Genomic DNA, 461,373 nt, shown 5'->3' on the forward strand with positions numbered 1-461,373 from the left:
GGGAGCGCGGCTACGGCGACTTCGCGATGGTGCCGGACTTCGGCACGTTGCGCCGCACACCCTGGCAGCCCGGCTCCGCGATGCTGCTGGCCGACCTCACCTGGCTCGACGGAACGGGCGACGTGGTCGCCTCGCCCCGGCAGATCCTGCGCCGGCAGTTGGACCGGCTGGCCGAGCACGGGCTGACCGCGTACGCCGGCACCGAGTTGGAGTTCGTGCTGTTCCGCGACTCGTACGAGGACGCCTGGCGGCGCGGCTACCGCGATCTCACCCCGGCCAACCAGTACAACGTCGACTACTCCCTGCTCGGCACCGCCCGGGTGGAGCCGCTGCTGCGCCGGATCCGCACCGAGATGGCCGCTGCCGGGCTCACCCCGGAGAGCGCCAAGGGCGAGTGCAACCTCGGCCAGCACGAGATCGCCTTCCGCTACGACGAGGCGGTCGCCTGCGCCGACCACCACGTGATCTACAAGAACGGCGCCAAGGAGATCGCCGCCCAGGAGGGCATGTCGATCACCTTCATGGCCAAGCCGAACGAGCGGGAGGGCAACTCCTGCCACATCCACTTCTCCCTGCGGGACAGCACCGGTGGCTCGGCGATGCTCGGCGACGGCCCGGCGCACCTGTCGCAGACCGGGCAGCGGGTGCTCGCCGGGCTGCTGGCGACCATGCGGGAGTTCAGCCTGCTCTTCGCCCCGAACATCAACTCCTACAAGCGCTACCAGCCCGGATCGTTCGCCCCAACGGCACTGCGGTGGGGGGTGGACAACCGCACCTGCGCGCTGCGGGTGGTCGGGCACGGGCAGGGCATGCGGGTGGAGAACCGGGTGCCCGGCGCCGACGTCAACCCGTACCTGGCGATCGCCGGCCTGGTCGCCGGCGCGCTGCACGGCATCGACAGTGAGCTGGAGTTGGGCGACGAGTGCACCGGCAACGCGTACGACGACCCGGAGGCCGAGCGGGTCCCCGGCACCCTGCGCGACGCCCTGACCCTCTGGGAGGGCTCCACTGTCGCCCGGGAGGCGTTCGGCGACGAGGTGGTGGCCCACTACGCCAACCAGGCGAGGGTCGAGCTGGCCGCCTTCGACGCGGCGGTGACGGACTGGGAGCTGACCCGTGGCTTCGAACGCCTGTAACGCGCCCCGCCGCGCCCAAGCGCCCCGCCGCGCCGATCATGGACTTGTGGTGCCCGGAGTGCGCCAGATTGCGGCTTTTGCGAGGCACCACAACTCCATGATCGACAACGAGGGGCGGGTGGGGCTGTGACTCTGGTTGTGGATCCGGCTAACGGGGTGGGGTTTCGGGAAGTGGCCGGGGCCTCGGTGGCGGAGGTGGACGGGGCGATCTCGCGGGCCGCCACCGCGTTCGAGGCGTGGCGGAGGGTGGCTCCCGGGGACCGGGCACGCCTGCTGCGGCGGTTCGCCTCCGTGGTCGATGCGCACCTGGAGGAGTTGGCCGCGCTGGAGGTCCGCAACTCCGGCCACACCATTGGCAACGCCCGGTGGGAAGCCGGCAACGTGCGGGACGTCCTGGACTACTACGCCGGGGCGCCCGAGCGGTTGACCGGGCGGCAGATCCCGGTGCCGGGCGGGCTGGACGTCACCTTCCACGAGCCGCTCGGCGTGGTCGGCGTGATCGTCCCGTGGAACTTCCCGATGCCGATCGCGGCCTGGGGGTTCGTCCCGGCCCTCGCCGCCGGCAACACAGTGGTGCTCAAACCCGCCGAGCTGACCCCGCTGACCGCGCTGCGGCTGGCCGAGCTGGCCCGCGAGGCAGGCCTGCCCGACGACGTGTTCATCGTCGTACCGGGCGAGGGCGCGGTGGTGGGGGAGCGGTTCGTCAGCCACCCGGCGGTCCGCAAGATCTGCTTCACCGGCTCCACCGAGGTCGGCACCCGGATCATGGCCGGCTGTGCGGCCCAGGTGAAGCGACTCACCCTGGAGCTGGGCGGCAAGAGCGCGAACATCGTGTTCGCCGACGCCGACCTGGAGCGCGCCGCCGCGACCGCGCCGGGCGCGGTCTTCGACAACGCCGGCCAGGACTGCTGCGCACGGTCGCGGATCCTGGTCCAGCGCCCGGTGTACGACAGGTTCCTGGCACTGCTCGAACCAGCGGTACGCGCAGTGCGGGTCCAGGACCCGTCCCGGGACACCGCCGAGATGGGTCCGCTGATCTCCGCGGCCCAGCGCGACCGGGTTGCCGGCTACCTGACCGGTGCGACTGTCGCCTTCACCGGCTCCTGCCCCGACAGCCCCGGGTTCTGGCACGCCCCCACAGTGCTGCTGGCCGACTCGCCAGCCGACCGGCACTGGCGGGAGGAGATCTTCGGCCCGGTGGTCTCGGTGCTGCCGTTCGACGACGAGGCCGACGCGGTCCGGCTCGCCAACGACACCGAGTACGGGCTCTCCGGCTCGATCTGGACCCGGGACGTGGGTCGGGCCCTGCGCCTGGCCCGCGCCGTCGAGTCGGGCAACCTGAGCGTCAACTCGCACTCCTCGGTGCGCTACTGGACCCCGTTCGGCGGGATGAAGCGTTCCGGGCTCGGCCGTGAGCTGGGCCCGGACGCGCTGCACTCCTTCACCGACGTCAAGAACGTGTTCATCGCGACAGAGGAGTGACGCCAGTGCAGGGTCGATTGCAGGACCGGGTGGCCGTTATCACCGGAGCGGGCAGCGGCATCGGGTTGGCCACCGTCCGGCGGTTCACCGCCGAGGGGGCCCGGGTGGTCTGCGTGGACATCGACGTGGCGGCCGGCGAGAAGGCCGCCGAGGAGTGCGGCGGCGAGTTCGTCTGCGCCGACGTCGCCGACGAGCCGGCGGTACGCGACCTTTTCGACGGGGTGGTCGACCGGCACGGCCGGGTGGACATCGCGTTCAACAACGCCGGCATCTCGCCGCCCGACGACGACTCCATCCTGGACACCGGCCTCGACGCGTGGGAGCGGGTGCTGCGGGTCAACACCACCAGCGTCTACCTCTGCTGCAAGTACGCGATTCCGCACATGCGCCGACAGGGCAAGGGGTCGATCATCAACACGGCCTCGTTCGTGGCGCTGATAGGCGCGGCGACGTCGCAGATCGCGTACACCGCGAGCAAGGGCGGCGTGCTGGCGATGACCCGGGAGTTGGGTGTGCAGTTCGCCCGCGAGGGCATCCGGGTCAACGCGCTCTGCCCCGGCCCGGTGGCCACCCCGTTGTTGCTGGAGTTGTTCGCCGCCGACCCGGAGCGGGCCGCCCGTCGGCTGGTGCACGTGCCGATGGGCCGCTTCGGGCAACCCGAGGAGATCGCCGCCGCGGTGGCGTTCCTGGCCAGTGACGACGCCTCGTTCATGACCGCCGCGCAGTTCGTGGTCGACGGCGGCATCACGGGCGCCTACGTCACCCCACTGTGAGCGCGAGGAGTGAGCCGGGTTTTGCGAGCCCCGCAGTCGCGATCGGTGCCGGCCCTGTGAGCGCGAGGAGTGAGCCGGTCTTGCGAGCCCCGCAGTCGCGAACCTTGGCAGCCCTGTGAGCGCGAGGAGTGAGCCGGTCTTGCGAGCCCCGCAGTCGCGAACCTTGGCAGCCCTGTGAGCGCGAGGAGTGAGCCGGGTTTTGCGAGCCCCGCAGTCGCGAACTCTGGCAGCCCTGTGAGCGCGAGGCCGCTGATCGGGATCAGCGCGTACGTCGAACCGGCCGACTGGGCGGTCTGGAGGGGCGTGCCGGCCGTGCTGGTGCCGGCGGCTTACGTGCGGGCGGTGACGGCGGCGGGCGGCCGGGCGGTGGTGCTGCCCCCGGACGACGTGGACGGCGAGGTGGTGGCCGTCCTGGACGGGCTGCTGCTGGCTGGTGGCGCCGATGTGGGTCCGGGGCGGTACGGCCAGCGGCCCGACCCGCGTACCGAGGACCGGCCGGACCGGGACGCCGGTGAGTTGACCCTGCTGACCGCCGCCCTCGCCGCCGAGCTGCCGGTGTTGGGGGTGTGCCGGGGGATGCAACTGCTCGCCGTGGCCTACGGCGGGACACTGCACCAGCATCTGCCCGATGTGGTCTGTCACGAGGCACACCGTCCGGCGCCCGGTGTGTATGGCAGCCATCCGGTGCGGTTCGCGCCGGGCAGTCTGGCCGCGACGGTGTTGGCCGGGGTGGGCCGGGTCAACTCGTACCACCATCAGGCGGTCGCCGACCCGGGCCGGTTGTCGGTGACGGGTTGGGCGGAGGACGGTGTGGTCGAGGTGGTGGAGGACCCGGCCCGGCCGTTCGTGCTGGGGGTGCAGTGGCACCCGGAGAACGAGCCGGACCCTCGTCCGATCACCGCCCTGGTCGGGGCCGCTGGCCAGCGGATCGGCGGTGGGTGTGACGGACATCGCCCCCGCGCGCTGGTGCCGCCGGTGGGAGGATCAGCGTATGGGCAAGGTCTATCCGGAGATCGACGCTCGACTGCGTGACTTCGTCGCGGCCCAGGCGGTCTTCTTCGTGGCCACCGCTCCGTCCGGCGCGGAGGGCCATGTCAACGTCTCGCCGAAGGGCATGCGGGGCACGTTCGTGATCCTCGGGGCGCACCGGGTGGCCTACCTCGATTACCACGGCAGCGGGGCGGAGACCATCGCCCACCTGCGGGACAACGGCCGGATCACGCTGATGTTCTGTGCCTTCGACGGGCCGCCGAAGATCGTCCGGTTGCACGGTCGGGGCAGCAGCGTCGCCGTGACCGAGGACGCCTTCGCCGACCGGCTCGCCGAGTTTCCCGCACCGCCGGACGTGCATGCCGTCCGGGCGGTGATCACGGTCGAGGTGGAGCGGGTCAGCGACTCCTGCGGCTACGCGGTGCCATTGATGGACTTCCGCGCCGAACGTGATCTGTTGCTCACCTCACACTCGCGTCGTACGGCCGATGACCTGGTGGTCTACCGGGCCAGCAGGAACGCGGCGAGCATCGACGGGCTGCCTGTCTTCTGACGTGTCGGGGCGCTGCGGCGACCGCCGTCCGACGCCGCCTCGGGCCCGCACTGTCCGGTGCCCGACCGCTCAGGCGTAGGTAAACAGCGTCCGCCTGTCGTGATGCGTTACGTTGCTGGTCCGCTTGGGTACAAGTCGAGGCACGGCGGGTGAAGATCAACGGTCGAGGGGTACGGCCGAAGCGGGAGGCTGCATGAGCTCGGCTCAGGGGGGCGCGGACGTCGGGCATCCCGTCGTGTCCGGCCGCGAAATACCCCCCATGCTGGCAGCGGCGTTCGCGTCTGGTGGCGAGATGGGCGAGCGGCTGAGCAGCTTCGACTGGTCCACCAGCTCGCTCGGCGAGCCCGGTCACTGGCCGTTGGCGCTCTCCAACGCGGTCGGCATGATGCTCGCCTCCAGCGCGCAGATCGTCATGTTCTGGGGCGACGAGCAGTCCGCCTTCTACAACGACGCCTACCGGCCGACCATCGGTGCCAAGCACCCCCAGGTGATCGGCCAGCCGGCCCGCCAGCACTGGGCGGAGACCTGGTCGGTGCTCGGCCCACTGCTCGACGGCGTCCGGAGCACCGGGCGTTCCTACCGTGGCGAGGATCACCCCTTCCTCCTGGACCGGTACGGCTTCGTCGAGCAGACCTACTTCAACGTCTCGTACGACCCGATCCTGGGTGGCGACGGCTCAGTCAGTGGCGTCTACTGCATCGTCAACGAGACCACCGGGCGTGTGCTCGGCGAGCGTCGGCTGCGGGCGCTCGCCGAACTGGGTGCCGAGCTGAACGACAGCGGCAGCACCGCGGAACTCGGCCGGACCGCCGCCACGGTGCTCGGCCGGCACCGGGCGGACCTGCCGTTCGCCCTGATCTACCTGGCCGACGACAGCGGCCAGCTAGCCCTGTCTGGCGCCACCGGCACCGCCCCGCCCGCCGTCGACGTCACGTCTCAGCTGCTCGCCCGGGTGATCGCCGATGGGGCGCCCGCCACGGTCGAGGTGACCGATCTGCTCGATGCACCGCCGGCCGACGCCGCCGGTCAGGCCCTCGTGCTGCCGCTCACGGCGACCAACCAGACGGTCGGTGCAATGGTCGTCGGCGTGGCCCGTCAGCTGCCGCTCAATGACGACTACCGCGACTTCCTCGACCTGGTCGCCGCTCAGATCTCCCGGGCGGCGGGCATTCAACGGGCGTACGAGCAGGAACGGGCTCGCGCCGCCGAGCTGGCGGCACTGGATCGGGCGAAGACCAACTTCTTCGCCAACGTCAGCCACGAGTTCCGCACCCCACTGACCCTCGTGCTCGGCCCGCTGGAGGACATGCTGGCCGACCCGGCGCTGCCCGCCGCCGACACCGAGCGGCTCACCATGATGCACCGCAACGCGCTGCGCCTACTCAAGCTGGTCAACACCGTGCTGGACTTCTCCCGACTGGAGTCCGGCCGGCTCGCCGCCCGCTATCAGCCCACCGACCTCGCCGGCTACACCGCCCGGCTGGCCAGCACCTTCCGCTCGGCCACCGAGCGGGCCGGGCTGCGGCTGGTGGTGGACTGTCCGCCGCTGCCGGCACCGGTCTTCGTCGACCGGGACATGTGGGAGAAGATCGTCCTCAACCTGGTGTCCAACGCCGTCAAGTTCACCTTCGACGGCGAGATCCGGGTGCGGGTCCGGGCCGTGGACGGCGTGGCCCGGCTGGACGTGACAGACAGCGGCATCGGCATCGTGCCGGAAGAGTTGCCGCACGTCTTCGAGCGGTTCCACCGGGTGCCGGGGGTGCGTGCACGCACCCATGAGGGCACCGGGATCGGTCTGGCACTGGTCCGGGAGCTGGTCGAGATGCACGGCGGTGAGGTCGGGCTGACCAGCGAGGTCGACCGGGGCAGCACCTTCACGGTGACCGTGCCGTTCGGGTCGGCCCACCTGCCCGCGGACCATGTGGCGGCGTTCCGCCCGCTGCCCGCGGGTGAGCCCGAGCAGGCCCGGCTCTATGTGGCGGAGACCGCGCTGTGGACCGGCGTCGAGCCGGCAGCCGAGTTCGGCAGCCGACCGACGGCGGCCGCTCCGGCCGGTCGGATCCTGGTCGTCGACGACAATGTGGACCTGCGCGAACACGTCACCCGGCTGCTCTCGCCCACCTGGGAGGTGGTCACCGCGAGCGACGGGCTGGCCGGCCTGCAGCTGGCCCGCGGGGGCGGGTTCGACCTGGTGCTCACCGACGTGATGATGCCCCGGCTGGACGGGTTCGGGCTGGTGAGCGCGCTGCGCGCGGACCCGCGTACCCGACATGTGCCGATCGTGCTGCTCTCCGCCCGGGCCGGCTCCGCGGAGGCCGTCGCCGGTCTGTCCGTCGGTGCCGACGACTACCTCACCAAGCCGTTCACCGGCCAGGAGTTGATCGCCCGGGTCCGGGCCAACGTCGAGCTGGGTCAGCTCCGTGGGCAGATCATCCGTCGGCTCCGGGCGTTGGCCGACGCGGCGGTGGATGTCAACACCGCCCGCTCGACCGGCGACGTGCTCCAGGTGGCCGCCGGGCACGCGCTCAGCCTCGCCGAGGCCGCCCGGGTGGTGGTCACCGCGACCGGCGCCCGTGGCGAGGCGGACACCGGCGGCGCCACCGCCACCGACCCGTCCTTCGTGGCCGAGCTGACCGGCACCACCAGCAAGCCGCTCGGCGAGCTGCGGGTCTGGGGGCCGGCCGCTGACGACACGCAGGCCGACGAGGCCGCGTTGACCCAGCTGGCCCGCCTGGTCGGGGTGCGGTTGGAAAACGCCCAGCTCTACGAGGCCGAGCACCGCATCGCCAGCACGTTGCAGCACAGTCTGCTGCCCCGGTCGCTGCCTCGGCTGCCGGGAGCGGTCGTGGCCAGCCGTTACCTCCCCGGCAGCGCCGACGTCGAGGTCGGCGGCGACTGGTACGACGCGATCGCCCTCGAAGAGGACGAACTGGTGCTGGTCATCGGCGACGTGGTGGGCAAGGGTGTCCAGGCCGCTGCGGCCATGGGACAACTACGCAACGCGCTGCGGGCGTACCTGTTGGAGGGCTACGACCCGGGGGAGTCGCTGACCCGCCTCAACCGGCTGGTCGTGTCCACCGAACGCCGATCCTTCGCCACGGTGGTGTGTCTGCTGTTCAACCCGCGCACCGGCCGTCTGCGATACGCGAGCGCCGGCCACCCATCGCCGCTGCTGATCACGGGAGGCGACGTGACGTTCCTGCACGACCGGGCGCTCGGACCACCGGTCGGCGCCATCCCCGGCGCGACGTACGAGGCGGTCGAGGGGGAGTTGGCGCCCGGCAGCCGGCTGCTGCTCTACACCGACGGGCTGATCGAGGACCGCCAGATCGACATCGACGCCGCGCTGGCCCAGCTGCGCGTCGACGCGGCGGCCCCCAGCGAGCACATGGCGGACCTGATCGACGCGGTGGTGAAGCGGGTCGCCGGTCGGCCGCGCCGCGACGACGTGGCGGTCCTCGCACTGGAGGCGGTGGAGCTGAACCGTTTCGCGTTGCGACTGCCGGCGGACCCGACCCGGCTGAGTGTGCTGCGTAAGCGTCTGGAGGACTTCCTGGTCGCGCACGCCGTCAACGAGACGGACGTGTTCGACCTGACCGTCGCGGTCTCCGAGGCCGCCGCCAACGCCATCGAGCACCCGATCCACCCCGCCGAGGCCATGATCAGCGTGGAGGTGGCCATCGAGGACCGGACGGTGACCGCCACCGTGCGCGACAGCGGGCAGTGGCGCGAGTCGACCGACTCCGGTTTCCGGGGGCGCGGCCTGTCCCTGATCAGGGCGCTGGGCGACCTCACTGTGCGGCGTACCGATGAGGGCACCGAGGTGACGCTGCGCCGGCAGCTGCGGGACTGACAGTGCGCCCGGCGGCGTCTCTCAGGCCGGGTCGAGCCAGGTCTGCTCACCCAGGCCGGAGATCTCCAGCACCCGGCGGACCTGCCGGGACGGCAGGACGGTGAGCGCGCCCGGAAACTGCTGGGCGAGCCGGACCAGAGCATGGATGGCGGCCGAGTCGAAGAAGGTGACAGCGCTCAGGTCCAGGGTGATCTGCCCGGCGGGTTCGCGCAGCGCGGTCTGGAGCATGGTGTCGGCGGTGGCCATGTCGACCTCACCAGCCACCACCACGTGGAGGTGGTCACCATCGATCTCCGCGCTGGCGGAGAAGACTGGCGGTGCTCCACCTTGATCCACGCTGACACCATGGCACAGCCGACCAGGCTGGGCAACAACCACTCCCGGGCGGCCGTGGCGCGGGTCACCAGCCGCCCCGGCGATAGGCTTGTCGCATGACCGTTCGCCCGCCGCTGACACCAGGCACGCTCTCCCCGCTGCGACCGGTGCCATCCCAGATCGCCCGACCGGAGTACGTGGGCAAGAAGCGCCCGCAGGAGTGGCGCGGTTCGCACGTGCAGACGCCGGAGACCATCGAGAAGATGCGGATCGCCAGCCGGCTCGCCGCCCAGGCGACCCAGCTCGCGGGCGAGCACTGCAAGCCGGGCGTGACCACCGACGAGATTGACAAGGTGGTGCACGAGTTCCTCTGCGACCACGGCGCGTACCCGTCGACGCTTGGCTACAAGGGCTTCCCGAAGTCCTGCTGCACCAGCCTCAATGAGGTCATCTGCCACGGCATCCCCGACTCCACCGTCCTTCAGGACGGCGACATCATCAACGTCGACGTGACCGCGTACATCGGCGGGGTGCACGGCGACACCGACGCCACCTTCTGCGTCGGTGAGGTCAGCGAGGAAGCCCGACTGCTGGTCGAGCGCACCCACGAAGCCATGATGCGCGGCATCCGCGCCGTCGCCCCGGGCCGCCAGATCAACGTGGTGGGCCGGGTCATCGAGTCGTACGCCAAGCGGTTCGGCTACGGCGTCGTCCGCGACTTCACCGGCCACGGCATCGGCGAGTCCTTCCACAGCGGGCTCTACGTTCCGCACTACGACAGCCCGCGCCCCACGGACATCATGGAACCGGGAATGACGTTCACCATCGAGCCGATGATCACGCTCGGCACCTACCAGTACGACATGTGGGACGACGGGTGGACCGTGGTCACCAAGGACCGCAGGTGGACGGCCCAGTTCGAGCACACCATCGTGGTGACCGACAGCGGTCACGAGATCCTGACCCTGCCGTGAGCGGGAGGAACGCAGCGAAGCGAAGTCCCGCAGTCGCGAACGAAGGGCAGGCGCCGTGACCGACGCCCCGGCAGCCCTGCGCGAGGCGCACCACGCGGACGTCTCCGGCGGTTGGCTGCGCCCGGCCGTCTTCGGCGCGATGGACGGCCTGGTCACCAACATCGCCCTGATCGCCGGCGTCGGCGGCGGCGGGGTGTCGTCGCGCAGCATCGTGCTCACCGGCTCCGCCGGCCTGGTCGCCGGTGCGATCTCGATGGGGCTCGGCGAGTACACCAGCGTGCGCTCCGCCAACGAACAGGTCGCCGCCGAGGTGGCCAAGGAGCGGCGGGAGCTGGAACGGCACCCCGAGGCCGAGGCCCGGGAGCTGGCCGACGCGTGGGTGGCCCGCGGCCTTCCCCGTGATCTCGCCACCCAGGTCGCCGAAGCCGTGCGGCGCGACCCGGAGGAGGCGCTGCGGGTGCACGTCCGCGAGGAGCTGGGCGTCGACCCCGACGACCAGCCCAGCCCGTGGGCCGCGGCGATCTCGTCGTTCCTGTTCTTCTCGTTGGGCGCACTGGTCCCGCTACTGACCTACCTGTTCGGCGCCACCGAGCTGTGGCTCGCACTGGCCGTCGGCGGGCTCGGGCTGTTCGTCGCGGGCGCGGTGGTGGCCCGCTTCACCAACCGGCCCTGGTGGACCAGCGGCCTGCGCCAACTGCTGCTGGGTGCCGCCGCAGCCGGCGCCACCTACCTCATCGGCTCGCTGATCGGCGTGCAGGGCGGGCTGTGACACCGGTCAACCGGTGAGCAGCTCGTCGATAGTGCCGTCCACCCCACGACCACGGGCGGCCAGCTCCTCGGCCTGCCGGGCCAGCACCACACCCACCTCGGTCATGTCCGCGCCGGCCAACCCGGTGCGTCGCACCGCGTCCCCGGGATCACGGAAGTAGGTGCGACTCAGCAGACCGGTCACCGTGGCCGCCGCCAACCGGGCTTCACCCAGCATCAGCAGGGCCTGGTCGGTCTCGTACCACTCGGCCAGTCGGGCGGCCCGGGCGTGCGCCGCGCTGCCCCTGTACCAGGCCTGCCGTGCCGCGGTGCTGAACTCCGCCGGCCGGGCCCTCGCCAACCGGCCGAGGTGCTCGTCGCGCAGCGTCCGCAACCAGCCCGTCGGGTCGTGCAACGCCTGCGTGGTGACGTACCGGTCGGCGGTCAACGGCCACAGTGGGGAAAGCACCCGGGCCTGCGCCAGGTAGTCCTCGGCGGCGGCCACGGTCAGGTCGACCAGCACCCCGTCCACCCGCCGGGTCGCGGGCGGTGGACCCGCGCCGGACCGGTAGGTGACCACCAGCATCCCCGCCTCGCGGTCCCCACCGCCGTCGTCGTCGCCGTGCGCCAGGGGCCCGTGCACCGCGACCGCGAGCACGTCCGCCGGAAACCGCCGTCGGACCGCCTCGGCGACCCGCTCCGCGACCGTCCACCGTCGATCATCGAGGTCCCGGCCGCCAGCCTGCTCACTCCTCGCGCTCACGGGGTCGCCTTTGTTCGCGACTGCGGGGCTCGCAAGCCCGGCTCACTCCTCGCGCTCACGGGGCCGCCTTTGTTCGCGACTGCGGGGCTCGCAAGCCCGGCTCACTCCTCGCGCTCACGGGACCACCTCGCCTCGGCTACCGAGCGTCAGCCTAGCCAGCCGGCGGCGGGCCGGCCGGTGCGCCGCGCCCGGTCGGCACCAGCCGGAAGATGCGGATCTCCCGGCCGCCGGCCCGCTGCACGTAGGTGCGGTACGCGGGCCACTCGGTGACCAGCAGTTGCCACAGCCGGTCGCGTTCGGCCCCGGACGCCAGGTCGGCCCGCACCGGGACCCGCAGGCCCTTCACGTCCACCTCGGCGGTCGGACTGGCGAGCAGGTTCATCGCCCAGCCGGGCTGCTGCGTCTGCCCCCAGTTGGAACCGATCACCACGTACGCGTCGCCGTCGGGCACGTAGAGCAGCGGGTTGCTGCGTGGCTTTCCGGAGCGGCGGCCGGTCGTGGTGATGACCAGGGAGGGGATCAGGCCGAGTGCCACCACCCGACCCCGGGTGAGCCGACCGACCACCCGGTCGGCGGGCACCAGCAGGCGTGCGGCGGCACCGAACCAGCGATGGTGACCGACTCGACGGGTGAGAGTTCCCAGCACTGACACGCGGATCAGTCTGCCCGCTGCCGGGCTCCGGCGGCACCCCCCGTACGCGCCCGGATCGCCGACCGGCCGGCCACTGGGCGGCGGTCAGTCCATCTGCCGCTCGATCGGCAGTCGGGCGCGGGTGAACAGCCCGGCCCCGAGCATCGCCACCACGGGCACCAGCACCAGGACCCCGAGCGCGGGCCACGGCACCAGGATCGGGTACGGGTCGGCGAACGGCCAGTCGTCCGCGTACTGCCGGTTGACCGAGAACAGCACGATCGCGGCGGTGCCGAGCCCGGCCACGATGCCGAGCACCGAACCGAGCCCGGCGATGACCCCGGCCTGGCAGATCGCCAGCAGCCGGCGTAACGCGGGTGCCGCGCCGACGGCCGCGAGGGTGGTCATCTCGGCGCGCCCCTCGGCGGCGGCGAGCGCGGTGGCGATCCCCGCCGCCCCCACCGTGATCACACCGGCCGCCGCCGCGAGGAGCAGCAGCAGCGGTGACACGTCGCGGGGTGCACCGCCATACTCCACGCTCAGCGAGACCGTCCCGAAGGACCGCAGGGCGGCGGCGAAGCGCTTCCGATGGTCCTCGTCGGGCGCACTGGTGGTGCCGATCACCCAGCCGGCCGGTGACCAGCTCAGGCCGAGTTCTCGGGCCGCGGCCCCGGACAGCAGCAGGCGGGGCGGCCCGACCGCCCGGGGCAGCGCGTACCCCGGGAGGTCGCGGACACCGGCCGGCTGGTCCGGTCCGGCCTCCACCTCGTTGACGCGTACGGTCACCAGGCCGTCGTGCAGGTAGCGCGGGTCGGTCACCACCACGCCACCGGCGCGCAGCACCACCGCGGCGGCGGCGGTCGTCGCTGGGTCCGCGCCGGTGAGCAGTGGCAGAGCGGTCCCGTCGTCCACCCCGGTCTGCACGTACCCGCCGAAGTAGTCCGTCTCACGGATGCGACAGCGGGGGTCGGCGCGGGCCTGCCGGCGGTCGGACTCGGGAAGGCCGTCCCGGGGCTGCCACGGGCAGGCCTGCTCCACCGGGAGCACGGGCGTGACCTCGCAGTAACCGGTGCTCGCCGGCCCGCAGCCCAGGCTGTGCAGCGGGGCGACAGCGCCGGTGCCCAACTGTTCCCGGGCTGCGGCGGCGACCTGGGTCAGCGTGGGCTGCCGGGTCGACTCGATCGGGTCGACCCGCACGTGGCCGACCGGCAGCGCCGCCTGGTAGGCGCGCGCGTCGCGCTCGCCGTCACTGGCGAGGTACGCGCCGAGAGCGACGCTGCTGGCGACGGCGGCCATCACTGCACAGATGGCCGGGGCCGCGGCGGCCCGGTTGCGGCTGGCGTCGCGCAACGCGATCCGTGGGGCCAGTGGCAACACCCGACCGAGGCGGGCGAGCGCCCCGATCAGCGTGGGCGTGCAGCAGACCAGGCCCAGTTCGCCGAGGATCAGGCCGGTGAGGATCACCGCCGGTGAGGTCCGGGCGGCCCCGAACGCCGCCAGTCCGGCCCCGCCGGCCACCAGTCCCAGGCCGAGGGCCAGCCAGCGGGCCTGGGACACCGGTGGGGTACGCCGACCGGTCAGGCCGGCGCTGACGTCCTGCCGGGCGGCCGACCAGGCCGGTGCCAGCGCGGCGAGCACCCCGGCCAGGACCGCGACCCCACCGAGCAGCACCAGCGCCGCGGGCCAGCAGCGGTACCCGCCGAAGCGCGCGCCGAACACGTACTGCTCCACCAGGGGACGACCCGCGAACGCCGCGAGGACACCGACGAGCAGGCCGGCGGCGGCGCCCAGCACACCCAGCACCACTCCGTCGGCCAGCACGACCCGGCGGAGCTGGGCGGCGTCCCCGCCGGCCACCGCGACCAGCGCCAGATCCCGCCGACGGCGACGGACGCCGACGGCGAACGCCGGCCCGACCAGGAGTACGACCTCCAGCAGCCCGAGGCCGGCGATCAGCACGCCGGTGCTGAGGTCGTTGGTGTCGCCCAGGTTGATCGAGCCGAGCCACGACCGGTCCGGTTGGGTCGGGGGACGTGGGGTGACCACCACCCCCCGGTCGTTGAGCCGGGACACCAGGGCGGCGTCGACGGCTCCGGGTATGTCCGCCAGCCACACGCTGTCCGTCTCGGGACCGGTCGGCGGCGCGGCTCCCGGGTGCAACGCCACCAACGGGCCGAGATCGTCGGGGAACTCGACCACCCCGACAACGGTGTACGCCCTGCTTCCGTCGGCCACGGCGACGGCACGGCCGAGGTGGAGGTCCAGGCGACGCAGCGCCGCCGGGCTGACCGCGACCTCGCCGGGCTGCTGCGGCGCCCGGCCGGCCCGGAACCGCACCAGCGCGCGGGCCAACGGGTCGTCGAGGTCCAGCGCCCGCCCGGTCACCTCCTCGTCGCGGTGTGGGCCCCGCAGCGTCAGGGTGATGTACGTGCGTACCTCGGTGACCCGGCTTCCGGGCCCGAGCAGCGCGGTCAACTGGGCCGCGGTGGCCTTCGCGGGAGGCAGGTACGTGTCGTCCCGCGTGAACCAGCCCTCACCCCGCTCGTCCTGTCCCACCGGGTTGTCGGCGATCCAGCGCAACTCCGCGTCGGCCACGCCGAGCCGGCGGTCGACGCGTTCCTGCGGAGTCAGCTCGGCCATGTCGTAGCTCGCCGCCAGGAACGCCAGCGCCGCCACCGGCAGGGCGATCATCGCGAGCACCAGGGCGGTCCGTCGTCGGGCCCGACGGGACTCCCGCCGGGCGATGCGCAGCGCCGTCCGCCAGGAGCCGGTCAGCTCGGCGATCCGCCGCCGGCCGACGAGGGCGGGTGGTTCGACGGGCTCCGCCGTGGGGGCGTCCACCCGGCCAGGGGCGTGCCTGGTCCGGCGGATGGTCACCGGTCGCTGCCGGACAGCAGTTGCTCCACGCTGCCCAACGGTGCCGTGGTGTCGACCAGCACCCCGTCGCGGAGGAACACCACCCGGTCGGCCCAGCCGGCATGTCGCGCCTCGTGGGTGACCAGCACGCCGGCGGCGCCCGCGTCGATCCGGCGGCGCAGCAGGTGGAGGACCGCCTCACCGGTCTGCGAGTCCAGTGCCCCGGTGGGCTCGTCGGCGAGCACCAGTCGGCGTTCTCCCACCAGTGCGCGGGCGATGGCCACCCGCTGCTGCTGGCCGCCGGAGAGCTGGTCCGGGAAGCGGTCACCCAGTGCGGGCAGACCCACCTCGGTGAGAGCCGCCATGGCCAGCGCCCGGGCCCGGCGGCCGCTGGTGCCGTCGAGTTCCAGCGGGAGCGCCACGTTCTCCAGTGCGCTCAGGCTGCCGAGCAGGTTGAGCTGCTGGAAGATGTAGCCGATCCGGCGGCGACGCAGTTGGGCGAGCCCGCAGCGGTCCAGTGCCCCCAGCGGTTGTCCCTCGACCCGGACCTCGCCGCCGGTCGGGCGGTCCAGCCCTCCGGCGAGGGCCAGCAACGTCGACTTGCCGGAACCGGATGGCCCCATCACGGCGACCAGCTCACCGGGCCGGACGGCCAGGCTGACGCCGCGCAGCGCGTGCACCGCCGCCGGTCCGGCCCCGTGGGTGCGGTGGACGGCGCGGAGTTCCAGCACCGCGTCGTCCGACCCGCTCACCGTCGCGCCTCCTCGCCGGCCCATCTGGCAGCGGCACGTGCGTCGGCGTCACCCGGTCGGGGAGGTGCGGGTGCCTGATCACTGGGCTGGTGCCGGACCAGGCTCGTCTCGCAGTGGTCCAGCCAGCGCACCTCGGCCTCGGCCTGGAACACCATCGAGTCCAGCACGAGGCGCCAGGGGAGGTCCTCCGGTCGGTTGCTGCCGTACTTCAACCGGGTCAACTCCTGCAGGGCCCGCATGGTCGCGCTGCGCTGGGCCTGCACCACGGAGCGGACGTCGACACCGGGGGTGGTCAGCGCCAACGCCAGCTTGATCGCCAGCTCGTCGCGGGGCCGGTCGGTTCGGCTGACCGGGGTCGCGAACCACAGCGCCAGGTCCGCCCGGCCGGCGTCGGTGATCTCGTACGGGCGCTGCCCGGCCTCGCTCTCCGGCAGCGGGCGCACCAGACCGTCGCGCTCCAGCCGGGACAGCGTGGTGTAGACCTGCCCGATGTTCAGCGGCCAGGTCGAGCCGGTCGACTCCTCGAACGCGGCGCGCAGCTGGTAGCCGTACATCTGGCCGCGTTCGAGCAGGGCGAGCAACCCGTGACGGATGGACATGGCAACGGAGTATGCATACCTGGTATGCGCACCGCAACCGGAGCGGACCCGATCAGGCCGGACGTCCGGGAAACGGGACAGTGAGCGGGCTCGACCCGGCCGTCTTACGCCACCGGGTGGCGCGCACGGCGTACTCGACCAGGGCCGCCAACGCCTGGTCCCGGTCGGCGCCGGTGGTGGACGCCAGAGCCGCCCGCCAGTGCGCTGCCGTGCGTTCCTCGACCTCGGCGGCGAGCCGCAGGGCGCTCGCCCGGTCGGTGACCGGGAACGGCAGCGCGTACCCGGCGCGGTCCGGAGGCACGACGCCGCCGGCGGTGGTGAGCTGCACCACGAGGGTGTCGCGTCGGCGTCGATGCGCGGCCTCCGCCTGGTGCGCCGCCTCGCGGGCGGCGCCGGTGAGCCGGACGCCGATCCGCCCGTAGGCGTAGATGGCCGCGTACTCGGCGGACAGGGCGGAGGCGAGGGCCTCGCCGGAGGACGGCTGCCTCACTTCAGTGCCTCCTGGTGGGTGGCTCGGGCGGCGACGATCGACCCGAGCAGCGCGGCCCGTTCCGCTGGCGCTGCGGCACAGGCCCGGGTAGCGGACTGCTGGGCGGTCTTCTCCAGGGCGCGCAGTGCGGCGAGCGCGCCGGCCGGCTCGGCCGCCGGGGCGGTGGTGGGGGCGGTGGCCGCCGCCGACGGCAGGGCGACGCCGATCACCCGGGCCAGTTCGGTGGCGTGTGCGGTGTGCGCCTCGGCGATCGGGCCGAGCCGGTCGGCCAGGTCGGGATGAGCGGTGGCCGCACTCCGGTATGCCTCGGCCAGCGCCAGTGACTCGTCCACCATCGGGCGCAGCGGGTCCGGTGGTGGCGCCGGCTGGTCGTCACGGTCGAAAAGATCACAGCCGGTCAGCGGCGCAGCGACGCCGCCGAGCACCAGCAGCGCCCCGCCGCGCAGCAACTTTCGCCGGGAATGTCCGGATGCCTGGTCGCGCTGTGTCGTTCTGCCGATCCCCACCGGGCAAGTCAACACCATCGGCATCGGTCCAGGGGCGACCGGCGTCGGTGCGCCGCCCGGTCCGCTGCCGGGCAGGCGCGTTACGCTCTGCGCAGCCACCGGCGTGTCCGCTCCGGTGGCGTGCCGGCATGGCGGGACGGCCGATCACCGTCGACCAGGGAAAGGGTGCGGAGATGACGCAGCGTGGCCGTGCCACCAGGCCGACAGGTCGACCCCGTGATGCCGCGGGTCCCCGCGGTGGTGATCTCGCCGGGCGACGTGCCCGACTACGAGCTGTGATCGAGCCGGTCGTCAACGACGCCGGCTACGACCTGGAGGACCTGACGGTCTCCCGGGCCGGTCGCCGGCACGTGGTGCGGGTGATGGTGGACGCCGACGGCGGGATCGACCTGGACGCCGTCGCGGACGTCTCCCGGGCGGTCTCGGCCGCGCTGGACGCCGCGGAGGAGGCCGGCGGCGACATCGTCGCCGGGGAATACCAGCTGGAGGTGAGCTCGCCGGGCGTCGACCGGCCACTGACCCTGCCCCGGCACTGGCGGCGCAACGTGAGCCGGCTGGTCAAGGTCACCGTCCGGGGCGCGGCCGCGCTGCCCGAACAGCGCGGCGAGCAGCCCACTGGCGACCGCCAGCTGACCGGTCGGGTGATCGCGGCCGACGACGAGGGCGTGCAGCTGGAGACCGAGGACGGCCGCACCTCCTGGGCGTACGCCCAGCTGGGCCCGGGCCGCGTGCAGGTCGAGTTCACCCGGCTCGCCGAACTCGGCGAGCCGGACGAGGAGTTCGACGACGCGGACGATTCAGACGAGATCGACGATTCAGACGACATCGACGACGAAGATGATGTGGAGGACGAGGAGAGGTGAACATCGACCTCGCGGCGCTGCGCGCACTCGAGCGCGAGCGGGAGATCCCGTTCGACACGATTCTCGCGGCGATCGAGACCGCGTTGCTGACCGCCTACCGGCACACCGACGGCGCCGAGCCGCACGCCCGGGTGGAGATCGACCGTAAGTCCGGCGCCGCCCTGGTGTACGCGCAGGAGATGGACGACGACGGCAGCCTGGTGCGGGAGTGGGACGACACCCCGCACGACTTCGGCCGCATCGCGGCCATGACCGCCAAGCAGGTGATCCTCCAGCGTCTGCGGGAGGCCACCGACGAGGTGCACTTCGGTGAGTACGTGGGCCGCGAGGGTGACCTGGTCACCGGCGTGGTGCAGGCGCACGAGACGCGCACCGAGAAGGGCATCGTCAGCGTCGACCTGGGCAAGCTGGAGGGTGTGCTGCCGCAGTCCGAGCAGGTGCCCGGTGAGCGGTACGCCCACGGTGAACGGGTCCGCTGCGTCGTGGTGCACGTGGCCAAGGGCATGCGCGGGCCGCAGATCACCCTGTCCCGGTCGCACCCGGCGCTGGTCAAGAAGCTGTTCGCGCTGGAGGTGCCGGAGATCGCCGACGGCACTGTGGAGATCGGCGCGATCGCCCGTGAGGCAGGTCACCGTACGAAGATCGCCGTACGCTCCACCACCCCCGGTGTGAATCCCAAGGGCGCCTGCATCGGCCCGATGGGCCAGCGGGTGCGCGCCGTGATGAGCGAACTGCACGGCGAAAAGATCGACATCATCGACTGGTCGGACGACCCGGCCACCTTCGTCGGCAACGCGTTGTCACCTGCCAAGGCGTTGCGGGTCGAGGTGGTCGACCTGGCCAATCGGGCCGCCCGGGTGACCGTCCCCGACTTCCAGCTCTCGCTCGCCATCGGTCGGGAGGGGCAGAATGCCCGACTCGCTGCCCGCTTGACCGGTTGGCGGATCGACATTCGCTCGGATGCGGAGCAGACCGCCCCGGCCGCGCGAGGGTCGGCTGATCACGTGCGGGAGCCGGGCGGAGCGATCTCGGGCAGCTAGGGGTAGACTTCCTCCAGTGGTACGACGCGCGCTGCCGGAGCGCACCTGTGTGGGTTGCCGGCAACGTGCGCCGGCCAGCGAATTGCTGCGGATAGTCGCGGTCAGGGACGAGGCTGGTTACAGTCTCCGGCCTGATCCGCTTCGCAGGCTGCCGGGTCGGGGAGCGAACATGCACCCGGATCCGGCCTGCTTCGCGCTGGCGGTGCGGCGCCGCGCCTTCGGGCGTGCGTTGCGCATCACCGAGGTCCTTGACCACGGTGTGCTGGCGGAGCACGTCGATGCGCCAACCACTACGTCCGGTCAGCCCGACCGGGCGAGGGTCGCTAGCAGGGTAGGACGACCGACATGAGCACACGATGAAGTCCCTGAAATGACCAGGCTTCAAGTGCACGAGTGAGGTCGCTGCGGGTGCTGCCCGCACGACCTCGGAGTGAGGAGTGCAGTGGCAGGCAAGGCCCGCGTACACGAGCTTGCAAAAGAGCTCGGGGTCGAGAGTAAGACCGTTCTCGCCAAGCTGAAGGAAATGGGCGAGTTCGTGAAGTCCGCGTCGAGCACCGTCGAGGCGCCCGTCGCCCGGCGACTGCGTAACGCATTCGTCGCGTCCGCCGGTGCTCCGGCACCGGCCGCCGCCCCGTCGGCGCCCGCGTCGACGCCGGCTTCGACCCCGACCCCGACGACGGCCCCGACCCCGGGCGCGCCCCGGGTTTCGGCCAAGCCGATGCCGCCCCGGCGGCCGTCCGCGCCGGCTCCCGGCCCGAAGCCGAAGGGCCCGGTGCCTGGTGCACCGCAGCCCGCGGCTCCGGTCGCCAAGCCGGCGAGTGCCCACGACATCGAGGTGGCGGCCGCGGAGGCGCGTGCCGCCGCACTGAAGGCTGAGCAGGAGGCCGCGGTCAAGGCCGCGCAGGCCGCCCGCCAGCAGCAGCGGGACAACCCCGTACGCCGGGAGCCCTCGGCAGACGGCGGCAACCGCCCCGGCCCTCGGCCGGGTCCGGCCGCGATGCCCCCTCGTCCCGGTTCACCGGCAGCTCGTCCGAGCACGCCGGCTCCGGGTCCGGGTGCCCGACCTGGTGGTCGCCCGCCGGCGCGTGGCGCCGGTAACAACCCGTTCGGCATCCAGGGTGGCCAGCAGCAGCGGCCCCCGGCCGCGGGTGCGGGTGGCCCCCGTCCCAACAGCCCGGCGGGCATGCCGCCGCGGCCGAGCCCGAACTCGATGCCGCCGCGGCCCAGCCCGGCGTCCATGCCGAGTCAGCGCCCGGCTGCCGGTCGCCCTGGTCCCGGTGGCGCTGGTCGCCCCGGTGGCGGTGGCGCTGGTCGTCCCGGTGGTGGCGGCGGTGGCGGTGGCTTCCGTGGCGGTCCCGGCGGTGGCGCCGGTGGCGGTGGCGGTTACCGAGGCGGCCCTGGTGGCGGCGCGGGTGCCGGCGGTGGCGGTGGCTACCGTGGCGGTCCCGGCGGCGGTGGCGGTGCTCCCGGTGGCGGTTTCCGTCCGGGCGCTCCGTCCGGTGGTGGCGGTCGCCCGGGTGCGGGTGGTCGTGGCCGTGGCGGCGGCGCTGCGGGTGCCTTCGGGCGTCCGGGTGGCCGGCCGACGCGCGGTCGCAAGTCCAAGAAGCAGCGCAGACAGGAGTTCGACAACCTGTCGGCTCCGACCATGAGCTCGGGTGCTCCCCGGGGTCAGGGTCAGATCGTCAGGCTCTCCCGTGGCGCCTCGCTGTCCGACTTCGCGGACAAGATCAACGCCAACCCGGGTTCGCTGGTCCAGGAGATGTTCAACCTGGGCGAGATGGTCACCGCGACCCAGTCCTGTTCTGACGACACCCTGCACCTGCTGGGTGAGCACCTGGGCTTCGACATCCAGATCGTCAGCCCGGAGGACGAGGACCGCGAGCTGCTCGCGCAGTTCAACATCGACCTCGACGCGGAGGTGGCCGAGGAGCGTCTGGTCAGCCGTGCGCCGGTGGTGACCGTCATGGGTCACGTCGACCACGGTAAGACCAAGCTGCTCGACGCGATCCGCAAGGCGAACGTCGTGGCCGGTGAGGCGGGTGGCATCACCCAGCACATCGGTGCGTACCAGGTCCACGTCCCGCACGAGGGCGAGGACCGGGCGGTCACCTTCATCGACACCCCGGGTCACGAGGCGTTCACCGCCATGCGTGCTCGTGGTGCCCAGGTCACGGACATCGTGATCCTGGTCGTCGCGGCCGACGACGGTGTGATGCCGCAGACGATCGAGGCGTTGAACCACGCCAAGGCGGCCGACGTGCCGATCGTGGTCGCGGTCAACAAGGTCGACAAGCCGGACGCCAACCCGGACAAGGTCCGCCAGCAGCTGACCGAGTACGGCCTGGTCGCCGAGGAGTACGGCGGCGAGACCATGTTCGTCAACGTGGCAGCCAAGCCGGGCATCGGCATCGAGGAACTGCTCGAGGCTGTCCTGCTGACCGCCGACGCGTCGCTGGAGCTGACCGCTCCGATCGACGGGCCGGCGCAGGGTGTGGCCATCGAGGCGCACCTGGACAAGGGCCGCGGTGCGGTGGCGACGGTGCTGGTGCAGAAGGGCACCCTGCGGGCAGGCGACTCGATCGTCGCCGGTGGGGCGCACGGCCGGGTTCGGGCCATGCTCGACGAGAACGGCAACCAGCTCACCGAGGCTGGGCCGGCGCGTCCGGTCATGGTGCTGGGTCTGACCGCGCCTCCCGGCGCGGGCGACACGTTCCTCGCCGCGGCGGACGACCGCACGGTGCGGCAGATCGCCGAGCAGCGGCAGGCACGGCGGCGGGCGGCGTCCTTCGCCAACTCCCGTGGTCGGGCCACCCTTGAGACGCTCATGGAGCAGCTCAAGGAGGGCGAGAAGACCTCGCTCAACCTCATCCTCAAGGGCGATGTCTCCGGTTCGGTGGAGGCTCTCGAGGACGCGCTGTTCAACCTGGACATCCCCGAGGAAGTCCAGCTCAAGGTCCTCGACCGTGGCGTGGGCGCGATCACCGAGAGCAACGTCATGCTCGCGAGTGCCTCGTCCGAGCCGGTCACGATCATCGGCTTCAACGTGCGGGCCTCCAACAAGGTCCGTGAGATGGCCGACCGCGAGGGCGTGGAGATCCGGTACTACACCGTCATCTACCAGGCCATCGAGGAGATCGAGGCAGCGCTCAAGGGCCTGCTCAAGCCGGAGTACGAGGAGGTCGAGCTGGGCAGCGCGGAGATCCGCGACGTCTTCCGCTCGTCCAAGATCGGCAACATCTCCGGTTGCATCGTCCGGTCGGGTGTCCTTCGGCGCAACGCCAAGGCGCGCCTGCTGCGAGACGGGGCGGTCGTGGCGGACAACCTCACGATCAGCTCGTTGAAGCGGTTCAAGGACGACGCCACCGAGGTTCGCGAGGGCTTCGAGTGTGGTCTGACCCTGGGTGGTTACAACAACGTCCAGGTCGGCGACGTCATCGAGACCTTCGAGATGCGGGAAAAGGTTCGCGCCTGATCCGGCAGTGACACGCTGATCAAGGGGTTTACGCCGTACGGCGTAAACCCCTTGATCATGCGGGGCGGGTTGGCGGTATCGTCCGGAGCGATGTTTACCGGAACCGCGGTCTTCGACCTGCTGCTGCCGGGTGACTCCCGGTCGCTCAAAGCCAAGAGATCATATGTACGGCCGATCGTGGCGGCGCTGCGCCGCTTCGAGGTGTCGGCCGCTGAGGTGGGTGCGCTCGACCTGCACGGTCGAGCGCAGATTGCGGTGGCCGTGGTGGCCGCCGAGACGGCGCACGTCCGCGAGGTGCTCGACTCCTGTGAGCGCCTGGTGGCCGGCCGTCCCGAGGTCGAGCTGTTGTCGGTTCGACGCCGGTTGTACGGCGTGGACGACGACTGACCGCGGTGCCGGCTGTGCCGGGCGACCGGTGCGGCCGCGAAGGTAGTGTTCGAGATGTTGGCCGGTCGGCCGGCGGCCCCCGGGCCGCCGGGTCGGCCGGGAGCAGGACGCCGTGGAGGTGGCGAGATGTCTGATCCGGCCAAGGTACGCCGGCACGCGGAACGGGTGCGTGAGCTGGTCGCGTCGGTGGTGCGGAGCCAGATCAAGGACCCGCGGCTCGGGATGATCACCATCACCGATGCCCGGATTACCGCTGACCTGCGCGACGCGACGGTCTTCTACACGGTGCTCGGTGACTCGGTGGCCCAGGCGGACACCGCGGCGGCTCTGGAGAGCGCCAAGGGGCTGCTGCGCAGCACTGTCGGCAAGGCGCTCGGGCTGCGTCACTCGCCGACCCTCACGTTCGTCCTCGACGACGTTCAGGACCAGGTCAAGCACATCGACGACCTGCTCGCCGCGGCCCGCAACGCCGACGCCGAGGTGCAGCGGCTCGCCGCCCAGGCGAAGTACGCGGGCGAGGCCCAGCCGTACCGGGTCGACGACGAGACGGATGAGGACGACGAGACGGACGAGGCCGATGAGGCCACCGACGTCAAGGAGACCCCGCGGGGTGGGGAAACGCGGTGACGAGCACCGCCAGCGTCCCGCTCGCCGGGGCGGCCGGGGTCGCTCCCGCCGAGTTGGACTGGGCCGCGGCCGAGGCGCTGCTGCGGGCTGTCCCGCCGAACGGCCGGGTGCTGCTGATCTGTCACGTCAATCCGGACGGCGACGCGCTGGGCAGCATGCTCGGCTTCGGTCTGGGTCTGCGGCAACTCGGCGTACGCGAGGTGCAGGCGACCTTCCCGGGGCCGCCGGAGGTGCCGGAGCCGTTCCACGGGCTGCCCGGCCTCGAGTTGCTGGTCCCGGCGGACGCCGCGGACGTCGCACCTGATCTGGTGATCTGCTTCGACGCGGCGAGCGAGTCGCGCCTCGGCGAGTTGGCCGGGCGGCTGTCGTCGGCGGGTGCGGCGCTGGTGCTGGACCACCACGCCTCCAATCCGGGGTTCGGCACCGTCAACCTGGTCGACCCGGGCGCCGCGGCGACGTCGGTGGTGGCCGAGCAGTTGCTGGCCAGGCTCGGGGTCGTGGTGGATCGGGCCATCGCCGAGTGCCTCTACGTGGCCCTGACCACGGATACCGGTTCGTTCCGGTTCGCGGCGACGACCCCGGCGGTGCACGAGATGGCCGCCCGGTTGCTGGCGACCGGCATCTCGCCCGGTGACATCTCCCGGCGGGTCTTCGACACCCGGCCCTTCGGCGCGGTCCGGCTCTTCGGTGAGGTGCTCGGCCGTGCGCAGCTGGAGCCGAGCGCTGCCGGTGGCAGGGGGCTGGTCTGGACCTTCGCCACTCTCGACGACCTGGCCCGGCACGACCAGCGTCCGTACGTGCTTGAGGCGTTGATCGACTCGGTGCGCTGCACGGCCGAGGCGGATGTGGGCTGTGTGTTGAAGCAGACCACGTCGGGCGAGTGGGCGGTGTCGATGCGCAGCAAGGGCGCGGTCGACGTCAGCCGGGTCGCTGTCGCGCTGGGCGGTGGTGGTCACACGTTCGCGGCCGGGTTCACCGGTCGGGGCACCGTCGAGCAGGTGGTGGAGTCGATCCGCGGCCAGCTGGACGCGGCGCTGGTCCGCTCCGCACGCTGAAACGGCGTTCGCCGCCGTCGGTCGGTCCCGAAGATCAGGGTCAGCTCCGGGGGGTGTTGGTCTTCCCGCGCTCCGTGAGACCGGGAAGAATTGCGGGATGGAGCAGCCGCACGACCTCACCGTGGAGGCCCCCCGCGCATGGGACCGGCCCGCCGTCTCCGTTCCCGTCCTGGTCTGCCTATCGCTCGTCGGTGGCCGGTTCGCGTCCTTCTCCACCGAGGCGAATCTTTTCACGCTCGGCACCGGCGGGGTGCTGATCTGGCTCGGTCTGAGCAATCGGGTGCCCCGCCGACCGGCCCCGCGTCGTCTGGGTGCGGGGGCGGCCTGGTGGGCGGTGCCGGTGGTGGTCTTCGGTGTCTTCGAGGGGGCGACCTTCGTGATGGCGGTCGGGGATGACTTCCCCACCTTCTCCCGGCTGGCCGACCCCCTCCTGGAAGATCACCTGACCCGCTCGGCGGTCTGGTTCGCCTGGCTGGCGGCCTTCTGGGGGCTGGTGCGGCGATGATGCGGGCGCTCGCGATCGGCGGCTTCCTGGCCGCGCTGGTCCTCTTCGCGGTGGTCGAGTGGATGGCCCGTCGGGAGGGCTCCCGGATCCCCACTCTGGGCGAGATGTGTGCGTACGTGATGCGCTACGAGGTCGGCCCGGTGCCGGTGGGCCGGATCGGTCTGTTCGGGTTCTGGTGGTGGCTGGGCTGGCACTTCCTGGCCCGCTGAGCCGGGTTGTCGGCTGTCCAGATGGCGGGAACCGAGAGCAGCATGTGGACCTGAACGATAACTTGGGAGAGGGCCGGCGCCGCATGGCGGCGCAGCTCATGGGTGGTGGTGCCACACCTCGTGCCGCCTCCCTCCAGGGTCGCACCGACCCGGGCTCACGCTGCCCAGTCGGCTGCTCCGGTAATCCCGGACCGCCGTGGGGCGCTCAGCACGACCGCCCGTGAGGGCCGCCGCGTGTCGGTGGCTCGCTCCCTGGAAGGACCACCACCATGCCGAACAAGCCCAAGCCCGAGACCACCGACGACGCCCGCGAGCAGGCCCGCCGCGCGCTGCAGACGTCGATGGACACGCGTCAGTAGACCGTTCCTGCCGGTGGGACGCCGCCGAGGCGTCTCGCGGCAGCGCGGCCACCCGTCCGGTTTGACGCCCTACCTGGTTGCCGCTCGCAATCCTCGCCGAGCCGCGCCTGTGCGCTCGACCATTCGACCCGGAAGCTCTGGAACCACCGTCGGGCGGCCGGGGCGGCCGGGTGTAACCGTCCTGCCCCGGCCGCCCATGGGGGCCGCTCAGGACAGGAACTTGTCCAGGGCGCTCTCGATGGTGCCGGCGTCCGGCGAGGCGTACGCCTTCATGGTGACGTTGTTGTACGAGATGACGCTCGGGCACCTGTTCGCCGGGGCTGCCACGGTGCCGCCGTCGCCGACCTTCTCGCCGGTCTTGGCGGCGTAGAAGGTCAGGGTGTAGCGCGACGAGACATAGTCGACAGTGACCTGCTTGCCGGTCTTGTCCTTGTACAGGCACTTCGTCGGCTCACCCTCGCTGCCCTCCACGAACTTCAGGCAGCCGACCACTGACACCGCCTCGTACTCGGTGGTCTTGGCGGAGTAGGGCTTGGTCGACGAGACGTACTTCGACGACCAGGACGTCGGCCGGTCCGGGCTGTTCGAGAACGTGTACGCCTTGGCGCCAGCCGGGCCGTTGTAGGGTGCCGAGTTCAGGATCCGGCTGCCCTGGCAGACGTTCGACAGGTCGCTGGAGAAGCGGGCCGTCATCGAGTTGTTGTCGCTCGGGGCATCCGACTGCCCGGGTGCGGGTGAGGCCGTCGTCCCCGGCGTGGTGCCGGAGGTGGGTTCGGCGGACGTGGCCGTCGTGGGCTCGTCGTCGTCGCCGTAGGCGACCAGGAGTCCGATACCGCCGCCGCAGAGGGCGAGGATCAGGACGACCGCACCGACGACGAGTCCGATGATCAGACCCTTGTTCGACTTCTTGGCCGGCGGAACGGGGGCGCCGTACTGCGGCATCGGGGGCTGCTGCCCGTACTGCGGCACCGGGGGCTGCTGCCCGTACTGGGGCACCGGGGGCTGCTGCCCGTAGGGCGGTTGCCCGCCCTGCTGCGGCGCGGGGGGCCCGCTCCACGGCGTGACGTTCGGGTCAGGCTGCTGCCCGTACGGAGGGTATTGGTCACTCATCGTAAGCCCTTATCGCTGTCAGTGCGTTGTCAAGATCGTGGAACGTGGTCAGGGTAGTAAGCCCTACAAAAGTGGGACGCCCGGTACTCACTCGTGGCCACGCTCGCCTCGCCGGCTAGCGTCGAACGGGGAAAGTCCCGCGTAAGTCGCTAGGTGCCTTGCACTCCTTACTGGGGCCGTGCCAGGATCGGCGGCGATGAGCCAGCCAGCCCGCACCGACACCGCGACGGCCACCAGCGGGTCCGCCTCGCCGCGCCGCATCGCCAGCCTCGCCCTGCCGGCCCTCGTGGTGCTCGCCGCCGAGCCGCTCTACGTGCTGGTCGACACGGCCGTGGTCGGTCACCTCGGCCGGGTGCCGCTCGCCGCACTCGCCATCGGCGGCACCGTGATGACCCTCACCGCATGGGTCGGCACCGTGGTCGCGTACGGCACCACCGGGCGCGCGGCTCGCCGCTTCGGGGCGGGTGACCGGGCCGCCGCGGTGGCCGAGGGCGTCCAGTCTTCCTGGCTGGCGTTCGGTGTCGGTCTGCTGATCGCGATCGGCATGCAGTTCGGCGGCGGCGCGCTCGCGCGTACCCTCGCCGGCGGTGGTGGCGAGGTGGCCGACGCCGCCGCGCACTGGCTGCGCATCGCGGCCCTCGGCGCCCCTGGCCTGCTGCTCGCCGCCGCCGGCAACGGCTGGCTGCGCGGTGTGCAGGACACCCGCCGCCCGTTGTTCTTCGTGCTCGGCCCCAACCTGCTCTCCGCGCTGCTCTGCCCGCTGCTGGTCTACCCCGGTGGGCTGGGCCTGATCGGCTCGGCGGTGGCCAACGTCGTCGCGCAGACGCTCTGCGGGGCGCTGTTCGCCGCGGCGCTGGTCGCCGAGCGGGTGTCGCTGCGGCCCCGGCCCCGCGTGATCCGCCAGCAACTGGTGCTCAGCCGCGACCTGCTGATCCGAGGGGTGGCGTTCCAGGCCAGCTTCCTCTCCGCGACCGCCGTCGCCGCCCGCTTCGGCGCCGCCGCCGTCGGCGCCCACCAGATCGCCCTGCAACTCTGGTTCTTCACCGCGCTGGTGCTCGACGCGCTGGCCATCGCCGCCCAGTCGCTGGTGGGCGCCGCGCTCGGCGCCGGCGACGACGCCGGCGCCCGGGCGCTCGCCCGCCGGATCGGGTTGCTCGGCGGCGTCTGCGGCGTCGCCTTCGCGCTGCTCATCGCCGCCGGCGCCGGCGTCGTGCCGTCGTGGTTCAGCTCCGACGCGGGGGTACGCGAGCAGGCCATGGCCGCCTGGCCGTGGTTCGTCGTCATGCTGCCGCTGGCCGGGGTGGTGTTCGCCCTGGACGGCGTGCTGATCGGCGCGGGGGACGTGCGGTACCTGCGCAACCTCACCATCGTGGCCGCGCTCGGCGGTTTCCTGCCGGCCATCTGGTTGGCGTACGCCCTCGACCTCGGGCTGGGCGGTATCTGGGCCGGGCTCACCCTGTTCGTGGTGATCCGGCTGGTCGCACTGCTGCTGCGCCTGCGTAACGGCGGTTGGGCGGTCACCGGCGCGGTCCGCTGACCGGGTCGGCCCCGCCCACACACCGCCGGGTGCCGGGCATCTGGCAGGCTTGGCCGACGTGAGCACCGATGGTCTGATCGTGGTCGACAAGCCCGGCGGCATGACGTCGCACGACGTGGTGGCGCGGATCCGCCGGCTGGCGAAGACCCGACGGGTCGGGCACGGCGGCACCCTCGACCCGATGGCCACCGGCGTGCTGGTGATCGGTGTGGGCCGAGCCACCCGCCTGCTGACCTACGTGATCGGCGCGGGCAAGAGCTACAACGGCACCATCCGGCTGGGCCAGGCCACCGTCACCGACGACGCCGAGGGCGACGTGATCGCCACCGCGCCCGCCGGTCACCTCACCGACGACGCGATCCGGTCGGCGCTGACCGCGCTCAGCGGCGAGGTCGACCAGGTTCCGAGCGCGGTCAGCGCCATCAAGATCGACGGGCAGCGGGCGTACAAGCGGGTCCGCGACGGGGAGAGCGTCGAGCTGCCCGCGCGCCGGGTCACCATCTCCCGGCTGGAGGTGCTGGCGATCCGCCGTACCGAGCCGGACGTGGTGGACGTCGACGTCGACGTGACCTGCTCCTCCGGCACGTACATCCGGGCCATCGCCCGGGACGCGGGCCTGGCCCTCGACGTCGGCGGTCACCTGACCGCGCTGCGCCGGACCGCTGTGGGCGGCTTCACCCTCGCCGAGGCGGCGACCCTCGACGAGCTGGAGCAGCGCGCCCCGGACGTGGTGAACCTGCCGCTGGACGCGGCGGCCGACCGCTTCTTCCCGCGCCGCGAGGCGACACCCGAGGAGGCCCGGGTGCTCGCCCACGGCGGGCCGCTGGACCCGGCCGGCCTCACCGGGCCGTACGCCGTCTTCGGACCGGCCGGCGGCCTGATCGCTATCGTCAGCGAGCGGGACGGGCGGGCCCGCGCGGAGATCGTGCTCGCCCCGGCCTGACGGCGGGGAGCAGGTCCGCCGGCCCGGGGCCGGCGGTGTCGACCCGCCGGCCGGCGGGACACAGGGAGGAGCGGCATGCAGCGGTGGCGGGGGTACGACGCGGCGCCCGGTGGGTGGGGACGCTCTGTCGTCACCATCGGCGTCTTCGACGGCGTGCACAGGGGGCACCAGGCGACCATCGGGCACGCCGTTGCCCGGGCCCGGGAGCTGGGCGTGCAGTCGGTGGTGGTCACCTTCGACCCGCACCCGGCCGAGGTGGTCCGCCCCGGCTCGCATCCGGCGGTGCTCACCGAGCCGGCCCGCAAGGCGGAGCTGATCGAGGCACTCGGCGTCGACGTGCTCTGCGTGGTGCCGTTCACCCAGGAGTTCTCCCGGCTGCCGGCCGAGCAGTTCGTGCACGACGTCCTGGTTGAGAACCTGCACGCGGCACTGGTGGTGGTCGGCAGCAACTTCCGCTTCGGGCACCGGGCGGCCGGCGACGTGGCCCTGTTGGAGCGGCTGGGGCAGACCTTCGGCTTCGCCGTCGAGGGCGGCCCGCTGGTCGCCGAGGACGGCACCGTCTTCTCCTCCACGTACATCCGCTCCTGCGTCGACGCGGGCGACGTGGGCGCGGCGGCCGCCGCGCTGGGCCGCCCACACCGCCTGGAGGGCGTGGTGGTCCGTGGCGACCAGCGGGGCCGGGAGCTGGGCTTTCCCACCGCCAACCTGCTCTGCCACCGGTACGCGGCGGTGCCCGCCGACGGGGTGTACGCGGCCCGGCTGATCCGTCGTGGGCAGCATGAACCGCTGATGGCGGCGGTGTCCGTGGGCACCAACCCGACCTTCTCCGGCCGGGAGCGGCGGGTGGAGGCGTACGCGCTGGACTTCTCCGGCGACCTGTACGGCGAACGGCTGGCCCTGGACTTCGTGGCGCGCCTGCGCGGCCAGATCCGCTACGACTCGATCGAGCCGTTGATCGCCCAGATGGACCAGGACGTCGAGCGCACCCGGCGTGCTCTGGCCTGATCATCTCCGACCGGTGGGGCCCTGCCGAGGCCCTTGGCCGGGTGTTACCGGTGAGTGCTGGTAGTCTTGCCGAGACGTCGGGTGACCGGCGTGGGGCCTCGCGTGCCTGCTCGACGCCGCGGGTGCGAGGTACCGGTCCGTTCCCGGTCCATCGGGACGACGGACACCCACTTGATCAACCCACCGAAACAGGGAGAACATGGCGCTCGACCAGGAAGCCAAGGCCAGCATCCGTGCGGAGTACGCGACCGCCGAGGGCGACACCGGTTCGCCGGAGGTTCAGGTCGCGGTCCTCACCAAGCGGATCGCCGAGCTGACCGAGCACCTGAAGGTGCACAAGCACGACCACCACAGCCGCCGTGGGCTGCTGCTGCTGGTCGGCCGTCGCCGTCGGCTGCTCAACTACGTCCAGAAGAAGGACATTGCGCGCTACCGGTCGCTCATCGAGCGGCTCGGCCTGCGCCGGTGACGTGACGGGGGAGTGGCCGACCGGCCGCTCCCCCGTACCGCGTCCCATCTGAAGAAACACGGGCCGCGCGACCACCCGAGAGGGAGCCGGTCAGCGTACCGGTCTCCGGTAGTGGCCCCCGGGAACCCCGGCATCATGCCGGCCACCCGGGCGCTTCGATCGAAGACCGGCCGGCTGAGCAGCTCCCCGATGTCGTGGGCCCACGACGCGAAGGAGCACGACAGCACATGACCGAGACCAAACTCGGCACCGAATCCCGCACCGCCGTGATCGACAACGGGTCCTTCGGCACCCGTGAGATCACCTTCTCCACCGGTCGGCTGGCTCGCCAGGCCGCCGGTTCCGTCATCGCCCAGCTGGGCGAGACGGTCGTTCTCTCCGCCACCACCGCCGGTAAGCACCCGAAGGAGCAGTTCGACTTCTTCCCGCTGACCGTCGACGTCGAGGAGCGGATGTACGCCGCGGGCCGCATCCCCGGCTCGTTCTTCCGCCGTGAGGGCCGGCCGAGCGAGGACGCGATCCTCACCTGCCGCCTGATCGACCGGCCGCTGCGCCCGTCCTTCGTGAAGGGCCTGCGCAACGAGGTCCAGGTCGTCGAGACCATCCTCGCGCTGGACCCGCAGCACCCGTACGACGTCGTGGCGATCAACGCCGCCTCGATGTCGACCAAGCTCTCCGGCCTGCCGTTCTCCGGCCCGATCGGTGCGACCCGCGTCGCCCACATCGACGGCCAGTGGGTCGCCTTCCCGACCCTGGAGGAGCTGGCCCGCGCCACCTTCGACATGGTCGTGGCCGGCCGCACGCTCGAGGACGGCGACGTCGCGATCATGATGGTCGAGGCCGAGGCCACCCCGAACGCCGTCGCCCTGATCTCGGCCGGTGCCACCGCCCCGACCGAGGAGGTCGTCGCCAGCGGCCTGGAGGCCGCCAAGCCGGCGATCCGTGAGCTGTGCCGCGCGCAGAGCGAGCTGGCCGAGGTCGCCGCCAAGCCGGTCACCGAGTTCCCGGTCTTCCTGGACTACCAGGACGACGTGTTCGCCGCCGTGGCCGACCTGGCCCGTGGCGAGGTGGCCGAGGCGATCACCATCGCCGGCAAGGCCGACCGCGAGGAAGCCCTGGACCGGGTCAAGGCCCGGGTCGCCGAGGAGTTGGGTGCTCGGTTCGAGGGTCGGGAGAAGGAGCTCAGCGCCGCCTTCCGCTCGCTGACCAAGTCCGAGGTGCGCAACCGCGTGCTGCGCGAGCAGGTCCGCATGGACGGCCGCGGCCCGCGTGACATCCGGGCGCTGACCGCCGAGGTCGGCGTGCTGCCCCGGGTGCACGGTTCGGCGCTGTTCGAGCGGGGCGAGACCCAGATCCTGGGCGTCACCACGCTGAACATGCTCCGGATGGAGCAGATGGTGGACACGCTGTCCCCCGAGAACCGCAAGCGCTACATGCACAACTACAACTTCCCGCCGTACTCGACCGGTGAGACCGGCCGGGTCGGCTCGCCGAAGCGTCGCGAGATCGGCCACGGTGCGCTCGCCGAGCGTGCGCTGATCCCGGTGCTGCCGTCGCGCGAGGAGTTCCCGTACGCCATCCGGCAGGTGTCGGAGGCGCTCGGCTCCAACGGCTCCACCTCCATGGGTTCGGTCTGCGCGTCGACGCTGGGCCTGCTCTCCGCGGGTGTCCCGCTGAAGGCGCCGGTCGCCGGCATCGCGATGGGGCTCATCTCCGACGAGGTGGACGGCAAGACCCAGTACGTGACGCTGACCGACATCCTCGGTGCCGAGGACGCGTTCGGTGACATGGACTTCAAGGTCGCCGGCACGCCGGAGTTCGTCACCGCGCTCCAGCTCGACACCAAGCTCAACGGCATCCCGTCGGACGTGCTGGCTTCCGCGCTGCAGCAGGCGAACGAGGCCCGGCAGGTCATCCTCGGTGTCATGAAGGCCGCGATCGAGGCTCCGGCCGAGATGTCGGACTACGCGCCGCGGGTCACCACCGTCAAGATCCCGGTCGACAAGATCGGCATGGTGATCGGCCCGAAGGGTCAGACCATCAACGCGATCCAGGACGAGACCGGCGCCGAGATCTCCATCGAGGACGACGGCACGATCTACGTCGGCGCCACCAACGGCCCGTCGGCCCAGGCGGCCGTCGACCGGATCAACGGGATCGCCAACCCGACGCTGCCGAAGCAGGGCGAGCGGTTCCTCGGCACGGTGGTCAAGACCGCCGCGTTCGGCGCGTTCATCTCGCTGCTGCCGGGTCGTGACGGCCTGCTGCACATCTCCAAGGTGGGCGACGGCAAGCGGGTCGAGCGCGTTGAGGACTTCCTCAACGTCGGTGACCGGGTCGAGGTCGAGATCGCCGACATCGACGCGCGCGGCAAGATCTACCTGGACAAGGTCCGGCCGGAGGGCGCCGAGGCGCCGGCCGCCGGCGAGGCCGCCGGTGGCGACCGTCCGGCTGGTCGTGACCGCGGCGACCGGGCTCCGCGTGACCGCGGCGACCGCGAGCGTGGCGGCGACCGGGGCGGGCGTGGCCCGGAGCGCGGCAACGGCGGCGGCGAGGGCGGCAACGGCGGCGGCGGCGAGGGTGGCGAGGGCGGCGAGCGTCCGCGCCGCCGGACCCGGCACAGCTGACCGTCGTACAACGCATCACCCACCCCTCGTCGAACCGGGAGCAAGTCGTGAGTCGGGCCTTCAGCGCGCCGTTTCCACCGGATCGACGGGGGGTGGCCCCCTCTCGGGACACCGGGGCGGGCCGCTCCGGCGGCACCGCCCGCGCGGTGACCCGGACGCTCAGCGACGATCCGCTGGGCGGCACGGTACGACGTACCGTGCTGCCCAGCGGGCTGCGCGTCCTCACCGAGGCGATTCCGGCGATGCGCAGCGTCTCGTTCGGCGTCTGGGTGGCGGTCGGCTCGCGCGACGAGACCGGTCCGCAGGCCGGTGCCGCGCACTTCCTTGAGCACCTGCTGTTCAAGGGCACGCACAAGCGCACCGCCCTGGAGATCTCCTCGCAGATCGAGGCGGTGGGTGGCGAGACCAACGCCTTCACCACGAAGGAATACACCTGCTACTACGCCCGCGTGCTGGACGAGGACCTGCCGCTCGCGGTCGACGTGATGTGCGACCTGGTGGCCGACTCGCTGTTGGAGCCGGCCGACGTCGAGACCGAGCGTGGCGTGATCCTGGAAGAGATCGCCATGCACGACGACGAGCCCGGTGACGAGGTGCACGACCTCTTCGTCCAGGCCGTCTACGGCGACCACCCGCTGGGCCGACTGATCTCCGGCACCGCCGAGACCGTCACGCCGATGACCCGCCGGCAGATCCAGAGTTTCTACCGGGGCCGCTACACGGCACCGCAGATCGTCATCGCCGCCGCCGGCAACCTCGACCACGCCGCAGTGGTCAAGATGGTCCGCCAGGCGGTGCGGGGCACCCCCCTGGACAGCGACCCGGCCACCCCGGCGCCGTACCGCGCGGCAACCCCCACCGTACGGACGAAGCCGGCGACCACAGTGGTGGAGCCGAAGGAGACCGAGCAGGCGCACGTCATCCTCGGCTGCCCCGGCATCGACCGCCTCGACGAGCGGCGCTTCGCCCTCGGGGTGCTCAACAACGTGCTCGGCGGTGGCATGTCCAGTCGCCTGTTCCAGGAGATCCGCGAGCAGCGCGGCCTGGCGTACTCGGTCTACTCCTACGCCAGCCAGTACGCCGACACCGGCCTGTTCGCCGTCTACGCCGGCTGCGCGCCGGGCAAGGTGGACGAGGTGCTGGCCCTGACCCGTGCCGAGCTGGCCCGGGTCGCCGCCGACGGGTTGACCGAGGCCGAGGTGGCCCGGGGCAAGGGCATGAGCAAGGGCTCGTTCGTGCTCGGCCTGGAGGACACCGGTTCCCGGATGAGCCGGCTGGCCAAGGGCGAGCTGCTCTACGGCGACCTGATGCCGGTCGACGAGCTGCTCCGACGGGTCGACGAGGTCACCGTGGAGGACGTCAACGTCCTCGCTGCCGAGCTGCTCAGCCGGCCGATGTCGCTGGCCGTGGTCGGCCCCTTCGGCGCGGGCGACTTCGCGGTCTGAGGGCTGCCGCGCGGCGCGGTCGACGGCACCCCGGTCGGGGCGTCCCGGCCGGTGGAGCGCACCGGATCCGGCCGGAAGGACACGTCCCGATTGGGATAGGTTGTGCCCCGTGACTGACGAGCAGGACAAGACCCCGGCCAAGCCGCTGCGGGTCGGCGTGTTGGGTGCCCGCGGCCGGATGGGCATCGAGGTCTGCAAGGCGGTCGACGCCGCCGACGACCTCGAACTCACGGCGTCGATCGACCAGGGCGACAGCCGCTCTGCCGTGTCCGCCGCCGAGGTGGTCGTCGACTTCACCACGCCCGATGTCGTCATGGACAACCTGCGTTGGTGCATCGACCAGGGCATCAGTGCGGTCGTCGGCACGACCGGCTTCACCGAGCAGCGGCTGGAGCAGGTGCGTGGCTGGCTGGCCGACAGGCCCGGGGTGGGCGTGGTCATCGCCCCGAACTTCGGCATCGGCGCGGTGCTGATGATGCAGTTCGCCGCGCGGGCCGCCCGGCACTTCGAGTCCGTCGAGATCATCGAACAGCACCACCCGCGCAAGCTGGACGCCCCGAGCGGCACCGCCACCCACACCGCCCGGCAGATCGCCCGGGCCCGCGCGGAGGCCGGCCTCGGCCCGGTGCCGGACGCCACCAAGGACGAGGTGTCGGGCGCGCGCGGCGCCGACATCGACGGGGTACGCGTCCACGCCGTTCGTGCCACCGGCCTCGTCGCCCACCAGGAGGTGCTCTTCGGCACCACGGGCGAGACGCTGACCATCCGGCACGACTCGTACGACCGGGCGTCGTTCATGCCGGGTGTGCTGCTGGCCGTCCGCGCGGTGCGCAACCGCCCCGGCCTCACCGTCGGTCTGGACGCCCTGCTCGACTGACGGTCCGTTCCTCCGCCACGCGGCCAAGATCTGAGCCCCCAGCTCGGGTAGCATCCGGCGGATGATCAATGGGGGACACCTGGACAGGGCCGGGCGACGGGTGACGCTCCGGCCGGTCGACGACGACAACTGGCGGGCTGTGGCCGACGTCGCCCCGCGTGACGACCAGCGCCGGTTCGTGGCCGCGCTGGGCGCGCGGTACCTGCTGCTGAGCAGCCGCTCGGAGGTGTGGACCTCACTCGCCGTGTACGCCGACGAGACGGTCGTCGGCCACGTCATGTGGGGCGTGGACGACGACGGCTCGCACTGGATCGGCGGAATGCTGATCGACGCCGCCGAGCAGGGCCGGGGCGTCGGCCGGGCCACCGTGCAGACGCTGGCCCCCTGGCTGGCGGCGAGGGAGGGCAACCCGCCGGTCCGCCTCTCGTACCACCCGGACAACACCCCGGCCGCCGCCCTCTACACCTCCCTGGGCTTCCACCCCACCGGAGCGGTCGACGACGAAGAGCTGGTTGCCGAAGCCAACGGCGGGTCGGACAAGGGCTGACCGACACAGTGCAGCGGCCCGGCAGAGGCCGCCACACCGGCCGCGTCACTCTTCTGCGGGCACCTTCTCCGCCGGGACGCCGACGTGCAGGCGCACCTGAGGCACCAGCATGTCGTCGACGTCCAGCGCTCGGGCCGCGCCGTCGGGCTCCCAACCGGTGCTGGTGAGGAACTTCCGGGTCGCCTCGTCACCCTCGAACGCCCAGGCCACCGCCCGGCTCAGCCCATCCTCCCGCCACAGGTCGACGGCGGCGGCGAGCAGCCGGCTGCCGTGCCCGCGCCGGCCCCACCGCGGCTCGACCAGCAGGTCGGTCACGGCGGCCACGTCGGGGCCGAGCGCGTGGGCCGGCTCACCCGGGGCCAACGCCTCGGCGTCAGCCGGGCCGGAGGCGGCGAACCCCACCAGATACGATTGCTCGGCCTGTTCGACGGCGACCAGCACGCGGTGCGCGCCCGAGGGCGGCTCCAGCACCGCGGCGCTCCACCGCCGGGCGAGGAACGCCTCGTCCAGGTTGTCGAGCACGTGCCGAGGCAGAATGCGGCGGTACGCGACCCGCCAGGTTGCGAGCTGGATGCGTGCGATCTCGCCGGCGTCCTCGGGACGCGCCGGGCGGACGTACCCGAGAGCCATGGGACGGAAGCCTACGCAGGGCGAGGGAGGCGACGGTGGCGCAGGGTGCCAACAGGACGACCGCGCAGGTCACCGGGGTGGTGGTGCTCGCCGCGGCGGTCACCGCGTTCCTCGCCGTCGCGGCCGTCCGGCACGGTTTCTTCGACCTGAAGGTCTACTACGGCGCGTTGACCTGGTGGGTGCACGACGGCGGGGAGATCTACGACTACCTCAAGCCGGGCACCCAGTACGGCTTCACGTACCCGCCGTTCGCCGCGCTGGTCATGCTGCCGATGGCGTACCTGCCGTGGACGGCCGCGATCGTGGTGAGTGTGCTCGCCAGCGTGGTCACCACCGCGGTGCTGCTCTGGTGGCTGATCGACCCGATCGCCCGCCGGGCCGGCTGGACCCGGTGGTTCGCGCTCGCCGTGGCGCTCTGCCTGGCCGCCGCGTTCGAACCGATGCGGGAGACGGTCAACTTCGGTCAGGTCAACACGCTGCTGCTGTTCCTGGTGGCCGTGGATCTGCTGCGGCTGCTGCCGGCCGGCAACCGGTGGGCCGGGGTGGGCATCGGGCTCGCCACCGCGATCAAACTGACCCCGGGTGTCTTCATCGTCTATCTGCTGGTGACCGGGCGATGGCGGGCGGCCCTCACCGCCAGCGGCACCGCCGCCGGGGTGACGCTTCTGGCCGGTGCGCTCTTCCCCGACGCGTCCCGGGAGTTCTGGACCGAGGCGCTGTGGAACACCGGCCGGGTCGGCGAGCTCGCCTTCGTCTCCAACCAGTCGCTGCGCGGGGTCGTCGCCCGGCTCGACCCGCAGCACCCGAGCACCCTGCTCTGGCTGCTGCTGGTGCTCGGCACCCTGGCGCTCTGGGCCTGGCGGTCCCGGGCCGCCGTCGCGGCCGGCGACGAGGCGACCGGCCTGGCGTTGACCGGCGCGGTGATGTGCCTGGTCAGCCCGGTCACCTGGGTGCACCACCTGGTCTGGCTGCTGCCCGCGCTGATCCTGCTGGTCGAAAACGCGATGGCCGCGCCGGCCGGCCGCCGACGGCGGGTCCTGCTGGTCGCCGCGACCATCGGGTACGCGGTGCTGATCAGCCGCACCGTCTGGTTCTGGGAGAAGGACTTCACCGGGGTCGACGGCTTCCTGGGCAGCAACGCCTACGTGTGGATCAGCCTGGCGCTGCTGGCCTTCCTGCCGATCCGCCGTTGGCTGACCCGGGGCGGCTCAGCCGTCGAGGCGTCCGGCGTACCGCAGCTCGACCAGCCCGACCGGCGGGCTCCCACCGGCAAGCGGCACCTCGTAGGTCGACTGCTCACCGTCCGGTGACAACCCGGCCCGCACACAGAATCGTCGGGCCCGCCGGTTGTCCGCCAGCACCCACAGCCGATAGTCGGTCCAGCCCCGCTCGTGCAGCCCGGCCCGGGCGGCGGCCAGGAGCGCGGTGGCGGTCCCGTCACCCCAGCACGCCGGCTCCACGTAGATCGCCAGCACCTCGCCGACCGTCGGGTCCAGGTCGTCGCGGTCCTGGTCGCGGCGGTACGGCCCGAACGTCGTGAAGCCCACGACCAACCCGTCCACCTCGCCGAGCAGGGTCGTGAACGGGTGCTCGGGGTCGGCGGTGCCAATGTCGCGACGGCGCTGTGCCCACGCCGCCACGTTCAGCCGCCGCAGCACCTCGTCCGGCATGAAGCCGGCGTAGCCCGCCTGCCAGCCGTGCACGTGCACCCGGGCGACGGCTTCGGCGTCGTCCGGCTCCTCCCGACGGATGGTCAGCATTGCACCGTTCTATGCCCCGTTGGCCGTCACGTCCAGCTTCCCGCACCGGCGTCGTACCGATGAATTATCGTCGCCGACGATGACCGCACCGGAATCACTCTCGCTCGCCCAGGCCCGCCGCGTGGCGCTCGCCGCCCAGGGCTTCGCCGACCCCGCGCCAACCGGCGTGCCGACGCGCCGGCATCTGCGCCGGGTGCTGGACCGGGTCGGGTTGATCCAGATGGACTCGGTCAACGTGCTGCAACGCGCGCACTACCTGCCGCTCTACAGCCGGCTCGGGCCCTACCCGACCAGGTTGCTCGACCAGGCCGCCTACCGCCGCCCCCGCGAGTTGTTCGAATACTGGGGTCATGAGGCGTCGCTGGTCCCGGTCGAGCTGCACCCGGTGCTGCGCTGGCGGATGGCTCGCGCGCACAGCGATTCCTGGGGTGGCATGCAGCGGGTCGCCCAGGAGCAGCCGGAGCTGGTCGCCTGGGTTCGCGACGAGGTGGCCGCCCGCGGCCCGCTTACGGCTGCCGAGATCGAGCACGACGCACCTCGGGAGACCGGCAACTGGGGGTGGAACTGGTCGGCGGTCAAACGGGCGTTGGAGTTCCTCTTCTGGGCCGGCGAGGTGACCGCCGCGGAGCGCAGCACCTCCTTCGCCCGCCGCTACGACCTGCCCGAGCGGGTGCTGCCCGCGGCGGTGCTGGCCGCGCCCACCCCGACCGACGCCGAGGCGTACCGCACGCTGGTCGCCCTCGCCGCGCGGTCGCTCGGGGTGGCCGCCGAGCCGGAGCTGCGCGACTACTTCCGACTGCCACTGGCCGGTGCCCGCCAGGCCGTCGCGGAGCTGGCCGAGGCCGGTGAGCTGGTGCCGGTCACCGTGGCGGGCTGGCGACAGCCGGCCTGGCTGCACGCGTCCGCGCGGCTGCCCCGGTGGATTCGCGGCAACACCCTGGTCAGCCCCTTCGACCCGTTGATCTGGGAACGTGCCCGCACCGAGAGGTTGTTCGACTTCAGCTACCGGATCGAGATCTACGTCCCGGCGCCACAGCGGGTCTACGGCTACTACGTGCTGCCCTTCCTGCAGGGCGACCGGTTCACCGCCCGGGTCGACCTGAAGGCCGATCGCAAGGCCGGTGTGCTGCTGGTGCCGGCCGCGTGGGTCGAGCCCGGCGCCGACCCGGGGGAGACCGCTGTGGCCCTCGCCGCCGAGCTGCACCGACTCGCCGGCTGGCTCGGTCTGGACGCGGTGGAGCCGCCCACGGCCGGCGACCTGGCCGGTCCGCTCACCGCCGCGTTGACCGGCGTGTCCGGTGTACCGTGAGCGCGTGACGAGCGCTCCCGGACCGGTCGACCAGCCGCAGCCCGCCCCCGGGGCGGTTCACCCGGTGCCTGTCGGCGCGGTGTCGACCAGCTCCGGTCCGACCGGCCTGGCATCGGCCGGCGAGGTCCCGGCCGACCCGGCATCGGGTGGCTCGGGTCCGGCCGGCTGGCCGACGCCCCCGCCGGATGGTTACGCGGAACTGAAGCCGGACCGGATCACGCGGTTCGTGCTGCGGCTCTACGAGCGTTCACCGCGCTGGGCGGTGCCGCTGGCCGCGGTCGGTTGCGTCGCCATCGGCATGGGCTACGCGGTGCTCAGCAATCCGACCCACGCCGCCCCGGACGCCGCGCCCACCTGTCTGCTGAAGTTGACCACCGGGCTGGACTGCCCGGGCTGCGGGGGCACCCGCGCACTCTGGTACGTGCTGCACGCCGACCTGCCAGCCGCCGCCCGGCACCACTTCCTGTTCGTCTTCGCGCTGCCGTTCCTCGCGTACCTCTTCGTGGCCTGGGCGGGAAACCAGGCGTTCGGTTGGCGACTGCCGGAGCTGCGACTCAGCTCGAAGGTCATCGTCGGGTTCATGGGCGCGTGGCTGGCCTTCTCGGTGTTGCGCAACCTGCCCTGGGCGCCGTTCACCTCGCTGTACGTCTGAGCGCGCCTGCCGCCCGACGCCCTGCCGCCCGCCCTGCCGCCGCCCGACGGGCCGGTGCCCGGATGCGACCGGCGGGCGGTTGCGGGCTCGGCCGGCATGCGTTGTTCGTGCGTCCTTTGGAGCTGATTCGTTTACGACATCAGGGCCCCTCCGAGCGCCCACCACCCATGATCGACTCGGCATCCAGGAAACCGGGCCATCCACCCGACCCGGATACCCCGACTTCCAGGAACCCGAGTCGATCACCCCATTAGGCAGCCGCACACCCGCGTCTGCGGCGCACGGCGGCCGATGTACCCCTGGATGTAGCGGGGTCGGGCGCGCCGGATGCCACTACAAGGATGTTGCGCGATCTTGCGAGCGGAAGCGGCTGCTGAGCCGCTCGGGGTCGCTCGGGCTTGGGCCGCGCGGGCCGCTCGGGTTCGGGTCGCTCGGGTTCGGGTCGCTCGGGTTCGGCCCGCGCGGCCCGCGCGGGCCGCGGGCCGCGCGGCTAGTTCGGGTCGCTTGGGCACCTGAGCGGCGGTCGACCTTGGTCGTCGGCTGGGCTGGCCCATCCGCCCATCCGCCCATCCGCCCATCCGCCCATCCGCCCATCCGCCCATCCGCCGAGGGCTGATGTCGCCAACGATTCAGCTCCAAAGGACGCCGATGGAACTGTCCGCCCCGGCCTCGACGACGATGCCCGGACCTCGGACCTCGGACCTCGGACCTCGGACCCGGACCCCGGCCAAAGCCCCGGGTCGGCGGCGGGCCCGCCGCTGCCTGAGTGATCGACATTGCACGAGGCGTGCCTGAGTTGGGGCGGGAGGCACCGCGCCACTACAGTCCCTGGCATGCCGGAGATGGTGCAGCCCCAGGTCAAGTTGATCGCGTGGACCCAGTTCGCGGCCCCGGACGACGTGCCGTGGTCGACCGACGCGGAAGGTGGCCAGGCGCTCGCCGAGTTCGCCGGCCGGGCCTGCTACCAGTCGTGGAAGAAGCCGAACCCGGCGACCGCCACCAACGCCGGTTACCTGGCGCACATCCTGGAGGTCGGGCACCTGTCGGTGCTGGAGCACGGGTCGGTCACCTTCTACTTCACCGGGGTGTCGCGCTCCTTCACCCACGAGTTGATCCGGCACCGGCACTTCTCGTACTCCCAGCTGTCCCAGCGCTACGTCCCGGAGCGGGACGCGGCCATGGTCGAGCCGGCGGTCATCGCCGACGACCCGGAGTTGCACAAGAAGTTCACCGAGGCCGCCGAGGCGAGCATTCGGGCGTACAACGAGTTGCTGGAGGGCCTCGAAAAGCGCTTCTCCGACGAACCGAACCCGACGCTGCGCCGCAAGCAGGCCCGGCAGGCGGCCCGGGCGGTGCTGCCCAACGCCACCGAGACGCGGATCGTGGTCACCGGCAACTACCGGGCGTGGCGGCACTTCGTCGCGATGCGCGCCACCGAGCACGCCGATGTGGAGATCCGTGAGCTGGCCGTGGAGTGCCTGCGGCAGCTCCAGGACGTCGCCCCCAACGTGTTCGCCGACTTCGTGATCTCCACGCTGCCGGACGGCACCGAGGTGGCGGCCAGCCCGCACGAGGCGTCCTGAGCCCTTCCCCGGCGGGCCCCGGCTGGTCGTCCGCTAGGTTGGAGGGTATGACGCACGACCACCTCGACGCCGCGGCACGACCGGCGTCCCGCCCCTTCGGCCGGCTGCTCACCGCCATGGTGAGCCCGTTCACCCCCGACGGCTCGCTCGACCTCGACGGCGCCGCCCGGCTGGCGAGCCACCTGGTCGACGAGCAGGGCAACGACGCACTGGTGGTCAACGGCACCACCGGCGAGTCGCCGACCACCACCGAGGCGGAGAAGGACCACCTGATCCGGGCCGTGGTGGAGGCCGTCGGTGACCGCGCCAAGGTGGTCGCCGGGGTCGGCACCAACGACACCCGGCACACCATCGAGCTGGCCGCCGCCGCCGAGAAGGCAGGTGCGCACGGTCTGCTGGTGGTGACCCCGTACTACAACAAGCCACCGCAGAGCGGGTTGTTGCGGCACTTCACCGCGGTGGCCGACGCCACCGGCCTCCCGGTGATGCTGTACGACATCCCACACCGCTCCGGCGTGCCGATCGACACCGAGACGCTGGTCCGGCTCGCCGAGCACGGCCGGATCGTCGCGGTCAAGGACGCCAAGGGCGACCTGACCGCCACCAGTTGGGTGACCAGCCGGACCGCCCTCGCCTTCTACAGCGGCGAGGACGCCCTCACCCTGCCGGCGCTGGCCGTCGGCAGCGTGGGCCTGGTCGGCACCTCGACGCACTTCACCGGGGCGCTGGCCGCACAGATGATCGAGGCGTACGACGCGGGGGACATGCCGACCGCGCTGGCGCTGCACCGGCGGCTGCTGCCGCTGTTCACCGGCATCTTCCGCACGCAGGGCACGATCCTGGTGAAGGCGGGCCTGGCATCGCTGGGTCTGCCGGCCGGCCCGGTGCGACCCCCGCTGGTGGACGCCACCAACGACGAGATCGCCCAGCTGCGCGCGGACTTTGCGGCAGCGGGCATGGAGCTGCCCGAATGATCAAACGACACGATGGACGCCGAGTGACGGCGTCGCAGATTGAGGTGGACGCGTGACCGAGGCGCACATCGAGGCGGAACTACCCCCGCCGCTGCCGGAAGGTGGCCTGCGGATCATCCCGCTCGGCGGGCTCGGCGCCATTGGTCGGAACATGACCGTCTTCGAGTTCGACGGCAAGTTGCTGATCGTCGACTGCGGGGTCCTGTTCCCCGACGTCGAGCAGCCAGGTGTGGACCTGATCCTGCCCGACTTCGGGCCGATCCTGGACCGGCTTGCCGACGTCCAGGCGATCGTGCTGACGCACGGTCACGAGGACCACATCGGCGCGGTGCCCTACCTGCTCGCCCACAAGCCCGACATCCCGCTGGTCGGCTCACAGTTCACCCTCGCCCTGGTCGAGGCCAAGTTGGCCGAGCGGCGGATCCAGCCGTACACCCTGACCGTGCGGGAGGGCGGCCGGGAGCGGCTCGGCCCGTTCGAGTGTGAGTTCTTCGCGGTCAACCACTCGATCCCGGACGCCCTCGCGGTGGCCATCCGCACCCCCGCGGGCCTGGTGCTGCACACCGGCGACTTCAAGATGGACCAGCTCCCGCTGGACGGTCGGATCACCGACCTGGCCGGCTTCGCCCGGCTCGGCGCCGAAGGTGTCGACCTGCTGCTGTCCGACTCCACCAACGCGGAGATCCCCGGCTTCGTCACCCCGGAGCGGGAGATCGGGCCGGTGCTCGACTCGATCTTCGCGAAGGCCAAGGGCCGCATCATCGTGGCCTCGTTCGCGTCGCACGTGCACCGCGTGCAGCAGGTCTTCGACTCTGCCGGGGAGCACGGCCGCAAGGTCGCGCTGATCGGCCGGTCCATGGTCCGCAACATGGGCATCGCCCGGGACCTCGGCCTGCTCAACATCCCGGCCGGGCTGGTCATCAGCATCGACGAGGCGACCACGCTGCCGCCGGACGAGATCGTGCTGATGTCCACCGGTTCCCAGGGTGAGCCGATGAGCGCGCTGGGCCGGATGGCCAGCGGCGACCACCGGCACATCACCATCGCCCCCGGCGACACCGTCGTGCTGGCCTCCTCGCTGGTGCCCGGCAACGAGACCTCGGTCTACCGGGTGATCAACCGGCTTGCCCGGGCCGGCGCGGTCGTCGTGCACAAGGACGTCGCGAAGGTGCACGTCTCCGGGCACGCCCCCGCCGGAGAGCTGCTCTACCTGCTCAACGTGGTTCGGCCCAGCAACCTGATGCCCGTGCACGGCGAGTGGCGCCACCTGCGTGCCCACGCCCGGCTCGGCATCGAGTCCGGGGTCGCCGCCGACCGGGTGGTGATCTGCGAGGACGGCGACGTGGTCGACCTGGTCGAGGGTCGCGCCACACTGGTCGGGCACGTGAAGAGCCGGTACGTCTACGTGGACGGCCTCGCCGTCGGTGACGTCAGCGAGTCGCTGCTCACCGAGCGGCGGATCCTCGGCGACGGCGGCTTCATCGCCACCACCGTCGTCGTGGACTCGGTCACCGGCAAGGTGGTCGCCGGCCCGACGCTGTCCGCGAAGGGCTTCTCCGAGGACCCGGAGGCGTTCAACCCGGTGGTCCCGCTGGTCACCGAGGCGCTCAACCGGGCCGCGGCGGACGGCATCACCGACCCGCACCAGCTCCAGCAGATCGTCCGGCGCACGGTGGGGCGGTGGGTCAACGACAAGTACCGTCGTCGCCCGATGATCGTGCCCACCGTCGTCGAGGTCTGACACACGCGTGACCGGGCCGGTCGCCGACATCCCCCGTGGATGTCGGTGGCCGGCCCGGCTCGTTCAGGAGGTGTTCCGGCTCAGCCCGGAACAGTCGTCGCCGCAGCACCAGCAGCCCGACCCCGAGGGCCAGCAGGGCCGCTCCGATGAGGCCGTACGTGCTGCCGGAGACACCGGTGCGGGGCAGTTGCGCCGGCTCCGGGGTGGACGTGATCGCGGTGGCGGTCGGGCCCGCGGTGGCGGTCGGTGATGGCCGTGGCACATCGACGCGGCACGTCCGGTTGCGTCCTGTCGGATGTCGCACAGGCGCGCCCCGGAGCGCAACCATTCGCCCTGGTCGCGACTAGGGGAGCGCCGCGACCGCCTCGGCGTAGGCGACGCCGGTGGCGATGGCCGCGTCGACCAGCACCGTGAGCTGCGCCGGGGCCACCCCGTGGGTCAGATCGGTGGCCACGTCGCCGGCCAGCACCAACTCCTCGCCGATGTCGTGCGCGTAGGCCTTGGGCAGCAGCCGGTCATGGTTCCAGGCGTTGCAGAACGCGTACGCCTCGGAGCGGCGGGTCGCCGGCAGCCGGCGGGCGGCCATTGCCCGGGCGTGCAGCACCTCGCCACGTTCGCCGGCCCGCCGGAACTGGATCACCACGCCGCCCCACCGGCCGACGACGGTGTCGCCCTCTTCCACCAGGTACTGGTCGCCGCGCCGGTCCAGTACCGCGGTGATCATGTCGACCGTCAGCGCCATCAGCTCCCGCTCGCCCGACCCGCTCGCCTCGTCGGACCCGTCGGTGTCGGGCTCGTCAGACCCGTCGGCGTCGGGCCCGTCCGGCTCGTCGTCGGCGGGCAGCGCAACCGGTGCGGTGAGCGGGCGCTCCGCGAGCCAGGCGGCCATCCGGCCGGAGTGGTGGCCGGTGCCGTTGCGGGCGTCGAAGCTGCCGGCCAGTTCACTGGCCACACCGAGCAGCAGGGCGCCGAGTGTGGACACGTCCGGCTCGGTGGCGGGTCGTCCGCCGTACGCCGGTCGGGGCAGCGGTCGCCCACCCAGCCCGGCCTCCTCGGCCAGCGCGCAGACCAGCGCGCCGGCGGCGGCGAACTCCATCGCGGCGAGGTCGTCGCTGGGTCGGTCCAGTCTGGGCAGCTGTTCGGTCAGGATGGTCAGCCCTCGTGCCAGGTGCCCACCCAACGCGCAGAACCGCAGGTGCGCGGCGAGGTACGGGAACGCGGCCGGCTCACGCTGGTGCCGGTGGTACGCCCGCACGTGCGCCGCCGCGGCCCGCTCCGGCTCCCCGGCCCGCAGGGCGGGCAGCAGCCCGGCGAGCAGGTCCCGTTCGGGCTGGTCGGTGCAGGGCTCCGGTTCGCCGTCGCGCTTCTCCAGCTCGCCGAGCGCGGCTCGCCACTCACCCCAGCCGGCCAGCAGCTCCGCCCGCCGAGCGGAGGCGCAGCCCGGGCACCCGCCGGCGGGGCCGGGCCGTTTCCCGGACCACCGCTCATACCAGTGGCGGGCGGTTGGCTCGTCGCCCAGGTGATCGGCGATTCGGCAGTGCAGCTCCGCGACGGTTGGCGCGTCCGGACCGTCCGTGCCGACCCGGTGGGCCAGGTCGTGCAGCAGGGCCCTGGTCTGGTCCAGCCCGACCCGGGGGGTGCCGAGCAGCGCCTCCACCGCGTACCGCTGGTAGCGCAGCAGCAGCCCGGTCTCGTTGTCGGTCAGCAGCTCGGGTCGGTGGTCGGCGGCCGCCCGGCAGCGCCGGACCGGCTCGACCAGGCGCCACCGCTCCCCGTCGAGCAGGTACGCCTCGATCAGCGCGAACCGGGCGTCCACCCCGGACCGGACGTCGCCGGCGGCGTCGGCGCGCTCGGCGAGCCGTTCCAGGGTCACCTGCCGGTCCGGGCCGTCGGGCCGGTCCCGGGCATCGGCGAGCGCGGCCTCCAGCGCCGGAAGGCGGCCCCCGCCGACCGGGCCGTCGGGCGCAGCGCCGGTCCGGTTGGTGCGACTGCCCGTGAACTCGTCCCGGCCGGTCACGACAGCACCGCGCCGGGCAGTCGACGGACCGCCACGGCGAGCTGGCAGCCGGTGGAGATGCCACAGTCGAGCAGTTGGTCGAGCTGGTGCGGGGTCACCCCGCGTTCCAGGTCGGTGATCACCTCGCCGTAGACCCGGGCTCGACCGTCGTCGTCGACGTGCACGAACGCCTTCGGCCAGAGCCGGTCGTGGTTCCACGAGTTGCAGAAGGCGTACAGGGCGGGCACCTGCTCGATTCCGAAGGTGGGAGTGACCATGGTGCGTACCTGGAGCAGCTCCCCGTCGCCGCCCAGGCGGAGGAACCAGATCATGTTGTCGTCGAAGCGGCCCACCAACTCGCCGTCCACGGTCAGGCCGACGGACCGGCCACGGGCGGCGAGCACCGCGGCGACCAGTTCGCCGCTCAGTGGACGCAGCGCACCGGGGTGCCCGGCCAGCGGATCGTCGGGATCGCCCGCGGTTTCCGGCGACGCCATGGGGCATCCCTTCTGAGGCGGATATCACGACCGGCGGTGGCGGTCGTGTTGCGACGCGCGGACACGACCCGGAAAAGCGGGGATCTGCCCGGCCCCACCGTTACCGTGACTCTATGGCGGGCCGTACCTCTCAGGCGAGCCGGCGGCGCGGCGCGTCGCCGCGCGGTGGCACCAACAGTCGTGCCCGTCAACCGGCGAAGAAGACCCGGGCACCGGTCCGGCGGCGTACCGCGCCCGCCCGGCCCGGCCCGGCCGTCTACGTGGGCCGGGCGGTCGGCGCACTGTGGATGGGTCTGGCACACGGGATGGGCTGGGCGGTGCGGGCCGCCGGCCGGCAGGCCGCCTCGGCCCGCGACCTCGACCCGGAGCACCGCCGGGACGGCGCCGGGCTGCTGCTGTTCGGGCTCGCCCTGCTCTCCGCCGTGGCGCTCTGGCTCTCCGGAGCGGGCCCGGTGGGCGCGCGACTGGCCGACACGATCCGGCTGTTCCTGGGCGCGATCTCGGTGGTCGTGCCGGTGCTGCTGATGATCGGGGCGTGGCGGCTGATGCGTCAGCCGGCCGACCCCGAGCACCGGGGCCGTGGGCTGATCGGCTGGGGTTCGCTGCTGGTGTCGACCGCAGCGCTGCTCCAGATCGGCCAGGACCCGGCCGATCCGCTGGAGCGTGACTTCGCGGGCGGTCTGGTCGGCGCCGGCGTCGGTGGTCTGCTGGAGCGGGCCGTCACCGCCTGGGTGGCGGTGCCGCTGCTGGTCCTGCTGCTGCTCTTCGGTCTGCTCGTGGTGACCGCGACGCCGATCAACAAGATCCCCGAGCGCCTCGGGCTGCTCGCCGGTGGGCTGGTCGCCGCACCGGACTCCTCCACGGAGGACGCCGACGAGCAGGTCGCGAAGCCGACGCGTAAGCGGCCGGCCAAGCGGATGCCTCCGCCGCTCGACCCGGACGACTTCGAGGACCTGGACGGCGCGGACCTCCAGGAAACCATGGTGCTGCCGCGCAAGTCGCCGGCGAAGGTGTCGGCGAGCCGCAAGCCGCCGGTCGAGCCGCCGGAGCACTCGCCCGCTCCGACCCGGGCCGAGCAGCTCGCGTTGACCGGGCTGGCCGGGGACTACACGTTGCCGCCGGCCAACATGCTCAGCGCCGGGGCCGCCGCGAAGACCCGCAGCAAGGCCAACGACGAGGTGATCGCCGCGTTGACCGGCGTGTTCGACCAGTTCGACGTGGACGCCGCGGTCACCGGCTTCACCCGCGGCCCGACGGTCACCCGCTACGAGGTGGAGTTGGGGCACGGCGTCAAGGTCGAACGGATCACCCAGCTGTCCCGCAACATCGCGTACGCGGTGAAGTCGCCGGACGTGCGGATCCTCAGCCCGATCCCGGGTAAGAGCGCCGTCGGCGTGGAGATCCCGAACACCGACCCGGAGAACGTCGCCCTCGGTGACGTGCTGCGCTCACGGGCGGCGACCAGCGACCACCACCCGATGGTGGTGGCCCTCGGCAAGGACATCGAGGGTGGCTACGTGGTGGCCAACCTCGCCAAGATGCCGCACATCCTCATCGCCGGCGCCACCGGCGCGGGCAAGTCGAGCTGCCTCAACACCCTGCTGGTGTCCATCCTCACCCGGGCCACCCCGGACGAGGTGCGGCTGCTGCTGATCGACCCGAAGCGGGTCGAGATGACCGGCTACGAGGGCATCCCGCACCTGGTCACCCCGATCGTGACCAACGCCAAGAAGGCGGCGGACTCGCTGGACTGGGTGGTCCGCGAGATGGACATGCGCTACGACGACCTCGCCGCCAACGGGGTTCGGCACATCGACGACTTCAACCGCAAGGTCCGCAACGGCGAGATCAAGGCCCCGCCGGGCAGCGAACGGGAGATGCGCCCGTACCCGTACCTGTTGGTGATCGTGGACGAGCTGGCCGATCTGATGATGGTCGCGCCGCGCGACGTGGAGGACTCGGTCGTCCGGATCACCCAGCTCGCCCGGGCCGCCGGCATCCACCTGGTGTTGGCGACCCAGCGCCCCTCGGTCGACGTGGTGACCGGTCTGATCAAGGCGAACGTGCCGTCCCGGCTGGCGTTCGCCACCTCCTCGCTCGCGGACTCGCGGGTCATCCTCGACCAGCCGGGCGCGGAGAAGCTGCTCGGCCGTGGCGACGGGCTGTTCCTGCCGATGGGTGCCTCCAAGCCGGTCCGCATCCAGGGCGCCTGGGTCACCGAGCGGGAGATCGCCGACGTCGTCAAGTTCTGCAAGGACCAGCGCGAGCCGGAGTTCCGCAAGGACGTGCTGGCCCCCGCACAGGAGACCAAGAAGAAGCCCGACGAGGACATCGGCGACGACCTGGACCTGCTGGTGCAGGCGGTGGAGCTGGTGGTCACCTCGCAGTTCGGCTCGACCTCGATGCTCCAGCGCAAGCTGCGGGTCGGTTTCGCGAAGGCGGGCCGTCTGATGGACCTGATGGAGACCCGTGGGGTGGTCGGGCCGTCGGAGGGGTCGAAGGCGCGCGACGTGCTGGTCAAGCCGGACGAGCTGGAGGACGTCCTGGCCGGCCTGCGCGGCGACGGGGAATGACCGGGGAGTAGCGCTGCGAGGGCCGGTCGACGGTACGACCGACCCCGGAACGCACGACGGGCCCGCCGAGACAAGGCGGGCCCGTGGCTGGGGAAGCGTGTCAGTTGTTCATCAACGCGGCGAAGACCACCACGCCGAGGATCGCGGCGACGACGCTGGCCGCGGCGGCGTACCAGCCGAGCGGCTTGTCGCCCAGCACGGCGCCGACGATGCCCGCGATCACGCCGAGCACGCCGAAGATGATCGGGTTGAGCAGCAGGGCGAGGACCGCGAAGACGAAGCCCACGATGGTGAGGATGCGGGCGGCGTTGCTGCGGGGACGGGCGGTGCTCGGCATGTCGGCCATGTCTTCCTCCGTGTGAGAGCCTGTCGTGACGGATCGATGACTACCCACTGTGCGGACTTGTCACGCGTACTTCCTCAGTGGAAGATCTTCAGACCGATCACGCCCACGACCACCAGCAGCAGGCAGAGGATCCGGGGCAGGCTCGCCGACTCGCCGAGCGCCAGCATCCCGACCAGCGCGGTGCCGACCGCGCCGATGCCGACCCAGACCGCGTACCCGGTGCCTACCGGGATCTCCCGGAGGGCGTACGACAGCCCGGCCATGCTCAGGAGCAGGGTCACCACGAACACCACGGACGGGATCAGCCGGCTGAAGCCGGCGCTGCGGTCCAGGGCGATCGCCCAGGCCGCCTCCAACAGTCCCGAGATCACCAGCACGAGCCAAGCCATCGTCCACCTCACGAAAAGGCGCCCGGGCTGTCGCGCCGGGACGAGTCTGCACGTCACACGGGGCGTCTTGGCCTGACCGGGTACGCCCACCACTCGTCCGGGGCGGCCACGAGCATCCTCCGGCCACCGAAGCCGACGCTAGCACCGGCGCCGGGCGTCGGGCGGTGACTCCCGCCACGGCCCGTTGACCTCCACTTCACTTCAACTTGCAGTATTGCTGGCATGACTCTGCTCTACGCCGACCCCGAGGTCGCCGCCGCGCTGGACGCCGCCACCACGGTCGCCGCCATGCGGGCCGCTCTTCTGGCCGCGTACGAGGGACGGCTGATCGCTCCGCCTCGGGCCGCCGCCCCGCTCGACGGCGGGCGGATGGTGCTCACCGCCGGGCACCTGGTCGGCGAGTGGTACGGCTTCCGCTCCTACGACACCTTCGGCCACGAGCAGGGCGAACAGTTGGTGGTGCTGCACGACGCCCGCACCGGGGCGGTTCGGGCGGTGGCGGTGGGCGAGGAGTTGGGCTCCCGGCGTACCGGAGGGTTGGGCGGCCTCGCGGTCGACGCGCTGGCCCGCCCGGACGCGGCCACCCTCGGTGTGATCGGCTCCGGCCGGCAGGCGTGGACGCAGGTCTGGGCCGCCGCGACCGTCCGCCCGCTGCGCGAGGTGGTGGTGCACAGCCGCTCCGCCGCCCGCCGGGACGCGTTCGCCGCCCGGGTCCGCGCCGAGCTGGGTGTGCCGGCCCGCGCGGTGACCACCCCGGGCGTGGCCGTCGCAGGGCGCGACCTGGTGGTGCTCGCCACCACCAGCCCGACCCCGGTGCTCTGCGCCGCCGACCTCAGCCCCGGCACGCACGTCAACGCCGTCGGCTTCAAGCAACTCAACCGCAGCGAATTCGGCACCGACCTGCTGGACACCGCCGACCTGCTGGTCACCGACTCACCGGTCCAGGCGGCGGACTACCAGCCGCCCATGCTCGCGGCCACACCCCCGTACGCCGAGCGGTTGCGCGACCTGGGGGGCATCCTGGCCGGTGCGGTCCCCGGCCGGACCACCGCGGACCAGGTTTCCGTCTTCTGCTCCACCGGCCTGTCCGGGACCGAGGTCTTCCTGCTCGACGCGTTGACCCGTGTCGGTGCCGCGGCGCGTTGACCGGCCGCGGGCGCGGCGGAACGACGGTGCGCGCGTCGTGCCCGCAGCCCGCGTGCGTGGGGTTCCCCAGCCGGCCCGGTACCCTCGGATGGTGTCTGCCACCGCTCCTTCTCCTTCCGACCACGCCGAGGGCCGTCGTGTCGCCCTCCTGACCCTCGGCTGTGCCCGCAACGAGGTCGACTCGGAGGAGCTGGCCGCCCGGCTGCACGCCGACGGCTGGCAGGTGAGCACCGACGGCGAGGGCGCCGACGTGGTGGTCGTCAACACGTGTGGTTTCGTGGAGAAGGCCAAGCAGGACTCCATCCAGACCCTGCTCGCCGCCGCCGGCACCGGGGCCAAGGTCGTCGCCGCCGGCTGCATGGCCGAGCGGTACGGCCGGGAACTCGCCGACAGCCTGCCCGAGGCGCAGGCGGTGTTGAGCTTCGACGACTACCCGGACATCGCCGCCCGGCTGAACGCGGTCGTCGCCGGTGAGCAGATCACCGCGCACACGCCCCGGGACCGGCGGGAGCTGCTGCCGTTGACCCCGGTGAAGCGGCGCGACAGCGGCGTGTCGCTGCCCGGGCACGGCACCGTGACCCGCACCACCACCGACACCGACGAGCACACCCCGGCACACCTGCGGCAGATCCTGCGCCGTCGACTGGACACCGGCCCGGTGGCCTCGCTGAAGCTCGCCAGCGGCTGCGACCGGCGCTGCGCGTTCTGTGCCATCCCCGCCTTCCGTGGGGCGTTCGTCTCGCGTACGCCCGACGAGCTGCTCGCCGAGGCGGAGTGGCTGGCCAAGTCCGGCGTACGGGAGCTGGTGCTGGTCAGCGAGAACTCCACCTCGTACGGCAAGGACCTGGGCGACCCCCGCGCGTTGGAGAAGCTGCTGCCGCAGCTCGCCGCCGTGACCGGCATCGTCCGGGTGCGGGCGAGCTACCTCCAGCCGGCCGAGACCCGGCCCGGGCTGGTCGAGGCGATCGCCAACACTCCGGGCGTCGCCCCGTACTTCGACCTGTCGTTCCAGCACTCCAGCGAGCCGGTGCTGCGCCGCATGCGGCGTTTCGGCTCCACCGACCGGTTCCTGGAGCTGCTGGCGAGTGCCCGTGCGCTGGCCCCGGACGCTGGCGCTCGGAGCAACTTCATCGTCGGGTTCCCCGGCGAGACGCGCGCCGACGTCGACGAGCTGGTGCGGTTCCTGACCGAGGCCCGGCTCGACGCGATCGGCATGTTCGACTACAGCGACGAGGACGGCACCGAGGCCGCCGGCCTGCCCGGCAAGGTCTCCGCCGCCACGATCAAGCGACGGTACGACCGGCTCAGCGCGCTCGCCGACGAGCTCTGCTCGCAGCGGGCCGAGGACCGCCTCGGCAGATGCGTCGAGGTGCTTGTCGACACGATCGAGGACGGCGTGGTGGAGGGCCGGGCGGCGCACCAGGCGCCGGAGGTGGACGGCTCCACCACCCTTGTCGCCCCGACCGAGGGTGGGGTCGACCTCTCCGCGCTGCGCCCGGGTGACCTGGTACGCGCAACGGTGACCGGCACCGAAGGGGTGGACCTGCTCGCCGTGCCGGATGAGATGATCTCGGCGGCGCCCGGCGCGGCACGGTGACGGCGGGCCCGAGCGGAGCGGGGGAGCCACGTGGTGCGGTACCGGGAACGCCACGGCGACCCGAGCGGGGTGCGGCGGTGACCGGGGCGACGGAGTCGACGCCCGGCCGGGCGGTGGTGGCGGTGGTGCCCGTCCTCAACGCGGCCAACGCGCTGACCGCCCTGCGGCTGGTGCTGGTGCCTGTCTTCGCCGCCTCGGTGGTGGTGTCCGGGATGACCCACTCCGGCTGGCGGATGGCGGCGTGCCTGATCTTCGCGGTGGCCTCGGCTACGGACCTGGTGGACGGGTGGATCGCCCGCCGGTTCGGGCTGGTCACCTCGGTCGGCAAGGTGGCCGACCCGATCGCCGACAAGGCGCTCACCGGCGCGGCCCTGGTGCTGCTCTCCTGGTACGACCAACTGCCCTGGTGGGTGACCGCGCTGATCCTCGTCCGTGAGCTGGGCATCACCGGCCTGCGGTTCTGGGTGATCCGGCACGGTGTGATCGCCGCCAGCCGAGGCGGCAAGGTCAAGACGGCGCTCCAGATCCTGGCCATCGCCTGGTACCTCTGGCCGATGCCGGCCGCCCTGGCCGCCGTCGGCCCGTGGATCATGGCCGCCGCCGTCGTGGTCACCGTCGCCACCGGCTTCGACTACATAGCCCAGGCCCTACGCCTCCGCCGCCCCCGCTGAAAGCCAACCAACCCAACCAACCCCCCCCGTTGATCATGAAGTTGTTGCCATCCGCAGCGGCGTGTCGTGGCGATAACTTCATGATCGACGCGATCGGGTCGGCAGGGTTGGGGGCCGTTGGGTGGGGAAGGACGAATTCATGCAGCGCGAGGCTAGTGGTGGTGTCGAGCGGCCGTCGGATGGTGCGGCGTCGGACGAGGCCGTGATGGGCAGCGCGGCGGCGGGCGTGGTGCACCGGTTGGTGCAGCGGCACGAGACCCTCGCGACTGTCGAATCGCTCACCGGCGGGTCGCTGGCCGCGTCGATCGTCGACATCGCCGGGGTCAGCGGGATCTACCGGGGTGGCCTCGTGGTCTACGCCACCGAGTTGAAGGGCACCCTGGCGGGCGTCCCCACCGACCTGCTGTCCGAGCGGGGCCCGGTGGACCCGGACGTGGCGGCGGCCCTGGCCGAGGGCGGTCGCCAGCGCTGCGGCGCGGACTGGGGGGTGGCGACAACCGGCGTCGCCGGCCCCGAGCCGCAGGACGACAAGCCCGTCGGCCTGGTCTACGTCGCGGTCGCCGGTCCCAACGGTGGGGAGGTCCGCCAGCTCGACCTGGACGGCGGGCGGGACCACGTCCGCGCGGTCGCGGTGATCGAGGCTCTGCGGCTACTCGCCGAGCGGATCCACGACGCCGACGTGAAGGACCCCGACCTCGACCCCGACGCCCAGGGCTCCGGCCCCGACGCCCAGGTCCCCGACCCCGCGACCGACCACCCCTAGGCCCCAGAAGTCGACGCGCCGGAAGATCCAGCCGAGACCGCCGGGGGCACCCGGGACAGGGCCGGAACGGCCGATGCCGCGTGTCGGTGAGCCCGCGCCAGCGAACCGACGGGCGGGGCGGGATGTCGGCCGGGCCCGCAGCGGGTACGGTTGCGGGAAGGCTCCGACGTTCGGGGTCGGCGCGGTCCGCCGCGACCGGCTGCCCAACGGCGGGCGCGAGGTATCCCTCAGGGGGAGGTGCGATGATCCTGCTACGCCGGGTGATCGGTGACGCACTGCGGGCGCGCCGGCAAGGCCAGCAGCGCACGCTGCGTGAGGTCTCCACCGCCGCCAACGTCAGCCTCGGTTACCTCTCCGAGATCGAGCGGGGGCACAAGGAGCCGTCCAGCGAGCTGCTCGCCGCGATCTGCGACGCCCTCGGCGCGCGCCTGTCCGAGCTGCTGCGTGAGGTGAGCGACACCGTGGCGCTCGCCGAGCAGATGCCCGGGGTGCTCGTCTCGATGCAGGAGGAGCAGGCCGATTCCTCGGCCGCGTCCAAGAGCACCAACCGGGGTGTGCGTCAGGTCACCTCCGATGGCAAGGTCGCCGTGTCGGTCCGTCAGGATTCGCCGCTCAAGGCCACGCTGCGCAGTGCCCGCGTCCGCCCGAACGAGCGCGATCGGGACGTGGTCTGCGCGGCCTGAGCCCGTCCTTCCGGTTGACCATGGGCGGGCTGGCCCCGGCCGCGTAGGGTGGCCCGCAGGAGCTGCCGGTGCCGTCGACCGCCCCGTACGGATGCCTCGTTGGCGTTCGGCTGGGACGATGGAGACCGGCCGGTCGTGGTCGGTCGGTCCATCCGGCCCGGCTGTGGTGGAGCGACGCTACTGAGGGGATACCGCGGAGATGGCGAACCCGTTCGTCAAGGGTTGGAACTACCTGATGGCACTCTTCGGTGCGAAGATCGACGAGCACGCCGATCCCAAGGTGCAGATCCAGCAGGCCATCGAGGATGCCCAGCGGCAGCACCAGGCGCTGGTCCAGCAGGCCGCCGCCGTGATCGGCAACCAGCGTCAGCTGGAGATGAAGCTGTCCCGGCAGATGTCCGAGGTCGAGCGGTTGCAGGGCAACGCCCGACAGGCCCTGGTGCTGTCCGACCAGGCCCGGGCCAAGGGTGACGAGGCCGAGGCGGTGCGGTTCGAGCAGTCGGCGCAGACCCTGGCCACCCAGTTGGTCTCCTCCGAGCAGGCCACCGAAGACCTCAAGACCTTGCACGACCAGGCGTTGGGTGCCGCAGCCCAGGCCCGCCGTGCGGTCGAGAACAACTCGATGATCCTCCAGCAGAAGCTCGCCGAGCGCACCAAGCTGCTCAGCCAGCTGGAGCAGGCCAAGATGCAGGAGACGGTCGCCCGCTCGCTGGAGTCGATGTCGTCGTTGACCGCGCCCACCAACACCCCGTCCCTGGACGAGGTGCGCGACCGCATCGAGCGGCGCTACGCCAACGCGATGGGCCGCGCCGAGCTGGCCGGCAACTCCGTCGAGGGCCGGATGTTGGAGATCCAGAAGTCAACCATCGACTCGGCCGGCTCCGCCCGGCTGGAGCAGATCCGATCCAGCATGGCGGGGGAGCAGCTCGGCGGCGCATCGCAGCGACCGGCCGTGCCGCAGGGCGAGAAGGCCGGCCCGGCCACCGACCCGACGGCCGCCGCCCGGCTGGACGAGCTGCGCGCCAGCATGGCTCGCGAGCGCGGCACCGGCGACCCGACCGCCGCCGGCTGAACGACCGGACCGAGGGGGTCAGGGTGGCAGCAGACGAGCGGACTCGATACTTCCGGAGGCTGGACCGGCTTCGCCGCTCCGCCCGACGGTGGAGCGTGCTGGCCGGTGGGCTCGGCGGCGCGGCCGCGGTGCTGACCCCGTACGCCGGCCTTGGTCTGCCCGACGCGGCCTGGGCCGGCGCCGCGGGCAGCGCGGTGGCGCTCGCCGCCTGGCGGTGGATCGACGCGCGCGCCCTGGCCGCCCAGCCGGCGCCTCCCGCACTCGACCCGGCCGAGGCCGCGGCCCGGTCGCGGGCCCGGTTGATCGCCGCCGTCGAGCGGCTGCCGGTCGGCCCGGGCGTGCTGGCCGAGGTTCGCCGGGTCCGCTCCCGGATCGCCCTGCGCGGCACCAGCGCGGGCGAGCAGTGGGCCCGACTGGACCGGGCGGCACTCACCCTGGCCGGGATGGCCCCCCGACTCACCGGGCTGGCCGGGCCGGCCGTGCAGGAGGCCGCCACCGCCGATGCTTCGTTGCGCGACCTGGCCGCGCGGGTGGCCAGCGTCGAACGTGCGCTGCGGCTGGCCCCGGCCGACGCCCGGGCGCCACTGGCCGACGCGCACGCCGTGCTGACGGGCCAACTGGAGAGCGGGGTCGCGGCCTACGAGCGGCTGGTGGTCGCTGCCGCCGGCTACCTGGCCGAGGACGCCCGACCGGAGGCCGCCCACCCGGCCGCCGACCGGCTCACCGAGGCGACCGACCTGCTGCACGGCGTCGCCGGCGCCCTGGCCGAGCTGCGCGCCGTCGGGACGCCGCTGCGCGCACCGACCCGCTGAGAGCAGCGCCGACGGCCGGTCCGTCGGCCGGTCACTGTGGTGTCGTGACCAGCACCAGGCCGGTGTACGGCGAATTGCCCACGACGTTGAACGACCGGATCCGGTAGTGGTAGGTAACGCCCCGGGCCAGCCCCGTGTTGGTGAAGCCTCGACCGGTCACCGTGAAGGTGGCGACCTCCCGGTCGAATGCCGGGTCCAGTGCCCGCTGCACGATGAACCCGGACCCGGGGCCGGTGGGTGTGCTCGCCGCCCAGGCCAGGATCACCGTCGCCGTGTCCGGCCCGGGAGCGCTGGCCGTGGCGCTCACCCCGCTGGGGGTGCCGGGTGCGGGTGGGCAACTCACCGTGGCGACTGTCGACCAGGCCGAGGCGGCGCCCAGGTAGGTGGTCCGGACCCGGTAGTAGTACGTGGTGTCCGGTGCGACAGTGACGTCCAGGTGGTTGTCGCTGACCCCGATCGCCGTGGTGCCCGGGCCGCTGGTGAACGTCGGGTTGGTCGCCCGCTGCACGTCGATGCCGGTGGCGAACGACCGGTTCGACCAGCGCAGCGCCACCCGCAGCGGCGCGGCTGGCGGCAGCGCCGCGACCAGGCCGCTCGGTGCGGCCAGGTGCACCGAGGCGGGCACCCCGTTCGACCAGGACGAGTAGCTGACGGCGTTCTCCGCCCGGATCCGGTAGTGGTACGTCACCCCGGGGGTGACTGTCGCGTCCGTGTACCGGGTGGCAGCGGCCGCGACGGTGATCGTGGTGACCTCGCCGCCGAAGGTCGCGTCGGTGGCCCGTTGCAGCAGGTGGCTGGTGGCAGGTGGTCGCCCGCCGTTGCTGGTCCAGGCCAGGGCGATCGCGGGTAGCGCGGTGGCCGAGCCGGGCGCCGGTGTGGCGGTCAGCCCGGTCGGTGCCTTCGGCGCCACCCGCAGGACCAGCGGCCGGGTCATCCCGCCGTCGCGGTGGCCGGCAAGGTGGCTGTGCCAGCGGTACTCCCAGCCCAGGTTGACCAGTTGGTTGACCACCGTGGCGGGCCGCCCGTCCGCGGGGCTGACCGGCGTCGACCCGGTGCGCGCCCCGGCCGGGAGGCCCGGGTCGAGCAGCCGGACGCTGTCGCCCAGCTTGAACGGCAGCACCGGGGCGACCGGGCGCAACGCCACCACGACGTCCTCCCGTGGGTTGACCCGGACGACGTCCTTCCAGCCCAGCTCCGTGCCGTGCGGCGGCCGCAGCGTGCCGTCCCAGCCGACCCGGTTGACCACCTGTACGTCGCAGCCGCCGAAGTGCAGCGGCTCGGTCTGCCGGACGTTGCCACTGATCCGCCAGAGTTGGGTGCCATCGGTCGGGGTGCCCATCGGTACGGCGGGATCGGTGGCGAAGAGCACCTCGGTCACCGGATCGGTCGGGCCCAGCGGCAGCGTCGCCGGGTTGAGCGGCCCGGCGTGCGGGTGCCCGACGCCGAGCCGGCCAACCCACCGGCCGTGATCCGGCTCGAAGACCTGCTGGGCGGCCTTGACCGCGATCGGCAGGGTCACCGGGCCGGCACCGCCCGCCGGAGTGAACGTCACAGTGGTGGCGTGCACCGGCACCGCCGTCTCCGACGTTGTGCGGGTGCCGAACGCCGGGTCGTACGCCGGCTGCGGCACGATCGGCGGGCGTTGGCTGGCCGCGTACGCCAGGGGCAGCCTCTCCCGTAACCGGGCCAGGTCGTACGGCGGCGCGGGTGTCCCGGTGACCCGGAACTGGAGCAGGGTGCGGGTGTTCGGGCCGTACCCCGGCTCGGTGGGCGGCGGGCCACCCTCGGCGGTCCGGTCCGCTGCGTCGGTGTGCTGGTCGTAACGGGGGTCGTAGCCCGGCAGCGGAGCGGGGGCGTCGTTGTACAGGATCAGCGTGCTGCCCGGTGGCACGGTGGAGAAGTCGACCAGCACGTCGGCCCGCTCACCCGGGGCGAGCAGCAGGGTGTGCCCGTCGACGTTCAGCACGGTCGGGTCGAGCCGGTCGTACCGGTAGCCGATCGGCCGGTTCGGCAGCACCACCGGGGCGGGCAGCAACCCGGCCTCGTTGCCGATCTGGATGAACTCGGGTCCGGCCGTGCGCGGGTCCGGCACGCCGCCGTCGCGTCCGTCGGTCGGCCACCCGGCCGGTCGGTCCGCGGCCCGCACGGCGGGCACCATCGGCACCTCGCCGGCGTCGGCGTCGGCGAGCGCGCCGTCGGCCGTCCACATCGCCGCGTCGGAGCAGGCGCGGTAGAGCTGGAGGTTGAGGCTGCGGTCCAGGCAGGCGTTGAGGATCCGGAACCGGTACGCGCGCGGCCGAACCTCCAGGTACGGGTAGGCGACGCCGTTGACGAGCGGGGTGTCGCCGTACGCCTCGGGGACCGCCGACGGGTGCGGCAGCCCAGGGCTCAGCGGCGGTTCGTCCGGCGCGTCCACCGGGTCGTGGTGCGGGTTCGGGGCCCACCCGTCGGTGCGGGTGCCGCCCGGGGTGGGGTTGCGCGACCAGGGGCCGTAGTCCCACCGGCCGGTGGGGTTGCGTCCGCCGGACCGGTACGGGTTCTGCCGCGGCTGGTACACGTGGGGGTGCCAGAGGCTTCCCCGGGCACCCCAGCGTTCCCGGTCCCAGGTCGGGTCCTCCTCGGCGAGTTGGGTGTCGTCCGGCACGAACGTCTTGTCCTCGATCACCAGCGGCAGTTGGTCGGCCGGCAGCACGTCGTCGGCGACGAGTTGGTCCTCGGCCGGGTCGGTGAGCAGGTAGAGCGCGAGCTGACCGCCGTAGACGGTGAGCCGGGCCAGGCCGAGGGTGTTGTCGTGCAACCACAGCAGCCGGCCGCTCTGCTCGTTCGGGTAGTAGAGGGTGGTGGCCCCGGCACCCGGCGCGGGCATGTCCGGCACGGGCGTCACGCCCGCCCCGGTCGGGTACGGGGTGATCTCCCCGGCCGGCGTGATCCACTGCCCCGGGTTGCCCGCGCTGGTCCAGCCGGTCTGCGCCCCGGCCAGGTGCAGCACCGCCCGGTTCTGCGGGTACGGGGCCGGCCCGTCCAGGGGGCCGGGACCGGCACCCTCGATCGTGTCGTCCACGGGCAGGAACAACTCGCCGGCCCGGCCGGTGGGGAGCTGGTTGATGAACTTCACCCGGACCGGTCGACCCCGGCGGGCGAGGATCATCGGGCCGAGGTGCCAGGGCCGTTCGGGGGGTGCCACCGTGTTGTGGCCCGTCTCGTCGGTGCCCAGGTTGAGCTGCCGGTAGCCGCGCAGCCGGGTGGCCGGCAGGTCCCGGTGCAGCCGCTGCGCGTACTCCTGGAGGCCGATCTCGTAGTAGTCGCATCCCGGATAGCTGATGGTGTCCGGGGCTGCCACCGGCAGGTGGCTGCCGAGGTCGGTGCGGCTCTGCTGGCCCGGAACGGGCAGCGGGTCGACGAACTTGCGCAGCCCGGTGCCCGGCACCACCCGCCCCGCGGGGTCACGCGCCGGGCGGGGACTGTGGGCGAAGTTCGGCACGGGACCGAAGCTGCGCGGCACCACGGCCGGGTCCAGGCTCGGTGCCGGCGTGGTCTCCTCGGCGGTACGCGCGGCCGGCACGGACGCCGTCCGGCCGTTGGTCTGGCGGGTGGTCCGCTCGAAGAAGGTGGAGCGGAGCCTGCGGAACATCGCCATGACTCTCCCCGGGGTCGGGGCGCGACGTCCGCCACCCCGGCGTGGCGGACCTCGGCACTCTGCTGACGGTCGGTGAGGGTTCAACCGCAGCATGCGACTTCGGCGGCCGGATAGGAATTACCCAATCGTCCGTTTCTGGCGTGGCGTTGGTGAATGGCCGGCCTGGTCAGCCGGTTTCAGGCCGGTCCGGGTGTTCGGGTTGGCAGACCGGACACCAGTAGGTGACCCGTTCGCCCAGCTCCTCCTTGCGGATCGCGGTGCCGCATCGGCGGCACGGCTGGGCGCGGCGGCCGTACACGTAGCTGGTCTGCCCCCGGTGCAGGGAGCCGGTGCTGCTCTGCGTCCACCGTCCCCGGTTGGCCGCGAGCAACCGTTGCGCGAGGGCCACCATGCCGGGCAGGTCCGGCACCGCGCCGACCGGCGTCCACGGCGACACACCCCGCAGGAACAGCACCTCGCACTTGTAGAGATTGCCCACTCCGGCCAGGTTGCGCTGGTCGAGCAGCGCCTCACCGATGGTCTGCTCCGGGTGGTCGGCGAGCCGGCGGACCGCCTCGGCCGGGTCCCAGTCCGGCCCGAGCAGATCGGGGCCGAGGTGGCCGACCAGTCGGTCCTCCTCGGCGGTCGGCAGCAGGGTCATCTCGTGCAGGTGGTAGCCGACCGCGACAGCGCCGGGGCTGTGCAGCACCACCCGGATCAGGTGCGCGGGCCGTCCGCCCCACCGTTCCCCCGGGGCGTACGCCCGCCAGGCGCCGTCCATCCGCAGGTGCGAGTGCAGGGTCCAGAGGGCGTCGGGCGCGGGTCGCCCTGCAGGACTCCTGTCGGGGGCGCTGAGGCGCAGCAGCAGGTGCTTGCCCCGGCTGGCCGACTCGCGCACGGTCCAGCCGCTGAGATCGGTGGTCGCCAGTTGCGGCACCCGGAAGTCACTTCTGGTGATCCGCGCGCCGGCCAACGCGCGGTGCAGCACGCGCGCGGTGTTCCAGACGGTGTCGCCTTCGGGCACCCTGCCATCCTCCCTCTTTTGAGCAATATTCGCATGTGTCGCTATTTGTACACAGGTTCCTCATGATCTCCCGACATGCGAAGGTCAGGGGGTTCTGAGGAGAATGCCCATGACGCGACCTCGTTGTCGTATCCCATCCGTCGCCCTCGTCGCCACTCTCTCCCTGTTGCTCGCCGCCGCGTTCCTGCCCGCCACCAGCGCAGACCGGGCCACACCCGTCGCCGGCAGTCCGATCATCCTCACCGCCGGGGCGCCCGGTGGCGAACGGTGGGACGTCGATGTCTCGGTTGTCGACCGCGACGACGTGAACGTCCGCCGCACCTCTGCCGGGCTGCGACTGCGGGAGGCCCGGGCCACCGGGCACCGCGCCCGAAGCCCACACAGCGCAGTCGCCGAGGGCATGCTGCTGACCACGCCCCGCACCCTGGCCCGACCGGCCACCCGGGTCCGCGCCGAGATCAGCGCCTCGGTCCCCGGCGGGGCGACAGTGGAGGCGCAGGTCCGCGGCTGGCGGACCGCCGGCTGGACGGAGTGGCAGGCCGCCACCGGCGGTGCGGTCTTCGACCGGCCGGTCACCCGGGTGCAGACCCGGGTGGTGCTGACCGCGCCCAACGGCGGGGCCACCGCGACCGTGAGCGGCGTGCGGCTCACCGCCGACGCGACCGCCGCCGTCTCCGCCGCCACGCCCGGCCGCACCTACCGGGTGTACGCCACCCGGATCGGGTTGGTCGGCGAGGTGACCGCCAACGGCCGTACCGTGCAACCCCGGGACCACTTCGTGGCACTCCCGTCGCGGCGCGGTCTCTCCCCACTCAACACCGGCGACTACACAGTGCGGGTCTGCACGACCAGCGGCGCCCGCTGCGAGTACGCCCCGGTCTGGGACGTCGGTCCGTGGAACACCCGCGACGACTACTGGAACCCCTCGTCGGTGCGGGAGAACTGGAAGAACCTGCCGCAGGGCCGGCCCGAGGCGCAGGCCGCGTACCAGTCCGGCTACAACGGCGGGCGGGACCAGTTCGGGCGTACGGTGCTCAACCCGGCCGGCATCGACCTGGCCGACGGCACCTTCTGGGACGGCCTCCGGTTGACCACGAACGCCTGGGTGGACGTCGCCTACCTGTGGACCGGTGGAGGGCCGCGTGGCGTGGTCGGTGACGGCCCGCTCAACATCCGCTCCGGGGCCAGCACGTCGTACGCGACCCGTGGTCTCGCCGCCCGGCTGGCCCACGTGCCGATCCAGTGCTACGTCACCGGTCAGTCGGTGGCCGGCCCGTACCGCACCACCACCCGCTGGAACCGCCTGACCACCGGCCAGTACGTCAGCCACGCCTACATTTCGAGCGTGTACGGCGGCGGCGTGCCGGTCTGCTGACCCGTGCCCGCCCCGTCGAGTGCTGCGTCAGGGGCGCTCGTCGGGGCGGGCCTGGCGCACCATGTCCTGGTAGCGCGGGTGGCTGGCACCGTAGACGGCGTAGTTGAGTCGAGCGTGCGAGAGGCTCAGGTCGCCGTTGGGGCCACCCCGGACGGCGTCGGCGTCCGCGTCGGTCTGGCCGTCGTCGGTCCAGAAACAGACCGGGCAGGTCCCCCCGCCGGTCCGGGATGCACAGCAGGGACAACCCACGGGAACCACTTGTTCACCCACCGGGGCAGCATTCCACAGTCGAACATCGGCCCGATACCCGCAGGAGGTCCCTCGGGAGACACCCCGGGGAGCCCCACCGTGGGCTAACGCCCGGCGTCGGGCCGCCACTCGTACGGGCCGCCCCACTCGCGCTCGTGCAGCGCGTCGACCGCCGTCCGCTCGTCGGGTCGGATCGCCCGTACCTCGAACCCACCCACGCCCCGCCTCCGCTCGTCGCCGTCGCCGCCCTGCCGGCCGGGATCGTACCTGCGTCGAGTGGTCCAGCGGTGGGTGGCGGATACGGGACAGCGCAGTGACCGACCGGCCCCTCCCGTCGCCGGAAGCCGTTGGGCAGACTGCCCTGGTGACAATTCGGAGCCTGCCCGCTGTCGGAGCCCTGCTGGTCGCCGTTGCCCTCACCGCCGGTTGCGGCAGTGACGACGACGGCCGGTCGAGCGCAGCCCCATCCGCCTCGTCCGAGGTGACCCCCACCGGCGTTCCGAGCGCGCCGACGTCCCCCACCACGAGCGCGCTGGTCGCCCCGGTGTCACCTTCCGCCGGGGCGCAGGGTCCGACCCAGCGCCGACCGGCCAGCCCGCCACCCGTGGTGCTGCCAAAACGGCCGGCCAGTGCGCCCGGTGCGAAGCAGGTCGTCGAGGCCTTCCGGGCCGCTGGCCTGAAGGTGCCGCGCCCGAAGGATCGTTCCGTCGACTGTGGCCCGGACGGCCTCGGTCTGGGCTGCTCCGAGCTGATCGCCACCGACGCGGTCACGGTCTACGTGTTCCCGGACGACACCAGCGCCAGTGACATCGCGGAAACCTGGGGCGGCCAGTCGTACCAGCGTGGCGCGGTGGTGCTGAACTATCTGGAGGCGAAGACCCCGGCCGCTGACCGCCCACGCTACGAGAAGGTGCTCGACGGCCTGCGCTGAGCACCGGGCCTGGCGTCGGCGCGGCCGGGGCATGTCGCTCTTCTGAGTGTGATGCCTGTGAGTCATCTTGATGACTCACAGGCATCACGGTCTGTGTGGCATCGCCCGACAAGCGCCGAGCGCGCGGCCGAGCGCGGCCGGGCGGGCTGGCGGGTCAGCCGCGCAGGCGCAGGCCGCGGGGGGTGGCCCGGAAACCGGCGGCGGTCAGCGCGTCGCGCAGCGGTGAGGAGTGCACCGCCTCGCCGTCGGCCCGCTCCACCGACATCGCGCCCAACGCCCCGGAGTGAACGGCGTCGGCGAGAGCCTTGCCGGCCGCGGCCAGGGTGTCGGTGTCGTCGCTGAAGGAGAGCAGCGTGCGGCCGCCGCGTTCGACGTAGAGGACGAGGTCGCCACCGACCTGCACCACCAGCGCACCGGCCTTGCGGCCGGCCCGGTGCCCGGTCGCCGGGGCGGCCCCGTCGCCCGAGTCGAGCACCCGTTCCGGCCAGGGCAGCGCCGCGCCGTACGGGTTGGCGGGGTCGGTGGCCGCGAGCACCGTGGCTGGGGTGCCCCGGCCCCGGACGCCGTCGGCGGGCTCCGCCAGGGCGCGCAGTCGGTCCACCGCGCCGGGCACCGCGAACTGCGCCGCGCCCAACCCTTCGACGAAGTAACCCCGACGGGCCACGCCACGCTCCTCCAACGCCGACAGCACCGGGTAGACCGCCGAGAAGCCGCCGACCACCTGCTCGGCCATCACCGCGCCGCGGGTGACCACCCCGTGCCGCTCCAGCAGGACGTCGGCGAGCGCGGCGGCACGTCGGGTCGGGTCGACGTCCCGTTCCGGGAGGCGTGACCAGCGACCGGCGACGGTCGGCGGACCACCCCGGGTGGGCAGCGCCACCCGACCGGGCCGCCGGTAACGGGTGCGCGGCGCGGAGGGCCGCGAGCGGTGTGCCCCGCCCGCACCGAGCACCGCGCGCAGCGGCGCCAGGGTGTCGTTGGTGAGGTGCCCGGCCCACACCAGATCCCAGATCACTGTGGTCAAGGCCGCGTCGTCGGTCGAGCCGACCCGGTCGGCCAGCGGCCGGAAGAACAGCGCCTGCCCGTCGCCGAGCGCGTCGAGCACCGCGTCGTGCAGCGGGGTGCGGGTCAGCGCCTCGTCGGGCGGCGGGAGCAGCAGCGGTGCGGCGTCCGCGTACGCGAGGGTGACCCAACCGTCGCCGCCGGAGATCGCTCCCGACCCGGCCCAGAGCACCTCCCCGCTGGCGCACAGCTCGTCGAGCTGGGCAGGGGAGTAGTCGGCGACCCGACCGGGCAGCACCAACCGCTCCAGGGCGGACGCCGGCACCGCCGCGCCCTGCAACTGCTCCACCGTCGCGGCGAGCGCCTCCACACCTCGGGCGGACGAGCCGACCTGCTGCCAGCGGGGCAGGAACGCGGCCAGCGCCCGGGGTGGCACCGGCTCGATCTCCCGGCGCAGCGCCGCGAGCGAGCGGCGGCGCAGCATCCGCAGCACCTCGGCGTCGCACCACTGGGCGCCGGCCGAATCCGGGGTGAACTCACCGGAGACCACCCGCCCGGTGGCGCCGAGCCGACGCAGCGCCTGCTCGACGACGAACACGCCCAACCCGAAGCGGGCCGCGCAGCTGGCCGCGGCGAACGGCCCGTGGGTGCGGGCGTAGCGGGCCACCAGGTCACCGAGCGGATCGGCCACCGGGGCGAGGTACGCCTCGGCCACCCCGACCGGCAACGCCACGCCGAGGGCGTCGCGCAGACGGGCGGCGTCCTCGACACCCACCCAGCGCTTTTCGCCGGCGATGCGGACCCGCAGCACGCGGCGGGTCGCCTCCAGCTCGGTCAGCCAGGCCTCCGGCACACCCCGCTCGGTCAACTCGGCGTCGCTCAGGTCACCGAGCACCCGCAGCAGCTCGACGACGTCCTCCGCATCGCGGGGGCGGCGCTGCTCGGTCAGCCAGCGCAGCTGCCGATCGGTCTCGGTGAGCACGGCCGGGTCGAGCAACTCGCGCAGGTCGACCCGGCCCAGCAGCTCACCGAGGAGAGTGGAATCCAGGGCGAGCGCGGCGGCGCGACGCTCGGCGAGCGGCGCGTCGCCCTCGTAGAGGAACGCGCCGACGTAGCCGAAGAGCAGCGACCGGGCGAACGGCGACGGCGCGCTGGTCTCGACCTCGACCAGCCGCACCTTGCGGGTGGCCAGGTCGCGCATCAGGCCGGCCAGCGCCGGCTGGTCGAAGACGTCCTGGAGGCACTCCCGGGCAGCCTCCAGGGTGACCGGGAAGTCCGCGTACTCGCGGGCGACGTCGAGCAGTTGCGCGGCGCGTTGGCGCTGCTGCCAGAGCGGCTGGCGGCGGCGCGGGTCGCGGCGGGGCAGCAGCAGTGACCGGGCGGCACACTCCCGGAAGCGGGCGGCGAAGAGCGCGGAGGTGCCGACCGACTCCTCCACGAGCTGGGTGATCTCGTCGGGCTCGAAGACCACCACGTCGGCGCCGGGCGGCTCGTCCGCGGTGTCCGGAAGTCGGACCACGATGCCGTCGTCGGAGGGCATCACCTGGGCGTCCACCCCGTACCGTTCGGCGAGCCGGCGGCCCACGGCGAGCGCCCACGGCCCGTTGACGCGGGCGCCGAGGACGCTGTGCACGGCGAGCCGCCAGTCGCCCAGCTCGTCGCGGAACCGCTCGACCACGACCGTGCGGTCGTCGGGCAGCGAGCGGGTGGCCTCCCGCTGCTCGCGCAGGTAGGCCATCAGGTTGCTGGCGGCCCAGTCGTCCAGACCGCCGTCACGCAGGGCGGCCAGCGCCGCCTCGTCAGTCTGTCGCAGCAGGGTGCGCACCCGGGCGCCGATGGCCCGGCCCAGCTCCACCGGCCGGCCCAGCTGGTCGCCCTTCCAGAACGGCATCCGCGCGGCCTGACCGGGGGCGGGCGAGACCAGCACCCGGTCGGGCGTGATCTCCTCGATGCGCCAGGAGGAGGAGCCGAGCAGGAAGACGTCGCCGACCCGGGACTCGTAGACCATCTCCTCGTCCAGCTCGCCCACCCGGGCGGCCCGCTCGGCGCCGGCCAGGAACACCCCGAACAGGCCCCGGTCGGGAATCGTGCCGCCGCTGGTCACGGCGAGCCGCTGCGCGCCGGGACGGCCGGTGAGCAGGTCCGTGGCCCGGTCCCAGACCAGTCGGGGGCGTAGCTCGGCGAAGGCGGTGGACGGGTAACGGCCGGAGAGCATGTCCAACACGGCGTGCAGCGCGGAGTCGGGCAGCTCGGCGAAGGGTGCGGCCCGGCGGACCAGCACGGCGAGGTCGCCGAGCGGCCACGGCTCCAGTGCCACCATCGCGACGATCTGCTGGGCCAGCACGTCCAGTGGGTTGCGTGGGTAGTGCAGCTCCTCGATCGCGCCGTCGGCCATCCGCTCGGCGACCACCGCGCAGGAGAGCAGGTCGCCGCGGTGCTTGGGGAAGACCACCCCGCGTGAGATCGCGCCCACCTGGTGCCCGGCCCGGCCGACCCGTTGCAGGCCGGAGGCCACGCTGGGCGGCGCCTCGATCTGCACCACCAGGTCGACAGCGCCCATGTCGATGCCCAGCTCCAGGCTGGAGGTGGCCACCACCGCCGGCAACTGGCCGGACTTGAGCGCCTCCTCGATGTGTTTGCGCTCCTCCCGGGAGACGCTGCCGTGGTGGGCGCGAGCGATCACCGGCGCCGCGCCGGTGGCCGCGCCGGACTGGGCCATCACCTCGGCCGGCGGCCGGTTGCGCACCGGACCGGCCGGGTCACCCCACCGCGGCGCGCCACCCGCCGGGTCGTCGCCGGCCGGCAACCCTTCCGGTACGCCGATCGCGCCGTCGTCCGACGCGGCGGCCACCGCCTCGGCGGCCAGCTCGTTGAGCCGGGCGCAGAGGCGCTCGGCACTGCGGCGCGAGTTGGTGAAGACGATGGTCGAGCGGTGCTGCCCGATGAGGGTGAAGACCCGCTCCTCCACGGCCGGCCAGATCGACGCGCGGCGTGGCCCGAGGCCGCCGAGGTCGTCCTCCGGTTGCTCCTGCTCGTCCAGGCGGGTCATGTCCTCCACCGGGACCTGCACGCTGACCTCGATGGTCTTGGCGGTGGCCGGCTGCACCACGTCGACCGGGCGTGCGCCGCCGAGGAACTGCGCGCAGGCGTCGATCGGGCGGACGGTGGCGGAGAGCCCGATGCGCTGCGCCGGAGCGGGCAGCAGCTCGTCGAGGCGTTCGAGGGAGAGAGCGAGGTGGGCGCCGCGTTTGCTGCCGGCCACCGCGTGCACCTCGTCGACGATCACCGTCTGGACGCCGCGCAGCGAATCGCGCGCCGCGGACGTGAGCAGCAGGAACAACGACTCGGGAGTGGTGATGAGGATGTCCGGTGGGGTGCGGGCGAAGGCGCGCCGCTCGTCGGCCGGGGTGTCGCCGGTGCGCATGCCGACGGTGATGTCGGGCGGTGCGACGCCCAGCCGTGTCGCTGCCTGCCGGATCCCGGCCAGCGGGGCGCGCAGGTTGCGCTCCACGTCGACGGCGAGGGCCTTGAGGGGGCTGACGTAGAGCACGCGACACCGCTGGCGGGCCTCGGCCGGTGCCGGCTCGCGGGCCAGCCGGTCCAGTGACCAGAGGAAGGCCGCGAGCGTCTTGCCCGAGCCGGTGGGTGCCACCACGAGGGCGTTGCGACCGGCGGCGACCGAGCGCCATGCGCCGGTCTGTGCGGCGGTCGGAGCGGCGAAGGCGGCGTCGAACCAGGCGCGGGTGGCCGGACCGAACCCGGCGAGCACCGCGCCGGCGTCTGCGTCTGCCCCGGTCACCGGTCCATCGTGCCCCGCCGGTACGACAACCACGAGCGACCCCGGGGGAATGCGCCCCGACACTAGCAAAAAGCGTGGAAGGTGCGCTTGATCCGTTAAGTCTCACTTAACTGCTTGCTTGTACGGAGCAACATAAAGTAACTTCACCCGCAACGCGAACCGGGGTGAGGGGATTTGATGGCCGGCGAGCAGCGCACCATCGAACCGGGCACCGACGTGCTGATTCGCAAGGTCGACAGCCACCTTGCCGCACTCCGTGGCGGCCTGCACGGCCCCGAGCTCGACCTTGCCGAACGCCTCGCCCACTGCCTGCGGGAGTTGGTCCTCTGCACCGCCCAGGCGAGCGCCGCCGATCGCGGCCAGGTGCGCGTCGCCGTCCACTACTTCGTGCTGCGCCGGGAGAGCCGAGGCCGGTTGCTGTCGGTGCGCTCACTGGCCGCCGCGGAACGGGTGGTCGACCGGGTCGCGCGTCAGCTCGGCCGCCTCGACCTGCTGGCCGAGCTGCGCCGCGACCGCCCCGCACCCGACGATGCCCAACCCCTGGCCAACACCCTGCTTCACTGACGAATTCTGGCAAAACCGCCCGGAGGGCCACGAACTGGCGTCTGATCGCTGCTAGGCGCCACCGCTGCACGGGCGTCGGCCACCTCGATCGGGAGCGCAGGTGCTGGTACTGCTCGTCCTCCACCTCGTGGCGGCTCTCGCCGCGCCTCTGCTCGTGCGGTGGTGGGGATCCAATGCCTGCTACGCCCTGGCGCTGGCGCCAGCCGCCGCGTTCTGCTGGGCGCTGGCCCGCACCCCGGCCGTCAGCGACGGCGGGGCCGCGGTCGAGACGTACCCGTGGATCGGGCAGTTGGGCCTGGACATCGCGTTGCGGCTCACCACGCTGTCCTGGTTGATGACGCTGCTGATCGGCGGCATCGGTGCGCTGGTGCTCATCTACAGTGCCCGCTACTTCGACGCCCGCTCGACCGGCCTCGCGCAGTTCGCCGGGGTCCTGGTCGCGTTCGCCGGCGCGATGCTCGTCCTGGTCCTCGCCGACGACCTGCTGCTGCTCTACGTCGGTTGGGAACTGACCACGATCTTCTCGTACCTGCTGATCGGGCACAGCACCGAACGGCGCTCCAGCCGGTGGGCGGCGGCACAGGCGTTGACCGTCACCACGCTGGGTGGGCTCGCCATGCTGGTCGGGTTCATCATGCTGGGCGAGCACGCCGGCACCTACCGCTGGTCGGAGATCGTCGCCCAGCCACTGCCCGGCGGCGGCTACCTGGTGGGCGCCGTGCTGCTCATCCTGGCCGGTGCGCTGTCCAAGTCGGCGATCCTGCCCTTCAGCTCCTGGCTGCCGGTCGCGATGGCGGCACCCACGCCGGTCAGCGCGTACCTGCACGCCGCCGCCATGGTCAAGGCTGGCGTCTACCTGGTCGGGCTGCTCGCGCCAGCGCTCGCCACTGTCGGTCCGTGGCGACCGGTGGTGCAGATCGCCGGCGTGGCCACCATGCTGCTCGGCGGTTGGGCCGCGTTGCGGCAGACCGATCTGAAGCTGCTGCTGGCGTACGGGACGGTCAGTCAGCTCGGCCTCCTGATCGCGGTGACCGGGTCCGGCACCCCGGACGCCGCTCTGGCCGGCGCGGCGATGCTGCTGGCGCACGCGTTGTTCAAGTCGGCGTTGTTCCTGGTCGTCGGCGTCATCGATCACGGCGCCGGCACCCGTGACCTGCGCGAGCTGTCCGGGCTGCGGCACTGGTCCCGGCCGCTGTTCGTGGTCGCGGTGCTGGCCGCGGCGTCGATGGCCGGTGTGCCGCCGCTGGTCGGCTTCGTGTCCAAGGAGGCGGTGTTCGGGGCGTTCACCGATCAGCCGGTGCTCCTCACCGGCCTGGTCGCCGGGACGGTGCTCACCGTCGCGTACAGCGCCCGCTTCCTCTGGGGCGCGTTCGCCGACCGGCCGGGGGTGGAACCGGTCCAGTCGGAACCCATCGCCGCGTCCCTGCTGGTCCCGCCGGCGATGCTCGCCGGGGTCGGTCTGCTCGCCGGCCCGGCCGCGAGTGTGCTGGACGAGCTGCTGCGTCCGTACGCCGATCTGCTCGGTGGGGTCGACGCGCACCTGGCGCTCTGGTCCGGGCCGACCCCGGCGCTCGCCCTGTCGGTGGCGGCGCTCGTCGGTGGCGGCCTGCTGTTCGCCGTGCGCGGGCCGTTGGCCCCGGTGCTGGCCCGGCTCCGCTCGCCGGTGGGGGGCAACCAGGGGTACGAGTGGGTCGTGGGCCGGTTCGACCGGTTGGCCATCGAGGTCACCGGCGCGACCCAGCGCGGTTCCCTGCCGCAGTATCTGGGCATCATCCTGGTCACCCTGGTGCTGGTGCCCGGCACGGCGATGGTCTCCGCCAGCCCGTGGAGGGCCCGGATCCCGCTCTGGGACAGCCTGCTGCAACCGGTGGTCGTCCTGGTGATCGCGGTCGCCGCGGTGCTGGCGGTCGGTGCCCGCCGTCGCCTGACCGCGATGCTGCTGGTGGGGATGACCGGCTACGGCACCGCGATGCTGTTCGTCCTGCACGGCGCGCCCGACCTGGCGCTCACCCAGTTCCTGGTGGAGACCGCGACGATAGCGGTCTTCGTGCTGGTGCTGCGGCGTCTGCCGGAGCGTTTCTCGGCCCGTCCGTTGCGGCGGACCCGCTGGGTCCGTCGGGCGATCGGGGTGGCGGTGGGTGTGGTGGCCGCCGGGCTGGCCCTGACCGCCGTCGGCGCCCGCCGGGCACCGGACATCAGTGCCGCCTTCCCGGACCTGGCGGTGCTGGAGGGGTATGGCCGCAACGTGGTCAACGTGACACTGGTCGACATCCGGGCCTGGGACACCATGGGCGAGCTGTCGGTGCTGGTGGTGGCCGCGACCGGGGTGGCCAGCCTGATCTTCGAGCGGTCCCGGACCGGGCCGCGACCGCGCCGACCGGAGTCCGATCAGCGGGTGGACGAACCCGGCCGGCCGGTGTGGCTGCGCGGCGGTCCCACCCTCTACGAGGAGCGCCGCTCGATCGTGTTGGAGGTGGTCATCCGGCTGATCTTCCACACCGTGGTGCTGTTCTCCCTCTTCCTGCTGTTCTCCGGGCACAACGCGCCGGGCGGCGGCTTCGCCGGCGGTCTGGTGGCGGGTCTCGCCCTGGTGGTCCGCTATCTGGCCGGCGGTCGGTACGAGCTGACCGAGGCGGCGCCGGTCGGCGCCGGTCCGATCCTCGGCGCCGGCCTGGCCATGGCGGTGGGCAGCGGAGTGGTGGCGCTGCTGGTCGGCGGGTCGGTGCTGGAGAGCGCCAAGGTCGACCGGTCCCTGCCGCTGATCGGGGACGTCCACCTGGTCACGTCGCTCTTCTTCGACATCGGTGTCTACCTGGTCGTGATCGGGTTGGTGCTGGACATCCTGCGCAGCCTCGGCGCCGAGGTCGACCGCCACATCGAGGCCACCGGGACGGCCACCGGTGGCCTGGCCGTCGACAAGGGTGACCGGGCATGACGGAGAGCGGCGCGGGACCGACGCTGGTGCTGGTGCTGGCCGTCGCGGTGCTGGTCGGGTGCGGGGTGATCCTGCTGTTGGAGCGCAGCCTGACCCGGATCCTGCTCGGGGTGATCCTGCTCGGCAACGGGGTGAACCTGTTGATCCTGCTGGGTGGTCGCTCGGGTGGGGCGCCGATCGTCGGCACCGGTGCGGTGGGGCAGATGAGTGATCCGCTGCCGCAGGCGATGGTGTTGACCGCCATCGTGATCACCTTCGGGTTCACCGCGTTCCTGCTCGCGGTGGCGTACCGCAGCTGGTATCTCACCGGCGACGACGAGGTGCCCGACGACCTGGAGGACCGGCAGATCATCCGCCGGGCGGGCCGGAACGAGGCGGGCGCCGTCGACCACGGTGGAGAGGGCCCGGACGCCGACCCGGAGCAGGTCGATCCCGAGCCCGCCCGCCGTCGTCTCCGACGCGGGGAGGAGGCGTGATGAGCGCGCTGGTGCCGCTGCCGGTGGTGGTGCCGTTGCTCGGTGCGGCGCTGACCCTGCTGCTGGCCGGGAAGCCCCGACTCCAGCGTGCGATCAGCGTGTTCTGCCTGGGCGGCACACTCGCCGTGGCGTTGCTGCTGCTCGTGCAGGCGTACCGGCACGGGCCGGTGGTGGTGGCGGTCGGTGGGTGGCCGGCACCGGTCGGCATCGTGCTGGTCGCCGACCAGCTGGCCGCGCTGATGGTGGTGGTCTCGTCGGCGGTGACCCTCTGCGTGCTGCTGTACTCGATCGGCCAGGGCGGCAGCGAGACGAGCGAGTCCGCCCCGGTGTCGATCTTCCACCCGACGTACCTGGTCCTCACCGCGGGCGTCACCAACGCGTTCCTGGCCGGTGACCTGTTCAACCTCTTCGTCGGCTTCGAGATCCTGCTGGCCGCGAGCTTCGTGCTGATCACGCTGGGAGGCACCGAGACCCGGATCCGCACCGGGTCGACGTACGTGGTGGTCAGCGTCCTCTCCTCGATGATCTTCCTGACGTCGGTGGGCCTGGTGTACGCGGCCACCGGCACGCTCAACCTCGCCCAGCTCGCCCAGCGCCTCGACGACCTGCCCGACGGCGTCCGACTGGCCCTGGAGCTGATGCTGTTGCTGGCGTTCGCGATCAAGGCGGCGGTCTTTCCGCTGTCGGCCTGGTTGCCGGACAGCTACCCCACCGCACCGGCCCCGGTCACCGCCGTCTTCGCGGGCCTGCTCACCAAGGTGGGCGTGTACGCGATCATCCGCACCGAGACGTTGCTGTTTCCCGGTGGGCACGCGGACACGTTGCTCATGGTCGTTGCCGGTCTGACGATGGTGATCGGCATCCTCGGCGCGGTGGCCCAGTCCGATCTGAAGCGGCTCTTCTCGTTCACCCTGGTCAGCCACATCGGCTACATGATCTTCGGGGTGGCGCTGAGTACCGTCGCCGGGCTCTCCGGCGCGATCTTCTACGTGGTGCACCACATCACCATCCAGACCACGTTGTTCCTCGTCGCCGGGCTGGTCGAGGAGCGCGCTGGCAGCACCGACCTGCGCCGCATCGGCGGGCTGGCCCGGGTGGCGCCGCTGCTGGGCGTGCTGTTCTTCGTCCCGGCCATGAACCTCGCCGGTGTGCCGCCGTTCTCCGGCTTCCTCGGCAAACTCGGCCTTCTCCAGGCCGGGGTGGCGGCCGGCGGGCCGCTGCCCGGGGTGCTGGTGGCGGCTGGCACGGTGACCAGCCTGCTCACCCTCTACGTGGCCTCCCGGGTGTGGAACATCGCCTTCTGGCGCGCGCCCCGGCTGGCCACCAGCGAGCCGGCCGTCCCACTGCCGAGGCTGATGATCGGGGCCACCGTGGCCCTGGTCGCCCTCGGGCTCACGCTGACCCTGCTGGCCGGTCCGCTCTTCGACGTCACCACGGACGCGGCCGCCGACCTGCGGCTGCGCACCCCGTACGTGCATGCCGTCCTGCCGGGCGGTGTGCCGTGACCGGCACCCCTGAGCCGGCTCCGGACGCCCCCGGGCCCCCCGTGGTGGGGCGCGGCCGGCTCGGGCGCTGGCGCGACCAGGTGGTGGCGCTCGGGTGGCTGGTGGTGGTCTGGAACCTGCTCTGGGGCGACGTCAACTGGGGCAACCTGATCGGCGGCCTGCTGGTGGGCGGCGCGGTGCTGGTGTTCTACCCGCTGCCGGCGGTCAGCTTCGGCGGCCGGCTGCGGCCCGGGGCGCTGCTGGTCTTCGCCGGCCGGTTCCTCGTCGAGTTGGTCAGCGCGAGCCTGCACGTCGCCCGGATCGCCGTGCAACCCGGCTACCGGCCGCGCGGGGCGATCATCGGAGTCCAGTTGCGGGTGCCCAGCGACCTGAACCTGGCGCTCACCGCCGAGGCGGTCTCGCTGGTGCCGGGCACGTTGATCCTCGAGGTGGACCGAGATTCCGGAACGCTCTACCTGCACGTGCTGGACACCCACGGGCCGGCCGACCTGGAGGTGGCCCGGCAACGCACACGCACCATCGAACGGCGGATCGTCCGCGCGGTGGGCTCGGCCGCCGAACTGCGCCGCATCGAGACCGACCCGTCCGAGGAGGGAACCCGCTCGTGACCACTTTTCTGGCCGTCGTCCTCACCGTCCTGCTCTCGGTGACCGCGCTGCTCGCGCTGGTGCGCCTCTACCGTGGCCCGTCACTGGTGGACCGGGTGATCGCCGCGGACATGCTGCTCGCCACCATGGTCGGCGCGGTGGGCGCCGAGGCGGCGGTCAACCGGCACGCCACCACACTGCCCGTGCTGGTGGTGCTCTCCCTGCTCGGCTTCGTGGGCTCGGTGTCGTTGGTCCGCTTCGCGGTCCGGGAACAGCAGTGATCGCCACGATCGCGGACTGGCTGGGCGCCGGTTGTCTGGTGGCCGGTGCCGTGCTCGGCCTGGCCGCCGCGATCGGCGTGCTGCGGTTCCCGGACGCGCTGAGCCGGATGCACGCGGCCACGAAGCCGCAGGTGCTCGGGGTGCTGCTGTTGCTGCTGGGGATCGTGTTGCGGCTGCGGTCCCCGGCGGACCTGGGCATGATCCTGCTCGTGGCGGTCTTCCAGTTGGCGACCGCACCGGTCGCGGCCCAGATGATCGGGCGGGCCGCGTACCGGTCGGGGCGACTCGACCGGAGTCTCCTCGACGCCGATGAGCTGGCCGAACGCGGTTCCGGCACGGGGCCGGCGGGGCCGGCGTGACGGCCTGGGGCGGGGCTGCGTGACGACCTGGGGCGTTGCCGGCGTGACGGCCTGGGATGGGGTCGGTGAACCGGACGATCCGCTCCTTCGGCCCACCCCCAGCGGAGTCCCAGCCAGCGGCGATAAAATGGCGGCATGATCGACTCTTCTGCCCAGGAGGGCAGCAGTAGCCAGCCGGGTCGTGCCCGGCATATCCCCGTACCGACGACCCCGGGAGCCCTGAGCGACCCGTGTTGATCGTCGTTGGTCTTCTTCTGATTACTCTCCTCACTGCCGCCACCGGCTATTTCGTGGCGCAGGAGTTCGGCTATGTCGCCGTGGACCGGGGCAAGCTGCGCCAGCTTGCCGATGACGGCGACGCCGCCGCCGCCCGGGCCCTGACCGTCACCAGCCGGCTCTCCTTCATGCTCTCCGGCGCCCAGCTCGGCATCACCGTCACCGCCCTGCTGGTCGGTTACGTCGCCGAGCCGTTCCTCGGCGGCGGCCTCGCCGACCTGCTCGGCGTGGCGGGTGTCAGCGAGACGGTCAGCCTGCCGCTCTCGGTGGCGTTGGCCCTGGTCATCGCCACCATCGTGCAGATGGTCCTCGGCGAGCTGGCCCCGAAGAACCTGGCCATCGCGCGGGCCGAGCAACTGGCCCGGGCGCTGAGCCGGTCCACCCTGATCTACCTGGCCGTCGCCGGGCCGCTGATCCACCTCTTCGACCGGGCATCGATACGCCTGCTGCGCCGGATCGGCATCGAGCCGATCGAGGAGCTGCCCAGCGGCGCCACTCCGGCGGACCTGGAACAGATCATCGCCGAGTCTCGCGAGGAGGGCAGCCTCGACGTCGAGATGTCCACGCTGCTCGACCGAGGTCTGGACTTTCGGGAGCTGACCGCCGGGGAGGCCATGGTGCCCCGGGTCGACGTGCACACCGTACGGGCGCACGAGCCGGTCAGCCGGGTGGTCGAGCTGCTGGACACCGGCCACTCCCGCTTCCCGGTACGCGGTACGGAGGGCGTCGACGACCTGATCGGTGTCGTCGGCATCGCCGACGTGCTCGGCGTACCCCCGGGGGAGCGGGCGACCACCCCGGTGAGTGCGGTGGCGGGGCCGCCGCTGCTCGTACCGGAGACGTTGCCCCTGCCCACGGTGCTCGACCGCCTGCGGTCCGGTCATCGGCAGATGGCGTGTGTGGTCGACGAGTACGGCGGCTTCGCCGGCGTGATCACGCTGGAGGACATCGCCGAGGAGCTGGTCGGCCCGATCCGGGACGAGGACGACCCACCGGAGCGGGCACCCGCCCGGCAGGACGACGGGTCCTGGGTGGTGCCGGCCCGCTGGCGGATCGACGAGGTCGCCGACAGCACCGGCATCGCCCTGCCCGAGGCCCCGGAGTACGACACCCTGTCCGGGTTGGTGATGCGGGAGCTGGGTCGGGTGCCGGAGGTCGGTGACCGGCTGGAGATCAGCCTGCAACCCGAGGGGGCGGACGGCGAGGTCGACGAGGCGGAGCCCCGCGCGTTGGTCGAGGTGCTGGCCGTGGACCGGCACGTGGCCGACTCGGTGCGGCTTCAGCTCACCAAACCGGGGGTGAGCGCGTGAGCGCGAGGAGTGAGCTTGCGAGCACCGCAGTCGCGAATGAAGGAAGGCACCGATGAGCCCCGGGATCGCGCTGTTCAGTTCGGTGGTCCTGCTGGCGCTGAACGGGTTCTTCGTGGCCGCCGAGTTCGCCCTGGTGGCCAGCAAGCGCTACCGCCTGGAGCAGGCGGCGGCGAACGGTGGTCGGGCGGCACGCGCCGCGCTGGACGGCGTCCGCGAGCTGTCGCTGATGCTGGCCGGGGCGCAGCTCGGCATCACGCTGTGCACACTGGGTCTCGGCGCGTTGGCCGAGCCGGCGATCGAGCACCTGCTCAGCCCCCTGCTGCACGCGGTGGGCCTGCCGGACGCGGCCAGTCACCTGATCGCCCTGATCTTCGCCCTCGGGGTGGTCACCTTCCTGCACCTAGTGGTGGGGGAGATGGCACCGAAGTCCTGGGCGATCACCGACGCGGAGCGCTCGGCGACGCTGCTCGCTCTGCCGTTCCGCGCCTTCGCCCGGGTGTCCCGGCCGGTGCTGTCCGCGCTCAACGCCCTGGCCAACGCGATCCTGCGGCTGTTCGGGGTCAACCAGCAGGACCAGCTCGCCCAGGTGCACGGCCCGGACGAGCTGCGGATCCTGCTGGAGCAGTCCCGTGAGCACGGGCTGCTCGGCGCCGAGCAGCACCAGCTGCTGACCAGCATGCTGGAGTTGCAGGGCACGTCGGTGGCGCAGGTGATGGAGCCGTTCGCCACCATGGTGACCGTCCGTCGGGACGACCCGGCCGGGCGGATCGAGGAGGTCAGCCGGGACAGCGGGCGGTCCCGGCTCGCGGTGCTCGACGAGGCGGGCGACGTCTGCGGCCTCGTGCACGTCCGGGAGGCGGTGCGGGTGGTCACCACCGGTCGCGTCGCCACCGCCGGCGAGTTGATGACACCCGCGTTCACCCTGCCGGCGACGTCCTCGGTCACCGAGGCGGTGGCGGCGATGCGGGCGCGGCAGTCGCAGCTCGCGTTGGTGCGCAACGGCGGTGGCCCGGCCCGGCCGATCGGGTTCGTCGCGCTGGAGGACCTCCTGGAGGAGGTCATCGGCGAGTTCGACGACGAGACCGACACGGTCCCGCGCGGGCGTCGGTTGCGCTGACCTGCCGACCCGGCCGCACTGACGAAGTGCGGCCGGGTCAGCGGTCGGCACGGCAGCGGGCTTGAGCCGACCCCGACCGGGTAGGCGCGTCTGGTGGGGCCGGCGGGGCCCCGTCCCGGGAGGGGGCGCGCGGTGCGGTTGACGGGAGTGTCCCCGCAGTCCGGCGGGACCGGGCTGTCCGTGCAGACCACGCTCCCCAACCCGAGCACCCGGCCGGGCCTGCGCCTGCCGGGGCGGGTGACCCTCGCGGCCGGCCCGGAGGACGTGCTGGTGCGGCACATCCGGCTCGGTCTCGTCACCACCGTCGAACCGGACGACCCGGCGGCCCCCCGGCGTCTCATGCAGTTCCACCAACTACCGATCGCCGGCCGGTTCGTCGTGCCCGCTGGTCGGCGGCGGGCGGTCGACTTCGCGTTGCCGCTGCCCTGGGAGACCCCGGTGACCACGTTCGGCGGGGTGCCGCTGCTGAGCCTGCGGATGGGTCTGCGGACCGAGGTGTCCCTCGACCCCGATCTCGACCAGGGCGCCATGGTGCCGGTCTTCGTGCATCCCCTCCCGACGCAGCAGCACGTGCTGGCGGCGCTGGACACCCTCGGTTTCATGATCCGTCAGTCCGGGTTGCTGCAGGGTGGGCTGCCCGGGGTGGAGCACACCCTGCCCCTGCACCAGCGCTGGGGCTACTGGGTGGGGCCGCTCTACGCCGGCCCGATCACCGAGCTGGAGGTGATCTTCGTGACGAACTCGGCGGGCCTGGAGGCGATCCTCTGGATGGATCGTCGGCTGGCGCTGGCCGGGATCACCCACCAGAGCATCAGCCGGTTCCGGATCTGGCACGAGGACGCCGAGCGGCGGGACTGGGTCGCCACCGTTGACGGCTGGATCCGGCAGGCGATCAACCGGCACGCCGCTGCGGCCGCGCACGCCGACTGGTCCGCGCAGATCGCGGGGTCCGCCCACGTCAGCCGCCACCCCGATGAGCCGATCCGACCCGGTTACGGCCTCGGCGGCACCGCCGGCGGCGCCGGCGTGGGAGGAGGCGGCTCCGGCGGAGGCGACGGCACCTGACCCCGCAGCCGGGTCAGCCGGCGCTGGCTGTGGCCAGCTTGAGGCTGAAGGCCAGGAACAGGGCTGCCACGGCGGTGGTGCCGCCGGCCGCCAGGCGGCGGCGCTGGCGGAACTGCGCGGCCAGGAAGGTGCCCGCGAAGATCAACGCGGTCAGGTACAGCGCGCTGGTCACCTGGGCGATCAGGCCGAGCAGCAGGAACGACAGCGCCGGCCAGGCGTAGCCGGGGTCGACGAACTGGATGAAGAACGAGATGAAGAACAGGATCGCCTTCGGGTTCAGCAGGCTGATCACCAGCGCCTTGCGGAAGGGGCTGCGCATCGCCGCCGGCTCCGCGGCGTCGATGAGCCGCGGCGTGCTCGGGTCGTTGCGGTCGCGCCAGCGCCGCCAGGCGCCGAGCAGCATCGTCACCCCGACATAACCGAGGTACGCGGCACCCGCGTACTTGATCACCATGAACAACGGGGGGTACGCCTTGAGCAGCGACGCCACCCCCGCGGCGGAGAGGAACATCAGCACCCAGTCGCCGACGAACACGCCAGCGGCGGCCCGGTAGCCGACCGCGACACCCCGTTTGGCCGCGGTCGAGAGCACGAAGAGTGAGTTTGGCCCGGGCAGCAGAATGATGGCCACGGTGCCCAGCACGTACGTCCAGATGTCGGTGATCCCCAGCACGCCGCCATCATCACGCCACCGGTGCCGTCCGCAGAAGTCTTTCTCGCAGCGTGGCCTGTGCGTTCGGCCACTCGTCGACGGTCATCGCGTACTGGACGGTGTCCCGCCAGGAGCCGTCCGGGCGTTGCCGGTGCATCCGCAGCACCCCTTCCCGGGTCGCGCCGAGGCGTTCGATGGCCGCCTGGGAGCGGACGTTGCGGATGTCGGTGTGCCACGCCACCCGTACCGCGCCCAGGTCGTCGAAGGCCCGGCTGAGCAGCAGCAACTTCGCCTCGGTGTTGATCCCGGTACGCCACCAGGGCCGGCCGAGGTAGGTGTGCCCGATCGCCACCGAGCGCCGCTGCGGGTCGATCTCGTAGTAGGACGTGGTGCCGGCCATCGCTCCGGTCGCCGCACACCGCTGCACCCAGGCCACCCGCTCGCCCCGGTGCTGGGCGGCCAGGGCGGTGCCGATCACCTCGGCGGTCTCGCCCGGTGTGCTGGGCCGGGTACCGCCGAGGTGCTGCCACACCTCCGCGTCGTCGGTGGCGGCGTGCAGCTCGTCGGCGTGCGCCAGGTCCAGCGGCTCCAGCCGGACGTGCTCGCCGTGCAGCGTCACGGGGTCGTGCCAGGGCGTGCGGGCCGTCCGCAGGTACGCCGGCAGTGGTGCGGTGACTCCGGCGTCGGGCTCGGGTTGCCCGGCGGTCAGCCGCAGCGGCAGCACCCCGGCCCAGTGCGGTAGGTGCAGGTCGTCCTCGTCCTCGCGCACCCCACCGTTGCGGGCCCGGACGGACACCTCGTGCAGGGGCAACGCCAAAACGGCGGTCTCCGCCAACTCCCGCCGGCTGGGCGGGCGGGTCTGGGTGCTGCGTCCCGCGCCGACCTTCTCCACCAGCGCGGTGAGCATGGCGAGCTTCTCCCGCTCGTTGGTGACCAGTCGGGCGGTGCCGTGCGCGACGACCGAGCGGTAGTTGGCGCTGTGGTGGAACTGGGACCGGGCGTAGACCAGCCCGTCGAGCACTGTCACCGCGACGCAGACCGGGAGACCCTCACCCCGGGCGGCGAGCAGTGGCCGGCTGCCGGTGGAGCCGTGCAGGTAGAGCGTGTCGCCGATACGGACGTGCAGGGTGGGCAGCACCCGTGGCTGGCCGTCGACGGTGAAGCCGAGCGCGCAGTCGTACGCCTCGTCGAGCACGGCGTGTGCGGCGGCCCGGTCGTAGCTCATCTTGTCGCGGGAACGGTGGGGTGTGGTCCGGGCGGTGGGTGGATACATGCGCGCGCCCCTTTGTTCTAGTACAATCTCTTGTTTGTGTCAGCACGCTATCAGCTCAGTGGTACGACGGCCGTCGAGATTTCGGCCAGCATCGAGTCAGGCATCCGTACGGGCGCCCTTCCTCCGGGGGCCGCGCTGCCACCGGTGCGGGCACTCGCCGCCGAGCTGGGCGTCAGCCCGGCCACCGTCGCCCGCGCCTACCAGGAGCTGCGCCAGCGTGGTCTGCTCGCCACCGCCGGTCGGCACGGCACCCGGGTACGCCCCCGCCCACCGGTGGCCGCCCGCCGCTCCGCGCTGCGTCCTGCCCCGTTACCCGGAGCCCGTGACCTGTCCCGGGGGGAACCCGACCCCCGGTTGCTTCCGCCGCTCGGCCCGCACCTGGCGGCGCTCGCCGCCGACGCCGGCCCGCCGGTCGGCTACTCCCATGCCGGCGTCCTGCCCGAGCTGGCCGAGGCTGCTCGCGCCCGACTGGGCGCCGACGGCGTACCGGCCGGGGAACTCACCCTCACCGGCGGCGCGTTGGACGGCATCGAGCGGCTGCTCGGCGCCCATCTGCGTCCCGGCGACGCGGTGGCCGTGGAGGACCCGGGCTGGGCCAACCTGCTGGACCTGGTCGCCGCGCTGGGGCTGCGCCCGATCGGCGTACCGCTGGACGACGAGGGCCCGCTGGTGGCCGGGGTGGCCGCCGCGCTCGCCGCCGGAGCGCGGGCGCTGGTGGTCACCAGCCGGGCGCAGAACCCGACCGGCGCAGCCGTCTCCGCCGCCCGCGCCGAGGAGCTGCGGGCGCTGCTCGCCGGCCGGCGGGACCTGCTGCTGATCGAGGACGACCACGCCGCCGAACTGGCCCGCGTACCCCTGCACCCGCTGGCCGGGGCGACCGCGAGCTGGGCCTTCCTGCGGTCGGTGAGCAAACCCTTCGGCCCCGACCTGCGGCTCGCGGTGCTGGTCGGCGACGAGACCACTGTGGCCCGGGTGGCCGGCCGGACGCGCGTCGGTGCCGGCTGGGTCTCCACGGTGCTGCAACGGCTGGTCCTCGCCCTCTGGCGGGACCCGGCGGTCGACGAGCTGGTGCGGCGGGCGGCGCAGAGCTACGAGCAGCGGCGCGAAGGCCTGCTGACCGCGCTGGCGGAGCACGGCCTGAGCGCGCACGGCCGCAGCGGCATCAACGTCTGGCTGCCGGTGCAGGACGAGACCAGCGCGGTCACCGCGTTGCGCGACGCCGGTTGGGCGGTGGCCCCCGGCGCCCTCTACCGGATCGCCGCCCCGCCAGCCCTGCGCGTCACCGTCAGCTCACTGGACGCCGACGACCTGGCACCCCTGGCCGCCGCCCTGGCCCACGCCACCAACCCCACCCCGCCACCGGGCTTCCCCACCTGACCAGACCTCGTCCCGAGGCACGGCCGGCAGGTTGCGGCAGGAAAGTGCGCGGTTGCGGTGATTCGGTGCGGACGGGACGGGTATGCGGGCCGCCGGAGGTGGGGGTCATGGCTTCAGGTGGGGCGCGCAAGGGAATCTGGATCGCGGTGGCGTTGGCGATCATCATCATCGTCATCGTGCTGATCGCGATCTCTTCCGGCGGCGACGGCGGCGGCAACGGGTACTGACGCGCGTCGGCGGGCGACACCGCGCCGGGGCGTACCCGGCACGAAGCATCGAACAGGTATATAACAGTCCGCATGGCTGAGCAGACCGACAGCGCCCCGGGCGCCCAGCGGTTCATCCCGCCCGATGCCGACACCATCGACGAGCTGCGCACCGCGGCCGGCGGTTGTCGGGGCTGTGAGCTCTATCGGGATGCCTCGCAGACGGTCTTCGGCCGGGGCGACGAGAGCGCCCGGGTGGTGCTGGTGGGCGAGCAGCCCGGCGACATGGAGGACCAGAAGGGGTTGCCCTTCGTCGGCCCCGCCGGCAGGCTGCTGCGCCGTGCGGTCGACGACGCCGGGCTGGACCCGGGTCACCTCTACCTGACGAACGCCGTTAAGCACTTCCGTTTTGAACTGCGCGGCAAGCGGCGGATCCACCAGACCCCCGACCAGGCGCACATCACCGCCTGCCGCCCCTGGTTGGTCGCGGAGTTCGCCCGCCTGCGTCCGGAGATCGTGGTGGTGCTCGGCGCGACCGCCGCCAAGGCGCTGCTCGGCCCGTCCTTCCGGGTCACCCGGCAGCGGGGCGAGCTGCTGCCCTGGCCGGAGTCGGCCCAACACCCCGCAGACTTCGAGCAGGTGCCGGTGGACAACGCAGGAAAGCGGGCCGACGCGCCGCAGGCTCGGCTGCTGGCCACCATCCACCCGTCCGCCGTCCTGCGGGCCGACGACCAGGACAAGGCGTACGAGGGCCTGGTCGCCGACCTCAGCGTCGTCACCCGGGCCCTGCCCGATTAGCCCGACGGCTCTGCCGACCGTCGCCGCGACCGCGCGAGTAGAACCACCGCTCGCACAACATCGGGGAAAGTGCTGCTTCCGGGCGCGCTGACACAGCAACTTCACCGAAGTTGCGCAGATTTTGGGGCGGGCCGGCGGTCGCCGGGCGGTGGGTTTTGCTGTCGGCAAAACCCACTGCCGCTGGTCGGTGCGAGTGCGCGAGGATGGGTCATCCCTTCCTGAGGAGCGCCGATGGCGACCGACCTGACCGCGCCGCGTACCGTCGCCCGACCCGACGTCGCGTCGATCCAGCGGCGTACCCTGCGGCTGCTCTTCACCACCCAGATCATCGGCGGGATCGGTGTGACCATCGGCATCGCCGTGGGCGCGCTGCTCGCGGCACGGATCGCCGGGACCGCGGTGGCCGGTGTCGCGCAGAGCGCCGGGGTGGTCGGCGCCGCGCTGCTCGCCGTCCCGGTCACCCGGATCATGGCGCGGCACGGTCGCCGGCCGGGCCTGGTGCTGGCGTACGCGATCGGTGCCGTCGGCGGCGTGCTGGTGGTGCTGGCCGCGGCCACCCGCTGGGTGCCGCTGCTCTTCCTCGGCATGCTGCTCTTCGGCGGTGGCACCGCCGCGAACCTCCAGGCCCGCTACACCGCTGTGGACCTCGCGGAGCCGGCCCGTCGAGGCCGGCAGCTCTCCCTCATCGTCTGGGCCACCACCATCGGTGCGGTGGCCGCGCCGAACTTCGCCGCGCTGGCCGACCGGGTCACCACCGGTTGGGGGCTGCCTCCGCTGGCCGGCCCGTTCGCGTTCAGCGCGGCGGCGTTCGTGCTGGCTGCCGTCGTACTCCTCGGGTTGCTCCGGCCCGACCCGCTGCTCACCGCGCGCAGGCTCGCGGCGGCCGACGCACCGACCGCCGGCCCGCCGCTGGCAGCCGACGCGCCGGCGACCGCCGTGGCGGCCGAGGCGCCGGCGGCTGGCGCTGGTGTGACGCCGGCCACCGCGCCGGTCAAGGTGCGCGCGCCGCGTGCCGCCGGGATGCGGACGGCCTGGTCGGTGGTACGAGGGCGGCCCGCGGCCCGGCTCGGCATCGCCGCCGTGGCGGTGGGTCACCTGGTGATGGTGGCGGTGATGGCGATGACCCCGGTCCGGCTCGGCGAGTCGCACGCCGACGCCGACGTGCTGCGGCTGGTCGGCATCGTGCTGAGTCTGCACATCGCGGGCATGTACGCGTTCTCCCCGGTGGTGGGTTGGCTCACCGACCGGTTCGGCCGGCGGGCGGTGATCCTCGGTGGGGTCGGTCTGCTGTTGGCCGCATGTGCGGTCGCCGGCACCGCCGGGCACCACACACCCCGGCTGTCGGTGGGTCTGGTCCTGCTCGGGCTGGGCTGGTCGGGGACGATGGTGGCCGGTTCGACGTTGCTGTCCGAGTCGGTGCCGGCCGGTGTGCGGCCGAGCGTCCAGGGGTTCTCCGACCTGATCATGGGATTGGCCGGGGCCGCCGCCGCCGTGGTGAGCGGGTTTGTCATGCAGTTCGCCGGTTATCCGGTGCTCACCCTGCTCGCGGCGGTCGCCGCGGTGCCCCTGGTGGCGCTAGCGTTGCGCCCGGTGCCGACCGGGGCACCGGACGAGGAGGGCTGATCACTGTGCGGCTGACCGACTTCTGGACGCGGCTGGATGAGGCGTTCGGGCCCGGCTACGCGGCCAGCATCGCCCGCGACCAGGTGCTGTCCCAGCTCGGCGGACGGACCATCGAACAGGCACTGGCGTCGGGGGAGCAGACGCACGTGGTGTGGCGGGCGGTCTGTGCCGCGTATCCCGATCGAGTGCCCGCCCGACTACGCTGAGCAGCCTTTTCGCCCTTCCGCGTGTCGCTTGCCGAGTCGTACACCTGTTCGGCTACTGTCCACAGCTGGGTGCTCGTCCACAGCTCGCGGCCCGTCGGCTGGTTTTCTGTCGGACCTAGCGCCTAGCGTGTCCGCGTGACGCGAAGCTCAGCAAAGACGCCGGCGAAGGCAGGGGTGGCAAACATGGCAGCAGGGCCTGACCGGGAGAAGGCACTCGACCTTGCTCTCGCTCAGATTGACAAGCAATTCGGCAAGGGCTCGGTGATGCGGCTGGGTGACCGGCCGGTCGTCCAGACCGCAATCATTCCGACCGGCTCCATCGCGCTCGACGTGGCCCTCGGCATCGGTGGCCTGCCGCGCGGCCGGGTGGTCGAGATCTATGGTCCTGAGTCCAGCGGTAAGACCACGGTGGCGCTGCACTCGGTGGCCAGCGCGCAGCGGCTCGGCGGCATCGCCGCCTTCATCGACGCCGAGCACGCGCTCGACCCGGAGTACGCGAAGGCCCTCGGGGTCGACACCGACGCGATGCTCGTCTCCCAGCCGGACACCGGTGAGCAGGCGTTGGAGATCGCGGACATGCTGATCCGCTCCGGCGCGATCGACATCATCGTGATCGACTCGGTGGCGGCCCTGGTGCCGCGCGCCGAGATCGAGGGCGAGATGGGCGACAGCCACGTGGGCCTCCAGGCCCGGCTGATGAGCCAGGCACTCCGGAAGATCACCGGTGTGCTCAGCAACACCGGCACCACGGCGATCTTCATCAACCAGCTGCGGGAAAAGATCGGCGTCATGTTCGGCAGCCCGGAGACCACCACCGGTGGTCGGGCGCTGAAGTTCTACGCCTCGGTCCGGCTCGACGTGCGACGCATCGAGAGCCTCAAGGACGGCACCGACGTGGTCGGCAACCGCACCCGGGTCAAGGTCGTGAAGAACAAGGTCGCCGCACCGTTCAAGCAGGCCGAGTTCGACATCATGTACGGCAAGGGCATCTCGCGTGAGGGCTCGCTGATCGACGTCGGCGTGGAGCAGGCGATCATCCGCAAGTCCGGAGCGTGGTACACGTACGACGGCGACCAGCTCGGCCAGGGCAAGGAAAAGGCTCGGGAGTTCCTGAAGGAAAACCCGGACGTGGCCGCCGAGATCGAGAAGAAGATCCTGGAGAAGCTCGGCGTCGGGGTCGGCGCGGGTGACGCCGCCGGTGGCCCGGAGCTGCCGCCGGTCGACTTCTGATCGGTCGCTGACCCATGGCAGGACGACGCGCCCGTACGGGGCGGGGCTGGGATGCCAGTCCGCCTCGTACGGGCGATGCCAGTGACCCACCCCGTCCTCGACGGGGCCGCCAGGCCGAGCCGCAGGCGGACAAACCGGCGTCCCCACCCCGCGACGAGTCGGAGATGGCCCGCGAGATCTGTCTGCGCCAGCTCGCCGTCCGGCCACGCACCCGGGCCGAGCTGGCCGGAGCGTTGGCCAAGCGGGGCATCTCCGAGCAGGTGTCGGCCGAGGTGCTCGACCGCTATGACGAGGTCGGCATCATCGACGACGCCGCGTTCGCCCGAGCCTGGGTGTCCAGTCGGCACACCGGGCGAGGCCTGGCTCGCCGGGCGCTCGCCAACGAGCTGCGCCGCAAGGGTGTGGACGGCGAGGTGGCCACCGAGGCGCTCGGTGAGCTGGACGAGGAGACCGAGGCCGACACCGCCCGCACCCTCGTGGAGCGCAAGCTGCGCACCGCCCGAGGTGAGCCCGACGCGGTCTTCCGTCGGCTGGTGGGCATGCTGGCCCGCAAGGGCTACCCGCCTGGCGTGGCGATCCGGGCAGTGAAGGACGCGCTGGCCGCGCAGAGCGCCGAGGCGGCCGAGTTCGCCGAGCAGATCGACGCCGACGCGCTCGCCGACGCCGAGGGTGAGCTGGACCGGGACAACCGTCCGGTCGACTGAGAGTCGCGCTGGGTGCTGTGGGGTGGTCCGATGTTGAAGGCGTGTCTGAACGGTGGGCGCAACAGTGACGCCCACCCTGCGGTGCCGGTCACCCCGGCGGAGTTGGCCGCCGACGCGGCCCGTTGCGCCTCGCTCGGCGTCGCGGCTGTGCACGTCCATCCCCGAGACGCGTCCGGTGTCGAGTCGCTGCGCCCAGAGGTCATCGCCGACGCGCTCACCGCGATCCGCGCCGCCCGGCCGGGGCTGCCGGTGGGGGTGAGCACCGGAGCGTGGATCGAGCCGGATCCGGCCGCCCGGGTGGCCGCCGTCCGAGCCTGGGCGGTGCTGCCCGACTTCGCCTCGGTCAACGCGCACGAGGCCGGCGCCGAGGCCGTCGCCGCTGCCCTGCACGAGCGGGGTGTGCTCGTCGAGGTGGGGCTCTGGACGCTCGACGCCGTCGAGGCGTACCGGTCCTGGCGGGTGCCGGTCGGGCGGATCCTCGTCGAGTGCATGGCGGAGGAGGCGCCGGTCGCGGTGGCCGACGCGGCGCGGATACTCGCGGCGCTGCCGTCGTTGACGGGGGCGCCCACCGGATCGCCGTCAGCGGCACGCTCGCCGCAGGGCGCGGTGGCTCCACCGGTGCTGCTGCACGCCGAGGGCCCGGCCACCTGGGCGGTGCTCGCCGAGGCGGTCAGCCGTGGGCTGCACACCCGCATCGGGCTGGAGGACACGCTCCTGCTGCCCGACGGCACGCCGGCACCCGGCAACGCCGCGCTCGTCACCGCCGCGCTGGCCGTCGGCGCTCGCTGAGCTGAGATTCCCACCAGCCCGGGCGTTCGGGTCAGCAGGGTCGCTGGTGTCACAAAAGTCGGCTCGACGCGGGGCGATGCCGTCGCTGATCAGGCACGACATCCGGATCAGCGCCAGTGACTCGCCGTGTTTGTCCCGTCGTGTCCGACACGGCATCAGCTCGGAGTGACACCGCAACTTCGCTCCGTTCGGGGGGTTTGATCATGAGTCCTTGACCAGAACACCCCCGGCGACCTAGCCTCGCCATACAGGCTCACATTGCCCGACCATTGCAGGCTAAGCGCACAACATAGATCGCGTAACAAGACAGCATCACTTTGGCCGACTCCGCGGCCTTTGGCGGCAACTCCGGACAGGCCGTTCCGGAACGCCGCGACAACTGCACCCGGTCGCCGACGTTGCCCGCGGGCACCGCCGGCGGAGAGAGCTACCCACGGCCAGCCGCTCCGGTCGGGCGTCCACAGCCGCAGGAGTGTGCCCCGGCACGGTCGCTGCGGTCTCGACCTTAGGGGAGGCGGCCATGGCGGGGCGGCGGCACAGGTTCACCGGTAGACCCGACGGGGTCCCGGCATGAACGCCTTCGACGTCGTGCTCCTCGCGGCCGTCCTCGTCCTCGCGGTGGTGGTGATCGGGGCCGTGCTGGTGGGCATCCGGACACTGCGCCGGATGGGCGCCGCGCCGGCTCCGGAGGATCCCGCCTTCATCGCCGAGAAGGACCGTCAGGAGCAGTCCCTCGCTGCCCTGCGGACCGCGGCCGACGAGGTGAACAGCACGATCGACGTGGCGAAGTCCGCCGCTGCGGCGGCCCGTACCGAGGCGGCGGCGGCGAAGGCCGAGGCGAAGGCGGCCCGCGCCGAGGCACGCCGGGTCCTCGACGACGCCCGCGCCGAGGCGGACACCGTTCTGGAGCGCGCCCACAAGCAGGCCGAGGCGGACGCCGAGCAGTTGCGGACGGCAGCCCGGCGCAGCGGTGAGCGGGAGGTCGCGGTGCTCGCCGCCACCACCCGGGAGCAGGCCGCGGAGGTGGAGCGCCGGGCCGCCCGGATGGACGAGCGGGAGCGGATGCACACCGAGGAGGTGGAGCGGTTCGCCGAGCGGGAGCGGCAGCTCACCGCGGCGAAGGCCGCCCTCGCGGCCCGGGAGTCCGCGCTCGCCCAGCGGGAGGCCGAGCTGACCGAGTCGGAGGAGCTGCGTCGCCGGGAGCTGGAACGGATCGCCGGGCTCACCGCCGACTCGGCGCGACTGGAGCTGGTCGAGGCGATCGAGACGTCTGCCAAGCGGGAGGCGGCGCTGCTCGTGCGGGACATCGAGTCCGACGCGCGCAACACCGCCGAGCAGCGGGCCCGACACATCGTGGTGGACGCCATCCAGCGGGTCGCCAGCGAGCAGACCGCGGAGAGCGTCGTCAGCGTCCTGCACCTGCCCGGTGACGAGATGAAGGGGCGGATCATCGGCCGGGAGGGGCGCAACATCCGCGCCTTCGAGTCGGTGACCGGCGTCAACCTGATCATCGACGACACCCCCGAGGCGGTGCTGCTCTCCTGCTTCGACCCGGTCCGCCGGGAGGTGGGTCGGCTGACGCTGGAGAAGCTGGTGCTGGACGGGCGGATCCACCCGCACCGGATCGAGGAGGTCTACGACCTGGCCCGGCAGGAGGTGGAGCAGCTCTGCCACCGCGCCGCCGAGGACGCCCTGGTCGAGGTCGGCATCACCGAGATCCACCCGGAGTTGGTGACCCTGCTCGGCCGCCTGCGCTACCGCACCTCGTACGGGCAGAACGTGCTCAAGCACCTGGTCGAGACCGCGCACATCGCCGGCATCATGGCCGCCGAGCTGCGACTGGACGTGCCCATCATCAAACGGTCGGCGTTCCTGCACGACATCGGCAAGGCGCTCACCCACGAGGTGGAGGGCAGCCACGCCATCATCGGCGCGGACCTGGCCCGCAAGTACGGCGAGCACGAGGACGTGGTGCACGCCATCGAGGCGCACCACAACGAGGTGCCCCCGCAGACCATCGAGGCCGTCCTCACCCAGGCCTCCGACGCCTGCTCCGGCGGTCGGCCGGGCGCGCGTCGGGAGAGTCTTGAGGCGTACGTCAAGCGCCTGGAGCGGATCGAGGAGATCGCGGCCGGCAAGCTCGGCGTGGACAAGGTCTTCGCCATGCAGGCCGGCCGGGAGATCCGGGTGATGGTCAAGCCGGACGACGTGGACGACATCGGGGCGGCAGTGCTGGCCCGGGACGTGGCCAAGCAGATCGAGGAGGAGCTGACCTACCCGGGTCAGATCCGGGTCACCGTGGTCCGCGAGTCCCGGGTCACCGAGATCGCCCGTTGATGTCTCGACAAGGGGCGGCGGGGCGAGACCTGGGGTGAAGTCTCAGCTGTAACGGCATCGGCATGATCAGCATAGTTCTACATTCTTGTGTCTCATTGCGTCGAAAGCGTCGCAAGAGGGACGGGAGGCACTATGCGTAGAAGGTCAGTTCGTAGCCTGGTCAGCACCGGATTCGTTCTGGCGGCGATCAGCTCGGGCATCGTCGTAGCGGAAAGCACACGACTGACATGCACAGCTCGTACCTAAGCGGCGCAGGAAATGACCTGTGGTCACATCCCTGCGCCGCTCCGGCAGATACCAACGCCCGGTCCTGAGGGGACCGGAAACAGGACCAACTGGTCACACCATCCGGGCGGCGTCTTCGCCCGCGTCCTGTGCGGGTAGCACCTTTGCCGCCGTCCGTGGAGTCCGGGCCATCCGCTTCTGCAACCACCAGGCCAGGGCGGACAGCGCACCGCAGATGGCGATGTAGATCGCTCCGACGACCAGGTAGGTCGGCACGTACGGCAGGCCGAACGGCAATCGGCCGCCAATCTGCTTACCCACGAAGAGCAACTCGGGGTAGGTGATGATGAAGCCCAGCGCGGTGTCCTTGAGCAGCACGACGAGCTGGCTGACGATCGCCGGAAGCATCGCCCGGACCGCCTGCGGCAGCAGGATCAGCCGTAGCACCTGGTTCTTGCGCAGACCGACCGCGTACGCCCCCTCGGTCTGCCCGTACGGGACCGCGTTGATGCCGGCCCGGAAGATCTCCGCGAGCACCGAGCCGTTGTAGAGCACCAGCCCGATGACCAACGCCCAGAGCTTGTCGATCGACCAGCCGTACTGCAGCGGCACGTAGTACCCGAAGAAGATCAGAATCAGCAGTGGAATCGCCCGGAACAGCTCCACCACGAAGGTGGCCGGGGTGCGCAGAACCCACTTGTCGCTCAGTCGGGCGCTGGCAAAGACCGCCCCGAAGAGCAGTGCCAGGATCGCAGCGATGCCGGCAGCCTTGAGCGTGGCCCACAGTCCGCCCAGCAGCTCGCGCTGCACCGACGCGTACTGCAGTTGCTCCCACTTACGGGACTCGAACTGGCCGGTGTCGGCGAACTTGTAGCCGATGTAGGCGAGCAGGGCGATGATGCCGGCGGTGGAGGCCACGCCCAGGATCGCGTTACGCCGTTTGGCACGGGGCCCGGGCAGGTCGTAGAGGATCGACGCCTGGCTCAACTCAGCCACCTCTCGTTCGCGACTGCGGGGGTCGCAAGCTCACTCACCGGGCGATCCTCCACTTGCGCTCCAGGAACCGCTGCAGGGTCACGAGCGGCAGGATCAGGATCAGGAAGCCGATGGTGATCCAGAGCAGGACGGCGAACTGTGGCTCGCCCCGCTCAGCCATGTACGCGGGGATCGCGCCGGCCTCCAGGACCGAGAAACCGGCGGCGATGGTGGTGTTCTTCAGCATCGCGATGAACACGCTCATCATCGGCGGGACCATCGCCCGCAGCGCCTGCGGTAGCACGATGAGCGTGAGTACCTGACCGAAGGTCATGCCCAGCGCGCGGGCCGCCTCGGCCTGGCCGGCGGCGACCGTGTTGACGCCGGAGCGGATCACCTCGCACACGAACGCCGAGGTGTAGACCGTCAGCGCGATGGCGGCGCTGGCGAAATAGTCGATGTTGACGTCCAGCTTCGGCACCGCGAACACGAGGAACGCGAAGACCAGCGTCAGAGGGGTGTTGCGCACCAGGTTGACGTATGTGGCGCCGAACGCCCGCAGCGCCGGCACGGGGGAGACCCGCATCGCGCCGAGCAGCGTGCCGAGGACGAGGCTGCCGACCGCGGCGATCAGGAAAAGTTTGACGGTGTTGGTGAACCCGTCAACGAACAGTTGCCCGTTGTCCGTCAGTACGCGGAAGAACTCGCCCATGCCTCGCTCTCAGTCCTCGGACGAGCGCCGGACGGGGACGAGCCCCGCCCGGCGCCGTAACTCGTGTCGAGCCGGTCGGTCAGTACCGCTCGAGGGTCGGCGGGGTGCCCGCCGAGCCGGACTTGCCGAGCGTTCCGTCGTAGATCTTCTGCCAGGTGCCGTTGCCGAACGACGCCTCGATCTGGTTGTTGACGTAATCGCGCAGCGCCTTGTCGTCCTTCGGCAGGCCGATGCCGTACTTCTCGGTGCTGAACGGCTGGCCGACCACCTTGAGCTCGGTCGGGCTCTGCGCCGCGTAGCCCTTGAGGATGGCGTCGTCGGTGGTGACGGCGTCGACCTTCTTGTCGAGCAGCTGCGAGACGCACTCCGAGTAGGTCTTGAACTCGACGATGTTGTTCGCCTCGGTCAGTCCCTCGTCCCGGATCTTCTGGATTGGGGTCGAGCCGGTGGCCGAGCAGACCTTCTTGCCCTTGAGGCTGTCCTTGCCCGTGATCGACGTCTCGTCCTTGCGGACCAGCAGGTCCTGGCCGGCGACGAAGTACGGACCGGCGAAGGAGATGTCGTTCTTGCGCTTGTCCGTGATCGAGTAGGTGCCGACGTAGTAGTCGACCTCACCACCCTTGATCGCGGTCTCCCGGTTGGCCGACGCGATCTCCTTGTACTCGATCTTCGCCGGGTCGATGCCCAGCGTGCTCGCCACGTACTGGGCGATCTCGATGTCGAAGCCGCACCGCTTGCCCTGGGCGTCCTTGTAGCCGAGGTTCGGCTGGTCGAACTTGACGCCGACCGAGACCTTGCCCGCCGTCTTGATCTTCTCGAAGGTCGGGCTGCCGGCGACAGCGGCGTCCGTCTTCGGGGTGAAGGTCGCACCGGAGGCCTGGCAGGTGTCGGACTGGGCGCCACCGGAGGCGCTTCCGCCCGCGCTCGGGGTCGGCTCGCCCTCCTTGCCGCAGGCCGCGGCCGACAGGGCGAGGGAGGCCATCATGGCGACCGCCGCCACGCGCTTCATACGCATACTTTTCTCCTTCTTCAACGGAGCCCACCAAGGTTCGGCATGCTCCACTACGGACGCCTAGTGCGTGAGGATCTTGGAGAGGAAGTCCTTGGCCCGGTCGCTGCGCGGGTTCTCGAAGAACTCGGCCGGGGACGCGTCCTCGACGAGCTTGCCGTCGGCCATGAAGATGACCCGGTTCGCCGCGTGCCGGGCGAAGCCCATCTCGTGCGTGACCACGACCATCGTCATGCCGTCGCTGGCCAGCGAGGTCATCACGTCGAGCACCTCGCCGACCATCTCCGGGTCCAGCGCGCTGGTCGGCTCGTCGAAGAGCATCGCCTTGGGCTGCATGGCCAGCGCCCGGGCGATGGCCGCCCGCTGCTGCTGACCGCCGGAGAGCTGGGCGGGGAACTTGTCCGCCTGGTTGGCGATGCCGACCCGGTCGAGGAGTGCCAGGCCGCGCTCGCGGGCGGCGGTCGGCTTCTCCTTGCGGACCTTGATCGGGCCGAGGGTGACGTTCTCCAGGATGGTCTTGTGCGCGAAGAGGTTGAAGGACTGGAAGACCATCCCCACCTCGCTGCGCAGCTTCGCGAGGGGCTTGCCCTCGGCCGGAAGCGGCTGGCCGTCGAAGGTGATGGTGCCGGAATTGATCGGCTCCAGTCGGTTGATGGCGCGGCACAGCGTCGACTTGCCGGAGCCGGACGGGCCGATCACCACGACCACCTCGCCCCGACCCACCGACAGCGAGACGTCGTCCAGCACGTGCAGCGGCCCGAACCACTTGTTGACCGCGTCCAGCACGATGAGCGGTTCGCCCGTCGTCACGTCGTCCACCGTCCCCTGTCATCTCCCGGATCGGGGTCGGTTGACCCCCGGTGCGGCCACTGTAGGCGGCCTGATGTGGCGGAATGCAACTCAGCGGGTCACGGAGCGGTAACACCGGCCATGATCGGCCTCGGTCGTCCGATTCTGGTCACCGTAAGGGCCACAACGGTGGCGATCGTGGCGCCTTGTCGCGATCATGGGTGGATGACCGAACCGGTACGGCTGACCCGTTACGCCCGCGGCGGCGGCTGCGCCTGCAAGATCCCGCCGGGCGAGCTGGAGATCATGGTGGCCGGTCTCGGCCCGGCAACCGGCACCGCCGAGTTGCTGGTCGGGCTGGATCACGGCGACGACGCGGCGGTGGTGCGCCTGGACGAGCGGACCGGCCTGGTCAGCACCGCCGACTTCTTCACCCCGGTGGTCGACGACGCGTACGACTGGGGTCGGATCGCCGCGGCCAACGCGCTCTCCGACGTGTACGCGATGGGCGGCACCCCGCTGATCGCGCTCAACCTGCTCTGCTGGCCGCGCGACGTGCTGCCGATGGAGTTGGCCGGCGAGGTCCTGCGCGGGGGGCAGGACGTCGCACGGGAGGCCGGCTGCCACCTGGCGGGTGGGCACAGCGTGGACGACGACGGCCCGAAGTACGGCCTCGCGGTCACCGGCACGGTCCGGCCGGACGAGCTCATCACTCTGGACGCCGGGCGGGCTGGGATGCCGTTGTCCCTGACGAAGCCCCTCGGGGTCGGTGTGCTGAACACCCGGCACAAGACCACCGGCGAGAGCTTTCCGGAGGCGGTGGCCACGATGAGCGCCCTCAACCGGGACGCCGCCCGCGCGGCGGTCGCCGCCGGCATCCGCTGTGGCACCGACGTGACCGGGTTCGGGTTGCTCGGGCACGCCTCGAAACTGGCCCGGGCCAGCCAGGTCACCGTGGCCATCGACACGGCCCGGGTGCCCTACCTGGCGGGGGCGCGGGAGGCGCTGCGCGACGGCCACGTCAGTGGCGGCAGCCGGCGCAACCTGGAGTGGGTGACCCCGTGGACCGATTTCGGAGCGGCTGGCGAGGGCGAACGGCTGCTGCTGGCCGACGCGCAGACCTCCGGCGGCCTGCTGGTGGCCGGAGAGGTGCCCGGCGCGCCAGTGGTGGGCGAGCTGCTGCCCCGGGGCGAGCACCTCGTCGTCCTGCGCTGACCCAACCCGGCCGGCACATCGTTCGACCTGCGGTTGTGGTCGTCGGACACGCGGCTGCGATGGTGCGGATCGGGCACCATACCCGATAAACTGTCACCTTCCCGCTACTCCGAGCAATGCTGCTCAGGGAAATTTTGCCCGGAATGGTCACAGACCGGTAACTTGCCCCCGGCTGGGGTCAAATGCCCCCCACCATCGTGTGTAAGGCCCGATTCGGAGGCCGGTGGGGACGAACGCAGCGAGGAGGCGGAATGACCGAGCTGTGGAACTGGAGAATCGACGGGGCTCAACCCGTGGAGGTCTACCCGGCGCTGGCCGAGGCGCTTGGCCGGGTGGTGATGCCGCTGGCGGTGGCCGACCCGGCCCGGTTGCCGGCGTACGCGGTGGTGTGTGACGTCTGGCAGGCGCCGGGCGAGTTCGCGACGGTGGTGGACTGCTACGGGGTGCCCGATCAGCTCCCCGAGCACGCCAGCATCGCCGCGCTCGCACGACTGCTGGGCCGCAACTGCCTGTTGCGCGACGACACGCTCGACGCGGGCCGGCACCTGCTCGTGGCTCCGGACGGCACGGTCCGTCCGGTGCATTTCGACGTGCGGGACACCGACGACGGTGAGGTGCTCAGCAGGTGGCGGCTCTGCACGCTGGGCGACCCGGGCTGCCGGGGCTGGTCGCAGTGTCACCGCTCACGTTGGGCGCCCGACACGGTCGCCCCGGCGCTCGCCGCGGCCTGACCCTCTCCAGGGTCAGGTCCCGGTCGGCCGGGGTGCCGCGCCGGTCCGTCAGACAGGGCTGGCGTTCAGTGGGAGGCGGTGGCCTGCCGGTCCGGGGTGCCCGAGCCGGCACCCCGCACCACCAACTGGTCGAGCAGGGTGCGGGTCGCCTCGGCCACGGTGGCCACCGCGGCGTCGAACGCGGCGGCGTTGTGCGCGGCGGGCGCCCGGAAGCCAGAGATCTTCCGGACGTACTGCAACGCCGCCGCCTCGACGTCCGCGTCGGTCACCTGCGGGGTGAACGGCTCACGCAAGGTCTTGATGCTCCGGCACATGTGCGCTCCTCTCGGGTTGCCACTCGTGGTGCCGATGGCTGTACCGACGGTGACACTGGGTCGATATTTGTCTATCCTGGTCACGGACCAGAGCCTTTCGAGCCATTCTCGCCGCTCGCGCCACCAGCGCCCCGGGCCCCCGGAGACTCATTGTGGACCATGCCACCACCCGCTCACCCCGTCCCGACCCAGATGACCTCGCACGCAGCCTGCACACCCCGTTGGATCGGATCGCCGTCGAGCACGCCGATCTGATCGAGGCGATCCGCAGGCGCGTCGTCGCGGGCCAATCGGTGCCGTCCGGCAGCGTGCCCGTCGCCGCCTTCAACTCGTCCATCTGAGCGATGGTCTGCCGGTGCGGTGCGCCCGGAGCGGGCGGATCCTGCCGGCCGATCAGCCAGTTCGTGCTGAAGGTGCACAGTCGGTGCGACCTCAGCTGCGACCACTGCTACGTCTACCAGCACGCCGACCAGACCTGGCGGGGCCGACCGGTGCGGATGCCACCGGCGACGGTCCGCGCCGCCGCACGGCGCATCGCCGAGCACGCCCGCGAGCACGAGGTGTCGGACGTGCACGTGGTGCTGCACGGCGGTGAGCCGCTGCTGCTGGGTGCCGCCGGGCTGCGCGAGGTGCTGGCCGAGCTGCAGGCGGCGATCACCCCGTGGACGCGGCTCGACCTGCGCATGCAGACCAACGGGGTGCTGCTCGACGAGGAGCTGTGCCAACTGCTCGTCGACTACGACGTGCGGGTCGGTGTGTCGTTCGACGGCGACCGTGCCGCCAACGACCGCCACCGGGTCTTCGCCCACGGCGGCAGCAGCCACGACCAGGTCCGGCGGGCCCTGGCCCTGCTCCGGCGACCGGCGTACCGCAGCAGCTACGCCGGCATCCTCTGCACTGTCGACGTCCGCAACGATCCCGACCGGGTCTACGAGGCGCTGCTGGCCGAGAGGCCGCCCCGGGTCGACCTGCTGCTGCCCCACGCCACCTGGGACCACCCACCGGAGCGTCCCGGTCCCGGCTCCACCCCGTACGCGGACTGGCTGGGGCGGATCCACCGGCGGTGGGTGGACGACGGGCGCCCCGGGTCGATCCGGCTGTTCGAGGCGCTGATGCCCGGTGGCGGCGGCACCGAGGCGTTCGGCGTCGCGCCGGCCGACGTGCTGGTGGTCGAGGCCGACGGCACCTGGGAGCAGGTCGACTCGCTGAAGACGGCATACCATGGCGCGGCCGGCACCGGGTTCGACGTGTTCGACCACTCGGTGGACGAGGCCGCCCGGCATCCCGGGGTGGCCATCCGACAGGACGGCGTGCAGGGGCTCTGTGCCACCTGCCGGGCCTGCCCGGTGGTCGACCGGTGCGGCGGTGGCCTGTACGCCCACCGCTGGCGCACCGGCTCCGGCTTCGACAACCCCTCGGTCTACTGCGCCGACCTGCTCAGCCTGATCGACACTGTGGACGCCTACCCGGCGCCCCGCCACGCCGCGCCGAGCCTGTGGTCCGCCGCCTCTCCGGTCGACGACCTGCTGGACGACCTGGCGACCGGGCACGGGTCGCCGCAGACCGTCAGACGACTCGCCGACGACCAGTTGGCCATCACCCGGATGCTGTTGGCGGCCTGTCGGGAGTTGTCCGACAGCGCGGCCGCCTGGGAGGTGCTCGCCGACCTTGAGCTGAAGGCGCCGGAGGCGGTCCGAGCGGTCCTGGAGCACCCCTTCGTCCGCCCGTGGCTGGTGCACCGCCTCGACCCGTCAGCCCGGTCCGGCGCCCGCGCGGCTGCCGACCCCCTGCCGGCCCTCGCCGTCGCCGCGGCCGTCCGGGTGGGCGTCCCCGTCACTGTGGACGTCCCGGTGCGGGCCGACGCGATCACGGTGCCCACGCTCGGCAGCCTGCTGCTGCCCGGCCTGGGGGAGCACGCCGAGGTGACCGTCCTGCCCGGTGGGTTCCGGGTTCGGGGCGGGTCGGCGGACCGGACCGTCCTCCTCGACACGGTCGAGCCGTCGGCCGGCTGGCGACCGGTGCGCGACGTGCCGACGCCGGCTGGTCGGCTGTCCATCGAGGACGGCGACCCGTACCGGGACTGCTACGGCCAGCCGGTGGCATCGCGCCTGGACACCCCGGCCGCACAGGCGTTGGGCCGTACCCTGGTCGAGGCCTGGCAGATCGTGTGCCGGGACGTGCCGGCGCACGCGGCGGCGCTCGACGGCGGTCTGCGCGCCGTCGTGCCGCTGGCACCCGACCCGGCGCGACCACTGCGCAGCGCGACCGCCCGGCACGCGTTCGGTGCGGTCGCCGTCACCCCCCATCCGGACCCGGAGACGATGGCGGTGCTGCTCGTGCACGAGTGGCAGCACGCGAAACTCGGTGCCGTGCTCGACCGGTACGACCTGGTGGCACCCGGGCACAGCCCCCGGATCACGGTGCCGTGGCGCCCCGACCCGCGGCCACCCGAGGGGGTCCTCCAGGGGGTGTACGCCCACCTGGCCGTCACCCAGGTGTGGCGGGCCCGGGCAGCGACCGACGGCGGGGAAGCGTCGGCCCACGCCGCCCGTTACCTGGCGTGGACCCGGGACGGCGCCGACGCGCTGCTGGCCAGCCGGTCGCTCACCGCGGCCGGTGAGCGGTTCGTCGGTCAGCTGCGCCACGCCCTGGAGGAGACCGGTGTCGGGTCCCGATGAACGGCATCCGCCCGCCCTGGGCCGTCCCCACCTCGCCGACGATCTGCGAGCGCTGGGCGTACGCCCGGGTGTGTGCCTCCTGGTGCACTGCGGTCTGCGCCGGGTGGGCCCGCTGGAGCACGGCCCCGCGACCCTCGCCGGCGCCCTGCGGGACGTCCTCGGCCCGGCCGGCACGCTGCTGGTGCCCACCCAGACCGACGGCAACTCGACCACCTCCCGGGCCCACCTGGCGGCCGTCGCCGGGATGGAACGGGCGCAACGCGAGCGGTACGAGGCGGCGCTGCCGGGCTGGGACCGTCAGACCACGCCCTCGCAGCGGATGGGCGTGCTCGCCGAGTACGTCCGCTGTGCCCCCGGTGCGGTGCGCAGTGACCATCCGCAGACCTCGTTCGCCGCGCTCGGCCCTCGGGCCCGGCAGCTCACCGACGGCCACGACCTCACCTGCCACCTGGGAGAACGCTCACCGGTGGGTGGCCTGTACGCAGCCGACGGGCAGATCCTGCTGCTCGGCCTCGGTTACGAGGCGTGCAGCGCCCTGCACCTGGCCGAGTACCGGCTGCCGGTGCCGACGCCGGAGCGCGACTACCGCTGTTTCCGGCTCGTCGACGGCCGCCGCGTACGCCTCGACTTCCGCGGGCTCGACCTGGACGACCGCGACTTTCCCCGGGTGGGTGCCGCGCTCGACGGCACACCGATCGTCCGGCACGGGCGGGTCGGGCGGGCCCAGGCTCGCCTGCTGCCGGCGCGAGCCGCCGTGGACTTCGCGGTCGGCTGGTTCGCCGCGAATCGCCTGGCGGCGCAGCGTTGACGCGGGGACTACGCTGATGTTCCGGCCGCGTGGGGAGGGCGGAGGGGTGAGCACAGTGGACGCACCCTCCAGACTGCGCGCCCCGCTCTTCTTCATCAGCTATTCCCGGGCCCCGGTCGGCCGCGCCACCGGCAAACCCGCCGAGTACGTCTCCCGGTTCTTCGAGGACCTCTCCGTCCACGTCAGTGAATTGGTCGGCCCGGTGACCGGAGTGGACGCCGGCTTTCTGGACAGCTCCATCGCCGGCGGTGAACGGTGGAGCCCGGAGCTCCTCCAGGCCGCCGGCACCTGCCAGGTCTTCGTCCCGCTGGTGTCCAGCGCGCTGCTCGGCAGTGACTGGTGCGGCCGGGAGTGGGATGCGTTCTCCCGCCGGACGATCGTCCCGCGGCACAGCTCCGCCTCGCCCCACGAGACGGCCATCGTGCCGGTCACCTGGTCGCCGACGAACGGCACGGCGCTGCCCCGGGTGCTCCGCGACATCCAACGGTTCACCCCGACCGCCGTGCCGGATCCCGACATCGCGGTGCACTACCAGCGGGATGGGGTCTATGGGTTGCTGACCATGCAGTGGGAGAACGCGTACCGGGCGGTGGTCTGGCGGCTCGCCCAGCGGATCGTGGCGATCCACCGGTCGTACGTGGTGCAGCCCTGGGTGCCGGCGAGCGTGGACGAGCTGTGCAACCGGTTCACCGAGGAGCCGGGATGAGCCCGCCGACGGACCGGCGTCGACCGGCAGCGCGCGGGACGTACTTCTTCCTCAGCTACGCCCACTCGGCGCCCCCGCCGGGCGCCCGCGCCGACGCCGACGTCTGGGTCGGCCAGTTCTTCGCCGACCTGTCCGACGAGGTGCGGCGCCAGGCGCGACCGGTGGCGGGGATGCGGATCGGCTTCTTCGACCAGCACATCCCGTTGGGCGCCGACTGGAAGGCGGCTCTCGCGGAGGCGCTGGGCGACGCCGAGGTCTTCGTTCCGCTCTACTCGCCCGGCTACTTCAGTCGCCCGTGGGCGTTGGGGGAGCAGGAGTCCTTCCGGGCCCGGCTGGCCGCCGCCGGGTCGGCCCGGCTGACCGCCGGCCACCTCACCCCGGTGCTGTGGATCCCGTTTCCACCGTGGGAGACGCACCCGGAGCTGGACGGCGCCCTGGACCTGGGCCGGGACGTCCCGGCGTACGCCGAGGACGGCCTGCGGGCGTTCTGCATGCTGGCCTCCTACCGTGCACAGTACGAGCTTCTGCTGAGCCGCCTGGCCAGCCGGATCGTGCACACCGCCGAGCGGCGACCGCTGGGCCCGTCCCGCGCGCCGGGCCTCGACGAGGTCGTCCGCCCGGGGCCGACCGACCCGGACTTCGTCGTCGCCGTCCTGGCGCCGACCCGGGACCATCTGCCGACCGACCGCGACCCCGCCGGCTACGCGGCCAGCGGCCGGCTGTGGCGACCGTACGGGCGCCGCCAGGAGCTGCCCGCCGCCGAATACGCGGCCAGCACCGCCGAGCGACTCGGGCTGTCCGCCCGCACGGCGGACTTCGCGCAGGCCGCCGGGCTGCTCGATCGCCGACCGGCCGTGCTGCTTGTCGACCCGTGGATCGCGGCCTCGCCGGACGCCGCCGCGATCCTCACCGGCATGCTGCACGGCCTGCGGGAGTGGGTGGTTCCACTGGTGGTCACCGACGACGACGACACCCAGGACGCCAGCCGATGGGCGACCGAGGTGACGCAACTGCTGCACGACGCCGGCCTGCCCCAGGTCAAGCGGGCGTGCAGCATGCCGGAGTTCGTCGACCTGATGCCGGCGCTGGTCACCGAGGCTCGCCGTCAGTTCCTCAAGTACGGCCCGGTGGTTCCCTTCGAACCGCCGCCGGAGCCGGTGCCGAGCCTGCGTGACGGCCTGCCGCCGGCCGGCTCGACCGTCACCCCCGATCCCGCGTCCACGCCTGACGATCCGGCCCCATTGCGTCCCCACGGAGAAAACCGATGAACAACGATCGCGAAGGCCAGGTCGTCACCTTCTACTCGTTCAAGGGTGGGACGGGCCGGACGATGGCGTTGGCCAATGTGGCCTGGATCCTCGCGGCCAGCGGCCGGCGGGTGCTCGTCGCCGACTGGGACCTCGAGTCACCCGGCCTGCACCGCTTCTTCCACCCGTTCCTCGACGCCGAGGCGATCCAGGGCACCAGCGGTGTGATCGACATGATCCGCGACTACGAGTGGGAGACCACCCGGGTCGACGACCGGCCGGACCGCTGGATGGAGCAGTACGCCCGGGTCGGGCGGCACGCCTTCTCGCTGCGCTGGAACTTCCCCGACGGCGGGGGTCTGGACTTCCTCTCCGCGGGCCGGCAGAACAGCGACTACGCCGTCTCGGTGAGCGGGCTGGACTGGGACAACTTCTACAACCGGCTGGGCGGTGCGCAGTTCTTCGAAGCGCTGCGGGCGGACATGAAGCGCCAGTACGACTTCACCCTGATCGACAGCCGGACAGGGTTGAGCGACGTCGCCGACATCTGCACCCTGCACCTTCCGGACACGCTGGTCGACTGTTTCACGCTCAGCGACCAGGGCATCGACGGGGCGGCCCGGGTGGCGCACTCGGTACGCGACAGGTACCGGCGGCGTGACATCCGGGTCCTGCCGGTGCCGATGCGGGTCGACCAGGCCGAGAAGGAGCGGGCCGAGGCGGGTCGTCTGCTGGCCATGCGGCGGTTCGCCGGGTTGCCGGCGGGCATGACCGAGGCCGAACGGCGGCGCTACTGGGCTGCCGTCGAGGTCCCGTACCGGCCGTTCTACGCGTACGAGGAGACACTGGCGACGTTCGGGGACCCGCCCGGCTCGCCCACGTCGCTGCTGGCCGCGTTCGAGACGTTGACGGGGATCCTCACCGACGGCGCGGTGACCGCGCTGCCGCTGATGGACGAGTCGGTGCGGGAGCGGGGCAAGGCCCGTTTCCGTCGACGCACCGAGGCGATCGACGACCAGATCGTGCTCCGGTGTGCGCCGGAGGACGCCATCTGGGCCGAGTGGCTGGAGCGGGTGCTCAGTTCGGCGGGGTTGCGGGTGGTGGAGCCCATGGCCGCCGTCGGGTCCGCGGGCACGCCCGCGCCGCGCACGCTGACGGTGGTCTCGCCGGCCTACGTGGCGACGCCGTCCGGCGGTCTGCCGGACCGGGACACCAGCACCGGTTCCACGGCGCTCGCCGTGTATGTCGCCGACCTGCGCCCGCTGGCGGAGTTCCCGTCCCAGAGTTCCACCAACCTGGTCAATGTGAGCGCGGCGACCGCCGTGGAGCGGGTGTTGCGGCTGGTCGGCCGGCCGGTGCCGTCGTCGGCGGACGGCCCGGCGGGCGGGAGCACCCGTTTTCCCGGCACCGAACCGTTGATCTTCAACGCCCCCAACCGGAACGCCCGGTTCACCGGCCGGGAGGACGACCTGGCCCAGCTGCGCGCGCAACTGCAGAGCGGAGGCAGCGCGGTGGTCCTGCCGGTCGCCCTCCAGGGCATGGGCGGCGTCGGAAAGACACAGGTGGCACTGGAGTACGTGCACCGGTTCAAGACCGCCTACGACGTGGTCTGGTGGATCGTGGCGGACCCGCCGCAGTTCGTCGACACCGCCCTGGCCGACCTCGCCAGCCGCCTCGGCATCCTCGCCGGGCCGACCGTGCCCGACACTGTCCGGTCCGTGTTGCAGGTGCTGGGCCGGGGCGAGCCGTACGAGCGGTGGCTCGTCGTGCTCGACAACGCCGAGGAGCTCGACCAGATCGAGCCCTTCCTGCCCCAGGGCCCCGGGCACGTCCTGCTGACCTCGCGCAACCGCGCCTGGGGTGACCGGGCGAACCCGATCCAGGTGGACGTCTTCAACCGCACCGAGAGCGTCGCGCACCTCGCCCAGCGGGTGCCCACCATCAGCGCCGAGGAGGCCGACCGGGTGGCCGAGGCGCTCGGCGACCTGCCGATCGCGGTGGCGGCGGCTGGCGCGTGGCTCGCGGACACCGGCACGTCGGTCGCCGACTACCTGCGGCAGATCGAGCGGCACGGCCCCAGCGCGCTCTCCGTCGAGGCGACCTGGGACCTGTCGCTGAACCGGCTGCTCGACCAGGCACCCGCCGCGTACCGGCTGTTGCAGCTCTGCTCGGTGCTGGCCCCGGAGATCGCACTGGAGCTGATCTACAGCGACGAGATGGCGGCGGCCCTCGTGCCGTTCGACCCGTCGGTGTCGGAACGGCTCGTCCGTGGTGCGCTGGTCCAGCAGATCAACCGACTCGCCCTGCTCAAACTCGATGTCCAGGGCGGCCGGGTCCAGGTGCACCGGTTGTTGCAGGCGGTCGTACGCGACCGGATGACCGACGACGAGATCGACGCGGCCCGACACCAGGTGCACCTGGTGCTGGCGGCGTCCCGGCCCCGCGGTGACGTGGACGACCCGACCACCTGGCCCCGGCTGCGGATGCTCTGGCCGCACCTGGAGGTCTCCGAGGCGTTGAACTGCCCCGACGAGTCGGTGTGTCAGCTGCTCATCGACCGGGTCCGCTACCTGTGGCAGCGCGGCGGTCTGGACCAGGCCGACGGGTTCAGCCAGGAGGTGGACGAGACCTGGTCCGCCCGGCTCGGCGACACGCACGAAGAGGTGGAGGCGTCCGCGCTGGGTCGACAGTTGCTGCACCTGCGCTTCAACCGGGCGAACATCCTGCGCAGCCTGGGCCGCTTCGACGAGGCCCGGGACCTGGACGAGGCGGTGCTGGCCGAGCAACGCCGGCTGCTCGGCCCGATGCACCCGCACAGTCTGATGACCGCCGGCAGCCTCGGCGGTGACCTGCGCGCGCTCGGCCGGTACGCCGAGGCGCTGGAACGGGACCGGTCCACGTACGCCTCCTGGCTCCAGGTGTTCGGCGAGGACCACCCCCGGACGTTGAGCGCGGCCAACAACCTCGCCGTCTCCTACCGGCTGGTCGGCGACTACCGGTCCGCCCGCAGGTGGGACGACGAGGTGCACCAGCGGCGGCGGCTGGTGCTCGGCCCCACCCACCCGTACACCCTGGTCTCCGCCGTGCGTCTGGGCAGCGACCTGCGGGAAGCCGGTGAGTACGAGAGGTCGGTCACCCTGCTGCGCACCGTCTACGACACGTACTGCGAGGTGCTCGGGCCGGACGACGGTCAGAGTCTCGCCGCGCAGGTCAACCTGGCGGTGTCCCTGCGCAGCGCCGGTCGGGGAGCCGAGGCCGCGCCGATGTTCGAGACGGCCTACCGCGAGCTCGACGAACGCTTCGGGCCGGACAACCCGGACACGGTGGCGTCCCGGTCGAGCCGCGCGGCGAACCTGCTGGCCGTCGGCGACGCGGCCAGGGCGTTCACGGAGATGACCGCCGTGAGCCAGGCGTACGAGGAACAGCTGCGCCTCGGCGCGGAGCACCCGCACACGCTGGCGACGCTGAGCAACATCTCCGCTGCTGAGCGCGCGCTCGGGCGCAGGTCGGACGCCCGTGCGTCGGCGGCCCGGGCCTCCGGCGAGCTGCGCAAGGTGCTCGGCCCCGACCACCCGCACACCCTTGCCGCGGACGTGAACCACGCGGTGTGCCTCGCCGAGGAGGGGGAGTGGGACTCGGCGCGGGAGCGACTGCGGGAGACCGCCGGTCGCCTGGCCACGGTGATCGGCGCGGATCACCCCGACACGCTGCGCTGCCTCGGTGATCTCTCCCTGGTGTCGAGGCGGGCCGGTGGCGAGGCCCCCGCCGAGGACGTCGGCGCGGTGGCGGACCGGCTGGCCGAGGTGATCGGCCCGGAGCATCCGACGGTGCAGACCCTGCGTGAGCGACGGTTCGTCGTCCGGGTGATCGACCCGCACACGATCTGACCGGGGTTGGTCCGGCGGGGTGGTTCAGGTCCGCCTCGCCGGGCCGAGCACTGAACGACTGTCGGTCAGACCCGCGGGGTGGTCGCGAGGTCCGGCGTGGCCAGCCAGGTGAGGGTCTGCGGCAGGATCTCCACAGCGCCGAAGTGCGCGGCGCCGGGCTGCACCTGGACCTCGGCCCGCGAGATCCGCGAGGCGAGCCAGTGGGAGTGCTCCACCGGCGAGAAGCGGTCCTGCTCGCCGTGCCAGAGCCGGACCTCCGCGCGGATGGCGCTCAGGTCGAACCCCCAGCCACGCCGTATCGCCAGCACGTCGTCGATCCAGCCCTCGGGGCCGTGCCGCAACGCCTCGGAGTACATGTCGGTCAGCAGCCGGCGGATCGCGACGTCGTCGACGACCCGGATGTCCTCGTCGGGCAACTGGGGGCGCAGGAAGTCCAGCAGCGTCATCGGGTCCCGCCGGGCCTCCTCCGCGCGGACCTTCAGGTTGAGCGTGAGCTCGGCCAGGTCCTCGTCGGCCTGCCCGTAGTCCTCCACGTTCGACTCGGCCATCCCGGCGTACCAGTCCAGGTCGGGTGCGCCGGCCGGGGCGAGCCCCACCAGCACCGCGGCCCGGGTGACCCGGTCCGGCAGCAACGCCGCGCAGGCCAGAGCGTGTGGACCGCCACCGGACCGGCCCACCACCGCGAACCGCTCGATGCCGAGGTCGTCGGCGATCGCCGCCACGTCGGCGGCGGCGTCGGCGACCCGCCGACCCTCGTGCCGATCGGAGTCGCCGTAACCGGGCCGGTCGTAACAGACGAGGTGCACGCCGAGGCGGTAGACGACGATGCCCCGGGGCCGGGGGCCGCTGCGACTCCCAGGGGTGCCGTGCAGCAGGAAGACCGCAGGACCGTCCGGCGAGCCGGAGGTCTCCACCGCGAGGTGCCGCCCGTCCGGGGTGGTGACGGTGCGCTGTGCCGCATCTTGTCGCGTCACGGTTGGCCTCCCGCGGGTCGTCATGTGCTCCCCCGTGAATGGAGCCGCGCATTGTCGGCGCTGAGTGCAAAGCCCCCGAAACCGCCCAGAACACATTCTTGTTGTGCAGCGTACTGCCCGTCGTGGATGCCCGCTATGGGCCGCCGGGTCAATGCCGGTGGGTTGGGGCCGCCGAACGGGCCGCTACCCTGGTAGCCCGAGGGGAAGGGGCACCAAGAGGGTGGCTAGGACCTACAACGTCGTGACGTACGGCTGCCAGATGAACGTGCACGACTCTGAGCGCATCTCCGGCCTGCTCGAACAGGCCGGCTACGTGCGCGCGGTGCCCGCCGACGACACCCCGGACATCGTCGTCTTCAACACCTGCGCCGTCCGGGAGAACGCCGACAACCGGCTCTACGGCAACCTCGGTCGGCTGCGTCCGGTGAAGGACAAGCACCCCGGGATGCAGATCGCGGTCGGCGGCTGCCTGGCCCAGAAGGACCGGGGCGAGATCGTCCGCAAGGCGCCCTGGGTGGACGTGGTCTTCGGCACTCACAACATCGGCTCGCTGCCGGTGCTGCTGGAGCGGGCCCGGCACAACGCCGCCGCCGAGGTGGAGATCCTGGAGTCCCTCGACGTCTTCCCCTCCACGCTGCCCACCCGCCGCGAGTCCACGTACGCCGGGTGGGTGTCGATCTCGGTGGGCTGCAACAACACCTGCACGTTCTGCATCGTGCCCGCGCTGCGCGGCAAGGAGAAGGACCGCCGTCCCGGCGACATCCTCTCCGAGGTGCGCGCGCTGGTCGACGAGGGCGTGCTGGAGGTGACCCTGCTCGGGCAGAACGTCAACTCCTACGGGGTGGAGTTCGGCGACCGGTACGCGTTCGGCAAGCTGCTGCGGGCCTGCGGTGACATCGACGGGTTGGAGCGGGTCCGGTTCACCAGCCCGCACCCGAAGGACTTCACCGACGACGTGATCGCCGCGATGGCCGAGACGCCGAACGTCTGCCACTCGCTGCACATGCCGTTGCAGTCCGGCTCCGACGACGTGCTCCGGGCGATGCGCCGGTCCTACCGCTCCGAGCGCTACCTGGGGATCATCGAGAAGGTCCGGGCGGCGATGCCGGACGCGGCGATCACCACCGACATCATCGTCGGCTTCCCGGGTGAGACCGAGGCCGACTTCCAGCGCACCCTGGACGTGGTCCGCGAGGCCCGGTTCTCCTCGGCCTTCACCTTCCAGTACTCGAAGCGTCCCGGCACCCCCGCCGCGACCATGGACGACCAGTTGCCCAAGCAGGTCGTGCAGGAGCGCTACGAGCGGCTGATCGAAACCGTCGAGGAGATCACCTGGGCGGAGAACAAGCGCCTGGTGGGCGAGACCGTCGAGGTGCTGGTCGCGGTCGGCGAGGGCCGCAAGGACGAGCGCACCGGCCGGATGTCCGGTCGGGCCCGCGACGGCCGGCTCGTGCACTTCGCGACCGACACCGCGGACGGGGAGTCGCTGGCCGACCAGATCCGCCCGGGTGACATCGTGCACACCACGATCACGTACGCCGCGCCGCACCACCTCAACGCCGACGGCGCGCCGGTGGCGCACCGGCGGACCCGGGCTGGCGACGCGGCCGAGGCGGGGCGCTCCCCGCGTACCCCCGGGGTGTTGCTCGGTCTGCCCACGATCGGCGCACCGCCGGTCGCTGCCGCACCGACTGCCGGCTGCGCCACCCACTGAGCGCGCGAGGGCCCCTTGTCGGCGCGACGACAAGGGGCCCTCGTTCAGACCGTGATCCGACCGGTGCCGGCGGACGGCCGACGCGGGGGCCGCCGACCGTCCCGACAACTCAGCAGCTGGCGCCGTTGAGCTTCACCGTGCCCGGCGCGCTGGCGGTGCCGTTGGCGGTGAAGCCCACGGTGACCGACCCGCCCGCCGACAGCGACGGGGCGTGCCCCGGCGCGGCCGCGGTGACCGTCGTGCCGGACTGGGAGACCGTGGCGTTCCAGCCACTGCCCAACGTCACCCCGGACGGCCAGGTCCAGGTGACCGACCACGGGTTCACCGCGGCGGAGCCGGTGTTCTTCACGGTCACCTCACCCTGGAAGCCGCCCTGCCAGGCGTTGACCTGCCGGTAACTCGCAGTGCAGGCGCCGGTGGGCGGGTCCGTCGGTCCGTCGGGCGGTGGGGTGGTGGTGCCGCCACCGGTCGGCGCGATCAGGTACGGCTGGAGGATCGCCTGCTTGGTGGTGTTGACGTTCGTCCAGTCGTCCAGCGCGATGCCGCCGGTGTCACCCGAGTTCGGGTTCCACGACCAGTAGGTGAAGGACATCCCGGTCACCCCGGTGCCGGTGTAGGCCATCACCTTCTCCAGCCACACCCTGTCCTTCGGGTCCGCCAGGGTGCTGCCGAACTCACCCATCATGATCGGCGCGATGTTCTGCTTGTAGAGGTAACCCCAGTACTTGTCCCAGATGGCCGGCATGTTCGCCGGGTAGTCCGGGGCGTCGAACCAGCTCTGCCGGTAGACCGAGGTGGCGTACTCGTGCGGCGAGTAGACCAGCCGGTTCGCCACGTTCAGCCGTACCGGGAACTGACCGGCCTTGGACAGGTTGCCACCCCACCAACCACAGTCCTCGTCGTTGCTGGTGTCGCCGTCCCACACGTTGGAGAGGCCACCGCTGGGGCAGCTCACCCCCTCCACGAAGATCAACCAGTTGGGTTGGACGCCGAGGATCGCGTTACCGGCCCGCTCGGCGGCGAGCCGCCAGTCCCGGGTGGTGTCGCCGCAACCCCAGCACGCGCCGGTGGCCGCCGGGTTGGTGCCCTCGGCGTGCGGCTCGTTGTGCAGGTCCGCGCCGATCACCGTGGGGTTGCCCGCGTACCGCTGGGCCAGCATCTTCCAGTCGTTGATCCAGGTCGCCTCGGAGACCGTCGGCGTGTACCACAGCGGCGACTGCCCGGCCGCCGTCGGCCGGTGCCGGTCCAGGATGATCCGCATCCCCTTGCTGCCGGCGTAGTCGATCACCTTGTCCAGGATCTGCAACGGCGACAACCCGACCAGATCCGGGTTGACGAAGTCGTTGACCCCGCTGGCGGTCGCGCCCGGCTTCAGCGCGTCGTTCGAGTACGGCACCCGCAACGTGTTGTAACCCAGCCGAGCCATCGTGTCGAGCTGCCCCCGCCACGGGTTGTTCGACCACAGCCCGTGGAAGGTCTTGTTGTCGGTCTCCATGCCGAACCAGTTGATACCGGTCAACCGGACCGTGGCGCCGGTGCTGTCCACGATCTGATTGCCGCTGGTGTGCAGGTAACCGGTGCCGGTACCACCCGGCGCGGCAACCGCTGGACCGGTGCTGACCGCGACGGCGACGAGCGCGCCAGCCGCGGCGGTGGCGAGCGCGGCCAGTGCGCCGCCGAAAGAGGTGGGACGGTGCATGCGAGCTCCACTTCGGATGCCCGACGCCGCCGTCGGCGGCGCGGGCGGAAGACCGGGGGAGGCCGTCCGCCCGTCACGCTCCCTCAGGAGTACGCGCACAGCGCGGAACGACCCATGTCACGCGGACGTGGTCACTCGCGTAACGCACACCGACGATCCCCGACGACGTCGTACCGCCGTCAGCGCCCTCGCGTCGATGCCCGACCTGGCTCTGTCGCTCATTCTGATCAGCAGTCTTCAATGCGTCAACCAGCCGTCCGGCTGCCCCCGCCCACCGTCCCGCACCCGTGTCCGCGCCCGGCCCCGTGCCCCGCGCCCGGCCCCGCGCCCCGCACCCGTGTCCCGCGCTCGCCCCGTGCCCCGCGCTCGCCCCGGCAAGCCGGCAACTTCAGGGAAACTGCTGCCTCCGGCGCATCTGAGGCAGCAGTTTCGGGGAAGTTGCGAGGATCTTGGGCGAGGCGCGAGGCGCGAGGCGCGAGGCGCGAGGCGCGGGGCGCCGGCCGCGAAGGCCTTGGACATGCGGGAGCCCCCGGTCCCCTCGCAGGGACCGGGGGCTCCGGAAGACGTCAGCTCAGCCGGCCTGCTCGGCGAGTTGGAGGAATTGCCGCTTGGCGGTGAGCGCCTGCTCGGCTTCCTTGATCCGGCGTGCGTCCCCGGCGCTCTGCGCCCGGGCCAGCCGGTCCTCGGCTTCCGCCACCTGCGCCCGCATCTGGGCGAGCAGCGGGTTGTCCTCCTTGGTGGTGCGGCGCCACGCCGAGTCCATCACGTCGCGGACCTTGTCGTCGATGGCGCGCAGCCGGCGCTCCAGCCCGGCAGCCGCCTCGCGGGGGACCCGGCCGGCCTCGTGCCACTGTGCCTGGATGTCCCGCAGCTTGGCCTGGGCGCCCTTCGGGTCGGCGTCGATGTCCAGCGCCTCGGCCTCGGCGAGCAGGGCCTGCTTGCGCTCCAGGTTGCCGCGCTGCTCGTTGTCCCGCGCGGAGAAGACCTCACTGCGCCGGCTGAAGAAGGCGTCCTGCGCACCCCGGAATCGTTCCCAGAGCTTCTGCTCGGCCTCCTTGGAGGCGCGCGGCGCGGCCTTCCACTGGGTCATCAGATCCTTGAGCTGGTTGGCGGTGGCGGCCCAGTCGGTGGATTCCTGGAGCTTCTCCGCCTCGGCGACCAGCTCCTCCTTGACGGTCTGCGCCTGCTTGCGCTGCGAGTCCAGGGAGGCGAAGTGGGCACCCCGACGTCGGGTGAAACCGTCCCGGGCGGCGGCGAACCGCTTCCACAGCTCACCGTCGGCCTTCTTGTCGACCCCACGGATGGTCTTCCACTCGTCGAGGATCTCCTTGAGCCGGTCCCCGGCGGTCTTCCAACCGGTGGACTCGGCAGCGAGCTTCTCGGCCTCCTCGACCAGTGCGGTCTTGCGGGCCAGGGCCTCACCGCGAGCGGCGTCCCGGGCGGCGCGCGCCTCACCGGCCTTCTCCTCGGCGAGGGTCGCCAGCTTGTCCAGGCGAGCGGCCAGGGCGTCGATGTCGCCGACGACGTTGGCCTCGGGGAGCGTGGCGCGGATCCGCCGGATCGTGCTCAACGAGTGCCCGGCATCCGCCGCACCCGACTTGAGCCGCGCTTCGGTCAGATCCACCTCGGTGACCAGATCGGCGAAGCGGCGCGCGAAGTGTGCCAGACCTTCCTCCGGCGCACCCGCCTGCCAGGATCCGACCACCCGCTCACCCTCGGTGGTCTTGACGTATACGGTGCCGTCCGCGTCCACCCGTCCGAAGGCAGTCCAGTCGCTCATGTGCCCATCCTCGTTCTCCCGGCGTCGAGGGAATGGACCCCCGTCGCCGCCACGGCGCAGCCAAGTTGCTTCCGGCATTGTCACAGGTCTTACCCGGTCCGCGTCGAGCGCCTATCGCCGACCGTGACCATACGGTGTCCTAGGGGCCGAATGACCGGATCGGCGCGGAGACGCACCGGGGATTCCCGCTACGGTGAACGGGTGCCCCTGGTCGCCGCCGCTGTCTGCCCGCATCCGCCCCTGCTCGTGCCGGAGGTGGCCGGCTCCGCAACCCCCGAGCTGGACGACCTGCGGACGGCCTGCGACACCGCCGTACGCCGGTTGCTGGCAGCCGACCCGGACCGCGTGGTGCTGCTCGGCACCGGTCCGGTGACCGGGCCGATCCGCCCCCCGGCCACGGGTTCCCTGCAGCCCTGGGGTGTCGACCTGGACGTGCCGCTGGTCCCCGGTCAGCCCGACCGGGGAGCGGTGCTGCCGTTGAGCCTGACCATCGGCGCGTGGCTGCTGGCCCGGCACGACGCGCGACCGCCGCTGAGCGCTGTGCAGGTGGCCGCTGACGCCGGCCTGGCCGAGCTTTCCGCGCTCGCCGACGAGGTGTCCGCCACGGGTGACCGGGCGGCGTTGCTCGTGCTCGGGGACGGGTCGGCCTGCCGGGGAGAGAAGTCACCCGGGTACGACGACCCGCGCGCCCTCCCGTACGACCAACGGGTTGCCGGGGCGCTGGCCGACGCGGACCTGGACGTCCTGCTCGGCCTCGACCCGGTGGTGTCGGCGGAGCTGAAGGCCGCCGGCCGCGCGCCCTGGCAGGTGCTCGCCAGCGCGGCCCGCGCAGCCGGCGGGGGATGGCGCGGCGAGTTGCTGCACGACGCGGCCCCCTACGGTGTCGCCTACTTCGTGGCGTCCTGGGAGCGGGTGTGACCAGCGACGCGGGGGGCACTGCGGGGGGCACTGTCGTCGCGGTGGTCGGCCCGACCGCGGCGGGCAAGTCGGCGCTGAGCATCGCGTTGGCGCACGCCCTCGACGGCGAGGTGGTCAACGCCGACTCGATGCAGCTCTACCGCGGTATGGACATCGGCACCGCCAAGTTGACCGTCGCCGAACGGGACGGGGTGCCGCACCACCTGCTGGACATCTGGGACGTCACCGAGCCGGCGAGCGTCGCGGAGTACCAGCGGCTGGCCCGCGCGGCGGTGGACGACATCCTGTCCCGGGGCCGGGTGCCGCTGCTGGTCGGTGGGTCCGGGCTGTACGTGCGGGCGGTGCTGGAGCGTTTCGAGTTCCCCGGCACCGACGCGGTGCTGCGGGAGCGGCTGGAACGCGAGTTGGCCGAGGTTGGCCCCGCGCCGCTGTACGCGCGGCTGCGCGCCGCCGACCCGGTCGCCGCGGACGGCATCCTGCCCGGCAACGGTCGGCGGATCGTCCGGGCCCTGGAGGTGATCGAGCTCACCGGCGCGCCGTTCACCGCCTCGCTGCCGCAGCCGACGCCGTACTACCCGTCGGTGCAGCTCGGCGTCGACCTGGACACCGGGCTGCTGGACGAGCGCATCGCCCTGCGGGTCGACCGGATGTGGGCTGACGGCCTGGTGTCGGAGACCCGCGAACTGGTCGGGCGAGGGCTGCCCGAAGGGCGGACGGCGAGCCGGGCGCTGGGCTACCAGCAGGTGCTGCGCATGCTCGCCGGTGAGCTGACCGAGTCGCAGGCGCACGACGAGACGGTTCGCGCCACCCGTCGTTTCGTCCGCCGGCAGCGGTCGTGGTTCCGGCGTGACCCGCGGATCCACTGGCTGGATTCGGCGACTCCGGACCTGATCGGGGCCGCCCTCCGTCTGGTGCCCGCCGAGACGCGATAATGGGGGCGTGGAGTTCACCAAGGGCCACGGCACCGGCAACGACTTCGTCCTCCTTCCCGACCCGGACGGTCAGCTCGACCTGACCCCGGAGCTGGTCGCGGCGCTCTGCGACCGGCGGCGGGGCATCGGCGCGGACGGCGTGCTGCGGGTGGTCCGCGCGGCCAAGCATCCGGACGGCGCCGGGCTGGCCGGCGAGGCCGAGTGGTTCATGGACTACTGGAACGCCGACGGTTCGTTCGCCGAGATGTGCGGCAACGGCGCCCGGGTCTTCGTGCGCTACCTGCTCGACACCGGGCTGGCCACGCCCGCCGGCGCGGCGTTGCCGGTAGCCACCCGGGCCGGCGTCGTGCGCGCGCTGGTCGAGGGCGACCTGGTGTCCGTCGAGATGCGCCGCCCCCAGGTGTACGACAGCTCCGCCGCCACCCTCGGCGGGCTGACCCTGACCGGTGCGGTGGTGGACGTCGGCAACCCGCACCTGGTCTGCGTCCTGCCGGCCGGCGTGGAGTTGTCCGCGCTGGACCTGACGACCGCGCCCGGGTTCGACCCGGAGGTCTTCCCGAGCGGGGTGAACGTGGAGTTCATCGTGGCGGGCGACCCGGTCGACGCCACCGACGCGCACAGCCTGATGAGGGTGTATGAGCGTGGCAGCGCCGAGACGTTGTCCTGCGGCACCGGTGCCTGTGCGGTGGGCGCGGTGGCCCTGCGTGACGCCGGCCGGGACACCGGAGTGGTCGCCGTGGACGTGCCCGGTGGCCGTGTGACGGTCACGGTGACGGCGGACTCCTGCTGGCTGTCCGGCCCAGCCGTCCTGGTGGCAACAGGTGACCTGGACCCCAGCGCCCTGCCCCGCCACCCGGGTTGATCAGCGCCCTGCCCCGCCACCCGGGTTGATCAGCGCCCTGCCCCGCCACCTGGGTTGATCAAGAGGTTTGTGTCAGGAACAACGCGGATCCTGACGCAAACCTCTTGATCAACAGGGGGAGTGCGTCAGGGGGTCGCGCTGGCGTTGGCCGCGATCTCGGGGAGGTCCGCCGGGCCGGGGTCGGCGGCCGGAAGTGGGCTGGGGTTGTGCGCGGCGGCGCGGACGGCGGCGGCGACCGCCGGGGCGACCCGGGAGTCGAAGACGCTCGGCACGATCACCGTCGGGTTGATCTTGTCCTCACCGACCACGTCGGCGATGGCCCGGGCGGCCGCGAGGGCCATCTCCTCGGTGAACTCCTCGGCGTGCGCGTCGAGCATGCCGCGGAACACACCGGGGAAGGCGAGTACGTTGTTGATCTGGTTCGGCTGGTCGGAGCGACCGGTGGCGACCACGGCGGCGTACTTGCGCGCCTCCCGGGGGTCGACCTCCGGGTCCGGGTTGGCGAGCGCGAAGACGATCGAGTCCTTCGCCATCTGGGCGATGTCGTCGCCGGTGAGCAGGTTCGGCGCGCTCACCCCGATGAACACGTCGGCACCCCGGATCGCACCCGGCAGGTCGCCCGAGTAGTTCTCCTTGTTGGTGTTCTCCGCCAGCCACTGCCACGCCGAGTTGAGCCCGGTCAGCCCGCGGTGCAGGGCGCCCTCCCGGTCGTACGCGATGATGTCGCCGACGCCCTGGCGCAGCAGCAGCTTCATGATCGCGGTGCCGGCCGCGCCGGCGCCCGAGACGACCACGCGGACGTCCTCGAGCCGCTTGCCGACCACCCGCAGCGCGTTGGTCAGCGCGGCCAGCACGCAGATCGCGGTGCCGTGCTGGTCGTCGTGGAAGACCGGAATGTCCAGCGCCTCGCGCAGCCGGGCCTCGATCTCGAAGCAGCGCGGCGCTGCGATGTCCTCCAGGTTGATCCCGCCGTACGCGGGCGCGATCGCCTTGACGATCTGCACGATCTCGTCGGTGTCCTGGGTGTCCAGCACCACCGGCCAGGCATCCACCCCGCCGAAGCGCTTGAACAGCGCCGCCTTGCCCTCCATCACGGGCAGCGACGCGGCCGGGCCCAGGTTGCCCAGGCCGAGCACCGCCGAGCCGTCGCTGACCACCGCGACGGTGTTGCGCTTGATGGTCAGCCGCCGGGCGTCCGCCGGGTTCTCGGCGATCGCCATGCAGACCCGGGCCACCCCTGGGGTGTACGCCCGGGACAGCTCGTCACGGTTGCGCAGTGCGACCTTCGAGGTCACCTCGATCTTGCCGCCGAGGTGCAGGAGGAACGTCCGGTCCGACACCTTGCGGACATCCACGCCGTCCAGCGCGGTCAACGCGTCGACCACCTGGTCGGCGTGGCCGGCGTCTGCGGTGTCGCAGGTCAGGTCGACGATCACGTGGGTCGGGTCCGAGTCCACCACGTCCAGCGCCGTGACGATCGCCCCGGCCTCGCCGACCGAGGTGGTGAGGCGGCCGATCGAGGAGGCGTCCGCGGTTACGGCGATCCGGATGGTGATTGAAAATCCGGCGCTCGGCAGTCGGGTGATGGCCACGGGATCCCTCCGTCACGGCTGTGCGGCCAGTCGGCCGCCGCCCGCATTTCTACCGGGTTGTCGAGTCCGACCAGCATTCGCCCCCACTTTTGGCGACCTTCAGCATGGGCATATAGCAGGTGCGTTCGGCGTTGTGTCATGTCAGGATTACGTTCTACTTATCAAAACGGACAGGAGAACCGCTTGCGAGACCAGGAGAGCTTTGTCCCCGTCGAGGACGAGCTCGACGACGTCACCACCGGCGAGATGGAGCTGTCGGAGCGGCAGTCCCTGCGACGCGTCCCGGGCCTGTCAACCGAGCTCACCGACGTCACCGAGGTGGAATACCGCCAGCTGCGGCTGGAGCGGGTCGTCCTGGTGGGCGTCTGGACCGAGGGCACGATCGCCGATGCGGAAAATTCGCTGACCGAGCTTGCCGCGCTGGCCGAGACGGCCGGTTCGCAGGTGCTCGAAGGGCTCATTCAGCGTCGCACACGACCCGACCCGGCGACGTACATTGGCCGCGGCAAGGTCGACGACCTCGGCGCGGTGGTGCTTTCCACCGGCGCCGACACGGTCATCTGCGACGGTGAGCTGTCGCCGTCGCAGCTGCGCAACCTGGAGCAGCGCACCAAGGTCAAGGTTGTCGACCGGACGGCGCTGATCCTCGACATCTTCGCCCAGCACGCCAAGAGCAAGGAAGGTAAGGCGCAGGTCGAGCTGGCCCAGCTCCAATACCTGCTGCCCCGACTGCGCGGTTGGGGTGAGACGCTCTCCCGGCAGACCGGTGGTTCCGGCCGGGGCGGCGGCGCCGGTGGCGGTGTGGGTGTGCGTGGTCCCGGTGAAACCAAGCTGGAGACCGACCGGCGGCGTATCCGCCACCGCATCTCCCGGCTGCGCCGCGAGATCAAGAACATGCGGACGGTACGCGTCACCAAGCGTGCCCGACGCACCCGCAACTCGATCCCCGCCGTGGCCATCGCGGGCTACACCAACGCCGGCAAGTCAAGCCTGCTCAACCGGCTGACGGACGCGGGTGTGCTGGTGGAGAACGCGCTGTTCGCGACGTTGGACCCGACCACCCGTAAGGCCACCGCCTCGGATGGGCGGATCTACACGCTCTCCGACACGGTCGGCTTCGTCCGGCACCTCCCGCACCAGATCGTCGAGGCGTTCCGCTCGACGCTGGAGGAGGTCGCGGAGGCGGATCTGGTGGTGCACGTCGTCGACGGCACCCACCCGGATCCGGAGGAGCAGGTCCGGGCGGTGCACGAGGTGCTCGCCGAGGTGAGCGCCGATCGGCTCCCCGAGCTGCTGGTGGTCAACAAGACCGACGCCGCCGACGAGGACACTCTGCTGCGGCTCAAGCGGCTCTGGCCGGACGCGATCTTCGTATCGGCGTACTCCGGCATGGGCATCGAGGACCTGCGCTCGGCCATCGAGGACCGGCTGCCGCAGCCGGCCGTCGAGGTCCGGGCGGTCCTGCCGTACGACCGGGGTGACCTGGTGTCCCGGGTGCACCGCACCGGCGAGGTGCTCAGCACGTCGCACCTGCCGGAGGGCACCCTGCTGCACGTCCGCGTCAGTGCGGAGCTGGCTGCGGAGCTGGCGCCGTTCGACGTCGCGCGGCAGGGACAGGCGGCCGGCACCCGGTCCTGAGCCCCACGGCGTCATCCACCTGAAACGCGTGGCATGCGACACTGGCCGAATGCGCCGCGTTGTTTCCTCGGTCACGGTTGCCCTCGGCCTGCTCGGGGCAACCGTGGCGCTCGCCGGAGTCGCCGCTGCGGCCCCCGCGCCCGTGTCGTCGGGGCTGTCCGCTGCCGCTGCCGGTCAGAAGCGGTGCACGATCGTCGACGAGCGCCTGCGAGAGCTGTCCGGGCTGGTCGCGACCAAGAGCGGTTACATCGTCATCAACGATGGCACCGAGGTCCCGGCACGCAAGCGGGTCTTCTTCCTCGACAGCAAGTGCAAGATCTCGAAGGAGCCGGTCCGATACTCCGGGCAGGGCCCCTTCGACACCGAGGATCTGGCTCTCTCCAAGGACGGCAGCACCCTCTGGATCGCCGACATCGGCGACAACGCCGACTCGAAGGAACGTCGCAGCCGCATCGCGCTCTGGTCGATGCCGGTCACCGGCACCAAGCAGCCGACGCTGCACCGGCTCGCGTACCCGGAGGCCAAACCGCGCGACGCCGAGGCGTTGCTCATCGGCGACGACGGTAAGCCGCTCATCATCACGAAGGTGACCAGCGGCAAGGCCGAGATCTACACCCCGACGGCGGCCCTGAAGAGCGGCGACACGGCTCCGGTGCCGATGAGCAGGGCCGGCGAGATCGAGCTGCCCAAGACGCAGACGGAGAACCCGCTCAACACGTTCGGTCGGATCGCCATCACCGGCGCGGCCCGGTCCCCGGACGGCTCCCGGGTGGTCCTGCGCACCTACGCGGACGCCTTCGAGTACGACGTGAGCGGCGGCGACATCGTCGGCGCGCTCACCACCGGCAAGCCCCGGGTGACGGCGTTGGCCGACCCGTTCGGCGAGGCCATCAGCTACACGCCGGACGGGAAGTCGTTCCTGACCGTCTCCGACGCGGCCCGCTTCGCCGAGGACGAGCCCCTCGACATCCTCAGCTACACACCGTCCACCTCGACAGCGGTGCCACTCGCAGCGGCCGGCGGTGCCAAGCCGGCCGCGGCGAAGTCGTGGACCGACGGTCTGAGCCTCGACGACATCACCTACCTGGTCGGCGCCGTCGGGTTGATCGGCCTCCTGTTGGTCGGCGCCGGGATCCTCGGCATCGTCCGGGCGCGCCGACGGCCGCCGGCCGCCGACGGGCCCGACTCGCCGGACCCGGATGGTGAGCCGGCAGGCCCACGTGCCGGTCGTGCCGCCGACGGGCCCGCGGGGCCCACCGGCCGGAAGAGCGGTGTCTACGGTGGTGGCGCGCCAGCGGGTGGCGCGGTCTACGGCGGCGCCGCGGGTCGCGGCGGCCCGGCCCCGGCGGGTGGTGCGGTGTACGGCGGCGGTGGTCGCCCGGCCGACGGTGGCTACGGCACGCCACGGCCGGACGCCGGCAGCGGTGTGTACGGCGGAGGTCGTCCCCCAGCCGGCGGAGGTCGTCCCCCGGTCAGTGGTGGCGGTCGCCCCCCGGCTGCTGGTGGCGGTCGCCCTCCGGTCAGTGGTGGCGGTCGCCCTCCGGCCAGTGGTGGCGGTCGCCCCCCGGCTGCTGGTAGCGGTCGCCCGCAGGGTGCTGGCGGTCGTCCGCAGCGTGGGGGCGGTCGTCCTGGCGGCGGTGTGTACGGCGATGGCGGCGGCCAGCCCGGCGCCGGTCGGGCGGAGCCGCCCCGGCGCGGTGGGCAGGAACCTGACCAGCGGGGCCAGCGGCCCGCCCGCCGGCGTGACGACGACGGTCCCGTCGATCCGTACGGGCAGTATCCCGGGGGCGGCCGCGGCTATCGGGGCGACCGCTACTGATGAGCGTCGCCGCGCTCACGCGCCCCTGAACAACCAACGCGGGTAGGCCGCGCGCCTGAACAGCAGGCATGGGTGGGCCGCGCTTCTGAACAGCGGGCGTGGGTGGGCGCCGTGGGCACCCACCCGCCGGCCGGTCAGATTCGGCGCAGCACCGCCACGACCCGGCCCATGATGGTGGCATCGTCACCGGGGATCGGGTCGAAGGCCGGGTTCTGCGGCATCAGCCAGACGTGCCCGTCGCGCCGTCGGTAGGTCTTCACGGTCGCCTCGCCGTCAAGCATGGCGGCCACGATCTCGCCGGAGTCGGCGGTCGGCTGCTGCCGGACGACGACCCAGTCGCCGTCGCAGATCGCCGCGTCGAGCATCGAGTCGCCCTTGACCTGGAGCATGAAGACTTCGCCCTCGCCCACCAGCTCGCGGGGGAGGGGGAAGATGTCCTCCACGGCCTGCTCGGCGAGGATCGGCCCACCGGCGGCGATCCGACCGAGCATCGGCACGTACGCCGGGGTCGGCCGCTGCGCCCGGGACAGCTCGTCGTCGATGGCCTCGCTGGGAGCACGAACGTCCACCGCGCGCGGCCGGTTCGGGTCGCGGCGCAGGAAGCCCTTCTTCTCCAGCTCCTTGAGCTGGTAGGCCACGCTGGACGGCGACACCAGGCCGACGGCCTCGCCGATCTCGCGGACGCTCGGCGGGTAGCCGTGCCGCTCGACCCAGGTGCGGATGAACTCCAGGATGCGACGCTGGCGAGCGGTCAGGTCGATCGTCGCCGGGTCGGGGAAGGCGCTGACCACCGGGGTGACCTGGCGCACGGCGGGCTGACCCGTCCGGCTGCGCGCGGCGCTGCGGCGTCGGGTGGTGGCCGGCGGGCCCGCCTCGGTGATCTGCTGCGGGCTCTTCGGCCGGCTGGCCCGGTCCTCGGTCACGTCCGTCCTCCCTGGTCGGCGCTGGGTGCCTCGTCGGCTCGTGGTGCGTGCGGTGTGCCACGTTGTTCATGACCGTATAGGTGAGATCGGTCATTTTCAAACATCTGTACGACCTCTCACCGGCGTGTCGGGGTGAAAAAGCGCTCCGGTCGTACGGATGTTCTGATAAATGGTACGTCAGGTAGCACTGGTGTTCGATCGTCGGCCGTTTTCCGGGTCACTCTGGCCCGCTGGCCGGTAACCCGGGCGGGCTGTTCGCGTTGGGTCTTCGGGCGTGCCGATGGTCGCGGATGACCGGATGGTCCGTGACGCGCCGGACACGCCGGTCAACTTGACCCGGCTTCCCCAGCGACATACGGTCAACCCCTAGATGTAGTAGTGACACGGGCGTAAGTAGCCCACAGGTTGGGTCCGACTACCGACCGCACTCCCGTAACGTCGATCACGGCGGGCGCCCTCCGAGGGTGGCACCGCCGTGGTGAGTCGTGCCCGGGTGTGTCCGGTATGGGCGCAGTTGATCATTTTTAGGAGGTGGGCGATGCGGTGTCCGTACTGCCGGCACGCTGACTCCCGGGTGGTCGACTCGCGAGAGGCCGACGACGGCCAGCTCATCCGACGGCGGCGTTCCTGCCCGGAATGCGGCAAGCGGTTCACCACCGTCGAGGAGGCGGTCCTCGCTGTCGTCAAGCGCAGCGGGGTGACCGAGCCGTTCAGTCGTACGAAGATCATCGGCGGGGTGCGCAAGGCGTGCCAGGGCCGGCCGGTGGACGACGACTCACTCGCGCTGCTCGCGCAGCGGGTGGAGGAGACGGTCCGGGCCAAGGGGGCCGCCGAGATCCCCAGCCACGATGTGGGCCTGGCGATCCTGGGCCCACTGCGCGACCTGGACGAGATCGCCTACCTGCGGTTCGCCAGCGTCTACCGCTCCTTCGAATCACTCGCCGACTTCGAGCGCGAGATCGAGACGTTGCGGGCCGCGGCGCGCGCCCGGGGGCAGGGCAGGGCCGATGCGGTTGAGGCCGCCGGCCGTACCAGCTGAATCTTCACAGTTTTTCAAAGAGATTGGGACGCGCGGTGGGTGACCGCGCAGACGAGGGGGGCGACGGCGTGACAACTAGCCGTTCACGAAACAAGGCAGGCGCGGGGCTGAAGATCGAGCGGGTGTGGACGACCGAGGGGGTCCACCCGTACGACGAGGTCACCTGGGAGCGCCGCGACGTCGTGATGACCAACTGGCGGGACGGCTCGATCAACTTCGAGCAACGGGGGGTCGAGTTCCCGCAGTCGTGGAGCGTCAACGCGGCCAACATCGTGACTACCAAGTACTTCCGGGGCGCGGTGGGGACCCCGGAGCGGGAGTGGTCGCTCAAGCAGCTGATCGACCGGGTGGTCACCACCTACCGCACCGCGGGCGAGGAGTACGGCTACTTCGCCAGCCCGGCCGACGCCGAGATCTTCGACCACGAGCTGACCTGGATGCTGCTGCACCAGGTGTTCAGCTTCAACTCGCCGGTCTGGTTCAACGTCGGCACGCCGTCGCCGCAGCAGGTCAGCGCCTGTTTCATCCTGGCCGTCGACGACTCGATGGACTCGATCCTCGACTGGTACAAGGAGGAAGGGCTGATCTTCAAGGGCGGCTCCGGCTCCGGGGTCAACCTGTCGCGGATCCGCTCGTCGCGTGAGCTGCTCTCCTCCGGCGGCACCGCCTCGGGCCCGGTCAGCTTCATGCGGGGCGCCGACGCCTCCGCCGGCACCATCAAGTCCGGCGGCGCGACCCGCCGGGCGGCCAAGATGGTCATCCTCGACGTGGACCACCCGGACATCGAGGAGTTCGTGGTCACGAAGGCGCGCGAGGAGCACAAGATCCGCGCCCTGCGCGACGCCGGGTTCGACATGGACCTCGGCGGCTCCGACATCGTCAGCGTGCAGTACCAGAACGCCAACAACTCGGTCCGGGTCTCCGACGAGTTCATGTCGGCGGTGGAGAACGGCGGCGGCTTCGACCTGCGCGGTCGGCTGGACGGCTCGGTGATCGACACCGTCGACGCCAAGAAGCTGTTCCGCACCATCTCCCAGGCCGCCTGGGAGTGCGCCGACCCGGGCCTGCAGTACGACGACACGATCAACGACTGGCACACCTGCCCGGAGACCGGGCGGATCACCGCGTCGAACCCGTGCTCGGAGTACCTGCACCTGGACAACTCCTCGTGCAACCTGGCCTCACTCAACCTGATGAAGTTCCTCCGCGCCGACGGTGGCTTCGAGGTGGAGAAGTTCGTCAAGTCCGTCGAGTTCGTCATCACCGCGATGGACATCTCGATCTGCTTCGCGGACTTCCCGACCGAGAAGATCGGTGAGACCTCCCGCGCCTACCGGCAGCTCGGCATCGGCTACGCCAACCTCGGCGCCCTGCTGATGGCAACCGGCCTGCCGTACGACTCGGACCAGGGCCGCTCGGTCGCCGCGTCGATCACGTCGCTGATGACCGGCACCGCCTACCGCCGCTCCGCCGAGCTGGCCGGCGTCGTCGGCCCGTACGACGGCTACGCCCGCAACGCCGAGCCGCACAAGCGGGTCATGCGCAAGCACGCCGCGGCCAACGACGAGATCAAGCCGACCAGCCCGGTGGCCACCGCGATCGTCCGTGAGGCGACCAGGCAGTGGACCCAGGGCAACAAGATCGGCGACAAGTTCGGCTGGCGCAACGCCCAGGCGAGCGTCCTTGCCCCGACCGGCACGATCGGCTTCATGATGGACTGCGACACGACCGGCGTTGAGCCGGACCTGGCGCTGGTCAAGTTCAAGAAGCTGGTCGGCGGCGGCTCGATGCAGATCGTCAACCAGACGGTTCCGCGCGCCCTGCGCAGCCTCGGCTACCCCGAGGAGCAGGTCGAGGCGATCGTCGAGCACATCGCCGACCACGGCCACGTGGTGGACGCCCCCGGCCTCAAGCCGGAGCACTACCCGGTCTTCGACTGCGCCATGGGGGAGCGGACGATCGCCCCGATGGGTCACGTGCGGATGATGGCGGCCATCCAGCCGTTCGTCTCCGGCGCCATCTCCAAGACGGTCAACATGCCGGAGGCGGCCACCGTCGAGGACGTCGAGAAGATCTACTTCGAGGGCTGGAAGCTCGGCCTCAAGGCGCTGGCGATCTACCGGGACAACTGCAAGGTCGGTCAGCCGCTCTCGGTCGCGAAGTCCAACAAGGCCACCGAGCCGGCCGCCGTCGAGGCCGCGCCGGTCGCGGTGGAGAAGGTCATCGAGTACCGGCCGGTGCGTAAGCGCCTGCCGAAGAAGCGCCCGTCCGAGACGGTCAGCTTCTCCGTCGGAGGCGCCGAGGGCTACCTCACCGCGTCGTCCTACCCGGATGACGGCCTCGGCGAGGTCTTCCTCAAGATGTCCAAGCAGGGCTCGACCCTGGCCGGGGTGATGGACGCCTTCTCGGTGGCCATCAGCATCGGTCTGCAGTACGGCGTGCCGCTGGAGACGTTCGTCAGCAAGTTCACCAACATGCGCTTCGAGCCGGCCGGCATGACCGACGACCCGGACGTGCGGATGGCGGCCTCGGTGATGGACTACATCTTCCGTCGCCTGGCGCTGGACTTCCTGCCCTACGAGCGCCGCGCCGAGTTGGGCATCTTCACCGCTTCGGAGCGGGCCGCCCAACTGCGGGCCGAGGCCGACGCGGAGGCCGCCGGCGTCACCGGTGCCGAGCTCACCGCGATGGCGTCCTCGGCGCCCGTGGAGGCCCCGGCCAAGTCGGAGGCGGTCGCGCAGCCGGCCCAGGAGATGGCCGACGTGGCCGCCGCCAAGCCGGCGCCGAGCGTGGGTTCCAGCACCGAACTGCTGGAGGCCGTGATCGGCAAGGCCGCCGACGCGCCGCTCTGCTTCACCTGCGGCACGAAGATGCGCCCGGCCGGCAGCTGCTACGTCTGCGAGGGCTGCGGCTCCACCAGCGGCTGCAGCTGACGTACGCGAAAAGCGGCGCTGCCCCGGCTTCCCTCATGGGAGGCCGGGGCAGCGCCCTTTCCAGGTCCATGAAGGTTCGCGCCGAGGGCATGTTGTCGTTGACGCTGATGCCTGTGAGTCATTTTGATGACTCACAGGCATCACTCTCGTCATGGTGTTGTCTGCTGGCCCGCTAGCGCTCTTCGTCGCCCTCGGTCGGGCGTGGCGGACGGTTGTGCTTGGCCCACTCGTCCACCTCGTCCGCGTCCCTTCCGGTGTGGACCTGCGGCGGCTGCGATGCGCCCTGGCCCTGCCGGACCCGGCGCACCGAGCTGCGCGCCGAGTTTGAAGGTGCGCCCGTGTCGTTGGGTATCTACATGGGGTCCTACCTGGTCTGGGCTGCCGAGGACCTGACCTGGGTGCCCGCCGGGCTGCTGCACCGGCGCTTCCTGGGCTGGGTCCGGTTTGTCTCATCCGGCGGGGCGGCGAGCGGTTCCACTACAGCGACAACTCGCACAAGTGGATCCCACCCGATCCAACGCCAGCACTTGGAGGAGATCTCCCGGCGCAGGAAGCCGCCCCAATGAACCGCGATGTGGTCGAGGGTGGTGGAAGCCGTCCCAGCACCTAACGGGAATTGTCTTGCCCTCGAATGCCAGGCACTGCAGGATGCCAACATGATCGAGAGAATCGAACCTGCCGCCAACCGGTGAAGCGCTCCGAAACCCGCGTGCTGGGTGCCGGGCCCTTCCGTGAGATCGGCCAGCCCCGCGTCACCGCCAACTCCCCCAACGGTGATCTGATCGCGGTCGGTGGCGATCTTGGCCGGACCCAATGGCACGGCCGCGACATTGGTCGCGGCTCCGGGCCGCATCCGCTGGCGGTCTACCGGACCGACGACCTCACCTGCGTCCATCAAGTAACCGCTCGCTGGCCGGTCCACAGCATCGCCTTTCATCCAACTCTGCCCCTGGTGGCGATCGGCACCGGCTCCTACGACGGCGGGTGGTCCTACAAGGGCGAGCTGCTCCTGCTGGACCTGACGACCGGTATCGCCGTCTCGTTGCTGGGCCATCCCCGCCAGGTGCGACGGATCACGTGGCGAAGCCCGCAGACGCTCGACCTGGTGCTTGCCATTCCGTGTGACCCGGACGAGGAGCGGTTCGGCACGACCTCCCTGGCGTGCTCGATCAGCCGCGATGACTGGGACCGAGCCGTCGTAGGCATGCTGCGAATGCCCTACGGCGAACAACCAGTCCCGGACGAACCTTCGATCGATACGGCTGTGGCAGTCGCCACCGTCTCGCAACTCTGCCGCCAACACGGCCAGGTGTGGGCCGTGAGACGGGGCGTGTGGGCGGTCGAGGCGCTCGCGGACGGCCGGATCCTCACCGCACTGGAGGGTGTCGGTCTTGAATGTTGGTCGGGGGCATCTGGGGAGTTGCTCTGGCAGGTACCGACCGATGGCACGGGTTATCAGATCCGGGTGCTGCCGGGCGATCGGACAGCCCTGGTGTTGACTCAGGTGCCGAGCCGGTACGAGGGTGGGCGGTGGGCCCAGGACCCGAGCGTCGTGCTGGAGATCGATCTGGACGACGGCACGGTCCGCAAGACCCACGAATCGTCCAATCCCGCACTCCTCGTTGGCAGGACCGATGGCTCGTGGGCGCTTCGCGACACCGACCATGACAGGCGCAGCAGAACAGCCGGAGAAGTCACCTTCGGGCCGCCCGCTGACGCTGCGGCCACCATCCAACTCGGCTCGTACGACCTTTTCAATCACTTCTTCGACATCCGGTACGCCCCGGATCTGCTGTTTCTTCAGGGCCGGCGGGGCGAGCCCGGGCGCGACAAATGGGTGGTCGCCGTCGACGTGCCGACGGGACGGGTCCGGCAACTCTTCCCGCTCGAATGGGATGCGTCGCGAGGCGGCCACCTGTTCGGCGGCAGCGGTGTGTACCTGGACGACGCGGCCGGGCCGACGCTCGTACACAGCGGTGCGGTTCACGACCGCGCGGGGCTGCTGCCGGGAAACGCCTTCGTGGTCCGCCGCCGGTATCCGACCGGTGAGCTGCAGTGGATCTTGACCGCCGACCGAAAGGCCACCGCCCTGGACGCCGACGACACCTTCGTCTATGTCGTGCTCAACTCCGGAGAGCTGATCGTCCTGAGGGCCGAGGACGGCGCTGTGCACGTTCGGCAGGAACTACGGGTTGCAGGTCACCCTGTCGTACCGCTCTCGCTGGCGCGGGTAGGTGATGGTCGCGTGGCGGTCGGCACCCTCGATGGCCAAGTGCTTGTGGTTCCCGTCCCCACGGCGGCATGAGAGGCCGTGCGGCAGTGAGCGGCGTCAGGGCTGGGCGAACAGCGGGCCGTAGTTCGACCGGAACATCTGCTCGCCGAGGCGGCGCATCACCAGGTCGCGCAGCACCGGCGGGAGTCCGGTGGCCTTGTCCCGGCGGTGGGTCTGGCTGAGCACCCAGTCGGTACGCGGGCGTCGCCGCGCCTCGTACCCACGCAACGCGTCGGCGACGGAATCGGCGGTGTCCAGCGACGAGGCGAGCACGAGCTGAATTACCGAGGAACGGGCTGCGACGATGAGGGCATGACGACCGCCGAGGCGTACGCGGAGTTCGGCAGGCGTGAGGCGCGCGGGGTGTCGCCCACCTACGAGCGTCTGTCGCACGCCGTCGCCGACGATGATGCCCTGCTCGCCCTGCTGGATGCGCTTCCGCCGGCCAAGCGGCAGCCCAACCTGTTGTTCAGCGTCGTCCGCTGGCTCGGCGGCCCGGTCGACGACCCGGCCGCCTTTCACGACTTCACGGTGACGCACTGGCCCGCCGTCAAGGCGGAGCTGCTCACCCGGGCCACCCAGACGAACGAGAGCGGCCGGTGTGCGGTCCTGCTGCCGGTGCTCGCCGCGCTGCCGCAGCCCCTCGCCCTGCTGGAGGTCGGCGCGTCCGCCGGGCTCTGCCTCTACCCCGACCGGTACGCGTACCGCTACGGCAAGCACCAGGTCGGCTCCGGCGAGCCGGTCCTGGAGTGCGCGGCCAGCGGTCTGGTGCCGCCGACCCGCGTACCCCAGGTGGTGTGGCGGGCCGGCCTGGACCTCAACCCTCTCGACGTGACCGACCCCGGCGACGTGTCCTGGTTGGACGCGTTGATCTGGCCGGAGCACGCGCACCGGCGGGCCCGGCTGCGCGCCGCTGCGGCGGTCGCCGCGGCCGACCCGCCGCTGCTGGTTCGCGGCGATCTGGTGGACGACCTGCCGGCGTTGGCCGCCCGGGCACCGGCCGACGCGACGCTGGTGGTCTTTCACACGTCAGTGCTCTACCAGGTGCCGCCGCCGCGCCGGGAGGAGTTCGTCCGGCTGGTCCGTGAGCTGCCCGGTCACTGGATCGCGAACGAGGCACCGGAGGTGCTGCGGCACGACGGGCTGCCCGACCCGCCGGACGATGCCATGCACAACGTCCTCGCGTTGGATGGCAGGCCGTTGGCCTGGGCCCGGGGCCACGGCCAGGCGATGACCTGGTTCGGGTGACGCCGTGAGTCGGCTCAGCGGGCCGGTTCGGGCATCCGGGCGCGTAGGGCCTGGATGAACCACTCCGCCGCCGGGGCGACCGCGTCGCCGGTCGACCAGCCGTTGAGCACCGACAGCAGGTCGACATAGCGGTCCCGGCGAGGATCGTTCGCCACGGTCAGTCGGTCGAGCAGCCGCTGGCGCAGGTCGGCGTCGTCCGGGCGGCCCCGCAGACGCGCGTACCGGTCGATGACCCTCGCGACCACGGCATCCGCCTCGGGAGCGGTCGGATCGAGACTGGCCGCCAGGGCGGGGGCCACCGCGTCCCGAACCACCGCGACGGCGTCCGGGCGGGGCAGTCCCGGGACGTCGTGGTCGGCGGCGTGCTGGCGCGCCAACCGTCGCATGCTCGCCTGGAAACTGGCGTCCTGGCACAGCTCGGCCAGCTCCAGCCACGCCTCGACCTGCTCGGTGCTGGGCTCGTCGGGCAGGCTCGGTGTCATCGACACGACGACACCGGGCGAGGTGGGCTGGTCGCGTAGACCAGCGAAGACGGTGTTCAGGAAGTCGCCCACCAGGTGCCCCCGCTCGCGCGTGGTGAGCTGGGCCAGGCGGTGCAGGTCGTCCACCTCCGCCGGGCCTGCCCCGCGCCTCGCCGCGACGGTGAGCACCGCCTGGCGCAGCCGCAGCACCCGGATCTGCACCGCCAACGCCTCGGCGTGCGCGGCGGCCACCTCGGGCAGGGTCACCTCGCGGTTCACCACGCGGCGAACGGTGGCCAGGTCCACGCCCAGCTCGCGCAGGGTGCGGACCAGTTCCAGTCGGGCAACCGCCTCGGCGTCGAACAGGCGGTAGCCGGCGGGGCTCCGGTCGGTGGGCGGCACGATTCCCCGGTCGGCGTAGTACCGGATCGTCTTGACGCTCAGGCCGGTCCGCCCGGCCAGGTCGCCGATCGTGTACGGCGGTTTCCCGTTCATGTCCCCACCCTGCTGTCTCCCCCCGCTGGAGACTCAACCCGACACCGGCGACAGGCGCATTCGACTCGCTCAGACCCGTCCCCGGCATTGTCGTGTCCTCCGGCCAGACGTCGGCGGTGGGTCGCGCAACCCGTCCCGGACAGGGCATAGTGGCCCGCGGTGCCATCGACCGGTGTTGCCTGCTCTTGCTGAAGGTGGTTGGAAGTGACGACGCGCTTATGTGTCCGATGGACCCGGGCGGCCGCATTGATCACGCTGATCGGGGGGACGTTCGCGGTGTCGGCGGCGCCTGCGACGGCCGCCCCGCAGCCCGTCCGGATCCTGAGCGTGTCGGCGGAGAACGTGAAGCCCAACGAGACGGTGCGCGTGCGGTTCAGCGTCACCAACACCGGCAGCAGGGCCGAAACGGCCATCGTGGTGGTCGGCGGCGGCCTGCGGTGCACCTCCGGATGCCGGGCAGAGCCGAAGCTGGGACCCGGCCGGAGCCAGACCTTCGACACGACGCTCGTCGCCCCCGCGGCTCGTCCGAATGAGATCACCGGCCTCAACATCTCGGTCGCCGTGCGGCTTGCCGGGCAGAACAGCTATGACCACAGGACGGTCTACGTCCATGGCCCGGGTGCGTCGCCATCCGGCGGGGACAAGCCGGCAGCCGGGGTGAAAAGTGTCTCCGGCCGGGTCCGCGACGCCAGCGGAAAGGCAATCGGCGGCGTGAACCTGACCGTCACGGACAGCGCCGGGCACGAATACCGGACGACCAGCAGCCGCAGCGGCCAGTTCTCGATCACGTCGAGCGACGGCAAGCCGATCGCCGAGGGCACCATCACCGTCCGCGCGACCATGGACGGCTACGGCACCGCTCGCACGACCGTACGAGGCACTGCCGGTGACGTCGCGACAGTGGGGCTGACCCTCTCGGCGGTGGCAGCGCCCACCAGGACGTCGGCGTCGCCCGCCGTGGAGGCAAGCCCTCTCGCCGCGGAGGAGGTGGGCGAGGACACCCCCGCTGCTGCGCTGCCCACCCTCAAGGCGGTCAGCGAGGAGGGAAGCAGTTCGTTGCCTTTCCTGCTCCTGGGTGGCCTGCTGGTCGCCGCGGGCGTGGGCGCGCTCGCACTGGTGGTGATGCGCCTGAGGAACACACCGGACGCTGTCGCGGAGTCCGGTGTTCCCTCGACGACCCAGCTGTTGGCGCCGGCCGGTGGGAGCATGACCGACGCCCCGACAGCGGTACTGCACCTCGGGCCGGTGCGCGAGTTCCCGGGCTCGTACGGCGCGCCCTCGCAGGGTGGCATCCACCAGAACGACTACCGGGGCTGAGAGCGCAGGAACGTCGAGACCGTGGCAGTGAACCTGTCGGCGTCGTCAAGCCACGGGTAGTGCCCCGCGCCCGGTTGCACGACCAGTTCGGCGCCCGGTGCCAGCTCCGCGAGTTGGGCGACCAGGCCGGGCGGGGCGCCGAGGTCGACCTCACCGGCCAGCAGCAGCACCGGGCCCCGGTGTGCGGCGAGCGCGGCGCGGGTCGCCGGCGGATCGAAGGCGCCCTCGGCGCCGAAGACCCGGGCCGCGTCCTGGTTGCGCTGGCCCCTCTCCGCCGCCTGGTGCGCGCGGGCGGTGGCGTCCCACCGGCCGTAGAAGAACGGTGCGATCGCCTGCCAGGCATCCGCGGTCGCCCGACCGGCCACCATCGAGTCCAACGCCGCCGCTGCCGCCGGGTACCACGGCTCGCCGGCTCGGACCCGGGTGACCTCCCGGCGCAGCGTGGCGGTCGCCTCCAGTCCGAGAGCCCGCGTGCTCGGTGTGATCAGCGCGAGCCGGCCGATCCGCTCGGGATGGCGGGTCGCGTACCCCAGGGCCAGGTTGGCGCCGGCGGAGTGCGCGAGCACGTCACACCGGTCGAGGCCCAGGTGTCGGCGCAGCGCCTCGACGTCGTCGACCATCTGGTCGCAACGGTAGGTGGAGACGTCCGCCGGTACGGCCGACCGACCGGTGCCCCGCAGGTCGAGGACGACCAGCGTCCGGTGCGCGCCCAGACCGCCGAGATCACCGAGGTACGCCGAGTCCCGCATCGGCCCGCCCGGCAGACAGACCAGCGGGTCGCCCGCGCCGATGCTCCGGTACGCGAGTGTGGTGCCGTCGGACGCGGCGAAGGTGGCCATGGGTACACCCTCCCAGGGCGGTTGGGACGTGCGCTTACCTAGACTGCCTCGGTGAGCGGAGAGCGACGACCCCTGGCCGACCGGCCGCTCACCGAGCCGCACCCGTCCCGGCTGTCGCCGGAGCACCCTGACCGGGCCCGGATCCTCGCCGCGCACGACGCCGCGCTCGCCGCCGGGGAGGCCGGCTATCTCGATCCGCAGAGCGGGTTGTTCGTGCTCAGCGCCGGCTTCCTGGCCCGCCGTGGCACGTGCTGTGGACGCGGTTGCCGGCACTGCCCGTACGTGGATGATCCACAGTCCGGATAGGCGCGGGCAGCCCGCGGGAAGAGGGCTTCCGCCCGACACCGACACCCCGTACGGTGTCCGACGGACACCTGGCGGGCGCCTCCCGCCGTCGGTCGGCGAGAGGGTGGAACGTGCGCGGGCGGATCGTGGTCGCCGGGGTGGCGCGGCTGCTGGTGAGCGGCTGTGCTGCCGAGGCCGAGCCGGTGGCGGTGCCGCCGCCGGTGCCGATCGCCGTGGACGTGGCGGCGGCCTCCTCGGGTGGGGCCTGCCGGCTGCTGGACTTCGCGGTGATCGAGCAACTGGTCAAGGTGCGCTTCGACGTGGCGGCGGCCAGCGAACAGGGCGACACGCACACCTGTGTGGTGCGGGCCAGGAGCGCGACGCTGCCGGAGCTGACACTGAGTGTGTCCGAGACCAGGATCGACAAGGCCACCTTCGCCGCGGATGTGGTGCCCGACAAGGCGGCGAAGGTCACCGGGCTGGGCCAGCAGGCGTACCGGCGGACGACCGCTGCGGCGAGCGGGCATGGGCCGGTCGCCGAGGTGGGCTGGCTGGCCGCCGACGGACGGTTGGCCACGGTGAGTTGGACTGCGGCCCGTGGCGGCGAGCGCTCGGCGGCGGAGAAGCTGACCGGTGGCCTGGCCGCGCTGGCGAAAAAGGTGGACACCCGGGCGTTGTGACGCCCGGGTGTCCGGTTGATCAGTTGACGGCGACTCAGCTGGCGGCGACGAAAACCCGGGAGGCGACCTCGCGGGGCAGCCGCACCCGGTCCCCGGAGCGGTCGATCGAGACGCCGTCGCGCTCCTGTGCCACGGTCACCGTGGCGCCCGGGTCGACACCGGCGGCGTGCAGCTGGCGCAGCACGTCGGCGTCCTTCTGCACGCTCTCGCAGATCCGGCGCACCACGACCGACCCGGAAAGACCGGGGAAGGCCAGGTTGCGCTCACCCTCGGCGGCCTCGGTGGCCTCCGCGGCCGGCGAGCCCAGCTCCTGCAGCCCTGGGATGGGGTTGCCGTACGGGGAGCGGGTCGGCCGGTTGAGCAGGTCGTACACCCGCTTCTCCACCGCGTCGCTCATCACGTGCTCCCAGCGGCAGGCCTCCTCGTGGGCCTCCTCGTAGGGCATCCCGATGACGTTGACCAGCAGCAGCTCGGCCAGGCGGTGCTTGCGCATCACCGACACGGCGCTGCCGCGACCCTGGGCGGTGAGCGTCAGGTGCCGGTCTCCCTCGACGGTGAGCAGGCCGTCGCGCTCCATCCGGGCGACGGTCTGGCTCACGGTGGGGCCACTCTGCTGCAGCCGTTCGGCGATCCGGGCACGCAGCGGCGGCACCCCCTCCTCTTCCAGCTCAAGGATGGTGCGCAAATACATTTCGGTCGTATCGACCAGGTCGTGAGACTTCATAAGGTCAGCGGCCCTCCGATGCACGATGCTACCTCGGGTGTTGGCCCGCCGGCCGCCGCCGAACCGTGAGCCCTCGGCACGAATGGTGTTGGATGGTCGCCATGTCCGGTACCCAGGAGCCGCTGGTCGAGGTCGATCGGCTCGCCGCCGAGCTCGACGACGCCGATCCGCCCACCCTGCTCGACGTCCGCTGGTGGCTCATCGGCCCGCCCGGCCACGACGACTACCTCGCCGGTCACCTGCCCGGCGCGGTCTTCGTCGACCTGGACACCGCGCTCTGCGGGCCGCCCGGCGTCGGCGGTCGGCACCCACTGCCCGACCCGGCCGCGTTGCAGGCCGCGTTGCGCGCCGTCGGCGTCCGCGCCGGTCACCCCGTTGTGGTGTACGACGGTGGCGACGGCCTGGCTGCCGCCCGGGCCTGGTGGACGTTGCGCTGGGCGGGGCACCGGCCGGTGCGCCTGCTGCACGGTGGCTTCCCGGCCTGGGTCGCCGCCGGCCTGCCGGTCTCCACCGACGCGCCAGCCCCGACCTCCGGCGACATCGTCGTGCGTCCCGGTGATCTTCCGGTGCTCGACGCGGGGCAGGCCGCCGAACTGGCCGCCGCGGACGACGCGGTGCTGCTCGACGTGCGGGCGGCACCCCGTTACCGGGGCGAGGTCGAGCCGATCGACCCGGTCGCCGGGCACGTGCCGGGAGCGGCGAACCTGCCCGCCGGGGAGTACGTCGGCCCGGACGGGCGCTTCCCGGCCGCCGATGTGCTGAGCGAGCGGTTCGCCGCCGCCGGAGTCACCGGGGCGCGGGCTGTCGGGGCGTACTGCGGCTCCGGGGTGACCGCCGCGCAGGCCGTGCTCGCGCTGCACCTGGCCGGTCGCACGGACGCCGCGCTCTACGTCGGTTCGTGGAGCAACTGGGTGGCCGATCCGACCCGGCCGGTCGCCTCCGGGCCGACTTCCGACCGCTGACCAGCGCGTGCGGTGGGCCGACGAAGGTCCTCGTGCGACGATGGGCTCATGTCCGACGACACTGTGGTGGTGTGGGACGAGTCGCTGCTCGCCTACGACATGGGTGACCATCCGCTCGACCCGGTCCGGGTGGAGTTGACCATCGCGCTCGCCCGCGAGCTGGGCGTCCTGGATCGCCCCGGGGTGCGCGTGGTCAAGCCGGAGCCCGCCGACGACGCCGCGCTGACCCGGGTGCACGACCCGGCCTACCTGGCCGCCGTGCGTGCCGCGCCGCGCGATCCGCTCTTCGCCGGGTACGGGCTGGGCACGTCCGACAACCCGGTCTTCGAGGGGATGCACGAGTCCAGCGCGCTGATCGCCGGTGCGACGATGGCTGCCGCCGAGGCGGTCTGGCGCGGTGACGCACGGCGGGCGGTGAACGTGGCCGGTGGCCTGCACCACGCGATGCCCGCCCGAGCCTCCGGCTTCTGCGTCTACAACGACCCTGCGGTGGCCATCGCCCGGCTGCTCGACCTGGGCGCCGAGCGGGTCGCGTACGTGGATGTCGACGTGCACCACGGCGACGGTGTGCAGCAGATCTTCTGGAACGACCCCCGGGTGCTCACGATCAGCCTGCACGAGACCCCGCTGGCGCTCTTTCCCGGCACGGGCTTCCCGGACGAGACGGGTGGGCCGGGCGCGCAGGGCAGCGCGGTCAACATGCCGCTGCCGCCGGGTGTCGAGGACAGCGCCTGGCAGCGGGCGTTCCACGCCATCGTGCCGTCGGTGCTGCGCGCGTTCCGGCCGCAGGTGCTGGTCAGCCAGTGTGGCGCCGACGGGCACCGACTGGACCCGCTCGCCGACCTCAACCTGACGGTGGACGGCCAACGGGCCACCTACCTGGCGATGCGGGCACTCGCCGACGAGCTGTGCGACGGTCGGTGGGTGGCCACCGGCGGTGGTGGGTACGCCCTGGTCGAGGTGGTGCCCCGGGCGTGGAGTCACCTGCTGGCCGTGGCCACCGGTGACCCGATCGCCCCGGCCACGCTCACCCCGCTCGCCTGGCGGGAGCTGGTCGCCTCCCGTCGTCTGGGCCGGGAGGTGCCGTTGCGGATGACCGACGACGCGGACCCGTCGTTCGAGCCTTGGCAGCCGACCGGCGAGCCCAACGCGGTGGACCGGGCGATCGCCGCGACCCGCAAGACGGTCTTCCCGTTGCTCGGGCTCGACCCGTACGACCCGCGGGACTGAGCCGGGCCAGGGGAGGGCCACGCCGGTGACGACCGTGAGCCAACCGGTGGACGTGCTGCTCAGCGACGGCAGCACCGTCCAGTTGCGACCGATCGACCCGTCCGACGCGCCGGGCATCGTGGCGATGCACAGCCGCTTCTCCGAGCGCACCCGCTATCTGCGGTATTTCTCGCCGTACCCGCGCATCCCGGAACGGGATCTGATCCGGTTCGTCACCGTCGACCACCGCGACCGGGAGGCGTTCGTGGTGCTGGCCGGCGACCGGATCGTCGCGGTCGGCCGTTACGAGCGGCTCGGCCCGCAGGCCCCGGAGGCGGAGGTGGCCTTCGTCGTGGAGGACGCCTACCAGGGCCGGGGCATCGGCTCGGTGCTGATGGAGCACCTGGCCGATGCGGCCCGGCGAAACGGGATCATGAGCTTCGTCGCCGAGGTGTTGCCGGCCAACGGGACGATGCTGCGCGTCTTCGCCGACTTCGGCTACCAGGTCCAGCGCGAGTACGCCGACGGTGTGGTGCACCTGAGCTTCCCGATCGCGCCCACCGAGGCCACGCTGGAGGTGCAGCGCGGCCGGGAACACCGCACCGAGGCCCGTTCCATCGCCCGGCTGTTGGCCCCACGTGGCATCGCCGTCTATGGCGCCAGCGCCACCGGTCAGGGCGTCGGCGCCGCGGTGCTCGGGCACCTGCGCGACGGCGGTTTCACCGGCGTGGTGGTGCCGGTGCATCCGAGCGCGTCCACCGTGGCAGGGCTGCCCGCGTACCCCTCCGCGGTTGAGGCCGGGACGCCGGTGGACCTGGCGGTGGTGGCGGTCCCGCCGGGGGCGGCGACCGCTGTGGTCGCCGACGCCGCCGCCGCGGGGGTGCACGGCCTGGTGGTCATCTCGGCCGGCTTCGCCGAGGCCGGCGCCGAGGGCGCGGCCACGCAGCGGGCGCTGGTCCGCGCGGCGCACGCCGCCGGCATGCGGGTGGTCGGCCCGAACTGCCTGGGCGTGGCCAACACCGACCCGACGGTACGCCTCAACGCCACCCTCGCCCCGGCGCTGCCGCCGGCCGGTCGGGTGGGCATCTTCAGCCAGTCCGGCGCGTTCGGGGTGGCACTGCTCGCCGAGGCGGACCGGCGCGGTCTGGGGCTGTCCAACTTCGTCTCGGCCGGCAACCGGGCCGACGTCTCCGGTAACGACCTCCTCCAGTACTGGCAGGACGATGCCGGCACCGACGTGATCATGTTGTACCTGGAAACCTTCGGTAACCCGCGTAAGTTCGCCCGGCTGGCCCGGCGGATCGGCCGTGCCAAACCGGTCGTCGCGCTCGCCTCGCCGGCCCGCCCGGTCGGGGTCGGAGACACCGCCGGCCCGGACGAGGTGGCGGTGGCCGCGCTCTTCGCCCAGTCCGGGGTGATCCGGGTGGACACCGTGCCGGAGCTGCTCGACGTGGGTGTGCTGCTGGCCAACCAGCCGTTGCCGGTCGGCGGACGGGTCGGTGTGGTCGGCAACTCCTCGGCCCTGACCGGGCTGGCCGCCACCGCCTGCGTCGGGCACGGCCTCACGGTGGCCGACGGTCATCCCCGCGACGTCGGGCCGAGCGCCGGTGCCGCCGAGTTCGCCGCCGCTCTCGCGGAGACGGCCGCCGACGAGGGGGTGGACGCCCTGGTGGTGGTCTTCGCCCCGCCGCTGCCCGGGCAGCTGACCGATGTGGACGCCGACGTGACCGCCGCGCTGCCGGCCGCCCTCGCGCTGGGCAAACCGACAGTGGCGACGTTCCTGGTCGGCCGGCTGCCGCCGGGAGTGCCCGCGTACGGGGGCGTGGAGGAGGCGGTGCGGGCGCTCGCCCGGGTGCACCGGTACGCCGAGTGGCTGCGCCGCCCGCCCGGGGTGGCACCCGAGCTGCTCGGCATCGACCGGGCCGCCGCGCAGGCCGCGCTCCGCGCCGACGGCACCGACCCGGGGGCGCTGCTGGCCGCGTACGGCATCGACGTGGTGGCCTCGGTGCCCGTCGACTCGGTCGGCGCGGCGGTGGACGCGGCGACGCGGCTGGGGTTCCCGGTGGCGCTGAAGGCGGCGGATCCCGGGCTGCGGCACCGGGTCGACCTCGGCGCGGTCCGGCTCGACCTGCCCGACGAGCCGACCCTCCGCCGGGCGTACGCCGAGCTGGCGGCGACCTTCGGCGCGGACGTTCTGGTCCAGCCGATGGTGCCGCCCGGTGTGGCCTGCGTGGTGGAGTTGGTGGAGGACCCGGCGTTCGGGCCGGTGGTCGGCTTCGGCCTCGGCGGGGTCGCCACCGAGCTGCTGGGCGACCGGGCCTGGCGGGCGGTGCCGCTGACCGACCGGGACGCGGCCGAGCTGGTCGACGAGCCCCGGGCTGCGCCGTTGCTGCGGGGGCACCGGGGCGCCGCGCCGGTCGACCGGGCGGCCCTGGCCGACCTGCTGTTGCGGGTCGGTCAGCTCGCCGACGAGCAGCCCCGGGTGCGGTCGCTGACCCTCAACCCGGTGCTCGCCCGCCCGGACGGCATCTCGGTCCTGCACGCCCAGGTGCGCGTCGGCGGTGTGGTTGCCCGCCCGGACACCGGCCCCCGCCGCCTGTGACGGGGGCGGTCAGGCGCGGCTGGAGATCTGCTGGACGGCCCAGGCGTTGCCGTCCGGGTCGGTGAAGAAGACGAAGCCGACATTGTCCAACGGGTGCGGCGTGGCGCTTGGGCTGGCACCCAGCACCTGGACGTCGCTGACCTCCACGCCACGTTCGACCAGCTCCGCGTGGGCCCGCTCGATGTCGGGCACCACCAGTTGCAGACCCTTGAGCGACCCGGGTGGCATGTCCGGGACGGCGCCCTTGCCGATCACGATCGAGCAGCCGGAGCCGGGCGGGGTCAGCTGGATGATGCGCGCCTCGTCGCCGATCACGGTGTCGTGGTCCACCACGAAGCCGAGCTGCTCGACGTAGAACTTCTTGGCCCGGTCCAGGTCGGTGACCGGCACGATCACCACTTCCAGCGTCCAGTTCATGGTTGCTCTCCTCGTATCGTCGTTGTGGAATGCAGCAGGTCGGCGAGCCGCGTGTAGCTCTGCCCGACCCCTCGGGTCATCGGGTAGCGCAGCACGGCGTCCCGCCCCTCCGTGGTGGCGTAGCGCAGCGTGGTGGTGACCGTCGTCCGACCGGCCAGTTCGGTGAACTCGTGGCCGACCAGCGTCTCGCCCGGGTAGGACTGGTCGTCGAACAGCTCGGTGCAGACCAGCCGGTGCGGTGGCTCGATCTGCCGGTAGACCCCAGCCTGGACCATCCGCGCGCCCTCCGGGCCCTGCGACACGAACCGCCACCGCCCGCCGACCCGCAGGTCGACATCGCACTCCACCAGCCTCCAGCCGCGCGCGCCGTACCACCGGACCAGCAGCTCGGGTCGGGTGAAGGCGGCGAACACCAGGCGTGCCGGTGCCTCGAACAGCCGGCTCAGCACGATCTCCCGATCACCCGGGGTGTGGACGACGAGCGGGTCGTCGACGCTGCTCACCCGCGCGACCCGTCCGGTCGGGAGTGTCGACGGGCGGTGTCGGTCTGGTCGACGGCCTGGAGTTCGTCGAGCAGCGCGTCGAGGCGCTGATAGCTCTCCGCCCAGTAGTCGCGGTAGTCGGCGAGCCAGGCTGTCGCCTCCCGCAGCGGCCGGGCCTCCAGGCGGCAGGGTCGGCGCTGGGCGTCCCGTCCCCGGCTGACGAGGCCGGCGCGTTCCAGCACCTTGAGGTGCTTGGAGATGGCCGGTTGGCTCATCGCGAAGGGTGCTGCCAGCTCTGTCACGGTCGCCTCCCCGGTCGCGAGACGGGCGAGGATGGCCCGTCGGGTCGGGTCGGCCAGCGCCGCGAAGGTCGCGTCCAGCAGTTCGGTGCCCACCACGTATAACCTCCTGGTTTTATAACCATATGGTTTCTACCGTGGATGGTGCCACCGGTCAAGCACCCCGACAGCATGGAAGGCCCCGGCGAACCGCCAGGGCCTTCCATGAGCAGGTGCGTCAGCAGGCGTACGACTCCAGGCGCTGGGCCCGCTCCGGCGCGCGCAGCTTCAGCAGCGTCCCCTTCTCGATCTGCCGGATCCGCTCCCGGGACAGACCGAACTCCCGACCGACCTCGTCCAGCGTGCGCTGCCGGCCGTCGTCGAGACCGAACCGGAGCCGGATGACCGCCTGCTCCCGCTGGGACAGGGTGGCCAGCACGATGCTCACCTCGTTGCGCAACTCACCCTGGGCGGCGGCGTCACCCGGTTCGGTGCGCGGGTCCACGGAGGCCACGAAGTCGCCGAGCGCGCTCTCACCGTCGTCGCCGACGGCCTGGTCCAGGCTGACCGGCTCCCGGTCGTAGGAGATCAGCTCGATGACCTGGATCTCGGGGATCTCCAGGGCGCGGGCCACCTCGGCGACAGTGGGCTCGCGGCCCAGCGTCACCGCCAGCTCGCGGCGGGCGCGGACCATCCGGTTGACCTGCTCGACCATGTGCACCGGGATGCGGATCGTGCGGGCCTGGTCGGCCATCGCGCGGGTGATCGCCTGCCGGATCCACCACGTCGCGTACGTGGAGAACTTGTAACCCTTGGCGTAGTCGAACTTCTCCACCGCCCGGATGAGACCGAGGTTGCCCTCCTGGATCAGGTCGAGGAAGGCCATGCCACGGCCGGTGTAGCGCTTGGCGATGCTGACGACCAGCCGCAGGTTCGCCTCCAGCAGGTGGTCCTTCGCAGCCCGGCCCTCCGCGACGATCAGCTCCAGGTCGGCCCGCAGCTCCGCGGAAACCGGGGTGCAGGTGGCGAGCTTCTCGTCGGCGAACAGGCCGGCCTCGATCCGACGGGCCAGGTCGACCTCCTGCGCGGCGGTCAGCAGCTTCGTGCGGCCGATCCCGTTGAGGTACGCCCGGACCAGGTCGGTGGAGATGCCACGCTCGTCGGTGGCGTCCAGGTCGGTGAGGACCTCGGAGGTCCCGTCGGTGTCGGTCGTGGTGGCCGGGCGCATCCGGTGTTCCGTCATCTGAAGGGCCATCTCTGTCTCTCCCCGTTTCCACGTCTGTGCCGTGTCTCCGGCCCAGTGGTGCCGGTGTGCACACAGCTTGGCGGTCGGGGCGTAAAACGGGAGTGAGGCGATCGGGCACCCGACAGGAATCAGGTCGGATCTCTGGTGCGGTGTGTCGTCCCGGTGTGCGGTTGCCCGCCCCGACTACGTTGCGGACGGCCGGTCAGCTCGGGTCGGCGACGACGAAAGATGGAGGACGGCGTGGTCTTCAAGCGGCTCATGAAGGCGATGGGGGTCGGCGGCCCATCGGTGGAGACGGTGCTGGCCAACCCGAACTGCCGCCCGGGCGGCCAGCTGGAGGGCCGCATCCAGGTGGTCGGCGGCGACCACCAGGTCGACATCGACCACGTGACTCTCGGGCTGGTCACCCGGGTCGAGGTGGAGAGCGGCGACAACGACTACGACACCACTCAGGAGTTCCGTCGCCAGCAGATCACCGGCGCGTTCCGGCTGGAGCCGGGGCAGCGCCACGACATCCCGTTCCGCTTCGACGTGCCGTGGGAGACACCGGTCACCGAGCTGTACGGGCAGCACCTGCACGGCATGACGATGGGCCTGCGTACCGAGCTGGAGGTCGCCCGCGCCGTCGACAAGGGTGACCTGGACGCCGTGTCGGTGCACCCGCTGCCCGCGCAGGAGCGACTGCTGGACGCGTTGCTGCGACTGGGCTTCCGGTTCGCCCGCGCCGATGTGGAGCGTGGGCACATCTACGGCGTACGACAGACGTTGCCCTTCTACCAGGAGATCGAGTTCGGCCCGGCGCCCCAGTACGCCCGCTCGATCAACCAGTTGGAGGTCACCTTCATCGCCGACGCGCAGCAGATGCAGGTGGTCCTGGAGGTCGACAAGCGCGGCGGCGTCTTCACCGAGGGGCGGGACGCCTTCGGCCGGTTCACTGTCGACCACGCCACCGCCGACCGCACCGACTGGACCGCCGAACTCGACAGCTGGCTCCGCCAGTCCCTGTCCCGCCGAGGCCTCTTCTCCTGACCCCAACCCCTTGTGCCCCGCGCCCCCCTTCCGGCCCGTTGATCATGAGGTTATTGCCACGACACGCCGAGGCGGCGGGCAATAACTTCATGATCAACCAGGGTGGCGGGGGTTGGGGTCAGAGGTCCAGGAGGAGGGTTCGGGGGCCTATGTTGGTGCTTTCCACCAGCATGTGGGCGCGGAAGCGGCCGGTTTCCACCGGGGCGTTGCGCTGGCGCAGCGCGTCGACGACGGCGGTCACCAGTGGTTCGGCCACCTCGGCGGGGGCGGCCGCCGTCCAGCTTGGACGGCGACCCTTGCGGGCGTCCCCGTAGAGGGTGAACTGGCTGACCACCAGGATCGGCGCGCCGGTGTCGGCGGCGGACCGCTCGTCGTCCAGGATGCGCAACTCGTGCACCTTGCGGGCCATCGTCTGAGCGGTCCCCGCGGTGTCGGTGTGGGTCACCCCGAGCAGCACCAGCAGGCCGTTCTCGATCGCGCCGACCACCTCGCCGTCCACTGTCACGCTGGCCCGCCCGACTGTCTGCACCACCGCACGCATCAGCAGCCCGCCGCAACGCAGCTTGCCGCAACGCCGACAGCCGGCGCAGAGCCTGCCCGCGTCACGCGTTCACCGCCTCGATGAAGCCGCGCTCGACCAGGTGCGCCACGATCGGGCCCGCGGCCTCGGCCATCTCGTCGGGCTCGACGTCGTGCGCGGCGGCGAGCAGGGCGAGCTGGTCACGCAGCGGCAGGCGGCCGTCGGCGCCGCCGACCAGGGCCAGCACCAGCGGGTCGATCTCCTCGGTCCAGCGCAGGCCGTGCGGCATCGCGAGGACCTGCCGGTCCACCCCCCAGCCCTCGTCACCCATGGTGGCCTCCTGGCGCAGTTGGAGGCCCTCGGCGGCCCGGTAGCGCTCGGCGAGCAGCGCTTCGGTGTCGCGTACCCGCAGGAAGTCCTGGCGGTCGAACCAGGCGGCCACCTGGTAGCCCAGCGGCGGCTGCACCCGCTGGCGCAGGTCCTCGACCCGGACCACCGGGTCGGCGTGCCCAGCTCGTCGCAGTGACACGATGCCGAAGCCGATCCCATCCACCTTGTGCGCGTCGAACCAGTCGAGCCAGGCGGCCATCCGCTGCGGGTCGGTGGTCTCGCCGGCGTCGGTGAGCCACAGGTCGACGTACGCCATCGGGTCGGCCACCTCGCGCTGGATGACCCAGGCGTCCAGGCCGGTCCCGGAGAACCAGCCGGCGACCCGCTCGTCCCACTCCTCGCCGGCGACGTGCACCCAGTTCGCCAGGTACTGCATGGTGCCGCCCTCGGTGAGCAGGCCCGGGGCGGCGGCGGCCAGCTCGGCGCCGATCGCGTCACCGACCCGGCCGGAGTCACGGTAGACGTGCGTGGTGGTGCCCGGGCCGACCACGAACGGCGGGTTGCTCACCACCAGGTCGAAGCGCCGGCCGGCAACCGGGGCGACCAGGTCGCCGCGCAGCAGCTCCCAGTCCTGACCGTTGAGGGCGGCGGTGGTCGCGGCGAAGCGCAGTGCCCGCTCCGAGAGGTCGGTGGCGGTCACCGAGCCGGCGTGGGTGGCCAGATGCAGGGCCTGGACGCCGGAGCCGGTGCCGAGGTCCAGCGCACTGCCCACCGGTCGGCGGATGGTCGCACCGATCAGGGTGTGGGTGGCCCCGCCGATGCCGAGCACGTGCTCGGCGTGCAACGGGCGACCCGGTCGGGCACTGGCCGGCACGTCGGCGAGCACCCACCAGTCGTCGCCGTACGGCTCCAGGTCGACGCCGGCACGCAGCCCGTCGCCGTACCGCTCGACCAGCCCGCCGGCCAGCGCCTCCTCCAGGCTCAGCGGCGCCAGCGCGGCGGCCACCTGCGCTTCCGGCTCGGTCTGGTCGCAGATGAACACCCGGATCAGGGTGCCCAGTGGGTCGCCGTCCTCGGTGGCGCGCAGCGCGGCCCGGTAGTCGTTGCGGGCGACGGCGGTGGTCGCCTGGACGCCCAGGCGCTCGGCGATGCCGTGGCTGGTGAAACCGGTCCGGGTCAGCGCGTCGCGCAGCGCGTCGACGCCGGCGGGGGAGAGCAGCATGTCGTGTTCGTCCACCCCGACATCCTGCCTGCCGTCGCGGAGAAAGCCGTCACCACCCGCGAGATTCGACCCCGACCTCCGGCCGCTTCAGCTCCGCACCGGTCGGGGCCGAGGGCCCGCCGGGCACCGCCACGACCAGGTCCGGCGGTACGACCGTCGCCAGCCCTCGACGCGCGGCCATCCGGTCGACGACCAGGGCGTACGCGGACAGCACCAGCACGTCGACGAGGACGAGCTGCCATGGGGCGTCGGCCATCGTCTCGTCGGCGCTGAGCCCGCCGAACGCCGCCGCCAGGGTGAACGCGGTCAGATTGTTCACCACGTGCAGCGCGATCGCGGCCTCGAGCCCGCCGGTTCGCACCGTCAACCAGCCGAACAACGCGCCCATGAATGCCAGGTCCAGGAAACCCCAGATCGTGCCCCAGCCGTGCGCCGCGGCGAAGAGCACCGCCTGAAGGGCGATCGCGGGCCAGGGTGAGCGGAGATATGTGCCGACGGCCTGTAACAGCCAGCCCCGGAAGGCGTACTCCTCCGCGGCGGCCTGGAATGGCACCAGCAGCAGGACCATCAGCAGGCCGGCGGCGAACTCCGGCCCACCCACCCACGTGTCCGCCGGGGCGAGCACCGAGCTCTCGCCGGTCAGCCCGAGCAGCAGGTCCGCGCCGACCAGCATGACGATGATCAGCGGCGTGGCGATCAGGAGGCAGCGGCCGAGCCAGTTCCATCGCAGCCGGCCGAGCACCGACGAGAGCGTGCCGGCGGGCCGGCGCTGCACGAGCCAGGCCGCGCCGAACAGAAGTGGGAGTAACAACGCCAGCGAGACGATCAGCAGTGCGGCGTCCGGAATCGGGCCGAAGGTGGGAAGCCCGTCGGCGTCGTACGGGCGGTTGGTGAGCTCGGCCACGACGGCGGCGACGCCGAAGAGTAGGCAGAGGACCACCACCGCCGAGACAACCAGCGCGACGGTGCCGACGAGGGGTTGCCACCAGCGGTGCCGGGCAGTGCGGCCGAGCCGGTGGTACGGGGAACCGGGCGGGGCGGTCCAAAGCATGTCGTCGAGCGTGGCAGACGAGCGCCAGGTGTCGCGAAACGATCGGAGCGTCGGCGTCCGCCCGGATCGGTGGGCCAGGCAGGATGGTCCGCATGACGCTAGTGCTGCCCATCGACCCAGAGGCCAACCGGTTGCTGGAGCGCAGCCCACTGGCCCTGCTCATCGGGATGACCCTGGACCAGCAGGTGCCGATGGAGAAGGCCTTCTCCTCGCCGTACGTGCTGGCGCAGCGGCTCGGCCACGAACTGGACGCGGTCGAGCTGGCCGGGTACGACCCGGAGGCCATGGTCGCACTCTTCGCCCAGCCGCCCGCGCTGCACCGGTTTCCGAAGGCGATGGCGGCCCGGGTGCAGGAGGTCTGCCAGGTCCTGGTGGAGCGCTACGACGGTGACGCGGCGCTGCTCTGGGCCGACGTCGCCGACGGGCCGGAGCTGTTGCGCCGGGTCTCCGGGCTGCCCGGCTTCGGCAAGCAGAAGGCGCAGATCTTCGTGGCTCTGCTCGGAAAGCGGTTCGGGGTCACCCCGCAGGACTGGCGGACGGCGGCCGGCGGGTACGGCGACCCGGGCGCGTACCGGTCGGTGGCCGACGTCACCGACGCCGACTCGTTGCGCCGGGTGCGCGAGTACAAGCAGCAGATGAAGGCAGCGGCCAAGGCGAAGACCGCCGGCGGCTGAAAGCGACCGGCCTGGTGGGGGCTGTCGCTCAGGCGGCGGTGGGGTGCGCCAGCGAGGCCAGCGCGCGCCGGACGTCGGCCAGCGAGACGGTCGCGGAGTCGTCCAGGTCGGCGAGGCCGGCCTCGATCCACTGGCGCATCAGCGTGGTGACCCCGATGCCTCGGGCGTCGGCGGCGGCCCGCACCCGCTCGTACGTCTCCAGTGGCAGCCGGACCGACCGGCTCACCATCGGCACGTCGGTGTCGGGGGCGGGGAGGTCCACCCCCGGGCCCTCGTCGATCAGCTCGGCGATCCGGTCGTCGCCGCTGTGGAACTGCTTGGTCGCGTCGTTTCGGTGCATCGTCACGGCCTCCTCATCGGCGAGATCTCCGCACGGCCTCGTCGTAGCGCTTGGACTCGGCGTCGCTCAGCTCACGAGCGGAGAGGATGTCCCAGTCGTTGTCGGTGCCATCGGCCTCGGCGAGCAGCACCGCCAGTCGGCGGCCCCGACGGGCGGCGGCGTAGACCACCATCACGTCGTCACCCAGATGGCGGATCACCCGTCGGGCGCTGTGCAGCGCCTCCCAGACTTCCCCGGGTGTGACGTCGTAGACCCTCAGGTTGGCCAACGCCTCGTCGGTGAAGCTGAACCTGCTGCCCACGCCAGGCAGCGTACCACGCACGTAACACGCGGCGGGATGAGTAGAAGTTCGCTGATCACGGCCCTGCGGTGACAGGATGAGGCGTAACCCCCTCGAGGAGGTCCATGGTGAAGCGTCAGGCGTACCAGCCGATTCTGATCACCGACGCCTCGCGCAGCCAGGGTGACCAGCTCACCAGCCGTCAGCGCCGCTATGTCCTGATGATGGGCATCCGGGTGGCCTGCATCATCGCCGGCGCGATCCTGGTCGGCGCGAACGCCCCGCTGCTCTGGCTCTGGCTGCCGTTGTGCGCCCTCGGTATGGTGCTCATCCCCTGGCTGGCCGTGCTGCTGGCCAACGACCGGCCGCCGAAGGAAGAGCACCGGCTGGCCAACAGGTTCCACCGCCGGCACACGGACGACACCCCGCCGATGAGCCTCACCGCCGAGGAGCGCCCGCACAAGGTCATCGACGCCGAACCCTGACCCGCGAACGGGCCAGGGTTCGAGCACTCGGGAGCCGCGGCCGTGCGCCGGCGACTAGGGCTGCGGTCGTGCGCCGACGGTGGAGACGGCCAGCGCCCCCAGGTCGGTGGCGCGGCTCAGCGCCGCGGCCGGGGTGGCACCCGCGAGCCAGGCGGTGAGCAGGCCAGCCGCGAAGGCGTCCCCCGCCCCCGTGACATCCACCACCGCAACCCGCCGGGCCGCAACCACGCGGACCGCCGCGGTGCGGTCGACCCAGACCGCGCCGGCCCCGCCGCGCTTGACCACGACCCGCCGGGCCGTCGCCGACAACGCCCGCCCCTGCGCCGCCGGGTCCAGCCCACCGGCGAGCACGGTGGCCTCGTCCGCGTTGACCAGCAGCAGGTCGACGTCGCGTACCCAACTCAGGAACGCCGCCGCGCCCACTCGCCGCAGCGGCGCCGCGGAGGCCGCGTCGACGCTGGTGGTGAGCCCACGCTCGCGCGCGGCGGCCAGCGCCCGCAGCCCGGCGTCGCGCGACCCGGCGTCCAACAGGGTGTACGCGGACAGGTGCAGATGCCCTGCGTCGGGCACCGCCGCGAGGGCCCGCTCGACGTGCGCGCCGGTCAGCCGCAGGTTCGCGCCCCGCTGGCTGACCATGGTGCGCTCGTCGTCGGTGGCCAACACGATCACAGTGCCGGTCGCCACGCCCTCGACGCGTTCGATTGCGCAGTCGACACCCGCCCGCTCCAACTCGGCCACCCGGTCCCGCCCGGCGTCGTCGTCACCGACGGCGCCGACGAGCGTGACGTCCACCCGCTGCGCGGCTACCCAGGCGGCGGTGTTGGCCGCCTGACCGCCGCCGCCGATGCTGATCTCAGCTCCGGTGTCCGAGCCGGCCGCGAGCGGCCCGGACAGCACGGCGACCACATCGGTGATCACGTCCCCGACGACGACCATCCGGGCCGGTCGGGTCATGCCGGGGCGGTGGTGCGGCGGGCCGCTGCGGCGACCGCGATCCGCGCGGCCAGGTCGGCGTTGCGCAGGATGATCCGGACGTTCACCGCCAGGCTCGCGCCCTCGGTGGCCGAGTGGAAGTACGACAGCAGGTACGGCGTCACGGCCTTACCGGTGACCCCGTCCCGCTCCAGCAGGGCCAGGCCGTCGGCGAGCGTCCGGTCGTGCAACTCCGGGTCGAGCTGCTCCTCGACCGGCAACGGGTTGGCGACGAGCAGTCCGCCGGTGTGCACGGCGTGCTCGTCGCGGGCGGCGAGCACGGCGGCGACCTGCTCCGGCGAGTCCACCGACCAGTCCAGGTCGAAGCCAGCGTCGGTCAGGTAGAAGCCGGGGAACCGGCGGGTGCGGTAACCGACCACGGCGACCCCGAGGGTCTCCAACCGCTCCAGCGTCGCGCCCACGTCGAGGATCGACTTGACCCCGGCGCAGACCACCGCGATCGGAGTCTGGGCCAGGGTGCCCAGGTCCGCCGACTCGTCGAAGGTGTGCGCTGCCTCCCGGTGCACCCCACCCAGCCCGCCGGTGGCGAACACCCCGATCCCGGCCGCGGCGGCCACCGCGCTGGTCGCGGCGACGGTGGTGGCGCCGTCCGCGCCGGTCGCCGCCGCCAGTGCGAGGTCGCGGACGGAGAGCTTGGTCACTCCGTCGACGGTGGCGAGGCGGGTCAGCTGCGCGTCGTCCAGACCGACCACCAGCCTGCCGCTGATCATGCCGATCGTCGCCGGGACGGCCCCGGCGTCCCGGACCGCCTGCTCGATCTCCCTGGCCACCCGCAGGTTCTCCGGCCGGGGCAGGCCGTGCGAGACGATGGTGCTCTCCAGGGCGACGACGGGCAGGCCGTCGCGCAGGGCTTCGGCGACCTCGGTTCCGTAGCTGATGCGAAAGTCATTCACACGAGCACGGTACGGGGTGGGGCATGGGCCGGCCTCAAGTGGACCCGGCCGTGATGACCTGCCAAACTTGTCGGTTGGAGGTGCAGACGTGAGCACAGAGGTTCTCGAGCGTCCGGAGCTGAAGGACGCCGACACCGGTCCCGAGATGTTCCACTACGTCCGCAAGGAGAAGATCGCCGAAAGTGCCGTCATGGGCACCTACGTCGTCGCGCTCTGCGGCGAGACGTTCCCGGTCACCAAGGCGGCCAAGCCGGGTTCTCCGGTCTGCCCCAAGTGCAAGGAGATCTACGACTCGTACCGCGAGTGAACCTCGGCCGGTGCTCCGGCCGGCGACGTAGCCTGCGGCGGTGACCACCTCCACCGCCCTGCTCCTCGCCGACCTGACCGGGGTGGCGGTGTTCGCCGCATCCGGGGCGTCGGCGGCGGTGGCGAAGCGACTGGACCTGTTCGGCGTCGCGTTCGTCGGTTTCGTGGCCGCCCTCGGCGGCGGGATCTTCCGGGACCTGGTCATCGACGAGGTGCCGCCGCTCGCCTTCGCCGACTGGCGGTACGCGGCCACCGCCGCGATCACCGCTCTCGCCGTCTTCTGGCTGCACCCGCAACTGGCCCGACTGCGCACCACCGTCCTGGTGCTGGACGCGGCGGGCCTGGCACTGTTCACGGTGACCGGCACGCTCAAGGCACTCGACGCCCGGGTGCCAGCGGTCGGTGCCTGCCTGATCGGCATGCTCACCGCGATCGGCGGCGGGCTCGGCCGCGATCTGCTCACCGCCGAGATCCCCGTCGTGCTGCGTCGGGAGATCTACGCCCTCGCCGCGCTGGCCGGCTCGGTGCTGGTGGTGCTGCTCTACGTGACCGGTCAGACCGGTCCCGTACCGCTCACCGCCGCTGCCGCCCTGGTCTTCGGGCTACGTCTGATCGCGTTGCGTCGGCGCTGGTCCGCGCCGGTGGCGACGCTGCGCCCGCCGCGCGCCGATGGGGCGGATCCCCGCGCCGACCGGGAGTGGTGAGGCCATCCGCGCCAGGGTGGCGAATGTGACCAGCGTGGCGTCGCCTGGGCCGTGGGGCTCGCGCTGGTTATGCTGAGTCGGCCTTCGCGGCAGCTTCTGCGCGGAGGCGTTTTCATGGGCGGCGGTCATCGTGGCCCTCGCCCCGGGTCCGCCGTCGTGCGGTCGGAGAGGAGCTTTCGCGTGGCAGCCCGGACGCCGGTGCTCGAGACGTTCCCGGCACTACGCGCCTGGCAGCGCAAAGCCCTGGTGGAATACCTGCGTCGGCGCACCGAGGACTTCACAGCGGTCGCCACGCCGGGCGCCGGCAAGACCACCTTCGCCCTGCGGATCGCGGCCGAGCTGCTCGGTGACGGCACCGTGGAGGCGGTCACCGTGGTCGCCCCGACCGAGCACCTGAAGAACCAGTGGGCCGACGCCGCGGCCCGGGTCGGCATCCAGCTCGACGCCGCTTTCCGCAACGCCGACGTGCACTCCGCAGCCGACTTCCACGGCGCGGTGGTCACCTACGCCCAGGTGGGCATGGCACCGCAGGTGCACCGGCGGCGCACCATGACCAGACGCACCCTGGTCATCCTCGACGAGATCCACCACGCGGGCGACTCCCGGTCCTGGGGAGACGGGGTGAAGAACGCCTTCGACCCCGCCGTACGCCGGCTGATGCTCACCGGGACACCGTTCCGCTCCGACGACAACCCGATCCCGTTCGTCAGCTACGAGCGGGGTGGAGACGGGCTGCTGCGCTCACGTGCCGACTCCGTGTACGGCTACTCCGACGCCCTGCGCGACGGCGTGGTCCGGCCGGTGCTCTTCCTGGCGTACTCCGGCGAGACCCGTTGGCGGACCAACGCGGGGGAGGAGTTGGCCGCCCGCCTCGGTGAACCGATGACTCAGGATCTGGTGGCGCAGGCGTGGCGTACCGCCCTGGACCCGGCCGGGGACTGGATGCCACAGGTGCTGCGCGCCGCCGACGCCCGACTGACCGTGCTGCGCAACGCGGGCATGGCCGACGCCGGTGGTCTGATCATCGCCACCGACCAGCAGACCGCCCGCTCGTACGCCAAGCTGATCGAGCAGGTGACCGGCGAGAAGGCCGCCGTGGTGCTCTCCGACGACCAGGGCGCGTCCGCGCGGATCGCGACGTTCGCGGCGTCCGACCAGCGATGGCTGGTCGCGGTGCGGATGGTGTCCGAGGGTGTCGACATCCCCCGACTGGCGGTCGGCGTCTACGCCACCAGCGCCAGCACGCCGCTCTACTTCGCCCAGGCGATCGGCCGGTTCGTGCGAGCCCGCCGGCCCGGTGAGACCGCGTCGGTCTTCCTGCCCAGCGTGCCGCACCTGCTCGGCCTGGCCAGCGAGATGGAGACCGAACGGGACCACGTCCTCGGCAAACCCAAGGAATCCGACGGGCTCGACGACGATCTGCTGGAACGGGCGCAGCGCGACGACCAGGCCAGCGGCGAGTTGGAGAAGCGGTTCGCCGCGCTCTCGGCCACCGCCGAACTGGACCAGGTGATCTTCGACGGCGCGTCGTTCGGCACCGCGGCCCAGGCCGGCACCCCGGAGGAAGAGGAATACCTCGGCCTGCCCGGCCTGCTCACCGCCGACCAGGTGTCGCTGCTGCTGACCAAACGGCAGGCCGCACAACTCGCCGCCCAACGCCGCCGCACCGCCGACGGGGCCGCTCAGCCGGCCTCTGCGCCCACGGCGGCGCCACCGGCACCCATGAGCGCCGCTCAGCGTCGCGTGGCGCTCCGGCGCCAACTGAACGCCCTGGTGGCCGCTCGTCACCATCGCACCGGCCAGCCGCACGGCAAGATCCACGCCGAGCTGCGCCGGCTCTGCGGCGGCCCTCCGAGCGCCCAGGCCACCATCGAGCAGCTCGAGGAACGCATCGCGACCGTCCAGACCCTCTAGACCTGCCGCATCGGCGATGCCTGCGGCCGAGGTCCGCGGCGAGGTCCGCGGTCGAGGTCTGCGGCCATGCTTGCTTCCGGCGTGATCCACTCGGGTTCCTTGAAAACGCGGTATTCGAGCGCGGAGGAAAGCGCGACTTCCGTGAAATCGGGTGGATCACGGGCTGGCCTGGGGTGAGACCGAGGTTTACGTGCCCGGGACGCCCGCGCGTGCCTTCTGCGGAGCGTCCCTACTTCAAGATCGCGCAGTAACCGGGATGTAGTGGCATCGGCGCGTCGATGAGGCAACCTACATCCTGGTTCGAGCACGATCTTGGGCGCGGGGCGCGGGGCGCGGGGCGCGGGGCGCGGGGCGCGGGGCGCGGGGCGCGGGGCGCGGGGCGCGGGGCGCGGGGCGCGGGGCGCGGGGCGCGGGGCGCGGGGCGCGGGGCGCGGGACGCGGGACGCGAAGATCCGCACTACTTCGGTGAAGTTGCTGCCTCCGGCGCCCGGGAGGCAGCAACTTCCCCGAAACTGTGCGGATCTTGGCGACATCCGGCGGTGTGCGTTCCCTGGGGCTGGCGCGGGCGGAGCGAGCGCGCGGGTAGGCGCGGGCGGGGCGAGCGCGCGGGGCGCCCCGGGTGGGCACGGCAAGCGCGGTGCGGGCGGGGCAAGCGCGGGCGTGGGCCGGGGCAAAGCGGGGGCGCGGGGCGAGGGGCAAAGCGCGGCTTGGGCCGGGGCAAGCGCGGGCGTGGGCCGGGGCAAAGCGGGGGCGCGGGGCGAGGGGCAAAGCGCGGCTTGGGCCGGGGCAAGCGCGGGCGTGGGCCGGGGCAAAGCGGGGGCGCGGGGCGAGGGGCAAAGCGCGGCTTGGTCCGGGGCAAGCGCGGGCTGGGGCGGGGCACGTGGGCGCGGGGCGAGGGCGGTGGCCGGGGCGGGGTGGTTTGGGTGGCGAAAAGCCGGCCGGAGACACCCTCGGGGTGCCTCCGGCCGGCTATGTCGGTTTGCGGATTTAGTTCGCCATCAGATCGGCGCCACGCCAGCTGAAATCGGGCTCCGTCGCGAACCGCTCGGTGATCTTCACGAGATCCTCCGCGTACTTGTTCGCATGGTGCCCGCAGAACACCAGCTCGCTCCCACCCGTCAGGGTGATCCGGAGCTTCCCGGCAGCATTGCAGCGGTCGCACCGTTCATCGGCGGCTGGGGGAGCCGCCGTCACGGGCGGCGGCGTGAGGGTCGGGGTCATCGCCTTCCTCCTCTGGTCGTCACCGATGAACAATCTCTTCGGTCGTTGCTCACCTATGGTGCAACACCCTTACTAGGCACTGCCTTCCCTGTGTGCCCGCGGGGGACCGAGGTCACACCTGGCAGGGACAGTGTGCCGTGCACCCAGGGTGCCACGTCAACGATCACATTCGTGCATCCGGACGATCACCATCTGGTGTTGCACACCAGGTGGTCAAAACGACACGTTCGGTTGACGAAACCCGCTCAGTCCAGGTAATCCCGGAGGACCTGCGACCGGGACGGGTGACGCAGTTTGGACATCGTCTTGGACTCGATCTGCCGGATCCGCTCCCGGGTCACCCCGTAGACCTGGCCGATCTCGTCCAGCGTCCGCGGCTGACCGTCGGTCAGGCCGAAGCGCAGGCGTACCACACCCGCCTCACGCTCGGAGAGCGTCTGCAGCACCTGCTGGAGCTGGTCCTGCAGGAGCGAGAACGAAACCGCGTCCACCGCGACCACGGCCTCGGAGTCCTCGATGAAGTCACCGAGTTGGCTGTCGCCCTCGTCGCCGATGGTCTGGTCCAGTGAGATGGGCTCCCGAGCGTACTGCTGGATCTCCAGCACCTTCTCGGGTGTGATGTCCATCTCCTTGGCCAGCTCCTCCGGAGTCGGCTCGCGGCCCAGGTCCTGGAGCAGCTCACGCTGTATGCGGCCAAGCTTGTTGATGACCTCGACCATGTGCACCGGGATGCGGATGGTGCGGGCCTGGTCGGCCATCGCGCGGGTGATCGCCTGCCGGATCCACCAGGTGGCGTACGTGGAGAACTTGTAGCCCTTGGTGTAGTCGAACTTCTCCACCGCGCGGATCAGGCCGAGGTTGCCCTCCTGGATCAGGTCGAGGAACGCCATGCCACGGCCCGTGTACCTCTTGGCCAGCGACACCACCAGTCGGAGGTTCGCCTCCAAGAGGTGGTTCTTGGCCCGCTCGCCGTCGCGGGTGATCCAGCCCAGGTCACGGACCATGTCCCGGACGAGCTTCTCCTCGCCCTCGTCGGCCGCGCGCAGCCGCTCGGCGGCGTAGAGCCCGGCCTCGATCCGCTTGGCCAGCTCCACCTCCTGCTCGGCGTTGAGCAGCGGAACCTTGCCGATCTGCTTCAGGTACGCACGGACCGAGTCGGCCGAGGCGGTCAGCTCGGCGTCGCGCCGGGCCTGCTTGAGGGCCTCGGACTCCTCGTCGTCCCACTCGAAGTCGTTGTCGGTCGCCGAGGCGGCGGCGTCGGTCTCGGCGGCCTGGGCCAGCTCGGCCGGCTCCTCGACCACCACGTCCTCGATGGCGGCGGCCAGCTCCTCCGGGTCGATCTCACCCTCGGCGCCCTCGCCCTTGGCCTTGGTGCCGGCCTTGGCGCCAGCGGCGGCGACCGTGGCCTTGGTGGCCCGGGTCGACTTGGTGGCCTTCGCCGGCGTCGCACCGCCCTCGGCGGGGGTGGCCTTGCGGGCGGCCACCTTGCGCGGGGCAGGCGCGGACGGCGCGTCGTCGGAGGCGGGCGCCTGCTTCGGGGCGGGCGCCGCGGCCTTCTTGGTGGTCTTGGCAGTGGTGGCCCGGGACGCCGGCGTGGTCGAACGGGCCGCGGCGACGCGGCGGCGGGTGCTCGCCGAGCCGTCCACCACCACGGTCACTCCCGCCTCGGAGAGCGCCCGCAGAATCTTCTTGGCCTGGGCCGGAGTCACCTCGGCGGACTCGACGGTGCGCGCGAGCTGGGCCGACGTGAGCTGACCACCGGCGCTCTGCGCGTGGGCGATCAGGGTGTCGGTGAGCGAGCGAACGTCGGCGCCGGTCTGGCGGGGTTCTGTCACGAATGACCTTCCGGAGGCGAAGAGCGGGCACGGCCGGGTTGTCCGGCACAGCGTGGGGCAACCGGGCCGGGCAGTGTGGTTGAGGGACCCCCGTGTCCCGGACCGGCCGGTGGTCGGCGGTCCGTGGCGCGTGGGCAGGGGTGAATTGTAACGCCGTCTGCCGCGATCTTCCTGCGCCGCACTGCTTAACGGCGGTGGGACCGCCGATTCGGCGCTGATGTGGACTTTGTAAGGATGATACTCGCGCGGGGCGCGGAACGCCCCGGTCGCGTGGAAGGGGACGTTGGGATGGACCGTTCGGCGCCTTCACCTCGGGAACTTTTGGCGGTCGCACTGGGCGTCGCGCGCGACGCGGCGGCCACCGCGTACCGGATGCGGGTCGAGGGTGTCTCGGTGACGGCGACCAAGAGCACTGTCACCGACGTGGTCACCGCGGCGGACCGGGCGGTCGAACGGCAGGTGCTCGACGCGCTGAAGCAGTTGCGGCCGGACGACGCGGTGCTCGGCGAAGAATACGGCATTCGGGACACCGGGCCGGTCGCGCCGGGCGGGGTGCGCTGGATCATCGACCCGATCGACGGCACCGTCAACTACCTCTACGGGCTGCCGTACAGCGCGGTGTCGCTGGCCGCCGAGGTGGACGGGGTGGTGGTCGCCGGCGTGGTGCGCAACGTGAGCACCGGCGAGGAGTGGACGGCCACGGTCGGGGGCGGGGCCTGGCGCGACGGTGTCCGGTTGCGCTGCTCCGGCGAGACTGACCTGGGGCAGGCGCTGGTCGGCACCGGCTTCGGCTACGACGCCGGACGCCGCACGCACCAGGCCCAGGTGGTGGCCGGGCTGATCGCACACGTCCGGGACATCCGTCGGCTCGGTGCCGCCGCGCTGGATCTCTGCCTGGTCGCGGAGGGTCGGCTCGACGCGTACTTCGAGAAGGGCCTCGCGGCCTGGGACCTGGCGGCCGGCGGGCTGGTGGCCGCCGAGGCGGGCGTGCGTGTCGCCGGCCTGGCCGGTGGGCCGCCGGGGCCCGATCTGGTGGTCGCGGCCCCGCCCGCGCTCTTCGGGCCGCTGCACGACCGGCTGGCCGAGCTGGATGCCGCTGGCGGGCCCTGAGCGGCCGTCAGGGCGGTCAGGCCGTCACTTGGCGACGGGGGACGGGCAGGAGCCCTTGGGTGCCCGTGGCGCGCCGATGTCACCGAGGGACTGGTTGACCTCGGTCGTGGTGGCGAGCTGCTGGAAGCCGTTGCCCAGCACCACGTCCACGACGTCGTCGGTGCGCTTCTCGTCGTAGCCCGGCACGGCGTTGTTGAGGAAGTACGCCTGCAGCAGGTGCGCGGAGCCGACGCCCTTCGGGCCGTAGCGCAGCACTGCCACGTCGTCGATCTCCTTGGGGTCGTTGCCGACCTTCTTCACCTGGAACTTGCGGTTGCGGAAGTCGTCCGCGACGGCGCCGGCCCGGCCGCGCTCCTCGGTCGTGTTGAACACGTTGATCTTGACGTCCTTGGGCTCGTGCAGTGTCACGTCGGCCAGCGGCCAACCCTCCGGGCAGCCCGCGGCCGTGCCCGCCTTCCCCTGGGTGTCCCGGATGATGGCGGTGACCACGAACGCCAGGGCCAGCACCCCGAGCAGGCCGACGACGACGAGTGCTCGCACTCGCGCAAAACTCATCTGGGCACTCCCGGGACCTCAGGTGGGTGGCGGCGGCCGGCAACGATCAGACTGGCCGCCGGCCGTCGAATACGCCGCTGAGGTTAACGGTTGTCCGGCCGTCGCGTGGAAACAGCCCGACATGCCGGCGCGCCGACCGCGAACCGGGTACTACTACCCCTATCTTCGTGTCGCCTGAATCACATTGGGAACAACTTCGCGTGCGGGGGCGTACATCTCAGCCGCAAGGGCGGTATACATGCCTCGCCCAAGGGGGGGTAAGGTTCCGCGCTCGCAGGGGAGTCGCCCCAGCGAGCTCGACCCGTTCGGTCCTCGGGTCGGGTGCCCGACACAAGTGGTGGCCGGCCAGCGGAACCGAAACAGCGTCGTCCGGCGTTACAACCGGAAGCGACAACATCGATATGGGAGAGTGAAACCGATGGCCACCGACTACGACGCCCCGCGTCGCGACGAGGTCGACCTCGGCGAGGACAGCCTGGAAGAGCTCAAGGCACGGCGCGTCGACTCACAGTCGGGCGCGGTGGACGTCGACGAGGCCGAGGTGGCCGAGAGCTTCGAGCTGCCCGGTGCCGATCTGGCCGACGAGGAGCTCACGGTCAAGGTGCTTCCGATGCAGCAGGACGAGTTCCGGTGCGCCCGCTGCTTCCTGGTACATCACCGTAGCCAGCTGGCAGTCGAGCGTAACGGCGAGTTGATCTGCCGCGAGTGCGTCTGACAACCACGACACCGGCGGCGGCCTCCTGAACGGGGCCGCCGCTGCTGGTGTAGGCATGCGCCGGTAGTGGGTACCTGCTTGACTCGTAGCGGGTAGCCACAGCACCGGGAGGTCCGATGAGCGATCGAGGCGGCACCACCGACGATGGCACGGGCAGCCTTGGTGCCACCGGCGGCACGGACGACCTCGGCGCCACCGTCGCGGCGTTGACCGCGGACGACCTCGCTCCGGCCCGTCGCCGCCAACTGCTGACCCGGATGGTCGGGCAGGCCCGCGCCCGTGGCATCTCCGACCTGTTCAAGCCCCGTGCCGCCGTGCGCTGGATGGTCGACACCGTCACCGAGGTCGCCCCGCACATCCCGGTGCGGGACCTGGCCACCCTGCGCCGCCATTTCCCCGGCCTGGACGACGCCGCACTGGCCGACCGGCTCATCCGCAACGCGTCCCGGGCCACCGCCGCGATCGGCGCGGCCGGCGGGGGAGTCGCCGCCGTCGAGTGGACGGTCGCCCCGACCCTGCTCTCCGCGCCGGTGCTGCTCGCCGCCGAGACCGTCGCCGTGGTGTCGGTGGAACTGAAACTGGTCGGTGAGCTGCACGAGGTCCACGGCGTGGCGCTACCGGAGGGCGGCAGCCAACGGGCGGTCGCCCTGGTGCACTCCTGGGCCACCCAGCGTGGGGTCAACCCGATGGTGCCCGGCGTGGGGGTGGGCGCGGTGCTCGGCACTGCGGCCCGCAAGGAACTGCGGGACATGCTGCTGCGGCGTTTCGGTCGCAACCTCACCACGCTCGGGCCGTTCCTGACCGGCGCGGCTGTAGCCAGCTTCCTCAACCGCCGGGCCACCCAGCAGATGGCCGAGCAGCTTCAGGTGGACCTGCGCCGGCGGGGCATCGCCCGACCCGCGCCACCGGCGGCCCTGCCCGGCCCACCGACCGGCACCTGACCGGGTCGGCGGCGGCGGATCAGCCCTGCTCACCCGTGGTGGGTCGGGAGAGCGCCAGAGCGTCCCGCTCGGCCAGCACCGCCTCCGCCAGCTCGACGGGGTGCCGCGTGCTCACCACCCAGAACGGGGTCGGATCGGCCGGGTCGTCGAGCACCACCTGCACGGCGCCGCCGATCCACGGCCGCTGCACCACGAAGGCGAGCGGGTCCGCGCCGACCCCGAGCACCTCACGGCGGCCGGCCACGTCCAGCGGCACCACGTCGGCCACGAAGCGGACCGGCAGGCGGGCGTCGTCCACCCGCAGCTCGGAGTCGGCGACCCCGATCCGGATCCGGCCGAGCCACCACAGCCCTGCCGCGGTGAGAGGCAGCAGCACGACGAACGGCAGCCAGGCGCGCACGCCGGCGGCGCCCATCCAGATCTCGACGGCCAGCAGCGCGGCGGCCACCAGCCCGGCCAGCCACAGCCACCAGGGCAGACCCAACCGTTCGGCGTACGCCGGGCGGGCGTCGACCGGCGGCTGATCGGCGGAGGGAGAGGGCGACATGCTCACTCCTGCGAGGGTACGGCGCACGGCGGCTCGGCGAACCGGCAGGATGGCAGGGTCACCCCGAGAACCGGACGGAAGAGGGGACCCGTGACCGACGTCGTACCCGTGCCCGTGCAGCTGCTCGACTCCGAGCTGCCGCTGCCCACGTACGCCCATCCCGGCGACGCCGGGGCCGACCTGGTGGCGGCCGCGGACGTGGAACTTCCGCCCGGTGGCCGTGCCCTGGTGCCCACCGGCGTGGCAATCGCGCTGCCGGAGGGGTACGTGGGTCTGGTCCATCCCCGTTCTGGTCTGGCGGCCAGGCTCGGCGTGACGGTGCTCAACGCGCCCGGTACGGTCGACGCCGGCTACCGGGGTGAGATCCTGGTCAACCTGATCAACCATGATCGGCATGTGCCGGCGAAGATCTCCCGCGGCGACCGGATCGCGCAGCTCGTGGTCCAGCAGGTCGCACGGGCGCGGTTCGAGCCGGTGGTCGAGCTGCCCGCGTCCCGGCGTGGGGTCGGCGGGCACGGGTCGACCGGCGGGCACGCCGGGCTGGTGCCGTCGCCGACGGGCCAGGACCGGGTCGAGCGGCGGCCAGACGAGCCGGGCCGCGGGCAGACGGAAGAGGTGGCAGGGTGAGTGTGAACAGCGGAGGGCAGGCGCAGTGATCTTCTCCCGAAAGCGGGCCGACGCCGAGCGGCAGACCCGTGACGAGCGGGCCACCCAGGTCCCCGACCAGGGCGATGCGGCGCCGACGTTGGAGCGCGGCCCGTACGACATCTCCGAGAGCTACGACGACGTGCAGCGACTCGACCTGGGCAGCCTGCACATCCCGGCGATCGCCGACGTCGAGGTGCGGGTGCAGGCCGACCCGCAGGGTGTGGTCCAGCAGGTGGTGCTGGTGCATGGCGACAACGCACTCCAGCTGGGCGTCTTCGCCGCCCCCCGGTCCGAGGGGATCTGGGGCGAGGTGCGCGAGGAGATCCGGCAGTCCCTGCTGCGCGACGGCGCGAGCGCGCAGGAGGTCGAGGGCGAGTACGGCCCGGAGCTGCACGCCCAGGTGAACACCCCGGACGGCCCGACGAACCTGCGGTTCGTCGGCATCGACGGGCCGCGCTGGATGGTCCGCGGCGTGTTCCAGGGCCCGGTGGCCACCAACCCGGCCGTGGCCGGGCCGCTGGTGGAGTGCCTGGACGGCCTGGTGGTCGACCGTGGCCAGGAGGCCAAGCCGGTCCGCGAGCCGCTGCCGCTGCGGCTGCCCCGCGAGATCGCCGATCAGGCCGACGCCGAGGCGGGCGCCGCCGCCGCCGAGCCGCGCCAGGTCTGACCCGCGCGCACCGGCCCGCCGGAACCAGCCCCGTCGGCGTACGCTGGCGGCACGGTTCCGGCGCCGCCGGTGCCGGCCGGGGACGGCGAGCGTGGAGAGGGTGACGCGGAGGTCATGACGACCGACGAGGGCCGGGTGTCGCTGCGGCGCATCCTGCAACGGTTCACCGCCAGCGAGGCCGAGATAGACGCGCAGGAGCTGCGGCGCGAGAGCGCCCAGTGCGGCGGGATCCCGGCACAGCAGTGCTCCCGGGGTCAACTGGTGTCGGTCGCCGGTCGGCTGCGCACGGTGGTCTACACGCCGCGCACCAACCTGCCCACCCTGGAGGCCGACCTGTATGACGGCAGCGACGTGGTCACCCTGGTCTGGTTGGGTCGACGGCACATCGCCGGGATCGAGCCGGGCCGGCACCTGACCGCCCGTGGCCGGGTGGCGGTGCGCGACGAGCGCAAGGTCATCTACAACCCCTACTACGAGCTGGACTCGCCGAAGTGACGGCGTTGCGGACGGAAGGCCGGCGATGACGACGGGACAGCACCGGGCGGCGCAGCCGGAGACCGGCCCTCCGGAGGAGGAGCCGCTGCCGACGATCGCCGAGCAGATGGCCGACCAGCTCGGCGGCTGGCGGGGGCTGGTCGAGTCGAGCATCCCGGTCGTGGTCTTCGTTCTCGCCAACATCATCGGCGAGCTGCGACCGGCGGTGATCGCCTCGGTCTCCGTCGCGCTGCTGATCGCCGGGCTGCGGCTGGCCCAGCGTCGGCCGATCCGGCATGCCATCAACGGGCTGTTCGGCGTCGGCGTCGGCGCGGCCATCGCCTGGCGCACCGGCGACGAGCGCGATTTCTACCTTCCCGGCATCCTCTACGGCATCGGGTACGGCGTCGCCCTGCTGATCTCGGCGGCGATCCGGCAGCCGCTGGTGGGCTGGATCTGGTCGGTGCTGGTCGCCAAGGGCCGCTCGGAATGGCGCACCGACCCGAAGCTGGTGCGCACCTTCACCCAGCTCACCGTGCTCTGGGGCGTGGTCTGGCTGGCCAAGGTGGGCGTGCAGGCCGGGCTCTACCTGGCCCACCAGGACACCGCGCTGGGCGTGGCCCGGCTGGCGCTGGGCTACCCGCCGTACGCGCTGCTGCTGCTGATCACGGTCTGGACGGTGCGCCGGGTCACCCGGGAGTCGTCGCCGACCCCGCTGCCCGGCGCCTGACCGAACGGCCCGTCGGCTCAGCGTGAGCCGCGGGTCCGCTCGACGCTGTCCGGCCCGAGGATCACCGCGCGGACCTGGTCCTCCACCTCGGCGGTGCAGACGAAGATCAGCTCGTCGCCGGCCTCGATCGGGTCGTCCGGGCTGGGCACCAGGACCCGCTTGCCACGCAGGATCGCCACCAGCGCGGAGTCGCGGGGCAGCGGCACGGCGTGGATCGGCTGACCGACGTAGGGCGCGGTCGGCGGCAGGGTGATCTCGACCAGGTTCGCCTCACCCTGGCGGAAGGTCATCAGCCGGACCAGGTCGCCGACGGTGACCGCCTCCTCGACCAGCGCGGCCATCACCCGCGGCTTGCTCACCGCGACGTCGACGCCCCACTGCTCGGTGAACAGCCACTCGTTCTCGGCCCGGTTGACCCGGGCCACCACGCGCGGCACCGCGAACTCGGTCTTGGCGAGCAGCGACAGCACCAGGTTGGTCTTGTCGTCGCCGGTCGCCGCGACCACCACGTCGCACCCGGCGACGTTGGCCTCCTCCAGGCTGGCGACCTCGCACGCGTCGGCGAGCACCCATTCGGCCGCAGGCACCCGGTCCGGGCGCAGCATCTTGGGCTGGCGTTCGATCAGCATCACCTGGTGGCCGTTGTCGATCAGCTCCTGGGCGATGGAGCGGCCCACGTTGCCCGCGCCCGCGATGGCGACCCGCATGGCTCAGTGCCCCCCTTCCGGCGGCGCCGCCGCCACCGACGTGACCGTCGCCACGATGTCATCGCTGACCAGCATGAACACCTGGTCACCCTCCTGTACGACGGTGGAGCCGGTGGGCAGCGTGCCGATGCCGAAGCGGATCAGGTAGGCGATCCGTGCGCCGGACGCCTCCTCCAGCGTGCGCACCGACCGGCCGATCCAGTCCTTGTGGACCGGCACCTCGACGATCGACACGGTGCTCGTGGGGTCGCGGAAGATCTCCACGTTGCCCTCCGGCACCAGGTGCCGCAGCATCCGGTCGGCCGTCCAGCGCACTGTCGCGACGGTGGGGATGCCCAGCCGCTCGTAGACCTGCGCCCGGCGCTGGTCGTAGATGCGGGCGGCGACCCGGGACACGCCGAACGTCTCGCGTGCCAACCTCGCCGAGATGATGTTGGAGTTGTCGCCGCTCGACACCGCCGCGAAGGCGTCCGCGCGCTCGATGCCGGCCTGTTGGAGAACCTCGCCGTCGAAGCCGACCCCGGTCACCGTGATCCCGGCGAAGTCGGGGCCGAGCCGGCGGAACGCGTCGGCGTCCTGGTCGATCACCGCCACCGAGTGCCCTCGGGACTCCAGGCTGTGGGCGAGGGTCGACCCGACCCGGCCACATCCCATGATCACGACGTGCACGCTGTCCCTCCCAAGGTGCGTACCGCCCCCGCTTCCGGTGGCCTCCGAGTGCGAGCCTGCCACGTCCCGGTGGGAAGCGGGGACCGACCGTACCCCGTCGTCGTGAGCAGCCGTGATCGCCCACCCCCGCGCCCTCGCCGTGGTGGTCGTACCCTTGGCGTTCGTGGCCAGTCCCACCTCGCTGCTGAAGCGGCTCCTCCTCGGTCGACCGTTCCGGTCCGACCGGCTCCAGCACACCCTCCTGCCGAAGCGCATCGCGCTGCCCGTGTTCGCCTCCGACGCGCTGTCCAGCGTCGCGTACGCGCCCGACGAGATCCTGCTCACCCTCTCCATCGCCGGCGCCTCGGCGTTCCTGTTCTCTCCGTGGATCGCGCTGGCAGTGGTCGTGGTGATGCTCACCGTGGTGGCCAGCTACCGGCAGAACGTGTACGCCTACCCGTCCGGTGGTGGCGACTACGAGGTGGCCACTGTCAACCTGGGCCCGAAGTTCGGCGTCGGTGTGGCGAGCGCGCTGCTGGTCGACTACGTGCTCACGGTGGCGGTGTCGGTCTCCTCCGGGGTGGCCAACCTCGGCTCGGTGGTGCCCTTCGTGGCCACCCACAAGGTCCTGATCGCGGTGATCGCGGTGGTGCTGCTGACCGCTGTCAACCTGCGCGGGCTGCGCGAGTCGGGCACGGCGTTCGCCATCCCCACCTACGGTTTCGTGATCGTGATGCTCGGGATGCTGCTCACCGGGCTGTTCCGGGTCTTCGTGCTGGGCGACGACCTCCGTGCCCCGAGCGCCGACCTGGTGATCCAGGCCGAGCACAGCGTGACCGGGTTCGCGCTCATCTTCCTGCTGCTGCGGACGTTCAGCTCGGGCGCCGCCGCGCTTACCGGCGTGGAGGCGATCTCCAACGGTGTGCCGGCGTTCAAGGCGCCGAAGAGCCGCAACGCGGCCACCACCCTCTTGCTGCTCGGCACCATCTCGGTGAGCATGCTGGTCGGGATCATCTGGCTGGCCCGGCTGACCCACCTGCAGTTCGTCGAGGATCCGAGCCTCCAGATCGTCTCCGGCCCCGAGGGGTACGTGCAGAAGACCGTCACCACCCAGCTCGGTGAGACGGTCTTCGGTTCCGGGTCGATCCTGCTCTACGTGCTGGCCGGGGTGACCGCCCTGATCCTGTTCCTGGCCGCTAACACCGCGTTCAACGGGTTCCCGGTGCTCGGTTCGATCCTCGCGCAGGACCGCTACCTGCCCCGCCAGTTCCACACCCGCGGCGACCGGCTGGCGTTCTCCAACGGCATCACCTTCCTGGCCCTCTTCGCGATCGTGCTGATCGTCGGCTTCCAGGCCGAGGTGACGAAGCTGATCCAGCTCTACATCGTCGGGGTCTTCGTCTCGTTCACCGTCTCCCAGGCCGGCATGATCCGGCACTGGAACCGGCACCTGCGGACCGAGCGGGACCCGGAGGCGCGCCGCAAGATGTACCGGTCCCGGGCGATCAACACGTTCGGCATGGGCCTGACCGGCACGGTGCTGGTGATCGTCCTGGTCACGAAGTTCCTGCTCGGCGCCTGGATCGCGATCGCCGCGATGGCGGTGATCTACGTGCTGATGCTGGCCATCCGCCGGCACTACGACCGGATCGCCGTCGAGCTGACCCCGCCGGACGAGGGCCGGGCCACGCTGCCCGCCCGCAACCACGCGATCGTGCTGGTCAGCAAACTGCACCAGCCGACACTGCGGGCCATCGCCTACGCCCGGGCCACCCGGCCGGACACGCTGACCGCCGTGACCGTCAACGTGGACGACAAGGACACCCGGGACCTGCAGGCCGACTGGGAGCGGCGGGAGATGGCCATCCCGCTCACCGTGATCGACTCGCCGTACCGGGAGATCACCCGCCCGATCCTGGACTTCGTCGCCTCCACCCGCCGCAAGTCACCCCGCGACGTGGTCACCGTCTTCATCCCGGAGTACGTGGTCGGCCGCTGGTGGGAGAACCTGCTGCACAACCAGAGCGCCCTGCGCCTCAAGGGCCGACTGCTCTTCGAACCGGGGGTGATGGTGGTCAGCGTGCCGTGGCAGCTCGCGTCGACAGCGAGCAAGAACCTGGACCGGCTGGACGCCACACTGTCCCGGACACCGGCACGGGGGCCGCGCGGCACCGTGCCGCCGCTGGTCTCCGCACCGCCGGTGGTTTCTCCGCCGCCGCCTGGTGAGGGCGGCCCGGCGGACCGCGCAACGGAAGGAAACGGCCGTGACTGAGTCGGGCGGGCAGCGAACCGCGACAACCCCGGTGCCACCGGCACCCGAGCGTGGGCTGGCCGAGGCGGAACGGGTCGAGCTGACCGTCAACGCGGTCGCCCCCGGCGGGCACTGCGTGGCACGGGTGGACGGGCAGGTCGTCTTCGTCCGGCACGCGCTGCCCGGTGAACGGGTCATCGCCGAGGTCACCGAGGTGCACCGGGGGTTCGTCCGGGCCGACGCGGTGACGGTGCTGGACCCCTCACCGGACCGGGTCGAGCCGCCCTGCCCGTACGCCCGGCCGGGCGCGTGTGGCGGCTGCGACCTGCAACACGTCGCCCCGGACGCGCAACTGGCCTGGAAGACCGCCGTGATGCGCGAGCAGCTGGTCCGCCTCGGCGGGCTGACCGACGCCGCGCTGGACAAGCTCGGCGTCCGGGTCGAGGCGCTGCCCGGCGGGCTGCTCGGCTGGCGCTCCCGGGTCCGGTACGCCGTGGACGCCGCGGACCGGGCCGGCCTGCTCAAGCACCGGTCGCACGAGGTGGTGCCGATCGACCGTTGCCGGATCGCCCACCCGGCCATTCAGCAGCTGCCGGTGCTCACCGAGCGCTGGCCGGCCGCCGAGGGGGTCGAGACGATCGCCAGCACCGGCGGGGACGTGACCGTCACGGAGATCCGCGACGGGGTGCCCACCCTGGTGAGTGGGCCGGCCGAGGTCCGCGAGGTGGCCGCCGGACGGGACTGGACGCTGCCCGCGTCCGCGTTCTGGCAGGTGCACCCGGCCGCGGCGGACACCCTCTGCGCGGCGGTGCTGGACCTGCTGGACCCACAGCCGGGCGAGACCGGATGGGACCTCTACGGCGGCGCTGGGCTGTTCGCCGCGGCCCTCGCCGCACGGGTCGGCGACGCCCGGATCACCCTGGTCGAGTCGAGCCGGGACGGGGTGGACGCGGCCCGGGCCAACCTGGCCGACCTGCCCCAGGTCGAGGTGGTCGCCGCCCGGGTGGAGACCGCGCTGACCCGCCGACGGATCACCGGCCCGGTCGACGTGGTGGTGCTCGACCCGCCGCGCTCCGGCGCGGGCGCCCAGGTGGTGCGTGACATCGTCGCCGCCGGCCCGCGAGCGGTCGCGTACGTGGCCTGTGACCCGGCGGCCTTCGCCCGGGACGTCCGCACCTTCACCGAGCTCGGTTGGCGGCTGGCGGCGCTGCGGGGCTTCGACCTGTTCCCGATGACACAGCACGTCGAGCAGGTGGGGCTGCTGCTCCCGCCGCGGATCGCGCTCTGACCAGGGGCTCAGCCGGCCCGCACGGCCCGGGCCTCTCGGCCCAGGCTGCGGAGTACCGGGCGGCCGATAGACTCTCCGGTCATGAGTGTTGAAGAGGACACGGCCAACCACGGCCGGCTGCTGGGGACGGTACGCGGTCCGCAGGACGTCAAGCGGATGTCGGGCGAGGAGCTGGACGTCCTCGCCGCCGAGATCCGGGACTTCCTGATCGCCAAGGTCTCCCGCACCGGCGGGCACGTCGGGCCCAACCTCGGTGTGGTCGAGCTGACGCTGGCCATGCACCGCGTCTTCGACTCGCCCCGGGACCGGCTCCTGTTCGACACCGGCCACCAGGCGTACGTGCACAAGATCCTCACCGGGCGCCAGGCCGGCTTCGACAAGCTCCGTCAGCGCGGTGGCCTCTCCGGCTACCCCAGCCAGGCGGAGAGCGAGCACGACCTCATCGAGAACTCGCACGCCTCCACCGCGCTCTCCTACGCCGACGGCCTCGCCAAGGCGTACGCGCTGCGTGGTGAGGCCCGCAGCGTCGTGGCCGTGGTCGGCGACGGCGCGCTCACCGGTGGCATGTGCTGGGAGGCGCTGAACAACATCGCCACCGCCGGCAACTCCCTCGTGATCGTGGTCAACGACAACGGCCGGTCCTACTCGCCGACCATCGGCGGGCTGGCCGACCACCTCTCCTCGCTGCGGCTCAACCCCGGCTACGAGAAGGTCCTCGACACCGTCAAGGACGCCCTCGGCTCCACGCCGCTGGTCGGCAAGCCGATGTACGAGGTGCTGCACGCGGTCAAGAAGGGCATCAAGGACGCGGTCGCCCCGCAGGCCATGTTCGAGGACCTGGGCATCAAGTACGTGGGCCCGGTGGACGGGCACGACGTGGCGGCCGTCGAGGCGGCGCTGCGCGCGGCGAAGAACTTCGGCGGCCCGGTGATCGTGCACGCGGTCACCCGCAAGGGCTACGGCTACCGCCCGGCCGAGGAGGACGAGGCGGACTGCCTGCACGGCCCGAGCAGCGCCTTCGACGTCGAGACCGGCGCGCTGCTGGCCGCGCCGTCGGTGAAGTGGACGCACGTCTTCGCCGACGAGCTGCTGGCCGTCGCCGACGAGCGGCCGGACGTGGTGGGCATCACCGCCGCGATGGCCGAGCCGACCGGCATCGCCAAGCTGGCTCGCAAGTACCCCGAGCGGGTGTACGACGTGGGCATCGCCGAGCAGCACGCCGCCACCTCGGCGGCCGGGCTGGCGCTCGGCGGTCTGCACCCGGTGGTCGCGGTCTACGCCACCTTCCTCAACCGCGCCTTCGACCAGGTCCTGCTGGACGTGGCGATGCACAAGCTGCCGGTGACCTTCGTGTTGGACCGGGCGGGCATCACCGGCCCGGACGGCCCCAGCCACTACGGCATCTGGGACATGTCGGTCTTCGGGGTGGTGCCCGGGCTACGGATCGCCGCTCCCCGTGACGCCGCCACGCTGCGGGAGGAGCTGCGCGAGGCGGTGGCCGTCGACGACGGCCCCACCGTGGTGCGCTTCCCGACCGGCGCGGTCGCCGCGGACCTGCCGGCGCTGCGCAGGGTCGGCCCGGTCGACGTGTTGGCCGAGTCGGCGCGTACCGACGTGCTGCTGGTCGCTGTCGGCTCGTTCGGCCAGCTGGGCATGGAGGTGGCTGCCCGGGTCGCCGAGCAGGGCTACGGCGTCACCGTCGTCGACCCCCGCTGGGTGCGTCCGGTCCCGGCGGAGCTGGTCGACCTGGCCGCCCGCCACCGGCTCGTGGTCAGCGTCGAGGACGGGGTCCGGGTCGGCGGGGTGGGCGACGCGCTCGCCCAGGCCATGCGCGACGCCGACGTCCGGGTGCCGCTCAAGGACCTGGGCGTACCGGCCGAGTGGCACCCGCACGGCACCCGCGCGCAGATCCTCGCGGACCTGGGCCTGACCGCCCAGGACGTGGCGCGCAACGTGACCGGCTGGATCTCTGGCCTGGACGCCACCCCGGACCGCCTCACCCCCAGCGACGCGGCCGCGCAGAACTGACGAAACGACGGACGGCGGGCACCCCCCTCCCGGGGACGCCCGCCGTCGTCGTCCCACGAGCGGGTCAGTTGGTTGGCTTCACCGAGCGGTAGTGGGTCTTGTCGGTGTTGGCGAGGCTGTAGGTCTGGGAACGGGACGGGCCGGGGATGACCGCCAGGCCGGGGCGCTCGACCAGCAGGGGAGTGCCCGGCGGAACGGACAGGGAGCTTTCCCGGGTGGCTCGCCAGCTCAGCACCACGAGCGGCTGGCCGGGCACCGGCAACTGGTACGCCTGCAACGGGGTGGCCCGGTCGGCGGGTGAGACGACGGGCGCGCTCCCGTCGGCCGGTCGGTAGACCACAGCGGTCATCGCGCCGGCGTCGGTGTCCCAGCTGAGCTGCTGCAACTCGGCTGCCTCACCACCGCCGAGGGCGACCTCGCCGAGCGAGCGGACGGTTAGTTTCGCCATCGGCCAGGACGTCGGCACCGAGCGCGGCGCGTCCCGGTCGCCGATCCGGCGGGGGATGCTGCCGAACGGGCCCCGGTCACCGCCCAGCACGCAGGTGTCCAGCCCGGTGAGCGCCCTCCGGCCGGTGCCGGACTCGTCGCGGACCAGCGGATAGCGTGGGTCGACGGTGCCGGTGCCCAGGTCGAGCAGCCGGTCCGCGGCTCGCCCGCGGGGCAGCGACTCGGTGGTCCGCAGGGTCGCTGTCACTCCGACCGCGGTGCAGGACGGCACGTCGACCGGCGCGCTGAGGCCGTCCGTGACGGGCAACGTCCGATCCTGTGGCCCGACCAGCGTCTGCACCCGCGCCGAGACCAGGTAGCGGCGGCCGGCGGCGGTCTGCACCGGCAGAACGTCGGAATAGACGAGGTAGCCCGGGTCGGTGTACTCGGTGGCGCGGGTCACCGCGTACCGGTCGCCGTCACGGGTGAGTTGCAGCAGCCAGGAGGCGCTCTCGCCGGGCACGTCGGCGGCCACGAGTGCCACCGGCGCGCCGTCGACCCGGCCGGAGAAGAGGATGCCGGACGAGGGCAGGTGCGCGCGGTCATCGGCCGGTGACCGCCAGTCGCGGACCGTCCTGGTGACCGCTGCCGTCGCCGTGGCGTCCCCCGAGAGGTCGCCCCGGGGCGGCCACACGACCAACGCGCCGTCCAGGCTGTCGTAGCCGACCCGCAGATCCTGCGGCTTCCTCTCGGCCACCGGACCGCAGGCCGTGGCGGCCAGCAGCGCGGTGAGCAGGACGGGAAGCGCCCTGCCGTGCCGACGGCCTGGAGTCACCTGGTCCGCCCCCGATCGCCTCGCCGTCGCTGTCGGAAAGCGCCATAGTACGAGATGTCCGGTGCGGGACCCCAGGTGGTCGCCGTCAGACCCACCACAATGGACGTCACCGGGGCTTTAGTGCGTTTTCGTTGCTCCGGTAGACTCCGCCGACTGTGACGCCTGCCGAGTCCCGCGCCCTGCCCGCGCCGCACCCGGAGGCCGCAACCGGCCCCGACGAGATGGTGAGCTACCGCACACCGGGCGGCCTCTTCGCCGCCACCGCCCCCGCCGAAGCACCGGCCGAGCCCGAAGCACCGACGGACCCGGACGCGCCGTCAGGGCCCGCGATGCCGTCCGAGCCCGCAACGCCGGCGGAGGACGTGGCGGTGGCCGACGGCGCGGAGGTCGTACCGACGCGGGCGCGGTGGCGTCGCTGGACCCGGCGACGGCAACACCTCTCGGTGGGTGGCCTGTTCCTGCTCGCCGCGCTCTGGGTGACCAGTCGGATCTGGCTGGACCCGTCCGGTCGGGTGGCCTCGCTCTACACCGGTGACCCGGCCCAGGTGCAGTTCTTCCTCGCCCACTCGGTACGCGTGGTGCTGCACGGCGAGTACCCGTTCTACACCGAGCAGCTCAACTACCCCGACGGCGTCAACCTGATGGCCAACACGGCCGTGCTGGCGCTGGGTATCCCGATGGTCCCGGTGACGCTGCTCTTCGGGCCGGCGGTCTCCTTCGTGGTGCTGGTGACACTGGGCCTCGCCGGCACCGCCATGGCCTGGTACCTCATGCTCTCCCGCCATCTGGTGCGTACGCCGCTGGCGGCGGCGGTCGGCGGCTGGTTCTGCGGCTTCTCGCCCGCGATGCTGTCGCACGCCAGTTGGCACCCGAACATCATCAGCCAGTTCCTGCTGCCGTTCATCGTCTGGCGGGTGCTGGTGCTCACCCGGTCCCGTCGGCCGGTCCGGGACGGGGTGCTGCTCGCCCTGCTGGTCACCGCGCAGGCGTTCATCAACGAGGAGATCCTGCTCTTCACGGCGCTGGCCTGCGGGGTGTTCCTGCTGGCCGTGCTCGCGCAGGAACCCGCCCGCTGGTCGGCGGCCTGGCGACCGCTCGGCATCGGCGTGGTGACCTGCACGCTGCTGGCCGGGGCGCTGCTGGCGTACCCCCTGTACGTGCAGTTCGCCGGGCCGATGGCCTACCACGGGCTCAGCGACGCGGTGAAGGACTACGGCAACGACATCGCCGCCTTCTTCGCCCCCGGCTCGCCCACCCTCGGCGGCAACCAGCGAGCCAACATCAACCTGGCGCCGAACTACTCGGAGGAGAACGCGTTCTTCGGCTGGAGCCTGTCCATGCTCGCCATCGGCATCGTGGTCTGGCTGCGCCGGGAGCTGATCGTCCGGGCGCTCGCGGTGACCGGCCTGTTCTTCGCCGTCCTGTCGCTCGGTGAGCGGGTCTCCTGGTGGGACCGTGAGCTGGTCGACGGGCCGTGGCAGTTGCTGGTCCACCTGCCGTTGCTGGACGCGGTGGTGCCGACCCGGTTCGGTCTGATCACCAGCGTGGTGATCGGTCTGCTGCTCGCGCTCGCCGTCGAGCGGGCCTGGGCGTTGCGACCGGCCGACCGGCGCACAGTGCGGACGCTCACCGCGGCGGGCCTGGCGTTCGCGCTGCTGCCGATCGCTCCGATGCCGCTGCGGATGGTCTCCCGACCGCCGGTGCCGGACTTCATCACGGCCGACCGCTGGCGGGCGTACGTCGGGCCGGACCAGACGCTGGTGCCGATCCCGGTGCCCAGTATGGGTAACACGCACGGCATGCGCTGGGCGGCGACCACCAACCTCGACTTCAAGATCCCCGGCGGTTACTTCCTCGCCCCGCGCAACGGCAACACCGGTGACGCGGGTCGGTTCGGTGGCCGACCCAGCGGGGTGGGTCAGATGCTGGAGGAGGTGGCGACCACCGGGCGGATGCCGAAGCTCGACGACCGGCAACGCCGCCGCTTCGCCGACGAGCTGCGTCACTGGCGGGCCGCGATCCTTGTGCTGCCGCTCCGTCAGCAGAACGCCGAGCCGTTGCGGCGTACCGTCGAGGACCTGGTCGGCCCCTGCCGCCAGGAGCTGGACGTCTGGGTGTGGGACGTCCGGGCGCTGACCGACCGTTCGGTCTGATGACCACCGGGACGACGTCCCCGGCCACCTCGCCCCCGGCGGTGGTGCGGACGTCCCGTCCGGTCTGGCTGCGGGACCTGCTGGTGGTGGTCGGCTATCTGGGCCTGGCCGCGGTGCTGACCAGCGCCCAGTGGGGCCAGCCGGGGCGGCTGTTCCACCAGGCGGGCGACCAGATCCTCTTCGAGTGGATGCTGGCCCACGCGGCGCACGCCGTGGTCGCGGGGGACAACCCCCTCCACAGTGCCGGGTTGAACGCGCCCGACGGGGTCAACCTGATGGCGAACACCTCGGTGCTCGGCCTGGGTGTCCCGTTGACCCCGGTCACCCTGCTCCTCGGCTCGCAGGTGGCGTTCTGCGTGGCGGTCGTCTGCTGCCTCGCCGGCACGGCCGCCGCCTGGTACGCGCTGCTGCGCCGCCGGCTGGTCACCACCCGTTCCGCCGCCGCGGTCGGTGGGCTGATCTGCGGCTTCGCCCCGGGAATGATCGCCCAGGCGGGCGCGCACCTGCACATCGCCGCGCAGTTCCTGGTGCCCCCGATCCTCGCCCTGGTGTTCCGGCCCGCCGTGGACCCGGCGCACCGGCTCGTCGGCGTGTGGCGGCCCGGCATCGTCCTCGGGCTGCTGCTGGTCTGGCAGGTCTTCATCGGTGAGGAGGTGCTGGTCTTCCTGGCGCTCGCGGCGGGGGTGTTCGCGCTGGGCTACGCGCTCGCCGACCGGGTGGCCGCCCGGCAGCTCGCCCCGGCCCTCCTCGGCCGGCTGGCGGTGGCGGCCGGGGTGGCGGCGGTGCCGCTGGCGTACCCGCTGTGGTTCCAGTTCCACGGCCCGCAGCACTACTCCGGGATGGCGTTCGCCACGCACGCCTTCCAGTTGGACGCCGCGTCGTTCACCGCGTCGGCCCGGCAGACCGTGCTCGGCGACGACTGGCTGCCGGGCCTTCTCGCGCCGAACCCGACCGAGGAGAACTCCTTCTTCGGCCCGGGGCTGCTGGTGCTCGCCGTGGTGATCGTGATCTGGCTGTGGCGACAGCCGCTGGTCCGCGCGCTGGCCGGCTGTGGGCTGGTGTTCGCGCTGCTCTCCCTCGGCACCGAGCTGCGGGTCGACGGCACCGCCACCGGCATTCCGGGGCCGTACCGGCTGGTCGCCGGGCTGCCCCTGCTCGACCTCGCGGTGCCGGCCCGGTTCGCGCTGGTCTGCGTACCGGTGCTGGGTGTGCTGGTGGCGCTCTCCCTGGACCGGGTGCGGGCGGCGCGCCGGCTGTCGGCCGCACCCGGGCTGCCGGTGCGGCTGCTCTGGGCCGGCGCGGTGGCCGCCGCGTTGCTGCCGCTGGTCCCGACGCCGATCCGGGTGGTGCCGGTCACGCCGGTGCCGGGGTTCGTCGCCGACGGCGGGTGGCGTCCGCTGGTGCCGCCCGGCCGGACGGTGGTCGCCGTTCCGCCGGTCACCGGCGCGGCGCAGAGCCCGGCGATGCTCTGGTCCGCCCGTACCGGTCTGGCGTTTCCCACGCCGGGCGGTTACTTCATCGGCCCGAGCGGCCCGGACGACCCGGCGGCCCGCTGGGGCGCGCCGGACCGCCCAACGTCGGTGCTGCTGCGGCGGGTCGCCGAGACCGGCACGGCGCCGGTGCTCACCGACGCCGACCGCCGCCAGGCCGTCGAGGATCTACGGCACTGGCGGGCCGCCGTGGTGGTGCTCGGCCAGTTGACCAACGGCGAGCCGGTCCGTCGGACCGTCGACGACCTGCTCGGGCCGGGCCGACCGGTCGACGGCGGGTGGATGTGGGACGTCCGGAACCAGGTCGACTGATCAGCTCACCAGCGCGCGGACGTCCCAGACCCAGACGTCGTCGACCCGCTGGGGCGGCCCGATCAGGCCGGTGACCAGCTCGCGCAGCACCGCCTCGCGGGGATGCGCCCCGAGCACGACCACCGACGCCCGCCAGAACCGCAGGTCCTCGACGGCCTGGCGGCGGTTCTCGTCGGTGAGCACCGGGACCGCGCCTTTGTCCATCGTGGAGTAGATGAGGGTGCTGGTGGGCCGGTTCGGCGCGCCGAAGACACCCTCGCCCAGCTCGTTCGGCCCGATGAAGTAGCCGCCCGGGACGGGGAACTCCTGCCTGGTCAGCGCACTCCACCGCAGCGTCGGCAGGCCGTGCACGTTGCTCGGGATCGGCACCGGCACCAGGGTTCGACCCGCCGGCACGTACGGTCGCCAGCCGCCCGCGCTGATGAAGTGCGGTGGCGGGTCGATCTGCTGGGCGGGCAGCGGCCGGGGAAAGAGCGGCAGAACGGCTAGGGCGACAGCCGCGTACCCCACCGGGCGCAGCCACCGGCGGCCCGCCGCGACCGGCGCGGGCGGGCTCGGCTCGTCGGACGTCGCCGGGGCCGCCTCCCCGACGCGCTGGGCCGGCACCCGCGGCTGGTCGGCCACCGGGCGCCCCTGGCGGTGCGCGGCGTCCCAGGTCAGCGCGAGCAGTACGCCCACCGCGGCGGCCACCACCAGCGTCAACCGGGTCGGCATCATCATCTCGACCAGCGGCAGGTCGTCCGGCACGTACGACCACGGGCCGCGCACCCCGGTCTCGACGCCGTTGAACCGCACCCGGGGCCCGATCGACGCCACTGTGAAGACGACGATCAGCACGGCGGCGATCCGGGCCGGCAACGATCGGCGTACGAGCAGCACCAGGGCGACCACCGAGAGCAGCACCAGGGGCCAGCCGAACCAGGTGTTCTGCTCGGTCAACCCGATCGTCTTCTCCACTGCCGGGTCGCCGGCCCAGGTGTCCCGGGCGAAGGTGACGAAGGCGACCAGGTCCTCGCCCCAGTTGTGGAAGACGCCACCCTGCAGGCCCCGGTAGGACTGCGGGCCGTTGAACTGGAACCAGATCGGGTACGCGGCGAGCACCAGGGCCAACCCGCCAGCGACGCCGAGCCCGGCCAGGAACGTGCCGGCGACGGCCCGGGTGGCCGCCGGGCGCTGCACGGCGTACGCCAGCACGACGACCAGGCAGGCCAGCGCGGTGAGCAGCAGCATCTCCTCGTTGATGAAGATCTGGTACGTCACCAGCGCCCCGAGCACCAACCCGTTGCGCCGCCACCGGCCGGGCTCGCCGAGGCGCAGCACCCGCACCACGATCAGCGGCAGCAGGAAGTTGGACACGAAGTTGGGCTGGCCGTTGGCGTGGTGGATGATTCCCGGCGCGAAGCCGAGGAACGCGCCGCCGACGAAGGCCGCCGCCCGGGAGCGCACCAGGTGGCGGGAGAGCATCCAGTAGCCGGTGCCGGCGGTGGCGGCCAGCGCCGCACCGAGGTAGAGCGCGTACATCACCTGCGGGCCGAGCAGCATGGTCAGCGGGGCCAGCGGCACTGTCACCCCGAGCAGCGAGGTGTTGGCCATCATGTTCACCCCGTCCGGGGCGTTCTGCTGGGCCGTGAACAGCGGGTTCTCCAGGTGCCGCACCGAGTACGCGCCGTGCGCGAACAGCCACTCGAACCAGCTGTGGTCGGTGGGCAGGTGCGAGGAGACCCGGCCGGTGACGTCACCCCAGTAGTTGAGGCAGACGAAGACGCCCAGCAGGACATAGGCTCCGAGGGCCAGCAGGTCGGCTCGGGCCGGGCGGCGTCGAGGCCGCCGTGTCGACTCGGCCTCGGCCGGATCGGCGTCGGTCAGGGGATTCAGCGAAGGGTCTACCACCGGCACAGCCACGACGCGCCATCGTACAGGCGGGGTTCCGTCGCTTTTGCCGGCCCGGTGCGCTCACGGTCGGTTTGCCGGACGGTCACCCGTCGGTCAGCCTGAGTGGTGACGGAAGGACGATCGTTGTCGATCATCGAGCTGGGCGAGATCCGGGAGGAGCCGGCGTCGGCGCCTCCGGCCCGCCGCCCGCGCGCCGCCGGTCGCCCACTGCGCAGCGCGGCGGTGCTGGTGCTCAGCCTGGTGGTGCTGGCCGGCGCCACGCCGTCACCGCAGCGAACGGTGAGCCTCGTGCCGGCGTGGCCCACGGCCACGGCATACCTGGCCGGGGACGGCATCTTCGTCATCGACCCGCCGACACCCGACGGGGACCGCTACCTGACCGCCTACGCCCAGCCGGCACCATCCGGAACAGTCGTGCGGCGGCGGTGGCAGACGCCGCTGGTCCGCACCGGTGACTACCTGGACGTCCGGGTCGAGCGAGGGTTGGTGTTGACGATGGCGGTCAGCGCCCCGAACAGGGTGTTCCAGACCACCGCCTTCGACACCGTCACGGGCCGGCAACGCTGGCAGCATCCTGGTGCTCCCCAGCTGACAGCCAGCGGCGCTCTGCTGGTGACCGACGGCCGGGAGGACGGGTCGGGCGCGGTGAGCGGGGTCGAGCCCGACACCGGCCGGGTGCTCTGGTCGGTGTCGGTCCCGCCGGCCGCCAACCCGTCCTACCACCTCACTCCCGAGGGCCAGGTCGACCGGTTCGTGCTCCTGCAACCGACCGGCGAGGTGCAGGTGCACGACGCCGGCACCGGCCGCCTGCTGCGCAGCATCGACACACTGCCCGGTGACCGGTCGGCGTACCAGCGGCTGCAGGTCGTCGACGACCTGCTGCTGCTCGTCCCGCCCGGCAGCACCCGGCTGGTGAGCTACGGGCTGGCCGAGTTGGAGCCACGATGGACGGCCGAGGTGACGCTGGTGTCGCATGTGGTCGACTGCGGCGCTCTGCTCTGTGCGGTACCGCAGACCGGCGGCCTCCAGGTGCTCGATCCCGCCACCGGCGCGGTGCGCTGGTCCGAACAGGGCCAGGACAACCTGGCCGACGTCCGGTACGGCCGGTTGCTGATGGCCAGGCCCGGCCAGGGGTACGAGGTGCGGGACGCGGCGACCGGGCAGGTAAGGACCGAGCTGGGCGCATGGGGCCTGCTGCCGGTGCTCGGGCCGGACGATCCGCTGGTCGGCCTGCGCCAGGGGGCCGACGGCCGGATGGTCGTCGCCGAGCTGGACCTGGTGGCAGGTCAGGCGCGGATCCTCGACGTGCTCCGGGTCATCGCCGGCAGCTGCCAGGCGTCCCTGCCGGTCCTGCTCTGCCAGCGTGTCGACGGCGCGACCGCGTTGTGGCGGTTGACGCGGTGAGCGACTCGGTGATCGACCTCGGCGAGCTGCGGCACGGCACGGACCCGGAGCCGTTACCCCGCCCACCCCGCGCCGACGGCCGGCAGCTGCGCTGCGCGCTGGTCCTGCTCCTCGCGCTGGTCACTCTCGCTGCCTCCGCCGTGCCGCCACCCCGGCGGGCCCCGGTGACGCTGCCGACCCAACCCGGGGCCGACGTCCTGGTCGACGGTGACCTCGTTCTGGTCATGGAGCCGACCAGCCCGGGGCGGCAGGGGCGGCTGGCCGCGTATCGGCTGCCCGGCGGCGAGCCGGTCTGGCAGGCGCCGCTGTCGGCGGAGGCGCGGTACTGGGGAATGACTCCGCTGGCCGGGATGATGCTGGTCACCGGCTACGAGATCGGCCCCGAGGGCCGGGAGACACGCACCGTCGCTCTGGACCGGGCGACCGGGGCGTACCGGTGGCAGCAGCCGGGCAGCGTCTTCAAGCTGACCGACGGCAACCTGCTGCTGCGTACCGGTGGCGAGACCCAGCCGTCCGGTCTGCGCGTGGTCGATCCGTGTTGTGGCACGGTGCGTTGGCAGCTGCCCGCCACCACCGCCGAGATCAACGTTCGGGACATCGGGCACGGAGTGGACCGGGTGGTGCTCAACCAGGCGGACGGACCGGTCGAGGTACGCGACGCGGTCACCGGCGCCGTGCTGGCCCGCGCCGACCTGCGCCCGCCCGACGGTGGTCCGATCAGAGTGGACCTGACGAAGGACCTGCTGCTGGCCATCGACAGAGGTTCCGGCACGGTCGCCGCGTACGGGCTGGACAAGCTCGACCAACGCTGGAGCCGCGCGGGTGTCAACGTGGACTTCGCGCTGGACTGTGGCCCCGTCCTGTGCGTGCGCACCGGCAACAACGAACTCCAGGCGATCGACACCGCAACCGGCGCGTTGCGCTGGCGCAACACCCGGTGGGGTTGGGCCTGGCCATACGACGGTCGGCTGATGGTCAACGTGTTGAGCAGCGAAGACGGGCCGGAGCACTTCGTCGTGCTCGATCCGCTGACCGGGCGGGAGTTGGCCGACCTGGGCCGGTGGGACCTCTACCAACTCAGTCTCGGTGGTCGGCTGGTCGGCACACGACGGCATCCCGACGGAGGGGTGGTCGTCGGCGAGGTGGACGTCCGCGCCGGGAAGGTGCAGGTCCTGGACGTGCTGCCCCAGGCCATCGGCGAGTGTCAGGCGATGACCGGTCACCTGGTGTGCGGTGCCGCCCCGGCCGGCGCGTACCGGATCTGGGAATTGCCGGACTGACTACCAGTTCGCCTGAGCGGGCGGCGGGGGCAGCGGCACCGACGGGGGCCGCAGCACGTACGCCACACCGCCGCTGCCGCGCTGCCAGACCGCCTCGAACCGCTGCCGGGGCACGGTACGGCGGACCGCGTCGTCGTCCGGGGCGTACGGGTCGTTGAGCACCGGGTCGCCGTCGACGGTGAAGCCGACCAGCACCATCAGGTGCCCTGCCGTGTCGTACCCGAGCCCCGGCACCTCGTCGACCCGGAACGCGGCGGAGACGATCAGGGGGATGCCGGCCGCGATGAACGCTTCCGCCTCGACCAGCGACCGCAGCCGGGTGACGAACGCGTCCACCCCGTACCGGCCGGCGTACGCGGTGTTGAACGACCAGTTGCCCGCCCCGGCGTACGCGTGGTCGTAGCAGTGTCGGGCGGCGTGCACCACCACCGGACGCGGGCCGGGCGGCTCCACCCAGGCGTAGTGCTCCGGGGTCGGCTCGGCACCCCAGTGGGCGAGCACCATCGAGGTGCAGGTAGGGCTGCACCAGGAGTCGCCGCCGGCTCCCCACTGCGGGTACTGGCCGGCGTGCAGCCGCTGCGAGTAGCGGGGCACGTCCAGCACCCGGCCCCAGGCGGCGGACGAGGCGGGCTGCGCGTACCCCTGGGCGGTGCCCGTGGGACCGGTGGCGACCGCGCCGACGCTGCGCAGCAACGGGCCGGTCGGGCTTTCCGCCGGCCGGCACAGGGTGACCCGCGCCTGCCAACCGGTGACCGTCGCGCCGGTCACGATCAGGGTGTCGGTGTCGACCCGGGCGTCGCCGTCGCGCTGCCCGGGCACCGACGTGCGTTCAACCGCCAGGTCCTCGGCCGCCCAGCGGGCCAACCGGTACCAGCCGGTGCTCGGCGCGTCGTCGTGCCAGCCGCGCAGCTCGACCTCGATCCAGCAGCCGGCCGGGGTGTCGGCGGTCCAGGACGGCACCACCTCGCTGACGGGGAAGCCGACCCGCACCGGCGGCGACGTCCAGGTGCCCTGCTGGTTCACGCCGTCGAGGGCCAGCCCTCGACCGGTGGCGAGCAGGCCGTCGCCGTTGCCGGCCGTCGTGTCGGCCGGCAGGTGGAAACCCCGGTAGGCGATGTCCCGCCCGGTGGTTGGTGCCGCGATGGTCATGCCAGGTCCGTCCGTCCCTCGGTGCCGCGGGCCAGCATCGCGTACGCCGAGGTGGTCCGCAACGCCGACCGGTGCGGGCGGCGAGGGACGATGGTTGCCGACCGGCACTAGGTTGTCGGTGGTCAGCAGCGAGGAGGCCGGGATGCGGGTACTGGTGGTGGAGGACGAGCGCAACCTCGCCGACGCGATCGCGCGAGGGTTGCGCAAGCGGGGGATGGCCGTCGACGTGGCGTACGACGGCGACGCCGGCCACGAGGCGGCGTTCGTCACCCGGTACGACGTGGTGGTGCTCGACCGGGACCTGCCGGGTGTGCACGGTGACCAGATCTGCGCCGACCTGGCCGCCTCCGGCGCGCTGACCCGGGTGCTGATGCTCACCGCGAGCGGCACGGTGGCCGACCGGGTGGAGGGGCTGCAGCTCGGAGCGGACGACTACCTGCCCAAACCGTTCGCGTTCGACGAGCTGGTCGCCCGGGTGCAGGCGCTGGGCCGGCGGGCGACCCCGGCCGCGCCGCCGGTGCTCGAACTGGCCGACCTGGTGCTCGACCCGGCCCGTCGGGTGGCCACCCGCGCCGGCGTGCCGGTCGACCTCACCAACAAGGAGTTCGGGGTGCTCAGCGAGCTGCTCAAGGCTCGTGGCGCGGTGGTGTCCAGCGAGGAGCTGCTGGAACGGGTCTGGGACGCCAACACCGACCCGTTCACCACCATCGTCCGGGTCACCGTGATGACGCTGCGCAAGAAGCTCGGCGACCCGCCGCTGATCGAGACGGTGGTCGGAGCGGGTTACCGCACCGCCGAGGTGGTCCTGTGAGCGCGAGGAGTGAGCCGGGTCTGCGGGCCCCGCAGTCGCGAACCGAGGTCGTCCTGTGAGCCGCCGGTTGCGGCCCACCCTGCGGTTGCGGCTGACCCTGCTCAACGGTGTGCTGCTGATCGGGGCCGGTGCGATCCTGGTGCTGCTGGCCTGGCTGCTGGTCCGTGACGCGCTGCGACCCACCGACGAGTTGCTGCCCGGCACGGTCGTGCTGCTGGCCGACGGCGAGTCGATGGACGCCGCCCAGTGGCAGCGGCAACTCGTCGACGCCGCCTCCGGGGAGTTGCTGGCCAAGGGCCTCGTCGCGCTGTTGGCGATCAGCGTCGTCGGGGTGGCCGGCGCGTACGCGGTGGCGGGGCGGGCGCTACGTCCACTGCACCAGGTCACCGCGACCGCCCAGCGGCTCGGCGAGGCGACCCTGGACCAGCGGATCGGCTACTCGGGCGCCGACGACGAGGTGGCCGAGCTGGCCAAGACGTTCGACGCCATGCTGGACCGGATCGCGTCCGCCTTCGAGGCGCAGAAGCGCTTCGTGGCCAACGCCTCGCACGAGCTGCGTACCCCGCTCGCCGTGATGCGCACCGAGATCGACGTGACGCTCAGCGACGACGACGCGGACGCCGCCGAGTACCGCCGGATGGCGACAGTGGTCCGTGACGCCTCGGAGCGGGCCAACGGCCTGGTGGACGCGCTGCTGGTGCTGGCCCGCAGCGAGGCCCAGGCCGGGCGGCAGTTGGGCCGGCGTACCGAGTGTGACCTCGCCGCCGGCACTGCCAACGCGCTGTCCGCGATGCGCCGGGAGGTGGAACGGATCGGGCTACGGGTCCAGACGTCACTGGAGTCCGCTCCGGTGGTCGGCGACCCGGGGCTGCTCGACCGGTTGGCCGGCAACCTCATCGAGAACGCGGTCCGCTACAACCACCTGCACGGCCGGCTCTGGGTGCGCACCGGCACCGACGGCGACCGGTCCTGGCTGGTGGTGGGCAACACCGGCTTCGAGGTGGACCAGGCCGACGTGCCGGGGCTGTTCGAGCCGTTCAGGCGCGGTGGCCGGGAACGGACCGGGGCCCGCGGCTCCGGCCTGGGGCTGTCCATCGTCCGGGCGGTCTGCACGGCGCACGGCGGCACCGTACGGGTGATCGCGCAGTCGGGTGGTGGTCTGGAGGTGACTGTCACCCTCCCGTCGGCGGACGCTCCGGCGATCAACGGGTCGGTGCCCGGCCAGGGCTGACGGGGGTTGCGCGCGGCGTTCGGCCGGTGGCAAGATCACGGCGTCAGCCAGGAAACGAAGGGGGGTGCGTCGATGTCCACCAATCATGACTCCGCACCCCGGGTGTGCGCCGGCTGACTCCCGGAAGCGGAGCGTCCCATCCCGTACGGAGGGAACACCCGTGTATCCACGGATCCGCAACATCAGTTTTGACTGTCACGACACGTACGCCCTGGCGGGCTTCTGGGCCGCCGTGCTCGGGTACGCCCGGCACTCCGAGGACGCCCCCGGTGACCCGGAGGCGGCCCTGCTGCCGCCGGACGACGCCACCCCGAACCTGTTCTTCCAAGAGGTGCCGGAGGAGAAGGTGACCAAGAACCGGCTCCACATCTGCCTGGAACCTGTCGACCGGACCAGAGATGAGGAGGTCGAGCGGGTGCTCGGCCTCGGTGCCACAGTGGTCGCCGACCGTCGGCGTGCCGACGGCACGGGTTGGGCGGTGCTCGCCGACCCCGAGGGGAACGAGTTCTGCGTGGTCCGCAGCGCTGGGGAACGTCTCGCCACCACCACCGTGGGGGACCAGCTGTGAGTTCGACGATCCACAACATCAGCATCGACTGTCACGACACGTACGCCCTGGCCGGCTTCTGGGCACAGGTCTTCGACTGCCCCCGGCAGCCCGACGACTTCCCCGGTGACCCGGAGGCGATGCTCCTGCCGCCGGGCGGCCCGGAGGTGCTCTTCCTCGCCGTGCCCGAGGGCAAGACGGTGAAGAACCGACTGCACCTGGACCTGCAACCCGCCGACCGCACCCGGGCCGAGGAGGTCGAGCGGCTGCTCGGCATCGGCGCGACGCTCGTCGCCGATCACGTCGGCCCGACCGGCGGTGGTTGGGTGGTGCTCGCCGACCCGGAGGGCAACGAGTTCTGCGTGCTCGGCAACGCCGACGAGCGGGCGGCCGCGGCGGCCGCGCGGGCCGCGGCGGGAGACGACGCACCGGCCTGACGGCCGGCGTACGGCTCGGGGCCCCGGCCACCCTCGGGTGGCCGGGGCCCCGGCACCACGCTGCCCGGGCGGGGACCCGACCGTCGGGTCAGGAACGCGGTGAAGGCGCGTCCTGGCCTTCGGCGATGTCGGCGAGTTGTTCGGTGACCGAGCCCCAGCCGTCCACAAAGCCGATCTTCTCGTGCAGGTCACGAGCGGCGGGATCACCGTGGCGGACGACGACCCGGTATTCCGTGCCGTCCGGGTGGTCCTTCATGGTGATCTCGGCGGTCATCGGGACCGGGCTGGGGTTCGTGGGCCGCCAGGCGCTGTCGATCACGTTCGTGAACACGATCCGTTCATGATCGTCGACGACGAGGAAGCACGCGTCGAGGTGTGGGACGAACTCCACCCCGTCATCGCTCAGTCGGGTGACGAGTGCGCCACCGGGCCGGACGTCCAAGCGATCGACGCGGCACAGGGCTGGCGTCGGTACCCACCACTTCTCGAAGCGGGACGGGTCGGTCCAGGCGCTCCACACGGCGGCACGGGGGGCGCGGATGACCCGCGTCATGGTCAGGTCCAGGTCGGGATTCACTGCTGATCCTCCTGCTGATCGGTGACGAGGCGTTCCAGGCGGTCCGTGCGCTCTTCCCAGATCCGGCGCTGCTCCGCGAGCCAGTCGTCGACGAGGGCGAGGCGCTCGCGGTTGAGCACGCAGGTGCGCACCCGGCCGGACTTGGTCGTGTGGATCAGCCCGTTCGATTCGAGCGTCTGCACGTGCTTCATGAACGACGGAAGGGTCATCGGGAACTCGCGGGCGAGATCGCCGACGCTCGTCGGGCCGTGGCCGAGGCGTCGGATGACCCAGCGCCGGGTCGGGTCGGCGAGGGCGACGAACACGCCGTCGAGCTGCGCCGAAAACTGTGCCATGTGGCTAAGTATTGTGTGAGACGACACTTAGCGCAAGGGCAAAGTATTTACCAGGATGGGCAACCCGATGCTCGGCAGACACGGCACGGGGCCCCGACCACCCGAGGGTGGCCGGGGCCCCGTCGCCCACTGTCAGGAGCGCTGCTCGACCTGGCCCCGGATCGTGATGAACTCGGCCTTGGCCTGTTCGGCGGACTTGAAGTACGTGACCACCATGCCCAGGCTGCCCTTGTCGGCCCAGACGCAGACGCCCAGCGGCACGCTCTCCGCCTTGCCGTCGCCGCAGCTCGCCTCACCGCCGAGTGGGCCGGGATCGACGGCCACCATGTTGGTCACCGTCAGCTCGGTGGAGAGCCCGCTGATGGCGTCGTCCATCTCCTTCTTCGGGTCGGACATCAGGCCGGACGCGCCGGCGATCATGACGAGGTCCTGCTTGGTCGGGTCGCCGTAGAAGGCACCGACCGTGCTGGTCTCGTTCTGCACCGACGACTTCATCTCGCGGACCAGTTGGTCGGCGGCCGTCTGGAGCTCCGCGTCGGTGACCTTCGGCCGGCCGGCGAGGGTGGCCGGCGCGACCAGCCGGGTCTTGCTGGCGTCCACGACGTCGCCCACCGGCCCCTTGACCGCGAACCAGGTGATCACCCCGCCGCCGACGCAGAGCACCAGCACCACGGCCAGCACGATCAGCACGATCTTGCCGGCTTTCGACTTCTTCTTCACCGGCTGCGGGGCACCGAGCAGGTTGGGATCGCCGTACGGCTGACCCGGCTGCGCGGGCGGGAATCCCTGCTGCTGCGGCGGGGACCAACCATCGGGCTGCTGCGGCTGGCCTGGCTGACCGGGCTGCTGCGGCGGGGTGGGGGAATCGTGCGGCGGGCCGTAAGGGTTGGCCGGCGGCTGGGACATTCAGTCAGCTCCAGGTTGGGGGTGCAAAGCGCGTGATCTTAACCCGCCGAGGACCCCGGCGTTGTCCCTGCACAGGCCCCTGCCAGCCGCCATGTGATCACAAACAGTCGCGGTGGCCGGATCGTCCACGAGGGACGCTCCGACCACCGCGACGGTGGTGCTGCGATCTCCTCAGGCCGGCAGGCTCGCCGCCCCGCGCGGCAGGAACCGCTGACCGGTGACCCGCTCGGACGTGCCGGTCCGGTCCAGGTATGGAGTGACCCCACCCAGGTGGAACGGCCAACCGGCGCCCAGGATCATGCACAGGTCGATGTCCTGCGCCTCGGCGACCACGCCCTCGTCCAGCATCAGCCGGATCTCCTGCGCGAGCGCGTCGAGCGCGTTCTGGCGCACCTGCTCGGCGGTCAGCGGCTCGTCACCGACGACGAGCAGCTTGGCCACCTCGTCGTTGACCTGGTCGTCGACCACGATCGGTTGGCCCGAGTCGGCGATCCGCTTGAGGTTCTCGCTGACACCGAACCGGTCCGGGTACGCGGCGTGCAGAGTGCCGCCCACGTGGTACGCGACGGCCGGACCGACCAGCTGGAGCAGGGCCAACGGGCGCATCGGCAGGCCCAGCGGGTCCAGTGCGCTGTTGGCCACGTCCAGCGGGGTGCCCTGGTCGACAGCGGCGAAGACGGTGCCCAGGAAGCGGGTGAGCAGCCGGTTCACCACGAACGCCGGAGCGTCCTTGACCAGCACGCTCGACTTCTTGAGCTGCTTGCCGACCGCGAACGCGGTGGCCAGTGTGACGTCGTCGGTGCGCTCGCCCCGGACGATCTCCAGCAGCGGCAGCACCGCCACCGGGTTGAAGAAGTGGAAGCCGACCACCCGCTCCGGGTGCTCCAGCTCGGCGGCCATCTCGGTGATCGACAGCGAACTGGTGTTGGTGGCGAGCACCGCCTCCGGGGAGACGATCTTCTCCAACTCGGCCCAGACCTGCTTCTTGACACCCAGGTCCTCGAAGACCGCCTCGATGACGAAGTCGGCGTCCGCGAAGGCGCTCTTGTCGACAGTGCCGCTGACCAGGCCGTACAGCTTGGCGGCGGTGTTCTTGTCCATCCGGCCCTTGGTGACGGCCTTCTCGATCTGGGTGTGCACGTAGCCGACGCCCTTGTCCACCCGGGACTGGTCGAGGTCGGACATCACCACCGGCACCTGGAGGCGGCGGGCGAACAGCAGCGCCAACTGGCTGGCCATCAGGCCGGCGCCGACGATGCCGACCTTGGTGATCGTGCGGGCCAGGCCCTTGTCCGGCGCGCCGGCCGGCCGCTTGGCCCGCCGCTGCACCAGGTCGAAGGCGTACAGACCGCTGCGCAGCTCCTCGGAGAAGACCAGGTCCGCGAGGGCCTCGTCCTCGGCGGCGGTGCCGGCGGCGAAGTCGCCGTCCTTCGCCGTCTCCAGCAGGTCGAGCGCCTTGTACGCGGCCGGGACCGCGCCGTGCAGCCGCTGGTTCAGCGTCTCCCGGGCGAAGTAGAGCACGCCCGCCCACATGTCCTTGTCGACCTCGGGCCGGGTCACGGTGACCTGACCCCGGACCACCCCGGCGGCCCACTCCAGGGACCGCTCCAGGAAGTCGGCCGGCTCCAGCAGGATGTCCGCGATGCCCAGCTCGGCGGCCTGCTTCGGCTTGAGCATCTTGTTCTGCATGAGCGGGTTCTGGATGATCACCTGGGTGGCGGCGGGAATGCCGATCAGGTTCGGCAGCAGCTGGGTGCCGCCCCAGCCCGGCACCAGGCCGAGGGAGACCTCGGGCAGGGCCAGAGCCGCCGCACCACCGGAGAGCGTCCGGTAGTGGCAGTGCAGCGCCAGCTCCAGGCCGCCGCCCATCGCCGCGCCGTTGACGAACGCGAAGGTGGGGACGGTGCTGTCCTTGAGTCGGGCGAAGACCCGGTGACCCAGCCGGCCGATCTCCAGCGCCTGCGCGCGGTCGGCGAGCTGCGGCAGGCCGACGATGTCCGCGCCCACGCAGAAGATGTACGGCTTACCGGTCACCGCGATGAACGCCGGGTCGGCGGCGAGCGCGGCGGTGATCGCCTCGTCCAGGCTGGCCAGACCACCGGGGCCGAACGTGTTCGGCTTGGTGTGGTCGAAGCCGTTGTCCAGCGTGATCAGGGCGGCCGGACGGTCCAGCCCCGGCACGTTCACCTGGCGCAGCAGCGCCTTGGTGACGACCTCGTTGGGTGCGGCGAGCGCGCTCACTTGTTGCCCTCCGTCCAGTGCGGGTTCTCCCAGATGACCGTGCCGCCCATACCGATGCCGATACACATGGCAGTGAGGCCGTAACGAACCTCGGGGTGCTCGGCGAACTGGCGGGCCAACTGGGTCATCAGGCGTACGCCGGAGGAGGCCAGCGGGTGACCGATGGCGATCGCGCCGCCCCACGGGTTGACCCGCGCGTCGTCGTCGGCGATGCCGAAGTGGTCGAGGAACGCGAGCACCTGCACGGCGAACGCCTCGTTCAGCTCGAACAGGCCGATGTCGTCGATGCTGAGCCCAGCCAGGCGCAGCGCCTTCTCCGTCGACGGGATCGGGCCGACGCCCATCACCTCCGGCTCCACACCGACGAAACCGAACGACACCAACCGCATGGCGATCGGCAGGCCCAGCTCACGGGCGGTGGCCTCGTCGGCGAGCAGGCTCGCGGTGGCGCCGTCGTTCAGGCCGGCCGCGTTGCCCGCGGTGACCTTGCCGTGCGGGCGGAACGGGGTCTTCAGGGTGGCGAGCTTCTCCAGCGAGGTGTCCCGTGGGGCTTCGTCCACGGTGGCCAGACCCCAGCCGCCCTCGGCGTCGCGGATCGACATCGGCACCAGGTCATCCTGGAGCTTGCCGTTGGCGTACGCCTTGGCGGTCTTCTGCTGCGAGGCCAGCGCGAACGCGTCGGTGCGTGCCTTGGTGATGTGCGGGACCAGGTCGTGCAGGTTCTCCGCGGTGGAGCCCATGACCAGCGCGGACGGGTCGACCAGCTTCTCCGCGATGATGCGCGGGTTGGGGTCGACGCCCTCACCCATCGGGTGACGGCCCATGTGCTCGACGCCACCCGCGATGGCGATGTCGTACGCGCCAATCGCGATGCCGCTGGCCACGGTGGTCACCGCGGTCATCGCGCCGGCGCACATGCGGTCGATGGCAAAGCCGGGAACGGTCTTGGGCAGACCCGCCAGCAGTGCGGCGGTACGGCCGATGGTGAGGCCCTGGTCACCGATCTGGGTGGTGGCCGCGATGGCGACCTCCTCGACCCGCTCCGGGGGCAGCTGCGGGTTGCGGCGCAGCAGCTCACGGATGCAGCGGATCACCAGATCGTCGGCGCGGGTGTTGGCGTACATGCCACCCGCCTTGCCGAACGGGGTACGGACGCCATCGACGAAGACGACATCCCGAACTTCACGGGGCACTTGAGCCTCCTATTCGACCATGATCCGGCTTTCGCGCCGAGCGGCGCTGCGGACTGAACCAAGGGTCGCCGACACGGGCAGGTTCCCCCGAAATGCTACTCGCCAGTAACCAACCCCGTCCCGACCCCCCGCTGTGGCCCACCCCACACTGCCCGGTGACCCACGCCCCGGAGCGCCGTGCCGGGAGCGTGGGGTCAGGGGGTGGGGTCCAGGGCTTCGGTCAGGTCGGGTGTGAGGAGGCCGATCTGCCACTCGCGGGCGTTGAGACCGCGCAGGGTCTCCGCGACCGTCTCCTCGGTCAGCTCCTCCGGCGGGGTCCAGGCCAACCGGCGGACCGAATCCGGCGTGATCAGGTTTTCCGGCGGCAGGTTGTGCTCACCGGCGATGCGGATCACCACCTCCCGGCAGCGGGCCAGACGACCAGCCGCCACCGGGTCCCGTTCGGCCCAGCGGTGCGGCGGGGGCGGGCCCTCCACGGTCGGGGAGACCGGCAGGGAGTCCTCCGGGAGCTGCCGGGCGTCGTCGAGCGCGGCGAGCCAGGTGCGAGCCAACCGCCGCACCGACCGGCCGCCGAAGCCGGGCAGGGTCAGCAGGGTCTTCTCGTCCTTCGGGTCCAACTCGGCCGCGGCGATGATCGCCGAGTCGGGCAACACCCGACCGGGCGCGGCGTCCCGCCGGGAGGCGATCTGGTCCCGGGCGTACCACATGGAGCGGACCCGGGCCTGGGCCCGCGCTCCCCGCAGCCGGTGGATGCCGGACGTGCGCCGCCAGGGCTCGGCGCGGACCCGCGGTGGGCGCGCCCCGGTGCGGACCAGCGCGGCGAACTCCTCCGCGGCCCAGGCCGACTTGCCCTGCCGGGTCAGCTCGGCGTCGAGCGCGTCGCGCAGGTCGGTGAGCAGCTCCACGTCGAGAGCGGCGTACGTCAGCCACGACTCGGGCAACGGTCGGCTCGACCAGTCGGCCGCCGAGTGGTGCTTCTCCAGGGTGAACCCGAGTAGCTGCTCGGTCAGCGCGGCCAGCCCGACCCGCTCGAATCCGGCCAGCCGAGCAGCCAGTTCGGTGTCGAACAACCGGCGCGGGCGCAGCCCCACCTCGGCCAGGCAGGGCAGATCCTGACTGGCAGCGTGCAGCACCCACTCGGCCTCGCCGATCGCCGCGTCCAGCGTGCTGAGGTCCGGCAGCGGCAGCGGGTCGATCAGCGCCGTACCCGCACCGGCCCGGCGCAGTTGCACCAGGTACGCGCGCTGGCTGTAGCGGTAACCGGAGGCTCGCTCGGCGTCCAGGGCGACGGGGCCGGTGCCCGCCGCGAAACGGGCAACGACCTCGGCAAGCTCGGCCGGAGCGGCCACCGGATCAGGGGTGCCGTCACGCGGGGCGATCAGCGGAACGGGCCCACCGTCGGCCGGGTCGGCTCCCTCGCCTGCCAGCTGCGGCTGGGCCGACGGCGGGTGCTGGGGTGCGTTTCCCGGAAGGTCTTCGGTGGGCCGACGGCGCAGGGGTGGTTCGTCGGTCACCTGCCAACCCTAGTGCGCGCGATGATCCGGCGGGTGCAGCCGGTCCGGCGTGTGTCGGTCAGGTGTCCACAAGGCGTCCCTTCGGATGCCGGACATCGGGGGAGACAAAGCCCGATCGCACAGGTACGTTCCATCGAACCGCCGGCCGGGACGACGAGTCGACGGCGGCGGGAAGACCACGGGGAAGGCAAGACGATCATGACGGCTGGCTTCGGTTCGGGGGACGGGCGACCGGTGGGTGCCGAACCCGCCGACGCGAGCGGGTCGATGGCCGGTCGGCCGGGTCCGCTGCCACCGCGCATCGAGCCCCAACCCGGTTCGACCTGGTCCACGCCCCCCTCGGGCGGCACGGACCAGGCCCGACCCGTCCCCGCACCCCGCCCCGAGCGTCCCGTCCCGCCCAACACCGGGCAGTGGGGCCCGCCGCCGACCCCGTTCGGCGGCGCCGGGCACCAGGGCCCGGGCGCTCCGACGGCCGCCCCCGGCCCCGGCGCCTATCCGCCGGCCGCCCCCGGCCCCGGCGCCTATCCGCCGGCAGCCCCTGGCCCCGGCGCCTATCCGCCGGCAGCCCCTGGCCCCGGCGCCTATCCGCCGGCCGCCCCCGGGTTTCCGGGCGTGGCCGGTTATCCGCCGCCCGGCCCGGCCGGCACCGGGCCCTCCACGACCGCCGGTTACCCCGGCGGCCCCGCGCACTGGCCAGCCTCCCCGCCGGCCGACCGGCCCACCCGTCGTCGTTGGCCGGCCGTGCTCGCCACGGTGGCCGTCGTCGTGCTCGCGGCGGTGGCCGGGCTCCAGGCGTACCAGCTCGACCGGCTCGGCGACCGGCTCGCCGACACCGACCGCCGGCTGGCGCAGGCCCAGGACGGCGACCTCGCCCGCCTCGACAGCCTGGACAAGCGCGCGGAGACGTTGGAGAAGCAGGCGGGTGCCGCGTTCAACCCGGAGGCGGTGGCCAGCGCGGTGCTGCCGAGCGTGTTCCGGGTCCGGGCCGGTGAGTTCACCGGCACCGCGTTCGCGGTGGGCAAGCCGGCGAGCGGCGGCGGGACGAACCTGTTCACCAACTTCCACGTGGTCGAGGCGGTCTGGGACGGCGGCGGCCGCGAAGTGTTTCTGGAGCGCACCAGCCAGCGCTTCCCGGCGACCATCGTCAAGGTCGACAAGACCAACGACGTGGCGCACCTGCGTGCCAGCGGCAAGTTCAGCGGCCTGGTCACCGCGCCAGCCGCGGCGAAGTCCGGCCAGCAGATCGTCGTCGTCGGCGCGCCGCTCGGCCTGGAGGACAGCGTGACCACCGGCGTGGTGAGCGCGTTGCGGCCGGCCCAGGGCGGGTCCGGCCCGGCGATCCAGTTCGACGCCCCGATCAACCCGGGCAACTCCGGCGGGCCGGTGATCAACGGCAGCAAGGAGGTTGTCGGCATCGCCACCGCCAAGGCGCGCAACGCCGAGGGCATCGGGCTGGCCGTACCGATCAAGGTCGCCTGCGACGGCTTCAAGATCTGCTGAACCGGTGACCGGCGACGCCGCCGGCCGCACGCACCACCCACGGCCATCGCCGATCCATCGCCGACCCGGCTGATCAGCCGGCATCAGGCGATCTCTTCGCAGCACGTCACCGCGCCTGCCGAGGCGGGCACGCCCATCTGGAGGAATGAAGATGTCCCAACCATCGCCCGAGTCGCAGGCTGTCCCGCCGGCCTCTCCGACGCCCCCCGACCCCGACCGGACCGTGGCGCACGCCGTAGGTCCCCAGGCCGGTCCGTCCGGCGCTGAACCGACCGTTCCACAGCAGGCTGTTTGGCAGCCGACCAACGCCGACCCGACCGTCCCGCACCCGGTCGCCCAGCCCGCCCCGCAGCCGTACGCGCCGGGACAGGCGCCGCCGCAGTACCCCGCGAACCCTCCCGTGCCACCCCAGTACGGCATGCCGCAGGGGTCGCCGGGCTACCCGGCCAGCGCCCCGCCGTACACCGGCCAGCCGATGTCCGCGCCGCCGATGTCCGCGCCCCCGGTCTCCGGCCCCGGATACGGGCCGCCGATGTCCGCGCCGCCGGTCTCCGGCCCCGGATACGGGCCGCCGTACGGTCCTCCCGGTGCGCCGGCGGCCGGGCGGGGGCGCGCGGTGCTGGTGCTGGCCCTGGTGGCCGCGCTGCTCTTCGTCGTCAGCGGCGTGATGACCGGGCTGTTCGTGACGAAGAACAACGAGCTGAACCGCACCGAGAAGCGTCTCACCGGTCAGGTCAGCCAGCGCGACGGCACCATCGCCGCCAACGCCACCGAGATCACGAGGCTGAAGGCCGACCTGGGGACGATGCAGGCGAAGCTCGACAACACCGAGCAGGACCTGACCGGCACCCGCAACGACCGTGACGAGCAGGCCCGGCAGAAGACGGTCATCGCGAGCTGCCTGGACAAGCTGACGACCGCGCTGGGAGCGGCGTCGGCCGGCAACAAGGCCGCCTACGACGCGGCCATGAAGGGCCTCGACAAGGTCTGCGACGAGGCGGAGAACTACCTGTAAGCCCCCGTCGCCCCTCGCCGGGTCAGGCTGCGCCGGCGGGGCGGCGGTCGGACAGGGCCGTCACGCCGGGTGGGGGGAGGCCGGCCGTGGAGGCGAGCAGCGCACACCAGCCGAGCAGGTGCGCGCTGAGGTCGTCGTCGACCGGCGTCCAGGAGGCGCGGATCTCGATGTCGCCGACTGTCGGTGGGCCGGCGAGGTCGCCGAACCGGGTCGACATGGTCTGCGTCACCGTCCCGCCGATCGCCCGGTGGCCGGCGTCCTGGGCGTCCAACGCGTCGGTCAGCCACGTCCAGCCGACCCCGGGCAGCAGCGGGTCGGCGGCCAGGTCGACCTCCAACTCGGCGGTCACGTAGGTGACCAACCGCAGGGTGCCCTGCCACGCCTCGTGCCCGACCGGGTCGTGCAGCAGGATCAGCCGTCCGGTGGCCACCTCGTCGCCGTCGCGCAGCACGGCCGCCGAGAGCGCGAACGCGTACGGGGCGAGCCGCTGGGGGGCGCCGACCTCCTCCAGGGTGATCTCCGGCCGGGGGGCCGCCGACCGCAGCCCGGCGACCGCGCGGGCGAACGTCTCCGGGAGCGCGATCGGGGGGGCCATGTCGGCAGCCTATGCCGCCGCCCGTCCCCCGCTTCGACGGCGCGCCGACGCTCATGAAGGGCGCCGGGCGTAAGGAACGGTGCCCTTCATCTCACCCCCACCCGGCTGGGGGTGGTGGGCGTGGCACGATTGCGGCGATGACCACGGACACCACGGGCACTGTCGCCCGAGACGGAGAATCCCGCCCCGGCGGACCGGCCGACTCGCCCTTCATTCGGGCCTGCCGACGCCGGCCCGGCCCGCACACCCCGGTCTGGTTCATGCGCCAGGCCGGCCGCTCGCTGCCGGAATACCGGGAGATCCGGGCGACCGTGCCGATGCTGGAGTCCTGCCGCCGCCCGGAGCTGGTCACCGAGATCACCCTCCAACCGGTGCGCCGGCACGGGGTGGACGCGGCCATCCTGTTCAGCGACATCGTGGTGCCCGTGGCCGCGGCCGGCGTCGACCTGGACATCGTGCCGGGCACCGGTCCGGTCGTCGCCGAGCCGATCCGCACCGCCGCCGACGTGGAGCGGATCCGCCCGATCACCCGCGACGACGTCTGGTACGTCGACGAGGCCGTCCGGCAGTTGGTGGTCGAGCTGGGTGACACCCCGCTGATCGGCTTCGCCGGCGCGCCGTTCACCCTGGCCAGCTACCTGGTCGAGGGCGGGCCGTCGCGGACCCACGCGAAGACCAAGGCTCTGATGTACGGCGACGAGGAGCTGTGGCACGCGCTCTGCGGCCGGCTGGCCGAGGTGACGCTGGCCTTCCTGCGGGTGCAGATCGACGCCGGCGTGTCCGCCGTGCAGCTCTTCGACTCGTGGGCCGGGGCGCTCTCCGAGGCCGACTACCGCCGTTTCGTGCTGCCGCACTCGACCGCCGTGCTGAGCGGGTTGGTCGACGCCGGGGTGCCGCGGATCCACTTCGGGGTGGGCACCGCCGAGCTGCTCGGCGCGATGGGTGAGGCCGGCGCGGACGTGGTCGGTGTCGACTGGCGTACCCCGCTGGACGTGGCCACCGGCCGGATCGGCCCGGACAAGGCGGTGCAGGGCAACCTGGACCCGTGCGTGCTGCTCGCGCCGTGGCCGGTGGTCGAGGCCGAGGTGCGCCGGATTCTGGAGCAGGGCCGGGCGGCTCCCGGGCACGTGTTCAACCTCGGTCACGGGGTGCTGCCGGAGACCGACCCGGAGGTGCTGACCCGGGTGGTCGCGCTGGTGCACGAGCTGTCCAGCCGCCGGACCGACCAGGGCTGACCGGCGATGCGGCAGCCCTGGCGGGTGGCGGTGGTCGGCGGCGGGATCGCCGGGCTGGCCGCCGCGGTCCGCCTGCGCGACCGCGCACCGGCCGGCACCGAGATCACGGTGTACGAGCAGTCCGCCGCGCTGGGCGGCAAGCTGCGCACCGGTGAGCTGGCCGGCCAGCCGGTGGAGTTCGGCGCCGAGTCGTTCCTGATGCGCGACCCGGCGGGCGCCGAGAGCGCGGCGGTGGCGTTGGCCCGCCGGCTCGGTCTCGCCGAGAAGATCGTGCACCCCACGGTGGGGCAGGCCGCGCTGGTCGTCGACGGGGGGCTGCGCCCGATCCCGGGCGGCACGCTGGTGGGCGTACCCGGGGATCTGGACCGGGTGACGTCGGTCGCCCGCCCGCTCGCGGGCGCCGACACCGACGGTGGTCGGCCGCTGGTCGGGCCGCACGCGGACGTCTCGGTGGGTGCGTTGGTCCGGTCCCGCTTCGGTGACGAGGTGGTCGAGCGGCTGGTCGACCCGATGCTGGGCGGCGTGTACGCGGGCCGCGCCGACGATCTCTCCCTGGTCACGACGATGCCGGCGCTGGCCCGCACGGCCCGGGTGGAGCACACCCTGACCGGTGCGGTCCGGGCCGCGCAGGCCGCCGCGCCGCGCGCGCCCGGCGCTCCGGTTTTCGGCACCCTGGTCGGTGGGCTCAGCACCCTGATCGAGGCTGCCGTGACGGCTAGCGGCGCGACGGTACGACGGGACGCCGCCGTCCGTGAGTTGACCCCGACCGACACGGGTTGGCGGCTCACTGTCGGCCCGACGCGTGGGCCTGAGCTGGTCGACGTGGACGCCGTGGTGCTGGCGGTGCCGGCGCGACCGGCGGCCCGGCTGCTCGCGGGCCCGGCCCCGGCAGCCGCAGCGGGCATCGGCGAGCTGGACTACGCGAGCGTCGCGTTGGTCACCCTCGCGGTGCCGCAGCCGCAGCTGCCCGAGCTGTCCGGCTTCCTGGTGCCGAGCACCGAAGGGCTGCTGATCAAGGCCGCCACCTTCTTCACCACCAAGTGGGGGCACCTGCGCCGGCCGGACGGCGTGGCGTTGGTGCGCGCCTCGGTGGGCCGGTACGGCGAGGAGGCGCATCTCCAGCGCCCCGACGCGGACCTGGCGACCACCGTGCATCGAGAGCTCTCAGCGGTGCTCGGCACCCCGCTGCCGGCCCCGGTCGACGGGCACGTGCAGCGGTGGGGCGGGGCGCTGCCCCAGTACGCCCCCGGGCACGCCGACCGGGTCGCCGCCGCGCGCACGGCGTTGCGGGCCGCGCACCCCACCCTGGTCCTCGCCGGCGCCGGATACGACGGCGTCGGCATCCCGGTCTGCGTCCGCTCCGGCGAGACGGCGGCCGAGGAGATCGTCACAGCACTGGGAGGATCGGCGAGATGACCGAGCAGACCAACGCGGCCCGCCTGCGGGAGCTCAACGACAGCATCCGCTACACCATGTGGTCGGTGTTCCGGGCCAGCGCGCCGCTGCCCTCACTGCGGGACAACGTCACCAGCGAGGTCGTGGCCCTCTTCGACGAGCTGGCCGGCAAGGACGTGGTGGTCCGGGGCGTGTACGACGTCGCTGGTCTGCGCGCCGACGCGGACGTGATGATCTGGTGGCACTCCGCGTCCCCCGACGCGCTCCAGGACGCGTACCTGCGGTTCCGCCGCACCACGTTGGGGCGGGCGTTGACCCCGGTCTGGTCGCAGATGGCGCTGCACCGGCCGGCGGAGTTCAACAAGAGCCACATCCCGGCGTTCCTGGCCGGCGAGGAGGCCCGCCCCTACATCTGCGTGTACCCGTTCGTCCGCTCCTACGAGTGGTACCTGCTGCCCGACGCCGAGCGGCGCGAGATGCTCGCCGAGCACGGGAAGATGGCCCGCGGCTATCCGGACGTCCGGGCCAACACGGTGGCCTCGTTCGCGCTCGGGGACTACGAGTGGATGCTCGCCTTCGAGGCGGACGAACTGCACCGGATCGTGGACCTGATGCGGGACCTGCGCGCGTCCGGCGCCCGCCGGCACGTCCGGGAAGAGGTCCCCTTCTACACCGGCCGCCGGCGCTCGGTCGCCGAGATCGTCAACTGCCTGGTCTGAGCCCGGGACGCTGCCTGGTCTGAGCCCGGACGCACGCTTCGGGCCCGCCGGCCGGTGCCGCACCCCCGCCCGGGTGCGGCACCGGACGGGGGTCAACTGGTCGTCGTGCAGGAGACCAGCGGAACCGGGTTGCTGCCGTTCCAGGAGCCGAGGAAACCGAACGTGGTGCTCGCTCCGGCGGCGAGGGTGCCGTTGTGGTTGGCGTTGCGTGCGGTGACAAGTCCGCCGCTGGTGCTGATCGTGGTGTTCCACGACGAGGTCACCTGCTGGCCGTTGTTGTAGTTCCAGCTCACCGACCAGCCTCGGGTGGGCGAACCGCCAGCGGTCACCTTCACCTCAGCCTGGAAGCCGCCGGCCCACTGGCCGGTGACCTGGTACGTCGCCGAGCAGGCCCCAGCCGGCGGCGGGGTGGTCGGCGGCGGGGTGGTGGGCGGGGGAGTGGTGGGTGGCGGGGTCGTCGGCGGGGGAGTGGTGGGTGGCGGGGTGCCCGTTCCACCGCCGAAGTCGACGTCGCTGCACAGGTAGTACGACTGGTCCAGGTGGCTGGCCTGCCAGACGGTGTAGACGATGTGCCGCCCGGTGCGTCCCGACGCGTTGACCGGGACCTGGATGGAGACGCCACCGGTGTCCGGGTTCCACTGCGAGGCCGGGGTGTTGCCGATCTGGCCGGCCAACTCCAGGTCGTCCCAGCCGAGCGGCTCGGTGAGCGCGTTGAAGCCCTGCCTGGTCACGTACACCCGGATGTAGTCGGCGCCGTGACTGGCCTGGTCGAAGAAGCGGAGCCGGAAGTTGTTCGACACCGAGGTGGTCTTCCAGGCGCCGATGGTGTCCAGCGAGTTGTAGCGAGGGCTCTGGGTGCGCCCGCCGCTGCACAGCTGGCCGTTGGGAACGGCGCCCTGGTGGTTGCCGCCCACGCCCTCACGGAACAGGCCGTTCCAGTTCCACATGGCGGCCGGGTCGGCCTGCCAGGCCTGCCAGCACATCGGGTCCTCGGTGGCCATGCGAGGGTTCTGGAAGTCGTCACCCCAGCGCTGCCAGCAGCTGTAGTTGCGCGAAGCCGGGTCGACGACCGAGCCGTGCGCGGAGGCGGGCCTGGCCTGGATCGTGGTCAGCGCGGTGGTCAACAGGAGCGCGGCGGCCGTCGCGATGGCGAACAACCAGAACACGCGTCGTGATCGGATGAAAGTGGACATGGAGCCCCCGGGGGGATGAGGTCGGACGACGACACCCGGACCGACGGGAGTTGCCCACTCCCGCGCCTACTCGCTGGCTCCTGCGATGGCTCTACCCGGCACCATGCCAGCTCGATCGTCAGACGTCAATGGCATCGCGCCGCATCGGCGTGTGCGGGATGCCGTCCTCGACGTACTCCGGGCCGCTGACCGCGAAGCCGTGCCGGGTGTAGAAGGCGACCAGGTGCGACTGGGCGTCCAGCACGCAGGGCCGGTTGCCCACCACCTCCAGCGCCGCGGTCATCAGTCGGCCGGCCTGCCCGCCGCCGCGCGCCGCCGGTGCCACCACCACCCGACCGATCCGGGCGGTGCCGTCCGGGTCGGCCAGGATCCGCAGGTACGCCAGCGGCGCGCCGCCGTCGGTCAGCCAGAGGTGCCGCGTGCCCGGCTCGACGTCGCGCCCGTCGAGTTCCGGGTACGGGCAGTTCTGCTCCACCACGAACACGTCGATGCGCAGCTTGAGCAGGTCGTGGAAGGTACGGGTGTTCAGGTCGGCGAAGGAGGCCGTCCGGATCTCGGTGGTCTGCGAGGGCATCCGACGATGGTAGGCCGCCTCACCTGGTGCCCGGTCGAGGTGCCAGGTAGGTGGCGGCCACGGCGGTGAGCAGCAGGACGCCACCGCCGACGACCGGCAGCGGAAGCGGCTCGTGCAGCAGCACCACCGCCAGCGCCGCGGCGGTGAGCGGTTCGAGCAGGGTCAGCACGGCGGCGACGCTGCCCGGGGTGGTGCGCAGCCCGGCGTAGAACAGCGCGTACGCCAGCGCGGTGGTGATCACGCCGAGGTGCAGCAGCAGTGCCACCGTGTCGGGGCGTACCGGCACGCTCACCCCGGCGACCACGGCGAACGGCGCCAGGGTCAGCGCTCCGACAACTGTGGAGATGGTGGTCAGCGTCATCGGTGCGACGCGCTGCGACACCTGTCGGCTGATCAGGGTCGTCACCGCGTACCCGAGGCCGGAGCCGGCAGCCGCGAGGAGGCCGAGCAGCGGCGCGGGCGCCGTGGCGGTCGGGTCCGCCGTCGCCCCGGTGATCAGGGCGAGACCGACCACGGCCGCGACCAGCGTGGCGAGACGCAGCGGGCCGGGGATCCGTCGGGCGCGCGCCGACTCCCAGGCCGCGGCGAGCGCCGGGGCCAGGCCCAGGCTGACGACGGTGGCCACGCTGACGCCGGCCCAGGCCACGGCCGCGAAGTAGAGCGCCTGGTAGAGGCCGAGGCCGACGCCGGTGAGCAGCAGGGGTACGGGTGCCGCGCGCAGGGTGGCCAGGATCGCGCCGAGCCGACCGGCGGTGCACGCCAGCAGGACGAGCGCGGCGATCGCGAGGCGGTGGAAGCCGATGCTCACCGGGCTGAGCCCGGTGCTGTCATGCAGGAGTTGCACCGCCACACCGGTGGTGCCCCACAGCACGCCGGTGACGGTGATCTGGATCAGGCCGGTGCGGGCCTGGTCGACGGCCGGCGCCGAGGCAGCCGGTTGCACGGTACGGGAAACGGACACGGATGCGCTCCGAAGGATGAGCCGTTGACGGGGACGACGTCGACGGAGCGCGTACGGCAGCGAGCCGGGTCGGGTCAGGTCACCCGATCGGCGAGAGGCGCGGCGCTCCGCTCAGGAGCGCGGCGGGGGCAGGACGCCCAGCAGTGGCCGCATGGGGACGACCGTACCGCAGGCGCGGGTCAGGCCGGGCGTGCGCCGACGGCGTCGCGGATCTCCGCGCCCACGTCGCCCTCGACGGCACGGGCGCAGTGCCCGCAGCAGAAGAAGCGGCCGTTGACCTCGACGCCGTGCCCGACGATCTTGATCTGGCAGTGTTCGCAGATCGGTGCCAACCGGTGGATCGCGCACTCGAACGAGTCGAAGGTGTGCACGTCACCGCTGACGGTGCGCACCTCGAACGCCATCCAGTAGTCGTTGCCGCAGACTTCGCACGTTGCCATCGGAAACCTCCCATATCACGACATGTGTCTACAGACTGCTCTCCGTTCGGCGGCTCACGAGGCGAAATGTCGAGGTCCAGGAGTCGTGGCGGCGTGTCGGCGTCGGCGTGTTGTCCGTTGTGTGGGGTGAACCGCCGCAACCCCGGAGGATCACAGTGATCAAGCGCAACAAGCTCTTCGGCAACCAGACCCGGGTCACCTTCTGCCTCCCCCGGGACGCCCCGCTCGGCCCGGTGAGCGTGGTCGGCTCCTTCAACGGGTGGGAGCCGGGCCGGCACGAGATGGTGACCCGCCGCGACGGCACCCGGACGGTGACCGTGAAGCTTCCCCCGGGTGAATACCGGTTCCGCTACCTCGCCACCGGCGGCGTCTGGCTGGACGACGAGTCAGCCGACCAGGTCGACGACCGGGGGAGCCTGCTCCGGATCTGAGGGAAAACTCGCCACCATCGATGGATTTATCGATGGGAGTCTTTACTGTTAACAAAGTTTAAATTACCTTGAGGGGCACCCACCGTACCTGGAGAAGGAGCTGCCCCGATGCGTCGAAGAATGACCATTCCGCTGGTGGCGGCGGGTGCTGTCGCCGCCACCCTCACCGTCGCCGCCCCCGCGCAGGCGCACGGCTACGTCTCCGCCCCGCCCAGCCGGCAGGCGCTCTGCGCGCAGGGCCGGGTGCCCGACTGCGGGCAGATCAAGTACGAGCCGCAGAGCGTCGAGGGCCCCAAGGGCCTGCGCAGCTGCAACGCCGGAATCGCCCAGTTCGCCGTCCTCAACGACGACAGCCGGGGCTGGCCGGCCACCTCGGTCGGCAGCTCGCTGACCTTCACCTGGGTGAACACCGCCCGGCACGCCACCAGCAACTGGGAGTACTGGATCGGCAACACCCCTGTCGGCGTGGTCAACGGCAACAACCAGCAGCCGGGCGCCACCGTCTCGCACAACGTCAACCTCGGCGGCTTCTCCGGCCGTCAGAAGATCCTCGCGGTGTGGAACATCTCCGACACGGCGAACGCCTTCTACTCCTGCATCGACGTGCAGATCGGCGGCGGCGGGTCGACCCCGACCCCGACCCCGACCCCCACCCCCTCACCCACCCCACGGCCCACGCCGACCGCCACGCCGACCACTCCGCCCGCGCCGGGCGGCAGTTGGACGACGGGTCGGGCGTACCAGGTCGGCGACCAGGTCACCTACGGCGGAGCCACCTACCGCTGCCGGCAGGCGCACACCGCGATTCCCGGCTGGGAGCCGCCGAACGTACCGGCGCTCTGGCTCCAGGTCTGACCGCACGGGTGCGGCCCATGGCCGCACCCGTGTTCGCCGCCCTCGCGTGAACGGAGCACCCGGTATGCCTCGCCGTACCCGTCTGGCGTCAGTGGTCGCCGCTCTGCTGCTCACCGGCTGCGCAGGGTCGCCCACATCGAACCCGTCAACCCGGCCGCAACCGGCGCCCGCGTCCCCGGCCGGGTCGGCGGCGGCCGGGGCCGCGGATGCCGGTTCCCCAGGCGCCGGAGCCTCCGGCGCCGGTGCCGCCCCGGCCGGGGACACGATCGACGCCGCCACGATGAGCGGGATCGACGTGGTGTTCCTCAGCACGATGGTCGGGCACAGCGAACGCACCCTGCAGATCGTCCGGTTGGCTTCCGACCGGCTGCGCGACGACGCGCTGCGCACCCTGGCCGCCGCCATCGAGGCGACCGAAGCCGACGAGCTGGCCGCGATGCGTGGCTGGTTGCCCACGGCCGGGCCCGGCGCCAGCGCGGCCGCCCACCACCACGAAGGGCACGGCGACGACGCCGCGCTCGACCGGCTGCGGACCGCACCGGACGCGGACGTCGACCGGGTGCTGCGCGAGGTGCTCGCCGACCACCAGCGGTCGGCAGCCGACCTGGCCCGGGCCCAGGTCGACGTAGGCCGCAACGAGCGGGTCCGCGACCTGGCCCGGCGCATCGAGCAGTCCCGGACCGCCGAGGTCGAGCTGTTGAGGAGTACGCCCTGAGCGTGGTCACGCCCCGGGCGTGGCTGTGCCCCCGGGCGTGGTTATGCCCGGGGTGCCCTGGTCAGCGGGGTTCCAGCTTGATGGAGACCGAGTTGACGCAGTGCCGGGTGTCCTTCGGGGTGAAGCCCTCGCCGTGGAAGACGTGCCCGAGGTGACTGTCGCAGCGGGCGCAACGGATCTCCGTACGCGCCATGCCGAGGGTGCGGTCCTCGATTTCCTTCACCCGGCCCGGGATGGCGTCGTCGAAGCTCGGCCAGCCGCAGTGCGAGTCGAACTTCGTGTCACTGGAGAACAGCTCCAACCCGCAGGCGCGGCAGTGGTAGACGCCCTGGGTCTTCGTGTCCACGTACTCGCCGGTCCACGGTCGCTCGGTGCCGGCCTCCCGTAGGACGTGGAACTCCTCGGGGGTCAGCCGGACCCGCCACTCGTCGTCGGTGCGGGGCAGCTCATTGTCGTCAAGACTCACCCGTCAACGGTACGTCGAAGGTCGGGGTCGTGGCATAAGGTCGCGGGATGGCTGGCACCAAGGCAGCGGTCACCGAGGTCGAGGTGGCCGGGCACAGCGTACGGCTGAGCAGTCCGGACCGGGTGATCTTCCCCCAGCGGGGGTTCACCAAGGCGGACGTCTTCCACTACTACCTCGCCGTCGGCGACGGGATCATGCGCGCCCTGCGGGACCGGCCCACCACGCTGCAACGCTTCCCCGAGGGCGTCGAGGGTGAGGCGTTCTTCCAGAAGCGGGTGCCCACCCGAGGGGTGCCGCAGTGGGTGACGACCGCGCAGATCACCTTCCCCAGCGGTCGGAGCGCGGCGGAGCTGTGCCCGGTCGACCTCGCACACGTGGCCTGGGCGGCGCAGATGGGCACCATCGTGTTCCACCCCTGGCCCGTCCGCGCCGCCGACGCCGACCGGCCCGACGAGCTGCGCATCGACCTGGACCCACAGCCCGGCACCGACTTCGCCGACGCGGCCCGGGCCGCCGGGGAGGTTCGTGCGCTCCTCGACGAGCTGGGCGTGGCCGGTTGGCCGAAGACCTCCGGCGGCCGAGGTGTGCACGTCTACCTGCGAATCCAGCCCCGTTGGACGTTCACCGAGGTGCGCCGGGCCACCATCGCGCTCGCCCGGGAGGTGGAACGCCGCCACCCCGACCTGGTCACCACCGCGTGGTGGAAGGAGGAACGCGGCAGCCGCGTCTTCGTCGACTTCAACCAGATGGCGCGCGACCGCACGATCGCCTGCGCGTACTCGCTGCGGGCCAACGCCCGGGCCACCGTCTCGACCCCGGTCACCTGGGACGAGCTGCCCGACGTCGACCCGGACGACTTCGACCTGCGCACCGTTCCGGTCCGGCTCGCCGAGCGCGGCGACCCGCACGCCGGCATCGACGACGCGCCGTGGGACATCACCCCGCTGCTGGAGTGGGCCGACCGGGACGCCGCCGCCGGTCAGGGCGACCTGCCGTACCCGCCGGACCACCCGAAGATGCCCGGCGAACCCAAGCGGGTGCAGCCGAGCCGCGCCAAGCGCACCCCCGACGACGACAACGCCTGACCGGCCGGGCCTTGCTTCTCGCGGGGCCGGAATCTGTCGTACACCTGTTCTAGAGTTTGGGTGTGATCGATGAGTTGGCGCGGGCGGAGAGTGCGGTGGCGACCTGCGCCGACGCGGCCGCCTGGCCTCTCACCGAGCACGAGCTGGTCGCGGCGCTCGATGCCGCGCACCGCTTGGAGCAGCGTCTCGCCGCCGTGAAGCTGGCGTTGGTGCGGGAGGTGGACGGTCGGGGCACTGCGGTCGCGCAGGGCGCGTGCAGCACCGCGGTCTGGTTGCGTGAGCGACTGCGGTTGACCATTCCGGCGGCCCGTCGGTTGGTCGATCTCGCGGTCTGCGTTGACGCGGCCCCGCCGGCCGTGCGGGGCGCGCTGGCGGCCGGCGCGGTCAGCGTGGAGCAGGTGCGGGTCATCGCCGACACCGTCGCCACTGTGCAGACGGCCGCCGGGCCGGAGGTGGCCGACAAGGCCGTCGGTGTGCTGGTTGACTGGGCCGGGCAGTTCGACCCCACCCTGCTGCGCAAACTCGGCACCCGCATCCTCGACCACGTCGCACCCGACATCGCCGACGCCGCCGCGGCGGCGGCTCTGGAAGCCGAGGCGGCCCGGGCGACCCGCGACCGGCACCTCACCGTCTCCGAGCAGACCGACGGTCGGCTGCGCCTCACCGGCACCCTCGACGCGGAAGCCGCCGCGTTGCTGCGCGCCGCCATCGACCCCCTCAGCGCACCCGCCGGCCCCGACGACAACCGTTGCGCCGGCCAGCGCCGCCACGACGCCCTCGCCGACGTGTGCCGCCTCGCCCTGCGCACCGGTGAGCTGCCCGACAGCGGCGGCGATCCGGCCCAGGTCGTCGTCACCACCAGCTACGACGCGCTGACCCGGCAACTGGGCGATGGGGCGCTCGACATCGGCCTGCACCTCACACCGGAAACGGTGCGCCGACTCGCCTGCGACGCCGCGATCCTGCCCGCCGTCCTCAACAGCACCGGCCAACCACTCGACCTCGGCCGACAACGCCGCCTCATCACCGGCCCACTACGCCGCGCCCTCGTGCTCCGCGACCGCGGCTGCGCCTTCCCCGGCTGCGACCGACCACCCCGCTGGTGCGACGCCCACCACATCCACCACTGGGCCGACGGCGGCCCCACCAACCTCAACAACGCCGTCCTGCTCTGCGGCCACCACCACCGACACCTCCACCACAGCGACTGGACCGTCCGACTCGGCGACAACGGCCATCCGGAGTTCGTGCCCCCGGCCTGGCTCGACCCCGACCAACTCCCCCGCCGCAACCACTACCACCGACGGACGTAGGCAACGGGACGCGGTCACCGGTGATCTGCGAGTGCGGGGTTCTCGTGGCTCATCCATGCATCCGAGCGCGTGCCTGCTCGATGTCGGAGGCGTGCGTGACTGCCCATTCGCCGACGGCGATGACCAGTGGCAGAAGTGAGCGGCCCAGGTCGGTGAGCGCATATTCGACACGCTCCGGTGTCTGATGACGGCTGATCAGCCCGTCGCTCTCCAGGGTGCGCAGTGTGCGGGTGAGGATGCGTCGGCTCAGACCGTGGATGGTGCGGTCGAGTTCGTTGAAGCCGTGGGGGCGTTCGCTGAGCACCGCGAGAACGAGAACGCTCCACTTCTCGCCTACGCGGCGCAGCACGTCGGTTGCCGGACACGCCGCGCGGTCGGCCGGGGTCACGGGTAGCTGCAGTGCCGGTGACATCGATGTGCCTTCTTTCGAGTGGGCCGACAGAAGCCAACGATGAAGTATGCGCACAGTGGTGATTGCGGGCGGGACGCGTGGCATCGGCGGTGCCCTTGCCGACAAACTGCGGCGAGCCGGAGATCGGGTGGTCGCGATCGGCAGTGCCGACGCCGACCTCACCTCGGTCCGGCAGACCTCCGCACTGGCAGACCGGTTACCGGACAAGATCGACGTGTTGGTACTGGCGGCAGGGCGTTTCGACCAGCGGCGGATCGTCACCGGTGAGGGCTTCGAGCAGACCTTCGCGATCTACGTCCTCGGTCGCTATCTGCTCGCCGAACGGCTCCGCCCGGCATTGGAACGTGCTCAGACACCGGTCATCCTCAACCTCAGCGGCACCGGCGGAATCCGGGCCGGCCGAATCCACTGGGACGATCTGCAGCTGGCCAACGGCTACACCATGTTGAAGGCGACGATGCAGGGCGCGCGCGCCAACGACCTCCTTGGCGCCGGCTTCGCCGCGCACAACCCGAACAGCCCAATCCGATACGTGCTGTACAACCCACTGTTCGTCGACAGCGGTATGCACCGTCAACTCCGCCAACCGATGCGCGCCCTCGTAGGGGCGTCCGCCGCGCTCTTCGGATCCTCCACCGCTGACGCTGCCACCCTCCTGGCGGCCCTGCTGGCCGAGCCGCCGGCCGCTCGGCTGACGGCGCTGCGGCGCGGCGCGCCGGTCCCTCTCACGCGACCGGAGTTCGACCAGTCGGCGGCTGCCCGGCTCTACACGGTCCTTGCCGAGCTGACTGCTGCCGCGTGAGTCGCCCACCGACGCCCCGGCGCCCTCGATCCACCGATTGACTTTCGATAGGTAACGAGCGAAACTCGATGCATGTTTACGGAGCATCGAGCGGTAGCCGCTCTCAGAATCGTTCTCGTGGTCCTGTTCGTGGTCCTGATCGGGTTCCAGACGTTCTCGCTGCCGGGGCAGTTCGCGCACATGGCCCAGGAGTCGCCGGACCACGCCTACCTCCGGTGGCCGCTGACCGCCGTGACGGTGTTCTGGGTGCTGTGCGTCCAGGTGGTGATCGTGTCGACGTGGCAACTGCTCAACATGGTCAAGAACGACCGCATCTTCACCGAGGCGTCGCTGAAGTGGGTCGACCTGATCGTGTGGGCCATCGGCGCGGGGTGGGCGGTGCTCGTGGGCGTCTTCCTCTACGTCGGCTTCAACGCGGACGACCCGGGCGGCCCGATCCTGCTGTTCCTGTTGACGATGGGCGTCACGGTGCTCGGGCTGCTCATGGTGGTGATGCGTGCGCTGCTGCGGCAGGCGACCACGCTGCGGACCGACATGGAAGCGGTGATCTGATGCCCATCGTCGTCCGCATCGACGTCGAGTTGGCCAAGCGCAAGATGAGCGTCGGCGAGTTCGCCGAACGCGTCGGGCTCACTCCGGCCAACGTGGCGGTGCTGAAGAACGGCCGCGCCAAGGCCGTCCGCTTCAGCACCCTGGAAGCGATGTGCCGGGTGCTCGACTGCCAGCCCGGAGATCTGCTCGAGTGGGTTGAGGAGGAAACCTCATGAGGTACGTCCTGACCGTCGTCGCCGTCCTCGGCGTCGCGCTCGGTGTCGCCGGCATCGTGCACGGGGAGGCCGACGACTCGCCGGGCCTCCAACTCCTCGGCGTCGTGCTCGTGATCGGCGCGGTGGCGTTCGGCATCCGCAACGTACGGGGCGGTAGCTGACCGTCCGAGGCGCACGGGCCGGCGTGAGCTGACCCCTCTCGTAATAACGATCATGTAACGGGCGCGAACCTTTCCCGGGGGGTGGCCTGTCTTGATGGTCGTCGGCCCACCGGGGCCAGGGGAGGCGTCGGATGAAGCTGGTGTGGAGGCGGGCCCGCGAGGCGCGAGGGCTGCTGGTTGCCGCGGTGATCGCCGCCCTCGTCGCCGTCGCGTTGGTTACCGGGCTGTCCGACTACAACCGCCGGGCGGTGGACGCCGGGCAGCGTGCCCTGGTCGCCGCCTCGCCGGCCGAAGAACGCGGCCTGTTGGTCAATGGCTCAGGTGGGCGTGACGCGGCCGAGTTCGCCACCCGGGACCAGGCGGTCCGAGCCGAGTTCGCCAACGGGCTCGCCGGTGCCGCGGTCAGCGTCGCCGCCGCCCGCTACGGCACCGGCCGGGAGCTGACCGGTGATCTCGGGCAGGTCACCCGTCCGGACGACGAACCGGTCTTCGCGAACCTGGCCACGCTCGACGACCTCGCCGCTCACGCGGAGCTGACCAGCGGAGCCTGGCCCAGCCCGGGCGCGAACCCCGTCCAGGTGAGCCTGCCGGAGCGGGTCGCCGGCACGCTGGGCCTCAGCGTCGGCGAACGCATCCCGGTGCGTGACCGGGCCACCGAACGACGCGGTGAGCTGGTCCTCGCCGGCACCTGGCGGCCCCGCGACCCGACCGACGCGTACTGGCTGCTGGCCCCCGGAGTTGGGGCGGGCAGTGCCGGTTCCGGCACCTCGTACGGGCCGTTCACCCTCGACCCGGCCGACTTCGTCGCCACCTCGCCGGGGTCGGTGTCGGCGTCCTGGCTGGCCGAACCGGACCTCGCGGGCGTCGACACCGCCGATCTGCCCGCCGTGCGGAAAGCCCTCACCGAGGCGACCTCGGCCGTGCCCGAGGCCGCTCAGCTCGGCAGTTCCGGGCAGACGGTGACCAAGATGGAGACGCTGCTGGACCGGATCGCCCGCGCCGACCTGGTGGGTCGTTCCTCGCTGGCCACCCCGCTGTTGCTGATCCTGGTGCTCGGTGGGTACGCGCTGGTGCTGGTCGCCGCGCTCCTGCAGGAGGACCGCCGCCCGCAGACCGCGCTGCTCCGAGCCCGCGGCGCCGCCCGCCGGCAACTGGCCGGCCTGGCCGCTCGCGAGGCGACCCTGGTGGTCGCCCCGGCCGCCGTGCTCGGTCCGCTGATCGCCGGCGAGGCACTGCGGTTCGTCCGACCCGGCGGGTCGGCCGACCTCTCCACCGCCGGTGGCAACACCACACTGATCTGGGCGGCAGCGGCGGCCACCGCGGCCGGTTGCCTCGTCGCCATGGTTCTCCCGACGCTGCGCAACGCCGGCACGTACGTGGCCGACATGGCCGCCCGGTCCCGGCCGAACCGGTCGGCGAGCATGCAACGTGCCAGCGTCGACCTGGTCCTCGTGGCGCTCGCCGTGCTCGCCTGGGTGCAGCTACGCCGGTACGCCTCCCCGCTGGCCGGATCCGGCGGTCGACTCGGGATCGATCCACTGCTGGTCGCCGCCCCGACGCTCGGCGTGCTGGCCGGCGCCGTGCTGGCGCTGCGGGTGCTTCCGCCGCTCACCCGGTTCGCCGAGCGGTTCGTCGACCGGCGGCCCTGGACGGCCACCATGTTCGGTATGTGGCAGGCCGGTCGGCGTCCGCACGCCGGCCCGGTGCTCCTGCTGGCCCTCGCCGTCGGTGGCAGCACCCTGGCCTGGTCCCTGATCAGCACCGGGGAGCGGTCCCAGATCGAGCAGGCCGGGCACACGGTCGGCGCCGACCTGCGGGTCACCGAACGGACCGGCGCCGCCCCGCCGACCCGGGGCGACCAGCTCGCCGCTCTGCCGAGCGTCAAGCGGGTGCTCCCGGCGTGGCGGGACGAGATACGGGTCGGCCGGGAGGACCTCCAGGCGACCGTGATCGGTGTCGACGCGGCCAGCGCCGCCGGGGTCGTCCGTCTCGCCGACCGCCTGAGCGACGGAACCGCGTCGACACAGTTCGAGCGGATGGTCAAGGCGCGGGGAGCCTTCGCAGGCGTCGAGCTGCCCGCCGACGCGCGCGCGATCACTGGCACGGTCCGTACCCCGGTGAGCAACGCGAGCCGGCCGGTTCAGGTCGCGGTGACGCTGCTGGTCACCAGCTCCGACGGTCTCGCCCTGCGGCTGCCCGCGGCCAACTCCGCCAGCGACGGCCGGGCCACCCAGTTCACCGTGCAGCTGCCCGACGCCCGCGGGGCACGGCTGCGGCTGACCGGATTCGAAGCTGACGGTGGGTTGGCGGCCGGCAACGCCTACCGACTCCAGCTCGACGGGCTGACGGTGGTCAACGCCGACGGCACCACAGCGCCCGCGGGGCTGAGCGGTAACTGGACGATGACGGCCCCCCGCGAGCAGCAGCCCACGCCGGTGCGGACCACTCCCACCGGGTTCGCCGCGGTGCACCCGGTGGACGTGATTCCTGGCGGGCAGTTCCTGTACCAGCCGCCGACCCGGTTCACGATCGTGCCCGGCGGGGAGAGCGAGCCCATCGCGGTACTGATGACCCCCGGGGTCCGTGAGGCGCTGAGCCTGCGCGTCGGCGACACCGTCGACCTGACGCTCTCCGGGACGACGCTGCCGGTCCAACTGGTGGGCGAGCTGAGCGCGGTGCCGACCACCACCGGGGAAGGCATGCTGCTGGACCTGCCCGCGGCCGTCGACGCGCTGGTCCGGGGCAATGGCACGATGCGACCCGTACCGGAGTGGTGGATCGGCGCCGACGACGCGACGGCCGCCGCCCAGGCGGCCGGCGAGCTGTCGGGCGTCACAGTGCTCAACCGGGAAGCGGTGTACGAGTCGGCCGCCGATGACCCGTACTGGCAGGGCTCGCGTACCGGGATGCTCGCCGCCGCGCTCGGTGCGGTGCTGCTCGCCCTCGTCGGCCTGATGGTGGATGTCTGGGCCACCGCGCGACACCGGCTCGGCGAGTTCGCGGTGCTGCACACCCTCGGTGCCACGCCTGGGCTGCTGGCGCGGGCGTTGCTGGCCGAACAGACGTTCCTCGCCGGCATCGGCGTGGGGGTCGGGTTGTTACTCGGTGCCGGAGTCGGCGCCACCATGGCGCCACTGGTCATCCTCACCTCGGCCGCCGATCGGCCGATCCCTCCGGCGACGTTCGCGCTGCCCTGGGTGCCGATCGGCCTGACCGCGGTCGGCCTGCTGCTGGCGGCGCTCGCCTTCAGCGCGTTCATCGCCACCGGCATCCGTCAGCGGGTGGCGGCGGTGCAGCTGCGAATCGGGGGAGAACGATGAGCGTCGGCGCGGCCGTCCGGCGGGTCCGGGCGTACGGCGGGCAGTTCCTGCTGCTGGCGGTGCTGACCCTGGTGGTCACGCTGCTGATCAGTGGGGTGCCCCGGTTGGTCAACCGGCTCGCCGAACAGGGCCTGCGGGCGCAGCTGAGCAGTGAGCCAGCCGCCCGCCGGGACATCTCGTACACCACCGGGGTGGTGGCCGCGACCTCCAGGAACACGGCCATGGGCGGCGCTGGCGAGCGGTTCGACCGCCTGGCCGCGGAGATGCCGCCGCAGGTGCGGTCGGGGGTGACCGAGCGGTGGTACAACGTGGACTCCCCGGCCGCCCGCGTGGTCGGGCCGGATCTCGCGGCTCGCAACCTGCTGGTCGACCTGGGCCTACGCGCTGTGCCGGAGATCCAGGACGCGGGCACCCTCGTCGAGGGGGCGTGGCCGAGCGAGACCTACATTCCCGACCGACCGATCGAGGTGGCGCTCGACGTCGACGTGGCCGGCAGGCTCAACCTGCGCGCCGGCAGCCAACTGCGCATCGGCAACGCCGATGACAAGGGCAAACTCTCGGACGCTGCCCCGCTGGTGGTGTCCGGGTTGTTCCGCCCCGTCGACCGCGCAAACGGCATCTGGGATGGGCTGCCACAGCTGCTGCGGGTCATCGAACCGCCCGGCGACGCCCAGGCGTTCGTCATCGTCGGCGTGGTCGCCCAGTCGGCCCTCAACAAGCGGGTCGCGGCGGGCTGGCCGGTCCAGTACAACTGGCGATACCGCCTGGGCGCCGACCGGATCGACGCACGCGAGCTGGACCAGTTGATCGACGGTCTGCAGACGATGCAGCGCACCCGGCCCCAGGACCTCACGTTGACCCAGGGCGTCGACGTCCCGTTGCGCGCGTTCGCCGCCCAGGTCGATGCCGCCCGGACCCTGCTCGCGGTGATCGCCGCCGGGGTGCTGGCCACTCTGGCCGGGCTCATCGTGCTCGCGGCCAGCCTCGCCACCCGACGGCGCCGCTCGGAGTTCGTGCTGCTGCGGGCCCGTGGAGGCGCGGCCACCGCCGGTGCTCGGCGTAGCCTCGCCGAATCGCTGCTGGTGGTGCCGGTCGCCGCCGCGCTGGGCTGGTGGCTGGGCACCCTGTTCCCCGGCGAGCCGGACCCGACCACGCCGTACGTCATCGCGGCGACCGTCCTGGTCACGCTCGCGCTGCCGTTGGCGACGCTGGCCGTACCGGGCGGTGCGGCGGCCCGCCGCGACCTGATCCGGGTGCGCCCCTCGGCCCGCCGGCTCACCGTCGAGGTTTCCCTGCTGCTGCTGGCCGGGCTCGCCGCGGTGCTGCTGCGCCGACGTGGCCTCACCCTCGGCGAGGTGGACCCACTGCTCGTGTCGGTGCCGGTGCTGCTCGCGGTCGCGGCGGCGGTGCTCGCGCTGCGGGCGTACCCCTGGCCGTTGTTGCTGGTCAGCCGGCTTGCCGCGCGGACCCGGGGCAGCGTGGCCTTCCTCGGCACGGCGCGGGCCGGCCGTTCCGCCGTCGCCACCCCGCTGGTCGTCGTGGTGCTGGCGATCGGCACCGCGGCGTTCTGCGCGGTCGTAGCCGCCGGCGTCGACGCGAGCCGGGAACGGGCCGCCGAGCAGATCGTGCCCGCCGACGCGGTGATCCGCGGGGAGCGGTTCGCGCCCGACACCATCGACGAGTTGGGTCGTCTGCCGGGGGTTCGGGCCGTCACGCGGATGCTGTACCAGGCGGACGAGCGGCTGGCGGTCGACGAGATCGGCACTGACGCGCGGGTCGCGCAGACGGACGTGCTCCTGGTCGACGGCTCGGGGCTGGATGCGGTGGCCCGCGAATCCGAGGTCGACCTGTCGGTGCCGCCCGCGCTGCTCGCCGCCCGGCCCGGGGCGGGTCCGCTGCCGGCGATCGTCTCCCCGGCGGTCGCCGCCGACCTGGTCAAGGCCGGGCTGAACGACTCGGCCTTCATCTCGGTGCAGGGCCAGCGGTACGAGTTCCGGGTGGCCGACACCCAGGAGGGTTTCCCGCTGTTGTCGGCTAACGCCAGCCGGTTCGTGATCCTGCCCTGGCAGGCGCTGCCGGAACGCACCACCACACCCGTGCCGACCAGCCTGCTGGTCGCCGGGGACCCGCTGGACGCCGAGGCGCTGCGCGTCGCCGGTGACCAGGGGCAGGCACGCTACCAACGCGACGGAGCGGTCACCGGTCGGGACCGCCCACTCGGGGTCACCGTCGACACCCGCGCGGACGTCCGCCGGGAACTCGGCGACGGCGGTGCGAACGGGGTGCTGGCCTTCGGGTTCGTGGCCGGCGCCGTGGGCGGCACCGTGCTCGGGCTGCTGGCCATCGCGTTCACCGTGCTGGCCGGGGCGCGTGCCCGGGGGCAGGTGCTGTCCCGGCTGCGTACCCTCGGCCTGTCCCGCCGGCAGTGGCGAGGGCTGCTGCTGGTCGAGTTGACCCCGCTGGTCGCGGTGTCGGTGCTGACCGGTGCGCTGGTCGGTGCGGTGCTGCCCCTGCTGCTCAATCCGGTGCTCGGCCTGTCCGCGTTCACCAGTGGTGTGCCGGTCCAGGTGGCTTTCGAGCCCAGCCTGGTCGCCGCGGTGCTCGCGCTCGGGGCGGTCGCCCTCGGCTTCGCGGTCGCCGTCGAGGCCCTGAACAACCGCCGGTTGCGCCTCGGTGAGGTGCTTCGGCTCGGAGAGGAGAGCTGAGATGACCGCTACCGCCCAGACTCCACTGGTGCCGGACCTGGCCGCCCTGCAACAGCGGGCAGCGCAACGCGCCGCCGAGCGGGCCGGCGGGCAGGACCGCCTGCGCGGGCACATCGTCTGCGACGGCCTGGTGCGCATCTTCAAGACCGAGGGGGTGGAGGTGGTCGCCCTGCAGGGGCTCGACCTGGTCATCGACCGGGGTGAGCTGGTCGCGATCGTCGGCGCCTCCGGCTCGGGCAAGTCGACCCTGCTCAACATCCTGTCCGGCCTGGACACGCCGACCGCCGGCATCGCCCGGGTGGCCGACTACGACCTGCTCTCGCTCTCCGCGAAGCGTCGGCTGAGCTACCGGCGGGAGCTGGTCGGGTTCGTCTGGCAACAGACCGGCCGTAACCTGCTGCCGTATCTGAGCGCGCTGGAGAACGTCGAGTTGCCGATGCAGTTGGCCGGCAAACTCAGCGGCAAGGCCCGTCGGCAGCGAGCCCGGGAACTGCTCGACATGGTCGGCGTGGGCTACTGCGCCGACCGGCGGCCGGGGCAGCTCAGCGGCGGCGAGCAGCAGCGGTGCGCGGTCGCGGTGGCCGTGGCCAACGACCCGGAGGTGCTCTTCGCCGACGAGCCGACCGGCGAACTGGACGAGGCGACCGGCGCCGAGGTCTTCGCGGCGCTGCGCACCATCAACGCCGAGCTGGGCGTGACCATCGTGGTCGTCACCCACGACCACGCCGTGGCCACGCAGGTCCGCCGGACCGTCGCGATCCGCGACGGCCGGACCGCCTCCGAGGTACGCCGGACCGCTCGGGTCGGCGCGGACGGCAACACAGAGCTGGTCAGCGAGGAGTACGCGGTGCTGGACCGGAACGGCCGGATGCAGCTACCGGCCGCGTTCGTCGACGCGCTCGCGCTGAAGGAGCGGGTCCGGCTCGACCTGGAGCCGGACCATGTGCAGGTACGGCCCGGTGACCGGGCCTCGGAAGAGCGGGGGGCACGGGCATGAGCCAGCAGGACATGGTGGTGACCGGCGCGGCCGGGTTCGGCGGTGTGTCCTCGGCGCACACCGCAGAGGTGGTCCGGGTCAGTGACGTCAGCCGGACCTTCGGCCGGGGCGAGCACGCGGTCCACGCCGTGCAGGGCGTCTCGTTCACGGCCAATCGGGGCGAACTGGTCGCCATCCGGGGCCGGTCCGGAGCCGGCAAGACCACCCTGCTGAACCTGATCGGCGGACTGGACCGGCCGGACAGTGGTCAGGTGGTGGTGGCCGGGCACGAGGTCACCTCGGCGGGAGAGGCGGAGCTGCTGCGGCTGCGCCGGGGCACGGTCGGGTTCGTGTTCCAGACCTTCGGGCTGGTGCCGATCCTCTCCGCCGCCGAGAACGTCGGAGTGCCGTTGCGGCTGGAGCAGGTGCCGGCCGCGGAACGGGAGCAGCGGGTCGCGGTGCTGCTGGAGCTGGTCGGCCTGGGTGGGCACGCGGCGCAGCGTCCCTACGAGCTCTCCGGTGGGCAGCAGCAGCGGGTCGCGGTGGCGCGCGCGCTGGCCAACGAGCCGGACCTGCTCATCGCCGACGAACCCACCGGTCAGCTCGACTCGGAAACCGGACGCTCCATCATGGACCTGCTGCGCGCGGTGGTGCACGCCCGTGGCATGACGGCCCTGGTGGCGACGCACGACCCGGCCCTGATCGACCTCGCCGACCGGGTGCTCGTGCTGCGCGACGGTCGCCTGGTCGACGGCTGACGCTGCCGGGTTAGTGGCCCGACGTTGGCCCACGCCGTCGCGGTGCTCCACAGCGTTGGTACGGCGGTAGGGCGAGGGCGTTCCCTACTGCGTCCGGTCGGGCCGGTCGTGCTCGGGCCGGTCGGCGCGTCTCTGGCCGTCAGGAAGGGACCCGGCGAGCGGGATCAGCAGGTAGCCCAGCAGGGCGAGGAGAAGACCGGCGCCCGGCCTGGTCGAGATCAACTCGTGTTTGACGTAGGGGTCTTCGGCCTCGAAATACCAGTACGCCCCGGTGAGGCTGCCGCAGGCGAGCACGTCGGAGATGAGCATTCCCAGGCTGGCTTGCCGCCAGACCCAGCGGGCCGGGCCGGTGTTGGCGAGCGACAGCACCGCGAACACGGCGGCGATCACCGCGAACGGTAGCGCCCAGCCGAGCATCGTCGAACCCGGAGTGGTCTCCGTCCGATCCAGGTAGACGCTGTGCCACGCGGGCAGCCAGAACGCGACGACGACCAGGAGGACGCCGACCGCCAACAGCGCCGAGCCAGTCCGCCACCATGCCGGGCGCGACGCTGCGGCGCCGCGAATCGTCGGCCCGCTCATGGCAGCGAACGTAACCCGGTCGGGGCGACTCCCACTGCCCCGCCGGGTGAACGCGACGCCGGGTCAGAGCGCGAGTTTCATGCCCTCGTGGCTGGCCACGAAGCCGAGGCTCAGATAGAAGCGGTGCGCGTCCTCGCGGGTCTTGTCGGTGGTGAGCTGCACCAGCGCGCAACCCCGCTGCCGGGCCTGGTCGACCGCCCAGGTCATCAGCTCCCGGCCCAACCCCTGGCCGCGCCGGTCGGAGCGGACCCGGACCGACTCGATCAGCGACCGTTCGCTGCCGTGCCGACCGAGGCCGGGGATGTAGGTGATCTGGAGGCAGCCGACCAGCTCGCCGCCCTGCTCGGCCACGATGAGCTGGTTGCGCGGATCGGCGCTGATGTCCGCGAACGCCCTCTCGTAGGCCTCGTCGACCTCGGTGAAGTCGCGGGCCTTGCCCAGGACGTCGTCGGCGAGCAGGGCGATGACGGCGGGCAGGTCGCCCCGGACCGCCTCCCGGTAGGTCACGTCACTCATCCGGTGAGAATCTCATAGTGACGGGAATGCGAATGGGCCTGTAGGGCCCGCTCAATTTCTGTCGATTCGCCATCCTTCGATCCACCGCATCGCACGTATTTCACCGTTGTGGGTGGCTTGCGACGTGACCCGACGGCCATACGGTGAGCCCATTGATGGAATCTATTGATCGTTGTGGCCCATGGCGTCGTGGCCGAACCCTCTGTAGCGTGTGCCGCACATTCGTTGATCACTTTGCCTCACGGGGGTTTGGCAGTGCCGTCGACTCGTTCTGTTTGGCGCGCGTCCACTGTGGTCTGTGCCCTGCTGGCGTCGTTGCTTCACGTGGTCTGGCCGCCCGATCGCGCCGCCGCGGAGCAGGCGGATTCGTGCGCAGTCAGGGTGTTGCCGACGGCCGAGTCGGAGCGTGCCGCTCAGGCTTTGGCAAAGTCGTGCGACGCCTCCGTCGAGGTGCTCCCGGCGGCAACGGAGACGACCAAGGTCTTCGCCCAGCCGTCCGGTGACTTCACCTTCGAGTCGTGGGCCGAGCCGCGTTGGACCAAGCGGAACGGATCCTGGCGGCAGATCGACACGATGCTGGCGGTGGGAGCGGACGGCCTCGTGCGCCCGGTCGCGTCGACGGCCGACGTGGTGTTCTCGACCGGCGGGGCGGGCCCGTTCGCCAGCATGGCTGGCGCCGGCGCCACCTTCTCGCTCGGCTGGCCGAGCCCACTTCCGTCGGGCGTCATCGACCGGGACACGATCACCTACCCCAATGTCCTGCCCGATGTCGATCTGGTCGTCCGCGCCGAGAAGTCGGGATTTTCCCACCTGCTCGTGGTCAAGACTGCAGCCGCAGCCAATAATCCGGCGGTTCGCGAGACGCGGTACGTCGTGGGCGGCTCCGCTGACGTGGCAACCGGGAGCGGGGGAGTCGTCATCTCCGGCCCCGACGGCGTGCTCGCCGCCGCGCCGCCAGCGCTGGCCTGGGATTCGGCTCTGTCGCCCGTGGCGTCGGGGGCTCGGCGTTCGGGGCTCGGTTCGTCGACCGGTGCGCATCCGCCGGGTGCGCGCTCCAGCGTCCACGGCCCGGCCGAGACCGCTGCTGTCACTCCGGTCTCCGTACGAGTCAAAGACACGACGATGACGGTGGCCGCAGCTCCAGAGATGCTGGCCAGTGACCACTTCCCGATCTTCATCGACCCTACCTACGACAAGAAGCCGTCTCGCTGGGCACCGGTGAACGACTCGAACTCCGGCACGGCTTGGACCTCCGGATCGGCCTGGCCCCGGGAGGTCGCACGGGTCGGGTCCAACTGGGACAATTACTCCGACATTTGGCGGTCGCACTTCCAGTTCGACACCACGGCTCTCGCCGGCAAGCGACTCACCGGGACGCCGAGCGTCGACGCGTACGCCGTGCACTCGGGCGACTGCGCCGGCGAGTCGGTCGGCATCTGGCAGACGGGAAACCTGTCCAGCTACACCAACAGCTGGGACGGGATGGCGGGCCGTTGGATGCACGGCGGCGCCCTGCAGGCGAAGTTGATCAAGGCCAACAGCAGCAGTTGCAGCGGCCAGTCGGCCAACTGGGTGGCGTTCAACGCGGCGGCGATCAAGGCGAAGATCCAGGACAACGCCGACGACGGACTAGCGGCGATGACGTTCGGTTTGCGGATGGGCACCGAGAGCGGCGGTCGCTGGGCGAAGTTCGACCCGAGCAACGTGAAGCTGGTCGCGACCTATCAACACAAGCCGACCTCTCCAGTTGCGATCAGGACCGCGCCGGGTGGCAACTGCAGCACGACCTCGCCGGGTCCGTGGGTCAACGTCGCCACCCCGACGCTGTACGGCAAGGCCAGCGACGCTGACGGCACGGTGAAGGTCGTGTTCGACCTGAACGGCCCGACGAGCCCGGCGGAGTACACCTCCGCGTGGACCAACTCGGGCGTGGAGCGCGGTTGGACGGCTCCCACGCTCGCCGAGGGCAACTACAACTGGCGGATGCGCGGCACGGACGGCACAGACGCCACCGGTTGGACCGGCGCCTGCTATTTCCGGGTGGACCGGACCGGGCCCACCACCCCGGTGGTCACCCGCACCTCGGGAACCCCGGTCGTCGGGCAACCGGTGACGCTCAGCTTCACCTCGTCCGACGCCCGTTCGGGGATGAAGCAGTTCGCCTACGGCATCGGTGTCGACGCCATGCAGACGTTCAAGGCCTCGACGGGCACGACGTCCATCACGTTCACCCCGGAAGCTGGCCGCACCGTCGTGTACGTGTGGGCGCAGGACACCGCCGGCAACTACTCCGCACGGGCTGCTTTCAACTTCTTCACCGGCCGGATCACCGAGGCGCAGTCCCAGGGCGCTTGGCGGCTCGACGGGGATGGGCTCGACGACTCCGGCCAGGGTCGTGACCTGGCGCTGGGCAGTGGAGTCAGCTACGGACCGGACCGCCGGGGGAACGCCGACGCCGCCCTGAACTTCACGAGTATGGGCTGTGCGGAGACGTCGCCGGCGATCCGCACCGACGCCGAGTACACGGTCGCCGGCTGGGTGAAGCTGGCCTCGAAGAACGGCAACAAGACGATCGTCTCGCAAACCGGTTCGGCCGACTCCGCCTTCGTCCTCAGCTACAACGCCGATGCTGACGGGTGGCGGATATCGCTGACCGACGCGGACAGTCCGACCGTCACCTACGCGATCCTCAACGGGCCGTCCCCGACCGTTGGTGTGTGGCAGCACGTGGCCGCCACGGTCGACCCGGTGGCGAAGGTCATGCGCCTATACGTCGATGGAACGCTCGCCGCCGAGAGCGCCATTCCCTTCACGCCGTGGAACGGCCAGTCGCGGCTTCTTCTCGGCTGTGCCGGAGGCGAGTCTGAGTCCTGGCATCATATGACCGGCTCCGTCGATCATGTCGGAGTCTGGCAGGGCCTGCTCTCTGACGCGCAGATCGCCCGCGCGGCTACCGAGTTGCCCGCCGGTCTGGTTGGCAACTGGCAACTGCGTGGTGACGGCGTCGACTCGACTAACTTCAGCCGGGTTGCGACCGTACCGGACGGTGTGAGCTGGGTGGACGACCAGTTCGGCCGGACGGAGTCGGGGGCGCAACTGAACGGCAACCAGTGCCTGACCACGGCCGGACCTGTGGTGCGAACCGACGAGTCGTTCACCGTCGCGACGTGGGTCAAACTGGTTGACGTCTCGGCAGGTGCTCAGACCGCGCTCGGTCAGGACGGCGAGCAGGTCAGCGGCTGGTTGATCGGTGCCAGACAGGGTACTGACGGGACGCCGATCTGGTCGATGGTGATGACGAACGCGGACGCGAACAGCGATTCCTCAGGCTCGGTGATAGCCAGGGCCAGTGCCGCCGGCCAGTCCGGCAAATGGACGCATCTGGTTGGTGCGTTTGACGCCGCCGACAAGCGGTTGAGCCTGTATGTCAACGGGACGTTGGCCGAGTCCGTGACGCGGGCCGCTGGTCCCTGGCACGCCAACGGGCCGCTGACGATCGGGTGCGCGCGCTACGACAGCAGGACGGTCGACTGGATCAACGGCGCGGTCTCGGACGTCCAGGTTTGGCGGGGGGCCCTGACCGCCGCCGAGGTGGCTGCGGTGCACGGCGGCAACCCGCCGGTGAAGATGGAGGCGCTCTGGCCGTTGGACGGTCCGGCGAGCGACACTCCGACGTACCTGACGGATGTGTCCGGCAACGGACGGAACCTGACCATCAACGGCACCTACGGCTGGACCCGTGATCGGGGCTTCGGCCGGGATGGAGCACTGGGTCTGGAGTTGGCGGACGGCTCCTGTGCCGAGACGTCCGGCCCGACGGTTCGCACCGATGCCTCGTTCACCGTGACCGCCTGGGTGCTACTGGAACAGACCACTGGGCAGCACACGGTGGTGTCGCAGGCCGCCGGTCATCTCGGCGGCTTCTACCTGAAGTACAACTCGACCTATAACCGATGGCACTTCGGACTGCCGTCCGCAGACGAGGGTAATCCAACGAATTGGCACACCGCCGAGTCACAGCAGCCGCCGATGCTTGGCAAGTGGACGCACCTGGCGGGCGTATACGACGTGGCAGCGGGCAAGGTGCGTCTGTACGTCGATGGTGAGCTGCAGCATGAGGTTGATGGGCCGGCATCGCCGTGGATGGCCGGCGGACCCACGCTGATCGGTTGCGATGGTGCGATCGACGGCGGTCGGTGGTTCCCGTTCGGCGGCGTCGTCGACGATGTCCGGCTTTGGACATCCACCTTGGACCCCGACCGAATTGCCGACCTCGCGGCTGGCTGACCGCCTCGGGTGAGGGGTGTGGCTGGACGCCGCACCCCTCACCGTGCCTACCCGACCTTCCTTTCCTCCCCTCGCACGTCTGGAAGAGGCCATGTCGAGTTCCCCCATCGCACTGTCCCGCCCTCGACGGCTGATCGCCCTGAGCACCATCGCGGTGCTGGTGGCGTCGACCCTCGCCGTGACCGAACCCGCTCAGGCGGCCGAGGTGCCATCCGGTGATCGCGCCGTCAAGGCGACCAAGGCGGAGTCCGTCCGCCGAGTGCCGGTCGACCGGACCCCGCTGCCGGACGACAGCGGCAGGTGGGCCGGGCCGAAGCACGCGACCTGGCCGACGGCGGGCGGGGCCACCCTCGCGGTCGCCGAAACGCGGCGGGAGCGGCTGCTCAATGGCGACCGGCAGTCGGGGTCGGTGGTGCGGGGACGCGCCGGTGGCCTACCTGTGTCGGCCTCGGCGGTCGTCGGCAGGCCTGCCCCCGACCAGGCCCGCGTGCAGCTCCTAGACGAGCAGCACTCCCGCTGGCTCGGGGTCAGCGGCCCGGTGGTCGTGGTGAACGGCGACGCCGGGACGGTCGACGCAGCCTTCGACTATGCCGAGATCCGGCAGCTCTACGGCGCGGGCTGGGGTGAGCGGCTGACCCTCAAACGGCTGCCAGCCTGCGCGGCGACGACCCCGCAGCGGTCTGAGTGCCAGGAGACCGATCGGGTTGACGCGACCAACGACCCGGCCACCAGCACGCTGTCGACCACTGTCGACCTCACCGGTGCGGCACCGATGGTCTTCGCCATCACCGCCGAGGAGTCCTCGGAGGAGGGCGACTACAAGGCCACCGACCTGAAGGCGTCGGGATCCTGGACTGCGGGAGACAGCTCCGGAGCATTCTCCTACTCGAACCCGCTGCGCCTGCCGCCGGCAGAGGGTCCGCTGCCGGAGATGTCGCTGGACTACTCGTCACAGGTGCTCGACGGGCGGATGGCCGGCGCCAACAATCAGGCGTCGTGGGTCGGCGACGGGTGGGATTACGCGCCGGGCTTCATCGAACGCACCTACGCCACCTGCACGGATGACCGCGACGCGGTCGCCGGCAAGGATCCGAACAACAAGGACAAGAAGACCTACGACCATTGCTGGAAGGGTGACTCGCCGAACGTCACGGTCTCGCTCAACGGCAGCAACACGTCCCTGATCAAGGATGACGCCACGGGCGTCTGGCGGGCCCAGAGCGACAGCAACTGGCGGATCCAGTTGGACGGCAGTCCGGCGACGTCGGGCAACGCCACGACCGAGCGGTGGACTGTCACCACGCCCGACGGCACCCGTTACTTCTTCGCGGGCGAGGCCGCCGCGACCGACTCGCGGTGGACGATCCCCGTCTTCGGCAACCACTCCGGCGAGGAGTGCCACGCCACCGTCTTCAAGGACTCGTCCTGCAAGCAGGCCTGGCGCTGGATGCTCGACAAGACCGTGGACGTGCACGGCAACACGGTCCGCTACTACTACCAGGGCGAGACCGGTCACTACGGCGCTGCTGACGACAAGGACAACCGGCAGTCGTTCACCCGGGGCGGCTACCTGACGCGGATCGACTACGGGCTGCACGCCAACCATTCGAGCGTCGCGGCCACCGGGCGGGTGGTGTTCAGCGTCGCCGACCGGTGCCTGGCAACCGAGTGCCACAAGGATGGCAAGCCGGTCAAGGCGAACTGGCCGGACGTGCCGTGGGACAAGGAATGCGACGCGGCGCCCTGCACCGACAAGCTGGCACCCGTCTTCTTCAGCACCAAGCGACTCACGAAGATCACCACCCAGGTACGCAACGGCAGCGCCTTCCCCGACGTCGAGTCGTGGAGCCTGAGTCATGAGTTCAAGGCGCCGAAGGTCGCCGGTTCGGCGTCGCTGTGGCTCAAGGAGATCGTGCACGCCGGGCACGTCGGTGGCCTCGTCACCGACCCGCCGGTGCGGTTCACCGGGGTGGAGTTGGCCAACCGGGCCAATGTCCTGGCGGGGGCGCCCCTGTTTTCTCGGTGGCGGATCCAGAACATCCGCACCGAGTCGGGTGCCGACATTCACGTCACCTACTCCGATGCTGACTGTGACCTGAACGACCTGCCGGGTTCACCGGAGACCAACTCGCGGCTCTGTTACCCCGTGTACTGGACTCCGGACGGGTACACGGATCCGAAGCGCGACTGGTTCCACAAGTACGTCGTCACCGAGATCTCCGAGATCGACCGCACGGCCGATCAGCCGGCGATCACGACGCGGTACGAGTACAGCACCGATGGGGGTGGCACGTCCGTCCTCTGGGGCTACGACGATGGTGAGTTCACCAAGAAGAAGCACCGTACGTACGGGCAGTGGCGCGGTTACTCCCAGGTGGTCACCAAGGTCGGTGAGCCGGGTCGGGGCGTACCGCTGACCACTCGCAAGCGGTTCTACCGGGGTCTGCACGACCAGCCACTGCCAGGCGGTGGCCGGCGCAACGTCCAGGTGTCCGACTCCGAGAACAACACCTTCTCGGACCAGGCGGCGCTGGCCGGTTCTCCACTCGAGGAGGCGACCCTCGACGGGTCGAACGTCGTCGAGGCGTCCACCACGCAGTACTGGACCCGCCAGACAGCCGCGCGCACTCACTCCGGTGGCACCGACCGGGCGTACCTCACCGGCCCGTCGGTGGAGAAGACCCGCAAGTTGCTCGCGCCGAACGTGTGGGCGCGGACGGAGACTCGCACCACCTATGACTCGGACGGCCAACCGGAGACGGTGTCCGATCTCGGGAACACCGCCCGTACCGGTGACGAGACCTGCAGCACCACCACGTACGTCAAGAACGGCACCGCGTGGATCCGGGCGGCAGTGTCCCGGGTGGAGACGGTCGCCAAGGCATGTGGCGAGACGGTGACCCGCCCGGCGGACGTCATCTCCGACGTCCGGACCTACCACGACGGCTCGGACACTCACGGCTCCGTTCCCAGCAAGGGCCTGGTGACCCGCGAGGAGACCCTCGACACCTGGAACGGCGGACCCGTCTACGCCACCACTTCCCGGAGCGGCTACGACGCCCTCGGGCGGATCGAGAGCGCGACGGACGCCCGCGGTGGGATCACCACGACCACCTACACACCTGCGGGCCCGGGGCCGGTCACCCAGACGGTCACCATCAATCCACTCCAGCACAAGACGACCACCACCCAACAGCCGGCCTGGGCCGAGCCGACCTCGGTGGTGGACGCCAACGACAAGCGCACCGACCTGGCGCACGACCCGTTGGGGCGGCTCACCAAGGTGTGGCTGCCCGGCCGAGCGAAGGCCACCAAAACCCCGAACCTGGAGTTCGGCTACTCGGTACGTGCCGACGGACCGCTCGCCGTCACCACGAAACGACTCGGCCCCAACGAGACGTACATCACCGAGATAGGGCTCTTCGATTCGCTGTACCGGCCCGTCCAGACCCAGGAGGACTCCCTCGGTGGGAAGCGCCTGGTCGAGTCGACGGGTTACAACGACCGGGGCCTGGAGGCGTACAAGGCAGGTCCGGCGTACGTCACCGGCGCACCGGCCGACGAGCTGCTGCAACTCAACCCGGGCGAGGACCGTGTCCGCACGGTCCTGAGTCATGACGCCATCGGACGGGTCGTCAACGAGGGAACCTGGTCGGGCCACAGCCAGTTGTGGGCCACGGTCACCAGCTACGGCGGCAACCCGGACGGCTGGCAGGTGGCGGTCACCCCGCCGCGGGGCGGCACGGCCACCGCGACCATCAGCGACGTCCACGCCCGGACCAGCGAGCTCCGGCAGTTCCACGGGCTCACCCCGAGCGGCGGGTACGACGCCACGAGGTACACGTACACCCCGCGCGGGGACCTGGCGACCGTGACCGGCCCGACCGGCAAAATCTGGCAGTACGGGTACGACCTGCGCGGCCGGGAGGTGCGCACGCTCGACCCGGACAAGGGCGAGACGACCCTCACCTACGACAACAACGACGACGTGACCTCGTCGAAGAATGACCTCGACGACGTGGTCTCCACCGAGTACGACGTCCTCGGACGGCAGAAGAAGCGCCTGGTCAACGGTCAGCTTGCCGCCGAGTGGGCGTACGACACCGTGGCGAAGGGGCACCTGTCTAAGCAGGTGTCGACCGTCGACGGACACCAGTTCGTCCGGGAAGTCTTCGAGTACAGCGACGCCTACCAGGTCGCCGACGAGGAGGCGCGCATTCCGGCGATGCCCGGCCTGGGGACGGCGGCCGGGACCTACGTATCGACGCACACCTTCAAGGCCGACGGGTCACCCGACCGGATGAGCGTTCCCAAGGTCGGTGCCCTGGAACGGGAGGTGATCGCCCACACGTACGACGACCTGGGCAACGTCACCCGGTTGGTGGGCACGTCGTACCCGTCGGGAACGAACACCGTCTACGTCGACGCCGCAACCTACTCGCCCTACGGCGAGGTGCTGAAGCGCGTCCTCGGGGTCAACAACAAGCCGCAGGCGTACCAGACCTACGTCTACGACGACCCGACCCGTCGGCTCAAGGAGTTCTATTTCGACCGGGACGCGACAGTCAACAACGTCGCCGCCCTCTCCTACGATTACGACCCCGAGGGCAACGTCCTGTCGATGGCGAACACGCCGCTCGACAACGACGACAAACCTCGCCATGGCGACAGTGACGTCCAGTGCTTCCAGTACGACCAGTTGAGGCGGCTCACCCAGGCGTGGACGCAGGCGGCCACCGCCTGTGCCGCGGATCCGACCGCGGGCGGCATCGGCGGTAAGTCGCCGTACTGGAAGGCGTACGCCTACCACGCTGACGGTTCCCGCAAGTCGGTTACCGACCGTCGTACCGGTGTCGCCTCCGACTACGGGTACGCCGCGGCGGATGCTACCCAGCCACACGCGGTTCGGACCGTGACCACCGGCAGCCGGGTGGACCACTACGACTGGGATGCCACGGGCAACCTCACCTACCGCAAGGTCGACGGGGTCACCGAGAACCTGGAGTGGAACCCCCAGGGCAAACTCCAGAAGATCACCGGACCGGGCGGCACGACCCGGATGGTCTACGACGCCGATGGCAACCGGATCGCCCGGATCGACCCGAACGGTCAGGCCACCGTCTTCGTCGCCGGGCAGGAACTGGTCGTTCAAGGTCAGAACACCACGGCGACCCGGTACTACGAGCACGCCGGCGACACTGTCGCTTCTCGGGCCGCGTCCACTGCGACAGGTCCGACGGATCTGACCTGGCTCGCCGCCGACCAGCACGACTCGGCGCACTGGGCGGTCAACTCGGTCACCCGGGTGGACACGGTCCGATACTCCGACCCGTTCGGAAACGCCCGATCGGGCGGCACCGGCGGCACCTGGCCCTCCGGCCAGCGGGGCTTCGTGGGCGGCATCAGCGATCCGACCGGCCTGTCGTTGCTGGGTGCCCGGTTCTACGACGCGGCGCTGGGCGCGTTCATCTCCGTCGATCCGGAGACTGACGAGTTCGACCCGCAGCGGATGCACCCGTTCGCCTACGCGAACAACAACCCGGTCACCTTCGCCGACCCGGACGGCCTCTTCTTCGGAAAGATCAAGAATGCGGCCAGCCGGGCCGCCAACGCGGTGGCGAACACCGCCAAGTCGGCGGTCAAGACCGTGGTCAACAACGCGGGCACGATCTCCGCGGTCGCGGGCGGGATAGCCATGGTGGCGGCTGTATTGCCACCACCAGCCCAGGTGGTCGCGGCCGCTGCCGCCGCCGTGTCGGCGGTGGCAGGCGCCATCGACACCGCGAAGACCTGCGCCGGCGGCGACACTGCGGGCTGCGCCATGGGTATCGCGTCGATGGTGCCGGGAGTCCGGCAGGCGAAGACAGCTGCTCGTGGTGCCGGCGCGGTCAAGAAGGCTGCGAAGGGGAAACGGCCGAGCGGTTGTAACAGCTTCCTGCCCGGCACGCCGGTCCTGATGGCCGATGGTAGCTACAAGGCCATCGAGGAGATTCAGCTCGACGACGTCGTGTGGGCGGCCGACCCGGAGTCGGGCAAGGAAGGCGCCCGACCGGTCACTGCGCTGATCACCGGCGGCGGACAGAAGGCGCTGGTCGACATCAGCATCGACTCGGACGGTGACGGCGTTGCCGACGGCACGGCGACCGCCACCGACGGCCACCCGTTCTGGGTCGGCAACCAGCAGGAGTGGCTGCGCGCCGAGCATCTGAAGCCAGGTGATCTGCTACTGAGCCCGGACGGTGCTCGGGTCAGCGTCATCGCGGTCGTCGCCTATGGCGCGGTCGCGACGGTCCACAACCTCACTGTCGACGACATCCACACCTACTACGTCCTGGTCGGCGACACCGACGTCCTTGTGCACAACCAGGGCGGTCCGGATGAGATTTGTGAGCTGGACGCGAGGGATATCCGGTTCACCCAGGACTCGGCCTCAAACCAGTTCAGTGATCATCCGGGAACACTGCTCGAGCTGGCCGAGCAGCTCAAGCGCGGCAAAGAATTCAACCTCCCAGCCATTCGCGTGTTCGAGGAGAATGGCAGAATGTACTCGCTCGACAACCGGCGCTTGCTGGCGTATCAGATCGCCAACCGACCGATCAGGACGCGCAAGGCGACCCGGGATGAGGTTTACAACGAACGATTCAATCCGAGCAAGAAGAGGAAAAAGAACACAGAGGTTGATGGAGGTAACCGGATCACGCTCAAATCCTCGACCAGAAATCCCCAGTGGCAGCGAACATGGCATAAAAGGGCGGGATGGGATGCATGACGTAGAACGCTTTTTCGTGGACCCCTCGGGCGAGCACGTGGGGCTGATCGAGACTGTGCGGTCGCACGACGATCTGATTGAGTTCGTGGTGGCATTACGGAGCGATCTGGTGGAACGGCGGGAGAAATGGGAGAACGGGAATTTGGGGGACTATCTCGGATCCATCGCGAGAGCTTTCCGGGACATGGTAGGAGATGAATATGAAGATCCCGATCGTTGGGCCGACACAGCTGGCTGGCTGTGGGTCGGACGGAACTACGAGTAGAGGTAACGGAGGTGATCAGGGCCTTGAGCGCTGATTCGCGAAATTCAGAAATCGACCACTTCCTCGGGTCAAGCGGCCAAGTTGATGACGAGTTCGATCGGCTAAGCGAGACGGTGGCGTCCGAGTCTGACTTCCTCGCATTCTTGGAGGCGCTCCTGCGAGATGATCACTTCACGGACTGGGAGGGGTCGATCGAGGGGTACCTGGACGTGCTTATTTCCTGGTTGCGGTCGACGGAGGGGCGACAACGCATGGCGGCTTACTCGAACGAATTCTCGGCAATGGCGGCGGCGTTCTATGCCGGCATTGCAGAACGTGGATGATGGAACGGTTGGAGGAAGCCAGGTATCGGTAGTTCGCGGCAGATGGGTCGGCGCCACTTGCGGGCAACGGGCAGCATGGGGCGGCATGGAGCTCCTGCTGCTGCCGTTCCGGTGGATCTACCGGGCGTTGGTGTGGTTCGCAAACTCACCCCGCACGCTGATCACGTCGTACCTGCTGATGATCGTCGTGGCCGGGGTCATCTACGGCGAGGTCGAGCACCGCAGCCCCGCCGACGCCGTCTGGTGGGCGGTGGTGACCGCGTCCACCGTCGGGTACGGCGACATCTCGCCGACCACCTGGGCGGGTCGTACGCTCGCCGCGCTGCTCATCTCGACCATGGTGCTGCTGGTCATCCCGCTGATCACCGCGCACTTCGCGAGCCGGCTCATTGTCGACGACGACGCGTTCGTGCACGAGGAGCAGGAGCAGCTCAAGACCGACGTCCGCCGGATGCGGGCGCTGCTGGAGGAGTTGGCCGCCCGGCAGGGGATCGAGGTGCCACCGCTGCCGCCGGTCCAGCCGGTCAACGGGCCGGGCAGCGCAGGCCCTCGCGGGGGACGGTCAGGTCGATCAGGTACGCGTCGACCGCGTCGGTGATGCAGGACGTCTGCGGGTAGGCGGTGTGCCCCTCACCCTCCCAGGTGAGCACCCGGCCGACGCCCAGCATCGAGGCGAGCCGGGGCGTCTGCTCGTACGGTGTCGCGGGGTCGCCGGTGGTGCCGACCACCACGATCGGCGGCGCGCCGTTGGCTTTCCCGGTCGGGTAGGGGTCACGCCCGCCCGGCCACTCCACGCAGCTCAGCATGCCGACCGCCAGCGCCGGCCCGAACAGCGGGTATTTGCCGCGCCACTCCGACTGCAACTGCCGGATCTGCTCCCGGCTCGGCTTCTCCGTCTCGTCGGCGCAGTTGATGGCCAGGTTGGCGTCGAACAGGTTCGAGTAGTGCCCGTCGTCGGCCCGGCCGGCGTACGCGTCGGCGAGCCGGAACACGTCCTTCGGGTCACCCTCGCCCAGCCGGTCGATCGCCTGGGCCAGCTCCTGCCAGCCGGATTCGGTGTAGAGCGACGAGATGACCGCGTAGAACACCCAGCCGGCGGTGGCCTCCCGGCCGTCGGCGCCGCGTACCGGTGAGACCTTGGCCTTGTCGATGGCCGAGGTGACAGCGGCGCGTGCGTCCGGGGCGATCGGGCAGCGGCCGGCGTTCGCCGCGCACCAGCGGGTGAAGTTGGTGAAGGCCCGCTCGAAGCCGCGGGCCTGGCTCTCCGAACCCTCCACCAGCCGCTGCTGCGGGTCGACAGCGCCGTCGAGCACCAGCGCCCGCACCCGCTGCGGGTAGAGCTGGGCGTACGTGGCGCCGAGCAGGGTGCCGTAGGAGTAGCCGAGGTAGGTGAGCTTGTCGTCGCCCACTGCGGCGCGTACCGCGTCCATGTCGCGGGCGGCCTGCTCGGTGCCGTACAGCGGCAACTGGTCGCCGTAGCGGTCGCCGCAGCCGCGCCCGATCCGCTGGCTCAGGCCGACGAAGCCGTCGAATGCCGACTGGCTCGTCGGGTCGGGGTCGAAGCCGAAGCTGGCGTCCAGGTCGGCGTCGGAGATGCACTTCACCGGGCTGGACCGGGAGACGCCGCGCGGGTCGAAGCCGACGATGTCGAAACGCTCGGTGATGGAGGCGGGCAGCCCGCCGAACTGGGTGCCGAAGGACAGGTAGACGGCGGTGTCGATGCCGGAGCCGCCCGGGCCACCCGGGTTGACCACCAACGAGCCGACCCGGTCGCGCTGCTTGGTGGACCGGGCACGCAGCAGGGCGATCTCGAACGTCTCCCCGGCGCCCGGGCCGGTGCTCGCTCCGGCCCCGGTGCCCCAGTCGCGGGGCACCGCGATGCGCGCGCACTCGTAACGCATGTCCGGTGCGCCACGCCCGACCAGTTCGTCGGGCACCTCCGGGCAGGGCCGCCACGTCGGGGTGCTCCCGGTCGGCGCGGCGGCACCCTCCACCTCGGTGCGCGGCGCGAACGCCGGCAGCGTGCAGCCGGCGGTGAGCAGCGCGGCCGCCACGAAGGCGGCCAGGTGCCGACGGACCCGGCGAGTGGTCGCCATCCGGGGCTGACGGTCGGTGCGGGTCACGTGGTCCTCCGGGATCGGGTCGACGGCCAGGTTACGCCGGGCCGGTGGCGGCTCGGTCCACGGTGGCCGTCGGGTCGCCGCGCAGCACCTGGTCCACATCGAAGCGGATCGGGCGCTCGAGCTGGTCGTAGCGGCAGGAGCGGGGGTCGCGGTCCGGGCGCCAGCGGACGAACTGGGCGGTGTGCCGGAACCGCTCGCCCTCCATCGCGTCGTAGCCCACCTCGACCACCAGCTCCGGGCGCACCGGCTCCCACTCCAGGTTCTTCGTGCCCGTCCACCGGCTCACCCCGCCGGGGATGCGCTGGCCGCGTTCGTGGTCGCCGTGCACCCACGGGTGCTCGCCTCCGGTGTCCCGGTAGGGTGCCAGCTCGTCGAGCAGCTCGGCGCGGCGGGCCATGCTGAACGACGCGCTCACGCCAACGTGGTGCAGGACCCCGGAGTCGTCGTACAGGCCGAGCAGCAGCGAGCCCACCACCGGGCCGGACTTGTGCCAGCGGAACCCGGCCACGACGGCGTCCGCGGTGCGGGCGTGCTTGACCTTGAACATCAGCCGTTTGCCCGGCTCGTACGGAAGGTCGGCCGGCTTGACGATCAGCCCGTCCAACCCGGCGCCCTCGAACACGTCGAACCAGCGACGGGCAGTGTCCGGATCGGTGGTGACCTGGGTGACGTGCACCGGCGGACGCACCCCGGCCAGCGCCTCGACCAACCGTTCCCGGCGGCGCGGATAGGGCTGGTCGAGCAGTGCCTCGTCGCCGATCGCCAGCAGGTCGAACGCGACGAAGTCGGCCGGAGTGGTCTCGGCCAGCATCTTCACCCGGGACGCGGCCGGGTGGACGCGCTGGGCCAGCAGCTCGAAATCCAGCCGGGGCTGGCCGCTCGGCCCGTCGCGCCGGATCACGATCAGCTCGCCGTCGACCGCGCACCGCTCGGGTAGCTGTCGACGGGCCTGCTCGACCACCTCGGGGAAGTAGCGGGTCATCGACTTGCCGCCCCGGCTGGACAGCTCGACCTCGTCGCCGTCGCGGAACACGATGCACCGGAACCCGTCCCACTTGGGCTCGTAGGTGAGGCCCGGGGTGGTGGGCAGCTTGGGCACGCTCTTGGCCAGCATCGGCTCGACCGGCGGGTTGATCGGCAGGTCCACGGCGCCAGTCAATCAGACGGTGCCGACAGTCGTGAGGCAGATCACCGTCGGTGCCGGGGCGGCGTGTCCGCCGCTGCGCTGCTCGTCCCGACCGACCGGATCGGATAACCGCAGGTCAGAGCTACTTTCGCGGGGTGTCCGAGTGGGTCTGTGACTGCTGCGGGCGGTGGCGGGTCAGCGTCGAGCTGATCCGGGGCCGCTACCGCTACCGGCTGACCCGGCGTTACCCGGAGCGGTTCGGCGGCGGTCGCAACGTGCTCGGCGAGGTCGGTTCGGTGCCGGAGCTGGAGGAGCTGTTGCGCCGACGTACCCCGCTGAGTCTGGCCGACCTGCGCGAAGCGGCCTGATCCCACCGAGCTTGCGCGCGGGTGTCACGATCCACCCGGAGGCCTCGTCTGCACCCCGGCGGTGCCGACCGGCGCCGCCGGGAGGAGACACGATGCGGTTCGAAGCGGATACGGAAATCGCCGCCGACGTCGAGCAGGTCTGGGCGGTGCTGGTCGACGTGCCGCGCTGGCCGGAGTGGACGGCCTCGGTGTCGCGGGCCGAGCGGGGAGAGCCGGGGCCGCTCGCCGTCGGCGCGACGGCCCGGTTGACCCAGCCGAAGCTGCGGCCGGCCGTGTGGCGGGTCACGGACCTGACCGAGGGCCGGGAGTTCACCTGGGCCTCCCAGACCCCCGGTGTACGCACCCGGGGCGAGCATCGTCTGCTGCCGCTGCCCGACGGGCGCACCCGGGTCGAGCTGGCCATCGCCCAGTCCGGGCCGCTGGCCGGCGTGATCGGCTGGCTCTACGGCGACCTGCTCCGGCGCTACCTGCGTCTGGAGGCCGACGGGCTCAAACGTCGGAGCGAGCGGGGCTGACCACCGGCTTCTCCAGCACGGCCAACCGGATGCCGTTCGGGTCCGGCCGGTGCGCCACGATCCGGTAGCCGTGCCGCTCGTACAGCCGCAGGTTGCGCGCGCTGTCCGCGCCGGTGAACAGGGTGAACAGGGCCACCCGGCCGGCGCAGGCCACCTCGATCGCGGTGAGCAGCCGCCCACCGACCCCCCGACCCTGCTGGTCCGGGGCCACCGAGAGTCGCCCGACGTGCGCGGTGCCCCCGGCCAGGTGGGCCCGCACCGAGCCGACCAGTCGGTGCCCCGACCGGGCCGCGAGGACGACGCCCGGGCCGGTCAACACCGCCCGGACCTCGTCCAGCGTCTCGGTCAACGGCGGCAGGAACGGGTCGCCGTAGTGCTGTGCCTCGGTCAGGTACGCGGCCCGTTGCACGGTGAGGATCTCGCCGGCGTCCGCGACACCGGCCGGGACGATGCTCGCCTCGACGCTCATCGGGGCAGCACACCACGACCGCCGATGTCCTCGGCGGGCGGCCCCGCCCGCGCCGGCCGTACGCTGGCCCGTGTCCAGCCGAGAACGAGGGGGAGCGGTGGCCGAGCTGACGTACCCGGAGGTGGGGCGGACCCGGCACGGGGCGCTGCCCGGCGGCTACCACCACCTGCGCCACCGGTATCCGTTGCCGGCGGGCAGCTTCGACACCGCGGCCGAGGCGGTGCTGAGCTGGCGGCTGCACCGCGCCGCCGGGGTCCGGATGCGGACCACCGCCGCACGCGCCACCGAGGGGGTGCTGGTCACCGCCGGCCTGGGCGTCGGCCCGGCCCGCATCTGGGGGCCGTGTCAGGTGATCTGGAGCGAGGAGTCGCCCACCCGCGCGGGCTTCGGCTACGGAAGCCTGACCGGGCATCCGGAGCGGGGCGAGGAGGCGTTCGTGGTCGGCCGCGAGGACGACGGCGCGGTCTGGTTCGAGGTACGCGCGTTCAGCCTCCCGGCCCGCTGGTTCACCCGTGCCGGCGGCCCGGCTGTCCGGGCGGTGCAGCACACGTACGCCTGGTGGCTCGGCCGTACCCTGCGGCGGCTCTGTGTGAGCCGCTGAGCGCCGGGCACGATCGCTCCGACGAGGCTCAGTAACCGGCGAACGAGCGGATCGGGGCGCGCGGGCCGTACTTCGGCGCGCGGATGCCGGCGGCCTCCAGGAGCAGGCAGACCCGGCCCCGGTGACCCCGGAACGGCTCCAGCAGGGCCAACATCCGGGCATCGTCGCCCCTCGGCTCGCCGGCGAGCGCCCAGGCGACAGTGTTCGGGATGTGGAAGTCGCCGACGCTGACCGCGTCCGGGTCCCCGTACGCGATCCGGACCACCTCGGCGGCCGTCCACGGCCCGATGCCGGGAATTGCGGTCAGCCGGCGGGTGGCGTCGGCGGCGTCGGTGCTGCGCTCCAGGCGGTCGGCGAGCGCCGCGGCGCGACGGAGCGTGTCGGCTCTGCGCTGTTCCACCCCGAACGGGTGGAACACCCAGTACGGGGCCGCGGCCACGGTGGCTGCCTCGGGCGGCAGGAGCAGCGGCTGCAACGGGCCGGGAGCCGGCTCCCGGAAGTGCCGCACCATCGCCGAGTACGCCCGGTAGGCCTCCTTGCCGGTGACCTTCTGCTCGAAGACCGCGCGCAGGAGTCGGGGGAAGACCTCCCCGGTGGCGGGCATCCGGAGGCCCCGGTGCTCCCGGGCCAGCCGGGCGACCAGCGGGTGCGCCGCTGCCAGTTCGGTGAAGCCGGTCAGGTCGTCGCGCAGCCCGGCGATCGCGTCGGCACGAGCCAGGACGTGCTCGGCGCCCGGCCCGTAGCCCTCCGCGAGCAACTCGCCGCTGGCGGCGCGCAGGGCCAGGGTGGCCGGGCCGTCCGGGGTGCGGGTGGCCCACCAGAAGGTGCCGGCAGCCACCCGGGCGCACGGATCGTACGGGCTGAAGGTGAGCGCACGGACCGAGGCGGTCAGCCGGTAGCCGACCGGTGGGTGCAGCACCCTGGTCGCGGCGGGTTCGGTCTCGGTCACCCCGTCACTCTGCCAGGTCGCAGTGAGGGCTGGCGACCGGCCGTACCGGTCCCGCCCGCGGTTGAGGAGCTTCGCGAGGATACGTTCGCCCGACCGTCCCGGTGTCATTGAACCACCCGAATGGCCAGGATTATCTTGGCGAACAGGCGCATACCGCCCTTATGCCCATCTTTGGTGGTGGGTCAGGTATCGATCATGTGGTTGTTTGATGGCCTGCAGGTAAACGCACTGCCCCGGGCCACCTGCGGCGGCCAGCAACTCCCACTCGCGGGAGAACCCGGTCCGGCCCGGAGACCGGTGTCCCGCCGACAGCCGCCACCAGGCTGCGCGCGGCCGACGTCGGATCGCCACGCAGTGTCAACGGGGGATCTGTGAAAGGGCATGCAGTGATGGCTGCGCGAGTCTGTGTCGAATCATCGCGAGTGGGATCTCACCCCGCTATCCGTCCGCAGGGCTGACAGGTGCCCGCTGACGAGTGGGCCGTCCCGGGCGGACGGCCCAGCGCATGATCGCCCTGAAGATCTATCGACTCCTCCCGTCGTCGGCACGGCGACGGGTGCTGGGTCTGCTGCCCGTACACCGGCGGATCGGCCTGGTGCAGACGCTCTCCCGACCGCGAGGCAGCGACACGGTGCATCACCTCGGCGCCCGGGTGGCCGTGACCGACGGTGGCGTTCGGACCCGGGCCGAGGTCGTCGCCACGGCGACCCCGTTGGAGCAGTGGCACCACAACCTCACCGCCGTCACCACCGCGTTGCACTCCGCCGGCATCGAATACCACTGCATTCGTAACGACGACCACCTACGCAGCACCGTCGCGGTCCTCGACGACCAACGGCCGGCGGTGCAACGCCTCGTCCGCTCCGCGCCGGCGCTGTCCGGCGCGGACGTCCGGGTGGTGCAGGTCCAGCCCCGTCGGGACCAACCGGACGGCGCCCCGACCGAGGTGATCCAGGTCTGCTTCCCAGTGACCGACGCCCGCGCCGGGGTGGTCCTCGGCGCCCAGTTCGCCTGCGAGATCGAGTTCTGGAGCCGGCGCGGGGACATGGTCCGTGCTCCCCGGCGCAACGGGGTCGTCGACGAGGCCCCCGCCAGGGCCCAGCCGGTCCGGGTGGCGGCGGCGCTGATGAGCCACTTCGTGCCCGAGGCCGACGACCACACCTACGGCACCCGCCGGGACCTGGCTGTCCGGGCGCCGGACCGGGTCGGCTTCCCGATCGACGCCGTCTACACCTGGGTGGACGGCTCCGACCCGCAGTGGCTGAAGCGGAAGTCGCTGGCGCTCGGCGCTCCGGACGGCCCGCTGCACGCTGTCGCCGCGAACTCGTCGCGCTACCACAACCGCGACGAGCTGCGGTATTCGTTGCGCTCGCTGCACAGCTTCGCGCCCTGGCTGCGGCGGATCTTCCTGATCACCGACAGCCAGCTGCCGAGTTGGCTCGACCCGAGCCATCCGATGATCACGGTCATTTCGCACGCCGAGCTTTTCGCCGACCTCGGCGGCCGGTCGTCGTACAACTCGCACGCCATCGAGTCCCGCCTGCACCGCATCGACGGCCTGGCCGAACACTTCCTCTACCTCAACGACGACGTGTTCCTCGGTCGTCCACTGTTACCGAACCACTTCTTCCACGCCAACGGGATCGCGAAGTTCTTCCCCTCGCCGGCCCAGTTCGGTCTGGGGGAGGCGAAGCCGGAGGACCCTCCGGTGAAGGCCGCCGGAAAGAACAACCGTCGGCACATCCAACGGCAGTTCGGTGTGACCATCACGCAGAAGATGAAGCACACCCCGTTCGCGCTGCGCCGCAGCATCATGCAGCAGATCGAGGGCATGTTGCCGGACGAGGTGGCGGCCACCGCGCGGCACCGGTTCCGACACCACGGCGACCTGTCCATCCCGTCGTCACTGCACCAGTACTGGGCGTTCCTGACCGCGCAGGCCGTCCCCGGTGACATCGAGTACGAGTACGCCGACCTGGGTCACCCCTCGACCCCCGCCCGGCTGGCCGAGCTGCTGAATCGCCGGCACCGCGACGTGTTCTGCATCAACGACACCGACTCCGACCCTCGGTCGTTCGCGGAGCAGGAGCGGATGCTGGCCGACTTCCTGCCGCGCTACCTGCCTTTCCCCGCCCCGTTCGAGCTGCCGGACGACGTGGTGGCGGAGCGGCGGAACGTGGGCGCGGGGGAGCTGTGGCGGCGCTCGTACCGCCCGGTGCCGGATGCCCGTCGAGGCACCCCGGTCGACGCGCCCACCATGCCCAACAACATGCTCAACACGGTCACCGACTTCAAGGCTGTCGTGACGAGGCCGAACGGCTGACCGACCGCGCCGCCCAGCCAGCGTTTTCCGTACACCGTCCCCAGTGGAGTCCAGCTTGGTACGCCCCGCACCCCAGCCGTCGTCCGAGCCGCCACGGGCGCTCGGTGAACCGTCGGGGCTCGTTGATGTCTACCGCCGGGTGTTGAGCGCGCAGACCCGCCGTGCCATCGCGACGAAGGTGAGTCCGCGAGCGCGCCACCAGCTGAAGCAGTGGGTCGCCCGGGCGTCCCGTGACGCCCAGGTGGCGGGACGCCGTGGCGAGCGGCTGGCCCGGCGGCAACCGGAACTGCTCGCGGGTGGTGATCGGGCGGTGGTGACGGCCGACCGCGGGTCGCGGATCGCCAAAGTCGACGCGGCTGTCACGCCGCTGGGTGCCAGGACGGCGAATCTGACGGCCGTAACGGCAGCGCTGGATGAGGCTGGCGTGGACTACTTTCGCGTCCGGGGGCGGTCACCGAGGGCGTCGGTGGTAGCCGTTGACGCCGGTGACCGCAGCCGGGTGTACGCCGCGCTCGCGGCGGCGTGCGCCCGAGTGCCCGGTTATGTCTCCGTACCCCGGGCCAGCGGCGAGCGGCCCCCGGCTCCGGGGTTCGAGCCGAAGACGTGGGAGCGGGTTGCGGGCGCCCCGGTTGTGCGGCTGACCTGGTACTGGACCGACCCCCGGCACCGGCTGGTGCTGGGGCTGGCGTACGGCTGCGACGTCGAGTTCTGGACCCGGCAGGGGGATACGCTCGTCGCCCCGCGTCGTAACCCGGTGGCGGAGCAGGCCCAGGTGTCGTCGCCTTCGGTCCTCGTACCCGAGTCGCTGTTCACCGGCCTGGTGCCGCCCACCGACAGCACGACCGTTCGAAGCCGGCCGGAGTTCGCCGGCCGGTCCCCGGAAGACGTGGCCTTCCCCATCGACGTCGTCTACACCTGGGTGGACGGCACAGATCCGGACTGGCTGCGTCGACGCGCCGCCGTGACCGGAATTCCCTACCACGCCGAGGCGGCGAGTCCGGCTCGGTTCCTCAGCCGCGACGAGCTGCGCTACTCGCTGCGGTCAGTGCATCTGTTCGCGCCGTGGGTGCGGCACATCTACCTGGTGACCGACGACCAGGTGCCGAGTTGGTTGGACCCGTCGGTGCCGGGGATCCGCGTGGTCAGCCACCGGGAGGTCTTCACCGACCCATCGGTGTTGCCCACCTACAACTCGCACGCGATCGAGAGCCAGCTGCATCACATCGACGGGCTCTCCGAGCACTTCCTGTACTTCAACGACGACGTCTTCCTCGGCACCGAGGTGCTGCCCCAGGACTTCTTCCTGGCCAACGGCATTTCCCGTTTCTTCCCGTCGCCCGCGCTCGTGCCGCCGGGAGCGCCGAGCGCTGAGGACATTCCGTCGTCAGCCGCTGGGAAGAACAATCGGGCACTGCTCGCCGAGCGCTTCGGCACAGTGCTCAACAAGAAGATGAAGCACATGCCGCACGCGCTGCGGCGCAGCGTCCTGTACGAGATCGAGCAAGAGTTCTCGGCACCGCACCGTGGGACCGCCGCGAGCCGGTTCCGCGGCATGACCGACATCTCGGTAGCCTCGTCGCTGCACCACTACTACGCGTTCCACACCGGTCGGGCCACGCCGGGCGAGCTGGAATACACCATCGCCGAGTTGTCCCACCCCGACACTCCCGCGCGACTCGCGCACCTGCTGGCCCGGCGGGACCGGCACGTCTTCTGTCTGAACGACGCCTTCTCCTCCGAGGAGGACCTGGCCGCTCAGCTCGCGGTCCTCACACCCTTTTTGGACACCTACTTTCCGGTGCCCAGCCCATGGGAGAAGGCCTGACATGGTTGTCGTCCCCGATCCACGCCGTCTCGCGGCGACCGTCGTCGCTCCCCCGGGGCAGGTAGTGACGCCATGTTCTGGTTGAGACACGGTGTCGGCAGGGCCAATCCCACGTCGACGCGTCACCTCGCGGCTTATCTCCAGGTCGTCGCGCACCCCGACGACGACCTCTTCTTCCTCAACCCCGCCGTGCAGCATGCGATCGACAGCGGTTCCCCGGTCACCGCGGTCTATCTCGCCGCTAGTGAGTCGGACGGCCGCAACGCTCCCCAGAACCACCCCGATCGCCGTGCCGTTCCGGTTGATTTCGCCGGTTACGCCGCAGCTCGCCAGAACGGCATCCGGGCGGCGTACGCACAGATGGCTCTCGGCGACCGGAGGGCCGCCTGGTCGCGGGTCGCTCAGGTGCTGGCGGGCGGCGTGCCGGTGGAGATCGCCACCCTGGTCGGCGCGCCCGCAGTGCGCCTGGTCTTCTTCAATCTGAGGACGCAGGACGCCGTCGCGGACGAGCCGCCCCGGTGGCTCAGCGCGTTGTGGGAGGGGAGCCTGCCAGCCCTGCCGGCCCTGCGGCCGACGGGCAGCCCGTTGGGGGCTGTCGGCGAGTACGACCGCGAGCAACTGCTCACCGCGCTGACAGCGCTGCTGCGGGAGGTCGAGCCGACCGTCGTGCGGTTGCTCGACCCCGATCCGGACCACAAGACCTACGACGCCGCGAGCGGGGCGATCGCCTACTCCGACCACCTCACGCACACGGCCAGCGCGTACTTTGCCCTTGAGGCGGTACGACGCTACGAGCAGGCCGGCGGGCGGCCGGTCCTACGCGAGAGCTACCGGGGCTACTACAACCGGCACTGGCCGCGGAACCTTGGGCAGGAGGCGTTCGCCGCTAAGAAGGCGCTGCTGGACATCTACGGAGGCGTCTCCCGGGACTGCGGGGACCCGGTGGGTTGCGGCGACTACCAGGTCGGCGATCAGGGCCACGTGCCCGGTTACGGGCAGAGCACCCATCCCCGCTATCCCGGGAGCGGCTCCTGGCTGCTCCGACAGGCCGACGGGCGGCTCGCCGCGTTCGGGGTTCTCGGGGACCGGGCATCGGTGTGGCGGGAGACCCGACCCGGCAGCGGGAAATGGCGTGGGCCCGATCTGGTCGACGGGGCAGGGCTGGTGCCGCACCTGTACGCGCTTGTGGGTGCCGACGCTCGGATCCACCTCTTCGGTGTCCGGCAGGTGCTGGACCTGGCGCGGGAGGGGCACCGACGCGTCCTGGTGACCACTGTGGAATCGGAACCGGGCGGACCGTTCGGGCCCTGGGTGGACCTGGGCAACCCGGCGGACGGCGCGGTCGACGCGGAGGTTCGGCGACTGGAGATGGGCATGCCGGTTGCCGCTGTCGGCGCCGACGGTCGAGTGCAGGTGTTCGTCCGAAACTTCGGGCGCGGCGTGAGCAGCCGCGTGCAGACCGGCCCGGACACCTGGGGCCCCTGGGGTGACCTCGGCGGCAGTGTCGTGCAGGAAGGGCTCGCGGTTACGAGCGCGGCTGACGGTCGCATCGAGCTGTTCGCGGGGACCCACAAAGCGGTGCTGCACTGGCGCCAGGCCACTGTCGACGGGCCGTTCGAACGGCCATCGATGCTGTCCGTTCCGGCCCCGGCGGGTCCGCTGACAGCGGTGAAGGAGCCCGGCGGCCGGCTGCTGCTGGTGTTCCGCGAGGCGGAGAGCGGCCGGGTGCTGGCCCTGCGGCAGCGGGTCGGCGGTGGCTGGCCGGTCAACCCGGCGAGCCTCGACGGCCGCGGCGGCTTCGGGCCGGTAGCCGCGGCGGCGGTGCCACGAGATCCGGGCGGGACGGTCCTGGTGAAACGCGATGACACCGGTACGACCAGCCTGTCCTGGCAGCCGGCGGGGCGGGGGGTGTCCACAGCGTGGTCCACCTCCGGTGTCCTCTTCGTCGGCTCCCCGGCGGTGGCGGTGGACGCCGGCGGACGAGTTGTGGCTGGTGCCGTCGGGGTGGATGGACGGCTCTGGACGGCCAGGCAGCGGCGGGCGGGCAGTGGCGAACAGTTCGGTGATTGGACGGCCATAGAGAACGGGCGGAGACGGGCATGAGCGGGACAGGCATGAACGGGGCGCACCTACGCGATCTGGCGTCCGACGCGCTGCGGCGCTGGCCCCGGCTGCGGGTCGCCCTGCGCCGGGCCGACCGGCAACTGGGCCGGCAGGTGGCGCAGCTGAAGGGCACGATGCGGGCACCGGCCCCCCGGCGGCTCTTTCGGGCCGCGCTGCCGGCCGGATCGTCGATCCAGGCCCGCTTCGTGGGTGTGCTCGACGGGCACACCCTCAACCTGGACCTCGAGGTGCCGCCCGCGCTCGCCGCCGACGTCGTCGGTGCCGAGCTGCACCTCGTTTGTGGGAGTACACGGCTCACCGTGCCCGCTGAGCTGCGTCACGCCGGTGACGGTCTGGCCGTGTCCGCCGCCGTCCTGCTCTGCGCTCGGCCGGGCGGCCTGGACCTACCTTCGGGTGGCTCGTGGCGGGTGGAGTGCCGCCTGGTCAGCGAGACGGGTGGGGGAGACCCCGTCCGGGTGGTCGGAGGCGCGACCGAACGAGCTGCCGGCCCCACCGTGTCTGCCCCACCCTGTCCCGACTCGGGATACCGGTACCGGCCGGTGACCGACCAAGCTGGCCGACTCGCGCTCGCCGTCACGGCGCCCGGGGCGTTGGCCGAACTCACCGACGTCCGACTGGACTGGACCGGGGCGAGCCTCCAGGTGCGGACGTTCGGTTGGCGGGCCGACGGGCCGGTGGAGGTGGGACTGGAGCCGCGCGGTGGCGGCGAGTCTCTCCGGGTCCAGGGTGAACTGGTCGGCCCCGACCTGCTGCGGTTCAGCCTGCCGCTGTCGGCGATGACGGAGGCCGGGCACGTTCGAGAGCGGATCTTCGACGTCCGGCTGCACGCCGAATCCCGCCGGCTGCGTGTCGGCACGGTGCTGCACGACCTCACCAACCCGAAGCGGTCGCTACGGCCGCCGGCGGCGATCGTCTGGGCCGCGCCCGGCCGGTCGGTCCGCGTACGCCCCTACTTCACCCCGGCAGGCAGCCTCGCCCTGGCCTGCCTGCCCATCCAATCCCGCTCGACGGACGGCAACTCATGAAGATCACCTATCTGCTCACCTGGGCCGATGCCATTGGTGGCACGGAACGCACCGTCCTGCGGCAGGCGAACTGGCTGGCTCGTCGGCACGAGGTGGAGATCGTCGGAGTCCTCCGCACCCGCGACGAGATGCCCTTCGAGGTGGATCCCGCGGTTCGGCTGGTGCACCTTCTCGACACCCGTGACGGTGTGGTCCGGCCAGTGCGGGGCGGGATGCCCGACGCCGTCGCCGAGACGCTCGCCGCCGAGCCCAGCACGTTGGTGCAGCGACACTGGGAGGGCGCGTTCTCCGCGCTGTCCGACCTCGAACTCGAACGCGTACTCGGCGAGAACGACGCCGACGTGGTGGTCACCACCACTCCCGCGTTGCTCGCCGTCGCCACGAAGCTACTGCCCCGACGCGTGGTGATCGTCGCGCAGGAGCACCGTGTCGCCGAGCTGCGGGGTTCCTCCGGTGAGCCTTTCGGGCTCTTCGCAGCCCGGGCCGACGCGATCGCGCTGCTCTCCCAACCCACCCGGGACTGGTTCGCCGACCTTCTGGGAGACGCTGCTCCCCGGCTGGTCGTGCTGCCCAACCCGATCGAGGAGGGCTACCGGCCGCGGTCGACCCGGGAGACCCGCAGCGTGGTCATGGCGGGTCGGTTGAGCCCTGAGAAGCAGTTCGAGCACGCGATCACCGCCTTCGCTCAGATCGCCCCGGACCACCTCGACTGGCGGCTGCGCATCTTCGGGGGCGGTTCACGGGCGCGGCTGGAGGAGCGGATCGCCGGCCTCAAACTCGGCAATCAGGTCCAACTGCTCGGCCCCACGGAAAGCATCGAGGACGAGTGGGCCAAGGCGTCGGTGGCGATGGTGACGTCCCGCGTCGAGTCCTTCGGTCTCACCCTGATCGAGGCGATGAGCGCTGCGGTGCCGGTGGTGGCATACGACTGCCCCAACGGGCCCCGCGAGGTCATCGAGGACGGTAAGACCGGCTTCCTGGTCGCCCCGGACAACATCGACGAACTCGCCGCCGCACTGCGCAAGCTCATCGAGGACGATGGGCTGCGGCACACGATGGGGCACGCCGCCTTGCGCGATGTGGAGCGCTTCTCGGTCGACCGGGTGATGCCGCAGTGGGAACAGCTCTTCACCGACCTGCTCGCCGACCGTGACGGTCCTGGATGGACGGAACGGCGCTTTGCCGCGGTTGCGGCCAACCAGGCCCGCAGGGCGGCACCCAACGTGGTGCCGAGCAAAGCCGCCGCCCGCAGCGTGGGCACTGTCGATGTCGAGGCATGGGCTGCTGGAGTCGAGGCCGGACGCGAGGACCTGATCTGGACTCGGGGGCAGTTGACGCGCCTGCGGGAGTCCACGCCGTACGAGGTGGCGCGGGACAACCTCGACCTGACGGTGGAGAGTCTCGACACCGCGGGCATCGACTACTTCCTCGTCCGACAGATGTCGCCGACCTTCCGGGTGGCCGTTCGCGAGGAGGCCCGACAGTCCGTCGTGGCCGCCCTCGCCCGCCGATACGCCGATCGCCCGGTCTACGTGGAGGCCTTTGACCAGCGGAACCGCACGATGGGGGTCTGGCCGGCCGCAGCCACACCAGGGGTCACCGCGATGGCCACAGCCTCGTGGCTGCGAGTCTTCGAACCCGCGATGACCCTGTCGCAGACGCTGCGGATGGGCACCATCTACGGGTGTGCCGTGGAGTTCTGGCACACCGCCGAGGAGGGAACGGACCTCTGCGGCCCATCCCGGACCCTGGTGGGGGACCGGTTGACAGCCGAATCCCTCACCCCCGCCGTGGTGACCGTGGGCGGGAAGAGTTACCGATCCGTCGATCCGTTCACGCGACGGCTCGCTGACGAGATCACCTTCCCCATCGATCTCGTCTACACCTGGGTGGACGGAGCGGACCCGGCTTGGTCGCGCCGTCGGGCGCAGGCTCTGGGGATCGGGTACGCCGAGCATGAATCGCTGCAGGGCGCCGCACGTTTCCGCAGCCGGGACGAGCTGCGGTATTCGCTGAGGTCGGTCGACCTCTTCGCACCGTGGGCGAACCGGATCTGGATCGTCACCGACGACCAGGTGCCGGAGTGGCTCGACACCACGCATCCTAAGGTCCGGATCGTCGACCACCGGGAGATCTTCACCGACCCGGGGGTGCTGCCGACGTACAACTCCCACGCCATCGAAACTCAGCTGCACCACATCGAGGGGTTGTCCGAGCACTTCGTCTACCTCAACGACGACGTCTTCTTTGGTCGCCTGTTCGGCCCCGACATGTTCTTCAACCCGGGTGGGCTCCCCAAGTCGTTCCGTAGCCCCACACAGATCCCGCTCACGTCCCCCAATCTCGATGACGAGGCGTTCGCGGTGGCCGGCAAGAACAATCGCCGGCTGCTGGAGGAGGCCTTCGGCAAGACGCTGATCCACGCGTTCCTGCACGCGCCGCACGCACATCGGCGCAGCACCCTCTACGAGGTCGAGGCGGCATTCCCGGAGGCGGTCCGACAGACGGCGGCCAACCGGCTCCGGTCGACCGACGACGTGTCCATGCTCTCGTCCCTCGCGCACCACTTCGGGCTGATGAGCGGACGGACGACGGCGGGGTCGGTCCGTTGCACCTTTGCCAACGTCGGCCTGGCCGCTCACCTGCCGCGGCTGGACAGCCTGCTGGCCAGCCGGGCGTTCGACGTGTTCTGCCTGAACGACTACCACGACGGCGACGTGCCGGCGGAGGATCAGGCAAGGATCCTCGAGGCGTTCCTCGGTGCCTACTTCCCCATCGCCAGCCAGTTCGAACGGGGGAGTGAGCGCAACCTCCGGCTGTCCACCGCCGCGTGGCGGTGACGGTGCCGCTGAACCTCCGGACACGACGGTGGCCGGCCGCGCCCTCCCCGGCGACGACCGACCACCGCGTCCTGATGGTGTGCCTGGCTCAGTACGAGTAACCCGAGCCTCCGGCGTCGTTCGAGCCGCTGTCCGCCGGCGGTGCGACCGCCTTCGGCGTGGAGGTGGGCAGGCAGCTGAGGTTCTTCTTGCCGTCCGGCTGGACCACGAACCAGGTGCCACCAACGGCCTGGCCCTTCCACTGGCCGGGCTTCTTGTCGCCGATGTAGCGGTACACGGGCCAGCCGCCGACGGTGAGCTGACGGGTGCCGTCCTGGCGGGTCACGCTGCTGACCTTGTCGTCGGAGACGCCGGTGAGCTGCGGGTTGCCGTCGGTCAGCGCCGGGGGCCACACCTCGGCGCACTTGTCGACGCAGTTCGACGACGGCGGGTCGGCGGTGTCCTTGTCGAAGCGGTACAGGATCCAACCGTCCTGGTCGGTGACCACCTTGCCCATCCGGGCGACGCTCTTGCCGACCAGCTTCTCGGTCAGGTCCACGTTCGCGGGCGGCGTGTCGGCGGCGGGCGCCTCCGCGGACGCCGACGCCTCGGGTACAACCGACGCGGTGGGCTCGGCCGCGGCGACGGCGACCGGCTCGGCCGCGCTCGAGTTCGCCCCGTCGTAACCTGCGGGAGCGCAGGCCGTTAGTGCGACCATCGCGCTCGCGACGATGACGGTCCGCTTCATCTGTGCCACGTGCCCTCCTCATTCTTGGCAGTTCACCCATAGGTACGGGAAGTGGGCTGTCAAGGTTGAAGTAGTAACAGTGGTCAATTTCACGTTCTTTGATTGAACCGATCGGGGCAGCGATACGTACGCCCCCGCAAGGGAAACTCCCCACAACGACAGATCGGCGCCGGCCATTGTGACAATGGCCGGCGCCGAAGCGTACGCACGACTACAGGGGGACCGTCACCAGCGGACTCGCCACACCATTGGCGTCGATCGACTGTACCTGGAGCTGTTTGATGTCACTCACCAGCGCAGACGTCGAGGCACTCAACTCAAGACCCTGCGGGCGGGTGCTGGTGCCGTAACCACCCTCCGGCACCGACCAGGTCGAAATCACCTCGGGGTCGGCGTCCTTGCGCACCACCACCAGCCGGCAGACGCGCGGGCCGGGCAGCTTCCGCAGGCTGAAATTGATCCGGGTGCCGTACTCCCGCTTGACCAGGAACACTGTCGTCTGCACGCCCGTGGTCGGGTCGGTCGCGTCGACCTGGTCGCCCTCCTCCTCCGTGCCGCCCACACCAGGGCCGCTCGGCGGAGCAGTCGGCCCGCTGGTCTGCGGGTCGATCGGTGCGTTCGACGTCGGACCGGCCACCGGAGTCGAGCCGCTGTCGGTCACGCTGACGAACCCGTACCCGCTCAACCCGCCGAAGACCACCACCGCGGCGGCCGTCGCCAACATCTGCCGGAACCGGGTACGCCGACGATCGGCCCGAACCGCGCCCAGCGTCCGGTTCAGCAACGCCGGATCGGTCGCCGTCTGCTCCAGCGCCATCATCGTCTCGCCGTCGATGTCGGAGAGCAGCCCGACCACCGGCACCATCGTCTCCAACTCCGCCGCACACGCCCAGCAGGTCGCGAGATGCTCCTCGAACCGCTCGGTATCCTGCTCGTCGAGCACACCGAGCGCGTACGCCGCGACGTCCATGTGGTCCGGCCGGCTCATTCTGTCACCCCCCGCTCCTGCAGAGCCGTGCGCAGCGCGCGCAGCGCGTAGTAGACCCTCGACTTGGCGGTGCCGAGCGGCAGCCCCAACTCCTCGGCGGCCTCCGGCACCGTCCGCCCTCGGAAGTACGTCGAGATCAGAATTTCCCGGTGCGACTGACTGAGCGTACGCAGCGCGTCCGCCACCGTCATCGTGCGCAACACCCGGTCGGTGCTGTCCGCCTCGGCGAACGCGGTGAGGTCCCGGTCGTACGTCTCAGGTGGCCGGGCCTCCTGGCTGCGGTGCTCGTCGATGGCGATCCGACGGGCCACCGTGACGAGCCACGGCCGCAGCGAGCCCTGCCCCTGCGTGCCGAGGCGGTGCGCGTTGCGCCAGGCCCGCAGCAGCGTCTCCTGGACGATGTCCTCCGCACGCTGCCGATCCCCCCCGGTGAGACGCATCACGAACATCAGCAGCGGACCGGCGTGCTCGGCGTAGAGCTGACGGATCAACTGGTCGGAATGGCTGGCCTCGGTTGTCGTCGCCTGATGGCGCCCGGGCGCCGGTCGCGGCGTCACCGGACCATTCTGGCGAGACGTCGCGTGCGCGTCGACCCCACGAGCAGGGGGCGTCGGCCGCGACGAGGACCGCGCCGACAACCAGTCCGCGCGTACCGCGTCACCATGCCAACCGGCCGCCACCGCATGCATGCAGACCTCCGGGATGTCCGTCACCAACGCCGGCCCACGAGGTGGGCCGCCCGGTGGTACGCGCCAGCGCCCCGAACGGATCAACAAACCGCGAAAAAAGTTCTGCGTCGCTGCCGGGTGGGCGGTCAGCGGCGGACCGAGAACAGCCCCGGAGGCGGGGGATCGGAGCCGGTCGCGTCGGCGTCCCGGACGACCTGGGACCCACCGGCGAAGCGGTCCAACTCGTCGCCGGCCACCACCCGACCCGGAAACCAGTCACCGGCCGCGCGCCGGGTCAGCTCTGGCACCGGCGGTGTGACCCGCCCGGCGACCAGCACCAGATTGCCGTACCGGCGGCCACGCAACACCGCCGCGTCTCCCACCAGACAGGCCTGCGGCAGCACCGAGCGGACCGTGGCGACCTGCGCGCGGGCGTGCCGCAGCGGTGGGCCGTCGGCCAGGTTCGCCAGATACCAACCCGCGGGGCGCAGCACCCGGGCCACCTCCGCCGCGTACTCCACGGACGTGAGATGAGCCGGGGTACGGGCACCGGCGAACACGTCGGCGACCACCACGTCGTAGCTGGCGTCGCGGGTGGATGTCAACACCGCCCGCGCGTCCTCCACCCGCACCCGCAGCCGGGTGTCGGACGGCCACGGCAACGCCCGACGGACCAGCTCCACCAACGCGCCGTCCACCTCGGACACCCGCTGGGTAGACCCGGGACGGGTTGCGGAGACGTACCGGGGAAGGGTCAGGGCCCCACCGCCCAGGTGCAGCACCCGCAGCGGCTCACCGGCGGGCGCGATCAGGTCCAGCGCGGCGGCCAGCCGTCGCACGTACTCGAATTCCAGGTGGGTGGGGTCGGTCAGGTCGACGTGTGACTGCGGCGCGCCGTCCAGCAGCAGGGTCCACGAGCCCGCCCGGTCCGGATCCGGAACGAGCTCGGCCTGCCCGGTGTCGACCTGCTCGACCACCCGGTCGGCCGCCCGCTTACGTCCCATCGTGATCAGCGCCCGTCTACCGCGCGGCGCGAGCCGCGGCGGTCAACGCGCGGTGCAGCAGTCGGGAGTCGCCGAGCAGGGCACGCAGTCGGCGTTCCAGACCGGCGATCGGGATCAGGTTCTGCGGAGCGCGGGGATCCTTGTACGGGGTGGAGGCGAAACGCGGCAGGGTGACCAGCGACAGGTCGGCCAGCTCGATCGCCGCCTCGACGGGCAGATCGGCCGAGCACTCCACCCGGACGATGCCCGCCCACGGCGCGCCGACCGCCACCGGCAACCGCAGATACCACGACCAGCCACCCCAGGCGGTGCCGAGCCGGAACACCGGTGAGCGCTCACCCGACGCCATACCGGTCACCACCGCGGTCAGCCGGGCATCCAGATACTGGCTGTGCTGCGTCTTGATGTAACCCAGGGTGCGCGGCAACTGCCGGCGACTCCGCAACGGGCCGTCCACCACCAGCAGGTCACCGTCGACCCGGGCGGCGTCGGACACCGCCACCTCCAGTGCGGTCAGCGGGCCCTGCACCGCGGCCGGCAACTTCGCCAGCTCACCGGTGCCACCCACCCGGTGCACCGGATAGCGGATCGCACCCGCCACCACGTCCTGCGCCGACGGGCTCGCGGTGAACAGACCCCGGCCAACCCGGGTGCCGGCCAACTGCGCCGCACCCCGGCCCAGGTCGCACCGGACCACCCCGGCAGCGTACGAGGCGGCCAACCCGGGAAACGACACGCCGTCGGTCTCGGCCGTCCAGATGCTCGCGTCGATCCGGCGAACACCGTCGACCAGCAGCACCACGTCGGGCGCCCGCACCCCCGCCCGCACCCCGATCGCCCGCCAGTCGACAGCGGGCACCTCGGCGTCCGCGTCGACCTGCGCGCTGCTCGGCGCGGCCGGCCCGGCAGCGGACGCCTCGAACGACGCCCCGTACGCCGGATCCCACGAGTCGACGAAGAACGCGGCGTCGCTCACCGAGCTGGCCCTTCGTTCGCGACTGCGGGGCCCCGCCGCGCTGCACTCCTCGCGCTCACCGGCCCGTCCGCTCTATGCGCGCCGAACGCGCGTCCTTGCGCACCTCGAACCGGACCGGGATCCGCTCGGCCAGCGCCGGCACGTGGGTGACCACGCCGACCATCCGGTCACCCCGGGCGGCCAGGTTTTCCAGGGTGGCGGCCACCGTGTCCAGGGTGGCCGCGTCGAGCGTGCCGAAGCCCTCGTCCAGGACGATCGACTCCAGGCTGGCCGCCGTGGTCGACATCCCGGCAAGCTGCTCGGAGAGCGCCAGGGCCAGCGCCAACGACGCCTGGAACGTCTCACCCCCGGAGAGGGTGCGAACGCCCCGGCGCAGCCCCGCGTCGTGGTGGTCGACCACCACGAACTCGCCCTTGTCGTGCACCAGCTCGTACTGGCCGGAGGACAGCTCCCGCAGGATCCCCGACGCGCCGTCGACCAGCAGGTCCAACGCCTCCGCCAGCAACCACCGCTCGAAGTTGTTGGCCCGCAGGTGCCCGGCGAGCGCCCGCGCCACCTGCGCCTCCCGCTCGTGCCCGGCACGCTGCTCGCGCAGCGTCCCGGCCTGCTCCCGGCGCTCCCGCAGCCGGCGGAGGTCGGCGTCGGCCCGCTCCACCGCTACGGTCGCGGCGTGCACCGGGTCGTCGCCGACCGGCACGTCGGCGTCGGCGAAGATGCCGGCGATGCGCCGCCGCACCGCGTCAGCCACCGACTCGGCCTCGGCGACGGCGACCGCCCGGCTCGCCCGATCTTCGCGGCGGCGGTCGGCCTCGGTCGTCGCCCAACCGGTCAACGCGGCCCACGCGGCGGCCACATCGTCCCGATCGGTCGCCGGCGGGCCGAACCGCGCCAACCCGTCGCGGGACGTGTCGAAGGCCCGCCAGGCCGCCCGCAGCCGCTCCTCGGCGGTATCCACCCCGGCCCGGGCCTGACGCGCGGCCTCGCGGCCCGCCCGCACCGCTGTCGCCGCCTCCTCCAGGGCGCGCCGCAACCGGGCGTGCTCGGCCAACTCCCGGCGCAACACGGCCGGCTCCGCCGCCCCGGCGAGCTGCCCGTCCAGCTCGGCCAGCCGGGAGTCCACCTGCTCCTGCCGGGCCCGCGCCTGCACCAGCAGGCGCTCCAGGTCACGCGCCGCCTCGTCCCGCTGCCGCACCGCGGTCTGCGCGGCCTTGGTCGCGGCCCGCGCCGCCTTGCCCGCCGCCGTCGCGGCCGCCACCGCTGAATCGGCCGGCACCGCCGGCACCCGCGCCACCGGCTGCTCGCAGACCGGGCAGGGCGCGCCGGCATGCAGGTGCACCCGCAGACTGACCGCCAGGTCGGTGGCCTTCGCCTCCTCGTGCGCCCGGAAGGCCGCCTCCAGGTCGACCTCGGCCTGCTCGGCCTCCGCGCGGGCCACCGCCAGCGCGGCCACCGCCGTGGCATGCTCGTCGCTCGCCGCGCGCACCGCCGCCCGGACCGTGTCGGCCTCAGCGGACAGCCGGTCCCGATCGTCGTACGCCCGCAGCAGCAACCGCGCCGCGCTCTCGTCGCCAGCGCCGGCCAGCTCCCCGCGCAGCTTCTCCTCGCGCTCCTCGGCCAACGACACGCCCGTCGCCGCGGCCTCGGCGTCGGCCCGCGCCGCAGTGACCGCGCGTGCCACCTCGGCCACCCCGCGCGGCGCGCGGATCCCGGTCAGCACGGACAGCTCGTCGTCGAGAGCGGTCAGCGCCGCCGCCGCCTCGCGCGCGGTGGTCCGGGCCGCCGCCAGCTCCGGCACCGCGGCCGTCACCGCCGCCGCCAGCTCGGCCATCCGCTCGACCCGGGCCTCGGCCTCAGCCAACGCCTCGTCGTCCACGCCGGTGAGCCCGGCGAGCACCTGGTCGACCGCGTCGAGTCGGGCGTCCGCCTGCGCGGCACGCGCCGTCGCCTTCTTCTGCACGTCCTCGTAGACGCCGAGGCCCAGCAAATTGACCAGGATCTGCTGCCGCGTCGCCGGCTTGGCGTGCAGGAAATCGGCGAACTGTCCCTGCGGCAGCACCACACAGCTGGTGAACTGCTCGTACGGCAGCCCCACCGCCTCCAGCACCGCCTGCTCCATCTCGGCGGGGGTGCCGGCCACCACCTCACCGAGGTCGTCCGGGCTCAACCCGGTGTCCAGTTTGGTCACGTCGAAGCCGGCTGGCATCAGCTGCAACCCGGCGTTCGCGGTCTTCACGTTGCCCCGGCCGTCCCGCCGGACCACCCGGGTCGCCACGTAGCGGGCCCCGCCGGACTCGAAGACCAGCCGCACCCGGGCCTCGGTCGCCGACGGCGCGAGCGCGTTCGCCAGCCCCCGGGCGCCACCCCAGCGGGGGACCATGCCGTAGAGCGCGAAGCAGATGGCGTCCAGCACTGTGGACTTGCCCGACCCGGTCGGGCCGATCAGGGCGAAGAAGTCGGCGTCGGTGAAGTCGACTGTGGTGTCGTCCCGGAAGACCGTGAACCCGGCCATGTCCAAGCGCATCGGACGCATCAGTGCTCGACCTCCTCGAAGAGCTCGTCGAAGAGTTCCTGCACGCCCTCGTCGGCGTGGCCCCGGCTGTCCAGGTAGTCGGCGAACAACTCCCGCGGCGAACGCCCCGAGCGCTGCGCGATGCGGGCACCGCTGCCCGGCGCGGCCAGCAGCTCCGGGTCGATGCGGATCTCCAGCGCCCGGGGGAGCAGCTCCTGCACCTCCTCGCGCAGGCCGGCGCGGGGTTGCTCCCGCACGTACACCCGCAGCCAGGCGTCCGGTGCCTCGATCTCGGCGAGCTGGGCCAGGGTGCCCCGCACCGTCCGCAGCGCGCTCGCCGCCGTCACCGGCACCTCCCGCACCCGGGCGGCGGTGCTGGCCGTCACCTCGACAATCGTCACCGAGGGGACGTTCTCCTGCTCACCGAAGTCGACAGCGAGCGGGCTGCCGCTGTAGCGCACCGGGCAGGGGCCGATGACCCGCTGCGCCCGGTGCAGGTGGCCCAGCGCCACATAGTGCGCGGTGGCCGGGAAGACGGTGGCCGGGACGGCGTAGCCCAGCACCGTGTGCGCGTCGCGTTCGCCGCCACCGGTGGTCGCGCCGGTCACCGTCACGTGCGCGGTGACCAGGTGCACCCGGTCCGGTTCGGTGAACCCCTCGGTCAGTCGCCCGAGCACCCGGCCCAGGTGGTCGGCGTACGTCTGGTTGGTCTCCGCCGCGGTCAGCTCGTACATCTCCAGCGCGCGCACCGCGTACCGCTGGGACAGGAACGGCAGCGCGGCCAGCTGCCACCGCTCGCCGCCGGCGGTGGTGCCGTCGATGACGTGCTCGTCCGGATTTTCCCGCACCCCGCCGCGCAGCGTGATGCCGGCGGCATCGGCCCACGGCCGCAGCGCGTCCAGCGCCGGGCCGTTGTCGTGGTTGCCGCCGATCGCCACCACGTCCGCGCCGGTGCGACGCAGCGCGGTCAGCGCCCGGGTGACCAGACGCGTCGCCTCCGAGGTGGGCGCGGCGGTGTCGTAGAGGTCACCGGCGACGATCACCAGATCCGGCTGCTCGGCACGGGCGATGTCGATCACCCCGGCCAGCACGGCCTTGTGTTCCTCGGCCCGGGACTGCCCCTTGAGCACCTTTCCCACGTGCCAGTCGGAGGTGTGCAGGATCTTCATTGCTATGGCTGACCCCTGCCTAGAACGGGATGTCGTCGTCGGTGCTGCCGCCGCCGGAGCCCACCACGGCGAACGGGTCGGCGGACTGGGTGATCGAGCGCAGCGTCTCCGATGGTGCCCGGCCCGCCTCGGAGACCCGGGTGGCCCAGGCCGGGAAGGGGAACTCCAGACAGAGCGGCACCGGGATGTCCGGCTGGTTGACGAACATGGTGCCCGGCTTGGCCAGCAGCGCCCGCTGGCGCTGTGCGGGCGGGAGGAAGCCGTATTCCGGGCGGGACGCCTCGGCCGGGTCGAGCCGGCCGACGACCCGGATCGCCGAGTTGGTGACGATGCGCCGCTCCACCTCGCTCGCCGTCTGCTGCGCGCCGATCAGGATCACCCCGAGCGAGCGGCCCCGCTCGGCGATGTCGAGCAGCACCTCCTTGATCGGCGAGGAGCCCTCCCGGGGGGCGTACTTGTTGAGCTCGTCGAGCACGACGAAGAGCAACGGCTTGGCGGTGCCGGACTTCTCCTTGCGCTCGAACTCGCTCTTCAGCGTCACACCCACCACGAACCGCTGGGCGCGGTCCGGAAGGTTGTGCAGGTCGACGACGGTGACCTGCGCGGACTCGCTGGTGTTGATCGAGTGCGGGCGACGGGTGGCGAGGTCGCCACGGATCAGCCGGGCCAGGTCCTTCTTGCTGCCGATCAACCGCCGGGCGAACGCGTTGACGGTGCCCAGACCGACAGCGCTGCCCGCCCAGTCGGAGCGGGTCTCGTCGTCGTTGAGCTGGTCGACGATGTGGTCGACCAGGTCGCCGTAGGAGCCGAGCCGGACACCGTCGATGCTCACCCCGCCGTCGGCCGGCTGGGCGTAGCGGGCCAGGTGCGCGGTCACCGAGTGGACCACCATCGTGTACTGCTGGCGCTCGTCGTCGGCGTCGGCGAAGACGTACGGCAGGAGACGGTCGGCGCAGAACTCGTCCAGCGTCCAGTAGAACGAGTCCACCCCGGTGAGTCGGCTGCTCACATCCGGCGTGCCGGCCGCGTCACCGACCCGGGGCGGGGCGTAGACCCGCACGTCGGGGAAGGCGCCGGCGCTCAACCCGAGCTTCGCGTACGCCGCGCGGGTGGGATCGTCGAGGCGGGTGTTGGGGTGGTCCAGGAAGAGCAGGTCCTCACCCTTGACGTTGAAGATCAGCGCCTTGGCGTTGACCGCGTCGCCGCCCAGCACCCCGGAGCGGAACACCGAGTAGAGCAGGAAGGTGGCGAAGCTGGTCTTGGTGGCCACCCCGGAGATGCCGGAGATCGAGACGTGTGCGCCGCGGCTGCCGTCGAGGAAGTCGGCGTTGAGATAGACCGGGACGCCGTCCCGACCCATCCCCATCGGGATGCGCCGTTCCATCCGGTCGAAGTGCAGCGCGCGCGCCCGGGCGTCGCCCTCGGCCCGGTGCACCACCGCGCCGGGGGTCGGCGGCACGTACAGCTCCGGATCGACCCGGGTGGTGGTGACCTCGGCGGCCTCCTGCACCTGCGCGGGCAGTGTGCCGTCGGCGATGGCGAACACGTCGGACTCGAACTGGGCGCCCTCGTGTCGAGCGCGGACCTGGGTGACCACACCGGCGATGGTCACCGGCTCCCGGTCCGGCAGCTCCCGTCGGGTGACCACGACGTCGTCGAGCTGGAGATAGCTGCCGGGTGCCACGGCCGTCCAGAACTGCAACGGGGTGGCGTCGGCGGTGCCCAGCACCCGCCCGACCACCTCGCCCGGGCTGTCGAGCTCGGCGTCGGTCATCGGGCGACTCGGGTCGGTCGGGCAGCACGGTCGGGAACCATGAGGTGCATCCTGCCCGAGGAGTACGACAGGTCGCCACGCGACGCGGCGGACGACACCCTGCGCCGTCACACCCGCGACGGTGGGTGTGTGGCCGGACGACGGCCCGTCACGGGCGGGCGTGGCGGAGCAGGAGGACGCCGTCCTCGGCGGCCAGCACGTGCCGCAGTGGCAGGGGGCGCGGCGGCGCGGCGTCGCCGGCGGTGATCCGGCCCGGGCCGGGCCCGGCGAGCAGCGGCGCGACGGTGAGGCACAGCTCGTCCACCAGGTCGGCGGCGGTGAGCGCGCCGAGCAGGTGCGGGCCGCCCTCGCAGAGCAGTTGGGTCAGCCCGCGTCGGTGCAGTTCGGTGAGGCCGGCGGCCAGGTCGACCCGCCCGACGCCGCAGCGCAGCAGGTCGGCGACGTCCGTCAGGCCGGGCGGTGGCTCGGCGTCGGCGTGGGTGAGCACGATCGGACGGGTCGGCGCGTCGGCCAAGGCGGCCTGCGCGGGATCCAGGTCGAGCGAACCGGAGACGACCACCAGCGTCGGATACTCGGCCAGCCCGTTGTCGCGGCGCCAGGCGCGGCGGCGCTCGTCGAGGCGGACTGCCCGGTATCCCTCGTGGCGCAGCGTGCCGGCGGCCACCACCAGCGCGTCGCAGACCATCCGCAGCACGCCGAACACCCGCTTGTCCGGCTGGCCGGACAGCCCTGCGGAATAGCCGTCCAGGGTGACCGCGCCGTCCAGGCTGGCGACGAAGTTGACCCGCAGTCGGGGCTCGTCGGCGCGGCCGTAGAGCGTGGTCAGCGCGGCGTCGTCGAGTTGTTGCGTCGAAGGCTCGGGCCAGAGCCGTCGGATCGGAATTCCGACGCTCATTCGCCGGCCGGACCAGTGACGGGAGGGGTCGGTTCGGCGGTACGGTGCTGGCAGTCGCACCAGTTCCGGCCCGGGCAGTCGTCGTGTCGCCGGGCCCGGCACGCTCGGCAGATCATGCTCGCAGCCTAAGCCGCGGGAGGACAGGACAGCATGCCCCGTCAGATCTTCCAGCTGAAGATGTCCCTCGCCGGCGTCCGCCCGCCGGTGTGGCGCCGGGTGCTCGTGCCGGCCGGCTACACGCTGGACCGGCTGCACCGGGTGGTGCAGCACGCGATGGGTTGGCGGGACTGCCACCTGCACTCGTTCGAGATCGACGCGATGCAGTACGGCGACCCCGACCCGGACGGCGAGTTGGCGCTGCACGACGAGCTGGACGTGCGGCTGGACGCGGTGCTCGGCAAGGGCAGCCGGTTCTCCTACACGTACGACTTCGGTGACTGGTGGGAGCACGACCTGGTCGTGGAGGACGCGCTGACCGCCGACCCCGACGAGCGGTACCCGGTCTGCCTGGACGGTGAGCGGGCCTGCCCACCGGAGGGCGTCGGCGGGCCGCTGGGCTACGGGGCGCTCCTGGTCGCGTTGGCCGATGAGGACGATCCGGTCGGGCCGGTCGATCCACGGCACGCGACGTTGCGCGACTGGGCGGGCTCCACCTTCGACCCGTCCCGCTTCGACCCGGACCAGACCACCACCCTGCTCCGCCGCTTCTGCTGAAGCTCCGCCGGTCCGAGGCGGAGTTGCGAGGCGGAGTTACCAGGTGAGCTGAGCGGTAACGATCTGGGAACGCTCCCATCGCCCTATTGACACTCCCGTTACCTGTCGGCAATCTCATGGGAGCGCTCCCGAGGGTGGCATGGGTCACTGACGCATCCCCGGCCAGGCGTGATGAGCACCCCACCACGACACATCCAGCCTCACCACCGGAAAGAGGGGTCAGCGAATGAGTGTCACCACGCGGCGTACCCGCCTGGCGGCCGCTGCCCTGGCCGCGATCACCGCTATCGGCGGTCTCGCAGCCTGCGGCAACGACGACGACAAGCCGGCGGCCGGCGAGAAGCCAGCCAAGCTGGTCGTCGACACCTTCGGCGAGATGGGCTACGACGAGCTCGTCAAGCAGTACGAGAAGGACACCGGCATCAAGGTCGAGCTGCGCAAGACCGCGCAGCTCGCCGAGTACCGGCCGAAGCTGGTCCGCTACCTGGCCACCGGCAAGGGTGCGGCGGACGTCACCGCCCTGGAAGAGGGCATCCTCAACGAGTTCAAGCCCAACGCGCGCAACTGGGCCGATCTCACCCCGCTGGTTGCCGACCACTCGAAGGAATACCTGCCCTGGAAGTGGGAGCTGGGCAAGGCGCCCGACGGCCGGCTGATCGGCCTGCCGACCGACGTCGGCAGTCTCGCCGTCTGCTACCGCAAGGACCTGTTCCAGGCTGCCGGCCTGCCCACCGAGCGCGACCAGGTGTCGGCGCTCTGGTCGGACTGGAACGGCTTCCACGAGGCCGGCCGGAAGTACAAGCAGGGCAGCGGCGGCAAGGCGTTCATCGACTCGATCACCGCCGTCTCCAACGGCGTGATGTTCCAGGGTAACGGTGACCTGTTCTACGACAAGGAAGACAACATCATCGCGGACACCAGCCCCGCGGTGAAGAACGCCTGGGACACCGCCACTTCGATGGCGGACATCTCCGCCAAGGCGCAGACCTGGTCGCCGGAGTGGTCCGGTGGCTTCAAGCAGGGCACCTTCGCGGCCACCTTCTGCCCGTCCTGGATGCTCGGCATCGTCACGGAGAACTCCGGTCCGGCCAACAAGGGCAAGTGGGACGTGGCGTCCGTGCCGGGCGGCGGCGGTAACTGGGGCGGCTCGTGGCTCGCGGTTCCGGCGCAGAGCAAGTACCCGAAGGAGGCGGCGAAGCTCGCCGAGTACCTGACCAACGCGAAGAGCCAGGTGGAGGCCTTCAAGGCCAAGGGCCCGCTGCCCACCAACCTGGAGGCGCTGAAGAACGACGCGTTCATCAGCTACACCAACGAGTACTTCAGCAACGCGCCGACCGGCAAGATCTTCGGGGAGAGCGTCGCCAAGATCCAGCCGACCCACCTGGGCCCGAAGCACCAGGCGATCAAGGAGAACGCACTCGAGCCGGCCCTGCGGGCGTTCGAGAGCGGGCAGGCCGACAAGGCGAAGGCCTGGGAGCAGTTCACGAAGGACGCCAAGACTCAGGGTGCCTTCTGAGTGATTCCCTGCCGGTGGCGTTCGGGGCTTCCCGGACGCCACCGGCCGGTCCCCTCCGCGTAGCGCCCTGCGCGAGGGCCCCCGGGCCTCGCCGGAAAAGGAAATTCGCATGAGCCTGTCGGCCACGACGGCACCGCCGTCGCCAGCAGCACCGCCTTCTCCCGATCTCCCTTCCCGGCAGCGCCGGGGAAGGCTACTCAACCGCCTCGATGTCAAGTACTCGCCGTACCTCTACATCGCCCCGTTCTTCCTGATCTTCGGTGCGTTCGGGCTGTACCCGATGGTGCGTACCGCCTGGATGTCTCTGCACGACTGGGACATGATCGGCGATCACTCGTTCATCGGCTTCGACAACTACACCCGGCTGTTCTCCGACGAGTACTTCTGGAACGCGCTGGTCAACACGTTCGGCATCTTCGCCATGTCGACCATCCCGCAGCTGTTGCTCGCCCTCTTCCTGGCGAACCTGCTCAACCGGACCTTCCTGCGCGCCAAGACCTTCTTCCGGATGGCCATCTTCATGCCGAACGTGGTGTCGGTGGCCGCGGTCGCGATCGTCTTCGGGATGCTGTTCCAGCGAGAGTTCGGCCTGTTCAACTGGCTGCTCAGTTTCGTCGGTGTCGACCCGGTCGACTGGGACGGGCAGCGGTGGAGCTCGTGGTTCGCCATCTCCTCGATGGTCAACTGGCGGTGGACCGGTTACAACACCCTGATCCTGCTCGCCGGCATGCAGGCGATCCCGAAGGACCTCTACGAGGCTGCGGAGATCGACGGCGCCGGCCCGTGGCGGCAGTTCTGGCAGATCACCCTGCCCATGCTCAAGCCCACCTTCACCTTCGTGGTCATCCTGTCCACGATCGGCGGCATGCAGCTCTTCACCGAGCCGCTGCTCTTCGCCAACGGCAACATTCTCGGCGGCAGCCAGCGGGAGTTCCAGACGCTGGCCATGTACATGTACGAGATGGGCATCGCGAACCTGAACACCGCCGGCTACGGAGCCGCGGTCGCCTGGGCCATCTTCATGATCATCGTCGTGGTGTCGCTGGTCAACTTCCTACTCGTCCGCCGCTCGGCGAAGTGAGGAGAGATCGATGATCTCGGCTTCCCAGCGCCTGTGGCGCACCAGCCCGCTGACCTACGTGGCGCTCATCCTGGCGGCACTGCTGTCGATCTACCCGTTCTACTACATGCTGGTGATCGGCAGTCGCAGCCTGGACAACATCAACGACGTGCCGCCGCCGCTCACCCCGGGCGGGGCGTTCGGTGACAACTTCGGGCGAGTGCTCGACAACGACGCCGCCAACTTCCTCACCGGCATGATGAACTCGATCATCGTCTCCTCGGTGGTCACCCTGTCGGTGGTGCTCACCGGTTCCCTGGCCGGGTTCGCCTTCGCCAAGCTGAAGTTCCGGGGCAGCAACGCTCTTCTGCTGGCGATCATCGTCACCATGATGATCCCGACCCAGATGGGCCTCATCCCGCTCTGGTCCATGATGCAGGACCTGGGGTGGTACGACACCCTCTACGCGGTCACCGTGCCGTTCCTGGTCAGCGCCTTCGGCGTGTTCATGATGCGGCAGTACGCCAGCCAGGCCATCTCCGACGAGCTGATCGAGGCCGGCCGCGTCGACGGGGCGAGCACGTTCCGGATCTACTGGAGCATCGTGCTGCCCGCGCTACGTCCCGCCGCCGGCGTGCTCGGTCTGCTGACCTTCATGGAGACCTGGAACTCGTTCATCTGGCCGTACGCCATCCTCACCCCGGAGAACCCGACCCTCCAGGTCTCGCTCTCCTTCCTCTCGTACGCCTACTACACCGACTACTCCCAGGTGTTCGCCGCCACGGCGATCGGCACCATCCCGCTCGTGCTCGTCTTTCTCGTGTTCGGCCGCCAGATCATCGGCGGGATCATGGAAGGTGCCGTCAAGTCGTGAGCAACCCCGCCAGCCCACCCGCCGTCGACGTCCTCGACGAGCGCCCCGGGCTGACCTTTCCACCCGGATTCCTCTGGGGGGCCGCGACTGCGGCGTACCAGATCGAGGGGGCGGCGGCCGTGGACGGCCGCACCCCGTCGATCTGGGACACCTTCAGCCACACCGAGGGTCGGGTCGTCGCCGGGCACACCGGGGACGTCGCGTGCGACCACTACCACCGGCTCGGCGACGACGTCGCGCTGATGGCGGAGCTCGGCCTCAAGTCGTACCGTTTCTCGGTCTCCTGGCCCCGGGTGCAGCCCGGCGGAACGGGCGCGGCCAACCCGCAGGGCCTGGACTTCTACCGGCGGCTGGTCGACGAGCTGTTGGCCAACGGCATCGAGCCGTGGCTCACCCTGTACCACTGGGACCTGCCCCAGCCGCTGGAAGATGCCGGCGGCTGGCCGGCCCGGGACACCGCGGCCCGCTTCGCCGACTACACGACGCTGCTGGCCGACGCGCTCGGTGACCGGGTGCGTTACTGGACCACGCTGAACGAGCCGTGGTGCTCGGCGTTCCTCGGCTACGGCTCCGGTGTGCACGCCCCCGGCCGCACCAACGGGGCGGACGCGGTTCGCGCCGGGCACCACCTGATGCTCGGTCACGGCCTGTCCGTGCAGGCGTTGCGGGCTGCCCGGCCGACCGCCGAGGTGGGCGTGACCGTCAACCTCTACCCGGTCGACCCGGCCAGCGACACCCGTGCTGACCGGGACGCCGCCCGGCGGATCGACGGGCTGGCCAACCGGTTCTTCCTGGACCCGCTGCTGCGCGGGTCGTATCCGGAGGACCTCGTGGCCGACCTGCGCACGGTGACCGACTTCGGCCACGTGCGCGACGGCGACCTGGCGACCATCTCCACGCCGCTGGACCTGGTCGGGGTCAACTACTACAGCCGGCACGTGGTCGCCGCACCGACCGAGGGTGTCGCGACCGACAGTGCTCCGTCGTGCTGGCCGGGCAGCGAGGACGTACGGTTCGTCACCCGGGGCGTCCCGGTCACAGACATGGGCTGGGAGATCGACGCCCCGGGCCTGACCGAGACGCTGCGGCGGGTGCACGACTACACCGACCTGCCGCTCTACGTCACCGAGAACGGGTCCGCGTTCGTCGACTCGGTGATCGACGGGCAGGTCGACGACGTCGACCGGCTGGCCTACTTCGACGCGCATCTGCGCGCCGCGCACGAGGCGATCAACGACGGAGTTCCCCTGCGGGGATACTTTGCCTGGTCGTTGATGGATAATTTCGAATGGGCCTGGGGTTACACCAAGCGGTTCGGCATGATCCACGTCGACTACGACAGCCAGGCCCGCACCCCCAAGTCCAGCGCCAAGTGGTACGCCTCGGTGATCCGGCGCAACGGTCTGGCCGCACAATAGGCTCGGGCCAGCCATCAGGACGGTCCTGGCGTCCACCTCCCGCAGGTGGCGCCGGGTCCGTCCGCCGTCGGAGGAGCAGACGATGACAACGCAGCGCACCCGGTCGCTCGGGCGCCCGACCCTCGACGCGGTCGCGGCGCGTGCCGGCGTCGGCCGGGGCACGGTCTCCCGCGTGGTCAACGGCTCGCCCCAGGTCAGCCCGGAGGCCCGGGCCGCGGTCCAACAGGCCATCGCCGAGTTGGGGTACGTGCCGAACCGGGCTGCCCGTGCGCTCGTCACCCAGCGCACCGACTCCGTCGCCCTGGTGGTGTCCGAGTCCGGCGAGCGGGTCTTCACCGAGCCGTTCTTCGCCTCGATCGTGCGGGGCATCAGCTCCGCGCTGCTGGAGACGCCAATGCAGCTCTGGCTGGCCATGGCGCAGTCGCCGGTCGAGCGGGAGCGGGTCGAGCACCACCTGACCAACCAGCACGTCGACGGGGTGCTGCTGCTGTCGTTGCACGACTCCGACCCGCTGCCGACGCTGCTGGAGGAGCGCGGCCTGCCCGCCGTGCTCGGCGGTCGGCCCGCCCGGATGCTGCAACCCGGCGCCCAACCGGCCTGGTTCGTCGACGTGGACAACGTTGGCGGGGCTCGGCAGGCGGTGGAATACCTGACCGGGTTGGGGCGCCGACGCATCGGCACCATCGCCGGGCCACAGGACATGGGCGCCGGCCTGGCCCGCCTGGCCGGCTACACCGAGGCGGTCAAGGCCACCGGGGGCGGCGTCAACCCCGACCTGATCGCGTACGGCGACTTCAGCGAGGGCAGCGGCGCGGCCGCCATGCGCCGGCTACTGGACTCCTGCCCGGACCTGGACGCGGTCTTCGTGGCGTCCGACCTCATGGCGTTCGGCGCGCTGCGTACCCTGCGCGAGGCCGGCCGGCGCGTGCCCGAGGACGTCGCGGTGATCGGCTTCGACGACGCGACGATCGCCAAACAGGCCGAGCCGCCGCTGACCACCGTCTTCCAGCCGGTGGAGGAGATGGGCCGACAGATGGCCCGCCTGCTGGTCGCCCGCATCCGCGGCGACGACCTGCCGGCCCCGCACATCCTCCTGGACACCCAGCTGATCCACCGAGCCAGCGCCTGACCCCCACCTCGGGGGCGGCGCTGTGCGGGTTACGGGGCCCAGCGGCGGAGTTCCCGCTTGGCGAGGGAGTTGCGGTGGACCTCGTCGGGGCCGTCGGCCAGGCGCAGGGTACGGGTCTGCGCCCACAGGGCAGCCAGTGGCGTGTCCTGGCTGACGCCGGCGCCGCCGTACCCCTGGATGGCCTTGTCGATCACCCACTCCGCCATCGCCGGGGTGCCGATCTTGATGGCCTGGATCTCGGTGTGCGCGCCCTTGTTGCCGACGGTGTCCATCAGCCAGGCCGTTTTGAGCACGAGCAACCGGGCCTGCTCGATGCGCACCCGAGACTCGGCGATCCACTCCCGGACCACGCCCTGCTCGGCCAGCGGTCGGCCGAACGCGACCCGCTCGAGCGCCCGCTTGCAGAGCAGTTCCAATGCCCGCTCAGCCATTCCGATCAATCGCATGCAGTGGTGGATCCGGCCGGGACCCAGCCGGGCCTGGGCGATGGCGAAGCCGGTGCCCTCGGCGCCGATCAGGTTCTCCGCGGGCACCCGGACATCGGTGAAGTCGATCTCGGCGTGCCCACCGTGTGAGCCGTCGGTGTAGCCGAAGACGCTCATGCCCCGACGGACGTTCACCCCGGGGGTGTCCCGGGGGACCAGCACCATGCTCTGCTGGCGGTGCCGGTCGGCGTCCGGGTCGGTCTTGCCCATCACGATGAAGATCTCGCAGCGCGGGTCCATCGCGCCGGACGACCACCACTTGCGCCCGTTGATCACGTACTCGTCGCCGTCGCGGGTGATCCGGGTGGCGATGTTGGTGGCGTCGGAGGATGCCACGTCCGGCTCGGTCATGCAGAACGCGGAACGGATCTCGCCCTCCAGCAGCGGCATCAGCCAGCGCTTCTGCTGCGCTTCCGAGCCGAACTCGGCCAGCAGCTCCATGTTGCCGGTGTCCGGTGCCGCGCAGTTGACCGCCTCGGGCGCCAGGTGCGGGCTGCGCCCGGTCAACTCGGCCAGCGGCGCGTACTGGAGGTTGGTCAGGCCGGCGCCGTAGCGCGGGTCGAGGAGGAACAGGTTCCACAGGCCGCGTTTGCGGGCCTCCGCCTTCAGCTCGGCCAACACCGGGGTACGCGACCACGGGTCACCGGTGGCGACCTGCTCGGCGTGCACGGCCTCGGCCGGGTAGACGTGCTCGGTCAGGAACCGGGTCAGCTCGCCGCGTAGTTCCTCGGTCCGGCTGTCGTATGAGAAGTCCATCACCGCTCCCTGGCGGCGGTCAGCCCGTGTGCGACCAGCGGTGCCACCATCTCGCCGATCCGGTCGAAGCCCTCGCCGAGCGTCTGCCCGAGCGTGTGGCGGTAGTGGATCCCCTCGCAGATGACCGCGAGCTTGAAACAGCCGAGTGCCACGTGCCAGTGCAGCGGCCCGACGTCCACGTCGCTGCGCCCCGCGTACCGGTCGATCAGCTCGGCGCCGGTGGGGAAGCCGGCGCGCGGCCCGAGCCCGTCGGCGACCGGGTTGCCGTCGGCCGTGTCGCTGCCGCCGAGCACGTCCCAGTACGTCAGGAGCAGCCCCAGATCGGCGAGGGGGTCGCCGAGGGTGGCCATCTCCCAGTCGAGGACGGCGTGCACGGCCACCGGGTCGGCCGAGGCGAGAAGATTGTCCAGTCGGTAGTCGCCGTGCACGATCCGACCGGCGTTCGCGCCCTCCGGGGCGGTGGCCGCCAGCAGGTCCCGCAGCTCGTCGATGCCGGGCAGATCACGGCTGCGCGAGCGGTCGAGCTGCCCGCCCCAGCGCCGGACCTGCCGGGCCAGGTAGCCCTCCGGGCGGCCGAAGTCGCTCAGCCCCACCGAGGACGGCTCGACGCTGTGCAGCGCGGCGAGAGTGTCCATCATCGCCATGGCGAGGGCGCGGCGTCGCTCGTCGCCCAGCGGGTCGGTCTGTGCGCGGGTGCGGAACACCTCACCGGGCATCCGCTCCATGAGGTAGAACGGCGCGCCGATCACCTCCGGGTCGGTGCAGAGCAGCAGCGCGCCGGGCACCGGCACCTCGGTCGGCGCCAGCGCCGAGATGACCCGGAACTCCCGGGCCATGTCGTGCGCGGTCGCCAGCACGTGCCCCAGCGGCGGGCGGCGCAGCACGACCTCACGGTCGCCGAGGCGCAGCAGGTAGGTGAGGTTGGACTTGCCGCCCGCGATCAGGTTGGCGCGCAGTGGCCCGACGGCCAACTCGGGTCGGTGCTGGGCCAGATAGTCGGCGAGTCGGTCCAGGGCGAGCCCGGTGGGGGAGCCCGGGACGGCCTCCGGCCGCAACGCATCGATGGCCGGATCACTCATCCGACTAGTTGATGGCAGCCGGTTCACGTTGTCAATATGAGATTTTCCGCTCGGGACATGCCTTTGCAACAGGGACGAAATGGTCAACGACCAGGCTGGGGCCAGCCTGCCGGTCGCACTCTGCCGGCCCGCCGAGCGGAGGGACAGACATGTTGCTGCGAGTTCGGGTCACCCTGCCGGACCGTCCAGGCACGCTCGGCCAGGTCGCCCGCACGCTGGGCGTCTCCGGCGCGGACATCGTCCAGGTGGTGGTCCTCGAACGCCTCGGCGGGCGCGCGGTGGACGACTTCACAGTGGTCTGGCCGGGCGCGGCGCGGGTGGAGCGGCTGCTGGCCGGTCTCGCGGCGATCCCCGGCGTGCGGGTGGACGGCGTGTGGCGGGCGATCGGCGCGCCCACCACCACCGGGCAGGACGCGGAGCTGCTGGCGCAGGTCGCGGCCAACCCGGCCGACGGGCTCGCCACCCTGGTCGACGCGGTTCCCGGGCTGCTGGCAGCCGACTGGGCCGTCGCCGCCGTGGTGCCTGTCGACTGGGCCTCGCGGACCGGGGGCGGCGGGGCGACCGTGGGGCACGCGAGCTGGCGTGCACCCGTACCCCTGCGGTTGCCGGAGGTGACCCCGCTGCGCGGCCGGTCGATGACCACGCCCGACGGCACGCACCACGCGGTCGCGCCGTTCGGACGGGCGGGCCTGGTGCTGGTGGTGGCCCGCGGGCACAGCGAGACCCTCTCCGCCGCCGCGTTCCACAGCACCGAGGTGGATCGCCTCACCCAGCTCGTCCGGGCCTGCGCGGTGATCCTCGGCGACCGGCTCGACCTGGTCGGCGCGCCGCCGGTGGTCGCCGGCCCCTGAGTCGCCGCCGCCGGGAGACCGGTGGTCCGCAGGTCCGAACTCGTTGATCTAGTCTCGTCAAATGGACTGGTCTCCTGCGTCAGCGGCCAAGCTTCGTGCCGGCACCCAGATGGCACCCACCTACGCCGACTTCGGCACCGAGCCGCCGCGCCTCGGGAACGTCACCGTCACCGGCGTCCACCGGTCCTCGGTTCAGGGCGATCACCTGGCCCTCCACTCCGGCGGCTCCGTCGAACTGGAGTTCGACGTGCCCGACCCGACCATCGTCCGCGAGGCGTGCGTCACCCTCGTGGCGCTCACGTCGATGCTCTCCGGGGGGCCCGGACACGCCCCACTCACCGTTCGCCTCAACGGCAGGTCGCTGGCCGACCGGCTGCGGATCCCGAACGGCGGTGGACTCCCGCAACGGCTGGTCTTCGCGGTCCCGGCCGAGGAACTGGTGGCCGGCCGGAACACGGTGCGGATCGAGAGCGGTAACGACGCCCGGAGCATGTTGTGGTTGTACCGGGTGACGATCGACCCGATGAACGCCCACGATCAGGCGGGCCTGGCCCTCGTCCGACAGGCGGTCGCCGAGCCGGTGCTGCGGTACGCGAGTGACGTCGGCGAGGTCACCATCTTCGTCGACCGCGGCGAGCAGGCCATCCTCGACCAGGTGGCGTGGGCGGATGCGTCCGGCGGCGAGTACGCGATGATGTTCGAGCAGCAGCAGGCCGCCTTCTACGGCTGGAGCCGACAGCCGGGTGAGCGGCCGCGGGAGTTCCGCGGCCGGCTGATCGAGCGCGGCTCGGTGGCCCGGAATGCTCAGCACTTCACCACTGAGGAAGGCTGGGGCGGTGGGTGGCACCGCTCCGGTGACCTGCGGGTCGCGGTGGGTGTGCCCGGCCACCCGGTCACCAGGCTGACCTGGCGTGACCTCCGGGGCAACAACGGCACAGTCGCTTTCGGCGACGGCGGCTTCCTGGGGATCTACCAGCGGGTCGGGGAGGGCCCCATCGGCTACCGCGGCCGCCCGGCCTAGGGCGGATCCGGTCCGCCGCGTGGTCTGGCTCTGCCGGTGGTGTGCAGCGTGACCCCAGCCGTCAGGTGCCCCTGCCCGACCCGATTCCTGAGCGAAACCCGTGACCGCCGAGCAACAGGGTGGCAACAGCGGGGGACAAGGCTGACACCCGGGGGAAGGGAGGCAGCCATGACGTTGTGGCGGATCAGGGCCACCGTGGACGACCGGCCGGGTTACCTGTCGGTGCTCACGGCGAGCCTCGCGTTGCGCGGGGTCAACATCCTCACGGTGCAGGTGCAGCCCACCGAGCAGGGCGCGGTGGACGACTTCCTGGTCGACGCGCCGGACGCGCTGGACGAGGCCGGGCTGATCGCCGCCGTCGAGCGGGGTCGGGGCCGGGACTGCTGGGTGGCGCGCAGCGAGGCGCGCGGCCTGGCCGACCAGCCGACCCGGGTGCTCGGGCTGGCCAACCGGCTGGTGCGTGACCCGGACGCGACGGGCGCGGCTCTGCGCACCCTGCTCGGTGCCGACTCGGTCAGCTGGCGACCCGCGTCGACCGGCGTCGAACGGGGGATCACCGGCGCCACCATGCTGCTGGCCGACCCGGCAGGCGGTTCGTTCTCGCTGCGTCGGGTCGCGCCCGCCTTCACCCCGGCGGAGTACGCCCGGGCGCAGGCCCTGGTCGAGCTGGCCGCCACGGTGGTCCGTCGGGCCGCCGAGCAGATCACCCTGGTGCTGCCCGACGGCGCCGAGGTTGCCGTGCGGCCCGCCTGCGCTGACGATCTGTCCGGCGTCGTGGAGTTGCACGAGGCGTGCTCGCCGCGCAGCCGGCACCGGCGTTACCTGGGCGGGGCGGGGTTGCCGCAGCCGGCCCGGCTGCGTCGGCTGCTGGAGCCGAGCCGAGGGCTGACCCTGGTGGCCACGGCCACCGGCGCCGACGGCGAGGCGGAGTCGGTGGTCGCCCTGGCGAACCTGCTCGGCGAGGGTGACGAGGCCGAGGTGGCGCTGCTGGTGCGCGACGACTGGCAGCGGCGGGGGCTCGGCTCAGCGCTGCTGCGCCGGCTGGCCCAGCATGCCGACCGATCCGGGTACGCGGCGCTGGTGCTGCACGTCCAGGCCGACAACGCCCCGATGTTGCGGACGCTGCGTCGGCTGAGCCGGTCCAGCTCGGTGGAGCGCGACGGCACCCTGCTCACCCTCACCGTCCCGCTCGCCGCCGACCGGAAGGGCACCCTCTCGACGCCTGGTTCGTAGGGCGGGCCCTGTCACCGCGAGGGGCGTTCCCGGCGGCCGGACACGCAGAACCGGTTGCCCTCCGGGTCGGCGAGCACGACGTACGGGGGTTCGGTCGGGTGCGGGTCGGTGGGGTAGTGCCGCCAGTCCACCCGTTGGGCGCCGAGCGCGAGCAACCTGTCGCGTTCCTCGTCGAGGCTGCGCTCGCCGGCGTCCAGGTCCAGGTGGAGGCGGGGAAAATCCTGCACCGGGCTTTCGCTCAGGTCCATCGCGATCGCCATGCCCGGCGCGCCCGGCGGGGGCTCCAGCACGATCCACTCGTCGCCGTCGAATCGCGGTGCCCGGCGACGGTAGTCGAGGGCCGCAGCCCAGAACCTCGCCGCCCGTTCGGCGTCGGACACACCCAGGGAGAGCTGCTCGATCATCGCCATCTCGCGACGGTACGCCGCCGGCCCCCTGTCACACGCGCCGGGCGTCGACAGAGGGCCGGCGACGACCTCAGGTGGCGGGGTAGCTGTTGTAGTCGGGGAAGTTGCCGTAGAGACGGCTGTCGCCGCCCACTGTGACCGCCTGCACCAGCAGGTCGCCGCCGACGAACGCGCCCTTCCAGGAGGCACCCCGGCCGCCGAACGGCTCGTCCCGGTCACCCCGTGAGCGCGGCTTGTTGATGCCCACCTTGAACGCCTGGAGGTCCACCGCGAGCTTGCTGGCCTCGTCGGTGTCGTCGCAGGCCAGGGAGGCGACCAGTGCCCCGTTGGAGGCGTTCATCGCGGCCAGCAGCTCGTCGGTGGTGTCCACCACGACGATCGTGTCGACCGGCCCGAACGGCTCGGCGTGCATCAGCCGGGACCGGCCGGGCGGGGCGAGCAGCACCGACGGCGCCACGTACGCCGAGGTGTCCTGCCCGGGCAGGAACGGCGCGCCGGTGAGCTTGCCCCTGTGCAGCGGCACCGCTCCACCGCGAACCGCCTCGTCGACCTTGCGGTGCAGCTCGTCGGCCTTGGCCGCGCTGATCAGCGGCCCGAAGTCCAGCTCGGGCAGCGGGTCTCCCGCGGTCCAGTCGTCGCCGACGGCGAGCGGGTGACCGAAGCGCACCGAGCGGACGACGGGCAGGTACATGTCGAGGAACTCGTCGACCAGGTCACGTTGCACCACGAACCGGGGGTACGCGGTACAGCGCTGCTTGCCGTACTCGAAGCCCTTCTTCAGGTGGGCGGCGAGCAGGTCCCACTGGGAGAAGTTCCAGATGCCCCAGGCGTTGAGGCCCTCCTGCTCGATGAAGTGCCGCTTGTCAGTGTCGAGCAGCGCGGCCGCGACCTTGCCGCCGTTGGAGCGTCCGCCGACGAACGCGACGGCACCGATCTCGGGTGCGCGAACCAGCACCTCGGACAACTCCTCGCCACCGCCGCTGACGAGGGTCGCGGGCAGGCCGGCGCGGCGCATCAGCGCGTGTGCGACGGTCAGGCAGACGGCGCCGCCCTGGGACGGGGTCTTGGCGATGACCGCGTTGCCGGCCAGCAGCTGCACCAGCTCGGCGTGCACGAGGACGCTCATCGGGTAGTTCCACGACGCGATGTTGCTGACCGGGCCGGGCAGCGGCTCGCGACGGCCGGCGAGCATCCGGTCGATCTGGTCCGCGTACCAGCGGACGCCGTCGAGCGCGCGGTCCACGTCGGCGCAGGCCAGCCGCCAGGGCTTGCCGATCTCCCAGACCAGCAGCATGGCGAGCAGGTCGCGGTGGGCGGTGAGCGAGTCCAGTGCGTCGGCGACGCGGGCCTTGCGGTCGGCGAGCGGGGTCCGGGCCCAGGTCCGGTGCTCGGCGGCGGAGTGCAGGACCGCGGCGCGGGCGGTGTCGGCGTCGAGCCGGCGCAGGTTGATGACGACGGTGTTGTCCACCGGGGTGCGGACGGGGGCGGGCTGACCGGTGGCCCGCCACTCGCCCTCGACCAGGTTGTGCAGGGTGGTGACGCCGTCCACCTCGGCGCCGAACGCTTCTCCGGTGGCGGCCACCGCGCGGGCCAGGACGTCGGACCAGGCGGTGCCGTCTGCGAGTCGTAGTGCCATCGCTTCTCCTCAGGGTCGACCGGGGAGCGGCGGCGTCGATGACACCGCTGATGAGCCGTACTGTCTCGCGGCGGGTAGCGGGTCGGCAACAGTACGTTTGTCTGACAGGGGTCGCGACGCTCGAACGGCCCCGTTGCCGGCCCGGCGACGGCTGGTCTGAACAGCGGCGATGCAACTTCTTCCATCGAATATCATCGATGATGTGAGATGGTTTTAGGGGTCTTCTGGCGCGGGTCTTGACGCAGGTCGCGGTCGCCGCGACGGGGTGGGCCCGGGCGCCTCTTCACAAAGCAGTGACGAGCGCATTACATTGTCGCTTATCCATGGGAGCGCTCCCGCGCTTCCGGTTCCACCACCACAGCCGCCGGCAGCCCGCACCACCCGACACCGTCCCGCGTCCAGGTCGGTGCTGACCGGCGGCGCCACCGACAGGAGCCCGCCATGCACCGACCGCAGCGGTTCCGCTTCCGATCTCGGCGACCGGTCGTCGACCAGCCCTGGCCGCGGCGGTTGCTGGCCGCTGGCGTTGCCCTGCTCACGGGTCTCGCCCTCGCGGTCGCCGGGCCGACGTCGTCGCCCGCCTCCGCCGCGCCAGCGGCCTACAACTACGCCGAGGTGCTGCAGAAGTCGCTGCTCTTCTACGAGGCGCAGCAGTCCGGGCGGCTGCCCGACTGGAACCGGGTCTCCTGGCGCGGCGACAGCGCGCTCACCGACGGCGCCGACGCTGGGCTGGACCTCACCGGCGGCTGGTACGACGCGGGTGACCACGTGAAGTTCGGCTTCCCGATGGCGTTCAGCGCCACAATGCTCGCCTGGGGCGCTGTGGAGTACCGCAGCGGCTACACCGCGTCCGGCCAAATGCCGCACCTGCTCAACAACCTGCGCTTCGTCAACGACTACTTCATCAAGGCGCACCCGTCCGCCAACGTCCTCTACGGACAGGTCGGCAAGGGCGACGACGACCACAAGTGGTGGGGTCCGGCCGAGGTGATGGCGATGGCGCGGCCCGCGTACAAGATCGATGCGAGCTGTGGCGGCGCGGACCTGGCGGGGGAGACGGCGGCCGCGATGGCCGCGTCCTCGATGGTCTTCCGTCCCACCGACGCGGCCTACGCCGACCGGCTGCTCGGGCACGCCCGGCAGCTCTACACCTTCGCCGACACGGTGCGGAAGTCCTACCACGAGTGCATCACCGACGCGACCAGCTTCTACCGCTCGTGGAGCGGCTGGCAGGACGAGCTGGTCTGGGCGGCGATCTGGTTGCACCGGGCCACCGGCGAGGCCAGCTACCTGGCCAAGGCCGAGAGTGAGTACGACAAGCTCGGCACCGAGAACCAGTCCACCACCCGCTCCTACAAGTGGACGATCGCCTGGGACAACAAGCAGTTCGGGGCGTACGTGCTGCTGGCCAACCTGACCGGCAAGCAGAAGTACGTCGACGACGCCAACCGCTGGTTGGACTACTGGACCGTCGGGGTGGACGGGCAGCGGGTGCCGTATTCACCCGGTGGGATGGCGGTGCTCGACTCCTGGGGTGCGTTGCGCTACGCGGCCAACACCTCCTTCGCCGCGCTGGTCTACAGCGACAAGACCACCGACACCACCCGTAAGGCGCGCTACCACGACTTCGCCGTCCGGCAGATCAACTACGCGCTGGGCGACAACCCGCGCAACTCCAGCTACGTCATCGGGTTCGGCGCCAACTCGCCGCGCAACCCGCACCACCGCACCGCCCACGGCTCCTGGTGGGACAGCCAGACGGTGCCGGTCGAGACCCGGCACACCCTCTACGGCGCGCTGGTCGGCGGCCCGTCCTCGGCCAACGACGCGTACAGCGACAGCCGGTCGGACTACGTGATGAACGAGGTGGCCACCGACTACAACGCCGGCTTCACCTCCGCGGTGGTCCGGCTGGTCTCCGAGTACGGCGGCACGCCGCTCGCCAACTTCCCGGTCGCCGAGACGCCGGACATCGACGAGCTGACAGTGGAGACCACTGTGACGCAGGCCGAACCGCGGGCCACCGGGCTCAAGGTGATGGTCTACAACAAGTCGGCGTTCCCGGCCCGGGCCCTGAGCGACGGCCGGTTCCGGTACTACTTCCGGCCCGACGGCACCGGCCCGGTGCAGGTCACCGCCGGCTACACCCAGGGCTGCCCGTCCCCGACGACGGCCAAGCAGTTCAGCGGTGACATCTGGTACGTCGAGGTGGACTGCACCGGGCACACCATCGCCCCGGCCGGGCAGTCGCAGCACCGGATGGAGGTCCAGTTCAAGATCGGTGTGCCGGAGGGTGGCACCTGGGACCCGACCAACGACCCGTCGTACCAGGCCACCGCCGGGCCCAACCGGAAGGTGCCGCTCTACTCCGGCGCCACCCGCGTCTGGGGCGAGGAGCCGGGCCCGGTGGTGCCGGACACCACCAAGCCGACCGTCCCGGGCACCCCGGTGGCGTCCAACCTCGGCCCCCGCACAGTCACCCTGACCTGGGCGCCGTCCACGGACAGCGGCGGCAGCGGGCTGGCCGGCTACGACGTCCGCGAGTTCATGGTCGGCAACGACGTGGTGGCGACCCGGCGGGTCACCGAGAACACCATCACCATCACCACGTTGCTGCCGGAGCGGACGTTCGAGTACACCATCGTGGCCCGCGACGGCGCTGGCAACGAGTCGGCCGCCTCGCCGAAGCTCAGCGTGGCCACGCCACCGGCTGGCACCGCCGACACCACAGTGCCGAGCACGCCCGGCACACCGGTCGCCTCGGCGGTCACCGCCACCGGGCTCACCCTGGCCTGGACCCCGTCGACCGACAACGTCGGCGTCACCGGTTACCGGGTCTACCGCGAGGCCGGCGCCACAGACGCGTTGGTCGGCTCGCCGACCGGCACCACTGTGGCGCTGTCCGGGCTGACCGCCTCGACGGCCTACCAGTTCTACGTGGTGGCCGTGGACGCGGCCGGCAACACCTCCGCGGCGTCCGCGCCGGTCGCGGTGACCACCGCGCCACCGCCGGTCGGTGGCGCCTGCAAGGTGGCGTACGTCACCACCGACTGGAGCACCGGCTTCACCGCCACGGTGACGATCACCAACACCGGCACCACCGCGATCAACGGCTGGACGCTGCGGTTCAGCCTCCCGGGTGGGCAGACCGTCAGTCAGGGCTGGTCGGCGACGGTCAGCCAGACCGGCGCTGCGGTCACCGCGACGAACCTGTCCTACAACGGCACGCTCGCGCCGGGCGCGTCGGTGAGCTTCGGCTTCAACGGCGCCCACACCGGCACCAACCCGAAGCCGACGGCCTTCACCGTCAACAACGCCACCTGCACGCTCGCCTGAGCCGCCGAACAGCCGAGATCTTGGACAGTTTCCGTTAGCCGAACGGAAACTGTCCAAGATCTCGCCCGGGAGCGGGGATAACCGCCCGGGATTCCGGGCAAGTCAGCCATGTGCGGGAGTTGCTGACCGTTGGACACGGCACAGCCGACCGGGTGCGGCTGGGAGAGCTGCTGACCGGGGCCGGGGTGGCGCTGCTGGTGGACGTGCGACGGTACCCGGCCAGCCGCACCAACCCCGACGTGCACCGCGAGGAGCTTGAGCGGTGGTTGCCCGAGTACGGCATCGACTACCGCTGGGAGCCGCACCTGGGCGGCCGCCGGCACGTCCCGGCCGGCGAGCCCGAGCCGGACACCTGGTGGAAGGTCGCGGCGTTCCGGGCGTACGCCGCCTACACCCGCACGCAGGACTTCGACACGTCGCTGACCGGGGTGCTGGCCGACGCGGCTGAACGCACCACCGCTGTCATGTGCAGTGAGAGCCTCTGGTGGCGCTGCCACCGCCGGCTGATCGCCGACGTCGCGGCGCTCGGTCGCGGGACGCCGGTGGCCCACCTCATGCCGGAGGGGCGGCTCAGCCCGCACCAGCCCGCCGAGGGTGCCCGTCGACTCCCCAACGGGCACCTCTGCTGGGACGGTTGAGGTGCCCGCTCACTCCACCAGGTCGTCGGCGAGCAGGTCCATCAGCAGACCGTCGTGCCAGCGCCCGTCCTCGCCACGCTCGTAACGGCGCAGCACCCCCACCGGGCGGAAACCCACCTTCGCGTACGCGCGGATCGCGGCGCTGTTCGCCGCCGCCGGGTCGATTGTGAAGCGGTGGTGGCCGTACTCGTCGATCAGGTGCCGGGCCAGGGTGCGGATCGCGTCCCCACCCAGGCCCTCACCGCGGGCCGCCGGTTCGAGGAAGACGTCCAGGCTGGCGTGCCGGTAGTCCGGGTCCGCCTCGGCGTACCACTGGATGGCGCCGACCACCCGGCCGTCGTGCTCGATCGCGTACACGTGCAGGTCGTCGTCGCCGAGGTCGGCGCGGACCGAACCGGTCAGGTCGTCGCCGCCCCGCCACCACCGGCGGACCTCCGGGTCGGCCCGGATCGCGACGAGGGCCTCCACGTCCGCGGCCGTCGCCGGTCGCAGGACCACCGCCCGCCCGCGCAGCACCGGCTCAGCCCCGAACTTCGCCGTGCTCGACGCAGACCGCCGACCAACCCACCGGCAGCACCTGCACCTTCATCCGGCGCCGGCACCGGGGACAGAACCGGGGCGGCTCCAACTCGCGAGCCGACGCGCAGGCCGCGTGGGCGGTGGCCGTCGCCGACTCACCGCACCGGTCGCACCACAGCTCCGTCGTCGTCACGGTCGTCACAGCGTGTCGGAGAGCGCCTTGACCGGCATCTTCAGCTCGGCCAGCAGATCCAGGTCGGCGGTCGCCGGTCGACCCAGCGTGGTCAGGTAGTTGCCGACGATCACCGCGTTGATGCCGCCGAGCAGACCATCACGGGTGCCCAGGTCACCGAGGGTGATCTCCCGGCCACCCGCGTACCGCAGGATGGTGCGCGGCATGGCCAGCCGGAACGCGGCGATGGCCCGCAGCGCGTCCTTGCCCTCCACCACCGGGCGGTCGCCGAGCGGGGTGCCGGGGCGCGGGTTGAGGAAGTTGAGCGGCACCTCGTGCGGGGCCAGCTCGGCGAGCTGCGCGGCGAACTCGGCCCGCTGCTCGACGGTCTCGCCGAGGCCGAGGATGCCGCCGCAGCACACCTCCATGCCGGAGTCGCGGACCATCCGCAGCGTCTCCCAGCGCTCCTCCCAGGAGTGCGTGGTGACCACGTTGGGGAAGTACGACCTGCAGGTTTCCAGGTTGTGGTTGTAGCGGTGCACGCCCATGTCGACCAGGTCGTCGACCTGCTCCTGGGTGAGCATGCCCAACGACGCGGCGACCTGGATGTCGACCTCCGCCCTGATGGCGGCGACGCCCTCGCGCATCTGCTTCATGAGCCGGGCGTCCGGGCCGCGCACCGCCGCGACGATGCAGAACTCGGTCGCCCCGGTCTTGGCGGTCTGCTTCGCCGCCTCGACCAGCGACGGGATGTCCAGGTAGACCGAGCGCACCGGAGAGGTGAACAGGCCGGACTGGGAGCAGAAGTGGCAGTCCTCCGGGCAACCGCCGGTCTTCAGCGAGACGATCCCCTCGACCTCGACCTCCGGGCCGCACCAGCGCATCCGCACGTCGTGGGCGAGCTGCAGAGCGGCGGGCAGGTGCTCGTCGGGCAGGTTCAGCACGGCGAGGATGCCGGCCTGGTCGAGGCCGACACCGTCACCGAGGACCTGGGTCCGGGCCTGGTCGAGGATCGCTGGCATGGCTCGTACCTTACAAGGCGCCCCGATCAGCCGGAATGACCTAACAGCCGTCGATGCCTCGCAGCGAGTGGATCCGCCGGGCGTCGGCGGCGGGTGGTAATTTCGCCCGGCGGGTGTCGGGCTGACCGGCGCGGACGGCGGTGAAGGGGTGACGTGGCGGACTGGCTGGCGGCGCTCGACCGCCGCGCGGAGTTGCGGGCGAAGGCCGGGTTGACCCGGCGACTCAATCCGCGTCCCGCCGACGATCAGATGACCGATCTGGCCGGCAACGACTACCTCGGTCTGGCCAACCATCCGCAGGTCACGGCCGCTGCCGCGGCTGCGCTGTCGGCGTACGGGCTGGGGGCGACCGGGTCGCGCCTGGTGCGTGGCTCCACCGACGCGCACCAGGCGTTGGAGGACGAGCTGGCGCAGTGGCTGGGCACCGACCGGGCACTCGTCTTCTCCTCGGGCTACCTGGCCAACATCGGCGCGCTGCGGGCACTCGTCCAACCTCGGACGCTGCTCGTCTCCGACGCGCACAACCACGCGTCCCTGATCGACGGCTGCCGGATCTCCGGTGCGGAGACGGTGGTCACCCCGCACGCCGACGTGAACGCGGTGGCTGCCGCACTCGCGGCCGCTCCGGGTCGCCCGGCGGTGGTGGTGACCGAGTCGGTCTTCTCGGTCGACGGTGACCTCGCCCCGCTGGCCCGGCTGCACGCGGTGGCCCGCCGGCACGGTGCGCTGCTGCTGGTCGACGACGCGCACGCGCTGGGCGTGATCGGTCCGGCCGGCGCGGGCGGGGTGGCCGCCGCGAAGCTGTCCGGTGAGCCGGACGTGGTGGTCACCGCCACCCTGTCCAAGGCGCTCGGCGGCGCGGGTGGGCTGGTGGCCGGCCCGGCCGAGTTCGTCAGGCACCTGGTCGAGACCGGGCGTACTTTCATCTTCGACACGGCCCTGCCGCCGGCGGTCGCCGCCGGTGTGCACGCCGCGCTGGGGCTGGTCCGGGCTGGCGACGACCTGCGCGCGGAGCTGTCCGACCGGGTGGGGTTGGCGGTCGACCGGCTGCGTGCGGCCGGGCTGACCGTCTCCGCGCCGGACGCGGCGGTGATCTCGGTGACGGCCCCCGGGCCGGAGGCGGCGACCACCTGGGCCGCCGACTGCCGGGACCGGGGTGTCGCGGTGGGCTGCTTCCGGCCACCGTCCACCCCGGACAGCCGCTCCCGCCTGCGGCTCACGATCAGCGCGGGGGTGCCCCGGGCGGCGTTCGAGCGGGCTGTGGACGTCATCGTGGAAACTGCCCCATGACCGCGTGGGAGGGCCCGGTTCTGGTTACCGGGACTGACACCGAGGTCGGTAAGACCGTGGTGACCGCGGCGATCGCGGCCGCCGCGCAGGCCGCCGGGTTGCGCGTGGCGGTGGTCAAGCCGGGCCAGACCGGTACGGCCAGCGGTGAGCCCGGCGACGTGGACGCGGTCAACCGGTTGGCTGCCCCGCTGACCGGCCGGACCTTGGCCAGTTATCCCGATCCGCTCGCCCCGCTGGCCGCCGCCCGGGTGGCGGATCTGCCGCCGCTGGAGTTGTACGCGGTGGTGGACGCCGTCCGTGCTGAGGCGGACAAGCACGACCTGGTGTTGATCGAGGGCGCGGGTGGGTTGCTGGTGCCGATGGGGCTGCGCCCGTCGGGCGAGCCGTGGACGATGGCCGACCTGGCGGTGTCGCTCGGCGTACCCGCGGTGGTGGTCGCCCGCGCCGGGTTGGGCACGCTCAACCACACCGCGCTGACCCTGGAGGCACTCGACCGGCGTGCCGTGCCGGCCGGCGTGGTGATCGGCGCCTGGCCGACCAGACCGGAGCTGGTGCACTGGACGAACCTCACCGACCTGGTGCCGAACCTGCTCGGCGCGTTGCCCGACGGCGCCGGTGCGATGGACCCTGGGGTGTTCCGGCGGTCCGCGCCGGGTTGGCTCACCCCGGCCCTGCACGGCGTGCTCGACGACTGGCGGGTGTGGGCCGAGGAGAGCGGCTGAACACCTGACTTTCGTCGGTGTCCGCCCAGGTCGGACGTCGGTAGCCTGACCGCCGTGCCGTTCTTCGACTTCTCGCCGCCGGGTTGGTCGGACCGGTGGCGTCGGCTGCTGCGGGACGTGCTGCTCTGGGCGGTGGTGGCCGCCCCGGTCGGCTATGCCGGGTTCAGCCCGCCCTATCCGCGGTACGCGTTGCCGCTGGTGGTCGGCAAGTTGGTGCTGCTCGGCGTGGCGGCGGTGCTGGCAAATCGGCGCGCACCGTTGGCGGCCCTCGTGCTGGTGGTGCTCGGGTCGGTCGTCGACGGCAACTTCGTGTTCGCGATCCCGGTCTTCAGCTATCTCGCCGGGCGGCGCAGCGCGTCCGCGGGCCGGGCGGCCGGGGTCTTCGTGTTGATCGCGGCGGGCGGCACGGCGCTCAACCTGGGCGTGCTCGGCACCGGCCCGGCCACCTGGTTCCTGCTCGCCTCGGTGCTGCTCTTCGCCGCGGTGTTCCCCTGGTTGGTCGGGCGGTACCGCCGTCAGCAGCAGGAGTTGGCCGACGCCGGTCGACGGCACGTGGAGGCGCTGACCCGCGAGGAGCGTGGTGCCGCCGAGCGGATCCGGCTGCGGGAACGGGCCCGGATCGCCGGGGAGATGCACGACTCGCTCGGTCACGACCTCAGCCTGATCGCGTTGCGGGCCGCCGCCCTGGAGGTCGCCGCCGACCTGGACGACCGGCACCGGGCCGCCGCGGGGGAGCTGCGGGCCAGCGTCTCCGCCGCCACCGAGCGACTGCACGAGATCATCGGGGTGCTCCGGGAGGAGGGCGGCGCGTCGGTGCGTCCGAGCGGGGAGACCGTCGCCGATCTGGTCGAGGGTGCCCGGGAGGCCGGCATGGCGGTACGCATGGAGGCCGCCCCGGCGGTCGCGGAGTTGCCGGCGATGACCGGTCACGCGGCCCACCGGATCGTCCGTGAGGCGCTGACCAACGCCGCCCGCTACGCACCGGGTGCCCCGGTGGAGGTGAGCCTGACCCGGGACGCTGACCGGGTCGAGGTCGCCGTCGTCAACGGCGCCGCGCCGGCAGGCCCGCTGCCCGCCCCACCGTCGCAGGGCAGCGGGCTGCTCGCCCTCGCCGAACGGGTCCGTCTCTCCGGTGGGACGCTGCACGCCGGCCCGCGTACCGAGGGCGGCTTCGTCGTACGGGCGGTGTTGCCGGCGACCGCGCCGCCGGTGGAGGCGATCGAGGGCGGCGACCAGCGCGGTCCGGTGGAGCGGCCGGTGGACGCCGAGCGGCGGCTGCACGACGCCCGCCGACGGGTGCGCCGCAGCCTCCTGGTGGCGCTGGCGGCGCCGGTTGGCTTCGCCCTCGTGCTCTCCCTCGTCTACTACCCGGTGGCGACCGCCGGGACGGTGCTGGACCGGGCCACCTTCGACCAGATGCGGGTCGGCGCGGCCCGGTCGGAGCTGGCCGGGCTGCCCCGGCGGCAGTTGGATCGCCCCACGCCGGCTGACCGGCCGGACTGCGAGTACTACACCGACGGCAACTTTCCCCTCGCGCAGCCGACCTGGCGGCTGTGTTTCACCGATGGCCGGCTGGTCAGCAAGGAGTGGATCGCGTAGTGAACACCGACACGACCGGGGCAGCGCCGGTCCGGGTCGTCCTGGCCGACGACGAAGCGATGATCCGGGCGGGCGTCCGGGCCATCCTCGCCACCGATCCCGCCATCGAGGTGGTCGCCGAGGCCGGCGACGGGCACGCGGCGGTGGAGCTGGTCCGTGCGCACCGACCTCGGGTCGCACTGCTGGACATCCGGATGCCGCGGATGGACGGGCTGGCCGCCGCCGCCGAGATCCGCCGGGTCGTGCCGGAGACCGCGACGATCATGCTGACCACGTTCGGCGAGGACGACCACGTGGCCCGGGCGCTCGGGCACGGCGCCAACGGGTTCCTGCTCAAGGCCGGCGACCCCCGTGAGCTGATCGCGGGCGTGCACGCCGTCGCCGACGGTGGTGCGTACCTGTCGCCGCAGGTGGCCCGCCGGGTGATCGAGCTGGGCGCCGGTCGGTTGGCCCGCCGGCCCGCCGCCCGGGACCGTACGGCCGGGCTGACCGAGCGGGAACGGGAGGTGCTGGCCCTGGTCGGGGCGGGGTTGTCCAACGCCGAGATCGCCCGCCGGCTGCACCTGGTGGAGGGCACCGTGAAGAGCTACCTGACCAGCATCTTCACCCGGCTCGACGTGCGCAACCGGGTGCAGGCGGCGATCCTCGCGTACGAGGCGGGGCTGGTCGACGGCTGAGCGGGGGCGGCGCGGCCCCGCTCAGCCGCCGGCGTCACGCGTCGCGGCGGCGCAGCGCGGCCCGGCCCAGCAGGAGCGCGGCCCCCGCCCAGCCGGCGAGCAGCAGCAGCCCGACGAGGCTGGGGTACGGCTCGGTGTCGCCGGCCAGGAAGTGCGCTCCGGCCACGCCGGGGAACACGTCGGCGATCCGGTTCAGCACGTCGATGTCCGGCTCCTGAAGCGACAACGGCACGATCATCAGGGTGGCGAGGAGCACGGTGATCGTGAGTACCGCGTTGCGCAGCGCGGCGCCGAGGCCCAGGGCGAGCACGCCGATGAGCGCCAGGTAGGCGGCCACCGCCACGATGTCGCCGATCGTGCCGGCCACCGGGGCGCTGCCCCACTTGCCGAGCACCGGTCGGGCCACCAGGGCGCCGACGCCGCCGAGCAGCAGACCGAGGGCGAAGGTGACGGTGCCGGCGACGGCGGCCTTGGCCAGCAGTACGCGGCCACGCGACGGGGTGCACTGGAGCGTGGTCCGGATGGTGCCACTGGTGAACTCGGCGGTGATCGCCAGCAGGCCGAGGGCCAGCACCACGTACTGGGTCAACTCGACCGAGTCGATCAGCACGCTGCCGACGGTGACGATTCCCCGGTCGTCGGTCGGGTCGTCGTTGGTGTTGTCGTTGGCGGCGTAGATGGCCAGCTGACCGGCGCTCGCGGCCATCACCAGCAGCCCGGCCAGCGCCGTCCACCAGGTGCTCGGCACCGAGGAGAGCTTGGTCCACTCGGCGGCCACCGCGCCACCACGGGTACTGGTGCTCATCGCGCCCCACCTCCGGTCGTTCCGCCCGCGTACTCGACGCTGTCGGCGGTCAGCTCCATGAACGCCTGCTCCAGCGACGCGCCGTGCGGGCTCAGCTCGTGCAGTCGTACGCCCAGCTCGTGTGCCAGGTCCCCGACGCGGTCGGCGGTGGTGCCGGTGACGGTCAGCTCGTTGCGGTCGGCCGCCTGCACTGTCGCGCCGGCGGCGGTGAGGCGCGCGGCCAGGGCGGCGAGGCCGTCCGGGTGCGGGCTGCGGACCCGGACCGCGACCGCGCTGCCGGCGATCACCTCGTCGGTCGGGGCGTCGACGAGCAGTCGTCCCCGGCCGATCACCACGAGCTGGTCGGCGGTGAGCTGCATCTCGCTCATCAGGTGGCTGGAGACGAAGACAGTCCGTCCCTGGTCGGCCAGCGAGCGCATGAGCTGCCGCACCCAGCGCACCCCGTCCGGGTCGAGGCCGTTCACCGGCTCGTCGAACATCAGCACCGGCGGGTCGCCGAGCAGCGCGCCGGCGATGCCGAGCCGCTGGCCCATGCCGAGGGAGAGAGTCCGTCCCGGTTTCCTGGCGGCCCGCGCGTCCAGCCCGACGGCGTCGAGCACCTCGTCCACCCGACGGGTGGGGATGCCGTTGCTGCGAGCGATGGCCAGCAGGTGCGCCCGGCCGGAGCGGGCCGGGTGGATGGCACGGGCGTCGAGCAGCGCCCCGACCTCGTGCAGCGGCCGGCGCAACTCCCGGTACGCGCGCCCGCCGATGAGGGCCTGCCCGGCGCTGGGACGGTCCAGCCCGAGGATCATCCGCATGGTGGTGGACTTGCCGGCGCCGTTGGGGCCGAGGAACCCGGTGACCCGGCCGGGCGCGATGTCGACGGTCAAGGCGTCGACCGCGACGGTCGCCCCGAACCGTTTCGTCAACCCACGTAATGTGATCATGCGCTGACGCTAGGCGCGCGGCCCCCTGCCGCACCGCGCCCGAACGGCAGCACCGGACTCTGACTTTCGTCAGGTCGCGGCCGGGTCGGTCAGCGGACGTAGTCCTCCAGCAGGGCCGGTGTCAGCCCGGCCCGGTGGATCGCCTTCAGCGCCGCGAGCAGGTCGTCCATCAGCGCCGGCCGGAAGTGCATGAGCAGCACGTCGCCGGGCTGGACCACCTTCTCCGGGGTCTGGTAGCGCACCTTGCCCTCGTGCACGGTCTCGGTCCAGTGGAAGACCGCCTTCGCGCCGCAGTCGTGCGCGGCCCTCAGCGTGGTGGCGTCGTGCTCGCCGAACGGTGGCCGGAACAGGGTCGGTCGCTTGCCGAACAGCGCCTCCAGCTTGTCCGCGGCACCGCAGATCTCGTGCCTCTGGCGGTCGTACGACCGGCCGGCCAGAGAGGTGTGCGTGATGGTGTGGTTCTCGACGACCCCGCCCGCCACCATGATCTGCCGGAAGTAGACGTCGTGTTCCTCGGCGGCCGGTGAGTTCAGGAACATCGTGACCGGGATGTGCGCCCGCCAGATGAATTCGGCCGCCTCGGGCGGACGGGCCAGCCCACCGTCGTCGATGGTGATGAAGGCGACCCTCTGGTCGGTGGGCAGGCGGTGCCAGAACTGGGCCGTGCCGGTCTCGGGCAGCGGCACCGGTTGCGGCGGTGGCGCCTCGGGGAAGGTCGGCACTTGGGACACGTACCAGTCCAGGCTCCCGGCCACGGGCTTCGTCGTCGGAGACGGCGAGGTCGACGGCGCGGCAGGGGAGGTGGACAGGGCCGGCTGGTCCATGGCGATCCGTCGGACGTGCAACGCCGGTCCGGCTGTGCAGGCACTCAGCACCAGCAGGGCCAGAAGTGTTACGACGGCGAGGATCCGACGCGCAGGGGTCGCTGACACGCCGGGAAACCTACCGAACAGAGATCAGGATCTCCTCAGGCCGGTGCCCCGGACGAGCGCCGGACGACGAAGGCGTCGGGCATCCGGAAGGTGAGATTGTCCGGGCACCAGGGCGGACGTACCACCCGCACCCCGTCCAGCAGCGGCGCTGCCTCGGCCACCACCACGGCCGCCTCCATACGGGCCAGCACGTCACCGACGCAGCGGTGCGCGCCCGCCCCGAACGCCAGGTGCCGGCGGGATCCGCGCTGACCCGGGCGGAACTCGTCGGGGGACTGCACGACAGCCGGGTCCCGACCGGCGCGACCCAGCCACAGCACGAGACTGCTGCCGGCCGGCACCGCCGTGCCACCCAGCGTGCTGTCCGTCGCCGCCACCCGCCGCCAGGTGACGATCGGAGGTTCCAGCCGCAGCCCCTCCTCCACCACGTCGGCCACCGCGACCTCGCCCGTGCGCAGGCCGGCCCGGACCGCGGGCTCGCCGGCCAGCCGGTGCAGCAGCAGGGTGAGGAACTGGGAGGTGGTCTCCTGGCCGGCGACCAGCAGGAAGAAGAGCGCGCCCACCACCACGTCCGGCGGGTGCCCGGCCACGCGCAGCTCGGCGGCCAACCCGCCGCCGGTGGTCGCGAAGTCGCGCAGTACGCGGTGGAACCGCCCCACCTCGGCGGCGAGGGTCACCTGCCGGTCGACGTCCAGCGGAGCCCAGAACAACTCCAGCGCGGCACGGGCGAACTCCTTGACCGCGCCGACCGGAGCGTCCGGCAGCTCCACCAGCCGGGCCAGCACCAGCAGCGGCAGGTCGGCGGCGAGGTCCGCGTACAGGTCGACCGGTTCGCCGGCGTCGAGGGCCGCGCCGAGCCCAGCGACCCGGTCCCGGACCAGCGCGGTCAGCCAGGGCCGCTGCGCGGCGACCCGGGCGGGGTGCAGCGCGTCCGCGACTATCGCCCGGATCTGCGGGTGGCTCGCGCCCGAGTTGTTGGCGAGGGTCGGCGGCAGCCGGAACCGGTGCCCGGCCAGCACCCGCAGCGCGGTCACCGGCATCGGCGTCACCGCGTCCAGCGCGTTGTCCGGCCGATAGGTGACCGGGTCGGCGAGGACGTGACGGACCAGCGCGTGCCGGGTGACGACCAGGTGCGTGCCGCCGACGTGGTCCGGCACCCGGGCCACGTCCGGCCATGCGGGATCGGTCACCCGCGCCCAGCTGCGGAACAGCACCCGGACACGCTAGCCGGGGGCTCCCGGCAGCCCGGCGCGCAACCTCCAGACGGTGGTGCGCTTCACCCGGACGCTCTCCAGAGCCTCCGGCACCGGCACGTCGTACGCCGCCAGCTCGTCGAAGCGGTCCCGGGGCAGGAACGCCCGACCGGGGTCACCGACCAGCGCCGGTGCGCCGGCCCGGGTGGCGCGCAGCAGGAACCGCAGCACCCGGCGGGCCATCGCGTCGCTGTAGAAGACGTCACCGGCGAGCACCACCTCGGCGTCCCCGGCGTCGCCGTCGAGGATGTCGCCGAACTCGGCGTCGACGCGTACCCCGTTGGCTTCCGCGTTGAGGGCGACCGCCGCCACCGCCAGCTCGTCCACCTCGACGGCTCGCACCGACGCCGCGCCGGCGCGGGCGGCGGCGATGGCCACCAGACCGGAGCCGGAGGCGAGGTCGAGCACCCGGCGGCCGGCGACCAGCTCCGGGTGGTCGGTCACGTAGCGGGCGAGCGCCTGCCCGCCGGCCCAGGCGAACGCCCAGAACGGCGGCGGCCGATCGGTGGAGAACTCTCCCTCGGTCAGCTCCCACAGCCCGATCGGTTCGTCCGCCTGGTGCAGCCGCACCTCGGGGACGAACGGGACCGGGGCCAGCCGGGCGTGCAGCCGGACGAACGTGCTGGAGAGCTCGGACACGTCGCCGATTGTCCCAGCGGCCCGGTGGCCGGCGTGTCGCGGGGGAGCGGTGACCGGTTCACCACCGTCGGTGAAAACCCACCCCGTCCTTGCCGGTCGGTGCGAACACACCCGTCTGGTCCGGCCGACGGGCCGCTCCTAGCGTTGCTCAGTGGAGACGACCGAACGGAGGGCGACGGTGGTGACGGTGTGGCGGTATGCGGTGCGGGTAGGGGTGGTGCTGGCCTGTCTGAGCGGGGTGGAGCTGGCATTGGCCGCTCCGGCGCAGGCGGCGTTCAGCACCGAACTGAGTGGGCTGCCGGCCCGGTTCACCGCCGGCGAGCAGGTGCGCACGGTGTCCGCCGTCGTCTCCCGGACGGACCGGCGCGGGGGCTGCGTGAAGGTGCGCTGGTCGATGGTGCTGAGCGTGCAGGGCCTCCGGCTCGACCAGGTGAAGATGGACCGGGTGGAGGAGACCGGTGACTTCCCGCTGCAGATTCAGACCGACGGTGACGTGGCCCGGTTGACCGACCGGCAGCTCGACCCGGGCACGCTCTGCCCGGGGCGCACGGTCACCGCCCGCTACCGGGTGGCCTTCGCCGAGGACGTCACCCAGGGGCGGGTCACTCTCGCCGCCGAGGCGTACGACGCCAACGCGCGCCTGCTGGCCCGACAGACGGCCACCCGCTCGGTGGTGGGTGCGGGTGGCACTCCGACCAGCACGCCGAAGCCGACCGCCACCCCGTCGGAGCCCAGCGAGACACCGAGCGCGCCGGCCGAGGAGGAGAGCACGTCCGTGGATGAGCCGGTGGGGGACTACCCGGTTGACGCCGCGCCGCCGGCGCCCGGACGCCCGGTCTCGCAGACCGGCGGGTTCGGGGTGGTGCAGGCCGCGTTCCTGCTCGGCGGGCTGCTGCTCTTCCTCGGGATGGGGTTGCTGATGCGGCTACGGCACCTGACCCGGGCTGCGGGCGCAGATGCCACGGAGCCCGACGACCCACCGGTGGACCGGCGCTGGGAGCGGCCCCCCACCGCCGACCGTTGGCGACCGGCCCGCCGCTGACCTCAGGGCCGTGGGGGCCGGCGGACCTGCCGCCGACCCCCACGGTTTTTCAGTTGGAGAACGCCTGGAACTCCGCGATCCTGACCTGCGACCGGGCCGGACTGGCCGTCGCGCAGTCCGTCGTGGTGGCCGGGTCGTCGTCCTGCTCACCCGCGTAGTGCGGGCCACCGGTGCACTGGCTCGCCAGCACCTCCAGTCGCAGGTGGGTGGCGACCGTGCTGGGCACCGCGAACGTCCGGAGATTGATGTCCCGGCTGTACGCCCGGTACGCCCCGCCGGGGAACGCGTCGCCCACGCTGGTGTAGATGCGCTGCCACCGCGCCGGGTCGGCGCAGTCGGTGGTCGTCGCGTTGCAGGCGGACACCGCGAACGAGCGCAGCGCGCTGAGCGCGTTCTGACTGCCGGTGTCGGCGTCGCCGGCGATCGCCGGGCGCAGCATCGCGCTGACGTTCACCCGCTTGACCGTCTGCGGGGCGCCCCCGGGCAGCACCACGGTGAGCTGCCGGCCGGCCACCCCGTCCAGGGAGGCCCAGTTCGTCGCCTCGGTGTCGTCGGCGACCCGGTCCAGGTTGACCCCGTCACCGGTGATCGTCGCCCCGGATGCGGTGGACGCCAGGTTACGGCTCATCCGCAGGTCCACGTACCCGTCCTGACCGGCCCGGGCGACCACGCTGAGCCGCTGGTGCCCGAAGCCGGGCGCGACGGCCAGCAGGTCGTACGTGCCGGCCACCATCTCCACGGTGTCCGGGATCGGCGTCGCCGGGTCGGTGTCGGCGATCGGCGTCGCCCGCGCCTCGTACGTCCCGACGTACACCCGGATCGGCGCGTCGGCGCTGTCCCCGCGTGGACGGAGGGTCAGCGTGGCGTTGCCACCACGCGGCGAGGCGAAGCTCGGCGTCGGGTCGGTGTCGGTGGCGCCGTTGGTGGCGGCGTCCCGGCCCATCCCGGAGCGGGCGAACTCGGCCCAGATCAGGTCCTGGTTGGCACCACCGAAGCGGAGCAGGTCGGCGGTGAGCATGTTGTCCCGCATGTCGAGCATGCTGACCTGGCTGGCGGCCTGGAGCAGGAACGAGTCGAACACCAGTTGCGACCAGCGCCGGTTGCCCGGGCACTGGTCGGCGGCGACCTTCCCCTGTGCGCAGTCGAGCTGCCGCTGCGGGGTGCCGAGGCCGTACCGCTTGACCAGCGCGGAGCGGACCCGGAAGTTGGTGGCGCCCCAGATCTCCCCGTCGGCGTGCACGGCCGGACCGCCGGTGTTGTAGCCGATGTCGGAGTAGTTGAGCGGGCTGCGGCTGAGGTCGTAGTTGCGGATGCCGCTGACCAGGTTGCCGGTGACGTAGCCGCCGGTGATGAAGGGCGTCTCGCCGGGCGCGCGCAGCCCGTGCTGGAAGAGGTACTCGGCGGCGAGCAGGTCGCCCCACGACTCACCCATCGCCCCGCCCTGGTGGCCGCTGATCCCGCTGTCCGGGCCGGCGATCATCCGGTTGGTGATCGCGTGGGTGTATTCGTGGCCGATCACCGTCATGTCGTAGTCGCCGTCCACACACGGCGGGTACGGCCCGCCCGCCTGCGGCTGCCACAGGTACATGTTGGTGGTCGGCGGTAGCCCGTCGCGCGGGGTGCCCTGGTTGGCGTTGTTCCGGTTGCCGGTCAGCGCGCCCTGCTGGGCACGGCCCTGCTCGGCGTCACCGCCCAGCCCGGCCGGGGTGAGGTTGACCGCCTGGAGGTTCCACGCCGACTCGGTGAAGCCCAACTGGTACGACCAGTCGTGCATCCGGTTGTGCATGGCGAACAGGTTGGCGATCGACGCGTCGGCGTCGTTGCGTTGGGCGGAGGTGAACACCTCCGGGTTGCACTTCGACTGGTGCCACTGGTCGGTGAAGGGGTATTCGTAGCGACGGTCCGGGCTGGTGGGCGCCGGGACGACGGGGGTGCCGGCACCCCAGGAGAGCACCGTGTTGGCCGAGTTGCCGCGCGAGGTGAAGGTCGGCGTGCCGGTGGCCGCGTCGACGTCCCACGGCTGGCCGGTGGCCGGGTCGCGCCAGGCGGCCTGGCAGCCGGGTGCCGGGTCGCCGCACCAGCGCACCCGGGGGTCCTGCCCGGGGCCGAGGTCGCGGGGCGGGGTGGCCGGGAAGACCGCCCAGCTCGGGTTGTCGGAGTCGAAGTCGACGAGGTCCTCGCGGACCAGCACCTGCCCGGTGCTGCCGTCCACGTAGGTGGTGAACGCGGCCGGGTGCTCGGTGTCCGCGCCGATCATGGTCACCTCGTAGGCGGCCCGTGGCCCGTCCAGCGGGGTGGGTACGGCCACCGACCGGATGGTGTGGCTGGCCACCGCGCCGGGGGTCAGCTTGGCGTCGGCGAGCGCGGCGGCGTACGCCTGCTCGGCGGTGCGGGTGGCCGGTGCCGGTGTTCCGGTGTTGCGGGCCAGCGAGGAGCTGACCGAGAGCACCGTGCCCTTGGCGACCGCGAGGGTGACGAGGCCGTCCGGCCCGGCGGGCAGGTCGCCGAACCGTTGCCGGAGGGTGACCACGGCACCGCTGCCGATCGGCCGGACCAGCACGCGTTCCATGGCGGCCACCGAGGTGGCGTCCAGCCCGAACAGGTCGCGGTTGGCGGTCAGGTAGGCGCGTGCGGCGGCCTCCGGGTCGGCGGGCAGCCCGGTGGCGAGAGGGGTACGACCGGGGCCGAGCGCCTGCGGGGTGCCGAGTCGGTTCCACCGGACGTCGGGGTCGGCGGCGCGGGCCAGGCCGCGCTGGCGGGCGTCGGGTGCCGCCGTACCGGTGCGGTTGTCGACGTCTGCGGGCTCGTGGCCCTCGGCGAACGGTCCGGAACTGCGCGCGGCGGACGCCGCGTTGCCGGTGGGGGCCGCGGTGCTCACGCCGGTGGGGAGCAGCGCGGCGACCGTCGCCGTCGTTGCCAGGACGGCGATGAGCCGGCGTCGACGCCGGCTCATCGGGGGTAACCACTCCGGTTGTGGCACGGGACCTCCTCGTGGGAGCGGGATGGCCGGCGAATCGCCGACCGTCAGTGCGCGATGACGCATGTGCATCTGTGGATATCAGTCGATCGTGATGGCGGCAAGGGCTGGGGGCGCCCACGGGCCAGGAGTTCGAAGTCTTCGCCCGGGTTCCGGTGATCGACATGCTGCTCGGCGACGACCGGCTACGGGCATTCCACGTCGCGCACGACGGCGGCCACCACCTACGGTGGCGGCCGTCGCGCTGGTGCCGCCGCTGTGGCGGCGGGTGAAGGATGGGCGGGTGCTCGCCCCAACGGCGGCGACGGCACACGGGGGCGTCCACCGCCGGAGCGTGACGCCGCGGGAGGGGTCAGTCGCTCGGTGCCCAGTCGGGGTCGCGGCCGAAGGCGGCCAGGAGGTGGTCCTGCTCGTCGGCGTCGTCGGGCACCCGCACCCCGGTCCGGACCAGCTTGTTGCGCCGGTAGTCGTCGATCTCGTTGGCGAACCACCGTGCGGCCACGCGCACGGCGTCCGGGTCGAGCCGAGGCTGTACGCCGATCGCCACCGCCACGTCCCAGCCGTGGATGAGGTGCTCGGCGAGGAGTTGCTGGAGGTATTCCGCGGCGGGGGTGTCGCCACCGGAGAGGTGCACGGTGCGGTCGATCGTGCCGGGATGGGTGGCGGCGATCTCGGCCTGCGCGGCCGCCTCCCGTGCCGCCGTGATCGGGTCGGCGCCGAGCTGGTCACCGTCGAGTCGGTCGCCGACCTCCTCGATGGTCCGGCCGGCGAGCAGCGGAACGCTCCACCGGTCCTCGTTCACCACGTGGTTGACCAGCGTGCGCACGTCCCAGTCCGAGCAGGGTGTCGGGTCGGACCACTGGCCGGGCTCGACCTGGTCCACCCGGTCGACGAACTCGGCCAGGCTCCGGCGGTACGCCTCCAGCAGATCCATGCTGCCGATTGTTCCGGTCCACGGGGCGGGCCGAGCCGTTTTGCCCGGCCTGGTGTGGGTGATTGCGCTGGCCGCCCGGCTCAGTCCAGGTCGGTGGGGTCCAGGCCGAGCTCCCGGGCGGTGACCAGCCTGACCCACTCGCCGAACTGCCGGCGGGAGATCACCCGGTCGTGCACGGCGAGTTGGACGGCGAGGCCGTCCATGACCGCGCTGATCCGCCAGGCGGCCCCGTCCGGGTCGGCGCACTGGAAGGTGCCGTCGGCCACGCCCGCCGAGATCACCGCCGCCAGGTCCTGACGCCAGCGCAGGTCGAGTCGGCGGGAGACCTTCTCCAACTCCGGCGTACGCAGCGACTCGGACCAGCCGTCGATCCACATCGACCACGAGGCACCACGGCCGGCCGGGGTGTAGAGCTTGAGGATCCGGCGGAGCTTGGTCAGCGGTGGGGCCGAGGACCGGGTCACCACGTCCAGTCTGGCGAGATCCTGCTCGACCGCGTACGCGAACGCTTGTGAGAGCAACCGCTCCTTGGTGGCGAAGTGGTAGAAAACCAGTGCCTGACTCACGCCGGCGGCCTGCGCCACATCCGCCGTTCGGGTATTGGCCAGCCCGCGCTCCACGATCACGTCACAGGCGGTGCGCAGCAGGGCATCCAGGCGGATCTCGGCCGCACGTCTCGTCACGACCGTTACCGTAGCCCATCCGAGTGAACACGAACAGTTACCACCGCACCCTGATCCGCGCTGCGACAGTCGGAAGCCGGACACTTTCTCAGGCCCTCTTCGGTCGTTCTCCAAGGAGTGTCCGTCGAGGTCCGCCGGCACGAGCTGATGCGCGCGTACACCCTTCTCGCGACCTGCGACACGATGATGACGATGATTGCCTAATGGTTTCGGAGGGTGACCGCCCGCAACGAATGGCGGCATCAGACCAGCCCCCTAGGAAGCCCTGCGGGCGGGCGCTGATCCCACCCGCGCCGAGGGTGGGACGCGCCGAGGCGACCCCGAGTTGGCAGTCGTTCACCGGCTCGGCTAAAGTTCTCATCCGTCACCCGGGAACGTCCGGGGGCGTGCGGACGTAGCGCAGCTGGTAGCGCATCACCTTGCCAAGGTGAGGGTCGCGGGTTCGAATCCCGTCGTCCGCTCGGAGCTGCCGCCACGCATGACGGGGGCAACCTCGGTGGGGTGGCCGAGAGGCGAGGCAACGGCCTGCAAAGCCGTCTACGCGGGTTCAAATCCCGTCCCCACCTCGGCAACAAGCACGGGCGATTGGCGCAGTGGGAGCGCGCTTCCTTGACACGGAAGAGGTCACTGGTTCAAACCCAGTATCGCCCACCACAGAGAACGGCTCGTCACCGAAAGCCCGGTGACGAGCCGTTCTGCTTATCCCTGGGCTCATCCTACGCTGAGCCGGTAACCGATCCCGCGAACGGTGTGCACGCGCAGGGTGTCGTCGGCGGCGCGCAGCTTGCGGCGTAACCGCTTGACGGCCGAGTGCAGGATCGACGTGTCGCCGAGGTACGCGCAGCCCCAGACCGACTCGAAGAGCCTCTCGTACGTCCAGACTCCGAGCGGTGCCGTGGCGAGCTGGGTGAGCAGGCGACGCTCGAGTCGGGTCAGGGCCAGCGGTTGTCCACGCCACGTCACCAGATGGCCGAGTGGGTCGATCGTGAGGTCACCGAGACTGGTCCGGCCGGCGGTGACGGCGGGAGCGGCTGCGGCGGGAGTGGGAACGGTTGCGGCGGTGGAGAGCCGCGCTGGCCGGCTGCTGGCCGGCGGGCCGATCATCGCCTGCAACTCCGCGAGGTCGGTGCAGATCACCAGGGTGCCGAGGCCGTTCAGGCGCCGCACCATCCGCTCGCGCACCGACACGTCGGCGGTCACGCAGAATACGAGGGACACATCGTCGATCACTGTTGTACCTCCCCAGGGCCAGTGAAAGACAACGCTGTCTGAACCCCGTAGTCAATGGTTTCCGCACCCCGTGACCCGTTCGGGTTCGCTGACTACGCGTCCTCCGCTTCGCCCGCACACCGGGTTCTGCGCGAAGCGAGCGGATCAGGCTGGCTCAGAATCTCCCGTTCGATCGCCGCGACCACGCCCTCCGCCGGGGTTCCGGACACCCGGGCACAGGCCGGCACGAACGAGGCCAGGGCGGTCGTTTCGGCGCCGAGGGCGACCAGGCCGTCGGCACCCTGTGACCGGCGGTACTTTGTCGAACGTTCCAGATAGCGGGTAGCGTTCAGGCATGGCACGCACCCGTGAGTTCGACCTCGACGCCGCGGTCAGCGCGGCGATGGAGGTGTTCCGGACCAAGGGCTACGAGGGCACCTCCATGCGCGACCTCGCCGAGGCCACCGGCCTGGGCAGCGGCTCGATCTACGCCGCGTTCGGCAGCAAGGACGGCCTCTACCTGGCGGTGCTCGACCTGTACCGGCAGCGCTACGCCACCCCGATGGTCGATCTGCTGCGCTCGGGCAACGACGCGCGAGCGGTCATCCGTGAGGTGTTCGTCGGCACGGTGGACGACATCACCGGCGACGGCCAGCACCTCTCCTGTCTCATCGTCGGCGCGTCGATGGAGCGCGCACACCAGGACCAGCGGGTCGCCGACCGGCTCCGGTCGACGACGCAGTCCCTGGAGTCGGCGCTCTACGACCTGCTGGCCGAGGCGCAGCTGCGGGGCCAGATCACGTCCGCTCGCAGCGCCACCGATCTGGCCGGCTTCCTGGTGACCAGCCTCCAGGGTCTTCGGGTGATGGGCGCCATCAACCCGGACCGGGCGGCGCTGACGCGCTACGCCGAGGTCGCGCTCACCTGCCTGGACTGAGTGGGGTGTCGCGCGCACGGGCCGACCACCTCGATCGAGGCGGCCGGCCCGTGACGTTGAGCCCTCACAGCGGAGGCGCGATGTCCCGCCGCTCCTCGACCTGGCGGTATTCCACCGGCTGCTCGGCGGTGGTGACGACCTGGCGGCGGCGACTGAAGATCAGCGTGGTCATGATCAGGCCGAGCACGCCGGCTCCCATCAGGATCCAGCCGACCACGTCCAGGTCGATGCCGCCGACGCTCGCATCCAGCGCGAAGGTGAGAATCGCGCCGAGCGCGATGAGGAAGATGCTGGTGCCGATACCCACGACAGCCTCCTTAAGGGGGTGTGGTGTGCTGTCGAGATTCCTCAATACCCCGCTGCCGACCAGTGCAACCGCAACCGCCCAGGGTGCCGCGCCAAGCGATCTTGGCGTCAGGTAGAGTTCACCTGTCGCCGGCGGTTGTCGGGGACGTGCGGACGTAGCGCAGCTGGTAGCGCATCACCTTGCCAAGGTGAGGGTCGCGGGTTCGAATCCCGTCGTCCGCTCGCGATGTGCCCCACGGGGCCACCACGGGCGATTGGCGCAGTGGGAGCGCGCTTCCTTGACACGGAAGAGGTCACTGGTTCAAACCCAGTATCGCCCACCAGAGATGCGACGGCTCGTTACCGGAAGACCCGGTGACGAGCCGTTTCCGTTCACCACCCCCTGGCAGTCTCCTTCGGACCGCACCGTGCCCCGGTGGTTCTGCCACGGGCAGATCCGCTACCGGTGAAACGGGGTGCCGCCCGCCGGGCCGCGCCGGCACTGTGGGCGCATGAGACTGCTGGTGCTGGGTGGTACGGGTTTCGTGGGCGGGGCGACGGTCACCGAGGCCGTGCGGCGGGGTTGGTCGGTGACCGTGTTCAACAGAGGTCTGCACGGCTCGGTGCCCCCGGGCGTACACCGGTTGCGGGGTGACCGCACCTCGCCGGACGGTCTGGCGGCGCTGGCGGGCGGCGAGTGGGACCTGGTGGTGGACACCTGGGACGGCGCGCCGCGCGCTGCCCGCGACGCCGCCCGCGTCCTGGTCGACGCGGTCGGCCACTTCGTGTACGTGTCCAGCGGGTCGGTCTACACCGACCCAGCCGCGCGCGGGTTGAGCGAGGACTCCCCGGTGGTGGACGCCGACCCGGGCGCCGTCGACGGCGACTACCCGCAGCTCAAGGCCGGTGCCGAGCGTGCGGTGCGGGAGGTCTTCGGCGACCGCGCGCTGGTCGCCCGGGCCGGGTTGATCCTGGGCCCGGGGGAGGACATTGGCCGGTTGCCCTGGTGGTTGCGTCGCGTCGAGCGCGGCGGCGACGTGCTCGCGCCCGGGCCTGTCGACCTGCCGGTGCAGTACGTCGACGTTCGCGATCTGGCGGGGTGGATGCTGGACGCGGGCGCCCGGCGATTGGGCGGCACGTTCAACGCGACCGGTCGTCCCGGGCAGACCACGATGGGTGAGCTGCTCGACGCGTGTGTGGCTGCCACCCGTGCCGACGCCCGGTTGCGCTGGACCGATCCGGCGACGATCCTCGCCGCCGGTGTGCAGGCGTGGAGCGATCTGCCGATCTGGCTGCCGAACGGTCACCCCTACCGTGGGCTGCTGGAGCGGGACGTGACCCGCGCTCTCGCCGCCGGGTTGACCTGCCGGCCGGTGACCGAGACTGTCGACGACACCTGGCGGTGGCTACGCGAGATCGGCACCGTGCCCTCCCGCGCCGGGCGACCGCTGCACAGCTCGATCGGGCTGGACCCGGCCCGGGAGGCCGCGGTGCTCGCCGGCTGACCGTCCCGTCAGCCCTGCCCGCCGCGCACCGCGGAGGTGTCGACCACCTGCGCGGCGGTCAGTCGCGGCGTGTGCGGTGGGCCCGACTGTGCCGGGTCCGCGATGCCCAACCGCAGCACGATGTACGGGAAGCCGATCACGGAGAGCATCTGCCGCAGGGTCTGCCGGGTGCCCGGCACCTCCACCGCGGCGCTGAGCGGCACCACCGACACGCCGAGCCGAGTGGCGGTCAGCCAACCGGCGGACAGCGCCTCCCCGGCACGCAACCAGCTGTCCCGCTCGTCCTCGTCGCCGTGCAGGATCGCGTACACCGCCATGCGGTCGTGGCCGGGACTCACGGGCAGGCTGCCGGGGCGGCCGAAGTCGCGACCCGGCACTGTGGTCTGCGGCGGCTGCTCGGGCAGCACCTCCGCCGGCAGGCCGGTGCCCTCGCCGGCGCGGCTGGTCCAGTAACGCAGCTCTGCGCGCAGCTCCGGGTCCTCGGCCTCGATCGTGTCGGCGTGACTGGCCGTCGCGGCCAGCTCCAGCACCTGGTCGCGGTCGAGGATCTGCAACCGGCAGCCCTCCGCGTTGACCGCCCGGACGATCTGCTCGATCGCCGTGGACGGCACCGGCTCGTCGCTCACCGGCCGCCGGTCGGTGTGCCGGACCTGCATGCACTGCACCATGTGCATGGCGTCCGGGTCTGCCTTTGTCTGGCTCAGGTCGGTCAGTCGGGCCAGCAGCTCGCTGTCGCCCGGGTCGGGCAGCCGCTCCACCACGGCGCGCCACCCCTCGGCCGCCAGCGCGAGCCGTGCGTGGTGCAGGGCGGTGCCACAGCTGATCGCGAGCAGCCGACCCTCCGGGTCGGTGGCGGCGAGCTGCCGGTCGGCGACCGAGCGCAGCTCCAGCGCGTCGGGCAGCACCCGCCAACGCCACGGCTGGGTGTTGTGCACCGAGGGGGCGTGGCCGGCGGTGGCGGCGGCCTCCGCCAGCGCGGTGGTCAGCTGGCTCTCCTGACTCATGGTCACGACCTTTCCGTCTCTGCTCATCGTGCCTCACGCGCGGCTGTGGTGCGGGGGTTGCCGCACCATCATGTGCACACCGGTGGCGTCACCGCAGGGCCACAGGTCCCGACCTCGGCGGGCCGGTCCGCCCGCCGAGGTCGGTCCGAAACCCTCGACACCGCGCTCCAGCCCGGCGGAGGTCAGCGTTCCCGGACCACCGCCACCGGGCAGTTGGCGTGCTGGATGAGTTGTTGGCTGACCGAGCCGAGCAGCATCCCGGCCAGGCCACCCCGGCCCCGGCTGCCGACCACCACCAGCCGCGCGTCGCGACTCGCCTCGATCAGCATCGCCGCCGGGCTGGTCGGGACCAGATCGACAGTCACGGCCAGATCCGGGAACGTCCGCCGCCACGGCTCCAGCGACTGCTCCACAGCGGCCCGCTCGTCCGGCACGCCGGCCGCCGCGCCTGGGCCCGGTGTCCAGGCGTGCAGGACGCGCAGCGGCACCTGGCGCTGCGCCGCCCGTTCGGCCGCGAAGCCGAGCGCCACCAGCGACGGTTCCGAGCCGTCCACACCGACGGCCACCCGGCCGGTCGACGCGTCGGCCGGGGCGCTGCCGACCCCGTCCCGGACCACGACGACCGGGCAGTGCGCGTGCGCGGCGACCGATATCGCCGTCGACCCGGCCAGCAGACCACCGAAGCCACCGTGACCTCGGCTGCCGAGCACCAGCATGCCCGCCTCGGCTGAGCGTTCCTGCAACACCAGGGCGGGCGGCCCGTCGTACACCTCGCCGGTGATCCGCAGGCCGGGGTTCGCGGCGGTGGCGTCGGCCGCCGCCTTGCGGACCAGCTCGTCGACCTGCCGGCGGGCGGTGTCGTCCGGCCAGACCCCGGGCGCCACGCCGGGGCCGACCCAGCTGGCCACGGTCAACCACTCGAAGACGTACGCCAGCCGCACCGGTTGGCCGCTGTGCCGCGCCTCCTCCAGCGCCCAGTCGAGAGCCACCAAGGCGTCGGTGGAGCCGTCGTAGCCGACCAGGATCTCCGCGTCGCGCACGTCGTCCTCCTTCAGGGGTTGGTCGGGTCGGTTTCGCGGACCCAGCGCCACTCGGCGACCTGCGGGTCGTCCTCGCCGTACTGGCGGGTGTAGTCGCGGGCAGCCTGTCGGGCGTCGACCATCTGTTGGCGCAGGTGCGCGGCCCGGGCGGCCAGCCCGGGCACCCGGTCGATCACGTCGATGACCAGGTGGAAGCGGTCCAGGTCGTTGAGCATCACCATGTCGAACGGGGTGGTGGTGGTGCCCTCCTCCTTGTAGCCGCGTACGTGCAGGTTCTCGTGGTTGGTCCGGCGGTAGGTGAGTCGGTGGATCAGCCACGGGTAACCGTGGTACGCGAAGATGATCGGCCGGTCCTCGGTGAAGATGGTGTCGAACTCGTTGTCGGTCAGGCCGTGCGGGTGCTCGGTGTCCGGCTGGAGTCGCATCAGGTCGACCACGTTGACCAGTCGCACCTTCAGCTCCGGCAGGTGCTGGCGCAGCAGTTCGGCGGCGGCCAGCGTCTCCAGGGTGGGCACGTCCCCGCAGCAGGCGAGCACCACGTCCGGCTCGCTGCCGTAGTCGTTGCTGGCCCAGTCCCAGATGCCCAGGCCGCGGCGGGTGTGCTGGATCGCCTCAGTCATCGTCAGCCAGTTCGGCGACGGCTGCTTGCCGGCCACCACCACGTTGATGTAGTGCCGGCTGCGTAGGCAGTGGTCCATCGTGGCCAGCAGGGTGTTGGCGTCCGGCGGCAGGTAGACCCGCACCACCTCGGCCTTCTTGTTGACCACGTGGTCGATGAAGCCCGGGTCCTGGTGCGAGAAGCCGTTGTGGTCCTGCCGCCAGACGTGGCTGGACAGCAGGTAGTTCAGCGAGGCGAGCGGCTGCCGCCAGGGGATGGCCCGGGTCACCTTCAGCCACTTGGCGTGCTGGTTGAGCATCGAGTCGACGATGTGGATGAACGCCTCGTAGCTGGTGAACACGCCGTGCCGGCCGGTCAGAAGATAACCCTCCAACCAGCCCTGGCACAGGTGCTCGGAGAGCACCTCCATGACCCGGCCGTCGGGCGAGAGGTGGTCGTCGCCGGGCACGGTGGCGGCTACCCACGCCCGGTCGGTCACCTCGAAGGCAGCGCCCAGTCGGTTGGAGGCGACCTCGTCCGGGCCGAACAGTCGGAACGTCTGCGGGTTGGCGCTGATCACGTCCCGGATCCACGGACCCAGAACTCCGGTCGCGCCGGCCATCGGCGTGCCCGGCTCGGGGACCTCCACGCCGTAGTCGCGGAAGTCGGGCAGGGCCAGGTCACGCAGCACCAGGCCGCCGTTGGTGACCGGGTTGGCGCTCATCCGCCGGTCACCGCGCGGCGGCAGCGTCCGCAGTTCGTCGACCGGCGCGCCGGTGGCGTCGAACAGCTCCTCCGGCCGGTAGCTGCGCAGCCACTGCTCCAGCTCGGCCAGGTGCGCCGGGTTGTCGCGTACGCCCGACAGCGGCACCTGGTGGGCGCGGTAGGTGCCCTCCACCTGGGTGCCGTCGACCTCGGCGGGACCGGTCCAGCCCTTCGGCGTCCGCAGGATGATCATCGGCCAGCGGGGGCGTTCGACGACACCACCGGAGCGGGCCCGCCGCTGGATCTCGGCGATCTCGTCCAGTGCCCGGTCCATCGTCGCGGCGAGCGTGCCATGCACCTGCGCCGGGTCGTCGCCGGCCACCACGTACGGCTGGTAGCCCGAGCCACGCATGAGGTCGAGCAGGTCGGCCTCGGGGATCCGGGACAGGACGGTCGGGTTGGCGATCTTGTAGCCGTTGAGGTGCAGGATGGGCAGCACCGCCCCATCCCGGGCCGGGTTGAGGAACACGTTGGAGAGCCAGCTGCCGGCCAGTGGCCCGGTCTCCGCCTCACCGTCGCCGATCACGCAGGCCACCACGAGGTCCGGGTGGTCGAACGCGGCGCCGTAGGCGTGGCTCAGCGCGTACCCCAGCTCACCGCCCTCGTGGATCGAGCCCGGCACGTCCGCCGCCACGTGGCTGGGGATGCCGCCCGGGAAGGAGAACTGGCGGAACAGCTTGGACATCCCGGCCTCGTCGCGCGCCACGTCGTGGTAGCGCTCCGACCAGGTGCCCTCCAGCCAGGTGTTGGCCACGATGGCCGGGCCGCCGTGCCCGGGGCCGGTGACCAGCATGGCGTTCAGGTCGCGGGCAACGATCACCCGGTTGAGGTGGGCGTAGATCAGGTTGAGCCCGGGGCTGGTGCCCCAGTGGCCGAGCAGTCGCGGCTTGATGTCGTCGACTGTCAACGGCTCGCGCAGCAGCGGGTTGTCCAGCAGGTAGATCTGCCCGACGGTGAGGTAGTTCGCGGCGCGCCAGTAGGCGTCCAGTCGGCGCAGCTCGTCTTCGGTCAGAGGGCTGTGCAGGTCAACAGCGGAGTCCATGCTGCGTAAGCCTCTCGCGGGTCGGGTGGGCGTCCGGCGTTCAGTCTCGTCGCTGCGGTCGCCGGTGGTCAGGGCCGTTGGTCCCGGGCCGGGCGGGCAGTGTGCCCGGTGAGTGGCTTCTCGGCCAGGCCGCGGACGACGACCACCGGGGCGGGGGAGTGGTAGAGCAGGGACTGGGCCACGGCCCCCAGCATGGCGCGGCCCGGTTCGTCGCCACGGGCGGCGACCACCGCCACCTGTGCCGTGCGGGACATGTCGATCAGCACCTCGGCGGGATCGCCCCGGATGACGCGGCACTCGGTGGGTACCGAGCTGTGGCGATCGGTGTGCCGGGCGAGCGCCTCGCCGAGCTGCTCGGCGACCGCGTCGGTGTCCTCGTCGTACTCCACCACCCGCAGGGCCAGTAGTCGGGCGTCCCTGCGGGCCGCGCACTCCACGGCCCAGTGCAGGGCCAGATGTGAGCTGGGTGAGCCGTCCACGCCGACCAGCACCGGCCCCTGCGGGGGCGGTTCGCGGCGGACGACCATCAGCGGGCAGCCGGCCCGCGCGGCCAACTGCACGGCAGACGTCTCGGCCGGGATGCACTGGCCGCTGCCGGCCATGCCACTGTCACCGACCGCGAGCAGGAATGCCGTCTCGGACCGCCGGATGAGGGTGGGCAGCAGGGCGCTCTCGACGATCTCACCGCCAACGGTCAGCCCCGGCTCGGTCTGGTGGGCGAGTTGGGCCGCCTGTGTGATCAGTTGCTCGGCCCGATCGCGGGGCGCGGCGACGGTGTCGGCCGCGAAGGCAGCCTGCCAGTCGAAGGTGTGCAGCAGGTGCAGTGGCCGGCCGTGCCCGGCGGCCTCCTGCGCGGCCTGTGCGACGACCGGAAGGTCGAGGTCCGACCCGAGGCCGACCAGCACCGGTGCGTCGGCGGGTGCGGCCATCCGATATCACCTCCCGGGCGTCGCGCCCGGCACGACCAGCCTGTCCTGACCGAGGCTAGTCGGATGGGTTCGGCGGCGGGGCGGTTCTCGTTACGTCACCGTCGTCCGTCAACCAGGGTTGACAATAGTGGCGCTGTCAACGTATGTTGACGGCATGAGTCAGGCGACAGAACTCGCGGCGGCAGCCGGCAGCACCGACCCCCGGGTCGGGCTGCGCGCCGTCCGCGCGCTGCGCCGGCTGCTCGAGCGGCTTGAGGTGGTTCAGGTGGACAACGCCCGTCGACAGGGCTGGTCCTGGCAGGAGATCGCCGACGCGCTCGAGGTCAGCCGGCAGGCGGTGCACAAGAAGCACGCCGGGCGACCGGCGGTCAACCCATCCTGGGAGGCGTGATGTTCGAACGGTTCACCGACCGGGCGCGCGACGTGGTGCGCCGGGCGCTGGAGGAGGCACGGGTCGAGGGCCAACGGCCGGTCGGCACCGAGCACCTGCTGCTCGCCCTGCTCGCCGACGACGCGAGCCTGGCCAGCCGGGTGCTCGCCGACGCGGGCGTGCGCGCCGACGACCTGCGCGAGCGCGTCCGCCGGCACACCGCCACCGGCGGCGCGGGCCTCGGCGACGCGGACGCGGCGGCCCTGCGGGAGATCGGCATCGACCTGGCCGCGATCGTGGCCCGCATCGAGCAGTCCTTCGGCCCGGACGCGCTGCGCGAGGCCGTGCCGGCGCCGCGTCGTCGCTGGGGGCGCAAGCGGTTCCTCGGCGGCCCGTTCTCACCCCGGTCGAAGAAGGTGCTGGAGCTGTCACTGCGGGAAGCCCTGCGGCTGCGCCACCGCCACATCGGCACCGAGCACATCCTGCTCGGGGTGCTCCGGGAGGGCCACGGGCTGGGCGCTCTGGTGCTCACCGAAGCCGGAGTTGACCTCGACGATCTGCGCCGCCGGGTGGAGGCCGCGCTCCGGGCGGCCGCCTGACTGGGGCGGTCGCGTTGAAACCTGTCTGTGGCACTTCCGACGCGGGCCGGTCACCGGGTCGCTGAAGCCGTCCGGGTGCTGCACACTGACGCCGTGGATCCTGGACAGGACAGGCGGCCCTCGGGCGGCGACGGCGGGCTGCGCTCCGCCGTGGTGGTCAACCCCGTGAAGGTCGACGATCTCGACGAGTTGCGCCGCACCGTCGACGACGCTCTGGCGGCGGCCGGCTGGCCCGCGCCGCAGTGGTTCGAGACGACAGTCGACGACCCGGGCCGCGGTCAGACCGAGCAGGCCGTCAAGGACGGTGTCGACCTGGTCTTCGCCTGCGGCGGCGACGGCACCGTGATGTCCTGCGTCAGCGGTCTGGTCGGCACCGACGTGGCCCTCGCCGTGCTGCCGCAGGGCACCGGCAACCTGCTCGCCGCCAACCTTGGCCTCTCCACCGACCTGGCCGCCGGGTTGCAGGTCGCCGTCGAGCGGGGCCGACGGCTGCTCGACGTCGGCGCGGTCGAGGACAAGTACTTCACGGTGATGGCCGGCATGGGCTTCGACGCCCAGATGCTCGAGGCCACCAACGAGACCACCAAGGCCCGCATCGGCTGGCCCGCGTACGTGGTGGGTGCCGCCCGGCACCTGCGGGACCGGCCGATGCGGGTGCAGATCCGCATCGATGACCGCCCTCCGCTGCGCCGCCGGGCCCGCTCGGTCCTGATCGCCAACGTGGGCCGACTCCAGGGCGGTGTTCGCCTGCTCACCGAGGCCGAGCCGGACGACGGCTGGCTGGACGTCGCAGTGCTCACCCCGCGCAGCCTGCGGCACTGGCTCGCGCTCGGCTGGGCGGTGATCCGCCGCAGCGGCCAGGTGCCGCGGATGGAGGTGTTCCGGGGTCGGCGCGTCGTGGTCACCAGCAACCGTGCCCAGCCCCGGGAGCTGGACGGCGACCTCATCACGCCCGGCCGGCAGCTGCACGCCGAGGTTCGCCCCCAGGCGCTCTGGCTCTGCGTCCCGCAACCCGAGGACGCCCCCGACCTGGCCGTCGACGCGCAGGGCGCCGGAGAGCGGGGCGAGCAGCTGATCGAGGAAGCGCGCCGTGAGTAGCACCCGGATCGTGCCGGAGACCCGGCTGATGGCCGACGAGGAACTGTCCGCCGACGACGCCTGGCACACACTGCGCCGCGAGGGCGGCTGGCACCTGCTGCGCGACGCCTTCATCCGCTTCCGCTACGGCGACGGGTTCAGCCACTCCCGGGCCTTCGCGCTGCAGCTGTGCCTCGCCGTGGTGCCCTTCCTGATCGCCCTCACCGGCCTGATCAGCGAGCTGGGTGTCCAGGAGGGCGGCCAGGTTGTCGCCGACACCGTCCTGGCGGTCACCCCCGGCCAGAGCGCGCAGATGGTCGGCGAGCTGCTCGGCGAGGGCGAAAGGGTGGAGGACGCCGGGGAGCTGGCACTCACCCTCGGCCTGCTCACCGGCCTGTTCGCGCTGACCACCACGATGGCCCAGATCGAGCGGGGCGCCAACCGCATCTACGGGGTCGAACGGGACCGCCCGGCACTGCGGAAATACCTCCGCGCCGCCGTGCTGGCCGTCACCGCCGGTCTGCCCGCGCTCGCCGGCTTCCTGATCCTGGTCGGCGGCGGCGCGATTGGCGACTCGGTACGTGAGCACTACGAGTGGGGTGAGGTCGCCACCGGCATCTGGAACGTGATCCGCTTCCCGCTGAGCCTCGCGTTGACCGTCCTCGCCGTTGCCGTGCTGTTCCGGCAGGCGCCACGCCGCAACCAGCCCGGCCTCTCCTGGCTGTTCTTCGGCGCCGGCATCGCGACGGCCCTGTGGTGGTTGGCCAGCCTGCTGCTCGCCGCGTACGTGCGGTTCAGTGACGATTTCGGGCAGACCTACGGTGCGTTGACCGGCATGATGGCGTTGCTGCTCTGGGCCAACCTGACCGGGATGGCCCTCTTCGGAGGGCTGGCCTTCGCCGCCCAGTTGGAGGCGCTGCGCATCGGTGTGCGGGAGCCCGCCCAACCGGACCTGTGGGAGCCCGAGGCGGACCGGGCCGAGCTGGTCGACACCGGGGACATGACCGCGCTCTAGTGCTGTGACCACTAACGTTCACCGGGTTGTCGGTGGTGTTGTGGTTCCTCGCCCAGACGTTGTCGGAGCGAGCGACTCCCCACCGGTAGTGGGGCGGGCCTCAGCCGGCCAACCGACCCTGACACCGCTGGTGGGCGGCGTGGGTCACGCCGGGACAGCCCGGCACCGGGAAGGTGTCGGCCTGCTCGACGGTGCGTGATGACCGCACCCATGTCGGGTGCGGTGGTGGTGACGCCGCCCGGGGTCCGGGTGGCGATGGTGAACGCCGCGGCAACATCACGATGCCCGACGAACCCGCAACTCCTGCACATCATGGTCCGCCCGCGGGGCTTGACCACTCTGCGCTGGCACACCGGGCAGGTCGACGACGTACCCCGCTCATCGACCAGATACACGGTGATCCCGGCCAGCTCCGCCTTGTCCTTCAGGACCGCGATCGCCCGGCCGAGTTGCCACTGCCGCAACCGCAGGTTGTGCCGCCGACCCGCCGGCAGATCGAGGACACCACGCGGGTCACCGACGGTCAGCGTCCCGACCCGGTGCTGCACTGCCCAGTCGATCACGGTCTTCGCGGCCTCGTGCCCGGCCTGCCGTACCCGACGCCGATGCCGCCCCTCCATCAGCCGAGCCCGCCGGCGGGTCTTGCGCCACCGCCGAGAACCCCGCTGGCCCCTCTTCGGCGCACGGGCGGCGGTCGCCCGGCGGCGGCCTTTCGTGTCGGCCAGGTGCTGACGGTGCTCGGCGCGGATCGCCCGCCCGGACACCAGCAACATCTGCCCATCACCGGCTGCCACCGCGTACGGGTGAATGATGCCCAGGTCGACCCCGGCGACCCGCCCCCGCTGCGGCTCCTGCCCCGCAGCGTAGGTCGCGACCGGAAGCTCCGCGGTGACCTCGACCCACAACCGCCCCTGATCGAACACCAGCGTCACTGACCGCACCGCATCACGGGGGTAGGGAACCGCCCGGTCCAGGCGCACCACCAGCGGCGGGCTCCCGACCGAGGTCGGCAACCGCAGCCGCCGTTCACTCAGACCGAACGTGCCGTGATACCAGCGGACCGGCATCAACGACCGTCGCCGCCGCGGATACCGCACCTCACCATGCCCCGCCCTGCGGCGGGCGGCAGCGCTGAACCACGCATCAGAATAGCGACGCAACACCGACCGAGCGCCGGTCGAGTCGAGCTCACCGAACGTGCCCGGACCAGACGCGGCGAGCAGTCGACACAACTCCTGATAACCCGCGACCGGCCGATCTTGACGACGATGCCGCCAGCTGTTGTATTCCAATACACACGCCCAAAGATCCCCGGCCGCGCGGAGCAGACCGAAGCAGCGTTGCCGCTGCGCCCGGGTCAGACGCAGGCCGACCCGGGCGGTGCGGCACACCACCTGCGGCGCCCCCGAATCCCTACGTCTGGGCATACCCGAAGCCAACCACGAGGGTCTGACACAACCCGGCCAACGTTAGTGGACACAGCTCTAGCTGCCCGGCGTGTACGCGTGACGCAGATCGGGTAAAGCGCCTCGCCAGACAACAAGGGAGGTGCGGGGTGACCGCGGTCAAAGAGGTGGCACGGCGTCCGATCGGTCATTTCGCCGAACGGAGCATCGCCGGCCTGGTGGCCGTCACCGGCGCCGGGGTGGCCTTCGGGCTGCTGTTGATGCTCGTCCGGGTGCGGTGGAGTCCTCTGCAGGACGCCGACCACGCCGTCGCCGAATGGTTCAACGGGCTCGTCGCCCCGCACCACGCACTCGTCACCGTCCTGCAGGCGGTGACCGACCTGGGCGGTCGACCGATCCTCATCTGGTTGGTCACCATCGCCGTGGTCGGGCTGCTGATCCGGCGTCGGCCCCGACTGGCCGTCTATCTGATCATCACCGGGGTCGGTGGTCTGATCCTCGACCCGTCGCTGAAGACGCTTGTCGGCCGGCTCCGCCCGGTCGTGGACGTGCCGATCGCCAGCGCCCCGGGCAACAGCTTCCCCAGCGGGCACGCGCTCGGCTCGTTCGTCGCGTACGGGGCCCTGCTGCTGGTGTTCCTGCCGGCGATGGCGCCGCGCTGGCGCAAGCCGGTGATCGTCGGAGTCGGCGTGCTGGTGGCGCTGATCGGTCTGACCCGGATCGCGCTGGGCGTCCACTTCATCTCCGACGTGCTGGCCGGCTGGCTGCTCGGCGCCGCCTGGCTGGGCGTCACCGCGTACGCCTTCCAGCTGTGGCGGCGCGAGCGCGGGCGACCGGTGCCGCCGTTGAGCGAGGGCCTGGAGCCGGAGGCGGGGCACGACATCGCCGCCGCCCCCGACGAGGAGCACGTGCTGGCCCACCCCCGCTCGGCGGTGGCCGAGCTGCTGGTCGGCTGGGTGCTCGTGTTCGGGGCGTTGTACGGCTTCGGCACGTACGTCAGCTACCACGCCAAGGGCACCTTCTTCGACACCCTCGACACCGACGTGCCGCGCTGGTTCGCCGAGCGGCACACCGACGTGCTGACCGAGGTGAGCTGGTGGTGGAGCAAGTTCGGTGACACCCACGCGATCCTGCTGATCTCGCTGGTGTTCTGCCCGCTGGTGCTGGCGGTGTGGCGGCGCTGGCGGCCGGTGCTGTTCGTGGCGCTGGCGATGGTGGGCGAGCTGACCCTGTTCCTCGCGTCGGCGCGGGCGGTCGACCGGCCCCGCCCGGCCGTGGAGAACCTCGACGGGCAGATGCCCACCTCCTCGTTCCCGTCCGGGCACATCGCGGCCACGATCTGCGTCTGGCTGGCGATCACCCTCATCGTGTTCCCGCGTACCGACCGTTGGTGGCGTTGGATCTTCGTGGCGGTGGCCGTGATCATGCCGGTCGGGGTGGCCACGTCCCGGATGTACCGGGGCATGCACCACCCCACCGACTTCATGGGCGCGATCCTGCTCTCCGCGCTCTGGATCGGGCTGCTCTACCTCGTGGTCCGCCCCAACGCCGACCTGTTGGAAGGCAACCAGCCGGCCATCGAGTCGGAGGACGTGGACACCCTCGACGACGAGCTGGCGCGGGCCGGCCGAGCCGACTGAGCGCCGCCGTGCTGCGGGTGATGACGTGGAACATCCGCACCGGCGGTCAGGATCGTGGCGGCCCCGGCCGGCTGGATCAGGTGGTCCAGGTCGTCAACGAGCAGGCACCTGATGTGCTGGCCCTCCAGGAGCTGCGCGGCTTCGACCGTGACGGGCTGATGGCCACCGTGGCGGGCCGGGTGGGGATGACACCCCACCTGGCCCGGTCCTGCTTCGGGCAGCCGGTGGCGGTGCTGGTCCGGTCGCCGTACCGGGTCGTCGACGCGGGGACGCTGCGCCGGCCTTTCCACCACGGCGCGGCCCGGGTCGTGGTGGCCACCTCCGCCGGCCCGTTCACCGTGTTCGGCACGCACCTCTACCCGTATTCGGGGGGACGGCGGCGGCTGGAGGTCGACTGGCTGGTCGCCGCGCTGCGGCGTACCCCCGGGCAGTTGGCGCTGATCGCCGGTGACCTCAACTCGCTCGACCCGACTGTCGACCACACCGCTCAACTGGCCGGCATGCCCGCCCTCTACCGGCGGCGGCACCTGCGCCGGCGCGGTGGCGCCGTGGACACCCGCGCGATCGCCCGGCTGCTCGCCGCCGACCTGGTCGACCTGTGGCCGTCGTGCAACGCCGGAGCACCGGAGACTGACGGCCACACCGTTCCGACCCGGTTCGGCGGGGCCGAGTTCGCCGGGATGCGGCTGGACTACCTGCTCGGCACACGGGCGGTGGCGCAGCGGGCGGGGGAGTGCCGGGTGATCAGGGGCGCGACGGCGGACACCGCCTCGGACCACTACCCGTTGCTGACCACGCTGGACCTCGGCCCGGCCGCAACCGACAACTGAGGCCTGGCACGGACCGGTTACCGTGCCCACCGTGACCGACCGTCCCATCGCCCACTCGCCGCTGCCCGGGCCGCCGAGCGAAAACCGTGGCGCACCAACGGTGGTGCGCCCGACACCGTCGACTGTGGACACGGCAGAGCCGGCCGCCGTCGCGCTCCCGCTCGTCGCGGCCGTCGCGCGGGGTGTGGCGCTGGTCGTGGTGCTGCCGGTACGCCTGCTCTGGGAGCTGATCGCGGCTGCCGGCCGGCTGGTGTACCGGAGCCTGCTCAGCCCCGTCGGCCGGTTCCTGCGCCGGTGGCTGCTGTCCCCGCTGTCCTGGGCGCTGCACCGACTCCTCTGGGTCCCGCTGGTCTGGTGCGCCCGCAACCTGCTCTGGCTTCCGTTGCGCTGGGTGGCCCTGACCCTCGTCTGGCTCCCGCTGGTCTGGCTGGGGCGGGGTCTCGCATGGGCAGCCCGCACCCTGATCTGGCAACCGCTGGTGTGGCTGGCGTACGGCATCGCCTGGGTTGTCGCCACGCTGGTCTGGGCGCCGCTGGTCTGGCTCGTCGAACGACTGGTCCTGCCGCCGCTGCGCTGGCTGGGCGTGGCGCTCACCCCCGTTGGACGGTTGCTGTGGCGGGGCGTCGGCGTGCTGGCCGGGGCGGTGCGCGCCGCGATCGTCGGGTTGGTCCGGGGGATCTGGTGGGTCGCCGTGGGGTTCGGTCGGCTGGTCGTCGCCGCGGTGGTGGGCGCGTGGCGGGCGGCTGGACGGGTGCTGCGGCTGCTCCACCGCCTGCTGCTGCGCCCGCTCGGGCGTGGGCTGCGCTGGGTGTGGCGGCACACAGTGCTCCCGCTGCTGCGAGGTGTCCGGTGGGTCTGGTCGGTGACTGTCGTGCCGGTGGCGCACGGGCTCGGGGTGGCCTGGCGGGCCACCGTCGTACCGGTGGCCCGCTGGATCCGCCGCGCGGTGCTCGACCCGGCCCGGTTGGCCTACCGGGAGGTGCTCAGCGCCCTGGGCCTGCGGCGCTGACCGTCACGCGCCGAGCGACGCCGCTGACAGTGGCAGCGCCGAAGCGCGGACGCCTCAGAGCACCAGGTTGAGCAGGACGGTGAGCACCACCGAGGCGAGGATCGAGAAGAGGATCATCAGGAGGCAGCCGAGGCCACCACCGAGCGGGCGGATCTCCACGTTGCCGAAGCGCATGAGCGTCACCTGTCCAGGAGTGCGGGATGAGGGGTGAGCAGGCGGCGGCACGCGTCCGCCACCTGCGTCGGGGCCGTCGTGACCACGTTGTGCGCGGCGCCGGGGACGACCACCAGGTCGGCGTCCGGCACCAGCCGGGTCGCCTCGTCCCGCCACGGTGCCGGTACGACCGGGTCGCGCGCACCGGTCACGACGAGAGTGGGCGCGGTGACGCGGACGAGGTCTGCCTCGATCGCGTTGTGCACCGAGTGCGACAGCGTCGCGAGGACCCGCCAGGGCCGGGCGTTCCAGACGTCCCGGACCAGGATCGGCGCCTGCAACGGCGCCTCGCGCAGGCAGTCCACCAGCCACCGGCCGAACAGGCCCGTGCGGGACCGCGCGGTCGGGTCACTGGTCGGTCCGGCCAACACCAGAGCGCGTACCGCGTCCGGGTGGTTCGCGGCGAGCGCGGCGGCCACCTCCGCGCCGAACGAGTGGCCGAGCAGGCAGACCGGCGGCAACCGGTACGCGGCCAGCCAGGCGGCCACGTGCTCGGCGTGAGCGGCCACGTCGTACGCGCCCCGGGGGTGCTCGCTCAGCCCGAAGCCGGGCAGGTCCGGCACGTACACCGGGTGGGTGGGGGAGAGCGCGACGGCCAGCGCGGTGAGGTACCGGTGGGAGACCGCCAGGCCGTGCAGCAGCACCACGGGAGGTGCCCCGGTGCCCGGGTCGGCCCCGCGCCGGGTGTGGGTGCGCAGTCCGTCGACGAGCCGCCACTCGCTGGTCAGCCCGGAGGCCGACCGGGGAGCGGCCATGGCGAGCCACAGCTCGGCCGGGCCGAACCGGCCGGCGGGCGTGAGACGGGTCGACTCCTCCGGCTCACCGGTCGGCTTCACAGCTCGCGCAACCGGGGCAGCAGTTGCTCCTGCGCCCAGTCGAGGAACATGGGCTGGGTCTCCCCACCGACCTGGATGATCGCCACGTGGGTGAAGCCGGCGTCGACGAACTTGCGGAACGCCTCCACGTGCGCGTCCACGTCCGGGCCGCAGGGGACGCCCTCGGCGACGTCCTCCTCCCGGACGAACTGGGTGGCGGCGGCGAAGGAGTCCGGCCCGGGCAGGTCGGCGTTGACCTTCCAACCCATCCCGAACCAGCGGAACTGGTCGTGCACGATCTTGCGACACTCCGCCTCGTCGGGGCCGTAGCAGATGGCCACCTGTCCGTAGCGGGGCTGACCGGCGCCGCCGGCGTCGTCGTACATCTCGATGATGTGCCGGTCGGGTTCGGTGGAGATGATGCCGTTGCCATACTCGGCGGCCAGCGTCGCGGACTGTCGACCGGAGGCGGCGACGGCCATCGGCACCGGCCGCTCCGGCCGGTCCCAGATGTAGGCGTCGGGCACGTCGAAGTGGTTGCCGGAGAAGGTCAGCGTCTCCCCGTTGAGCAACGGCCGGATGATCTGCAACGCCTCCTCGAACATCTCGTGGCGTTGCTGCACGTGCGGCCACCCGCCGACCACGTGCTCGTTCAGGTTCTCGCCGGCACCGAGGCCGAGGGTGAACCGGCCGTCGGAGAGCGCGCCGATCGTGCTGGCCTTCTGCGCCACGACGGCCGGGTGGTAGCGGCGGATCGGGCAGGTCACGAAGGACATCAGCTCCGCGCGGGAGGTGGCGTGGGCGACCGCGCCGAGCACCGACCAGGCGTACGGCGAGTGGCCCTGCGAATCCAGCCAGGGGTAGTAGTGGTCGGACATCACGAGCTGGTCGAAGCCGGCGGCCTCGGCGCGTACCGCGTGGTCCACCAGTTGCTTGGGACCGGCCTGCTCGCCCATCAGGGTGTAACCGACGCTGACCATCCTGTATCCCCTTTCACCAACGGATCGTTCCCCGGATACCCAGGTCGGCGGCCGTCAACCCTCCCGTCCGGTTCGACGCCGGTGCTGCTTGACGGATCGCGGCGACCTGCCTACCGTCGCTCTTAACCGGTTAAGAGCCGGCTGTGGCGCACATCCTGTGGTGGGGATGATCGCCCCGTGACGGCCCGCGTTCGCGTGGGCCGTTGCGGCTGTCTGGGCTCGGAGCCTGCCAACTGAACCGGTTGCGGTGGCCAAGCCATCGTCCTACGCTGATGCCTGCGCGCCGGGATCCGGGCGCGGCTGCCGGGCTGCAGCCGCCTTCCCCTGTCACGTCCCACCCCTGTCGGGCACCGGGGGTCCTCCCTGAGGAAGGCCATGAAGACTCGACTCTCCGCCGTCGCGGCGGCCCTGCTCGCGTTGCTCGTCGCCGTGCTGGCATTCGGCCAGCCGGCGCACGCCGCGGCTGGTTTCTCCGTCGCGAACGGCAGGTTGTACGACGCCAACGGCACCGAATTCGTCATGCGCGGCGTCAACCACGCCCACACCTGGTATCCGCAGCAGACCAGCTCGTTCGCCGACGTCAAGGCGCTCGGCGCGAACACCGTGCGGGTGGTGCTCTCCAGCGGCGACCGGTGGACCCGCAACACCAACGCCGACGTCGCCAACGTCATCTCGACGTGCAAGGGCAACCGGCTGATCTGCGTGCTGGAGGTGCACGACACCACCGGGTACGGCGAACAGAGCGGCGCCATCACTCTCGACCGCGCCGTCGACTACTGGCTCAGTCTCGCCGACGTCCTCGCCGGCCAGGAACGATTCGTCATCGTCAATATCGGCAACGAACCGTACGGCAATCAGAACTACGCTTCCTGGGCCACCGACAACGCCGACGCGATCAAGCGCCTGCGTGCCGGTGGGCTGACCCACACGATCATGGTGGACGCCCCGAACTGGGGACAGGACTGGTCGTTCACCATGCGCGACAACGCCGCGTCGGTCTTCGCTGCGGACCCGGCCCGCAACACCGTCTTCTCCATCCACATGTACGGGGTCTTCGACACCGCCGCGGAGATCAGCGACTATCTGGGCCGCTTCCGCTCGGCGGGGCTGCCCATCGTGGTCGGTGAGTTCGGCTTCAACCACTCCGACGGTGACCCGGACGAGGACACCATCCTCGCCTACAGCCAGGCGAACGGGATCGGCTGGCTCGGTTGGTCGTGGAGTGGCAACGGCGGCGGCGTCGAATATCTCGACCTGGCCACCTCGTTCAACCCGGCCAACCTGACCACGTGGGGTCAGCGGCTCTTCAACGGCGCCAACGGCATCCGGCAGACGGCCCGGGAGGCCAGCGTCTTCAGCAGTTTGCCGCCGACCACCCCGCCGCCCACGACGCCTCCGCCGACCACACCGCCCCCGACCACGCCTCCACCTGCGGGTGGCTGCACGGCGACCTACACGGTGACCGGCCAGTGGCAGGGCGGCTTCCAGGGTGAGGTGCGGGTGACCGCCGGCAGCGCCGCGATCACGGGCTGGACCACCCGGTGGACGTTCGCCAACGGCCAGAGCGTCAGCCAGACCTGGAGCGCGACAGTGACCAGCAGCGGGGCCACCGTGACCGCCCGCAACGTGGACTACAACGGCCGACTGGCCGCCGGTGCCAGCACCACCTTCGGATTCATCGGCGGCTGGACCGGCACCAACAGTCTGCCGGCGGTGAGCTGCACGGCGAGCTGACCGTCGCACCGGTGGCCGGGTCCGCGTCGGACCCGGCCACCGGGAACCGTCCTGGTCAGTGCTCCCCGGTCAGGTTCACGATGACCACCCCGGCGATGATCAGCGCGATGCCGGTGAGCTTGGCGAGCCCCACCGACTCACCCAGGAACACCGCCCCGATCGCCACGATGGCCGCGGTACCCAGACCCGACCAGAGGGCGTACGCGACGCCCACCGGGATCTCCTTGACGGCCTGGGCCAGCAGGAGGAACGCCAGCGCGTAGCCGCCGAGACACGCCACCGTCGGCCAGAGCCGACTGAACCCGGCGGTGCTCTTGATCAGGCTGGTCGCCACCACCTCGGCGAGAATGGCGATCCCCAGCAGCACGTACGCCATGCGTCCCCTTGGTCCTTCGTGGTAGATGAACCCGTCGTCGCCCAGGCTAGTGCCGGCGCTGTCCTTGCCCCGCCGACCCGCCCCACCTCAGGTTGATGTCCAGCCAACCCGTCGCGTGGCGTCCGTGTGGCCCCGGCATCTGTCACGGAACGCCTCTGGAGCTGATGTCACGAACGAATCGGATGTGGCGACGAATCAGACTTCCTCAGCGGATTGGCCGTGCGCCGTCCTGGTGGATGAATCGTCTACGGCATCAGCTCCACGGATAGCCCGGCATCCCCGCCGCCCACCGCTGCGGGCTGCGCCGTCGTCGGTCGCGCCGCCGCCCTGGGCCGTTTCCTCGCGCTGGGGTCCACGACAGGGCTGGGGCAGGGCTGGCAGGGCAGATCTTGGACACTTTCCGTTCAGCGCTAACGGAAACTGTCCAAGATTGCCCACTGTGGCGGGTGAAGCTGCCTGGATCACGCCGCGCGGGACGAGTTGATCCCTGTCGTTACGGGAGATCGACGGACTCGGCGGCGAGCCGGGCCGCTCGCATGGTGAGGTAGCGCTGCTCGGGCAGGCTGCTCGTCCGGGCGGCGGCGGCCCGGTAGTCGACGATCGCCTGCTCGCGGTCACCGGCCATCTCGTGCAGGTGGGCGCGGGCAGCGGGCAGCCGGTGGTGCCCGGCCAACCGGGGGTCGTCGGCCAGGGCGTCGAGGGCGGCGAGACCCGCTGCCGGCCCGTGCACCATGGCAGTTGCCACGGCCCGGTTGAGTGCCACCACCGGGCTGCCGACGAGCCGTTCCAGCACCTCGTAGAGCGCCAGGATCTGCGGCCAGTCGGTCTGCTCGGTGCTCGTTGCCTCGTCGTGCAGGGCGGCGATGGCGGCCTGCACCTGGTACGGCCCGACCGGCCCACGCGGCAACGCCCAGGTGACGAGGGCGACGCCCTCGGCGATCGCCGTCGCGTCCCAACGGCCGCGGTCCTGGTCGGCCAGTGAGATCAGCTCGCCGGACGGCCCGGTCCGTGCCGGGCCGCGCGCCTCGGTGAGCAGCATCAACGCCAGTAGACCGGCCGACTCGCTGTCGTCGGGCAGCAACGCGTGCAGTGCGCGGGTCAGCCGGATCGCCTCGGCCGCGAGGTCGATCCGGCGCAGGTCCGGGCCGGTGGTGCTGGTGTGCCCCTCGGTGAAGACCAGGTAGAGCACCTGCCGTACGGCCGCCAGCCGTTCGGACCGCTCCTCCGGCTCGGGCATCCGGAACGACAGCCCGGACGCGCGGATGCGCTGCTTGGCACGGCTGATCCGCTGGGCCATGGTCGCCTCGGGCACCAGGAACGCGCGGGCGATCTCGGCGGTGCTCAGTCCGCCGACGGCGCGCAGGGTCAGCGCCACGGCCGACGTCGGGGCGAGCGCCGGGTGGCAGCAGAGGAAGAGCAGGACCAGGGTGTCGTCCCGCTCGGCGGTCAACTGGTCGTCCGCGGCGGGTGCGTACCGCTGGTCGTCCGGGTCCCGACGGGCGACCAGGTCCTCCCGCCGGCGTCGGGCCTGCTCGGCCCGGATCAGCTCGATCATCCGGCGGTAACCGACCTGGATCAGCCAGCCGCGCGGATTCGCCGGCAGCCCATCGACCGGCCACTGGGTCGCGGCGGCCAGCAGGGCCTCCTGCACCGCGTCCTCGGCGGTGGCGAAGTCACCGAAACGGCGGGCGAGCACGCCGAGGACCTGCGGCGCCAGCTCGCGCAGCAGGTCCTCGACGTGGGGATCGGTGGCCAGCGTTCACAGCTCCTGCGGTGGGGCGGACATCACCGGGTGCACCTCGATCGGCATGTTCAGCGGTCGTCCGCCGGGGCCGGGCGCGGTGGAGATGTGCGCGGCCAGCTCCACCGCCCGCTGCGGGCTGTCGCAGTCCACGATCCAGAAGCCGGCGAGGAACTCCTTCGTCTCGGCGAACGGCCCCTCGGTGACCACCGGCGCGCCGCCCTCCCCGGCGCGGACGATCCGGGCCTGCTGCGGGCCGCCGAGACCCTGCCCGTCGACCCACTCCCCGGCGGCGGTGAGCTTCTCGTTGACCTCGCCCATGAACGCGATGTGCGCCTGGACCTCCGCCGGGGTCCAGGTGTCGATGCTCGGGAAGTCGGTCCCGGCGGCGCTGAACTGCATCAGCAGCATGTACTTCATGGTTTGCTCCTCACAGCTGTGCACCATCCTCGGTGCTCTCACCCTGAGGTAGAAGCAGCCAGCGCCGTTCTCGACACCCCGCCCGAAGAATCTCCAGAATCTTTTCAGTCGACGGCGTCGACCTCCAGCACCAGGCTCTGCTCCGGGTGCAGCGCGGGCAGTTGGACACCCATCCGGGCCAGTGCCGCCCCGCTCAGGACGACGCCGCCCGCGAGCCGGCCCGGTGCGGACCGGTCGATGGTCGCCGGCGCCGGCACGCCGGATGCCGGCCGCACCCGGTAACGGCGGTCCGGGTCCAGGCCCGGCAGCCGGACGGGGCCGGGGTACGGCGTCGCGGAGGTGGCCAGCCGCGCCACCGCGTACACCGCTCGGGTGCCGTCGTGGTCGATGACGCCGTGCGCCCAGACGGCCGGGTCGTGGTGGTCGACCCGGACCACCCGGCCAGCGTGCAGCAGCGGGCGCAGCCGCTTGTGCAGTGCCACCCAGGCAGCCAGTTCGGTCTGCTCGTCGGTGCTGATCGAGGCGATGTCCCACTCGATGCCGTGGTGGCCGAAGAGCGCGGTGGCCGCCCGGAATCCGAGGTCGTGCACGCGGTTGGTGGTGTGCGAGCGTTGCGGGCCGATGTGCGTGCCGATCAGCTCCGGCGGCAGCAGCAGGCCGGTCCAGCGCTGGATGCTGAGCCGTTCCAGGGCGTCGTTGCAGTCACTGGCCCAGACCCGGTCGGTGCGCGCCAGGATGGCCAGGTCCACCCGGGCCCCGCCGGACGAACAGCTCTCGATCTCCAGACCCGGGTGGAGGCTGCGCAACTCGTCGAAGAGCCGGTAGACCGCAAGGGTCTGCCCGTGCACCCCCGGGTGGCCGTGGTGCCCGGCCTCGGTGAGGTCCCGGTTCTGGTCCCACTTGAGGTAGCTGATGCCGGGGTGTTCGGTGAGCAGCGCGTGGAGCCGGTCCCGCACGTGGTCGTACGCCTCCGGGCGGCCCAGGTCGAGCACCTGCTGGTTGCGCCAGGACGGCGGCAGTCGCCCCGGTACGGCCAGCAGCCAGTCGGGGTGCGCGCGGAACAGGTCGGAGTCGGGGTTGACCATCTCCGGCTCCACCCAGAGACCGAACTGAAGGCCCTGGCCGGCCACGTGGTCGATCAGCGGTTGCAGGCCGTCGGGCCAGACGCCCTCGTCGACGTACCAGTCGCCGAGGCCGGCGGTGTCGTCGCGCCGACCCCGGAACCAACCGTCGTCGAGCACGAACCGCTCCACGCCGATCTGCGCGGCCCGGTCGGCGAGGGCCCGCAGCCGGTCCAGGTCGTGGTCGAAGTAGACCGCCTCCCAGACGTTGAGGGTCACCGGGCGGGGGGAGCGCGGGTGCCCGGGCCGGGCCCGCAGGTGCGTGTGCAGCACGTCGCTGAGCCCGTCCAGCCCGGTGTCGGACCAGACCGCGTAGAGCAACGGAGACTCGTACGACTCGCCGGGGCCGAGCCGGATCTCACCGGGGGTGAGCAGCTCGCCGCCACCGAGGGTCGACTCGCCGGTGGGCCGGCGCTCGGCGAAGGTGACGTGGTCGCCGCTCCACGCGGTGTGCACCCCCCACACCTCGCCGTGGCCGAAGCCGAACCGGGCGGTGCCCGCCACCAGCAGCAGCGTGGCGTCGTGACCGGTGCGACCGTGTCGACCCTCGCGCGCCCAGGCGCCCTGCTGCCACCGGTGCCGCTGCGGGGACCGCTCCCGGCACCACCGGCCGGTCAGGTCGAGCAGCTCGGTGGCGACCGCCGGCACCGGCAGCACCGGGGTCAGCTCCCGTAGCTCGTAGGCCGTGTCGCCATCGTTGCGCAGCCGGTGCCGGACGGTCAGCAGGCCGTGCGGGTCGAGCATGATCTCGCTGGTCACTGTCAGCCCGGCGGCCGAGTCCGACGCCCGCACGGTCAGCAGCGCCGCGCCGGGCCCGTCGTCGCGCACGTCCAACCCGTCGAGACGGAAGGAGGTGGACCAGTCCCGTCCGTCGCGGTGCCCGGCCAGCCCCGGCCGGCCACTCCAGCCCGCACTCGCTTCCGGCAGCAGCGACAGCACGGGCGGCTCGTCGAAGCTGCTCGGCACCACCGGCGGCACTGTCGCGTCCACGAGCTGGCGCAGGCCGTCGTCGTCGAGGTCGCCGACGTCGCCGCCCCAGTGCACGACCCGGGGCAGCCCCGGGCCGCGCGCGTCGAGCACCAGGCTGGTCCGCGCGCGGCGCAGGTGCAGGATCGTCATCCCTTCGAGGCTCCCAAGGTCAGGCCCCGGACGAAGTGCCGCTGGAGCATAAAGAAGATCACCAGGGTGGGGATCGCGACGAGCACGCTGCCCGCCGAGACCAGGTTGTTGTCGGTGAAGAACTCGCCGCGCAGGTTGTTCAGCGAGCTGGTCACCGGGAACTTGTCGCCGGTGCGCATCAGGACGGTGGCCCAGAAGAACTCGTTGTAGATCCAGGTCACCTCAAGGGTCGCCAGCGCGGCCAGGGCCGGCCGGCACAGCGGCATGGTGACCTGCCAGTACTGCCGCCAGATGCTCGCCCCGTCGACCATCGCCGCCTCGTACAGGTCGCGCGGTAGCGCCTTCATGTAGTTGCTGAGCACGAAGACGCAGAATCCACACTGGAAGGCGACGTTGATCAGGATCAGGCCCCAGTAGCTGTCGTACAGCAGCTCGGAGTCGCTCATGAACTCCGGCAGTGGCACCTCGGTGAACACCCGGAACAGTGGGATGAGCAGCGCCTGCTGGGGCAGCAGGTTGGCCGCGGTGAACACCCCGAGCAGCACGATGTTGAGCTTCCAACTGAACCGGGCGATCACGAACGCCACGCAGGAGGCGAGGAAGAGGGTCAGCAGCACGGCCGGCACGGTGATGTAGACCGAGTTGAGGAAGTGCTGGCCGAACTCCGCCGTCTGCCAGGCGGTGACGTAGTTGTCGAAGGTCCAGCCGCCGAACGAGACGTAGCCGTTGGCGGCGGTGTAGTCGTACGAGCGCAGCGAGGTCAGCACCGCCCAGGCGATCGGGAAGAGCCAGACCAGCGCGACGACGATGAGGAAGCCGTGCAGCAACAGCCGCAGCGGGCTCAGCTTGCGGCGGCGCGCTGGCGCCTCGGGCTCGCCCTCGGTGGGCCGGGTGACGGTCGCGGTGCTCATTCCCGGTTCTCCCTCATCACGGTCGCCAGGTAGATGGTGATGAAGACCAGCGAGACGATCAGCATGATCGTCGCCAGCGCCGAGCCGAACCCGATCCGGCTCGCCTCACCCACCACGTTCTGGGTGACCAGCGCCGAGATCAGCTCCAACCCGTTGCGGCCCTTGTTGACCACCCAGACCAGGTCGAACGCGCGCAGCGACTCGATCACCGTCACCACCAGCACGATGATGTTGATCGGCCGCAGCACCGGGAAGACGACCCGGAAGAAGGTGCGGCTCTCCGAGGCGCCGTCGACCGCCGCGGCCTCCCGCAACGACGGGTCGACGCCCTTCAGCCCGGCCAGGTAGAGCAGCATGATGTACCCGACGTGCCGCCAGCCGGAGGCGACCATGACCGCCCAGATGTTGACGCTGGAGTCGCCGTACCAGTCGACGTTGCTGCCGAACACCGCGTTGATCAGGCCCTGGTCGCGGGAATACAGCAGCTGCCAGACGAAGCCGATGAGCGCCAGCGAGAGCACCACCGGCAGGTAGAGCGCGGTCTGGTAGAAGCGGCTGCCTTTCAGCTCCTTGTCGAGCAGGACGGCCAGGAACATGCCGAACGGGGTGGCGATCACGAACAGGACCGCCAACCACAGCAGGTTGTGCTGGACCGCCGGCACGAACGGCGGATAGTTGTTCACCACGTCGCTGTAGTTGCGGGCGCCGATGAACTCGATTTCGTTGAGGGGGCCGATGCCGTCCCAGTTGGTGCCGGAGAGCAGCACGGTGGCCGCCGCCGGCAGCCAGACGAACCCGGTGACGAGCAGCAGCGGGACGAGCACCATGAGCGTGATGACCACGCGGTCGGTGCGGGACAGGAGCCGTAGCCGCCGACGACGGCCGCGACCACCCGTGGAGGTGGTCGCGGCCGGCGGCGGCACGGCGCGATCCGCTTGGATCAGGGGCAGGTCGGACACGATGTCCTCCCCTTTCCGCCGTCAGTCAGTGAAGATCGACTTTTTCTGGTTCTCGATGGACGAGGTGAGCCCGCTGATGTCCTTGGGGTTCTTGATGAACTGCTGGATCGCCGGGATGATCACCGTCGAGGCGAAGTCCGGCCGGGTGTCGCGGTCGAGGAACTGGGCGATCTCGGTGGCTGAGCCGACCAGCTCGGCGGCCTTCTTCTGCAACGCGGTGTAGCCGCTGACGTCGGCGCTGCTGTTGGCGACGAGGGTGGCCGGGTCGTTCTTCACCGTGATGTTCGCGGCGTCCTTGCCGCCCACGTACTCCAGCAGCTTCCTGGCGTTGGCCTCGTTCTTGGGCTTGCGGGCCATCATGTAGCCGTCGATCGGCGCGTCCAGCGCCTTGGCTCCGATCGCCGGGTCGATCTCCGGGAAGGTGAAGAAGTCGAGGTCGCTCTGCTCCTCGTTGCTGAACTGCTGGCCGACGAAGAGGCCGAGCAGGTACATGCCGCTCTTCTTCTGCTGAAGCGACTGCGCCGCCTCCTGCCAGGTGCGGCCGAGGCTGTCCGGCTGGTGCAGGGGGAGCAGACCGGCCCAGGTGTCGAAGACCTTCTTGACCTTGTCGGAGGTCCAGGCCTCCTTGCCGGCCATCAGGTCGATGTGGAACTGGTAGCCGTTGATCCGCAGGTTGAGGATGTCGAAGGTGCCCATCGCCGGCCAGCCGTCCTTGTCGGCGAACGCGATCGGGGTGAGGCCGTCCCTCTTCATCTGCGCGCTGAGCGCGGTGAGCTGGTCCAGGGTCGTGGGCACCTGGTAGCCGTACTGCTGCCACACAGACTTGCGGTAGAACATCGCCCACGGGTAGTACGACGAGGGCACGAAGTACTGCTTGTCGTCGTCCCCCGTGGACGCCTTCTTGAAGGCGTCGGAGAAGCCGGAGAGCTTGCCCCACACGTCGCTGATGTCGCTGGCCAGGCCCTTGGCGGCGAAGAAGCGCATCCGGTAGCCGGCGAACCACATGTAGACGTCGTCCGGCTTGCCCTGCAGGTAGTTGTTGATGTTCTCCTGGTACGTGTTGTGGTCGACCGTGTTGATCGCCGGCGTGATGCCGGACGCGGTCTTGAACCCGTCCATGACCTTGGCGGTGACGTCCTTGGGCTTCGGGTCGGACTGGTTCGAGCCGACTGACACGTCCTTCGAGTCCGACCCGGAACCGGAGTCGTCGCCGCAGCCGGCGAGCAGGCCGGTGCCGAGCAGCGCGCCGGTGCCGGCAGCGCCGGCCAGCAGCGAGCGTCGGTTGAGGCCGGCGACCGAGGGTGGTACGAGCCGAGCCAGGTACTCGGCTTGGGATTGGGGACGGGACATCTGTGCCTCCTGCGGGTGAAGAGGTGCTACGCCCAAGGGTCATCAGGGTGGTGAAGGCAGAGCGGCCGTCGTGGTCAGCGATCGGGATTCACCGAGAACCCACATTGACGAACACGAACGGCCATTGGGGGCTCAAAGTACCGCTCCGACGGGTGCTGTCAAGGGGGCGTTCCGCCTCCGCTAACCCAGTTGTGACATGGCTGTTACGAGGTAAACGTTGGAAAAAAATCCATGTTGGAACCTGTTGACTTGCGTGTCCGGGCCGGTGCACCCTCAGCTCTCATGCGGCGATGGCAGGGTGACGGCATCTATTTCGGCGGCGACTACAACCCCGAGCAGTGGCCCGAGCAGACCTGGTCCGAGGACATCGAGCTGATGCGCCGGGCCGGGGTCAACCTGGTCTCGGTCGGCATCTTCTCCTGGGCCCTGCTGGAGCCCACTCCGGGCCGGTTCGAGTTCGGATGGTTGGACCGGGTGCTGGACCTGCTGCACGACGGCGGCATCCAGGTCGACCTCGCCACCGCCACCGCCAGCCCACCGCCGTGGCTGGCCCGCGCGCACCCGGAGACGTTGCCCCGCCGCGCCGACGGCGCGATCCTGTGGCCGGGCGGACGGCAGGCGTACTGCCCCAGCTCGCCGGTGTTCCGGGAGCGGTCGCTGGAGTTGGTGCGAGCGGTCGCCGGCCGGTACGCCGAGCACCCGGCCGTGGTGATGTGGCACGTCTCCAACGAGTTGGGCTGCCACAACGTGCACTGCTACTGCGACGTCAGCGCCGAGGCGTTCCGCGGCTGGCTGCGGGCGCGCTACGGCGACCTGGACCAGCTCAACGACGCCTGGGGCACCGCGTTCTGGAGCCAGCGCTACGGCGACTGGGCCGAGATCAACCCGCCGCGAACCGCGCCGACCTTCGCCAACCCCACGCAGCAACTCGACTTCCTGCGCTTCTCCTCCGACGAGCAGCGCGCCCAGCTGCGCGCCGAACGGGAGGTGCTGCGGACGTTGGTCCAGCAGCCGGTCACCACCAACTTCATGATCGGCATGGGCGTCAAGCACATGAACTACCACTCGTGGGCCGACGACGTGGACCTCGTCTCCAACGACCACTACCTGACCGGCGCCGACCCGCAGGGACATCTCGGGCTGGCGCTCGCCGCCGACCACACCCGGGGCGTCGCCGGCGGTGACCCGTGGCTGCTCATGGAGCACTCCACCAGCGCGGTCAACTGGCAGCCGCGCAACGTGGCCAAACTTCCCGGACAGCTGCGCCGCAACAGCCTGGCGCACGTCGCCCGGGGCGCGGACGGCGTGCTGTTCTTCCAGTGGCGCGCCTCCCGGGCCGGCGCCGAGAAGTTCCACTCCGCGCTGGTGCCGCACGCCGGGCCGGACACCAAGGTGTTCCGCGAGGTCTGCCAGCTCGGCGCGGACCTGAAGGCGCTGGCCGAGGTACGCGGTAGTCGGGTGGACGCCGAGGTGGCGATCCTGTTCGACTGGGACGCGTGGTGGGCGGTCGAGTTGGATTCACACCCCAGCGCCGACGTCACCTACGCCGACCGGCTGGGCGCCCTCCACGGGGCGCTGTGGCGGGCCGGCGTGACCGCCGACATCGTCCACCCGTCGGCGGACCTCAGCGGCTACCGACTTGTCCTGGCACCGACCCTCTACCTGGTGCGCGACGCCGACGTCGAGGCGCTGCACCGCTACGTCGAGGCCGGTGGCACCGCCGCCGTCACCTACTTCAGCGGCATCGTCGACGCGAACGACCACATCCGGCTGGGCGGTTACCCGGGCGCGTTCCGTGAGCTGCTCGGCGTACGGACCGAGGAGTTCTTTCCGCTGCGGGAGGGCGAACAGGTCCGGCTCGACGACGGGAGCACCGCGGACGTGTGGACCGAGTGGCTGCACCCCGAGGGCGCCGAGGTGCTGGCGTCGTACACCGATGGGCCCTTGCCGGGCGTGCCGGCGCTGACCCGCCACCGGGTCGGCGACGGCGCCGCCTGGTATGTCGGCACCCGGCTGGACGAGCCGGCCACCGACCGGTTGGTCGCCCGACTCGTCGACGAGGCAGGTGTCCGCCCGGCCGCGTCGGCACCGTCCGGTGTGGAGGTCGTCCGTCGACGCGACGGCGACCGGAGCTGGCTGTTCGTCATCAACCACACCGATGCCGAGGTGCGGCTCCCGGTGCGCGGCACGGAGTTGCTGACCGGGGCGCACTGCGCCGGTGAGCTGACCCTGCCGGCCGGTGAGGTGGCGGTCGTCCGGGAGGATCGGGCCGACGACCCGGCCTGACCCCGGCGACAGCCACGGCACGAAGGAGGTTCCCCAGATGCTCGCCCAGCAGCGGCAGACCGCCATCCTCGATCTGATCCGCCAACGCGGCGGCGTGCGGGTCAGCCACCTGGTCAGCCGGTTCGGTGTCTCCGACATGACCATCCGGCGCGACCTGGAGGTGCTGGCCGAGCGCGGTCTGGTGGACAAGGTGCACGGCGGCGCGACGCTCGCCGGGCCGGGTTCGGCCGAGGAGCCGGGCTTCGCGGCGAAGTCGATCCGCCAGCAGGCGGAGAAGCGGACCATCGCCGAGCGCGCGGCAAGAATGGTCGAGCCGGGCATGGCCATCGCGCTCTCCGCGGGCACCACCACCGCCGCGCTGGCCACCCTGCTCTCCGACGTACGCGGGCTGACCGTCGTGACCAACTCCATCCCGGTGGCCGACGCGCTCTACCAGAACCCGCGCGCCGACCAGACCGTCGTGTTGACCGGTGGCATCCGTACCCCGTCGGACGCCTTGACCGGGCCGGTGGCCGAGGCGGCGATCAGCGCGCTCAACGTCGACCTGCTCTTCCTCGGTGTGCACGGGCTCAGCCCCCGCACCGGGCTCACCACGCCGAACCTGCTGGAGGCCGGTGTCAACCGCTGCCTGATCGGCGCGGCGCGTCGGCTCGTGGTGCTCGCCGACCACACCAAGTGGGAGATCATCGGTATCGCCACCATCGCCCCGCTGGAGGCCGCCGACGTGCTGATCACCGACCGCGGCCTGCCGGCGGAGGCGCGTGCCGCGATCGGCGAGCAGGTCGGTGAGCTGGTGATCGTGGAACCCGACTAGGCCGCGCGCAGGCAGGGTCGTCCGGCCTTGATCGACTCGGGTTCACGAAAGTCGGGGTGTCCGGCTCGGGGTGATGCCCCGCTTTTCAGAAACCCGAGTCGATCAGCTCGCACCGCCGGTTGACGTGCCTGGCAGCATTCGGCCGTGGAGTCGCATGAGGTGGCGGAGTTGTTCGCCCAGGCGGTGGAGCGGTCGCGTCGCGGCGGCGGGCGGGACGACCCCGACGACGGGTGGGACCTGTTGCGCCCGGCCGCCAGTGCGGGTCGGTTGGCCGTGCGAATGGCGTTCGGGCGGCTCACCGACGCGGACGCCGTGGTGCGGGTGGTCGCCTGCGACCTGCTCGGCATGGTGAGTGACGTGCATGAGGACGACGTCCGCGAAGAGGTGGCGACCGCCCTGGTCGCCCTCGCCGCGCAGGAGTCGGATCCGGCGGTGCACCGCTCGATCGCGCGCGCCGGGGCCGCCACCTGCGACCCCCGCGTCCTACCGGTCCTGCTCACCCTCGCCGGCAGCCCCGACACCGGCGTACGTCTGCAGGTCGCTGTCGCTCTGCCGATGGTGCTGATCGACGACCATCCGCCCGAGGACGGGGTGGCAGCCCTGATCGCTCTGTGCACCGACTCCAACCCCGAGGTGCGTGAGTGGGCCACGTTCTCCCTCGGATGGTCCGCCACCGCCGACGGCGATGACGTCCGGCGGGCGCTGTGGGACCGCACCCGCGACGTCGACCCGGAGGTACGCGCGGAAGGCGCCCGCGGGTTGGCGCGGCGGCGGGACGCGCGGGCACTTCCACTGGTACGCGAACTCCTCGCGCGGGAGGAGGTGCACAGGTTCACCTTCCAGACCGCCGCCTACCTGGCGGACCCGTCGCTGCTGCCGCTGCTGGACGGGTTCGACCCGACCGCCGAGGGTGTCGCCGAGGCCCTGCGGGAGTGTGACCCTGTGCGCCGTGCCCAGCGCGACGAGGCGGCCTGGCAGGTCATGACCACGCTGCATCTGCTCCGCCCCGATCTGCGGGTCGCCCTCCTCGGCGAGCGGTGCGATCTCGGCCTGTTCCTCGACATCGGCGACGGCTCCGGCCGCTGTTTCGTGGACGCGTTGCTGAACAGAGCCGGGTACGACCCGGCTCGTGCAGTCGAACTGGTGATCGCCGGCGTGACGTGCTGATCGAGCTGGCACGCTTCACAGCCACCTCACAGGGGTGCTGGATAGGGTGCCGTTCGAGTCAACGTCCGACTCCAGCCTGGAGCGGTCGGCGTCGCACAGGAGTTTCGATGGTCTTCAAGAAGATGTTGAGCGCGTTCGGTGTCGGCGGTCCCAGTGTGGACACCGTGCTGACCAACCCCAACACCCGGCCCGGCCTGACCCTCGACGGGCAGGTCAACCTCGTCGGCGGCGACGCCGAGGCAGCCATCGAGCAGGTGGTCATCGGGCTGGTCACCCGGGTCGAGGTCGAAGGACACGACACCGAGTACGCGGGCACGATGGAGTTCCACCGGATGGCGGTCAGCGGTGCGCTCCAGCTCGCCCCGAAGCAGCAGCTCTCCATCCCGTTCCAACTGCCGGTGCCGTGGGAGACCCCGATCACCGACGTGTACGGCCAGCGCCTGCGCGGGATGACGATGGGCCTGCGCACCGAGCTGGCGATCGCCCGCGCCGTCGACAAGAGCGACCTGGACCAGGTGGCCGTGCACCCGTTGCCGGTGCACGAGCGGATCCTGGAGGCGTTCCAGCGGCTCGGCTTCCGGTTCAAGCACGCCGACCTGGAGCGGGGCCACATCCGTGGTGTCCAGCAGACGTTGCCGTTCTACCAGGAGATCGAGTTCTTCGCCTCCCCGCAGTACGCGAGCACGATCAGGGAGGCCGAGCTGACCTTCGTGACCAGTCAGCGCGGCGTGGAGGTCATCCTGGAGTGCGACAAGCGCGGCGGGTTCCTCAGCGCCGGGCACGACGCCTTCGGCCGCTACCAGGTGTCGCACACCGACGCCGACCGGGTGGACTGGGCGCAGGTCGTCGACGGCTGGCTGCGCGAGACCACCTCCCGCTACGGCAGCCTCCGCTCCCAGTACGGCCCGAGCCACGGTCACAGCCGGGGGCACGGGATGGGCGGCATGGTGGCCGGTGCGGCCCTCGGCGTCGCGGGCGGCATGGTCGCCGGCGAGATGATCGAGGACGCGTTCGAGGGTGACTTCGGCGGGGACTTCGGCGGCGACGAGTAGTCGTCCAGACACGACGATGGCCTCCGGGAGATTCTCCCGGAGGCCATCGTGCGCTGTGCTCGCGCTACCCGCTTAGTGGCGGGCCTTGCGCTCCTCACCGCTGCGCCAGTTGCTGCCGGCCTTGGCCAGGCCCCGGCTACCGAGGTAGCCCAGCGTCAGCAGGGTGATCATGAACCAGGCGTTGTCGGCGCGGAAGATGTCCACACCGGCGGAGTTCCGCCCAACGACCTGCGACGCGCCCAGTACGGCGGCCACCGCGATCAGGTAGATCCAGAACTCGGTGGTCTTGAACGCCTGCTTGGTCTCCGTACCAGGTGCCTGCATGTCGTTGCGATGCCCGTCGCGCATGACCGGCATCTGCTGGGTGGGCATGTCCCGGTTCGACGCCGGGTTCTGCGGGTCGTTCGTCGGCCGGTTCATCGGCCGGGTGGAAGCAGCCTGCGTGCTCATCTGGTCCTCCTCAGGATGCGATGAGTCGTACCTGCATTCCCTCGCCCCGCTACCGCGTTTCGGCCACGGCACGGTTCGCTTTCGTGGCGGGGACAACCCCCGACTACCCGAGGCCGGGGAGCAGGTAACACTGATCGCCGGCCGGAAAATCCGGCCGACGATCAGTTGGGTGGGCGTGTCAGCGCAGGCCGTTGCGGATCGCGACGCTCACCAACAGGTCCGGGTCGTCGGTGATGATGCCGTCGACGCCGAGGTCGACCACGCGCTGCATGACCGTGGCGTCATCGACGGTGTACGGGATCACCTTCAGCTCGTCACGCGTCTGGAGGGTCCGGACGTCCGGTCCGTGGAAGTACGCCGGGTTCTCCCGCAGGTACCAGTCCGCCGAGGCGACAGTGCCCTGCTTGGGGTCGTGCACCTGCCAGTTGGCCGAGACCGCGCCCGCACCGGCGGCCCGGGTCAGCTCGCCCAGGTCCTGGTGCTTCCACCAGTCCAGTCCACCGGTCCACGGGCTCTTCACCGACGGGTTCCCGTACACCGCCTGCAACGAGCACTCGTCGGCGAGGGACGTGCACTCGGCCGGGCCGTACTGCCAGACCAGCGCGACCGTGCCGATCCGCCGGTCGAGCTGCCGCGCGTACGTGATGGTGCGCCAGTCGAACGACTGGACGGTGGCCCGGTTGGTGAAGCCGGCGCGCTGGATGGCGTCGACGAGCTTGCGGGTGAAGCTGCGGTACGGCTGGGTGTCGTTCACCACCGGGCTGATCTTCGTTTCGATGTTCATTCCGATGTCGGTGCGACCACTCGCCTTCACCAGGGCGAAGACCTCGTCCAGGGTCGGGATCCGGGCACCCGGTGCGGGCACCTGCGCGGGCAGTTCGGGCAGCGTCCTCGTGCCGCAGTCGACGGTCTTGAGCTGCGCCAGGGTCAGTTCGTGCACCGGCTTGCCGACGTACGGGAATTTCCGGTCTCCCGGGCGAAGCGGGGCGGTGTCGACGCAGTGCGACCCGTTGACGGTGCGGTCGTGCAGCACCACGAGCCTGCCGTCGGCGGTCACGCCGGTGTCCAATTCCAGCGTGGAGATGGCCCGGTTGGACAACGCGTTCGAAAAGGCCGGAAGGGTGTTCTCCGGCCGGGTGGCCCGGCCGCCGCGGTGCGCCTGGATGTCGAACGGCGCCGTGTACGCCTTCGGCAGCCGGTAGCCGCGCTGCGCCAGCAGGCCACGCAAGCGGTCCGGGTAGTCGGTGATCATGCCGTCCACGCCGTCGTCGATCAGCTTCGCCATGGTCGGCACGTCGTCGACGGTCCACGGGATCACCTTGATCCCGTAGCGGTGCGCCTGGGCGACCATCTCCCTGGTGACGTACGGCTGGTAGCCGGGGTCGGTGACAGTGCCGTTCTGCGGGAAGCCGTGCACCGGTGAGAAGGCGCTCGCGCCGAAGCTGCGGATCGCCCTGATCGGGTCGCCGCCGAAGTCGTCGATGTCCAGCCCGCCCAGCCACGGCGAGGCGGCCGGCTGTCCGGTCTGGAGGAAGTCGTAGTTGGTCAGGGCGACCAGCGGCAACTTCGGTTCGACCTGGCGCATGCGCATCAGCGCGCCCCAGTCGAAGCTCTGGATGGTGACCTGCTTGAGCAGCCCGGCGGCGCGGATCTCGGCTGCGGTGACCCGGACGAACTGGTCTCGGGGCGCGGTCTCGGTCGGCGCGCCCGCCTCCACCTTGGTCTCGACGTTGAGCTTCACGTCCTTCGCCCGATAGCGGTTGACGAGCGCGAAGACCTCACGCAGCAACGGCATCCGGGCACCCGGGACGGCGAGCTGGCCGGGCTTGTCCGCCAAGGTCTTCGAGCCGCAGTCCAGCGAGCGCACCTGGGCCACGGTGAGCGTGTTGACGTACTTCCCGACGTACGGGAACTCCGGGTCGCCGGGCGTCACCGCGGCGGTGTCGACGCACTTGGCGCCACTGATCTTCCGGTCGTGGGTGACGACGGCCTGACCGTCCTCGGTGATCTGCACGTCCAGTTCGAGGGTGGTCACCCCGAGCTGGAGGGCGTTGCCGAAGGAGGCGAGGGTGTTCTCCACCCGCAGCCCGAGGCCGCCCCGGTGGGCCTGCACGTCGAATGTCCGGTCCGGTCGCGGTTTCGCCTGGGCGGGCACCGCGAACCCGGTCGTCACCGTCGCGGCCACCAGGGCCGCGACGGCGGTACGGCGTACTGTGCGCACGCTGTCATCCCCTCTGCCGGCGGGCATCTCCCACCGGTCGCCGGACAGCATGGACATCTCGGACTGCGGGCAGGCGGCCAGTGGGCGGCGCGACGGTGAACCGCCGTGGACGACCTCCCGGTCACGCCGGGTTTGGTCGGCTGGTGGCCGGGCACGCAGTCAGTTCCACAGCTTCTGCGAGGTGATGATCGTGCGTGAGGACGACATGCGGCAGGACGCCGCCCGCCAGGCCGAGGATCGGATCGCCGGAGGTGTGTACGGCAAGGGAGCCGTCGAAGAGGTGACGGTGCCCCGCACCGATGTGCTGAGCGAGATTCAGCGCGACGACCCGTTCGACCCGGCGCACGAACGGATCGATCCGCAGGTGCTGCGCGACGGCGGCCCGGTCGGCGGGCAGGGCGCGGTGACCACCACCGGTGGCACCGCCGGTCCGGCGAGCGTACGCAGGGTGGCCCGGCAGCCGGAGCGACACCCGGGCAAGGTCGCCCCGACCACGACCGGCGACGCCACCACCGGCGGTCTGAGCACCCCGATGGGCGGGAGCACCAGCGACCAGTCCACGTCCGCGACCGGACCCGCCAAGTCCACCCAGGATCACGCCGGCGACTAGAGCGGAACCCCGCCGTGATCATGAGGTTGGCGTGGCTGTCGTAGATCACAGTCCACGCCAACCTCATGATCGACGCAGGGCGGCCGGGAGGCCGTGGGGGATCAGCTTGCGGGGCGCAGGATGCCCAGGCGTTGGGTGGCTCGGGTGAGCGCGACGTACAGGTCGCTGCGTCCACGCGGCGACTCGGCCACCATCCGGTCCGGGTCGACGACAAGCACCGAGTCGAACTCCAACCCCTTGGCCTGCGCCACGGTCAGCACCACGACCCGGCTCTCCAGCTCCGGGTGCTCGCCCACGGCGGCCTCCGGAAGGGCCGCGGTCACTGCCGCACCCAACTCACCCACCCGGCCGGCCGGCACCAGCACGCCGAGCCGACCCTCGGTCAACCGGGCCGCCTCGCGGGCGGCTTCGGCGACCAGCTCCGCCGCCAACCGCTCGTCGGGCACCGCGCGGTCCCACGGGGGTACGCCGCTCTCCCGCACCGAGCGCGGCGGACGCAGCGCCGGGTCGATCTCCGCCAGCACCTCGGCGGCGACCGCCATGATCTCGGCAGGGGTGCGGTAGCTGACCGTCAGCTCGGTCAGCCGCCACCGCTGGGCGACGTACGGGGCGAGGGCGTCCGCCCAGGAGGGCGTGCCGCTGAGCGCGCCGGTCTGGGCGACGTCCCCGACGATCGTCATCGACCGGCTCGGGCAGCGGCGCATCAGCAGCCGCCACGCCATCGGTGAGAGCTCCTGTGCCTCGTCCACGATGACGTGGCCGAACGCCCACGTCCGGTCGGCGGCGGCCCGCTGCGCGGTGGTGAGGCGGTCGGCCTCCTCCTGCCGCTCCAGCAGCCGGTCCGCGTCGATCAGGTCGGTGACGCCGAGGATCTCACCGCCCTCGGCCTCGTCCTCGACGTCGATCGAGCGGGAACCCCGGGCGATCTCCAGCACGCCCTCGGCGTACTCCCGTTCCATCATGCGGATGCGGTCCCGCCGGGCGGCCGCGGCCCGCTCGTCCTCGCCGAGCAGCTCGGCGGCCTCGTCGAGCAGGGGCACGTCGGCCGGCGTCCACCCACCCGGCTCCCGCCGCAGCAGCGCCCGCTCGTCCTCGGTCAGCATCGGCGTGGCGGCGGCGATGCGTTCCGGATCGGCGTACAGGTCGGCGAGCAGCCGCTGCGGGGTGAGCACCGGCCACAGCCGGTCCAGGGCGGCCTGGATCTCCGTCTCCTCGCGCAGCTCGCGGCGGATCTCTGCCCGGTCCGCCTCGTCGAGCAGGTTGTCCCCGCCCAGCGGGTCGGCGCCGATCCGCTCGGCCACCTGGTCGGCGATGGCGTGCACGATCTCCACGTCGAACAACGCGCGGGCCAGGTTGTGCGGGCGGTCGACGCGGCGTACCCGGTCCCGGGCGGCCCGCACGATCTCCGGGTCGAGGGTCAGCGTCTCCCGCTCGACCTCGATCTCCAGCGGCTCGTCCGGCACCCACTGCCGGTCCCGCACGGCCAGCGCCAGGACCTCGGCGAGCACCGCCCGGCCCTTCAGCGCCGCGGTCTCGGCCGGCTCGGTCCGTTGGGCGCTCACGCCCGGGAAGAGATCAGCCTGGGTACGCAGCAGCACGCCGGTCTCCGCCAGCGTCGGCAGCACCTGGGAGATGTAGCGCAGGAAGGTCGCGTTCGGGCCGACCAACAGCACGCCCCGGCTGGAGAGTTCGCGTCGGTGGGTGTAGAGCAGGTACGCCGCCCGGTGCAACGCGACAGCGGTCTTGCCGGTGCCGGGGCCGCCCTGGACCACCATGACGCCCGGCAGCTCCGCGCGGATGATCTGGTCCTGTTCGGCCTGGATGGTCTCGACGATGTCGCGCATCCGGCCGGTCCGGCCCGCGTTGAGCGCGGCGAGCAGGGACGCCTCGCCGGTCAGCTCCTCGTGGCCGCCGGGTGCGGCGGTGTCGATGTCGAGCACCTCGTCGTTCAGGCCGGTGACCTTGCGCTGCCGGGTGCGCAGGTGCCGGCGCCGGCGTACGCCCTGCGGGTTGGCGGCGGTGGCGAGGTAGAACGGGCGCGCTGCCGGAGCCCGCCAGTCCATGAGCAGCGGGTCGTAGTCACCGCTGGTGTCGAAGATGCCGATCCGACCGATGTAGCGGCGGGAGTCGTCGTCACCGTCGAGGCGGCCGAAGCAGAGCCCATTCTCCACGGCGGAGAACTGCTCGACCTGATCGGCGTACATCGCTACCGAGCTGTCGCGCTGCGAGCGGTCCTGGAGTGTGCCGCCGGTGTTGCGCAGCTCGGCGGTGAGCCGGTGGGCGGCCTGCTCACGCAGCCCGTCCAGCCGGTCGTAGAGCATCGAGACGTACTCCTGCTCGCGACCGATCTCGTCGTCGAGCGGCAATTCGCCGGAACCGCCGGAGTGCCTTGACAAGCCGTCTCCCTAAAGATTAGAATCCTTTGCAGGAACGGCTTTTAGCCGTTCTTTTTTGTGTCCTCGAACTGTTGAAGATAGCGCGTTGCGTCGGCTCTCACCAAGCCGGACGGGTCGGCGCGCCGGTGATCGCGAGGTGGCGGCGGATGATCCTGCGGACCGGGCAACGGGTGGTCTTCATCGGGGACAGCATCACCGATTGTGGTCGACGCGACGTCGCCGCGCCCTACGGCAGCGGATACGTGAGCCTCGTGCGCGCCCTGGTCGGCGCACGGCACCCCGAGTTGGACCTGTCGTGGGTCAACCGGGGTGTGGGCGGCGACACGGTGCGGGACCTGGCCGCCCGGTGGGACGACGACGCCATCGGCGAGCGCCCCGACTGGCTCGCGGTGCTGATCGGCATCAACGACATCTGGCGGCACTACGGTGACCGGCCGGATGAGGCAGTCGGCATCGAGGAGTACGAGCGCACCCTGCGCGACCTGCTTCGTCGGGCGGTTGCCGCCACCGGCTGCCGACTGATCCTCGGTGACCCGTTCTTCATCGAGGCGGACCGGAGCGTCCCGCAACGCGCCGACACGGACCGGTACGCGGCGGTCGTGGCGGGGCTGGCCACCGAGTTCGACGCGGTGCACGTGGCCAACCAGGCGGCGTTCGACCGGGTGCTGGCGGTGAGCCCGGCGACGCGCTGGGCCGACGACCGGGTCCACCCGCACCTGCCCGGCCACGCGGTCCTCGCCGACGCCTACCTCACCGCACTCGGCGTGACCTCCGCCCGCTGACCGGGCGTCCACCGCAGCGAAGCGCCGGGCCGACCGTCAGGTCGACCCGGCGCGAACACCGTGTGGATCAACCGCGCGCGGCCTGGTACAGCCGCTCCGGGGTGACGGCTCCGGCGAGCACGCGGCCGTCATCGGTGAGCAGCACGCTGAACAGCTTGCTGCTGAAGAGCCGACCGCTGCCCCAGTCACCACTGACCGCCGGCAGCCCACCGAGCAGCTTCGACATGTCCACGTCCGGCGAGCCGGCCGGTGGCGTAGCCGGCTTCGCGGAGGTCTTCGGGCCGCCTTCGAGCCCGTCGAGGCGGCCGACCAGCACGGTCGTCCAGCCGGAGCCCACCGTACGCACCTGCGGGTCACCCGAGGGTGCGGCGTGGCCAGGCTTGCCGGCACCCGGGCCGGCGGCCGGCCGCTCCGCCTTCTCCTCGGTGACCGTCACACCGGGCGGCGGGTTGAACGTGAACTGGTCGGCGTCCGGGCGGCGGTAGTCGACCTGCGTGAAGGCCATCTCGAACGCCGGCCGGTCGCTGCCCTTCGCGAGCACCTCGAAGCGCAGCGGCACGTGCTGCTTGGCGTCGATGGCGATCCGCACCTGGTGCACCAGCGAGTCCTTGTCGCGCGGCTGGAGCACCAACTCGTAGGCGTCCTGGCCGGCGACCGTGGCCGACCGGCCGACGCTGACCTCGGTGCTCGGGTCGATCGCGCCCAACGCCAGGTCGGCTGCCTGCTGCGGGGTGGCCGGCATGGTCGCCGCCGGCTCGGGGACCGGCTTTCCGGCGCCGGCTTCGCCGCCCAGCGTGAGGTGCTTGGCGGTGTTGCTGCGACTCTGCCAGGTCCAGACGTCCCGGCCGTTGCGGATCACGTCCTGCTCGCCCAGGGTGTCCAGCAGCGCGACCCGCTGCTGATCCGGGCCGGAATACCAGACCCGCAGGGTGTGCGTGCCGGTCAGCATGGTGGTCAGCTCGTTGCCGGAGACCAGCCCGACGAGAGGCGGCAGGCCGAGATCGGCGCGCTGCACGACGGTCCCGGACAGCCCCTCCAGCCGGGAGGTCTGCAGATCGACCAGAAGCTGGGCCGCGGTCCGCGGTGGCAGGCTCGGCTCCGCCTCGGCGGCGAACGTGCCGATCGCCGCGCCCCCGCCGATGACGGCGACGGCAGCAGTGGCCGGGACCAGCCAACGAAGGACGGGACGGCTTCTCAGAACGGACATGGTGACACCTCCTCCGCACATCCTCCCCCCTGTGCCCTGTGAGGGTGCTGAGGACGCCGGACCAGCACGTTTGACCCGGGTGGCACCCTTGGACCGTGCGCTTGCTGGTGGTGGAGGACGAAGCCCGGTTGGCGGCCGCCCTGCAACGCGGCCTCCAGGCGGAGGGGTTCGCGGTGGATGTGGCGGGGACCGGTCCGGCCGGCCTGGACGCGGCCCGGCACGGCGGGTACGACGCGATGATCCTCGACGTGATGCTGCCCGGCCTCTCCGGCTACGAGCTGGTCCGGCGGCTGCGGGCCGAGCAGCACTGGTTGCCGGTGCTGATGCTCTCCGCCAAGGACGGCGAGTACGACCAGGCCGACGGCCTCGACTGCGGGGCCGACGACTACCTGACCAAACCCTTCTCGTACGTGGTGCTGCTGGCGCGGTTGCGGGCGCTGCTGCGTCGGGGCGCGCCGGAACGCCCGGCGGTGCTGGCGGTCGGTGACCTGCGACTGGACCCGGCCCGCCGACGGGTGACCCGGGCCGACGACGAGGTGACCCTGACCGCGCGGGAGTTCGCGCTGCTGGACTACCTGATGCGCCGGCCCGGCCAGGTCGTCTCCAAGACCGAGCTGCTGGACCACGTCTGGGACGCGAGCGTGGAGACCGCGCCGAACGCCGTCGAGGTGTATGTCGGTTACCTGCGCCGCAAGCTCGGCCGCGACCGGCTGGAGACGGTCCGGGGCGCCGGTTACCGGCTGGCGACGTGACCAGCGACGCCCCGGTGGGTGCCCGCCGGGGGTGGCTCGGCTGGATGCCGGTGCTCGGGCTGCGGGGGCGGCTCATGGCGCTCGGAGTGTTCGGCCTCACCATCGGGCTCGCCCTGGGCGGGGTGGTGCTGCTCGGCGCGCTCGGCTTCGTGCTCCAGCGGACGGTCGACACCGAGGCGTTCCGGACCGCCGACGCGGTCGCCCTGCTCGCCGCCGAGGACGTGCTGCCCGACCCGCTGCCGGTGGCCGGTGGCCAGGTCCGCGTCCAGGTCGTCGACGCGCAGGGGCGGATCAGGGCCGCCTCGATCGACGCCGACCGGCTGGTGCCGATGGTCCGCCCGGAGCGGCTGGACCGGGACCGCCGCCAGCGCCTGGACGTGCCGGCCGAGCGGGTCGGGCTCGCCGGTCCGGTCCGGGTGGTCACCGTGCCCGCCGGCACCGCGGCCGACCCGCTCACCGTGCTGGTCGCCCGCTCGATGGCCGACGTGCGGCACAGCGCGCACGTCGTCCGGACCATCCTGCTGGTGGCGTTCCCCCTGCTGGTGGCCGTGCTGGCCGCCGTGGCGTGGCGGGTGGTGGGCGCGACCCTGCGCCCGGTCGAGGCGCTCCGCCGAGGCGCCGAGGAGATCACCGGGCGGGCCGGCGCCGGCCGGTTGCCGGTGCCTGCGTCGGCCGACGAGATCCATCGGTTGGCGGTCACCCTCAACGGCATGCTGGACCGGCTGGAATCGGCGCGGATCCGCCAGCGGGCGTTCGTCTCCGACGCCGCACACGAGCTGCGCAGTCCGTTGACCAACATCCGGACCGAGCTGGAGGTGGCCCAGCGTCTAGCCGACCGAACGGACTGGACGGCCGTCACCACCAACCTGCTCACCGACACCGAGCGACTGAGCCGGCTGGTCGACGACCTCCTGCTGCTGGCCCGCCTGGACGAAGCGCCACCGACCCGGGGCGTCGGCCCGGTGGAGTTGGGCGCGCTGCTGGCCGAGGTCGCCGCCCGTTACCCGTCGCCGCCGGTTCGGTTGACGCCGCCGCCGGGCCCGCTCTGGACGACCGGCAACGCCGACGAGCTGCGGCGCGTGCTGGCCAACCTGGTCGACAACGCGGTCCGGCACGCGTACGGCAGTGTGGTGCTCGCCGCCGAGGCGGCGTCGACGGACGGGCGTGGCTCCGGGGCGTACCACCTGGTGACGGTGACCGACGACGGCCCGGGGATCCCGGTCGCGGACCGGGAGCGGGTCTTTGATCGGTTCACCCGGCTGGATGACGGACGGGCCCGCGACGACGGGGGTGCCGGCCTGGGGCTGGCCATCGTCCGGGAGTTGGTGCGACGTGCGGGCGGCAGCATCAGCCTGACCGACGCGCCGGAGCAGTGCGGGCTGCGAGTGTGTCTGCTGCTGCCGGCGTTTCCGGGCGAGGACGGCCCTGGGCCACAGATTGACGGTCCGTGACGGTGAGCCTGCCCCCACCCACCCACCGATCACCCCTTTGCTCTGCACCCGCGGACGCGACAGCTACTTAGCGTGATACCTCGCCGATGCCTGTCGAAGCGGCTGCCGCGACGTCTCGGCTGTTCGTCCGCGGTGGTGCATCGAGGTATGCAGAGCAAAGGCGGGGTGGGATGTCTGGCTGGGTGCGCCGGAGGTAACGCAATGTCACGGCAGGCTCGTCAGTGGGCAAGCCACGCTGAGTGAGGTCGGCACGGCGGGGCCGGCGGAGCTTGGCCGGCAAGGGCGTGGTCGGCGGGGCGTGCCTGGCGGGTCAGCGGCGGCGGGTGCAGACCTGCTCGGAGCTGGCGACGGTGTCGGTGGACCAGACGACGGCGACCGTGAAGCAGTAGTCGTTGGTGCGGTTGAGCGCGTAGATGACGTAGCTGGTGGTGCCGGCGGGCAGCGTCGCGAAGACGTTGCGCTCCTGGCCGGTCCGGCCACCCGCGATGACCACCGGGCCCTCGCTGCCGGCAGGGTAGGTCCAGTTCAGCGCGATGCTGTCCCGGCTGTCGCGCAGCGTCACCGCGCCGGGCGGGCTGCCGGGCGGTGCCGTGGGGCCAGCCGACGGCGGCGGGGTGCCGGTGGAGGCGGGCGCGGTGCTGGCCGGTGAGGCGGTGCTGGCCGGTGAGGTGGCGCTGGGGGAGCCGCTCGCCGGGGGCGGGGCCGGCTCGTCGTCGCCGTCGACCTGGGCCACCCCGGCGATCACGGCGGCGGCGCCGAGCAGGACCACGACCACGCCGGCCACCAGCACCGGCACCAGCCGCTTGCGCTGCGCCGACGGCACCCGGTGCACGGGCACCGGCAGCAGCCGGGACGGTGTGTACGGCTCAAGTGGCGCGTACGGGTCGGACGGCTCGTACGGGTCGGACGGCGGGTGCGCGTCGGCCCGGCGCAGCCTGTACACCCCGGACTGCTCCTCCGTGCCGTCGGCCAGCCCGACCACGGACGGGGGCACCGGGGTGTCGGTGGTGTACGACGAAGGTTCGCTCGCCGGTTCGGGTGGCCATCTGGTGCCCGCCGGCCCGACCGGTTCGTCGGCGGGCACCCGGGGGTTCGGAACGGATCCGCCGCCCGCCGCCGCCCCGGTGTGGTGCGGGGGAGGCGCGGGCGGGTCGTAGTCGGAGTCGGAGTCGGCCGGGCCGTCGCGGTGCGGAGGGACACGGGCAGCCGGCACCACCGGGGTGTCCCGGGCCGTGGGCGGGTCGTCGGCGCAGGCATGGTCGGGGTTGGCCGCCGCCCGGGCCAGCGTCGCCACCTGTGCCGCCAGCGGGTCGTCGGCGGGCAGGTGCTGCCGGCACAGCTCGCGGGCCAGTGCCAGGTTGTCGTGGGCCTCGGCGAACTGCCCGCAGTCCCGCTGCATCGCACCGAGCCGCGCCAGCATCTTGATGCCGCTGGGGTGCCCGTCGCCGTACACCTCGCGGTGCAGCTCCCAGGCATCCTGGAGCCGGTCACGGGCCACCGTGCACTGCCCGCGGGCGTACTCGACGGTGGCCAGGTCGGCGTGCGCCGCGAGCACCCGCAGCGACTCCGGACCGTCCTGTGCGGTCAGCTCGATGATGACTTCCTGGTAGAGCCGGGCGGCCCTCGAATGGCTGCCGACCCGGTGCAGCACCGCGGCCAGGGTCGCCGCGGCGGCCACGGTGCGCGGGTCGGAGCGGCCGTGCAGTCGAGTGGTGGCCGCGTACGCGAACGCGGCCCACCCCCGGGCCGAGTGCGGCTCACCGAGAGCCACCAGCACCCGCGCCTGGAGGCTGGCCGCCTCGGCCAGCTCTCCGGTTGCGTTGGCCGGGCGGGGGTCGGCGTCGGTGAGCGCGTCGGAGAGCAACTGCTGCGCGCCGGCCAGATCACCGGCCGACACGAGGTGGTGCGCCTGATCAGTCAGTTCGCCGAAGCCGGAAGACACGCCCCATCGTGCTCATCCGACGACGGTAAGTACAAGACCCGCGCCGGTGTCGATTGGTCAGGATCCGGTCAGGTGCTCGGCCAACGTCTCGCTGATCCGGCGCAGCTGGTCGACCTGGGCGGGGCTCAACGCGTCGAACAGGTGCCGTCGTACCCCCTCGACGTGGCCGGGCGCGGCGGCCGCGAGGGTGGCGAAACCCTCGTCGGTGAGCACCGCGATCTGCCCTCGTCGGTCGGTGGGGCACTCCTCGCGGCGCACCCAGCCGGCGGCCTCCAGCCGGGCCACGGCGTGCGACAGCCGGCTGCGCGACGAGCCGGCGGCCTGGGCCAGCTCGCTCATCCGCAGTTGGCGGCCGGGGGCCTCGGAGAGTTGGACCAGGATCTCGTAGTACGCGTGCGGCATGCCCGCCTCGCGTTGCAGCTCGCGGTCGAGCGTGTCCATCAGCACCCGGGAGGCGGTGAGGTACGCGCGCCAGGTGCGTTGCTCGTCGGGGTCCAGCCAGCGGGTCATGACAGCCATCATATCCCCTGTAGTTGAACGTTCAACCAAACCGCGCTAGTCTCGGGTCATGGGTATCCACCGGCTCAACCACGCGGTCCTCTACGTCAGTGACCTCGCCCGCAGTGTCGCGTTCTACAGCGACGTGCTGGGCTTCCGCCCGGTGGCGATGACCCCGGACGGCTTCCGGGGTGCCACCTTCCTCCAGGCCCCCGACTCCACCAACGACCACGACCTCGGCCTGTTCGAGATCGGTGCCGCCGCCGGTCGGTCGACCGCCGGCCGGGCCACCGTCGGCCTCTACCACCTCGCCTGGGAGGTGGACACTCTCGACGAGTTGGCCGCCACCGCCGAGCGACTCGCCGCCGCCGGCGCGCTGGCCGGCACCTCCGACCACGGCACGACCAAGAGCCTCTACGGCAAGGACCCGGACGGTCTGGAGTTCGAGATCGTCTGGTTGATCCCCGCCGACCTGCTCGACGACAGCGCGCTGGCCGCCCGCAAGCAGATCGGTCGGCTCGACCTGGACGCCGAGCGGCAGCGCTACGGCGGGCAGACCAGGGGCGGAGTGGGGATCTCCGTCCCGGCCTGATCGGTCGTACGGTAGAACGGACCGATGCCGACCGACCGGACCACTGATTTCCTCCGCGAGCTGCTGGTCCGCCAGTTGACGACCTGGCTGCCCGCGGCCCTGCACCGTTCCCGGCGCGCCACCGTCGCACTCGCGGGCACGACCCCGGGCAGCGCGGAGGCGGCGCTACGCCTGGTCGCCGCGCACGGCGACCAGGTGCGCGGCCGGCAGGTGACGGTGCTGGTGCTGGCCGACGGCGCCGCCGACCTGCCGACCCTGCTCGGCCCGATCGAGGCGGAGCTGCCCGCCGAGGTCACCGTGCACCTGCTGCCCGGTGACCCATACCGGCTTCCGGTCGCCGTGAAGGCTGCCGGGGCCGCTGGTGCCCCGCTGTTCTCCTTCGTGGACCTGCCCGGCGCCGTGACGCCGAAACTGCTCACCGCCGCGACCAACGGTCGCACCGGAGAGTTGCTGCTGCACACCGGCGACAGCGCCCGTGACGCGCTCGTCTCCGCCGGCTTCCCCCTGGTCGCCGAGGTGGCGCCGGTGCTGCCGGACGGCAACGGGGCCGGCGTGATCGCATTCGGCAGCCGCTCCGACCGGAGCCTGGAGGCGGTCCGCGACGCGCTCTGGGCGATCGGCGCGGATCTCGACGTGCGCTACCGCGACCCGGCCGACCCGATGGGCGCGACTGTCGACGTGGCCGGCGATCCCGACCTCGAACCACTGATCCGCGAGCTGCTGGCCGAGCTGCGCGAGGGCGGGTCGCGGCCGGTCACCGAACTGCGCCGGCACACCCTCACCGCGACCGTCTATCGTGCCGCCGACGCCAACCGGGCGCTCGCCGACCTGCTCGACGCGGGTGAGGTGCGGCGCGACCGCGACGCTGGCCGGCTGGCCGGCGACGAGATCATCGCCCTGGCGCGCTGAGCATCCCGCACCCCCACAGACGCCGAGCGGGGTGCCGGTGAATCACCGGCACCCCGCTCGACTCCCGGGATGATTACGACCGGGACTTGTCCTGCTTCCAAGACAGCGGACCCGGCAGGTCGACCCGGTGCGCCTTGGCCTTCGAGTTCCAGGACCAGCGACCGATCTTGATGCTCCACGAGGAGAAGCCGTTCTCGGTGAAGTTCAGGATGATCGGACCGTACTTCTTGCGCTTGCGAAACATGAGGCCCATCGGAGGTCTCCCCTCGTCACCGTTCCCTGCCGTGTCGAGATCGAACATGCCCGAACCGACAACTTTTGAAACCCTCTCAATGTCCGTCCTGGACAGTGCTCCGCCGCGTAGTCGAATCTCTATCCAACAGATAGGTGTTGCAGCACGGTAAACGCTGCTGAGGGCACTCCGTAACATCGGCAGCGGCGAAAGTCTCATCTGCTGGAAGACCGTTGACCGCTCGATCCCGTGCCCGGCAACATGAGGTCATGTCGCAGCGGGATGAGCTCTCCTCACCGCTCGTGTGCACGTCGACCTGGTCCGGCACGCTGGGGAGGTGATCCGCACCATCGACGATGCCGGCTGAGCGGTGGCCGGGGAAAGGGCCGTCCCCGGTGTCGGCGTGGTGCCGGCGCCGGGGACGGGAGTTTCGCGGATCAGGCGCCCTTGACCCAGTCCACTGTGAAGCGGGCGAAGAAGATGCCTCCGGTGTTACCCACCTCGTACAGGTTGCCGATCGTGCCGTCGTTCAGCACGGCCATCGTGGAGTAGCCCGCGCCGCCCGGCTTGACCAGTGCCCGCGCCGGCCAGCTCGCACCGTCGTCGGTGGACAACCGGACCGTGAGGTCGTTGCGCGCGGCCGGGGCCGCGTTGTTGCTGAACAGCGCGGTACGGGTCCGCGCCGGCGCGCCGTTCGTGCCCAGCTCCGACGGGCGCAGGTACGAGATCTCGTCGGCGTTGCAGAGCGGATCGGTCAGCAGGGCGCTGGCCGTGGCCGGGCCGAACGTCGCGCCGCCGTCGGTGGAGGTGGAGTAGAACCGGCTACGGGTGCTGTTGTGCCGCATGTTCTGCACGATCGCCCCGGTGCCACGCTCGATCGCCTTGCTCTCGTTGATGTTCCCGCCGGCGGGTCCACCGCGCTTCCACGTCGCGCCGTTGTCGTCGCTGTAGATGTTGCCGGTCTGGGTGAGACCCGCGCCGTCCCGGTAGACGAACGGCTGGATCAGGCGCCCGGTGCTGCTCTGGATGCCGTGACCGGAGGAGAAGAACGCCTGCTGCCACGTCGGCACCTTGATGGTCGGGTTCAGCTCGACCGGGGCACTCCAGGTGGCGCCGTTGTCCCTGCTGGTGATGTATTGCAGGTGCATGCTGTTCGGGTCGTTCGCGGTGTTGAGACCGGATGAGCCGGACCAGAAGCTGATGCCCGGCCTGGGGGAGTAGGTGTAGAAGCAGTAGACGACGCCGGTCTTGCGGTCCACCAGCAGGCTGGGGTCACCCGCTCCCTCGCTCGTGGTGGCCGGGGCGTGGATGATGCGCGGCTGGTCGAAGGTGCGACCGCCGTCGGTGCTGCGGGTCATCGCGATCTGGATGTTGTTGGTGCCGCCACCCAGGTCGTACGAGCCGTTGACCCGGGCGTCGGCGACGGCGATGACGGTGCCGTTGTTGGTGACGGCCATGCCCGGGATGCGGACCGAGGCGGAGGTGCCGTCGTAGCGGCCGTTGGGCCCGTTGAGGTTGCGGATGACGGACTGCGTGCTGATGACCGTCGTGGCGTTCATCTGCGGGGTGCCGGCGGCCAGGCCGCACCCGGCGGTTCCCCGCAGGGTGCTGTCGAAACCGGGGGCGGTGACCCGCAGGGTGTACGCGGTGCCGGCGCCGACCGTCCAGTAGTGCAGGTAGTTGCCGCCGGCGGCGATGGTGCGCGTCCACGGGGATCCGGTGCGCCCGGGCCAGGCGACTGTGAAGTCCCGTGCGGTGGTGGTGCGGTTCTCGACCGCGAGCTGGAGCCGGCCGGCCGTGCAGTCGTAGCTGGCGACCGCGGACATGCCGGTGCCGCAGTGGAAGATGCCGGCGGAGGTGTCGTCCAGTCCGGTCGGCGTGGTCGTGCGCAGCGTGTACGCCGTGCCCGCCGGCAGTGTCCAGTACAGCTCGTTACTGCTGCTGCCGGCGGCGACCGTGCGGGTCCAGGGGGAGTTGGTGCGGCCCGGCCAGGTGACGGTGAAGGTCTGCGAGGTGCTGCTGCCGTTGGTGAGCCGCAGGTTGAGCCGGCCGGTCGTGCAGTCGGCGCTGGCCGTCGCGCTCACACCGGCGGGGGCGGCGTGAGCTGGCGTGGCGGGCAGGATCGCGGCCACGCCGAGGACGGCGGCGACGACCGCTATCACTCGGCGCGGTAGTGCTCGGACAGGAGACACGGGGGATGTCCTTCCGGGGACGGGGGTGATGAACGGAGAACTTAGCCATAAGACGTCGGATATCTGACGTCCAAGACGCTAAGGGGCGCCGGGCGGGCTCGTCAATAGATCGACGCTCGGGTGCCGAGACCGCTGCCAGGTGCGGGTGTGCAGGGCTCAGTTGCCGGCATAGATGATCGAAGATGCAAAACCCGCGTAGATATTTACATCTTGTTGCAGCGTCTGGCAGGCTCGCTCTACATCGATCATTGTCGACGCGCTGGCGACCAGGCCCGTCCCGGCCCTCGGCCGCCGCCTGCGTGCCGACGATGCCTGTCCGAAGGAGACACCATGCAACGGCGCCAACTCCTCACCCTGGGTGTGCTCAGTCCGTTCGCGGCGATGCTGGCGTCGGGCGGCCCGGCCAGTGCTGCGGCCGCGGCACAGACCTTCGGGTTCTCCGCCGATGGCAGCAACTTCCTGCTCAACGGTCAGCCGTTCCAGATCCGCAGCGGGGAGATGCACCCGTCCCGCATCCCGGTGCAGTACTGGCGCCACCGGATCCAGATGGCCAAGGCGATGGGCATGAACACGATCGCCATCTACGTGATGTGGAACCACATCGAGGAACGGCCGGGCGTCTTCGACTTCACCACCGACCGGCGGGACATCGCCGGCTTCATCCGGCTGTGTCAGGCCGAGGGCATGTACGTGCTGCTGCGTCCCGGCCCCTACGTCTGCGCCGAGTGGGACCTCGGTGGTCTGCCGCCGTACCTGCTGCGCAACCCGAACATCAGGTTGCGGGTCCGCACCGCCTCCGACCCCAACTACATGGCGGCCGTCACGCGCTACGTCAACGCGCTCGCCGCGCAGGTCAGGCCGCTCATGGTGGCCAACGGTGGGCCGATCCTGATGGTCCAGATCGAGAACGAGTACGGGTCGTACGGCAGCGACGCCGTCTATCTCGAGGAACTGCGGCAACTGTGGCTGGCCGCCGGGATCACCGGGCCGTTCTACACCGAGGACGGGCTCGGCCAGGTGCAGGGCAACCGAACGGTCGTGACCGGCGGTGCGATCGCACTCAGCGGTGGTGACGCGGCGGCCATCGCCGCAGCCCGGCAGTCCTTCCCGACCGTCCCGGCCATGTCCGGCGAGCTCTACACGGGCTGGTTGACGCACTGGAGCGACGGTGGCTTCGCCGGGTCGAACACCGACATCTCCACCCAGTTGCGGGGCCTGATGGCCGGCAGGCTGTCGTTCAACCTCTACATGATCCACGGCGGAACGAACTTCGGGTACTCCGCAGGCGCGAACGCCGCCGACAACGGGACCGGCTACCAGGCGGACATCACCAGCTACGACTACGGCGCGCCGATCAACGAACAGGGCGGCCCGTCGCGGCTGTACCCCACCTACCGCGAGATCATCGGCACGGCCCTCGGGGTGACGCTGCCGGCCGTGCCCGCGCCGAACCCCACCATCGTGCGTACCGGCGGTCAGGCGGTGGTGCCGACGCCGTACGCCTCGCTGTGGGACAACCTGCCCGCCGCGCTGTCGACGCAGACGAACCCCCAACCGATGGAGATGTACGGCCAGAACTCCGGCTTCATGCTGTACCGCCGGGTCCTGCCCGGCTACACCCGGGCGACGCTGGACATCAGGTCGGTGCGCGACTACGCGACGGTGTTCCTCGACGGCGTCTACCAGGGCGGTCTGTCCCGGAGCAACCTCCCGGCGGCCTACACGACCCCGCTCGGGGTGACCGTGCAGGACGCGCCGCTGGCGTTGAAGACCTCGGCCAGTGGCAGTCCCACGCTCGACATCCTGGTGGAGGGCATGGGCCGCAACAACTTCGGTCAGGCCCTGGTCGACCGCAAGGGCATCACGGAACGGGTGTCGCTCGTCGACGCGGGCACCCTCACCGGCACGCTGACCAACTGGCAGACCCACCTGCTGCCCGTCGACGAGGCGTTCGTGGCCGGCCTCCGTCCGGTGATCACCAACAGCTCGCGGCCCGGCATCTTCTTCAAGGCCACGGTGAATCTCACCCAGACCGGCGACACGTACCTCGACATGTCCCGGTGGACCAAGGGCGTGGTCTGGGTCAATGGTCGTAACCTCGGCCGCTACTGGAAGGTGGGGCCACAGCAGCGGCTCTACTGCCCGGCGCCGTGGCTGCGGGTGGGGGCCAACGAGATCGTCGTCTTCGACCTGCACCAGGTGCAGGCGCAGCCGATCTCCTTCGAGGCCACACTGAGCGGCCAGTCGGGCGCCGTCCGCCACACGGTGGTCAACCGGGCCAGCGGCAAGGCCCTCGACGTGCCGGACCTGTCCCGGGTCACCGGCGTGCAGTTGATCCAGTGGACACCCAACGGCGGGACCAACCAGGCGTGGTTGATGGCTGGCGCGGTGGGTGGCGTCACCACGATGACCAGCGTCAACTCCGGGCTGCTGGCGGACGTCGAGGCCGGCTCCACGGCGGAGGGGGCGCGGGTCATCCAGTGGACCGCGACCGGCGGCGGCAACCAGCAGTGGCGGGTCGTCACCGCCTCCGGTGACTTCGTGAAACTCGTCAACGTGCAGACCGGCAAGGTCCTCGCCGTGGCCGGCGGGGCGACCACCGACGGTGCCGCCATCGTGCAGCAGAGCGACACCGGCAGCGCCTCCCAGCACTGGCGGCTCACCCCGAGCTGATGCCCGGGGCGACATGACACCGGCCGGACCAGCGGTCCGGCCGGGACGGTGAGGGCCGGGCGGGCGACCGGCTGCGGTGCGGCGACCGCAGAGGTCACCTACCGGCCCTCACCGGCACGGCTCAAGACGCGGTGTCCACCCCGCGCTCCCGGGCCCGCTCCGCCGTGGTGCGGTACGGAACTTTGCATCAGGGATGCAAGGATGGGCGCATGGGCGGGCCGAGCGACCGGAGTGAGACGTGAACCAGCGCGAGCGGTGGCACCGGCTCCTGGAGATGGTCGCGGTCGAGGGTCAGCTCGACATCGAGTCCACCGCCCGCGAGCTGGGTGTGAGCACGGCGACCGTCCGACGTGACTTCGACGAGCTCGCCACGCAGCAGTTGGTGACGCGTACCCGGGGCGGCGTGGTCGTCACGAACGTGTCCTACGACCTGCCGCTGCGCTACAAGGCGGTCCGGCAGGCATCGGAGAAGCAGCGCATCGCCGCGGCAGCCGTCGCACTGGTTCCGCCGGGGAGCACGGTGGGGCTCAACGGGGGCACCACGACGACCGAGGTGGGCCGGGCTCTCGCGCTGCGCACCGACCCGAACGGGCAGACGACGACGAACACGGTGGTGACCAACGCGCTGAACATCGCCCACGAACTCATCGTGCGGCCGCACATCCGGGTGGTGCTCACCGGTGGGACGGCCCGGCCGCAGTCGTACGAGCTGGTCGGCCGTATCGCGGAGACGATGCTCGCGTCCGTGGCGCTGGACGTGGTCGTGCTGGGGGTGGACGCGATCGACCACCAGCACGGCGCCAGCGCGCACAACGACGGCGAGGCGGCGGTCAACCACGTCATGGTGACCAGCGCCGCGCGGACGATCGTGGTGGCGGACGCCTCGAAGCTGGGCCGCCGGAGCTTCAACCGGATCTGTCCGTTGGGCAACATCGACACCCTGATCACGGACAGGGCGGCGGATCCGGAGCAGGTGAGCCTCGTCGAGCAGGCCGGGGTGAAGGTGGTGCGGGTCTGACGAGCGTCGCCCGACGGCAAAGATGGAACTCGATGCGAAATCGTCGCCGATTTCTTGCATCTTGAGTCAAGTGGGTGCAGCATCCCTGCTTATCGGCCCTCGTGAATGTCTGGAGCCGCGTCGACCCCTCACCACACCGGGAGAAATCGATGATCTGGTCATCGCTGCCCGCGTTCCGCCGCCCCCGCACCGCCGTCCGGGCCGCCGTGGTGGCCCTCATCCTGCTCGCCGCGATGCTGCAAGCCGTACCCGCTCATGCCGGCACACCGGGAAGCGCCACCGGCCTCACGCGGGCCGGGAACACGTACACCATCGCCACCAACACGGCCGCCCGCATCCGGCTGACGCTGACACGCGCGGACATCTTCCGCGTCTGGGCGGCACCCAACGGCTCGTTCACCGAGCCGGCGGCGAACGAGATCACCGTACGGACCGACTTCGGCGGGGTCGCCAGCACGGTGACCGACGACGGCACCGCCTTCCGCATCACCACCGCGGCCGTGGTCATCCGGATCAACAAGAACCCCCTGACCATGCAGGTCCTCCGCCCGGACGGGCGGCCGGTCTGGCGGGAGGCACAACCGCTGGACTGGTCCGCCGGCCGTACCACGCAGCGGCTGGTACGCGACGCGGACGAGCAGTTCTACGGCACCGGCCTTCGGCTGGGCGAGTGGGCGCTCCGCGACAAGACGGTGCCCATCGCCGTGGACAACCAGTGGCGGGAGAACACGAACGCCAGCCCGGCGCCCTTCTACCTGTCCACCAACGGCTACGGCGTCCTGCGCAACACCTGGGCAGCCGGCTCCTACGGCTTCACCGCACCGGTGACCACCACCCACAACGAGGAACGCTTCGACGCGTACTACTTCGTGGGTGATTCGCTCAAGGCGGTGCTCGGCGCGTACACCGACGTGACCGGCAAGCCGTTCCTGAGCCCGATGTGGGGCCTCGAACTCGGCAACGCCGACTGCTTCAACGCGTCCAACCCCACCTACCAGGGCGACCACAACCGGGCCGGGCACCAGCGGACTCCCGACGTGCTGGCATACGCGCGGGAAGCCCGGGCCAAGAACATGCCGTCCGGGTGGTTCCTGCCCAACGACGGGTACGGCTGCGGCTACACCGACCTGCCGTCGACAGTGGCGGGCGCCAAGGCACTCGGCTTCCAGACCGGTCTGTGGACATCCACCGGGCTCGGGTCCATCGACTCGGAGGTCGGCACCGCCGGCTCGCGCGGCGTGAAGACCGACGTCGCCTGGGTGGGCGGCGGATACCGCGACGCGTTCCGTGGTGTGCAACAGGCGGTGGACGGCATCGAGCGGAACTCCGACGCGCGCCGCTACGTGTGGACCGTCGACGGCTGGGCCGGTAGCCAGCGCAACGCCGTTGTCTGGACCGGTGACACGTACGGCCGGTGGGACGACATGCGGTGGACCGTGCCGGCCGTAGCCGGCGCGGGGCTGTCCGGCTTCAACTACGCCACCGGCGACGTCGACGGAATCTTCGGCGGCAGCCCGAACACCTACGTGCGGGACCTGCAGTGGAAGTCGTTCACGCCGGCCTTCATGACGATGTCCGGCTGGGGCGCGACCAACCCGGCGCCCGGCTACCAGGACAAGCAGCCATGGCGCTATGCCGAGCCGTACCTGTCGATCAACCGCAGGTACCTCCAGCTCAAGATGCGGCTGATGCCGTACCACTACACGATGAGCCGCGTGGCCAGCGTGACCGGCGTGCCGGCGACCCGGGCCCTGGTGCTGGAGTATCCCAACGACCCGGTCGCCCGCGGCAACGCCACCGCCGGGGAGTTCATGGCGGGCGACGCCTTCCTCGTGGCGCCGGTGGTCTCCGACACCGAGTTGCGCGACGGCATCTACCTGCCGGCCGGCACCTGGACCGACTACTGGACCGGGCGGGTGTACCAGGGGCCACTCACGTTGAACGGGTACGCCGCACCGCTCGACCGGCTGCCCCTGTTCGTCAAGGGCGGTTCCATCGTGCCGATGTGGCCGCAGATGAATTACACCGGCGAGAAACCGGTCTCCACACTCACCTACGACCTGTATCCGCGCGGCGCGTCGAGCTTCACCCTCTACGAGGACGACGGCATCACCCGCGCGTACCGGACCGGGGCCTATGCCACCCAGCAGGTCCAGATGACGGCGCCGACGTCCGGCACCGGAACGGTCACCGTGGACGTGGGCGCCTCCACCGGCACGTACGCCGGCAAGCCGTCGTCGCGGTCCTACGAGTTCAGCGTGCACCTGGCGGGTGCTCCGCAGGCGGTCACGGTCGCCGGCCGGACGCTGCCGCCGCTGAGCACGCGCGCCGCCTACGACTCGGCCAGCAGCGGATGGTTCTACGCGGACGGAGTTCTGTGGATCAAGGCCGGTGCGCGGAACACCGCGTTCCAGACCCGGATCGACGGCGCCGTGCTGCCGGTCGCCGGCACCAGTACGACGCCGCCGCCGATCCCGAGGGACGGCTGGCGCCTCGTGTACGCCGACAGCGAGGAGACCAGCGCGGAGAACGGCGCTGCCACCAACGCCTTCGACGGTAACCCGGCCACCTTCTGGCACACCGCCTGGTCGTCGACGGCCGCACCCCTGCCGCACGAGATCCAGATCGATCTGGGTGCCACGTACCGGATGGATGGGCTGCGGTACCTGCCACGGCAGGACGGGGGAGTGAACGGCCGGATCGGCCGCTACGAGGTGTACGTCTCGGACAGCCCGAGCAACTGGGGCACCCCGGTGGCGTCGGGGACGTTCGCCGACACGTCGACGCAGAAGGTGGTGCCGTTCGGCGCTTTCCGCAGCGGCCGGTACGTGCGGCTGCGGGCACTGAGCGAGGCTGGCGCCCGGGGTCCCTGGACGACGATGGCCGACCTGGCGATCACCGGAACCCCGGTGACGTCGGGGAGCTGATCCCCGCGTGGCCAGTCGGACAGGGTTGCCGCCCTGTCCGACTGGCCACGGTCAGAACCGGGACCGAAAACGGGACTAGGACAATGACCACTGCTGGCGGGTCGCACCGGTGGCGGTCCGCTGGATGACGTCCGCGCCGTTGTCCGTGATCGTTCCGTCGAGATCGAGCGCTCGACCACTGTTGCGGTTCGTGATGGTGAAGTGGGTGCCGACCCGCGTGATGCGCCACTGCTGGTTGGCCGCACCCGTGTACGTCCACTGGATGACGTCGGCGCCGTCCGCGGTCGAGTTGCCGGCCACGTCGAGGGCGCGGCCACTACGGCGGTTGACGATGCGGTGGTACCCGTCCCCGACGGGAACGATCGACCACTTCTGGTGCAGGGCACCGTTGTCGGCCCACTGCACCGCGTCGCCACCGTCCCCCGGCGCGGCGACCGCGACCTCCAGGACCTTTCCACTGGCCCGGTTGGTGAACGTGTAGTTCGCGTTCGGGTCGAACGAGCCGCTCAGGGCGTCGAGTTCCTTGAGGCTGAACCGGGTGGTCATGATGTACGGGTAGCTCGTGTCGAGCGGGTCGAAGTATCCGTACGACGTGAGCACGAACGTGCCGTCGGGCAGCACCACGTTGCCGGCGTAGCCGGTGTCGCCGCTCTTGACCGAGGGCGTGAAGTCCTCCAGCAGCCGGACGCGGTACTGCCCCTCGCGGGAGTTGACCAGGTCGTCGTACGTGCCGACCCAGGCCACCCAGTCGCCGGCCACCCACGCCCCGGTGTTGCTCACGCTGTTGCGGATGATGTCGCGGAAGGTGATGACGAGCCGACCGGTGGCCGGGTCGTACGTCGCGGCGTGGCGCTCGCCCATGAGGGCGCCCTGCATCTCGCGCGGCTCGGTCCAGGTGTTTCCCTCGTCGTCGGAGAAAGCGACCATGGCGTTCGTGCGCTTGTTCTGCGCTCGGGCGAGCAGCGCGAGCTGACGACCGTTCGGCGAGCGGATGATCTCGATCTCGCAGAGGCCGGCGTACTTCTCGATGGTGTTGTGCGCGGCGAGGAGCCGGGCCGGCGTGCTCCAGACGGCGTTGCCGGCGGCGTCGAAGGTCAGGTAGGTCTTCCAGTTGTTGTATCCGCCGTCGTGGAAGACGCCCATGTACCGGAAGTCCCAGGACCCGTCGGCCTTCTTGAGGCGGACCAGGGTGGCGTGGGCCACGAAGCCGCTGAAACCGGCGTCGGCGAAGTGATGGGTGAACTCAGACCACGACCGGCCGCTGTCGTCGGAGTACGCGGTCTTGAACCCGCCCGGGCTCGCCGGAAGTCCGCTGACCAGCAGCAAGCGGGTCGTGCCGTTCGGCTTCACCACCTTGTAGAGGGTGGGTGTCTCCTTGCTGGTGGCCCAGCTCGCGGGCGTGGGGAGCCGACCCGTCCAGGTGCGGCCACCGTCGTCGCTGCGCTTCAGGATGATCTGGCCGGTGCCGTGGCCCATGGGATAGACGGCGAACATCGTGCGTCCGTCGTCGAGCAGGACGGTGTCGGGGTGCCCGAGGTACTGCCCGGCCTGGCGGTCGGTGAGCACCTGACGGCGTGTGTCGTCCTTCAGGTCCAGGAACGGGATCGTGTAGTCGATACGCATGCTGAGATCACTGATCTCACCCGCCGAGAGGACGGTGCCGTAGACGCGCACGTAGTCGAGGTCACCGCTGTAGTGCCACTGGGCGCCCTGCGCGTCGACGTTGCGGCCGATCCACATGCCGTTGAGGTCGCGGACGTTCGAGAAGAACCGGGTGGAGGGGTGTGTGGCGCGTAGCGTCCCGTCGACGTGGAGCCGGGTGCCCTCGGCTCCGACGGTCAGGATGGCGGTGTGCCAGACGCCGTCGTTGTAGGGGCCGCCGGTGGACGTCACCTGGGTGGCGTACGCCCCGTTCTCCCGGTTCTCGAAGTACACGGAGCCGCCGTTGAGGGAGAACGACAGGTTGCTGGAGTCGTCGGCGGTGTGCGACGCGCTGAAGAAGCTCTTCGCGACGGCGGTGCTCGTGGACCGGAACCGGACGGCGATCGCCCCCTGGGTCAGGTTCGCAACGCCGGACAGGTCGGCCGACCTGTCGAGGAAGGTGCTGCTGCCGTTGAACGCCTGGTTGACCGGATAGTTCAGCGTCGCCGTTGCCGCGTGTCCGACGGACGCCGGCATCAGCAGGCTCAGCAGAAGCGCCACCGCGACTGCGGCGGCGGTTCCGGCCCGGGCGGCCAGGCCCGGACGCGCCGTCGAACGGCCGTTCATCGGGTGATGGTCCATTGCTGTTCGGTACCTCCGCGGTAGGTCGACTGGACGACGGCGGCACCGTCGTTGGTCGCGGCATTCGCCACGGTGAGCGCCTTGCCGGAGTTCCTGTTGATGATCTTGTAGTGCGTGCCGGCCGGGATGACGCTCCACAGCTGGTTCGCGCCGCCGTGGCTCGTCCACTGCACGACGCGCGCTCCGTCGGCGGTGGATGAGCCGGACACGTCCAACACCTTGCCGCTGCTGCGGTTGACGATGCGGTGGTAGCCGCCGCCGGCCTCGACGAGAGTCCACCGTTGGTGCGCCGCACCGTTGCTCGACCACTGGATGGCGCCACCGCCGTCCCCGCTGCCGACCGGCACCTCAAGCACCTTGACGCTGTTGCGGTTGACGACCCGGTACTCGGTCGACGGGTCGAACGCGGCGGCCGGCGTCGCCGCCCGGGACACCTCGACCTTGTCCGCCGTGACCGCGGTGCCGGACGAACTGGCGTTCCTGCTGTTCAGCACCCGCACCCGCAGGACGTGCGAGCCCTGGGCGAGCAGTCCACTGGTGAAGACCATCGCCTGGTCCACCCGCGTGGGGGAGTACAGGTCGACCACCGTCTCCGGGCCACCGTCGATCGAGACGCCGGCCCGCCCGTGATTCGCCGCCCTGGCGGCGAAGAGCTTGACCTTGTTTCCGGTGAACCGGACCTGGTACGCGCTGTCGAGCGTGCTGCTGTAGTGGTCGTCGCCCTGGAACTGGCGGGCGCCGTTGGTCCCGTACTGCCAGGTGCCCGAGTAGCTGAACTGGTTGTCGCCGGTTCCCGTGGTGTTGTCGTTGACCTGGACCACGCTCGGCACGCCCGGAGCGTCCCCGATCGCGTCCACGCGGGTGAAGAACGCCTCCGCGGTGCTCGACCGCGGGCCACCCCACAGACGCTCGGCGAGGACCTCCGTCGGCCGCTTCGCGTACTGGTCGAACCACTCGTCCGTCTGGTGTTCCACAGCATCCGACCAGCGCGCGATTTTGTAGCCGTTGACCTTCGCGTTCGTGTCCGGAGTCCAGCTCTCGTACACGTTCTTGGTGTTGACGTAGAGGTTCAGGCCGGGAGTCACGTACAGGGTGCTCTCCGGAACGCCGACGACCGTGTAGCCCAGGTTGTAGAAGTAGTTCAGCGACCCGGTGTACGGCGTGAGGACGATGCTGGTCGACGGCTTGATGCTGGTCTGCTGGCCGTTCGTCTCCCACCAGTTCCAGAGCTGGGCTGTCTTGCCGTACGACCGCACCTTGTCGTTCATCAGGTTCATGAACTCGGTGAAGACGTCGCCGGTGTAGGGGAAGCCGCGTGCCTGTGCGTAGCTGACCAGCTCGGGGCAGCTGTTCTTGGCGGCGTCGTTCTGGTATTCGTCGCCGCCGATGTGGAAGTAGGGGCCGTCGAAGAGCGGCACGAACTCCGACAGCAGGTTCATGGCGAACGTCCGGGCGGAGTCCTTGGTCAGGTTGAGCGTCCAACCGCCGTTCGATCCGCCGGGCCAGGGCGCGTAGTCCATCGACGGGCAGGTGAACCGCGTCGTCGGGTCGTACGTCGTCATCGTGGTGGCATGCCCGGGCAGGTCGATCTCGGGAACGATGGTGACGTGGTACCGCTTGGCGACATCCTGCATCCGGCGCAGGTCGGCCTTGCTGTAGGACTGGGCAGAGGCCAGACCGGGGTACCGGTCGCTGCGGAGCCGGAAGCCGTTCCATTCGGTGAAGTGCATGCGCAGCGTGTTCAGGCGCAGCCACGCCATACGGCGCAGCAGGCTCTCGAGATAGTCCATCTCGTAGAAGTGCCGGCCGACGTCGAGCATCAACCCGCGCTCCCGGTACTGCGGGAAGTCCCGGATCGTTCCCGCCGGCACTGTGGTCGCCGTCGAGCTCTGCTTGATCATCTGCAGGAGCGTCTGGGTGCCGTAGTACACGCCGGCCGCCGCGTTTCCTCGGACCACGACGTTCGGGCCGGCGGTCAGCAGGTATCCCTGGTCGCCGATGCCGGCGTCCGTCGTGCTGAGGGTGAGCAGGATGTCGCCGGTCGCGGGCGCCGCCGACGAGATGACAGGTACGTCGACACCGCTGATCGCGCCGAGGTCGACGCGCAACGCGGTCGCGGCCGTCGACAACTGGGCGGTGTGGGCGGGGTCCACCAGGATCCGGGAGGTGGCGGTCAACGTGTAGACGCCGGTGCCGCCGGTCCATTCCCGGACGCTCGGCGCGACCTGCGGTGCCGGGTTGGCCGCGTGCGCAGCCGACGGAACCTGGAGCCCCGCGCCGGCCAGCAGGGCGGCGAGTACGAAAAGAAGACGCTGTTTGCGGGATGGGAACACTGTCGCCTACCTCCGGTCGGGTGACGCTCAGAGCGGCAGAAGATCTTTGACGTTGCCCTGCAACAGGGGCAGGTTGCCGCTGTTGGCCTGCGTGCCCACCAGGTGCACCGGGACGGAGCCGGTGCAACTGACGGCGAGATTGGACAGGGTGCAGCCGGACAGCATCCAGCGGGTGCCCAGCAGGTTCGTGGCGCGGATGTCGCTGTACCAGAGGGTGTTGCCGGTGAAGGTCGGCGGCAGGACGCCGTCGACGACGACGCCGGTGCCGGGATTGCGGTCGACCCCGCCGATCGGAAAGGCCAACGCCGTGCTCCACCGCACGGGCACGCCGCCGTTGGAGTGGTTGACGGTGTTGCCGGTCAGGCTGCCGTGCCCCCAGTTGTCGCTGGTGAGAGCGCCGTATGGGCTGGTCTGGGCAAACGAGTAGTAGGCGCCGTAGCAACCGACGACGACGTTGCCGTTGATCGTCCAGTTCCCGGACGAGTTCCAGATGGCGAGTCGGCACGACGTGAAGCTGTTCGCGGTCAACTGCGAGTATTCGCTGCGGTCCGCCATCGAGACACCGAAGTAGCAGCGGTGGAAGGCATTGCCGCTCACCTTGAGCCGGTAGCCGAAGTAGTCGTCCGCCGTCGACCCGGTGACCGCCAGGCCGGCGCCGCGCCAGTTCGTGAAGTCGCAGTCCAGGATCCGGACGCCGGTACTGCGGCTGATCCGTATGCCGACGTGCGCGAACTGCGGTGCTGAGTCGACCGGGCTGGCCTGGCGTCCGAGGAAGTGGACTCCGCTGATGGTGACACTGCTGCGACCCGCGATGGACAGGGCGCCGGACTGATCGTTGGCGACGGTGACCGTCGCGCCGTTGCCGACGATGACGCAGCGATCGGGGAGCGCGACAGGAGCGGTAAGGGTGTATGTGGCACCGGGTGTGAGCTGCACCTGGGGCGTGCGGGCGAGGACGGCGTTCCAGTCGTCGGTGACGCCGAGGACCGGGAGGGACGTCGAAACGATCGCGGCGTCGGCCCGACCGGGCGGCGCGACGGCGGCGAGGGCACCGGCGGCACCCGCCACAGCGACCGCGCGGCGGGAGATTCCTGTGGTCATGGTTGTCCTTCGGACAGCGGGGGGATTGTCCTACGTCAGATGTCGGACGAACTTACGAGCCTTATCGATACTCGTCAAGGGCGCCCCGACGCCCGGTTGGGCCGTCGTGCTGTCGTCTGAGGTGTGAGATCTGTGCAACTTTCTGCAATATTCGTGTCGTCCGCGTGGCAGCTCGCCAACCGACTTCGACGCCTCACCACTCCTCGCTGATCCTCGCGCCCGTGGGGCGACCCAACGGTGTACACCGGCCCCAGGCGGGTTGGGAGACCTTGACGGCAGTAGGGTCAGATCCTAGGGTCTGCAACATCCTGATTGATGCAGGCACTCGGATGTCACGAAAGATCATGCGTGCTCGTGTAGCCGGCATCCGCCGGAGGAGGCGGCCAGATGACGATCGAAGACCCGCCCCGGGCCCCCGGTCGGGGTGACCTGATCATCTCGGTGGCGCTCAATCCGGCCCTGGACATCACCTACACCGTTCCCCAACTGGTCCCGGATACGTCGCACCGGGTCACCGGCGTGGTCGCCCGTGCCGGGGGCAAGGGTCTGAACGTCGCCCGGGTGCTGCGTCAACTGGGCGCCGAGACAGTGGTCCTGGGTCTGCTCGGCGGTGCCTCCGGCGAGCACATCGAAGCGGAACTGGCGGCGGCCGGCGTGCCGGCGCAGTTCACCCGCCTCAGCGCGGAGACCCGTCGGACGGTGACGGTCCTCGCGCAGGGCACGGCGACCGTCCTCAACGAACCTGGCCCGCACGTCACCGGGGCGCAGTGGGCGGCGTTCCGGGACGCGTTCGCCGAGCGGGTGCGGGCCGCGCGGGTGGTGGTGCTGTCCGGCAGCCGGCCGCCGGGCGTACCCGAGACCGCGTACGCCGATCTCGTCACCATCGCGCGAGCCGCCGGGGCCGAGACCATCGTGGACGCCGACGGCCCGGCATTGCGGCATGCCCTGGCCGCTGGACCGGCGTTGGCGAAACCGAACGCCCACGAGGCGGCGGACCTGCTCGGCCGCTCGGTACGCACCCGCGAGGACGCCGTGGCGGTGGCGCACCGGCTCGTCCAAACTGGCGCCACCGCCGGCGTGGTGTCCCGCGGCGCGGACGGATTCGTGGCGGTCACCGGCGGGGCCGCCTACAGCGTGCGTGCGCCCGAACGGGTGCCCGGTAACCCGACCGGCGCCGGCGATGCCCTCGCGGCCGTGCTCGCGTACGGGCTCCTCACCCGCGCGCCCTGGCGGGATGTCCTCGCCCAGGGCGCGGCCGTCTCGGCGGCAGCCGTCGCCTGCCCGTGGGCGGGCGAGTACGACGACGACGTGGCTTCCCGGCTGCTGCCCGGAACCACAGTGGAAAAGCTGGAAGAAGACCGCACCGACAGAGAGCAGGAACCGTGTCGCACGTCGCCTCCGAGATAGCCTCCCAACCCGAGACGTGGCGTCGCGCCGCGGACCTGGTCGCCCAGCCGGGCGTGGCGCGGGCGCTGCCCCAGCCCGGTGAGCGCGTCGCCGTCGTCGGCTGCGGCACGTCGTACTTCATGGCGCAGAGTTTCGCGACGCTGCGCGAGTCGGCGGGCCAGGGGGAGACCGACGCCTTCGCCGCCTCGGAGTTTCCCTCCGGGCGGCGGTACGACCGCGTCGTCGCCATCACCCGCTCCGGCACCACCACCGAGGTGATCCGGCTCCTTGAGCAGCTGCCGCGCGGCAGTCGCTCGACCGTGATCACGACCGATGCCGACCGGCCGGTGAGCCGGCTCGTGAGTGACTGCGTCGTCCTCGACTTCGCCGACGAACAGTCGGTGGTGCAGACCCGCTTCGCCACGACCGCGCTCGCCGCTTGGCGCGCCGGCCTCGGAGAGGACCTGACCGAGCCGATCGAACAGGCGCGGGCCCAGCTGAACACGCCGGTCGACCCGGACGTCGTCGGTCGGAGCCAGTTCACCTTCCTCGGCACCGGCTGGACCGTGGGGTTGGCGCACGAGGCGGCCCTCAAGCTGCGGGAGGCCGCACAGATGTGGGCCGAGTCGTACCCGGCGATGGAGTTCCGGCACGGCCCGATCAGCGTGGTGGACCACCGGTCCGTGGTCTGGATCTTCGGGCCGGTGGTGCCCGGCCTCCGCGACGATCTGGCCGCCACGGGCGCGATCGTCGTGCACGAGGACGTCGACGCCATGGCGCACCTCACCACCGCGCAGCGGCTCGCGGTCGAGCTCGCGAACCGTCGTGGCCTGCACCCGGACCAGCCCCGGCTGCTCACCCGGTCCGTCGTCCTGACCGCGCCGGTTGCCTGAGGACCACTGATGACCCTCGTGCCCACCGCCGACCTGGTGGCGGCGGCCCGGGCCGCCGGCACCGGCGTGCTCGCGTTCAACGTGATCACGATCGAGTACGCCCAGGCGATCGCCGCCGCGGCGGAGCGTGCCGGCCGGCCGGCGATCCTGCAGATCAGCCAGAACGCGGCGCGCTACCACTCGGGCCTGTCGGCCATCGCAGCGGCGACGGCCGAGGTCGCCTGGAGGTCCAGCGCGACCCTGTCGCTGCACCTGGACCACGTCGACGACATCGGTCTGCTGGAGCAGGCTCCCGACTCGGGCTTCAGCTCCGTGATGGTCGACGGGTCCGCGCTGGCATACGCCGCCAACGTGGCGACCACCCGCAAGGCGACCGAGTGGGCGCACGACCACCGGCTGTGGGTGGAGGCCGAACTCGGCTACGTCGGCGGTAAGCCGGACGCTCCGGCGAGCGCCCACACCGCCGGCGTCCGCACCGACCCGTCCGAGGCCGCCCGGTACGTGGCCGAGACCGGCGTCGACGCTCTCGCAGTCGCGGTGGGCAGCTCGCACGCGATGGCCGACCGCACCGCCTCGTTGGATCTCGACCTGGTGGCCGCCATCCGCGAAGCCGTACCCGTGCCCCTGGTCCTGCACGGTTCCTCCGGGGTGCCGCTGGACCAGATCCGCGCCGCGGTCGGTCATGGCATGGTGAAGATCAACGTCGGTACGGCCCTCAACGTGGCGTTCACCGACGCGGTCCGTGAGGCCCTGCCGCAGTCCCGAGACCCGCGCCGCTACCTCGCAGCGGGACGGGACGCGGTGACCGGGGTTGTCGAACGACTGCTCACGCTCCTGCCCGCGACGCCGTAGCCGGCCGGCCGCCGCGCTGGTTCTATGTCGTGGGGAGGGCCGGCAGCGGGTCGGACATGTTGAGCCGCAGGGCGGCCGCGACGGCGCCCAGGGCGCCGCCCTCGTCGCCGAACTGGGCCGTCACGACGTCCAGGCGGCGGGTGTGTCCGGGGATCGCCAGCTGACCGATGGCCGTCCGGACCGGTTCGAGCACCGCTTCACCGGCATGGGCGAGGGTGCCACCGATGGCCACCTTGCCCGGGTCCAACTGCACCACCATTCCCGACAGGACCCGGCCGAGCAGCGTCGCGGCGTGCCGCACCACGTCGGAGACGATCGGCTCGCCGGCGATTGCCCGCGCGACCAGGTCGGCCGGGTCCGCGACTGTGACACCGCGCCGGGCGCACTGCTCGATCAGCGCCGACGGGCGGATCAGCAGCTCAAGGCAGCCGCGGCCGCCGCACGGACAGGGGTCGCCGTCGGGCTCGACGCTGACGTGACCGATCTCGCCGGCCGCGCCGTGCGCGCCTCGGGCGAGCCGGCCGTCGACGATGAGCCCGCCGCCCACGCCGTCACTCCACCGGACGTAGATGGCGTCCCGTACGTCACGGGTCGCCCCCCAGGTGCCTTCGGCCAGCGCGGCCAGTCGGGAGTTGTTGTCGGTGACGACGGCGACGCCGTACCGGTCCTGAATTCGGGTGCTGACCTGCTTCGCGGCCACCGAGGGGCTGCTGCCGCTGTCGCCGGCCGAACGGCTCCGACCCGCCACCAGGCCGGGCAGGCCGAGGCCGATCGCCTCCAGGGCCCGCAGGTCGATGTCGTGCTGCTGCACGAGGTCGTCGATCAGCTTGATCGCGGAGTTGGCTCGTCGGGCCGGCCCCGCCGTCAGCGTGATGGGTCGGCTGCCCCGGGCCAGGATGTCGTGGCCCAGGGTGGCGACGATGACGGTGATCGTCGCCCGGCCGAGGTCGATGCCGACGATCCGGCCGGCGGACGGGTTGAGGCTGACGGTCGTGGACGGCCGGCCCCGGCCCCGGTGGCCGGACAGCGCGGGCTCGCGCTCGACGACCACACCGCGGGCGATGAGGTCGCCGATGATGTCGAACAGCGTGGTACGCGAGAGCCCGGTCAGCCGGATGAGCTCGGCCCGGCTGAGCGGGCCGGCGCTGCGGAGCTGAGCCAGCAGGACCTCGGTGTGTGCCAGCCGCACACGCTGCATGGCATCCGGGCGTTCGATCACCGGACCATCATGACCGATGCCTCGTTTCCAATGTCGTTGCGGCAGCGTACGGGCGCGGTGGCCGGCGCCGTCACCAGCGCGAGGTGACGGCGCCGGCCGGTGGTCAGGGTGCTCGGACCGTGACGGTCAGCGCCGCCTCGACGGGGGAAGCCCCGGCCGAGCGCGCCGACAGTCTCCCGGTGTACGTCCCCGGTGCGCCGAACGTGCGTCGGGACACCACGGTGAACGCGCTGTTGATCTGCATCGCGGGGATGCTCGGGTCGCGCGTGGCGGTCGGTGTGAGCGCCTCCACCCGCCCGTCGCTCCAGGTGACCGTGGTGGCCAGGTCGGCGGACCGGAGTCCGGGGGCGGTGACCGTCCAGGTGGCGCCGGCCGGTGCGCCGACGACCGCGGTGGCCGGACGACCGATCGCCTGCTTGCGCCACGCGACGTCGGCGGTGGGGAAGAAGTTGATGCCCTGGACCGTCAACCGGCCTCCGGCCACCGACAGGCGGGTGGTGAAGTCGGCGTAGCTGCGCTGCGCCTGCGGCGTCCATCCGACCTCGGCGGTGGCGACGAGGCGCGGGAAGCTGTAGTACTGCGCCTGACCGATGCGGCGGATGAACTCGCCCCAGAGCGCCGATTCGACCCCGAGCACGCTGGTCTCGGCGATGTTCGGGATGAAGGTGCCGGGGTCCCAGTTGTAGTGCCGGTCCAGCCCGCACGGTCCGCCGCACGCCCAGGTGCCACCGAGCGGCTGACGGGAGTCCTGCTTCTGCGGCACGTACGTGTGGGGGGCGGGGGAGAGGACGACCTGGGCGCCGCGGCCGGTCACCGCGTTGGCCACCGCGGTGCGGTCGCCGTTCCAGTACTGCACGACGGCCCTGTTCTGGGGCAGCGTCGTGCCGGCGTACTCGTTCCAGCCGACCACCGTCTTACCGAGCGAGGCGACAGTCGAGGTGAAGGCGTTCACCATCGTGGTGTAGTTCGCGTGGCTGGTCACGTGGGCCTCGTCGCCGCCGATGTGCAGGTACGGCCCCGGCGTCATGGCGGCGATCTGGGTCAGGACCTGAGTGACGAACTCGTACGTGGTCGTGCTGGCCGAGTCGAACGTCGAGTAGCCGACGTTGCCGGTGCCGTTGGCCGGGGCGGTCCGCTGTCCGGCGGCCGGTTTCGGCTGGGCGCCGGTCGTGTTCAGCTGGGGGATGGCGTGCAGCGCCGCGTTGGTGTGCCCCGGCATGTCGATCTCCGGGATGACCGTCATGCCGTTCACGCCGGCGTAGCGCACGATCTCGGCGTAGTCGGCCTTGGTGTAGAAGCCGGTGACACCCAGCTCGGTGCCCATCAGCTGGCCGCTGTCGTTGTAGGTCATGGCGGTACGGCCACTGACCGTGGTGAGCAGGCCGTAGTCGATGCCCGCCGGGTTGCTCGCCGGGTTGTCGAGGGCGATCCGCCAGCCCTGGTCGTCGGTCAGGTGCAGGTGCAGGCGATTGATCTTGTATTGGCTGGCGCCGTCGATGTACGCCTTGATCTCGTTCATCGGGTAGAAGCTGCGAGCGACGTCGAGCATCATCCCGCGGTGGGCGAAGCGTGGGTAGTCGGAGATCGTCACCGCCGGCACGGTCCACGTGGCGTCGACCACGGTGTCGGACTCCACCCACTGGGGGAGGAGTTGCCGCAGCGTCTGCACGCCGTTGAGTGCGCCGTTCGCCGTGTCGGCGCTGATCTGGACCTTCGTGGTGGTGACGACGAGGCGGTACCCCTCGGCTGCCTGCCCGGCGGGGCCCTTGCCGGCGCCGACCTCGACGACGATGGGCGCGGGCGCGCTGCTCTGGGTGACCACCGGCAGGCCGTACCCGGTGGCCGGTCGTAGCAGGCCGGCGAGGTAGGTCGCGGGCGCGGTCGCTTGCACCCCGACCGCGACGATGGGCGTGTTCCGGTTCAGCGTGTACGGCGTGCCGCCGTTCTCCGTCATGGACACGGGTTTGGGCAGCAGGCCCAGCGAGGGCGCGGGTGCGGGCGCCGTCTCGTTCCAGATCTCGAATTCGGAGATGGAGTAGCCGTAACCCGCCCACCGCTGGTGCCCCTGCATGCGCACGTGGGACACGGGCTGCGCCGAGCTCACCGCGATGACGTCCGTCCGGGGGCAGGTGTCGCGTTGGACGCGGGCGACGTCCGTCCAGGTGGTGCCGTTGGTCGAGGTCTGCAGTGTGAAGTCACGGGCGCACGCGTTGGGCCAGGCGAGCACGACGTGGTCGACAGTGGCAGGGGTCGCCAGCCGTACCTGCACCCAGTTGGCGTCCTGGTACTTCGACGACCACCGGGTGTTGCGGTCGCCGTCGTTGACGTGGGCGGCGACGAAGTCGGCCCGGTCGAGCTCGACGCTCGACGCGGTGGCGGTGCCGGTCCGGGCCAGGTTCACCGGCGCGGCGGCGGCCGCGGCCGGCGTGCCGGAGGTGACCGGCGCGACGAGCGTCGCGGCGATCAGCAGGGCGAGGGGGGCGGCGATGCGCCGGCGTCTCGATCCGGTGCTGTGGCGGGAGCGTGGAATCGACATGGGACTCCTTGTGCCGTCGCCCGGAGCGCCGGGCGGCTGGGGTGGCTCGGTACGCCGCAGTCTGACGAGAGTCGTCAATTTAGTCAATGCGTCGCACAATATCAGGCGCCCACGGCGGGGTGGGCGGGGCGTTGTCACGGCAGCGCCGTCACCCTAGGGTTGCTGGTCACCAGACATCCGATGTCTTATAAATCGAGGCAGTGCCGCCAGCTCGGCAATTTTAGTCCGAAGGGTTGACATGATTAGTCCGGTCACCAAAGATTCCCTTACCTTGAGCGCCGCCCACCCGGAAGGCGCGCTCCAATCCGACCTGGGCTACGGAGGGCCACCGTGCCGATAGACGTTCAACCGCCCCGGACCCGCGGGTCGGAGACCACCCCCACGGCGTCGCCACCACGCCGCGCCGTACCACTGCTGGCGTGGAACGTGATCGCCGTCGTGCTCGGCATCGGCATCTGGACCGTGCTCGCGCGGGTCGGGGTGTCGGGCCTTCCCGGGCCGCAGGCGGTCGCCGTCCGCGCCGGTGAACTCGCCATGGACGGCACCCTGCTCGACGACAGCCTCGCCAGCCTGCGCCGGGTGCTCATCGGATTCGCGCTCGGCACCGCCCTCGCGATTCCGGTCGGCTTCCTGATGGGGTGGTACCGGACGGCACGTGGCCTGATCGAGCCCTACGTGCAGTTCTTCCGCACGATCCCGCCCCTGGCCGTCATCCCGTTGGCCATCCTGCTCATGGGCATTGGGGAGACGCCGAAGATCTTCGTCATCTTCCTGGCCGCGTTCCTGTCCTGCGTCGTGTCGACGTTCCAGGGCGTGGTGAGCGTCGAACGCACCATGATCAACGCAGCCCGGGTGCTCGGCGCCAACGACGCCGTGGTGTTCCGCCGGGTCATCGTCCCCGCGTCCACCCCGTTCATCCTGGTCGGCATGCGCGTCGGCCTCGGCGCGGCGTGGGCGACCCTCGTGGCCGCCGAGCTGATCGCCGCGCAGGAGGGCCTCGGCTACCGCATGCAGCAGGCGCAGATCTACTACGACCTGCCGAGCATCTTCGTCGGCCTGATCACCATCGGTGTGCTCGGCCTGATCATGGACCGGCTCCTGCTCACCGCGGAGAAGCGCCTCACCGGATGGCAGGAACGTCGATGACCGAGAAGATCTCCTTCCGCTCCACCAGCCGCACGTTCGAGGTGGGCGGCAAACCGTTCCACGCGCTGCAGAACGTCGACCTGGACATCGCCGACTGCGAGTTCGTCACAGTGGTCGGCCCGTCCGGCTGCGGCAAGTCGACACTGCTGAACATCGCGGCCGGCCTGGTCGAACCCACCGGCGGTGAGGTGCTCGTCGACTCGCGACCGGTGCGTGGGCCCGGCCCGGAACGCGGCGTCATCTTCCAGCAGTACGCGCTGTTCCCCTGGCTGACCGTGCGCCAGAACGTCGAGTTCGGTCTCCAGATCGCCAAGGTCGGGCGGGCCGAGCGGCGGCGACGGGCGCAGCACTTCATCGACCTGGTGGGCCTCACCGACTTCGCCGACGCGCTGCCCCGGATGCTGTCCGGCGGTATGCGGCAGCGATGCGCCATCGCACGCGCGTACGCCGTCGACCCCGGCGTCCTGCTCATGGACGAACCCTTCGGCGCCCTGGACGCCCTCACCCGGGTGCAGATGCAGGATCAGCTGCTGGCCACCTGGGGCTCCGAGCGACGCACCGTCATGTTCATCACCCACGACGTCGACGAGGCCGTCTACCTCGCCAACCGGGTCGTCGTCATGGCTGCCCGGCCCGGCCGGGTGCACGAGGTCATCGACGTCGACCTGCCGTACCCACGCACCGAAGCCGTTCGCCTGTCACCGGAATTCTCCCGGATCCGCAATCGGGTCTGGCGCGCCGTCTACCACCAGACCCCTCAGGAAGGTGCATCGCAATGAGCCCTCTCTCCCGTCGATCCCTGCTCACCGGCATCGCCGGCCTCGGCACCGCCGCAGCCCTCGCCGCCTGCGGCGACGACGACCAGTCCGGAACCGGCGGCTCCGGCAACGAGCCGGTGAAGCTGGGCTACATCGCCGACTTCACCGGCGCGAGCCTCATGGCGATCGCCGACGACAGGAAACTGTGGGCCGAACACGGACTCAAGCCGGACCTCAAGGTCTTCACCAACGGCCCCCTGCAGGTGCAGGCGCTCGGCGCCGGCGACCTCGACTTCGGCTACCTGGGCCCGGGCGCGATGTGGCTGCCGGCCTCCGGCAAGGCCCGGGTCATCGCCATCAACTCGCTCGGTTTCGCCGACCGGGTCATCGCCCAGCCGGGCATCACCTACATGGCCGCGCTCAAGGGCAAGAAGGTCGGCGTGCCGGAAGGCACCTCCGGCGACATGATCGTGCGGCTGGCCCTGCGGAGCGCCGGCCTCTCCATCGACGACGTCCAGAAGGTCGCGATGGACCCGAGCACTGTCGTCACCGCGTTCGGGTCGGGCCAGATCGACGCGGCCGGCATCTGGTACCCGCTCATCGGCACCATCAGCAAGCGGGTGCCGAAGCTGACCGAGCTGGCCAAGAACGACGACTTCTACCCGGCCATCAGCTTCCCGTCCGCCTATGTGGGCCGCAACGACGTGGTGACCGGCAAGCCGGACCTGGTGAAGAAGGTGCTCGCGGTGCTGCGTGCCGCCAACGACGAGCGGGCCGCCAACCTGGACCGCGCTGTCGAGGTCACCGCGAAGTTCCTCAAGTCGGCCCCGATCGACCAACTGCGCGCCGAGGCCGCCAACGCCCGGTTCCTGCCGTCCGCCGAGCTCGCCGCCAAGTCCACCGACGGCACCGTCGCGGGTTGGCTCACCGGCCTCAACGGCCTCTTCAAGGACCTGGGGAAGCTGCCGAACGCTGTCGACCCGAGCACCTACTACGACGCCGCCGCGTACGCGTCCTGAGGCGGGTCGCGTGAGAAAGGATCAGCACGTGCGGCCCAACATCGTCTTCATCATGGCCGACGACCACGCCGCGCACGCGGTGGGCGCCTACGGAAGCAAGATCAACGAGACGCCGCACATCGACCGCATCGCGGCCGGCGGTGCTCTCCTGGAGAACTGCTTCTGCACCAACTCGCTGTGCGCGCCCAGCCGGGCCACCATCCTCACCGGCACCTACAACCACGTCAACGGCGTGCAGACGTTGTCGACCGAGTTCGACAACAGGCAGCTCGTCTTCCCGGAGCTGCTGCGCCGCGCCGGTTACCAGACGGCCCTGGTCGGTAAGTGGCACCTCGGGCACGGCCCGGAGCACGACCCCCGGGGGTTCGACTACTGGGAGGTCGTGCCCGGCCAGGGGCGGTACCGCGATCCCGTCTTCATCGGTATGGACGGCACCGAGCAGGTCCGTCCGGGCTACTGCACGAACATCATCACCGACCTGGCCGTCGACTGGCTCGACCAGCGCGACCCGCAACGACCCTTCTGCCTGCTGGTGCACCACAAGGCGCCACACCGCAACTGGGAGCCCGACGACAAGCACCGCGACATGTACGTCGACGACGTGGCCGTGCCGGGCTCGTTCGACGACGACCACTCGGGGCACGCCGCCGCCGCCCGGGCCGCCCGGATGCGGGTGGACCGGGACCTGACCGCCAACGACATCAAGGAGATGCTGCCGCCACACCTGGACCCCGACGAGGCCGCCCTCTGGACCTACCAGCGCTACATCAAGGACTATCTGCGCTGCGTCGCCAGCGTCGACGACAACGTCGGCCGCCTGCTCGACTATCTCGATGAGCACGGGCTGACCGACGACACCATCGTCGTCTACACGTCCGACCAGGGCTTCTTCCTCGGTGACCACGGCTGGTACGACAAGCGGTTCATGTACGAGGAGTCGCTGCGGATGCCGTTCCTGATCCGCTACCCGGCGGAGATCCCGGCCGGCTCCACCACCAACGCGCTCGCCATGAACGTCGACTTCGCCCAGACGTTCCTCGACTACGCCGACGTGCCGGCCGACTCCCGCATGCAGGGACGCTCACTGCGACCGCTGCTGCGCGGTGAGGACGTCGACGACTGGCGGCAGTCGGTGTACTACCGCTACTGGGAACACGACGACGATGAGCACCACGTGTGGGCGCACTACGGCGTACGCACCCACGACCACAAACTGGTCTACTACTACGCCGACGGGCTGGGTCTGCCCGGCACCTCCACCACGGCGCAGGAGCCGGAGTGGGAGCTGTTCGACCTGCACGCCGACCCGTGGGAGATGCGCAGCGTCTACGACGACCCGGCGTACGCGCGGATCAGGGCGGCGCTCGTCGAGGAACTCGCCCGCGTCCAGCGGGAGTGTGGCGACCTCCCGTGGCAGCCGCCGGCACCGGTCAGCGGGTGACGGACGAGGCACCTCCCGCGCCGGCCGGCCCGGGCCGCCCCGACCGTCGCTGGCCACGCCGCGTCTACGGGGTCGGCACGGAGCCGGACCCCCGGTTCACCCTCGCCAACGAGCGCACCTTCCTCGCGTGGCTGCGGACCGCGCTGGGCCTCATGGTGGCCGCCGCGGCGGTCAAGGCCTTCGGCGCGGAAGGCTCGCAGTGGGCAGCGGCCGTGCTGGCGGTGCTCGCCGTCGGGGTGGCCGTCGAGGCGTTCCCTCGTTGGAGCCGCAACGAACGGGCGCTGCGGCTCCAACTGCCGTTGCCGTCCACTCCCGTCGCGGTCGTGGCGGCGGCGGGGGCGGTCGTGGCCGGTTTGACCATCCTCGTCGTGGTGCTGATCTGATGTCGGTGCTGATCTGATGTCGTGGTGCTGATGTGACTGAGCCACCACGGCTCGCCGACCGGGGAGCACAGGCCGAACGCACCCTGCTGGCGTGGCTTCGTACGGCGTTGGCGACGGCCACCGTGCTGGTGGCCGTCGGACGGGAACTGGTGCCGCGCCATCCGTTCGCGGCGGGACTTGTGCTGGCCTGCGCTCCGCTCGCCGTCGTGGTTGCCGTCCTGGCGCGGCGTCGGTATCGGACCGTCCGACTGCCCACCCAACTGGGTCAGCCGGAGGGTGCCGCACTGCTGGCCGCCGGCAGCGCGCTGGTCGTGACGGGCGGCGTGACGGTCCTCGCCCATGTTCTCGCCCGATAGGGCGCGTTGCCGTCGATCCTGCCGTTCCGGGGCGACACCAGCGTCGCCCCGGAACGGCAGAGAGACCGGTCAGGCCGTCGAGCCGTACAGGTTGATCTCGGCGGCGGAGGCGTACCCGGCGCCGTTGGCGGCGCGGGTGGTGCGCAGGCGTACGTGCCGGGCCGTGGTGGGCGCGAAGACCGCCGACTTCACTGTGCTGCCGGAGCCGAAGGTGCCGGCGGCGATCTGGGTCCAGGTGGTGCCGTCGGTGCTGGTCTGGATCTGGTAGTCCGCGATGGTGCCGTTGGTGCCACCGTCCTGGCGGGGCAGGTAGTCGAGTTTGTCGATGCGGAAGGTGCCGCCGAGGTCGATGGTGATCTGGTGCGGCATGGCGGCGACACCGCCGACGTAGCGGGTGTGCCAGATGGTGGCGGGGTTGCCGTCGATGGCATTGGCGGCGGCGCCGTTCTCGCCGACCGTCTCGACGCTGTCCGCCGTTGCGGTCCAGCGGGCGCGCGACAGCTGCGGGCTGTCTCCGCCGCCGATCGCCTCGTCCGTCGGTGCGGCCTGGAAGACGGCCACCTCGAACGGCGCCAGCGTGATGCTCACCGGTGCGGCGGGACCGGACACGAAGCCGGATCGGCGTCCGTCGCGTTCGGTGAACTTGTACCGCTGGTGGGTCCCGCCGGGCAGTTCGAAGACCGTCTGCGGGTTGACCGTGAAGCTCTGCGTGGACGCCGACGGGTTACGCAGCATCAGCATGCCTCTGGACGCCCCGGCCGAGGAGTTCCAGGCGGCCGTGCCGTAGACGGCGCCTGCCGCCGGGTCACCGCCGACCCAGTGCACGTCACTGAGCAGTCCCTGGTTGGCGCGGGCCCACTTCGCGTTGGTCGCCACGGTGTCCCAGAACCAGGCCGCGCCCGGCCTGCTGGCGTCGACGAGCGTGTTGCGCACGTACAGCTCCTGCAGGCTCAGACCGAGCGCGAAGTAGGCGCGGATGTCCTGCGACACCTCCGCCTGGACGCTCGGCTTGGTGAGGTCGTAGTCGGCGGTGAACTGCGGTGTGCGGTCGGAGAAGATGACCCCGTGGTTCATCAGGCTCGGGATCGGGAACAGCGGGTTCTGGGTGGCGACGTTGCGGAACGTCTCCGAGTCGCGATAGTTGACGTAGCGCTGTTGGGCGCTGCCCGCACCGGTCAGTGACGCGTCGTGCCCGTCGCGCCAGATGGAGTCGGCGTACCACAACCAGTACGGCGAGCCCCAGGTGCCGACTGTCGCGTTGACGAACACGTCCTTCTGGTGCGCCCGCAGATCCCCCGTCAGCCCGAGCAGTGCCTCGTAGTCGGCGATGTAACTCGCGTTCGGGCCGGACTGGTAGAGCCCGCCGCCGATGCCGTCGAGCTTGAAGCCGCGTACCCCCTGGTTGTCCATCATGTCGAAGGCCACCGACCGGAACCGGTCGTAGTAGCGGCTGCCCCCGAGTTTGAACTGACCGCCGCTGTGGGTCTCCAGCCGCTGGTCGGCCGGCTTGCTCGTGTTGATGGCCTGGCGGGTGGCGGCGCTGGTGCCGTACCCGCCGAACGGCGACATCCACACCGACATCGATGCGCCGTACTGCGCGGCGGCGGCCTTCTGCGGTGCGAAACCGGTGGGGAACTGGGTCGGGTCGAACGACCAGACGTTCAGGTTCGTCTCGTCGACCCGTGGTGAACGCAGATAGTCCCAGCCGTCGTCGACCCAGAAGCTGTCGATGGTGGCGCCGCGGTTGCGCAGCTGGGTGCCGAACAGGTTGACGGCCCGGGTCAGCTCGGCGCTGTTGATGACCTCGCCGGGTGGCTTGAGGTCCAGCCAGCTCTGGTAGTGCAGGAACGTCCGGCGGTCGTGAGCGCGTTCGCGTTGCAGGTAGTACTGGAACGAGCGGCGTAGCTGCCCGGCGGGTGAGACACCGGTGGAGGCGGTGTACACCCATGACGCGCCGGAGGTGAGGTCCCCGGCACGGGGCACCGCGATGTCGACGGCGGACCCGTTCACGGTGGCCTTGGCCATCGGGTTCTCGATGCCGACGAACACCGTCTCGCCGCCGGCCGTGCCGTGCACCACCGGGCTGCCGTCGTCGTTGCCGCGCACCCGTGCGTTTGCCAGGTTGAGTTCCACCAGGCGCAGCGACGTCACGTCGAACGTGCCGGCCACCGAGCGCACAGTGAAGCTGTGCTGCACGGAGTTGGCGCCGCCGCGCAGCCGTACCTGCCACTGCACGTCGAGGGTCCGCGCCCCGCTGCCGTACCGGAAGGTGGTGGTGACCGCCTTGCCGGCGAAACGTTCCGCGAGCCGTGCCGACGCCGCGTTCGCCGGCAGGTCACTGACCACCGGGCCGGCGGAGACCGTCGTGTTCGCCGTCGTGATGGTGCTGCCGTCGGCGAGGGTGAGGGTGAAGAGCCCACGGAGGCTCATCGGCACCGTGGTGTTCGCTGCCCGGTTGTCGAACCGGGTCAGCGACACCGTGCTACCGAGCACGCTCCACGTGGTCGACAGCGCCGCGTTGGCCAGGGTGAAGCTGCCGCCGGACAGCGACGCCGTCGCCGCGCCCGGTTGGGGGCCGGGGAAGACCAGGCCGGCGGCATCGGTGTAGGTCGGGTCGGCCGGGACCGCCGCCCCGGCCGGGGCCGGATGGCCCCCGACCGTGGCGACGGCAGCGGCGATCAGAGCCAGGACGATGGTGGGCACGACGAGTCGCCGTGGCCGTGCTGCCGATGAGGATGGCGGGGGGATGGCGTGCTGCATCGTGCCTCCATCGGTGGTTCAGGCGGTGGGGGTGCTCCAGCGCTGGTTGGCGCCGTTGGTGCAGGGCCAGAGGATGAGGCGGGTGCCGTTGGCGGTCGCGCCGCCGTTGGCGTCGAGACACTTGCCGCCGGTGCGGTAGGTGCTCGTGGCGGTGTCGTAGGTCCACCGCTGGGTCGTGGCGGTGGTGCAGGTGCCGATCACGATCGTGGTGCCGTCGGTGAGGCTCCCGTTCGCCGGCCACAGGCACTTGCCCAGCGCGGTGAGGGTGCCGTCGTTGCGGTGGGTCCACGTCTGGTTGGCGCCGCTGTTGCAGTCCCAGAGGTTGACCGCGGTGCCGTCGGTGGTGTTGCTGCCGGGGATGTCGACGCAACGGCCGCTGGCAGCGCCGGTGATGACGCCCTTCTTCGGGCCGTAGACCTCGAACTCCCAGAGGGAGTAGCCGAAGGTGGTGGCGCGTGCGGTGCCCTGCATGCGGACGTAGCGGGCGGTGGTGTTGACGAGGTGCTCGTCGGTGCCGCCGTCCCCGGCGGTGACGGTCACCGCGGTGCTCCAGGTGGTGCCGTTGGTGGAGGTCTGGATCTGGTACGCCCGCGCGTAGGCGGCCTCCCAGCGCAGTGCGACCCGGGAGAGTTCCTGACTGCTGCCGAGGTCGACCTGGATCCAGCTCGGGTCGGTGTAGGCCGAGGACCAGCGGGTGCTGATGTCGCCGTCCACCGCTGCCGAGGCCGGGAAGCTGGCCGTCTCGGTCGACGACGCGGTCACCGGGCGGTTCGTCGCCAGGTTGCCGGTCGCCACCGCCGGGCCGCCGGGAGCCCGGCCGATGCGGTCGATGATCGCGCCGAAGGCGGTGTACGTGGCGACCGGCTTCGGTGACCCCCAGGTCTGCTGGGCGATCACACGCAGGATGGTCCGGATGCCCGCCGCGATCTGGTCCTCGGTCTCCGCGTCCGGGTAGTCACACCAGATGTGCAGCACAGTGCCGAGGTTGCGGGACGTGTCGCCGACGGTGGTGTTGCCCTGGAAGCGGTCCGGGGTCCAGGTCTCGTAGGCCCACGTCACGTTCGGCTTGCTGATGGCGGGAACGTAGTAGGTCGGATCCCACGCCTGGTTGGAGATGGTGTGCCCACGGTCCAGCAGGGCCTGCGGGGTGATGCCGTAGTTGTACCAGACCTCGACGTGGATGTTGGACGCCGGCCGGATGGTGCCGTCGGTGCCGATGCCGTCGTTCCACATGCGGGTGGTCTTGCCGCCTGCGCGGACGATGTCGTTGGCCCAGTTGATGAAGCCGTAGTAGGCGTCCTTCGCGGTGGCGTTCGCCCCGTAGGTCGCGCGGGCGTAGGTCAGCAGCTGCGGGTAGGCCGCGTAGTTGCCGACGTACTCGTCCGCACCGATGTGCCAGTACCGGCCGGGAAACAGCGGCAGGAACTCGGTGATGAGGTCCCGGGCGAGGGTGTAGGCGCCCGGCTTGGACAGGTCGAGGTAGTAGGGGTTGCGGTTGCCGTTGGTGTCGGCGAGCTGCAGGTCCGGGTGGTCGGCCAGAATGGCGTTCATGTGGCCGGGCATGTCGATCTCGGGAATGACCTCGATGTGGTACTGGGCCGCCAGGGCGATGAGGTCGCGGATCTGCTGTTTGGTGTAGAACTGCTCCGACACCACCTCCGGGTGGGTGGTGCTCTCCAGCCGGAATCCGAACGTGTCGGACAGGTGCAGGTGCAACCGGTTCATCTTCAGGTAGGCGAGCTCCTTGACGTGCCGACGGAGCCAGTCGACTGTGAAGTACTTGCGGCCAACATCGACCATCATGCCGCGTTCGGACTTGGTCGGGGCGTCGGTGGTCGTGCCGGCCGGCACCGTGCTGGACTGCTTGAGCAGTTGCAGCACCGTCCGGGTGCCGTAGAAGGCGCCGGCGTCGGTCGAGCCCTGGATGGCGATGCTCGACCCGACAGTCATGGTGTAACCCTCGGCGGGTTGGCTGCCGCCCAGGGTCAGCCGGATGTCGCCGGTGGCGGCCGCTCCGGTGGTGACCGGGACGGTGCGGCCGGTCAGGTCCCGTAGGTCCGCGGCGAAGGTGGCAGCGTCGTCGTTGAGCTGGGCGGTGTAGGCGGGATCGACCACGATCCGGGTCGTGGTGCCGAAGGTGTAACTGCCGGTGCCCGCCGTCCACTGCTTCAGCGCCGGGATCACCTGCAGATCACCCGGTACGGCCGAGGCTGGCGTGGCCGGCACTGTCAACAGTGCGGCGGCGAGTACCCCCACCGCGCCGGTGACGCTGATACGTCGAAGACGCATGATTCGCTCCTCTCAAGAAGGCTGGGAAATCAGCAGGACGCCGGGTTGGCGGTGCTGTCGGTGGCGTACGCGGTGAGCGTCGCGACCTGCGGGACACCGCGCGCGGCGGTGACCCGCAGCCGCAGCCGGTCGCTGTTCACGGCGGCGGGCAGCGGCACGATCCGCTTGTATCCGACCGTTCCGGCGGCGGCGACCTGTTGCCAGCCGCCGTTGATCCAGGCGTCCACGGCGAACGCCTCGATGCGCTGGCCGTTGCCGACCGACTCCTGCAACAGGAGCCGGTCGAACGTGCGGGCCCGGCAGGCGGTCAGTTCGACAGCGCCGGTGGTGGCACCACCCGAGGGCGACCAGTACGTGCCCAGGGCCGTGTCGGTGAGGGCGGCGTGGGTGCCGGTCGCACCCGCCGTGGCGAACAGCTCCCGGCCGTACCGCGAGCGCTGGGCGGTGCCGAACCCGTCGAGGGCGGTGACGTCCGGCGCGTCGATCACGCCGGCCCGGTTCGGCGGGACGTTGAGCAGCAGGTTGGCGTTGCGGCCCACCGCGTTCTCGTAGAGCTGCATCAGCGCGGCCGGCTGCTTGACCGAGCCGTTCTGGCCGGAGTGCCAGAACCAGCCGGGTCGGATGGACACGTCCGCCTCGGCCGGATACCAGGACAGGTACGTGACAGTCCCCAGGTTGCGCCCGATCAGCGCGCTGGATCCCAGGTCGCCCGACGCGGCGCCAGTGAGCATGTCGTCGTCACGGTTCAACGCGCCGGGATCGGCACCCTTGAACGGCAGCGCGCTCCACTCGTCGGCACGGAACGCCCCGGACTCGGAGCCGACCCAGCGCACGTCCGGGCCGTTGATCGCGATCGTGGCGCCTGATTGCAGGGCCCGGATCAGCCGGTACCAGTCACCGACCTGGTACGGCTGCGGGTACGCGGTGTACGGGTTGGCGCCGTCGAACCACACCTCGGCCATCGGCCCGTACTCGGTGAGCAGCTCGTAGAGCTGGTTGAGGAAGTAGGCGTTGTAGTCGTCGGCCTGGTACGTGTACGTCTGCGTGGGGGCGCGGGTGTCCCCGGCGACGAGCGTCGGGATGGTGACGTTCCGCTTGGCGCTGCCGTTGCCGAACCGGTCGCCGCCACGTCGGCCGGGGATCTCCGCCCCGTCGGCGGGGGAGAGGTAGAAGCCCACGGCGAGACCCGCCGAGCGGGCGGCGTCGACTGTGGCGCGAAGGATGTCGCTCTGGCTGGTCCGGCCCCACCAGGGGCTGCTGCGCACCGAGTGGGTGCTGTATCGCGACGGGTAGAGCAGGAACCCGTCGTGGTGCTTGACGGTGAGGATGACCTGCTTGAAACCGTTGCGTTTGAGCACGTCGATCCACTGTGCCGGGTTGACCACAGTCGGGTTGAACTGGGCCGGGTCCTCGTTCCCGCTGCCCCATTCGACGTCGGTGAAGGTGTTCATGCCGTAGTGCAGGAACGCCGTCAGCTCGCGTTGTTGCCAGGCCAGTTGGGCGGCTGACGGCGTGACCTGGGCTGCCTTCTGCCGGATCCGGTCGAGGGTGTCGCACCGGTCGACGGTGATGACGGTGGCCGGCGTGACCGGGCCGCTGCTGCCCGGGTCGCCCGCGCAGCCGGGGGGCGGCGGTGTGCCACCACAGACCGGCGCGTCGAGTTGGAAGTCGGCCGGACCGGCGGCGCCGGTCATCGACGCCAGGGCGATGGCGTCCAGCGTGCCGTGCCAGCCGCGGTTGCGAGCGCCGGCGTCGTTGCCGAAGGCCAGCAGACCCTGCGACGCGTTGGCCGCCGCCACCGGTGTGGTGACTGTGGTGCCCACCTGGCAGCCGTTGACGTACGCGACGAGCCGTGCCGCGGTGTCACTCACGTACTCGTAGGCCAACGCCACGTGGGTGTCCTGCGTGTCGGCCAGGTTCGGCCCGCTCTGCCGGGTGTCGTGGTACGGCGCGTCCGGCCCGTACATGCCGAACTCGGTAGTGGTCTGCGAGCCGCTGGCGTAGCGGTAGTAGCCGCCGCCGGCGAGGCTGAGCAGCGTGTCGAAGGTGATCGTGGCACCGCTCTGTCGGCGTACGACCGCCTCGGCCAGCAGGCTCTTGTTGACGTATTTCGCGCTGGTCACCGGGATCCGTGGGGTGAACCCGATGCCGGTGCCCCCTCCGGTGAGCGTGACGGTCGTACCGCTGATCACCTCACTGCCGGCCAGCCGGGTGAGCTGCCCGTCGACCAGTTCCCCGGTCGATGGGGTGTAGCCGGTGGTGGAGGTGAACGTGCCGCTGAAACCGACGTCGAGCAGCGGTTGGTAGTCAGCCGCCGCGACGCGCCACTGCTGGTTGGTGGCGGTGGTGCAGGGCCAGAGGATGAGTCTGGTGTTGTTGGTGGTGGCACCGCCGTTGGCGTCGAGGCAGGTGCCGGTGGCCTGGTTGCGCAGTGTTTTGGTGGTGGTGTCGTAGGTCCAGCGTTGGTTGGTGGCGGTGCCGCAGGTGGTGATGGTGGCGGCGGCGCCGGCTGTGGTGCTGGCGGGGGCGAGGCATTTGCCGCGGTTGCGGATGGTGTTGTCGGCTTGGCGGGTCCAGATCTGGTTGGTCGCGCCGGTGCAGTCCCAGAGGATCAGGGCGGTGCCGTCGGTGGTGGCGGCGCCGGGCACGTCGACACAGCGTCCGCTGGCCACTCCCGTGATCGTGCCGTCCCCCGGGGCCGCGGCGGCCGGTGCCGCCGGTGGGGTGAGCTGGACCAGGCAGGTGGCGAACAGGGCCAGGGCGGCCAGTGATGCGCCGCTTGCGCGCGCGCGGCGGCGCAGGGTGCGGGTCATGGGGGTGTCCTCTCCGGGAACGGGTCAGGGAGGGGTGGCGCAGAGGTGAGGTGACCTACGGGTACGGCCAGCCGGCGGTGAGGGCCGGCGTCACACCAGCCACTGCTGGTTGGTGGCGGTGGTGCAGGGCCAGAGGATGAGTCTGGTGTTGTTGGTGGTGGCACCGCCGTTGGCGTCGAGGCAGGTGCCGGTGGCCTGGTTGCGCAGTGTTTTGGTGGTGGTGTCGTAGGTCCAGCGTTGGTTGGTGGCGGTGCCGCAGGTGGTGATGGTGGCGGCGGCGCCGGCTGTGGTGCTGGCGGGGGCGAGGCATTTGCCGCGGTTGCGGATGGTGTTGTCGGCTTGGCGGGTCCAGATCTGGTTGGTCGCGCCGGTGCAGTCCCAGAGGATCAGGGCGGTGCCGTCGGTGGTGGCGGCGCCGGGCACGTCGACACAGCGTCCGCTGGCCACTCCGGCGATCGTGCCGGTCGCGGCGTCGGAGACCGCCTGGTAGCGGTGCCCGGCTTCGGCCGTGAACGTCACCCGGTCACCCGTGCGGTTCACCGGCACGGCCTGGTTCGTGGTCAGGTCCACCAGCGACGCGGTGGCCAGCATCGGATTCCGTACGGTGAGGGAGCCGCTGTTGCCTGCGGTCAGCGTGATCCGGCTGGCCAGCCGGTTGCGCCACTCGGTGTCCACAGTGACGTTCCCGCGGGCCCGCAGTCCGCTGACCGAGCCGGTGGGCCAGGCCGCCGGCACGGCGGGCAGCACGTCGATGACGCCGTTCTGGCTCTGCAGCAGCATCTCCGCCATTCCGGCGGTGGCCCCGAAGTTGCCGTCGATCTGGAACGGCGGGTGGGTGTCGAACAGGTTGGCGAGGGTGCTGCTCTTGAGCTGCTCGCTGAGCATCTTGTGGGCGTGGTCGCCGTCGAGCAGCCGGGCCCAGAAGTTGATTTTCCAGGCCTTGCTCCAGCCGGTGCCGCCGTCGCCTCGCGCCGTGAGGGAAATGCGGGCGGCGTTGGCGAGAGCGGGGGTGGTCGACGGTGATATCTGCCGCCCCGGGTGCAGGGCGTACAGGTGCGAGACGTGCCGGTGGTCGTTGGTCGGGCTGTCCCAGTCCGCCTTCCACTCCTGCAACTGACCCCAGGAGCCGACCCGCAGGCCGGGGTCGAGCTTGTTCAGCGTGGTCTGCCACTGCCCGCGCAGGGTGGCGTCGACGCCGAGCGTGGCGCTCGCCTCGATGGTGTTGGTGAGCAGGTCCCACACGATCTGCTCGCTCATCGACGCGCCGGCCGAGAAGTCACCCTGCTCGGGTGAGTAGCTGGGCGAGACGACCAGCCTGCCGTCGCGCGGATCGACGTGCAGGTTGGCCCGCCAGAACTCCGCGGCCTCCTTCATCGCCGGGTACGCCTGGTCGCGGAGGAACGTCGTGTCGCGGGTGAAGCGGTAGTGCTCGTAGAGGTGTTGGCACAACCACGCGGCCGCCTCCGGGAACCAGAAGGCGGTGGCCCAGTCCTGGACGCCGGTGAAGCCGTACGGGTTGGTGCTGAGGTGCGTGACCCAGCCGCTCGTACCGTAGATGTTCTGCGCGGTGACCCGGCCTGGCGCGCGCAGGGCGTCGATGAAGTCGAACAGCGGCGTGGCGGTCTCAGCCAGGTTCGTGGTCTCCGCCGGCCAGTAGTTCATCTGCACGTTGATGTTGGTGTGGTAGTCGGCCTGCCAGGGCGGGGTGTTGGAGTTGTTCCAGATGCCCTGCAGGTTGGCTGGCAGGGAGCCACCGCGGGAGGACGAGATGAGCAGGTACCGGCCGAAGGAGAAGTACAACGACTCCAGCGCGCGGTCCTGGGCTCGCCCAGCGGCACCGGTGTAGGCCGATCGCAGCTCGTCGGTGGGAACGTTCGGCATCTGCCCGCCCACGTTGAGCCGGACGCGGTCGAAGAGACTCTTGTAGTCGGCGAGGTGGGCCGCGCGCAACGCCGCCACCGTCGAGGCAGCCGCGCCGTCGACCGCCTGGGTGACCTGGGCGTGGGGGTCGGCGCCGCGATAGCTGGGGTAGGTGTCGGCGTACGACGTCGCGGCGGACAGCACGATGAACGCCGAGTCGGCGCCGGCGACGGTGATCCGGTCGGTGCCGTCGGTCCGGGTGCCACCGGTGGTCACCACCCGGTACTGGGTCTCGTGGGTCAGCCCGTTGCCGGGCAGCGCGCCCCGCACGGTGATCCGGCCGTTCGCCACGGTGACGGTGCTGCCCGGCTGGGCCGAGGCGGTACGCAGGACGAAGGAGACCTTCCCGGCCTGGCTGGCCGACAGCCGGGTGACGATCACGTTGCGGGGGTGGCTGGCGAAATACTCGCGCTGGTAGGACACCCCGCCGTAGGAGTACCCGACGCGAGCGGTGGCCTCGGCGAGATCCAGCTCGCGACGATAGTCGCTCACGGTGGCCGGGGTGCCGGTCATGTCGAGGTACATGTCGGCGAGGTTCTGGTACGAGCCGAATCCGGTCGCCGGCTGGCCGAGTGCCGTGGCGACCGCGCCAGGTGCCATCCGTGTGTCCCGGTCGATCTGGGCCTGCACGCCGGTCAGGGCTCCGGGCCGTGGTGACGTCCAGTTGCCGTGGTTGTAGCCGCTGGTGCCGGGTCCACCCGTCCACAGTGTCTTCTCGTTGAGTTGCAGGCGTTCGGTCTGGATACCACCGAAGACCATGGCGCCGAGCGCACCGTTGCCCAGCGGAAGCGCGTTGCTCTCCCAGTTGGCGGCGGGCTCGTCGTACCAGAGCGCCAGCCCGGGGTCGGCGGCTGCTTCGGCCGGAGCGGAGTTGGCGGACGCGGCGGTCAGGGCCGCGGCCACGAGAAGAGCCGCCGCTGCGGCTCGCAGGATCGTCTGGGTACGGCCGATGACAGGCATAGGGCCTCCTCTATGCCATGGGAGTTAACGTGGGATGTATATTTTTGTCAATGGGTCGCACTGGAAACCCAGGTGAGGTTGCCTGCGATGGATATCGCGACCTGCATGGGGGATCGCCAGCCCATTTCGGCCTATTGCCTGAACCATGGACAGCTGCTAGACATCAGATGTCCGAGCTCTTAGTCCCGGAAACATCCGATGTATGCGGGGTGGTGTGGTGAAGCTTCTGCGATCACGGCATCGCGGTGCGGACGTGGCCAGCCCCGCGGCGTCAGCCGCGGTGGGGCCTGCGTGCTGACGGTCGACGCGCACCATCACCTCTGGGGGAAACCGCCCGCCTGCGCCCGGCTCGACGACGACCGGATGCGGTCGGTCCGGCGTCCGTTCACAGTGGCCCAGTGGCAGGCGCAACTGCGCGCGGCCGAGGTCGATCGCTCCATCCTCGTGGAGAGTGGGCGATGCGACGAGGCGGAGTCGGAGGACCTGCTCCGGTGGGCGACCGAGGCGCCGCAGATCGCCGGTGTGGTGCTGTGGGCTGACCTGACCGGTCCCGGCTTGGAGGCCCGCATCGCCAGACACCTCCGGCGCTCCGGTGGCGATCGGGTGGTCGGTGTCCGCGCCCAGATCCAGGCCGAGCCGGATCCGGACCATCTGGACCGCCCGGACGTGCGCCGCGGCCTCCGTGTCGTCGCGGCAGCCGGGCTGGCTTTCGATCTGCTGGTCCGGGTGGACCAGCTGCCCGCCGCGGCGCGGGCCGCCGCAGCGCTGCCGCACGTCCGCTTCGTCCTCGATCATCTCGGCAAGCCGGAGATTCGGGCGGGTGCGACCGGACTGGCCCGGTGGCGCGGGCCGTTCGCGGCGTTGGCTGAGCAGCCCAACGTCACGGCCAAGCTGTCCGGCCTGGTGACGGAGGCCGACTGGGTCTCGTGGCGGGCCGACGACCTGCGACCGTTCGTCCGCGAGGCGCTCGACCGTTTCGGGCCGGATCGTTTGATGTTCGGTTCCGACTGGCCACTGTGCCTGCTCGCGGGCAGCTACGGCCGGGTGCGGGCCGCGCTGCACCAGGTGTTGCCGGCGCTGTCCGAGGCGGCCTCACACGCGATCTTCGGAGGCACCGCCGCGCGGGTCTACCGGCTGGGGGTCTGACCCGGCGATCATGGGAACGGGCCCTACCCCGAACATGTGCGGAGGCGGCGATGGCTCTCACCGACGAGGCGATCGGCAAGATCAAGATGATGATCACGTCGGGCGAACTCGGCCCGGGCGATCGACTGCCGAAGGAGGCGGACCTGGCCCGGCGGCTCGGTCTGTCCCGCAACTCCCTGCGTGAAGCGGTGAAGGCCCTGTCCATCATCCGCATCCTGGATGTCCGCCAGGGTGACGGCACCTACGTCACCAGCCTTGCCCCACAGTTGCTGCTCGACATGCTCAATTTCGTCGTGGACTTCCACCGCGACGACACAGTGCTGGAGTTCCTTGAGGTGCGGCGCATCCTCGAGCCGGCCGCCACGGCGCTGGCCGCGCAGCGGATGGCTGCCGAGGACATCGCCGGCCTCCAAGCCGTGCTCGACAGCCTCGGCGACACCCACGACGTGGAGGCACTGGTCGCCAACGACCTGCAGTTCCACCGCCTGATCGCCGTCGGCTCCGGAAACACGGTGCTGTGCTCGCTGCTCGACGGGCTCTCCGGGCCCACCACCCGGGCCCGCATCTGGCGCGGTGTCACACAGCAGGGCGTCATCACCCGGACCCGGGAGCAGCATCAGGCGATTGTCGACGCGATCACGATCGGGCACGCCGATCTTGCGCGTTCCTGGGCGACCGTGCACGTCGCCGGCGTCGAGGAGTGGCTCCGCCGAGCACTGTGACCGACCATGTCCGCTGACCGGCTTGCGGGTCGTACGGCGATGGCGGTGTCGATTCAGGCCCGCACGACGCGGGCGATGCTCGCCCGGATGGGCGCGTAGTGGTCGGCGATGGCGGCTTGCAGGCCGGCCACGTTGCCGGCCGCGATCGCGTCCACGATTGCCCGGTGACGGTGGGCGGTGATCAGCCGGTCCTCCGGCTCGGTGCGCAGCGTGGGAGCGACGATGGCCTGGACCTGCCAGAACGCCTCGGTCAGCTGGAGGATCAGGTCGTTGCCGAGGGGCTCGAGCAACTTCACGTGGAAGGCCCGGTCGACGTCGAGGAAGTCCTTCCCCTGGGCCGCCAGGCTCTCCATCTCGTCGACGAGCGCGGAGAGGGCCACCCGGTGCTCGCCGTCGAGGACGGCGATGACCTGGGCTGCGAGCCCCTGCTCGAGGGTCTGGCGGACATCGACGACCTGCCCCAGCACGTGGTGATCTTCCTCGCCGCTCAGGAGGCCGCGGAAGGTCAGGCCCTCCACGAGAGCGGCGAGGGACATGCGGCCGACGAACGTGCCGTGACCGTGCCGCACCTCGACGATGTCGAGGGCAGAGAGGATCTTGACGGCCTCGCGCACGCTGGACCGGCTGGCGCCCACGGCGTCACACAGCTCCGCCTCGGTGGGGAGGATGTCTCCCGGCTTGAGGCGATTCCGCAGGATGTACTCCTTGATCTTGGTAGCGACTTCCTGCCGGCGGGGACCTGGGCGCTCCGCACCGCGTAGCGGAGTGGCGTCAATGGTCGTCATCTGGCACTTGCCCTTCCCTCACGAATCTGACACGCTCACCCTATCGGCATCAGATGTCAGACGTCAGACCCCATTATCTTCGAATCCCTCAGCGCGAGCGTCACGCGAGCGCATGAAGAGCCTATGGAGGCAGCTACGTGAGCACCACCGTTAAGCCATCGGGGAGTTGGCGCGTCCCCCCGCGTCGGCTCCGCTCGCTGGCCGTCGCGTCCACTGCGGCAACGCTCGCTCTCGGCCTGGTCGCGTGCAGCGGCGGGCCGGCTTCGACCAACGCCGTCGAGGGGGGCGGGGGGAAGACCTCCATCGAGACCACCCTGGCGTTCACCCTCTCCAGCGGGTTCGACCCGGGTAACGCCTCGTCAGCGGTGGCGACCGCGGTCAACCAGCACATTTTCGAGGGTCTGATCGATCTAGACCCAGTCACGCGGGAACCCTACCGTGCTCTCGCGAAGGAAGACCCGGTGGCCAGCGCCGACGGGCTCACCTACACGGTGGCGGTGCGTGACGGCGCGAAGTTCTCCGACGGCAGCCCGGTCACCGCCGAGGACGTCGCCTGGTCCTTCACCCGGGTCCTCAAGCCGGCGGACCCCAAGGCCCCGCCGCTGATGCAGGGCTTCGTGTCGTTCATCGACTCGGTGACCGCCAAGGACGCGACGACCGCCGAGTTCAAGCTGAAGTACCCGTTCGCCCTGTTCTCCGAGCGGATCTCGGTCATCAAGATCCTGCCGAAGGCGAAGACCGCGGACGCGGACGCGTCGAAGGCCTTCGACACGGCACCGATCGGCTCCGGCCCCTTCAAGATGGACAGCGCGTCCAAGGAGTCGGGTATCAAGCTCAGCAAGAACCCGAACTACAGCGGGCCCCGTCCGGCCAAGGTCGAGACGATGACCTGGAACACCACCTCCGAGGCCTCCGCGCGGGTGTCGGACCTGCAGGGCGGCCGGGTCCAGGCCATCGAGTCGGTGCCGTACCTGAACGTCGACTCGCTCAAGGACAAGTACACGGTCGACGTGAAGCAGGCCTTCAACCAGGTCTTCCTCATGTTCAACTCGTCTGCGGCGCCGTTCAACGACAAGCGGGTGCGCCAGGCTCTGCACTACGCGATCAACAAGGACGAGGTCATCAAGACCGCGCTCAACGGTTACGGCACCGCGGCGACGAGCTACCTGGACGAGGGCAACAAGGACTACCAGAAGGCCGCCACCGTCTACGACTACAACCTGGAAAAGGCCAAGAGCCTGCTCCAGGAGGCCGGCGTCTCGAACCTGAAGTTCCAGCTCGACACCACGGACAACTCCGCCGTGAAGGATGTCGCCCCGCTGGTCATCGAGCAGTGGAAGAAGATCGGCGTCACCGCCACCCTCAACACCGTGCCGTCCTCGGCCATCTACGGTGACATCGTTCCGAAGGACACCTTCCGGGTCCTGATGGCCACCGGAGACCCCAGCGTCTTCGGCGTCGACACCGACCTGCTGATGCGCTGGTTCTACTACGGCGAGACCTGGCCGGGTCTGCGCTACCGGTGGAACGCCACCGACCGCAAGGCCATGGCCGACCTGCTCGACAAGGCCGCGCAGACCTCCGACGAGGCGGCCCGCAAGGCCCTGTGGAAGCAGGCTCTGGACAAGGTGGCCGACGAGGTCCCCCTGTACCCGATCCTGCACACCAAGGTCGTCACCGCGTACGACCCCGCGAAGCTCAGCGACTTCTCGGGCGCGGCGACCACAGGCCTGTACTTCCTGGGCAGCAGCCGAAAGGGCTGAGCCCGCTTCGGGGGCCCGGACCCCGGCCCCTAGCGTCCCGCCCAGCCCTGTCCCTTGGGCTGGGCGGGACGTCCCGGCGGCCCTCGACGAAAGAAAGACACCATGCTGAGCGTTCTGAGCCTGGTCACGCGACGACTCCTGACCCTGATACCCCTGGTGCTGGGCATCACGATCTTCGTCTTCGTGATCATGCAGTTCTCCCCGATCGATCCCGCGTTGTCCGTCCTCGGCGACCAGGCAACCGCCGCACAGGTGGCCGCATTCAAGGCCGCCAACGGCCTCGACGACCCGCTGCCCCTGCGGTACCTGCACTTCCTGGGCGACCTGCTCCGGGGCGATCTGGGCATGACCTTCCCGCCGTCCGTCCCGGTCGCCGACAAGATCGCCACCGCGCTGCCGCTGACGATCCAGCTGACCGCCCTGGGCATCGTCGGCGCGCTGATCATCGCGTTGGCCCTCGGCATCCCCGCGGCGCTGTACCGCGATCGCTGGCCCGACCAGGTCATCCGGTTCGTCTCGATGGCCGGTATCGCCATGCCGTCGTTCTGGCTGGCCCTCCTGCTCATCCAGGAGTTCTCGGTCCGCCGCCCCGTCTTCCCGACCGGCGGGTACGTCAACCCCGGTGACTCGTTCTCGCTCTGGCTCCAGTCGCTCGCCATGCCGGCGCTCGCTCTCGCCGTCCCGGTCGGCTGCTCACTGGCCAGAATCGTGCGGACGTCAATGGTCGAGGAACTCGACAAGGACTACGTGCGCACCGCCATCGGCGCCGGCCTGCCGCCCCGCGTGGTGGTCGGCCGCAACGTGCTGCGCAACGCGCTCGTCAACCCGCTCACCGTGCTGGGCCTGCGGATCGGCTACCTGCTGGGCGGCACTGTCGTCATCGAGGCCATCTTCTCGCTGCCCGGCATGGGCACCCAGATCATGAGCGCGGTGCAGCAGAACGACACCGCCCTCGCGCAGGGAACCGTGCTGACGATCGCCATCTGCTTCGTCGTCGTGAACCTGGTGGTCGACATCCTCTACCTCTTCGCCAACCCTCGACTGCGCGGAGCCCACTGATGCGTCGAACACTCACCGCCCGGCTGTCGGCTCCCGGCATCGCCTTCAAACGGCTCAGCATCACGGCCCGGATCGCACTGAGCTTCGTCCTGCTCATCGTCGTGGTGGGCATCTTCGCGCCGCTGCTCCTGCGGCACGACCCCGCGCAGGCCGGGCTCGGTGCCGCGCTGACCGGCCCGAACGGCGACTACTGGTTCGGTCTGGACAAGCTCGGACGCGACGTGTTCTCACGGCTGGTCGCCGGCACCCGACGCTCGTTGATCGTGGGCTTCGGCAGCGCCGGCATCGCCCTGGTGGTCGGCGCGATTCTGGGCGCGCTGGCGGGAACCAGCCGGCCCGCGATCGATGAGGTGGTGATGCGGTGCCTCGACGTCGTCATGGCATTCCCCGCCATCGTGCTCTCCGCCCTGCTGATCATCTCGTTCGGCAAGAACAGCCTCGTGGTCCTCGTGGTCGCGATCGGGTTCGTCTTCGTGCCCTCGATCGCGCGCATCGTGCGCGCCAACGTGCTCTCGCAGTACCGGGAGGACTACGTCGCGGCCGAACGGATCATCGGCGCCCGACGACCGCACATCCTCTGGCGGCACATCCTGCGCAACTGCGCCGCCCCGATCCTCGTCTTCGTCACCGTCATGGTGGCCGACGCGATCGTGTTCGAGGCGTCCCTCTCCTTCATCGGTGGCGGGCTCGCGCCCCAGGAGGCGGCCTCCTCGTGGGGTTCGGTGATCGCCTTCGGCAAGGAGATGGTGCAGATCGGTGGCTGGTGGGCCACGTTCTTCCCCGGCCTGCTGATCCTGCTGACCGTGCTCGCCCTCAACGTGCTCTCCGAGGGGATGTCCGACGCCTGGGCCGCCCCCGCGGCGCGGCGTGCCACCGCGACGAAGGTCGGCGACGCGCAGGAGGAGGCGCAGCCCGGCTCCGGTGAGGTGGTGCAGCTGCCCGGCCTGGCCGAGGCGGCGCAGCGGCTACGCGAGCGGGCCCGTCCGCTCCCGGAGGGTGAGCCCGTCCTGGAGGTCCGGAACCTGTCGATCGGGTTCGAGGGGCGCCACCGGGGCGTCGACATCGTCGACGACCTGACCTTCGACGTCCGCCCCGGCGAGGTGATGGGCCTGGTGGGAGAGTCCGGCTCGGGCAAGTCCCTGACCTCGCTCGCCGTGATGGGCCTGCTGCCGCAGGGAGCCCGGGTCCGAGGCGAGGTCCGCTTCGCGGGCACCGACCTGCTGACGATGAGCACCAAACGACGTCGTGCCCTGATGGGCCGCGAGATCGCGATGGTCTACCAGGACGCCCTCTCGGCGTTGAACCCCTCACTGCGCGTCGGCCCCCAGCTCGCCCAGATGATCAGCCGAGGCGGCACCCGGTCGGCCGAGGAGCTGATGGACCTGGTGGGCCTGGACGCACGGCGCACCCTGTCCGCGTACCCGCATGAGCTGTCCGGCGGGCAGCGGCAGCGCGTGGTGATCGCCATGGCGCTGTCCCGGGACCCGCGCCTGATCATCGCCGACGAGCCGACCACCGCGCTCGACGTCACGGTCCAGGCGCAGGTCATGGAGCTGCTGCTGCGGCTGCGCGGCCAGCTGGGCTTCGCGTTGATCCTGGTCAGCCACGACCTGGCGCTGGTCAGCGACGTCGCGGACCGCGTCGTGGTGATGTACGGCGGGCAGATCATCGAGAGCGGCGTCACCGCCGACGTGGTCGGTGCGCCGGCACACCACTACGCCCGGGGTCTTCTCGGCTCCGTCCTCTCCCTTGAGGCCGGTGCGGAACGGCTCACCCAGATCCGTGGTGTGGTGCCGTCGCCCGCCGACTTCCCGGCGGGATGCCGGTTCGCTGATCGCTGCCCCATGGCGACCGAGGTCTGCCGGACGGAGACGCCCCGCCTGGAGGGCGACTCCAACCACCGGTACGCCTGTCACCACCCGGCCGTCACCGTCAGGGAAGAGGAGCTGGCCCGATGAGTGCGACATCCCCGCGCGACTCGATCGTCGAGCTACGCGACGTGCACGTGGTTCACCGCACCCGCGGTGGCGGCCTGTTCGGCCGCGAGCGGGTGTACGCCCTCACCGGCGCGGACCTGACCGTGCGTACCGGCGAGACCATCGGGGTCGTCGGTGAGTCCGGCTGCGGCAAGTCCACGATGGCCAAGGTGCTGGTGGGCCTCCAGCGGCCGACGAGCGGCACTGTCGCCTTCGCCGGCAAGGAAGTCTGGTCGATGAACGCGTCGGAACGACGGCAGCACATCGGTGCCGGCGTCGGCATGATCTTCCAGGATCCGGCCACGTCGCTGAACCGGCGTATGCCGGTCCGCGACATCCTGCGCGATCCGCTCGACGTGCACCGTCGTGGCACCCGCAAGCAGCGTGAGGAGCGGGTCAACGAGCTGATGGCCCTGGTGGGGCTGCCCCGGTCGGTCGCCGACGTCCTGCCGAGCCAGCTCTCCGGTGGTCAACGCCAGCGGGTGTCCATCGCGCGTGCCCTCGCCCTGGAACCGGGCCTGGTCATCGCCGACGAGCCCACCAGCGCCCTCGACGTGTCGGTGCGGGCGCAGATCCTCAACCTGCTCCTGGACCTCAAGGAGCGGCTGAACCTGGCCATGGTCTTCGTCTCGCACGACATCCAGACGGTCAAGCGGATCAGTGACCGCGTGGTCACCATGTACCTCGGCCGGATCGTGGAGCAGACACCCGCCGCCGGGCTTCCCGAGGTCGCGCAGCACCCGTACACGCGGGCGCTCTTCTCGGCCACGCCGGGTCTGCTCTCGCCCCTGGATCCCATCCCGCTCGTCGGCCCCGTCCCGCTCGCCACGAAGCCGCCGACCGGATGCCCGTTCCGCACCCGGTGCTGGAAGGCGACCGACGGCTGCGCCATCGAGATGCCGCCGGTCCGGTCGGGCGACGGCGGCGCCGGCTCCCACGAGTTCCGGTGTTACCACCCCGTACCCGCTGGATCCAGCAACACGGAGCTGGTCGAGCTCGCCAGAGCAGCGACCGGCCGCACCACCCCCCTACATCTCGAGGAGACAGCGTGACCACCCCTGCCCCGCGGTTCGCCGGAGTCGTGCCGCCGGTCGTCACCCCATTGACCGAGGAGGGTGCGGTCGACGTCGCCTCCCTGGAGCGGCTCATCGAGCGGATGCTCAGCGCAGGCGTCGACGGCATCTTCGCCCTCGGCAGCTCCGGCGAGACCGTCTTCCTCACCGACAGCCAGCGGGACCAGGCTCTCGAGGTCGTCGTGAAGACCGTCGCGGGCGCCGTACCGGTCATCGCCGGCTGCATCGAGCCGACCACGCGCCGGGTCCTCGACCGGGCCGACGCGTCGACGCGCCTGGGCGTCGACGGCCTGGTGGCCACGGCACCCTTCTACGCCATCGTCGGCCCGTACGAGGTCGAGCGTCACTTCCGGTCGCTCGCCGCGTCGGTCGAGCTTCCCCTGCTGGCGTACGACATTCCCGTCTGCGTGCACACCAAGCTCTCCCCGGGTCTGCTGAGCCAGCTGGCGGCGGAGGGCGTCCTCGCGGGTGTCAAGGACTCCAGCGGCGACGACGTCGCCTTCCGTCAGCTGGTGCTGGCGATCACGGAACGCGCGCCGGACGCCGGGTTCAGCCTGTTGACCGGGCACGAGGTGGTGGTCGACGCGATGATGCTCGCGGGCGCCTCCGGCTCGGTTCCCGGCCTGGCCAACGTGGACCCGGCGGGCTACGTGCGACTGCACCGGGCTTGCGTGAACGGCGACTGGGACACCGCCCGCGTGGAGCAGGACCGACTGACCCGGTTGTTCCGGATCGTCGACGCGGCCGACCCGGCGACGGCGGCGGGGGCGACCCGGGGCGTGGGCGCGTTCAAGACCGCCCTGGCCCTGCTCGGCGTCATCGACAGCAACACCGTGTCGCTGCCGATGCGGCCGCTCGACGCCGACGAAGCGGCGCGGGTTCGTGCCCAGCTGGAACTGGCGGGGCTGCTCTAGCCATGTCCAAGGTGCGCAAGCCCCCGGTCGTCGACGAGGCGGTAGCCGCGCTCGACATCGGGGGCACCAAGACGGCTGCCGCCCTCGTCACGAGGCAGGGCGAGGTCGTCCACCGGGCCACGGCCCCCACCCCTGGTCGGGCCGGGGCGACCGCCATCCTCGACACCGCGGCCGATCTCGTCGATCGGTTGCGGGCGAGGGCGACGGGGACACGCGTCCGTGCCGTCGGAGTCGGTAGTGCCGGAGTGATCGACCATCGGACGGGCCTGGTGCTCTCGGCCACCGACGCCCTGGCCGGTTGGGCCGGCACGGATCTGCGACGACGACTGCGCGAGCTGCTGGACCTGCCCGTCGCGGTGATCAACGACGTGCACGCGCACGCCCTCGGCGAGACGCGCCACGGGGTGGCCGCCGGCCACCAGACGACGCTCTTTCTCGCGGTCGGCACCGGCATCGGTGCCTCGTTCGTCGTCGACGGCACCGTGCTGGCCGGCGCCCACTCCGCGGCCGGGCACGCCGGCCACCAGCCGTCGCCGTACGCCGGGCAGTTGCCCTGCACCTGCGGCGGGCAGGGACACCTGGAGGCGATCGCGTCCGGGCCCGGCCTCGCCCAGGAGTACGCGCGGCGTACCGGCCCACCGGTCGACGACCTGCGTTCGGTGGCCGCGCGCGCAGCGGACGGCGACGCGACGGCCCGGGAGGTGGTCCTGCTGGGCGGGGCTGCCGTGGGCTCGGCTGTCGGCGGACTGGTCAACATGCTCGATCCCGCTGCCGTCGTCATCGGCGGGGGAGTCGCCGGCCTCGGTGACCTCTGGTGGCAGGCACTTCGGGACGCCGTGCGGCGGGAGACGTTGCCCAGCCTGGTCGGCGTGCCCGTGCTGGCCTCGACCCTCGGATCGGACGCCCCACTGCTCGGCGCCGCGTCACTCGCCTGGGAGGGCACCGAATGAACAAGCTGATCGCGCATCTCCGCCACCGCCTCGTCGTCTCCTGCCAGGCGTACCCCGGTGAGCCGATGCGCACCCCGGACACGATGCGCCGGGTCGCCCTCGCCGCAGCCAAGGGCGGTGCCGCCGGCATCCGCGCCCAGGGTGTGGCGGATATCGCGGCCATCCGGGAGGCCGTCGACCTCCCGCTCATCGGGCTGTGGAAGGACGGCGACGACGACGTCTTCATCACCCCCACGCTGGAGCACGCGCTGGCCGTGGCACGGGCGGGCGCGCACGTCGTCGCGCTCGACGGCACCGCACGGCCCCGGCCCGACGGCCGAACCCTCGCTGACACCATCGCCGCCGTCCACGAACTGACCGGGGCTCTGGTGATGGCCGACTGCTCCACCCTCGACGAGGGCATCGCGGCCGCGGCGGCGGGAGCCGACCTGGTCGGCACCACCCTTTCCGGTTACACCGCATACACCACCAAGCAGCCCGGCCCCGACCTGGACCTGGTCAGCCGGCTCTCCACCGCGATCGACGTGCCGGTGGTCGCGGAGGGCCGGATCCACACCCCGGCCCAGGCGGCGCAGGCGCTGCGGGCCGGGGCGTGGACGGTGGTGGTGGGCACCGCGATCACCCACCCCAGCACCATCACCGGCTGGTTCGCGTCGGCGATGGCGAACGCCCGGTAGCGCTCGGAGCACGAGCCGACGTACCGCGGTCCCGCGTCGCGGGCGACGGTCGGCACCCACGGACAACTGACAATCCTGCTGTCACGGAGGCCAAGCTGTGGCTTTGAGCGATCTCACCCTCGCCGAATGCTGGGCGTACCGACCCGATCTGGCTGTTCCGGAGGACCTGGACGCCTTCTGGGAGCGGACGCTGCGCGTCGACGAACCGGCGGAGGCGACGTACGAGCCCGTCGACACCGGTCTCACCCAGATCCGCACCTGGTCGGTCACCGTCGCCGGCTACGGCGGCGAGCCGGTGCACGGCTGGCTGCACCTGCCGACGAATGCCGCCGGGCCGTTGCCCTGCGTGGTCGAGTATCTCGGGTACGGCCGTGGTCGTGGCCTGCCGCACGAGAAACTGTTCTGGGCCTCGGCGGGCTTCGCGCACCTCATCATGGACACCCGGGGTCAGGGCTGGAGTGCCGCGCCCGGCGACACCGCCGACCCGCACCGCTATCCGGCGGGCACCGTTCCCGGTTTCCTCACCCGGGGGGTCACCAGCCCGGAGGACTTCTACTACCGCAGGCTGATCACCGACGCGGTCCGGTTCGCCCAGGCTGCCCGGGAGCATCCCGCCGTCGACCCCGACCGGGTCGTTGTCACCGGCATCAGCCAGGGTGGCGGTCTCTCGCTGGCGGTGGCCGCGCTGTTCCCGGAGGTGGCGGCCGCCATGCCCGACGTGCCCTTCCTGTGTGACTTCCCGCGCGCCGTCCAGGTCGCCGGTCAGGGTCCCTACGGCGAGGTCGCCGAATATCTCGCGCTTCACCGGGGTCAGAGCAGCCAGGTTTTCCGTACGTTGTCGTACGTCGACGCCGCCGTGCTCGCACCCGGCGCGACAGCGCCCGCGCTGTTCTCCATCGCGATGATGGACCAGATCTGCCCGCCCTCGACCTGCTTCGCCGCCTACCACCGCTACGGCGGTGACAAGGAGGTGCGCGTGTACGAGTTCAACGACCACGAAGGCGGCGAGGCGCACCACCAGCTCGAACAGCTCGCCTGGCTGCACAAGCTCTTCGGCCGCTGAGGTGCTGAGGCCTTGAGGTGCTGAGGCCTTGAGGCGCTGAGGCCTTGAGGCGCCGAGGCCTTGAGGACAGGGCCGCGCCCGGCGTCAGCGCGGCTCCCAGGCGTCGGGCAACGCGGTGAGCTTGCGGACGTGGGCGGGCAGCCGACCGCTGACGATCTCGGCGAGGCTCACCTCGTCGACGACCCGCCGCACGGCGGCGCGCACCGCCACCCACAGGCCGGGCAGGTTCTCCGCCGAACCCTCGTACCGGGTCTCCTCGGGGCGCAGCCCGCGTACGCCGGCGAGCGGGCCCTCGACGGCCCGCAGCACCGCGCCGACGGTCACCTCGCGCGGCGGTCGGGCCAGCGTGTAGCCGCCTTCGGCGCCGCGCTGGGCGCGCACGATGCCGGCCCGGCGCAGATCCGCCAGGACCGCCTCCAGGAACTTGCGGGGCATGTCCTGCTCGGCGGCGATGGCCTGGGTGGACAGCAGCGAAGGGTACGCGGTGGCGAGGCTCAGCGCTGCCCGTACCGCGTAGTCGCCGCGCGCGGAGATCTGCACAGTGTCATCATGCCCGCCCGGTGCCGTTGGCCGGTGTGGTGGGCGACCCGGGTCGCGTGGCGTGAGAACCGTTGGCCGATCCGCCGACGCGGAAACCGCCGCCGTTGGCGCCCGTCGGCTCGGCCGGCGGCCGGGGCCGGATCACCCGGGCGGCCGGTTGGTCGCGCGCGGCCCGGAACGCGCCGGGGCTGACGCCGACCTCCCGGGTGAAGAAGCGACCGAAGTTCGTGGGCTCGGAGAAGCCGAGGTGCCGGCCGATCTGGGCGATCGGCTGGTCGGTCGCGGCGAGGAGTCGGCCGGCCTGCAACGCGACCCGCTGGTCGATGACCTGCTTGGCGCTGCGACCGGTGACGGCCAGGCAGGCCCGGGTCAGGGTCCGCACCGAGCAGCGGAGCTCGGCCGCGTAATCCTCCACCCGCCGGGTGTGCGCGTAGCTGTGCTCCACCTCCCGGCAGAACCGGTGGAACGTCTCGTCCTCGGGGCGGGGCGTCGACCGGTCGGCACTGCCCAGGGCCAGCCGCAGCAGCAGTACGGCCAGTTGGTGGCGGAGCAGCGCGCGGGCGGCGACGGTGTCGGGGTGCCGCTGGCAGTCCACCACCAGTTGGCTCACCTCGGTGATCACCGCGTCCTCGTCCTCGCCGGCCAACTGCCGCCAGGTCACCGGTGTGTCCAGGTCGACGTCGAAGCCGCGCAGTGCCTCCGGGTCCCAGGCGACCACTGTCGCGTCGAACTGCGGACCGGAGCAGCGCAGCACCTGGCCGGCGCGGACCCGCAGCAGCGTGCCAGGCCGACAGGGCAACCGGTGGAAATCGGGTTCGGCGTCGCCGTGCCCACGCGTGGTGAGGATCAGCAGCTCCCGCTCGACGATCACGGGCCGACGCCAGCGCGGGTCAGGGGAGAGGTCGGCCAACGCGAACGTGGCTATCTCGTCGGGGACGGGTGACGCCGTTCCGATCGGTGGCGCGGGGGAGGGACCGGTGGAGACCATCGCCTGCGACGGTAGCCCGAACCGCAGGTCACCGCATCCCGATCGACGCGCGCAGCGAAGTTGCCGCGTCGATGCGGGCTTGTCGCGATCGTCGTGGCCGGGCTACGTTACCCGGCGGTAGCGCCGTCCGGTCCGCGGTCCGCCCGGCGCACCGCCGGCCGCCTACCCGGCCGGCGGCCTCCGCCGACTCGCGATGGGATGGGCATGACGCAGCTGTTCTCGGTCGAAGGTAAGACGGTCCTGGTCACCGGCGGTTCGCGCGGGATCGGTCTGATGATCGCCCAGGGGTTCGTCCGGGCCGGCGCCCATGTGATCATCTCGTCCCGCAAGGCGGACGTCTGTGAGGCGGTCGCCAAGGAACTCTCCGCCGAGGGCCGCTGCGAGGCCATCCCCGCCGACCTGGGAGACGACAGCGGCGCCGAGGCGCTGGCCGCCGCCGTACGCGAGCGCTTCGGTCGCCTCGACGTGCTGGTCAACAACGCCGGCGCCACCTGGGGCGCGCCGCTGGAGGGCTACCCGGAGGCGGCGTTCGACAAGCTCTGGGCGGTCAACGTCAAGGCCGTCTTCCGGCTCACCACCGCGCTGCTGCCGGCGCTACGCGCCGCCGCCAGCGCCGACGACCCGGCCCGCGTGATCAACATCGGGTCGATCGACGGCATCCGAGTGCCGTGGATGGAGGTGTACGCGTACTCGGCCACGAAGGCGGCAGTGCACATGCTCACCCGCAGCCTGGCCCACCAGCTGGCCAGCGAGCAGATCACCGTCAACGCGATCGCGCCCGGCCCGTTCGAGAGCAAGATGATGGCGTTCGCACTCGACGACCCGGAGAGCCGAGCGGCCATCGAGCAGCAGGTGCCGCTGGGCCGCATCGGCCGCCCCGAGGACATGGCCGGCACCGCCATCTACCTGTCGTCGCGCGCCGGCGCATACCTCACCGGCGCGGTCATCCCCGTCGACGGCGGCATCACCACGCACGGCTGAGCACCGGCTGACCCGGGTCGGGCTGCCCGCGTACACCTTCGGGTGTGTGCCGGGGCCGCGCGGACTCGGCAGATCCGCGCGGCCCCGGTGTGGCCGGTGTTGCCCGTTCGGGCGGTGCTCAGCGACCGGCGAGCAGCCGGTTCACCGCCGTGTCGACGTCCAGGTGCTCGGCCTCACGGCCGCGCGGGACGACGACGTACGTCCGTCGAAGGAAACGCACCAGGACGCTGCGCGGCACCTCGAAGAGGGCGTTGCCGTCCGGTGACGAGAGGGCCAGCGCGACGAAGTCACCGCGCGGTGTGGCCCAGGGCCAGACCCGCACATCCCCGATGCCGGCTGGCTCGTCCAGGCCGGTGACCAGCAGTTCGCGGGCAAAGGACCAGCTCACCGCCTCGCCGCCGGCAGATTCGGCGTGGAACAGGACATGGACCGCATACGGGTCAGCAGGGTCGTAACGCAGACTGGCACGCACCGGCAAGGCGGTGGCGTCAGGTGCGACGAGCCTTAGCGACGTCTCGACCTCTACGGTCGTCGGTCGGATGACACTCATGGACGTTCTCCCCCCGGCACCGCTGCGGAACGCGCGTGTCCCGCTTTTCCCATACTCAGGTGCTACTCCTGGCTACGCTCCGCCATACGCTGACTTCACCCAGTGGTGGGAAGGGGGACGGAAAGGCCGCGTGAATACGAGGATTCGCGTAGAATTTCCGGTTCTGCCCAGTGCGTGATCCCGCCCGGCATCGGGTGGTTCAGTCGTCGACTTACTCCGGTAACGTCCAGTCGGCCGTTGCAGTGACGGGCCCGAGCGACACTGGGGGGTGAAATGGTGACGAAGAGATCCTCTATGGATCCATCGGCGGCGCCCGGCCCGCCGAACGTCGCGGTCCGAGCAGCCGAAAAGCGGGGGTACGCAGTGCCGATGGAGCAGCCCGAACGGGCCGGTCGGCCGGCGTCCGGTGCCGATCATCCGAACGGCCGAGGCGCGGACCGGTCAGCTGTTGGCCCCGGTGGTGGCAGCACCGCCGTGCAGGACCCGCCACGCCGCCCCCGCTGGCGGGAGCGGATCACGGTGACCCTCGATCTCATCCGGGCCAACCCCACCGGCCGGATCGCACTCAAGATCTTCATCGCGATCGCCGGGGCGCTCGTGGTGACCATCGGCATCGCTCTCATTCCCCTGCCCGGTCCAGGCTGGCTGCTGGTGATCGCCGGGCTGGGCATCTGGGCCGTCGAATACCACTGGGCGCGCCGGCTGCTCGGCTTCACCCGCCGACACGTCCACGGATGGACACAGTGGGTGACCCGGCAGTCACTGGCGGTGCGAATCGTGCTCGGGTCCGTCGGCCTCGTCTTCGTGGGCGCCGTGGTCTGGCTGTCCCTCAAGTACAGCCTCGGCATCGACGTGGTGGCCGCGGCGATGCACTACCTCGCGACGCACTGACCCCGGATTTCCGGTCCGGTTCCACGATCGGGTAGAGTCAGTGGCGCTGAGGGCGATTAGCTCAGTGGGAGAGCGCTTCGTTCACACCGAAGAGGTCGCTGGTTCGATACCAGCATCGCCCACTCTCAGTTCCTGCAGGTCAGAAGCCCGTTACCGGAGTCGTCGGTAACGGGCTTTGCGGTATGTGCGGCTTACATTGGGAGCAGATTGGGAGCAGCGCGGCTGGTTCTCGGTTCGGGCCGCCATGGACCTGCCCGGCTGAGTGACCTGATTTGCGGTCCCGAGCGGGCCTGCTAGCTGGTTGAGGACTCCTACCGCTACCAGCGCCCACATCACGAGAGGGTGCCCCGGGTCATGGCTCAAGGGCTGACTGATGGCCGTCGGTCCGGTGATCCGCCCACTCGCCGGTCCACATTGCGAGGTCGTGTACCCAGCGCTCGGTTTTCTGCCGGGACTTGGCCGCCCACTTCGTTGCGTTCTTTGACGCGAAGTCGTCCAGGACCTGTCGGTCAGTCGCAGTCCATGCGGGAAGCTGCGCTATCCACTCTTCTGCCTGTTCGGCGCTGTGGCCGCTACCGATCAGCCATGGGACGAGCAACGCGAGTTCGACCCATGCGGCGGCCTTGGTTGCCCACGCCCAGTCCACGATGCGTAGGCCGAGTGGGGTCACGATCAGGTTCGCCGGATTGAGGTCCGAATGGATGAGTGTCCCGCCGTCCATCGCCGGGTGCGCGAACCCGAGCCGGGCTGCCGGGGTGAACCACGTCTCGCCGGGCGCCGGCGTCTCCTGGAGTGCTTTCAGTGCGGCTAGGAGCAAGTTGAGATCCGTGCTGCCGGGAGACAGGACGGGGTGGGGACCGGCAAGATGCTCGGTCCCCACCACCAGCCAGCCATCGGATTCGAAATGCCACAGGACTGCGGGCGGGTGCCGGCCGATGGCCCGGGTTACCGCCAGTTCGTAGCGCAGAGACCGAACACTCAACTCGCCGGAGGCCGCCTTGACGAAGACCTGTCCGGCCGGTCCGGTCACCGTCGAGGCGATCTCAGCGTGGTCGCCACTGGAAGCATCGGCGACGTCAAAGGTTCCGCCGACCCGTTCGGCGATTCCTGCCGTGACAGTCTCCGGCAGAGCAGTCCAATCGCTACGCATCGCACCTCTTCTCTGCTACTTGCCCGGTTGAGGTGGGTTCGGCGGACAGCAGGACTCGGCCTCGCCACCCCAGAATCCGATGTCGGCCTCGTAGCTGGTTTCGTGCAGCCGCAGGTGTGTATGTGATGGCGAAGCGGTCCTGCATGGCCGCGGTCAGGATCGGCCGGTGGTGCACGCAGTGACCCGCGATCTCCTTGCAGGCGGCAGTGTAGGACTCGTTGACCTGGGGGACGGCATGCCAAATAGCTTCGACCGGCTGGGTCTGGACGACCTGGTAGGACTCGTCGGTAGGCGGGAGGAGTCAGATGTCGGCCGTATTCAGGCGACCGGCGTGCGCCTTTAGGCTGATCGATCAAGTCGGCGAGCACGGCCATGACAACTGGCACCTGCACCTGGAGACCGCACGAAGCTGGGCAGCGAGAACCAGCACTGGCGAACCCGCCATTTGAGCCGTACGGGCGGGGATCGTTGCACCCCGCATCATAGAGATGTCGCTGTTCACACAGCTCTACGAGCCCGCAGCCAATCCGCCCTCGGCCCGATGTGCTCGATTCGTCGACCGCCACGACCGCTGGCGCGCTCAGCACGAGTCAACGCACTGATCTGCCGCCGACCGTGCGCGCCAGTCTCCTACGACTCGTCACCGTGCGTGATCCGACGGGCGAAGCAGGCAACCAGGGCCGGCGTTCGAGGCGGCGCCGGGCTCGCGAACATCGAACCGTGAGATGTCCTAGGTCCCGCGAGCGTAGGCGTAGTCGATGAGCGTCCGACGGTAGGGTTCGGGCACCTGCGGCGTTAGTTCGGTGAACGTGTTCAGGTCAGCGACCGATCCCGTCGAGCGGGCACGGTAGGCGGCGGCGGCCGCCCGCATCGTGACGTCGTCCGGCTCGAGTTCCTCGCCGCGAGTGGCCAGCGCAGCGGCCTCGGCGAAGTGGCCTCCCTCGGCGGCCAGATCGGCCAGGTCGAGGTGCAGCGACCAGTTGGCCGGATCCAGCGCCAGGGCGCGCCGGAAGGCCGCGGCCGTCTCGACACGGTTGCCGATGTGGCGCCAGGTGCCCGCGCGGACGACCTCGGTAAACGGGACGCGCCGCACGGCGTCGGCCTGGTCGCACAGGGCGAACGAGGCGTCGGTGCGGCCGCACACGCGCAGCAAGACTGCCATGCGGGCCATCGCGTCAGGGTCCGCATGCCGGTCGCAGACCGCCTCGATCGCCTGGAACCACGGGGCCAGGGACTCGCGGACGGCGTCGGTGTCGAGGTCGCGGTCGTAGTCGTTGATGCGCATTGTGGCCTCGGCGATGGCGGCCGGGGTCACCGCACCGAGGAATCGCTCGTCGCCGAACCACGGTGCGGACGCCCACGGTACGTCCGGCTGGTAGCCGGTGACCGCGCCGAGCGCCATCGCGGCCTCGTCCATGTCGCCGTCGACGAAGGACAGGTAGGCGCGGGCCAGCATCGGTCCGATCGTGTTCGCCGCGGCGACGACGGCCGTGACCTCGGCGGGCAGTTCGCGCCGCAGGTGCTCCAGCGCCGAGTACGGCTCCGGGTCGCGCGGATCGGTGGCGACCGCTCGCGCGATGAAGCTCGTCGCCGCGGCAGGTGAGCCGCCGCAGTGGGCCATCACCTGGGCGAGGGCGAGCGCTCCTGTCGTCGACACGATCGACACTTTAACGCCAGCCGGCAGCGCGGGCGATGAGGTCCGTCCACCGCCAAAGGACGGTGCAGACCCAAGCCAGACGAATGCTGTGCAGGGCGGCTACGGCCAGAAGCCCGGCACTGTCGCGACTGCAGCCGCCGATGATCGGGTTCACTCATTTGCCGCTGACCGAACTCGGCGGCCACCGCCTCAACATCACCGACATGGAGGTACAGAAGTGTGTCGGGTCGGGCATCGTCTCGGTGCTCCGATAGGTAGAGCTGCATCGGCCCGCGTGAGACGCATACGAACAGCGGAAAGCCGGGCTCAAAGCGGTGCTCCCACTGCTTGGGCGAAGCCGAGCCGCGCGTACCAGGTCGCCGAGGCTTCAGCGTCCGCAGTGTGCAGGATGGGCGTGATCTTTTCGTCCATGCAGGCATCCTTGCAGACCGAAAACCGTTCCCCGTCGGGCGAAGATGCGCGCACACTAGCCGCCGGCAGTGCGCGCTGCGAGGGTGTGAGGAATGCGCTCGCCGAGACGTCGGCGGGTACGCGCTCGCCCCAGGGCGGCTGACCGCCGTTCAGGCACCCTTGCAGCAGAACAGCGCGTGCTGGCGCCTGTCGGTCGCCCCCGTCATCACTTCCACACGGTCGCGTGGTTGCCGCCCGGTGTGTTCGTCCACCCGGCCAGCATTCCCCGATTGTTGAGTGCCATCACGGCGGCCGCCGGATCGCCGGTGACCATCCGGCGGTTGCGCAACAGGAAGGCTCGTCGTGGGTCGCCTGCGGTGGTGCCAGCGATCCAGCCTCGTTCGTTGATGCGGGCGCCATACCCGGGAAACTCGGTGCGGACACCCTGATACCAATGGAAGACCCGGGCCGCCCCATCCGCCGAGTTGCTCCACCCGACGACCTGACCATGGTCGTTGATCGCGAGTGCCCCGCTGATGCCGGACGGCGTGCCAAGGTCGATCATCCGGCCACGCTGCCAGAGGAATGCGTGCTGGACGCCGTCCGCCGTGGTGCTCGTCCCAACGATCTGCCCGCGTTCGTTGATGTCGGCTGGCACCGTCTCGTTTCCGCCGAGGGTTCCCAGGTCGGTCAGAGTGCCCCGCTGCCACAGGAAGGCCCGTTGTCCGTTGGACGAGTAGTGCACGCCGATCACCTGGCTGTGGTTGTTGATGCCGGTGGCGCTGCGGTCGCCGACGCCTCCCAGATCGGTCAGGACGCCGCGCCGCCAAAGGAAGGCGCGGGTCAGGCCACCACGGATGAACGTCTGATTGTCACCGACGACTTCGCCCTTGTCGTTCACCGCCAACGCGGTGCCCGTACCTCGTTCGTCGAGCGTGCCCAAGTCCCGCGGCCGGCCCTGCCGCCACAGGCACGGGCGTGCCGCGTGGACCGCGGACTGACAGAATCCGACGACCTCGCCGCGCTCGTTGACGTCCTGCGGAAGGCTGCCGTTGCCGCCGGGGAGCGGACGCAGCACCGTGTGTTTCCCGGCCTGCCAGAGGAATCCGAGCGGCGGTTGGATCTCTCCGTTGACCGTGTTCGTCGCGGTGACGATCACTTCACCGTGGCTGTTGATGTCCGACGCAGAACTCGACATCCATCCCGCCGGGTGGATGTTGACCGCTGTCGGCCTCCTCGGCCCGGATGCCCACGCCGGCGCCGCCGTCAGCAGCGGAAACGCAATGAGCAGCGCGCAAACTAGCCGTCCGATCAGACGGGACATGGGTTCTCCCAACCACACCGCAGGAATGACTGAGGGTCCGGGGCCGATTCACCATTTCACCCGTACTCCGGCCAAGGCAAGACAGAGGGGGCATGCAACCAGTATCTGATAGACGACCCCGTCCACCTGGCGTGGCTAACCAGGATTCGGTTTCGGTTGACCACCGAATCCTTTGCCTTGCGAAGCACCAAGATCACGTTCACTGATCTGCCGCTGAAAGGCGCGGTGATCGTGACTAGCCGGGTGACGATCGGGACGGACGCCAGCGGACAAGCAGGGACCTTCATGGACGGTTTCAGCAGATCAAGACCGGTGGAACGGCAGGTCAGCGACCCGTGTTGGTTGCCTGGGGGTCAAGGGGTCGGCGTCGGCCGACGACGTTGGGGCACGGTTGCCGGGCCACGACCGAGCACACTGAGATGCATGAGGACCATGGCGACGTTCCGCCTTCGTGGTGGCGGGGAGCGTACCGCTGCGCATGTGACGCAACTCCTGGGCATCCAACCGAGCGACGTGTTCGAGGCGGGCACACCGGTCGGCTCCCGAAGTGCGACTCGGCATGAGGAGTGCGGCTGGTTGCTCAGCAGTGCGGAGAGGCCCGAGAGCGACGTCGAGCTTGCCGAGCAGTTGGGGAGCTTGCTCGACATTTTGGAGCCGGTGGCGGAAAGTTGCCGGGTGGTCTATGGCTGGACGTCTACGGGGACGACGAGGGTGATGAGGGCGACGGCTGACCATGCACGCCTGTGACGCGAACACCCACCCGGTGGTGAGTGACGAAATGAGTGACAACCAAGGCATGCAGTCACGGACGACCGCGGACGTCCGTGGACTGTTGGCGCCGACGGACGAGCATGGACACCGGAGGATTCATCCGGCCGCTCAGCGCCGGTGGAACAGCAGGTCAACGATTCGTGTTGGCTGCCTCGGGGTCAAGGAGTCTCTTCAGCCTTGCCCAGAGCGTCGGCCAGATCGCCGACGAGCTTCTTGGGCCGCCGATGCCACCACCAGCCCATTCCGGGAGTGATCTGGTGGTAGCGGCCTACTGCGAGGCCGTTATCCTCAATCGTGGCGGCTCGGAAACGCTCGTCCAGCGGTTGCAGCATCGAGTGCCAGCATGACCGAACGGGGTGAGTCACCTGGGGCCACACCTTAGCTAGCCAGTCTCTGCAGTAGAGATCATTTGTGTACTCATAAACGAGGTCGGAGTAGCCCCGCTCAACCTGGGCGACGAGCCACGCCCATTTGCCGATCATCTCCTCGATCGTGAATTCCTTGCGCCACCCTTGCTGATGGAGCGCCGAGCTGGCGGCCCGGACGGACTCCAGGTCCTCGGTACTCAAGTGGCTTTCATCAGGGTCCAAGTCCACGTCGGGATGCTAGACCGGCCGTGAATCCACCGGCGGCAGCCGGGGCACACACGGGGCACAAGGCACTGTGAAACGTCGGCAACCAGCCATCAACGACGTGAGCCCAGGAGCAACCGTGACCAGCGCGCCGACCAGGTCGCCGCAGGTCAGGGAACAGTCCGTCTAGCAGATGGGGAGCAGCGGCGATGGTCATGATCAGCAGCTGTCAGTCATTGACCCGTCGTGTGGCACGTCCGGGGACAGGTAGGTAGGGCTGCCCAATGAGGACGCCGACGCGGACGATCGACGCCATGTTCTGGGTCCTTCATCGTCGCTGAATAGGTTGGGCTGCGCGGTCTGGGGGAAGGCGTTCATCGTCACCCGACCCGTACTGCGGTCGATGGCGGCCGTGGTACCGCTGTCCGCCTGCGTTGGTGTGTCGGGGCCTCTGTCGGCGCGAGTACGTCAGGCCGATTCGGTCTTGAGTCGTCCGTCTGTGTACGGCTGCGCGGGGCGTTCGAAGCAGGCGCCGGAGACCCTGGTTTCGACGGTGCGGACGTGTCGGAAGCCTTGTCCCTGGTAGTAGGCGTGCAGCCGGGTGTTCGTCGTCCAGGCGTCGAGGCGCAATCGGGTCAGCCCGGCCTCGTGGGCCCGACCGCCGGCCCAGTTGAGCATTTCGCCGCCCAGATTCGCTCCGGAGCGTTGGAGCGGGATCATCATTTTCGCCGCGTAGAGCGCGTCGGCTGGGTCGTCCTCCGGGTACCACAGCGCACGGCTCGGTCGGCGGAGAAGCCGGTGCGGATGTACAGCAGCACGGGTGTGCCGGCCGACAGGTCGAGCATTTTCGCCTCCACCGGTGTGGGCATCCTGGCCAGGATCTCGTCCTCATAGGCGACCTGCTCATAGCCGCGGTCAGCGAGTAGCCGGGTTGTGCCCTGCGCGATGTCCTTGGGCGAAAGCAGTTCAGGTACTTCGTTGCACAGGTCCATTGGGTGGCGCGAAATCCCACGCGACCTAACAACCGGATCTGCCGCATGGCCGTGGCGCGCCTGCCCACCGCCGACGCTATTGAGGTACGCGGTTCCACGGTGCGACCTCGCGTCAGGCCCGATCCCATGGGCCTGACGCGAGTCCGTAGCGTGGTTCGCTGGTTCGATTCCCGCATCGCCCACCAGGTTGGCAGTGCGCCCGTTCGCCTACCTCGGCGTGGCGGGGCTGAGCTCGATGACGCTGCCGGTGGCGCGGGACCGCTCCGCCGCCCACACGACCCGGTGCGAGGAGATGCTCTCCTCGGGCCCGGAGGTGACCAGTGAGCGGTCCCCGGTGGCGACCGCCGCGATGAACGCCTCGATGAGTGCCGCGTCGGCGCCACCGTGCCCGTCGGCGGCCGAGGCGTCGCCGTCGGGATCCAGGTCGATGGTCTCGACGGTGTCGGTGAGGAACTCGTGGACGTGCAGGCTACGGCCGTCGCCCTCGATGCTGCCGAGCGTGCCGAAGATCCGGGTCTTGCGGAAGTCGAGCGCGGTGAACGCCGTCATCGTGAAGGCGACGGTGACGCCTCCCTCATATTCGAGGTTGACCACCTGGTGATCGACGACGTCGTTGCGTCCTGTGTAGACGCAGGCGCCGTACGGGCCGCCCTCCAGGGCCTTGCGGACGCCGTCGGCGCTGACATCGTCGGTGAGGACGCCCAACGGCCATGCCTCGTGGACGGGGTCGCCGAGGAAACGCTCGTAGATCCGGATCGCGGAGTAGGCACACGACCGTTCGACCGGGCAGTCGACGCAGCGCCCGGCCGCTCCGGCCGGGCGGTTCTCCGGCCGGAAGTGGGCGAGGCCGCCGAAGGAGGAGACCCGGCGGACGGGTCGGCCGATGAGATGGCCGAGCCAGTCGATGTCGTGGCACGACTTGGCCAGCAGCATCGAGGACGACTCGGCCTCCACCGCCCAGTTGCCGCGCACGTAGCTGTGGGCGTGGTGCCACCAGCCGACCGGTTCCAGGTGGTCGATGCTGACGATTGCACCGATCCGCCCGGAGTCGACGAGTCGCTTGAGCGTCTGGGAGTAGGGCGTGTACCGGAGTACGTGACAGACGGCGAGGAGGACGTCGTTGTCGACGGCTGCGGTGACGATGCGTTCCGCCTGCTCGGGCAGCGGCGCCATCGGCTTCTCCAGCAGGATCGCGTAGCCGCGTTCGGCGAAGGCCACCACCGGCTCGACGTGCGCGCGATCGGGGGTCGCGACGATCACTGCGTCGGCGAGCCGGGGCTGTGCGGCGAGGTCTTCCCACGAGGCGAACCGGCGCTCCGCGGGTACGTCGAATTCATCGGCCAGTGTGCTGCGGCGGGCGGGGTCGGGATCGGCGACAGCTGCGATGGTGGCTTTGGAGGTGGCGACGGCGAGCCGCGCGTAGGCAGCGCCTCGCGCTCCGGCACCGACGATTGCCAGAGTGATGGACATCAGGTGTCTCCTATTTGATGGCGCCGGAAAGGATGCCTTTGACGAAGTGGCGCTGGAAGAAGAGGTAGAGGATGACCACGGGCACGATGACGATGATCGTTCCGGCGCTGAGCAGCGGGATGTTGCGGCCGTAGGCCTGGATGAACTTGCCGAGCCCGGACGGCGCCGTGCGCATCGCCGGGTCCTGGATGAGGATCAGCGCGAGCAGGAACTGGTTCCACGCCCACATGAAGTAGAGAAGGCCGAGAGTGGTGAGCGCCGGCCGGGCGGTGGGCAGCAGGACCCGGCGCAGGATCTGCCTGCCGGACGCGCCGTCCATCTCGGCGGCCTCGATGAGCTCCGGGGGCAGCGACTCGAAGTGACTGCGCATCCAGAACACCCCGAACGGCATGAACGCCCCGATGAGCGGCAGGATGACCGCCCAGTAGGTGTTGAGGAGACCGATCGACTTGAGGTCGTAGTAGAGCGGGATGACGATCGACTCGTACGGCAGGGCCAGACCCAGCATGAGCAACGCGAAGATCGGCCCCCGGACGGCGAGCCGCATCATCGCCAGCCCGTATCCGGCGAGCGTCGCGAGCACCAATGCGAGGGGTACGACACCGAGCGCAATGATCAGACTGGACCGCATGAGGTCCGCGAACCCGCCGGTCGACCAGGCGTCGACGTAGTTGTGCCACTGCGGATCCGACGGCCACGCGAGGCCCGGGCTGAGATTGTCCTGTGGTTGCAGCGACGCGGCGAGGATCGCGTAGAAGGGAACGAGCACCGAGGCTGTAGCAGCCAGCAGTGACAACCGGGTCAGCGACCGGATCATGGCTTCTCCCGGGTGAGGCGGTTCAGGGCGAACATGACCGCGCAGGTCAACAGGGACAGGACGACGGCGAGCGCACAGGCGGTGCCGACCTGCCCTGCGGTGAAGGTCAGCCGGTAGATGGCCACACCGGGCACCATGGTCGACTCGCCGGGGCCGCCGCCGGTCATCACGTAGACGACGTCGAAGCTGGCCAGGGCGGCGATCACGGTGACGGTCGCCGCCACCGACATCTCCCGGCGCAGACCCGGCACGGTGACGTGCCAGAACTCGTGAATCGCGCCGGCGCCGTCGAGCCGGGCGGCTTCGTACAGGGCCGGATCGATCTTGCCGATTCCGGAGTACAGCAGCAGGAAACAGAGCCCGGTCGAGACCCAGGTCCCGACGACTCCGACCGCCGGGTAGGCCCAGGTGAAGTCACCCAGCCAGGCCCGGGTGACGTCGGACAGGCCGACCGCGCGCAGCAGCGCGTTGAACGGTCCGTCATCGTCGAAGAACAGCTTCCACACGCTGCCGACCGCTACCAGTGGAAGGATCTGCGGCAGGAATATCACGGTACGGACGAACGGCATGCCCTTCCAGGGCACGTTCGCGACCAGCGACGCCAGCACCAGGCCGAAACAGATCGGGATGACCGAGTAGAAGAGGATCAGCCCGAAGGCGTGGACCAGGGAGAGCCGCAGCGCTGGGTCGGCGAGGATCTCCCGGTAGTTGTCGAGCCCGGCCCAGGTGGCGACGCCGATCCCGTTCCAGTCCCAGAATGAGATCCACAGGCTGTGTAGCCATGGCGCGATCACGAAGGCCGCGTAGAAGAGCAGCGCCGGTGCGGTGTAGAGCAGCGGTACGTATCGTGCCCGCGAGCGCCGGGCCCGCACCGGCGTCGCGGATGCGACGACGGTACGGTCCCGGACGGTCGCGGGATTCGCGAGGCTGTCAGCCATGCGTCTTGGCCCAGTCGGACTGGACGGCTCGGATGAACGTGGCGGCGTCGACCTTGCCCGCGATCAGCTTCTGAGTCTCGGCGACCAGCGTGTCGTTCATGGTCGCGGTGGCGTTGTTGTTGAACCCGATGAGCCCGTCATCGGCGTTGACCTTGTTCCACGCGGCGATCAGGTCGGCGGAGATGGTGCCGGGCTCGGCGGTCACCGTCGAGGTGTCGGAGGGCAGGAAGCCCTGCGCGAACGAGGCCTTGGCGGCCTCCGGGCCGCGCAGGAAGTCCAGGAAGGCGGCGGCGGCCTGCGCGTTCTTCGACTTCCGCGAGATCCCGTACGCGACCGACGTGCCGATGGCGGTGGCCTTGGGGCCGGGAAAGGGCACGAAGCCCGCGTCGCCGCGCAGCGCGTCGCCGATCTTCTTCGAGTCCCAGGAACCGTCCACGAAGAAGACGCCGTCGCCCTTGGTGAACTTGTCCACCGCACCTTGGAGGTCGATGCCGTTGGCGTCCTTGGAGTAGTAGCCCTTCGTACCCCAGTCGGTGATGCTCTGGGCGCCCTTGGCGTTCCCGGCGGTGTCGAAGGTGGACCCGCCCTCTCCGAAGACCCACTTGGCGTACGCGGCCGGGCCGTCTGTGGACTGACCGATGAGCTGGATCGGGAAGGAGGCGTGACCCTCCTTGTTGCCGAGTTGCAGCGGGGTCTCACCGCCGGCCTTGGCCTTGGCCAGAGCGGCCTCGAGGTCCTCCAGTGAGGCCGGAGCCGCGGCGATGCCGAGCTTCTTCAACTTGGCCTTGTTGTAGTAGAGCCCGACCTGGGAGAAGGACGCGGGTGCCGCGTACAGGTCGCCCGAACCGAGGGTGGTGCCGTCCTTGGCGATCCGCCACTGGTTGAGCTGTCCGGCCGGGTACGCCGACTCCCAGCCGTACGCCTTGGCATAGGGCTGAAGGTTGAGGATCAGCTGGTCCTTGACCGTGGTGCCCACCGCGTTGAGCAGCACGATGTCGGGCGAGGTGTCGCTGGACAGCGCGAGGTTGAGCGACTTGTTGTAGTCATCGTACGTGGTGTCGACGTAGTTGATCTTGACGTTGGGGTGCTTGGCCTGGAATGCCGGGATGATGTCCTTCATGGCGGCACCCGACTCGGGGGTGGCGATCAGGTTGAGTTCCACCTGTCCGGACGGAACGCCGGTCTGGACGGCCGCGTTCGCGTCGGCGGCCGGTTCATCGCTGGATGAGCTGCCGGGTGCGCACGCTCCGAGCGCGAGAAGCACGGCGGCCGCGCTGAGCGCACTCTTCACCGATGGCATGGACTTCATGGGGGTCTCCCTGGGCAGGAGTAGTTTCGAAGGAAACTTGCGTTCGCTATAGTGAGCCGTCTACGAACGCACGTCAAGGGGCAGCGAATGACCGTAGGTGATGCTCTTCCAGGCGGGGGCCAGAGCACCTTACGGCACCTGAACATGCGTCGTGTGCTGCGGCTTCTCTACGAGGGGCCGTCGCTGACCATCAGCGGTGTCGCCCGCGAGACCGGGCTGTCCCGCCCCACCGTGCAGGGCATCCTGACCTCGCTGGTGGAGTCTCGACTCCTGGTACTGGACGGCTTCGACAACGCCCCGACCGGAGGGCGACCCGCCCAGCGGTACCGCTTCGCCGCGGACGCGGGCATCGTGGCCGGCCTCGACATCGGGGCGCACGCGGTGTCGGTGCGGATCGCCGACCTCGCCGGCGCGCAGGTGGCGGCCGCTCGGGCCGCCATCCACCCGGACCTGGACCCGGCCGAGCGCATCGACGCCGCTGTCAACCTGCTGCGACGGACGATGCCGGCCGACGCTCCGCGGTTGTGGGCGGCCTGTGTCGGCTCCCCGGGCATCATCGCCGACGGTGTCGTGCGGCTGAGCGTGGCCATTCCGGACTGGACCGGCACGGCGTTGGCCAAGGAGCTCACCGCCCGTCTGGACTGCCCGGTGAGCGCCGTCAAGGACGCCAACCTCGCGGTCCTGGCCGAGCACCGGGTCGGTGCCGCGCAGGGGGTCGACCACGTCCTGTACGTGCATGCCGGGCACCGCCTCGGCGTCGGCGTGCTGGTGGACGGCAGGCCATTCGGCGGCGGCCGGGGGGCTGCCGGCGAGATCGGCCGGCACCCGGGCCTGGGCTGGGAGGTGGCACCCCGCAAGCTGCTCTCCGACGCGGGGGTCGCTCCCGGCATGAACTCCCGCGAGTGGGTATTCGCGCAGGCCAGGCGGGGGGACAAGCGCGCTGTCGAGGCCGTCGACGACTACGCGCGGGCACTCGCCGAAGGAGTGGGCGCCATGGTTCTCGCCATGGACCCGCAGTTGGTCGTGGTGGGCGGCGGCATCGCGCGCGCGGGTGAGACGGTGATGAAGCCGGTACGACGCCACCTCGCCGAGATTCTGTACGAGTTGCCAGTTCTGGCGATCTCCGCGCTGGGAGACGACGCGGTGGCCATCGGCGCGGTCGAGACCGCCCGGGACGCGGTCCGCGCAGAGCTCTTCACCGATGGCTCTTGACACCGGTAGGGCTCACCGGCATATTCCGAAAGAACTTTTCTTTCGTTTCCCCGGGAGTGTCTCATGGCGCATCGCTTTCGAAGAGTTCTAGCCGCCGCCGGTTCGATGATCCTCGGTGTCACCCTCGCCGGCGTCGTCACCGCGCGGCCGGCCCAGGCCGGCGACACCCCTCCCAGCCCGCTCGCCAAGCCGGGCTACACCATCGACTTCGCCGAAGAGTTCGACGTCAACACCCTCAACACGAATCGCTGGCTGCCCTACTACCTGCCGCACTGGACCTCACCGGCCAACCGCGAGCTGGGTGCCAAGGCGCGCTACACCATCGCCGACGGGGTGCTCACCCAGCGGCTCGACGCCGACACCCCGGCGTGGAATCCGCAGTACGACGGCACGGTCAAGATCTCCTCGTTCCAGACCTACAACAAGGACTACTGGCACAAGTTCAACGCCTCGATGCCGTTGAACCACCACGAGCCCGACTTCAACGGCTACACGTTCCAGTACGGCTACGTGGAGATGCGCGCCAAGAAGTCGAACGTCGGCGGAGGCGGCCACCAGGCGCTCTGGCTGGTCGGCACCGGGGACACCTCCAGCGCCTCGCGCAACCCCGAGGTCGACATGGTCGAGACGTTCTTCAACGAGCCGAACAACTGGCGGATCGCCGCCCACGGCTGGGGCGACCCGAACTTCCTCTCCAACTCGTACGCGTCGATCGCCCCCGTTCCCAGCGGGTCGCCGACCACCGAGTTCCACACGTACGGCATGGAGTGGACGCCCACCGACATCAAGTTCTACTACGACGGCCAGCTCTACCGGACGATCAACGACGCCCCCAACATGCCAATGGGGCTCATCATGGGCATCTACACCGACGCCGGCTCCGGTCGGCACAACGACGTCTGGCCCAAGACCTGGAGCGTCGACTACCTGCGCGTCTACAAGAAGGACGGCGGTAACCCGGTGTCCTATCAGCGGCTGAAGAACCGGCAGACCGGCCAGCACGTCAAGGACGACGGCAGCGGAACCGCCAAGTACGTCGCCGCTTCCGGCACCGACCAGTCCGCTCAGTGGGCCGTCGAGAACGTCGACGGCTACGTCCGGCTCAAGAACCGCGCCACCGGCAACTACCTCCACGTGGAGAACCAGACCGGCACCGTGCAGACCGGGACGGTGCCCGGCACCTACTGGTCGGCGCAGTGGAGCCAGGAGTCCGTCGACGGTCACCTACGCCTGAAGAACCGTTGGAAGGGCACCTACGCTCATACCGAGAACATGACCGGCAGCGTCCAGTACGGCGCCGCGCCCGCCGGCTGGTGGACCAGCCAATGGACGCTCGAACCCGGCTCCTGACGAACCGCGAGAGCCGCAACCAGCATCCCCCACTCTGAGTTCTCGCAGGTCGAAGGCCACCTCCCGGGTTCGGGAGGTGGCCTTTGTGCTGCGCCTGGGTGCCCACCGCTGACCCGCCGGAGGGAGCGGGGGATCACCCTGGCGAGGGAGGCCGGCCACCCGGTCGCGGTGCGATGGTCGGGCCACGACCGGCTGTCGCCGGAGGACGAGGAGGCGTCGGTGGCGGCTGTGGCCGCGCAGGGTGAGACTGGGTGATGACGATGACGAAGCACGCCGTCCAGGCCGCACGGATGTTCGGCGGCGAGCGCCTCGTGGACGGCGGAGTGCTGGTCCTGCTCGACGGCGGCCGCATCGCTCCCGATGCTGATTAAGCCAGACGCGCGCCCGGATCCGGACGGCCCGCCGGGGTACGACGGGTCAGCATTCACCAGATCAATCCTCGCTGGACACGATAACCCGGCAATTCGCCCCGCCGCCTCCCCGCCGACGCAATGCATCATGACCACGACGCTCATGGCCTGTTGGAGCGGCCGGGTCTCGATCTGGACCCTAGCCGCCTGAGGAGAGAGGCAACGCCGTGCGAGCAATCCCGCTGTTCGTCGTGGCACTGGTGCTCTGCGGGTGTACTGCACCAGCCCCGCCCGCCGCCAGCCCGGCCTCGCCGGCAGGGTCGGCGCCGGTGCCGTCGGCGCCGGCCGCGTCGCCGCCGGTGCCGGCCTTCCAGCAGAGCCTGCCCGGCAGCGCCCGGCGCGAGTGCGTCGCGGTGCCCGGCGACGCCACGCTGGTGCGCTCGGGCGACTTCATCGCCGGGGACTTTGTGGAGTACCGCCGGCAATGGCATCCTGACCTCGGCCCCAACCTGGGCAAGCTGTTCTGGCTGCCGGCCCGCCCCCAGCTCAACGCTGGGCTCACCGTGACCGCGACCTCCGGCGGCCGCACCGAGACCTACAGCGCCGGCTCGCTGGCGACCAACGACGCCGGGCAGGCGATGTACCCCAGCGGCATCCCGTTGCCGGCCGCCGGAACGTGGAAGCTCGTCGCGCAGGCCGGCGACGGGTGGGGGTGCTTCGAGCTGACACTGCTCTGACCGGCGTTCGGCGCGCGCCCGGGCCCCAGCTCAGCGGACAACACCAACGCCAGTCAGCTCCGATCCCAAATGAACGGCTACGTCAAAGACGGGGCGCTCAACAGCCACCACGTCTCCTGCGCCTGTCCGACGCCGAGATCGCAACGTTCCTGATGCTGCGATCCATGCCGGCTTAATGGCGCCGTAAGCAGGACGCGTCACGGGTGTTCGTCACCTCCGGCTAGCGCGAGATGCTGTTCCGGCAGCGCCGCTCCACACGGCGCTCGGCCGACATGCTCTACCGCCTTCGGCTCGTCGACAAGATGCCCGCCACCGGGCGCACCTTCCGCACCGGTCAAGGTCGGCGACTCGAAGAAGCTGGCCGACGACGCCCGCAAGCCGTTGGTTCGGTACAAGCTCAACGACCAGGCGCTGCAGGCCAACGCTTTGACCACGGGTGGCAGGTGCTGACCGAATGAGAGGTCGCTACTGGGCGACCGCTTGCCGTCGGACCTCGGCGCCTGAACACTTCCCCGCCTGATCGGCAATGTCAGGGTGAAGCGCGGACTTTGCCGAGGAGGGCCATGGCTTCGGATGCGGATTTGATAGGCCGGTCGCTGGATGGCGATGTCGACGCCTTCGTGGAGGTGGTCGAGCGTCATGAGGCCGCCGTCGGTTCGTACCTCGTTCGCCGGGCGGGGCGGGATGCGGCTGAGGACCTCCTGGGCGAGGTTTGGGTTGCGGCGTTCGAGTCGCGGCGATCGTACGACCGGTCGTACAACGATGCGCGGCCGTGGCTGTACGGGGTGGCATTGAATCGCTTGCGGCGCTACTGGCGGTCCCGGCCGGCCGAGGACCTGGTCGCGGACGTACCGGACGTGGCTACTGGATGGGATCCGTGGTCGGCGGTGGACCTCGGCATGGACGCCCGGGCGGTGCTCCGGTCGGCCCTGACGCGGCTCAAACCCGAAGAGCGGGAGGTCCTGAGGTTGGTCGCCTGGGAGGACCTGACCGCAGCCGACGCCGCGCGGGCACTCGGCATACCGGCGGGCACCGCGCGGCGGCTGCTGAGCCAGGCCAGGACGGCAGTGCGTGACGCCCCGGGAGTGTCCGCGCTTCTGAAGGACCCCAACAGCACGAAGGAGAGACACCGATGACCGACGAGCTCGATCTGGTCGGTGCGTTGGGCAGCGCAGAACCACTACGCCCGGAGGCGTATCAGCGGGCGCGGGCGGTGCTGCGGGCGGCTATGGCCGACCCCGGAACCGTGCGGCTGCTGGGCGCGATATCAGCGGAGGACACGACTATGGAGACGACTTCAACCATGGAAACGACGACAACCATGCGGGACCACGAATCCAGCCCGGCGATTCAGCGCCGCCGCCGGATAGGTATCGCGGGCCGATTGGGCATCGGCGCCGGGGTGGGGGTTGCCGCCGCGGCGGCAGTCGTCGCTGTGGTGCTCAACTCGCCGGGGACCGGGGGCATCGAGGCCGGCAAGGATTCGTCAGCCGCCACCTCGGGCTCGACCACCGTCGACGGGTCCGCCGAGCGCGCGCCGCTGATGACCCTGGCCGGCTCCATCAAGACGGTCACCCCGTCGGCGGGCGACGCGTGGCTGGTGAAGGCGACGCAGGTCCACGGCACCAAGACCATGCAGGTCGTCTACACGCTGTACACCGACGATCACGCGATCTATACGGGCAACAGCGTGAAGGACATCAAGCGTGCGATCGCCCGTCACCAGGACCAGATGACGGACGGCGGCTACGCTCCGCTCCTCAAGGCAGCCGTCGCCGCGGCGGACAGCAGCCCGGCCGACGGCCGTACCCAGATGCTCAAGGCAGCCAAGGATCCGCTGGTGGGCCTCGACCCCGCAGCGCAGAAGGCGGTGTGGGACAAGCAGCAGGCGGCCGCCCAGGTGATTATCAAGCAGAAGGGCGGCAACGCCGAGCCGAAGCCGTACAGCCCTCAGGCCGTTCAGCGGCACTTCGACAACGCCCTGTGGACGTACAGCACCCAAGCGCTGTCCGCTGGCGACGGCAACACGCAGGTCCGGGCCGGTGTGCTGCGTCTGCTGTCCACCATCTCCGCGGTAAGCGTCAAGAACTCGACCACCCACGGCAAGGCCACGCTGACGATCACCGCCGGCCCCGAGGCGTTCGGCGGCGAGGCTGGCGAGGTGCTGACCATCGACGCCACGACCGGCATGCTGGTCAAGGACGTCTCCACCGTGCCGGGCCTCCCCCAGGCCTCCACGACGTACGAATCCTCCCGCGTGACGAAGGCCGACCTGTAGGCCGGAAACTCCCACCCACCAGCATTCCGGCAGACGGGCGTGACGCCCCCGGCGATCGATAGCGGTGCGGGCCGCCCAGAGGCGGCCCGCACCGTCGTTTTGTTGTTCGCACGGCCCGCGCCTGACTGCGATGATCGACGCGTGACGTACATCCCGGACCTGGCGCCCTATGACTAATACCCGGGCGCCCCGGACGCCATTGCCATTGGTTGGCTGGACTCGAACATGCCCTTTACTGCAGGAGCCTGCCCGCGAGACGTTCGAGATCGCTTGGTGAGGCTCGGCGCCAAACCGGTACGGCTCATGCGTGGGTACCACCACTGCCAGTTCTGCGAGGCAGCGGTCGAGCCTCCGCGCGTGATTCGGGCCGACATTCGGCTCTACGACGCTCCCGATGTTGCGCATGGCAACGGCGAGATCTGGCTCACCGGAGTGGACGGGACGAGCTTCGCTGCACCGGCGCTGACCGGCCACCTCTTCGGCGGCACCGAAGGCGTCAGAGTCGGTGCCCCGCAGAGGCAGTAGGGCGGGGTCCGCACATGCCGAGTTGCGGAATGCTGGCGTCCGTTCATCCGCTCTCACCGTAAGGTCCGGGCATGGCTAACGCGAAGATCAGGCTCGACCACTGCGTAATCGCGGTCAGCAACTGGGAACGCTCTACTGCCTTTTATCGAGACGTCCTGGGTGCCGAAGTGGCCGACCATCCCGACGGTCACGTGGCCTACCGGTTCGGCGACCAACAGCTCAACGTCCACGGGCCGGGCCTGGATGTCGGAAAGCTGGTGGCACGGCCGCCCGTCACGCCAGGCGGCAGCGACCTATGCTTCGTTTGGCCGGGCACCACCGAGGACACGGTCGCTCATCTTCAACACCATCGCACCGAACTAGAGGCAGGGCCGGTTATCCGCAGCGGTGGAGGTGGGCGTGGCGTGAGTGTCTATTTCCGGGATCCGGACGGTTCCCTGCTGGAGCTGATCACCTACCCCAAACCCTCGTAGCCGGGACTGGACTCCGAAGATGATCAGGCCCTTGGCGGCTGTCCGCGGGCCCACACATGCCACGATTCGGGCACCCACGAGGCGCTTACCGCCGTTGTGACGTGAGCTTTTGACCGGCGCAACGCGAGCCGGACTTGCAAGTGTCAGTTGCCGCGCAGAATCTGGTCCCGGTACTGCTGGAAGCTGTACCAGCCAGCGGTTTGAGTGGGCGCGCGCCGGTCGGGAACTCGCCGGTCGAAATGTCGAAGCGCACGGCCACCAACCGAGGCGCCGGACCTGCAACCTGACGTGCCCCCGGTGGGGGAAACCACTGTCGTATCCGTGTGGTGGAGTGCGTGCTATGGGTGTGCTGTACGACTACTTCCGGGCCAAGGACGACGCTGCGGCTGTCAGGTTGATGAAGGATTTCGAGGGCGGGCCGTTCGCTGTCAGCCGCGGCGGCATAGCTGTGGATGCGGTTGATCTGAAGGGCATCGAGCCGACCGTGACCCTCGGCAAGCTTGTCAGCCTCGTTCGACAGGTCGACTGGGATGTGAGCCTGGTCGGCCTTGAGTTGTTGTGGAGCGAGGACGAGCAGGACGGGCCATGGCTGATGTCGCTCCACCGGACCGCGCGGGACACCCTCGCCTCTATCAGCAACACACAGGTGCTGGAGTTGTCGGCGCAATGGGGGCGGATCGAGGATCTGGCGTGGAGCGGTCCTTTGTCGGACGACGAGATGCTGCCCGTCATCGAGAAGGTCGCCGCCCTTGCTCAGCGCGCGCGAGACGCGGGCGAGGATCTGTATTGCTGGTGCTGCCTGTGACTTACAAGGGGGCGGTGCCGGGCCCGGATAGGGAGAGCGGCCTGGAAGGATAGGGAGAGCGGCCTGGGAGCAACAGGGTGCCTTGAACGGCCTTGAACTGCACCCAACGGTGTCGAACGGTGCTCAACTGCACCCATCCCTACCTGCGGCTCCACGTCGCCGCAGGTCAAGGGGCGGTGCGGCGTCCTGTTTCACCGCGGAGTCCTCCGCAATTCTGCGATGCAGTAGGCGACGATGTGTGTCGCCTGGTGGGGAGTGTGCGCAGGTCAAGGCGGTAAGGAGCCGTTGGCTGGCCTGGCCTTGCAACTGGGAGCAGATTGGGTGCGGGTTGGCGAAGAGGTCACCGCGACCGAAGTGCTCACCGACGCCGGACAGGGGCGAGGACCTGACCTGCGGTGATGCGGTCGAGCGGTGCGGCGTGACCTCCCAGTAGGGGTCGAAGTGGTCAGGCGTTGCTGCTTCCGGGATGGCTGGCGCCGGCCGGCGTCTCGGTTCGCCTAGGGCCACGTCTGTAGGCGTGCCGCAGCCCAACGAGCACAACCGTCGCCCAGGGCGTGAGCTGGGGATCAATCAGCGTACTGTCCGACTCGGTCCGCGTGAATGGCGTCTCCGCAGTCTCGGCGCTATCTGAGCCTGCGGAGACGCCGGTGGTTCAGCCGTTCTGCGGGCTGGTGTTGTCCGTGCCGCCGAGGCGGGCCAGGAACTCGTGGCACTTGCGGGCACGCGCCGAGTCCTCCGCCATGACCTGCTCGAAGAACGACGCGATCTCGTCTTGGCCGGCGTTCTTGGCGTCGCGGACGTATTGCCCGTAGTCGTGCCCCGCTTTGAGCGAGTGGTACTGCACGGAGATGAGGTCGAACGTCACGTCGTCGAAGCCGGTTTCTCCGGTAGCCATGTGCTCTCCTTCCCCTCTGGGCCGCGTACGCACGCGTCGTCCGGTAGTCCTACCCACCCGGACGTCGTGCACTCCCGAAACCTCATGCCACGGCGGAGGCGCACTCCAACACCGGCAGTCATGACGGTCTCAGGCTCTGCCGAAGACGGCGCCGCTCTCTGAGCGCGCAGGGCGGCGGCGGTGCTGTCTGCCGGCCCGTTGTCGGGCCCGGTCTTGAGACCATCTCGCTGCCGGAGGCGTACGCCGCGTGCGCGGGGGACTGGTGCCGGTGCCACCAAGGGCCGACGCGGCGTTCGCGGGGCAGCCGACCAGCCGGGCTGGGAGCGGGTGGCCGGCATGGTCGCTTCCGGCGGGGGTAGGTGACACGCACCCGAGACGAGGTGAGGTGGGACCATGGCCGGATCGTGGTTGCTGGGGCCGGACACCGGTGGCCAGGGCGAGCGCCCGACGGCGGTTCTGGTGGCGGTACGTGACGACGGCGCAGCCGACAGCGGTCCCGGCTCGCAGACCTCGCTGACCGAGCTGCGCCGGCTTGCCGCCACCGACGGCCTGACCGTCGCCGACGAGGTGGTGCAGAGCCGGCCAAACCCCGACCCGGCGACCTACGTCGGCTCCGGCAAGGTCGACGAACTGGCCGCGCTGGCCGAAAGCGCACACGCCGACCTGGTGATCGCCGACGGTGAACTGACCCCCGGTCAGGTACGCAACCTGGAGGAACGCGTCGGCGTACGGGTGGTCGATCGCACCGCCCTGATCCTCGACATCTTCGCCGAGCACGCCCGGACCAGCGAGGGTCGCGTACAGGTGGAACTGGCGCAGATCGCCTACCAGTTGCCCCGTCTGCGCGGCGGGGGTCGCACGATGTCCCGCGTCGGCGGCGGCCGGACGGCCGGCGGCGCCGGCATGGGTGTCCGGGGTCCCGGTGAGATGCGGCTGGAAACCCAGCGCCGCACCCTGCGCCAGCGCGCCACCCGACTACGCCGCAACGCCTCCGAACTCGCACGACGGCGCGAGCGCACGCGCACCCGCCGCGCCCGTAACCAGGTGCCCTCGGTGTCGATCACCGGCTACACCAACGCCGGCAAATCGGCGCTGCTCAACCGGCTGACCGGTGCCGACGCCCAGGTCCAGGACGTGCTGTTCGCGACCCTGGACCCGACCGTCCGTCGGATCAGCACCGGCGATTTGACTTACACCGTCACGGATACGGTGGGCTTCGTCCGACACCTGCCCCACCAACTCGTCGACGCGTTCCGCTCGACGCTGGAGGAGGTCACCCGCAGCGACCTCGCACTGCACGTCGTCGACGCCTCCGCCCCCGACGCGCTGGACCAGATCACCACCGTGCACGGCGTGCTGCACGAGATCGGCGCGCGCGACGTTCCCGAGCTCCTGGTCCTCAACAAGATCGACGTGGCGCCGCCGGAGTGGGTGGACGCGCTCTGCCGGGTCCACCCGGACGCCGTCGCGGTCTCCGCCCGCACCGGCGCCGGCATCGACCACCTCCGGGCGGAACTCGCCCGACGGGTACGCCTCCACTGACCCGGCAGCCCTCGGTTCCAACTATCGATCGCCTAGCTGAACAAAATCTCTTCTTGTTGCGCGGGCGCGTCGTCGTCGCTCTGCTCTCGAACGGCGGGGTTTTTATGGGCGGTGACGGATCTCGGCCAGGCGCTGTTCGTAGCTGACCATGCTGTCGCGCCTCAGCCGGTACACGGGATTAGGGCACAGGCACAAGCCCCAGCAGTCGCCGTGCAGGAGCTGTTCGGGCCGGCCGCTCTCGCTGACCGCTCGGCGCATGCGGTCCAACGTGCCGGCGAGGAAGACCCGCTCCGCGTCAGCCAGTTCCGGCGTTCGGGCGTGGTCGGCCACGAGCGTCCGGGCCTCAGCAACCCGGTCCGTGAAGTGCGGGGAGGGCAGGTCGACCCTGCGCGTTCCAGCGTGCAGACATTCGAGCGCGCCAGCGTAGTCGGCGTTGGGGATCGCTTGAGAAGTGACCGGTTCGTAGTAGGCCCACAGGGTGACCACGTAGTCGCCCCAGACAAACACCTCGGGCGCTTGCAGCGCGGCCACCGGACTTCCGAACTCGGCCAACCGCTGAGCGACATCTACTTCAAACTGGGCGCACTGGCTCGCCATCGGCGCCACCCGGGCCAGCACGTCGCAGGGCTGCAGACGCGGGGTGAGCTTGTTCGAGTTGTGTAGGACCGTGGCGTCATGGGCGGTCAGGCCAAACAATGAGGCACTCGACATGGCTACCTGCGTTGCCCGCCGAGCCTCGTACTCCTGCATCGCAGCACCGTAGCTCTGCGCTCGTGGCGCAGCAGTCGCATTTCGTCTGCCTCGCGCCAGGAGACCTGAACTGCGGCGACTACAGCCGGATCTACGGCCGACCGTGCTCGCTGAGAGGCAAAAACCTCCGTCACTCTCCGTACGCGTTTGGCGGGACCTCACGCATCCACATGACGAGATCAGTGCGTCGTGAGGTCAGCCGGCCCGCCAACCGGCCGGGTCGATACCGCCGGGCACTGACGCTGCGGGGTCGTAGGGCTGCCGGGTGAAGATGAAGGTGCCAAGATCGAGGTGGCTGACGGCGCCAGCCGCGTCGCGTTGCACCCGCAGCCGTTCGCCGGCGAAGTAGCCGTTGATCCCCTCCCAGCCGCCGTCGTCGGTGGGGCGCAGCCGGGTGCCGCGCCCGCCGGACAGCGGGGCTAAATCCACGAAGCCATCAGCCTGCGGGCGCAGCACATAAGGGGCCGGCCCCCAGTACCACGGACCGGCGAGATCCAGTAGCTGTGGGTCAACTGAGGGCAGCGGTCGCCACGGCGCAGGGATCCGCGGCTCCCGCTCGGCGACCGTCTGCAGCAGGTCAGCGGCGAGAGCACCGGCGGACAGGCCGGCGGTCGCGTTAGCCATAACGACAGCGCCCAGAGCGTCATCGGGGCTGACCCACACGGTCGCGACAAAGCCCGGCATCGAGCCGGTGTGCCCGGACAATAGCCGGCCGTCGCGGCGCAGCAGCTGCATGCCGAGCCCGTAGCCGCTGTCTGAGTCCCTCGGCTCCGGTGGGCTCGCCGGGCCGCGCATCTGGGCGACGGTGTCCGGATGGAGCACCCGGTCGTCGCCGTCGATGAGGAACGCGGCGAACCTGGCCAGGTCCGTTGCGGTCGACCACAGCTGTCCGGCAGGCGCCATCAGACCGGTATCCACGGCGGGCTCCGCGAGGAGCACATCGGCCCAGGGATGCACTGCCCAGCCCGTGGCATGCGGCGCGACCGGCAGCAGGGTGGTGCGGGTCATCGCGAGCGGGTCCAGCACCTCGCGTCGTAGCACCTCGCCCCACGCCTGGCCCCGAACCCGTTGCACCAGCGCGCCGAGCAGCGCATAGCCGGGGTTGGAGTAGTGGTGGCGTTGTCCGGGCGGATGCACCTGCGGATCGCTGCCCAGCACGTCGGCCAAATCGGGTCGCAGCGTGCCGGGGGTTCGTTCCCACCATGGGCCGGGCGCCTCAGCGATCAGCCCGGCGGTGTGCGCCAGCAGCGCACCGATCGTGGCCTGGCCGGCCGTCGTGTCGGGCAGGTGCTCGGCCAGCGGGTCGGTGAGCGCGAGTTGCCCCTCGTCGCGTAGGCGCAGCACCAGTACCGCCAGGAAGGTCTTGGTGATCGAGCCGATCCGGTATTGGAGGTTGCCATCCGGCACCCTGCCGTCCACCTCTCCCCGCCCGTCCATCCACACAGAACGGCCGTCACGTACCACGGCAGCGACGACCGAAGGCGCCCGACCCGCTACCTGACCGGTGGCCAGTCGGTGGACCAGCGCACGTCGCGTTTCGGGTAGCAGCGGCGCCGGGATCGGTGACATGCGGGCAAACCTACTGGGTCCCGCATTGCCTCGTAACGGTCTGACGCGTCTGGATCTGCCGCCGATGAGGCGTGGCGTCCATGAAGGCGGCCAGTGATGGCCGGGGCCGTGGGAGCAGGCCGGGCAGGCCGGGCGCCGGCGTGAGCCGAGGTTGCTGGGGCCAGCAGCCACGATCCGTTGCCCAACGACGTGCAGCACCGTCCATCCCAACTCGGCGGCAGCAGCCCGGTCACGAGCCCGGGGTCGGGGGAGCAGATGGGGAGCAACAGGGTGCACTGAACGGCCTCCAACTGCACCGAACAGCACCCAACGGCGCGTAGCTGGACCCACCCTGCCTGCGGCTCCACGTTGCCGCAGGTCAGAGTGGGTGCGGCGTCCTGTTTCACACCGAAGAGGTCGCTGGTTCGATACCAGCATCGCCCACTCTCAGTTCCGCAGGTCAAAGGCCGCTTCCCGGGTTCGGGAGGTGGCCTTTCTGCTGTCGTACAGCAGCTAAGTCCTGGGCACCTGCATGGCGCCCGGCCGCGCACTGCTGATCCTCCGTGACCGGCCTGACCGCGAGTGTGCAGCAACTCCTGCGAAGACCGGGTGCGAGTGGCGCACCACTACGATCGCCGCAAGCACAACGCGCCGGAGGGCCAGGTGGTCCGAGACGCCAGGGCCCGCGGAATAGCGGTGCCGGCTCGGACGACGGGCGAGAGGCCCGCCCGCTGTCGAGTTGCCGGAGAGGCAGCTCGGGCTCGGCGTCGTGGCCTGCGGTCTAGGTGCTCGCGCCGCGGCCGAAGGAGCGGCGGTAGGCGGTCGGTGTGGTGTTCACCGTGGTGCGGAAACGGCGGCGCAGGTTGGTGGCCGTGGATAGGCCCACTCTGGTCGCAATTGTCTCGACCGGCAGTTCGGTCTCCTCCAACAGGGCTCGCGCGGCCGTGATGCGTTGCTGGAGCAGCCACTGTCCTGGGCTGATACCCAGTTGTGCGGTGAATCTGCGGGCGAGGGTGCGCGGGGACATTTTGGCCCGTGCGGCGAGGTCGTTGACGGTGAGCGGCTCGTGCAGTCTCTCCGCGGCCCAGTCGAGGACGGGGGCCACGGACACCGGGGTACGCGCGGACAGGGGTGCTGCCGCGTACTGCAGCTGCCCGCCCTCGCGATGTGGCGGCATGACCATGTGCCGGGCGATCTGGTTGGCGTGAGCGGCGCCGTGGTCATTGCGGACCAGGTGCAGGCACAGGTCGATGCCGGCCGCGGTGCCTGCGCTGGTCGCGACGTCGCCATGGTCGATGTACAGACTGTCGGCTTCGACGTGCACGTCCGGAAACTGGGCACCGAACTCGGCGGCCATCCGCCAGTGAGTGGTCGCCCTGCGCCGATCGAGGAGCCCGGTGTGGGCGAGTAGGAAGGCGCCGGAGCAGATGGCGACGATGCGGGCGCCGCGCCTGTGGGCGCGCTGCAGCGCATCGATCACGGTGGGCGGAGCGGGCTGCTCGCGGCGTTGCCAGCCGGGGATCACCACCGTGTCCGCGGTCTCGAGCGCGTGCAGCCCACTGGTGACCGCCATGTCGTATCCCGCCATCGTGGACACGATGCCCGGTTGCTCGGCACACACCTCGAAGCGGTAGCTGACTGGTAGGCCGGGGCGCTGCACGCCGAACACCTCAGCGACACACGCGAGTTCGAACGTGGACTGCGGCGGCAGGACGAGAGCGACCACCCGATGAATGATCATGGCAAGAATGTACCTGGCAACGTCATTCCAGACACTGGCCGGCAAGGGCCGACACGACGATCATGACTGCGTGACGCATGAATCCGATGACGTGCAGATTCTGCAGGTCGATGAGGTGGAACCCGTCGAGGTCGTCCCCGGCATCGTCGGACGGCGCCTGCCGGCGACCGAGCGGGCCCGCGGCTGGATGTACGACTTCGCCCCGGGAACGGAGTGGCCAGAGGTGGACGTGCACGACGGCGAAGAGCGCTACTACGTGGTGTCGGGAGAGTTCATCGATCGGGGTCACCGCCTGGGCCCGGGCAGTTACGTGGTGTTTGCTCCGGGCAGCACGCACCGCCCGCGTACCGAGACCGGCGCACGCATGATCGGCATCAGCATCCTCGCGATGTAGCCCGCAATCCCGAACACGCCCATGGGCGAAACCTCGGCTCACATGGCGGTCGACAGAATCCACAGTGGCTGCTCAACGCACCTCAGATCCGCACGCGCAACCCGAAACGTCCCACAACCTCCAGCTAGGAGCGGTAGATGAGGAAGACCCTGGCTCTGGTCATAGCGACGGTAGTTCTGACCGGGGCAGTGTCTACCAGTGGCGCTGCGCAGGCAGCCCACGACCCAGACACCGCGCGAGCCGCCAGCCGTGCCATTGGCACCGCTCCAGCGCCGCACACCCCCAAGCCGGACCTGAACACCCCGCCGGTCCCGAGGCCCAAGCCGTTCGAGGAGGCCCCGCCCAGCATTGCGCCCCACAAGGCAGTCACTCCGCCCGACTTTGGACCCGACGAACGGATCCTCTCGGCGTACCACCGGGGAAAGCTCTCCCGGGACGACGCGGTGCGGTACGGACTCACCGCGCTTCACTCGCCCCGGGCAGTACCCGCCCACCTACGGCAGACCGGTGCCATCCGCGACCCGCAGCGGTACCTGACCTACCTCTCGATGCTGGCAGCGAACACTGAGCCCGAGGCGGCGAGGATGATCGCGCCGGACGTCGCCGCGCCGGCTGCCGCCCCTGCGGCGGCCGGCTACGACGACTGCGCCGCCGAGCCGTTCGACTATCTCGGTGTCACCTACCGCTGCCGGGCATCCGCTGGCGAGTTCCTCATCCTGTTCAACATCGCCGGAGCAGGCCGACCGGGCATTCCGGCGGACTACCATTCCAACGGGCGGGCCAAGGCGGTCCAGCACCTGCTGAATTCGCTCGCGATCGCTGTCGACGAGTATCGCGAGATGGGTTACCCGCTGCCGGTGCGCGACGGCAAGCCGTGGGTGTTGGTCTACGGCGTTGACGAGATCCCTGTCGTCGGCGGCCTCGGGTTGGAGATTGACGCGCCTTTCGTGTTGCCGTTCGGGCTCAATCAGCAGGCCACCATGCTGGTGCCCAACGGGCAGGACGACTGGGATTACCTGCCCCGGCATGAGCTGTTCCACGTCATGCAGTACCAGTACTGGGACAAGTCTGACGTCAGCCTCGATTTCCTCGCCACCCTCGTGCGCGGTGAGGAGTTCGGTTCAATGAACTGGTGGATGGAGGCCACCGCCGAGTGGGCCGCCCACCAGACCTACGCCCGCGAGCCGTACGTGCCCATCCCCGGCGAGGAGAAGCTGTATGCGCGCAACGTCTACGACGTGCTCAGCAAACCAGGGTCGGCGCTCAACTCGTGGGGCGGCCTGGGAGGGGGCCCGCAGTACGGCGCGTTCCTGCTACCCACCTACCTTACCGAGCAGATCGACCCGGTCTTCGTGCGGCGGACCTGGGAAAGCATCCGGGACCACGACCATCTGCCGATCGAGGCTATCCGGCACGCCGCGCAGGGCTACGGCCTGAACTTCAAGGACATGCTGCTGGGCTACCACATCGCCAACTATCGGCTGGCCAAGGCGAACGCCGCCCCCGCCCCGACGGTGGACGCGTGGCGCAGCTATGGCTACACGGATACCGACACGAAACTGTGGCGTGACAACATCTCCGCCCTGAGTGGGACGAGCGGTGACGTTCTTGGCGGCGCGAGGCCGGCCCGCAAGAGTCACTCGACACCCGCTGGCACGCACGTGGAGTACCAGGACATCCTGCGTAAGGGCGGCGCCGTCTACCATGATTTCCGGGCCGTTCAGAATTCTGGCGACCCGGGCTGCGGGTACTGCTCGACGCTGCTGATCGACACGAGCAAGGACGCCAACCGCAGCTCCGCGGTGGTCATCTGGTCGCCGGCCGGCAGCGCTGGCACGCAGGTGAAGTACCCGAGCATCCAGACGGTGCGCTACCCCGACGCCGGCGGTCTGATCACCGTGGCGGACTTCGCGTACCCCATGGTCGCCACCCTGGTGACTACCTGGACCGAGCTGGACGTCCACTCCGCCGACGCGGACAGCAGCCCGAAGACGTTCAGCACCTACGTGGAGACCACACTGCCGCTCACAGGCCGCTCGTGCGTCCTGCGGCCGCTGTCGGTGAACAGCGTGGAGACCACCGTCGAGCCGGAGGGCACATTCAACCGGTACGCGGCCAGCACGCCGGACGGCTGGACCGGCGGCGACTCCACGTACTCGGTGAAGCTGCCCGACGGGCGGATCGTCTGGCTGTTCTCCGACACCTGGATGGGGCCGCTCAACGGCGACGGCACCAGACCAGTGAGCGCACCGCTGGTGAACAACACGTTCGTGGTGCAGAACGGCGGCAGCCTGACCACGTATCAGGGCGGCACCGCCGGGGCCCCCCGGGCGTTGATGCCTCCGTCCGGACCCGGCAAGTGGTACTGGGTCGGCGACGGCCACGTCTCCGGCGGTCAGCTGCAGGTGGTGTACCAGGAGTACGAGCGCTTCGGGTCCGGCGCCTGGGACTGGCGATTCAACCGCAACGTGGTGGCGAACTTCGCCCTGTCCAACCTACGAACCCCGGTCAGCGTCCGACAGCTGCCCTCGGCCAGCGGCGTCGCCTGGGGCTCGGGGCTGCTGCCGGCCAGCCGCAGCGGCGACGGCTACACCTACGTCTACGGCGTGGACGACTCCCCGATCAACAAGCAGATGCGCATCGCCCGGGTGTACGGAAGCGACCTCGCCAGCGGCACCTGGCAGTACCACACGCCGTGGGGCTGGACGTTCCGAGAGCAGAACTCGCGCAACCTGCTGACCGGCATCGCCAACGAATACAGCGTCACCCCCTGGGGCGGACAGTTCCTCCTGCTCAGCCAGGACAGCACCCTGGCGTTCAGCGGTCAGATCAACGCGTGGACGTCCTGCTCACCGTACGGTCCCTTCACCGACAAAACCCCGGTCTACCGGATGCCGGAACCCGGTCCGTACGGCAGCTACTGGAATCCGAACGTCATCTCGTACAACGCCCACGTGCACGCGGCACTCAGCTCTGGCGACACGTTCATCGCCTCGTACAACGTCAACAGCATGGACACCCGTATCTCCCCCGACGCGGACCACTACCGCGACCCGGGCATCTACCGCCCCCGCTTCTTCCGCTTCACCCTCGGATGAGCGCTCCTGTGAATTCAAAGGCTCTCAGGCCTGACCTGCCGGGCGTTGTGCCTGAGGAGCGTGCCGTGATGACCGCGGCACTGAACGATCAGACCGGAAGGAAGAAGCGGCTTGAGCCATCGGCGGAGGCGAAGGCCACCAGCAGGGCGGTGGCGGTGATCGAGCCGGTGGTCATCAGGGCGCGTCCGCCGTGGTGGTCGAGCCACCGTCCGACGGGGATCGCTGCGAGGGCACCGGCAAGGACACTCGTGGTGAGCGCGCCGGTGGTGGCGGTGGTGGAAGCGCCGAGGGTGGCGGCCATCGGGGTGAGCAGGACGGCGTAGGCGTACGTGGTAGAGAGTGCCGCAGTCGATGGTGGAGGTGACGGCGAGGGCGGCGACGATGCGCCACCCGTGGTGCCCGCCAACTACAGGGTCGGCGGGCACCATGATGGTGGTGGGCATCAGCTGGCGCAGCAGCCGCTGGTCTGCGTGTCGGCCGGTGCGGCGTCGAGGGTGAGCAACGTGTGGTCAGGGCACTAGGTGGCGCGTGCGCGCAGCAGGCCGAAGGTGGTCCGCTTGGTCTCAGTCGTCGTTCGGATTTCAGCGAGCGTCAGCGTGACGTGCGCCGCCTGCCGCATCGGATCACGCCCCGTCCAGGTGGACGTAGACCCGGTCGAAGCGCAGTTCGGCCAGATCCTGGCGCGGAATCACCCAGCTGATGAGGTTCTGCTCCCCACCGTTGACCATGTCGGTGCCATCCGCCGAGGCCAGCAGAACCCAGTCCTCGTCCTTCGGTGGTTCCGTGCCGGGGACCGGCGGCCGTGCGCCGCCGGTCGAAGCCGTCGGATCGGCGGCCTCTAAGGCTGCGTCAATGGGACCGTTGTTGAGCTCGATGGGACAGCCGCCCAACTGCACCCCTCTTTCGTCGAGCGGGTATTCCTGCGATTCTTCCCACGCCCTGGCCAGGTCCTTGCCGCGCGGATGCTCGGAAGTGTTGCTGTCGTCGGCAGGGTTGAGAGGGCGATAGGGGACGATCGTCAAACGCAGACTCTCCACCGGCCACGGGCCATCTCCGTCTTCATTGTCTTCGTTCTCGTCTTCATCGCTCCAGGGCCGCTCGGCGACGGCTGCTCCTGCGGGGACATACAGCACCGTGCCGCCGAAATCGCAACACCCGTCGCCGTCGTCGTCGGAGAACAGCAGCAGCTGACCGTCGGAGGGCAGGGGCAGGTCTGTCGCCTCGGCAGGCAGAGCCGCGCAATCGATCGAGGCGACAAGAGTGAACGGTGGGTGGGGCACGTCGGCCGGAAGCCACGGGTTGCCACCCCACCGGCCCGCCACCGGCCCGTCTCCGTAAGGGAGGAGCGTCGCAAACGGGCGGAGGTCGCTAATCCATCGTTCGACATCGGTTGGCGGAATGCTCTGCTCGGCCGCCTTGGCGCGGAACGGATCGATGAACTTTTGCGAGTACGTCGAACTCATGCGCGGCAGTGTATGGACGAGCCCCGACAGACCAGGGTGCGGGTGGCGGTGGATCACTGCCATGTCGTCCACAGGATGCGACAGAGGCCTGAAGCAAGCCCGACCGCGGTGCGCCGCCACCTGCTGCGACCACGGCAGCGTGGCAGAGCTGATCGGCCAGCCTGCGAGATAGCCGAGCGGGTCGACGGCGACCAGGGCCACTACCAAACCGGCTCTGGGGCCAGCGCGCGTGGAGGTGGCGCGGGTCTCGGCGGCGGTCGAATTGGGCGACGGTGGCGAGCCGATCGCCTGACACGAGGAGGCGGTCAGGTCGGACAAGTGGCGGCAGTTGCCTGTTGAGCATCAGGCCGCACACCTGATCGACCCCGCACAGGCGTACCAACAAGGAGCCGCTGTTCGTGAAGGCGTGTGCTGATCTGCACTTCTGCGGGTGTCAACTGCTGGCTTGAAAGGCGCTGCCGATTGCTGAAGTGTGCGTGAGGGTGGGATCATCGCGGCCATGATCGAAAGAATCGAGTCCTCCGTCCGCCGGTGAGCGTGACGATTGAGCCTGAACTGCTCGGACCCCGGATCACCCTGTTCGAGCACGCTCTACGTCTCCATCAGCAACATCCCGACAGTGCTCTGCCTCACGACGGTAAGCCGTATCCGGATGAAGACCGCCACCGTTCGCGACCGTCAGCCCGGCGGGTGAGGGATCGACGCCTCTACGGAGCCGATGTCGCTGTCATCCTCGACAAGCACTTCAGCCGGCCGGAGGCGCAGGCGAGTGAACTTGTCGACGCCTTCCGCGATGCCTACGTCCCGATCCATCGCAACGACCACATCGTTGCCGCGGCGCTGCGCGCGGATCGGCAGCGCATGCGGCAGACCGGCCGGTGGTTGGTGCGGCACAGCAACGACCGCAATGCCGCCACGGTCGGACTTGCGCTGCTGGCCGCCGATTGGGCCGAGGATGACATCCCGCTGATCCAAACCATCGGTCTGCTGTCGAACCAGTTTGGGCCGTTAGCCGCAGACGCGTTGCAACGCCGCCGTGGAGGTGTAGAAGCACTGCAGTGGCTCGCCGAGCGCGTCGCCGGCTGGGGCCGGGTCTACGTCGTTGAGGCGCTATGCCGACACGGCGCTGCCAACTCCCGGCCATGGCTGCTGCGCCATGGCTGCGACGGCGACTACCTCAACGGCTACTTCGCCGGCAATGTTGCGACCGCAGCGCACCTGCACGAAGCGATCACCAGCGCTGATGCCGACGATGACCTGATCGATCACACCGGCCGGCTCCTGAGGATCATGGCGGACTGCGGTGGCATGGGCCTGACCCTTGAGCACTACCCGCCGGCACCAGTCGTGTTGGCCGCGCATGCTGCTCACCTCGCCCAGCAGCCGCCAACAGCGAACCGGTACATGGATGCCGCGATGATCGCCCACTATCTGACGGCCAAGCCTCCGAACCGATGCGGCTGCACGGCCGAGCAGCGGGACCGCATTGTGCAGCATTACCTCGCGGTGCTCGACCAGCCGGATTGGCGCAACGCGGTCCGCGCAGGCCTCGACCCGACCAGCAGCTTCTTCGCCTGGTTCGTCGACCACGTAGCAGCGCGGTTGCGTCTCGGCGCGTTTTCCGACGTGGCTGAAAGTGACGAGCGATGAACCCCGTCTCCCAATCAGCGCCTGGTCGAAGTAGAAGGCTGTCCCTGAACGGTCCGGAAGGGCTGCTCCGGCAGTTGACCAAAGACGACACCGCCGTCAGCGCCCAAGCGGCCAGGGCGGCGTTCGACGACCTGGCGGAGAAGTGGGCGGGCGGTATCGGCGGTGATCCGCCTGTAGGACAACGCCTGGGCGGATTTCATCCCGTTCGTCGACTATGACGTGGAGATCCGCAAGGCCATCTGCTCCACGCAGGCGATCGAGTCGTTGAACCCCCGCTCCCGGCGGGCGGTCAATGCCCGCGGCCACTTCCCGAACGAGCTGGCCGCGATGAAGTGTCTGCATCTGCGGACCCGGTCCCTGGACCTCACCGGAGCAGGCAAAACCCGATGGACGGTGCGCTGGAGACCCGCGTTGAACGCCGCGCCGGATGTCTGGTGCCGCATCCCGTTCGAGGCCGCGCGCACCTCGCCGGAAACAGCGGTGCGGGCCTGGCCAGGGTTCAATCGAGCAGATAGCTGGCAGGGACCGCGTTGGTGAGCCAGACGCCGTTGGCGCTGCGGTGGAACACGTGCCCGTCGGCGTCCATCGCCGCCGCGTCGATGGTGAGGATCACGACCCGACCAGCGCGTCGGGCGCCGACCCGGTGGGCGGTCTCGGTGTCGGCGGAGAGATGGACGTGGTGCCGGCCGCCGCGGTGCAGGCCGGCGGCCCGGATCGACTCCAGCGCGCCAGCGCTGGTGCCGTGATAGAGCCGGTCCGGTGGGGTGACCGGGGGCAGCCCGAGGTCCACCGGGACTGAGTGGCCCTGGTTGGCCCGGATCCGCAGCACCCCGTCGGTGCCGCGCTCGACAGCGAACCGCTGCTTGTCGTTGCCGGCGACGACCGCGTCCAGCTCGGCCCGTTCGATCCGTAGGGCGGCGAGCAGAGCGTCGACGGGAGTCCAACCGGCCGGATCGAGCACCAGGCCGGCCCGGTCGGGATCGTGCCGGAGTGCCTTCGACATCCGTTTGCTCAACTTCACCATGCGCTCGCGTTCCACTGTGGCATTGTGGTCGATCCCCGTCGCTCGAATCGAGAGGTTTTCCGACGACCCCGATCCCGGGTCTTTTCTCCGGTGGGCCTGTCGGGTACGAACCGCCGGCTCCAACTGTCTACTGGGGAGGCGGGCCACCCGAAGATCGTCGCGTCCCGGACCCTCAAGGAGGCCGGCTCCGGTGCCCGGGGATCGGCAGGAACCTGGCCGACGCGAGGGGGTTCAGACCCGGGTGATTCGCACCGCGTCGGCGACTACGAGTCCGGTGCCGCTGGTCCAGCGACTCACGCCGACCCTGTTGCCCGTGCCCGCAGCCAGGGTGAACACGCCGATCGAGGTCCACCTACCGCCGTTGACCCGCTGATTGACCGAGACGGACCTGCTGCCTGTAGTGGTCTCCACAAGGTATGGCGTCTGGTTGTTGTAGCCCGCGTCGGCCGGGTACCAGACTGAGATCTCATAGCTTCCGGTCGCCGGGATGGTCGACCGGAACCAGGCGACGTCGCTGGACGACACCGGACTGGTAAACCGGTAGTCGGTGCCGAACCGTTGGCCGGAGTAGGCCGACGTGCCCCATGCAGTGCTCGCGGTGAACCCGCCTGAGGCGCTGTTGTCGATGGTCGTGGTCCACTGCTGCGGCGGGGTCTGCGTAACCCTCACGTCGAGGTAGTTGCGGTCGATCTTCATCGTGACGCCACCCCACGTCTCGGTGACCTCCCCGGCGTACTGGTGCAGGCGCTGCTGGTTCGCGTAGTAGGCATCGGCGCAGTAACTTCCGGCATCCGTGTCAGCCACCCCGTTCCACCAGGCGATCCAGATCTGGTCGAGTCGCGTGTAGCTCGGGTTGTCGTATGCATCGCAGACGTCCTTGATGCCGGACGAACCGCTGGAGTACATGCCGGCGAGGTAGCCCCGTACGTGCAACTGCTCGGTCCAACCGGACAGGAACGACAGCACGGCGGCCCGGCACGACGCGTTCGACGGGTACTGCTCGATGTCGTTGTAGATGGTGCTCGCAGTGCCGATGCCCAGTGCCTGGGCAGCATTCGCGGCGCTGTTGGCTGCGGAGACGCCCTGCGACCGGGCGGTGGTGGGATCGGCGGACATCTTCGGTGTGCGGGTGCCGCACGGCGCCTGGTAACCCAGTTCGATGGGGATCAGCCGCCATCCGTTGCTGGTCTGGTTGGCCACCCAGCTTGCGGTGAGGTTGGGCTGGGAACAGGAGCGGCTCGCCCCGCTGATGTAGATGCCGACCGCGCCGTAGGGCGAACTGGCCCGCCACGCGTTCATCGTGGTCTGTGACGGAGCGGCGCAGGTGTCGAATCCCCGGCCGGTGAAGGTGCCGGGTTGCGGGCCGGTGGCCAGCGGCGTCACTGCAGTCGATGCTTGTGTGGGTGTCGTGGCCACAGCAATCGACTCGGCGGGCGCCACGATTGCTGCGGCAAGGGTGAGACTCGCCAGCCACCCGGCAGTGACTCTCACGTTGCCTCCGTCTGAAGAAATTATTGCCTGGGAACGGGCAGTGCGAAAGATTTCTACCACGAATCGATGAGTAGCAATAGAGGGCCGCCGCCGACCCGGTGCCGAGGTCAGCTGAGGGGCAGACCCACGTAGTTCTCGGCCAGGCTGGTGGCGTACGCGCGGGAGCTGGTCAGGTATCGCAGCGTTGCGGTCTGCAGCTTCGCCTCGTACGGGCCCAGCGCTGGCGTCGCCACTGGGCGATTGGGGATGGCTGGAAGCGAGCATCGTCTCGGGTGATGTTGTTGTCCCCGGCAGCGATGTGCGGTCACACACCTGGTATTGGGGCAAGGCCGACCGGGACGGGCCGATGACCCGTCGCCTGCTGACCTTCACGACCGACCGCCGCCTGTCGGCCCGGCGGGCCATCTTCGAGTTGCTGCTCCCAGCACGCTGGGGCCGCCCGCCACTTCGGGCCGGCGAACTTCGCTGCGGCACCTTGGATAGGACTAGACGAGCGCCGTTCCGGATGGCCTTCATGTAGCGCGTCAAGTAAGTGTGACCCGGCATTCAGGCTGGCGAAGAAGCGCCCGCAGGGTGACTTGCCCGATGTTGGCTGGGGTTGGGGCGGTCGCCACGCAGCCCTTGGACGCAAACGCACCTGTCCGTGCCCACCTGCATGGGTGCCACAATCTTGGTCGCGCGCTGCTGACACAATCCCGGCGTGACCCAGATCGACGAGGTTCTGCATCAGCTGGGCAAGGCGTTCGTGGCGGGCCTGAGGGAGCCCGGCTACCAGCTGACCACCGTGCACCGGCATGGCAGTCAGAGCCAGACCTACACCATGGCCGGTGAACCGGCGTTGCTCGGTCGCTGGAACAACCTGGACCTCAACAATGCCATGGCTGCGCTGCCCGGGGTTGCCGGCGGTGGACTGGTCGTCGAGATGATTGGTGATCCGAGCGGGCGCTACACAATCCACTGGTCGCGGGACGTACCGTCGTTGCCGGCCCGGATCGTCCTCGACGAGGACTACCGTCTGCCCGGGCATGAACTGCCGCCAGCCCGTGAGCCTGGCACCACCGATACCGGTGTCACCGATCCGGCGGTCCTTGCCGAGGTCGAGCGGCTGGTCGGCCAGTTCGCCGCACGGCATCATTCGCAGGGGTACGCGACCGGCTGCTCCGAGGAGGAGATCCTCGCCGCCGAACAGCACCTCGGGCTACGGCTGCCGGAGGATCTGCGGGCCCTCTACCGGCTGATCCGTGACGATAGCGGCGAGTCGGGACTGCTCGACCCGTTCGTTCTCGCACCCTTGGACGTGCTCGTCGAGTGGAACCGGAAGAGCCACCCCGGTTACCACGACGGTCCGTTTGACGACGCGATGATCTTCGAGTGCATGCCGGCCGGGCATGTGCGGCGCGTGTCCTCGAGCAACGGCTGGGTGACGTTCGCCCGCGACTACGGCATGAACTTCGCGGCCGTCGATCTCGATCCGGGACCGCAGGGCCGCATCGGTCAGGTGGTCACGCACGGGCGAGACGTGTGGGCGCCGGTCGAATATGTCGCCGTCTCGGTCACCGACCTGCTCCGCCGCGCGATCGCGACTCTTGGCAACGAGCGCCCCTCACCGTCCGACCCCGAGATCAGGGCTGACAAGACCGCGGACCTGCCGGTGACGGCGCAGGGCGTTGTGCTCCGCACGGAAGCCCCGGTCTCCTTGGCTGAGTTCGAGCCCTTCACCAACCTTCGATCTTTAGTGATACGTGGAAAGGTCCCACGCGTCGATCTGACTCGTGCCGCCGTGCTGCAGATCGAACGCCTGCACGTGGAGGCGGCCCGATGGGAACTTGCGGCGCTGCCGCCGAGCCTCATTGACCTCACCTTGAGCGGCAACGACGAGCCTACGCCGGTCGCCGAGCTGGCCACCCTGCCGAACCTGATCCGTCTAGATCTATCGGGGGCCGCCGTGTCGGACATCGACGTGATCGCGGCGTTCCCTGCGCTGCGAGTGTTGACCCTCAGCGGCCCACAGTGGACGAATCTGCTGGCCTCCGGTTGGAAACCGGCCCAGCTGGCCGCTGCCGGGTTGGGCGGATCTGCCGGGGTTAGTGACGCTGCCCGCTGGTCTCAGGCATTCGGACGCGACAGCAGCTTCTACACCGTCACCGGCGATCTTTGCATCGTCTGAGCCAGGTTGAACAGCGCCATGTCGGCTGCGCCTGAAAGCTGCAACGTGGTTCCGCTTGGCTTCTAGAGCTACCTGGTCAGGTTCCGGGCGGGTCGACACGCCAGGCACTTCCGCAAATCACCTCACGGACAACATCGATCAGCCGGACCGCGAAGCGCAGGCGAAACACACTGCCGACCTCGCCAGCCTGTCCTGCCAGGCTCATCACGCCTCCCGGTAGCCGCACCGTCTAGCACCAGACGGAGCGTCCCAGGCGTCGAACTCGTCGTCTCGCGGCTCACCCCACCGACGGTGGAAGGAGCGCCATAGCGAAAGCATCGAATCTCACATGACCACGTCCGCCGTGATCGGCGGCTTCCTGGACGATGACCTCTTCGGCGATTCCGAAGGCGTCAGCGTTGGTGCCACCGCAGAGGCGGTAGGGCGGCTTCCGCTCATGTCGACGAGAGTGCGTCTGCGTATCGGCGATAAGGCGCAGTTAACCGATGTCCCAGGACGCGAGGTGGGTCCGGCAGTGCAGGCATTGGAACAGATACGCGGTGGGCTCACCGTTGCGGTCGAGCCGGTGTAGGAACTGTTCGGTTTCCTCGGGTGTCCAGCCGAGTTGCCGGTGGCTCGCGCGAAGCATGTTCAGGGCGTCCGGATGAGGTTCGACATCGCGATAGGCAGCTGGGCCGAGGAATGCCGCGCCGTCGCCGCAGTGGTAGAGCCATGACTCTTGCTGCCAACCGGTGAAGCCGGGGGTCCGGCGAGTGATCTCCTCGATGACGTGATGCGGCACGTCGTCAGGCACGTCGACTGCGTCGCTGAACTCGGCAGGCATCTCCAGGATGTCGCTGCCATCAGTGGCGGCGGCGGCGACGCTGAATGCCCTGGAGGCCGCCCCGGAGTAAATACAGTGCAGGCAGAGGCTCTCGGGCTGTCTGCCGTAAATCGGTCCCCGGTATCGAGTTTGCCGAAGTTGACCGCAGACGCTGCATTCGTGCTGAATGCGCACCGCCGAGCCGGTGGCCAAGGGATCAGGGTGGTATCGAAACACCGGTTCGGTCACCGGCCCATCATGTCAACGACGTTCAGCACGCCCGGGCGTGGCCTTGGTTGCCCACGCCCAGTCCACGATCGTTGGGGACAGGTCGGGGTGGGGGCCGGCAAGGTGCTCGGTCCCCACCACCAGCCAGCCATCGGATTCGAAATGCCACAGGACTGCGGGCGGGTGCCGGTCGATGGTCCGGGTTGCCGCCAGTTCGTAGCGCAGCGACCACACGCTCAGCTCACCGGAGGCCGCCTTGACGAAGACCTGTCCGGCCGGTCCGGTGACTGTCGAGGCAGCATGGTCGCCGCCGGGCGCCGGGCCGTACCCGACAACCGACGCCCGGTCCGCGCTCGACGCGGTACCCCGCGTACCCGACCAGCGGTCCGGCATTCGAGCCCGCCTCGCCCAACTGGCCGACCTGAGCCGGTGGCCTTCCGTAGCTGGCGCGGTGCCCGGAAACAACAGGGACGACGTGCCGACACGGCTCGCGGGGATCGTCGATGCCGCGGTGGTCCGGCACGGCACCCACGGGTACGCGAGCCCTGTCATGCTCGTCCACGCCGCGACCGCGCCGAACGCGGTCCTGCGTGCGTTGCCGGCTCTACCGCAAACGCTCTGGGTGCCGAGCCTCGCCGCCGCCTGGGCGGCAACAGCTGCCGTTACCGCCGCTTACGCCCCGGCCGAGGCCCGGCCCGTCCCGTCCGCTGGCACCAACCTGAGCCTCGATGAGGTCACGCGCCGCGCAACAGACAGCGGAGACCCGCACGCGATCAAGTTCGTTGATGCCGTGAGCGACACGTACGCCCGATCCGGAGATTCCGCACTGCTCGCTATCGCCGCGCAATCCGTCGAGCAGATCGCCGCCGACTGACGAGTCCGCGGCCGCTGGCGGTGTCGTCGTCGTCCGATCTCTCGTGCCGTCAGTCCGGCAGGTCGGAGATCCGGGTCGAAAGTTTGCGCAGCACCTCGAGCTCGTCGGGACTTAGATGATCGAGGAACCGCGCGCGTACGGAAACGACATGGTGTGGGGCAGCTTCATCCAGCACCCTGAAGCCGTCGTCGGTCAGGTGCAGGATGCAGCCCCGCGCGTCCTGTAGGTCGGGCTCCTTGTCGATGAGTCCGCGCGCCTCCATTCGGGTCGCGTGGTGGGACAGTCGGCTGCGCGACCACTCCATCTTGTGGGCGAGGTCCTTGAGCGCCCACCGGCGGTTCGGCTTCTCCGACAGCGTGCTCAGCACCTCGTAGTCGGCCGGCGACAGCCCTGAGTCGCGGGCCAGGTCCCGGTTGAGCCGCGCCGGCAGCGTCGTCAGCAGGCGCCGGAAAGCGCGCCAGGCGTGTTCCTCGTCCTCGCTCAACCAGGCAGTGTCCACGCGGTCACACTACATCTCGTTGACACGTCATCGAAAGCTCGGTTATGTTCGTTGACATGTCATTGAACGCAGAGACTGCCCCACTGAACGTCCTGGTCATCGTCGCGAGCACCCGCCCCGGACGGCTGGGACCAGCAATTGCCGACTGGTTCGTCCAGGCGACCCTCCCGACAGCCGCAGCGGCCCGGATCACTCTCGACGTCGCGGACCTGGCCGACATCGGGCTGCCGCTGCTCGACGAGCCCGAGCATCCCTCCAGTGGCATCTACGTCCACGAGCACACTCGCGCGTGGAGCCAGCGGGTTGCCGCAGCTGACGCATTCGTGGTGGTGACACCCGAGTACAACTACGGCATGCCAGCGGGGTTGAAGAACGCTCTGGACTTCCTCTACCACGAGTGGGCGTGGAAGCCGGTGGGATTCGTCAGCTACGGCAACACCTCGGCCGGCACCCGGTCGGTGCAGATGACGAAGCAGGTCGTCACCACCTTGAAGATGATGCCCATCGGCACCACCGTCGCCCTCCGCATCGCCGACAGCACCCAGGACGGGCAGGTCCTCCGTTCCGCGGGACTCGACGACACGGCTCGCAGGATGCTGCTTGAGTTGACCCGGGTGGCCTCGGCGATGCGGCCCCTACGCACCGAACCGGACACTGACGTCGCCAACGTGCCCGGGCCGGTCGAAGGACTACGGCTGACCATCGCCCAGCCGGACGACCTCGCCGAGCTGCTCGTCCTCCAGCGGTGCTGCTGGGTGCAGGAGGCCCTCGCGAACGACACGCTCGACCTGTCGCCGCTCCGGGAAACCCTCGACGAACTGCGCGAATCGACGTCGACATGGCAGCTGTGGTGCGTACGTCGACACGGACGCCTCGTCGCAGCGGTCCGAGCCCAGGCACGCGGCCGTGGGTGGTTGGTCGGTCGCCTCATGGTGGCGCCCGACCAGGCCGGAAACGGCATCGGCTCCTGGCTTCTCTCATACGCCGAACAGCAGGCCCCCGAGGAAACCACGCACTACGAGCTGTTCACCGGCCACCGCAGCACGAGCAACATCAAGATGTACGAACGCGCCGGCTACGCCCTCACCTACGCTGACGACACCCCGGATGGCAGCGTCCACCTCATCAAACAGAGGCAACCGACCGCCTGACCCTGATCGCCGGTTGTCAGCGGTTACCTCGGCGCGCGGGGCCGCCATACAGGTGGACGCGGTTGTCGACATCGTGGTCCGGTTCGCCGTGCAGGAAGCGGTCGTGTGCGACACGGCCGTTGCTGACATGAACCACCCAGTCCTCGTAGTACCAGCTGGGGTCGCACGCGCACTGGGTGAACCGGAACCGGAGATTGGCTCGATAACGGCCGACCTGTCTGTGGGCGAGGGTGAACAGGCGGGCCGACACTCCCGGTGGGGGGAACGCCGCCGCGCCGGGCAGGCGCTCGACGGTCACCGCCGGGCCGTCGGAGGTGAGCCACAGATTGAGGTTGCGGGCGATGCTCACGTCACCGGTCCGTACGTCGCTACGACGTACGTAGCCGCCGGCCTCATCGGCCAGGACGTCGTGAACTACGACGTCGCCTTCTGGGAGTGGCGCCGGGAGTGCCACTGGGCGGTTGAGCCCTCGACGGGCGTTGGCCTGTGGAGCGCCGCGCCCAGCCGCGCTCCATCGCACGCGTACCCGCTGAATGACGATCACGCCCAAACCATGGCCCACTGAACACGTCTCGCCAGCCGGTATCCGCTCATGCCGCTGCGCTGCGGCACTCGGCGAGCAGACGAGGTGATGTCCCACTGTGCCGTTACCTTGCCGGCAGTGAATTAGGGCGGAACGGTTGTGTCGTACCTCCGGTGTTTCTCCTCGCCTGATCGATCGAGGCGACCGGACCGCAGATGTGCTTCGGTGTGCTCGTGACTCGCACAAGGCTGGTCAGGTGGGTGACCCCCGAAAGGGCGGAGTGGGTTCTGCTCATGGTCGCCGGGCTCGCTGGCGGGCTGGTGTGGAAAGCCGGTGCACCCGAGTGGGCGGGCCTGGTCCTGTCACTCGGCGTCGCCCTGTTGGTCCGATGGATGCGGCAACGAGGACACATCGAACGCGCTCTCGTCCGATGGCTCCACCGTCACGAGGAGCCATCCGGAGTATAGATCAACACGGTGCCCGACCTGACAGCTCAGCTGGATCAGGAGCGGCTCGCCCGCTCTATCTGGTGCGGGCGGACCCGGACGCAACTCTTCTGTCGGCCGGATCGTTGGTGCGACAAGGGGAGGACGGGGGCGGACGATGGCGGCGGAACGCGGCGCCGCACTGCTGCGCCCTCCGACGAGTTCGGGCCGCGCGACCTTCCTCGAACTCTTCTTCGATCTGGCCTTCGTAGTGGCCCTCACCCGGGTCTCGCAACGATTCGCCGGCCTGAGCGATGACACCGGTTGGGCCCTCGTCGAGGGGTTCGGTCGTACGCTGCTGCTCTTCTTGGCCCTCTGGCTGATCTGGTCGCACACAGCCTGGATCACCAGTCGCTACGAACCAGAGCAACCGATCATCCAGGCCGTCGTGGTCGGCACCATGTTCGCCGGCCTGGTCATGGCGGTGGCGTTGCCCCGGGCCATGGAGGAACGGGCGCTGCCGTTCGCGGTCGCGTACCTGATGGTGATGGTGGTGCGGCCGCTGGTGATCGCGGCCGCGCTGCGTGGCCATCCGCGACGACTGGTGCCGTTTCGGCTTGCCGTGTGGGCTTCGGCGAGTGCGCCACTGTGGCTGGCCGGCGCATTGGGGCCGGATCGACTCTGCCTGCCGCTGTGGGCTGCCGCCCTTACTGTCGACTACGTCGCCTGGGCCCTGGGTTGGCCGTTGCCGTGGCTCGGGGCCTCAGAGGTGGGCCGCTGGCGGATCGCCGGCACGCATCTCGCCGACCGTTACCAGCAGATGTTTCTCATCGCACTCGGGGAGTCGATTCTGGTCATCGGCGTGGTCTTCAGCGGGACGGACTACTCCGCGGTGCGGGCGGCCGCCTTCGCGGTCGCGTTCGCCATCAGCGCGCTGATCTGGCGGATCTACTTCCACCGCGCCGGCTTGCTGTTGGCCGAGGCGTTGGAACGGTCGGCCATGCCCGGCCGGCTGGGCGCGTCGTCGGAACGGACGCATCTGCTGATCGTGTTCAGCGTGCTCGTCACCTCGGTCGGCTACGAGCTGGTGATCCACAATCCGTTCGGGTCGCCGCGTCCCGGTTGGCTTCTGTTTGTGGTGGGCGGTCCGATGCTCTTCCTTGTCGCCCGTATGCGGCTGGAGTACGAGATCTTTGGCCGGGTTTCGCCTTCCCGGGTGGCCGGAGTGCTGGCCCTGCTGCTGTTCACGCCGGCGTTGGCCCGCTGGGCACCGATGGTCGGGTTGAGCGTGGTGGCCGCAGTGCTGGTCCTGGTCGCGTTACTCGACAGTCTGCGGAGCCGGGGACGACCGCTGGAGGGTTCCGCCTCGCCGATCGGGCGAGAGGCATCTAGCGAGCGTGACTCCCAGGCGTGACCGCGCGACTCTTTGCACCAACCAGGCGTACTAAGGCGCGGACTCGGCCGACTGGCGCTCGGTATTGATCCGGAGCAGTCCTTCGATCCCGCTGAGGAAGGTCTCGGACACCAACGCGGGGTCGAAAAGGCACCCGGCCGCCATGGCGCCGTCGCGGAGCATGACGAAGTGGCGTGCGGCGGCATCCGCCGTTTCCTCGTGGACCTGCGCCATCTGCGTGGTGAGCGTGTCCAGGAACCATTGCCGGTGGGCGATGATCTCCTGGTGCACGGGATGGTCGGTGTCGGGATACTCGGCCGCTGCGTTCAGGAAGGCGCATCCGCGGAACCCGGGGGACTGGATGTTTCCAGCGATGGAGCCAGCAACGGCCAGGAGGCGGTCGACCGGCGTGGAGTCGGCGGCGATGGCCGCCTCGACCGTGCCGCGCTCCATGCGGTGGATCTCCCGTAGGTACGCCAGAATGAGGTCGTCCTTGCTGGGGAAGTGCCGGTAGAAGGTGGCCCGGGTCACTTTCGCCTCAGCAATGATCCGGTCAACGCCCACGGCGTGGATGCCCTCGGCGTAGAAGATCCTGGTTGCCGTGGTGAGGAGCCGGAGCCGCGCCTCAGAAGGCCGCGTGCCGGGTTCGGTGCGGAGCATCCCACCATCTTAGCGATAGAACGTTCGGTCTGACGCTGCGCGCGGCCGAAGGTTTGTGGGGGGCGGCCCCGGGCGGACTAGTGGGTAGAACGGTCTGTCTTGACAGGCAGGCAGGGGCTCGTCATGCTGGAGGCACGACAGAACGTTCGTTCTCGTCAAGCCTTCGCCGAAAGGGTCACCGTGACCGCCACTGCTGCTTCCCCCCGTATCTCCCAGCCCGCCTCCGCCCTGCGGCGGCTGTACTTCACCCGCTTCGCGTTCGCCATCGTGTGGGCACTCGTGACGATCGCCACCGCCAAGGAGATCGGCCCGCTCACGGTGGCACTCTTCGTGCTCTACCCGCTGTTCGACGTGGGCGCCGCCATCTACGACCTTCGTTCGACGCGGCTCGCCGGCTCGCCGGCCCTGCTGTACGTGAACATCGCGGTCAGCCTGATCGCCGCCGTCGGCGTGGGCGTCGCCAGCGCGTCCGGCATCCCCGCCGTTCTGCGGGTGTGGGGCGCCTGGGCGATCGTGGCCGGACTGGTCCAGTTGATTGTGGGTGTCACTCGTCGGAGGATGGGTGGGCAGTGGCCGATGATCATCAGTGGCGGTATCTCGGTTCTGGCTGGTGGGTCCTTCATCGCCGGTGCGTCCGCGGCTGACCCGTCGCTGACCAACGCGGCTGGCTACGCCATCCCCGGCGCCATCTTCTTCCTCATCGCGGCCGTCCGTCTCGGCCGTGCCGCGAAGGGCAACTGACATGACCGCCTTCGAGTACGACGTCGTCGTGATCGGTGCCGGTCCGGTTGGGGAGAACGTCGCTGACCGGGTCGTGCAGGGCGGCCTGACCGCCGCCATCGTCGAGCGGGAGTTGGTCGGCGGGGAGTGCTCGTACTGGGCCTGCATGCCGACCAAGGCGTTGCTGCGTAGCGCGTCCGCGTTGCGGGCGGCTCGCCAACTGCCGGGTGCGCGGGAGGCGGTGACGGGACGCCTGGACGCCGCAGCGGTGCTCGGACGCCGGGACTCCTTCGCGTCGCAGTGGAAGGACGACGGGCAGGTGTCCTGGCTTGAGTCGGCGGGGATCGCGCTGCACCGCGGGCAGGGGCGAATCCGTTCGGCCCGGGTCGTCCAGGTGACTGGGGTCGACGGCGTGACGGTCACGCTGACCGCGCGGCACGCGGTGGTCGTCGCGACCGGGAGTAGCGCTCTGCTGCCGGATATTCCAGGCCTGCGGGAGGCGGCGCCGTGGTCCAGTCGCGAGGCCGCCTCGGCCGCCTCGGTGCCCCGCCGGCTCGCGATCATCGGTGGTGGCGTGGTGGCGGCCGAGATGGCGACCGCGTTCGGCGCTCTGGGATCTTCGGTGACGGTGCTGGCCCGTGACGGTGTGCTGCCGTCGGCAGAGCCGTTCGCGGGGGAGTTGGTCACGGAGTCGCTGCGCGAGGCCGGTGTGTCGGTACGCCTCGGCGCGAATGCCGTCTCCGTCAGCCGCGACGACAGCGGAACCGTCCACGTCGACACGGCCGACGGTGAGCAGGTTGAAGCCGACGAGGTACTGGTGGCAGTCGGTCGTGTCCCGAACACCCAGGACATCGGACTGGAGAACGTTGGGCTGGCGCCGGGTGTCTGGCTGGCGGTCGACGACACGCTGCGCGTCGTCGGCGGCGGGGGGTGGTTGTACGCCGCCGGTGATGTGAACCGGCGAGTGCTGCTGACCCATCAGGGCAAGTATCAGGCGCGCGCGGCGGGCGACGTGATCGTGGCCCGGGCGAGGGGTGAGAGGGTCGAGGACGGTCAGTGGGGTCGCCATGCGGTGACGGCTGATGAGCGCGCGGTGCCGCAGGTGATCTTCACCGACCCGGAGGTCGCGTCGGTCGGGCTGACCGCAGCTGCGGCCGCGGCGGCCGGACTGTGGATCCGGGTCGTGGATTACGACCTGGGCTCTGTCGCCGGATCGTCCCTGCACGCCGATGGCTACAAGGGGCACGCCCGAATGGTCGTCGACGAGGATCGAAAGGTGATCATCGGCTTCACCCTCGCCGGCCCGGACGTCGCGGAACTGATCCATGCCGCGACCATCGCCGTCGTCGGCGAGGTTCCGCTGGACCGGCTGTGGCACGCGGTTCCGGCATACCCGACCGTCAGCGAGGTCTGGCTACGGCTGCTGGAGACATACGGCCGGTGACGGTGCAACCAAGCGCTCGCCCCGCGTCGTCGAGTTGTACAGCTGGCATTCCAGATCTCGCTGACAGAGGTCTGAGTCGCCTTGAATACTGGGTGCTGCACCGTTCCCACAGCCGAAACTGCGGGCCGGTACGACGGCCGCCAGCTCGGAAGGAATGCCGCGATGAACGCTGCATCTGACATGTCCGCCCAGGACGCTGGGATGCCCACCATCGTGCTTGTTCATGGCGCATTCGCCGACTCGTCGAGTTGGAACGGGGTGATCGCTCACCTCAAGGGTCGGGGCTATCCGGTCATCGCCGTCGCGAACCCGCTCCGCGGTGTGCACAAGGACGCGGCGTACGTTCGTTCTGTCGTAGACACCGTGTCCGGCCCGGTCGTGATGGCCGCTCATTCATACGGCGGATCAGTGATGACCGAGGCTGCCGATGGTGCCTCCAACGTCAAGGCTCTGGTGTACGTCGCCAGCGTGAGCCCGGACGTCGGCGAGAGCGTGGCCGACCTGGTCACCAAGTTCCCGGGAAGCGCGCTCCTCACTTCCGTCAAGATGGTGCCGTACCCCCTCGACGAGGGTGGCACGTCCATGGAGCAGTACATCTATCAGGAGAAATTCCCTGCGGTGTTCGCCGCCGACGTCGACCCCGACACCGCTGAGCTGATGGCGGTGACGCAGCGGCCGCCCACCGAGGCCGCCCAGACGGAGAGCGTGACCAGGGCCGCCTGGAAGACGGTCCCGTCCTGGACCCTGATCACCACCCAGGACATGGGGATTCCGCCGGACCTCCAGCGCTTCCTGGCCAAGCGGGCCGGCTCCACGACGGTTGAGATTGAGGCGTCCCACGCCGTGGCGGTCTCTCAACCCGGCCCGGTCGCAGACCTCATCGACACCGCCGCCCGCGCCACCACGCGCTAGGTGTTCGTTCCGACTGGTCGGACTGCGCTGGCCGTGCCTGCTGGGAGCAACAGGGTACGTTGGCGCGGTGGGCACTCTTTGGACCCTGGGATGTGATGCCGACGATCCCCAGCGGATCGCTGCTTTCTGGGCGTTGGCCCTCGGCTATGTCAATGAGCCCGGCTTTGACGAGCCCGACAACGCGTCCATCGTCGACCCGGACGGCCGGGGCCCCGCCATTGCGTTTCTCAAGGTGCCCGAGGGCAAGTCTGCCAAGAATCGCATGCACATCGACATCCGAGTCGCCGGTCCGGGCGCCGGTGACATGGCCGAGCGCACCCTGTTGATCCGGCAGAAAGTGCCCGATCTGGTCGCCGCCGGTGCGACGGTGGTCCGCGAGGAGTGGTACGGCGATGTCCTCGGGCACGTCGTCATGCTCGACCCCGAGGGCAACGAGTTCTGCGTCGCTTGAGGCCATGATCAGGGCCCGTTCCGCAACCGGGTCTGTCGTTGTCCGTTACTGCGTGGGCCCACTCACCGGCATCTCATGGATCTCGGGAAACCAGGCGCAGGGTGTGACACGTTCTGCACAGTCACCGACGACGACCGACCCGGGGATCCGGCATGCAGCTCACCAATGGTTGTCGATGTTGCCTGCCCACGATCGGACCGGATGGCACCCTGGGCACGTGGACAGGGCAGGGAGCCGGGGGAAGCTGACATCGGGGTTGCGGTGAACGTCCTCTGATGCGTACCGCGATGATCGTAGTGGCCGCGCTGGCGGCGGCAGTGATCGTGGACCTGATCTCTGGCCTGCTGGCCCGCCGCGTAGCCCGTGGCCGTTACCAGTGGCTGCTGGAGCCGCTGCGGCAAGCCTGCCGCCGCCCGGCGGCAGCGGTCCTGTTGGCCGCGGCGTTGCACTACGCGCTGCCGTCGGGACCGGCCGGGTGGCAACGTCATCTGCGGCACGTCGTCCTGGTGGCTTTGATCGTGGCCGGGGCCTGGCTAGTGATCAAGGCGTTGCACGTCGCCGAGGCGCTCGCGTTCAGCCGACTGCCGGGCGACGTGCCCACCAGCCGGAGGGTCCGGCGGGCTCGGACGCAGATCCGCCCCGTGCGGCGGCTCACCGTCGCCGTGGTCACGATCGTCGCGATCGGCCTGATCCTGATCACCTTCCGGCCGGTACGCCTCTTCGGTATCTCCGTGCTGACGTCGGCAGGAGTGGTCGGCGCTCTGATCGGCCTCTCCGCCCGAACCGCGCTCGGCAACGCGTTCGCCGGCATCCAGGTCGCCTTCGCCGACGGTCTGCATGTCGACGACGTGCTGGTGGTGGACGGCGAATGGGGCCGAGTCGAAGAGGTGAAGCTGACCAACGTGGTGATCCGGCTCTGGGACGAGCGGATGCTCATTCTGCCAACCACGTACTTTACCGAGCGGCCGTTCCAGAACTGGACCCGGAACGTGTCCCGGGTCGTCGGCAAAATCCAGATCCATGTCGACCACACCGCCGACCTGGACGACCTGCGCCGGGAGGCGCGCCGGCTGGTCGAGTCCTCACCGTTGTGGGATCGCAGCCAGTGGGTCCTCCAGATGGTCGACTCCACACCGCAGACGGCGGTCATCCAGGTGCAGGCCTCGGCCGCCGACGGCGCCAGCGCCTGGGACCTGCGCTGCGACCTGCGCGAGGGACTCGTCGCCTACCTGCGCGACCATCATCCCCAGTGGCTGCCCCGCACCCGCAGTCAGTACCAACCCTGACAGGCGGGTTCTATTCACAACCTGATCCGGTAATCGCTTCGGGTATTCCGTACATGATCCGTTCGAGCTGGAACGCTGAACGTGTGGAGCAGCAATCGGGACGACCGGCGCGGGAACGGCTGCTGTCGGTCAGGCGTGCGCTGTGGTCGTTAGCGGTCGGTGTGGTCGCGGGGGCCGCCATCGCGCTGGTCGGGGCGCCGGAGTTGACGCCGCTGGTGATCTGGACGATCGCGGCGGGCACGATCCTCGTCTGGGTGTGGAGGGTCTGCTGGTCGGCGAGCCCAAGGCTTACTGAGCAGCTTGCCGAGGCGGAGCAGCAGTCCCGTTCCACCGATGCGGCGATCCTGATCGCGTCTGCCATCAGCCTCATCGCCGTGGCCGAGGCGCTCGTCCGCGCCTCGAACCAGCAGGACGTGGTGGCTGTGACGCTGGTGATCCTCAGCGTCGTCGCGGTGGTCCTGGCGTGGGCGCTGGTGAATACGGTCTTCGCATTCAAGTACGCCCGGATGTACTTCCGCGACGATGGCGGCATCGACTTCAAGCGGGAAGACCCGCCGGCGTACGCCGACTTCGCGTACGCCGCCTTCACCGTCGGCATGTCCTACGCTCCGGGCGAGACCGAACCGACAAGCAACCGCGTGCGCCGGGTCGCGCTAGGGCATGCGCTGCTCTCCTACACCTTCGGAACTGGCATCCTGGCCGTCGCCGTCAACCTGGTCACCAACCTGGGCCAATCGTGACCCCCGCGGAGCATGCAGTGGGGTGACCTGGCCAGGCTCTGCCACCACCACGGCAGACGCCGATCAGCTCTGCGGCTGTTGCCCCTGCGGTCCCGCTAGCCGCGTCGTGACCTGCCTCAGTGGCTGACTACTGTTGACGATCCTCTTCATCCGTTGCCACCCCGCTCGGGCCGGAGACCTGCCGAGCACGCTGCCGAGACCCTCCACACCGCCACCAGCCGCCGTCCCGCTGTTCTGAGCCAGTTGCTGGGTGCCCTGTCCGAGCTGCTGGGTGGCCTGTCCGAGTTGTTGACCCAACTGCTGGGTGGCCTGCTGCAGCGTCTGCGACAGCGGCCCATCCGGACCCAGCGCCTGCTGCGCTGTCTGCCCGACCTGGTTCACGGCCGTGTCCACCGTCTTCACCACCGACTCGATGATCTGAGGGTTGCGCTCGATTGTGCGGAGGGCGCTGTCGAGAATGCCCCTGAGCTCATCGAGCCGAACCTCAAGCATCGCCTCGGCCTCGACGCCCTTGATGTCGATCTTCACCGTGCCGAGATGCGCCTGAACGCCCACGTCGAGCTGGAGCAGGCTGCCCAGCCGGGCTCTCAGAGAGACAGAGGCGTCCAGATTGTCGACCTCGACGTAGATCTGTTCGACCTTGACCTGCGGAATCTGGAGGACGACGTCCGGGTCTGACATCGTCTTGCTGCTGTGCCCGCCAGCCGGCTGAGGAAGGCCGCGCTCGCCTTGCGCGGGCGACTCCCCATGCGTGTCCCGGCTCTCCGATTCGGTCATCCCGCACTCCTTGGGCCTCGCCTAAGGTCCGGATGGAGCCCCACCATCGGTACGTAGCTCCGATCCTCGGCCCATCCCCTGGTGTGAAGGCCCACCACGCCTTGCTGATTCGGTGATCAGCCTGAGCGTCACCGCAGCGAGGGCGCGCCTAAGTGCCGATCCGGCGGGTCTCGAGCAGCCCGGAACCTGGCCCCGTCAACTGCCAGAACTCCTGCGGCAACTGGTCGACGAAGTCCCCGTACTCCTTCGCGCTGGCAGCCTCGCGGAGGGTATCCAGCACGGCTCGCGCGCCGTCGGTGGCCACCTGGCGATCCACCCCTGCCCGGGACTGCACCCGTTCCAGGAATTCGGTGAGCCCGAACCGTTCCGGATCTTCGGTGGGCCTGGACACCAGGCCGCGTAGCTCCCCGGGGAGCTGGGAGGCGAGGTCCCTTGCCTGGCCACCGGTGACCCGTTTTGCCACAGTCTCGAGCGTGGCGCGGGTGATCGGTTCTGCCTGCCCCGGCGGAACCTTGGGTCGTGCCGCCACAGACTGAATGAACTCGCTGTAGTTCACCTCGGATCCCCTCTCGAACGGATTGCGGCGGGTACCCGCCCCCGCCCGGGTGAAACGGCGATTACCCGCCTTCAGGGGGCGGCGGAGGGCGGTATGGAGGCGATCCGCTCAGGACCGTCGCAGCAGCGGTCACCAGCACCTGCTTGGCGGGAGCGGTGGCGTTTCGGCCGGCGGGACAGCCGCCGCCACGGGTTCAGGACCAGCCTGATCCTCCGGTCCTGAACCCCACCGGTCAGGCCGTCGCCATCTGGCGGACGTCTTCGCCCTGGGCGAACTCCTCGACCATCGTCGCGCAGAAGGCCGGAAGGTCGCTGGGGCTGCGGCTGGTGACGAGGCCGTTGTCGACCTGCACCTGTTCGTCGACCCAGTTCCCGCCTGCGTTACGGATGTCTGTGCGCAGGCTGGGGAATGAGGTGAGAGTCCGGCCGTTGACCATGCCGGTCTCGACCAACGACCAGGGGCCGTGGCAGATCGCCGCCACCGGCTTCTGTTGTTGGAAGAACGCCCGGACGAAGTCCATCGCCTGTGGGTTCATCCGGAGCCGGTCGGGGTTGACCGTCCCGCCCGGCAGCAACAAGGCGTCGTAGTCGGCCGCATTGACGTCGTTCACGGTGCGGTCTACCCGATAGCGGTTGGCCGGGCTGATGTCCTGGTTCATCGACTGGATCTCGCCCGATTGCAACGAGATCAGATGGACCTCGGCTCCCGCCTGCTCCGCGGCAGCTCGGGACTGGGTGTATTCCACGTCCTCCACTCCGTCGGCGGCCAGGCAGGCGATTCGCTTCCCGGTCAGTGGCTGCTGGCTCTGCGCCATCTCTGCGGCCTTTCCTTCGCGGCACCGCCCCGTCGGCGGCGCGTCGCTGGATCGCGGTCGCCTTCCCCGTGTGGGGGACGGGCAAACAGGCCAGCGAAGCCGGCTCGAGGGTGGACAATTCCCCACCTGCCCGCCGCACGACCAGTGGCTGTGCGAAGAAGGCACGCGCTACGCGCGTGTGCTGGCTGTCGCAGCGGGTACCGAAGACAACCCACTGGCACCCGGAAGGCCGACATGAACCTTGCTGCCGACGCGATCGAGTTGCCGTCCGGCCAGACCATGCCCGTGCTCGGCCAGGGCACCTGGTACCTCGGCGAGCACCCTGCAAGGCGCCAGGACGAACTGGCCGCCCTGCGCACCGGGCTCGATCTGGGCATGACCATGATCGACACTGCGGAGATGTACGGTGACGGCGCTTCCGAGGAACTCGTCGGCGAGGCGATCGTCGGACGGCGCGCCGACGCCTTTCTGGTCGACAAGGTGCTGCCGTCCAACGCCAGCCGACGGGGAACCGTGCAAGCCTGCCGCCGCAGCCTGCAACGACTCGGCGTCGACCACATCGACCTCTACCTCCTGCACTGGCGCGGCACGCATCCACTCGCGGAGACGATCGAGGCGTTCGCCGAGCTTGTCGACGCCGGCGACATCGGGCAGTGGGGTGTGAGCAACTTCGATCTTTCGGATATGACGGACCTCCTTGAGGCGGGCGGAAGCGCCTGCGCGACCAATCAGATCCTGTACAACCTCACCCGTCGCGGTCCCGAGTACGACCTTCTACCGTGGCTCCGCGAGCACCGCATCCCGGTGACGGCGTACTCGCCGATCGAGCAGGGGCGGCTGCTCGGCCACCCGCAGGTCGCGGAGGTAGCCGCCCGGCACGGGGCCACGCCCGCTCAGGTCGCGCTGGCCTGGCTGCTGCGGCAGGAGATGGTCGCGGCCATCCCTCGATCGTCCAAGCCAGAACACACGCGGCAGAACGCGGAGGCGCGCGACGTGCAGCTGACCGAGGAGGACGTGGCGGCACTCGACACGGCGTTTCCGCCGCCGGCCGGTCCGCAACCCCTGGAGATGTTGTAGGGCCAACGGCCGTTCCGGCGGGAGCCAGGTCGAGCAAATGGCGGCGAGGCTGACCGGTACGACCACCGCCACCTCTCTCCCTCGCACCGCCCGGTCCATAGCTGGTCAGTAGAGACTCGGGGCATCCCACTCACCTCCTGCTGCCGGGCTGCCCGACTTTCTCGTCCCGCCAGCCATCGGGTTCGGGGTGGTAGCCGTAAGCGGCAGCCCGGACTGTTTCCTCGTTCTCCAGCCCGGAGCCGATCGCGCCGCCGACGGTGGCCAGCGAACTGGTGATCCAGGCGAGCGTCAGATAGTCGGTGACGTTGACTGGCCGCTGCAAGACCTGTTCCAGCACCGATGTGTCGATCAGCAGCGCCCCGACGAGCACCGTTCCAGCGAACAGCACCACGTACGACAGCCCTGTGGCCAGAGCGAGGGTGAGGATCGTACCCAGGTTGAACAGCCGTGACAGCTCAGCCGGTGTCTCCCGGTCCGGTTTCTCCCACAGGTTGTGCGCGACGATCAGCCAGGTCACCAATGCCGACAGCCCGAGAAGCATGATCACCGAGAGCCGTCCTCCGCCGAGGGCATCGCCCATCTGCCAGATGGTGTCCGTGGTGAGCGCGAACGCGGCCGTGCCGAACGCGCCGACCAGCAGCTTGGACAGGCCCAGCAGGGCTCGCCCCGGGCGGTTGGCTCGGACCATGCCGGTCAACAGCCGCACCCGGCCGACGAACCGCGAGGCGACGTAGCTTCGTTCCCCGGCGTCGGCCTCGCCGACCATCCGGTGGATGGCGGGAACCCTGCTCGCCATCTCGGCCGGTGCCCAGCCGGCCTGCGGCACCCGCTGGTCCGAAGCATCGCTCAGCAGCCGGCTCACCAGATCCGGAACGGCCGTGCGGGCCGCTCGTAGCTGGTTCAGTCCCAGCGCGGGCAGGGACACCACCGCGACTCGCCGCCGAGCGGAGGTCTGCGCGACCAGCGGCACCCGCTCGACATGCAGCGGCAGGTCGGTCAGGCAGATTGCGACGTCCCACTGGTCTTCGGCGCGCCGCCGAGCAAGATCGTCGAGCAGTGCCTCAACGCCGCCGTCGCGTCGCGGTGCCACCTCGCCCCAGCCTTCCCGGACAGTCCACCGCACGTCCGCGTCCACCCGATCGGCAAGCCCGCCGGCCAGCTCGGCGGTGAGCCGCGCGGCCACCCGGGCCGGGTGATCCGGCGGGGTCGCCACCAGTCCGACGACGATCTTCGGGCGGTGCTCTTCACTGTGGGTCATCGCTGCTCCTCACCGCTGGCCGGGCTCGTCGCCGCCCGTCGTCACCAACGCCGGCTGCGGAGTAGGCCATGAACCCTTGCAGCGCCCGGCTCGACGACCGCGGCGGCGGACGGCAGTGGGGCACGCCGAACAGCACGTCCTGAGAAGCGAGTGCTTTCCAGTGTCGACCGTCGGGGTGCTGCAGAACCTTGGTCCTGCCGTCATCACGGCAGCGAAGTTCTGGTAACCCGCTGCCTTTATCTGCACGTCCCTCGCGGAAATTCCACGCACTGCCGATCCACACCCCTGGCGTTCACATCGTCGCAGACGGTTCCGATCCTTAAGGCCGGTTTGCGCCAGGTGTGCGCTCGTGCCGCCGACCGGGCGTCACGAGCGGCCGGGGGAAACGCTCACCACGTTGCTCTAAGCTGCCGACGTGCCGGCGCTGATCGAGATCGTGTCCGTCATCGACGCTGTCCCGGACGTGGTGTTCGACCTGGAACTCGATGTGGACGTGCACGCCGCGTCCCTGCGCGGCAGCCAGGAGACGGCCACCACCAGCACCGGACGTCGTCTCCTCACGCTCGGGGACGAGGTCACCTTCCACGCTCGCCATCTGGGCCTGCGCTGGCGCATGACCAGCCGGATCACCGTCTATGAACGGCCCCACCGCTTCGTCGACGAGCAGACACGGGGTCCTTTCAGCGCCTTCCGTCATGAGCACCACTTCCAGGGCCTCGACGGCGGTGGAACGCGGATGACCGACCGCGTGACGATGAGTGCGCCCTGGGGGCCGCTGGGAGCGGTGGCCGCCCGGGTGCTGGTCGCGCCGTATCTGCGACGCCTGCTGAGGCAGCGGGCAGCGCACATCAGGTCCTTGGCGGAAGCCCACGACCGTCGGGCGTGACGACGCCGGGTCGCGTGTCGTGACCGTCTTCAGAGCCTGTCGATCACGCGGATTCCTCCCGGGCTAGTCTTCGCCGCATGGCTTTGCGACCGGACGAGTTCTACGACCACGCAATCGCCGCCGCGGACAGCGAGCGTCGGCTTCCGTTGGCACGGATGACGGGCTGGGAGATCAGTCCCTTCGAACCGGACGGGTTGCGCGTAACGCCCCTGCGCCCGCCGGTGCTCCCGGAGCCCGCGCGCCACGGTGAGGATCCGTCGGACTGTGACGCGTGCCGCGACCGGGACAAGGGCATCTGGTGGAACGACCACTGGCGACTGGTCCGGATCTCCGGCGTGGGCGTCCCGCTCGTACTCATGCTGCATCCGCGTGACCACTACGACATGGCGGACCTGCCGGACGAGCTGGCCGCCGAACTGGGGCTGTTGGGCACCCGCATCGTTCGCCACATGCAGGCGCTGCCGCACATCTCGCGGGCTCACCTGTATCGCATCGGCGATGGTGGCGCCCACCTGCACATCTGGTTCTTCGCCCGGCCCGAAGGGCAGGCCCAGTTCTTCGGGTCGTGGCTGCCCGTCTGGGACGACCTGCTGCCGGAGTATCCGGCCGACGTCGCAGAGGCCGACGCTGAGATCGTGGCGGAGGCGCTGCTCGCGTCCCACGGAGGCCACCGGCCGTCCACGGATCGAACGGGGTCCTAGCGGACGCGCTGCCCCAGGCGGAGCCGGCCTGGTTGGACGACATCGGCGTACGTCCCGAAGCAGGCCGCGTGCCCGAGCCCGGCGACCGGGACGCGGTAGTGCCGAGCCAGGGCGCTCAGCACCGAGCGGTCCGCCGGCAGGTCGGCCTGGGACAGGGCGGGAATGACGCACCTCGGGGTGGGCAGGGTAACCCGGAGCACGACGTCGCCCAGACGTAGCTCCTGCCCCGGTTCCGGGTCACCGGGTGCGTCGATGACCAGGTTCGGTCGAAAGCGCGCCGCGGCCACGCTGGCGCCTCCGATGCGCTGGCCCAGCAGATCCAGCGCACCGGTGGTCACGATGTGGACGGCGCCGAAATCGACGAACCGGCCGACCCGTTCGGTGCCCGCGATCGTCGTGATGGTTTCCTGGCCGGGCCGGGTGCCGCTCATCCAGTCCGGCACCATGCCGACCTCGTCGGGCAAAGTCCGGTGCAGCCGCGCGTCAGGCGGCAGCTCCCGGCTCAGCCGCACCGGGCGGCCCAGGTGCCTGCTCAGTGCGGCATCTGCCGCCGCGCTGCCGGCTCGCAGCGAGGTGCCGTCGACGTCCAGCGTCACCGTCGTCTCCGCGCCGTCGACGTGTGTCGTGGCGGCGACACCGCACAGGCGACCCCATCGTCGTGGATGTTTGGCGCTGCCCACCGTCCCGTCCAGGCGATCGATGCAGGCCCACGCCCGATCGCCGCGCAGACCGGTCGGCTCGACCTCGACCGCCGTGAGTGCTTCGCCTTGAGCGCTCTTGAGCGGGTAGCGCCGGAGCATGACAACCGAACTCATGACGACCATGCTGCCCGATCACCGCTGGTAGGGCAGGGACAGCACGGGTTGTCGTCATGCCCGGGAGGACGAGAGCGCTTCCGCGATCATTCGGTGGCCCTGCGCTTCGAATGGTTCGTCGCCCACGCGGTGGGCCCAGACGGCCGTGCCTATCGCCGCGCGCACCCGGTCACGGTGCCACGCACCCGCATCGCGCGGATCGGGCCCGTACCCGTCGAGGAACGCCGTTTCGAGGTTCGGGTTGCGGTTGAAGTCCTGAACGGCGAGCCGGGCGAAATCCGTGGACGCGGGACGCATTGCCGCACGGCCGAAGTCGATGACGCCCACGACGTCGTGGTGGACGATCCAGTTTCGGGGCTGCCAGTCCCCATGGGTGGGCACCAGGGTCGCGGGTGGTGTCGCCCAGGTCCCGATCTCGGCTCGTAGGCGCTCCGCGGTGGCCGCGGCGATCCGGTGTGGTTGGCGGAGCCACGCCAGTGACTTCTCGTTCTCGCGCCTCTCGTAGTCGTCGTCCACGACGACACTCTGCGCGTGCAGCAGGGCCAGCAACTCGCCCGCCTGCCGATACAGGGCGGGGTCGTCGGCGTGCGCGCTGCCCAGCACCAGCTCACCGGGCAGGTACCGGGTGACGAGGATCTTCGCGTCCGCGCTGCCGTGCACCAGGGCAGGCGCGCGTCCCCGGCTGGTCCAGGGGTGCAACCAGTTGAGGTGGGCATGGAGTTCTCGTTGGATGTGGTGGTCGTCAGCGCCGGCGGCTTTGACGATGAATCGTGACCCGGCGTGGGTCATCTCGACGACGGTGGTCGTCGTCAGGCCCCAACTGTGGTCTCTCTCGACTGTCGCGTTCGGCAGCCACCGGTCCACCAACGCCCGCTGCTGGGCGGAGAGGTTCCCGAGCGCAGAGGTCACGGCCGAAATGATACGACTGAGCGCGGTGGCCTTCCGGGGGTTACAGTCAGCCGCCATCAATCCCCATTGATCGAGGAGCGCCCCATGTCGATCCAGGCATTTCTTTACATCGTCGCCGTCATTCTCATCGTGCTCGCCGCCCTGCCGCTGCCCACCCGGGGCGTTTCGCTCGCGCTTCTGGGTGCGGCGTGCGCCCTGCTCGCCTACGCCTGGCCGGTGATCACCAACTGACGTGAGGGGCGGGTCGTCGTCGCGGCCGGTGGCCGGCAGTCACAAACTGCCGCCTGCCCGCCGTGTGCGGTCGCGGCGCGGTGCTGCGCGACGGAGAGCAAGCCCTCCTCCGGTACGCGCACCAGGACGTTAATGCCTTTGTCGCCCTGCCGGGGCGGTGTCTAGGGTCTGGTGATGCTTTCGCGACTGCTGGCAGTGACCGTCGAGGCGGACGACCCGGCTCGTGCGGCCCAGTTCTGGTCCGCTCTGCTCGGCCGGGAGGTCTTCGAGGACGCCCTCGGTGGGCTCCTGCCGGGCGAGGACGCCCAGCTTGCTCTTCGGTTTGTTCCGGGCCGCGCTGGTCAGCTCGGCGCGGACCGCATGCACCTGCACCTGACCAGCGCTGATCTCGACGAGCAGCAGCACACGGTGGCGACGGTGTTGAAGCTGGGTGGCCGCCACCTCGACGTTGGGCAACGACCCGAGGAGAGGCACGTCGTCCTGGCCGACCCGGCGGGCTACGCGTTCTGCGTGATCGAGCCGGGCAACGCCTACCTCGCCGGATGCGGCTTCCTCGGTGAGCTCACCTGCGACGGCACCCGGGACGTCGGCCTGTTCTGGAGCAACGTGCTGGGCTGGCCGCTGGTGTGGGACCAGGACGAGGAGACCGCGATCCAGTCACCACGCGGCGGCACCAAGATTGCATGGGCGGGCTCGCCGGTGGCCCCGAGAACCGAGCCGAACCGGCAGCGCTTCGAACTGATCCCGGCCGCTGGCGACCAGCAGGCGACGGTCGACGAGCTGGTCTCGCTAGGCGCCACCCGACTCGATGTCGCTCAGGACGGCGCAGTCGTGCTGGCAGACCCGGACGGCAACGAGTTCTGCGTCAGGCCGGCGTACCACAGCTCCGCCGCATCGCCTGCTGCGGCACCTCAATGAGATGGCGTGACGCAGGGGCCTCCCCGCCCTTGCACGGCTGAGCACGAAGGGGACCTTCACACCGCGATCGCCGCGATCGCCGCGATGGCGGCATGCGGTCGCTGGTCGCCTTCTCTCGGTCGCTCCAGGCGCTCGACCTCCTTGAAGCCGGCCCGGTTGAGTCGCTCGGAGATCTCGTCCAGGGGCCAGCGGTAGGCGGTGATCACCTTGTGGTCGAAGGCGCCGACCTCGTCGGCGACGAACACGCCCAGCACCACCGTCCCGGCCGGCGCGATCGCTCGCCGGAACTCGTTGAGGACGCCGTCCAGCTCCTGCGGTGGCAGATGGATCGTCGAGTACCACGCGAGGATGCCGTCGAGGGAGCCGCTGGCGACGTCGAGGTTCTCCAGCGACCCGAGCTGGAACTCGACGTCCGGGTGGGCGGCCCGCGCGTGGGCGAGGAACTCGGGCACCAGGTCGATCCCCGCCGCGTCGACGCCCAGCGAACGCAGGTAACCGGTGAGATGGCCGGGGCCACACCCCAGATCGAGCACCCGGCCCGCCTGAGTCCCCAGATGCCGGCCGATGAACGAGAGGTCGGCCGGATTCACCTGCTCGCGGCTGCCGAACAACCCGATGTACAGCTCCGAGACGGACGCGTATGCCTGCCGGACCTTGTCTGTGTCCACCCGGGCACTATACGGCCCACCGGAGTGGGTGGGTCCGCCCTCGGCGTTGGCTGCCCGCGCCGTTTGTCGGACCGGCACGCCGGGCACAGAAATACCATGACGAATGAACGGGTCAAGTCTGTCGGCGGCTACTTCATGCGATTTCTCGGCGGAATGGCGGTCATCATCGGCATTCTGGCGGTCTTCTCCAGTCTGTCCCAGGGCAATCTCGTCGGAATCGTCCTCGGCGTCGTCTTCGTTGCCGGTGGGGCGTACATGCTCAAGCGCTCAGGCGGGGCCAGTCAGGCCCGCGGTGCGGCACCGACGTCAGGCAGCACCCGCTGAGGCTCGAACGGGTCGTCGGTCGTGCCGGCTCCGCAGACCTCGCAGAGCCGGCACGGTTGTCGAGCGTCGGGTGGATATGCTCGTCAGCGCAGCCTGGTGCGTCCCGTGTCGGGGCAAGATTCGATTCGAGGGCGGTCTATGAACATCGGGGAGATCGCTCGCCGGGCCGGGGTTTCCCGCAGCACCGTGTCCTACGTGCTGAGCGGAAAACGGACGGTGTCGGAGGCGACCCGGCACCGGATCCAGGCGGTCATCGACGAGCTGGACTATCGGCCGAACGCCAGCGCCCGCGCGTTGAAGGAGGGCCGCACCCGCACCCTCGGTCTGGTGATCCCTCCGGCGAGCCAACGGTTGACCGACATGCAGTTGGGCTTCGTCGCCAGCGTCGTCGAGGCGGCCGCTCGCCACGACCTCGATGTGCTGCTGTCGCCGTCCGGTGGCGACCATGACCGGTCGTTCGAGCGGATCGTCACCGGGCGTCGGGTCGACGGCGTGGTGCTCATGGAGATCCGCCTGGAGGACGAGCGGGTGACTCGGCTGACGAAGGCCGGCCTGCCGTTCGTCACGATCGGGCGGACGGCCGAACCACACGGCATGAGCTGGATCGACATCGACTACGCCGGGTTGATCGCCCGGTGCGTGCACCACCTGGCCGATCTGGGGCACCGGCAGGTGGCCCTCGTGAACCGCTCCGCCGAGCTGGTCGCCGCGGGTTACGGCCCCAGCCATCGGGCGCTGGCCGGGTTCCGGGCGGCTGCCGAGGAGCGGGGCCTGACCGGTGTGGAGGTCTGCTGCGGCGACGACACGGCCTCCGGTGAGGCGTGCGTCGAGCAGCTGCTCGTGACGCACCCGGACGTCACGGCGGTGGCCACCATCAACGAGGCAGCGCTGCCCGGAATGCAGCGCGCGTTGACCGGCGCCGGGTTGTCCGTGCCCGGCGACTTCTCCGTCACCGGCGTCGCGGCCCAGCACTGGGCGGAGGATTTCCGCCCACCGTTGACCGCTGCCGACGTGCCGATGGTCGAGATGGGCGCCGAGGCGGTGTCGCTGCTTCTGGAGAACATCGCCGAGCGCGGGGCCGTGCCACGACACCATCTCTACAGCCCGCCCATCTCGTTGCGCTCCAGCACCGGCCCGGTCCGGGCCCGCTGAGCCGGCCCTAGCCTCCGGCTGCCCGCCGTTGCTCCTGCGCGGCGGCGAGGATGAGATAGCTGCTGGCGGTCCAGGTGTAGGCGCGGTCGCGCAGCCCGGCCCCGGTCTCGGCGTCGAAGTTCTCCGCGAACCCGGACTTCTCACACAGGGCGAGGAATCGTCGACTGATGTCGTCGGCCATCCGGCTCTTGCCGGCCCGCCGCAGACCGTCCTCGATCAGAACCGTGGAGGGCGCCCAGATCGGCCCGCGCCAGTAGCCGTCGGCGACGTAGTGAGCCGAATCCGTCGGTTCGGTGGCCAGCCCGTGGGTGGTCAGATGGGTTTCGACGCCCCGCGCCAGCGCTGCCGCGACCGGTGCCGGCAGGTCGGCCCCGAGCGCGATGGGCATCAGGTCGAGCAGGCTGCGGCTGGCCCTCCGTCGCCCGGTGCGGGGGCTGCGGGCGGTGAAGAGTTGGCCGTCCCACAGTTCCCGCAGCAGGGCCGCGCAGATCCGGTCGGCCTCCCGGGACCACGACTCGGCCGGCTCGCCCAGCTCGGTGGCGAGGTCCGCGAGGCAGCGGAGCTGCGAGACCAGGAACGCGGCGAGGTCTGCCGTCTGGAGGACCCGGTCGGCGTCGAAGGTGGTCGCGTTGTCCCAGCCGCTGTCATTGCCGTGCTGGTAGTGGGGCAGGTCCTGGCCGGGAGCTCGACGGGCGTCGAGCCAGAACCGGGTCCAGCGGGCAAGCCGCTCGTACGTCTGCGCCAGCGCCGCCCGATCCGGTGGCTGGGGAAGCCGTCGGCGCAGGTGTCGCAGGGCCCAGCCGTGGATGGGGGGCTTGACGTAGTTGTGCAGGACCTCGGAGTGGGTGACCGAGTCGGGCAACGCACCGGCCTCGTCCTGGTGGTCGAAGGGCAGATGGAACTGGTGCCAGGCCAGCTCCGGCTCACCCGCGGCCAGGGCGATCGCGTTGAAGCAGTGATCCCAGCTCCAGACCTTGTCCATCCAGTGCTTGGACATCAGGACCGCCGGTCGGGTGACGAAGCCCGCCGGGGCGACGGTGGCCGACCACAGGACGTACGCGGCCAGCTCGGCGGCCGGGGTTTCCGTGCCGCGCCACGGCGCGATCGCGTCGACGAACGCGGTGAACTCCGCGGTCCGGTCCCGGCACAACTGCTCGAAGGTGACCGATCCGGCGTACGGGCGGCGGGCGGTGGCGTACTCCTCGACCGCGATCTCCCAGGGCTGGTCGCCCGGCAGGTCCAGTGAGCGGTCGGCGGTGCCGAGCGCCTCCGCGCCGTCGGTCCGCGTGAGAGTGCCCGAGAGCACCGTGACCCGGTAGCGGCGACCCGTCTCGTACGAGGTGAACACGTGTGACCCGTCGAGCGGGTCCAGGTACAGGTAGGTGCCGCTGAACGGTGTGAGGGTGCGCGCGGCGGCGGCCACCCGCAGACCGAGCCCTCGGCCCCGGACCCGCAGGGTGTCCGGTCCGTCGTAGACGGCCTCGATCCGACCGGTGCCGACACGCCAGGTCAGCAGCGCGGGTGTGGCGACGACAGTGGTGCCGGCGACCGCGGGGGACAGGCGCAGCACCGGATGCATCCCGGTCTGGTGGGAGACCAGGTGCAGGTCCTCGGCGTACGTCTTCTCGGCTACCACCGGGGAGATGTTGAACCAGGAACCGCGGTAGCTGAACGGGATGTCCTGGATTGCGAACTCCGGACCGGACGGGGCGACGGTCATGGGTGGCGGGTGCCTTTCTGTGGTGCGGGTGGTCAGTCCTTGACGGCGCCGGCGGTCACGCCCATCGAGACGTACCGCTGGGCCAGGATCAGCAGCGCGGCGGCCGGGATGGAGGCGACGACGGCGGTGGCCATGATGGCGTTCCACTGCTGGTTGTTGTTGCCGATGTAGTGGTAGATGCCGAGGGTGATCGGCTGGTGGTCGCCGCCGCCGGCGAGGGTGGAGGCGAAGATGAAGTCCGACCAGGACCACAGGAACGCGAACAGCGACACCGTGACGATCGAGTTGCGGCTCACCGGCAGCACGACCGACCAGAAGGTCCGCAGCCGGCCAGCGCCGTCGACCACGGCCGCCTGGAGCAGCTCGTCGGGAATTCCGGACATGAAGGCCGTGAAGATCAGTACGCCGAACGGCACCGCGAGTGTCGTGTCGGCCAGGATCAGGCCGGGCAGCGTGTTGAGGATGCCGAGGGTGAGATAGATGGCGTAGAAGCCCATCGCCATGATGATCCCCGGGATCATCTGCGCGATCAGCAGCACGAAGCTCAGCGCCGGGCCGCCGGGCGGTCGGAGCTTCGCCAGCGCGTACCCGGCGGGAGCGGCCAGCGCCACGGTCAGCACCACGGTGCCGAGGCCGACCAGGAAGCTGGTCCCGAGGTACGGCAGTTGCTGGTCGAGCACCGCCCGGTAGCCGTCCAACGTGCCGTTGGTCGGGATCAGGTGCGGGGGACTGGCCCGCATGTCCCGGTCCCGGGTGAACGACACGTTGATCATCCAGTAGACGGGGAAGAGCATCAGCCCGGTCAGCACCAGACCGACACCGGTCTTCCACCAGGTCCGAGGCGTTGATGTGGTCATCGTAGGTGCTGCCTTCGCTCGATCCGGATGTAGACGAGCCCGGCGATCAGGGCCATCACGATGAGCAGGTTGCCGACGGCCGCGCCCGGGCCGAACTCGGGCAGGAGGTTGCCGAAGCCGAGGCGGTACGACCAGGTGGCGAGCGTGGCCGAGGAGCCGGTCGGGCCGCCTCTGGTCATGATCCAGACGATGTCGAAGACCTTCAGTGTGTAGATCAACCCCAGCAGCAGCGTGATCGCGGAGACGGGGCGCAGCAACGGGAAGGTGATCGACCAGAACCGCTGCCACCCCGTCGCGCCGTCCAGCGCCGACGCCTCGTACATCTCGGTGGGGATCGCTTGTAGGCCGCTGTAGAGCACCACCAGGTTGAACGGGATGCCGATCCAGATGTTCGCGATGATCACCGAGGTGAGTGACCAGCCCGGCGAGGTGAGCCAGTTGACCGGGTCGATGCCGACGACACCGAGCGCGGCGTTGACCAGCCCCGAGTCGCTGTTGAGCAGCCACGACCAGGTCGACGCCGACACGATCAGTGGCAGCAGCCACGGTACGAGGATCAGCGCCCGCAGCGTGCGCGACAGCGGGAAGTGCTGGTGGAAGAAGAGGGCCAGGGCCATGCCGATGGTGAACTGGAAGGCGAGCGACGCGGCGGTGAAGACCACTGTGTGCGTCAGCGTCGGCCCGAAGGCCGGGTCGGTCAGCACGGTCCGGTAGTTGTCCAGGCCGGCGAAGGGCGCACCGCCCTGCACGAACGAGCGGACGGTGTACTCGCGCAGGCTCAGCTCGACGTTGCGGTAGAGCGGGTAGGCGTAGAAGGCCAACAGGTAGACGGTGACGGGTGCCAGGAAGCCCCATGCCGGCCATCGGCTGCGCCGGCGGGCACGGGACGGGGGAGGCCCGGGTGGGGCGGCCTTCGCCGCCCCACCCTGGTCTCGTGCGGTGGTGGAGCTCTGTGTCATCGGGGGCATGGTGTCGGTTCGGCGTGCTTACCTGGTCGTGGCGGCGGCCTGCGCGGCGGACAGCGCCTCGCGCGGCGACTTCCCGCCGCTGAGCGCCGCCTGCACCGCGGTCCACAGCGATTCGGAGATCTTCGGATACTTCGTGCCGAGGTTGTCGCCGGTGCGGCCCTTGGCCGCTCGGACCGCCTCGACCCACACCTTGAGCTTGGGGTCCGCGGTGGCCTGTCGATCCTGGACGGCGGCGACGGGCGCGACGTAGGAGAGCGTGGTGTCGGTGGTGAGGAGGTTGTCGGCGTTGGTCAGGCAGGCGACGAGCTTCTGCGACGTGTCGTACCGACCGGTGTTCTTCTGCACCGGGATGGAGACGAACTCACCGCCGGTGGGCGCGGGGGCCGGGCCACCCGCGCTGGCCGGGATCGCGATGGTGCCGTACGAGAAGCCGAGCTTCTCCGCGTTGGCCAGCTGCCAGGTGCCGTTCTCGGCGAACGCGTAGTCGCCGGTGGCGAACTCCTGCCAACTCGTGGTCTGGGTGTTGTTGATGACGGAGTTGGGGGCGTGGCCCTGCTTGAGCCAGTCCGTCCAGAGCGTCAGCGCGGACACCGCCTGCGGCGAGTCCAGAGTGGTCAGTTGGGCTCCCGAACCCCAGAACCAGGGCAGGAACTGGAAGCTGCCCTCCTCGGTGCCGATGGCCGAGAATGTGATGCCCTTCTTTCCCTTGGCCTTGACCGTGGTCAGCGCCGCGGTCAGGGACGCCCAGTCCTTGATCGTGGCCGGGTCGACGCCGGCGGCGGTCAGCAGATCCTTGTTGTAGTAGAGGGCAAGTGTGTTCGCCCCGATCGGCACTCCGTACGTCCTGCCCTCGCTCTGGCCGGCGCCGAGCAGGTTCTTCTCCATGGCCGAGACGTCCAGCTTGTTGTCGTCGGTGGTGGTGAGGGCGCCGGCCTCGGCCAGCGTCGAGATCACCGGGTTGTCCACGATCAGCACGTCCGGCGAGTTGCCCTGCTGGGCGGCGAGCAGCGCCTTGTTGGTCAGGTCGGTGGTGTCGTAGCCGGTCCGCTCGACCGTCGCCCCGGCGGAGGTGCCGCACTTCTTGAGCAGCGCGACCCAGTCGGAGTCCTCGGCGAACTGCGGGTACGGGTCCCAGACGACGTAGGCGCCGCCTTCGGCGGGGTCGTCGGTGGACGACGAGCAGGCGCTGCCCGCCGCTGCGGCGAGCGCCATCACGACAACGGCGGCCAGGCGCCGCCGACGACTGAGTCCTGTCATGTGTTGCCTCACTTCAAGTCGATCGTCAGGTGGGGTGTGCGGGTGACCGTCGCGGGCCGGACCCAGTCCGACCATGAGGCGAACCGATTCGCCGAATCGGTTCGCCCGAAGATAGGTCTGTCCACACCTGCGGGTCAAGGGATCGGCCAGTCCATCGGCGGCCTGGGCGGAAACGCCAGCTTCATCGGGTCTTCACTTCATTGACACAGATCAGTCCCCGGTCCTAGGATCCGTGCGAATCGATTCGCAAGTGCTGCCTCCGGAGAGCGTCCCCCGCGCCCCACCAAGGAGCCGCCCGTGAAAACCCCGTCCCGCGGCAGGTCAGACCGAGCCCGTGCGCTCGTCGCCCGACTCGTGGTCGGCCTGCTCGCCGCCGCTGCCGCCGTAACCGTCGTCCCGTCCCCGGCCCAGGCAGCGAATGAGTCGATCAGCGTCGACTTTTCCACGACCAGCGGCACGCCGACCTACCGTGCGTCCGGCTGGATCTACGGCATGACCGAGAACGCCAGCGGCCCGGCCGACCACTTCTACCGAGACGTCAAGTTCCAGTACATGCGCGCCGGTGGCGCGCAGCTTCCCGGCAGCGGCTGGGTCGGTGGCACCTACGACCGGCGGTGGAACTCCACAGTCGCCCAGGCTCGTCGGACCACGGCCCTCGGTGGGAAGTTCATCATCCTGCCGCACGACCTCTGGGGTGCCGACGGTGCCGGCATCTCCCGCTTCCCCGGCGACAACGGCAACTGGACCGACTACGACAACTTCCTGACCCGACTCATCAGCGACGTCCGGGCGTCCGGGCTGTCCGTGCAGTGGGACATCTGGAACGAACCCAACATCACCATCTTCTGGAACCGCCCGATCTCGCAGTACCTCGAACTGTGGCGCCGTACCTACCAGCGCATCCGAGCGGAGTTGCCCAGCCAGCTCATCGTCGGGCCGAGCTGCGCCTGCGTGCCGTCGACGACGCACACCTTCTGGAACCAGTACCTGGACTTCGTCCGCTCGACCAACACCGTGCCGGACATCATCAGCTGGCACTCGCTGCCGGGTGACCCGGTCGCCAACGTCGCCGCCGCCAACGCCACCCTCGACCCGCGCGGCATCGCCCACCCGCGGCCATACCAGATCAACGAGTACGGCGCCCCCGACGAGCAGAACCCGGCCGACGGCGCCTGGTACATCGCGCGCCTGGAGCGGGCCCGGGCGGACGGCCTCCGGGCGAACTGGGCCAGCGGCGGCAGCCTGCACAACGACCTCGGCAACCTGCTGATCCGCAACTCGGCCGGTCAGCACCAGCCCAGGGGCGAGTGGTGGGCCTATCGCTACTACGCCTCCCAGGCCGGGCAGATCGTCGCGGTGACCCCCAGTCAGTCCTACGACGCGTACGCCACCAGGGCTACCGGCGCGGCGAAGGTGCTGGTCGGTGGTGGTCGTACCACCGGGAACCTGACCGTCAACCTGCAACGCCTGGACACCACCAGCGGCATCGTGCAGAACAACCAGGTCCGGGTCCTCACCCAGCGCATTCCCAGCAACGGCGGCGGCGCCGTGCAGGGGCCGGTCACCGTCTCGAACAGCGTGGTCGGCGTCTCCAACAACAACGTCACAGTGACAGTGCCGTACGCCAACCAGACCGACACCTACACGGTCACCCTGCTACCGCCGTCGGACGGCGGCTTCCAGTCGGTGGCGGTGGCCCAGCACTCGCAGCAGTGCCTGGACAACCCCAACCTGAGCACCGCCGACGGCACGGTCCAGCAGCAGTTCTACTGCGAGGGCGGCGATCAGCAGCTCTGGAACTTCCGCCCGGTCGCCGGGGTGGCCAACACCTACACGGTGGTCAACCAGCAGAGCGGCAAGTGCCTCGACGTCAGTGGCGTGTCCACCGCCGACGGCGCGGCCGTGCACCAGTGGACCTGCCTGAACGGCGCCAATCAGCAGTTCACCCTGCGCAAGGTGACCTACTCGGGCAACGACTCGCACGACTACCAACTCGTCGCCCGGCACAGCGGCAAGTGCGTCGACGTCAGCACGGTTTCCACGGCGGCGCGGGCGCCGGTCCACCAGTGGACCTGCATCGGAGCCGGCCAGGGCAACCCGCTGAACCAGACGTGGCGGGTCCTGGGCCGGTAGGCGTCTCGGGGGAGGTGAGGCGCTGGCTGTCCGCCCACCGGCCAGCGCCTCACCAGAGACACACATTTATTGACATGAATTAACAAAGGTCATACGATTCGCTGCGAATCGATTCGCCATCACCGCCGCCGTGACCACCGTCCTGGCGCGTCGACAATCCCCCGCGCCCTCACGACTCCGAGGAGCAACCTCGTGCGAACCCCGTCCCCCGGTGGGCCAGGAAAAGCCCCCGAACTCATCCCGAGGCGCCATCGCGCCCGACGCCTGACCGCCCTGGCCGGCGCGCTGGTCGGCGTTCTCGTCGGCATCGGCGCCGCGCCCGGCGCCCCCTCGACGACCGCCGAGGCGGCCGCTGCGGCACCGCTGGCGGCAGCCATCGAGCCGGGGCAGAGCACCCCGATCATCGGTACGGCGTCCGGCCGCTGCCTCGAAGTGCCCAACTCCAGCACCACCAACGGCACCCAGACGCAACTGTGGGACTGCAACGGCGCCGCCGGCCAGACCTGGACCTGGACGTCGACCAGGCAACTCCAGGTGTACGGCAACAAGTGCCTGGACGCCTCCGGCCGAGGCACCACCAACGGCACCCAGGCGATCATCTGGGACTGCAACGGCCAGAACAACCAGCAGTGGAACGTCAACAGCGACGGCACCATCACCGGCGTGCAGTCCGGGCTCTGCCTCGACGCCAACGGCGCCGCCACCGCCAACGGCACCAGAATCATCCTCTGGGCCTGCAACGGCGGCACCAACCAGCAGTGGGCCTCGCCGACGACCCCGCCTCCGACCAACCCGCCGACCGGTTCGCGCCCGTGCGACATCTACGCCTCCGGCGGCACCCCGTGCATCGCGGCGCACAGCACGACGCGGGCGCTCTACGAGGCGTACGCCGGCAGCCTCTACCAGGTCCGGCGTTCGTCGGACAACACGACCCGCAACATCGGGCTCACGGGTACGGGTGGCACCGCCAACGCGGCGACGCAGGACTCGTTCTGCTCCGGCACGACCTGCGTGATCACTGTCGTCTTCGACCAGTCCGGGCGCGGCAACGACCTCTGGTACCAGGGGTCGAGCGTGGTTCCGGGGTCACCGCAGAGCAGGCCGGCGACCGCGACGTCGGAGTCCCTGACGGTGGGCGGAGCCAAGGCGTACTCGCTCTACATCAACCCCGGCAACAGCTACTGGCGCGACGGCCACCTGACCGGGGTGCCCACCGGCGCGGCTCCCGAGGGCATGTACATGGTGACCAGCGGCACGCACGTCAACAGCGGCTGCTGTTTCGACTACGGCAACAGCGAGACGACGAGGAAGGCCGACGCCGCCGGGGCGATGGACGCCATCAACTTCGGTACGCAGTGCTGGTTCGGCGGCTGCTCGGGCAGTGGCCCCTGGGTGCAGGCCGACCTGGAGTGGGGTCTGTTCCCCGGCGGAAGCAGCTCCTGGAACCCGAACCAGCGCGCCTTCACCAGCAAGTTCGTTACCGCGACACTCAAGAACAACGGCGTGAGCCGCTTTGCCATCAAGGGTAGCAACGCCCAGTCCGGCAGCCTCTACACGCTCTGGGACGGCTCGCTCCCGCCGGGATACAGCCCGATGAAGAAGCAGGGCGCGATCATCCTGGGCAGTGGGGGTGACTGCTGCAAGCCCGACGGCGGCGCGAACCTGAGCGCCGGCACCTTCTACGAGGGGGCCATGGTCGCCGGTTATCCGTCCGACGCCACCGAGAACGCCGTGCAGGCCAACGTGGTGACCGCCGGTTACCGCTGACCATGCCGGAACGACCCGTGCGCCGGTCACCACCGAAGTGGTGACCGGCGCACGGCCTCGTCGGGCGTCGGCTGGTGTCAGGAGACCGCGCAGGATGCGCCGTTGAGGGTGACCGCGCTGGGCTTGGCGGTGTTACCAGAGTGCGTGGCCTGGAAGCCGATCGTCACCGACCCGTTGGCGGGGATTCCGGCGTTGTAGGCGACGTTTTTGGCAGTCACCTGCCCGGAGCTCGGGGAGTAGGAGGCGTTCCAGCCTGAGGTGATGGTCTGCCCGGAGGGCAGGGTGAAGACCAGCGACCAGCCGTTGACGGCGGTGGTGCCGGTGTTGGTGACGGTGATGTTCTCGGTCAGGCCGTTGTTCCAGGCGTTGATGGCGACTGTCACACCGCAGGCGCCGGGAGCCGGCGGCGGTGTGGTCGGCGGCGGGGTCGTCGGGGGCGGGGTGGTCGGGGGCGGCGTCGTCGGGTTGGTCAGGCCGAAGAACTGGATGGCGGACGCGGCCATGCCGCCGGAGGGCAGGCTGTGCCCGGCGCCCTGGATGCTGTACGCCTCGACCTGGACGGTGCCGCCGGTGTCGGCGTACCTCCGCCGGTTCCAGTTGGCCTGGGGAGTGTCGGTGGAGGTCGGTGTCTGGCTCAGCCCGAAAACGTTGGTCCACTGCTCGATCGTCTCGGTCAACAACGAGTACGGCACGAGGGTGTCGTTGGTGCCGTGCCACAGCTGCACGCGCGGGCGGGGGCCGGAATAGCCGGGGTACGCCTGGCGCACCGCGTCGCCCCACTGCTGCGGGGTCCGGTTCATGGCACCGCCGGTGCACTGACTGCTGGTGGGTGGGAAGTCCGCCGCGTTGGCGAAGCAGTTGTACGGCACCCCCATGAACGCCGCGCCGGCCTTGAACAGGTCGGGATAGAGGGCGAGCATGTGGTTGGTCATCATGCCGCCGGACGAGCTGCCGGTGGCGTAGACGCGGTCCGGGTCGGCGGCGTACTGCTGTTGGACGTGCCGGACCATCGAGACGATCGACACCGGGTCGCTGCCACCGCCGCGGCGCTTGGCGGCGTCCGACCAGACGTCGAAGCAGTTGCCGAAGCCGGCCTGCTGGGTCGCGGACGGGTAGATCACGATGAACCCGTACCGGTCGGCGAGGCTGGCGAACTCGCTGCCGGAATAGAAGCCGGGGCCCGACCCGCCGCAGCCGTGCATGGCCACCACGGTGGCCGGCCTGGCCGGGCGGTTGTCCGGCACGTAGACGTGCATGCGCATCCGGCCCGGGTTGTCGCCGAAGCTGGTCACCTCGGTCAGCGACGCCGCGTACGCGGGTCGGATCGCGGGGACCACCAGGCCGGCAGCCACCAGTGTCATGGCGAGGGCGAGCAGCAGTTTCCTTCTGGTTCTCAACGAACGACTCCTTCGGTTGCCTGTGGGACTGGCTGCGCGGTCCGCTGGCGGGGACGCCCGGCTCCCGCGGGTGATCGCGCGATGCCCGCTGTCTGTGACTCGCCCTGCCCGGCTCCGGACGGCATCGTGTGGCAATTAGTGTTCCCCGGGGACCGACAAGTGTCAATCGAAGTCTCTCTATCGAGTTGGCCACCGCGGCCCGGCTCGGCGGCGGTCCGTCTACAGTCGTCACACCGTCCCTGAGGAGCACGGAGCGCCTGTGGCAAGCCCGTTCGACATCGACGAGATATATCCGGACGACGGAGACCAGCCACTCCGACTGCCCCGGCGGCAGGTGGGCAACTCACCCCAGGGCGTCGTGGTGACCCTGCTGGCGGACTACACGCTGCGGACCAGGGCCGCCCTCCCGTCCGCCGCCATCGTGGAGCTGCTCGCCGAGACCGGCGTGACCACGGCCGGGGCGCGTACCGCGATCAGCCGGCTGGCCCGTCGTGGCGTCCTGGAGGGCAGTCGCCTGGGGCGGCGCAGTTCCTACCGGCTCAGCCGGGCAGCCGCCGCCAACCTCTCTGCCGGCGGCCACTGGATCATCACCTCCACCACCGCCGCGGCACTGTGGGACGGGTGCTGGACGGTCGTCGCCTTCTCGCTGCCCCAGGGCCTGAGCACGCAGCGACGGGCCCTGCGCGCCCAGCTCCGCTGGCTCGGATACGCGCCGTTGTACGACGGGTTGTGGATCTCGCCCCGCGAACTGACCGCTCCCGCTCGGGCCCAGCTCGACCAGCTCACCCACGGTGCTGTCACGGTGTTTCGCGGACGGCAGGTCGCGCTCGACTCGGCCGGTCACCGTGCCCCGATCGAGGCCTGGGACGTCGAGGCGATCAGTCGCAGCTACGAGGAGTTCCTCCGGCGCTGGACGCCACTGTTGCCCCCGGTGGCGTCCGGGGCGGTCGACGGAGCCGCCGCTGTGCGGGCCCGTACCGAGATCATGGACACCTTCCGCCGTTTTCCCGTCCTCGACCCGCAACTGCCCGTGGAACTCCTTCCGGACGGATGGCTCAGGCGGCCGGCCCGCGAGTTGTTCACGGCCGTCTACGACGGCCTCGCCGCACCCGCCGAACGACACGTACGGGCGGTCGTCGCCCGTTTCGCCGATGCCGCCCAGCCCGGCATCGAGGCGCACACCACTGCCGACATCCTCGCCGGACTGCGGGTCGACGCGGACCCGGCGCAGCCGGCCCCGGGCGGCCCGGCCACCGGTTGCCCGTGAACCGCGAGAAGTCCACGGTCGTCCTCGGCTGACGACTGTGAGCGATAACAGCGTCGCCGTACGGCAGCACCCCGGCGGCGCGGCGCTGCGGCTCGTCCACCTGCTCGCGTGGTGGCTGAGCACGGCTGCTGCGGGCCCGTTGGTACCGGGCGAAACGCGGCGTTCCGGGAGATGGGCGTGAACGGCTCGTTACGTCTTGACGAACGACATGTTATCGCTCACTCTCGATATAGAGGCCGATCGTTGTGGTGGCTCACCGGGCGAGCCGCACGGGTCGTACCTCCGATCGCGACGTCCCCAGGGCATGCGGACGTCACCTCGGGACCCGGCAGGTGCCGGCAGTCCTCTCGGACCGGGCGCGCCGACGCCTGGCGGCCAGGATGGCCGGCCCGGCCATCTGTCCCGAGCGAAGTGGCACATCACCACCACCGATGCAACCACTGAAAAGGAACGACATGAAGCCCATGAGAAAGATGCTGGCGGCGGCGACCCTCGCCGTCGCCCTCACCACCGGTATGACCGTGGCGCTGAATCCCGCAGCCGCCGCCGGCACGACCCTGAAGGCCGCGGCGGCGGAGAAGGGCCGCTATTTCGGTGCGGCCGTCGCGACGGGCAAGCTCTCCACCAGCGCGTACGTGACGGTCCTGAACCGTGAGTTCAACAGTGTCGTGGCCGAGAACGAGATGAAGTGGGACGCCACCGAGCCGCAGCAGGGCCAGTTCAACTACACCGGTGGTGATCGGTTGGTCAGTCATGCGCAGGCCAACGGCATGAGCGTGCGGGGTCATGCGCTGTTGTGGCATCAGCAGCAGCCGGGCTGGGCGCAGGGGATGTCGGGTAGCGCGTTGCGGAACGCGGCGATCAACCATGTGACGCAGGTGGCGACGCATTTCCGGGGCAAGATCCACTCGTGGGAT

Annotated in this window: 405 protein-coding genes, 6 tRNA genes, 1 pseudogene and 1 riboswitch (2 of these 413 running past the window's edge); of the genes and pseudogenes, 239 read left to right on the forward strand and 173 right to left on the reverse strand. The window is 71.1% G+C overall.

The window, feature by feature from the left end; translation table 11 throughout:
• From CLT68_RS13530 to CLT68_RS13555, 6 genes are all read left to right on the forward strand, one after another.
• Window positions 1-1,136: the 3' portion of a glutamine synthetase family protein gene (locus CLT68_RS13530; protein WP_099851258.1), read on the forward strand. Its footprint begins 229 nt before the window's first position; 1,136 of the gene's 1,365 nt are visible here — the last part of the coding sequence; its start codon lies off the left edge, out of view; its stop codon occupies window positions 1,134-1,136.
• 126 nt (window positions 1,137-1,262) lie between these two features.
• Window positions 1,263-2,618, forward strand: coding sequence for an aldehyde dehydrogenase family protein (locus tag CLT68_RS13535; protein ID WP_099851259.1), 1,356 nt, complete (start codon window positions 1,263-1,265; stop codon window positions 2,616-2,618).
• Window positions 2,619-2,623: 5 nt separating this feature from the next.
• Entirely contained in the window at window positions 2,624-3,391 is a 768-nt protein-coding gene (locus CLT68_RS13540; RefSeq protein WP_099851261.1) for a 3-oxoacyl-ACP reductase, read from the forward strand.
• A gap of 234 nt (window positions 3,392-3,625) precedes the next feature.
• A complete protein-coding gene (locus CLT68_RS13545; protein ID WP_099851262.1) occupies window positions 3,626-4,423 on the forward strand; it encodes a gamma-glutamyl-gamma-aminobutyrate hydrolase family protein in 798 nt (265 codons plus the stop codon).
• Complete coding sequence (locus CLT68_RS13550) at window positions 4,383-4,934, forward strand: pyridoxamine 5'-phosphate oxidase family protein (RefSeq protein ID WP_099851264.1); 552 nt, start codon at window positions 4,383-4,385, stop codon at window positions 4,932-4,934. The genes CLT68_RS13545 and CLT68_RS13550 overlap by 41 nt, the downstream gene beginning before the upstream one ends.
• Window positions 4,935-5,127: 193 nt before the next feature.
• Window positions 5,128-8,787, forward strand: a complete 3,660-nt coding sequence (locus tag CLT68_RS13555; protein ID WP_099851265.1) for a SpoIIE family protein phosphatase — start codon at window positions 5,128-5,130, stop codon at window positions 8,785-8,787.
• A 21-nt stretch (window positions 8,788-8,808) separates the two neighbouring features.
• On the opposite strand, the gene CLT68_RS13560 is transcribed toward CLT68_RS13555, so the two are convergent.
• Window positions 8,809-9,123, reverse strand: coding sequence for an STAS domain-containing protein (locus CLT68_RS13560; RefSeq protein WP_179782588.1), 315 nt, complete (start codon window positions 9,121-9,123; stop codon window positions 8,809-8,811).
• A gap of 95 nt (window positions 9,124-9,218) precedes the next feature.
• On the opposite strand from CLT68_RS13560, the gene map reads away from it, so the two are divergent.
• On the forward strand, window positions 9,219-10,076 hold the full coding sequence (gene map, locus CLT68_RS13565) for a type I methionyl aminopeptidase (protein WP_099851267.1): 858 nt from the start codon (window positions 9,219-9,221) through the stop codon (window positions 10,074-10,076).
• A 55-nt stretch (window positions 10,077-10,131) separates the two neighbouring features.
• On the forward strand, window positions 10,132-10,845 hold the full coding sequence (locus CLT68_RS13570) for a VIT1/CCC1 transporter family protein (RefSeq protein ID WP_099851269.1): 714 nt from the start codon (window positions 10,132-10,134) through the stop codon (window positions 10,843-10,845).
• A gap of 6 nt (window positions 10,846-10,851) precedes the next feature.
• Here CLT68_RS13570 and CLT68_RS13575 read toward each other — a convergent pair whose 3' ends face one another.
• The 7 genes from CLT68_RS13575 to CLT68_RS13605 form a co-directional block, all read right to left on the reverse strand.
• Entirely contained in the window at window positions 10,852-11,586 is a 735-nt protein-coding gene (locus CLT68_RS13575) for a hypothetical protein (RefSeq protein WP_099851270.1), read from the reverse strand.
• Window positions 11,587-11,737: 151 nt separating this feature from the next.
• Window positions 11,738-12,238 carry a nitroreductase family deazaflavin-dependent oxidoreductase gene (locus CLT68_RS13580; protein ID WP_099851272.1) on the reverse strand — a complete coding sequence of 167 codons (501 nt, stop codon included), beginning with the start codon at window positions 12,236-12,238 and terminating at the stop codon, window positions 11,738-11,740.
• Between the two features lie 84 nt (window positions 12,239-12,322).
• A complete protein-coding gene (locus CLT68_RS13585) occupies window positions 12,323-15,094 on the reverse strand; it encodes an FtsX-like permease family protein (protein WP_099851274.1) in 2,772 nt (923 codons plus the stop codon).
• Window positions 15,091-15,825, reverse strand: a complete 735-nt coding sequence (locus tag CLT68_RS13590) for an ABC transporter ATP-binding protein (protein ID WP_486482161.1) — start codon at window positions 15,823-15,825, stop codon at window positions 15,091-15,093. The genes CLT68_RS13585 and CLT68_RS13590 overlap by 4 nt, the downstream gene beginning before the upstream one ends.
• Entirely contained in the window at window positions 15,822-16,424 is a 603-nt protein-coding gene (locus tag CLT68_RS13595) for a PadR family transcriptional regulator (RefSeq protein WP_088946700.1), read from the reverse strand. The genes CLT68_RS13590 and CLT68_RS13595 overlap by 4 nt, the downstream gene beginning before the upstream one ends.
• Before the next feature lie 52 nt (window positions 16,425-16,476).
• On the reverse strand, window positions 16,477-16,914 hold the full coding sequence (locus CLT68_RS13600; RefSeq protein WP_099851277.1) for a ferritin-like domain-containing protein: 438 nt from the start codon (window positions 16,912-16,914) through the stop codon (window positions 16,477-16,479).
• Complete coding sequence (locus tag CLT68_RS13605) at window positions 16,911-17,363, reverse strand: hypothetical protein (RefSeq protein ID WP_099851278.1); 453 nt, start codon at window positions 17,361-17,363, stop codon at window positions 16,911-16,913. The genes CLT68_RS13600 and CLT68_RS13605 overlap by 4 nt, the downstream gene beginning before the upstream one ends.
• A 230-nt stretch (window positions 17,364-17,593) precedes the next feature.
• On the opposite strand from CLT68_RS13605, the gene rimP reads away from it, so the two are divergent.
• From rimP to CLT68_RS13650, 9 genes are all read left to right on the forward strand, one after another.
• Window positions 17,594-18,283 (forward strand): ribosome maturation factor RimP, encoded by a 690-nt coding sequence (rimP, locus tag CLT68_RS13610; protein ID WP_088951521.1) that lies wholly within the window; start codon window positions 17,594-17,596, stop codon window positions 18,281-18,283.
• A complete protein-coding gene (gene nusA, locus CLT68_RS13615; protein WP_099851280.1) occupies window positions 18,280-19,323 on the forward strand; it encodes a transcription termination factor NusA in 1,044 nt (347 codons plus the stop codon). Before rimP ends, nusA begins: the two co-directional genes overlap by 4 nt.
• 16 nt (window positions 19,324-19,339) lie before the next feature.
• Complete coding sequence (locus CLT68_RS13620; protein ID WP_088946704.1) at window positions 19,340-19,672, forward strand: YlxR family protein; 333 nt, start codon at window positions 19,340-19,342, stop codon at window positions 19,670-19,672.
• A 93-nt stretch (window positions 19,673-19,765) separates the two neighbouring features.
• Window positions 19,766-22,795 (forward strand): translation initiation factor IF-2, encoded by a 3,030-nt coding sequence (infB, locus tag CLT68_RS13625; protein ID WP_099851282.1) that lies wholly within the window; start codon window positions 19,766-19,768, stop codon window positions 22,793-22,795.
• 90 nt (window positions 22,796-22,885) lie between these two features.
• Window positions 22,886-23,182 carry a DUF503 domain-containing protein gene (locus CLT68_RS13630; protein ID WP_088946706.1) on the forward strand — a complete coding sequence of 99 codons (297 nt, stop codon included), beginning with the start codon at window positions 22,886-22,888 and terminating at the stop codon, window positions 23,180-23,182.
• A gap of 126 nt (window positions 23,183-23,308) precedes the next feature.
• The gene (gene rbfA / locus CLT68_RS13635) at window positions 23,309-23,809 is read left to right on the forward strand and encodes a 30S ribosome-binding factor RbfA (protein ID WP_099851284.1); all 501 of its coding nucleotides are present in this window, start codon (window positions 23,309-23,311) and stop codon (window positions 23,807-23,809) included.
• Window positions 23,806-24,864: a DHH family phosphoesterase gene (locus CLT68_RS13640; RefSeq protein WP_099851286.1), complete on the forward strand. Its 1,059-nt coding sequence runs from the start codon at window positions 23,806-23,808 to the stop codon at window positions 24,862-24,864. The genes rbfA and CLT68_RS13640 overlap by 4 nt, the downstream gene beginning before the upstream one ends.
• A 97-nt stretch (window positions 24,865-24,961) precedes the next feature.
• On the forward strand, window positions 24,962-25,369 hold the full coding sequence (locus CLT68_RS13645; protein ID WP_088946709.1) for a hypothetical protein: 408 nt from the start codon (window positions 24,962-24,964) through the stop codon (window positions 25,367-25,369).
• Window positions 25,369-25,578, forward strand: a complete 210-nt coding sequence (locus tag CLT68_RS13650; RefSeq protein WP_199177221.1) for a DUF6186 family protein — start codon at window positions 25,369-25,371, stop codon at window positions 25,576-25,578. The genes CLT68_RS13645 and CLT68_RS13650 overlap by 1 nt, the downstream gene beginning before the upstream one ends.
• A 566-nt stretch (window positions 25,579-26,144) precedes the next feature.
• On the opposite strand, the gene CLT68_RS13655 is transcribed toward CLT68_RS13650, so the two are convergent.
• On the reverse strand, window positions 26,145-27,047 hold the full coding sequence (locus CLT68_RS13655) for a hypothetical protein (RefSeq protein ID WP_099851289.1): 903 nt from the start codon (window positions 27,045-27,047) through the stop codon (window positions 26,145-26,147).
• Between the two features lie 196 nt (window positions 27,048-27,243).
• On the opposite strand from CLT68_RS13655, the gene CLT68_RS13660 reads away from it, so the two are divergent.
• The 8 genes from CLT68_RS13660 to CLT68_RS13695 all read left to right on the forward strand — a co-directional run bounded on the left by CLT68_RS13660 (window position 27,244) and on the right by CLT68_RS13695 (window position 36,497).
• Window positions 27,244-28,584 carry an MATE family efflux transporter gene (locus tag CLT68_RS13660; protein ID WP_099851290.1) on the forward strand — a complete coding sequence of 447 codons (1,341 nt, stop codon included), beginning with the start codon at window positions 27,244-27,246 and terminating at the stop codon, window positions 28,582-28,584.
• A 58-nt stretch (window positions 28,585-28,642) separates the two neighbouring features.
• Window positions 28,643-29,527, forward strand: coding sequence for a tRNA pseudouridine(55) synthase TruB (truB, locus tag CLT68_RS13665; RefSeq protein ID WP_099851292.1), 885 nt, complete (start codon window positions 28,643-28,645; stop codon window positions 29,525-29,527).
• Between the two features lie 75 nt (window positions 29,528-29,602).
• On the forward strand, window positions 29,603-30,532 hold the full coding sequence (locus tag CLT68_RS13670) for a bifunctional riboflavin kinase/FAD synthetase (protein WP_099851294.1): 930 nt from the start codon (window positions 29,603-29,605) through the stop codon (window positions 30,530-30,532).
• A 199-nt stretch (window positions 30,533-30,731) separates the two neighbouring features.
• The gene (gene rpsO / locus CLT68_RS13675; RefSeq protein WP_030337594.1) at window positions 30,732-31,001 is read left to right on the forward strand and encodes a 30S ribosomal protein S15; all 270 of its coding nucleotides are present in this window, start codon (window positions 30,732-30,734) and stop codon (window positions 30,999-31,001) included.
• Between the two features lie 227 nt (window positions 31,002-31,228).
• Entirely contained in the window at window positions 31,229-33,628 is a 2,400-nt protein-coding gene (locus tag CLT68_RS13680) for a polyribonucleotide nucleotidyltransferase (RefSeq protein WP_099851295.1), read from the forward strand.
• 47 nt (window positions 33,629-33,675) lie between these two features.
• Complete coding sequence (locus CLT68_RS13685; protein WP_099851297.1) at window positions 33,676-35,073, forward strand: M16 family metallopeptidase; 1,398 nt, start codon at window positions 33,676-33,678, stop codon at window positions 35,071-35,073.
• A 109-nt stretch (window positions 35,074-35,182) separates the two neighbouring features.
• Window positions 35,183-35,950, forward strand: a complete 768-nt coding sequence (gene dapB / locus CLT68_RS13690; RefSeq protein ID WP_099851298.1) for a 4-hydroxy-tetrahydrodipicolinate reductase — start codon at window positions 35,183-35,185, stop codon at window positions 35,948-35,950.
• 61 nt (window positions 35,951-36,011) lie between these two features.
• Window positions 36,012-36,497, forward strand: a complete 486-nt coding sequence (locus tag CLT68_RS13695; protein WP_099851300.1) for a GNAT family N-acetyltransferase — start codon at window positions 36,012-36,014, stop codon at window positions 36,495-36,497.
• A gap of 45 nt (window positions 36,498-36,542) precedes the next feature.
• On the opposite strand, the gene CLT68_RS13700 is transcribed toward CLT68_RS13695, so the two are convergent.
• Window positions 36,543-37,127, reverse strand: a complete 585-nt coding sequence (locus tag CLT68_RS13700; RefSeq protein ID WP_099851301.1) for a GNAT family N-acetyltransferase — start codon at window positions 37,125-37,127, stop codon at window positions 36,543-36,545.
• A gap of 35 nt (window positions 37,128-37,162) precedes the next feature.
• On the opposite strand from CLT68_RS13700, the gene CLT68_RS13705 reads away from it, so the two are divergent.
• The gene (locus CLT68_RS13705; protein WP_099851303.1) at window positions 37,163-38,437 is read left to right on the forward strand and encodes a glycosyltransferase family 87 protein; all 1,275 of its coding nucleotides are present in this window, start codon (window positions 37,163-37,165) and stop codon (window positions 38,435-38,437) included.
• Here the strand turns inward: CLT68_RS13705 and CLT68_RS13710 are convergent.
• Window positions 38,336-38,887, reverse strand: a complete 552-nt coding sequence (locus CLT68_RS13710; protein ID WP_099851304.1) for a GNAT family N-acetyltransferase — start codon at window positions 38,885-38,887, stop codon at window positions 38,336-38,338. The two genes, CLT68_RS13705 and CLT68_RS13710, sit on opposite strands and share 102 nt — an antisense overlap.
• Window positions 38,888-38,966: 79 nt before the next feature.
• Between CLT68_RS13710 and CLT68_RS13715 the strand changes: the two genes are divergently transcribed.
• The 5 genes from CLT68_RS13715 (at window position 38,967) to CLT68_RS13740 (ending at window position 45,146) form a co-directional block, all read left to right on the forward strand.
• Entirely contained in the window at window positions 38,967-40,196 is a 1,230-nt protein-coding gene (locus CLT68_RS13715; protein ID WP_099851306.1) for a winged helix-turn-helix domain-containing protein, read from the forward strand.
• A gap of 106 nt (window positions 40,197-40,302) precedes the next feature.
• Window positions 40,303-40,848 carry a DUF2752 domain-containing protein gene (locus CLT68_RS13720; protein ID WP_099857120.1) on the forward strand — a complete coding sequence of 182 codons (546 nt, stop codon included), beginning with the start codon at window positions 40,303-40,305 and terminating at the stop codon, window positions 40,846-40,848.
• An 842-nt stretch (window positions 40,849-41,690) separates the two neighbouring features.
• Window positions 41,691-42,431 (forward strand): FAD-dependent thymidylate synthase, encoded by a 741-nt coding sequence (gene thyX / locus CLT68_RS13730; RefSeq protein ID WP_099857122.1) that lies wholly within the window; start codon window positions 41,691-41,693, stop codon window positions 42,429-42,431.
• Window positions 42,432-42,478: 47 nt separating this feature from the next.
• Window positions 42,479-43,405: a 4-hydroxy-tetrahydrodipicolinate synthase gene (dapA, locus tag CLT68_RS13735; protein WP_088946723.1), complete on the forward strand. Its 927-nt coding sequence runs from the start codon at window positions 42,479-42,481 to the stop codon at window positions 43,403-43,405.
• Between the two features lie 52 nt (window positions 43,406-43,457).
• Window positions 43,458-45,146, forward strand: a complete 1,689-nt coding sequence (locus CLT68_RS13740; RefSeq protein ID WP_099851307.1) for a ribonuclease J — start codon at window positions 43,458-43,460, stop codon at window positions 45,144-45,146.
• Here the strand turns inward: CLT68_RS13740 and CLT68_RS13745 are convergent.
• The 3 genes from CLT68_RS13745 to CLT68_RS13755 are packed head-to-tail and all read right to left on the reverse strand — an operon-like array spanning window position 45,091 to window position 47,639.
• Entirely contained in the window at window positions 45,091-45,474 is a 384-nt protein-coding gene (locus CLT68_RS13745) for an LPXTG cell wall anchor domain-containing protein (protein ID WP_099851309.1), read from the reverse strand. The genes CLT68_RS13740 and CLT68_RS13745 overlap by 56 nt on opposite strands.
• 15 nt (window positions 45,475-45,489) lie before the next feature.
• The gene (locus tag CLT68_RS13750; protein ID WP_099851310.1) at window positions 45,490-47,163 is read right to left on the reverse strand and encodes a type III secretion system chaperone family protein; all 1,674 of its coding nucleotides are present in this window, start codon (window positions 47,161-47,163) and stop codon (window positions 45,490-45,492) included.
• On the reverse strand, window positions 47,160-47,639 hold the full coding sequence (locus CLT68_RS13755) for a type III secretion system chaperone family protein (RefSeq protein ID WP_088946726.1): 480 nt from the start codon (window positions 47,637-47,639) through the stop codon (window positions 47,160-47,162). Before CLT68_RS13755 ends, CLT68_RS13750 begins: the two co-directional genes overlap by 4 nt.
• Before the next feature lie 113 nt (window positions 47,640-47,752).
• Between CLT68_RS13755 and CLT68_RS13760 the strand changes: the two genes are divergently transcribed.
• Window positions 47,753-50,212 carry an FtsK/SpoIIIE family DNA translocase gene (locus CLT68_RS13760; protein ID WP_099851312.1) on the forward strand — a complete coding sequence of 820 codons (2,460 nt, stop codon included), beginning with the start codon at window positions 47,753-47,755 and terminating at the stop codon, window positions 50,210-50,212.
• 100 nt (window positions 50,213-50,312) lie between these two features.
• Here CLT68_RS13760 and CLT68_RS13765 read toward each other — a convergent pair whose 3' ends face one another.
• Together CLT68_RS13765 and CLT68_RS13770 are read right to left on the reverse strand one after the other, a co-directional pair.
• A complete protein-coding gene (locus CLT68_RS13765; protein ID WP_099851313.1) occupies window positions 50,313-50,558 on the reverse strand; it encodes a hypothetical protein in 246 nt (81 codons plus the stop codon).
• A gap of 74 nt (window positions 50,559-50,632) precedes the next feature.
• Complete coding sequence (locus tag CLT68_RS13770; protein WP_099851315.1) at window positions 50,633-50,947, reverse strand: SMR family transporter; 315 nt, start codon at window positions 50,945-50,947, stop codon at window positions 50,633-50,635.
• A 56-nt stretch (window positions 50,948-51,003) separates the two neighbouring features.
• Window positions 51,004-51,077: riboswitch (guanidine-III (ykkC-III) riboswitch) on the reverse strand.
• A 92-nt stretch (window positions 51,078-51,169) separates the two neighbouring features.
• Between CLT68_RS13770 and CLT68_RS13775 the strand changes: the two genes are divergently transcribed.
• The 7 genes from CLT68_RS13775 (at window position 51,170) to pspM (ending at window position 57,691) form a co-directional block, all read left to right on the forward strand.
• Complete coding sequence (locus CLT68_RS13775; protein WP_099851316.1) at window positions 51,170-52,093, forward strand: ornithine cyclodeaminase family protein; 924 nt, start codon at window positions 51,170-51,172, stop codon at window positions 52,091-52,093.
• Between the two features lie 88 nt (window positions 52,094-52,181).
• Window positions 52,182-53,690, forward strand: a complete 1,509-nt coding sequence (gene rimO / locus CLT68_RS13780) for a 30S ribosomal protein S12 methylthiotransferase RimO (protein ID WP_099857124.1) — start codon at window positions 52,182-52,184, stop codon at window positions 53,688-53,690.
• Between the two features lie 77 nt (window positions 53,691-53,767).
• A complete protein-coding gene (gene pgsA / locus CLT68_RS13785) occupies window positions 53,768-54,361 on the forward strand; it encodes a CDP-diacylglycerol--glycerol-3-phosphate 3-phosphatidyltransferase (RefSeq protein WP_099851318.1) in 594 nt (197 codons plus the stop codon).
• A gap of 205 nt (window positions 54,362-54,566) precedes the next feature.
• The gene (locus CLT68_RS13790; protein ID WP_099857126.1) at window positions 54,567-55,124 is read left to right on the forward strand and encodes a CinA family protein; all 558 of its coding nucleotides are present in this window, start codon (window positions 54,567-54,569) and stop codon (window positions 55,122-55,124) included.
• Window positions 55,125-55,366: 242 nt separating this feature from the next.
• Window positions 55,367-55,807 carry a helix-turn-helix domain-containing protein gene (locus CLT68_RS13795; protein ID WP_088946732.1) on the forward strand — a complete coding sequence of 147 codons (441 nt, stop codon included), beginning with the start codon at window positions 55,367-55,369 and terminating at the stop codon, window positions 55,805-55,807.
• A gap of 199 nt (window positions 55,808-56,006) precedes the next feature.
• Complete coding sequence (locus CLT68_RS13800) at window positions 56,007-56,879, forward strand: PspA/IM30 family protein (protein ID WP_088946733.1); 873 nt, start codon at window positions 56,007-56,009, stop codon at window positions 56,877-56,879.
• Between the two features lie 23 nt (window positions 56,880-56,902).
• Window positions 56,903-57,691, forward strand: coding sequence for a phage shock envelope stress response protein PspM (pspM, locus tag CLT68_RS13805; RefSeq protein WP_099851319.1), 789 nt, complete (start codon window positions 56,903-56,905; stop codon window positions 57,689-57,691).
• 31 nt (window positions 57,692-57,722) lie between these two features.
• Here the strand turns inward: pspM and CLT68_RS13810 are convergent, their stop codons facing one another.
• Both CLT68_RS13810 and CLT68_RS13815 read right to left on the reverse strand, forming a co-directional pair.
• The gene (locus CLT68_RS13810) at window positions 57,723-61,328 is read right to left on the reverse strand and encodes a hypothetical protein (protein WP_099851321.1); all 3,606 of its coding nucleotides are present in this window, start codon (window positions 61,326-61,328) and stop codon (window positions 57,723-57,725) included.
• 166 nt (window positions 61,329-61,494) lie between these two features.
• Window positions 61,495-62,331, reverse strand: coding sequence for a DNA-formamidopyrimidine glycosylase family protein (locus CLT68_RS13815; protein ID WP_099851322.1), 837 nt, complete (start codon window positions 62,329-62,331; stop codon window positions 61,495-61,497).
• A 109-nt stretch (window positions 62,332-62,440) separates the two neighbouring features.
• Here CLT68_RS13815 and CLT68_RS13820 point away from each other — a divergent pair, with 109 nt between their 5' ends.
• Window positions 62,441-63,706, forward strand: coding sequence for a hypothetical protein (locus tag CLT68_RS13820; protein ID WP_099851324.1), 1,266 nt, complete (start codon window positions 62,441-62,443; stop codon window positions 63,704-63,706).
• Window positions 63,707-63,733: 27 nt separating this feature from the next.
• On the opposite strand, the gene CLT68_RS13825 is transcribed toward CLT68_RS13820, so the two are convergent.
• Window positions 63,734-63,976 (reverse strand): CPCC family cysteine-rich protein, encoded by a 243-nt coding sequence (locus tag CLT68_RS13825; RefSeq protein WP_088946738.1) that lies wholly within the window; start codon window positions 63,974-63,976, stop codon window positions 63,734-63,736.
• Window positions 63,977-64,319: 343 nt separating this feature from the next.
• Here CLT68_RS13825 and CLT68_RS13830 point away from each other — a divergent pair, with 343 nt between their 5' ends.
• Window positions 64,320-64,886 carry a hypothetical protein gene (locus CLT68_RS13830; RefSeq protein ID WP_143743177.1) on the forward strand — a complete coding sequence of 189 codons (567 nt, stop codon included), beginning with the start codon at window positions 64,320-64,322 and terminating at the stop codon, window positions 64,884-64,886.
• Between the two features lie 154 nt (window positions 64,887-65,040).
• Here the strand turns inward: CLT68_RS13830 and CLT68_RS13835 are convergent, their stop codons facing one another.
• Complete coding sequence (locus CLT68_RS13835) at window positions 65,041-69,720, reverse strand: ATP-dependent helicase (protein WP_486482162.1); 4,680 nt, start codon at window positions 69,718-69,720, stop codon at window positions 65,041-65,043.
• 144 nt (window positions 69,721-69,864) lie between these two features.
• Here CLT68_RS13835 and CLT68_RS13840 point away from each other — a divergent pair, with 144 nt between their 5' ends.
• The 10 genes from CLT68_RS13840 (at window position 69,865) to CLT68_RS13885 (ending at window position 80,162) form a co-directional block, all read left to right on the forward strand.
• Window positions 69,865-70,251 carry a hypothetical protein gene (locus CLT68_RS13840; protein ID WP_088946742.1) on the forward strand — a complete coding sequence of 129 codons (387 nt, stop codon included), beginning with the start codon at window positions 69,865-69,867 and terminating at the stop codon, window positions 70,249-70,251.
• A gap of 100 nt (window positions 70,252-70,351) precedes the next feature.
• The gene (locus tag CLT68_RS13845) at window positions 70,352-73,186 is read left to right on the forward strand and encodes a Na+/H+ antiporter subunit A (RefSeq protein WP_099851329.1); all 2,835 of its coding nucleotides are present in this window, start codon (window positions 70,352-70,354) and stop codon (window positions 73,184-73,186) included.
• On the forward strand, window positions 73,183-73,662 hold the full coding sequence (locus CLT68_RS13850; RefSeq protein ID WP_099851330.1) for a Na(+)/H(+) antiporter subunit C: 480 nt from the start codon (window positions 73,183-73,185) through the stop codon (window positions 73,660-73,662). The genes CLT68_RS13845 and CLT68_RS13850 overlap by 4 nt, the downstream gene beginning before the upstream one ends.
• Window positions 73,662-75,167 carry a Na+/H+ antiporter subunit D gene (locus tag CLT68_RS13855; protein ID WP_099851332.1) on the forward strand — a complete coding sequence of 502 codons (1,506 nt, stop codon included), beginning with the start codon at window positions 73,662-73,664 and terminating at the stop codon, window positions 75,165-75,167. The genes CLT68_RS13850 and CLT68_RS13855 overlap by 1 nt, the downstream gene beginning before the upstream one ends.
• Window positions 75,164-75,775: a Na+/H+ antiporter subunit E gene (locus tag CLT68_RS13860; protein ID WP_099851334.1), complete on the forward strand. Its 612-nt coding sequence runs from the start codon at window positions 75,164-75,166 to the stop codon at window positions 75,773-75,775. The genes CLT68_RS13855 and CLT68_RS13860 overlap by 4 nt, the downstream gene beginning before the upstream one ends.
• Entirely contained in the window at window positions 75,772-76,035 is a 264-nt protein-coding gene (locus tag CLT68_RS13865) for an MrpF/PhaF family protein (RefSeq protein ID WP_088946747.1), read from the forward strand. The genes CLT68_RS13860 and CLT68_RS13865 overlap by 4 nt, the downstream gene beginning before the upstream one ends.
• Window positions 76,035-76,394 (forward strand): monovalent cation/H(+) antiporter subunit G, encoded by a 360-nt coding sequence (gene mnhG, locus CLT68_RS13870; protein ID WP_099857127.1) that lies wholly within the window; start codon window positions 76,035-76,037, stop codon window positions 76,392-76,394. Before CLT68_RS13865 ends, mnhG begins: the two co-directional genes overlap by 1 nt.
• A 230-nt stretch (window positions 76,395-76,624) precedes the next feature.
• Window positions 76,625-77,980: a hemolysin family protein gene (locus tag CLT68_RS13875; protein ID WP_099851336.1), complete on the forward strand. Its 1,356-nt coding sequence runs from the start codon at window positions 76,625-76,627 to the stop codon at window positions 77,978-77,980.
• Between the two features lie 52 nt (window positions 77,981-78,032).
• Window positions 78,033-79,097, forward strand: coding sequence for a hemolysin family protein (locus CLT68_RS13880; protein ID WP_088946749.1), 1,065 nt, complete (start codon window positions 78,033-78,035; stop codon window positions 79,095-79,097).
• 132 nt (window positions 79,098-79,229) lie between these two features.
• Window positions 79,230-80,162, forward strand: a complete 933-nt coding sequence (locus CLT68_RS13885; protein WP_099851338.1) for a sporulation protein — start codon at window positions 79,230-79,232, stop codon at window positions 80,160-80,162.
• A gap of 13 nt (window positions 80,163-80,175) precedes the next feature.
• Here CLT68_RS13885 and leuE read toward each other — a convergent pair whose 3' ends face one another.
• Both leuE and CLT68_RS13895 read right to left on the reverse strand, forming a co-directional pair.
• The gene (gene leuE / locus CLT68_RS13890; protein ID WP_099851339.1) at window positions 80,176-80,835 is read right to left on the reverse strand and encodes a leucine efflux protein LeuE; all 660 of its coding nucleotides are present in this window, start codon (window positions 80,833-80,835) and stop codon (window positions 80,176-80,178) included.
• Between the two features lie 10 nt (window positions 80,836-80,845).
• Window positions 80,846-82,087, reverse strand: coding sequence for a bifunctional pyridoxamine 5'-phosphate oxidase family protein/GNAT family N-acetyltransferase (locus tag CLT68_RS13895; RefSeq protein WP_099851342.1), 1,242 nt, complete (start codon window positions 82,085-82,087; stop codon window positions 80,846-80,848).
• A gap of 36 nt (window positions 82,088-82,123) precedes the next feature.
• Between CLT68_RS13895 and CLT68_RS13900 the strand changes: the two genes are divergently transcribed.
• The 8 genes from CLT68_RS13900 to rny all read left to right on the forward strand — a co-directional run bounded on the left by CLT68_RS13900 (window position 82,124) and on the right by rny (window position 91,357).
• Window positions 82,124-83,464 carry an aminotransferase class I/II-fold pyridoxal phosphate-dependent enzyme gene (locus CLT68_RS13900; RefSeq protein ID WP_099851344.1) on the forward strand — a complete coding sequence of 447 codons (1,341 nt, stop codon included), beginning with the start codon at window positions 82,124-82,126 and terminating at the stop codon, window positions 83,462-83,464.
• 299 nt (window positions 83,465-83,763) lie between these two features.
• Complete coding sequence (locus tag CLT68_RS13905) at window positions 83,764-84,468, forward strand: UdgX family uracil-DNA binding protein (RefSeq protein ID WP_099851346.1); 705 nt, start codon at window positions 83,764-83,766, stop codon at window positions 84,466-84,468.
• Between the two features lie 231 nt (window positions 84,469-84,699).
• Window positions 84,700-86,091: an MFS transporter gene (locus CLT68_RS13910; protein ID WP_088946755.1), complete on the forward strand. Its 1,392-nt coding sequence runs from the start codon at window positions 84,700-84,702 to the stop codon at window positions 86,089-86,091.
• A 5-nt stretch (window positions 86,092-86,096) separates the two neighbouring features.
• Entirely contained in the window at window positions 86,097-86,297 is a 201-nt protein-coding gene (locus CLT68_RS13915) for a DUF3046 domain-containing protein (protein ID WP_030489422.1), read from the forward strand.
• 183 nt (window positions 86,298-86,480) lie between these two features.
• Window positions 86,481-87,527, forward strand: coding sequence for a recombinase RecA (gene recA / locus CLT68_RS13920; RefSeq protein WP_053656326.1), 1,047 nt, complete (start codon window positions 86,481-86,483; stop codon window positions 87,525-87,527).
• A 14-nt stretch (window positions 87,528-87,541) separates the two neighbouring features.
• Window positions 87,542-88,231, forward strand: a complete 690-nt coding sequence (locus tag CLT68_RS13925) for a regulatory protein RecX (RefSeq protein WP_088946756.1) — start codon at window positions 87,542-87,544, stop codon at window positions 88,229-88,231.
• Window positions 88,232-88,261: 30 nt separating this feature from the next.
• Window positions 88,262-89,020 (forward strand): 3-keto-5-aminohexanoate cleavage protein, encoded by a 759-nt coding sequence (locus CLT68_RS13930; protein WP_099851347.1) that lies wholly within the window; start codon window positions 88,262-88,264, stop codon window positions 89,018-89,020.
• Between the two features lie 570 nt (window positions 89,021-89,590).
• Window positions 89,591-91,357, forward strand: coding sequence for a ribonuclease Y (rny, locus tag CLT68_RS13935; protein WP_099851349.1), 1,767 nt, complete (start codon window positions 89,591-89,593; stop codon window positions 91,355-91,357).
• Between the two features lie 339 nt (window positions 91,358-91,696).
• Here rny and CLT68_RS13940 read toward each other — a convergent pair whose 3' ends face one another.
• From CLT68_RS13940 to CLT68_RS13955, 4 genes are all read right to left on the reverse strand, one after another.
• Window positions 91,697-92,569, reverse strand: a complete 873-nt coding sequence (locus CLT68_RS13940) for an amino acid ABC transporter permease (protein WP_099857129.1) — start codon at window positions 92,567-92,569, stop codon at window positions 91,697-91,699.
• A 43-nt stretch (window positions 92,570-92,612) separates the two neighbouring features.
• Window positions 92,613-93,269 (reverse strand): amino acid ABC transporter permease, encoded by a 657-nt coding sequence (locus CLT68_RS13945; protein WP_099851350.1) that lies wholly within the window; start codon window positions 93,267-93,269, stop codon window positions 92,613-92,615.
• A gap of 79 nt (window positions 93,270-93,348) precedes the next feature.
• Window positions 93,349-94,284 carry a glutamate ABC transporter substrate-binding protein gene (locus tag CLT68_RS13950; RefSeq protein ID WP_099851352.1) on the reverse strand — a complete coding sequence of 312 codons (936 nt, stop codon included), beginning with the start codon at window positions 94,282-94,284 and terminating at the stop codon, window positions 93,349-93,351.
• Window positions 94,285-94,341: 57 nt separating this feature from the next.
• Window positions 94,342-95,097, reverse strand: coding sequence for an amino acid ABC transporter ATP-binding protein (locus tag CLT68_RS13955; RefSeq protein WP_099851354.1), 756 nt, complete (start codon window positions 95,095-95,097; stop codon window positions 94,342-94,344).
• A 195-nt stretch (window positions 95,098-95,292) separates the two neighbouring features.
• On the opposite strand from CLT68_RS13955, the gene selD reads away from it, so the two are divergent.
• The gene (selD, locus tag CLT68_RS13960) at window positions 95,293-96,282 is read left to right on the forward strand and encodes a selenide, water dikinase SelD (RefSeq protein ID WP_099851356.1); all 990 of its coding nucleotides are present in this window, start codon (window positions 95,293-95,295) and stop codon (window positions 96,280-96,282) included.
• Between the two features lie 251 nt (window positions 96,283-96,533).
• A complete protein-coding gene (locus CLT68_RS13965; RefSeq protein WP_088946764.1) occupies window positions 96,534-97,013 on the forward strand; it encodes a hypothetical protein in 480 nt (159 codons plus the stop codon).
• A gap of 65 nt (window positions 97,014-97,078) precedes the next feature.
• Here CLT68_RS13965 and CLT68_RS13970 read toward each other — a convergent pair whose 3' ends face one another.
• Window positions 97,079-97,327: a DUF2277 family protein gene (locus CLT68_RS13970; RefSeq protein WP_088946765.1), complete on the reverse strand. Its 249-nt coding sequence runs from the start codon at window positions 97,325-97,327 to the stop codon at window positions 97,079-97,081.
• 152 nt (window positions 97,328-97,479) lie between these two features.
• On the opposite strand from CLT68_RS13970, the gene CLT68_RS32570 reads away from it, so the two are divergent.
• The 6 genes from CLT68_RS32570 (at window position 97,480) to fxsT (ending at window position 106,653) form a co-directional block, all read left to right on the forward strand.
• Window positions 97,480-97,668, forward strand: a complete 189-nt coding sequence (locus tag CLT68_RS32570; protein WP_143743178.1) for a hypothetical protein — start codon at window positions 97,480-97,482, stop codon at window positions 97,666-97,668.
• Window positions 97,669-97,731: 63 nt separating this feature from the next.
• A complete protein-coding gene (locus CLT68_RS13975; RefSeq protein WP_486482163.1) occupies window positions 97,732-100,005 on the forward strand; it encodes an FxsB family cyclophane-forming radical SAM/SPASM peptide maturase in 2,274 nt (757 codons plus the stop codon).
• Entirely contained in the window at window positions 99,989-100,813 is an 825-nt protein-coding gene (locus tag CLT68_RS13980) for an AAC(3) family N-acetyltransferase (protein ID WP_486482164.1), read from the forward strand. Before CLT68_RS13975 ends, CLT68_RS13980 begins: the two co-directional genes overlap by 17 nt.
• Window positions 100,814-100,859: 46 nt before the next feature.
• The gene (locus tag CLT68_RS13985; protein WP_158240881.1) at window positions 100,860-101,519 is read left to right on the forward strand and encodes a TIR-like protein FxsC; all 660 of its coding nucleotides are present in this window, start codon (window positions 100,860-100,862) and stop codon (window positions 101,517-101,519) included.
• Window positions 101,516-102,787 (forward strand): TIR-like protein FxsC, encoded by a 1,272-nt coding sequence (locus CLT68_RS13990; RefSeq protein ID WP_099851362.1) that lies wholly within the window; start codon window positions 101,516-101,518, stop codon window positions 102,785-102,787. Before CLT68_RS13985 ends, CLT68_RS13990 begins: the two co-directional genes overlap by 4 nt.
• Window positions 102,784-106,653 (forward strand): FxSxx-COOH system tetratricopeptide repeat protein, encoded by a 3,870-nt coding sequence (gene fxsT, locus CLT68_RS13995; protein ID WP_099851364.1) that lies wholly within the window; start codon window positions 102,784-102,786, stop codon window positions 106,651-106,653. Before CLT68_RS13990 ends, fxsT begins: the two co-directional genes overlap by 4 nt.
• A 65-nt stretch (window positions 106,654-106,718) precedes the next feature.
• Here fxsT and CLT68_RS14000 read toward each other — a convergent pair whose 3' ends face one another.
• A complete protein-coding gene (locus CLT68_RS14000; RefSeq protein WP_486482165.1) occupies window positions 106,719-107,627 on the reverse strand; it encodes an alpha/beta fold hydrolase in 909 nt (302 codons plus the stop codon).
• A gap of 220 nt (window positions 107,628-107,847) precedes the next feature.
• Between CLT68_RS14000 and miaB the strand changes: the two genes are divergently transcribed.
• Window positions 107,848-109,341, forward strand: coding sequence for a tRNA (N6-isopentenyl adenosine(37)-C2)-methylthiotransferase MiaB (gene miaB / locus CLT68_RS14005; protein WP_099851368.1), 1,494 nt, complete (start codon window positions 107,848-107,850; stop codon window positions 109,339-109,341).
• A 109-nt stretch (window positions 109,342-109,450) separates the two neighbouring features.
• Here the strand turns inward: miaB and CLT68_RS14010 are convergent, their stop codons facing one another.
• Together CLT68_RS14010 and CLT68_RS14015 are read right to left on the reverse strand one after the other, a co-directional pair.
• Complete coding sequence (locus tag CLT68_RS14010; protein ID WP_099851370.1) at window positions 109,451-111,040, reverse strand: cellulase family glycosylhydrolase; 1,590 nt, start codon at window positions 111,038-111,040, stop codon at window positions 109,451-109,453.
• A 571-nt stretch (window positions 111,041-111,611) separates the two neighbouring features.
• A complete protein-coding gene (locus CLT68_RS14015) occupies window positions 111,612-112,820 on the reverse strand; it encodes a DUF349 domain-containing protein (protein ID WP_099851371.1) in 1,209 nt (402 codons plus the stop codon).
• Between the two features lie 150 nt (window positions 112,821-112,970).
• On the opposite strand from CLT68_RS14015, the gene CLT68_RS14020 reads away from it, so the two are divergent.
• From CLT68_RS14020 to dapF, 3 genes are read left to right on the forward strand one after another with little or no spacing between them, the layout of a single operon-like run.
• Complete coding sequence (locus tag CLT68_RS14020; protein ID WP_099851373.1) at window positions 112,971-113,738, forward strand: class III extradiol dioxygenase subunit B-like domain-containing protein; 768 nt, start codon at window positions 112,971-112,973, stop codon at window positions 113,736-113,738.
• Window positions 113,735-114,670, forward strand: coding sequence for a tRNA (adenosine(37)-N6)-dimethylallyltransferase MiaA (miaA, locus tag CLT68_RS14025; RefSeq protein WP_199177044.1), 936 nt, complete (start codon window positions 113,735-113,737; stop codon window positions 114,668-114,670). The genes CLT68_RS14020 and miaA overlap by 4 nt, the downstream gene beginning before the upstream one ends.
• 7 nt (window positions 114,671-114,677) lie before the next feature.
• Window positions 114,678-115,532 (forward strand): diaminopimelate epimerase, encoded by an 855-nt coding sequence (gene dapF, locus CLT68_RS14030; RefSeq protein ID WP_099851376.1) that lies wholly within the window; start codon window positions 114,678-114,680, stop codon window positions 115,530-115,532.
• Between the two features lie 125 nt (window positions 115,533-115,657).
• On the opposite strand, the gene CLT68_RS14035 is transcribed toward dapF, so the two are convergent.
• A complete protein-coding gene (locus tag CLT68_RS14035; protein ID WP_099851378.1) occupies window positions 115,658-117,124 on the reverse strand; it encodes an NAD-dependent malic enzyme in 1,467 nt (488 codons plus the stop codon).
• 183 nt (window positions 117,125-117,307) lie between these two features.
• Here CLT68_RS14035 and hflX (CLT68_RS14040) point away from each other — a divergent pair, with 183 nt between their 5' ends.
• Window positions 117,308-118,762, forward strand: a complete 1,455-nt coding sequence (gene hflX / locus CLT68_RS14040) for a GTPase HflX (RefSeq protein ID WP_099851379.1) — start codon at window positions 117,308-117,310, stop codon at window positions 118,760-118,762.
• Between the two features lie 49 nt (window positions 118,763-118,811).
• Entirely contained in the window at window positions 118,812-120,581 is a 1,770-nt protein-coding gene (locus CLT68_RS14045; RefSeq protein ID WP_099851381.1) for a hypothetical protein, read from the forward strand.
• Between the two features lie 134 nt (window positions 120,582-120,715).
• On the opposite strand, the gene lexA is transcribed toward CLT68_RS14045, so the two are convergent.
• Complete coding sequence (lexA, locus tag CLT68_RS14050; protein WP_088946780.1) at window positions 120,716-121,504, reverse strand: transcriptional repressor LexA; 789 nt, start codon at window positions 121,502-121,504, stop codon at window positions 120,716-120,718.
• Window positions 121,505-122,042: 538 nt separating this feature from the next.
• Here lexA and nrdR point away from each other — a divergent pair.
• The 3 genes from nrdR (at window position 122,043) to CLT68_RS14070 (ending at window position 127,781) form a co-directional block, all read left to right on the forward strand.
• On the forward strand, window positions 122,043-122,543 hold the full coding sequence (nrdR, locus tag CLT68_RS14055; protein ID WP_099851383.1) for a transcriptional regulator NrdR: 501 nt from the start codon (window positions 122,043-122,045) through the stop codon (window positions 122,541-122,543).
• 35 nt (window positions 122,544-122,578) lie between these two features.
• Window positions 122,579-125,476, forward strand: a complete 2,898-nt coding sequence (locus tag CLT68_RS14060; protein ID WP_099851385.1) for a vitamin B12-dependent ribonucleotide reductase — start codon at window positions 122,579-122,581, stop codon at window positions 125,474-125,476.
• A gap of 631 nt (window positions 125,477-126,107) precedes the next feature.
• Window positions 126,108-127,781, forward strand: a complete 1,674-nt coding sequence (locus tag CLT68_RS14070; protein ID WP_143743179.1) for a PQQ-binding-like beta-propeller repeat protein — start codon at window positions 126,108-126,110, stop codon at window positions 127,779-127,781.
• Window positions 127,782-127,805: 24 nt separating this feature from the next.
• Here the strand turns inward: CLT68_RS14070 and CLT68_RS14075 are convergent, their stop codons facing one another.
• Window positions 127,806-128,021, reverse strand: coding sequence for a hypothetical protein (locus CLT68_RS14075; RefSeq protein ID WP_099851389.1), 216 nt, complete (start codon window positions 128,019-128,021; stop codon window positions 127,806-127,808).
• 39 nt (window positions 128,022-128,060) lie between these two features.
• Between CLT68_RS14075 and CLT68_RS14080 the strand changes: the two genes are divergently transcribed.
• Window positions 128,061-128,996, forward strand: coding sequence for a DUF2332 domain-containing protein (locus tag CLT68_RS14080; RefSeq protein WP_099851391.1), 936 nt, complete (start codon window positions 128,061-128,063; stop codon window positions 128,994-128,996).
• Window positions 128,997-129,010: 14 nt separating this feature from the next.
• On the opposite strand, the gene CLT68_RS14085 is transcribed toward CLT68_RS14080, so the two are convergent.
• Window positions 129,011-129,952: a MerR family transcriptional regulator gene (locus CLT68_RS14085; protein ID WP_099851392.1), complete on the reverse strand. Its 942-nt coding sequence runs from the start codon at window positions 129,950-129,952 to the stop codon at window positions 129,011-129,013.
• Window positions 129,953-130,156: 204 nt separating this feature from the next.
• On the opposite strand from CLT68_RS14085, the gene CLT68_RS14090 reads away from it, so the two are divergent.
• Complete coding sequence (locus CLT68_RS14090; protein WP_099851394.1) at window positions 130,157-131,269, forward strand: carboxypeptidase-like regulatory domain-containing protein; 1,113 nt, start codon at window positions 130,157-130,159, stop codon at window positions 131,267-131,269.
• On the opposite strand, the gene CLT68_RS14095 is transcribed toward CLT68_RS14090, so the two are convergent.
• Window positions 131,257-132,108, reverse strand: a complete 852-nt coding sequence (locus CLT68_RS14095) for an alpha/beta fold hydrolase (protein ID WP_099851395.1) — start codon at window positions 132,106-132,108, stop codon at window positions 131,257-131,259. The genes CLT68_RS14090 and CLT68_RS14095 overlap by 13 nt on opposite strands.
• 51 nt (window positions 132,109-132,159) lie before the next feature.
• Between CLT68_RS14095 and CLT68_RS14100 the strand changes: the two genes are divergently transcribed.
• Together CLT68_RS14100 and CLT68_RS14105 are read left to right on the forward strand one after the other, a co-directional pair.
• Window positions 132,160-132,414: a DUF5522 domain-containing protein gene (locus CLT68_RS14100; RefSeq protein ID WP_088946787.1), complete on the forward strand. Its 255-nt coding sequence runs from the start codon at window positions 132,160-132,162 to the stop codon at window positions 132,412-132,414.
• A gap of 110 nt (window positions 132,415-132,524) precedes the next feature.
• Window positions 132,525-133,073 (forward strand): hypothetical protein, encoded by a 549-nt coding sequence (locus CLT68_RS14105; protein WP_099851397.1) that lies wholly within the window; start codon window positions 132,525-132,527, stop codon window positions 133,071-133,073.
• 34 nt (window positions 133,074-133,107) lie between these two features.
• On the opposite strand, the gene CLT68_RS14110 is transcribed toward CLT68_RS14105, so the two are convergent.
• Window positions 133,108-133,797, reverse strand: a complete 690-nt coding sequence (locus tag CLT68_RS14110) for an iron-dependent transcriptional repressor DtxR (RefSeq protein WP_088946789.1) — start codon at window positions 133,795-133,797, stop codon at window positions 133,108-133,110.
• A gap of 101 nt (window positions 133,798-133,898) precedes the next feature.
• Here CLT68_RS14110 and CLT68_RS14115 point away from each other — a divergent pair, with 101 nt between their 5' ends.
• Genes CLT68_RS14115 through CLT68_RS14125 form a run of 3 tightly spaced genes read left to right on the forward strand, consistent with a single transcriptional unit; the run spans window position 133,899 to window position 138,570 of the window.
• Window positions 133,899-134,759, forward strand: coding sequence for a sulfurtransferase (locus CLT68_RS14115; protein WP_099857133.1), 861 nt, complete (start codon window positions 133,899-133,901; stop codon window positions 134,757-134,759).
• A gap of 48 nt (window positions 134,760-134,807) precedes the next feature.
• Window positions 134,808-135,989 (forward strand): acetoin utilization protein AcuC, encoded by a 1,182-nt coding sequence (locus CLT68_RS14120; protein ID WP_099851399.1) that lies wholly within the window; start codon window positions 134,808-134,810, stop codon window positions 135,987-135,989.
• A gap of 25 nt (window positions 135,990-136,014) precedes the next feature.
• Complete coding sequence (locus CLT68_RS14125; RefSeq protein WP_099851400.1) at window positions 136,015-138,570, forward strand: bifunctional GNAT family N-acetyltransferase/acetate--CoA ligase family protein; 2,556 nt, start codon at window positions 136,015-136,017, stop codon at window positions 138,568-138,570.
• A 9-nt stretch (window positions 138,571-138,579) separates the two neighbouring features.
• Here CLT68_RS14125 and CLT68_RS14130 read toward each other — a convergent pair whose 3' ends face one another.
• The 4 genes from CLT68_RS14130 to sigB form a co-directional block, all read right to left on the reverse strand.
• Entirely contained in the window at window positions 138,580-138,987 is a 408-nt protein-coding gene (locus tag CLT68_RS14130; RefSeq protein WP_099851402.1) for a VOC family protein, read from the reverse strand.
• Entirely contained in the window at window positions 138,984-139,490 is a 507-nt protein-coding gene (locus CLT68_RS14135; protein WP_099851403.1) for an SRPBCC family protein, read from the reverse strand. Before CLT68_RS14135 ends, CLT68_RS14130 begins: the two co-directional genes overlap by 4 nt.
• Window positions 139,487-139,864 carry a metalloregulator ArsR/SmtB family transcription factor gene (locus tag CLT68_RS14140; RefSeq protein WP_099857135.1) on the reverse strand — a complete coding sequence of 126 codons (378 nt, stop codon included), beginning with the start codon at window positions 139,862-139,864 and terminating at the stop codon, window positions 139,487-139,489. Before CLT68_RS14140 ends, CLT68_RS14135 begins: the two co-directional genes overlap by 4 nt.
• A 121-nt stretch (window positions 139,865-139,985) precedes the next feature.
• Complete coding sequence (gene sigB, locus CLT68_RS14145) at window positions 139,986-141,002, reverse strand: RNA polymerase sigma factor SigB (protein WP_396687403.1); 1,017 nt, start codon at window positions 141,000-141,002, stop codon at window positions 139,986-139,988.
• 231 nt (window positions 141,003-141,233) lie between these two features.
• On the opposite strand from sigB, the gene CLT68_RS14150 reads away from it, so the two are divergent.
• Window positions 141,234-142,022 carry a sporulation protein gene (locus CLT68_RS14150; RefSeq protein ID WP_099857139.1) on the forward strand — a complete coding sequence of 263 codons (789 nt, stop codon included), beginning with the start codon at window positions 141,234-141,236 and terminating at the stop codon, window positions 142,020-142,022.
• A 118-nt stretch (window positions 142,023-142,140) separates the two neighbouring features.
• On the opposite strand, the gene dtd is transcribed toward CLT68_RS14150, so the two are convergent.
• From dtd to CLT68_RS14165, 3 genes are all read right to left on the reverse strand, one after another.
• On the reverse strand, window positions 142,141-142,563 hold the full coding sequence (dtd, locus tag CLT68_RS14155; RefSeq protein ID WP_099851405.1) for a D-aminoacyl-tRNA deacylase: 423 nt from the start codon (window positions 142,561-142,563) through the stop codon (window positions 142,141-142,143).
• Between the two features lie 61 nt (window positions 142,564-142,624).
• Window positions 142,625-144,109: a DUF7782 domain-containing protein gene (locus CLT68_RS14160; protein ID WP_199177045.1), complete on the reverse strand. Its 1,485-nt coding sequence runs from the start codon at window positions 144,107-144,109 to the stop codon at window positions 142,625-142,627.
• A gap of 34 nt (window positions 144,110-144,143) precedes the next feature.
• Entirely contained in the window at window positions 144,144-145,145 is a 1,002-nt protein-coding gene (locus CLT68_RS14165; protein ID WP_099851407.1) for a CPBP family intramembrane glutamic endopeptidase, read from the reverse strand.
• An 83-nt stretch (window positions 145,146-145,228) separates the two neighbouring features.
• Between CLT68_RS14165 and CLT68_RS14170 the strand changes: the two genes are divergently transcribed.
• Window positions 145,229-145,819 (forward strand): HhH-GPD-type base excision DNA repair protein, encoded by a 591-nt coding sequence (locus CLT68_RS14170; RefSeq protein ID WP_099851408.1) that lies wholly within the window; start codon window positions 145,229-145,231, stop codon window positions 145,817-145,819.
• A 28-nt stretch (window positions 145,820-145,847) separates the two neighbouring features.
• Here the strand turns inward: CLT68_RS14170 and CLT68_RS14175 are convergent, their stop codons facing one another.
• The gene (locus tag CLT68_RS14175) at window positions 145,848-146,159 is read right to left on the reverse strand and encodes a hypothetical protein (protein ID WP_088951534.1); all 312 of its coding nucleotides are present in this window, start codon (window positions 146,157-146,159) and stop codon (window positions 145,848-145,850) included.
• A gap of 13 nt (window positions 146,160-146,172) precedes the next feature.
• Window positions 146,173-146,460 (reverse strand): hypothetical protein, encoded by a 288-nt coding sequence (locus tag CLT68_RS14180; protein WP_088946797.1) that lies wholly within the window; start codon window positions 146,458-146,460, stop codon window positions 146,173-146,175.
• A gap of 104 nt (window positions 146,461-146,564) precedes the next feature.
• On the opposite strand from CLT68_RS14180, the gene CLT68_RS14185 reads away from it, so the two are divergent.
• Window positions 146,565-146,924: a DUF3099 domain-containing protein gene (locus tag CLT68_RS14185; protein ID WP_172861971.1), complete on the forward strand. Its 360-nt coding sequence runs from the start codon at window positions 146,565-146,567 to the stop codon at window positions 146,922-146,924.
• A gap of 54 nt (window positions 146,925-146,978) precedes the next feature.
• Here CLT68_RS14185 and CLT68_RS14190 read toward each other — a convergent pair whose 3' ends face one another.
• Both CLT68_RS14190 and CLT68_RS14195 read right to left on the reverse strand, forming a co-directional pair.
• On the reverse strand, window positions 146,979-147,878 hold the full coding sequence (locus tag CLT68_RS14190; protein WP_099851410.1) for a PfkB family carbohydrate kinase: 900 nt from the start codon (window positions 147,876-147,878) through the stop codon (window positions 146,979-146,981).
• Window positions 147,875-148,810: a pseudouridine-5'-phosphate glycosidase gene (locus CLT68_RS14195; RefSeq protein WP_099851411.1), complete on the reverse strand. Its 936-nt coding sequence runs from the start codon at window positions 148,808-148,810 to the stop codon at window positions 147,875-147,877. Before CLT68_RS14195 ends, CLT68_RS14190 begins: the two co-directional genes overlap by 4 nt.
• A gap of 88 nt (window positions 148,811-148,898) precedes the next feature.
• Here CLT68_RS14195 and CLT68_RS14200 point away from each other — a divergent pair, with 88 nt between their 5' ends.
• The 3 genes from CLT68_RS14200 to CLT68_RS14210 all read left to right on the forward strand — a co-directional run bounded on the left by CLT68_RS14200 (window position 148,899) and on the right by CLT68_RS14210 (window position 151,734).
• The gene (locus CLT68_RS14200) at window positions 148,899-149,117 is read left to right on the forward strand and encodes a DUF3039 domain-containing protein (protein WP_088946800.1); all 219 of its coding nucleotides are present in this window, start codon (window positions 148,899-148,901) and stop codon (window positions 149,115-149,117) included.
• A gap of 40 nt (window positions 149,118-149,157) precedes the next feature.
• Window positions 149,158-149,820 (forward strand): trimeric intracellular cation channel family protein, encoded by a 663-nt coding sequence (locus CLT68_RS14205; protein WP_088946801.1) that lies wholly within the window; start codon window positions 149,158-149,160, stop codon window positions 149,818-149,820.
• A gap of 180 nt (window positions 149,821-150,000) precedes the next feature.
• Window positions 150,001-151,734 carry a DEAD/DEAH box helicase gene (locus CLT68_RS14210; protein WP_088946802.1) on the forward strand — a complete coding sequence of 578 codons (1,734 nt, stop codon included), beginning with the start codon at window positions 150,001-150,003 and terminating at the stop codon, window positions 151,732-151,734.
• Between the two features lie 987 nt (window positions 151,735-152,721).
• On the opposite strand, the gene CLT68_RS14215 is transcribed toward CLT68_RS14210, so the two are convergent.
• Window positions 152,722-152,955: a DUF7455 domain-containing protein gene (locus CLT68_RS14215; RefSeq protein WP_030489368.1), complete on the reverse strand. Its 234-nt coding sequence runs from the start codon at window positions 152,953-152,955 to the stop codon at window positions 152,722-152,724.
• 245 nt (window positions 152,956-153,200) lie between these two features.
• On the reverse strand, window positions 153,201-154,790 hold the full coding sequence (locus tag CLT68_RS14220) for an RNA polymerase sigma factor (protein ID WP_099851413.1): 1,590 nt from the start codon (window positions 154,788-154,790) through the stop codon (window positions 153,201-153,203).
• Between the two features lie 288 nt (window positions 154,791-155,078).
• Between CLT68_RS14220 and CLT68_RS14225 the strand changes: the two genes are divergently transcribed.
• Window positions 155,079-155,900 carry an inositol monophosphatase family protein gene (locus tag CLT68_RS14225; protein WP_099851414.1) on the forward strand — a complete coding sequence of 274 codons (822 nt, stop codon included), beginning with the start codon at window positions 155,079-155,081 and terminating at the stop codon, window positions 155,898-155,900.
• Between the two features lie 24 nt (window positions 155,901-155,924).
• On the opposite strand, the gene CLT68_RS14230 is transcribed toward CLT68_RS14225, so the two are convergent.
• A complete protein-coding gene (locus tag CLT68_RS14230) occupies window positions 155,925-156,440 on the reverse strand; it encodes a LytR C-terminal domain-containing protein (RefSeq protein ID WP_199177222.1) in 516 nt (171 codons plus the stop codon).
• Window positions 156,441-156,873: 433 nt separating this feature from the next.
• Here CLT68_RS14230 and CLT68_RS14235 point away from each other — a divergent pair, with 433 nt between their 5' ends.
• Together CLT68_RS14235 and CLT68_RS14240 are read left to right on the forward strand one after the other, a co-directional pair.
• Window positions 156,874-157,170 (forward strand): DUF4193 domain-containing protein, encoded by a 297-nt coding sequence (locus CLT68_RS14235; protein ID WP_007075406.1) that lies wholly within the window; start codon window positions 156,874-156,876, stop codon window positions 157,168-157,170.
• Window positions 157,171-157,286: 116 nt separating this feature from the next.
• Window positions 157,287-158,111, forward strand: a complete 825-nt coding sequence (locus CLT68_RS14240) for a hypothetical protein (protein WP_099851418.1) — start codon at window positions 157,287-157,289, stop codon at window positions 158,109-158,111.
• 19 nt (window positions 158,112-158,130) lie between these two features.
• Here the strand turns inward: CLT68_RS14240 and CLT68_RS14245 are convergent, their stop codons facing one another.
• Entirely contained in the window at window positions 158,131-158,658 is a 528-nt protein-coding gene (locus CLT68_RS14245) for a DUF3093 domain-containing protein (RefSeq protein WP_099851419.1), read from the reverse strand.
• A gap of 90 nt (window positions 158,659-158,748) precedes the next feature.
• Between CLT68_RS14245 and dut the strand changes: the two genes are divergently transcribed.
• The 4 genes from dut (at window position 158,749) to CLT68_RS14265 (ending at window position 161,177) form a co-directional block, all read left to right on the forward strand.
• A complete protein-coding gene (dut, locus tag CLT68_RS14250) occupies window positions 158,749-159,285 on the forward strand; it encodes a dUTP diphosphatase (RefSeq protein WP_099851421.1) in 537 nt (178 codons plus the stop codon).
• Between the two features lie 25 nt (window positions 159,286-159,310).
• A complete protein-coding gene (locus tag CLT68_RS14255) occupies window positions 159,311-159,973 on the forward strand; it encodes a DUF3710 domain-containing protein (protein ID WP_099851422.1) in 663 nt (220 codons plus the stop codon).
• 114 nt (window positions 159,974-160,087) lie between these two features.
• The gene (locus tag CLT68_RS14260) at window positions 160,088-160,468 is read left to right on the forward strand and encodes an OB-fold nucleic acid binding domain-containing protein (RefSeq protein ID WP_088951536.1); all 381 of its coding nucleotides are present in this window, start codon (window positions 160,088-160,090) and stop codon (window positions 160,466-160,468) included.
• A 25-nt stretch (window positions 160,469-160,493) separates the two neighbouring features.
• Complete coding sequence (locus CLT68_RS14265) at window positions 160,494-161,177, forward strand: DUF3159 domain-containing protein (protein ID WP_099851424.1); 684 nt, start codon at window positions 160,494-160,496, stop codon at window positions 161,175-161,177.
• Window positions 161,178-161,194: 17 nt separating this feature from the next.
• On the opposite strand, the gene CLT68_RS14270 is transcribed toward CLT68_RS14265, so the two are convergent.
• Window positions 161,195-161,884 (reverse strand): potassium channel family protein, encoded by a 690-nt coding sequence (locus CLT68_RS14270; RefSeq protein WP_099851425.1) that lies wholly within the window; start codon window positions 161,882-161,884, stop codon window positions 161,195-161,197.
• Window positions 161,885-161,887: 3 nt separating this feature from the next.
• A complete protein-coding gene (locus tag CLT68_RS14275; RefSeq protein WP_099851427.1) occupies window positions 161,888-162,553 on the reverse strand; it encodes a potassium channel family protein in 666 nt (221 codons plus the stop codon).
• Window positions 162,554-162,716: 163 nt separating this feature from the next.
• Between CLT68_RS14275 and CLT68_RS14280 the strand changes: the two genes are divergently transcribed.
• From CLT68_RS14280 to dxs, 3 genes are all read left to right on the forward strand, one after another.
• A complete protein-coding gene (locus CLT68_RS14280) occupies window positions 162,717-164,804 on the forward strand; it encodes an APC family permease (protein ID WP_099857143.1) in 2,088 nt (695 codons plus the stop codon).
• Between the two features lie 31 nt (window positions 164,805-164,835).
• Complete coding sequence (locus tag CLT68_RS14285) at window positions 164,836-166,071, forward strand: TRAM domain-containing protein (protein ID WP_099857145.1); 1,236 nt, start codon at window positions 164,836-164,838, stop codon at window positions 166,069-166,071.
• A gap of 81 nt (window positions 166,072-166,152) precedes the next feature.
• Entirely contained in the window at window positions 166,153-168,099 is a 1,947-nt protein-coding gene (gene dxs, locus CLT68_RS14290) for a 1-deoxy-D-xylulose-5-phosphate synthase (RefSeq protein ID WP_088946814.1), read from the forward strand.
• Between the two features lie 64 nt (window positions 168,100-168,163).
• On the opposite strand, the gene CLT68_RS14295 is transcribed toward dxs, so the two are convergent.
• Window positions 168,164-169,360 (reverse strand): hypothetical protein, encoded by a 1,197-nt coding sequence (locus CLT68_RS14295; RefSeq protein WP_099851429.1) that lies wholly within the window; start codon window positions 169,358-169,360, stop codon window positions 168,164-168,166.
• A gap of 329 nt (window positions 169,361-169,689) precedes the next feature.
• Here CLT68_RS14295 and CLT68_RS14300 point away from each other — a divergent pair, with 329 nt between their 5' ends.
• Both CLT68_RS14300 and CLT68_RS14305 read left to right on the forward strand, forming a co-directional pair.
• Complete coding sequence (locus CLT68_RS14300; protein WP_486482431.1) at window positions 169,690-171,513, forward strand: DUF6311 domain-containing protein; 1,824 nt, start codon at window positions 169,690-169,692, stop codon at window positions 171,511-171,513.
• Window positions 171,513-173,315: a DUF6311 domain-containing protein gene (locus CLT68_RS14305; RefSeq protein ID WP_099851431.1), complete on the forward strand. Its 1,803-nt coding sequence runs from the start codon at window positions 171,513-171,515 to the stop codon at window positions 173,313-173,315. The genes CLT68_RS14300 and CLT68_RS14305 overlap by 1 nt, the downstream gene beginning before the upstream one ends.
• Here the strand turns inward: CLT68_RS14305 and CLT68_RS14310 are convergent, their stop codons facing one another.
• Window positions 173,316-175,205, reverse strand: a complete 1,890-nt coding sequence (locus tag CLT68_RS14310) for a DUF6311 domain-containing protein (protein ID WP_199177223.1) — start codon at window positions 175,203-175,205, stop codon at window positions 173,316-173,318.
• A 126-nt stretch (window positions 175,206-175,331) separates the two neighbouring features.
• Here CLT68_RS14310 and CLT68_RS14315 point away from each other — a divergent pair, with 126 nt between their 5' ends.
• Together CLT68_RS14315 and CLT68_RS14320 are read left to right on the forward strand one after the other, a co-directional pair.
• Window positions 175,332-176,612 (forward strand): outer membrane protein assembly factor BamB family protein, encoded by a 1,281-nt coding sequence (locus CLT68_RS14315; RefSeq protein ID WP_158240882.1) that lies wholly within the window; start codon window positions 175,332-175,334, stop codon window positions 176,610-176,612.
• Window positions 176,609-177,892, forward strand: coding sequence for an outer membrane protein assembly factor BamB family protein (locus tag CLT68_RS14320; RefSeq protein ID WP_143743180.1), 1,284 nt, complete (start codon window positions 176,609-176,611; stop codon window positions 177,890-177,892). Before CLT68_RS14315 ends, CLT68_RS14320 begins: the two co-directional genes overlap by 4 nt.
• Here CLT68_RS14320 and CLT68_RS14325 read toward each other — a convergent pair whose 3' ends face one another.
• Window positions 177,893-179,041 (reverse strand): peptidase C39 family protein, encoded by a 1,149-nt coding sequence (locus CLT68_RS14325; protein ID WP_099851437.1) that lies wholly within the window; start codon window positions 179,039-179,041, stop codon window positions 177,893-177,895.
• 142 nt (window positions 179,042-179,183) lie between these two features.
• On the opposite strand from CLT68_RS14325, the gene CLT68_RS14330 reads away from it, so the two are divergent.
• From CLT68_RS14330 to CLT68_RS14345, 4 genes are all read left to right on the forward strand, one after another.
• Complete coding sequence (locus tag CLT68_RS14330; protein ID WP_099857149.1) at window positions 179,184-179,852, forward strand: response regulator transcription factor; 669 nt, start codon at window positions 179,184-179,186, stop codon at window positions 179,850-179,852.
• Window positions 179,853-179,907: 55 nt separating this feature from the next.
• Window positions 179,908-181,083, forward strand: coding sequence for a sensor histidine kinase (locus tag CLT68_RS14335; protein ID WP_099851439.1), 1,176 nt, complete (start codon window positions 179,908-179,910; stop codon window positions 181,081-181,083).
• Between the two features lie 160 nt (window positions 181,084-181,243).
• Window positions 181,244-181,651 (forward strand): VOC family protein, encoded by a 408-nt coding sequence (locus CLT68_RS14340; RefSeq protein ID WP_099851440.1) that lies wholly within the window; start codon window positions 181,244-181,246, stop codon window positions 181,649-181,651.
• Window positions 181,648-182,067 carry a VOC family protein gene (locus CLT68_RS14345; RefSeq protein ID WP_099851442.1) on the forward strand — a complete coding sequence of 140 codons (420 nt, stop codon included), beginning with the start codon at window positions 181,648-181,650 and terminating at the stop codon, window positions 182,065-182,067. Before CLT68_RS14340 ends, CLT68_RS14345 begins: the two co-directional genes overlap by 4 nt.
• 88 nt (window positions 182,068-182,155) lie before the next feature.
• On the opposite strand, the gene CLT68_RS14350 is transcribed toward CLT68_RS14345, so the two are convergent.
• The 6 genes from CLT68_RS14350 to CLT68_RS14375 all read right to left on the reverse strand — a co-directional run bounded on the left by CLT68_RS14350 (window position 182,156) and on the right by CLT68_RS14375 (window position 188,833).
• The gene (locus tag CLT68_RS14350; RefSeq protein ID WP_099851443.1) at window positions 182,156-182,644 is read right to left on the reverse strand and encodes an SRPBCC domain-containing protein; all 489 of its coding nucleotides are present in this window, start codon (window positions 182,642-182,644) and stop codon (window positions 182,156-182,158) included.
• Window positions 182,641-182,979: a metalloregulator ArsR/SmtB family transcription factor gene (locus CLT68_RS14355; protein ID WP_099851444.1), complete on the reverse strand. Its 339-nt coding sequence runs from the start codon at window positions 182,977-182,979 to the stop codon at window positions 182,641-182,643. Before CLT68_RS14355 ends, CLT68_RS14350 begins: the two co-directional genes overlap by 4 nt.
• Window positions 182,980-183,111: 132 nt before the next feature.
• Entirely contained in the window at window positions 183,112-183,885 is a 774-nt protein-coding gene (locus CLT68_RS14360) for a hypothetical protein (protein ID WP_099851446.1), read from the reverse strand.
• Between the two features lie 171 nt (window positions 183,886-184,056).
• On the reverse strand, window positions 184,057-186,126 hold the full coding sequence (locus CLT68_RS14365; RefSeq protein ID WP_099851448.1) for a 3-hydroxyacyl-CoA dehydrogenase NAD-binding domain-containing protein: 2,070 nt from the start codon (window positions 186,124-186,126) through the stop codon (window positions 184,057-184,059).
• Window positions 186,123-187,319 (reverse strand): thiolase family protein, encoded by a 1,197-nt coding sequence (locus tag CLT68_RS14370; protein ID WP_099851449.1) that lies wholly within the window; start codon window positions 187,317-187,319, stop codon window positions 186,123-186,125. Before CLT68_RS14370 ends, CLT68_RS14365 begins: the two co-directional genes overlap by 4 nt.
• A gap of 194 nt (window positions 187,320-187,513) precedes the next feature.
• Window positions 187,514-188,833: a ribonuclease D gene (locus CLT68_RS14375; RefSeq protein WP_099851451.1), complete on the reverse strand. Its 1,320-nt coding sequence runs from the start codon at window positions 188,831-188,833 to the stop codon at window positions 187,514-187,516.
• A gap of 267 nt (window positions 188,834-189,100) precedes the next feature.
• Here CLT68_RS14375 and CLT68_RS14380 point away from each other — a divergent pair, with 267 nt between their 5' ends.
• Both CLT68_RS14380 and CLT68_RS14385 read left to right on the forward strand, forming a co-directional pair.
• On the forward strand, window positions 189,101-190,336 hold the full coding sequence (locus CLT68_RS14380) for a S1C family serine protease (protein ID WP_486482432.1): 1,236 nt from the start codon (window positions 189,101-189,103) through the stop codon (window positions 190,334-190,336).
• A 151-nt stretch (window positions 190,337-190,487) separates the two neighbouring features.
• Window positions 190,488-191,351, forward strand: a complete 864-nt coding sequence (locus CLT68_RS14385; RefSeq protein WP_099857151.1) for a hypothetical protein — start codon at window positions 190,488-190,490, stop codon at window positions 191,349-191,351.
• A gap of 22 nt (window positions 191,352-191,373) precedes the next feature.
• Here the strand turns inward: CLT68_RS14385 and CLT68_RS14390 are convergent, their stop codons facing one another.
• Complete coding sequence (locus CLT68_RS14390; RefSeq protein ID WP_088946832.1) at window positions 191,374-191,946, reverse strand: DUF3000 domain-containing protein; 573 nt, start codon at window positions 191,944-191,946, stop codon at window positions 191,374-191,376.
• Between the two features lie 137 nt (window positions 191,947-192,083).
• Here CLT68_RS14390 and hemE point away from each other — a divergent pair, with 137 nt between their 5' ends.
• The 3 genes from hemE to hemQ are packed head-to-tail and all read left to right on the forward strand — an operon-like array spanning window position 192,084 to window position 195,295.
• Complete coding sequence (hemE, locus tag CLT68_RS14395) at window positions 192,084-193,181, forward strand: uroporphyrinogen decarboxylase (RefSeq protein ID WP_099851454.1); 1,098 nt, start codon at window positions 192,084-192,086, stop codon at window positions 193,179-193,181.
• Between the two features lie 6 nt (window positions 193,182-193,187).
• Window positions 193,188-194,597 carry a protoporphyrinogen oxidase gene (gene hemG, locus CLT68_RS14400; protein WP_099851455.1) on the forward strand — a complete coding sequence of 470 codons (1,410 nt, stop codon included), beginning with the start codon at window positions 193,188-193,190 and terminating at the stop codon, window positions 194,595-194,597.
• Window positions 194,594-195,295 (forward strand): hydrogen peroxide-dependent heme synthase, encoded by a 702-nt coding sequence (gene hemQ / locus CLT68_RS14405; RefSeq protein ID WP_088946835.1) that lies wholly within the window; start codon window positions 194,594-194,596, stop codon window positions 195,293-195,295. Before hemG ends, hemQ begins: the two co-directional genes overlap by 4 nt.
• A gap of 92 nt (window positions 195,296-195,387) precedes the next feature.
• Here the strand turns inward: hemQ and CLT68_RS14410 are convergent, their stop codons facing one another.
• The 4 genes from CLT68_RS14410 to CLT68_RS14425 all read right to left on the reverse strand — a co-directional run bounded on the left by CLT68_RS14410 (window position 195,388) and on the right by CLT68_RS14425 (window position 198,463).
• Window positions 195,388-196,488: a lytic polysaccharide monooxygenase auxiliary activity family 9 protein gene (locus CLT68_RS14410; protein ID WP_099851457.1), complete on the reverse strand. Its 1,101-nt coding sequence runs from the start codon at window positions 196,486-196,488 to the stop codon at window positions 195,388-195,390.
• A 118-nt stretch (window positions 196,489-196,606) separates the two neighbouring features.
• A complete protein-coding gene (locus CLT68_RS14415) occupies window positions 196,607-197,062 on the reverse strand; it encodes a GNAT family N-acetyltransferase (protein WP_099851458.1) in 456 nt (151 codons plus the stop codon).
• Between the two features lie 19 nt (window positions 197,063-197,081).
• Window positions 197,082-198,023: a DMT family transporter gene (locus tag CLT68_RS14420; protein WP_486482166.1), complete on the reverse strand. Its 942-nt coding sequence runs from the start codon at window positions 198,021-198,023 to the stop codon at window positions 197,082-197,084.
• Between the two features lie 179 nt (window positions 198,024-198,202).
• Window positions 198,203-198,463: a Prokaryotic metallothionein gene (locus tag CLT68_RS14425; RefSeq protein WP_099851461.1), complete on the reverse strand. Its 261-nt coding sequence runs from the start codon at window positions 198,461-198,463 to the stop codon at window positions 198,203-198,205.
• Between the two features lie 155 nt (window positions 198,464-198,618).
• Between CLT68_RS14425 and CLT68_RS14430 the strand changes: the two genes are divergently transcribed.
• The 3 genes from CLT68_RS14430 to CLT68_RS14440 all read left to right on the forward strand — a co-directional run bounded on the left by CLT68_RS14430 (window position 198,619) and on the right by CLT68_RS14440 (window position 200,464).
• The gene (locus tag CLT68_RS14430) at window positions 198,619-198,894 is read left to right on the forward strand and encodes an isoamylase early set domain-containing protein (RefSeq protein WP_099851463.1); all 276 of its coding nucleotides are present in this window, start codon (window positions 198,619-198,621) and stop codon (window positions 198,892-198,894) included.
• Between the two features lie 108 nt (window positions 198,895-199,002).
• The gene (locus tag CLT68_RS14435; protein ID WP_099851464.1) at window positions 199,003-199,749 is read left to right on the forward strand and encodes a lytic polysaccharide monooxygenase; all 747 of its coding nucleotides are present in this window, start codon (window positions 199,003-199,005) and stop codon (window positions 199,747-199,749) included.
• Window positions 199,750-199,813: 64 nt separating this feature from the next.
• Window positions 199,814-200,464 (forward strand): DUF305 domain-containing protein, encoded by a 651-nt coding sequence (locus tag CLT68_RS14440; RefSeq protein WP_099851466.1) that lies wholly within the window; start codon window positions 199,814-199,816, stop codon window positions 200,462-200,464.
• Between the two features lie 61 nt (window positions 200,465-200,525).
• On the opposite strand, the gene msrB is transcribed toward CLT68_RS14440, so the two are convergent.
• Window positions 200,526-200,930: a peptide-methionine (R)-S-oxide reductase MsrB gene (gene msrB / locus CLT68_RS14445; RefSeq protein WP_088946842.1), complete on the reverse strand. Its 405-nt coding sequence runs from the start codon at window positions 200,928-200,930 to the stop codon at window positions 200,526-200,528.
• Window positions 200,931-200,977: 47 nt separating this feature from the next.
• On the opposite strand from msrB, the gene ligD reads away from it, so the two are divergent.
• A complete protein-coding gene (gene ligD / locus CLT68_RS14450) occupies window positions 200,978-202,015 on the forward strand; it encodes a non-homologous end-joining DNA ligase (RefSeq protein ID WP_099851467.1) in 1,038 nt (345 codons plus the stop codon).
• 62 nt (window positions 202,016-202,077) lie between these two features.
• Window positions 202,078-203,328: an HNH endonuclease signature motif containing protein gene (locus CLT68_RS14455; protein WP_099851468.1), complete on the forward strand. Its 1,251-nt coding sequence runs from the start codon at window positions 202,078-202,080 to the stop codon at window positions 203,326-203,328.
• A gap of 49 nt (window positions 203,329-203,377) precedes the next feature.
• Here the strand turns inward: CLT68_RS14455 and CLT68_RS14460 are convergent, their stop codons facing one another.
• The gene (locus CLT68_RS14460) at window positions 203,378-203,740 is read right to left on the reverse strand and encodes a winged helix-turn-helix transcriptional regulator (protein WP_099851470.1); all 363 of its coding nucleotides are present in this window, start codon (window positions 203,738-203,740) and stop codon (window positions 203,378-203,380) included.
• Between the two features lie 46 nt (window positions 203,741-203,786).
• On the opposite strand from CLT68_RS14460, the gene CLT68_RS14465 reads away from it, so the two are divergent.
• The 8 genes from CLT68_RS14465 to CLT68_RS14495 all read left to right on the forward strand — a co-directional run bounded on the left by CLT68_RS14465 (window position 203,787) and on the right by CLT68_RS14495 (window position 213,229).
• Complete coding sequence (locus CLT68_RS14465; protein ID WP_099851472.1) at window positions 203,787-204,542, forward strand: short-chain dehydrogenase; 756 nt, start codon at window positions 203,787-203,789, stop codon at window positions 204,540-204,542.
• 117 nt (window positions 204,543-204,659) lie between these two features.
• A complete protein-coding gene (locus CLT68_RS14470; RefSeq protein ID WP_486482167.1) occupies window positions 204,660-205,094 on the forward strand; it encodes a DUF2975 domain-containing protein in 435 nt (144 codons plus the stop codon).
• Window positions 205,094-205,309 carry a helix-turn-helix domain-containing protein gene (locus CLT68_RS14475; protein WP_088946848.1) on the forward strand — a complete coding sequence of 72 codons (216 nt, stop codon included), beginning with the start codon at window positions 205,094-205,096 and terminating at the stop codon, window positions 205,307-205,309. Before CLT68_RS14470 ends, CLT68_RS14475 begins: the two co-directional genes overlap by 1 nt.
• Window positions 205,306-205,470, forward strand: a complete 165-nt coding sequence (locus CLT68_RS33150) for a hypothetical protein (protein ID WP_172861973.1) — start codon at window positions 205,306-205,308, stop codon at window positions 205,468-205,470. The genes CLT68_RS14475 and CLT68_RS33150 overlap by 4 nt, the downstream gene beginning before the upstream one ends.
• A 131-nt stretch (window positions 205,471-205,601) precedes the next feature.
• Entirely contained in the window at window positions 205,602-208,790 is a 3,189-nt protein-coding gene (locus CLT68_RS14480; RefSeq protein ID WP_099851475.1) for an ABC transporter permease, read from the forward strand.
• Window positions 208,787-211,495, forward strand: coding sequence for an FtsX-like permease family protein (locus tag CLT68_RS14485; protein ID WP_099851477.1), 2,709 nt, complete (start codon window positions 208,787-208,789; stop codon window positions 211,493-211,495). Before CLT68_RS14480 ends, CLT68_RS14485 begins: the two co-directional genes overlap by 4 nt.
• A 1-nt stretch (window position 211,496) precedes the next feature.
• Window positions 211,497-212,492, forward strand: a complete 996-nt coding sequence (locus CLT68_RS14490; RefSeq protein ID WP_099851479.1) for an ABC transporter ATP-binding protein — start codon at window positions 211,497-211,499, stop codon at window positions 212,490-212,492.
• Between the two features lie 11 nt (window positions 212,493-212,503).
• Window positions 212,504-213,229: an ABC transporter ATP-binding protein gene (locus tag CLT68_RS14495; protein ID WP_099857153.1), complete on the forward strand. Its 726-nt coding sequence runs from the start codon at window positions 212,504-212,506 to the stop codon at window positions 213,227-213,229.
• A gap of 84 nt (window positions 213,230-213,313) precedes the next feature.
• On the opposite strand, the gene CLT68_RS14500 is transcribed toward CLT68_RS14495, so the two are convergent.
• Window positions 213,314-213,811, reverse strand: coding sequence for a hypothetical protein (locus tag CLT68_RS14500; protein WP_143743181.1), 498 nt, complete (start codon window positions 213,809-213,811; stop codon window positions 213,314-213,316).
• Between the two features lie 63 nt (window positions 213,812-213,874).
• Entirely contained in the window at window positions 213,875-214,327 is a 453-nt protein-coding gene (locus CLT68_RS14505; RefSeq protein ID WP_099851481.1) for a GNAT family N-acetyltransferase, read from the reverse strand.
• 420 nt (window positions 214,328-214,747) lie between these two features.
• Here CLT68_RS14505 and CLT68_RS14510 point away from each other — a divergent pair, with 420 nt between their 5' ends.
• From CLT68_RS14510 to CLT68_RS14525, 5 genes are all read left to right on the forward strand, one after another.
• Window positions 214,748-218,614 carry a LamG domain-containing protein gene (locus CLT68_RS14510; protein ID WP_143743182.1) on the forward strand — a complete coding sequence of 1,289 codons (3,867 nt, stop codon included), beginning with the start codon at window positions 214,748-214,750 and terminating at the stop codon, window positions 218,612-218,614.
• 91 nt (window positions 218,615-218,705) lie between these two features.
• Window positions 218,706-225,383 (forward strand): polymorphic toxin-type HINT domain-containing protein, encoded by a 6,678-nt coding sequence (locus CLT68_RS14515; protein WP_099851485.1) that lies wholly within the window; start codon window positions 218,706-218,708, stop codon window positions 225,381-225,383.
• Entirely contained in the window at window positions 225,376-225,648 is a 273-nt protein-coding gene (locus tag CLT68_RS32580; RefSeq protein WP_143743183.1) for a DUF7660 family protein, read from the forward strand. Before CLT68_RS14515 ends, CLT68_RS32580 begins: the two co-directional genes overlap by 8 nt.
• 11 nt (window positions 225,649-225,659) lie before the next feature.
• Window positions 225,660-225,971, forward strand: coding sequence for a hypothetical protein (locus CLT68_RS14520; protein WP_099851486.1), 312 nt, complete (start codon window positions 225,660-225,662; stop codon window positions 225,969-225,971).
• Window positions 225,972-226,056: 85 nt separating this feature from the next.
• Window positions 226,057-226,569 carry a potassium channel family protein gene (locus CLT68_RS14525; RefSeq protein WP_099851488.1) on the forward strand — a complete coding sequence of 171 codons (513 nt, stop codon included), beginning with the start codon at window positions 226,057-226,059 and terminating at the stop codon, window positions 226,567-226,569.
• Here CLT68_RS14525 and CLT68_RS14530 read toward each other — a convergent pair.
• Complete coding sequence (locus CLT68_RS14530) at window positions 226,496-228,067, reverse strand: alpha/beta hydrolase (protein WP_099857156.1); 1,572 nt, start codon at window positions 228,065-228,067, stop codon at window positions 226,496-226,498. The genes CLT68_RS14525 and CLT68_RS14530 overlap by 74 nt on opposite strands.
• 58 nt (window positions 228,068-228,125) lie before the next feature.
• Window positions 228,126-229,241, reverse strand: coding sequence for an ATP-dependent DNA ligase (locus CLT68_RS14535; protein WP_099851490.1), 1,116 nt, complete (start codon window positions 229,239-229,241; stop codon window positions 228,126-228,128).
• Between the two features lie 134 nt (window positions 229,242-229,375).
• On the opposite strand from CLT68_RS14535, the gene CLT68_RS14540 reads away from it, so the two are divergent.
• Window positions 229,376-229,588, forward strand: a complete 213-nt coding sequence (locus CLT68_RS14540; RefSeq protein WP_099851492.1) for a hypothetical protein — start codon at window positions 229,376-229,378, stop codon at window positions 229,586-229,588.
• Between the two features lie 92 nt (window positions 229,589-229,680).
• Entirely contained in the window at window positions 229,681-230,103 is a 423-nt protein-coding gene (locus CLT68_RS14545) for an SRPBCC family protein (RefSeq protein WP_099851494.1), read from the forward strand.
• Here the strand turns inward: CLT68_RS14545 and CLT68_RS14550 are convergent.
• Complete coding sequence (locus CLT68_RS14550; RefSeq protein ID WP_099851496.1) at window positions 230,078-230,572, reverse strand: GNAT family N-acetyltransferase; 495 nt, start codon at window positions 230,570-230,572, stop codon at window positions 230,078-230,080. The two genes, CLT68_RS14545 and CLT68_RS14550, sit on opposite strands and share 26 nt — an antisense overlap.
• A 97-nt stretch (window positions 230,573-230,669) precedes the next feature.
• On the opposite strand from CLT68_RS14550, the gene CLT68_RS14555 reads away from it, so the two are divergent.
• On the forward strand, window positions 230,670-231,173 hold the full coding sequence (locus tag CLT68_RS14555) for a DUF1990 domain-containing protein (protein WP_210928291.1): 504 nt from the start codon (window positions 230,670-230,672) through the stop codon (window positions 231,171-231,173).
• A gap of 28 nt (window positions 231,174-231,201) precedes the next feature.
• On the opposite strand, the gene CLT68_RS14560 is transcribed toward CLT68_RS14555, so the two are convergent.
• A complete protein-coding gene (locus CLT68_RS14560) occupies window positions 231,202-232,122 on the reverse strand; it encodes a DNA-3-methyladenine glycosylase (protein WP_099857158.1) in 921 nt (306 codons plus the stop codon).
• Window positions 232,123-232,627: 505 nt separating this feature from the next.
• Between CLT68_RS14560 and CLT68_RS14565 the strand changes: the two genes are divergently transcribed.
• The 5 genes from CLT68_RS14565 (at window position 232,628) to CLT68_RS14585 (ending at window position 242,259) form a co-directional block, all read left to right on the forward strand.
• Window positions 232,628-234,445 (forward strand): stealth family protein, encoded by a 1,818-nt coding sequence (locus tag CLT68_RS14565; RefSeq protein WP_099851498.1) that lies wholly within the window; start codon window positions 232,628-232,630, stop codon window positions 234,443-234,445.
• 43 nt (window positions 234,446-234,488) lie between these two features.
• A complete protein-coding gene (locus CLT68_RS14570) occupies window positions 234,489-236,270 on the forward strand; it encodes a stealth family protein (RefSeq protein WP_199177048.1) in 1,782 nt (593 codons plus the stop codon).
• Window positions 236,271-236,342: 72 nt separating this feature from the next.
• Complete coding sequence (locus tag CLT68_RS14575) at window positions 236,343-238,373, forward strand: DUF8189 domain-containing protein (protein ID WP_099851500.1); 2,031 nt, start codon at window positions 236,343-236,345, stop codon at window positions 238,371-238,373.
• On the forward strand, window positions 238,370-239,419 hold the full coding sequence (locus CLT68_RS14580; RefSeq protein WP_143743184.1) for a hypothetical protein: 1,050 nt from the start codon (window positions 238,370-238,372) through the stop codon (window positions 239,417-239,419). Before CLT68_RS14575 ends, CLT68_RS14580 begins: the two co-directional genes overlap by 4 nt.
• On the forward strand, window positions 239,416-242,259 hold the full coding sequence (locus tag CLT68_RS14585; RefSeq protein WP_099851504.1) for a stealth conserved region 3 domain-containing protein: 2,844 nt from the start codon (window positions 239,416-239,418) through the stop codon (window positions 242,257-242,259). The genes CLT68_RS14580 and CLT68_RS14585 overlap by 4 nt, the downstream gene beginning before the upstream one ends.
• 88 nt (window positions 242,260-242,347) lie before the next feature.
• Here CLT68_RS14585 and CLT68_RS14590 read toward each other — a convergent pair whose 3' ends face one another.
• From CLT68_RS14590 to CLT68_RS14630, 9 genes are all read right to left on the reverse strand, one after another.
• On the reverse strand, window positions 242,348-242,995 hold the full coding sequence (locus CLT68_RS14590; RefSeq protein ID WP_099851506.1) for a hypothetical protein: 648 nt from the start codon (window positions 242,993-242,995) through the stop codon (window positions 242,348-242,350).
• A gap of 202 nt (window positions 242,996-243,197) precedes the next feature.
• Window positions 243,198-243,974, reverse strand: a complete 777-nt coding sequence (locus tag CLT68_RS14595; protein WP_099851508.1) for a zf-HC2 domain-containing protein — start codon at window positions 243,972-243,974, stop codon at window positions 243,198-243,200.
• Window positions 243,971-244,663 carry a sigma-70 family RNA polymerase sigma factor gene (locus tag CLT68_RS14600; RefSeq protein WP_088951545.1) on the reverse strand — a complete coding sequence of 231 codons (693 nt, stop codon included), beginning with the start codon at window positions 244,661-244,663 and terminating at the stop codon, window positions 243,971-243,973. The genes CLT68_RS14595 and CLT68_RS14600 overlap by 4 nt, the downstream gene beginning before the upstream one ends.
• Window positions 244,664-244,788: 125 nt before the next feature.
• Window positions 244,789-245,646 carry a spermidine synthase gene (locus CLT68_RS14605; protein WP_099851510.1) on the reverse strand — a complete coding sequence of 286 codons (858 nt, stop codon included), beginning with the start codon at window positions 245,644-245,646 and terminating at the stop codon, window positions 244,789-244,791.
• 16 nt (window positions 245,647-245,662) lie between these two features.
• Window positions 245,663-246,622: a hypothetical protein gene (locus CLT68_RS14610; RefSeq protein ID WP_088946863.1), complete on the reverse strand. Its 960-nt coding sequence runs from the start codon at window positions 246,620-246,622 to the stop codon at window positions 245,663-245,665.
• Window positions 246,623-246,677: 55 nt separating this feature from the next.
• Window positions 246,678-249,152, reverse strand: a complete 2,475-nt coding sequence (locus CLT68_RS14615; protein WP_099851512.1) for an AAA family ATPase — start codon at window positions 249,150-249,152, stop codon at window positions 246,678-246,680.
• Window positions 249,152-250,300 carry an exonuclease SbcCD subunit D gene (locus tag CLT68_RS14620; protein ID WP_099851514.1) on the reverse strand — a complete coding sequence of 383 codons (1,149 nt, stop codon included), beginning with the start codon at window positions 250,298-250,300 and terminating at the stop codon, window positions 249,152-249,154. Before CLT68_RS14620 ends, CLT68_RS14615 begins: the two co-directional genes overlap by 1 nt.
• A 19-nt stretch (window positions 250,301-250,319) precedes the next feature.
• The gene (locus CLT68_RS14625) at window positions 250,320-252,074 is read right to left on the reverse strand and encodes an ATP-binding protein (RefSeq protein WP_099851515.1); all 1,755 of its coding nucleotides are present in this window, start codon (window positions 252,072-252,074) and stop codon (window positions 250,320-250,322) included.
• A 148-nt stretch (window positions 252,075-252,222) separates the two neighbouring features.
• On the reverse strand, window positions 252,223-252,969 hold the full coding sequence (locus CLT68_RS14630) for a pyrimidine reductase family protein (RefSeq protein ID WP_099851517.1): 747 nt from the start codon (window positions 252,967-252,969) through the stop codon (window positions 252,223-252,225).
• 150 nt (window positions 252,970-253,119) lie between these two features.
• On the opposite strand from CLT68_RS14630, the gene CLT68_RS14635 reads away from it, so the two are divergent.
• The 6 genes from CLT68_RS14635 (at window position 253,120) to CLT68_RS14660 (ending at window position 259,680) form a co-directional block, all read left to right on the forward strand.
• On the forward strand, window positions 253,120-253,683 hold the full coding sequence (locus tag CLT68_RS14635; RefSeq protein WP_099851519.1) for a plasmid pRiA4b ORF-3 family protein: 564 nt from the start codon (window positions 253,120-253,122) through the stop codon (window positions 253,681-253,683).
• A 226-nt stretch (window positions 253,684-253,909) separates the two neighbouring features.
• Window positions 253,910-255,199: an ABC transporter substrate-binding protein gene (locus CLT68_RS14640; RefSeq protein WP_088946869.1), complete on the forward strand. Its 1,290-nt coding sequence runs from the start codon at window positions 253,910-253,912 to the stop codon at window positions 255,197-255,199.
• A 109-nt stretch (window positions 255,200-255,308) separates the two neighbouring features.
• A complete protein-coding gene (locus CLT68_RS14645; protein ID WP_088946870.1) occupies window positions 255,309-256,280 on the forward strand; it encodes a carbohydrate ABC transporter permease in 972 nt (323 codons plus the stop codon).
• A 10-nt stretch (window positions 256,281-256,290) separates the two neighbouring features.
• Window positions 256,291-257,133 carry a carbohydrate ABC transporter permease gene (locus CLT68_RS14650; RefSeq protein WP_088946871.1) on the forward strand — a complete coding sequence of 281 codons (843 nt, stop codon included), beginning with the start codon at window positions 256,291-256,293 and terminating at the stop codon, window positions 257,131-257,133.
• Window positions 257,130-258,551: a GH1 family beta-glucosidase gene (locus CLT68_RS14655; RefSeq protein ID WP_099851520.1), complete on the forward strand. Its 1,422-nt coding sequence runs from the start codon at window positions 257,130-257,132 to the stop codon at window positions 258,549-258,551. The genes CLT68_RS14650 and CLT68_RS14655 overlap by 4 nt, the downstream gene beginning before the upstream one ends.
• Window positions 258,552-258,633: 82 nt before the next feature.
• Window positions 258,634-259,680 carry a LacI family DNA-binding transcriptional regulator gene (locus CLT68_RS14660; protein ID WP_088946873.1) on the forward strand — a complete coding sequence of 349 codons (1,047 nt, stop codon included), beginning with the start codon at window positions 258,634-258,636 and terminating at the stop codon, window positions 259,678-259,680.
• Between the two features lie 29 nt (window positions 259,681-259,709).
• On the opposite strand, the gene CLT68_RS14665 is transcribed toward CLT68_RS14660, so the two are convergent.
• On the reverse strand, window positions 259,710-260,921 hold the full coding sequence (locus CLT68_RS14665; RefSeq protein WP_099851522.1) for an acyl-CoA dehydrogenase family protein: 1,212 nt from the start codon (window positions 260,919-260,921) through the stop codon (window positions 259,710-259,712).
• Window positions 260,921-262,000 (reverse strand): phosphotransferase family protein, encoded by a 1,080-nt coding sequence (locus CLT68_RS14670; RefSeq protein ID WP_099851524.1) that lies wholly within the window; start codon window positions 261,998-262,000, stop codon window positions 260,921-260,923. The genes CLT68_RS14665 and CLT68_RS14670 overlap by 1 nt, the downstream gene beginning before the upstream one ends.
• Window positions 262,001-262,149: 149 nt before the next feature.
• On the opposite strand from CLT68_RS14670, the gene CLT68_RS14675 reads away from it, so the two are divergent.
• The 3 genes from CLT68_RS14675 to CLT68_RS14685 all read left to right on the forward strand — a co-directional run bounded on the left by CLT68_RS14675 (window position 262,150) and on the right by CLT68_RS14685 (window position 265,105).
• A complete protein-coding gene (locus CLT68_RS14675; RefSeq protein WP_099851526.1) occupies window positions 262,150-262,851 on the forward strand; it encodes an amino acid-binding protein in 702 nt (233 codons plus the stop codon).
• Between the two features lie 61 nt (window positions 262,852-262,912).
• Window positions 262,913-263,872: a hypothetical protein gene (locus tag CLT68_RS14680; protein ID WP_099851528.1), complete on the forward strand. Its 960-nt coding sequence runs from the start codon at window positions 262,913-262,915 to the stop codon at window positions 263,870-263,872.
• Window positions 263,873-264,040: 168 nt separating this feature from the next.
• On the forward strand, window positions 264,041-265,105 hold the full coding sequence (locus CLT68_RS14685; RefSeq protein ID WP_099851530.1) for a GNAT family N-acetyltransferase: 1,065 nt from the start codon (window positions 264,041-264,043) through the stop codon (window positions 265,103-265,105).
• 11 nt (window positions 265,106-265,116) lie between these two features.
• On the opposite strand, the gene CLT68_RS14690 is transcribed toward CLT68_RS14685, so the two are convergent.
• Both CLT68_RS14690 and CLT68_RS14695 read right to left on the reverse strand, forming a co-directional pair.
• Complete coding sequence (locus CLT68_RS14690) at window positions 265,117-265,515, reverse strand: VOC family protein (RefSeq protein ID WP_099851532.1); 399 nt, start codon at window positions 265,513-265,515, stop codon at window positions 265,117-265,119.
• A gap of 67 nt (window positions 265,516-265,582) precedes the next feature.
• On the reverse strand, window positions 265,583-267,148 hold the full coding sequence (locus tag CLT68_RS14695) for an aldehyde dehydrogenase family protein (protein WP_099851534.1): 1,566 nt from the start codon (window positions 267,146-267,148) through the stop codon (window positions 265,583-265,585).
• A gap of 441 nt (window positions 267,149-267,589) precedes the next feature.
• Between CLT68_RS14695 and CLT68_RS14700 the strand changes: the two genes are divergently transcribed.
• Window positions 267,590-270,484 carry a glycoside hydrolase family 9 protein gene (locus CLT68_RS14700; protein WP_486482168.1) on the forward strand — a complete coding sequence of 965 codons (2,895 nt, stop codon included), beginning with the start codon at window positions 267,590-267,592 and terminating at the stop codon, window positions 270,482-270,484.
• Between the two features lie 152 nt (window positions 270,485-270,636).
• On the forward strand, window positions 270,637-271,122 hold the full coding sequence (locus tag CLT68_RS14705; protein WP_486482169.1) for a DUF488 domain-containing protein: 486 nt from the start codon (window positions 270,637-270,639) through the stop codon (window positions 271,120-271,122).
• A 9-nt stretch (window positions 271,123-271,131) separates the two neighbouring features.
• On the opposite strand, the gene CLT68_RS14710 is transcribed toward CLT68_RS14705, so the two are convergent.
• Genes CLT68_RS14710 through bioB form a run of 3 tightly spaced genes read right to left on the reverse strand, consistent with a single transcriptional unit; the run spans window position 271,132 to window position 272,835 of the window.
• Entirely contained in the window at window positions 271,132-271,638 is a 507-nt protein-coding gene (locus tag CLT68_RS14710) for a GNAT family N-acetyltransferase (RefSeq protein WP_088946886.1), read from the reverse strand.
• Between the two features lie 4 nt (window positions 271,639-271,642).
• Window positions 271,643-271,843 carry a biotin synthase auxiliary protein BsaP gene (bsaP, locus tag CLT68_RS14715; protein WP_099851538.1) on the reverse strand — a complete coding sequence of 67 codons (201 nt, stop codon included), beginning with the start codon at window positions 271,841-271,843 and terminating at the stop codon, window positions 271,643-271,645.
• Window positions 271,840-272,835 (reverse strand): biotin synthase BioB, encoded by a 996-nt coding sequence (gene bioB, locus CLT68_RS14720; protein ID WP_099851540.1) that lies wholly within the window; start codon window positions 272,833-272,835, stop codon window positions 271,840-271,842. Before bioB ends, bsaP begins: the two co-directional genes overlap by 4 nt.
• A gap of 153 nt (window positions 272,836-272,988) precedes the next feature.
• Between bioB and CLT68_RS14725 the strand changes: the two genes are divergently transcribed.
• The 4 genes from CLT68_RS14725 to CLT68_RS14740 are packed head-to-tail and all read left to right on the forward strand — an operon-like array spanning window position 272,989 to window position 277,123.
• Window positions 272,989-274,125, forward strand: coding sequence for an 8-amino-7-oxononanoate synthase (locus CLT68_RS14725; RefSeq protein ID WP_099851541.1), 1,137 nt, complete (start codon window positions 272,989-272,991; stop codon window positions 274,123-274,125).
• Window positions 274,122-274,847 (forward strand): dethiobiotin synthase, encoded by a 726-nt coding sequence (bioD, locus tag CLT68_RS14730; protein WP_099851543.1) that lies wholly within the window; start codon window positions 274,122-274,124, stop codon window positions 274,845-274,847. The genes CLT68_RS14725 and bioD overlap by 4 nt, the downstream gene beginning before the upstream one ends.
• Before the next feature lie 54 nt (window positions 274,848-274,901).
• Window positions 274,902-276,446, forward strand: coding sequence for a sensor histidine kinase (locus tag CLT68_RS14735; protein WP_486482170.1), 1,545 nt, complete (start codon window positions 274,902-274,904; stop codon window positions 276,444-276,446).
• The gene (locus tag CLT68_RS14740; RefSeq protein ID WP_099851546.1) at window positions 276,446-277,123 is read left to right on the forward strand and encodes a response regulator transcription factor; all 678 of its coding nucleotides are present in this window, start codon (window positions 276,446-276,448) and stop codon (window positions 277,121-277,123) included. Before CLT68_RS14735 ends, CLT68_RS14740 begins: the two co-directional genes overlap by 1 nt.
• A gap of 34 nt (window positions 277,124-277,157) precedes the next feature.
• Here CLT68_RS14740 and CLT68_RS14745 read toward each other — a convergent pair whose 3' ends face one another.
• The 5 genes from CLT68_RS14745 to CLT68_RS14765 all read right to left on the reverse strand — a co-directional run bounded on the left by CLT68_RS14745 (window position 277,158) and on the right by CLT68_RS14765 (window position 281,681).
• Entirely contained in the window at window positions 277,158-277,928 is a 771-nt protein-coding gene (locus CLT68_RS14745) for an ABC transporter permease subunit (protein ID WP_143743185.1), read from the reverse strand.
• Entirely contained in the window at window positions 277,925-278,857 is a 933-nt protein-coding gene (locus CLT68_RS14750; protein ID WP_099851548.1) for an ATP-binding cassette domain-containing protein, read from the reverse strand. Before CLT68_RS14750 ends, CLT68_RS14745 begins: the two co-directional genes overlap by 4 nt.
• 89 nt (window positions 278,858-278,946) lie before the next feature.
• The gene (locus CLT68_RS14755; protein ID WP_486482171.1) at window positions 278,947-279,789 is read right to left on the reverse strand and encodes a polysaccharide deacetylase family protein; all 843 of its coding nucleotides are present in this window, start codon (window positions 279,787-279,789) and stop codon (window positions 278,947-278,949) included.
• A gap of 35 nt (window positions 279,790-279,824) precedes the next feature.
• A complete protein-coding gene (locus CLT68_RS14760; RefSeq protein ID WP_099851551.1) occupies window positions 279,825-281,003 on the reverse strand; it encodes a cytochrome P450 in 1,179 nt (392 codons plus the stop codon).
• Window positions 281,004-281,012: 9 nt separating this feature from the next.
• Window positions 281,013-281,681 carry a class I SAM-dependent methyltransferase gene (locus CLT68_RS14765; protein ID WP_088946896.1) on the reverse strand — a complete coding sequence of 223 codons (669 nt, stop codon included), beginning with the start codon at window positions 281,679-281,681 and terminating at the stop codon, window positions 281,013-281,015.
• Window positions 281,682-281,832: 151 nt separating this feature from the next.
• On the opposite strand from CLT68_RS14765, the gene CLT68_RS14770 reads away from it, so the two are divergent.
• On the forward strand, window positions 281,833-282,723 hold the full coding sequence (locus tag CLT68_RS14770; protein WP_486482172.1) for a hypothetical protein: 891 nt from the start codon (window positions 281,833-281,835) through the stop codon (window positions 282,721-282,723).
• 49 nt (window positions 282,724-282,772) lie between these two features.
• Here the strand turns inward: CLT68_RS14770 and CLT68_RS14775 are convergent, their stop codons facing one another.
• The 3 genes from CLT68_RS14775 to CLT68_RS14785 form a co-directional block, all read right to left on the reverse strand.
• On the reverse strand, window positions 282,773-285,703 hold the full coding sequence (locus tag CLT68_RS14775) for a M36 family metallopeptidase (RefSeq protein WP_199177049.1): 2,931 nt from the start codon (window positions 285,701-285,703) through the stop codon (window positions 282,773-282,775).
• A 349-nt stretch (window positions 285,704-286,052) separates the two neighbouring features.
• On the reverse strand, window positions 286,053-286,634 hold the full coding sequence (locus CLT68_RS14780; protein ID WP_099851556.1) for a TIGR03086 family metal-binding protein: 582 nt from the start codon (window positions 286,632-286,634) through the stop codon (window positions 286,053-286,055).
• Window positions 286,635-286,714: 80 nt separating this feature from the next.
• Window positions 286,715-287,317, reverse strand: coding sequence for a TetR/AcrR family transcriptional regulator (locus CLT68_RS14785; protein ID WP_088946899.1), 603 nt, complete (start codon window positions 287,315-287,317; stop codon window positions 286,715-286,717).
• A 388-nt stretch (window positions 287,318-287,705) separates the two neighbouring features.
• On the opposite strand from CLT68_RS14785, the gene CLT68_RS14790 reads away from it, so the two are divergent.
• From CLT68_RS14790 to CLT68_RS14800, 3 genes are all read left to right on the forward strand, one after another.
• Window positions 287,706-287,778: transfer RNA gene (locus tag CLT68_RS14790), tRNA-Gly, on the forward strand.
• Window positions 287,779-287,812: 34 nt separating this feature from the next.
• A tRNA-Cys gene (locus CLT68_RS14795) sits at window positions 287,813-287,883 on the forward strand.
• A gap of 13 nt (window positions 287,884-287,896) precedes the next feature.
• A tRNA-Val gene (locus CLT68_RS14800) sits at window positions 287,897-287,971 on the forward strand.
• A gap of 57 nt (window positions 287,972-288,028) precedes the next feature.
• Here the strand turns inward: CLT68_RS14800 and CLT68_RS14805 are convergent.
• On the reverse strand, window positions 288,029-288,505 hold the full coding sequence (locus CLT68_RS14805) for a winged helix-turn-helix domain-containing protein (protein WP_486482433.1): 477 nt from the start codon (window positions 288,503-288,505) through the stop codon (window positions 288,029-288,031).
• Window positions 288,506-288,881: 376 nt separating this feature from the next.
• Here CLT68_RS14805 and CLT68_RS14810 point away from each other — a divergent pair, with 376 nt between their 5' ends.
• Complete coding sequence (locus CLT68_RS14810; RefSeq protein ID WP_099851557.1) at window positions 288,882-289,463, forward strand: TetR/AcrR family transcriptional regulator; 582 nt, start codon at window positions 288,882-288,884, stop codon at window positions 289,461-289,463.
• 64 nt (window positions 289,464-289,527) lie between these two features.
• On the opposite strand, the gene CLT68_RS14815 is transcribed toward CLT68_RS14810, so the two are convergent.
• Window positions 289,528-289,770 carry a DUF6458 family protein gene (locus tag CLT68_RS14815; RefSeq protein WP_099851559.1) on the reverse strand — a complete coding sequence of 81 codons (243 nt, stop codon included), beginning with the start codon at window positions 289,768-289,770 and terminating at the stop codon, window positions 289,528-289,530.
• A 148-nt stretch (window positions 289,771-289,918) separates the two neighbouring features.
• On the opposite strand from CLT68_RS14815, the gene CLT68_RS14820 reads away from it, so the two are divergent.
• The 3 genes from CLT68_RS14820 to CLT68_RS14830 all read left to right on the forward strand — a co-directional run bounded on the left by CLT68_RS14820 (window position 289,919) and on the right by CLT68_RS14830 (window position 291,253).
• Window positions 289,919-289,991, forward strand: a tRNA-Gly gene (locus CLT68_RS14820).
• A 26-nt stretch (window positions 289,992-290,017) separates the two neighbouring features.
• Window positions 290,018-290,092 (forward strand) — tRNA-Val (locus CLT68_RS14825).
• Window positions 290,093-290,260: 168 nt separating this feature from the next.
• Window positions 290,261-291,253: an NAD-dependent epimerase/dehydratase family protein gene (locus CLT68_RS14830; protein WP_099851560.1), complete on the forward strand. Its 993-nt coding sequence runs from the start codon at window positions 290,261-290,263 to the stop codon at window positions 291,251-291,253.
• A gap of 8 nt (window positions 291,254-291,261) precedes the next feature.
• Here CLT68_RS14830 and CLT68_RS14835 read toward each other — a convergent pair whose 3' ends face one another.
• From CLT68_RS14835 to CLT68_RS14850, 4 genes are all read right to left on the reverse strand, one after another.
• Complete coding sequence (locus CLT68_RS14835; RefSeq protein ID WP_099851562.1) at window positions 291,262-292,257, reverse strand: Acg family FMN-binding oxidoreductase; 996 nt, start codon at window positions 292,255-292,257, stop codon at window positions 291,262-291,264.
• A gap of 182 nt (window positions 292,258-292,439) precedes the next feature.
• Window positions 292,440-293,297, reverse strand: coding sequence for a universal stress protein (locus CLT68_RS14840; RefSeq protein WP_099857166.1), 858 nt, complete (start codon window positions 293,295-293,297; stop codon window positions 292,440-292,442).
• 11 nt (window positions 293,298-293,308) lie between these two features.
• Entirely contained in the window at window positions 293,309-295,702 is a 2,394-nt protein-coding gene (locus CLT68_RS14845) for a phosphoketolase family protein (protein WP_099851563.1), read from the reverse strand.
• 68 nt (window positions 295,703-295,770) lie between these two features.
• Window positions 295,771-296,631, reverse strand: a complete 861-nt coding sequence (locus tag CLT68_RS14850; protein WP_099851565.1) for a universal stress protein — start codon at window positions 296,629-296,631, stop codon at window positions 295,771-295,773.
• A 154-nt stretch (window positions 296,632-296,785) separates the two neighbouring features.
• Between CLT68_RS14850 and CLT68_RS14855 the strand changes: the two genes are divergently transcribed.
• The 4 genes from CLT68_RS14855 (at window position 296,786) to CLT68_RS14870 (ending at window position 299,692) form a co-directional block, all read left to right on the forward strand.
• Entirely contained in the window at window positions 296,786-297,022 is a 237-nt protein-coding gene (locus CLT68_RS14855; RefSeq protein ID WP_088946910.1) for an HTH domain-containing protein, read from the forward strand.
• Window positions 297,022-297,600: a Clp protease N-terminal domain-containing protein gene (locus tag CLT68_RS14860; RefSeq protein ID WP_099851567.1), complete on the forward strand. Its 579-nt coding sequence runs from the start codon at window positions 297,022-297,024 to the stop codon at window positions 297,598-297,600. Before CLT68_RS14855 ends, CLT68_RS14860 begins: the two co-directional genes overlap by 1 nt.
• Window positions 297,601-297,693: 93 nt before the next feature.
• Window positions 297,694-298,698 carry a diacylglycerol kinase family protein gene (locus CLT68_RS14865; protein WP_099857168.1) on the forward strand — a complete coding sequence of 335 codons (1,005 nt, stop codon included), beginning with the start codon at window positions 297,694-297,696 and terminating at the stop codon, window positions 298,696-298,698.
• On the forward strand, window positions 298,691-299,692 hold the full coding sequence (locus tag CLT68_RS14870; RefSeq protein WP_099851568.1) for a YihY/virulence factor BrkB family protein: 1,002 nt from the start codon (window positions 298,691-298,693) through the stop codon (window positions 299,690-299,692). The genes CLT68_RS14865 and CLT68_RS14870 overlap by 8 nt, the downstream gene beginning before the upstream one ends.
• Window positions 299,693-299,703: 11 nt before the next feature.
• Here the strand turns inward: CLT68_RS14870 and CLT68_RS14875 are convergent, their stop codons facing one another.
• Entirely contained in the window at window positions 299,704-301,119 is a 1,416-nt protein-coding gene (locus tag CLT68_RS14875) for an RNA-guided endonuclease InsQ/TnpB family protein (RefSeq protein ID WP_099851570.1), read from the reverse strand.
• 128 nt (window positions 301,120-301,247) lie between these two features.
• Between CLT68_RS14875 and CLT68_RS14880 the strand changes: the two genes are divergently transcribed.
• From CLT68_RS14880 to CLT68_RS14890, 3 genes are read left to right on the forward strand one after another with little or no spacing between them, the layout of a single operon-like run.
• Window positions 301,248-302,738: a phosphatase PAP2 family protein gene (locus CLT68_RS14880; RefSeq protein WP_099851572.1), complete on the forward strand. Its 1,491-nt coding sequence runs from the start codon at window positions 301,248-301,250 to the stop codon at window positions 302,736-302,738.
• Between the two features lie 8 nt (window positions 302,739-302,746).
• Window positions 302,747-303,568 (forward strand): endonuclease/exonuclease/phosphatase family protein, encoded by an 822-nt coding sequence (locus CLT68_RS14885; RefSeq protein WP_099851573.1) that lies wholly within the window; start codon window positions 302,747-302,749, stop codon window positions 303,566-303,568.
• 31 nt (window positions 303,569-303,599) lie between these two features.
• Entirely contained in the window at window positions 303,600-304,577 is a 978-nt protein-coding gene (locus CLT68_RS14890) for a hypothetical protein (protein ID WP_143743187.1), read from the forward strand.
• A 179-nt stretch (window positions 304,578-304,756) separates the two neighbouring features.
• On the opposite strand, the gene CLT68_RS14895 is transcribed toward CLT68_RS14890, so the two are convergent.
• Together CLT68_RS14895 and CLT68_RS14900 are read right to left on the reverse strand one after the other, a co-directional pair.
• On the reverse strand, window positions 304,757-305,626 hold the full coding sequence (locus CLT68_RS14895) for an alpha/beta fold hydrolase (protein ID WP_486482173.1): 870 nt from the start codon (window positions 305,624-305,626) through the stop codon (window positions 304,757-304,759).
• Complete coding sequence (locus CLT68_RS14900; RefSeq protein WP_099851576.1) at window positions 305,623-306,585, reverse strand: TIGR03557 family F420-dependent LLM class oxidoreductase; 963 nt, start codon at window positions 306,583-306,585, stop codon at window positions 305,623-305,625. Before CLT68_RS14900 ends, CLT68_RS14895 begins: the two co-directional genes overlap by 4 nt.
• A gap of 375 nt (window positions 306,586-306,960) precedes the next feature.
• Between CLT68_RS14900 and CLT68_RS14905 the strand changes: the two genes are divergently transcribed.
• Complete coding sequence (locus CLT68_RS14905) at window positions 306,961-308,319, forward strand: cellulase family glycosylhydrolase (RefSeq protein ID WP_099851578.1); 1,359 nt, start codon at window positions 306,961-306,963, stop codon at window positions 308,317-308,319.
• Window positions 308,320-308,374: 55 nt separating this feature from the next.
• Here the strand turns inward: CLT68_RS14905 and CLT68_RS14910 are convergent, their stop codons facing one another.
• The 7 genes from CLT68_RS14910 to CLT68_RS14940 form a co-directional block, all read right to left on the reverse strand.
• On the reverse strand, window positions 308,375-308,695 hold the full coding sequence (locus CLT68_RS14910; RefSeq protein WP_099851579.1) for a DMT family transporter: 321 nt from the start codon (window positions 308,693-308,695) through the stop codon (window positions 308,375-308,377).
• Between the two features lie 493 nt (window positions 308,696-309,188).
• Window positions 309,189-310,451 (reverse strand): sigma-70 family RNA polymerase sigma factor, encoded by a 1,263-nt coding sequence (locus CLT68_RS14915; RefSeq protein WP_099851580.1) that lies wholly within the window; start codon window positions 310,449-310,451, stop codon window positions 309,189-309,191.
• Between the two features lie 3 nt (window positions 310,452-310,454).
• On the reverse strand, window positions 310,455-310,856 hold the full coding sequence (locus CLT68_RS14920; protein ID WP_088946921.1) for a YciI family protein: 402 nt from the start codon (window positions 310,854-310,856) through the stop codon (window positions 310,455-310,457).
• Between the two features lie 104 nt (window positions 310,857-310,960).
• Window positions 310,961-313,096, reverse strand: a complete 2,136-nt coding sequence (locus tag CLT68_RS14925) for an alpha-galactosidase (protein WP_099851582.1) — start codon at window positions 313,094-313,096, stop codon at window positions 310,961-310,963.
• Window positions 313,093-314,007 carry a carbohydrate ABC transporter permease gene (locus CLT68_RS14930; protein ID WP_099851584.1) on the reverse strand — a complete coding sequence of 305 codons (915 nt, stop codon included), beginning with the start codon at window positions 314,005-314,007 and terminating at the stop codon, window positions 313,093-313,095. The genes CLT68_RS14925 and CLT68_RS14930 overlap by 4 nt, the downstream gene beginning before the upstream one ends.
• Complete coding sequence (locus CLT68_RS14935; RefSeq protein ID WP_088946924.1) at window positions 314,004-314,966, reverse strand: carbohydrate ABC transporter permease; 963 nt, start codon at window positions 314,964-314,966, stop codon at window positions 314,004-314,006. Before CLT68_RS14935 ends, CLT68_RS14930 begins: the two co-directional genes overlap by 4 nt.
• A 21-nt stretch (window positions 314,967-314,987) precedes the next feature.
• Window positions 314,988-316,316: an ABC transporter substrate-binding protein gene (locus CLT68_RS14940; RefSeq protein WP_088946925.1), complete on the reverse strand. Its 1,329-nt coding sequence runs from the start codon at window positions 316,314-316,316 to the stop codon at window positions 314,988-314,990.
• A 282-nt stretch (window positions 316,317-316,598) separates the two neighbouring features.
• Between CLT68_RS14940 and CLT68_RS14945 the strand changes: the two genes are divergently transcribed.
• The 4 genes from CLT68_RS14945 (at window position 316,599) to CLT68_RS14960 (ending at window position 321,635) form a co-directional block, all read left to right on the forward strand.
• Window positions 316,599-318,602 (forward strand): beta-galactosidase, encoded by a 2,004-nt coding sequence (locus tag CLT68_RS14945; protein ID WP_099851585.1) that lies wholly within the window; start codon window positions 316,599-316,601, stop codon window positions 318,600-318,602.
• Between the two features lie 37 nt (window positions 318,603-318,639).
• On the forward strand, window positions 318,640-319,416 hold the full coding sequence (locus CLT68_RS14950) for a DeoR/GlpR family DNA-binding transcription regulator (RefSeq protein WP_099851587.1): 777 nt from the start codon (window positions 318,640-318,642) through the stop codon (window positions 319,414-319,416).
• 144 nt (window positions 319,417-319,560) lie between these two features.
• Window positions 319,561-320,583 carry a HEAT repeat domain-containing protein gene (locus CLT68_RS14955; protein ID WP_099851589.1) on the forward strand — a complete coding sequence of 341 codons (1,023 nt, stop codon included), beginning with the start codon at window positions 319,561-319,563 and terminating at the stop codon, window positions 320,581-320,583.
• Window positions 320,584-320,690: 107 nt separating this feature from the next.
• Window positions 320,691-321,635: a sporulation protein gene (locus tag CLT68_RS14960; RefSeq protein ID WP_099851590.1), complete on the forward strand. Its 945-nt coding sequence runs from the start codon at window positions 320,691-320,693 to the stop codon at window positions 321,633-321,635.
• Window positions 321,636-321,707: 72 nt separating this feature from the next.
• On the opposite strand, the gene CLT68_RS14965 is transcribed toward CLT68_RS14960, so the two are convergent.
• Both CLT68_RS14965 and CLT68_RS33775 read right to left on the reverse strand, forming a co-directional pair.
• Entirely contained in the window at window positions 321,708-322,085 is a 378-nt protein-coding gene (locus CLT68_RS14965; RefSeq protein WP_099851592.1) for a hypothetical protein, read from the reverse strand.
• A 178-nt stretch (window positions 322,086-322,263) separates the two neighbouring features.
• Entirely contained in the window at window positions 322,264-324,306 is a 2,043-nt protein-coding gene (locus CLT68_RS33775) for a glycerophosphodiester phosphodiesterase family protein (RefSeq protein WP_158240883.1), read from the reverse strand.
• A 190-nt stretch (window positions 324,307-324,496) separates the two neighbouring features.
• On the opposite strand from CLT68_RS33775, the gene CLT68_RS14980 reads away from it, so the two are divergent.
• Window positions 324,497-324,916 carry a hypothetical protein gene (locus tag CLT68_RS14980; RefSeq protein ID WP_099857172.1) on the forward strand — a complete coding sequence of 140 codons (420 nt, stop codon included), beginning with the start codon at window positions 324,497-324,499 and terminating at the stop codon, window positions 324,914-324,916.
• Between the two features lie 101 nt (window positions 324,917-325,017).
• On the opposite strand, the gene CLT68_RS14985 is transcribed toward CLT68_RS14980, so the two are convergent.
• Window positions 325,018-327,312 carry an ATP-binding domain-containing protein gene (locus tag CLT68_RS14985; RefSeq protein ID WP_099851595.1) on the reverse strand — a complete coding sequence of 765 codons (2,295 nt, stop codon included), beginning with the start codon at window positions 327,310-327,312 and terminating at the stop codon, window positions 325,018-325,020.
• A gap of 146 nt (window positions 327,313-327,458) precedes the next feature.
• On the opposite strand from CLT68_RS14985, the gene CLT68_RS14990 reads away from it, so the two are divergent.
• Window positions 327,459-328,094 carry an SGNH/GDSL hydrolase family protein gene (locus CLT68_RS14990; protein ID WP_099851597.1) on the forward strand — a complete coding sequence of 212 codons (636 nt, stop codon included), beginning with the start codon at window positions 327,459-327,461 and terminating at the stop codon, window positions 328,092-328,094.
• 67 nt (window positions 328,095-328,161) lie between these two features.
• Here CLT68_RS14990 and CLT68_RS14995 read toward each other — a convergent pair whose 3' ends face one another.
• On the reverse strand, window positions 328,162-329,301 hold the full coding sequence (locus CLT68_RS14995; RefSeq protein WP_099851598.1) for a sigma-E factor regulatory protein RseB domain-containing protein: 1,140 nt from the start codon (window positions 329,299-329,301) through the stop codon (window positions 328,162-328,164).
• Window positions 329,302-329,396: 95 nt separating this feature from the next.
• Here CLT68_RS14995 and CLT68_RS15000 point away from each other — a divergent pair, with 95 nt between their 5' ends.
• Together CLT68_RS15000 and CLT68_RS15005 are read left to right on the forward strand one after the other, a co-directional pair.
• Window positions 329,397-330,053 (forward strand): response regulator transcription factor, encoded by a 657-nt coding sequence (locus CLT68_RS15000; RefSeq protein WP_088946934.1) that lies wholly within the window; start codon window positions 329,397-329,399, stop codon window positions 330,051-330,053.
• A gap of 74 nt (window positions 330,054-330,127) precedes the next feature.
• Entirely contained in the window at window positions 330,128-331,504 is a 1,377-nt protein-coding gene (locus tag CLT68_RS15005) for a sensor histidine kinase (protein ID WP_099857174.1), read from the forward strand.
• Between the two features lie 310 nt (window positions 331,505-331,814).
• Here the strand turns inward: CLT68_RS15005 and CLT68_RS15010 are convergent, their stop codons facing one another.
• On the reverse strand, window positions 331,815-333,446 hold the full coding sequence (locus CLT68_RS15010; protein ID WP_099851600.1) for a tetratricopeptide repeat protein: 1,632 nt from the start codon (window positions 333,444-333,446) through the stop codon (window positions 331,815-331,817).
• A 57-nt stretch (window positions 333,447-333,503) separates the two neighbouring features.
• Window positions 333,504-333,965 carry a MarR family winged helix-turn-helix transcriptional regulator gene (locus tag CLT68_RS15015; protein WP_088951553.1) on the reverse strand — a complete coding sequence of 154 codons (462 nt, stop codon included), beginning with the start codon at window positions 333,963-333,965 and terminating at the stop codon, window positions 333,504-333,506.
• Between the two features lie 49 nt (window positions 333,966-334,014).
• On the opposite strand from CLT68_RS15015, the gene CLT68_RS15020 reads away from it, so the two are divergent.
• Complete coding sequence (locus CLT68_RS15020; RefSeq protein WP_099851601.1) at window positions 334,015-334,536, forward strand: VOC family protein; 522 nt, start codon at window positions 334,015-334,017, stop codon at window positions 334,534-334,536.
• 24 nt (window positions 334,537-334,560) lie between these two features.
• Window positions 334,561-335,445: a hypothetical protein gene (locus tag CLT68_RS15025; protein WP_099851603.1), complete on the forward strand. Its 885-nt coding sequence runs from the start codon at window positions 334,561-334,563 to the stop codon at window positions 335,443-335,445.
• 73 nt (window positions 335,446-335,518) lie between these two features.
• Here CLT68_RS15025 and CLT68_RS15030 read toward each other — a convergent pair whose 3' ends face one another.
• Both CLT68_RS15030 and CLT68_RS15035 read right to left on the reverse strand, forming a co-directional pair.
• Window positions 335,519-335,698: a DUF4236 domain-containing protein gene (locus CLT68_RS15030; RefSeq protein WP_053653605.1), complete on the reverse strand. Its 180-nt coding sequence runs from the start codon at window positions 335,696-335,698 to the stop codon at window positions 335,519-335,521.
• A 416-nt stretch (window positions 335,699-336,114) separates the two neighbouring features.
• Window positions 336,115-337,869: an exo-alpha-sialidase gene (locus CLT68_RS15035; RefSeq protein WP_143743188.1), complete on the reverse strand. Its 1,755-nt coding sequence runs from the start codon at window positions 337,867-337,869 to the stop codon at window positions 336,115-336,117.
• 330 nt (window positions 337,870-338,199) lie between these two features.
• On the opposite strand from CLT68_RS15035, the gene CLT68_RS15040 reads away from it, so the two are divergent.
• From CLT68_RS15040 to CLT68_RS15050, 3 genes are all read left to right on the forward strand, one after another.
• Entirely contained in the window at window positions 338,200-340,542 is a 2,343-nt protein-coding gene (locus CLT68_RS15040; RefSeq protein WP_158240884.1) for a beta-galactosidase, read from the forward strand.
• A gap of 238 nt (window positions 340,543-340,780) precedes the next feature.
• Window positions 340,781-341,560 carry a DeoR/GlpR family DNA-binding transcription regulator gene (locus tag CLT68_RS15045; protein ID WP_099851606.1) on the forward strand — a complete coding sequence of 260 codons (780 nt, stop codon included), beginning with the start codon at window positions 340,781-340,783 and terminating at the stop codon, window positions 341,558-341,560.
• Between the two features lie 149 nt (window positions 341,561-341,709).
• Complete coding sequence (locus CLT68_RS15050) at window positions 341,710-344,487, forward strand: discoidin domain-containing protein (protein WP_486482174.1); 2,778 nt, start codon at window positions 341,710-341,712, stop codon at window positions 344,485-344,487.
• A 75-nt stretch (window positions 344,488-344,562) separates the two neighbouring features.
• On the opposite strand, the gene CLT68_RS15055 is transcribed toward CLT68_RS15050, so the two are convergent.
• The 3 genes from CLT68_RS15055 to CLT68_RS15065 are packed head-to-tail and all read right to left on the reverse strand — an operon-like array spanning window position 344,563 to window position 350,204.
• Window positions 344,563-346,755, reverse strand: coding sequence for an RICIN domain-containing protein (locus CLT68_RS15055; protein WP_158240885.1), 2,193 nt, complete (start codon window positions 346,753-346,755; stop codon window positions 344,563-344,565).
• Window positions 346,752-349,103, reverse strand: a complete 2,352-nt coding sequence (locus CLT68_RS15060; protein WP_099851609.1) for a family 20 glycosylhydrolase — start codon at window positions 349,101-349,103, stop codon at window positions 346,752-346,754. Before CLT68_RS15060 ends, CLT68_RS15055 begins: the two co-directional genes overlap by 4 nt.
• 27 nt (window positions 349,104-349,130) lie before the next feature.
• The gene (locus CLT68_RS15065) at window positions 349,131-350,204 is read right to left on the reverse strand and encodes a right-handed parallel beta-helix repeat-containing protein (RefSeq protein ID WP_099851611.1); all 1,074 of its coding nucleotides are present in this window, start codon (window positions 350,202-350,204) and stop codon (window positions 349,131-349,133) included.
• 387 nt (window positions 350,205-350,591) lie between these two features.
• Here CLT68_RS15065 and CLT68_RS15070 point away from each other — a divergent pair, with 387 nt between their 5' ends.
• From CLT68_RS15070 to CLT68_RS15080, 3 genes are read left to right on the forward strand one after another with little or no spacing between them, the layout of a single operon-like run.
• Window positions 350,592-351,611: a 1-phosphofructokinase gene (locus CLT68_RS15070; RefSeq protein ID WP_486482175.1), complete on the forward strand. Its 1,020-nt coding sequence runs from the start codon at window positions 350,592-350,594 to the stop codon at window positions 351,609-351,611.
• A complete protein-coding gene (locus CLT68_RS15075) occupies window positions 351,587-352,483 on the forward strand; it encodes an SIS domain-containing protein (RefSeq protein ID WP_099851612.1) in 897 nt (298 codons plus the stop codon). Before CLT68_RS15070 ends, CLT68_RS15075 begins: the two co-directional genes overlap by 25 nt.
• Window positions 352,484-352,492: 9 nt before the next feature.
• Window positions 352,493-353,335, forward strand: a complete 843-nt coding sequence (locus tag CLT68_RS15080; RefSeq protein ID WP_099851614.1) for a class II fructose-bisphosphate aldolase — start codon at window positions 352,493-352,495, stop codon at window positions 353,333-353,335.
• Between the two features lie 22 nt (window positions 353,336-353,357).
• Here the strand turns inward: CLT68_RS15080 and CLT68_RS15085 are convergent, their stop codons facing one another.
• Complete coding sequence (locus CLT68_RS15085) at window positions 353,358-354,554, reverse strand: ROK family transcriptional regulator (RefSeq protein ID WP_199177050.1); 1,197 nt, start codon at window positions 354,552-354,554, stop codon at window positions 353,358-353,360.
• A 103-nt stretch (window positions 354,555-354,657) separates the two neighbouring features.
• Complete coding sequence (locus CLT68_RS15090; RefSeq protein WP_099851616.1) at window positions 354,658-357,090, reverse strand: family 20 glycosylhydrolase; 2,433 nt, start codon at window positions 357,088-357,090, stop codon at window positions 354,658-354,660.
• A 330-nt stretch (window positions 357,091-357,420) separates the two neighbouring features.
• Between CLT68_RS15090 and CLT68_RS15095 the strand changes: the two genes are divergently transcribed.
• Genes CLT68_RS15095 through CLT68_RS15120 form a run of 6 tightly spaced genes read left to right on the forward strand, consistent with a single transcriptional unit; the run spans window position 357,421 to window position 362,193 of the window.
• Entirely contained in the window at window positions 357,421-358,236 is an 816-nt protein-coding gene (locus tag CLT68_RS15095; RefSeq protein ID WP_197699591.1) for an ABC transporter permease, read from the forward strand.
• Window positions 358,233-359,015: an ABC transporter ATP-binding protein gene (locus CLT68_RS15100; RefSeq protein ID WP_088946950.1), complete on the forward strand. Its 783-nt coding sequence runs from the start codon at window positions 358,233-358,235 to the stop codon at window positions 359,013-359,015. Before CLT68_RS15095 ends, CLT68_RS15100 begins: the two co-directional genes overlap by 4 nt.
• Complete coding sequence (locus CLT68_RS15105) at window positions 359,012-360,013, forward strand: aliphatic sulfonate ABC transporter substrate-binding protein (RefSeq protein ID WP_099851617.1); 1,002 nt, start codon at window positions 359,012-359,014, stop codon at window positions 360,011-360,013. Before CLT68_RS15100 ends, CLT68_RS15105 begins: the two co-directional genes overlap by 4 nt.
• Window positions 360,014-360,041: 28 nt before the next feature.
• A complete protein-coding gene (locus CLT68_RS15110) occupies window positions 360,042-361,454 on the forward strand; it encodes a sulfatase family protein (RefSeq protein WP_199177051.1) in 1,413 nt (470 codons plus the stop codon).
• On the forward strand, window positions 361,451-361,837 hold the full coding sequence (locus CLT68_RS15115; RefSeq protein WP_099857185.1) for a DUF202 domain-containing protein: 387 nt from the start codon (window positions 361,451-361,453) through the stop codon (window positions 361,835-361,837). The genes CLT68_RS15110 and CLT68_RS15115 overlap by 4 nt, the downstream gene beginning before the upstream one ends.
• Before the next feature lie 32 nt (window positions 361,838-361,869).
• Window positions 361,870-362,193, forward strand: a complete 324-nt coding sequence (locus CLT68_RS15120) for a DUF202 domain-containing protein (protein ID WP_099851619.1) — start codon at window positions 361,870-361,872, stop codon at window positions 362,191-362,193.
• A gap of 69 nt (window positions 362,194-362,262) precedes the next feature.
• On the opposite strand, the gene CLT68_RS15125 is transcribed toward CLT68_RS15120, so the two are convergent.
• From CLT68_RS15125 to CLT68_RS15140, 4 genes are all read right to left on the reverse strand, one after another.
• On the reverse strand, window positions 362,263-364,896 hold the full coding sequence (locus tag CLT68_RS15125) for a discoidin domain-containing protein (RefSeq protein ID WP_158240886.1): 2,634 nt from the start codon (window positions 364,894-364,896) through the stop codon (window positions 362,263-362,265).
• 75 nt (window positions 364,897-364,971) lie between these two features.
• Entirely contained in the window at window positions 364,972-367,242 is a 2,271-nt protein-coding gene (locus CLT68_RS15130; protein ID WP_099851622.1) for a family 20 glycosylhydrolase, read from the reverse strand.
• A gap of 29 nt (window positions 367,243-367,271) precedes the next feature.
• The gene (locus CLT68_RS15135; protein WP_099851624.1) at window positions 367,272-370,055 is read right to left on the reverse strand and encodes an alpha-L-fucosidase; all 2,784 of its coding nucleotides are present in this window, start codon (window positions 370,053-370,055) and stop codon (window positions 367,272-367,274) included.
• A gap of 90 nt (window positions 370,056-370,145) precedes the next feature.
• A complete protein-coding gene (locus tag CLT68_RS15140) occupies window positions 370,146-372,935 on the reverse strand; it encodes a glycosyl hydrolase family 95 catalytic domain-containing protein (RefSeq protein ID WP_099851625.1) in 2,790 nt (929 codons plus the stop codon).
• 291 nt (window positions 372,936-373,226) lie between these two features.
• Here CLT68_RS15140 and CLT68_RS15145 point away from each other — a divergent pair, with 291 nt between their 5' ends.
• Window positions 373,227-374,081, forward strand: coding sequence for an amidohydrolase family protein (locus CLT68_RS15145; RefSeq protein ID WP_486482176.1), 855 nt, complete (start codon window positions 373,227-373,229; stop codon window positions 374,079-374,081).
• Window positions 374,082-374,131: 50 nt separating this feature from the next.
• Complete coding sequence (locus tag CLT68_RS15150) at window positions 374,132-374,803, forward strand: FadR/GntR family transcriptional regulator (protein WP_099851629.1); 672 nt, start codon at window positions 374,132-374,134, stop codon at window positions 374,801-374,803.
• A gap of 53 nt (window positions 374,804-374,856) precedes the next feature.
• Here CLT68_RS15150 and CLT68_RS15155 read toward each other — a convergent pair whose 3' ends face one another.
• The gene (locus tag CLT68_RS15155; RefSeq protein WP_088946959.1) at window positions 374,857-375,588 is read right to left on the reverse strand and encodes a FadR/GntR family transcriptional regulator; all 732 of its coding nucleotides are present in this window, start codon (window positions 375,586-375,588) and stop codon (window positions 374,857-374,859) included.
• A gap of 137 nt (window positions 375,589-375,725) precedes the next feature.
• Here CLT68_RS15155 and CLT68_RS15160 point away from each other — a divergent pair, with 137 nt between their 5' ends.
• From CLT68_RS15160 to CLT68_RS15195, 8 genes are all read left to right on the forward strand, one after another.
• A complete protein-coding gene (locus tag CLT68_RS15160) occupies window positions 375,726-377,351 on the forward strand; it encodes an ABC transporter substrate-binding protein (RefSeq protein WP_099851630.1) in 1,626 nt (541 codons plus the stop codon).
• Between the two features lie 102 nt (window positions 377,352-377,453).
• Entirely contained in the window at window positions 377,454-378,410 is a 957-nt protein-coding gene (locus CLT68_RS15165) for an ABC transporter permease (RefSeq protein WP_088946961.1), read from the forward strand.
• Window positions 378,410-380,368: a dipeptide/oligopeptide/nickel ABC transporter permease/ATP-binding protein gene (locus CLT68_RS15170; RefSeq protein WP_099851632.1), complete on the forward strand. Its 1,959-nt coding sequence runs from the start codon at window positions 378,410-378,412 to the stop codon at window positions 380,366-380,368. The genes CLT68_RS15165 and CLT68_RS15170 overlap by 1 nt, the downstream gene beginning before the upstream one ends.
• Complete coding sequence (locus CLT68_RS15175) at window positions 380,365-381,438, forward strand: oligopeptide/dipeptide ABC transporter ATP-binding protein (protein WP_088946963.1); 1,074 nt, start codon at window positions 380,365-380,367, stop codon at window positions 381,436-381,438. The genes CLT68_RS15170 and CLT68_RS15175 overlap by 4 nt, the downstream gene beginning before the upstream one ends.
• On the forward strand, window positions 381,435-382,373 hold the full coding sequence (locus CLT68_RS15180) for a dihydrodipicolinate synthase family protein (protein WP_099851634.1): 939 nt from the start codon (window positions 381,435-381,437) through the stop codon (window positions 382,371-382,373). The genes CLT68_RS15175 and CLT68_RS15180 overlap by 4 nt, the downstream gene beginning before the upstream one ends.
• Window positions 382,374-382,384: 11 nt before the next feature.
• Entirely contained in the window at window positions 382,385-383,323 is a 939-nt protein-coding gene (locus CLT68_RS15185; protein ID WP_486482177.1) for an ROK family protein, read from the forward strand.
• Complete coding sequence (locus CLT68_RS15190; RefSeq protein WP_099851636.1) at window positions 383,320-384,000, forward strand: N-acetylmannosamine-6-phosphate 2-epimerase; 681 nt, start codon at window positions 383,320-383,322, stop codon at window positions 383,998-384,000. Before CLT68_RS15185 ends, CLT68_RS15190 begins: the two co-directional genes overlap by 4 nt.
• Before the next feature lie 97 nt (window positions 384,001-384,097).
• On the forward strand, window positions 384,098-385,063 hold the full coding sequence (locus tag CLT68_RS15195; protein WP_099851638.1) for an alpha/beta fold hydrolase: 966 nt from the start codon (window positions 384,098-384,100) through the stop codon (window positions 385,061-385,063).
• Between the two features lie 84 nt (window positions 385,064-385,147).
• Here CLT68_RS15195 and CLT68_RS15200 read toward each other — a convergent pair whose 3' ends face one another.
• Both CLT68_RS15200 and CLT68_RS15205 read right to left on the reverse strand, forming a co-directional pair.
• The gene (locus tag CLT68_RS15200; protein ID WP_030333674.1) at window positions 385,148-385,603 is read right to left on the reverse strand and encodes an RrF2 family transcriptional regulator; all 456 of its coding nucleotides are present in this window, start codon (window positions 385,601-385,603) and stop codon (window positions 385,148-385,150) included.
• 7 nt (window positions 385,604-385,610) lie between these two features.
• Window positions 385,611-386,591, reverse strand: a complete 981-nt coding sequence (locus CLT68_RS15205; protein ID WP_099851640.1) for a helix-turn-helix domain-containing protein — start codon at window positions 386,589-386,591, stop codon at window positions 385,611-385,613.
• 204 nt (window positions 386,592-386,795) lie between these two features.
• Here CLT68_RS15205 and CLT68_RS15210 point away from each other — a divergent pair, with 204 nt between their 5' ends.
• Window positions 386,796-387,572, forward strand: a complete 777-nt coding sequence (locus CLT68_RS15210) for a glucose 1-dehydrogenase (RefSeq protein WP_099857187.1) — start codon at window positions 386,796-386,798, stop codon at window positions 387,570-387,572.
• 118 nt (window positions 387,573-387,690) lie between these two features.
• On the opposite strand, the gene CLT68_RS15215 is transcribed toward CLT68_RS15210, so the two are convergent.
• Complete coding sequence (locus tag CLT68_RS15215; protein WP_007457244.1) at window positions 387,691-388,122, reverse strand: SsgA family sporulation/cell division regulator; 432 nt, start codon at window positions 388,120-388,122, stop codon at window positions 387,691-387,693.
• A 273-nt stretch (window positions 388,123-388,395) separates the two neighbouring features.
• On the opposite strand from CLT68_RS15215, the gene CLT68_RS15220 reads away from it, so the two are divergent.
• Together CLT68_RS15220 and CLT68_RS15225 are read left to right on the forward strand one after the other, a co-directional pair.
• Window positions 388,396-389,013 carry a TIGR02611 family protein gene (locus CLT68_RS15220; RefSeq protein ID WP_486482178.1) on the forward strand — a complete coding sequence of 206 codons (618 nt, stop codon included), beginning with the start codon at window positions 388,396-388,398 and terminating at the stop codon, window positions 389,011-389,013.
• Window positions 389,014-389,063: 50 nt separating this feature from the next.
• Window positions 389,064-389,135 (forward strand) — tRNA-Val (locus CLT68_RS15225).
• 230 nt (window positions 389,136-389,365) lie between these two features.
• Here CLT68_RS15225 and CLT68_RS15230 read toward each other — a convergent pair.
• From CLT68_RS15230 to CLT68_RS15240, 4 genes are all read right to left on the reverse strand, one after another.
• Window positions 389,366-390,163 (reverse strand): aminoglycoside phosphotransferase, encoded by a 798-nt coding sequence (locus tag CLT68_RS15230; RefSeq protein ID WP_099851641.1) that lies wholly within the window; start codon window positions 390,161-390,163, stop codon window positions 389,366-389,368.
• 730 nt (window positions 390,164-390,893) lie between these two features.
• On the reverse strand, window positions 390,894-391,820 hold the full coding sequence (locus CLT68_RS15235) for a tetratricopeptide repeat protein (RefSeq protein ID WP_199177052.1): 927 nt from the start codon (window positions 391,818-391,820) through the stop codon (window positions 390,894-390,896).
• The gene (locus tag CLT68_RS33780; RefSeq protein WP_486482179.1) at window positions 391,784-392,086 is read right to left on the reverse strand and encodes a hypothetical protein; all 303 of its coding nucleotides are present in this window, start codon (window positions 392,084-392,086) and stop codon (window positions 391,784-391,786) included. Before CLT68_RS33780 ends, CLT68_RS15235 begins: the two co-directional genes overlap by 37 nt.
• Before the next feature lie 350 nt (window positions 392,087-392,436).
• Window positions 392,437-393,534 carry a hypothetical protein gene (locus tag CLT68_RS15240; protein ID WP_099851643.1) on the reverse strand — a complete coding sequence of 366 codons (1,098 nt, stop codon included), beginning with the start codon at window positions 393,532-393,534 and terminating at the stop codon, window positions 392,437-392,439.
• Between the two features lie 432 nt (window positions 393,535-393,966).
• On the opposite strand from CLT68_RS15240, the gene CLT68_RS32835 reads away from it, so the two are divergent.
• The gene (locus CLT68_RS32835) at window positions 393,967-394,281 is read left to right on the forward strand and encodes a DUF4279 domain-containing protein (protein WP_486482434.1); all 315 of its coding nucleotides are present in this window, start codon (window positions 393,967-393,969) and stop codon (window positions 394,279-394,281) included.
• Window positions 394,282-394,463: 182 nt separating this feature from the next.
• Here CLT68_RS32835 and CLT68_RS15250 read toward each other — a convergent pair whose 3' ends face one another.
• The 7 genes from CLT68_RS15250 to CLT68_RS15280 form a co-directional block, all read right to left on the reverse strand.
• Window positions 394,464-394,901 carry a hypothetical protein gene (locus CLT68_RS15250; protein WP_199177053.1) on the reverse strand — a complete coding sequence of 146 codons (438 nt, stop codon included), beginning with the start codon at window positions 394,899-394,901 and terminating at the stop codon, window positions 394,464-394,466.
• A gap of 444 nt (window positions 394,902-395,345) precedes the next feature.
• A complete protein-coding gene (locus tag CLT68_RS15255; protein WP_486482180.1) occupies window positions 395,346-395,600 on the reverse strand; it encodes an N-acetyltransferase in 255 nt (84 codons plus the stop codon).
• A complete protein-coding gene (locus CLT68_RS15260; RefSeq protein ID WP_099851645.1) occupies window positions 395,597-395,869 on the reverse strand; it encodes a UTRA domain-containing protein in 273 nt (90 codons plus the stop codon). The genes CLT68_RS15255 and CLT68_RS15260 overlap by 4 nt, the downstream gene beginning before the upstream one ends.
• Before the next feature lie 207 nt (window positions 395,870-396,076).
• Window positions 396,077-397,339: a Gfo/Idh/MocA family protein gene (locus CLT68_RS15265; RefSeq protein WP_099851647.1), complete on the reverse strand. Its 1,263-nt coding sequence runs from the start codon at window positions 397,337-397,339 to the stop codon at window positions 396,077-396,079.
• Between the two features lie 10 nt (window positions 397,340-397,349).
• Window positions 397,350-398,156, reverse strand: coding sequence for a carbohydrate ABC transporter permease (locus CLT68_RS15270; protein WP_099851648.1), 807 nt, complete (start codon window positions 398,154-398,156; stop codon window positions 397,350-397,352).
• Window positions 398,153-399,094 (reverse strand): carbohydrate ABC transporter permease, encoded by a 942-nt coding sequence (locus CLT68_RS15275; RefSeq protein WP_099851650.1) that lies wholly within the window; start codon window positions 399,092-399,094, stop codon window positions 398,153-398,155. The genes CLT68_RS15270 and CLT68_RS15275 overlap by 4 nt, the downstream gene beginning before the upstream one ends.
• On the reverse strand, window positions 399,087-400,403 hold the full coding sequence (locus tag CLT68_RS15280) for an ABC transporter substrate-binding protein (protein ID WP_099851651.1): 1,317 nt from the start codon (window positions 400,401-400,403) through the stop codon (window positions 399,087-399,089). The genes CLT68_RS15275 and CLT68_RS15280 overlap by 8 nt, the downstream gene beginning before the upstream one ends.
• A 144-nt stretch (window positions 400,404-400,547) precedes the next feature.
• On the opposite strand from CLT68_RS15280, the gene CLT68_RS15285 reads away from it, so the two are divergent.
• The 8 genes from CLT68_RS15285 to CLT68_RS15320 all read left to right on the forward strand — a co-directional run bounded on the left by CLT68_RS15285 (window position 400,548) and on the right by CLT68_RS15320 (window position 408,133).
• Window positions 400,548-401,615 carry an ROK family transcriptional regulator gene (locus tag CLT68_RS15285; protein WP_158240887.1) on the forward strand — a complete coding sequence of 356 codons (1,068 nt, stop codon included), beginning with the start codon at window positions 400,548-400,550 and terminating at the stop codon, window positions 401,613-401,615.
• Between the two features lie 105 nt (window positions 401,616-401,720).
• The gene (locus tag CLT68_RS15290) at window positions 401,721-402,965 is read left to right on the forward strand and encodes a glycoside hydrolase family 16 protein (protein WP_158240888.1); all 1,245 of its coding nucleotides are present in this window, start codon (window positions 401,721-401,723) and stop codon (window positions 402,963-402,965) included.
• Between the two features lie 679 nt (window positions 402,966-403,644).
• Window positions 403,645-404,052 carry a hypothetical protein gene (locus CLT68_RS32590; RefSeq protein ID WP_199177054.1) on the forward strand — a complete coding sequence of 136 codons (408 nt, stop codon included), beginning with the start codon at window positions 403,645-403,647 and terminating at the stop codon, window positions 404,050-404,052.
• Between the two features lie 563 nt (window positions 404,053-404,615).
• On the forward strand, window positions 404,616-405,188 hold the full coding sequence (locus CLT68_RS15300) for a sigma-70 family RNA polymerase sigma factor (RefSeq protein ID WP_099851656.1): 573 nt from the start codon (window positions 404,616-404,618) through the stop codon (window positions 405,186-405,188).
• On the forward strand, window positions 405,185-406,330 hold the full coding sequence (locus CLT68_RS15305) for a hypothetical protein (protein ID WP_143743191.1): 1,146 nt from the start codon (window positions 405,185-405,187) through the stop codon (window positions 406,328-406,330). Before CLT68_RS15300 ends, CLT68_RS15305 begins: the two co-directional genes overlap by 4 nt.
• Before the next feature lie 198 nt (window positions 406,331-406,528).
• Window positions 406,529-406,855 (forward strand): DUF7919 family protein, encoded by a 327-nt coding sequence (locus CLT68_RS33785; protein WP_486482435.1) that lies wholly within the window; start codon window positions 406,529-406,531, stop codon window positions 406,853-406,855.
• Between the two features lie 71 nt (window positions 406,856-406,926).
• Window positions 406,927-407,328, forward strand: a complete 402-nt coding sequence (locus tag CLT68_RS15315) for a VOC family protein (protein ID WP_099851661.1) — start codon at window positions 406,927-406,929, stop codon at window positions 407,326-407,328.
• Window positions 407,329-407,668: 340 nt separating this feature from the next.
• Window positions 407,669-408,133 carry a hypothetical protein gene (locus CLT68_RS15320; RefSeq protein ID WP_099851663.1) on the forward strand — a complete coding sequence of 155 codons (465 nt, stop codon included), beginning with the start codon at window positions 407,669-407,671 and terminating at the stop codon, window positions 408,131-408,133.
• A gap of 652 nt (window positions 408,134-408,785) precedes the next feature.
• Here the strand turns inward: CLT68_RS15320 and CLT68_RS15325 are convergent.
• A complete protein-coding gene (locus CLT68_RS15325; protein WP_099851665.1) occupies window positions 408,786-409,028 on the reverse strand; it encodes an acyl carrier protein in 243 nt (80 codons plus the stop codon).
• Between the two features lie 393 nt (window positions 409,029-409,421).
• On the opposite strand from CLT68_RS15325, the gene hflX (CLT68_RS15330) reads away from it, so the two are divergent.
• Window positions 409,422-410,570 (forward strand): GTPase HflX, encoded by a 1,149-nt coding sequence (hflX, locus tag CLT68_RS15330; RefSeq protein WP_099851667.1) that lies wholly within the window; start codon window positions 409,422-409,424, stop codon window positions 410,568-410,570.
• Window positions 410,571-410,672: 102 nt separating this feature from the next.
• Here hflX (CLT68_RS15330) and CLT68_RS15335 read toward each other — a convergent pair whose 3' ends face one another.
• From CLT68_RS15335 to CLT68_RS15345, 3 genes are all read right to left on the reverse strand, one after another.
• Window positions 410,673-411,320, reverse strand: a complete 648-nt coding sequence (locus CLT68_RS15335; protein WP_199177055.1) for a hypothetical protein — start codon at window positions 411,318-411,320, stop codon at window positions 410,673-410,675.
• A 195-nt stretch (window positions 411,321-411,515) separates the two neighbouring features.
• Complete coding sequence (locus CLT68_RS15340) at window positions 411,516-412,889, reverse strand: serine hydrolase domain-containing protein (RefSeq protein ID WP_099851669.1); 1,374 nt, start codon at window positions 412,887-412,889, stop codon at window positions 411,516-411,518.
• Between the two features lie 760 nt (window positions 412,890-413,649).
• Complete coding sequence (locus CLT68_RS15345; protein ID WP_099851671.1) at window positions 413,650-414,609, reverse strand: helix-turn-helix domain-containing protein; 960 nt, start codon at window positions 414,607-414,609, stop codon at window positions 413,650-413,652.
• Between the two features lie 7 nt (window positions 414,610-414,616).
• On the opposite strand from CLT68_RS15345, the gene CLT68_RS15350 reads away from it, so the two are divergent.
• Together CLT68_RS15350 and CLT68_RS15355 are read left to right on the forward strand one after the other, a co-directional pair.
• Window positions 414,617-415,003, forward strand: a complete 387-nt coding sequence (locus tag CLT68_RS15350) for a cupin domain-containing protein (RefSeq protein ID WP_199177056.1) — start codon at window positions 414,617-414,619, stop codon at window positions 415,001-415,003.
• A 137-nt stretch (window positions 415,004-415,140) separates the two neighbouring features.
• Entirely contained in the window at window positions 415,141-418,101 is a 2,961-nt protein-coding gene (locus tag CLT68_RS15355; protein ID WP_099851674.1) for a hypothetical protein, read from the forward strand.
• An 88-nt stretch (window positions 418,102-418,189) separates the two neighbouring features.
• Here CLT68_RS15355 and CLT68_RS33790 read toward each other — a convergent pair whose 3' ends face one another.
• Both CLT68_RS33790 and CLT68_RS15365 read right to left on the reverse strand, forming a co-directional pair.
• Complete coding sequence (locus tag CLT68_RS33790; RefSeq protein WP_486482181.1) at window positions 418,190-418,402, reverse strand: hypothetical protein; 213 nt, start codon at window positions 418,400-418,402, stop codon at window positions 418,190-418,192.
• Between the two features lie 322 nt (window positions 418,403-418,724).
• Complete coding sequence (locus tag CLT68_RS15365) at window positions 418,725-419,882, reverse strand: DUF1963 domain-containing protein (protein ID WP_143743192.1); 1,158 nt, start codon at window positions 419,880-419,882, stop codon at window positions 418,725-418,727.
• 213 nt (window positions 419,883-420,095) lie between these two features.
• Here CLT68_RS15365 and CLT68_RS15370 point away from each other — a divergent pair, with 213 nt between their 5' ends.
• Together CLT68_RS15370 and CLT68_RS33795 are read left to right on the forward strand one after the other, a co-directional pair.
• Complete coding sequence (locus CLT68_RS15370; protein ID WP_486482182.1) at window positions 420,096-421,214, forward strand: hypothetical protein; 1,119 nt, start codon at window positions 420,096-420,098, stop codon at window positions 421,212-421,214.
• 89 nt (window positions 421,215-421,303) lie between these two features.
• A pseudogene (locus tag CLT68_RS33795) lies at window positions 421,304-421,634 on the forward strand (transposase); the annotation flags it as partial.
• Between the two features lie 79 nt (window positions 421,635-421,713).
• Here CLT68_RS33795 and CLT68_RS15380 read toward each other — a convergent pair.
• The 3 genes from CLT68_RS15380 to CLT68_RS33800 form a co-directional block, all read right to left on the reverse strand.
• Window positions 421,714-422,238, reverse strand: a complete 525-nt coding sequence (locus tag CLT68_RS15380) for an RNA 2'-phosphotransferase (RefSeq protein ID WP_199177228.1) — start codon at window positions 422,236-422,238, stop codon at window positions 421,714-421,716.
• Between the two features lie 231 nt (window positions 422,239-422,469).
• Entirely contained in the window at window positions 422,470-423,621 is a 1,152-nt protein-coding gene (locus CLT68_RS15385; RefSeq protein WP_486482183.1) for a glycoside hydrolase domain-containing protein, read from the reverse strand.
• Window positions 423,622-423,836: 215 nt separating this feature from the next.
• Window positions 423,837-423,962, reverse strand: coding sequence for a hypothetical protein (locus tag CLT68_RS33800; protein ID WP_486482184.1), 126 nt, complete (start codon window positions 423,960-423,962; stop codon window positions 423,837-423,839).
• 467 nt (window positions 423,963-424,429) lie between these two features.
• On the opposite strand from CLT68_RS33800, the gene CLT68_RS15395 reads away from it, so the two are divergent.
• Window positions 424,430-425,896, forward strand: a complete 1,467-nt coding sequence (locus tag CLT68_RS15395) for an SMI1/KNR4 family protein (RefSeq protein WP_099851680.1) — start codon at window positions 424,430-424,432, stop codon at window positions 425,894-425,896.
• Window positions 425,897-426,374: 478 nt separating this feature from the next.
• On the opposite strand, the gene CLT68_RS15400 is transcribed toward CLT68_RS15395, so the two are convergent.
• Both CLT68_RS15400 and CLT68_RS33805 read right to left on the reverse strand, forming a co-directional pair.
• Window positions 426,375-426,947 (reverse strand): CbrC family protein, encoded by a 573-nt coding sequence (locus CLT68_RS15400; RefSeq protein WP_099851682.1) that lies wholly within the window; start codon window positions 426,945-426,947, stop codon window positions 426,375-426,377.
• Window positions 426,948-426,959: 12 nt separating this feature from the next.
• Window positions 426,960-427,319 carry a hypothetical protein gene (locus CLT68_RS33805; RefSeq protein WP_486482185.1) on the reverse strand — a complete coding sequence of 120 codons (360 nt, stop codon included), beginning with the start codon at window positions 427,317-427,319 and terminating at the stop codon, window positions 426,960-426,962.
• Window positions 427,320-427,377: 58 nt separating this feature from the next.
• Here CLT68_RS33805 and CLT68_RS15410 point away from each other — a divergent pair, with 58 nt between their 5' ends.
• Complete coding sequence (locus CLT68_RS15410; protein ID WP_143743193.1) at window positions 427,378-427,800, forward strand: hypothetical protein; 423 nt, start codon at window positions 427,378-427,380, stop codon at window positions 427,798-427,800.
• 49 nt (window positions 427,801-427,849) lie between these two features.
• Here CLT68_RS15410 and CLT68_RS15415 read toward each other — a convergent pair whose 3' ends face one another.
• Window positions 427,850-428,284 (reverse strand): MarR family winged helix-turn-helix transcriptional regulator, encoded by a 435-nt coding sequence (locus tag CLT68_RS15415; protein WP_197699598.1) that lies wholly within the window; start codon window positions 428,282-428,284, stop codon window positions 427,850-427,852.
• A gap of 71 nt (window positions 428,285-428,355) precedes the next feature.
• Here CLT68_RS15415 and CLT68_RS15420 point away from each other — a divergent pair, with 71 nt between their 5' ends.
• Window positions 428,356-429,450 (forward strand): bifunctional NAD(P)H-dependent oxidoreductase/GNAT family N-acetyltransferase, encoded by a 1,095-nt coding sequence (locus tag CLT68_RS15420; protein ID WP_099857200.1) that lies wholly within the window; start codon window positions 428,356-428,358, stop codon window positions 429,448-429,450.
• A gap of 16 nt (window positions 429,451-429,466) precedes the next feature.
• On the opposite strand, the gene CLT68_RS15425 is transcribed toward CLT68_RS15420, so the two are convergent.
• Entirely contained in the window at window positions 429,467-429,799 is a 333-nt protein-coding gene (locus CLT68_RS15425) for a hypothetical protein (protein WP_486482186.1), read from the reverse strand.
• Window positions 429,800-430,576: 777 nt separating this feature from the next.
• Between CLT68_RS15425 and CLT68_RS15430 the strand changes: the two genes are divergently transcribed.
• The gene (locus tag CLT68_RS15430) at window positions 430,577-431,812 is read left to right on the forward strand and encodes a low temperature requirement protein A (protein WP_099851687.1); all 1,236 of its coding nucleotides are present in this window, start codon (window positions 430,577-430,579) and stop codon (window positions 431,810-431,812) included.
• Window positions 431,813-431,842: 30 nt separating this feature from the next.
• Here the strand turns inward: CLT68_RS15430 and CLT68_RS15435 are convergent, their stop codons facing one another.
• Window positions 431,843-432,451 (reverse strand): TetR/AcrR family transcriptional regulator, encoded by a 609-nt coding sequence (locus CLT68_RS15435; RefSeq protein WP_099851689.1) that lies wholly within the window; start codon window positions 432,449-432,451, stop codon window positions 431,843-431,845.
• Window positions 432,452-432,631: 180 nt separating this feature from the next.
• Between CLT68_RS15435 and CLT68_RS15440 the strand changes: the two genes are divergently transcribed.
• The 6 genes from CLT68_RS15440 to CLT68_RS15465 all read left to right on the forward strand — a co-directional run bounded on the left by CLT68_RS15440 (window position 432,632) and on the right by CLT68_RS15465 (window position 438,004).
• Entirely contained in the window at window positions 432,632-433,192 is a 561-nt protein-coding gene (locus CLT68_RS15440) for a hypothetical protein (protein ID WP_099851691.1), read from the forward strand.
• A 1-nt stretch (window position 433,193) separates the two neighbouring features.
• Complete coding sequence (locus CLT68_RS15445) at window positions 433,194-434,615, forward strand: dihydrolipoyl dehydrogenase family protein (protein ID WP_099851693.1); 1,422 nt, start codon at window positions 433,194-433,196, stop codon at window positions 434,613-434,615.
• A 162-nt stretch (window positions 434,616-434,777) separates the two neighbouring features.
• Window positions 434,778-435,527, forward strand: coding sequence for an alpha/beta hydrolase (locus CLT68_RS15450; RefSeq protein ID WP_486482187.1), 750 nt, complete (start codon window positions 434,778-434,780; stop codon window positions 435,525-435,527).
• Window positions 435,528-435,594: 67 nt separating this feature from the next.
• Entirely contained in the window at window positions 435,595-435,978 is a 384-nt protein-coding gene (locus CLT68_RS15455; protein ID WP_099851695.1) for a VOC family protein, read from the forward strand.
• Between the two features lie 275 nt (window positions 435,979-436,253).
• The gene (locus tag CLT68_RS15460; protein WP_099851697.1) at window positions 436,254-437,264 is read left to right on the forward strand and encodes a mechanosensitive ion channel domain-containing protein; all 1,011 of its coding nucleotides are present in this window, start codon (window positions 436,254-436,256) and stop codon (window positions 437,262-437,264) included.
• An 83-nt stretch (window positions 437,265-437,347) separates the two neighbouring features.
• Entirely contained in the window at window positions 437,348-438,004 is a 657-nt protein-coding gene (locus CLT68_RS15465) for a DUF1345 domain-containing protein (protein ID WP_486482188.1), read from the forward strand.
• Window positions 438,005-438,067: 63 nt separating this feature from the next.
• On the opposite strand, the gene CLT68_RS15470 is transcribed toward CLT68_RS15465, so the two are convergent.
• The 3 genes from CLT68_RS15470 to CLT68_RS15480 form a co-directional block, all read right to left on the reverse strand.
• Window positions 438,068-438,781 carry a hypothetical protein gene (locus tag CLT68_RS15470; protein WP_099851700.1) on the reverse strand — a complete coding sequence of 238 codons (714 nt, stop codon included), beginning with the start codon at window positions 438,779-438,781 and terminating at the stop codon, window positions 438,068-438,070.
• Between the two features lie 148 nt (window positions 438,782-438,929).
• Window positions 438,930-439,337, reverse strand: coding sequence for a DUF2267 domain-containing protein (locus CLT68_RS15475; protein WP_099851702.1), 408 nt, complete (start codon window positions 439,335-439,337; stop codon window positions 438,930-438,932).
• Window positions 439,338-439,569: 232 nt separating this feature from the next.
• Entirely contained in the window at window positions 439,570-440,151 is a 582-nt protein-coding gene (locus tag CLT68_RS15480) for a type 1 glutamine amidotransferase domain-containing protein (RefSeq protein WP_099851704.1), read from the reverse strand.
• Between the two features lie 234 nt (window positions 440,152-440,385).
• Here CLT68_RS15480 and CLT68_RS15485 point away from each other — a divergent pair, with 234 nt between their 5' ends.
• Window positions 440,386-441,228: an aldo/keto reductase gene (locus CLT68_RS15485; protein WP_099851706.1), complete on the forward strand. Its 843-nt coding sequence runs from the start codon at window positions 440,386-440,388 to the stop codon at window positions 441,226-441,228.
• A 130-nt stretch (window positions 441,229-441,358) separates the two neighbouring features.
• Here the strand turns inward: CLT68_RS15485 and CLT68_RS15490 are convergent, their stop codons facing one another.
• Window positions 441,359-442,486, reverse strand: a complete 1,128-nt coding sequence (locus CLT68_RS15490; protein WP_099851708.1) for a hypothetical protein — start codon at window positions 442,484-442,486, stop codon at window positions 441,359-441,361.
• 415 nt (window positions 442,487-442,901) lie between these two features.
• On the opposite strand from CLT68_RS15490, the gene CLT68_RS15495 reads away from it, so the two are divergent.
• Entirely contained in the window at window positions 442,902-443,372 is a 471-nt protein-coding gene (locus CLT68_RS15495) for an SRPBCC family protein (RefSeq protein ID WP_486482189.1), read from the forward strand.
• A 77-nt stretch (window positions 443,373-443,449) separates the two neighbouring features.
• A complete protein-coding gene (locus CLT68_RS15500; protein ID WP_099851710.1) occupies window positions 443,450-444,073 on the forward strand; it encodes an HIT family protein in 624 nt (207 codons plus the stop codon).
• Here CLT68_RS15500 and CLT68_RS15505 read toward each other — a convergent pair.
• Both CLT68_RS15505 and CLT68_RS15510 read right to left on the reverse strand, forming a co-directional pair.
• On the reverse strand, window positions 444,070-444,888 hold the full coding sequence (locus tag CLT68_RS15505) for an MOSC domain-containing protein (RefSeq protein ID WP_099857206.1): 819 nt from the start codon (window positions 444,886-444,888) through the stop codon (window positions 444,070-444,072). The genes CLT68_RS15500 and CLT68_RS15505 overlap by 4 nt on opposite strands.
• A gap of 54 nt (window positions 444,889-444,942) precedes the next feature.
• Window positions 444,943-445,797 (reverse strand): phosphotransferase, encoded by an 855-nt coding sequence (locus CLT68_RS15510; RefSeq protein ID WP_199177057.1) that lies wholly within the window; start codon window positions 445,795-445,797, stop codon window positions 444,943-444,945.
• A gap of 84 nt (window positions 445,798-445,881) precedes the next feature.
• Here CLT68_RS15510 and CLT68_RS33165 point away from each other — a divergent pair, with 84 nt between their 5' ends.
• Together CLT68_RS33165 and CLT68_RS15515 are read left to right on the forward strand one after the other, a co-directional pair.
• Entirely contained in the window at window positions 445,882-446,028 is a 147-nt protein-coding gene (locus tag CLT68_RS33165; protein WP_172861983.1) for a hypothetical protein, read from the forward strand.
• A gap of 174 nt (window positions 446,029-446,202) precedes the next feature.
• Window positions 446,203-446,946 carry a VOC family protein gene (locus CLT68_RS15515; RefSeq protein WP_158240890.1) on the forward strand — a complete coding sequence of 248 codons (744 nt, stop codon included), beginning with the start codon at window positions 446,203-446,205 and terminating at the stop codon, window positions 446,944-446,946.
• 56 nt (window positions 446,947-447,002) lie between these two features.
• On the opposite strand, the gene CLT68_RS15520 is transcribed toward CLT68_RS15515, so the two are convergent.
• The gene (locus CLT68_RS15520; protein ID WP_099851716.1) at window positions 447,003-447,614 is read right to left on the reverse strand and encodes a class I SAM-dependent methyltransferase; all 612 of its coding nucleotides are present in this window, start codon (window positions 447,612-447,614) and stop codon (window positions 447,003-447,005) included.
• Window positions 447,615-447,710: 96 nt separating this feature from the next.
• Here CLT68_RS15520 and CLT68_RS15525 point away from each other — a divergent pair, with 96 nt between their 5' ends.
• Together CLT68_RS15525 and CLT68_RS15530 are read left to right on the forward strand one after the other, a co-directional pair.
• The gene (locus tag CLT68_RS15525; RefSeq protein ID WP_099851718.1) at window positions 447,711-447,938 is read left to right on the forward strand and encodes a hypothetical protein; all 228 of its coding nucleotides are present in this window, start codon (window positions 447,711-447,713) and stop codon (window positions 447,936-447,938) included.
• A 138-nt stretch (window positions 447,939-448,076) separates the two neighbouring features.
• Entirely contained in the window at window positions 448,077-449,090 is a 1,014-nt protein-coding gene (locus CLT68_RS15530; RefSeq protein ID WP_099851719.1) for a LacI family DNA-binding transcriptional regulator, read from the forward strand.
• Window positions 449,091-449,097: 7 nt separating this feature from the next.
• Here the strand turns inward: CLT68_RS15530 and CLT68_RS15535 are convergent, their stop codons facing one another.
• The 4 genes from CLT68_RS15535 to CLT68_RS15550 are packed head-to-tail and all read right to left on the reverse strand — an operon-like array spanning window position 449,098 to window position 453,892.
• On the reverse strand, window positions 449,098-450,810 hold the full coding sequence (locus CLT68_RS15535) for an MGH1-like glycoside hydrolase domain-containing protein (protein WP_099851721.1): 1,713 nt from the start codon (window positions 450,808-450,810) through the stop codon (window positions 449,098-449,100).
• A gap of 32 nt (window positions 450,811-450,842) precedes the next feature.
• Window positions 450,843-451,667 carry a carbohydrate ABC transporter permease gene (locus CLT68_RS15540; protein WP_099851723.1) on the reverse strand — a complete coding sequence of 275 codons (825 nt, stop codon included), beginning with the start codon at window positions 451,665-451,667 and terminating at the stop codon, window positions 450,843-450,845.
• Window positions 451,664-452,626, reverse strand: a complete 963-nt coding sequence (locus tag CLT68_RS15545; RefSeq protein ID WP_486482190.1) for a carbohydrate ABC transporter permease — start codon at window positions 452,624-452,626, stop codon at window positions 451,664-451,666. The genes CLT68_RS15540 and CLT68_RS15545 overlap by 4 nt, the downstream gene beginning before the upstream one ends.
• Before the next feature lie 27 nt (window positions 452,627-452,653).
• Complete coding sequence (locus tag CLT68_RS15550) at window positions 452,654-453,892, reverse strand: extracellular solute-binding protein (protein WP_099851726.1); 1,239 nt, start codon at window positions 453,890-453,892, stop codon at window positions 452,654-452,656.
• A 297-nt stretch (window positions 453,893-454,189) separates the two neighbouring features.
• On the opposite strand from CLT68_RS15550, the gene CLT68_RS15555 reads away from it, so the two are divergent.
• Both CLT68_RS15555 and CLT68_RS15560 read left to right on the forward strand, forming a co-directional pair.
• Window positions 454,190-456,025, forward strand: coding sequence for an RICIN domain-containing protein (locus CLT68_RS15555; protein ID WP_099851728.1), 1,836 nt, complete (start codon window positions 454,190-454,192; stop codon window positions 456,023-456,025).
• Window positions 456,026-456,217: 192 nt separating this feature from the next.
• On the forward strand, window positions 456,218-457,792 hold the full coding sequence (locus CLT68_RS15560; protein ID WP_199177058.1) for an arabinofuranosidase catalytic domain-containing protein: 1,575 nt from the start codon (window positions 456,218-456,220) through the stop codon (window positions 457,790-457,792).
• A gap of 77 nt (window positions 457,793-457,869) precedes the next feature.
• Here CLT68_RS15560 and CLT68_RS15565 read toward each other — a convergent pair whose 3' ends face one another.
• Window positions 457,870-459,189 (reverse strand): extracellular catalytic domain type 1 short-chain-length polyhydroxyalkanoate depolymerase, encoded by a 1,320-nt coding sequence (locus tag CLT68_RS15565; RefSeq protein ID WP_199177059.1) that lies wholly within the window; start codon window positions 459,187-459,189, stop codon window positions 457,870-457,872.
• A gap of 259 nt (window positions 459,190-459,448) precedes the next feature.
• On the opposite strand from CLT68_RS15565, the gene CLT68_RS15570 reads away from it, so the two are divergent.
• Together CLT68_RS15570 and CLT68_RS15575 are read left to right on the forward strand one after the other, a co-directional pair.
• A complete protein-coding gene (locus tag CLT68_RS15570) occupies window positions 459,449-460,456 on the forward strand; it encodes a PaaX family transcriptional regulator C-terminal domain-containing protein (RefSeq protein ID WP_099851732.1) in 1,008 nt (335 codons plus the stop codon).
• A 455-nt stretch (window positions 460,457-460,911) separates the two neighbouring features.
• A protein-coding gene (locus tag CLT68_RS15575) for an endo-1,4-beta-xylanase (RefSeq protein WP_099851733.1) crosses the window boundary here: on the forward strand, window positions 460,912-461,373 show its start. 1,005 nt of this gene lie beyond the right edge of the window; the window shows 462 of its 1,467 coding nt (coding positions 1-462); the start codon lies at window positions 460,912-460,914; its stop codon lies beyond the right edge, outside the window.

It is taken from the genome of Micromonospora sp. CNZ299 (genome assembly GCF_002754415.1).

Excerpts from the sequence above, each read along its gene's own strand:
- CLT68_RS13550 (WP_099851264.1), top strand. The coding sequence starts at position 4,383 with ATGGGCAAGGTCTATCCGGAGATCGACGCTCGACTGCGTGACTTCGTC.
- CLT68_RS13555 (WP_099851265.1), top strand. The coding sequence starts at position 5,128 with ATGAGCTCGGCTCAGGGGGGCGCGGACGTCGGGCATCCCGTCGTGTCC.
- map (WP_099851267.1), top strand. The coding sequence starts at position 9,219 with ATGACCGTTCGCCCGCCGCTGACACCAGGCACGCTCTCCCCGCTGCGA.
- CLT68_RS13595 (WP_088946700.1), bottom strand. The coding sequence starts at position 16,424 with ATGTCCATCCGTCACGGGTTGCTCGCCCTGCTCGAACGCGGCCAGATG.
- rimP (WP_088951521.1), top strand. The coding sequence starts at position 17,594 with ATGACGCAGCGTGGCCGTGCCACCAGGCCGACAGGTCGACCCCGTGAT.
- CLT68_RS13630 (WP_088946706.1), top strand. The coding sequence starts at position 22,886 with ATGTTTACCGGAACCGCGGTCTTCGACCTGCTGCTGCCGGGTGACTCC.
- rbfA (WP_099851284.1), top strand. The coding sequence starts at position 23,309 with ATGTCTGATCCGGCCAAGGTACGCCGGCACGCGGAACGGGTGCGTGAG.
- CLT68_RS13645 (WP_088946709.1), top strand. The coding sequence starts at position 24,962 with ATGGAGCAGCCGCACGACCTCACCGTGGAGGCCCCCCGCGCATGGGAC.
- CLT68_RS13650 (WP_199177221.1), top strand. The coding sequence starts at position 25,369 with ATGCGGGCGCTCGCGATCGGCGGCTTCCTGGCCGCGCTGGTCCTCTTC.
- CLT68_RS13655 (WP_099851289.1), bottom strand. The coding sequence starts at position 27,047 with ATGAGTGACCAATACCCTCCGTACGGGCAGCAGCCTGACCCGAACGTC.
- CLT68_RS13660 (WP_099851290.1), top strand. The coding sequence starts at position 27,244 with ATGAGCCAGCCAGCCCGCACCGACACCGCGACGGCCACCAGCGGGTCC.
- CLT68_RS13670 (WP_099851294.1), top strand. The coding sequence starts at position 29,603 with ATGCAGCGGTGGCGGGGGTACGACGCGGCGCCCGGTGGGTGGGGACGC.
- rpsO (WP_030337594.1), top strand. The coding sequence starts at position 30,732 with ATGGCGCTCGACCAGGAAGCCAAGGCCAGCATCCGTGCGGAGTACGCG.
- CLT68_RS13680 (WP_099851295.1), top strand. The coding sequence starts at position 31,229 with ATGACCGAGACCAAACTCGGCACCGAATCCCGCACCGCCGTGATCGAC.
- CLT68_RS13695 (WP_099851300.1), top strand. The coding sequence starts at position 36,012 with ATGATCAATGGGGGACACCTGGACAGGGCCGGGCGACGGGTGACGCTC.
- CLT68_RS13700 (WP_099851301.1), bottom strand. The coding sequence starts at position 37,127 with ATGGCTCTCGGGTACGTCCGCCCGGCGCGTCCCGAGGACGCCGGCGAG.
- CLT68_RS13710 (WP_099851304.1), bottom strand. The coding sequence starts at position 38,887 with ATGCTGACCATCCGTCGGGAGGAGCCGGACGACGCCGAAGCCGTCGCC.
- CLT68_RS13715 (WP_099851306.1), top strand. The coding sequence starts at position 38,967 with ATGACCGCACCGGAATCACTCTCGCTCGCCCAGGCCCGCCGCGTGGCG.
- thyX (WP_099857122.1), top strand. The coding sequence starts at position 41,691 with ATGGTGCAGCCCCAGGTCAAGTTGATCGCGTGGACCCAGTTCGCGGCC.
- dapA (WP_088946723.1), top strand. The coding sequence starts at position 42,479 with ATGACGCACGACCACCTCGACGCCGCGGCACGACCGGCGTCCCGCCCC.
- CLT68_RS13745 (WP_099851309.1), bottom strand. The coding sequence starts at position 45,474 with ATGGTTGCGCTCCGGGGCGCGCCTGTGCGACATCCGACAGGACGCAAC.
- CLT68_RS13755 (WP_088946726.1), bottom strand. The coding sequence starts at position 47,639 with ATGGCGTCGCCGGAAACCGCGGGCGATCCCGACGATCCGCTGGCCGGG.
- CLT68_RS13760 (WP_099851312.1), top strand. The coding sequence starts at position 47,753 with ATGGCGGGCCGTACCTCTCAGGCGAGCCGGCGGCGCGGCGCGTCGCCG.
- CLT68_RS13765 (WP_099851313.1), bottom strand. The coding sequence starts at position 50,558 with ATGGCCGACATGCCGAGCACCGCCCGTCCCCGCAGCAACGCCGCCCGC.
- CLT68_RS13770 (WP_099851315.1), bottom strand. The coding sequence starts at position 50,947 with ATGGCTTGGCTCGTGCTGGTGATCTCGGGACTGTTGGAGGCGGCCTGG.
- CLT68_RS13775 (WP_099851316.1), top strand. The coding sequence starts at position 51,170 with ATGACTCTGCTCTACGCCGACCCCGAGGTCGCCGCCGCGCTGGACGCC.
- rimO (WP_099857124.1), top strand. The coding sequence starts at position 52,182 with ATGGTGTCTGCCACCGCTCCTTCTCCTTCCGACCACGCCGAGGGCCGT.
- CLT68_RS13790 (WP_099857126.1), top strand. The coding sequence starts at position 54,567 with ATGGGCAGCGCGGCGGCGGGCGTGGTGCACCGGTTGGTGCAGCGGCAC.
- CLT68_RS13795 (WP_088946732.1), top strand. The coding sequence starts at position 55,367 with ATGATCCTGCTACGCCGGGTGATCGGTGACGCACTGCGGGCGCGCCGG.
- CLT68_RS13800 (WP_088946733.1), top strand. The coding sequence starts at position 56,007 with ATGGCGAACCCGTTCGTCAAGGGTTGGAACTACCTGATGGCACTCTTC.
- CLT68_RS13810 (WP_099851321.1), bottom strand. The coding sequence starts at position 61,328 with ATGGCGATGTTCCGCAGGCTCCGCTCCACCTTCTTCGAGCGGACCACC.
- CLT68_RS13820 (WP_099851324.1), top strand. The coding sequence starts at position 62,441 with ATGACGCGACCTCGTTGTCGTATCCCATCCGTCGCCCTCGTCGCCACT.
- CLT68_RS13840 (WP_088946742.1), top strand. The coding sequence starts at position 69,865 with ATGGCCGGCGAGCAGCGCACCATCGAACCGGGCACCGACGTGCTGATT.
- CLT68_RS13850 (WP_099851330.1), top strand. The coding sequence starts at position 73,183 with ATGACGGAGAGCGGCGCGGGACCGACGCTGGTGCTGGTGCTGGCCGTC.
- CLT68_RS13855 (WP_099851332.1), top strand. The coding sequence starts at position 73,662 with ATGAGCGCGCTGGTGCCGCTGCCGGTGGTGGTGCCGTTGCTCGGTGCG.
- CLT68_RS13880 (WP_088946749.1), top strand. The coding sequence starts at position 78,033 with ATGAGCCCCGGGATCGCGCTGTTCAGTTCGGTGGTCCTGCTGGCGCTG.
- CLT68_RS13895 (WP_099851342.1), bottom strand. The coding sequence starts at position 82,087 with ATGTATCCACCCACCGCCCGGACCACACCCCACCGTTCCCGCGACAAG.
- CLT68_RS13905 (WP_099851346.1), top strand. The coding sequence starts at position 83,764 with ATGGCTGAGCAGACCGACAGCGCCCCGGGCGCCCAGCGGTTCATCCCG.
- CLT68_RS13910 (WP_088946755.1), top strand. The coding sequence starts at position 84,700 with ATGGCGACCGACCTGACCGCGCCGCGTACCGTCGCCCGACCCGACGTC.
- recA (WP_053656326.1), top strand. The coding sequence starts at position 86,481 with ATGGCAGCAGGGCCTGACCGGGAGAAGGCACTCGACCTTGCTCTCGCT.
- CLT68_RS13925 (WP_088946756.1), top strand. The coding sequence starts at position 87,542 with ATGGCAGGACGACGCGCCCGTACGGGGCGGGGCTGGGATGCCAGTCCG.
- CLT68_RS13930 (WP_099851347.1), top strand. The coding sequence starts at position 88,262 with ATGTTGAAGGCGTGTCTGAACGGTGGGCGCAACAGTGACGCCCACCCT.
- rny (WP_099851349.1), top strand. The coding sequence starts at position 89,591 with ATGAACGCCTTCGACGTCGTGCTCCTCGCGGCCGTCCTCGTCCTCGCG.
- CLT68_RS13945 (WP_099851350.1), bottom strand. The coding sequence starts at position 93,269 with ATGGGCGAGTTCTTCCGCGTACTGACGGACAACGGGCAACTGTTCGTT.
- CLT68_RS13950 (WP_099851352.1), bottom strand. The coding sequence starts at position 94,284 with ATGCGTATGAAGCGCGTGGCGGCGGTCGCCATGATGGCCTCCCTCGCC.
- selD (WP_099851356.1), top strand. The coding sequence starts at position 95,293 with ATGACCGAACCGGTACGGCTGACCCGTTACGCCCGCGGCGGCGGCTGC.
- CLT68_RS13965 (WP_088946764.1), top strand. The coding sequence starts at position 96,534 with ATGACCGAGCTGTGGAACTGGAGAATCGACGGGGCTCAACCCGTGGAG.
- CLT68_RS13970 (WP_088946765.1), bottom strand. The coding sequence starts at position 97,327 with ATGTGCCGGAGCATCAAGACCTTGCGTGAGCCGTTCACCCCGCAGGTG.
- CLT68_RS13990 (WP_099851362.1), top strand. The coding sequence starts at position 101,516 with ATGAGCCCGCCGACGGACCGGCGTCGACCGGCAGCGCGCGGGACGTAC.
- fxsT (WP_099851364.1), top strand. The coding sequence starts at position 102,784 with ATGAACAACGATCGCGAAGGCCAGGTCGTCACCTTCTACTCGTTCAAG.
- CLT68_RS14010 (WP_099851370.1), bottom strand. The coding sequence starts at position 111,040 with ATGCACCGTCCCACCTCTTTCGGCGGCGCACTGGCCGCGCTCGCCACC.
- CLT68_RS14015 (WP_099851371.1), bottom strand. The coding sequence starts at position 112,820 with ATGAGCGACTGGACTGCCTTCGGACGGGTGGACGCGGACGGCACCGTA.
- CLT68_RS14020 (WP_099851373.1), top strand. The coding sequence starts at position 112,971 with ATGACCGGATCGGCGCGGAGACGCACCGGGGATTCCCGCTACGGTGAA.
- CLT68_RS14045 (WP_099851381.1), top strand. The coding sequence starts at position 118,812 with ATGCGCCGCGTTGTTTCCTCGGTCACGGTTGCCCTCGGCCTGCTCGGG.
- nrdR (WP_099851383.1), top strand. The coding sequence starts at position 122,043 with ATGCGGTGTCCGTACTGCCGGCACGCTGACTCCCGGGTGGTCGACTCG.
- CLT68_RS14070 (WP_143743179.1), top strand. The coding sequence starts at position 126,108 with ATGCCAGGCACTGCAGGATGCCAACATGATCGAGAGAATCGAACCTGC.
- CLT68_RS14080 (WP_099851391.1), top strand. The coding sequence starts at position 128,061 with ATGACGACCGCCGAGGCGTACGCGGAGTTCGGCAGGCGTGAGGCGCGC.
- CLT68_RS14085 (WP_099851392.1), bottom strand. The coding sequence starts at position 129,952 with ATGAACGGGAAACCGCCGTACACGATCGGCGACCTGGCCGGGCGGACC.
- CLT68_RS14095 (WP_099851395.1), bottom strand. The coding sequence starts at position 132,108 with ATGGCCACCTTCGCCGCGTCCGACGGCACCACACTCGCGTACCGGAGC.
- CLT68_RS14110 (WP_088946789.1), bottom strand. The coding sequence starts at position 133,797 with ATGAAGTCTCACGACCTGGTCGATACGACCGAAATGTATTTGCGCACC.
- CLT68_RS14115 (WP_099857133.1), top strand. The coding sequence starts at position 133,899 with ATGTCCGGTACCCAGGAGCCGCTGGTCGAGGTCGATCGGCTCGCCGCC.
- CLT68_RS14120 (WP_099851399.1), top strand. The coding sequence starts at position 134,808 with ATGTCCGACGACACTGTGGTGGTGTGGGACGAGTCGCTGCTCGCCTAC.
- CLT68_RS14130 (WP_099851402.1), bottom strand. The coding sequence starts at position 138,987 with ATGAACTGGACGCTGGAAGTGGTGATCGTGCCGGTCACCGACCTGGAC.
- sigB (WP_396687403.1), bottom strand. The coding sequence starts at position 141,002 with ATGGCCCTTCAGATGACGGAACACCGGATGCGCCCGGCCACCACGACC.
- dtd (WP_099851405.1), bottom strand. The coding sequence starts at position 142,563 with ATGCGTGCGGTGGTGCAGACAGTCGGGCGGGCCAGCGTGACAGTGGAC.
- CLT68_RS14165 (WP_099851407.1), bottom strand. The coding sequence starts at position 145,145 with ATGCTTTGGACCGCCCCGCCCGGTTCCCCGTACCACCGGCTCGGCCGC.
- CLT68_RS14170 (WP_099851408.1), top strand. The coding sequence starts at position 145,229 with ATGGTCCGCATGACGCTAGTGCTGCCCATCGACCCAGAGGCCAACCGG.
- CLT68_RS14175 (WP_088951534.1), bottom strand. The coding sequence starts at position 146,159 with ATGCACCGAAACGACGCGACCAAGCAGTTCCACAGCGGCGACGACCGG.
- CLT68_RS14185 (WP_172861971.1), top strand. The coding sequence starts at position 146,565 with ATGGTGAAGCGTCAGGCGTACCAGCCGATTCTGATCACCGACGCCTCG.
- CLT68_RS14190 (WP_099851410.1), bottom strand. The coding sequence starts at position 147,878 with ATGACCCGACCGGCCCGGATGGTCGTCGTCGGGGACGTGATCACCGAT.
- CLT68_RS14215 (WP_030489368.1), bottom strand. The coding sequence starts at position 152,955 with ATGACCCCGACCCTCACGCCGCCGCCCGTGACGGCGGCTCCCCCAGCC.
- CLT68_RS14225 (WP_099851414.1), top strand. The coding sequence starts at position 155,079 with ATGGACCGTTCGGCGCCTTCACCTCGGGAACTTTTGGCGGTCGCACTG.
- CLT68_RS14235 (WP_007075406.1), top strand. The coding sequence starts at position 156,874 with ATGGCCACCGACTACGACGCCCCGCGTCGCGACGAGGTCGACCTCGGC.
- CLT68_RS14240 (WP_099851418.1), top strand. The coding sequence starts at position 157,287 with ATGAGCGATCGAGGCGGCACCACCGACGATGGCACGGGCAGCCTTGGT.
- CLT68_RS14245 (WP_099851419.1), bottom strand. The coding sequence starts at position 158,658 with ATGTCGCCCTCTCCCTCCGCCGATCAGCCGCCGGTCGACGCCCGCCCG.
- CLT68_RS14260 (WP_088951536.1), top strand. The coding sequence starts at position 160,088 with ATGACGACCGACGAGGGCCGGGTGTCGCTGCGGCGCATCCTGCAACGG.
- CLT68_RS14265 (WP_099851424.1), top strand. The coding sequence starts at position 160,494 with ATGACGACGGGACAGCACCGGGCGGCGCAGCCGGAGACCGGCCCTCCG.
- CLT68_RS14270 (WP_099851425.1), bottom strand. The coding sequence starts at position 161,884 with ATGCGGGTCGCCATCGCGGGCGCGGGCAACGTGGGCCGCTCCATCGCC.
- dxs (WP_088946814.1), top strand. The coding sequence starts at position 166,153 with ATGAGTGTTGAAGAGGACACGGCCAACCACGGCCGGCTGCTGGGGACG.
- CLT68_RS14300 (WP_486482431.1), top strand. The coding sequence starts at position 169,690 with ATGCCGTCCGAGCCCGCAACGCCGGCGGAGGACGTGGCGGTGGCCGAC.
- CLT68_RS14305 (WP_099851431.1), top strand. The coding sequence starts at position 171,513 with ATGACCACCGGGACGACGTCCCCGGCCACCTCGCCCCCGGCGGTGGTG.
- CLT68_RS14325 (WP_099851437.1), bottom strand. The coding sequence starts at position 179,041 with ATGACCATCGCGGCACCAACCACCGGGCGGGACATCGCCTACCGGGGT.
- CLT68_RS14330 (WP_099857149.1), top strand. The coding sequence starts at position 179,184 with ATGCGGGTACTGGTGGTGGAGGACGAGCGCAACCTCGCCGACGCGATC.
- CLT68_RS14355 (WP_099851444.1), bottom strand. The coding sequence starts at position 182,979 with ATGGCACAGTTTTCGGCGCAGCTCGACGGCGTGTTCGTCGCCCTCGCC.
- CLT68_RS14360 (WP_099851446.1), bottom strand. The coding sequence starts at position 183,885 with ATGTCCCAGCCGCCGGCCAACCCTTACGGCCCGCCGCACGATTCCCCC.
- CLT68_RS14380 (WP_486482432.1), top strand. The coding sequence starts at position 189,101 with ATGGCCGGTCGGCCGGGTCCGCTGCCACCGCGCATCGAGCCCCAACCC.
- CLT68_RS14385 (WP_099857151.1), top strand. The coding sequence starts at position 190,488 with ATGTCCCAACCATCGCCCGAGTCGCAGGCTGTCCCGCCGGCCTCTCCG.
- CLT68_RS14390 (WP_088946832.1), bottom strand. The coding sequence starts at position 191,946 with ATGGCCCCCCCGATCGCGCTCCCGGAGACGTTCGCCCGCGCGGTCGCC.
- hemE (WP_099851454.1), top strand. The coding sequence starts at position 192,084 with ATGACCACGGACACCACGGGCACTGTCGCCCGAGACGGAGAATCCCGC.
- hemG (WP_099851455.1), top strand. The coding sequence starts at position 193,188 with ATGCGGCAGCCCTGGCGGGTGGCGGTGGTCGGCGGCGGGATCGCCGGG.
- hemQ (WP_088946835.1), top strand. The coding sequence starts at position 194,594 with ATGACCGAGCAGACCAACGCGGCCCGCCTGCGGGAGCTCAACGACAGC.
- CLT68_RS14410 (WP_099851457.1), bottom strand. The coding sequence starts at position 196,488 with ATGTCCACTTTCATCCGATCACGACGCGTGTTCTGGTTGTTCGCCATC.
- CLT68_RS14415 (WP_099851458.1), bottom strand. The coding sequence starts at position 197,062 with ATGCCCTCGCAGACCACCGAGATCCGGACGGCCTCCTTCGCCGACCTG.
- CLT68_RS14425 (WP_099851461.1), bottom strand. The coding sequence starts at position 198,463 with ATGGCAACGTGCGAAGTCTGCGGCAACGACTACTGGATGGCGTTCGAG.
- CLT68_RS14435 (WP_099851464.1), top strand. The coding sequence starts at position 199,003 with ATGCGTCGAAGAATGACCATTCCGCTGGTGGCGGCGGGTGCTGTCGCC.
- CLT68_RS14440 (WP_099851466.1), top strand. The coding sequence starts at position 199,814 with ATGCCTCGCCGTACCCGTCTGGCGTCAGTGGTCGCCGCTCTGCTGCTC.
- ligD (WP_099851467.1), top strand. The coding sequence starts at position 200,978 with ATGGCTGGCACCAAGGCAGCGGTCACCGAGGTCGAGGTGGCCGGGCAC.
- CLT68_RS14460 (WP_099851470.1), bottom strand. The coding sequence starts at position 203,740 with ATGTCACCGGCACTGCAGCTACCCGTGACCCCGGCCGACCGCGCGGCG.
- CLT68_RS14465 (WP_099851472.1), top strand. The coding sequence starts at position 203,787 with ATGCGCACAGTGGTGATTGCGGGCGGGACGCGTGGCATCGGCGGTGCC.
- CLT68_RS14475 (WP_088946848.1), top strand. The coding sequence starts at position 205,094 with ATGCCCATCGTCGTCCGCATCGACGTCGAGTTGGCCAAGCGCAAGATG.
- CLT68_RS33150 (WP_172861973.1), top strand. The coding sequence starts at position 205,306 with ATGAGGTACGTCCTGACCGTCGTCGCCGTCCTCGGCGTCGCGCTCGGT.
- CLT68_RS14480 (WP_099851475.1), top strand. The coding sequence starts at position 205,602 with ATGAAGCTGGTGTGGAGGCGGGCCCGCGAGGCGCGAGGGCTGCTGGTT.
- CLT68_RS14485 (WP_099851477.1), top strand. The coding sequence starts at position 208,787 with ATGAGCGTCGGCGCGGCCGTCCGGCGGGTCCGGGCGTACGGCGGGCAG.
- CLT68_RS14490 (WP_099851479.1), top strand. The coding sequence starts at position 211,497 with ATGACCGCTACCGCCCAGACTCCACTGGTGCCGGACCTGGCCGCCCTG.
- CLT68_RS14495 (WP_099857153.1), top strand. The coding sequence starts at position 212,504 with ATGGTGGTGACCGGCGCGGCCGGGTTCGGCGGTGTGTCCTCGGCGCAC.
- CLT68_RS14500 (WP_143743181.1), bottom strand. The coding sequence starts at position 213,811 with ATGAGCGGGCCGACGATTCGCGGCGCCGCAGCGTCGCGCCCGGCATGG.
- CLT68_RS14505 (WP_099851481.1), bottom strand. The coding sequence starts at position 214,327 with ATGAGTGACGTGACCTACCGGGAGGCGGTCCGGGGCGACCTGCCCGCC.
- CLT68_RS14515 (WP_099851485.1), top strand. The coding sequence starts at position 218,706 with ATGTCGAGTTCCCCCATCGCACTGTCCCGCCCTCGACGGCTGATCGCC.
- CLT68_RS32580 (WP_143743183.1), top strand. The coding sequence starts at position 225,376 with ATGCATGACGTAGAACGCTTTTTCGTGGACCCCTCGGGCGAGCACGTG.
- CLT68_RS14525 (WP_099851488.1), top strand. The coding sequence starts at position 226,057 with ATGGAGCTCCTGCTGCTGCCGTTCCGGTGGATCTACCGGGCGTTGGTG.
- CLT68_RS14530 (WP_099857156.1), bottom strand. The coding sequence starts at position 228,067 with ATGGCGACCACTCGCCGGGTCCGTCGGCACCTGGCCGCCTTCGTGGCG.
- CLT68_RS14545 (WP_099851494.1), top strand. The coding sequence starts at position 229,681 with ATGCGGTTCGAAGCGGATACGGAAATCGCCGCCGACGTCGAGCAGGTC.
- CLT68_RS14550 (WP_099851496.1), bottom strand. The coding sequence starts at position 230,572 with ATGAGCGTCGAGGCGAGCATCGTCCCGGCCGGTGTCGCGGACGCCGGC.
- CLT68_RS14565 (WP_099851498.1), top strand. The coding sequence starts at position 232,628 with ATGATCGCCCTGAAGATCTATCGACTCCTCCCGTCGTCGGCACGGCGA.
- CLT68_RS14575 (WP_099851500.1), top strand. The coding sequence starts at position 236,343 with ATGTTCTGGTTGAGACACGGTGTCGGCAGGGCCAATCCCACGTCGACG.
- CLT68_RS14580 (WP_143743184.1), top strand. The coding sequence starts at position 238,370 with ATGAGCGGGACAGGCATGAACGGGGCGCACCTACGCGATCTGGCGTCC.
- CLT68_RS14585 (WP_099851504.1), top strand. The coding sequence starts at position 239,416 with ATGAAGATCACCTATCTGCTCACCTGGGCCGATGCCATTGGTGGCACG.
- CLT68_RS14595 (WP_099851508.1), bottom strand. The coding sequence starts at position 243,974 with ATGAGCCGGCCGGACCACATGGACGTCGCGGCGTACGCGCTCGGTGTG.
- CLT68_RS14600 (WP_088951545.1), bottom strand. The coding sequence starts at position 244,663 with ATGCATGCGGTGGCGGCCGGTTGGCATGGTGACGCGGTACGCGCGGAC.
- CLT68_RS14605 (WP_099851510.1), bottom strand. The coding sequence starts at position 245,646 with ATGGGACGTAAGCGGGCGGCCGACCGGGTGGTCGAGCAGGTCGACACC.
- CLT68_RS14615 (WP_099851512.1), bottom strand. The coding sequence starts at position 249,152 with ATGCGTCCGATGCGCTTGGACATGGCCGGGTTCACGGTCTTCCGGGAC.
- CLT68_RS14620 (WP_099851514.1), bottom strand. The coding sequence starts at position 250,300 with ATGAAGATCCTGCACACCTCCGACTGGCACGTGGGAAAGGTGCTCAAG.
- CLT68_RS14625 (WP_099851515.1), bottom strand. The coding sequence starts at position 252,074 with ATGACCGACGCCGAGCTCGACAGCCCGGGCGAGGTGGTCGGGCGGGTG.
- CLT68_RS14630 (WP_099851517.1), bottom strand. The coding sequence starts at position 252,969 with ATGAGCGTCGGAATTCCGATCCGACGGCTCTGGCCCGAGCCTTCGACG.
- CLT68_RS14635 (WP_099851519.1), top strand. The coding sequence starts at position 253,120 with ATGCCCCGTCAGATCTTCCAGCTGAAGATGTCCCTCGCCGGCGTCCGC.
- CLT68_RS14640 (WP_088946869.1), top strand. The coding sequence starts at position 253,910 with ATGAGTGTCACCACGCGGCGTACCCGCCTGGCGGCCGCTGCCCTGGCC.
- CLT68_RS14645 (WP_088946870.1), top strand. The coding sequence starts at position 255,309 with ATGAGCCTGTCGGCCACGACGGCACCGCCGTCGCCAGCAGCACCGCCT.
- CLT68_RS14650 (WP_088946871.1), top strand. The coding sequence starts at position 256,291 with ATGATCTCGGCTTCCCAGCGCCTGTGGCGCACCAGCCCGCTGACCTAC.
- CLT68_RS14660 (WP_088946873.1), top strand. The coding sequence starts at position 258,634 with ATGACAACGCAGCGCACCCGGTCGCTCGGGCGCCCGACCCTCGACGCG.
- CLT68_RS14665 (WP_099851522.1), bottom strand. The coding sequence starts at position 260,921 with ATGGACTTCTCATACGACAGCCGGACCGAGGAACTACGCGGCGAGCTG.
- CLT68_RS14670 (WP_099851524.1), bottom strand. The coding sequence starts at position 262,000 with ATGAGTGATCCGGCCATCGATGCGTTGCGGCCGGAGGCCGTCCCGGGC.
- CLT68_RS14675 (WP_099851526.1), top strand. The coding sequence starts at position 262,150 with ATGTTGCTGCGAGTTCGGGTCACCCTGCCGGACCGTCCAGGCACGCTC.
- CLT68_RS14680 (WP_099851528.1), top strand. The coding sequence starts at position 262,913 with ATGGACTGGTCTCCTGCGTCAGCGGCCAAGCTTCGTGCCGGCACCCAG.
- CLT68_RS14685 (WP_099851530.1), top strand. The coding sequence starts at position 264,041 with ATGACGTTGTGGCGGATCAGGGCCACCGTGGACGACCGGCCGGGTTAC.
- CLT68_RS14690 (WP_099851532.1), bottom strand. The coding sequence starts at position 265,515 with ATGGCGATGATCGAGCAGCTCTCCCTGGGTGTGTCCGACGCCGAACGG.
- CLT68_RS14695 (WP_099851534.1), bottom strand. The coding sequence starts at position 267,148 with ATGGCACTACGACTCGCAGACGGCACCGCCTGGTCCGACGTCCTGGCC.
- CLT68_RS14700 (WP_486482168.1), top strand. The coding sequence starts at position 267,590 with ATGCACCGACCGCAGCGGTTCCGCTTCCGATCTCGGCGACCGGTCGTC.
- bioB (WP_099851540.1), bottom strand. The coding sequence starts at position 272,835 with ATGCCAGCGATCCTCGACCAGGCCCGGACCCAGGTCCTCGGTGACGGT.
- bioD (WP_099851543.1), top strand. The coding sequence starts at position 274,122 with ATGACCGCGTGGGAGGGCCCGGTTCTGGTTACCGGGACTGACACCGAG.
- CLT68_RS14745 (WP_143743185.1), bottom strand. The coding sequence starts at position 277,928 with ATGAGCACCAGTACCCGTGGTGGCGCGGTGGCCGCCGAGTGGACCAAG.
- CLT68_RS14750 (WP_099851548.1), bottom strand. The coding sequence starts at position 278,857 with ATGATCACATTACGTGGGTTGACGAAACGGTTCGGGGCGACCGTCGCG.
- CLT68_RS14780 (WP_099851556.1), bottom strand. The coding sequence starts at position 286,634 with ATGGATCTGCTGGAGGCGTACCGCCGGAGCCTGGCCGAGTTCGTCGAC.
- CLT68_RS14810 (WP_099851557.1), top strand. The coding sequence starts at position 288,882 with ATGGCACGCACCCGTGAGTTCGACCTCGACGCCGCGGTCAGCGCGGCG.
- CLT68_RS14830 (WP_099851560.1), top strand. The coding sequence starts at position 290,261 with ATGAGACTGCTGGTGCTGGGTGGTACGGGTTTCGTGGGCGGGGCGACG.
- CLT68_RS14835 (WP_099851562.1), bottom strand. The coding sequence starts at position 292,257 with ATGAGTCAGGAGAGCCAGCTGACCACCGCGCTGGCGGAGGCCGCCGCC.
- CLT68_RS14845 (WP_099851563.1), bottom strand. The coding sequence starts at position 295,702 with ATGGACTCCGCTGTTGACCTGCACAGCCCTCTGACCGAAGACGAGCTG.
- CLT68_RS14850 (WP_099851565.1), bottom strand. The coding sequence starts at position 296,631 with ATGGCCGCACCCGCCGACGCACCGGTGCTGGTCGGCCTCGGGTCGGAC.
- CLT68_RS14855 (WP_088946910.1), top strand. The coding sequence starts at position 296,786 with ATGAGTCAGGCGACAGAACTCGCGGCGGCAGCCGGCAGCACCGACCCC.
- CLT68_RS14860 (WP_099851567.1), top strand. The coding sequence starts at position 297,022 with ATGTTCGAACGGTTCACCGACCGGGCGCGCGACGTGGTGCGCCGGGCG.
- CLT68_RS14875 (WP_099851570.1), bottom strand. The coding sequence starts at position 301,119 with ATGCCCAGACGTAGGGATTCGGGGGCGCCGCAGGTGGTGTGCCGCACC.
- CLT68_RS14900 (WP_099851576.1), bottom strand. The coding sequence starts at position 306,585 with ATGGTCAGCGTCGGTTACACCCTGATGGGCGAGCAGGCCGGTCCCAAG.
- CLT68_RS14905 (WP_099851578.1), top strand. The coding sequence starts at position 306,961 with ATGAAGACTCGACTCTCCGCCGTCGCGGCGGCCCTGCTCGCGTTGCTC.
- CLT68_RS14910 (WP_099851579.1), bottom strand. The coding sequence starts at position 308,695 with ATGGCGTACGTGCTGCTGGGGATCGCCATTCTCGCCGAGGTGGTGGCG.
- CLT68_RS14920 (WP_088946921.1), bottom strand. The coding sequence starts at position 310,856 with ATGAAGTACATGCTGCTGATGCAGTTCAGCGCCGCCGGGACCGACTTC.
- CLT68_RS14925 (WP_099851582.1), bottom strand. The coding sequence starts at position 313,096 with ATGACGATCCTGCACCTGCGCCGCGCGCGGACCAGCCTGGTGCTCGAC.
- CLT68_RS14930 (WP_099851584.1), bottom strand. The coding sequence starts at position 314,007 with ATGAGCACCGCGACCGTCACCCGGCCCACCGAGGGCGAGCCCGAGGCG.
- CLT68_RS14940 (WP_088946925.1), bottom strand. The coding sequence starts at position 316,316 with ATGTCCCGTCCCCAATCCCAAGCCGAGTACCTGGCTCGGCTCGTACCA.
- CLT68_RS14945 (WP_099851585.1), top strand. The coding sequence starts at position 316,599 with ATGCGGCGATGGCAGGGTGACGGCATCTATTTCGGCGGCGACTACAAC.
- CLT68_RS14950 (WP_099851587.1), top strand. The coding sequence starts at position 318,640 with ATGCTCGCCCAGCAGCGGCAGACCGCCATCCTCGATCTGATCCGCCAA.
- CLT68_RS14960 (WP_099851590.1), top strand. The coding sequence starts at position 320,691 with ATGGTCTTCAAGAAGATGTTGAGCGCGTTCGGTGTCGGCGGTCCCAGT.
- CLT68_RS14965 (WP_099851592.1), bottom strand. The coding sequence starts at position 322,085 with ATGAGCACGCAGGCTGCTTCCACCCGGCCGATGAACCGGCCGACGAAC.
- CLT68_RS14990 (WP_099851597.1), top strand. The coding sequence starts at position 327,459 with ATGATCCTGCGGACCGGGCAACGGGTGGTCTTCATCGGGGACAGCATC.
- CLT68_RS14995 (WP_099851598.1), bottom strand. The coding sequence starts at position 329,301 with ATGTCCGTTCTGAGAAGCCGTCCCGTCCTTCGTTGGCTGGTCCCGGCC.
- CLT68_RS15005 (WP_099857174.1), top strand. The coding sequence starts at position 330,128 with ATGGCGCTCGGAGTGTTCGGCCTCACCATCGGGCTCGCCCTGGGCGGG.
- CLT68_RS15015 (WP_088951553.1), bottom strand. The coding sequence starts at position 333,965 with ATGGCTGTCATGACCCGCTGGCTGGACCCCGACGAGCAACGCACCTGG.
- CLT68_RS15020 (WP_099851601.1), top strand. The coding sequence starts at position 334,015 with ATGGGTATCCACCGGCTCAACCACGCGGTCCTCTACGTCAGTGACCTC.
- CLT68_RS15025 (WP_099851603.1), top strand. The coding sequence starts at position 334,561 with ATGCCGACCGACCGGACCACTGATTTCCTCCGCGAGCTGCTGGTCCGC.
- CLT68_RS15030 (WP_053653605.1), bottom strand. The coding sequence starts at position 335,698 with ATGGGCCTCATGTTTCGCAAGCGCAAGAAGTACGGTCCGATCATCCTG.
- CLT68_RS15040 (WP_158240884.1), top strand. The coding sequence starts at position 338,200 with ATGCAACGGCGCCAACTCCTCACCCTGGGTGTGCTCAGTCCGTTCGCG.
- CLT68_RS15050 (WP_486482174.1), top strand. The coding sequence starts at position 341,710 with ATGATCTGGTCATCGCTGCCCGCGTTCCGCCGCCCCCGCACCGCCGTC.
- CLT68_RS15055 (WP_158240885.1), bottom strand. The coding sequence starts at position 346,755 with ATGAACGGCCGTTCGACGGCGCGTCCGGGCCTGGCCGCCCGGGCCGGA.
- CLT68_RS15065 (WP_099851611.1), bottom strand. The coding sequence starts at position 350,204 with ATGACCACAGGAATCTCCCGCCGCGCGGTCGCTGTGGCGGGTGCCGCC.
- CLT68_RS15070 (WP_486482175.1), top strand. The coding sequence starts at position 350,592 with ATGACGATCGAAGACCCGCCCCGGGCCCCCGGTCGGGGTGACCTGATC.
- CLT68_RS15080 (WP_099851614.1), top strand. The coding sequence starts at position 352,493 with ATGACCCTCGTGCCCACCGCCGACCTGGTGGCGGCGGCCCGGGCCGCC.
- CLT68_RS15090 (WP_099851616.1), bottom strand. The coding sequence starts at position 357,090 with ATGTCGATTCCACGCTCCCGCCACAGCACCGGATCGAGACGCCGGCGC.
- CLT68_RS15100 (WP_088946950.1), top strand. The coding sequence starts at position 358,233 with ATGACCGAGAAGATCTCCTTCCGCTCCACCAGCCGCACGTTCGAGGTG.
- CLT68_RS15105 (WP_099851617.1), top strand. The coding sequence starts at position 359,012 with ATGAGCCCTCTCTCCCGTCGATCCCTGCTCACCGGCATCGCCGGCCTC.
- CLT68_RS15130 (WP_099851622.1), bottom strand. The coding sequence starts at position 367,242 with ATGCGTCTTCGACGTATCAGCGTCACCGGCGCGGTGGGGGTACTCGCC.
- CLT68_RS15135 (WP_099851624.1), bottom strand. The coding sequence starts at position 370,055 with ATGACCCGCACCCTGCGCCGCCGCGCGCGCGCAAGCGGCGCATCACTG.
- CLT68_RS15140 (WP_099851625.1), bottom strand. The coding sequence starts at position 372,935 with ATGCCTGTCATCGGCCGTACCCAGACGATCCTGCGAGCCGCAGCGGCG.
- CLT68_RS15150 (WP_099851629.1), top strand. The coding sequence starts at position 374,132 with ATGGCTCTCACCGACGAGGCGATCGGCAAGATCAAGATGATGATCACG.
- CLT68_RS15155 (WP_088946959.1), bottom strand. The coding sequence starts at position 375,588 with ATGACGACCATTGACGCCACTCCGCTACGCGGTGCGGAGCGCCCAGGT.
- CLT68_RS15165 (WP_088946961.1), top strand. The coding sequence starts at position 377,454 with ATGCTGAGCGTTCTGAGCCTGGTCACGCGACGACTCCTGACCCTGATA.
- CLT68_RS15170 (WP_099851632.1), top strand. The coding sequence starts at position 378,410 with ATGCGTCGAACACTCACCGCCCGGCTGTCGGCTCCCGGCATCGCCTTC.
- CLT68_RS15175 (WP_088946963.1), top strand. The coding sequence starts at position 380,365 with ATGAGTGCGACATCCCCGCGCGACTCGATCGTCGAGCTACGCGACGTG.
- CLT68_RS15190 (WP_099851636.1), top strand. The coding sequence starts at position 383,320 with ATGAACAAGCTGATCGCGCATCTCCGCCACCGCCTCGTCGTCTCCTGC.
- CLT68_RS15205 (WP_099851640.1), bottom strand. The coding sequence starts at position 386,591 with ATGGTCTCCACCGGTCCCTCCCCCGCGCCACCGATCGGAACGGCGTCA.
- CLT68_RS15210 (WP_099857187.1), top strand. The coding sequence starts at position 386,796 with ATGACGCAGCTGTTCTCGGTCGAAGGTAAGACGGTCCTGGTCACCGGC.
- CLT68_RS15215 (WP_007457244.1), bottom strand. The coding sequence starts at position 388,122 with ATGAGTGTCATCCGACCGACGACCGTAGAGGTCGAGACGTCGCTAAGG.
- CLT68_RS15220 (WP_486482178.1), top strand. The coding sequence starts at position 388,396 with ATGGTGACGAAGAGATCCTCTATGGATCCATCGGCGGCGCCCGGCCCG.
- CLT68_RS15230 (WP_099851641.1), bottom strand. The coding sequence starts at position 390,163 with ATGCGTAGCGATTGGACTGCTCTGCCGGAGACTGTCACGGCAGGAATC.
- CLT68_RS33780 (WP_486482179.1), bottom strand. The coding sequence starts at position 392,086 with ATGCAGCTCTACCTATCGGAGCACCGAGACGATGCCCGACCCGACACA.
- CLT68_RS15240 (WP_099851643.1), bottom strand. The coding sequence starts at position 393,534 with ATGTCCCGTCTGATCGGACGGCTAGTTTGCGCGCTGCTCATTGCGTTT.
- CLT68_RS32835 (WP_486482434.1), top strand. The coding sequence starts at position 393,967 with ATGGCGACGTTCCGCCTTCGTGGTGGCGGGGAGCGTACCGCTGCGCAT.
- CLT68_RS15255 (WP_486482180.1), bottom strand. The coding sequence starts at position 395,600 with ATGATGATCCCGCTCCAACGCTCCGGAGCGAATCTGGGCGGCGAAATG.
- CLT68_RS15260 (WP_099851645.1), bottom strand. The coding sequence starts at position 395,869 with ATGGACCTGTGCAACGAAGTACCTGAACTGCTTTCGCCCAAGGACATC.
- CLT68_RS15265 (WP_099851647.1), bottom strand. The coding sequence starts at position 397,339 with ATGTCCATCACTCTGGCAATCGTCGGTGCCGGAGCGCGAGGCGCTGCC.
- CLT68_RS15270 (WP_099851648.1), bottom strand. The coding sequence starts at position 398,156 with ATGATCCGGTCGCTGACCCGGTTGTCACTGCTGGCTGCTACAGCCTCG.
- CLT68_RS15275 (WP_099851650.1), bottom strand. The coding sequence starts at position 399,094 with ATGGCTGACAGCCTCGCGAATCCCGCGACCGTCCGGGACCGTACCGTC.
- CLT68_RS15280 (WP_099851651.1), bottom strand. The coding sequence starts at position 400,403 with ATGAAGTCCATGCCATCGGTGAAGAGTGCGCTCAGCGCGGCCGCCGTG.
- CLT68_RS15285 (WP_158240887.1), top strand. The coding sequence starts at position 400,548 with ATGCGTCGTGTGCTGCGGCTTCTCTACGAGGGGCCGTCGCTGACCATC.
- CLT68_RS15290 (WP_158240888.1), top strand. The coding sequence starts at position 401,721 with ATGATCCTCGGTGTCACCCTCGCCGGCGTCGTCACCGCGCGGCCGGCC.
- CLT68_RS15300 (WP_099851656.1), top strand. The coding sequence starts at position 404,616 with ATGGCTTCGGATGCGGATTTGATAGGCCGGTCGCTGGATGGCGATGTC.
- CLT68_RS15305 (WP_143743191.1), top strand. The coding sequence starts at position 405,185 with ATGACCGACGAGCTCGATCTGGTCGGTGCGTTGGGCAGCGCAGAACCA.
- CLT68_RS15315 (WP_099851661.1), top strand. The coding sequence starts at position 406,927 with ATGGCTAACGCGAAGATCAGGCTCGACCACTGCGTAATCGCGGTCAGC.
- CLT68_RS15320 (WP_099851663.1), top strand. The coding sequence starts at position 407,669 with ATGGGTGTGCTGTACGACTACTTCCGGGCCAAGGACGACGCTGCGGCT.
- CLT68_RS15325 (WP_099851665.1), bottom strand. The coding sequence starts at position 409,028 with ATGGCTACCGGAGAAACCGGCTTCGACGACGTGACGTTCGACCTCATC.
- hflX (WP_099851667.1), top strand. The coding sequence starts at position 409,422 with ATGGCCGGATCGTGGTTGCTGGGGCCGGACACCGGTGGCCAGGGCGAG.
- CLT68_RS15335 (WP_199177055.1), bottom strand. The coding sequence starts at position 411,320 with ATGCAGGAGTACGAGGCTCGGCGGGCAACGCAGGTAGCCATGTCGAGT.
- CLT68_RS15340 (WP_099851669.1), bottom strand. The coding sequence starts at position 412,889 with ATGTCACCGATCCCGGCGCCGCTGCTACCCGAAACGCGACGTGCGCTG.
- CLT68_RS15345 (WP_099851671.1), bottom strand. The coding sequence starts at position 414,609 with ATGATCATTCATCGGGTGGTCGCTCTCGTCCTGCCGCCGCAGTCCACG.
- CLT68_RS15350 (WP_199177056.1), top strand. The coding sequence starts at position 414,617 with ATGTACCTGGCAACGTCATTCCAGACACTGGCCGGCAAGGGCCGACAC.
- CLT68_RS15355 (WP_099851674.1), top strand. The coding sequence starts at position 415,141 with ATGAGGAAGACCCTGGCTCTGGTCATAGCGACGGTAGTTCTGACCGGG.
- CLT68_RS33790 (WP_486482181.1), bottom strand. The coding sequence starts at position 418,402 with ATGGCCGCCACCCTCGGCGCTTCCACCACCGCCACCACCGGCGCGCTC.
- CLT68_RS15380 (WP_199177228.1), bottom strand. The coding sequence starts at position 422,238 with ATGGTGAAGTTGAGCAAACGGATGTCGAAGGCACTCCGGCACGATCCC.
- CLT68_RS33805 (WP_486482185.1), bottom strand. The coding sequence starts at position 427,319 with ATGCCGGACCGCTGGTCGGGTACGCGGGGTACCGCGTCGAGCGCGGAC.
- CLT68_RS15420 (WP_099857200.1), top strand. The coding sequence starts at position 428,356 with ATGTCATTGAACGCAGAGACTGCCCCACTGAACGTCCTGGTCATCGTC.
- CLT68_RS15430 (WP_099851687.1), top strand. The coding sequence starts at position 430,577 with ATGGCGGCGGAACGCGGCGCCGCACTGCTGCGCCCTCCGACGAGTTCG.
- CLT68_RS15435 (WP_099851689.1), bottom strand. The coding sequence starts at position 432,451 with ATGCTCCGCACCGAACCCGGCACGCGGCCTTCTGAGGCGCGGCTCCGG.
- CLT68_RS15445 (WP_099851693.1), top strand. The coding sequence starts at position 433,194 with ATGACCGCCTTCGAGTACGACGTCGTCGTGATCGGTGCCGGTCCGGTT.
- CLT68_RS15450 (WP_486482187.1), top strand. The coding sequence starts at position 434,778 with ATGAACGCTGCATCTGACATGTCCGCCCAGGACGCTGGGATGCCCACC.
- CLT68_RS15460 (WP_099851697.1), top strand. The coding sequence starts at position 436,254 with ATGCGTACCGCGATGATCGTAGTGGCCGCGCTGGCGGCGGCAGTGATC.
- CLT68_RS15470 (WP_099851700.1), bottom strand. The coding sequence starts at position 438,781 with ATGACCGAATCGGAGAGCCGGGACACGCATGGGGAGTCGCCCGCGCAA.
- CLT68_RS15480 (WP_099851704.1), bottom strand. The coding sequence starts at position 440,151 with ATGGCGCAGAGCCAGCAGCCACTGACCGGGAAGCGAATCGCCTGCCTG.
- CLT68_RS15485 (WP_099851706.1), top strand. The coding sequence starts at position 440,386 with ATGAACCTTGCTGCCGACGCGATCGAGTTGCCGTCCGGCCAGACCATG.
- CLT68_RS15490 (WP_099851708.1), bottom strand. The coding sequence starts at position 442,486 with ATGACCCACAGTGAAGAGCACCGCCCGAAGATCGTCGTCGGACTGGTG.
- CLT68_RS15500 (WP_099851710.1), top strand. The coding sequence starts at position 443,450 with ATGGCTTTGCGACCGGACGAGTTCTACGACCACGCAATCGCCGCCGCG.
- CLT68_RS15505 (WP_099857206.1), bottom strand. The coding sequence starts at position 444,888 with ATGAGTTCGGTTGTCATGCTCCGGCGCTACCCGCTCAAGAGCGCTCAA.
- CLT68_RS33165 (WP_172861983.1), top strand. The coding sequence starts at position 445,882 with ATGTCGATCCAGGCATTTCTTTACATCGTCGCCGTCATTCTCATCGTG.
- CLT68_RS15515 (WP_158240890.1), top strand. The coding sequence starts at position 446,203 with ATGCTTTCGCGACTGCTGGCAGTGACCGTCGAGGCGGACGACCCGGCT.
- CLT68_RS15525 (WP_099851718.1), top strand. The coding sequence starts at position 447,711 with ATGACGAATGAACGGGTCAAGTCTGTCGGCGGCTACTTCATGCGATTT.
- CLT68_RS15530 (WP_099851719.1), top strand. The coding sequence starts at position 448,077 with ATGAACATCGGGGAGATCGCTCGCCGGGCCGGGGTTTCCCGCAGCACC.
- CLT68_RS15535 (WP_099851721.1), bottom strand. The coding sequence starts at position 450,810 with ATGACCGTCGCCCCGTCCGGTCCGGAGTTCGCAATCCAGGACATCCCG.
- CLT68_RS15540 (WP_099851723.1), bottom strand. The coding sequence starts at position 451,667 with ATGACCACATCAACGCCTCGGACCTGGTGGAAGACCGGTGTCGGTCTG.
- CLT68_RS15545 (WP_486482190.1), bottom strand. The coding sequence starts at position 452,626 with ATGACACAGAGCTCCACCACCGCACGAGACCAGGGTGGGGCGGCGAAG.
- CLT68_RS15550 (WP_099851726.1), bottom strand. The coding sequence starts at position 453,892 with ATGACAGGACTCAGTCGTCGGCGGCGCCTGGCCGCCGTTGTCGTGATG.